The organism is Streptomyces sp. NBC_00009, from assembly GCF_045040855.1.
Classification (GTDB): Bacteria; Actinomycetota; Actinomycetes; order Streptomycetales; family Streptomycetaceae; genus Streptomyces; species Streptomyces aureus.
Genome location: NZ_CP108312.1, coordinates 4,226,822 through 4,685,212, shown reverse-complemented (window position 1 = coordinate 4,685,212; position 458,391 = coordinate 4,226,822). Strand labels below are relative to the sequence as shown.

Genomic DNA, 458,391 nt, shown 5'->3' with positions numbered 1-458,391 from the left:
TTCGTATGTCCGCAATACGCTCGTTGAACTCAATCTCGCGCTGGTGAAGTTCGCGGCCGGCCGGTTCCGCTCCCGCAGCGAGCCGATGGAGGACATCATCCAGGTCGGCACGATCGGCCTGATCAAGGCGATCGACCGCTTCGAGCTGAGCCGTGGCGTCGAGTTCCCCACGTTCGCGATGCCGACCATCGTCGGCGAGATCAAGCGCTTCTTCCGTGACACGTCCTGGTCGGTCCGCGTTCCGCGGCGGCTCCAGGAGCTTCGTCTCGACCTTGCCAAGGCGGGCGACGAACTCGCCCAGCAGTTCGACCGCGCACCGACGGTGGGCGAGCTCGCCGAGCGCCTGGGCATCACGAACGACGAGGTCGTCGAGGGCATGGCGGCGTCCAACGCCTACACGGCCAGCTCCCTGGACGCGCAGCCCGAGGAGGACGACTCCGAGGGCGCGCTCACGGACCGCATCGGGTACGAGGACCACGGGCTCGAGGGCATCGAGTACGTCGAGTCCCTGAAGCCCCTGATCGCCGAGCTCCCGTCCCGGGACCGGAAGATCCTCTCCCTGCGCTTCGTCGCCAACATGACGCAGTCGGAGATCGGTGAGGAGCTGGGCATCTCCCAGATGCACGTGTCCCGGCTGCTGTCGCGCACGCTGGTACGCCTGCGCAAGGGCCTCACGCTCGAGGAATAGAGGAACAGCCGTCACGCTGGAGCCATGACCTCCATCGCCTCCGCGCATACAGCGCGGAGGCGACGTGTGTTGCGGCTCAGGCGGCGCGTACTCCGCGCCGCCAGACCGCCGACACCAGCGGCACGCCCGGCCGGTAGGCCAGGTGCACATGGCTCGGCGCGTCGAGCAGGGCCAGGTCCGCGTACGCGCCCGGCGCCACGCGGCCGATGTCGTCGCGGCGCAGCGCCCGCGCGCCGCCCGCCGTCGCGGACCAGATCGCCTCGTCCGGGGTCATCCCCATGTCCCGTACGGCCAGGGCGATGCAGAACGGCACCGAGGACGTGAAGGACGAGCCCGGGTTGCAGTCCGTGGACAGCGCCACGGTCGCTCCCGCGTCCAGGAGGCGGCGGGCGTCGGGCCACTCGGCGCGCGTGGAGAACTCGGCGCCGGGCAGCAGCGTGGCGACCGTCCCGCTGTTGGCGAGGGCGTCGACGTCCGCGTCCGTGAGGTGTGTGCAGTGGTCGGCGCTCGCCGCGTCGAGCTCGACGGCGAGCTGGACCCCGGGCCCGTGGCCGAGCTGGTTCGCGTGGACGCGGGGGTGCAGGCCGCGGGCCATGCCGGCGTTAAGGATCGCGCGGGCCTGGTCGCCGTCGAAGGCGCCCTTCTCGCAGAAGACGTCGACCCAGCGGGCGTGCGGGGCGCAGGCGTCCAGCATCTCGCCGGTGACGAGCGCGACGTAGGCGGCCGGGTCGTCCGCGTAGTCCGGCGACACGATGTGCGCGCCGAGGTAGGTGACCTCGTCGGTGTGCCGCGCCGCGATGCGCAGCGCCCTCTCCTCGTCCTTGGTGGTCAGCCCGTAGCCCGACTTCGTCTCGAACGTCGTCGTGCCCTGGCGCAGCGCCTCTGCGAGGTAGTGGGTGAGGTTCGCCTCCAGCTCCGCGTCCGTGGCGGCGCGGGTGGCCGCTACCGTCGTACGGATGCCTCCGGCGGAGTAACTGCGGCCCGACATGCGGGCGTTGAACTCCTGGGTGCGGTCGCCCGCGAACACCAGGTGGGAGTGCGAGTCGACGAAACCGGGGATGACGGCGCGGCCCTCGGCGTCGTGGGTGGCGTCGGCGGCGGGGGCCTTCGCCTGCGGCCCCACCCAGGCGATCCGGTCGCCGTCGATGACTACGGCGGCGTTCTCGATGAGGCCGAGGGGGGTGTCGCCGTGGGCCGGGTCGTTGGTGACCAGGGAGCCGATGTTGGTGATGACGGTGGTGGTCATGGTTCCTCTCCGTGGGTGGGGGATTTCTTTTCCCCAAACCCGCCCCTTCCCGAATCCGGGGCTCCGCCCCAGACCCCGCTCCTCAAGCGCCGGAGGGGCTGGATTTGGCTGGGGCGGCGCCCTTGAACTCAGCCCCGCAGCGCCCCGATCGCCGCGGCCAGCGCCCCGGGGACGTCTCCGACCAGCTCGTGCCGGCCGTCACGGACGATGTGCCGGCCGCCCACGACCGTGTGCCGCACGTCCGCGGCCGACGCCGCGAACACCGCCGTCTCCGCCCCGAGGCGCGGCACCGGGCCCGCCGTCCGTACGGAGTCCAGCGCGACCGTCGTGAGGTCGGCGAGCGCCCCGCGTTCGATCCGTCCGGCGTCGTTCCAGCCGAGCGCCGCGTGACCGTCGGCCGTGGCGGCGCGCAGCAGCGCCGCCGCCGTCCAGTGGCCCCGCGTCCGCGTGCGCAGCCGCTCGTTCAGCTCCATCGCCCGCGCCTCTTCGAAGAGGTCGATGACGGCGTGGCTGTCCGAGCCCAGGGAGAGCGGTGAGCCCTCCTTCTGGAGGGCGACGGCGGGGCCGATGCCGTCCGCCAGGTCGCGTTCCGTGGTGGGGCACATGCACGTGCCCGTCCCGGAACCGCCCAGCAGGGCGATGTCCTCGTCGGTGAGGTGCGTGTTGTGGACACCCGTGGTGTTCGGGCCGAGCACGCCGTGGTCCGCGAGGAGCCGGGTCGGCGTGCAGTCGTGCGCGGCCAGGCACGCCTCGTTCTCCGCGGTCTGCTCGGAGAGGTGGACGTGCAGAGGCGCGCCGCGCGTCCTCGCCCACTCGGCGACCGTGTCGAGCTGGTCCGCGGGGACGGCCCGCACGGAGTGGATCGCCGCGCCGATGCGCGCGTGGTCGCGGTCCTTGAGGAGCATGGCCCGCTCGGCCCACGCCTCGGTCGTGCCGTCGGAGAACCGCCGCTGGTGGCGGTCGGGCTCCTTGCCGAAGCCCGAGGAGACGTAGGCCGTGTCGAGGAGCGTGATGCGGATGCCGGCCTCGGCCGCCGCCGCGATCAGGGCCTCGCCCATCGCGTTGGGGTCGTCGTACGGGACGCCGTCCGGCGCGTGGTGCAGATAATGGAACTCGCCGACGGTGGTGATCCCGGCGAGCGCCATCTCCGCGTACACCGCCCTGGCCAGCGCGTGATACGTGTCCGGGGTCAGCCGGTCCGCGACCGAGTACATGACCTCGCGCCACGTCCAGAACGTGCCCGAGCCCACCTGGACGGTGGAGCGCAGGGCACGGTGGAAGGCGTGGCTGTGGGCGTTGGCCAGGCCGGGGACGGTCAGGCCGCGCAGAACGGTCGCGCCGGGGGGCGGGGTGCCGACGCCGGTGCGCACGTCCGCGATGCGGCCGTCCGTCGACACCTCGACGACCACGCCCGGCTCGACCTCCGGGTCGAGCCAGGCATGCTCCAGCCAGTAGGTCACCTGCACGCCAGGCCCTCCAGTACGTCGGCGAGTGCGCCCACCCCGGCCAGGCAGTCGTCCTCCGCGGCGTGTTCGGCCGGGGAGTGCGAGACGCCCGTGGGGTTGCGCACGAACAGCATGGCGGTCGGCACGGAGTCCGCGAGGATTCCGGCGTCGTGTCCCGCGCCCGTGCCGAGGACGGGGACGGTGAGGCTGTCGTCGGTGCCGAGGATGCGGCCGAGCTCGTCGCGCAGCGCGTGGTCGAACTCGACGACCGGCGTGAACGACTCGCGCACGGTCTCCAGGTCGATGCCGTGCGCGTCGGCGTACTCGCGGGCCGCCTTCTCGACGGCCGTGACGACCGTGTCGAGGGTCTGCTGGTCGGCGGCGCGGGAGTCGAGCCAGCCGCGGACCAGGGACGGGATGGCGTTGACGCCGTTCGGCTCGACGGAGATCTTGCCGAACGTGGCGACGGCGCCCGCGAGTTCCGCCTCGCGGCGGGCCGCGAGGACGGTCTGCGCGTACGACAGCATCGGGTCGCGGCGGTCCACGAGACGCGTGGTGCCCGCGTGGTTGGCCTCGCCGCGGAAGTCGAAGCGCCAGCGGCCGTGCGGCCAGATCGCGCTCGCGATGCCCACGGCGTCGCCGGACAGGTCCAGGGCGCGGCCCTGCTCCACGTGCAGCTCGACGAACGCGCCGATGCGGGCGAGCCGCTCCTGGTCCGGGCCGATCGCCTCGGGGTCGTAGCCCGCGCGCTCCATGGCCTGCGGGAGGCTGACGCCGTCCATGTCGCGCAGCTCGGCGGCCTGGGCCGGGGTGAGCTTGCCCGCGGCGAGGCGGGAGCCGACGCAGGCCAGGCCGAACCGGGCCCCCTCCTCGTCACCGAAGTTGGTGAGGGCGAGGGGGCGGGTGAACTCCACTCCCCTGCGGCGGAGTTCGTCGAGGGCGGCGAAGGACGACACGACCCCGAGGGGCCCGTCGAACGCGCCGCCGTCCGGTACGGAGTCCAGGTGGGAGCCCGTGACGACGGCGTCCCCCGCGGCGGGGTCGCCGAGCCAGGCCCACTGATTGCCGTTGCGGTCGAGTTCGTAGGTCAGGCCACGGGACTCGGCCTGGTCCTTGAACCAGGCCCGGCAGTCGGTGTCGGCGGCGGTCCAGGCGTAGCGGCGGTAGCCGCCGCTCTCGTTGTTGCGGCCGATGGGCGCGAGGTCGCGCCACATCTCGCCGAAGGAAGGACTCGTCACGCGTCGTCACCCTCGCGCATCGGCACCCGCACCCCGCGCTCGGCCGCGACCTCGGCCGCGTGCTCGTAGCCCGCGTCGACGTGGCGGATGACGCCCATCGCCGGGTCGTTGGTGAGGACGCGCTCGATCTTCTGCGCGGCCAGCTCGGTGCCGTCGGCGACGCAGACCTGGCCGGCGTGGATGGAGCGGCCCATGCCGACGCCGCCGCCGTGGTGGATGGAGACCCAGGTGGCGCCGGAGGACGTGTTGACCAGGGCGTTGAGCAGCGGCCAGTCGGCGATGGCGTCGGAGCCGTCCTTCATGGCCTCGGTCTCGCGGTACGGGGAGGCGACCGAGCCGGAGTCGAGGTGGTCACGGCCGATGGCGACCGGGGCGGAGAGCTCGCCGGAGGCGACCATCTCGTTGAACTTCAGACCGGCGAGGTGGCGCTCGCCGTAGCCGAGCCAGCAGATGCGCGCGGGCAGGCCTTCGAAGGCGATCCGCTCGGCGGCCATGTCGATCCAGCGGTGCAGGTGCTTGTTCTCCGGGAACAGCTCCTTGATCGCCTTGTCGGTCTTGGCGATGTCCTCCGGGTCGCCGGACAGGGCGGCCCAGCGGAACGGGCCGAGGCCCTCCTCGAACAGCGGGCGGATGTGCGCCGGGACGAAGCCGGGGAAGTCGAAGGCACGCTCGCAGCCCGCCTTGCGGGCCTCGTCGCGGATGGAGTTGCCGTAGTCGAAGACCTCGGCGCCGCGGTCGAGGAAGCCGATCATGGCCTCGACATGGAGGCGCATCGAGTGGCGCGCCTTGTCGGTGAAGCCGGCCGGGTCGGCCTCGCGCTCCTTGTCCCAGTCCTCGACCGAGATGCCGACGGGCAGGTAGGCCAGCGGGTCGTGGGCGGAGGTCTGGTCGGTGACGATGTCGATCGGGGCCTCGCGACGCAGCAGCTCCGGGAAGATCTCGGCGGCGTTGCCCACCACGCCGATGGACAGGCCGCGGCGCTCGTCACGGGCCTGGACGGCGAGCTCCAGGGCGTGGTCCAGGTTGTCGGCCTTCACGTCCAGGTAGCGGGTGCCGATGCGGCGGTCGATGCGGGTCTCGTCGACGTCGACGCAGATGGCGACGCCCTCGTTCATGGTGACCGCGAGGGGCTGGGCGCCGCCCATGCCGCCGACGCCGGCGGTGAGGGTGATGGTCCCGGCGAGGGTGCCGTTGAACTTCTTGCGGGCGACGGCGCCGAAGGTCTCGTAGGTGCCCTGGACGATGCCCTGGGAGCCGATGTAGATCCACGAACCGGCCGTCATCTGCCCGTACATGGTCAGGCCCTCGGCCTCCAGCTTGCGGAACTCCTCCCAGTTGGCCCAGTCGCCCACCAGGTTGGAGTTGGCGAGCAGCACGCGCGGCGCCCACTCGCTGGTGCGCATGACACCGACCGGCTTACCGGACTGGACGAGGAGGGTCTCGTCGTCCTTCAGCGTCTTGAGCGTGCGCACGATCGCGTCGAACGCCTCCCAGGACCGGGCCGCCTTGCCGGTGCCCCCGTAGACGACCAGCTTGTCGGGATGCTCGGCAACCTCCGCGTCGAGGTTGTTCATGAGCATCCGCAGGGCGCCCTCCTGCTGCCATCCCAGGGTGCTCAGTTCCGTACCGCGCGGGGCTCGTACGGGGCGGGGTCCTGACATGGCTGCCTCCTAGAAACTGTTGCCGTGATTATTCACATCCTGGCGTTCTGAATAGAGCTAGTCAATACATCTCCGCGGCCGGTTGCCGCGCTGCCGCGCCGGACATGGGTGATTGCCTGGTCACAGACCCTCGGCAGCGTCGGGGACTCGCCGAGCGGGGACCATGAGGCAGGGCAGCCTGGCCCGCACGCCCGCTCAGGGACGGCGCCGCGTCGCGCCCGTGCCGGCGACGAGGAGGCCGCCCGCGGCGGGCAGCGCGAAGGCGGAGCCGAGGGCGGCGAGGAAGGCGAGGAGCAGCCACCAGCGGTGGCCGCGGCGCCAGTTGCGCACCGTCACCGCGCGGTCCTGGAGCACGTCGTGCTTGCCCGCGCGGGGCGCCGAGCGCGCCAGGCCCGCGCAGCGCTTTCGCCGGACGCCCGCGACCGTGCGAGGGAATCTGAGGGCTCCCTGAAAGCGTAAGGGGGCTCAGTCCTCCCAGTCCGAGGTGTCGCGCTCCTTGCGCGACCCGAAGCGCGGCATCCACCGCACCGCGTGCAGCGCGTTCACCCCGACGATGCCCGTCCAGGCGATCAGCAGGCCCGGCAGATCGGCGTTGACGACGGCGATCGCGGACAGCGGGATGGCGAGGACCAGGGAGACGATGCCGAAGCCGAAGCGCTCGCCCCAGCTGTCGCTGTCGCCGCGCGGGGAGCGCGCGCCCCGGGCGACGACCATCTGCTGCTCCGCCAGCTGCCGCCGCACGCGGCGGTCCACGGCACCGTCGAGGCGCTGCTCGACCTTGTCCAGGAACGAGTCGACGAGCGCGGACTCGTACTCTTCGCCGAGTTCCCTGCGTGCGTGCAGGGTGGCGTCGAGTTCCTTCTTGAGTTCGGCGTCACGGGCTTCCATACCGGCCTACGGTACGGAGCCGGCGCCGCCGTGACAGTGGGGCTAACCCCCCTCTTGTCCCTGGGCCGGGCCCTACTCGGCCGCCACCGGCTCACGCAGCGTCCGCTCGGGGATGTGCGCTGTGTTGCGCCGGGCCACGGCCCAGTACAGGACGGCCGGCACCACGAGCCCCACGATCCAGGAGATGTCGGCGCCGCCGAGCGGCTCGACGAGCGGGCCCGTGTAGAAGTGCGTGGCGAGGAAGGGGAGCTGCGCGAGGAGCCCGATCGCGTACACGGTGAGCGCGTCCCAGCGCCAGGCCCCGTAGCGCCCGTGCGGGTCGGAGAGCGCCGGGATGTCGTACCGCTCCTTGGAGATCAGGTAGTAGTCGACCAGGTTGATCGCCGACCAGGGCGTGAAGAACGTCAGCAGGAACAGCAGGAAGTCCTTGAAGGACGACAGGAAGCTGTCCTTGCCGACCAGCGCGACCGCCGTGCCCGCGATCATGATCAGCGCGATGTACGCGGCCCTGGCGCGCTGCGAGAGGACCTTCTGACCGCGGAATCCGCTGACGCTCGTCACCATCGACATGAAGCCGCCGTACGTGTTGAGCACGTTGATGGTCAGCTTGCCGAGCGCGATCACGAAGTACAGGAACGAGGCGATGATCCCGGCGCCGCCGAGGCCGACCACGTAACTGACCTGGTTGTCGAGGAACTTCGCGCCCGCCGTCGCCGCGACGAGGACGCCGAACGTCATCGACCACTGCGAGCCGATCGCCGACCCCGACAGCGTCCACCAGAACGTGGACTTCGCCGACGTCGTGCGGGGCAGATAGCGCGAGTAGTCCGCGACGTACGGGCCGAAGGCGAGCTGCCAGGACGCGGAGAGCGAGATGGCGAGCAGGAACATCGGGGCGTCGAAGTGCGCGTCGTGCAGCAGCGCGGACAGGTCGACCCGGTCCAGGAGCCGGATGCCGAGGTAGACGAAGGCGATGGCGCACACGATGCTGGCGACCCGGCCGAGCGCGTGGATGACGCGGTAGCCGACGGTCGCCATCGCGCCGGTGACCAGGGCGAACACGACGATGCCCGTGGTGTCGCCGGTGTGCGTGAGCTCACCGACGGCCTGCCCGGCGAGCACGCTGCCGCTGGCGAAGAACCCGACGTACATCAGGATCACCAGGAGCAGCGGGACGACCGCGCCGCGCACACCGAACTGGGCGCGGGACTGGATCATCTGCGGCAGGCCGAGCCGGGGGCCCTGCGCCGAGTGCAGCGCCATGACGGCGCCGCCCAGCAGGTTGCCGACGACGAGACCGACGAGCGACCAGACCACGTCGCCGCCGAAGACGACGGCGAGCGCGCCCGTCACGACGGCGGTGATCTGGAGGTTCGCGCCGAGCCAGAGCGTGAACTGCGAGAACGCCGTGCCGTGGCGTTCCGCGTCGGGGACTACGTCGATGGAGCGCCGCTCCACGAGTGCTTCGGCCATGATCCGACTCTCCTTCAGCCCTTGCTCGTCTTGCTGATCCCGTGCTGGCGCGCGTACGCGTTCGCCACGTCCTCGGGGTCCTTCTTGTCCTTGTCCACCTGCCGGTTGAGCTCGGTGAGCTGCTCCGTCGTCAGTACGTTGCCCAGGCGCGCGAGCGCCTTGCGGACCGTCGAGTCGGCCTTGCGGTCGGCGACGAGCGGGACGACGTGCTGGCCGGGGACGAGGTTCTTGGGGTCGGTGAGGACGACCCAGTCGTTGTCGACGATGTCCGTGTCGGTGGTGAAGAGGTTCGCCACGTCCACGTCGCCCTTCTTCAGTGCGCCCTTGACCAGCGGCCCCGACGAGTCGAGGGACTTGAACTCCTTGAACTCGACGCCGTACACGTCCTTCAGGCCGACCGCGCCGACCTGGCGCTTCTTCACCTCGGGCGCGGCGCCGATGACGAGCTTGCCGTTGTGCTTCGCCAGGTCGGCGAGCGAGGTCAGCTTGTACTTCCTGGCCGTCTCGCGGGTGACGACGAACGCGTCGGAGTCCTCCGCCAGGCCGTAGGGAAGGATCTGCAGGCCCTTGGGCAGGGCGACGGCGAGGGCGTTCTGCATCTCGCCCTCCTCGGTGGCCGTCGACTTCGCATCGAGGTAGTGCAGGAGGGCGCCCTGGTACTCGGGGAGCAGGTCGATGTCGCCGCCCTCGAGGGCGGGGATGAGGATCTCGCGGGTGCCGAGGTTGGGGCGGACCTTCGTCTTCACGCCGGCCGCTTCGAGGGCGGCCGCGTACAGGTAGCCGAGCACCTGGTTCTCGGTGAAGTTGGCGGTGCCGATGGTGACGCCGTTCTTGCTGGAGCCGCCGCCCCCGCCGCCCGAGCCCTGGCCGTCGAGAGAGGTGATGCCGCCGCTGCACGCGGCGAGCGCGGGGACGGAGGCTGCGGCGAACAGGCCGCCGATGACAGTCCTGCGGTTCATCTTGCGTGCTCCTAGGCCGACTTGGCGGGGCGGTGGCGGAAGAGGGCGCGCTGCAGTGCGGAGAGCGCGAGGTCGAGTACGACGGCGACGACCGCCACGAGGACGGCACCGCCGAGCACCTGCACGAGGTCGCGCTGGGCGAGCCCGTCGAAGACGTAGCGGCCGAGGCCGCCGAAGGAGACGTACGCGGCGATGGTCGCCGTGGCGACGACCTGGATCAGGGCGAGCCGCAGGCCGGTCATGATCAGGGGCATCGCGAGCGGCAGCTCGACCTGGAACAGGACCTGGTGGCCGCGCATGCCCTGGCCGCGCGCCGCGTCCTTGACCTCCGGGTCGACGGCGCTCATGCCCGCGTACGTGTTGGTGACGATCGACGGGACCGCGAGGGCCACGAGCGCGATGTAGACGGGCCACATGGACAGGCCGCTCGCCAGGAAGACGAGGACGACCAGGCCGACGGTCGGCAGCGCGCGGCCGAAGCTGGACAGGTTGATCGCGAGGAACGCGCCGCGCCCGGTGTGGCCGATGAGCAGGCCGAGCGGCAGTGCGATGACGGCCGCGATGAGCGTGGCGAGCAGCGAGTACTGGAGGTGCTCGGCGAGGCGGTGCCCGATGCCGTCGGGGCCCGCCCACTGGTCGCCGTCGACCAGCCACGCGCCGAGGTTCTTGAAGAGTTCGTACATCTCAGGCACTCCTCCGGCGGCGGGTCCAGGGGGTCAGCACGTACTGCACGGCGACGAGGACGGCGTCCGCGGCGAGCGCGAGGAGCAGCGTCAGCACGACGCCGGCGATGACCGGGGTCGGGAAGTTGCGCTGGAACCCGTCGGTGAACAGCTGGCCGAGCCCGCCGTCGCCGATGTACGTCGCCACGGAGACCAGGGAGATCGCCATGACGGTCGCGATGCGCACCCCGGCCATGATCACCGGCAGGGCGAGCGGCAGTTCGACGGTGAGCAGGGTGCGCAGCGGGCGCGTCCCCATGGCCTTCGCGGCCTCCTTGGTCTTCGCCGGCACCGAGTCGAGGCCCTCGACGGTGTTCCGCAGGAGCACCACGAGCGTGTAGATCGTCAGGCCGATGACCGTGGTGGTGCGGGTGAGCCCGGAGACCGGGAGCAGCAGGACGAACACCGCGATCGACGGGATCGTGAACAGGACGTTCGAGAACCCGAGCAGGAAGCCGCGCAGCGGCTTGACGCGATGGGCGACGACGGCGAGCGGCAGCGAGATGACCAGGCCCAGCACGACGGCGGAGAGCGCTGCCTGGAGGTGCGAGAGCGTGAGCGTGGTGAGGTCGGAGGTGTGCTCCGATATCCAGGACCAGTCGATGGTCATGAGGCCACGTCCGTGTCCTTGCGGACGGCGGTGTCGCCGGCGTCGTCGGTGGCCTCGGGCGCGTCCACGCGGGTGCCGGCGGCTATGTGGGCGAGGCCCGCGCGGTCGTGGATCTCGTCGCGGGACGTGACGCCCGTCAGGACGCCGTCCGCGTCGACCCGGGCCACGAGGCCGCCGGGCGCCGCGAGCGACTCGTTCAGCGCCGACAGGAGCGAGTCCGCGTCCCGCAACGGGCGCACCGGCACCTCGGCGGAGGTGCCCTCGTCGCGCCACAGCAGCGGCTTGCGGGCCGCGTCGAGGACCAGTTCCCAGCCGGTGCCCTCGGGGGCCGGCCCCTGGCCGACGTCCGCGAGCGTGGTCAGGGACAGCAGCTTCAGGCCGCGCTCGGCGCCGAGGAAGTCGGCGACGAAGTCGTCCGCGGGGCGGGCGAGCAGCTCGGCGGGCGGCGCGCACTGGACGAGGTGACCGCCCGTGCGGAAGACGGCTATCCGGTCGCCGAGCCGCACGGCCTCGTCGATGTCGTGCGTGACGAAGACAATGGTCTTGTTCAACTCCTGCTGGAGACGCAGGAGTTCGTCCTGGAGCTGCGTACGCACGACGGGGTCGACCGCGCCGAACGGCTCGTCCATGAGCAGCACCGGCGGGTCGGCGGCGAGCGCGCGGGCCACGCCGACGCGCTGCTGCTGGCCGCCGGAGAGCTGGTGCGGGTAGCGCTTGCCGGCCTCGGCGGTGAGGCCGACCGTCTCCAGGAGCTCGGCCGCCCGCGCCCGCGCCTTGCGCCGGCCCCAGCCGAGCAGGAGCGGCACCGTCGCGATGTTGTCGAGGACGGTGCGGTGCGGGAAGAGGCCCGACTGCTGGATGACGTACCCGATGGAGCGGCGCAGCTCGGCCGCGTCCTGCTCGAGGACGTCGCGGCCGCCGACGCGGATCGTGCCGGAGGTCGGGTCGACCATCCGGTTGATCATGCGAAGACTCGTCGTCTTGCCGCAACCGGAAGACCCGACGAAGACGGTCACGCCCCCTTCCGGCATGTCGAGCGTCAGGTCGTGCACTGCCGTCGTGCCGTTCGGGAAGCGTTTGTGGACCGTATCGAACTGGATCATGAGGAGTCCCCTTGCCCGGGCTGCATATCGTCATGCAGAGTTCTCTGTATCTGAATAAATTGTCAATGCCCTCGCACACATCGCCGTGTAAATCGCTGGTTAATGCGGTCGAGGAGCGAGACAAGAAGTCCGGTTGAGGAGGGTTTGGCGCACTATGTCGTCTCACATCGCGGACACCGCGGGTAAGCCCCGAATGACGGCCCCCCAGCGTCCCACGCCCGTCGTCGTGCTCGACGGACACGGTCTGCCCGTGCCCGACGTCGTCCGCCTGGCCGATTCCGCCGCCAGGCCCGTCCCCGGCACCGACGCCATGAAACGCGTCGAGGAGTCCTGGAACGCCGCCCGCGAGATCGCCGCCTGGGGCCGCGTCTACGGCCGCTCCACCGGCGTCGGCGCGAACCGGAACGAGGACGTGCCCACCGAGGCCGCCGCCGACCACGGCCTGCGCCTGCTGCGCAGCCACGCCGGCGCCATCGGCGAAGAGCTCCCCGCACGCCAGGTCCGCGCCATGCTCGCCGTCCGCGCCAACCAGCTCCTCGCCGGCGGCGCAGGACTACGCCCCACCGTCGTCACGGCCCTGTGCGAAGCCCTGGAGACCGGCGCCTACCCGGCCGTCAACGAATTCGGCTCCGTCGGCACCGGCGACATCGCCGCCCTCGCCCAGATGGGCCTCGCCCTCGCCGGCGAACACCCCTGGCGCGGCGACGGCGCCCCCGAGGCCCAGCCCCTCGACAACAACGACGCCCTCGCCCTCATCAGCAGCAACGCCCTCACCCTCGGCCAGTCCGCCCTCGCCCTCCACGAACTGCGCGACCTGATCTCCGCCACCCAACTCGTCGCCGCACTCTCCCTGCTGGCCGTCGACGGCTCCTACGAGGCGTACGCCCTGCCCGTCCACGAGGCCCGCCACCACCGCGGCTCGTACGCCGTCGCCGCCCGCATGCGCGCCATCCTCGGCGCCCCCGAACGCCCCACCCCGCCCCTCGGCCGCATCCAGGACCCGTACGGCTTCCGCTGCGTCCCCCAGATCCACGGCCCGGCCCAGGACGCCGCCGACGCCCTGGAAGACGTACTCACCGTCGAGATCAACGCCGCCGCCGAGAACCCCCTCATCTCCCCCCAGGACATGGCCGCCTACCACCACGGCGGCTTCTACATGGCCCAACTCGCCCTGGCACTCGACCACTTCAGGCTCGCCATCGCCCAGGTCGCCCGGCTCTCCACCTCACGCCTGTCCACCCTCAACGAACCCTCGTACACCCGCCTGCGCCCCTTCCTCGCCGACGGCGAACCCGCCTCGTCGGGCGTGATGATCCTCGAATACGCGGCCGGAGCGGCCCTCGGCGACCTGCGCGCCTTCGCCGCCCCCGCATCGCTCGGCCACGCGGTCCTCTCCCGCGGCGTCGAGGAACAGGCCAGCTTCGCGTCCCTCGCCGCCCGCCAGACCCTGCGCGTCTGCGACGCCTACCGCCTCGTCGTGGGCTGCGAACTCGTCGCCGCCGTACGGGCATTGCGCCAGCGCGACATGCGCCCCGACCCCGAACTCCCCGTCGGCCGCGCCTTCGCCCTCGCGGATTCGGCCCTCGACCCCGACGCCACCGACCGCCCCCTGACGGAAGATGTCACCCGGGCCGCGGCGGGACTCCTGGACAGCTTCACCCGCATCGCCGACGGAACAGACGGACCGGCCACAGCCACCGCAACAGCCGGATCAGACCGCCCTGGGGGGACGGAATGAACGACAGCCCAGCCGCACGACTGCAACAGCTCTTCGAGGTACACCGCCTGACACCCACTCAGCGCCGCATCGCGCACTGCATGGTGCGCCGCGCCGCCGACGTCCCGTTCCTCTCCTCCGTGGAACTCGCCGAACTCGCCGGAGTCAGCCAGCCCTCCGTCACCCGCTTCGCCGTGGCACTCGGCTTCGACGGCTACCCCGCCCTGCGCAAACACCTGCGCGAGGTCGCCCCCGCCGAACCCACCACGCCCGCCTCGGCCAACGAGTACCAGCAGGCCGTCGAGGCCGAGATCGAGAACCTCCGCCACCTCGCGCAGCTCCTCGCCGACCCCGCCCCCATCGAACGCGCGGGCCGCCTCCTCGCCGCCTCCCGCCCGCTCCTCGTCCTCGGCCTGCGCGCCGCCGCCTCCCAGGCCTACGGCTTCTCGTACTTCGCGGCGAAGGTCCACCCCGACGTACGGCTCCTCGACGAGGGCGGCACGATGCTCGCCGACCGCGTCGACGCCGCCGTCCGCGCCGGAGCCACGGCGCTCCTCTGCTTCGCGCTGCCCCGCCACCCCAAGGAAGTCGTCGACGCGCTCGCCTACGCCAAGTCGGCCGGCCTCACCGTGGTCACCGTCGCCGACTCGGCCTTCGCCCCCGTCGCCAAGCACTCGGACCTGCTCCTGCCCGCCGCGGTCGGCGAGGGCCTCGCCTTCGACACGGCGTGCTCACCGATGCTGCTCGGCCGCGTACTCCTGGAAGCGATGTGCGACAACCTGCCCGAGGCGCAGGCCCGCCTGGAGGAATTCGACGTACGCGCCGCGGAGCGGGGCCTGTTCGTCGAATAGAGGAATGCTCAGAAGAGTGATGCGCGGGGACCGCCGCACCCCCGTGAACGGGGGGCGGGACGACGGCGGTCCCCGCGAAGGACACGGAACCGGGTCAGGACCGGGTCACCGCGTCCGCAGGCGTCCATGGAGGTCCGGGAGCCGCTCCGGAGGTCCTTGACGCCGCTACGGTGCCGGCCTGAGCGGGGAGCCGCTCCCACCCCTGCCGACACCCATCAATGTGCCGGACCCGTGTTAAGCGGGTGCTGCGCGCACGTGTCGCGCTCGTACCGATTGCACGAACCCGCTCCGTCCTACTTCCCGCCGTTCTTCGCGAGGAAGGACAACAGGTCCTGACGGCTCACCACACCCTTGGGCTTGCCCTCCACCAGGACGATCGCCGCGTCCGCGGAGCCGAGCACGGACATCAGGTCCTCCACCGGCTCACCCGAGCCGACCTGCGGCAGCGGGGCCGACATGTGCTTCTCCAGCATGTCGCCGAGCGAGGCGCGCTGCGTGAACAGGGCGTCGAGCAGCTCCCGTTCGACGACGGAGCCGATGACCTCGGCAGCCATCACGTCCGGGTGTCCGGCTCCCGGCTTCACGATGGGCATCTGCGAGACGCCGTACTCGCGCAGCACCTCGATGGCCTCGCCGACGGTCTCCTCCGGGTGCATGTGGACGAGCGACGGCAGCGCGCCGCCCTCCTTGTGCTGAAGCACGTCGCCCACGCGCGCGCTCGTGCCCGTGTCGGCGAGGAAGCCGTAGTCGGCCATCCACTCATCGTTGAAGATCTTGCTGAGGTAGCCGCGGCCGCTGTCCGGGAGAAGGACCACCACCACGTCGTCCGGGCCGAGGCGTTCGGCCACGCGGAGGGCCGCCACCACTGCCATGCCGCAGGAGCCGCCCACGAGGAGGCCCTCCTCCTTGGCGAGGCGGCGGGTCATCTGGAAGGAGTCCTTGTCGGAGACCGCGACGATCTCGTCCGCGACCGTGCGGTCGTACGCCGTCGGCCAGAAGTCCTCGCCCACGCCCTCCACGAGGTACGGGCGCCCGGAGCCGCCGGAGTACACCGAGCCCTCCGGGTCGGCACCGATGACCTGTACGCGGCCCTCGCTCACGTCCTTCAGATAGCGGCCGGTCCCGGAGATCGTGCCGCCCGTGCCGACGCCCGCCACGAAGTGCGTGATCTCGCCCTCCGTCTGCTCCCACAGCTCGGGGCCGGTGGAGTGATAGTGCGAGAGGGGGTTGTTGGGGTTGGAGTACTGGTCCGGCTTCCAGGCGCCGGGCGTCTCACGCACCAGCCGGTCGGAGACGTTGTAGTACGAGTCCGGGTGCTCCGGATCCACGGCCGTCGGGCAGACGACGACCTCCGCGCCGTACGCCCGCAGCACGTTGATCTTGTCCGTGGAGACCTTGTCGGGGCACACGAAGATGCACTTGTACCCCTTCTGCTGCGCCACGATGGCCAGGCCGACGCCCGTGTTGCCGCTGGTCGGCTCCACGATCGTGCCGCCGGGCTCGAGGGCGCCGCTCTCCTCCGCCGCCTCGATCATGCGCAGGGCGATGCGGTCCTTCACCGAACCGCCGGGGTTGAAGTACTCGACCTTGGCCAGGACGGTTGCCTGAATGCCTTCGGTCACGCTGTTGAGCCTGACGAGCGGGGTGTTGCCGACGAGGCTGATCATCGAGTCGTGGAATTGCACCGTTGTCTCCGGGCTGCGATGGGTCGCGAGGGATCTGCGAGGAATCTGCAAAGTGATGTGCGGTCAGCGTAAGCCGAGTGCCGCCCCTTCATCGCCTGTTGCGATTGGCCGACCGTGCTTACGGGGCAATGACTGGATGTACGGCTGAAAAGGACTACGCAGAGGCAGGTGGCTGCGACGCATGTCGAGGGCGAGGGTGGCACGGCGCATCGCCGCGGGCGCGGCGTACGGCGGCGGCGGTATCGGTCTGATCGGCGCCGCCGCGGTCGGTCTGGTGATCGCGGAGGTCCAGCTGGCGAAGCGGCAGGTGGGCAACCACAACAGGGGAGGCGTGCAGGTCCCGTCCGCGAACGGTCTTTACGGGAGGGTGTTCGCCGAGCGTACGGCCACCGAGGTGGCGGAGACGGAGCCGCTGCGGTTCGCCATGCTGGGTGACTCGACGGCGGCGGGGCAGGGCGTGCACCGGGCCCGGCAGACGCCGGGCGCGCTGCTCGCCTCGGGTCTCGCGGCGGTGGCCGAGCGCCCGGTGGAGCTGCGCAACGTCGCGCTGCCGGGCGCCAGGTCCGACGATCTGGACCGCCAGGTCGCGGTGATCCTCTCGGATCCGGACTGGGTGCCGGACGTGTGCGTCGTGATGATCGGCGCGAACGACGTGACGCACCGGATGCCGGCGACCCGGTCGGTGCGTCATCTGTCGGCGGCGGTGCGCAGGCTGCGTACGGCGGGGGCGGAGGTGGTGGTGGGGACGTGCCCGGATCTGGGCACGATCGAGCCGGTGAACCAGCCGCTGCGGTATCTGGCCCGGCGGGCCTCGCGGCAGCTGGCGGCGGCGCAGACGATCGGGACGGTGGAGCAGGGCGGGCGCACGGTGTCGCTGGGCGATCTGCTCGGCCCGGAGTTCCTGGCCAATCCGCGGGAGCTGTTCGGTCCCGACAACTACCACCCGTCGGCCGAGGGGTACGCGACGGCGGCGATGGCGGTGCTGCCGACGCTGTGCGCGTCGCTGGGCCTGTGGCCGGAGGAGGAGCGTCCGGACGTGTCCCGGCGCGAGGGCTTCCTGCCGGTGGCCAGGGCGGCGGCCCAGGCAGCGGAGGAGGGCGGCACGGAGGTGACGCCGGCGATGCCGACGGGTCCGAGGGGGCCCTGGGCTCTGCTGAAGCGCCGCAGGCGCAGGCGGGTGACGACGCAGGACCCGACGCCGGTGACGTGAGGGCGGCATTGCAGGCGACACACTGCTGAGCAAGCGCTTAGAAAAATGCGGCGGGAGTCACACGCGCACACCGGTGACCTGGACAGTACGTACAGGTAACTTCCCTCACGGTCCTGCCTTTAGCTCGTAGGCAAAAGCTCGTACGCGTAGACCTCTTGGAGCCGTGATGCCCGAAGCCGTGATCGTCTCGACCGCCCGCTCCCCCATCGGCCGCGCCTTCAAGGGGTCCCTGAAGGACCTGCGCCCGGACGATCTGACCGCCACGATCATCCAGGCCGCGCTGGCCAAGGTCCCCGAGCTCGACCCGCGGGACATCGACGACCTGATGCTCGGCTGCGGTCTGCCCGGCGGCGAACAGGGCAACAACCTGGGCCGCATCGTGGCCGTGCAGATGGGCATGGACCACCTGCCGGGATGTACGGTCACCCGCTACTGCTCGTCGTCGCTGCAGACCAGCCGCATGGCGCTGCACGCCATCAAGGCCGGCGAGGGTGACGTCTTCATCTCGGCCGGTGTCGAGATGGTGTCGCGCTTCGTGAAGGGCAACTCGGACTCGCTGCCGGACACGCACAACCCGTTCTTCGCCGAGGCGGAGGCCCGTACGGCCGCCGTCGCCGAGTCCGAGGGCGCGAGCTGGCACGACCCGCGCGAGGACGGCCTGGTCCCGGACGCGTACATCGCGATGGGCCAGACCGCCGAGAACCTGGCGCGGACGAAGGGTGTCACGCGCGCGGACATGGACGCGTTCGGTGTGCGTTCGCAGAACCTGGCCGAGCAGGCCATCAAGAACGGCTTCTGGGAGCGGGAGATCACCCCGGTCACCACCCCCGACGGCACGGTCGTCTCGCAGGACGACGGCCCGCGCGCCGGCGTCACCGTGGAGGGCGTCTCGGGCCTGAAGCCGGTCTTCCGCCCCGACGGCCTGGTCACGGCCGCGAACTGCTGCCCGCTCAACGACGGCGCCGCGGCCCTCGTGATCATGTCCGACACGAAGGCCCGCGAGCTCGGTCTGACGCCGCTCGCCCGCATCGTCTCCACCGGCGTCTCGGGCCTGTCCCCCGAGATCATGGGCCTCGGCCCGGTCGAGGCGTCGAAGCAGGCGCTGAAGCGCGCCGGGCTCGGCATCGGCGACATCGACCTGGTCGAGATCAACGAGGCGTTCGCCGCGCAGGTCATCCCCTCCGCGCGTGACCTCGGCATCGACGAGGACAAGCTGAACATCAACGGTGGCGCGATCGCCGTGGGTCACCCCTTCGGCATGACGGGCGCCCGCATCACCGGCACCCTGATCAACAGCCTCCAGTTCCACGACAAGCAGTTCGGCCTGGAGACCATGTGCGTCGGCGGCGGCCAGGGCATGGCGATGGTCATCGAGCGGCTGAGCTGAGCCGTAGCGGAGGGTAGGGGTCGCCTGAGGAACGAAGGCGGCACCTGCCCGCAGCGGTGGCGAAGCTCAGCGCGACCGGAGAAGCGAGCGGCTCAGCTGACCTCTCCGGCCCCAGAGGCCGGGTTGCGCCTCTGCTGAATCGTGATCCAATCTCCCCCAGGATGTGACGTATCTCCTGGGGGAGACGGTTTTTGCAGGTCAGCAGGGCTCCCAGGGCATAACACCCCTAAACACCCGACCAAAAGAGCTGTCCATTTCGTGACGTAATGCACTGACAGCGGGATGGTCCAGGCTTCAAGCTGATGTAGGAAGTCGGGGGTCGACTTGAAACCGGGAGTACGTCAGTGAGCGCCATGCCTCTTGCTTTGCTCATCGCCACGGCCGCCGCCACGGCCGTGGGCGCCGCTGCCCTGCACACCGTCCACGGACTGCGCAGGCAGATCACCGAACTGCGGGACGAGCTCGCCCATGACCGCGCCGTCGGCGCCGGTCGTGGCGTGCCCGCCGCGCGCACCACGCCCGACACGGAGGAGATACGCGCGGCCGTCGCCGACGCACTCGCGGAGGAGCGGGAGCGCGAGCTCGCCGAGGCGCGTGCCTTCTGGGCCGCGCAGGAGGCGCGGGACGCCTCCGACGCGCCGTCCATGCTCGGCGGCGCGCTGGGCCTCGGTGACGATCTGTTCATGCCGCGCCAGGCCGATTTCGCGGGCCTGGAGCCGGGTCTCGCGGCGGGCCTGGAGCCCGTGGTGGAGCCGGCCGACGCGGGCGCCGACGAGTTTTCCGGGGAGTCCGCGGAGCTCGCGGCCGCCCGTCGCCGTCACCCCTCGCACCCCGACTTCGTGCCGGTGCAGTCGCCCGTCTCGGGCGGGAGCAGCGACCACGAGCGGACGGTGGCGTGTCTGGAGGAGCTGGCCGACGCCCGCACCGCCCTGGCCGATGTGCGCCCGGGCCCGCTGGGCACGCTCGACGTGTACGTCTTCGTGGACGGCACGACGCTCTGCATGACCCCCGGCCACCGCGAGACCGCGGAGCAGCTGGCCGAGGCGCTGCGCGAGGGCGAGTCCCCCGTGCTGCTGGGCGGCTCGGGTGTCTCGGGCGCGTACGCGCTCACGTTCGCCTGCGGCCGCGAGAACGTCTACATCCTGGCCGACCGGGTCATAGCCTCCGTCTGAGCGCCTCCGCTCGGCTTCCGTCCCCACCCATCGAAGAACGCGCCGGGTCGGCTCACACCCCGGCGCGTTTTTGTGCCTCCTCGACGAGCGCGAGCGCCTCACCCAGCTGGGCGGGGTTCTGAAGGACGACGGACAGGTCGCGTGCGGCGACGGTGATCTGGTCGGACCCGGCGAACATCCCGGCGTCCGGCATCTCCCGTACGGGTCCCTCGGGGTCCTCCAGGCGCTGCGCCCATGCGGACAGTTCCCTGGCGAGGGCGAGCGCCTCGGCGGCGGCCCCCCGCTGGAGCCTGCTCTGCGGCGCGGCGCGCAGCCGGTCGGCGAATCGGTCCACTGCGTCCGTCAACGGCGTCGTATCGAGCATGCCGCGACCCTATGCGCCTTCCCTCGACTGTTGCCAACAACCGAACGCTCAGGCACGGTGGCCTGAAGGACCGGCTACATCGCAACGCGTCCGGAGGCGCCGATGTCCCAAGTGTTCTCGCAGGAGACCCACCAGAATCTGCTGGCTCGCATCCCCCACTGCACCGGTCGTGAGATCTCCGACTGGCTGCGCACCGTCGAGGAAGGCCCCTGCTTCCTCCGCTTCGAAGACAAGGTCAGCTGGCTGCGCGGGGAACACGACCTCGCGTACGGCCACGCCAAGGCGATCATCCACGAGTACGACCTGCGGCGGGCCGCCCGCCGCCTGGGCTGAGCGTTCCACCCCCGACCCATCCGTCCCCACAACAGCCGCAACCGTGAAAAAGGGCCCGCACACCGATGGTGCGCGGGCCCTTTCAGGTCTGACTGCCGGGTGGTCAGTCGTTGCCCTGCAGGATCGCGATGAGGCGCAGGAACTCGAGGTAGATCCACACGAGCGTCATCGTCAGGCCGAACGCGGCGAGCCAGGCCTCCTCGCGCGGGGCGCCGTACGCGATGCCGTCCTCGACCTGCTTGAAGTCGAGGGCCAGGAAGCACGCGCCGAGCAGCACGCCGATGATGCCGAAGACGATGCCGAGGCCGCCGCTGCGGAGGCCGAGGCCGTCACCGCCGCCGAAGACGGCGAACAGCAGGTTCACCGCCATGAGCAGGATGAAGCCCATGGCCGCGGCCATCACGAAGCCGTAGAAGCGGCGGTTGACACGGATCCAGCCGGCCTTGTACGCGACGAGGACCGCCACGAAGACCGCCATCGTGCCGAGCACGGCCTGCATGGCCGCACCGCTCGCGATGTAGTTGTCGACGATGCTCGACAGGACGCCGAGGAAGACGCCCTCGAGCGCCGCGTACGCCAGGATGAGCGGCGGCGAGGCCTTGCGCTTGAACGCCTGGACGAAGCCCAGCACCATCGCGATGAGGCCTGCGCCGATCGCGATGCCGTACGACTTGTTGATGTTCGCGGTGTCGACCGGCAGCAGCGCCCAGGCGAGCGCGGCCGTCAGGACGAGGACGCCGAGGGTGGTGGCGGTGCGCATGACGACGTCGTCCATCGTCATGCGGCCGGTGGTGGCCGGGGCCTGCGGCGGAGCGCCGTACTGCAGGTCCTGCTGGGCGTAGGGGTTCTGCGCGTACGGGTTGTTGCCGGCGTAGGGGTTGCCCTGTGTGCCGACTGCGGGTCCCCCGGCCTGCGGCTGCGCGTTGAAGCCCGCATAGCCGTTGTCGCGGCTGAACCCCCGTCGCGAGAAGACCGGGTTACTGCTCCTCATCTCACTCCTCCATAGCCACCCTGCGCGGCCTTGGCTCAAGGGTAATAGGCAGGCAAAGACCCCAGCCTAGTGCTCAGGGAGGATCTTTCCCATCCTGTTACCCGCAACGTCCGGGGCATGCCCGGTGTTCCGCCGAACGAGGGGCACCAGGGAGATGGCGACGGCGCCGAGGACCGCGGCCGCGGCGAAGGTGGTGAAGCCGAGGCTCGCATTGCCTCCGGCGACGACCGCGCCGCCCAGCCAGGGGCCGACGACGGCTCCGGTGCGGCCCACGCCGGTGATCCAGCCGAGGCCGGTGGCGCGCTGGCCGGGCGTGTACACGGACGGGGCTGCCGCGTAGACCATGACCTGGGCGGAGAAGAGCCAGACGCCGGTGACGAAGACCAGGGCGTACGCGACGCCCAGCGGCAGGTGCGCGCGGAGCAGGAAGGCGCCGCAGGCGGTCAGGACGAACCAGAGCGCGGACACCTTGACCGCGCCGAACCGGTCGGCGGCACGGCCCGCGACGAGCATGCCGACGATGCCGCCCGCGTTGATCACCATGAGGAAGGTGACGGACGAGGTGAGCGAGTAGCCGGAGGCGCGCATCAGCTCGGGCAGCCAGGTGGAGACGCCGTAGACGAGGAGCAGGCCGGCGAAGGAAGCGACCCACAGGAGCGGGGTCGCGGCGCGGGTGCCGGGTGCGAAGAGCGAGGCGACGGCGGCGAAGCGGCCCTTGGCGCCGGCGGCGGGGGCCTCGGCGCGGGTCGGCTCGGGCAGCCCGTAGCGGGCGGCGACGGCGCTCGCCTCGGCGGTACGCCCCTTAGCGAACAGGACGGCCGGGGATTCGGGCAGCCACTTCAGGACGAGGGGGACGGCGATGACGGCCGGGATGACGCCCGTCCAGAAGACGACGCGCCAGCCGTGGTCGGGGCCGAGCGCGAGGCCGAGGCCCGTCGCGGCCATGCCGCCCGCGTGGTACGAGGTCATCATCAGGCCGGTGGCGAGGGCGGCCCTGCGGGGCGGGGCGAACTCGGCGACGATCGCGAGGCCGATCGGCATCAGGCCGCCGAGGCCGAGCCCGGCGAGGAAGCGGCCCCCGCCGAAGGCGGCGGCGCTCGGGGCGAGCGCGCACACGGCGGAGCCGGCGGAGAAGAGGGCGACGGAGCCGGTGACCATGGGCTTGCGGCCGAGCCAGTCGGTGAGTGTGCCGCAGCCGAGTGCGCCGATCAGCATGCCGAACGTGGTCCAGGAGCCGATCGTGCCGGCGGTGGACGCGGTGAAGCCGAAGCCCTTGTCGTCGAGGAGGTGCGGCATGACGGCGCCGTAGATGTTGACGTCCATGCCGTCGAAGAAGACGACGAGCCAGCACAGGGCGATGACGGGGGCGACGGCCCTGAAGGTGCGGGGCGGGGAGGGTATGGCGGTGCCGTGGGAGGTGTCGGGGGACATGAGCACTCACTTCGTCGTGGGTACGCGGGGACGGGTGTGCGGCGGTTGGTGGACGGTGCGGTGGTGCGGGCTCAGTCGAGGGGGAAGCCCGTGTAGCCCTCGGCGAGGTCGGTCCCGGCCGCGGGCGAGGCCGTGATCCTGTCGAGGTGGGCGCGCTGGATGCGGTCGTCGAAGGGCGTCGCGTCGGGGGCGCGGTGCAGCATCGTCGTCATCGCGTACGAGAACCGCTCGGCCTGCCAGACGCGGCGCAGGCAGGTCTGTGAGTAGGCGTCGAGGCGCTCGGTGGAGCCGGTCTTGTGGCGGTGGGTCAGGGCGCGGGCGAAGGTGACGACGTCGCCGACGGCGAGGTTGAGGCCCTTGGCGCCGGTCGGCGGGACGATGTGGGCGGCGTCCCCGGCGAGGAAGAGCCGTCCGTGGCGCATCGGCTCGTGGACGTAACTCCTCATCGGGGTGACGGACTTGGAGGTGATGGCTCCGCGCTCCAGCTTCCAGCCGTCGGCGGTCTCCAGGCGGCGGTCGAGTTCGTCCCAGATCTCCTCGTCGCTCCAGTCGTCGGCGTTCGTGCCGTCGGGGACCTGGAGGTACGCGCGCGTGACGGACGGGGAGCGCATCGAGAGGAGCGCGAAGCCGCGGTCGTGGCGGGAGTAGACCAACTCGTCGTGGGACGGGACGACATCGGCGAGGATGCCGAGCCAGCCGAAGGGGTACGTGCGCTCGAAGACCTGGGAGACGTCGGCGGGTACGGCCTTGCGGCCCACGCCCCACGAGCCGTCGCAGGCGACGACGTAGTCGCAGTCGAGGACGTCCTCGCGGCCCTCGTGGCGGAAGCGGACGCTCGGGCTCTCGGTCTCGGCGCCCTCGACGGCCAGCGCCTCCGCCTCGAAGAGCAGCGGGCCTCCCTCGGCGAGCTGGAGGGCGATGAGGTCCTTGCACACCTCGGTCTGGGCGTAGACCATCACGGACCTGCCGCCGGTCAGGGCGGGGAAGTCGACGCGGTGGCGGCGCCTGTCGAAGCGCAGCTCGATGCCGTCGTGCGGGAGGCCCTCGCGGTCCATGCGCTCCGCCGCGCCCGCCTCGCGCAGTACGTCGACGGTGCCCTGCTCCAGGATTCCGGCGCGCTGGCGCTGCTCGACGTAGGCCCGGTCCCGGCTCTCCAGGACGACGGAGTCGATTCCGGCGTTGTGCAGGAGCCGGGCGAGGAGCAGTCCGGCGGGGCCCGCTCCGATGATGCCGACGGTGGTGCGCATGGGTACCTTCTTTTTCGCTCAGCCTTGTTCGCGTGGTGAACTTTCGTTCATAATGTGCTCAGCGGAGTCTCCGCCCGGCTCGAACCGCTGTCAACGGTCCCGGGCGGAGAAAACGGTCCCGGGACTTTGGAGGGCACGAAAAAACGCCGCGGCGATCGGATGCGATCGGCACGCGGCGACAGGAAGCGGCTCAGAAGCGACTCGGTCGGGAGCGGGGAGGAAAAGCGGGAGGTGCCCGGAACCGGACTTGAACCGGTACGCCCGCGAAGGGGCAGCGAGGTTTAAGCTCGCCGTGTCTGCATTCCACCATCCGGGCAGGTCGTGGGCTCCGCAACGAGGTTCTGAGCCTATCGGGACAGATCCCCCGAACAGCGGAACGCCCGCTCGATGTTGTCTTATTTTATTGACGTCTGAGGGTGCATCAGACCACGGTAGCCGCCATCAGCACATGCCGCAGGCCCTTCCACGCCCGTCGGCGCCCTCGCCCCCGTCATCGTGGATTGACGGGATTTCACCTCCCGCGGTGATCTTCGCTCTCAGGGTCACGGGTCATCCCCAGGTATGACCCGGGCGGCCCCGGTCCCCCCGAAGTCGCCCCCAGGAACCGGAACAGCGGCTGACTTCACGGCCCGAGACGGCCACGACGATGGAGAGGTCCCTCCAACGGGACCCCGTCCTCACCCGTCGTCCGACAGGAGCCCCCTTCCGTGACCACCACCCCCATCGCCGGCAAGGCCACCGCAGTGGCCGCGCGCGCCACGGATCTGTCCAAGGTCTACGGACAGGGCGAGACCCAGGTGGTCGCGCTCGACCGGGTCTCCGTCGACTTCCGGCAGGCCGAGTTCACCGCGATCATGGGCCCGTCCGGGTCCGGCAAGTCGACCCTGATGCACTGCGTCGCCGGCCTCGACAACTTCTCGTCGGGCTCCGTGCGCATCGGCGACACCGAGCTCGGGTCCCTCAAGGACAAGCAGCTCACCAAGCTCCGCCGGGACAAGATCGGCTTCATCTTCCAGGCGTTCAACCTGCTGCCCACCCTGACGGCCCTGGAGAACATCACGCTCCCCATGGACATCGCGGGCCGCAAGCCGGACAAGCAGTGGCTGGAGAACGTGATCGCGATGGTGGGCCTGTCCGACCGGCTCGGCCACCGGCCCTCGGAGCTCTCCGGCGGCCAGCAGCAGCGCGTGGCCGTCGCCCGCGCCCTCGCCTCCCGGCCCGAGATCATCTTCGGTGACGAGCCGACCGGAAACCTGGACTCGCGCGCCGGCGCCGAGGTCCTCGGCTTCCTGCGCAACTCCGTGCGCGAGCTGGGCCAGACCGTCGTCATGGTCACCCACGACCCGGTCGCCGCCGCCTACGCGGACCGCGTGATCTTCCTCGCCGACGGCCGCGTCGTCGACGAGGTGTACGACCCGACGGCCGACTCGGTCCTGGACAGGATGCCGCGTTCTTCTGGGGGGTCCCCCCAGACCCCCGGCTTCGACGCGAAGGGCCGCACCAGCTGACGCCCGCCCGCACAGCCGCCGCCCCGCCGCCTCGACGCCACGTCGCCGTACCCCTGGACTGAGAAACCCCATGTTCCGTACCGCCTTGCGCAATGTGTTCGCGCACAAGGCCAGGCTCCTGATGACCGTGCTCGCCGTCATGCTCGGCGTCGCCTTCGTCTCCGGCACCCTGGTCTTCACCAACACCATCTCCGACGCCTTCCAGAAGAGCTCCGCCAAGGGCTTCGACCAGGTCGACGTCGCCGTCACGCCCAAGACCGCCCTGGCGAAGGGCGACCGCGTCACCAAGGTCCCCAAGCTCACGCAGGCCACCCTCGACCAGGCCGCGAAGGCGCCCGGCGCCGCGTCGGCCATCGGCGTCGTCAGCGGCTTCGCGGCCGTCGCCGACAAGGACGGCAAGCTCGTCGGCAACGGCTTCTCCACCCAGGGCGCCAACTACTGGGGCTCCCCCAAGAACACAGACCCGCGCTACCCGCTCAAGAGCGGCAGGGCGCCCAGCGGCAAGGGCGAGGTCGCGCTCGACTCGCAGACCGCGAAGCGCGCGGGCTACAAGGTCGGCGACACCGTACGGATGTCCATCGACGGGCCCGTCCTGACGCCCACCGTCACCGGCATCTTCACCACCGAGGACGGCAACGTCGCGGCCGGCGGCAGCCTCGCCCTGTTCGACACTGCGACCGCGCAGCAGCTCCTGCACAAGCAGGGCTCGTACGACGAGATCGACGTCAAGGCCGCGGCCGGGACCAGTCAGGCCGCTCTGCAGGGCGCGCTCGACAAGGCCCTGCCGAAGGGGCAGGCCGAGACCACGACCGGCAAGCAGCTCGCCGATGACCAGGCCGAGCAGATCTCGTCCAGCATGAGCTCGATGAAGTCGAGCCTGCTGGTGTTCGCCGGTATCGCGCTCTTCGTCGGCGTCTTCATCATCGCCAACACGTTCACGATGCTCGTCGCCCAGCGCACCAAGGAACTCGCGCTCATGCGGGCCGTCGGCGCCTCGCGCAGGCAGGTCACGCGCTCCGTCCTTGCGGAGGCGTTCGTGGTCGGCGCGGTCGCGGCCGTCACCGGTCTGGCGGCGGGCATCGGCATCGGCGCCGGGATGCGCTCCCTGATGGGCGCGACCGACGCACAGATCCCGGACGGGCCGCTCGTGGTCTCGCCCGGCACGGTCGTCACGTCGCTCGTCGTCGGCGTCGTCATCACGATGCTGGCCGCGTGGCTGCCCGGCCGCCGCGCCGCGAAGATCCCGCCGGTCGCGGCGATGAGCAGCGTGCACGCCACGGCGACCACCCGCTCCCTCGTCGTACGGAACACGATCGGCGCGCTGTTCGCGGCGGCCGGCATCGCCTCCTCCCTGTACGCGACGACGATGAGCGACGGCACCTCGGCGCAGGCCCCCCTGGGCCTCGGCGCGGGCCTCCTCGTGATCGGTGTCTTCGTCCTCACCCCGCTGCTGTCCCGCCCGCTGATCGCGGCCGCGGGGCCGGTCCTGCGCGTCTTCGGGATCTCCGGCAAGCTGGCCCGCCAGAACGCCGTCCGCAACCCGCGCCGCACCGCCGCGACCGCCTCCGCCCTGATGATCGGCCTCACGCTGATCACCGGCATGACGGTCATCGCGGGCAGCGCCCAGCAGGCCATCGACAAGATGGCGTCGTCCGCCCTCAAGGCCGACTACGTCGTCTCCATGGCGAACATGAACTCCCTGTCCCCCGAGGTCGCCGGCAAGCTCGCCGAGGTCGACGGCGTCACCGCCACCAGCGGCCTGAGCAACTCGCCCTCGCGCATCGACGGGCAGACCGAGTTCCTGACCGGCGTCAACGGCGCGACCATCGGCTCGCTGACCGACCTCAAGGTCGACAGCGGCACCTTCCGGATCGGCGGCCGTGACGTCGTCGTGGACGACAAGACCGCGAAGGACCACGGCTGGCGCACCGGCTCGACGTTCACCACGAACTTCGAGGACGGCAAGAAGCAGCAGCTGACCGTCGCCGGGGTCTACGAGGGCAACGACATGATGCGCGGCATCATGCTGGACTCCGCCGTCCTGACCCTGCACGTCACGGACCCGTCCGACATGCAGGTCATGGTGAAGACCGACGGCGGCACGTCCGCCGCCGCCAAGGACCGCATCGAGAAGGCGCTCGGCGACAACCCGGCGATCCTCGTCCAGGACAAGCAGGACATCTCCAACGCGATCTCGAAGATGTTCACGCTGATGCTGAACATGCTCTACGGCCTGCTCGCCATGGCGGTCATCGTCGCCGTCCTCGGCGTCATCAACACCCTGGCCATGTCGGTCTTCGAGCGCTCGCAGGAGATCGGCATGCTGCGCGCGATCGGCCTCGACCGCAAGGGCATCAAGCGCATGGTGCGCCTGGAGTCCCTGGTGATCTCGCTGTTCGGCGGTGTGCTCGGCGTCGGCCTCGGCGTGTTCTTCGGCTGGGCGGCGGGCAAGCTGATGGCGACGTCCCTGGCGACGTACGAGCTGGTCCTGCCCTGGGGCCGGATCGGGATCTTCCTCGCGCTGGCCGCCGTCGTGGGCATCCTGGCGGCCCTGTGGCCGGCCCGCCGCGCGGCCCGGCTGAACATGCTGGCGGCCATCAAGTCGGAGTAGCGAAACGGCGGATGGGGCGCACCGGCCGACTGCCGGTGCGCCCCATCCGTGTGTCCGGGCCGTCAGTTCCAGGTACGCGCCCGCAGGGGCATACCCGGGTCGCCCGACAGGGGCGTCTTCACGGCGAGGATCTGGTTCACCCCGATCTTGTTGCGCTCGAAGCTCAGCGCGCACGCGGCCATGTACAGGCGCCAGATGCGGGCCCGGCCGGGGCTCGTGAACTTCACGGCCGCGGGCCAGCCGGCCTCCAGGTTGGCCACCCAGCGGCGCAGCGTGAGCGCGTAGTGCTCCCGGATCGCCTCCAGGTCCCTGACCTCGAACCCGGCCCGCTCCAGGAGCCCGGTGGTCGTGCCGACCGGCGCGAGCTCCCCGTCCGGGAAGACATACGCGTCGATGAACTCGTCGACCTCGTACGTCGACTCGTCCTTCTGGGGGCGTCGGCCGATCTGGTGGTTGAGGAGCCTGCCGCCCGGCTTGAGGAGGGCGTAGAGCGCCTCGGCGTACGCCAGGTACCGCTCGGAGCCGACGTGTTCGGCCATGCCGATGGACGAGATCGCGTCGAAGGGCCCGTCGCGCACGTCGCGGTAGTCCTGGACCCGGATCTCCACCCGGTCGGTGAGCCCCTCCTCGGCGACCCGCTTACGGGCGTACGCGGCCTGCTCCTGCGAGAGCGTCACGCCGACGACGCCGACGCCGTACTCGCGGGCGGCGTGAATGGCCATGGAGCCCCAGCCGCAGCCGACGTCGAGCAGGCGCTGACCGGGCGCCAGGCCGAGCTTGCGGGAGACGAGTTCGAGCTTGTCGCGCTGGGCGTCCTCGAGGGTGCCGTCCGGCGAGTCCCAGTACGCGCACGAGTAGACCATCGAGGGACCGAGGACCAGCTCGTAGAAGTCGTTGCCGACGTCGTAGTGGTGGCTGATGGCCCGTCGGTCGCTGCCCTTGGTGTGCAGATGCAGGCGGCCGCGCCTGCGCATCTCCTCACCGGGCGGGGCGGGCGGCAGGAAGGGCCCGGCGAGCTTGACCAGCTCGGCGACGGCGGCCCTGCCCCTGGGCTCCTTCAGGGCCTCGACGAGGCTCCTGCCGTCCTCCTCGGGGCGCTCCCAGATGAGCCCGGCCATCTGGCCGAGGGCGTCGTACAGATCGCCCTCCACGTCCAGGTCACCGGCCACCCAGGCGCGGGCCAGGCCGAGTTCTCCCGGCTTCCACAACAGGCGGCGCAGGGCGCGGCGGTTGCGTACGACGAGAGTGGGTCCGGCGGGCGGCCCGGCCTCCGAACCGTCCCAGGCGCGAAGCCTGACGGGAAGCGGTACTCCGAGTAGCTGTTCGGCGAGGTTCTTCAGCCGCTGTGCGGCGTCCTGCATGGCGCACACCTCCGTAATGGGAGACGATCCCGGAATCGTCCAACACCACGTAAACACCAACGGAGCGCTCTCGCAGTCCCGTTACTGCGTTACGGATCGGCAAAATACATGTAGCGGCCATGTATACCGGCAGGCCGGAGCGCCGGCCGGGGCGGATCCGGGAACGCCGAAGGGGCGCTCGCACCACGGATGGCGAGCGCCCCTTCAGGGGTGTTACTGGACCGGGGTCAGGAGGCCTTGGCCTTCTCCTCGACCTTCTTCTCCTCCGCCTTGGCGGCCGGAGCCGGCGCCGGCTTGGCGGCCTCGTAGAACTCCTCGCGGGGAGACTCGAGGGCGCCGAGCGCGGTGATGTCGCGCTTCTGGAACATGTTGATCGTCCACTCGGCGATCACACGGATCTTGCGGTTGTACGTCGGCATGGCCATGCCGTGGTAGCCACGGTGCATGTACCAGGCGAGACGGCCCTTGAGCTTGATCTTCATCTTGCCCATGACGATCATCGCCACGCCCTTGTGCAGGCCGAGACCCGCGACCGCGCCCTTGTTGGCGTGGCTGTACTCCTTCTGCGGGAAGCCCCGCATACCGGAGATCACGTTGTCGCCGAGGACCTTGGCCTGACGCATGGCGTGCTGCGCGTTCGGCGGGCACCAGGCGTTCGGGTTGCCCGCCTTGCGGCCGACCAGGTCCGGAACCTGGGCGTTGTCGCCCGCGGCCCAGATGTAGTCGCTGCCCTGCACCTGGAGGGTGGCCTGGGTGTCCACGTGGCCGCGGGGGCCGAGCGGGAGACCGAAGCGCGCGAGGGCCGGGTTCGGCTTGACGCCGGCGGTCCACACGACGGTGTTGGAGTCGACCTCGAGACCGTTGCTGAGCACGACGTGACCGTCGACGCAGGACGGCATCGTGGTGCCGAGGTAGATCTCGATACCGCGGGACTCCAGGTGCTTCTTGCCGTACTGGCCGAGCTCGGGCCCGACCTCCGGCAGCACCTTGTCGGCGGCGTCGACGAGCACGAAGCGCATGTCCTCGCGCTTCACGTTCTTGTAGAACTTGGCCGCGTCCCGCGCCAGGTCCTCGACCTCACCGATCGTCTCGGCGCCCGCGAAGCCACCGCCGACGAACACGAAGGTGAGCGCCTTGCGGCGGATCTCCTCGTCGTTCGTGGACTCGGCCTTGTCGAGCTGCTCGAGCACGTGGTTACGCAGGCCGATGGCCTCCTCGACACCCTTCATACCGATGCCGACCTCGGCGAGGCCCGGCGTCGGGAAGGTGCGGGAGACCGCGCCGAGCGCGATCACCAGGTAGTCGAAGGGAACCTCGTACGCCTCGCCGACGAGCGGGGCGACCGTGGCGACCTTGCGGTCCTGGTCGATGGTGGTGACCCGGCCGGTGAGAATCTCGGCTCCGGGCACAGCGCGTCGCAGCGGGACGACGACGTTGCGCGGCGAGATGCTGCCGGCGGCGGTTTCGGGGAGGAAGGGCTGGTAAGTCATGTACGAGCGCGGGTCCACGACCGTGACGGTCGCTTCCGCATAACGCATCTTCTTGAGAATGCGTCGTGCTGCGTACAGGCCTACGTACCCACCGCCTACTACGAGGATCCTGGGACGCTCCGTGGTGCTCATGCCATCGAGTATCCACCCGTCCGGAGGGGGTCGCTCGTGCGCCCCTTCACAAGCTCGGGTGGGGCCTCTGCTACACTCCGCCGCCCACGTGATCGAGGTCATGGCCCTGGCGGGGAACCACGGTATAACGCCGGTCGTTGCGCACCCCTCTTGAGCTGCCGCTCCGGGCATTCGGCGGGGGTGGACCACTCATCCGGTTCATCCGCCCGTAACAAGCCTGGAACGCCCCGCGTGGCAGCCGCCAGAGCCCGAAGACCCCCTTCCGCGGGCCATCTGGCCCGGAACCTCGCCCCATGAGGCCGAATTCCTTGTGAAGAACTTCACGAACTTTCCCGACGGGGTGTCGCCGGGGCGTGTCGCCCCTCTCCTTTACCGCGCTCAGACGACGTCCTGAGCGCTCAGGGGAGTCGGCCGCGGGCGGTACCGGCAGGTCAGAAGGGGGGCGGGGAAGGGGGCGGGAAAAGGCCTGGATCGGGCCGGGAACGGGGCGGGAACGGGCCGGGAACGGGCTAGGCGATCGACCAGGCGATGCCGTCGAGGATGTCGTGCTCGCTCACCACGACCTCCTTGGCGCCGATCCACTCCATGATCAGGCGCAGCACCAGCGCGCCGGAGGCGATGACGTCGACGCGGCCCGGGTGGATGACCGGGTTCAGGGAGCGCTGGTCGTGCGTGGACGTCACCAGCCAGTCCGTGAGCTCGTCGACGCGCTCGTAGGAGATACGGGAGTGGTGGATGGCCACCGAGTCGTACGCGGTCAGGCCGAGCGCGAGCGCGGCGACCGTCGTCACGGAACCGGCGAGACCCACGAGCGTGCGGGCCGCGGTCAGCGGGACGGTCTGCGTCACGAGGTCGAGCGCCGCGACGATGTCCTCGCGGATGGCCTCGATCTGCGCGGGCGTCGGCGGGTCGGTGACCTGACCGTCCTCCCCCACGAGGTGGCGCTCCGTCATACGGACGCAGCCGATGTCGACGGAACGCGCGGCCATGACCGTGTCCTCGCCGACGACGAACTCCGTCGAGCCGCCGCCGATGTCCACGACCAGGTAGGGCTTGTCGAGGTCGGCCCGGCCCGTCAGCTCCTTCGTCGCGCCGGTGAAGGAGAACTCGGCCTCCTGGTCACCGGTGATGACCTCGGGCTCGACGCCCAGGATGTCCATGACCCCGCGCACGAAGTCGTCCCGGTTCTCGGCGTCGCGGGATGCGGACGTGGCCACGAACCGGATCTTCTCGGCGCCGTGCGCCTTGATGACCTCGGCGTACTCGCGGCAGGCCGCGAAGGTGCGCTCCAGCGCCTCGGGCGCGAGGCGTCCCGTGCGGTCCACGCCCTGCCCGAGCCGCACGATCGTCATGCGGCGGTCCAGTTCGACGAGTTCACCCGTGGCGGGGTCGGCGTCGGCGACGAGCAGCCGGATCGAGTTCGTGCCGCAGTCGACGGCGGCGACCCTGGTCACTCGCTCTCCTCGGGCGCGGCCGACACGCAGGGGCCCTTCGCCCACCACTCGGGCAGCATCGCGATGGCCTCGTCGCCGAGCGGGTTCACGCCCGGGCCCGCGGCCAGGGAGTGGCCGACCAGGACGTGCAGGCACTTCACCCGGTCCGGCATGCCGCCCGCGCTCGGGAAACCCTCGAGGACCTCGATGGCGTCACGGCGCGCGATGTAGTCCTCGTGCGCCTTGCGGTACGCGTCCGCGAGCTCGGGATCCGTCTGAAGGCGCTCCGTCATCTCCTTCATGACGCCGTTCGCCTCCAGCGTGCCGATCGCGGACGCGGCGCGCGGGCACGTGAGGTAGTACGTCGTCGGGAAGGGCGTGCCGTCCTCGAGGCGGGGGGCCGTCTCGACCACGTCCGGGTTGCCGCACGGGCAGCGGTGCGCGATGGCCCGCAGGCCGCGCGGCGGGCGGCCGAGCTGCTCCTTGAACGCCTGGATGTCGGCGTCCGTGGGCGTGGTCGGCTCGGTCTGGGGCGGGGGCGTGTCCATGCCTGGGGGCTTTCCTTCAGTGAACTTCGGTGGGGGTACTACGGATTCGGAGCTTCGGGCTTCGGGCTTCAGTGAGGGCGGGTCAGTTGTCGGGGCGGTCGGCCTTGTCGACGCCGTCCCAGACGTTCGAGTACCAGGGCCGGCCCTTCGCGCTCCCCTCGGAGCGGGTGCGCTTGGCCGCGTCGGGGTCGCGCGCGACGTAGCCGGTCTCGCCCGGCATCACCAGGTGGAGCCGGTCGCGGATCCGCTGCTCGGCGTACGAGTCGTCCTGCCAGCGTGCCTTCTCGTCGCGCAGCCTGTCGACCCTGCTCTGGGCCTCCTGCTGCCGGCGCTGGAGGTCGGCGATCTCCCCGCGCTGGGAGACGTACTGCCTTATGGGGTAGGCGAGCGCGACGACCAGGGTGCACAGGACGAGGGCCAGGAGTGCCGCGCGGCCGGTGAGGCGGGAGCGGCGGGCCTGGCGTCTGGTCTGGGAGCGGTAGACGCGCTCGGCGGTCTGCTCGCCGAGCAGACGCAGCCGGGTCGCGGTGGAGAACCGGTCACGGTCCCTGTCCCGGACTCTCCCGGCCATGTTCGCGCCTCCCCTTTACGTGCGTACGTCCCCGCACACGGTACGGGACCGGGTGCGGGGACGTACGTACGACGCTTCCTAAGGCAGTGCCTTAAGGGTGCGCTCAGCCCTTGAAGCGCGGGAAGGCGCTGCGGCCGGCGTAGACCGCGGCGTCGTCGAGGATCTCCTCGATGCGCAGGAGCTGGTTGTACTTGGCGACGCGGTCCGAGCGGGCCGGGGCGCCGGTCTTGATCTGGCCGCAGTTCACCGCGACGGCGAGGTCGGCGATGGTGACGTCCTCGGTCTCGCCGGAGCGGTGGGACATCATGCACTTGAAGCCGTTGCGCTGGGCCATCTCGACGGCGTCCAGGGTCTCGGTCAGCGAACCGATCTGGTTGACCTTGACGAGCAGGGCGTTGGCGGAGCCCTCCTCGATGCCGCGGGCGAGTCGCTCGGGGTTGGTGACGAAGAGGTCGTCGCCGACGATCTGGACCTTGTCGCCCAGCTTCTCGGTGATGACGTTCCAGCCGGCCCAGTCGTCCTCGTACAGCGGGTCCTCGATGGAGACCAGCGGGTACGCGGAGACGAGCTCCTCGTAGTACTCGGTCATCTCGGCGGCCGAGCGGGACTTGCCCTCGAACTCGTACTTGCCGTCCTTGTAGAACTCGGACGCGGCGACGTCGAGCGCGAGCGCGATCTGCTCACCGGGGACGTAACCGGCCTGCTTGATGGCCTCGAGGATGAGGTCGAGGGCCTCTCGGTTCGAGCCGAGGTTCGGGGCGAAGCCGCCCTCGTCGCCCAGGCCGGTGGACAGGCCCTTGGTCTTCAGCACCTTCTTGAGGGTGTGGTAGACCTCGGCGCCCCAGCGAAGGGCCTCGGAGAAGGACTCCGCGCCGATCGGCGCGATCATGAACTCCTGGATGTCGACGTTGGAGTCGGCGTGCGACCCACCGTTGAGGATGTTCATCATCGGGACGGGCAGCAGGTGCGCGTTCGGACCGCCGAGGTAGCGGAACAGCGGCAGGTCGCTGGCCTCGGAGGCGGCGTGCGCGACGGCGAGGGAGACGCCGAGGATGGCGTTGGCGCCGAGCGAGCCCTTGTTGTCGGTGGCGTCCAGGTCGAACATCGCCTGGTCGATCAGGCGCTGCTCGGTGGCGTCGTAGCCGACGAGCTCCGGGCCGATCTGCTCGATGACGGCGAGGACGGCCTTCTCGACACCCTTGCCCTGGTACCGGTTCGGGTCACCGTCGCGGAGTTCGATGGCCTCGAACGCGCCGGTGGACGCACCGGACGGGACAGCGGCACGACCGGTGCTGCCGTCGTCGAGGCCGACCTCGACCTCGACCGTGGGGTTGCCTCGGGAGTCCAGGATTTCCCGGGCTACGACGACGTCGATGGACGGCACGAGCATCTCCTTCTGGGATGTGACGCAACTACGCCGGGCCGCATGGTCCGGCAACACCTGAGCCTATCCGGCTCCAGGCACCGGCCAGCCGACCGACCGGCCCGTGGACAAAACCGAGAGCGAATTGTTTCCGAACGGAACAAAAAATCCCGGCCGACAACGGACGAAAGCCCAGGACCCCTCACACACCAAAGCCCCGCCCCGGGCGCGACGGGGGAATGCGCACCCGGGGCGGGGAGTCCTTGGGGGAAACCTGGAGTGGTACCGGCCGTCCGCCGAAAGCCGGTACCCGAGCGGCCTGGGGGCTGCTGCTCTCCTCTATTACTTACTTGAGGTGGAGCTGCTGGCCCGGGTAGATCAGGTCGGCGTCCTCGACGATGTCCTTGTTCAGCTTGAAGAGCTTCGCCCAGCCGCCCTTGGTGTCGTGCGCCTCGGCGATGCTGCTGAGGGTGTCGCCGGCCTTCACCTTGTACTCGCCGTCACCCTTCTTGACCTTCTTGCCGGTCGGGGTCTTGACGGTCTTCTTCGACTCCTGCTTCGGGGCGGCAGGCGCCGTGCGCTCCTGGCTGCGGGTGGCCGGCTGCTCGGCCTTGCGCTCCGGCTGCGGGGCGGCGGCCGGGGCGGAGCCGGTCGAGGCGGCGGACAGGCCCACGCCACAGCTCGGCCAGGCACCCTTGCCCTGGCTGGCCAGGACCTTCTCGGCGACGGCTATCTGCTGCGCCTTGGAGGCCTTGTCAGCGGTGGAGGCGTACGCGGTGCCGCCGTACGCGGCCCAGGTGGACGAGGAGAACTGGAGGCCGCCGTAGTAGCCGTTGCCCGTGTTGATCGACCAGTTGCCGCCGGCCTCGCACTGCGCGACCGCGTCCCACTCGGAGGCGGTGGCGGCGGAGGCGCCGGTGGCACCCATCAGCGGGACGGCGACAGCGGCACCGGCGACACCGGCGAGCGTGGCGACACGGACTGCCTTGGACGGGCGGCGGTGCTTGCCCTTGCTGGAAAACAGCATCGAGAGATCCCCTCACCGACGCCTACGAGGTGAGCTGTCGGGTTCGGGCCGGATGAGTGCCCGGTCGCACGTCCTGCGTGCGACTTAACCCCAAGCCGGTCGTTCGGCCGTCTCTCAACGGCCGGGGCCGGCACTTACCTTGGGTCCCCCGCTCCTGCCTACGGCGCTTACGCGACGACTGTTCCCGTACGGACATTGGCAGGATTCGGCGTGACATCCGACGGGGCCCGCGGTGGCGAGCGGTGATGACCGTAAGCAGTGGATCGCCCGAATTTCAAAGACGATCAGGGCCTTTGAGACCCATCTCTCACTCTCGCAAAAGCGGACATCACGCCCGAACTGCCGCTACTTTTCGCCCGATTCGAGCCCAAGATCCAGACTCTGACCAGGAAGGATGAGGTCGGGATCGGCGCCGACCGTCTTCTTGTTCTCGGCGTACAGGGCGGCCCATCCGCCGTCCACGTCATGGGTGTCGGCGATGTCCCAGAGGTTGTCGCCGGCACGCACGGTATAGGCGCCTTCGTCCGTATTCGCGCCCTTGCGCCCGCTTTCGCCACCGCGCGAGGCGTGGCGGCCCGAGCCGTCGTCGGCACGCGAGGAGCCCGCCGCATCGTCCTCGGCGGCGTCGCCGCGGTGCCGGCCGGAGGCGGGCGCCGTGGCGGAGTCCGAGCCGCCGGAGGCCTCCGGCGAGGGCGTGCCGGAGGTCGGAGTCGAGCCGGAAGTCGAGCCGTCCTGGCCGGACTTGTCACTCTTGGAGTCATTCGCGGTGTCACCTGAGGTATCACCCGAGATGTCGCGATCCTCCCCTCGGGAGTCGTCCTTAGCGCCCGAGGAGGCGGAGTCCGCCGGCTCGTCGCTCGCGTCGTCCTTCGCGGTGTCGCCGTTCGCCGCGTCGTCACTGCCGGAGTCGCCGGCGGACGCGGACGGGGTCGGCAGGGCCGCCCCGGGATCGACGTCGGCCGCCGCGTCGTCCGTCGTGAGGCCCGAGGTGACCGAGCAGACCGGCCACGCCCGCGGACCCTGGTCGGCGAGGACCTTCTCGGCGACGGCTATCTGCTGCGAGCGGCTGGCCTGGTCGGCGCGCGGCGCGAAGTCGAGGCCGCCGTAGTCCTCCCAGGTCTCCTGCGAGAACTGGAGCCCGCCGTAATAGCCGTTGCCCGGATCGGCGCTCCAGGAGCCGCCGCTCTCGCACTCGGCGAGCTTGTCCCACGTGGCCGTCGACGCGGCGCTCGCGCTGGTCGCGCCGAGCAGGGGGATCGCGATGGCGGAGCCGGCCACTCCCGCGGCGACGAGGAGCGCGGGAGCCTGGCGGGGGCGACGGTGACGACCGTTCCCGGTGAGCATGGAGGCGCCTTTCGGTGGCTCGGGGAATGCTGCGGCGGGTGGTGCCGCGATGACTGGTGAACGTAGCGGGAGTCGAACGCTTGTCACAAGTCGATGCAGCCGAGATCACGTGAAAGTCACAGTCTTGACGGACCGTCAGCTACGGGGCTTTGTCCGGGCCCTCCTGATGCGGTGTGAACTCGACCGGAAGCGTGCGCAATCCCCGCATGATGAGCCCGCCACGCCAGCGCAAATCGGCAGGATCCCCCGCGAGTCGCAGGTCCGGAAGGCGCGTCAGAAGCGTGGCGAGGGCGGTCTGTCCTTCCAGGCGCGCGAGCGGGGCGCCGAGGCAGTAGTGGATGCCGTGCCCGTATCCGAGGTGCTGATTGTCACGCCGGGAGAGGTCGAGGGTGTCGGGCTCGTCGAAGCGCGCCGGGTCACGGTCGGCGGCGGCGAGCACCACGAGGACGGGGTCGCCGGCGGCGATGTCCTGCCCGCCGACGGTCAGCGGCTCGGTCGCGAAGCGCCACGTGGCGAGCTCCACCGGGCCGTCGTAGCGCAGGAGTTCCTCGATGCCGGTCTCCAGGAGGCCGGGTTCGGCGGCGCCGGGGGCCAGCGACCGCTGGAGCCGCTCGCGCTGCTCGGGGTGGGTGAGCAGGGCATATGTTCCGTTGCCGATGAGGTTGATGGTGGTCTCGAAACCGGCGAACAGGAGGATGAAGGCCATCGCCGCAGCCTCGTTCTCGGTGAGGTGCTCACCGTGGTCGGAGGCGCGGATGAGGCCGGAGATCAGGTCGTCGCCGGGCTCGTCCCGCTTGCGGTGGATGAGCTCGACGAGGTAGTTCCGGATCTTCTTCACGGCGCGGGCGACCCCGCCGCGCGGGCCCTTGCCGTGGCGGATCATCATGCCCGCCCAGTCCCGCAGGTCGTCCTGGTCCTCGCGCGGGACGCCCAGCAGGTCGCAGATCGCGTAGATGGGGAGCGGGAAGGCGAAGTCGTGGATGAGGTCCGCCTCGCCCTTGGCGGCGAACTCGTCGATGAGCCGGTCGGTCAACTCCTGCACGCGGGCGGCGAATTCGGCCACCCGGCGCGGGGTGAACGCCTTCGAGACGAGGCGGCGCAGGCGCGTGTGGTCCGGCGGGTCGATGTTGAGCAGATGCGTCATCAGCTCGGCCTTGCGCTCGCCCGGGATGCCGGTCTTGCCCTTGGCGTGGGCGGGCTCGTCGTGGTGTGCCGGGTTCTTGGACAGGCGCTGGTCGGCCAGCGCCTGCTTCGCGTCCGCGTACCGCGTGACCAGCCAGGCCTCGACACCGCTGGGGAGCGTCGTGCGGTGAACGGGCGAGTGCTCGCGCAGCCAGGCGTAGGCCGGGTACGGATCGGTGGCGAACTCCCAGGTGAAGAGTTCGGGAGCGGTGCGCTGCGCGGGCTTGTCGGTCACGCGTCGACGGTATCCGGCGCGGGGCGCCCCTCCGGCCGGACCCCACCGCCGACCGGTTCGGACGAAAGACCCTAGGCCAGCCCCTCCGCCGCCCGGATCGCGTCCCGGTACGCTCGCGCCGCCGCCCGCAGCGCCGCTTCCGGGTCGACGCCGTCGGCCTCGGCGCGCAGGGCGAGCGCGAGCAGTTCGTAGCCGACGCCCTCGCCGGACGGGAGGGATACGTCGAGCCCGGCCGTCCGCACCCGGGACCCCAGCTTGGCCGCGAGCGCGAGGCCGGGCTGTCCCACCGGCACCCCGTCCGTGACGGACTCGCGCTGCTTCTCCACGGCCTTCGTGCGCAGCCAGTGCTCCTTCACGTCCTCCGGGGTGAGCGCGGTGTCGTCGCCGAAGACGTGCGGGTGGCGGTGGATGAGCTTCTCGACGATGCCGCCGGCGACGTCGTCCACGGAGAACGCCTCGTCCCCTTCCTCGCCGGAGGCCTCCTCGGCGATCCGGGCGTGGAAGACGACCTGGAGGAGCACGTCACCGAGCTCCTCGCGCAGCTCGTCCCGGTCGCCGTCCTCGATCGCCTCGACGAGTTCGTACGCCTCCTCGATCGCGTACTTCGCCAGGCCCTTGTGGGTCTGCTGCGAGGACCACGGGCACTCGCGGCGGATGCGGTCCATGACCTGGACCAGGTCGAGGAGGCGGGCGCCCGGCAGGTCGTAGGAGGCCGGGAGCAGTTCCAGGTCGGGCATCGCGACGCGGCCCGAGCCGGCGAGCGCGGCCAGGCCGTCGGTCAGGCGGCGGTCGCCCTCGGCGGTGGCGACGACCACGACGGTGCGGCCCCCGGCACAGGCGTCGACGAGCTCGCGGGCCGTCGGCGCCGCCTCCCGCACCTCGATGCCGGCCTCCCGCAGATACGGCAGCTGCGGGTGCGCGGCGTCGGCGCACAGCACCTCGTCGGCGGCGTGCAGGAGCTGCCAGGCCGACCAGGACAGCAGGCCGGGCGCGACGCGGTGGCTGGTGGTGAGCAGGACGATGCGGCCGGTCGGGGCGGCGGCGGGTGCGTTCTCGGCGTTCACGCCTCGAACGTAACCCAGGCCGCCTGTCGCCCCCTACGCCGTCTGCTCGTCCCCCGTCTTCGGGGACGTGACCTCGCGCACCCACGGCGTCTTCGCGTCGGCGCGGCCGTGGCTCTTGGCGATGTCCCAGGTGCCGTAGCGCGGGTTCAGGTCGACGTTCAGCTCCTTGGAGGCCTGGTCGAGCGCCTTCCAGAAGGGGGCCTGGTCGGTCTCGGACTGGGACTGCATGTTCGCGCCGACCTTCTGGGCAAGGCCCATGACCTCAAGATCGGTGCGGGCGCTGTCCGCGATGCGCTCGGGCGCGATGTTGTACTGCTGGAGCAGGGCGAGCTGCATCTGCCGGACGCCGCCGGCCTGCTGCGCCATCGCGGCTTTCCGTTCCTGGATCTGCCTGCGGCTCACCGTGACGCCCGCGTCGGCGGCCGCGCGGTGCAGGACCCGGTCGAAGACCATGGAGTGCAGCGTGTTCCGGGTGAGGCTGCCGGACTTGGCGATGGCCTGCTCGTACTGCTGGTCGTCCTTGGTGGCGGCCTGCTGGGCATCGCGCACCTCGTTCACCCGGTTCTCCAGCTGGGAGACGGTGATGCGGTCGCTGCCCACGACGGCCGCGGCGCCGGGGTGCGCGTCGTCGCCGCAGGCGGTGAGGAGGGGGACCGCGGCTACGGCGGCGGTGGAGAGGACGAGCGCGGTGCGGCGGCTACGGCTGCGGTGCAAGGTGGGGCCTCCCTGCGAAGAGTTTGTGCGTCGGTGCACAAAGTCCGGCGGTGATCGATGTTAGGCAGTGGCCGTGCTCTCGGCCACCTATTCGACCCAACGATTCGCCGGGAGTTGAGGCACTCCCCCGCACTTCCCCGCGCCCGGCCCGCCCCGGCTCAGCCCCGGACCTGCCCCAGCCACTGCAAGGTGCGGCGGATTTCGGCCGGGAACGGGTGTCCAGGCCCGTGGAGGCGCTCCGCGTCGTGCAGCAGACGTACGAGGGTGTCGTGCGCGGCGGCCCGGTCGCCGAGTGCGAGGAGCAAGTGGCCGATGCGGCGCCGGACTTCGAGGGGCAGCGTGATGTCCGTCGTCGCGTACTGGTTCTCGTAGTACGGGAGCAGCGCCCGGTATTCGGCGAGCGCGGCGGCCGGTTCGCCGAGCTGTTCCAGGCACTGCGCGGCCTCGTAGCGGAACTGGAGGGACTGCGGGTCGGCCTGGCCGGCTTCGGCGGAGCGCTCGTCGGCGAGGCGGCGCAGCTCGGGCAGGGCGCGGCGGTACTGGCCGTCGTCCATGAGCGTCGCGGCGTACTGCTTGCGCAGGGTCCGGACGACCGGTGAGTGCTCGCCGTGCTGGGCCGCGGCGGCGGGCAGGATCGCGCCGAGGATGTCGACGGCCTGCGTGATGCGGCCCTCGCCGAGGAGGCGCTTGACCTCGTCGACGGCGCCCGCGACGTCGGGCTTGCCGTGGTCGGTGTGGGGTGTGGGCGCGGCGGGCTGGGGGGCGGGGGTGCGGGCGCGGTCGGGCCAGGGGGCGTGGGGGCGCAGGAAGGGGCGGGTCGGGTCGAGGGGGCCGCCGCTCGGTATGCCGCGCGCGGGCAGCAGCGGGAGCAGTGCCTCGTACGTCTCCTGCGCGGAGGCGGGCCGGTGCTGCGGGTCCTTGGCGAGCAGGCGCAGGACGAGCGCTTCGAGGGCTTCGGGGACCTCGGGGCGCAGGCGGCGGACCGGCAGGGGCGGCTCGTAGAGGTGGCGGTGCAGGACGCCGAGGGCGGTGGAGCCCGCGAACGGGACGTCTCCGCTGAGGAGTTCGTGCAGCAGCACCCCGAGCGCGTACAGGTCCGTGTAGGGGCCCACCGCGCCGCCCATGGCCTGTTCGGGCGCCATGTAGGCGGGGCTGCCGATGGGGGAGCCGGTGTGGGTGAGGCGGGTGGTGTCGGTGTCGAGCACGGAGGCGACGCCGAGGTCGAGGACGGTGACGGTGCCGTCCTGCTTGACCATCACGTTCCGCGGCTTGAGGTCGCGGTGCACGATCGGCACGGCGTGCACCGCGCACAGGACGGCGCACAGCTGGGCCGCGACGGAGACCGCCCACTGCCACGGGTAGGGGTCGTGCTCGGCGAGGTGGTCGGAGAGGTCGGCCCCGTCCACGTACTGCATGACGAGGTAGAGGTCCTCGCCCTGGGTGCCCGCGTCGTGGACGGTGACCAGGCCGGGGTGGTCGACCTGGGCCGTGACGCGGCACTCGCGCACGAAGCGGCGGCGCAGCTCGTCGGCCTCCTGGCCGGCGACGCGGTCGGGGCGCAGCAGCTTCACGGCGACGCGCCGGTCGAGCCGCTGGTCGTACGCCGTCCAGACCTGGCCCATGCCGCCCTGGCCGATGAGGGTGGACAGCTCGTAGCGCCCGGCGACGAGTTGTCCGCCGGACGCGTTCAGGGGGTGGGTCACCGTCCGCCTTCCTGCTTTCGCAGGTAGTCGCTGAGTTCGTCGAGCTCCGCGCGGACCTGGTCGATGCGGTGGGGCGGCGGCGCCTGGGGCTGCGGGGCGGGGGCGGGCACGGGCGTGGGGGCCTGGCCCGCGGTCTGGGTGAGCTGGTCGTGCACGGGCGGCGTCGACGGCGGCGTGGGCGGCGGCGTGGGCGGCGCGTAGTGCTGGGCTTGCGGATACCCGTACGCGGGTTGCTGAAGCGGCTGAGGCTGCTGCTGCGGCCGGTACCCGCTCGCGTAGCCGCCGTAGAACCCGAGGCGCTCCTTGCGGCAGTGGCGGATGTCGGCCACGAGGTAGTACGAGACGACTCCGGCGAGCGTGATCAGGAGGATCGTCATGCCCGCGTCGCCCCGCCACGTCGTGAACTCGTCGACGCCCGGGTCCGTGGCGAGCAGCGAGACCGTGCCTGCCTGGAGCGCGGCGACGGCCGCGAAGATGATCCAGTCCGTCCTGCTGCGCGTCGTCAGCGCGAGGCGCAGCAGCGCCGTCCACGCGAGGAAGCCGATGCTCAGCAGGGCGAGCGCCACGAACAGGACGCGCAACCCGATCTGCACGCCATGCGACGGGCGCTGTGGCGGTGGCATGTAGCCCTGGCCGTGCATGGTTTCTCCTGCTGCTCCTGCTGACGGGTCCTTTGTGTGTCGAGCGTATAGGCCGACTCCGACAACCCGCGCCGGGTTGTACGGAACCGTTGTCGTACGGATGTCGAACGCGTCACTCGGGGCCGAGTGTGCCGTCCGTCAGTCCGTCGTGCAGGCCCCGCACGAGCTGTTCGCCGAGGCGCGCGGCCTGGCGCAGGGCGTCCTCGAACCCGGCCAGGGCGCGGAAGCGTTCGCCGTAGCGGCGCTGGTCGGCGAGTGGCAGGCGCGGGAGTTGGAGGCGGCGCACGTCCAGGCGCGTCGCGGTGGACGCAAAGCTGCTGGCCTGACGGTTGTTGGCGGTGCCGCGCAGGAACCCGGCGAGGAACCAGGGGTCGAGCGCGGCCCGGTCGGGGCGCAGCAGCGTCAGGCCGCGGCCGAGCGCGGCGCCGGCGGTGGCCTCGTCGACGACACGGACGACTGCCCCGCCGCCCGCCAGCGGCACGACGACGTCGCCCGCCTCGACGAGTACGGGCTCCTCGTCGCCGCCCTGGGGCGATCCGGAGGGTGCGGTGCCGGCGAGGACGTCGTGGTCGGTGAGGACGGGCACGCGCGCGGAACCACCGGTGGCGGGACCCGAAGTCGCCGTGGTGGTCCGCAGCAACAGGGCGCCCGCGCGGGCGAGTTCACCCACCGTCGTCTGCGGCCAGCGGGCCGGGCTCTGTGCGGCGGGCGGGGTGTCGGGGGCGCGGTCGGCGGTGAGGCGCAGGGTGTCGCCGAGGCGGGTGCGGACCGCGGCGAGCTCCTCGGCGCCGCCGCCCGCGGCCGGGGGCGGCAGCCGGCGCGCGGGCGCGAGGTCGACCTCGTCGTCGAGCAGTTCGATCACGGGCACGGAGCGGGCGATGCCGGGCAGTTCCTCGATCGTGCCGTCTCGGTCGAAGGGCCGCCAGGCGTCGAGGACGGCCTGCTGGACCTGCTCCCACGGCAGCTTGTCGCGTCCGTCGCCGGAGCCGGCCGGGCCGCCCCCGGTCGTCTCGACGAGGAGGAGTTCCGGCGCGGGCGGTGTGCCCGCGCCGGGCCTGCGCAGGACCCACAGGTGCAGTGGGATGTTGTTGGGCGGGACGGAGCCCGCGGGCAGGGCGATCACGGCACGCAGGGCGCCGCGGCGCAGGAGGTCGGCGCGGATGCGGCGGCCCGAGCGGCGGGAGGCGGCGGCGGGCGGCATCAGCAGGACGGCGGTGCCGCCGTCGCGCAGGCGGGCCAACGCGTGCTGGATCCAGGCGAGTTCGGACTCGGTGCGGGCCGGGAAGCCGTACTCCCATCGGGCGTCGTAGGCGAGTTCGTCGTGGCCCCAGTTGCGTTCGTTGAACGGCGGGTGGGCGAGCACGGCGTCGGCGCGGACGTCGGGGAACGCGTCGGCACGCAGGGTGTCGCCGGCCGCGGTGCGCACGGTGGCGCCGTCGGCGGCCGGGGTGCCGAGCGCGAGACGGAGCGCGGTGAGGGCGGCGAGGTCGGGGGCGCTGTCCTGGCCGTAGAGGCGCTGGTCCGGCTCGGGTGAGAGGTCGCGCACGGCGCGCAGCAGGGCGCCGGTGCCGCAGGCCGGGTCGAGGACGGTGCGGGCGGGTCCGGCGAGGGCGGCCATGAGCTGGGCGGGGCCCGCGGGCGTGAGCGTGTACTGGCGCGGGTTGGCGTCGAGATGACGGCCGAGCAGGAACTCGTACGTCTGGCGGGCGCCCAGTTCCGCGGCGAGTTCGGCGGCGCCGCGCAGCAGCGGGACGGAGGGCAGGAGCCCGGTGTCGGGCAGGCGCACCGCGCGCTCGCCGCGGGGGCCGAAGCGCGGGGTCAGGACGTCGTCGAGGGCGGCGGGGAGGCGCTGGGCGAGGTGCTCGTCGGAGACCGCGGCGAGTTCGAGCCAGTCGGTGGGCCGGTCGTGCACGAGGAGCAGGGCGCAGCCGGTGTGCAGGAGCGCGACGCCGGGGCCCGCGGGGTGCCCGGCGAGCTGCTGCCAGACGCGTTCACGCAGCGGGACCTCGGCGAGCTTGCCCTGCTCGCGCAGCCAGTTCTCGACATCGGTGAGGGCGAAGGAGGGGCTGGTCTCGGTCCCGCCGACGGGCTTGGGGAAGTCGGGGTGGCGGCGGCGCCAGTTGCTGACGGCTGCGCGGCCGACCCCCGCGAGCCGGGCGATCCCGGCCGCGGTCACTTCTGTGGCGTTGTCCTGCACCCGGCGTGCTCCCCTCGGCTCCCCCACATGACTGTGGCGCCGAGCATACCCGCGAACACGTAAGCGCCCCATTCACGAGCGTGTACACACCCGACTTCGTGAACCGTGTTGACTCGGTTCACAAGCTCTGCTCTTATTGACCCATCGAAACGAGCGGTCGCCGGAATCGGAGGGCCGCCTTCTGTGGGGGGATCAGCCATGGGCATGAAGACCAAGGTCGCGCTGGGTGCGGTCGTCGGGATCGTCGTGATCGGTGTCGTATCGGCGAACTCGGGTGACGACGGCAGCGGCAACGGGGGGAACGGCGGCGGCACTTCGGCCGCCGCAGACAAGAACGCGGGCGGCTCCGGCGACAAGGCCGGCAAGGCCGACGACGCCGCCAAGTCCGACTCCGGCGACAAGGGCGCGTCGAAGGCCTCGCAGGCCGAGCAGTTCAAGGCCTTCGTGGCGAAGAACGGCACGCCCAAGGAGAAGGCAGCCGTCGCCCACGTCCTCAAGGTCCAGGGCGCCGACCGGCAGAACGACATCCTCGACAGCGCCGACGTCTACACCGACTTCACCGGCGGCCTGACGGGCGAGGGCTCCGGCCCCTCCAAGCTGATCGCCTCCGCGTTCGCGGACTGGAAGGACAGCAAGAACGGCCTCGTCACGGTGTACGACGCCGACGGCGAGATCATCACCAACGGCAACTTCTGACGGCCGTACACCACCGCTCCGCCTCCACCACCTCAACCACTCACCCGGGGAACTCCCATGCGCCGCAGCACACTTGCCGCCCTCTGCCTCGCCGCCGTCACGGCCACCCTCTCGCTCACCGCCTGCGGGCCCGGCGGCCCCGGTGACGCCGCGGGCCCGGGCGACAAGCCCAAGGCCCCCTTCGCCGACCTGTCGGGACCGCAGATCGCCAACAAGGCGATGAAGGCCACCCGCGGCGCCTCGTCCCTCACCATCAAGGGCGACGCGGCCGACGGGGACGGCGGGCAGATCGCCCTCGACGTCGCCCTCGACAAGAAGGGCGAGTGCACCGGCTCGATGGGCATGCAGGGGCAGGGCAAGGTCGACCTGATCAAGACGGGCCCGACCATCTACCTCAAGTCCGACGAGGCGTTCCTGCGCGCCCAGAGCGAGGGCGAGTCCAAGGCAGACACCGACGCCGTCGTGAAGATGCTCGCGGGCCGCTGGATGAAGTCGAAGGCGGACAGCCCCGACGCCAAGGACATGGCGGAGTTCTGCGACCTCGACTCGATGCTCGCCGAGTTCAAGAGCAACGACACCCTCGCCCGCAAGGGCAGGGCGACGACGGTCGACGGCACGCCCGCGTTCACGGTCACCGAGACCGACGGCAAGGACGAGTACACGCTCTACGTCGCGACCGAGGGCAAGCCGTACGTGCTCAAGCTCGTCACCAAGTCCGCCAAGGAGCCGGGCTCGCTCACGTTCTCGGACTACGACAAGCCGGTCAAGGCAGCGCCGCCGGCCGACAAGGACATCGTCGACCTCGACAAGCTGGACGACTGAACCGGCCTGCGCACGCGGTCACTTGGCGTGGAAGCGCTCCGGCGCCGACGTCGGGTTGCCGCCCGTGGGCAGCGCCTGGTCCGGGCAGGTCGACAGCACCCGCTTCATGGCGTCCCGCTCACCGGCCGTCACCCACAGCCCGTACTTCTTCTTCACGGCGACCTGCCCGGCGACGTACGTGCACCGGTAGCCTTTGCGGGGCGGCAGCCAGGTCGCCGTATCGCCCTCGCCCTTGCTGCGGTTGGGGCCCGCGTCGACCGCGAGGAGGTTGAGCGGGTCGTTGGCCAGGGCGATGCGCTTGCTCGGGTCCCACCTCTGGGCGCCCTTCTGCCAGGCGTCGGAGAGGGCCACCAGATGGTCGATGTCGACCTGGCTGCGGCCGCGCGCGAACGCGATCTCCTTGCCGGTGTACGGGTCGGACGCGAGCGTCCCCGACACGACCGTGCAGCGCCCGTCGCGGAACTTCACCCCCGTCAGGTCCCGCTTGAGTATGTCGTCCCGGGTGTCGCAGCCGTTCGAATCGGTGTCGGCCCAGGCACTGCCGAAGCGGCCCCGGTCGTAACCGGTCTTGGGCGCCCGCCCCTTGACGGCCAGCGAGTTCACGGCGTCGAGGGCACTGCCCGCCTTGTACTCGGGCCCCGACCCCGACCCACCCTGCTCCTCCACGGTGCAGCCGGTGGCGGCGGCCACGGTCACCAGTACGGCGGCGACGGCCCGCCCAGCGCCTCGCATCACGACGCTCCCCCCTGCTAGTCCGATTTCGGTGTCACCGTATCGGGTGAACGCGCTCGTCACCCGGGCGCACCGGGGCGCGCGGAAGCAGTCCCCTTCCCGTCGCCCCTCCCGGTCACGCCTTCCCGATCAGCCACGGCTGGTGAACGTCTGAGCGGAGGCGGCGCCCACCCCGGCGAACGACACGAGCGCCTCGACCGGGTCGAGCCCCGGGCCCGTCCCACGAGACTCTACGAACCGAGGATCGACGTCAGGAACTCGCCGACCCAGCCCAGGAGTTCGCGTCCGACGAGCGGCTTGCCGCCCACCTTCGCGGTCTTCGGGCGCGGGACGAGGACCTGGTGCGCCGCGGCCTTGATGACCGTGCCCGGGTAGAGGCGCTTGAGGCGCAGCTCCTGCGACTCCCTCAGCTCCACGGGGGCGAAGCGGATGTTGTTGCCCTGGAGGACGATCTCGGCGACGCCGCACGCCCGTGCGAACATGCGCAGGCCGGCGACGAGCAGCAGGTTCTCGACCGGCTCGGGCAGCTTGCCGTAGCGGTCGGTGAGCTCCTCGCGGACCGCCTTGACGTCCGCTTCCGTGTTCACGGAGGCGATGGCGCGGTAGGCCTGCAGCCTGAGCCGCTCACCCGGCGCGTACTCGTGCGGGACGTGCGCGTCGACCGGGAGCTCGATCTTGACGTCCAGGGGCGGCTCCTCCTCGACGCCGCCCTCGACGGCGGCCCGGTAGTCGGCCACCGCCTCGCCGACCATGCGGATGTAGAGGTCGAAGCCGACGCCCGCGATGTGGCCCGACTGCTCACCGCCGAGCAGGTTGCCCGCGCCGCGGATCTCCAGGTCCTTCATCGCCACGTACATACCGGCGCCCATCTCCGTGTGCTGGGCGATGGTGGCGAGACGCTCGTGCGCGGTCTCGGTGAGCGGCTTCTCCGGCGGGTACAGGAAGTACGCGTAACCGCGGTCGCGGCCTCGGCCGACGCGGCCGCGCAGCTGGTGGAGCTGGCTGAGACCGAAGTTGTCACCGCGCTCGACGATCAACGTGTTCGCATTGGAGATGTCGATGCCCGACTCGACGATCGTCGTCGAGACGAGGACGTCGAACTTCTTCTCCCAGAAGTCCACGACCACCTGTTCCAGGGCCTGTTCGGACATCTGGCCGTGGGCCGTCGCGATGCGCGCCTCGGGGATGATGTCGCGCAGGCGGGCCGCCGCGCGGTCGATGGACTCGACGCGGTTGTGGATGTAGAAGACCTGGCCCTCGCGCAGCAGTTCACGGCGGACGGCGGCGCCGATCTGCTTCTCCTCGTACGGGCCCACGAAGGTGAGCACCGGGTGGCGCTCCTCCGGCGGCGTGGTGATCGTCGACATCTCGCGGATGCCGGTGACGGCCATTTCGAGCGTACGGGGGATGGGGGTCGCGGACATCGTCAGGACGTCGACGTTCGCGCGGAGCTTCTTCAGCTGCTCCTTGTGCTCGACGCCGAAGCGCTGCTCCTCGTCGACGATGACCAGTCCGAGGTCCTTGAACTTCGTCTCGGAGGAGAACAGGCGGTGCGTGCCGATGACGATGTCGACCGCCCCGTCGCGCAGGCCCTCCAGGGTGGCCTTCGACTCGGTCTCCGTCTGGAAGCGCGACAGCGCCCGTACGTTCACGGGGAACTGGGAGTAGCGCTCGGAGAACGTGCCGAAGTGCTGCTGGACGAGGAGGGTCGTGGGCACGAGGACCGCGACCTGCTTGCCGTCCTGGACGGCCTTGAAGGCTGCGCGAACAGCGATTTCGGTTTTGCCGTAGCCGACGTCGCCGCAGATCAGGCGGTCCATCGGGACCGTCTTCTCCATGTCCTCCTTGACCTCGGCGATGGTCGTGAGCTGGTCGGGCGTCTCCACGTACGGGAAGGCGTCCTCCAGCTCGCGCTGCCAGGGCGTGTCCGGGCCGAAGGAGTGGCCGGGCGCCGCCATGCGCGCCGAGTACAGCTTGATCAGGTCCGCGGCGATCTCCTTGACCGCCTTCTTCGCGCGGGCCTTCGTCTTCGTCCAGTCCGCGCCGCCGAGCCGGTGCAGCGTCGGGGCCTCGCCGCCGACGTACTTGGTGATCTGCTCCAGCTGGTCGGTGGGGATGTAGAGGCGGTCGCCGGGCTGGCCGCGCTTGGCGGGCGCGTACTCGACGACGAGGTACTCGCGGGTCGCGGCCTGGACCGTGCGCTGCACCATCTCGATGTAGCGGCCCACGCCGTGCTGCTCGTGGACGATGTAGTCGCCGGACTCGAGGGTGAGCGGGTCGATCGTCTTGCGGCGGCGGGCCGGCATGCGCTGGCCGTCCTTGCCGGCCGCCTTCTGGCCGGTCAGGTCCGTCTCGGTGAGGACCGCCAGCTTCAGGGCCGGGTCCACGAAGCCGTAGTCGATGGAGCCGCAGGAGACCTGCACGACCGCCGGGGTGAGCTCGGTGAGGTCCTGGTCGAGGCGGGCCGGGACTCCTTCGCCGCCGAGCACCTCGACGGTGCGGGCGGCGGGGCCGTGCGCCTCGGTGACGTAGACGGTGCGCCAGCCGTCGGACAGCCAGCCCTTGGTGTCGGCGAGCGCCCGCGCGGTGTCGCCCCGGTACGACTCGGGGGCGTGCATGCCGAGCTTGAGGGTGTCCCCCGCCGCGTCAGCGGCAAATGTCGCTGTCAGCTCTTCGTCTGCCGCGAACGGGGAGACGGACCACCACATCATGTCCAGCTCGCGGGCCCGGTCGCGGACGTCGGCGATGGACCGCAGGGACGCCGCGTCCACGTCGATGGGGGCCTCGCCGCCGCCGGCCGTGGCCGCCCACGACGCCTGGAGGAACTCCTGCGACGTGGCCACCAGGTCGGCCGCGCGCGTGCGCACCCGCTCCGGGTCGCACACCACGGCCATGGAGCCCTCGGGCAGCACGTCGAGCAGCAGCTCCATGTCGTCGACGAGGACCGGGGCGAGGGACTCCATGCCCTCGACGGCGATGCCCTCGGCGATCTTGCCGAGGAGTTCGCCCAGCTCGGGGTGTTCCTCGGCGAGGGCGGCGGCGCGCTCGCGCACCTGGTCGGTGAGCAGCAGCTCACGGCAGGGCGGCGCCCACAGGCCGTGCTCGGCGACCTCCAGGGAGCGCTGGTCGGCGACCTTGAAGTAGCGGATCTCCTCGACGTCGTCGCCCCAGAACTCGACGCGCAGGGGGTGTTCCTCGGTCGGCGGGAAGACGTCGAGGATGCCGCCGCGCACGGCGAACTCGCCGCGTTTCTCGACGAGTTCGACCCGGGAGTAGGCGGCCGCGGCCAGCGACTCGACGATCTCGTTCAGATCGGCGCTCTGTCCGGTACTCAGCGCCACGGGCTCCAGGTCGCCGAGCCCCTTGACCTGCGGCTGGAGCACGGACCTGACGGGGGCGACGACGACGGAGACCGGGCCGGTCTCGGGGTCGTCGGTGCGGGGGTGCGCGAGGCGGCGCAGGACGGCGAGGCGGCGGCCCACGGTGTCGGAGCGCGGGGAGAGCCGCTCGTGCGGGAGCGTCTCCCACGAGGGGTACTCGGCGATGCCGTCCGGCGGCAGCAGCGAGCGCAGCGCCGCGGCCAGATCCTCGGCCTCCCGCCCGGTGGCGGTCACGGCGAGCACGGTCCGCCCGGTCCGCCGCGCGAGAGCAGCCACCGCGAAGGGCCGCGCGGCGGGCGGGCCGACGAGATCGACGTGGGGGCGGTGCCCGTCGGTGGCGGCCTTCACCGCTTCGGCGAGCGCCGGGTCTCGGCTTACGGCGTCCAGCAGACCGTGCAGGCTCATGAAGGGCTTCCATCCCGGGGAGTGGGCAACGCGAACCGCCCGACACGTCGAACGGGCCGGGTCCTCCAGACTACGTCGCCGGGTCCGCCGCCACCCGATCGAGCGACTGTCATCAAGGAGACGGAAGAGTACAGTTTCGTACATGAGTGAGACGCTGCCCATCACCGAAGCCCGGGCCCGGTTCGGCTCGCTGATCCGCCGCACCGCCCACGCACGCGAGCGCATCACGATCACGGATCACGGCCAGCCCGCGACGGTGTTCATAAACCCCAACGAGCTGGCCGAGCTCGAGGAACGGGTGCTGGAGCTGGAGGAGAAGCTGGCCGTGGCCCAGTACCGCGCCGAAAAGGCCGCGGGCACGTTCGTCGGCGTACCGCACGAGGAAGTCGGCAAGCTGCTCGGCCTGGAGCGTGAGTGAGCTACCAAGTCATCTGGCACGAGCGGGCAACCAGCACCGCGGTCCGCTTCCTCAAGGACGACCCCGAAGGCCTGCGGCAGGTCTACGCGGCCGCCGACATGCTCGCCGACGACCCACGCCCGATCGGCACGACCGCCTACGGGGCCCCGGAGCTGCGGCGTATGCACATCGGCCGCTACCGCCTCCTGTACGAGATCGACGACGGCACCGTCACCATCGTCGTCCTGAACATCGGACGCATCCCGTAAGCATGAGTGCGGGCCCGGGATGTCCCGGGCCCGCATCCATTCCCACCCCCCGCGCGACAGCTACTCCGTAGCGATCGCGTTCAGTACGTTCATCCGGCCCGCCCGGAACGCCGGGATCAGGGCGGCGAACAGGCCCACGAAGGCCGAGCCGATGAAGACGCCGAGGATCGTCGGCCAGGGGATCTCCAGGACGTTCAGGCCCTCCAGGGCGAGGAGCTTCTGGGCGGTCGCGCCCCAGCCCATGCCCAGGCCGAGGCCGAGGAGGGCGCCGAAGAGGGCGATGACCACCGACTCCAGGCGGATCATGCGGCGCAGCTGCCGGCGGGAGAGGCCGATGGCGCGCATCAGGCCGATCTCACGCGTCCGCTCGACGACCGACAGGGCCAGGGTGTTCACGACGCCCAGGACCGCCACGATGATCGCGAGGGCCAGGAGGCCGTAGATCATGTTGAGGAGCTGGCCGATCTGGTCCTTCAGGGTCTGCTTGTAGTCGGTCTGGTCGTTGACGTGGACCGTCGGGTCGGACGCGACCGACGACTTCAGCGCCTTGTAGGCCTGGTCGGCCTTGCCGGCGTCCGCCTTGGCGAACATCATCCCGTTGAGCGGCAGCCGGTCGGCGGGCAGGTACTGCTTCGCGGTCGTGAGGTTGATGTACATCGCGCCCTTGTCGAACGTGGTGTCGTCCGACGTGATCGCCGCGATCTTCAGGTCGGCGCTGCGGCCGCGCTCGAAGGCGACGTTCATGGTGTCGCCGACCTTGAGGTGGTTCTTCTCGGCGAACTCCGAGCCGACCGACATCGCGTTCTTCCCGTACGCCGCCGACAGCTCACCGGCGGTCGTCTCGCGCCGCAGGTCCTGGGCGTACGTGGGCGTCGCGGCGACGAGCGACTCGTCCTCCTTCGTACCGCCCGGCGTGGTCAGCTTCGCCTTGACGAACTTGACCTCCGTGACGTGGGAGACATACCCCGACTCACCCGCCTTCTTCAGGGCCTCGGCGGCCTGCGGCTTCAGCCCGTTCTGTCCCTCGATGATGAAGTCGGCGCCGACGGACTTGTCGAGCTCGCTGGTGGCCGAGGCGACCATCGAGGAGCCGACGACGGACAGGCAGGCGACGAGCGCGAGGCCGATCATCAGGGCCGCGCCGGTGGCGCCGGTGCGGCGCGGGTTGCGCAGCGCGTTGCGCTCGGCCATGCGGCCGACGGAGCCGAACATCCGCAGGAGTACGGCGCTGATGACGCGCACCACACCGCCCGCGAGCAGCGGTCCGATGACGACGAACCCGATGAGCGTGGCGACGATGCCGACGCCGAGCCACAGGGAGCCCTCGCTCGCCTTGGCGGCCTGCGTGGCCGTGTAGAGCGCGAAGCCGCCGCCGCCCGTGAGGACGAGACCGATCAGGGCGCGGACGACTCCCGCCTTGACGTCGGCGGGGGTGCCGGCGTCCCTGAGGGCCGCCATCGGCGAGACCTTGCCCGCGCGGCGGGCCGGAACGTAGGCGGCGAAGACGGTGACGACGATGCCGAGGAGCAGCCCGACCACGGGGGTCGTCCACTGGACGGTCAGGTCGTCGGTGGACAGGTCCATGCCCGCCGCGGACATCATCTTCATCAGGCCGACCGCGAGACCGACGCCCGCGCCGACGCCGATGACCGATCCGAAGACGCCGAGCAGCAGCGCCTCCACGAGGACCGAGCGGTTGACCTGCTTGCGGCTCGACCCGATGGCGCGCATCAGGCCGATCTCGCGGGTCCGCTGGGCGACCAGCATGGAGAACGTGTTGATGATCAGGAAGATGCCGACGAGGAAGGCGATCCCGGCGAAGCCGAGCATGGCGTACTTGATGACGTCCATGAACTCGCCGACGTCCTTGCGGTTGGCGTCCGCGGCCTCCTTCTGCGTCTGGAATTTGTACGGGCCCTCGAGGGACGCCGCGACGTTCTTCTTGAGGACGCTGTCGCTGACGCCGGTGGCGGCGGCGACGTTGATCTGGGTGAACCGGCCGCTCTGGCCGATGAGTTCGCGCTGGGCGGTGGCCGTGTCGAAGTAGACGACGGCGGCACCGGGGTTGGTCACCTTGAAGGAGGCGATGCCGACGATCTTCGCCCTGAAGTCGCCGGTGGCGGCGATGGTGCGCAGCTCGTCGCCCATCTTCAGGTGGTGCTTCTCGGCCGTGTCGGAGTCGACCATGACCTCGGTGGGCCCGCGCGGGGCGTGGCCCGAGGTGATGTCCATGGAACGCAGGTCGTTGTGCGTCCAGTTGCCCGCGATCGTGGGGGCGCCGTTCTCGGAGCCCATGTTCTTGTTGTCCGCGTTCACGACGGTCACGTTCATCGAACTGACCGCGCCCTCGGCCGACTTGACGCCGTCGGCCCGCTCGACCTGCGTGAGGGCGGAGGCCGGCATCGACTCGGGGCGCCCGGTGTCGCTGCCCTCGCTCTTGGCGGCCTTCGGGCTGACGGTCACATCGGACGACGTCGCCGCGAACAGCTTGTCGAACGTCGTGTCCATCGTGTCGGTGAAGACGAGCGTGCCGCACACGAACGCCACCGACAGCAGGACCGCCACTGCCGAGAGCGCCATGCGTCCCTTGTGCGCGAAGAAGTTGCGCAGGGACGTCTTCATCACGGTGTTCGCACTCATGACGTGCGCCCCCGCGCGTCGAAGTCCTTCATGCGGTCGAGGACGGCGTCCGCGGTGGGGCGGAGCATCTCGTCGACGATGCGGCCGTCCGCGAGGTACAGCACCCGGTCCGCGTACGAGGCGGCGACCGGGTCGTGGGTGACCATCACGATGGTCTGGCCGAGCTCGTCGACGGACTGCCGCAGGAAGCCGAGCACTTCGGCGCCGGCGCGGGAGTCCAGGTTTCCGGTCGGCTCGTCACCGAAGATGATCTCCGGCCGGGCGGCGAGCGCGCGGGCCACGGCGACGCGCTGCTGCTGGCCGCCGGAGAGCTCGGTGGGCCGGTGCTTCAGGCGCTCGGCCAGGCCCACGGTCTGCACGACGCGGTCCAGCCATTGCTTGTCCGCCTTGCGGCCCGCGATGTCCATCGGAAGCGTGATGTTCTCGAGCGCGTTCAGCGTCGGCAGCAGGTTGAACGCCTGGAAGATGAAGCCGATCCGGTCCCTGCGCAGCTGCGTGAGCTTCTTGTCCTTGAGACCGGTGATCTCGGTCTCGTCCAGGTAGATCTGCCCGGACGTGACGTTGTCGAGCCCGGCGAGGCAGTGCATGAGCGTGGACTTGCCGGACCCCGAGGGGCCCATGATCGCGGTGAACCGGCCGCGGGCGATGTCCACATCGACGTGGTCGAGCGCGACGACCCGGGTCTCGCCCGAGCCGTAGGCCTTGACGACCTGCCGCGCCCGTGCGGCGACGGCCGTCTGCCCTCCAGTGCCCCCGGTCCTGGGAATGGTCACAGCCGTTGTCACGGTAAGTCTCCTATGTCGGTCATGCGGAATGTCAGGTGTGTGCGACGCGCTTCAGTCTGGTGGCGAGGGGTGCCCCGGCACCCTGGTGCAGGTCACCGTCTTCCCCGGGGGAAAACCCCACCCCTTGAAGGTAGGAAGAACCCCCCACCCCTCTCGTCCTCCGGGGGTACGAACCGTCCCCTGTCCGTAGTACGGAGGTCCCCCTAGGGGGAGTCCACCCAACGGTGGAGCTCCTCTAGGGGTTCGCTCCACCTTCCTGCGCAGTCACGCTCCACCCTCCCGCCGCGATTAGGCAGGGGTCGCGCGTAGCGCGTCGTTGAGGGGCGGGGGTCGGGCGACGGGCGGGCCAAGTGAGAAGGTGTCGGGGGCGAGATAGATGCAGGGGGAAGGAATCCGGTGGGCGGCGCGACGACGCAGACGGACACGGGCAGGGACCGGCGCCGGGGCGCGGTCGTCGCCGCGCTGATGCTCTCCATGGCACTGGCGGCACTCGACTCCACCATCGTCTCCACGGCGGTCCCGCAGATCGTCGGCGACCTCGGCGGCTTCTCCGTCTTCTCCTGGCTCTTCTCGGGCTACCTGCTCGCCGTCACCGTCACGCTGCCGGTCTACGGGAAACTGTCCGACACCTTCGGCCGCAAGCCCGTCCTCATCGGCGGCAGCATCCTCTTCCTCGTCGGATCTGTCCTGTGCGCGGGCTCCTGGAACATGGGCGCGCTCATCGCCTTCCGCGTCGTCCAGGGCCTGGGCGGCGGCGCCATCCAGGGCACCATCCAGACCCTCGCCGCCGACCTCTACCCGCTCAAGGAACGCCCCCGCATCCAGGCCAGGCTGTCGACGGTGTGGGCGACCTCGGCCGTCGCGGGCCCGGCGCTCGGCGGACTGCTCGCCTCGTACGCGGGCTGGCGCTGGATCTTCCTGATCAACGTGCCCGTCGGCGCGATCGCCCTCTGGCTCGTCGTGCGCCATCTCCACGAACCCGTACGGGAGAAGGGGCCGCGCGCCCGCATCGACTGGGCCGGCGCGCTCGCGGTGTTCGCGTGCGGCGGGGTGCTCCTGACCGCGCTCGTGCAGGGCGGCGTCGCCTGGGACTGGATCTCGGCTCCGTCGATCGCCATGTTCGGTACGGGAGTCGCGCTGATCGGCGCCGTCGTCGCCATCGAGCGGCGGGCCGCCGAGCCGATCATCCCCGGCTGGGTCTGGCGCCGCCGCACCATCGCCGCCGTCAATCTCGCGCTCGGCGCGCTGGGCCTCCTGATGGTCGCGCCGACCGTGTTCGTGCCCACGTACGCGCAGGCCGTCCTCGGGCTCGCGCCCATGGCCGCCGGGTTCGTGCTCTCCGTGATGACGCTGAGCTGGCCCGTCTCCGCGGCCCTGAGCCAGCACGTGTACCGCAGGATCGGCTTCCGCAACACGGCCGTCGTCGGCATCGCGGCGGCGCTCCTCATCCTGCTCGCGTTCCCGCTGCTGCCCTATCCCGGGGCGGCCTGGCAGCCCGCGCTGGTCATGCTGCTGCTCGGCGCGGCGCTCGGACTCTTCCAACTGCCCCTGATCGTCGGGGTCCAGTCGACCGTCGGGTGGGCCGAGCGCGGCACGACGACCGCGTCCGTCCTGTTCTGCCGGCAGATAGGCCAGACGGTCGGCGCCGCGCTGTTCGGCGCCGTCGCCAACACCGTGCTCGCCGGGCGCCTGGGCGGCGCGGGGTCCCTCGACTCGGTGGCCAAGGCCCTGGAGGACCCCGCCTCCGTGGCCGACCCGGACCGGTTGCGGCGGGCCGTGGCGGCGGCCGTCGACTCGGTCTACGTGGGTGCCGCGTGCGCGGCCGCGCTCGCGCTGATCGCCCTGCTGTGCCTCGCCCCGCGGCGTTTCCCGGTGCTCGACCAGGACGGTGAGCGGGGCGCCGAGCGGGGCGGCGAGCGGTCGGATGAGGTGACATCAGGGGCCGATGGCAACTCAGTTGGCTCACAAGATGCGCATCAGCATCACTCACCCCCCTCACAACGAACCGACTGAACAGTTCGCGAGAACCGTCGCGCAAACCCCCTACCTACGAGTAACGTTCCGGCTCCCCCCTCGCTCCCTGCGTCCGCAATCCCCGGCGGACCCAAGCCGCGCAAGGAGAACCGGGATGTCCGACACACCGCACCGCTCCTATTCCGACCACCAGAACGAGCCATGGCAGGGCCCCTTCCCCACGGGCCGGAGCCAGTACGGAAACCAGAACCGGCACGGGTACCAGCAGCCACAGCAGCCGTACCCGCAACAACCGCCGCACCCGCAACAGCAGCCCGACCCCGCCCTCACCTATCCCTGGGCACCCCCTCCCCCACCACCCGCGCCCACGCACCGGCTCCCGCGCCACCCCGCACTCGGCCACCACAGCGACCTGCGACTGCTGCGCAGCGCCTACCGCTGGCAGCGGCGCGTCGCCACGCTCACCGCACTCGGCTACTTCACCCTCTTCCTCGTCCTGTCGGCGTTCGCGCCCTCCCTCATGACGGGCACGCTTCCCGGCGGCTTCTCCACCGGCCTCTTCCTCGCCCTGTGCCAGCTCCCGGTGACCGCGCTCGCGCTCTGGCTCTACGAGTACACCGCCCGCCGCCGCGTCGACCCGCTCGCCCACCGGCTGCGCAGACAAGCCGAGTTGGACCAGCGTCCGGCTCCCGGAACGGCCGGGGGGAACTTCCGGTGACGGACTTCAGCAGCTCCGCACAGGGCATGTCCCTGGTCGCCTTCACCGCGGTCGCCACCATCACGCTGCTCCTGTGCGTGATGACCGGCCCCGACCGCGACAACCTCGACGAGTTCTACACCGGCTTCGGCTCCCTCACCCCGATGCGCAACGGCCTCGCCATCGCGGGCGACTACATCTCCGCGGGGACCGTCCTCGGCACCGGCGGCGTCATCGCGCTCACCGGCTACGACGGGATCGTCCTCGCCCTGAGCACGTCCCTGTCCCTGATGCTCTTGATGTTCCTGCTGGCCGAACCCCTGCGCAACGCGGGCCGGTTCACCATGGGCGACGTGATCGCCCGCCGCCTGCCGGGACGCTCCGTACGCATCGCCGCATGCGCCACCACCCTCGCGGCGCTGCTCCCGCTGATGCTCGTCCAACTGGCGGGCGCGGGCGACCTGCTGGCGTTCGTCCTCGGCTTCAGCAGCGAGGGCTTCAAGACGGGCTGCGTCATCGCGCTCGGCGCCCTCATGATCAGCTACGCGGCGATCGGCGGCATGAAGGGCACCGCCCTCATCCAGATCATGAAGACCGTGATGCTGCTCGGATCGGGCCTGACCGTCGCCCTCCTGATCCTGTACCGCTTCGACTGGAACCCGGGCGCCCTCGCCTCACAGGCCGCGCAGGCCAGCGGCGTGGGAGACGCCTTCCTGCACTCGGGCCTCCAGTTCGCCGGCACCGCCAACCCCCGCCTGGACATGATCAGTTCGGAACTGACCGTCGTCCTGGGCGGCGCGTGCCTGCCCCACGTCACCATGCGCATGTACACGGCGCGCAGCGCGCGTGAGGTGCGCCGCTCGATGTCCTGGGCAGTGTCGGCGGTCGGTCTGTTCGTGCTGATCATCTCGGTCGTCGGGTTCGGCGCAACGGCCTTCCTGGGCCGGGCCGCCGTCGCCGCGGCCGACCCGCAGGGCGACACGGCGTATCTGCTCGGGGCGCGGGCCGCGTTCGGCGCGGACGCCTCCACGGCGGAGACGCTGGTGTTCACCACGGTCACCACGGCGCTCTTCCTCACGCTGCTCGCCTCGGTCGCCGGAATGATCCTGGCCTGTGCCAACTCCCTTGCGCACGACGTCTTCGCGCACCGCAAGGCGCCGCTCACCAGCCGCAGGGAGATGACACTCGCCCGCATCTCGGCGCTGTCCGTCGGCGGGCCCGCGATCCTCCTGGCCACGCTCGTCCAGCACTACAACCTCCAGCCGCTGGTCACGCTGTCGTTCTGCCTGGGCGCCTCGGCGCTCGCGCCCGCGCTCGTCTACAGCCTGTTCTGGCGCCGCTACACGAGTACGGGCCTGCTGTGGACGCTGCTCGGCGGCACGGCGTCCTGCCTCGTCCTGATGACGGGCACCAACCTGGTGTCGGGCTCGCCCACCTCGGCGTTCCCCGGCCAGGACTTCAACTGGTTCCCCTTCACCACGACGGGCATCGCCTCGATCCCGCTCGGCTTCCTCTTCGGCTGGCTCGGCACGATGGCCTCCGGCCGCCGAACGGCCGACGGCCAACGCCGCCAGTACGAGGCGGTGGAGGCGTGGATCCTGGCGGGCGCGACGCGACAGGTCCCGAAGGGAGAGGACGGGTAGCCCCGACACGGTCCACGCGCCCGGCCACGGCGTCTTACCGGCGGGGTTGCGGCCCCATCACGGCGTCCCGCCGGCGGGGTTACGGTCCCTCGACGGCTTCCCGCCGACGAGGCTGCGGCCCCTCCACGGCTCCCCGCCGGCGGGTTGCGGCCCCATCACGGCCTCCCGCCGGCGAGGCTGCGGCGCCATCACGGCGTCCCATCGGCGGATTGCGGCCCCATCACGGCGTCCCATCGGCGGATTGCGGCCCCATCACGGCGTCCCATCGGCGGATTGCGGCCCCATCACGGCGTCCCATCGGCGAGACTGCGGCCCCTCCACGGCTCCCCGCCGGCGAGGGCGCGGCCTCTTACGGCGTGCCATCAGCGTGGGCGCGGCCCATGGCCAACAGGGCGCGCCTACGGCGTCCCGTCGGCCGGGTTGCGGCCCGTGAGCATGGCCAGGGTGGTGCGGACGTGTTCCATGTGGGCGCGTACCTCGTCCCACTTCTCGCCGTGCGCGCGCAGCACCCGCTCCGTCTCGCGGCCCACGCCCTCCTCGTGCAGGGTCGCCTCCGCGAGGAGCTCCGCGGCGCGGGCCCCGGCGTTCTCCTCGCCGTGCCGGGCCGACTCCTCCGCCTCGGCGAACGCCCGCCGCGCCTCGGACAGCCGCCCCTCGGCCAGCGCCAGGCGCTCCGCCTCGCGCGCGTCCGCCCCGGCCTCCTGCCCGGCAATCTCCCGCTCGGCCTCGTCCCGCCGCTCGGCGTGGTCCTTCTCCTGCCCGGCGAGCGTCGCCGCGGTCCGCTCCCGCACGTCGTCCAGCGCGGCGAGCGCTTCCTCGCGCCGCTCCTTCGCCTCGTCACGCGCGGCGGCGCGGACCCCGTCGGCCGTGGCCCGGCCGGCGCCCAGCCGCTCGTCGGCCCACTGCTCGGCCTCGGCCAGTACGGCGTCGGCCGCGGCGCGGGCCGCCTCACGCGTCTCCCGCGCTCGGGCCTCCGCGTCCTGCGTGATCCGCCGGACGTCATCGGCGGCAGCCGCCCGTACCCCGTCCGCCTCCTCCTCGGCGAGGGCGAGGATCTCGCGGGCGCGGTCACCGAGGGACTCGTACGTCTGCGGGGCGAGCTGCGTCACGGCCAGCCGCAGCCGCTGCGCCTCGGCCTCCAGCTCCTCGACCTGAGCGGTCAGCCGGACGACGCGCTCGCGGGCGTCGTCGCGGCCCTGGGACAGCTCGGCGGCCAGCGCGTCCACCTGCCCGGGACGGTAGCCGCGGCCCCGTCCCGTGACGAAGCCATGGGGCGACACCGACGCACCGCTGCTCATCCTTGATTCCCCTCTTCGCCTCTTCGGCTCTCCTACCCGGCACCTGATCGAGCCGAAGCGCTCAAAACAAGACACTCCACCCAACCCACTCGACAAGGATGCGCCAAATGCTGCCGAAAGTCGGAATCGGGAGCCCGGAGGGCGAGGGAGCTCACACCCGGCCCGCCGAGACGCACACGCACGAAGCGCATAAACACGACGCACACAAAGGGGAGAGGCGCGCGACCGATTCGGTCACGCGCCTCTCCTGCACTTCCACCTGTACTTCCACCGGTACTTCAACCGGTACTTCAACCGGTACTTCAACCGGTACTTCTGCCGGTACTTCTGCCGACGGTTACAGCAGGCCGTCCCACATCTGCTCGAGCAGCACCGACCACCAGCCCTCCGGCGACGCGAGCGCCGCCGGGTCGACGGCGGCCAGCTGCGCCTGGAAGTCGACGGTCCAGCGGCCCGCCTGCTCCTGGTTGAGCCCGAACCGCAGCGGCCACATCCGGCCGAGCACCGCGAGGCTGCGCGCGAACTCGGGCAGGCCCGTGTTCACGAACTGCGGCGGCACCGGCGCACCGCCGGGACCCGCCTCCACCGGCACGGCCACGATGTTCGCCGTGCCGTACTGGACGCAGATCGCCCGCCCGAAGTCACTGCCCATCACGAGGTACGAACCCGCGTCCGACGCGGGCTGCACCCCCCGCTCCTGCGCCAGCTCGGCAAGCGTCGGCACCGGGCGGCCCGGCTGGGCCTGCGCCCAGAAGAACGGCCCGAAGTCGGCGGGCAGCCCCGCCACGACGAGGGTGTGCGCCACGATGTCCGGCACGCCCTGACGGGACACGGCCCGCTGGTCGAACCGGAACACCCCGGGACCGAACGCCGCGGCCAGCTCCTGCCCGATCGCCTCCGGCGGAACCGGCGGCATCGGCTGCGCGGGCGGCAGCGGCGCACGCACCGGCGCGAGCCGCGCCGGACCGTCCGCCACCTGGTGCAACTCGCCCTGGTGCGCGATCAGCTGCTGCATGCCCTGCTGGCGCGACGCGTGGTCCCTGCCGTACGGGGCGATGGACGTGATCCTGGCCTGCGGCCACTGCTCACGGATCATGCGGGCGCAGTACGCGCCCGGCAGCTCGCAGGACTCCAGCTCCGTGTGCAGCTCCAGAACCTGGTCCGGCGGGATGTTCATGCCGCGCAGCTCATGGAAGATCTGCCACTCCGGGTGCGGCGTACCGGGCGCCGAGCGGCGGATGAGCTGCTGCTCGGACCCGTCGGGCGCGCGGTAGCGCAGCACGGCCTGATAGCCGGGCCCCACGGTCGGCTGCCCCGTGGGCTGCGGATATCCGTACGCGGCCGGGGGCGGGCCACCCGGAACCTGCTGCCCGGGCACGGGCGGCGGCATCGGCATACCGCCCGGCGCCTGCGGCGGCGCGGGAGGAGGCATGCCGGGACCGACCTGACCGGGACCGGCCAGCATCGTCGCGGCGTGATGGACACCGCCACCGGGAGCCCCTGGCGCACCGGGCACGCCGGGCACGCCGGGTGCCGCCGGCGGGGGCGGCGCGCCGGGACCGGCCGGTCCCGGCTGGGCCAGCATGGTCGCGGCATGGTGCACACCACCGGGCGGCGTACCTCCGGGCGGGCCGGGAGGCTGCGGCGCACCGGGGGCGCCGGGCGGACCAGGCGGCTGCGGCGCGCCGGGAGTTCCGGGGGCGCCGGGCGGCTTGGGAGCACCCGCACCGGGCGCGCCGGGCGGACCGGGCGGCTTGGGTGCGCCGGGGCCACCCATGCTCGGGTCGGCCAGCATCGTCGCGGCGTGGTGCACACCGCCGGGCGGCGTACCACCCGGGGCGGGCGGCGCCTCGGGCCCGTCGGGGCCGAGCTGAGAGACGAGCTGCGTCGGAACGTAACCGCCCGCCGGAGTACCCGGAGCGCCGGGCCCCGAGGGACGCGCACCGGGAGTGCCCGGGGCACCGGGCGGCGGCGGAGTCGTCGCGCCACCACCGCGCGCACCGCGGGGCGGACCCTGCGCCTTGCTGGTCGCGGCGTCGGCGATGTCACCGGCCCCGGGCGCGAGCGGCCGCCCGGGCGCGCCCTGCCCGCCCGGCGGCGGAGTCTGCTGCGCGCCGGGGCCCTGCGGGTAGCCGTACGCGTCGGGAGCACCCGGCGGCGGAGTCTGCTGCTGACCCGGGCCCTGCGGATAGCCGTACGTGGGCGGCGGAGTCTGCGGCACACCGCCCTGCGAACTCCCGGGCGCCTGCGGCACGTTGGGCGGGGGCGGAGTGCCAGGCCCCTGCGGGTAGCCGTAGTTCGGCGGGGCGCCGGGCGGCGGAGTCTGCTGCGCGCCGGGGCCCTGCGGATAGCCGTACGCGTCGGGAGCACCCGGCGGCGGGGTGCCCGGAGCGGCGGGAGCGGGCCCGCCGACCGCCGGGGCCACCGCCGTGCGCGGAAGCTGGCTGCCGCCCGACATCAGCGCCGTCTTGGCTTCCGGCGCGGCGGTGGGCGCAGGCACGTCACCCCCGTCGACCAGCGGCGGCGCGAACACCGTCGCCGGAGGCGCGACCGAGCGGTCCTCCTCCTCGTCCGCGTTCGTGTCCGTACCGGCCCACGGGGTCGCCCCGGAAGGCGCCGCGGGCGAGGCGGGCCACGGCGTCGCACCGCTGCCCGCGTCGGCACTCGCAGGCGTGGGGGCGGCCGGCTCAGGCGCGGACGCACCCGCACCCGCACCCGCACCCGCACCCGCACCCGACGTACCCGTACCGAAAGCAGCACCCGTACGGGACCCAGAACCCGCACCGGAACCAGCCCCGGAAGACACGCCGGCCGACGACGCGTCCCCCCGCCGGTCCGGAATGCCCAGCTTGTCCGCCGCCTCCTGGAGCCACTCCGGAGGGCTCAACAGGAACGACGTCTGATTCAGGTCCACCCGCTCCGGCGGCGCGTCCGCCGGCTCCGGCGAAGCCTCCGGCAGCCCGTACTCCTCCTCGTACCGCCGGATCACCTCACCCACCGGCAGCCCCGGCCACAGCGAGGCGTCCCCGCTGTCACGCGCGATGACGAGCCGCTGGCGCCCGCCGTCGGACACCGGACCGCCCTCGCGGTCCTCGGCCCACACCACGAACCCCAGCTCGAACTCCCGCACCCGCACCTCACGGTGCTGATAGCCGGGCACATCGCCGTTGATCCACTCTTCGGCGCGCTCCTGCGCCTGCGCGAACGTCACCATCGGACACTCACCCCTCGTCCGGGACAGTCGAAGCAGCCGTTACAGCCACGCCCGAGGCGTCGACCGCACTCGCGAAACCGCCGTCCACCATCAGGTTCGCCACCGTCTCCAGCTCCGGCGGATTGCCCGCGAGCCGGGCCAGGAACGCGTCGAAGTCGTCACCGCACGGCAGCAGCAGACGCTCCACCCGCTCGGCGACCGACCAGCCGGCCGTGTCCCCGCTGTCCCGCGCGTCGTCGTACGCGCAGAACCACACCGAACCCGCCCGGTCACCCTTGACCTTCACGGCGAGAATGCCGCCCTGCGCGAACCCGACACCCAGATAGTCCTTGGTCAGATGGTCACGCAGGCACTTGTTCACGTACACCAGATCGTTGACCGCGGCCTCGTCCCGCACCGTGAAGAACGGCTGGTCCACCAGAAGCCCCAGCTCGGCGTCCAGCGCCGCCCCCACCGGAGCGCACCCGCCCGCCGCCTTCAGGAACGCCCGGTACGCACCCGGCAACCGGTACCCCAAGTCCTCCTCGGCACCGAGGACCTGCTGCTCCGTCACCGCCACCGACGACTTCGGCAGCCCGAAGTGCGCCGGCCGCGTCTCCTGCAACGGACGCGTCCCCCGCTTGCCGTGATCCACCGCCGCCGTCGCGAGACCACCGTGATGCCGCAGCAGCGCCTTCACCTCGACCGGGACCAACTCCATGCGACGACTGCCCGGCACGTGATGCCAGGTCCAGCCGTGCGGCGTCGCCACCGGCACGATCGTGTCCCACAAGTCATGCCCGGCGGCGGCCAGAGCCGCGTTCGCCGACACATAGTCCGTCAGCCGCAGCTCATCGACCCCGAACCCCTCCGGGGGCTCGGCGATCTCCGCCGCGGCACGCGCGTAGGCCGAAAAATCCGGATAGCCGTTCCCGTCGATCCGTACGCCCCTGGGATGGCGCGCTGCACGGACCGGGTCCGGGAAGTGCACGACCTGCCCGGCGTAGGCCGCGTTCGGCGGCGCGGCTTGCTGCCCGAGCCGACCTGTCGTCATGGCGGTTGCCCCCTGCGGCACTGTTATGGATCGCGGATAGCGACAGCCTATGCGGTTGTACGACACCGGTCACCGGCCCTCCGGTTCCATGACCAGCAGTCACCCCACCGTGACGATGAGCCCACGCTCCCGCGTGTCGCCACGCCCCAGCTTCCGCACCACCGGCCGCATTTGGCAGTCTGTGCACGCAACCCGGGGGATTGCAGGAGGGGAAGCACCACATGCAGAGCAGCACCGCACCGTCATCCGACACGGCCGTCGCGACCGCCTCGGAGCCCGACACCGGGCACCCGGCCACCGCCGACGGCGCCTCCGGCGACCCACGCGTCGGCTGGAGCAGCGCCGAGGACGCACCCGCCCCAGCCCTGCGCCAGCGCCGCGACGGCATCCTGCCCACCGTCGCCGCCGCCCTCTCCGTGCGCGGCACCACACTGACCAGCACCGCAGCCCGCGGCGAACATGCCCCCGCCCTGCACCCCCTCGTCCAGGACTTCCTCGACACCCTCACCAGCGCCCAGCGCGACCGCTTCACCGGACGCTGCGCCGAAACGATCCTCATCTCCCGCCACCTCACGGCAGCCGACGAGGAACGCTCCAAACGCGCCCGCCGCAAACCCATGACCAACGGCGAAGCCCGCAAAGCCCTCAAACACGCCAAACTCACCACCCGCCGCATCCGCGAGGACGGCGACCCCCTGCACGGCGGCTTCGCCCGCCCCTGCCGCGCCTGCGCCGCACTCACCGCCCACTTCGGCGTCCACGTCGTGGACCCGGCCACGGACACCACCGGCTGACCGGCACACCAGAACACCCACGCACGACCGCAGGCAGCAGCAGAACAGGACGAGGCCACCCCACATGACCGCCGACCGCACCCGCTTCACCGCCCCCGTCGACGCCGCACTGCGTGCCGCCGGCTGGCAGCCCGGACGCTGGGACATCAAACAGGCCGAATTCTGGGCCGACGCCCTGCGCACCCACGTATCCCCCGCCGGCCACCGCCACACCGTCTTCCCCGCCGCCGTCGAGGCCTGGGCCGAATTCGGCGGCCTCCACCTCACCCCACAGGGCCCCGGCCGCCAGATAGCACCCGCCCAGCCCCACCTCGACCCGCTCCACGGCCTCCACATGGCCCGCACCCTCGGCGACCTCGGCCGCGCCCTCGACACCGAGGTCTGCCCCCTCGGCGCCGAATCCGGCTCCGAAGCCCTCCTCGCCATCGACACCGAAGGCCGCGTCTACGCCCTCGACCACAGCGGCGACTGGTACCTCGGCCCCGGCATCGACCACGCCCTGGAAACCCTCGTCAACGGCACCAGCCCGACCCGCCTGACCGCTTAGCCCCGAGCCCCACCGGCGATCAGCCGCCTACGAAACAGGAGGGGACGTGGCGGGATGTGCGCGCGGAGCCACCAGCACCACGCGCAGGCGGCATGGTCTCGCCGGCGAAGCCCCGTAGAACAGCGAGCACGTACATCCCGCCGCGGCCCCGCACCACAAGCGGGCGCAGCCCCACCGGGCAGCAAGGGCACACGCACAGCAAGCCGACGCACCCCCACCGGGCAGCCACGGGCACACGCACAGCAAGCGCCACACAGCCGGCGGAAGAAGCCCCACGCGGCCGGCAGCAGCCTCCGACCGCGAGCCCTACCCCGCCGGCAACACCGCAGACACCCGGAACCCACCCGCATCAGTCGGCCCGCACACAAACACGCCACCCAGGCCCGTCACCCGCTCCTTCATACCGACCAGCCCGTTTCCCCCACTCGGCAGCCGCACATCCGACGCCGAATCCGCGTCCGGCGGCGGCTCGTTCTCCACCTGCATCGCGATCTCCGACACCCGATGAGCCAGCCGCACATACGTCTTCGCGCCCGCCGCATGCTTGTGCACGTTCGTCAGCGCCTCCTGCACCACCCGGTACGCGGTCTGCTCCACCGCCGCGACATACGACCGCATATCGCCCTCGACGAGCAGCTCCACCACCATGCCCGCAGCCCGCGACTGACCCACCAGCTCATCGAGATCACCCAGACACGGCCCGTCCTCGTCATCAACGGCACGCGACGCCGCAGCCGCAGCCGCCACCCCCACCGCCGCCAACGGCACCCCCGCACCCGGCTCACGCCCGCCACCACCGGACCGCATCACACCGAGCATCTCCCGCAACTCGGTCAACGCCTGCCGGCCCATGTCCCCGACCAGCGCCGCGTTCTTCACGGCCTTCTCCGGATCCTTACGAGCCACCGCCTGCAACGCCGCCGCATGCACCACCATCAGACTCACCCGGTGCGCCACCACGTCATGCATCTCCCGAGCGATCCGCGTCCGCTCCTCACCCCGCGCCCACTCGGCCCGCTCCTCCGCGCGCTCCGCGAGCAACTGAAGCTCCCGCTCCAGCGAATCCGCCCGCTCCCGCAGACTCTCCATGAGACGCCGCCGCGCACCGACATAAAGCCCCAGCAGCAACGGCGGAGCGGTCACACCCAACGACGTCGTGATGGCGACGAACGGAACGAACCAGTCCCCCACCCGCACGAGATTCCCGTGCCCCATGTCCTGCTGCGCCCGCACCACCGACACGATCAGTGTCCCGACGAACGACATCCCCGCCAGGGCCCCGATGATCCGCCGCGGCATCTCGGACGCGGCCAGCGTGTACAGACCCACCACGCTCAGCAGCACACCCATCCGGGCCGGAGTCACCGCGACCCCGATCAGCACCACCGCGATCGGCCACCGCCGCCGCAGCACCAGCATGGCCCCGGCAAGCACCCCGAAAACAACACCCACGGCCGCCGGCACTCCGGCGTCCCGCGCGAACCCGACCCCCTCCACCCCGCACTCCGCCGCCGACGCGACGGCCAGCCCTACATCGAGCACGGCACTACGCCGCCGCTCCCACCACCACGGCCCCCCGGCCGTCCGGTGCATTTCCCCCGTCGTGGTCATGCCGTCCAGCCTACGGGCGGGGAGTGCCCCTTTTCCGGTGAGTTTCCGCGACAGCCCTCTGCCATGGGCGTCATTCGAACAGAAGCGAAACCAGCCGGTATCCCTCGAACTGTTGGTCCATATGCAAATACGACCCACCCACCCCCATCCCGAACGAGCCTGTGCCTATGACACAGACCACAGGCAAATACACGGACTTCGAGGGACTGCGGGAGCGGGCGGTAGCGCTGCGACGGGAGGGGTTGAGCCTCCGGCAGATCGCCGACGAACTGGGGGTGCGCAGCAAGGCGACCTTGAGCCGCCTCGTCAGGGGCGAGCCTCCGACCGAGCGGAACAAGCGCCCCAACGCAAAGGACGACCTACGGGCCCAGGCGCGGGAGCTGCGTCGACTAGGGCGGACGTACAACGAGATCCAGGCCGAGCTGGGCTGCTCGAAGAGCTCGGTCTCGCTCTGGGTACGGGACATGCCCAAACCTGAGGCCAAATGCACACCCCAGGAGCAGCGCGCCCGCATGAATGCGGGCCTCGCCCAGCTGCGCGCCGCTCAAGACAGCGAACGCCGAGAGACGAAGCGTGAGGCCGCCGAAGCAGTCGGCCCTCTCTCCGATCGTGAGCTCTTCCTGACGGGCGTCGCCCTCTACTGGGCCGAAGGCACCAAGAGCAAGCCCCATCGCCGCTCCGAGGTCCTTCAGTTCATCAACAGCGATCCCAACGTGATCCGCGTCTTCGTGCGCTGGCTCGAGCTGCTCGGCGTCACCGCCGATCGCCTGACATTGCGAGTCAGCATTCACGAGTCGGCGGACATTGCGGCAGCCGAGGCGCACTGGGCAGCGGTCGTCGGCGTCGACGCTTCCGCATTCAGCAAGCCGACGATCAAGAAACACAACCCGCGAACCGTCCGGAAGAACACCGGCGAGAACTACCAGGGCTGCCTCGTGATCTATGTCCGCCAAAGCGCCGAGTTGTACCGTCGCATGGAAGGCACTTGGTACGGCATAGTGTTGGGAGCCCGGCCGACAGCCTGACGAAATGTCCGACTTAGGCCGTTTCCATCCCCCGTGGTGTAATTGGCAGCACTGTGGCTTTTGGTGCCATCTGTCCGGGTTCAAGTCCTGGCGGGGGAGCTCACAGCGTGGCGCGGCCCGACGGGCCGCCAAGGCCCGCCCCCATTTCGCGCCCACAACGCCCCGGTATCCTGCGGATGTCCACCCCACACAGCATCCGAAGCCGAAGGGCCACCCGTGAGCGCCAATTGCCCGGCCGCCGTCGTCGTTCTTGCAGCGGGTGAGGGCACCCGCATGAAGTCGGCCACACCCAAAGTCCTGCACGAGATCAGTGGGCGCTCGCTCGTCGGGCATGTGCTCGCTGCCGCGCGGGAGTTGAGCCCAGAGAACCTCGTCGTCGTCGTGGGTCACGAGCGGGACCGGGTGCGTGAGCACCTCGCCGGGATCGATCCGGACGCCCGTACCGCCGTGCAGGAGCAGCAGAACGGCACGGGGCACGCCGTGCGCATGGGGCTCGAGGAGCTCGGTGGCGCTGTCGACGGCACGGTGATCGTCGTGTGTGGCGATACGCCGCTGCTGACGGGCGAGACGCTGAAGCACCTGTCGGCGACGCACACCGGTGACGGGAACGCCGTGACGGTGCTGACGGCCGAGGTTCCGGACGCGACCGGTTACGGCCGGATCGTGCGGGACGGGGCGTCGGGTGAGGTGACGGCGATCGTCGAGCACAAGGACGCGAGTGAGTCGCAGCACGCGATCCGTGAGATCAACTCGGGTGTGTTCGCGTTCGACGGTCAGCTGCTGTGGGATGCGCTGGGCAAGGTGCGTACGGACAACAGTCAGGGCGAGGAGTACCTCACGGACGTGCTCGGCATCCTGCGGGAGGCGGGCCATCGCGTCGGCGCCTCGGTCGCCGCCGACCACCGTGAGATCGCGGGTATCAACAACCGTGTGCAGTTGGCGGAGGCGCGTCGGACGCTGAACGACCGGCTGCTGGAGCGGGCGATGCTCGCGGGCGTGACGATCGTGGATCCGGCGTCGACGTGGGTCGATGTGACGGTGGGGTTCGAGCGGGACGCGATCGTGCATCCGGGTACGCAGCTGCTGGGTGAGTCGTGGCTGGGTGAGGGTGCCGAGGTGGGGCCGAACACGCGGCTGAGGGACACGAAGGTCGGTGCGGGGGCGCGGGTCGACAACGCGGTGGCGGACGGTGCCGAGGTGGGCGAGGGGGCGTCGGTGGGTCCGTTCGCGTATCTGCGGCCGGGTACGCGGCTGGGTGTGAAGTCCAAGATCGGTACGTATGTCGAGACGAAGAACTCGACGATCGGCGAGGGTACGAAGGTCCCGCACCTCTCCTACGTCGGTGACGCGACGATCGGTGACTACACGAACATCGGTGCCGCGAGCGTCTTTGTGAACTACGACGGCGAGGCCAAGCACCACACGACTGTCGGGTCGCATTGCAAGACGGGTTCGGACAACATGTTTGTGGCGCCTGTCACGGTCGGGGACGGTGCGTACACCGCTGCGGGGTCGGTGATCACGAAGGATGTGCCGGCGGGTTCGCTGGCCGTGGCCCGTGGCCAGCAGCGGAATATCGAGGGTTGGGTGGCCCGTAAGCGTCCGGGGAGTGCGGCTGCGAAGGCGGCTGAGGAGGCATCCCGGGAGGCCGGCAGCGAAGGCTGACCGGAAACAGGTGCGTCCGACACGGCGTACCGTGATAGGTGCACATGATTCGGCTGCCTCGCTGCTAATGGGACGAGCGGGCGCAGCGGCGGAAGAACGCGTCTGAGGAGACAAGTGCTGTGAGCGGGATCAAGACGACCGGCGAGAAGAAACTGATGCTCTTCTCCGGCCGCGCCCACCCCGAGCTTGCCGAGGAGGTCGCGCACGCTCTCGGTGTCGGGATCGTTCCGACCAAGGCATTCGACTTCGCCAATGGCGAGATCTACGTCCGCTATCAGGAGTCCGCTCGCGGCGCCGACTGCTTCCTGATTCAGAGCCACACGGCTCCGATCAACAAGTGGATCATGGAGCAGCTCATCATGATCGACGCGCTGAAGCGCGCGTCGGCCCGCTCCATCACGGTGATCGTGCCGTTCTACGGTTACGCCCGTCAGGACAAGAAGCACCGTGGACGTGAACCGATTTCGGCGCGTCTGGTGGCGGACCTGATGGAGACGGCGGGTGCGGACCGCATTCTGACGGTGGATCTGCACACGGACCAGATCCAGGGCTTCTTCGACGGCCCGGTGGACCATCTGTTCGCGCTGCCGATCCTGGCGGACTACGTGGGGGCGAAGGTCGACCGCGCCAAGCTCACGGTGGTGTCTCCGGACGCCGGCCGTGTGCGTGTGGCGGACCGCTGGTGTGACCGTCTGGGCGCGCCGCTGGCGATCGTGCACAAGCGTCGTGACAAGGACGTGGCGAACCAGGTCACCGTGCACGAGGTCGTCGGTGACGTGAAGGGCCGTGTCTGTGTCCTCGTCGACGACATGATCGACACGGGTGGCACGATCTGCGCCGCCGCGGACGCGCTGTTCGCGCATGGTGCGGAGGACGTCATCGTGACGGCGACGCACGGTGTGCTTTCGGGTCCGGCGGCGGACCGGCTGAAGAACTCGAAGGTGAGCGAGTTCGTGTTCACGGACACGCTGCCGACGCCGGGTGAGCTGGAGCTGGACAAGATCACGGTGCTGTCGATCGCGCCGACGATCGCGCGTGCGGTGCGTGAGGTCTTCGAGGACGGTTCGGTGACGAGCCTGTTCGAGGAGCAGGCGTAGTCGCTCTGAGGGCTCTGGGGCTCTTCTAGATCGATTTTGGGGCGGCCTTCCCGCCGGGTAGACTCACGGAGTTGCTCGGCGAGGGAGGCCGCACTGTTATGTGCGGCGGTCCGTTATCGACGCGCTCTTCGTAGCAGGCCCGTTCGTGGCCGGGTGACTACCTTCCCCTTTTCTACGAGGAGTGCACATGGCTGAGATCAAGCTTGCCGCCGAGATCCGTACCGAGTTCGGCAAGGGTGCTGCCCGCGCCGTCCGCCGTGAGAACAAGGTTCCCGGTGTCATCTACGGTCACGGCGCCGAGCCGGTTCACGTGACGCTGCCGGGCCACGAGCTGCTGCTCGCCCTGCGTACCGCGAACGTCCTGCTGTCCCTGGACATCGACGGCAAGACCGAGCTGGCGATCCCGAAGGCCGTCCAGCGTGACGCCATCAAGGGTTACCTGGTCCACGTCGACCTCCTGACCGTCAAGCGCGGCGAGAAGGTCACGGTCGAGGTTGCGGTCGAGACCGAGGGCGACCTGGCCCCGGGCAGCTTCCTCGTCGAGAACGTGCTGAACACGCTGTCCGTCGAGACCGAGGCGACGCACATCCCGACCTCCGTCACCGTGTCGATCGCGGGCCTGGAGGGCGGCGACGCCATCCACGCGAAGGACGTCCCGCTGCCGGCCGGTACGACCCTGGTCACGGACCCCGACGCCGTCGTCATCCAGATCCTGGCCGCGCAGGCCGAGGAGCCGGCTGCCGAGACCGAGGCCGAGGGCGCCGAGGCCTGAGCCGTACGCTCTGCTTGACGGGGTGGCGGGCCACTGCGGCCCGCCACCCCGTTTTTTCATGTTCGTGTCCGTCTGTTGTACGTGAGGAGACGCGGTCCCGATGACGACCGATGCCACTGCCCCCTGGCTCATCGTGGGTCTCGGGAACCCCGGGCCCGAGTATGCGATGAACCGGCACAACGTGGGCTTCATGGTGGCCGATCTGCTCGCGGAGCGGATCGGCGGCAAGTTCAAGCGGGCCGGCAAGGCTCAGGCGCAGGTGCTCGAGGGGCGGATCGGTGCGCCGGGTCCGCAGAACCGCCGGGTGATCCTGGCGAAGCCGATGTCGTTCATGAACGTGTCGGGTGGTCCGGTGACGGGTCTGCGGGACTTCTACAAGGTGCCGGTCGGCAACGTCGTGGCGATCCATGACGAGCTGGACATCGACTACGGGACGATGCGGCTGAAGCTGGGCGGTGGTGACAACGGGCACAACGGTCTGAAGTCGATCACGAAGTCGATGGGTGCGGACTATCACCGGGTGCGGTTCGGGATCGGGCGTCCGCCGGGGCGTATGCAGGTCGCGGACTTCGTTCTGAAGGACTTCTCGTCGACGGAGCGCAAGGAGCTGGACTACCTGGTGGACCGGGCGGCGGACTCGGTGGAGTGTCTGGTCACGGAGGGCCTGGAGCGGGCGCAGAGCGCGTACAACTCCTGACCTGTCGAGTGAGTTCACCGGGCATCTCGACAGGTCACGGGCATCTCGCCCGGGTCCTGCCGGCTCTTCTTGACTCTTCGCGGGGCCATGGCCAAGGATCGCCGCCATGCTCTCGTACACCCGTCGGGCCGCGATGACGGTCGTGGCCCTGCTGATCCTGATCGCGGGCGTCCGGGCGTCCTGGGCGTCGGCGCAGCACGTGATGCTCACCAAGGGCCGTGAGCGCGGCACGATGACGGTGACGCGGTGCACCGACGACACGTGCACCGGCCCTTACGCGCCCCTGTCGCCGGGTTCGCAGCCCCGCGACCGTGTCGTCATCGACCGGTCGATCGCGGAGAAGAAGGGCGCGCGTATCCCGGTGGTGGTGAAGCCCGGCACGGCCGAGGTGGTGCGCACGGGGGCTGCGGGGTTCTTCCACGCGTGGGTTCCGCTGGGCGGTGCGCTGCTGCTGGCCGCCGTGGTGATCGCGGGAGGGCTGCGTCGCAAGAGGCTGGCGTGGATCTCGGCGTGCGTCGGCGGGGTGCTCCTGACGGCGGCGTTCGTGACGCTCTCGTTCTGACGGCGGCTCATACCGCCCGCGAGCGTCCGGGTTTCTCCGATCGTTATGCGTGACTTTTGCGGCATGGCGCTACAGACAGCACACACGGGGGCGAACTGTGGCTTGACGGGGTGTCGCGGCCACAGGAATCTGAGCGCCTACCTCTCAGGCCCCCCACAGGCTTTCCTGTCACTCGCATCTCATCCGAAGATGGACGGCCCATGCGCACCCTCACTTCCGCAGGCGCGATCGCAGTGGCGGCTTCCGCCGCGCTGCTGCTCGCCCCTTCCGCATACGCCACCGGCGCCCACGGCGACAACGGCACCGTGAAGATCCACGATGCCACGACCGGGGACGAACTCCGCAGGAACGAGCCCCACGTCTGCACCTTCTACCTCGACGCCTTCGGTTTCGACGACGGCCAGGCGGTCGACTGGCACATCGAGGCCTGGGCGCCGACCGCCGATGTGAAGGGCGAGACGGTCAAGTCCGGTTCGCTGACGCTCGGTTCGGACGGACACGGCCGCACCGACGATCTGTCGCTGCCCGACGGGCACTACAAGCTGTTCTGGAACTTCGACGGCGAGCACGGCTCGGCCAAGCACAAGGTGTTCTGGACGGACTGCTCCTCGGACAACGGCAACGAGAACCCGGGCGGCAAGCCGTCCGCGTCCCCGACCGAGGGCACGACGGCGCAGCCCAGCGCGTCCGCGTCGGGCTCCGCGTCGCCGGGTGCGGTCGAGCCCGCGTCGACGGCCCCGTCGGCGCAGGCGTCCTCGAAACCGTCCTCTCAGACGGGCGGCGATCTGGCGGAGACCGGCAGCAGCGCGCCCGTCGGCCTGCTGGCCACGGTCGCCGCACTGCTGGTGGCGGCCGGTGGCGCGCTGCTCGTGTGGCGTCGCAGGGCGGCCGGCCGGCAGGGCTGACCGGTCCGCGTCACGTATGAATGACTGAGGGGCGGCTCCGGCGGGAGGCGCCCCTCAGCCATGCGTCGTCGTACGGAACCGGATCAGCCCATGTCGATCAGCCCGTGTTCCGCAGCCCCGCCGCCACTCCGTTCACGGTGAGCAGGAGCGCCCGCCCGAGCAGCGGGTCCGGCTCGTTGCCGGCGGCCGCGTCGTCACGCTGGCGCTTGAGCAGGGCCACCTGGAGGTACGAGATCGGGTCCAGGTAGGCGTCACGGATCGAGAAGGTCTGCTGGAGCACCGGCTGCGTGTCCAGGAGTTCCTGGCCGCCGGTGATGCGGAGCACCTCTCGTACGGTCAGCGCGTGCTCGGCCTCGATGTCGGCGAAGACGTGCTTGAGCTCGTCGGGGACGAGCGTGTCGACGTAGTGGCGGGCGATCCGCAGGTCGGTCTTGGCGAGGGTCATCTCGACGTTCGACAGGAAGTTGCGGAAGAAGTGCCAGTGCTCGCTCATCTCGTCGAGCACGGTGCCGAGGCCGGCCTCGCGCAGTGCCTTGAGGCCGGAGCCGACGCCGAACCAGCCGGGCACGATCTGCCGCGACTGGGTCCAGCCGAACACCCACGGGATGGCGCGCAGGCCGTCGAGCGAGACGCCTGAGCCGGGGCGGCGGGAGGGCCGCGAGCCCAGGTGCAGGTCGGCGAGCTGGTCGACCGGCGTGGAGGCGAGGAAGTACGTCGGCAGGTCCGGGTCCTCGACCAGCTTGCGGTACGCGGCGTGCGCGGCGTCGGAGACGACGTCCATGGCCGCGTCCCAGCGGGCGAGGGCCTCGTCGGACTGGCGGGGCGCGGTGTGCAGCGCGGATGCCTGGAGGGTGGCGGCCACGGTCAGTTCGAGGTTCTCGCGGGCCAGGGACGGCACGAGGTACTTGTCGGAGATGACCTCGCCCTGCTCGGTCACCTTGATCTCGCCCTCGAGGGTTCCCCAGGGCTGGGCGAGGATCGCGTCGTGCGAGGGGCCGCCGCCGCGGCCGACGGTGCCGCCGCGGCCGTGGAAGAGGCGCAGGCGCACGCCGTAGCGGTGGGCGACGTCGCGCAGCCGGCGCTGGGCGCGGTGGATCTCCCACTGGGAGGTGGTGATGCCGCCGAACTTGGAGGAGTCCGAGTAGCCGAGCATGACTTCCTGGACGTCGCCGCGGAGCGCGACCAGCCTGCGATACGACGGGTCGGCGAGCATCTCGTCGAGGATGACGTCGGCGGCGCGCAGCTCGTCGGTGGTCTCCAGGAGGGGCACGATGCCGATCTTGGCCCAGCCGCCGTGCAGGTCGACGAGTCCGGCCTCGCGGGCGAGGACGGCGGCGGCGAACACGTCGTCGGCGCCCTGGCACATCGAGATGATGTACGACTCGATGACCTCGGGTCCGAAGACGTCGAGGGCGCGCTTGACGGTGTGGAAGACGCCGAGGGTCTTCTCGCCGGCGGCGTCGAGGGGTGCGGGCGAGGGGGCGAGGGGCCTGCGGGACCTGAGTTCCTTGGCGAGGAGCTTCTGGCGGTACTCGCGGGGCATGTCGGCGTAGCGCCAGGACTCCTCGCCGAGCCGGTCGAAGAGCTGGCCGAGGGCGTGGTGGTGGGCGTCGGCGTGCTCGCGTACGTCCATGGTGGCGAGCTGGAGGCCGAACGCGGCGAGCGTGCGGATGGTGCGGTTCATCCGGCCGTCGGCGAACAGGGCGCCGCGGTGCTCGCGCAGGGACGTCTGGATGAGCGTGAGGTCCTGGAGGAGCTCGCCGGTGCCGAGGTAGTCGCGGCCGTCCACGTGCGCGGTGCCCCTGGCGAGGCGCTCCTTGGTGTTCTCCAGCTTCTGCCGGATGCAGGTGGCCTTGAGCCGGTAGGGCTCCTCGGAGTTGAGCCGCTTGTAGCGGGGGCTGATCTCCGGGAGGCGCTCCAGGTCGTTCTGGAGGGAGGTGAGGAGTTCCTCGGTGGCGCCGGTGTAGCGGATCGAGTTCGACAGGAAGCCGCGCAGCTCGTCGATGAGCTCCAGGGCGTCGTTGATGCCGTGCTCGTGCTGGAGGATCAGGACGTCCCAGGTGACGGCGGGGGTGACGTTCGGGTTGCCGTCGCGGTCGCCGCCGATCCAGGTGCCGAAGGTGAGGGGGCGGGTGGCGGCGGGCAGGGTGACGCCGACGCGCTCCAGCTCGGCGGTGAGGTCCTCGAGGACGTCACCGACGGCGCCGGCGTGCAGCTCGTCGAGGTAGTAGATCGCGTTGCGCGCCTCGTCGGTGGGCTCGGGCCGCACGACGCGCAGTTCGTCGGTCTGCCATACCAGGTCGATGTTCTCGGCGAGGCGGGTGTCGTAGCGGCGGCGGTCGGCCTCGATGACGGGGGTCTCGAGGAGCTCGGCGACGCGGCGCAGCTTGTTGAGGACGGAGCGCCGGGCGGCCTCGGTCGGGTGCGCGGTGAAGACCGGCCGCACGTTGAGGTGCTGGACCGTTTCGCGCAGGTGGGCGGCGTCGGCGTCCTTGAGGCGGTCGGCGGTGCGGGCGAGGAGGCCGCCCTCGGCGGCGCGGCGGGCGCGCAGCTCGCGGCCGCGGTGCACCTGCTCGGTCACGTTCGCCAGATGGAAGTAGGTCGAGAAGGCGCGGACCAGCTTGGCCGCGGTCTCCAGTTCCGTCTCGCCGAGCAGGCGGGCGGCGGCCTCGCCGTCCTCCCGGGTGAGGCGGCGGACCTTCTCGACCAGTTCGAGGAGCTCGGGGCCCTCCTGGCGTACGAGCGTCTCGCCGAGGAGGTCGCCGAGTCGGCGGATATCGGCGCGCAGCTCGGCGCTGGAAGTGGCCTCACGGCTCTGGTCGTCGGCACTGCTCACAGGTGCGGCTCCTTGCAGTGTTGAAGCACGTCTGGGAGGGAAATCCCGGGATCCGGGTATGAGTCCCGGGTGGAGATACAGAGCGGACCGCGCTGTCCGACCGTTTCCAAGGATAGGTGTCCGCCCGGGAGGGCCGTTTCCGGGCCTCTTGCCGCTGGCCTGCGCGCTGCCATACTTACGACGCCGTAGGTTACGGACGCGTAGTAAAAGTTCTCCGTACCACTCCCCAGCACCACATCCCCGTTCTCGACCCTCGACCCCACAGGGGACGCCCCATGACACCAAGCCCCGATCTGATCGATGACGCCCCGGAGGCGTCGTCGAGTGACTCGACCGGCGCTCCGCTGCCCTCCGCCACGCTCGGCGGTGAGCAGAAGCGTTCGCTGGAGCAGCTCGCGCTGCTGCTCTTCATCACCGTCCCGTTCCTGGCGCTGGTCGCGGCGGTGCCGCTGGCCTGGGGCTGGGGTGTGAGCTGGCTCGACCTAGGCCTCATGGTGTTCTTCTACTACCTGGGCTGCCACGGCATCACGATCGGCTTCCACCGGTATTTCACGCACGGTTCCTTCAAGGCGAAGCGGCCGCTGCGGATCGCGCTGGCCGTCGCCGGCTCGATGGCGGTCGAGGGTCCTCTCGTGCGCTGGGTGGCGGATCACCGCAAGCACCACAAGTTCTCCGACGCGGAGGGTGACCCGCACTCGCCGTGGCGTTTCGGCGAGACGCTGCCCGCGCTGATGAAGGGCTTGTGGTGGGCGCATATCGGCTGGATGTTCGATGAGGAGCAGACGCCGCAGGAGAAGTACGCACCCGATCTGGTGAACGATCCCGCCATAAGGGCGATCTCGCGTCAGTTCATTTTCTGGACGATGCTCTCGCTGGCTCTGCCGGCGCTGATCGGCGGCCTGGCGACGATGTCGTGGTGGGGCGCGTTCACCGGGTTCTTCTGGGGCTCGCTGGTGCGGGTGGCGCTGCTGCACCACGTCACGTGGTCGATCAACTCGATCTGTCACGCGGTGGGCAAGCGCCCGTTCAAGTCGCGTGACAAGTCCGGCAACGTGTGGTGGCTGGCGGTCCTGTCGTGCGGCGAGTCGTGGCACAACCTGCACCACGCGGACCCGACGTCGGCTCGGCACGGTGTCATGCGCGGCCAGGTCGACTCGTCCGCGCGGCTGATCCGCTGGTTCGAGCAGCTGGGCTGGGCGCATGACGTGCGCTGGCCGTCGAAGGAGCGGATCGACTCCCGCCGCAAGCCGCAGGCCGCTGACGCGGCATGATGGAACACGTGGCGACCGATCCGAACACTGCGAGCCCAGCCGGCAACGACAAGCCCCGGCGCGCGCGCCGCACCCGGATGACCGGTGCGGAACGCCGCCAGCAGCTGCTCGAGATCGGTCGCACCCTCTTCGCCGCGAAGGGCTTCGAGGGCACGTCGGTGGAGGAGATCGCGGCGAAGGCCGGGGTCTCCAAGCCGGTGGTGTACGAGCACTTCGGCGGCAAGGAGGGCCTGTACGCGGTCGTCGTGGACCGTGAGATGCGCCAGCTCCTCGACATGGTGACCGGCTCGCTGACGGCCGGGCATCCGCGCGAACTGTGCGAGCAGGCCGCCTTCGCGCTCCTCGACTACATCGAGGAGTACACGGACGGCTTCCGCATCCTGGTCCGCGACTCCCCCATCCCGCAGTCCACGGGCTCGTTCGCCTCGCTGATCTCCGACATCGCGACGCAGGTCGAGGACATCCTGGGCCGCGAGTTCAAGAACCGCGGTTTCGACCCGAAGCTGGCGCCGCTGTACGCGCAGGCGCTGGTCGGCATGGTCGCCCTGACGGGCCAGTGGTGGCTGGACGCCCGTAAGCCGGAGAAGGCCGAGGTCGCGGCGCACCTGGTGAATCTGGCGTGGCACGGCCTGGACGGCATGGAGGCGAACCCGCATCTGATCGGGCGGCGCAAGAACTAGGGCGACCCCGGCCATGATCCGCCGGACACGCCCTAGAACGGGCCGGGGGTGACCGGTTCGAGGAATTCGAGCCGGTTTCCCACCGGGTCGTCGGCGTAGAACCGGCGGTGGCCCGGCAGGTCCCCGTCCCAGGTGATCCGCACACCGTGCGCCGCGAGCCGCTCCGCGTACGCCTCGATCCCCGTGACCCGCAGCCCCAGGTGGGCCTTGCGGGCCGGCCGACTGTGACATTTTCCGCCTCCGGCGGGGGCCCGCTCGATCCCCAGGTGCAGCCGTACCTGTCCCGCTTGGAACCAGCAGCCCCCGCGCGCCGCGAGCGCCGGGGGCTTCGGCGTCTCCGTCATGCCGAGCGCGTCCCGGTAGAACCGGCGCAGCGCCTCCTCGGACCCGGCGGGGGCGGCGAGCTGTACGTGGTCCAGGGCGGTCAGCATCAGGCGGCCGCCGGCGTGCGGGCCACCGCGAACAGGCGGCGGAATGGAAACACCGTGCCGTGGCCGGTGGCCGGGTAGGCGGTGCGGAGCAGGTCGCGGTAGGCGGTCAGGAACTCGTCCGTGGCTTCGGGGTCGTCGGCGAGGGCGGTGAGGACGGGGCGCAGGCCCGTGCCCTTGACCCAGTCGAGGACGGGGTCCTCGCCCTGGAGGAGATGCAGATACGTCGTCTCCCAGACGTCCGCGTCACAGCCGAGCGCGGTGAGCTTGTTCAGGTACTGCTCTGGGGTCTGGACGGCGTCCGCGTGGCGGAGCGTGTCGCCGAGCCGGTCCCGCCAGCGTGCGGACCCGGCGAGTTCGCGCATCAGGACGTGGCTGGGGGCGTCGAAGTTGCCGGGGACCTGGAAGGCGAACGTGCCGCCGGGGGTGAGGCCGGCGAGCCAGTCGGGGAAGCGGCCGGTGTGGCCAGGGACCCACTGGAGGAGGGCGTTGGAGACGATCAGGTCGAAGGGCTCGCCGGGGGTCCAGGTGGCCGCGTCGGCGGGGGCGAAGTCGAGCAGGTCGGTAGCGTGGGCGGCGGCCTTCTGCAGCATCTGCGGGGAGTTGTCGTAGCCGGTGATCCTGGCCTTCGGCCAGCGCTCGGCGAGGAGGGCGGTGACGTTGCCTGCGCCGCAGCCGAGGTCGGCGATCCTCGCCGGGTCGCCCTGGACGCGGGCGAGGAGATCGGCGAAAGGGCGTGTGCGGTGGTCCGCGTGCCGGAGATACTGCTGGGGGTCCCAGGTGGGTGCGCTCATGGCGGCCAGGATCCTCCCGAATTTATCTCGATGTCAAGATAGTTGAATTCAAGAGACTTCATGTCGAGGGACCCACTAGACTGATCGTCATGGAGGACGAGGTCGACCGGCTGGTCGCAGCGTGGCGTCGAGAGCGCCCTGACCTCGACGTGGAGCCCCTCGAGGTGCTCAGTCGGGTCAGCAGGCTGGCGCGTCATCTTGACCGGGCCCGGCGCCTGGCGTTCGCCGAGCACCAGTTGGAGCCGTGGGAGTTCGACGTACTGACGTCCCTGCGGCGGGCAGGCGCCCCCTATCAGCTCTCCCCCGGACAGCTCCTCACCCAGACCCTCGTCACCTCCGGCACGATGACGAACCGTATCGACCGGCTCGCCAAGAAGGGTCTCGTCGAGCGCCTCCCCGACCCGAGTGACCGGCGGGGCGTCCTCGTCCGGCTGACCACCGAGGGGCAGGACCGCGCCGACCAGGCACTCGCCGGCCTCCTCGCACAGGAGCGGGCGATCCTCGCGGAGCTGTCCCGAAGCCAGCGCGGTGAACTGGCGGGCCTGCTGCGGCAGTTGACCGCGCCGTTCGACAACATCCCCGGCTAGGGCCCCAGTCGTACGGGTTCCCGTTCCTACGACGCCGCTTCCAGGTCCGCGGGCCCGACTCCGGCCCTGCGCGCCAGAGCCACCGCCGCGAGCGTGGAGTGCACCCCGAGCTTGCCCAGCACGTTCTGCATGTGCGTACGGACTGTGTGCGGGGACAGGAAGAGGCGCTCGGCGACCGCCTTGCGGCCGAGGCCCGCGACCATACAGCGCAGCACCTCGCGCTCACGCGGCGTCAGGGACTCCACCAGGCGCTCCGAATCGGTGCGGTGCTTGCGGGCTGCGGTCAGCTCCCGCAGGACGCTCGTGAGCAGGGCGGGCGGCAGATGCGTCTCGTCGCGCAGAACGCCCCGGATGACCGTGAGCAGCCGTGAGAGCGAGCAGTCCTTGGCGACCCAGCCGGAGGCGCCCGCCTGGAGCGCGAGGGCCGCGCGGCGCGGGTCGTCCTTCTCGGCGAGGACCACCGTCCGGACGGTGGGCTGGCCCGAACGGACGCCCGCCACCAGGGAGATCCCGTCGACCAGGCCGTCCTGGCCGGGCGCCGCGTCGGGCACGACCGTCGCCGGGCGCGGGCCGTGCAGGGCCGCGCCCAGGTCGGCGTCCACGAGGAGGACGTCGAAACGGCGCCCTTCCGCCGCCGCGCGGTCCATGCAGCGCAGTGCAGCGGGGCCGCTGCCGGCCGCGGACACGTCCACGTCGGGCTCGGCGGCGAGAGCCGCGGCGAGCGACTCGGCGAAGATGCGGTGGTCGTCGACGACCAGGACTCGGATGCGAACCACGTGTATAACCCCCTCCCCCAAGCTCCTCGCGGAGCAGGGGATTCCCCGGCGCCGGGAGGCTGTCCGGCACGGGTACGGCGCCCGAAGAGGCAGGTCATCGCGGTCGCACGGCCGCCGCCGTGCTGGTACCGCTACCCCCACCCCGGGCGCGTACCCGGCTGTCTCGCCCCCTGATCAGCACCGGCCCCCACCGGCACTGCCCCTCAGAGTAGGGCCGCGGGCCAGGAGCGGAAGGCAATTTGCAGAACTGATTGGCCTGCGCGTTTATGGTGAGGCGTATGTTTCGTATTGAGACAGAAGTCGACAAACAGCGGCGCGATCTTCTTCACTTCCGGCTGCGTGAGGCGAATACCACGGCGTCGGCGGAGCTCAGGTCGCTGCGCGGAACGCCCGAGGACCGCGAAGTTCCGCTCCAGGTCTGGGCGTTGGACGAGAGCGGCGAGATCGCCGGCGGCCTGGACGGACACACCTGGGCGACCTGGCTCCATGTGAACCTGCTCTGGGTCGACGACCGCCACCGCGCGAAGGGCCTGGGCTCCCGCCTCCTCGCAGAGGCGGAACGCATCGCCCACGAGGACCGCGCCTGCCGCGGCGCCCGCGTGGAGACCTGGGACTTCCAGGCCCCAGGTTTCTACCGCCAGCACGGCTACGAACTCGTCTGCGTCATCCCCGACTACCCACCAGGAATCAAAGAGTTCACACTCACCAAGCGGCTCGGCTGAGCACACCCGCCCCACGCGAGGAGACCTGGGCCCGTGCGCGGAGCGCACCAAGAGACACAGCCAGGCCCCAGGTTTCTACCGCCAACACGGCTACGAACTCGTCTGCGTCATCCCCGACTACCCACCAGGAATCAAAGAGTTCACACTCACCAAGCGGCTCGGCTGAGCACACCCGCCCCACGCGAGGAGACCTGGGCCCGTGCGCGGAGCGCACCAAGAGACACAGCCAGGCCCCAGGTTTCTACCGCCAACACGGCTACGAACTCGCCTGCGTCATCCCCGACCACCCACCGGGAATCAAGGAGTTCACGCTGACGAAGCGGCTGGGGTGAGTTTGTGGGCTCCTGCTGACGGGACCGCCGGGAAGACTCGTGGCGCCGTGCAGCCCGCCGCGGCGAACGCCTCTGTGATCGACTTCGTCACCGCGTCCGCGTCCGGCTCCTCCACCAGGACGATCGCCGAGCCGCCGAAGCCGCCGCCTGTCATCCGGGCGCCGAGCGCGCCCGCCGCGTTCGCGGTGTCGACGACCAGGTCCAGCTCGGCGCAGGAGATGCGCAGGTCGTCGCGGAGCGAGACGTGGCCCTCGGTGAGGACCGGGCCGATCGCCCGTACGTCGCCGGCGTCGAGGAGCTCGATGACCCGCTCGACGCGGTGGTCGTCGCAGACGATGTGGCGGACGTAGCGCACGATCCGCTCGTCGGTGAGGTCCGCCAACTTGGCGAGGGCCTGCGGCAGTTCGGCGTAGGACACGTCACGCAGGTGGGAGACGCCGAGCGCGCGGGCGCCCTCTTCGCACCCCGCGCGGCGCTCCGCGTACGCGCCGTCGCCGAGCTCGTGCTTGACGCGGGTGTCGACGACGAGGAGCTGGAGGCCGTGGGCGGCCAGGTCGAAGGGGACCTGGCGGACGGACAGGTCGCGGCAGTCCAGGTGCAGGGCGTGACCCTCGGTGGCGCACGCCGACGCCATCTGGTCCATGATCCCGCAGGGCACGCGCACGAAGTCGTTCTCCGCGCGCTGCGCGATCCGCGCCAACTCGGGCCCGGTGAGCCCCAGTTCGAACAGGTCGTTGAGCGCGAGCGCCGTGACGACCTCGAGCGCGGCCGACGAGGACAGGCCCGCGCCGGTCGGCACGGTCGACGCGAGGTGGATGTCGGCGCCGGTGACGGTGTGCCCGGCCTCGCGCAGCGCCCATACGACGCCCGCCAGGTACGCGGCCCAGCCGCCCTGCCCGAACTCGGAGAGCGGGGTCAGTTCGTCGGCCCGCAGTTCGGCGATCGGCGCGTCGATGTCCGCGGAGTGCAGCCGCAGGACGCCGTCGGTGCGGCGCGCGACGGCGGCCACCGCGGTGTGCGGCAGCGCGAGCGGCATCACGAAGCCCTCGTTGAAGTCGGTGTACTCGCCGATGAGGTTCACGCGTCCGGGCGCGGCCCAGACCCCCTCGGGCTCGTATCCGTACAGATCGCTGAACTGCGAGGCGACGGACATGACTTACCCCTCCTGGCGTGCCTGGGCGAAGGCCCAGGCGTCGGCGACGATTCCCGCGAGGTCCGCGCGGGACGGGTTCCAGCCGAGGCGCTCGCGCGCGGTGGCGGCGGAGGCGACGAGGACGGCGGGGTCGCCGCCTCGGCGCGGGGCGGTGACCTCGGGGATCGGGTGGCCGGTCACCTGGCGGACGGTCTCGATGACCTCGCGCACGGAGAAGCCGTTGCCGTTGCCGAGGTTGCAGATGAGGTGTTCGGCGGGGCGGGCGGCGTCCAGGGCGAGCAGGTGGGCCTCGGCGAGGTCGGCGACGTGGATGTAGTCGCGCACGCACGTGCCGTCGGGCGTCGGATAGTCGTCGCCGTAGACGGAGATCGCGTCGCGCCGGCCCTGGGCGACCTGGAGGACGAGCGGGATGAGGTGCGACTCGGGGTCGTGGCGCTCGCCGCAGCTGCCGTAGGCGCCCGCCACGTTGAAGTAGCGCAGCGACACGGCGGCCAGGCCGTGCGCGGCCGCCTCCCCGGTGATCATGTGGTCGACGGCGAGCTTGGAGGCGCCGTACGGAGAGGTGGGGGCGGTGGGGTCGGCCTCGGTGATGGGGGTGCTGACGGGCTCCCCGTACGTCGCCGCGGTGGAGGAGAAGACGAGCTTGCGGACGTCCGCCGAGCGCATCGCGGCGAGCAGCGCCATGGTGCCGCCGACGTTGTTGTCCCAGTACTTCTCGGGCTTCACGACGGACTCGCCGACCTGGGAGAACGCGGCGAAGTGCAGGACGGCGTCGAAGGACGGGTCGAGCCACTTGGCGGCGTCGCGGATGTCGCCCTCGATGAACGTCACCCCTGCGGGTACGCCCTCTCGGAAGCCGGTCGAGAGATTGTCGAGGACGGTGACGTCGTGCCCCGCCTCGACCAGGTGCTGCGCGACCACGCTGCCCACATATCCCGCACCGCCGGTGACCAGGTACTTCCCGCTCATGTACTCGCTACCTCTCGCAGTCTCTCGGCCGCGGTCTCCGGCGGCACGTCGTTGATGAACACGCTCATGCCGGATTCGGAACCCGCGAGAAACTTCAGCTTGCCGGAAGTGCGGCGGATAGTGAAAAGCTCGAGGTGAAGCGCGAAGTCGTCCCGCTGGACGCCGGGGAAGTCGTCCAGGGTGCCGAACGGCGCCTGGTGCCAGGCGGCGATGTACGGCGTCGGGGACTCCCCCGTTCCGAAGAGCCGGTCGAAGCGCCTCAAGAGTTCCAGATAAATCTGAGGGAACTCTGTGCGCGCGCCGTCGTCGAGGGCGAGCAGGTCGGGCACGCGGCGCTTGGGGTAGAGGTGCACCTCGTAGGGCCAGTGGGCCGCGTACGGGACGAAGGCGACCCAGTGGTCGCCCTCGAGGACGACCCGCTCGCCGGTGCGCTCCTCGGCGAGTACGTCGTCGAAGAGGTTGCGGCCGCCGGTCTGCTCCTTGTGCTCGGCGAGCGAGCGCAGCATGAGGGCGGTGCGCGGGGTGGTGAACGGGTAGCCGTAGATCTGGCCGTGCGGGTGGCCGAGGGTGACGCCGATCTCGGCGCCGCGGTTCTCGAAGCAGAACACCTGCTCCACGGAGTCCAGGTGGGACAGCTCGGCGGTGCGGTCGGTCCAGGCCTCCAGGACGAGCCCGGCCTGTTCCTCGGTGAGGTCGGCGAAGGACGACGTGTGGTCGGAGGTGAAGCAGACGACCTCGCAGCGGCCGGCGTCCCCGGCGAGCGAGGGGAAGCGGTTCTCGAAGACCGCCACGTCGTACGAGGAGTCGGGGATCTCGCTGAGCCGGTCGCCCTCGGACGGGCACAGGGGGCACTCGTCGGCCGGCGGGTGGTAGGTGCGGCCCTGGCGGTGCGAGGCGATGGCGACGCTGTCCCCGAGGAGGGGGTCGCGGCGGATCTGCGAGGAGGAGGCGACGGGGTCCAGCGGACGCCGGTCCACCGCGTCCCGCACGACGTCGTCACGCGAGTCGTAGTAGATGAGCTCGCGACCGTCGGCGAGCCGGGTCGACGTCTTCTTCACGTCCGATGCTCCTCATTCGCATCAACTCAACATAATCAAACACAACAAAGCATGGTTCAACGGGATGGTCAAGGCCGCGAACGCATCCGTCGGTGCGTGGCGTGTCACTCGCATCACAATCAAACAAAGAACCTCAGCAGAAGTGTTCATTTATTGAACATAGACGCGTAGGTTCCGGTCTGATCAGTTCGCGCAACGAAGCGAGTTCTCCATGCTGTCCCCCACACAAACCCTGGCCGCGGGGCTCCGGCTGCCCACCAACGGCCTCGACTACGCGATCCTGGCGATCTACTTCGCCGTGGTCCTCGGCATCGGATTCGCCGCCCGGCGCTCCGTGAAGACCAGCCTCGACTTCTTCCTCTCGGGCCGCTCCCTGCCCGCCTGGGTGACCGGTCTGGCGTTCGTCGCGGCCAACCTGGGCGCCACCGAGATCCTCGGCATGGCGGCGACCGGCGCGCAGTACGGCGTCTCGGTCGTCCACTGGTACTGGATCGGCGCCATCCCGGCGATGGTCTTCCTGGGCCTCGTGATGATGCCCTTCTACTACCGCTCCAAGGTGCGCTCGGTTCCCGAGTACCTGCTCCAGCGGTTCGACAAGAGCGCGCACCTGCTGAGTTCCATACTCTTCGCCTTCGCGGCGATCCTGATCGCGGGCGTGAACCTGTACGCCCTGTCGATCGTCGTGGAGGCGCTGCTCGGCTGGCCGCAGTGGCTCGCGATCGTCGTCGCCGGTCTGTTCGTGCTCGCGTACATCACCATCGGCGGACTCTCCTCGGCGATCTACAACGAGGTCCTCCAGTTCTTCGTGATCCTCGCCGCGCTCATCCCCCTCTGCATCATCGGCCTCAAGCGGGTCGGCGGCTGGGGCGGCATGACCGACTCCCTGAAGAGCGCGCACGGCGACAACTTCCTCTCCGCCTGGGGCGGTACGGGCATCGGTGAGGCCAACCCGCTCGGCGCGAACTGGCTGACGATCATCCTCGGCCTGGGCTTCGTGCTCTCCTTCGGCTACTGGACGACGAACTTCGCCGAGGTGCAGCGCGCCCTGTCCGCGAAGAACCTCTCCGCCGCCCAGCGCACCCCGCTCATCGCCGCGTTCCCGAAGATCTTCATCGTCTTCCTGGTGATGATCCCGGGCATGGTCGCCGCCGTCCTCGTCCCGAAGATCGGCACGGCCGGCTCGGGCCTGACGTACAACGACGCGATCCCCTACCTGATGCAGGAGCTGCTGCCCAACGGCGTGCTCGGCATCGCGGTGACCGGTCTGCTCGCCGCGTTCATGGCGGGCATGGCGGCGAACGTGTCGTCCTTCAACACCGTGTTCACGTACGACATCTGGGCCAAGTACGTGAAGACCGGCAAGCCCGACGCGTACTACCTGAAGTTCGGCCGCCTCATCACGGCCGTCGGTGTCCTCGCGTCGATCGGCACGGCGTTCATCGCCTCGTCGTTCTCGAACATCATGGGCTACCTCCAGACGCTGTTCTCGTTCTTCAACGTCCCGATGTTCGTCGTCTTCATCATCGGCATGTTCTGGAAGCGCGCCTCGGTGAAGTCCGGCGTGTGGGGCCTGCTCGCGGGCACCACCGCCGCGATGGTCAACTACTTCTGGATCTACAAGCAGGGCGTCATCGACATCCCGACCGACCAGGGCGCCAACTTCGTGTCCGCGATCGTCGGCTTCGTCGCCGGTGCGGTCGTCATGGTCGTCGTCACCCTGTTCACCGCGCCCAAGCCGGAGGCCGAGCTCGCGGGCCTCGTGTACGGGACGACGGCGCCCGGCCTGGAGGAGCCGCCCGCCGAGGGCGACGACGCCTGGTACCGCAAGCCCGCGCTGCTCGGCTGGGGCGCGATCGTCCTCGCCGCACTGTGCTACGTCCCCTTCTCCCTCTGATCGGAGGCGCGATCAACCATGTCTGAACTCCACAACGAAGTCACCGAGTTGGAGCGCAAGTCCGCGACCGCGGCGCGGCTCTTCGACATCCGGCGCATCATCGGCGGACTGTTCGCGGTCTACGGGGTCATCGTCACGATCGCCGGCATCACGGCGTCCGACGCGGACCTGAAGAAGGCCGAGAACATCAACATCAACCTGTGGACGGGCCTCGGCATGCTCGCCCTCGGGCTGTTCTTCCTGGTGTGGCTGAAGCTGCGGCCGACGGCCCCGCCGACACCGGACGCCGCCGAGTAACCAGCACGCCAGGGGCCGGAGTTCACCGCACAGGTGACTCCGGCCCCTGCGGCATGTCGGGGTGGTCGGGCTGGTCGGGGTGGCTCGTCACCTGCACCGGCCCCGCCCGGTCGAGGAGCCCCGTGCGCGCCGCCAGCGCCGCCGCCTCCAGCCGCGAGCCGACCCCCAGCTTCATCAGGACCCGCTGCACATGTGTACGGGCCGTGCTCGGGGCGATGCCCATGCCGGCCGCGATCAGCCGGGTGTCCTCGCCGTCCGCGACCCGCACCAGCACCTCGACCTCGCGCGGCGTCAGCATCTGCAGGAGCCGCTGCCCCTCGTCGTCGGGCTGCGCGGCCGGGTTGAGCAGCTCGCTGAAGGCCCCCTGCAGCAGCTGCGGCGCCACGGCCGCCTCTCCCGCCCGCGCCTTCATCAGCGCGCGCTCGACCCCCTCGATCCGCTCGTCGTGCCGTACGTAGCCGGAGGCGCCGGCCGCGAACGCCGCCGCGATCCCGCGCGGTGACGGCACGGGCCCGAGGACGACCACCGCCACCTGCGGGCGCTCCCGCTTGATGCGCACGATCGGGTCGAAGATGCCCGGCTCCGCGGGCGTCGCCGTACCGATGAGGCAGACCTCGGGCGCCCTCGCGATCACCAGCTCGGCCGCTCCCGCGGCGGGCGCGGCCGCCGCGAGCACCCGGTGCCCGCGCAGCTTGAGAGCCGAGGCGAGCGCCTCGGCGAGCAGTCGATGGTCGTCGACGACCATGAGCCGCACACCCATAGAGCCATCCCCCCACATCCCCCGGGATCCCGTGGGACCCCGAGAACCCCCATGGTCCGGAAAGCCCCCCGACTCTCCGACCTCCGCCATCTCCCGGAAGCTACACGCTCGTTCGGCGTTGCGCTTCCCCTACTGGTGAGAAGTGACCCGGAATGCCGGAATCTCCCGGCGGGCGGCGCATATGCCGACGGCCCCGCACCCTGTCCGGGTGCGGGGCCGTCGCGCGGCCGCGGTGAGCGGCCCGGGAGTTACTTCGCCGCGAAGACCACGGCCTCGTACTCCTTCTCGTCCGCCGAGTACGGCTTGGAGATCAGTTCCTTGCCCATGGCCAGCCTGCCGTTGGTGTAGAGCAGTTCGGACTGGGTGGGGGTCATGCTGCTGATGACGCTGGTCACGGTCTCCGTCGCCGGAGTGACCAGGAGCGTCTTCTGCTTCAGCGTCTTCGGGTCGATCGTGACGATCTCGGCGCCCTTGTCGTAGGGGCCGTCCTTGTACGCCAGGACGTTCCCGCCGTCCATGCGGACCGGGAAGAGCGTGTACTCGCCGCCGTCGACGCGGTCACCGGTGAGCCGGCCGTTCGCCAGGGAGAACGACACGATCTCGTTGGTCATGCCGGACGTGCCACCGCCGTCGTGCTCGCGGGTCGGCATGTAGACGCGGTCGTTGCCGACCGTGATGCCACGGCAGCCGTGCATCTCGCCGACCTCGCAGTCGAAGTCGTACCGGTCCTTCTCCAGCGAGACCTTGGCGCGCAGCTTGCCGGTGTCGTCGAGGGAGAACAGGTCCGACATCTCGACCTCCTCGCCGGTGGCGATCACGAAGGTGACCGGCTGGGTGGAGACGACGGAGATGACGTTCACGTCGGCCGGGATCTTGTAGGTCCACTTCGGCTTGCCCGTCGCCGGGTCGAGGAGCTGCACCTGGTGCTTCTCGTCGCCGTAGTCACCGCACTTGCGCACGGCGACCAGCTGCTCGCCGCCGCGGTAGCCGACGTCCTCGCAGGAGCCGGTCTGGGGCTGCCAAAGGATCTTGCCCGACTTGATGTCGAAGGCCGCACCGCCGTCGTAGCCGCCGCCGACCGCCAGCGTGGAGCCGGTGATCGACAGTTCCTTGAACGGGATGTCACGCCCGCCGCTGCCGACGCTCTTCGTCCACAGCTTCTTGCCCGTGTCGACGTTGAAGACCGTGATCTTGGTGCACGGCTGGTAGTCGTACTCCTTGGGCTTGCGCGGGGACGCCTCGCTGATGACCGCGCTCAGGCCGTCCTGGGTGACCTCGGGGGCGCCGCCGCACGTCTGGCCGGGCAGCGGGAGCGTCCAGGACTTCTTGCCGGTGTCCGCGGCGTAGCCGTTGATCTCGCCCAGACCCGCCTTGGCGTACGTCGTGTCCGTGAGCCAGGAGCCCTTGGTGCTGAACACCTCGTCCTTGGGCACCTCGTGCTGGGGCAGCTGGAAGAGGACCTGGGAGCTGGTGTTCGCCGGGACCTTCTCCTTGCTCGCGCCGCCGGTCGTGGTGCCGCCGGAACCGCCCTTGTTCTCGTCGCCGCCCTTGTCGGTGCCGCCGGTGGGGCCCGCGGTGCTGGCGTCCGTCTTGTCGTCACCGGATGACGTGGAGTACCAGACGCCGCCGCCGATGATCAGGGCGACCGCGACGACAGCGCCGATGATGATCATCATCTGGGAGCTGATCTTCTTGCCGGCGCCGCCGCCCGCCGCCTGCATGGGCGTGGTGACCGGCGGCGGGTAGGCGCCGTACTGCGGCGGCTGCTGGCCCGGGTAGCCGTAGCCCTGCGGGGGCGTCGGCGGCTGGCCCTGGGGGGCCTGCGGGTAGCCGTAGTTGGGGGCAGGGGGCTGCGGGTGGCCGTAACCCCCGGGCTGGCCCTGCGGCGGCGTGGGCGGCTGGGAGGGCGGCTGCGCCGGGGGCGGCGTCTGGGGCGCCTGCGGGTAGCCGTAACCGGGCTGCTGCGCGGGCGGGGGCGGCGGCGTGGGCGCGCCGAACCCTCCGGGCGGGGGGTCCTGCGGGGCGCCGAAGCCTCCGGGCGGGGGGTCCTGCGGCTTGCCGAAGCCCACCGGCGGCGGGCCCTGGGGCGGGCCCTGCGGCGGCTCGTTGGGCGGCTGGGGCGGCTGCGTCATGACGTCTGTACCTCGGGTGACGGGGAGAAGGAGCGGGCGGCGGTGCGGTGGGCGGTCACTGGGGCTGCGGCAGTCACTTGCCGTACGCCAGCATCAGTTTCTCCTCGCCCTTGGCGGTGCCGGACAGGCGTGTCGTGGAGATGTAGAAGCGCCCGTCGACGTAGTCGATCGCCTTGGAGTAGAAGCCGTTCTCGATCTGCGCGGTTCCCGCCGGGTTCTGCAGCAGGGTCTTCGGCGTGTGCGAGCCCGCCGTCGCGATCGACACGACCCTGCCTCCGGCGTCGTACGAGGCGTTGACGTAGGCGATCACCGCGCCGCTCGAGGTCTTCAGCGGCAGCATGTTCTGCGCCACCGGCGACTTCGCGCGCCAGCGCTCCTTGCCGGTCTCCAGGCTGATCGCGACGACCTCGTTGGCGGTGCCGCTGGTGGCCTTGGTCGGCAGGTAGAGCGTGTTGGTGTCGGCCGCGACGCCCGTGCAGCCCTGGAGGTCACGGTCGAGGATGGCCCAGCCGCACTCGGGGGCGAAGTCCTCGTCGACCGAGACCTCGGAACGCACCGCGCTGCTGCCGTTCTTCAGCGTGGTGATGTTCCACTGCTTCTTGTCCTCGTTGGTGAGGTAGAGGACGACCGGCGAGACGGAGTAGGCGCGGGCGACCTTCCAGCCCTTGGGGAACGGCTTGGTCCACTTCGCCTTGCCCGTCGCCGGGTCCAGCTCCTGGATCTCGTCGTGCTCCTTGTCCGTGGAGGCACCGCAGGAGGACACGGCAAGGAGGCGCTCGCCGCCGGCGAACGCGCCGGGGAAGCAGGCCGCGCCGTACTTCTTCTTCTCGAAGAGCTGCTTGCCGTCGCTGACGCTCAGACCGAGGCCGGACATCTGGCGGCCGACCATCAACGTGCTGCCCGCGTAGGTGAGTTCGACGCCGCTGCCGGTGCCGTCGAAGAGGTCCCCCTCGGGGATCTTCTTCTCCCAGTCCTTCTTGCCCGTCTTCAGGTCGATCTGCTGGACCTGGTTGCACTTGGCGCGGTCGGTGACACCGCTCATGTACGCGATGGCGACCTTGTCGTCGTCCGACTTCTGCACGCTGGCGCCGCAGATCTTCTGCGGGAGCTTGATGGTCGGCCAACTCGGCTTGCCGTCCGAGATGTTGTACGCGACGAGCTCGTTATAGACCGCCTTCGCGGCGAGCGTGTCGGTGACCCACATGCCGGGCGCGTCCGCGCCGTCACCGGGGGCCTTGGGGGCCGTCTTGTACCAGAGGACCTTCGACTCACCGGCCTGGCGGCCCGCGTTGAGGTCCTCCTTGCCGTCACGTCCATCACCGGAGCCGTCACCCGGGTCGACCGGCGCGGAGCCGGTGGGCTTGGGGTCCTGGCTCTTGTCGGCGACGGGGTCCTTCTTCTTGTCGTCACCGCCGCCCACGACCGCCCACACCACACCGCCGGCGATCACGACGACGGCCACTGCGGCGGCCACGATGATCCCGGTGCGGCCCTTGAAGGGGTTCTTGCCGCCGCCCGGGGCCGCGGGGCCACCGGGGAACGGGGGCTGCTGCTGCGGCGGGTAGCCGTACTGGGGCTGCTGCCCGTAGGGGCCGGGCTGCTGCGCGCCGTACGGGCCGGGCTGCTGCGGAGGCTGGCCGTAGGGGCCTGGCTGCTGCTGCGGCTGACCGTAGGGACCCGGCTGCTGGGGCTGACCGTAGGGGCCGCCCTGCGGGGGCTGGCCGTAGGGGCCCGGCTGCTGCGGATAGCCGTATCCGGGCTGCGGGGCCGGCGGCGTCTGCGGCGGCTGGGCCGGCGGCTGCGGCGGCTGGCCCGGAGGCTGCTGCGGGTCCTGTGGTGCTCCGAAGCCGCCTTGCGGCGGCTGGTTGGGCGGCTGAGTCATCAGCGCTCCCCCCTCTTCACTGATGTGTCTGCTCGCCTGGTCGATTTCAGGACGTTCTCTGGACGTTCTCTGGTCGTTCTCAGGCAAACCCAGAGCGCCCTTTCTATCACCCTGTGCAGTACCACATCGGGCCGGTCGCTCCCCTGTTCCCAAGGGAGCACCGGCCCGTGATGGGTCTGTTACGGGAGCTTCACGCATCCTCCGCGAGCTCGAGCCAGCGCATCTCCAACTCCTCGCGCTCCCCGATCAGTTCGCGCAGCTCGCTGTCCAGCTTGGCCACCTTCGCGAAGTCCGTTGCGTTATCGGCGATCTGTGCGTGCAGCTTGGTCTCCTTCTCGGAGATCTTGTCCATCTGCCGCTCGATCTTCTGGAGTTCCTTCTTCGCGGCACGGGCGTCCGCGGCGGACACCGTCTTCTCCGGCGTGCCCGCGGCGGGGGCCGGGGCGGCGGCCGTCATCGAGGCGGCGACGGCCTCCTCCATGCGGCGGCGGCGCTCCAGGTACTCGTCGATGCCGCGCGGCAGCATCCGCAGCGTGGCGTCGCCGAGCAGCGCGAACACGCGGTCCGTGGTGCGCTCGATGAAGAACCGGTCGTGGGAGATCACGACCATGGAGCCGGGCCAGCCGTCGAGGAGGTCCTCCAGCTGCGTGAGGGTCTCGATGTCGAGGTCGTTCGTCGGCTCGTCGAGGAAGAGGACGTTCGGCTCGTCCATCAGCAGGCGCAGGATCTGGAGGCGGCGGCGCTCACCGCCGGACAGGTCGCCGACCGGCGTCCACTGCTTCTCCTTGTTGAAGCCGAACGTCTCGCAGAGCTGGCCCGCGGTCATCTCGCGGCCCTTGCCGAGGTCGACGCGGTCACGGACCTGCTGCACGGCCTGGAGGACACGCAGTTCGGGGTTGAGCTCGGCGACCTCCTGGGAGAGGTAGGCGAGCTTCACGGTCTTGCCGACGGCGACGCGGCCCGTCGCGGGCTGCTCCTCGCCGTCGGTGCGGGCGGCCTGCGCCATGGCGCGCAGCAGGGAGGTCTTGCCCGCGCCGTTCACACCGACGAGTCCGATGCGGTCGCCGGGGCCGAGCTGCCAGGTCAGGTGTTTGAGGAGCACCTTGGGCCCGGCCTGCACGGTGACGTCCTCGAGGTCGAAGACCGTCTTGCCGAGCCGGGAGCTGGCGAACTTCATCAGCTCACTCTTGTCGCGCGGCTCCGGCACGTCGGCGATGAGCTCGTTGGCGGCCTCGATGCGGTAGCGGGGCTTGGAGGTGCGGGCCGGGGCGCCGCGGCGCAGCCAGGCCAGCTCCTTGCGCATCAGGTTCTGCCGCTTGGTCTCCTCGGTCGCCGCGATGCGCTCGCGCTCGGCGCGCGCGAAGACGTAGTCGCTGTAGCCGCCCTCGTACTCGAAGACGTCGCCCTTCTGCACGTCCCACATGCGGGTGCAGACCTGGTCGAGGAACCAGCGGTCGTGGGTCACGCAGACGAGGGCGGAGCGGCGGGCCTGGAGGTGGCTCGCGAGCCAGGAGATGCCCTCGACGTCGAGGTGGTTGGTGGGCTCGTCGAGGACGATCAGGTCGGGCTCGCCGATGAGGAGCTTCGCGAGCGCGATGCGGCGGCGCTCGCCGCCGGACAGCGGCGCGATGACCGTGTCGAGGCCCTGCGGGAAGCCGGGCAGGTCGAGTCCGCCGAAGAGGCCGGTGAGGACGTCGCGGATCTTGGCGTTGCCCGCCCACTCGTGGTCGGCGAGGTCGCCGATGACCTCGTGCCGGACGGTCGCCTCGGGGTCGAGGGAGTCGTGCTGCGTGAGGACGCCGAGGCGCAGGCCGCCGCTGTGGGTGACGCGGCCGGTGTCGGCGTCCTCCAGCTTGGCGAGCATCCGGATGAGGGTGGTCTTGCCGTCGCCGTTACGCCCGACGACACCGATCCTGTCCCCCTCGGACACGCCGAGCGATACGCCGTCGAGCAGGGCACGGGTGCCGTACACCTTGCTGACTGCCTCGACATTGACCAGGTTGACTGCCATTTCGCTCCTGACAAGGGGGTGGATCAGTCTTCCAGCGTAGTCGCCCGGCTCAGGGCCTCCGCCGCACAGGCCGTCGCCCGCCCCGGCCCGCGGCGGCCCGCCCGAGCGCCACGACCTCGCGCGGCCGCGCGACCCGGACCTGGCCGGGTCCTGCCGGGGGCGGCAGCAGGTGACCGCGGGTGGCGAGTGCCGCGTGGACTCCGAGCAGGGCGAGGGTGCCCAGGGGGACGGCGGCGCGGCGCATCCTGCGGCGGCGGCTCCCGCGCGGGCGGGAACCGGGGGTGTCGGTGGTCATGTACGCCACAGTGCCGCGCGGGGCGATGGGGCGGCAGCGCGGACGTACTCAGTTACCCGTGAGTACGTCCGACTGCGTCAGCGCTGGACGACCGTCGCGCCCGGCGCCGGAGACGTCGTGACCCGTACGGAGCGGCAGGTGCCGGACGCCGTGAGGGCGGCGGCGACCGCCCGCGCCGACGTCTCGTCCGCGCAGAGGAACGCCGTCGTCGGGCCCGAGCCGGAGACCAGGCCCGCGAGGGCGCCCGCCGCCGTGCCCGCGTCGAGGGTGTCCTTCAGCGCGGGGAACAGGGAGAGCGCGGCAGGCTGGAGGTCGTTCGTGAGCGTCGCGGCCAGCGCGGTCGCGTCGCCGGAGCGCAGCGCGTCGAGCAGGGCGGGCGAGGCCTCCGGCTCGGGGATCGCACGCCCCGCCGTGTTCTCGGCGATTCGGTCGAACTCGCCGTACACGGCGGGCGTCGAGAGCCCTCCGTCGGCGGCCGCGAACACCCACCAGAACTCGCCGCCCACGTCCAGGAGTTGAAGCTTCTCGCCGCGTCCGGTGCCGAGCGCCGCCCCGCCGACCAGACTGAACGGCACATCGCTGCCCAACTCGGCGCAGATGTCGAGGAGTTCGTCCCGGGTGGCGCCGGTGCCCCACAGTGCGTCGCAGGCCACGAGCGCGCCGGCGGCGTCCGCGGAGCCGCCCGCCATGCCGCCGGCGACGGGGATGTCCTTGTCGATGTGGAGGTGGACGCGGGGCTCGATCCCGTACCGCTCGCCCAGCGCGATCGCGGCGCGGGCCGCGAGGTTGGTGCGGTCCAGCGGGACCTGGTCCGCGCCGGGGCCCTCGCAGGTGAGGGTCAGCTCGTCGGCGGCGGTCGCCGTGACGTCGTCGTGGAGGCCGACGGCGAGGAAGACGTTGGCGAGGTCGTGGAAGCCGTCTGGGCGGGCGGCGCCCACCGCGAGCTGGACGTTGACCTTCGCGGGGACCCGTACCGTCACGCTCACTGCTTGTTCTCCGCGATCCTTGCGAACTCCTCGACCGTGATGGCCTCGCCGCGCGCCTGCGGGGAGACACCGGCCGCGACCAGGGCGGCCTCGGCGGCGGCGGCCGATCCGGCCCAGCCGGACAGGGCGGCGCGCAGGGTCTTGCGGCGCTGGGCGAAGGCCGCGTCGACCACGGCGAAGACCTCGCGCTTGGAGGCGGTCGTCGCCACCGGTTCGGTGCGCCGGACCAGGGCCACGAGACCGCTGTCGACGTTCGGCGCGGGCCAGAAGACGTTCCGGCCGATGGAGCCGGCGCGCTTCACGTCCGCGTACCAGTTGGCCTTGACCGACGGGACGCCGTAGACCTTCGAGCCGGGGGCGGCCGCGAGGCGGTCGGCGACCTCGGCCTGCACCATGACGAGCGTGCGCTCGATGGTGGGGAACGTGTCGAGCATGTGGAGCAGGACCGGCACGGCGACGTTGTAGGGCAGGTTCGCGACGAGCGCCGTGGGCGCGGGGCCCGGCAGTTCGCGTACCTGCATCGCGTCGGAGTGGACGAGCGCGAAGGCGTCCTTCTTCTGCGGGAGGCGGGCCTCGATCGTCGCGGGCAGCGCGGCGGCGAGCACGTCGTCGATCTCGACGGCGGTGACATGGGCCGCCGCCTCCAGGAGCGCCAGGGTCAGCGAGCCGAGGCCGGGGCCGACCTCGACGACGTTGTCCTCGGGGGTGACCTGCGCGGTGCGGACGATGCGGCGGACCGTGTTGGCGTCGATGACGAAGTTCTGGCCGCGCTGTTTCGTGGGCCGCACGCCCAGGGCTGCCGCCAGTTCGCGGATGTCGGCGGGGCCAAGCAGGGGGCCCTGGGGGTCAGTGGTGCTCACGGTCTCAGGGTACGGGGCGCCGCGGCCGGGTCCCGACCGGACCGCGGGGCCCCGCACCGCAGGCGGCTACCCGTGCAGGCGGCCGCCGCAGTGCGGCCACGGGCTCGCGCCGCGCTGCACGTACAGCTTCTTCGCCCGGTACGTCTGCTCGGAGGCGGACGCGTCCTGGGGCCGGCCGCCGCCGCCCAGGCTGTGCCAGGTCTGTACGTCGAACTGGTAGAGGCCGCCGTAGGTGCCGGTGGCGTCGGTCGCGGCGGGGCGCCCGCCGGACTCGCACCGGGCGAGCTCGCTCCAGTGCAGGCTGTCGGCGCCGGCGACGGAGGGCGGCAGGGGCTTGGTGCCGACCTTCACGAGCCGGCTGCGGGGCTCGCGCACGACCTCGGCGCTCATGCGGCGCGGCTTCTGCCTGACGCCGTTGACGGTCCGCAGGGCGTAGGTGACGCGCCGGGTGCCCTGGCGGCCCGCCCGTTCGACGACCTCGGTGCCGCGGAACAGGGTCGGGTCCTGGGTGCGCTCCACCGCGTACGCGATGGGTTCCTCGCGCACTTCCCTGGTGCCCTTGATGCGCATGACGGTGATCGTCTGTCCGTCGCGCGGGAAGCTGTCCTGCGGCACGGACGTGGTGTCCTGGCCGTGCAGCGAGACGCCCGCCTCGTCGACGGCGTCCCCGACGGTGGCGGCGTTGGTGCGGATGGTGCGCTCGCGGCCGTCGGCCATGACCGTGACGCTGCGTTCGGTCCGGACGTCGAACGCGAGGCCGTCGCGGGCGATGCGGTGGGAGCGGGACGTGGAGACGTAGGCGCCCTCGGCGCGGACACCGAGCTGGCGCAGGGCGCCGTCGACGGTGCCCGCGGTGGTCCACACCTTGCGGCGCTCCCCGTCGAGGGTGAGGTGGACGAGCCTGCCGTAGTGCACGGCGACCTCGTCGCCGCTGGACAGGGCGGTCCCGGGGGCGGGGGCGACGACATCGTGCGGGCCGACGTCGACCCCCTCGTCGGCGAGCAACTCGCTGACGTCGTCCGCGAAGGTGTGCAGGGTGCGCGGCCTGCCGTCGACGCTGAGCTGGATCGCCTTGTCGGCGGCGACGAAGGCGGTGGTGCCGCCGGCCAGGAAGGCGACGACGAGGGCCTGCGGCAGCAGGCGTCTGAGGGTCTCGGGCCGCTCGGGCCGTTTCCTGCGCCGGGCCGCCCTGCGGGCCTCGGCGCGCCCCGCGGTCTGCGGGGCGGGGTCTGCGGCCGGGGCGGACGGGCGCGGCAGCAGCGCTTCGGGCACGGGCCAGGCGGGCTGGGTCTCCATCGACTCGTAGCCGGGGCGGTAGGTGTCCGCGTGCGGGTGCGGGCCGGGCGGTGGTTCGTATGTCTCGAGCGCGTCGAGCGTTTCCTGCGGCTCATACGTCCCGTACGGCGAATTGCTCACGACGACGCTCCTGGGTCCGGATCGGCGAGGAGAACCTAGCGGAGCGATCGTCACTCTCCAAAGCAGAGCGGCTACGCTGTGTCGCGACTCGTTCCCGGCCTTTCCCTCCCGGCGCCGTCCCGGGGGCGCTGCCGGTCAGTAATCGAAGGCGCGGGCCGTGTTGGCGGAGACGGCCGCCGCCAGGGTGTCCTCATCGAGGCCCTTCACCGCGGCCATCGCGCGCAGCGTGACCGGAATGAGATAAGGGGCGTTAGGCCGTCCGCGGTAGGGCGCGGGGGTCAGGAAGGGCGCGTCGGTCTCGACCAGGACGAGCTCGCGCGGGGCGGCCACGAGCGCGTCGCGCAGGGGCTGCGCGTTCTTGAAGGTGACGTTCCCGGCGAACGACATGAAGTAGCCGTTCTCGGCGCAGATCCGGGCCATTTCGGCATCTCCGGAGTAGCAGTGGAAGACGGTGCGCTCGGGGGCGCCCTCCTCCTTGAGGATGCGCAGCACGTCGTCATGGGCGTCGCGGTCGTGAATCACGAGCGCCTTGCCGTGCCGCTTGGCGATCTCGATGTGGGCACGGAAGGAGCGCTCCTGCGCGGCGATGCCTTCAGGTCCCGTACGGAAGTGGTCGAGTCCGGTCTCGCCGACGCCCTTGACGTGCGGGAGGGCCGCGAGCCGGTCGATCTCCGCGAGCGCCTCGTCGAGGGCCGCGTCACCGCCGGCCGGGCGTTCGCCCTGGCGCGACCAGCCGTCGGGGTCGCCGAGGACGATACGGGGCGCTTCGTTCGGGTGCAGGGCGACGGTGGCGTGCACGCCCGGGTGCGCGGCCGCGGTGTCGGCGGCCCAGCGGGAACCGTTCACGTCGCAGCCGACCTGGACGACGGTCGTCACACCCACCGACGCGGCCTTGGCGAGGCCCTCCTCCACCGTGCCCGACTGCATGTCGAGGTGGGTGTGCGAGTCGGCGACCGGCACCGCGAGGGGCGCGGGCAGCGGCGGCGGGGTGACGTCCTTCGAACGGTCAGAGCTCATGCCCCGATCCTACGAAGCCGGGGTCGGCGGGGTCGTCGGGGTTCGGTCGCGGCTCGGTCGGTGCTCAGCCGGTGATCAGTCGGTCTTGCGGTTCTGGAAGGGGTGCAGCAGGTCGGAGAAGTGCCAGTGGTGGTGTTCCTTCGCGGGGTGCTCCTCGCCCTCGCGCCGCTCCGCCGGCATGATTCCCTGGCGTTCCATCACGCCGCGGATCGACGAGACCCGCCCCGCCCTCATGATCCGTACGACATGGCCGCCGCAGTTGAGGCACGTGGGCCGGGTCAGCGGCGACGGGACACGCTCGCCGCCCGCCACGTACATCACGAATTCCGCGCCGTCGCCGTCGATGTGGTGCTCGATCTCGAAACTCTGCTCCCAGCCGTGACCGCACCGCATGCAGGCGAAGGCGTACGACTCGTGGGCGATGGCTGTGGCCGCGCTCCGGTTCGGTATCTGGGGTGCGGCAGCACCGGCCGGGGTCGGTACGGCGCCTGCGATCTCACTCATGCCTGCTCCTCTTGCCCTCTGGACAAGGCACTTCGGGGCGGGGCATTACATCCGCCCTGAAGCGTGGGACGGGTGCGTCCCTTCAACCAGTGGACGCTTCTCCCGGCGCGATCGCATCAGGCCTGTCGACTATTGGATCCGATTTGGCCTTTCCTTATCGGAAGGGGCCCGATGCGCGGCCTGCGCTTTGCCTTTCACGATAGTCCTTTGCCCTCCGATGGGGCGCCCCGAGCGGCATTCTTTGCCGCGACCACGGCATCGAAGACCTCGCGCTTGGGCAGCCCGGCCTCGGCGGCCACGGCAGCGATGGCTTCCTTGCGCCGCTCCCCCGCCTCCTCGCGCACCTGCACCCTGCGTACCAGCTCGGAGGCGTCGAGTGACTCCGCGCCCTTTTCCGGGGCGCCCTCCACGACGACGGTGATTTCGCCGCGCACGCCTTCCGCGGCCCATTTCGCGAGTTCCCCGAGCGGGCCCCGCTTCACTTCCTCGTACGTCTTGGTGAGCTCGCGGCACACGGCCGCCCTGCGATCGGCGCCGAATGCCTCCGCCATCGCGGCGAGGGTGTCGTCGAGGCGGTGCGGGGCCTCGAAATAGACGAGGGTGCGGCGTTCCTCCGCCACTTCCCGCAGCCGGCCCATGCGCTCGCCGGCCTTGCGGGGCAGGAAGCCCTCGAAGCAGAACCGGTCGACGGGCAGCCCGGACAGCGCGAGCGCGGTCAGCACGGCGGACGGCCCCGGCACGGCGGTGACCTTGATGTCCCGCTCGACGGCGGCCGCGACGAGCCGGTACCCGGGGTCGGACACGGACGGCATCCCCGCGTCGGTCACGAGCAGCACCCGGGCCCCGCCCGCGAGCGCCTCGACCAGTTCGGGCGTACGGGCGGACTCGTTCCCCTCGAAGTACGACACGACGCGCCCGCCCGGGGTCACCCCGAGCGCCTGTGTCAGGCGCCGCAGCCTGCGGGTGTCCTCGGCGGCGATGACGTCGGCGTCGGCCAGCTCCTTGCTGAGCCGGGGCGGCGCGTCCGACACGTCTCCGATGGGCGTGCCCGCGAGCACGAGCGTTCCGGGGGAATCTGGGCTTGATGTCACGGATCCATCCTCGCAGGGGCGGGGCGGGACGTGTCGGCCAGGCGCCGCAAGCCCGGCCCGGCCGACACATCCCGCCCCGGGGCCGGCCGACTCGGTGGGGCCGCACACGGGACTCGCACAGTGACGTTCCCTACGATGGCGCGGTGACCAGTACAGCGTCCTCGCCGCACTCTCCCTCGACCAGCGCCCCGCCGGGCCGGACCCCCGGCGAGGGGCGGCAGCCGTCGACGTGGGAGCGCCGGCTGCGGCGGTTCGGTCACGTGGCGCAGCCCAGAGACGACGTGGGCTCGCGGCTCGTGCCGCCCTACGCGCCGCCGTCGTCGCGGCTGTGGGCGACGCTCGGTCTCTCCGACGGCCTCGCGCGGGGCGTGACCCGCTGGTCGGGCTGGCTCGGTCCGCTGCTCGTGACGCTGATCGCGGGCCTGATGCGGTTCTGGCATCTCGGCAGCCCCAAGGCCGTGATATTCGACGAGACGTACTACGCGAAGGACGCGTGGGCGCTGATCCACCGCGGCTTCGAGGTCAACTGGGACAAGAACGCCAACGACCTGATCCTGAAGACCGACGGCCATGTGCCGATCCCGCACGACGCCGCGTACGTCGTGCATCCGCCGGTCGGCAAGTACGTCATCGGGATCGGCGAGTGGCTGTTCGGTTTCGATCCGTTCGGCTGGCGGTTCATGACGGCGGTGCTCGGCACGCTGTGCGTGTTCCTTGTGTGCCGCATCGGGCGGCGGCTGTTCCGCTCGACGTTCCTCGGCTGCCTGGCCGGTCTGCTGCTCGCCGTGGACGGCCTCGCGTTCGTGATGAGCCGCACGGCGCTGCTCGACTCGGTCCTCGTGTTCTTCGTCGTCGCCGCGTTCGGCTGCCTGGTCGTGGACCGCGACAAGGCGCGCGGGAAGCTGGCCGCCGCGCTCCCGAGGGGCGAGGACGGCGTGCCGCGCCCCGACGCGCACATCGCCGAGACGCTGCGCCTGGGCTGGCGCCCGTGGCGGCTGCTCGCCGGCCTGTGCCTGGGCCTCGCCGCGGGCACCAAGTGGAACGGCTTCATCTATCTGGCCGCATTCGGCGTGCTCACGGTCCTGTGGGACGTCGGCGCGCGCCGCGTCGCCGGAGCCGGCCGGCCGTACGTCACCGTGCTCAAGCGGGACCTCGGCTGGGCGTTCCTGTCGACGGTGCCGGTCGCGGTCGCCACGTACGTCCTGTCCTGGCTCGGCTGGATCCTTTCTCCGGCCGACGGGACCGGCGGCTACTTCCGCAACTGGGCGGCGACCGACGGCCGGGGCGGTTCCTGGACCTGGCTGTTCCCCGACTGGGTGCGCAGCCTGTGGCACTACGAGCACGAGGTCTACAAGTTCAACGTGGGGCTCAGCTCCCCGCACATCTACCAGTCGAACCCGTGGAGCTGGCTCGTCGACGGCAGGCCGGTCTCGTACTTCTACGAGTCCCCGCTGCCCGGCAAGGACGGCTGCCCGGCCGGCGCGGGCGACAAGTGCGCCCGCGAGGTCCTGGCGCTCGGCACCCCGCTGCTGTGGTGGGCGGCGGCGTTCGCCGTGCTGTATCTGCTGTGGCGCTGGTTCTTCCGCCGCGACTGGCGGGCGGGCGCCATCGCGTGCGCCGTCGCCGCGGGCTATCTGCCCTGGTTCAACTACCAGGAACGCACGATCTTCTTCTTCTACGCGGTCGTTTTTGTGCCCTTCCTGTGTCTCGGTGTCGCGATGCTGGTCGGCGCGATCCTCGGGCCACCGGGGTCCGGGGAACGGCGCAGAGTCGTGGGCGCGGCGGGCGCGGGCGTGCTCGTCCTGCTGATCGTGTGGAACTTTGTCTACTTCTGGCCGATCTACACCGGGCAGGCGATCCCCTTCAGCTCCTGGCAGTCCCGGATGTGGCTGGACACCTGGGTCTGACCGGCTGGCCCCCGGGGCCGACCGCGGACGTCCCAACCCCTCGGAGGCGGTCTCCGTTCGGACAAGTTCGGACAACATCTGCGAACTCTCGTCACACCGGGCCCGGCCGCCGCCTAAAGTTCCCCACCGGAACCTGGGGAGGGGACGCAGCATGCGCAAGGGGGCCAAGGCGGCTGTGATCGGCGGGGTGTTCGCCATCATGGTCGGGGGCGCGGGATACGGCGCGTACAACGTGGTGACGGCCGTGAGCGGTTCGGGCGGATCGAGTACGGCGGGGGCACCCTCGCCGCGCAGGACCGGGCCGCCGACGGCGGACGAGATCAAGGACGTGTCGCAGAAGTTCCTCGCGGCGTGGGCGAAGTCCGACCCGGACTCCGCGTCGACGTACACGAACAACGCCGAGTCGGCGCTCTCGGCGCTGACCGGCTGGCACGACGACGCGCACATCACGCAGACCACGCTGACGGCGGGGGCTCCTTCGGGGGCCGAGGTGCCCTTCAAGGTGAAGGCCACGGTGTCGTACGAGGGGAAGAAGAAGACCCTCGCCTACGACTCCTCGCTCACCGTCGTGCGGGGCCTCAACACCGGCCGGGCGCTGGTCGACTGGCAGGCGGCCGTCGTGCATCCGGACATGCGCAGGGGCGACACCCTCGTCACGGGCGAGGCCTCGGCGCCGCCCATCGAGGCCGTGGACCGCTCGGGCAACGTCCTGACGAAGGAGAAGTACCCCTCGCTCGGGCCGATCCTGGACCAGCTGCGCGAGAAGTACGGCGACACGGCCGGCGGCCGCGCGGGCGTGGAGACGTACATCCGGCGCGAGAGCGAGGACGCCGGCACCAAGACGCTGCTCACGCTGGTGAAGGGCAAGGCCGGTGAGCTGCACACGACGCTCAGCGCCACCGCGCAGGCGGCGGCCGAGCGGGCCGTGAAGAGCTTCGACGAGTCGTCCGTGGTGGCCGTGCAGCCGAGCACGGGCCAGGTCCTCGCGGTCGCCAACCACCGCCAGGACGGCTTCAACGCCGCCTTCCAGGGCCAGCAGGCCCCCGGCTCCACGATGAAGATCATCACCACGGCGATGCTCATCGACAACGGTGTCGCCTCGGTCAGCAGCCCCGCGCCCTGCCCGGACACCGCGACCTGGCAGAGCCAGACCTTCCACAACCTGCCGGGCATGAAGGCCAACGAGGGCGCCAGCCTCGCGGACAGCTTCGCCCGGTCCTGCAACACCGCGTTCGTGAAGCTCATCGACGAAAAGCCGCTGACGGACGAGTCGTTGACGCGCGAGGCGCAGGACCGCTTCGGTCTCGGCCAGGACAACTGGAAGACCGGCATCGCGTCGGCGGACGGCAAGATTCCTCCGTCGGGCGGCCCCGACCGCGCGGCCAACGCCATCGGGCAGGGCCAGGTCCAGATGAACCCGCTGAACATGGCGTCCGTCACGGCGACCGCGAAGACGGGCGTCTTCCAGCAGCCCGTGATCGTGCCGCGCTCCGTCGACGACCGGCAGCTCGCCACCGCCCGCGGCCTCACCCCGGGCACCGCCGCCCAGCTGCGGTCGATGATGCTCCGCACGGCGACGTCCGGCACCGCCGCCCAGGTCATGAGGGGTCTCGGCCCCGACATCGGCGCCAAGACCGGCTCGGCCGAAGTCACAGGCCAGACCAAGTCGAACAGCTGGTTCACCGGCTACCGCGGGGACGTCGCGGCGGCCGCGGTCACCGAGGAGGGCGGCCACGGCGGCGACGCCGCGGGCCCGATCGTGGCGGCGGTGCTACGGGCGGGTAGCTGAGGCGCCGTAGGGAGCACATCCCGGGACGCCTTAGTGTGGGCCGTCCGCTAGGAACTGGGTGGACTGGGCAACGACGGAGGACCGGTGGGCAGCAGAGGCAGGCAACCCGAGCGCAAGAAGGCCAACACGGCCGTGATCGGCGGCGTGGTCGCCGTCGTGGTGCTCGGCGCCGGGGTCAGCGCCTACGCCCTCTTCAGTGGCGACTCGGACTCATCGGCCGCCGCCGACGAAAAACCCCACGTCAAGACGGGCCCCGTCACTCCGGCCGAGGTCCGCACCGCGGCCGACCGGTTCCTGACCGCGTGGGCCGCGGGCGACACCGCGAAGGCGGCGGCCGCCACGGACGACGCCACCGCGGCGACGGCCGCCCTCACCTCGTACCGCAAGGACGCCCATCTGTCCGGGGTGAAGCTGACTCCCGGGAAGCGTGCCGGGGCCAAGATGCCGTTCGCGGTGTCGGCGACGGTCTCGTACGGGGGAAAGTCGAAGCCGTTCGCCTACGGCTCCGAACTGACCGTCGTGCGGCGGGTGAAGGACGGCAAGCCGCTCGTCGGGTGGCAGGCGTCCGTCGTGCACCCGGACCTCAAGGACGGTGACCGGCTCGTCACGGGCGCGGCCGGCGACCCGCCGATCAAGGCGACGGACCGCTCCGGCAACGAGCTGACCGCGGCCAAGTACCCCTCGCTCGGCACCGTCATCGACGGGCTGCGCGAGAAGTACGGCAAGAAGGCCGGCGGCACGGCCGGCATCGAACTGCGCGTAGTCCACAAGGACAGCGGCAAGGAGAGCGAGCACACGCCCGACAAGACGCTCGTCGCCCTCTCCAAGGGCACGCCCGGCACCCTGCGTACGACGATCAGCCCGACGTCGCAGGCCGTCGCCGAACGCGAGGTCGCCAAGCGGGAGAAGGCCGCGGTCGTCGCCATCAAGCCGTCGACCGGGGAGATCCTCGCGGTCGCCAACTCCCGCCCCGAAGGCTTCAACACGGCCTTCCAGGGCTCCCTCGCGCCCGGTTCCACGATGAAGATCGTGACGTCGTCGATGCTCCTGGAGAAGAACCTCGCGGGCGTCGACAAGAAGCACCCGTGCCCCAAGTACGTGACGTACGGCGGCTGGAAGTTCCAGAACGACGACAAGTTCGAGATCAAGGACGGCACCTTCCGCGCCAGCTTCGCGCGCTCCTGCAACACCGCCTTCATCAGCCAGGCCAAGAAGCTGGACGACGGCGATCTGACGAAGCAGGCCCAGGAGGTCTTCGGGCTCGGCCGCGACAACTGGTCGATCGGCGTGCCCAGTTTCGACGGCGCGGTCCCGGTGCAGTCGCAGGCGCAGATGGCGGCCTCGCTGATCGGGCAGGGCGGGGTGCGGATGAACCCGCTCAACATGGCGTCGGTCGTCGCCACCGCCGAGACGGGCGAGTTCAAGCAGCCCTACCTCGTCTCGCCCGACGTCGACCACCGCACGCTCGCCACGGCCTCCCGCAAGCTGTCCCCGTCGACCGTGAGCGCCCTGCGCGACCTGCTGCACTACACGGCGGTCGCCGGTACGGCGGTCGAGCCGATGTCGGGGCTCGGCACCGACATGGGCGCGAAGACCGGCTCGGCGGAGGTCGACGGGCAGAAGAAGCCGAACGGCTGGTTCACGGCCTGGCGCGGCGACCTGGCCTCGGCGGCGGTCGTCCAGCAGGGCGGCCACGGCGGTGACTCGGCAGGTCCCGTGGTGCGGCAGATGCTGCTCGCGGGGGACTGACGACGGGGACTGACGACGGGGTCGATACCTGGTCGCGTGGCGGGTACACCGAGCGCTACGGTGCGGCCATGAGCACCCCGAAATCCGCTGCATCCGCCGCATCCGCTGCATCCGCCGCCACCGCCGCGCACCCCCGTTTCGCCGAAGCCCTCGCCGAGCTGGGCCTGGACGACGTACTCCCGCTCGTCCGCCGCTTCCCGGAGGCGACCAGGACCGCGCAGGAGGCGGCGGCCGCGATCGACTGCGAACTCAGCCAGATCTGCAAGTCGCTGATCTTCGCCGCGGACGGGGTGCCGGTGCTTGTCCTGATGGACGGTGCGTCGCGGGTGGACGTGGAGCTGGTCCGGCGCGAGCTGGGCGCCGAGAAGGTCACCCGCGCCAAGGCGGACGTCGTGCGCGCGACGACCGGGTACGCGATCGGCGGCATCCCGCCCTTCGGCCACGTCACCAGGACACGGGTACTCGCCGACCGTTCGCTCCTCGACCACGACACCGTGTGGGCCGCCGCCGGCACCCCATACGCCGTGTTCCCCATGGACCCCAAGTCGCTGATCGCACACGCCGGAGCGGCCCTCGTGGACGTGCGCGAGACCGCTCAGTGACCCCGCTCGTCGCGGCGGCCGTGCTCCTCGCGGCCGTCACGCACGCCAGCTGGAACGCGATCGCCGGTGTGGTCACTCACACGGGTGGTGGTGATCGAAGGTGTGGGCGGGCGGGGAACGCGGTGGCTAGGTTCGCGGCATGGCACGGTTGCGGATGTACCCGACGAGCGAGCAGGCGAGCATCATGCTCGGCCACTGCGCGCACGCCCGCTACATCTGGAACCTGGCGGTCGAGCAGCACACGCACTGGCAGCCGGGCCGCAGGTCGGCGCCCGGCTTTGCCGAGCAGTGCCGCCAGCTCACCGCCGCCCGCGCGGACAGTGAGTGGCTGCGCGAGGGTAACGCGGATGTGCAGCAGCAGGCCTTGAGGGATTTCGCCAAGGCGGTGACCGCGAGAATCCGTTCCGGGTTCGGGGAGCCGACCTGGCGCAAGAAGTTCGTGCACGAGGGCTTTCGGGTCATCGGCACCGACCGGGTGCCGGAGTTCGAGGCGGACGGCTCCCCGAGGCTGAACGCCAAGGGCAAGCAGGTGATGGGCCGTTCGGTGGTGGTGCAGAAACTCAACCGCCGGTGGGCGCAGGTGAAGGTGCCCGGTTGCGGTTGGGTCCGCTTCCGCCTCAGCGCCCAGGGCAAGGGCTCCGTACTGCCGCAGGCGAAGACGTTCCGGGTGACCTTCCGCAACAACCAGTGGCACATCGCCTTCGCGATCATTCCCCAGTCGGTCGACGGACCCGGCACCGGCAAGACCATCGGCATCGACCGGGGCGTGACCATCACCGCCGCCCTCTCGGACGGGCGGAAGCTGAACTGCCCGCAGCTGACCGTCAAGGAACGCGCCCAGATCCGCAAACATGAGCGGCGGGCCTCCCGCGCCCCCAAGGGCAGCGAGGCCAAAACCGTCGAGTATGCCAAGGTCGCCCAGCTCAAGGCGCGGGAGGCGAACCGGCGCAAGGACTGGTGCGAGAAGACTTCGACGATGCTCGCCAGATCCTGTGACCTGGTGCGGTTCGAGAAGCTGAACATCCAGAACATGACCCGCTCGGCGAAGGGGACGGCCGAGCAGCCCGGCAAGAACGTGCGGCAGAAGGCCGGACTGAACCGGGCGATCCTCGCCCAGGGCTGGGGCCTGCTGCGCCGACGCACGGAGGACAAGGCGCCCGGCCGGGTCGAGGACGTCCCCGCCCCCTACACATCTTTGCGGTGCAGTGCCTGCGGTTGGATCGAGAAGAACTCGCGCAAGAGCCAAGCCGAGTTCTGCTGCGCATCCTGCGGGTTCACCTGCAACGCCGATGAGAACGCTGCCAACAACGTCGCGGCAGGACAGGGCGGGATCCCCCGCCCCCGGCGCAGAAGCACCGGTGCCGGAGGGGCGACAACGGCCACCAGCCGTTCGAGCGCCCGTGAACCTCAACCCACCCAGGTTGGAATCCCCCTCCTTTAGGACGGGGAGGATGTCAAGTCGCCTACTACGCCCTGCTCATGTGTTCGTTCCAGCTCGGCGACTTCGGCCAGGCCTACCCGATCGCGCGCGGCACGGCGCCGCTCGTGGTGACCGTGCTCGCGGCGGTGTTCGCGGGCAGGCCCCCGACGGCTGGCAGGTGGCGGGCGTCGCGGTGTCGTGCGCGCCTCCGGGAACTCGCTCGGCTACATCGCATGGCTGATGATGCTCGGCTGCCTCGGCGTCCCGGTGTACGCGGCCTGGACGTGGCGCGGCGAACTGACCGCCCGCCTGCGGCCGTTCGCGGCGGTCGGGCTGCTCGGCGCGGCGCTGTCCGCGTACGGGCTCGTCCTGTGGGCGCAGACCCGCGCGGACCTCGCCCCGATCTCGGCGCTGCGCGAGTCGTCAGTCAACCCTTATTGATGCAGTAATAACGAACGGCCGCCGGTTCGCGTCGGGTGGCGGGCCACCCTTTGAACGCTTACCGTGATTTTACTGATGCTCTCGGTAATTAATGGAGGTCGCGGTGAGCAGTCAGAAGGAGACCCCGAGGCCGGTCCTTCCGCGGTTCGAGGAGGCCGAACCTCTCGGGCTGGAGGACGCGGTCTTCGTCCAAGAGCTGGCCGCGGTCCTGGAAAAGCACGGCAACCTTGAACGCTTCGGCTTGTGCCTACTCCACGACCACTTCCCTCTGGCTGAGGGTGAGATTCTGGCCGAGACGACCGATGCAGAGACACGCACCCTCCACACCCGAGTGGAGAAGGTGAATCAGACCAAGCACAGCAAGCCAACCCAGTGGCGTTTCCTCCCCGGCGTCCAACACTCGCGCCGCGCCGAGTTCGACAATGACCCTTATGAGGTCATCCTGGTGTGCGACCCCTCCAGCGGATGCCCGCCGCAGAAATGACGTCCCTCGCGTGGCGGTGGCTCCTGCTTTCCATCGCGATGCTGGAGTGCTGGGCGGTGGCACCGATTCAGGCGCACGCCGTCGATGCAAACAAGTGCCCGGAGATCGGGAAACCGGATAAGATAAGTGTCGATTCCGAGGTTTCCTTCAGTCAAAAGCGTCCCGATTTCGTCGAGGTGCTGCAGGTAACAACTATCAAGGTGCCGAAACAAAGGGGCGAGGGCGCAGACGACCTGACACTCAGTCCACATACGTCGGATTATCGTCACGCCTTGCACTGTCTGCTCCTCAGGAGAAAAGAATCGCAGAAAATTCGCGGGTGGCATCCGGAGTGGCGATCAGTCAGCCACGAGCCGTCCACGCAAAAAGACGCGGTCGTGGTGAAGTATGAATCATGGAATCTCATCCCCGCCGCCGTGGGCACATTCGAAGTGGGTCCCTGGACGGTCCAGGTCAGACCTGCGAACTGGACAGCCACTCTCCATCCACCGGACGCTCTGATCAAAGCCTCATGGCGCCGGATCGAGGTCCACCCAGGCGGCCTGCAAATCAGCGATACATCCGAAGTGTCGAGCATCGAAAAAGATGTCAGGGTGTGGAGTGGATACAAGCCGGCGTCCGAAAAGCAGGTTTACGTCACAATTACTCCGCCACGGGATCTTGCCCCGCAGAGAAGCTCCTGGATCAGCTCTCTGGGCGTTACCTCCTGGTGGGTCTGCGCCTCGATCGTGATCGCCGCGTCAGCATGGCCTCTCCGTAGGAAGATGGATGTGGCCAAAACAGCTTTGCAGTGGGCGGGGGTGAGTGCAGCCCTCGGCCTGACATTGCTGCTGCTGCTCCGCCCCTCTCCCAGCGTGAATCCTTGGCGCGCGTTCATCGGGATCTCGTCCGGCTTCACTCTCGTGCTCCTTGCGCGGCCATGGCTTCCGATGAAGCAGGGCCCCGACGGCCATCTCGGAGGCTGGAAAAACCCCAAGGTGGTCGTAGTTGCCACTCCCCCGGGGGTAGCGGCATTGATCGGTCTGCTGGTGATCCTAGCTCCCGATCTCTTCGGTCTCCCGCCCGAACTGGTGCCGAAAGCTCCGCCGCCGACTTCGGGAATTGTCGGACTGTTCCTGTTGGACTTTTCCATGCTGTGGCTGTGGCTGACCGCGATCGTTGCTTGGGTGTGGCGTTTTGCGCGGGAAGGGAAGTTCGGCGAACCCTCGGGTGAAGGCGAACATGAGCATCCCGAGTCCTCGGGCAGAAGCCAGGCCGAGCATCGCCTCCGCCGTATCGCTGCGGTCGCGGCCGCGCTAGCCGTGGTTGCAGCCGCGGTGGTGGCCTGCCGTGTGTTCTCCTTCCATATGAGGTGGACACGTGCCAACTGGATGGGGGACGCCAGCTCTCTTTTCGGCATCGATTACAGCAGTGCCCTGAGCCGGCAACTCGCGGAACTCGCATCGACGGGTCCTACGTGGGTTTACGCCCAGACGTGGGTACTGGCCGGAATTGCACTTGTGGCGGTCCTACACAGTAAATCCCGGTCCGGACCGGAGACATCCTTGGGGCCGGAGAAGGTGGATCTGCTGCTGGTGACCGCTGTCTTCGCCATCGTCGTGGCGCTGAGGACGGCCTCGTTCGCGGGAAGCGTCGCGGCTGTGTACGGCCTCTGGCTGCCTCTGAATATGATCGCACTCTACGCAGTGGTGAAAGTGGGGCGTCGATGGTCGGTACTGAGCCGGGTGGATAGGAAAACAGAGACACACTGTGTCGTAGCAGAACTGAGCGACCCAGTGAAGCGCGAGAAGCTATTGGACGATGCCCGCAGTTTCCGCAATCTACTCAACCGGCTTCGCCTCGTTGATCACGGGAACGCAGAGGAAAGCACAAGAGTCGATCTGGAGGATCGACTCCACTCGCTGCACCGCTGGCGGCCCACCGGATGCGGCTACGACTGCCTACCGGACCCGGTATCCGTGGTCGATGTTGCCCTCAGCTGGGGACCACACGCGCGGTGGTGGGGGAATGCCCTCGATGCAGCGCGCTGGGCTTCCATCTTCGGTATTCTCCCCAGTCTGGTCACCGCCTGGTACGAGTACGCATATGGTGCCAAGCACTGGGACTACACACTCAACCTGCCCACAGGCATTCCTGATGTGGTTGGGGCGTTCCTGGCGCGGGAGATCTCTTTCGCCGGTGCGGGACTTGTCCTTGGCGCGCTGTGGCGTGTACTGCCCGGAGAGCGCGGCCCCATCCGGGCATTCAGCCTGTTCATCGCCTGGCTCGTGCCCGTCATCGTCGTTGCCGCAGTCAACCGCAGCATCGACCTCAAGGAGCTGGGCCTGGCGATCGTGAACGTCATCCTCATGCTCACGGTGCTGACCCTGACGAGCATGTGGGTGGACACCGACACGTTCAGTCGTGAACGGCACTACTGGACAAAACGCTTCGGCCTGATGAAATCGATCTATCAGGTGCACGGCATGTCCGGGCAGCTCGCCTTCCTGATCACGCAGCTGGCGGCTGCGGCGGGTATCTGGCAAGCGATCTCCAGCATGTGACCGCCGGCCAGCCCGACCTAGCTCTCCTCGGTCTAGCGGTTGCCCTGTGCTGCTACAGACGACTTATCAGTCAAGCCACACTCATACAGTAATGACCTTGCTGGTCAGGGGGTTGGCTGAGGCCATTCCGTACACCCGGCCTCGTCCTGCGCCATGAGTCCTCAGTACCTCGAGCCGTGTCCGGCGGATATCGGGATTGGCCACCCGTAAGCGTGCGCCGGTTGTCTGATCAGGCGCGTCGGGTGCGCGGACTGCGTGTGGCTTGTCAGGACCAGGTTCCGCCCGCGTCATTCGATGTCGGGGCGTCTGACAACACATCCGGAAACCGACGATGAGTGCGGAACTCAGGATGTGCTCAACCCAGTGTGAGCCATCGGATGCCCAGGCGGCTGACGTCCAACGCTTCCTCCCTGGTGATCGGATCGCGACCCGTCGCCTTGCGCAGGAAGCAAAGCTGACCCCAGCTCAGCTTCTCCAGCGCCGCGGCCTCATTCCGGCCGCCGAGCAGAAGATCCTGCACCAAATCTGCGGCCTGGGAAGTGAGCCACGGTTCGCGCGCCAGGGCGTCTGCCAGGTCCAAGCCGTGCACGGCGACCTCAGCCACCCGCGTCAGTAGGAACTCCGACAAGAGCATCGGATCGCCGTGCCGGGTACGAACTACCCGCCCTTCCGGCTCGGACTGGCACAGTCGATCCACCCGCTGCCAGGTGGCGTTGAAGTCCTCGGCAAGCGCAGCACCGCTGAGCCGCTCGGCCGCGTGATTCTGGGCCAGGGCGATCCGAGCTGCGTTGGTATCCGGAGCGAAACGGTCATCGGGCCGGTAGTACTCCACTGCCGAGACCTCGGCACGGGCCGGCGCCGACGCGGCCAGCATGCCCGGCAGCCAGGCAATCACCACCCGGACATGCGCCAGCAACTCGCTCACTGTCCACGGCGCACACCGCGTCGGCCGACGCCACTCAACCGCTGAGACCCCAGTCATCGCCCGTGCGAGCTGCCCAGCCTCGAGACGAAACGCTTCAACTACCCGCCCCTGGTCCATGTCGATCAAGCTACCCGGCCAGAACCGGTGCAGCAGCAGATCTCCAAAGCGCTCCGAGGGTCATGTCGATCATCGTGGGCGCGGCGATCGGGACGGTGTTCTTCAAGGAACGGTTCGGTACGCCGCGGATGGTGGCGGCGGGGCTGATGGTGGCGGGGATCGGGCTGATGCTGCACACCGCCGGCTGAGCGGGGGCGCTACCGGAGCTGCGCGCGGAATCCCAGGTTCGCCGAGGTCAGGCCGCCGTCGACCGGGAGTGTGACCCCGGTGATCCACGCCGCGTCCGACGAGGCGAGGAACGTCACGGCCGCCGCGATGTCCTCCGGCTCACCGACCCGCCCCAGCGGGTACAGGCCGCTGACGGCGTCCAGGACGGCGCCCCGGCCCGACCAGGCGGGGGTGCGCACCGTGCCCGGCGCGACGAGGTTGACGCGGACGCCGCGCGGGCCCGCGTGCCCGGCGAGCGTACGTGTGAGGGAGCCGAGCCCCGCCTTCGCGGCGCTGTACGCGTGATTGCCGTAGTCCTGAAGGCCGTTGACGGATCCGATGCTCACGATCGCGCCGCGGCCCGACGCCACCAGGTGCGGCAGCGCGGCACGGCAGCAGCGGTACGCGCCGGTGAGCGTGATGTCGAGGTCGCGGGCCCACACTTCGTCGGGCTCGTCCTCGAAGAGGGCGGCGTCCGGGGCGCACGCGTAGGCGTTGTTGACGAGCACGTCGAGGCGGCCGAAGTCCTCCACGGCGGCCGCGACCGCCGCCTCCACCGACTCGCGTGACGAGACGTCGCAGGTGAACACCGTTGCCGCGCCGCCCTGTTCGCGAATCCCGGCAGCTGTCTTCTCGGCTTCCTGCGGATCCACATCGGTGACAGCGACCCGCGCCCCCTCGGCTGCGAACCTGCGCGCGGTCGCGGCGCCGATGCCGCGTGCCGCGCCCGTGACCATGACCCCGTACCCCTCGAAGCGCCTCATGCGCCGACGCTACCCGGCGCATGCTCGGGCGACACGGGGCTAGCGGGCGAGAGAAGAGCGCACGGCCCGCACCAGCGCCTGGGCGCGCGGGTCGGCGGTGACGCCCTTCTGCATGCCGTTCGTGACGTACCCGAAGGCGATCCCGGACTCTGGGTCCGCGAAGCCGAGCGCGCCGCCCCGCCCGGGGTGGCCGAAGGAGCCGGGGCCGAGGAGAGGGGAGGCGACGCCGTGGAGCATGTAGCCGAGTCCGAAGCGGGTCGGGACGACGAGGACCCGGTCGGCGCCCGAGGACGCCTCGGTGCGAGCGGCCTCCATGGTGTCGGGCGTGAACAGGCGGGCGCTGCCGTCGACTTCGCCGATCAGGGACGCGTAGAAGCGGGAGAGTCCCTCCGCCGTGGCGACGCCGTTCGAGGCGGGCAGCTCTGCCGCGCGGTAGGCCGGGTCGTTCTCGTCGGGCGCGGGGTGGATGGCGCCGAAGGCGCGGCGGGTCAGGGAGTCGGGGTCGGTGTACGCGTCGGCGACGTTCCTCTTGGGGCGGGTGCGCAGGCCGCCGGGCGCGGCCGGCGGTTCGACGGGGCCGACGAGACCGGCCCGGTGCGCCTCGGCATCGGGCAGCCCGACCCAGAGGTCGGCGCCGACGGGGGCGGCTATGTGCTCGGCGATCCAGGCGCCGACGGTGCGGCCGGTGACGCGGCGCACCAGCTCGCCGGTGAGCCAGCTGTAGGTCTGTGCGTGGTAGCCGTGGTCGGTGCCGGGTTCCCAGGCGGGGGCCTGTGCGGCGACGGCGGCGGCGCCGGTGTCGGGGTCGGCGGCCTCGGCCGGGGTCAGCGGGCGGTCGAGCGCGGGGACGCCGGCGCGGTGCGCGAGGACGTCGCGGACGCTGACATGCTCCTTGCCGTGCTCCTTGAACTCGGGCCAGTAGGCGCTGACCGGCGCGTCCAGGTCGAGCTCTCCCCGCTGGTGCAGGAGGAGCAGCGCGGCGGCGGCCACGCCCTTCGTGGCGGAGCGCATGATCTGGGCGGTGCCGCGCTCCCAGGGGGCGCCGCCGCTCACGTCGCGGGTGCCGGCCCACAGGTCGACGACCTTGTGCCCGTCGCGGTGGACGACCACGCCCGCGCCGCGCTCGCCGAGCGCCTCGAAGTTGTGGGCGAAAGCTTCCCTGACCGCTTCGAACCCGGTGGCCACTGTGCCGTTCATGTCACTCACGTTGGGTGCAACAGCCATGGATCGCTGAGGATTCCTCGGCCGCTCAGACCTTCACGGACTTCGGGTCGAAGCCGAAGGGGAGCTCCAGGCGGTGTGCGCGCATGAGGTCCTCGTCGGCGAGGAGGTCGCCGGTCGTCCCGTCGGCCGCGATCACGCCCTCGCTGAGGATCACCGAGCGCGGGCAGAGTTCGAGCGCGTACGGCAGGTCGTGCGTGACCATCAGGACGGTGACGTCCAACGACCGCAGGATGTCGGCGAGTTCGCGGCGCGAGGCCGGGTCGAGGTTCGACGACGGCTCGTCCAGGACGAGGATCTCGGGCTCCATGACGAGGACGGTGGCGACCGCGACGCGGCGGCGCTGCCCGAAGGAGAGGTGGTGCGGCGGCCGGTCGGCGAAGTCGGCCATGCCGACCCGGTCCAGGGCCTTGTGCACGCGGGCCTCGAGTTCGGGCCCCTTCACCCCGGCCGCGGCGGGCCCGAAGGCCACGTCCTCGCGGACGGTCGGCATGAAGAGCTGGTCGTCGGGGTCCTGGAAGACGATGCCGACCTTGCGCCGGATCTCGGCCATGTGCCGCTTCCCGACGGGCAGACCGGCGACGGTCACGGTGCCGGCGCCGCCGGTGAGGATGCCGTTGAGATGCAGCACGAGGGTGGTCTTGCCCGCGCCGTTGGGCCCGAGCAGGGCAACGCGCTCACCACGGCCGATGGTCAGGTCGACGCCGAAGAGGGCCTGGTGCCCGTCGGGGTAGGCGTAGGCGAGGCCACCGACCTCGAGCGAGGCGGGGGAGAGCAGGGCGGGGGAAACAGTCACAGCATCCATCCCAGCAGACAGACGACAAGAGCGGCACAGGGGAGGGTGAGGGCGTACGACCACTGCGCGCGGGACGCGCTCACGTCGTCGATGACGGGCATCGATCCGGCGTACCCGCGGCTGACCATGGCCAGATGCACGCGCTCACCGCGCTCGTAGGAGCGGATGAAGAGGGCGCCCGCGGACTTGGCGAGGACGCCCCAGTGCTTCACGCCGCTCGCCTCGAAGCCGCGCGACTCCCGGGCGATCTTCATACGGCGCATCTCGTCGGTGATCACATCGCCGTAGCGGATCATGAACGACGCGATCTGGACGAGGAGCGGCGGCAGCTTGAGCCGCTGCAGGCCGAGGAGCAGCTCGCGCAGTTCGGTCGTGGAGGCGAGCAGGACGGACGCGGCGACGCCGAGGGTGCCCTTGGCGAGGACGTTCCAGGCGCCCCACAGACCGTTGACGCTGAGGGACATCCCGAGGACGTCGACGCGCTCGCCCTGCGCCACGAACGGCATGAGGACGGCGAAGGCGACGAAGGGGATCTCGATGAGGAGCCGCTTGAGGAGGAACCCGGCGGGGACCCTGGCCGCGTACGCGACGGCCGCGAGCAGGACCGCGTACAGGGCGAACGCCCACATCGCCTCGCGGGGCGTGGAGACGACCACGATCACGAAGCAGAAGACGGCGGCGAGCTTGGTGTGCGGCGGCAGGCCGTGCACGGGCGAGTGCCCGTGCCGGTAGAGCTTGTGCGCGTGGCCCGCACCCATGTCAGACGGTCTCCGTGATCTGGCTCGGGGAGGTGTCCGCCGTGCGGCGCCTGCGCAGCACCCAGAAGATGCCGCTGCCGGCGACGACGGTGACGCCGACGCCGATCACCCCGGCGAGGCCGCCGGAGAGCCGGGCGTCGCCGACGTCCTTGACGCCGTATCCGGCGAGCGGGGAGCCGTCGGAGGCGTGCTTCTCGGTCTTCTTGTCGATGCCCTTGTCGTGCGCGACCTTCTCCAGGCCGTCCGGGTTGGCGGAGGCGTAGAAGGAGACGAAGCCGGCGAGGACGAGGGAGGTGACGAGGCCGGTGATCCAGACCTTGCGGTGGGAGCCGCGGGCGGCGACCGGCGCGGGCGCGGCGTCCGGGGCATCGACGAGTTCGCCGGCCACGCGGAGCTTGAGCGGCCGGTGCAGGCCGCGGGCGCCGTACACGAGGTCGGGGCGGACGGCGACGACGGCGCCGACGGTCAGCGCGGTGATGACGGCCTCGCCGATGCCGATGAGGACGTGCACGCCGACCATGGCGGTGGCGACCTTGCCGATCGAGACGTCGGTGGTGCCGCCGATCGCGTAGATCAGGGTGAAGACGACGGCCGCGGCCGGTACGGACAGGAGCGCCGCGACGAAGGAGGCGACGGTGATGGAGCGGCGCCCCCGGGGCAGCACCTTCACCAGGCCGCGGAAGACGAGGTAGGCGACGACGGTCGTGGTGATCGCCATGTCGGTGACGTTCACGCCGAGCGCGGTCAGGCCGCCGTCGGCGAAGAGCACGCCCTGCATCAGGAGCACCACGGACACACACAGGACGCCGGTATAGGGGCCGACGAGTATCGCGGCCAGCGCGCCGCCGAGGAGGTGGCCGCTGGTGCCTGCCGCGACGGGGAAGTTCAGCATCTGCACGGCGAAGATGAACGCGGCGACGAGGCCCGCGAGGGGGGCCGTGCGCTCGTCGAGTTCGCGCCGTGCGCCCCGGAGGCTGACGGCCACGGCGCCCGCGGCGACGACACCCGCGGCCGCCGAGACGGGGGCGTTGATGAATCCGTCGGGGACATGCATGAGTGAGGGCTCCGCTTCGGGGCACGCGACAGGTTCGCGACAGGCTTGGTGACCGTCCGATGATAGTGCCTTGTTGCGAACCACTTGCAAGAGCGCCGTGGACACAATTAATCCCGAAGCAACCCCTGAGCGCATAGCCGCCCATATGACTTATATGGGACATTAGATGACAGCACGCACAAATAAGACGACAAGGAGTCCCCGATGTCTGACGTCGAGCAGTACGCACCCGCCCACATCGTCACGGACTCCCCCGACGAGACGCCGGCCGTCCCCGCAGTCCTGAGCTACGACGGACGCGTCCACGTCACCGTCCCCGAAGAGGGTGACTGGTACTTCACCCGCGAGCTCCTGGAACAGGGGCTGCGCGCCCCGACCACCGTGGGCGACGTCCACATCTGGCCGTGCGGCCGCGTCCAGGCCGTCATGGAGTTCCACTCGCCGAAAGGGGTGGCGGTCGTGCAGTTCGAGAAGAAGGCGCTGGTGCGCTTCCTTCGCCGGACGTACACGGCCGCCACCCCGGTGGCTCACTGAGAGCCGGTCGAACTGCCGGTCAGGGACGGGCCCCGGTCACACGCGGGCCAGTTCCCTGTCCTCCTCCGCGGAGTCGTCGCCGGAGACCGTCTTCAGGCCCTCGCCCTCGACGTCCACGTTCGGCAGGATCCGGTCGAGCCACTTCGGCAGCCACCACGCCCGCTTGCCGAGCAGCGCGAGCACGGCCGGCACGATCGTCATGCGCACCAGGAACGCGTCGAAGAAGACCGCGATCGCGAGTCCGAAGCCGATCATCTTGACCATCTGCTCGCTGGAGCCGATGAAGCCCGCGAACACGGCGATCATGATGACGGCCGCGGCCGTGACCACCCGGGCCCCGTGCCGGAAGCCGGTGACGATGGCCTGCGCGGGCCGCTCCCCATGGACGTACGCCTCCCGCATGCGGGTCACGAGGAAGACCTCGTAGTCCATCGCGAGGCCGAAGACCACACCCACCATGAAGATCGGCATCATCGACATGATCGGCCCGGTCTGCTCCACGCCGAACAGTGAGCCGAGCCAGCCCCACTGGTAGACCGCGACGACGGCGCCGAGCGCGGCGACCACCGAGAGCAGGAAGCCGAGCGCCGCCTTCAGCGGCACCAGGACCGACCGGAAGACCACCATCAGGAGCAGGAACGCCAGGCCGACGACGAGCGCCAGGTACGGCACGAGCGCGTCGTTCAGCTTCTGCGACACGTCGATGTTCATGGCGGTGGTGCCGGTGACGAGGACCTCGGCACGGGTGTCCGCCTTGATGTCCGCACCCTTGTCGCGGATCGTGTGGACGACGTCCTCGGTCTGCGTGGAGCTGGGCTTGGACGACGGCACGACGGTGATCGTCGCCGTGTCACCGGCCTGGTTGAACGCGGGCGGGGTGACCGTCTTGACGCCGTCGGTCGCCGCGATGTCCTTGGAGACGCGGGCGACCGCGTCCTTCGGGTCCTGCGAGTGCTTCACGTCGACGACCGCCACCAGCGGACCGTTGAAGCCGGGCCCGAAGCCCTCGGACAGCAGGTCGTACGCCTTGCGCTGCGTGGTGTCCGTGGGCTGGACCCCGTCGTCGGGCAGGCCCAGCTCCAGCGAGGACACCGGCACGGCCATCACGCCGAGCCCGACCACCGCGGTGAGCAGCACGGCCACCGGCCGACGCAGCACGAAGCGCGCCCAGCGCGTGCCCATGTTCGTCTTCGGCTCGGGCTTGTCCTCGGCGGCCAGGGCCTTACGGGCCTTGCGGCCGTGCACCCGCTTGCCGGCGTAACCGAGCAGCGCCGGGATGAGGGTGAGCGCGATGAGGACGGCGATCGCGACGGTGCCCGCGGCCGCGATGCCCATCTTGGTCAGCATCGGGATGTTGACGACCGCGAGCCCGACGAGTGCGATGACGACGGTCAGGCCGGCGAAGACCACGGCGGAGCCCGCGGTGCCGACGGCCCGTCCGGCCGCCTCCTCGCGGTCGCGGCCCTCGGCCAGCTCGGCGCGGAAGCGGGAGACGATGAACAGCGCGTAGTCGATGCCGACCGCGAGGCCGATCATCATGGCCAGCGTCGAGGTGGTGGTGCCCAGGTCGAGCGCGTTGGCCAGCGCGGTGATCGACGAGACGCCGATGCCTACGCCGATGAGCGCGGTCAGCAGCGGAAGCCCGGCCGCGACGAGCGAGCCGAAGGTGATCACGAGGACGACGGCGGCGATCGCCACACCGATGATCTCGGTGGCCCCGGTCTCCGGCATGGCCTGGAGCGCGTCACCGCCGACCTCGACGGTCAGCCCGGAGTCGCGCGCCTCGTCGATGGTCTTCTGGAGCGCGTCCCGGTCGGCGTCCGTCAGCTCCATCGAGGAGACCTTGTAGGAGACCGAGGAGTACGCGATCGTGCCGTCCTTGCTGACGGTCTTCGCGACGAACGGGTCGGCCGCGGCGGCGACCTCCTTCGAACCGGACCCGAGGTCCGCGACGGTCTTGGTGACCTCGGCCTTGTTGGCCGCGGACGTGATCTTCTCGCCGTCGGGCGCCTGGAAGACGACGCGCGCGGTGGCGCCGTCGGCACTGGAGCCCGGGAAGCGCTGGTCGAGCAGGTCGAAGGCCTTCTGGGCCTCCGTGCCCGGGATGGAGAAGGAACTGGAGGCCGCCGTGGGCGCGGAGGCGGCGCCCACCCCCGCGAGGGTGAGCAGCGCCACCCAGATCAGGGCGACGAAGTGCCGTCTGCGGAAGGCGAGCTTGCCGAGTTTGTAGAGGAACGTGGCCACGAGGGCGTACTCCCGGTCAGTCGTATGGGGGCAGGGGTGATCAGCCCGACGACGTGAGCGGTCGCGTCAGGTGCTCGGGTGGGACGGGTCTTGGGTGGAGAGGGATCAGGCGCCGAGAGCGGGGAGGACCACGGCGTCGATGTACGAGGTGACGAAGGCCTGGGTGGGCGGCTGTTCGTCGATGAGGGTCCGGGCCGTGAAGGCGCCGACGATCATGTGGAGGACGTAGTCGAGTGCCGGGTTGTCCGCACGGATCTCGCCCCGGTCGACGGCGCGCCCCAGCACATGCCGGAGCTCCTCCATCTCGGGCTCGATCAGCAGCTCGCGGAAGGCACGCAGGAGATCCGGGTTCTCGTGCACCGCCATGGCCAGGCCCCGCATCAGCGCGGATCCCTGGGCCATCTCGCAGTCGTCCTCACGGAGGACCAGTTCATGGAAGTCGCCCCGCAGCGACCCGGTGTCGATCTCGCTCAGGCGCGACGGCTTCTGGTGCCGCAGCGCTTTCACGACCAGCTCGGCCTTGCTGCCCCACTGGCGGTAGAGCGTGGCCTTGCTCGACCGGGTGCGGGCGGCCACGGCGTCCATGGTCAGGGCGTCGTAACCGACCTCGCGGAGCAGTTCGAGCACGGCGCCGTACAGCTCGGCCTCGCGCTCGGGCGTGATCCGGCTGCGGCGCGTCGTCGCGGCTTCAGCCATTGGGCACTCCTGTTCCAGTCCGGACGGTGTGTACGAAACCGTTTCGTACAGAAGTACTGTACGACCCGCCCTTAACGAAACGAAACTGTTTCGTACGTGTCCTGCGCCACACGCCACGGGCGAGAACGGGGCGACCCACGAGTTGCCGGGGCCCGTGGAGCGGAAAAGCATGTGTAGGTGAGCGACAACGCGTACCTGCGGTTTCCGCATCTGCACGAGGACCGGCTCTGCTTCGAGACCGAGGACGACCTCTGGGTCGCCCCGCTCGACCGGCCGGGCCGGGCCTGGCGGGTCACGGTCGACCGGACCAAGGTGAGCAGCCCACGGTTCTCGCCCGACGGCCGCCACATCGCGTACACGACCTGGCGCAGCCTGGACCCGGAGATCCATCTCGCGCCGGTGGACGGCGGCCCCACCCGGCGGCTCACCTATTGGGGCAGTACGGACACCCAGGTCCGCGGCTGGACACCGCCCGACAAGGACGGGCGGACCGACATCCTCGCGGTGGCCTCGCACGGCCAGCCCTTCTCGTACTTCACCTGGGCCTACGACGTCCCCATCGACGGCTCCCCCGGCGGCAGGCTGCCCTGGGGCCCGGTCTCCGACATCGCGGTCGCCGAGTTCGACGGCGAGCGCAGGACCCTGCTCCTGACCGGCACAGCCCCGCACGAGCCGGCCGCCTGGAAGCGGTACCGGGGCGGCGCCCAGGGCCGCCTGTGGCTGCACGGCGAGCAGCTCGTCGCCGACCTGGACGGGCATCTGGAGGCACCGATGTTCGTGGCGGGACGCATCGCGTTCCTCTCCGACCACCAGGGCATCGGCAATGTGTACTCCTGCCTGCCCGACGGCTCCGACCTGCGCCGCCACTCCGACCACGACGCGTTCTATGCCCGCAACGCCTCCAGCGACGGAACCCGGATCGTCTACCAGTGCGCCGGCGACCTCTGGATCATCGACGACCTCTCCGCCGGCTCCGTGCCGCGCAAGCTGGACGTGCGCCTGGGCGGCCCGCGCGTCGGGCGCCGCCCCTACCAGGTGCCGGCCGCCCACCACGTCGACGGGCTCTCCGTCGACGAGACGGGCCGGGCCAGCGCCGTCGTCGTACGCGGCAGCCTGTACTGGCTCACCCACCGCGACGGCCCCGCCCGGACCATCGCCGACACCCCGGGCGTGCGGGTCAGGCAGCCCGAGATGCTCGGCTCCGGCGGGCAGGTCGCGTACGTCACCGACGCGGAGGGCGGAGACGCGATCGAGATCTCGTACCTGCCGCGCGCGAGCGGTGAGCGCGAGCCGCGCCGCCTCGCGTCCGGGGAGCTCGGGCGGGTCCTCGAAATGGTCAGCGACCCGGACGGCGAGCGCCTCGCCATCGCGTCGAACGACGGCCGCCTCCTCCTCATCGACACAATCGAGGAGGAAATCGAGGAGGAAGGGGAGGAGGAAGAAGGAGCAGAAGGGGAAGCGGAACGGACCGGCGGCGAGGTCACCGAGCTGATCCGGTCGATCAACGGACCCGTGCGCGACCTGGCGTTCTCGCCGGACGGCGCCTGGCTCACCTGGTCCCACCCGGGTATCGGGCGCTCCCTGCGGCAGATCAAGATGGCCCGGATCAAGGACCGGACGATCGTCGACGTCACCAACGGCCGCTTCGAGGACGAGAATCCGGTCTTCACGCGCGACGGCCGCTATCTCGCCTTCCTCTCCTGGCGCGGCTTCGACCCGGTCTACGACGTGCACACCGGCGACCTGTCCTTCCCGCTCGGCTGCCGCCCGTATCTCGTGCCGCTGTCGTCTGCGACACCCTCCCCGTTCGCCCTGTCACCCCACGGGCGCACGGCCGCCGGCGGGCTCGACCCGACCGAGGACTCGGGGGCCGACGGGGCGCCGAGCGTGGAGATCGAGGGCCTGGCGGACCGTGTCGTGCCGTTCCCCGTCTCCGCCTCCAAGTACTCGGCGCTGTACCCGGTGTCGGGCGGCGGCCTCGTGTGGCTGCGCTGGCCGATCTCCGGCGCGCTCGGCGAGACGTTCGTCAACCCGGCCGACACCTCGGGCCGCCCCACCCTGGAGCACTTCAACCTCACCAAGGGCAAGAAGACCGAACTCGTCACCCACCTCGACTGGTTCGCGGTCAGCGGCGACGGCACCCGCCTCGTCGTCGTCGACGAGGGCGAGCTGCGCGCCGTCCCCTCCACCGAGACCGGCGACAGCGACACCACGGTCTGGATCGACCTGCGCCGCATCCTGCACGAGGTCGACCCGGCCGCCGAGTGGCGCCAGGCGTACGAGGAGGCGGGCCGGATCATCCGCGCCTACTTCTGGGATCCGAAGATGAGCGGCATCGACTGGGACGCGGTCCTCGCCCAGTACCGGCCGCTCGTCGAACGGGTCGCGTCCCCCGACGAGTTCGCCGACCTGCTGCGCGAGGTGCTCGGCGAACTCTGCACCTCGCACGCCTACGTCTCCGCCGCCCGCCGCAACGAGGGCCCGCCCCACTACCAGCGCGCCCAGGGCCTCCTCGGCGCCAACTTCGTGCACCGCGACGAGGGCTGGCAGCTCGTCCGCGTCCTGCCCGGCGACTCGTCCGACTCCAAGGCCCGCTCCCCGCTCGCCGGCAGCGGCATCCGCGAGGGCGCCGTCCTCACGCATGTCGACGGGCGCCCGGTCGACCCGGTGGCCGGCCCCTTCCCGCTGCTCGCGGGCTCGGGCGGCACGACGGTCGAGCTGACGTTCCGGCCCGCGGAGGGCGAGGGCCACCCCCGCCGCGTCGCGATCGTCCCCCTCGTCGACGAACGTCCGCTGCGCTACCAGGACTGGGTCGCCAAGCGCCGCGCGGTCGTACGGGAACTGAGCGGCGGCAAGTGCGGCTACCTGCACATCCCCGACATGGGCGGCTCCGGCTGGGCGCAGTTCAACCGCGACGTGCGCATGGAGGTCTCCCGGCCCGCCCTGATCGTCGACGTACGCGGCAACGCGGGCGGCCACATCAGCGAGCTGGTCATCGAGAAGCTCACCCGCAAGATCCTCGGCTGGGACCTGACGCGCAACGCCCAGCCCGTCTCGTACGCGTCGAACGCCCCGCGCGGCCCGGTCGTCGCCCTGGCCGACGAGGCGACCTCGTCCGACGGCGACATGATCACCGCGGCGTTCAAGCTCCTCGGGCTCGGCCCGGTCGTGGGCCAGCGCACCTGGGGCGGCGTCGTCGGCATGACGGGCCGCCACAAACTGGGCGACGGCACGGTCATCACAGTCCCGATGAACGCGGCCTGGTTCCCCGAGTACGGCTGGTCCGTCGAGAACAAGGGCGTCGAACCGGACATCGAGGCCCTGCGCACCCCCCTGGACTGGGCGGAGGGCCGCCACGCCCAACTCGACGACGCGGTCTATCTGGCCCTGGACCTCCTGGTGGCCTCCCCGGCCAAAACTCCCCCGGACTACACGAACACCCCGAACCACGCCCGCCCCAAGCTCCCGCCACGCTGACCCGCACCGACGCTGCCCCGGACACACGCTGACCCGCACCGACGGCGCCCCTCGCACGCGCTGACCCGCACCGACGGCGCCCCTCGCACGCGCTGACCCGCACAAGAACGAGGGCCACCCGGCGTCCCGGGTGGCCCTCGTACGACTGGCTCAGCTAGGCGAAGCGTCAGGCGTCGTAGTCCTGGTCGAACCTGTCCTGCGCTTCCTGCCGCCGCCGCTGGGAGTCCTCGGACTGCGAGCCACGCTCACGCATGCTGTCCTGAGTCTGCGAAGAGCGCTCACTCGCCTCGTCCCGGCGGTCCCGGCCTTGACCGGACCGCTTCTTGGCCTGGGTGGCGAGCTGCTCAGCCTTGTCCTGGAACTGGTCCTTCATGCCCATGCGATTTCACTCCCGTTTTTGGGTGAGGGGGTCGGGCCTCGACCAGAGTTACACGCCAGGACAGAGCACGCATTTCGATCAGTAACGGACCGTGCTCGACCCTCAAAACCGCAGGTCAGAGCGGCCGAGGGACCCTCAGTCACCCCTTACCGATTCGTCGGCGGCGCCGCCCGCCCCGACCAGTCCCGTCGACACACTGCCCAGGCGCGGCTCGAACCGCCGCATCTCGCGCTGCCCGACCGCCCCGATGACCCCGGGCAGATAACCGCGGATGCCCTGCATGCCCCGCAGCCACCACTGCGCGTACACATGGCTGGAGCGCCGCTCGATGCCCGCGACGATCCGGTCCACGGCCGGGCCCAGGGGATACGTCTTGTTCGACGGCCACGGCAGCCGCTGCCGCAGCTCGCGCATCACGTCGTCCTGGTCGGCGCCGCGCACCATGTCGGTGTCGGTCCACGACAGGTACCCGACGCCGACGCGTACGCCCTTGTAGCCGACCTCGGCGCGCAGGCTGTGCGCGTACGCCTCGACGCCCGACTTCGACGCGCAGTACGCGGTCATCATGGGCGCCGGCGTGATCGCGGCGAGCGACGCGATCTGGAGCAGATACCCGCGGCTCTCCATCAGCACCGGCAGGAACGCCCGCGCCGTGACCGCGGATCCGATCAGGTTGACCTCGATGACGCGGCGCCAGGCGACCGGGTCGGAGTCGAGGAACGGGCCGCCGTTGGCGACACCCGCGTTCGCGACGACGATGTCGACCTTGCCGAAGCGCTGCTTGACCTCCGCGGCGACCTGCGCCATCGCCACATGGTCGGTGACGTCGGCGTGCCAGAAATCGCTGTCGGTGTCGAGGCGTTCCGACACCGCCTTCAGCTCGTCCGGCTCCAGACCGACCAGCGCGATCCTGGCGCCGCGCGCCGCCAGCTTGCGCGCGAGCAGCTCCCCCACGCCGCGCGCGGCACCCGTGACGACCGCTACCTGTCCTTCGAGACTGACCCTGCTCATGCGGATGCCGCTCCCTTCAACTCGTCGTTCGTCTCGTCGTTCGTCTCGTCGTTCGTGACGTCGTTCTTGACGTACCCGGCCAGTTCGCGGATGCGCTCGGTGACCAGGTCGGGCGCTTCGACGGGCGTCATGTGCCCGAGCCCGGCGAGTTCGGTGAGCCCCACGCACTCCGGCAGCGTCGCAGCCAGGCGCCGCGCGTGCACGATTGGCGTGAGCCGGTCGGCCGTACCCGCGATGACCGCCGTGGGCACCCGCAACTCGGCCACACCTTCGTCGAGTTCGAGCTCGGCGAGGACGTGCGACCAATGGTGGCGCACCTTGGTCGGGCAGGCGTGCACGATCCGCGCGCAGGCCTCGACCTTGTCCGGCGACGACCCCGCGCCCATGGTCGCGTAGCGCAGGACCTTCTTGCCGAGCGGCGTGACCGGCCCGAGCGGGGCCCGCGTGCCGAGCACGGCCGTCGTGATCCGGGTCCGCAGCCGCCCGGGCCGCAGCGGCAGCACGGTCGACTCGGCCACCAGGTGCGAACTGCCCGTGCTGCACAGCAGTACCGCGGCCGCGTGCTCACGGAACTTCGGCCGCCGCGACGCGGCCATCATCGTCATGCCGCCCATGGAGTGCCCGGCGAGCACGGCCTTCTCACCCGGCGCGAGCGTCGCGCCGAGCACGGCCTCCAGGTCGTCGGCGAGCATCTGAGTCGAGTACGGGGCCTGCGCCGCGGGGCTGCGACCGTGACCGCGCTGGTCGTACGCGACGACCCGGTGGTCAGCGGCAAGGGATCGTATCTGCGCGGCCCAGAACGCGGTCGAGCACGTCCACCCGTGGGCGAGCACCACGGCCGGCGCGCCCTCGGGCCCGTGCACCTCGACGTGCAGGCGCGCCCCGTCCGCGGAGACGGCGGTCAGTTCCTTCGACGCGGCGGGCGGCGCGTACGGCCCGCTCGTCACGTGCATCAGTCGGCTCATGCCGCTCCCGCCTCCACCTTGTCGCCCCGGCCCTTCTTCGTACGTGCCTTCGTCACCTCGGCCGGCTTGGCCGCCGGCGCCCTGACCACCTCGTACTCGCCGAGGTCGACCCGGCGCGTGGCGGACCGGAACTCGGTCGTCGTGCCCGGCCACAGCGTGGTGTTCACGCCGCTCTCGTCGAGGTACCAGCTGCTGCAGCCGCCGGAGCTCCACACGGTGCGCTCCATCCGGTCCTGCACGCGGCGGTTCCACGCGTTCACCGCGGAGGCGCGCGGGGCGAGGGCGACGCGGCCGCCGAGCACGTCCAACTGGCGTACGTAGTCGGCCAGATAGTTCAGCTGGGACTCGATCATCAGGATCATCGAGGAGTTGCCGAGGCCGGTGTTGGGCCCGATGACGGTCATGAAATTCGGGAACCCGGCCGCCGTCGCGCCGCGCAGCGCCTTCATGCCGTCCTTCCAGGACTCCATGAGCGTGTGCCCCTCGGCGCCCACGACCCGGTCGGCGATCGGCATGTCCGTGACGTGGAAGCCGGTGCTGAAGACGATCGCGTCGACCTCGACCTCGCTCCCGTCGGCGCCGACGAGCGTGGAGCCGCGGATCTCGCTGAGCCCGGAGGCCACGACGTCGACATTCGGCTGCGCGAGCGCCGGGTAGTAGGCGTTGGACAGCAGGATGCGCTTGCAGCCGATGCGGTAGTTCGGGGTGAGCTTGGCGCGCAGGGCCGGGTCCTTGATCGACCGGTGGATGTTGCGCTTGGCGAGCTGCTCGACCAGGCCCAGCTCGTTGGGCCGCTTCGTGAACGCCTGCACCTGGAGCTCGCGGATGCCCCACAGCAGGCCGCGCCTGGCCTGCGTGGTGAACGGCAGCTGGCGGTGCAGCCAGCGCTCGGCGCCGGTGATGGCGCGGTCGGCGCGCGGCATGACCCACGGCGGGGTGCGCTGGAAGAGGGTCAGCTGCGCCACGTCCCGCTGGATGGCCGGCACGATCTGGATGGCGGAGGCGCCGGTGCCGATCACGGCGACGCGCTTGCCGCGCAGGTCGTAGTCGTGATCCCAGCGCGCGGAGTGGAAGACCTTGCCGGGGAAGGCGTCGAGACCCTTGATGTCCGGCATCTTCGGGTCGGACAGCGGGCCGGTCGCGGAGATGACGACGTCGGCGGTGAGCGTCCCCTGCGACGTCTCGACCTCCCACCACAGCTTCTCGGTGTCCCAGCGCGCCTGCTTCACCTCGTGGTCGAAGCGGATGTGCGGGCGCAGCCGGAAGGTGTCGGCGACACCCTCCAGGTAGTCCCAGATGTGCTCCTGGCCGGAGAAGGTGCGCGGCCAGTCGGGGTTGGGCGCGAAGGAGAAGGAGTACAGGTGGGAGGGCACGTCGCACGCGCACCCCGGGTAGCTGTTGTCGCGCCAGGTGCCGCCCACGGCGCCCGCCCGCTCCAGGACCACGAAGTCGGTGATGCCTTCGCGCCGCAGCCGGACCGCGGCCCCGAGGCCGCCGAACCCGGACCCGATCACCGCCACCCGTACGTGCTCATGCTCGTGCTCAGTCATCCCGGCGCCTCCCTAACCGCACGACCCTGCCAGTGAACACTGGCGCAATGGGGAGAGTAGAGCAGGTACGTACTGATGGGTAGGGGTCGGACTCAGGAAAGTTACTGGCGGTACAACATAGGCTTCTCACGTGGCGAAGGCAGAGGCGAAAGCAACGGCGAACGCGCCGGCGAACGACCCCGGCACCCGGGAGTTCCGCATGGAGGAGCTCGCGCGGGAGGCCGGCATCACCGTGCGCACCCTGCGCTTCTACCGCGAACGCAAGCTGATCCCGCCCCCGCGCCGCGAGGGCCGCATCGCCTGGTACGACGAGAGCCACCTGGCCCGCCTGCGCACCATCGCCGCCCTCCTGGAACGCGGCCACACACTCAACGGCATCGCCGAACTCTCCGAGGCCTTCGAACGCGGCCGCGACGTCGGCGAACTCCTCGGCCTCGGCGAACCGTCCGAGGAGACCCCCGTCCGCCTCACCCCCGAGGAACTGGCCGACTACTTCGCGGGCCAGGTCACCCCGGACAACCTCGAAGCCGCGATGGACCTCGGCTACGTCGGCGTCGACGGCGAGGAGATCGTCCACGTCAGCCGGCGCCTGCTCGACGTGTCGGCCGCCCTGGTCCGCGAGGGCGTCCCGCTCGCCGACGTCCTCTCGGCCGCCAAGCGCGTCCGCGCCCACGCGGAGGACCTGGCCGAACTCTTCACCGACCTGATCCTCTCGCACGCCACGGAACACGACCTCCAGCGCCTGCGCCCGCTCGCCAAGAACGTGGTCGAGGCGGAACTGTCCCTGGCCCTGGACCGCGCCCTGGCCAAGAAACCCGGAGAGTGAGCAGCCCCTCCGCCTACCTCGGCAACCACCAACGCGCTTTGTAGATCCCGCCGTTGACGAGGGTGTACGAGCCCGGCGGCCGGTGCACGCCCACCTTCGTCGTCCACCACGTCTCGCCCAGGCCGCTCTCCGGCACCGTACTGAGCGCCTGCCCGGTCCGCGGATCGTCCCCGATCGCCTTCACCCCGGGCCGCACGATCTCGGCCGCACCGGCGAAGTCCTGCACGAAGACCCCGCCCGCAATGTCGTACTGGAACACGGAAGCACTCGTGGTCACCCACAGCCGCCCCGGGCGCCCCGCCACCGGGAACAGGTCGTGCCCGCCGGGCGACTTCCCCGGCTTGGCGACCGGCAGCCCCACCGACGACAGCCGCGTCAGCGCGGGCCGCACCCGGCTGCCATCCACCCGGTACGCGACCAACTCGTCATCGCCCAGCGCCCACAGCACCTCACGCCGGGCGTCCCAGTGCAGCCCGTGCGCACCCTTCAGCGTCACCTCGGCGAACCGCTGCGAGTGCGGGCCGAGCGACGCGGCGTAGAGCCTGACGAGCGCCCCCGTACTGCACGCGACGGCCACGTTCCCGTCCGGCAGGATCTCGATGCTGTGCGGGTTGAAGAGATCGTCGCCGGGCCCGAGCGTCGCACCCCAGTACCGCCGCCCCGACGGATACGAGACGACGGCCGCGAACCCGAAGGACGCCGTGGTCAGCAGATACGTCCGCCCGCGATGCACCCGGACCTTCGCCTCGGCGGGGTACACCCAGCTCTCGTCCGGCACGAGATCCCGGTACCGCGGGTCCCCGACGGGCGAGAACTGCCACCGCACACAGGACGGATCGACGGCCGGATCCCAGACGGTCCGCCCCGGATCGAGCACAAGGATCCGCTTGCTCGCCTGCTCGGTGACCATGACCGCGGGCGCCCCCGAAGCCACCGCGCGAGCCACCCCCGGCGCCACCACAGCCGCAACCCCGGCCCCGGCAGCCCCGAGCAGCACGCGACGCCTGGAAGGAAGCACGGACATGAAGTCCCCCCGCACGATCGACAGTTGACCACTCGGACCACTTGCCATGCACACGCCGAAATCTGCCACGCCACTCGGAGACGGGGACAGCCTTCTACCGGACTTTGTGACGCGGGCCCACCCGCGCCTCAACCACCTACTCGTAGACGACGGTCACCGGCGCGTGGTCCGACCACCGTTCGTCATGCGTGGCGGCCCGCTCGACGAACCCCTTGACCGCACGCCCGGCGAGACCCGGCGTCGAAAGGTGGTAGTCGATCCTCCACCCTGAATCGTTGTCGAAAGCCCGCCCCCGGTACGACCACCACGAGTACGGACCCTCCTCGTCGGGGTGCAGGGAGCGCACCACGTCGACGTAGCCGCCGTCACCCTCGTCGAGGACCTGGCCGAGCCACTCGCGTTCCTCGGGGAGGAAGCCGGAGTTCTTCTTGTTGGACTTCCAGTTCTTGAGGTCGGCCTCCTGGTGGGCGATGTTCCAGTCGCCGCACACAAGCACCTCGCGGCCCTCGGCGGCGGCGCGCTCGCGCAGCCCCTTCAGATAGGCCAGGAACTCGCCCATGAACCGGATCTTCTCGTCCTGCCGCTCGGTCCCGACCTCACCGGAGGGCAGGTAGAGGCTGGCCACGACGACGCCCGGCAGGTCCACCTCCACGTACCGCCCGCTGCCGTCGAACTCCTCGGACCCGAAGCCGATCTGCACCCGCTCCGGCTCACGGCGTGTGTAGAGCGACACACCGGCCCGGCCCTTCGCGGCGGCCGGGGCGTGCACGACGTGCCATCCCTCGGGTTCGCGCACCTCGTCGGGCATCTGCTGCGGCTCGGCCCGCACCTCCTGGAGACACAGGACGTCCGCGGAGGTCCCGGCCAGCCACTCCACGAAGCCCTTCTTGGCGGCGGCCCGCAGCCCGTTCACGTTCACGCTCGTCACAGTCAGCATCCGGGCACGATACCGGCACACTTAAACGAACAGCCTCATTCGCCAGCATAGAGATACGATATTCAGCATGACTATTCAGCCCATGGCGCCCACCCTCCAGCGCGTCTCCTTCGGACACCCCGACGCGATCAAGCTGAACGACCGCGTCCAGCTCGAATACGCCGAGCGCTACGGCGACGACGGCGACGTCACCCCGCTCGACCCGACGATGTTCGACGCCCCGCGCGGCCTCTACCTGATCGCGTACGACGACGCGGGCTCCCCGCTCGCCACGGGCGGCTGGCGCAGCCAGGACCTGAACGACGAGGGTTACGCGGACGGCGACGCCGAGCTGAAGAGGATGTACGTCACGCCGGAGGCCCGCGGCCTCGGACTGGCCCGCCGCATACTCGCGGCCCTGGAGGACGACGCCCGCACCGCCGGCCGCGCCCGCATGGTCCTGGAGACGGGCACCAAGCAGCCGGAGGCCATCGCCCTCTACACGTCGAGCGGCTACGAGCCCTGCGGCAAGTTCGGCCACTACCGCTTCTCGAACCTGAGCCGCTGCTTCGCCAAGGCTCTGTGACACGCGCAACATCGCGGAAAGGGCGCCACGGGGAGGGAGCAAGCAGACAAGGCAAGAGCCCCACCGGACGAATCCGGTGGGGCTCTTAATTGCGGTGGACCTGTGGGGATTTGAACCCCAGACCCCCTCGATGCGAACGAGGTGCGCTACCAGACTGCGCCACAGGCCCTTGCAACGAGTGAAACTCTAGCATCCCGATCGGGGTGCCCGGAAATCCGTTCCTGGCTGGTCAGCCAGGGTGGCCCCGGACGGGTCTCACTCGTTGGCCGCGCGGGGGCGGCCGCCGTCGTCGTACTGGTCGAAGAGCGGGGTGCGGCCGCGCTCGCGCGAGCGGCGCGCGGAGGCGGCCCGGCGGGCGTCACTGCGCTCGTCCCCGATCTCGTCCGCGCCGTCGCACTCCTCGGACGCCGCCGCCGGCTCCTCGTCGGTGTGCCCGTCCGGCTCCTGCTGCGCCGCGCCCGCCGTGCTGGAGCGGGCCGAGCTCCACGCGTCGGGGGCGCCGAGGTCGACGCTGCCCGTGGCGCGCGGGGCGACCGGGGCGGTCACATACGTCGGCAGAGGCACCGGGACCGGGTCCCAGCTGTCGCCGTGGCCGGGCCCGCGCTGCCGCTCGCGCTGCTGGTCGACCCACTCGGCGTGGTCGGTCTGCTCGACGAGCGCGCGGCGGTCGGCCGCGAGCGCCTCGAGACCGGGGTCGGTCTCAACCTCTGGCGCAGGCCCCTCTTCGGCCTCCTCCGCGGCGGCCCGGCCCGCGGCGGGCTGGCGCCTGCGGGGCTGCCGCTCGCGCAGCCGCTGCGCCGCGACCTCGGCCTGGCGCCGGTCCATCGTGTACGCGAAGCGCCGCCGCTCCTGGGCCCGCAGATAGAAGATGTACGAGCTGAGCAGCACAGCGGGCACCGCGGGTGCCCACAGGAGCGCGAGCCCGCCGACGGCGGCGACGACCGCGCCGGCCGTGAAGGCGAGGAAGAGCATGACGGTCGTACGGCGCCTGCGCGCGAGCACCTTGGAGCGGCGGGCACGGGCGGCGGCGTCCGCCGAGGCGGCCTGTCGCTCGGCCGCGGACCGGTCCGACGGCTGACGGTCCGACGGCTGACGGTCGGACGGCTGGCGGTCGGGTCCCGGGCGTCCGGTTGCCGACCTGCCGTTCGTGTGCGGGTCGTTGGCGGGCCGGTCGTGGTTCGGCCGGTCGTGCGCCTGCTGGTCGTGGGGGGTCCGGGCGGAGACCTGGCGGTCGGGTGTCTGCCGGGCGGGCGAGGTCCTGGGCTGGGGCCGGGACTCGGGGCGGGGTTCGGATCCGGGGTGCCGCTCGTGGCGGGCGTCCCGGTTCTCGTTCCTGCGCTCCCCGCGGACCGGAGGCGCGGCGAAGGCCCGGACGTCCACCGAGTCGGTGACGTCGTCCGGGTCGCTGCGCTGCTCGTCCCCTTCGGGCGAGCGCGTCTGCAGGTCCTTGGCGTATCGGCGCTCCATGCCCGCCCGTCCGGACAGCAGCCGGATGGCGGTGCTGAAGCGTTCCGTCGGACGGGCCTCGTTCAGCTCGTCCTGCCTACGGAGCCACATCGGCACCAAGTAGGCGGCCCAGGCCCCGACGATGACTGCGTAGATGAGGCCGCTGCTGCTCACGCCTCACACGGTAGAGGGGTTTGCGTGAGGGCATCCGCCAATTGAGCCGGTGTGTCGCACGATCTGGCTGATATTTCGAGCTTTTTTTCCGACTGAGGCATCAACGCGCCACCCGTCGAGCGAATTTAATGCCTGCGGCGGACGATCCCCGATCAATTTCGAACACTTATTTTATTTTGGCGATGTGCCGGGCCGCCCCGCGGTGTTCGGACCACCCGGACCAGCGGCGTTGCCGCCACGCTTGTGACGCCAGCGGCTCAGGAGGCCTTCCGGGACCTCCTCCGCGGTGAGCGCGTAGACGAGATGGTCGCGCCACCCGCCGTCGATGTGGAGATAGCGGGGCCGCAGCCCTTCCTCGCGGAATCCGAGTTTTTCGACGACCCGGCGGCTCGGCCCGTTCTCCGGGCGAATGCAGACCTCGATGCGGTGCAGGCCCACCGTGCGGAAGCAGTGGTCGACCGCGAGCGCCACCGCCGTCGGCATCACGCCGCGCCCGGCCACCGACTCGTCGACCCAGTAGCCGACATGGCCCGAACACATCGAGCCCCAGGTGATCCCCGCCACCGTCAACTGCCCGACCAGGCGCCCCTGGTACTCGATGACGAAGGGCAGCATGCGCCCCGCGCTCGCCTCGGCGCGCAGATGGCGGACCATCTGACGGTAGGTCGGACGGTGGGCGACGGGGCCGCTGGGCGTGGGCGGCGGGATGGTCGCTTCCCAGGGGCGCAGCCAGTCGCGGTTGCGGCGGTTGACCTCGCGCCAGGCACGTTGGTCGCGCAGCTTTATCGGGCGCAGGCAGACGTCACCGTCCGTCAGCTCGACCGGCCAGGATGGGCTGTTCAGCTCGCACCCCCGTCAGGTCTGGGGTGGTCGCCGCCGCGCAGCTGGTCGACGGCGTGGGTCAGCAGGGTGCCGAGTACGGCGAGGCCGTCCTTGACGCCGCCGGACGACCCGGGCAGGTTCACGATCAGGGTGCGTCCCGCGACGCCGGCTAGGCCCCGGGAGAGCGCGGCCGTGGGCACCTTCTCGCGTCCGAACGCGCGGATGGCCTCGGGGATGCCGGGCACCTCGTGATCGAGCACGCTGCGCGTGGCCTCGGGGGTCCGGTCGGTGGGCGAGATGCCGGTGCCGCCGGTGGTGAGGATGACGTCGTACCCGGCGTCGACACCGGCCCGCAGCGCCGCGGCCACCGGTTCCCCGTCGGGCACGACCTGCGGCCCGTCGACCTGGAAGCCCATGGCTTCGAGGCCCTTCGCGATCCGGGGGCCGCCCGTGTCGGCGTAGACCCCGGCGGCGGCGCGGTTGGAGGCGGTGACGACCAGGGCGCGGTAGGGGCTCATTCCCCGCCCTCCGGGCGGGTCCAGTGGCCCGACTTGCCGCCCGTCTTCTCCTCGACGCGTACGTCCGTGATGACGGCGCCCTTGTCGACGGCCTTCACCATGTCGATCACCGTGAGCGCGGCCACCGAGACGGCCGTCAGGGCCTCCATCTCGACGCCCGTGCGGTCGGTGGTCTTCACCGTGGCGAGGATCTCGACCGCGTCGTCGGCGACGGACAGGTCCAGTTTCACTCCGGACACCGACAGCGGGTGGCAGAGCGGGATGAGGTCGGGGGTGCGCTTGGCACCCATGATTCCGGCGATGCGCGCCGTGGCGAGGGCGTCGCCCTTGGGCACTCCCTCGCCGCGCAGCAGCTCCACCACGCGGGGCGATACGAGGACGCGGCCGCTGGCACGGGCGGTGCGCGCGGTCACGTCCTTGGCGGACACGTCGACCATGCGGGCCGCGCCCGCCTCGTCGATGTGCGTCAGTCGGTCCTGCGAACTGCTCATGGTGCTCTGGCGCTCCCGGTCCGTGGGCCGCGCGGTGCGGCGCGCGGTGTGCGCGACACGGTATCGCGCGGACGGCGCGCCTAGGGCCTCTCGTTTGGATCACGCCGGGCTCGCGGGCCCTGGCACCGCACCTCGCGGCGTTGTCGTCAGTCCCCGACTCCCCCAAGCTCTCGGCTGCGCTCGAGCAGGGGGATCCCCATGACCCCGCTCCCTGATCCGGCCTGATCCAAACGAAAGACCCTAGCCGAGGAGGACCACGTCCACTTCCGCGCCGGGCTCGGCCGACGTGGTCTTCTCGGGCAGGACGATCAGCGCGTCCGCGTGGGCGAGCGCGGCGACGAGGTGGGATCCGGAGCCCCCCACAGGGGTGACGGTCCCGGCCTCGGCGTCGTACGTCCCGCGCAGGAACTGGCGTCGTCCCGCGGGCGAGCTGAGCGCCTTGGCCGACTTCAGGACCGCGCGGACCGACGGCCGGTGGACGTCCGCGGCGGGCAGGCCCATGAGGGTGCGCACCGCGGGGCGTACGAACAGCTCGAAGGAGACGTACGAGGAGACGGGGTTGCCCGGCAGAGCGAGCAGCGGGGTGTGCTCGGGGCCGATGGTGCCGAAGCCCTGTGGCTTGCCCGGCTGCATGGCGAGCTTGCGGAACTCGACGCCGCTGCCGGCTCCGATGCCGGTCTCGTCCTCGGAGTCGCCGACGGAGGTCAGCGCCTCCTTCACGACGTCGTACGCGCCGACGCTGACGCCGCCTGTGGTGACGATGAGGTCGGCGCGGATCAGCTGGTCCTCGATGGTGGAGCGCAGTGTCTCCGCGTCGTCGGCGACCGCGCCGACGCGGTAGGCGATCGCTCCGGCGTCGCGGGCGGCGGCGGTGAGGGCGAAGCTGTTGGAGTCGTAGATCTGGCCCTCGGCCAACTCCTCGCCCGGCTGGACGAGTTCGCTGCCGGTGGACATGACGACCACGCGCGGGCGCGGGCGCACGCGTACGGTGCCGCGGCCGATCGCGGCGAGGAGGGCGATCTGGGGCGGGCCGAGGACCGTACCGGCTTCCAGGGCGCGGTCGCCCGCCTTCACGTCGCTGCCCTTGGCGCGCACGTGCGCGCGTGCCTCGGCGGGGCGGTGCACACGGACCTCGCCGGAGGCGCCCTCGGGGGCGGCGCTGTGGGCGCGCATCCCCGAGACCGGGCCCTCACCCAGGCCGCCGTCGGTCCACTCGACGGGGACGACGGCCTCGGCGCCGGGCGGGAGCGGGGCGCCGGTCATGATGCGGGCGGCCTGGCCGGGCCCGACGCGGAGCAGCCCGGCCTGGCCCGCGGCGACGTCCCCCACGACCGTGAGCACCGCGGGGAAGTCCTCGCTCGCGCCCGCCACGTCGGCGGCCCTGACCGCGTACCCGTCCATCGAGCTGTTGTCGAAGGGGGGCAGCGAGAGGGGCACCGAGATGTCCTCGACGAGGACGCAGCCCTGTGCGTCGAGGAGCTGGAGCTCGATGGGCTCCAGCGGGCGGACCGTGGCGAGGATGTCCTCCAGGTGCTCCGCCACCGACCAGATGTGCTGCTGACCGGCGACGTGCGTGGTCGTGCTGCTCAAGGTGCTACATCTCCTCGGTGACGTAACTGCGAAGCCAGGCGCGGAAGTCCGGGCCCAGGTCCTCACGTTCGCACGCGAGTCTGACAATGGCACGCAGATAGTCGCCACGGTCTCCGGTGTCATACCGGCGGCCCTTGAAGACGACACCGTGGACGGGGCCGCCGGCCTTCTCGTCGTCGGCGAGCTGCTGGAGGGCGTCGGTGAGCTGGATCTCGCCGCCGCGGCCCGGCTCGGTCCGGCGGAGTATCTCGAAGATCGCGGGGTCGAGGACGTAGCGGCCGATGATCGCGTAGTTCGACGGGGCGTCCGCGGGGTCGGGCTTCTCGACGAGGCCGGTGATCTTGACGACGTCGCCGTCCTCGGTCGCCTCGACGGCGGCGCAGCCGTAGAGGTGGATCTGCGAGGGCTCGACCTCCATGAGGGCGATGACGCTGCCGCCGCGCTGCTCCTGGACGTCGACCATGCGGGCGAGCAGGGGGTCTCGCGGGTCGATCAGGTCGTCGCCGAGGAGGACCGCGAAGGGCTCCTGGCCGACGTGGGGAGCCGCGCACAGGACGGCGTGACCGAGGCCCTTGGGGTCGCCCTGGCGGACGTAGTGCATGGTCGCGAGGTCGCTGGACTCCTGGACCTTGGCGAGGCGGCCGGCGTCGCCCTTCTTCTGGAGAGCCGACTCGAGCTCGTAGTTGCGGTCGAAGTGATCCTCCAGGGGCCGCTTGTTGCGGCCTGTGATCATGAGTACGTCATCGAGGCCGGCGGACACGGCTTCCTCGACGACGTACTGGATCGCCGGCTTGTCGACGACCGGCAGCATCTCCTTGGGCGTTGCCTTGGTGGCCGGCAGGAACCGGGTGCCGAGGCCTGCGGCGGGGATGACAGCCTTGCTGATCCTGGGGTGCGACTCAGTCATGCGGTGAACCATATCCGTAGCGTCTGGGCGGAAGATTTGCTTCCAGTTAAGTTGATGCCTATATGAGGGGTTTGTGAGCTGGCTATGTGTTTGTCAAAGGCTGACAAGAACGCGTTGCGGGCAGAACTCCTCCAGGTGAGATCGGGGTTGCCCGCCGATGACGTCGAGACGGCGGCCGGGGCACTCGCCCGTCAGGCGCTTGAACTTCCCGAGCTGGCCGGGGCGCGGACCGTCGCCGCGTACGTCTCCGTCGGCCGGGAACCGGGCACCCGCGCGCTGCTCGACGCGCTCCACGCGCGCGGGGTACGCGTCCTGCTTCCCGTACTCCTCGAGGACAACGACTTGGACTGGGGCGCCTACGACGGACAGGGGTCCCTCGCGCGCGTGCAACATGTGGGAAAGATGGCCCTGTTGGAGCCCTCCGGGGAGCCGCTCGGTACCGAGGCCGTCGTGGAGGCCGACGCGGTGCTGCTGCCGGGCCTCGCGGTCGACGGGCGCGGCATGCGGCTCGGCCGTGGCGGCGGCTCGTACGACCGGGTCCTCGCGCGCCTTGAGCGCGCGGACGCGGATCCGGCGCTCGTGGTGCTCCTGTACGACGGCGAGGTCGTCGAGCGCGTCCCCGAGGAGCCGCACGACCGACCCGTGCACGCCGTGGTGACGCCTTCGGGAGTGCGCCGCTTCCGGTGAACCGTCTGCCCCGGTGACTTGAAAGGGCCCTCCACGCGTGCGTGGAGGGCCCTTTCATGCGGTGTCGCCCGTCGTCAGGGCCGCAGCACCAGGGTGTCCTTCGTGTTCGCGCCGACCGCCTTCTCCGAGGAGACCCACGGGAGGAGTTCGCCCTTGGACCACTTCTCGGTCTGGTCGGTGTAGTGCGCGCTGAACGCGTGCCCCGAGGCTCCGGTGAGGTTGATCCACTTGGACTTGTCGAGGTCCGCGAGGTTGACCACCATGCGCATCGACGGGACCCAGATGACGCCGTAGCCGCCGGCCGCGTTCCAGCCGGTCGCGTCCACGGCAGCCTCGCCGCCGCCGAGCTTCCACGGGCCGCGGTTGAGCACGTACTGGAGCCAGCCGGGCCCGTCCGTGCCGAGGGTCTGGTTCTTCAGGCTCAGCTGGTGCAGCCGGCCCCAGCTCCAGGTGTCGATGTCCTTGCCGAGCTTGGCCGTGACGTCCCAGCGCGCGTCCTCCATGGCCCGCGCGAACAGCTGGTCGCGGGTCTTGGTCTCGGCGTCGGTGCGGGTGGCCGGGGCCTTCCACCAGTCGTTGTTCTCATCGTTGATGATCTTGCGGACGACCTCGAACCAGCGGTCGCCGCCGTCCGGCTGCGCCGAGTCCGCGTCGCGCTCGCCGCACTCGCGCACCCGGCGGTCCTCGTCCGCCGGGCCGGTGTCACCGGCGGGCTCGACGCTCAGGCACTGGCCCTTGACCCGCAGCTCCTTGGGGAGCTTGTTGCCGAAGGACAGCTTGAGGATGTTGCGCCAGACCGAGTTGAAGTACGCGGCAGCCGCCGAGTCCGGGTTCTGGGTGTAGTCCCAGTTCTCCAGGAGCTTCTGCGCCTCACGGACGTACTTGTCCGAGACGTCGATCTTGAGCAGCTTGGGCACGAGCAGCTTGGCGATCTCGCTGCTGTTGTCCATCTGCATGGTGCGCATGTCGTCGGTGGAGATCTTGCCGCCGCCGGCGATCTTCGACTCGATCAGATCGGTGATGCGCTGGCTGCGCGTGCCGTAACCCCAGTCGGAGGTGAGGTGGTACGGGTACTTGTCCTTGTCGATGACGGCCTGGTTGGCGGTCACGATGTAGCCGCGCTTGGGGTTGTACTCGTACGGCAGCGCGGACTGCGGGATGGAGCCCTTCCAGCGGTACGCGGAGTCCCAGCCGGGCGCGGGCAGCGAGCCGTCGCCCTTGCCGCGGACCGGGATCCTGCCGGGCGCCTGGTAGCCGATGTTGCCCTTGGTGTCGGCGTAGATCAGGTTCTGCGAGGGCACCTCGAAGTCGGCGGCGGCCTTGCGGAACTGCGTCCAGTCCTTCGCCTTGTTCAGCTCGAACACGGCGTCCATGGACTTGCCGGGGGTCAGCGCGGTCCAGCGCAGCGAGACCCCGTAGCCGTCGCCCCGGTCGGGGGCGGCCGCGTCGACCTTTGCCTTCTTGCCGACCTTGACCAGCTCGTCGTCCCTGTCGGAGATCAGCGGACCGTTGTTGGTCTCGCGGACGGTGATGGCCTTGTCGTCGCCGCCGGCGACCTTGATGGTCTCCTTGCGGGTCTTGAACGGGACCGTCTTGCCGTCGTACTGGTACCCGCCGCCGCTGTTCAGCTTCTCCAGGTACAGGTCGGTGACGTCGGCGCCGAGATTCGTCATGCCCCAGGAGATGTCCTGGTTGTGGCCGATTATCACGCCGGGCATCCCGGAGAACGTGTAGCCCGTGACGTCGTACTGGCACGAGGCCGACAGGCTCCGGCAGTGCAGGCCCATCTGGTACCAGACCGACGGGAGCTGCGGCGACAGGTGCGGGTCGTTGGCGAGCAGCGGCTTCCCGGTGATGGTGTGCGCTCCGGAGACCACCCACGAGTTGGAGCCGATGCCGTTGCCGTTCGGGCCGACGGCCGCGGGGACCTGGTCCAGGGCGTCGGAGAGCCCGGTCAGCTGACTCTGCAGGCCGTTGGGGGCCTCGGTGTTGCCGGCGAGACCGGTGCCGGCGGCGCCTTCCGTGCTGGTGCCGGTGCCGGTACCCGTTCCGGTGCTCGTGCCCGTACCCGTACCGGTTTGATTTCCGGACCCGCCGGAGCCCTCCCCGTAGGAGTCGGTCGCGCTGTCGTAGGAGCCCGACTGGACGATCGGCTTGTTCCGGTCGTACGGGTAGTCCGGGTACAGGTCCGCGATCTGCTGCGGGCCGAGGCGGCTCGTCATCAGGGAGCGGTCGATCTCTTCCTGCATGTTGCCGCGCAGGTCCCACGCCATCGCCTTGAGCCAGGCCACGGAGTCGGCCGGCGTCCACTTCTGCGGCGCGTAGTCGTTCCTGAACCCGAGCGCCGCGTACTCGACGGAGATGTCCCCGCCGTCCTTGCCGGCGAGGTAGGCGTTGACTCCCTTGGCGTACGCCTGGAGGTACTTCTTCGTCTCGGGCGAGAGCTTGGAGTCGTACTCCTTCTGCGCCACCCGGTGCCAGCCGAGCGTCCGCAGGAACTCATCGGTCTTGACCTCGCTCTTGCCGAACATCTCGGAGAGCCGGCCGGAGGTCATATGGCGGCGGACGTCCATCTCCCAGAAGCGGTCCTGCGCCTGCACATAGCCCTGGGCCATGAACAGGTCCTCGTCGGACGAGGCGTAGACCTGAGGAATCCCGTAGGAGTCCCGCTTCACGTCCACTGGACCGGAGAGCCCGTCGAGCTTGATCGAGCCCTTCGTCTGCGGGAGGGAGGCACGCACGGTACTGACGCTCCAGTACGTGCCGTAGCCGATGCCCGCGACAATGGCCAGGACCAGCACGATCACGATCAGTCGGGCTCTGCGCCCCTTCTTCTTGCCGGACGAATGGCCGGAAGAGGCGTTGGTGTTCGAGGGCATCGCTGTCCTTGCTGTCCTTCGCGAGCGGCAGAGCGGGCTGCAGGCGGGCTGTGGGGTCACGGAGCGCTGGAGCAACCATAGGCGCAGGGCACGGCGGCCTCGGACGCGGTGTCAAGAACCCGGGGCCCCAAACCGCCCGAGGTCACCCTGGACGGCGTCAAGAAAGCGTTAACGATTAGGTAAGGTAACGAAGTACCTGGTCGTTCCGCGGCGGCCCGTACACCCGTACGGGCCCTCCTGTACGACCTTCGGAGGAAGGAAACAGCCCCTGACTGTCCACCACCTCAACCAGCTCCTGCTCGTCTGTTCGCTGGTCCTGCTGATCGCCGTGGCCGCCGTGCGCATCTCCTCGCGCAGCGGTCTGCCGAGCCTGCTCCTCTACCTCGGTATCGGGGTGGCCATGGGTCAGGACGGCATCGGCAACGTGTCGTTCAGCAACGCCGAGCTGACGCAGGTCATCGGCTACGCGGCCCTCGTCGTGATCCTGGCCGAGGGCGGCCTCGGCACGAAGTGGAAAGAGATCGAACCGGCGCTGCCGGCCGCCGTCATGCTGTCGCTGGTCGGCGTCGCCGTCAGCGTGGGTGTGACGGCCGCCGGGGCGCACTACGTCGTGGGCCTGGAGTGGCGGCAGGCGCTCATCATCGGCGCGGTGGTGTCCTCGACGGACGCCGCGGCCGTCTTCTCCGTGCTGCGCAAGGTGCCGCTGCCGTCCCGCGTGACGGGCGTCCTGGAGGCCGAGTCCGGCTTCAACGACGCCCCTGTGGTGATCCTGGTGGTGGCCTTCTCCACGGCGGGACCCGTCGAGCACTGGTACGCCCTCATCGGCGAGATCGCCCTCGAACTCGCGATCGGCGCCGCGATCGGGATCGCGGTGGGCTGGCTCGGCTCCTTCGGCCTGCGGCACGTCGCACTGCCCGCCTCCGGCCTCTACCCGATCGCCGTCATGGCCATCGCCGTCACCGCGTACGCCGCCGGAGCCATGGCCCACGGCAGCGGGTTCCTCGCCGTCTACCTCGCCTCGATGGTCCTCGGCAACGCGAAACTGCCGCACTGGCCCGCCACGCGCGGCTTCGCCGAAGGGCTCGGCTGGATCGCGCAGATCGGCATGTTCGTCCTGCTCGGCCTGCTCGTCACCCCGCACGACCTCGTGGACGACGCATGGCCCGCGATCGTCATCGGCCTCGTCCTGACGATGGTGGCGCGCCCCCTCAGCGTCGTCCTGAGCCTTCTGCCGTTCCGGATGCCCTGGCAGGAGAAGGCCCTCATGTCCTGGGCCGGACTGCGCGGCGCGGTGCCCATCATCCTGGCGACCATCCCGATGGTGAACGGCGTCGAGGACAGCACCCGGATCTTCAACATCGTCTTCGTCCTCGTCGTCGTCTACACGCTCATCCAGGGACCGACGCTGCCCTGGCTCGCCCGGATGCTGCGGCTCGGCAGCGACTCCGCGTCCGCCGCCGACCTCGGCATCGAATCGGCGCCCCTGGAGCGGCTGCGCGGACATCTGCTGTCCGTGTCGATCCCCGAGGGGTCCCGGATGCACGGCGTCGAGGTCAGCGAGCTGCGGATGCCCCCGGGTGCCGCCGTCACGCTCGTCGTGCGCGAGAAGCAGTCCTTCGTGCCGCTGCCGACGACCGTCCTGCGGCACGGCGACGAACTGCTCGTGGTGGCGACGGACCAGGTGCGGGACGAGGCCGAGGCCCGGCTGCGAGCCGTGGCACAGGGCGGCAAGCTCGCCGGATGGCTCTCGGGGCACGGGGCCCCGGGGCGCGGACGGCGGGCTCACTAGGCGGAGAGCGGGGGCGCCGGGCGGGAACTTGGGCGCCGGGGCGGGAGCGGGGACTCCGGGGCGGGAACTTGGGCTCCGGGGCGGAAGCTGGGGCTCCTTGCGGGAGCCGGCGGGTGGATGGCGGGTCGATTGCCGGTGGATGAAGTTCCGCTACGCGGAAGAAACCGGCCCGTCCGGCCGTTAACATGGTCGGTACACACCTGAAGTTCCACCGACTCTGCCTGATGTAGAGCCGGCGCGACCGCAAAGCGGCCGCGGTTCCCTTGCATACCCTGCATGGCCCAGGCCCTCCTGGCGCGGACCCCGGTATCACTCGGTTCCCGGCGCATGAGGACGGCTCTCGGCGCACCCCACCGGGTCAGCGCTACCAGGCGGCAGAAAGGCAAGGGCCGTGCCAGAGAATTACACGGCCACGGTCACCGACAAGCGCCCCGGATACGGACAGCTGCTGCGCACCCGCGGCGCCTGGACGTTCCTGCTCCCCGGCTTCGCCGCCCGGCAGCCGTTCGCGATGCTCACCATCTCGACGGTCCTGCTCGTGCAGCACACCACCGGCTCGTACGGCACCGCCGGCGCCGTCTCCGCCACCACCGGCGTCTCCATGGCGGTGTTCGCCCCCTTCACGGGCAAGCTCGCCGACCGCTTCGGGCAGCGCGCCGTCCTCGTGCCCGGCGTCCTGCTGCACACGGCGTCCGTGCTCCTGCTGACGCTGCTCGCGCTCAGCGACGCCCCCCTGTGGGCCCTGTTCGTCGCGGCGGTCCCGACCGGCGCCTCCACCCCGCAGATCGGACCCATGGTGCGGGCCCGCTGGGGCGTCAAGCTCCAGGGCTCGCCCCTGATGACCACGGCCGCCGCCTTCGAGTCGGTCACGGACGAGTTCACGTTCGTCCTCGGCCCGCTGTTCGCGACCGCCCTGTGCACCGGCGTGCACCCCGCCGCCGGTCTCGTCACGGAGGCGTCCCTGACGCTCGTGGGCGGCCTCCTGTTCGCCGCGCAGCGCGGCACACAGCCCCGGCCCTCGCGGTCCGCCGGCGACGTCCACGCACGCGTGGAGCACGTTTCCGCGCTGCACGTCCCCGGAGTACGCGTCCTGATCGTGGCGTTCCTCGGCATCGGCTCCGTCTTCGGCGGCATGCAGGTCGCCCTGGCCGCCTTCACCGAGTCGATCGGCGAGCCCGGCCTGAACGGTGTCCTGTACGGGACGTTCGCCGCGGGCAACATGCTCTCCGGCATCGTCTGCGGAGCCGTCGCCTGGAAGCTCGCGCCCCAGCGCCGCCTCCTGCTCGCCTACACCGCTCTCGCCGTGACCGCCTCCGGTCTCTGGGCCGCCCAGTCCGTGCTCCTGCTCGCCGGGATCGGCCTGCTGGTGGGCACGTGCATCGCTCCGGCCCTGATCACCGGCTACACGCTCGTCGAGAAGCTGGTCCCCCCGACCGCCCGCACCGAGGCCTTCACATGGCTCACGGGCGCGGTCGCGCTCGGCCAGGCAGCGGCCGTCACGGTCGCCGGCCAGCTGGAGGACCGCCTCTGGGACGGCGCCGGATTCCTCGTCCCGATGGGCGGCACGGTGCTCGCCGTGCTGGTCGTGGCGACCCTGCGATCCCGCCTCGTCCCGCCGTCGACAGGCCTGACCGTGGCGCGTGGCGTCGGTCACCGAGTGCCCGTGTCAGTGGACTGATCTCGCGGAATACGTCACTATGGATTGTCGTTAGCACTCATCGAGTGAGAGTGCCAGGAGGAAGCAAGTGCCGACGTACCAGTACCAGTGCACCGAATGTGGCGAGGGCCTCGAGGCGGTGCAGAAGTTCACCGATGACGCCCTGACCGTGTGCCCCAGCTGCGACGGACGCCTCAAGAAGGTGTTCTCGGCGGTCGGCATCGTCTTCAAGGGATCGGGCTTCTACCGCAACGACAGCCGCGGCTCCTCGTCGAGCAGCTCGCCGGCGTCGTCGTCCGCGAAGTCGGCCTCGGACACGAAGTCTTCGTCCTCGGACTCCAAGTCGTCCGGGTCGTCGTCCGCCACGTCGACGTCCTCGGCCTCCGCTTCGTCTTCTTCCTCGAGCTCGTCCTCGAGCTCTTCCGCCGCGTAAGGCCGCTCGGCCGCTTCGGCCAAGTTCTTACGGAACCCTGTCGTCCTCCGACGGCAGGGTTTTCGGCGTTCCCGGGCGGATACTGTGCCGGGCATGGCGAACACGGTGAACAAGGCGCATTCACAGGTCACGGCCGAGATCGGCGTCATCGGCGGCTCCGGCTTCTACTCGTTCCTGGACGACGTGACCGAGGTCCAGGTCGACACCCCGTACGGAGCGCCGAGCGACTCGCTCTTCCTCGGCGAGATCGCGGGCCGCAAGGTCGCCTTTCTGCCCCGCCACGGCCGCGGCCACCATGTGCCGCCGCACCGCATCAACTACCGCGCCAACCTCTGGGCCCTGCGCTCCGTGGGCGTCCGGCAGGTCCTCGGCCCGTGCGCCGTGGGCGGCCTTCGGCCCGAGTTCGGGCCGGGGACGCTCCTGGTGCCGGACCAGTTCGTGGACCGGACGAAGGCCCGTGCGCAGACGTACTTCGACGGGGAGCCGCTGGCGGACGGGACCGTGCCGAACGTGGTGCACGTGTCGCCTGCCGACCCGTACTGCCCGGCCGGGCGCCGGGTCGCCGTGAAGGCGGCACGCGGCCGCGACTGGGAGCCGGTGGACGGCGGGACGCTCGTGGTCGTCGAGGGGCCGCGGTTCTCGACCCGCGCCGAGTCCCGCTGGCATGCCGCCCAGGGCTGGTCGGTGGTCGGCATGACCGGTCACCCCGAGGCGATGCTCGCGCGTGAACTCGAGCTCTGCTACACGTCGTTGACCCTGGTCACCGACCTCGACGCGGGCGCCGATTCGGGCGAGGGCGTGTCGCACGACGAGGTTCTCCAGGTCTTCGCCGCCAATGTGGACCGGCTGCGGACGGTGCTCTTCGACGCGGTGGCGGGGCTGCCGGCGGAGGGCGAGCGGGACTGCCTGTGCGTGAGGGCGCTCGGGGGGATGGATCCGGGGATCGTGCTGCCGTAGCCGCGTGCTGGAAGGCGCTGGCCTGTGCTGAAAGGTGCTGCCCGGTTCTGAACTTCGCCTTCGGGTGAGGGAGTTGTCCACAACCGGCGAGTTGTGCACGGGGCTCAGCGGGAATCGGCGCGGGCCTGGATCGTGGAGCGCGAGGCGAGCTTTCGAGCTTGCGCGTTCCGAGGCTTTTCGATGTTGTCCGATGCCTCTCGATCCAGGTGGTGGTCGCCCATGTCCCCGTTCAGCACTCCCCCGACGTGCGAGGTCCCTCATTTCGCGCCGCTGCGGGTGCGCGGCGGGCGGTGGCGGCCACGGCGTGCGGGCCGGCACCGGCGGCGGGCGGCCGCTGCGGGGCTCGCCCTGACGGCGGCGGTGCTGGTGGCCGCGGGGCCGTCGGGGGCGGGGTCCACCGGTTCCGGGTCCACCGGTTCCGGGTCCTTTGGCGCGGGCTCCTCAGGCTCCGAGTCCTCGGGCTCCGGACGGGAGCGGGTGCGGCGGTCGGTCGTGACGGTGTCCGCGCCGGTGCGGATCGCGGACGCGGCGGCGGTGCGGCTGCTGCGGCCCGGTGACCGGGTCGACGTCGTGGCGGCGGGCGCGGGAGCCGGCGCCGGTGATGGGCCGGGATCCGGGGGCCAGGGCGGCAGGGTCGTCGCGGCGGGGGCGCGGGTCAGTTCCGTTCCGGATTCGGCGGAGTCAGCCGGCGAAGTTGCCGCGGAGGGCGGCGCTCTGGTCGTCCTGTCCGTGCCTCGAGAGACGGCGGCGCGGCTCGCCGGAGCCGGTGCCACCTCGCGGCTGGCGGTGACCCTGTGGTGATCATTTTCGGGTGCCCGGACGGGCCGGTCCGCACGGTTTCGAAGTCAAGTCCCTCGTTCGAGTTAGCGAATTGGACAGGCCCGCCAGGCGCTGTCGTAGGTTGCGGAGCTGTTTGCTCCACATCCTGCACAAGTGAAGAGAGGCCTTCTGGTGAGCGAGAAGAAGAAGCCGAGTCTGTGGGAGGGCTTCAAGGCCTTCTTGATGCGCGGCAATGTGATCGACCTTGCGGTCGCCGTCGTCATCGGAGCCGCGTTCACCAACATCGTGAACTCCGTCGTGAAGGGCGTCATCAACCCGCTGGTCGGCGCGTTCGGCACGAAGGACCTGAACGGCTACAAGTCGTGCCTGAAGGGCACCTGCCCGGGCGACGGCGGCATCGAGATCCTGTGGGGCTCGGTGCTCAGCGCCACTCTCACGTTCCTGATCACGGCCGCGGTCGTGTACTTCCTGATGGTGCTGCCGATGGCCAAGTATCTCGCCAAGAAGGCGGCCCGGGATGCCGCGAAGGAAGGCGCCGCGGAGGTCGTGGAGCTGTCCGAGCTGGAGGTCCTGAAGGAGATCCGCGACGCCCTGGTGGCGCAGCGCGGCTCTGGGCACAGCGAGCAGTAGCCGCGGCTCAGAGGTGGTGGGGTGGCTTCTCGTCGAGGAAGCGTGCCAGGTCGGCGGCGCTGTCGCCGTCGGCGGTGGGCCGCTCGCCCCACCCTCGGTCCGTGTCGTCCGAGGACTGCGTGCTCAGCGGATCGTCGAAGACCAGCGCGCTCTTCGGATCGCGCGGTTCGGGGTCGGGGGCGGTGCTCATGCTCCCAGCGTACGTCCGTCCGGGGGCGGGGCGCCGGGAGCGGGGTGCAGGTGTGCGGGTACAGGGGTGGGGGGTGCGGGGGTGCGGGTACAGGGGTGCGGGGGTGCGGGGGTGCGGGGGTGCGGGGGTGCGGGGGTGCGGGGGTGCGGGGGTGCGGGGGTGCGGGCCGCTCGGGTCGTGGGGTCAGCTGGGGGATTCGGCGCCCTTGCGGGCGTAGAACCACCGGCAGACGCCGATGCACGTGACGTAGAAGCCCACGAAGCACCACAGGGAGCTGGTCACGGCGGTTTTCGCGAACATCGCCGGGCGGGCATCGTGGCCGCGCTCACCGTCGTCGTGGGCGTGACGTTCACGCCCTCAGGGCGTGCGCGGAGGCCGCCCCGGGCGCCAACTCACGTGATACGCATGCCGTATGACGACGCCCACGCGCAATGCCCTGACCGATGTCGCCGGCCTGCGGGTCGGTCATGCCACCCGCGCCGGCGAGGGCGGCTGGCTGACCGGGACGACGGTGGTGCTCGCGCCCGAGGGCGGGATGACCGCCGCTGTGGACGTGCGCGGCGGCGGCCCGGGCACGAAGGAGACGGACGCGCTCGACCCGCGCAATGTGGTCCGGCGCATCGACGCCGTGACCCTGACGGGCGGCAGCGCCTACGGCCTGGACGCCGCGTCGGGTGTCATGGCGTGGCTGGAGGAGCAGGGTCGGGGCGTACGGGTGGGGGCCGGGCCGCGCGAGGTGGTGCCGGTCGTCCCCGCCGCGTGCGTCTTCGATCTGGGGCGCGGCGGGGAGTTCCGGGCCAGGCCCGACGCGGCGACGGGCCGCGCGGCGGTGGAGGCGGCGGCCGCTTCCGCGCCGGGCTCGCCTGTCGCGGAGGGCTCGGTGGGCGCGGGCACGGGCGCGGTGATCGGCGGGTTGAAGGGCGGCGTGGGCACGGCGAGCACGGTGCTCGACTCGGGGGTGACGGTCGCGGCGCTGGTCGTAGCCAACGCGGTGGGCTCCGCGATCGATCCGGCGACGGGCGCGCTCTACGGGCGGTTCTTCGCCCCGGACTCCGCCGACGAGCGGAACGGCGGACCCCACCGGCACCCGCGCTCGCACCCGTATCCGTACCCCTCGCCTGAGGCGCACGCGGCGGCGCAGGAGCGGATCGCGCGGGCCAAGGAGGAGGCCGCCGGACAGGCGCCGCCGATGAACACCACGCTCGCCGTCGTCGCCACGGACGCGGTGCTCACCCGCTCCCAGGCGCACAAGCTCGCGGGCACCTCGCACGACGGCATCGCGCGCGCCGTCCGTCCGGTGCACCTCCTCAACGACGGGGACACCGTGTTCGCCGTCGCGACCGGCACGCGCCCGCTCGACGAGGCCAACCCCCTCGCGCTGAACGACATCCTCGCGGCGGGCGCGGACATGGTGACGCGGGCGATCGTGCGGGCGGTGCTCGCGGCGGAGTCGGTGCGGGGGCCGGGCGGGACATTCCTCTCGTACGGGGATCTGTACGGGAGTTGAGGCACGGGGCGCCCACCACTCGGGGGGCGCGCCACGCGCCCGGCCCGCCCGGTTCCTGGCGTGGCCCGTGTCTCCGTTCACATGTTCCCGAAGGAACCTTTCCGGTCAGTTCGCCCTCTCTACACACACTGGAGTAACTGACCAATCATGGAGCATCTCGTGACACACCCGGACACGGCCGCGCACCAGCAGCAACCCCGGCGGCCCGAGCAGGGCCGCAGGCGTACCGCGCGGCGGGTCCTGGTGGCGACGGCCGCGGTCACCGTCGGCGCGCTCGCCCTCACCGCCTGCGGCGGCAGCGCCAACGCGGAGAACGCCGACGGCAAGAACGGCGACACCAAGGGCAAGGGCTCGTCCGCCGCACAGATCACGATCTCGGCCAAGGACGGTTCGACGGGAGCGTCCATCAACGCGACGGGCGTGAAGGTCAAGTCCGGCAAGCTCACCGACGTGAAGATGACGGAGCCCGACAGCGGGAAGACCGTGCCGGGCTCCCTCACCGCCAACGGCTCGGCGTGGAAGCCCAAGGAGCAGCTCGAGCGCGGGACGAAGTACCGCATCTCGGCCACTGCCAAGGATTCCGACGGCCGTACCGCCGCCGCCAACTCGATCTTCACGACGGTCACCACGTCGGGCAGCTTCATCGGCACGTACACGCCGGACGGCGGCACCACCGTCGGCGTCGGCATGCCGGTCTCGTTCACGTTCGACAAGGCGATCACGAACAAGAAGGCCGTGCAGTCGCACATCACGGTCTCCTCCAGCAGCGGCCAGCAGATCGTGGGCCACTGGTTCGGCGCGCAGCGGCTCGACTTCCGTCCCGAGGAGTACTGGAAGGCCGGCTCCAAGGTCACGATGAAGATCGACCTGGACGGCGTGCAGGGCGCGAACGGCGTGACGGGCGTCCAGAACAAGACGGTCGGCTTCACCGTGGGCCGCGCCCAGGTCTCCACGGTCGACGTCAACACCCAGACGATGACGGTCGTGCGGGACGGCAAGACGATCAAGACGATCCCGATCTCGGCCGGCAGCGCGCAGCACACCACGTACAACGGGCAGATGGTGATCTCCGAGAAGTTCGTGCAGACCCGGATGAACGGGTCGACGGTCGGCTTCGGCGGCGAGTACGACATCCCCGACGTCCCCCACGCGATGCGTCTGTCCTCGTCCGGCACGTTCATCCACGGCAACTACTGGTACCCGAAGGGCAATCCGCCCTTCGGCCGCTCCGGCACCAGTCACGGCTGCATCGGCCTCGCGGACGTCCAGGGCGCGGGCGGCGCGACGATCGCCAAGTGGTTCTACGACAACTCGCTCGTCGGCGACGTGGTGACCGTCAAGCACTCCCCCGACACCACCATCGCGCCTGACAACGGCCTCAACGGCTGGAACATGTCGTGGAGCCAGTGGACGGCGGGCAGCGCCGCCTGACGCGCCCATAAGGAAGGGCCGCGCGGGAACTTCCCCGCGCGGCCCATTCGTTTCTGATTTCGAGGACATGATGTCCGACCTAGGGGCTACGGTATGCACCCACAAGGTGACATGTAGCAACGCCGGGAGATGCCTTGAGCGTTCCGTACGACACCGCAGCGTACGAGCCACCCGAGTCGCACGAGTCGCATCAGCCGGACGGCACGCACCAGCCGGATGAGCACCTCGGGCGCCTGCTGGGCCGGGCCCTGAACTCCTTCGAGCTGCCCGACGAGGCCCTCGCCCGCCTCGACTGCGCGCTCGCGTACGACAGTTCGCTGTACTCCGCACACCACAGCGCGGGCCTGCACCGCGAGACGTACCGGCACACGTGGCTGCTCGCGGACGGCAGCGCGCTCACCCTGTGGGAGCTCGTCCACAACACGATGCCCGAGCGGGGGACCCAGCACGAGGTGTACACGTCGGAGGAGGACCTCCACCTGGCGACGGACCGCCTCCCGCTGCCCCGCGAGGCCGCCCCCGACTTCGAGCTCCCGCTCCCGCTCCAGCTCCCGTCGATCCCCGAGCCGCGCCGCAGTTACGCGGCCGACAACTCGGCGGACCACGCCCGCCGCCTGCTGCGCCGCGCGGAGAACGAGGACCGCCCGGGACCCGACACGGCCCGGCTCCTGCACACCGCGTACGCGCACCAGATCACGCAGGCGTTCGGTCGCCCGCGCCTCGGCTTCACGCTGTACGAGCACGCGTTCCTGCTGCACGACGGCAGCGAGATCAGTCTCTGGGAGATCGAGCACACGGCGACGCCGGACGGCCGTCACATGTGCGAGGTGTACGCCACGCAGGACGAGGCCCGCGCGGCGATGCAGTGCCGCGCCACCGACCGCTCCCGCCCCAGCTGCGGCTAGTTGTACAAGCGTCGGCCGCCAACCGCGGCCGGCGACTAACGGCGGCCGAACTGTCGTACCAGGCCCGCGAACGCGTCGTGCTCGTCCGGCGTCAGCGGCACGGACTCCTGGGCGGGCGGACCGCCCTGGACCGGCAGCGAGGCGAGGGGCTGCTCGGCGCCCCAGCCCACATGGCGCACCAGCCGGACGAGACCGACCACCCACACCACGGTGGCGGCCCCGAGGAACGCCACGCCTATCTGCTGGAAGTACGACAGGTGCTCAGGCATGGGCCCAGTCAACACCACGGTCCGGGACTTTGATCCCGGATCGTGACGTATCTCGCATGAGCGGACAGTTCCGAACTGTCAGGCGGCGACCGGTATCTTCGGCTCCTCTTCCTTCTCGGCGATCGCGATGAGGTAGAGGAACGGGTCGCCGATCAGCGGGACAACAACGCCAACGCTCATTCAAATAATGCTCCCGAAGGGGTGTCGGGGCAGCGCGTAAATGTGGGGTCAACAAAATATGGGTCGCCTGCGCGTGTTCGGCGTGTTATTCGCTTCATCCCCGGCGCCCCGAATCAAGTCGAAGTCCTTGACTGCCTTTCACGTGCGACGGACCCGAAGCGCCTCGCGCGTCTCTTGCCGGCGTGGGACGATAGAACAACTCAGTTCACTCGCAGCTTTCGGGGTGATGAGGATGAAGAAGGCAGCATTGCGTTGTGCCAGCATTGTCGCTGCAGCCTCCTGCTGTTTAGCGCTCGGTGAATGGAGCGCATCAGCGAGTGAATCAGGTGCCCTGTCACAGAAATCGCAGGTTGCACCAACGAAGTCGACGCTTCGGTGCTATGCGACGCGCAGCAGTCCGAACGCGATCACATGCTATCGATTTTCAGCGAAGGCCGAGTTCAGGCACGGCGACATCGTCTATGTCCCCATTCTCATTCAGGTGCCTGCGCCGGCACAGCCGCCGTCCGTAATTATCGTCAACAGTCTGAACGACGTTCGGCCCGAGTAACACGTGCCGCCCCGGTGCGTACCTATCCGTGCAGGCAGAAGGGCCCGACCTCCTCGCGGAGAACCGGGCCCTTCGGGGGTGGGTGCCTACCGTGCCTGCGGCACCTGCGGCCCCTACTGACCCATCACGTACTTGACCGTCGGGCCCGTGGTCCAGCCGCCGTCCACGGCGAGCTCGGCGCCGGTGACGTACGAGGAGTCGTCCGAGAGCAGGAACACGGCCGCCTTGGCGATCTCGTCCGCCTCGCCGACGCGGCCCATCGGGGTGTTCGGGTAGCCGCCGTCGCCCTGCTGGATGCCGAGCTGGGCCGTCATCGGGGTGTAGATCATGCCGGGGTGCACGGAGTTCACGCGGATCTTCGCCGTGCCCTGCTCGACCGCGGCGAGCTTGGTCAGGCCGCGCACGCCCCACTTGGAGGCGCCGTAGGAGCTGGTGAGGGCGAGACCCATGAGGCCGGCGGCGGAGGAGATGTTGACGATGGAGCCGCCGCCGTTGTCCTTCATCGCGTTGATGGCCGTCTTCATGCCGATGAAGACGCCGGTGAGGTTGATGTCGAGGACCTTGCGGAAGTGCTCGACGGTCTCCGTCTCCAGGGGCTGGCCCGTGGAGATGCCCGCGTTGTTGACCAGGCCGTCGATCCCGCCGAACTCGGCGGTGGCGAACGCGGCGACGGCCGTCCAGTCCTCCTCCGACGTCACGTCGTGCCGCATGAAGCGGGCGCGCTCGCCGAGCCCGGCGGCGAGGGCCTTGCCCTCGTCCTCCAGGACGTCGGTGACGACGACGTTGGCACCGGCCTCGACGGCGCGGCGCGCTGTCTCGGCGCCGATACCGCGGGCTCCGCCGGTGATGAGGACGGTCTTGCCGGTGAGGTCGTTCATGGGGGTGCTCCAGAAGAAGTCGAGGGTGGAACAGGGGAGTTCAGGGGGTGCGGGCGTGGGCGGGGGCTAGGCCGGGGCCCACGGGAAGTCGCCGAGCGACGCGAGGCACCGCGCGGCGAGCGACGCGGGCCCGAGCTCGCCGCCGGCCGGGGCGTCGCTCGCGGCCCAGGTCTCCACGCCTACGCGAATGGCCGTGCAGGCGACCCCGGCGGCCATGCGCAGGGCGAGCGACGGGGCTGCCCCCGTGTCACCCCCGCCCCCCACCCGCTCCTCAAGGACCGCCAGCAGCGTCGCCTCCGACGCGTGGCAGGCGGTGCCCCACACCGCTTGCAGCGCCGGGCTCTCCGCCGCCATGCGCAGCAGGGACCTGACCCACTCCAGGGATTCCACGTTCGCCGCGTCGTCCGCGGTGAGCGACCGGGCGACCGCGTGCCGCAGCGCCTCGGGCACGGAGAGCGCGGCCGGGGCGTCGCGCACGGCCTCCGCCCACTGCTGGGCTCCCGCGGCGAAGAGCGGGGCGACCGCTTCTTCCTTGGTCGCGAAGTAGCGGTAGAAGGTGCGCGGGGCGACCCCCGCCGTGCGGGCGATGTCCTCGGCGCGGGTGGCGCGCAGGCCGTCCTCCACGAACAGCGCCGCCGCCGTGCGGGCGATGTCGAGTCGGGTGGCGGCCTTGCGTCGTTCCGTCAGCGTCTCAGTCGTAGAGCTACCGGGCATGAAGTCATGATATGCCTGTGTGGCAGAATCTGCCACCGATCTGGCGTGCAACCAAGGGGTGGGCGAGACAGTGCGGCGGCGACGTTTCCTTCTTCAGACGGCCGGGCTCGCCGGCGCCGCGGCCTACGGGCTCAGCGGCTGCGGTTCCGGCTCGTCGAAGTCCTCCCTCAACCTGATGGTGGCGAGCTACGACCAGAGCGTCGGTTCCTCGATCGGCGACCAGTGGGACCAGGTCGTCAAGGCGTACAAGAAGGTGAAGCCGGACGTCACGGTCCATGTCGAGCGGATCCCGTTCGCCAAGCTGGACCGGACCCTCGCCCAGCGGGTGAAGGACGGCAAGGCGCCCGACATCGCGCAGTCCAACGTCTTCGCGACGTTCGCCGACCAGCGCAGGCTCTACCCGGTGTCGGAGCTCTTCGACATCCCCACGCAGGCCGACTTCACGCAGTCGTTCGCCCAGGCGGGCACGGCGCACTACGTCCAGTACGGCATCCCGTTCATGGCGAGCACCCCGCGCCTCTTCTACAACACGACGCTCTTCGAACGGGCGGGCGTCTCCGCGCCCGGCTCGTGGGACGAACTGCACTCCGCGGCAAAGGCGTTGAAGGTGATCGGCGTGAAGACGCCGTACGGGCTCCAGCTCGGCCCCGAGGCCGCCGAGGACGAGGCGCTCGCCTGGCTGCTCGCCGGCGGCGGCACCTACGCGGGCGTCACCGGCTACGACTTCGCGACGAACAGCAACATCGCGACGCTGACCTGGCTGCGCGACCGCCTCGTCGGCGAGGGCCTGGCCGGCGCCGCGCCCCAGCTCCTCGACCGGACGGCCGCGTACGAGCAGTTCCTGCGCGGGCAGATCGGCATGATGATCGCCCATCCGGTCCTGATGAGCGCGGCCGACCAGGCGAAGGTCCCGTACGCGCACGCCGCGTTCCCGCAGCGGGACGGGGGCGCGGCGGCGCCGCTCGGGCTGAGTGACTGGCTGCTCGCGTTCAAGCGGAACGGCCGCAAGGCCGAGTGCGGCGAGTTCCTGACGTACCTCTACAGCCGTAAGTCGGCCCGGACCTACGGGGGCGGCCAGGCGGCGCTGCCCGTGACGGCGTCCGCGTCGGACTCCCTGCGCTCCGACCCGGCGCAGCGCCCACTGTGGAAGTTCATCGACCAGATGCCGCGGGCGGAGTTCCAGCCGGTGAACCAGGCGTCCTGGCCCGACGTGCGGGCCGCGATCCGCGAGGACATCGGCTCGGCGGTCGTCCGGGGCGGCAACCCGCGCGCGGTGCTCCAGGCCCTGGACACGAAGGCGAGCCGCGCGGAGATCCGCACGGCGAGCTGAACGACGAGCTGAACGACGAGTGGGCGGGCCCCCGCGCCATTGCGCGAGGGCCCGCCCACTCGAAGTCCCGCGGGAACCAGGGCCTTTCGTTTGGATCAGGCCGGATCAGGGAGCGGGGTCTGGTGCGTGCAGCTGCAAGGCGGAGGATTGAGGCGACGCGGAGCGTCGGTGATTGACGACAACGCCGCAGATGTGCGTGCCAGACCCCGCGAGCCCGGCATGATCCAAACGAGAGGCCCTAGACCAGTTCCGGCGCCTTCTCGACCGGTCCGGTCTCCGGGTCCGCGTCCTGCGCGCCCCCTTCGACGTGCTGCGCGGGCCGCCCCGGCAGCGCGAACATCAGCAGGAAGATCACGGCGAGCACGCCGACGACGTACCACAGCGAGTTGCTGAACGCGTCGGTGAACGCCTGCCCGACCTCGGTCGGCGCGAGGTGGTCGCCGATCGTCCCGAAGAACACCACGGAGACGAGGCCGAGCCCGAGCGCCGTACCCATCTGCTGCGTGGTGTTGATCAGCCCGGACGCCGAACCGGCGTGCTCGCGCGGCACGTCGGAGAGCACCGCGTCGGTCAGCGGGGCCACGATGAGGCCCATGCCGGCACCCATCACGACGAGCGGCAGCGCCATCTGCCAGGACGTGATCCCGGCGCCGTAACGCCCGGCCTCCCAGATGTAGATCAGCAGTCCGGCGATCATCGCCAGCGCGCCGGTCTGGAGCACCTTGCGCCCGAACCTCGGCACGAGCTTCTGCACGGAGATCCCGGCCGCCACCGACACGGCGATGGAGAACGGCACCCCGGTCAGGCCCGCGTGCAGCGCCGTCCACCCGAGGCCGACCTGCATGTACATCGTCCACACCAGGAAGAACACGCCGAGCGCGACACCGAAGACGACCTGCACGGCGATACCGGCCGCGAAGCTCTTCACCTTGAACAGCGACAGCTCGACCAGCGGCGAACCGTCGCGCCGCGTCTTGTACTTCTCGTACGTGACGAGCGCGCCGAAGACGAGGACGCTGGAGCCCATCACGACGTGACCCCACACGGGCCAGCCCAGCTCACGGCCGCGCGTCAGCGGATAGATCAGCATGAGCAGGCCGAGCGTGACCAGCACGACGCCGACGAGGTCGAGCTTGAGGGCGCGGGGCGCCTTGGACTCGCTGATGAACCTGCGGCCGAGGAGCAGTCCGGCGATGCCGACCGGCAGGTTGATCAAGAAGATCGGGCGCCATTCGAGACCGAACAGGTTCCACTCGGTGAGCAGCGCGCCGAGCAGCGGGCCCGAGACCGCGCCCAGGCCGACGATCATGCCGAAGAGGCCGAAGACCTTGCCGCGCTCCTCCGCAGGGAACGTGGCGTGCACGATCGACAGGACCTGCGGCACCATCATCGCGGCCATGCCGCCCTGGAGGATGCGCGAGGCGACCAGCATCTCGGGGTTCGCGGCGAAGCCGCAGAGCGCCGAGGCGAGCGTGAAGCCGGCGATCCCTATCAGGAAGAGCCGCTTGCGGCCGTAGATGTCGCCGAGCCGCCCGCCGGTGATCAGGCCCGCGGCGAACGCCAGCGCGTATCCGGCGGTGATCCACTGGATCTGGCTCACGGTGGCGCCCGCGTCGCGCTGGATGGACGGGATCGCGATGTTGACGATCGTGACGTCGACCAGGTCCATGAAGGCGGCGGTCATCACGATGGCCAGGGCGAACCAGCGTCGCCTGTCGGGGGTGGTCACGGGTGAAGTCATACGGGGAGACTAGGAGGCATGTAGGTCAGGCTGTGTCCTACATGGCGCGCACCCTGGAATCTCCCGATAACGAATGCGCCGCGAAAGCCACAAGCGAGGGCGCCGCGAGCGGGACGGACACGATAACGGGACGCGAACGAGAGGGGACGCACCATGACCACCGACACCCCGGCCCGGCTGCTTCAACTGCTCTCCCTGCTCCAGACCCCGCGCGAGTGGCCCGGCGGTGAGCTCGCCGCGCGCCTGAGCGTCTCGCGGCGCACGGTGCGCCGGGACGTGGACCGGCTGCGTGATCTCGGCTATCCCGTGCAGGCGTCGATGGGGGCGGAGGGCGGCTACCGGCTGGTCGCGGGCAAGGCGCTGCCCCCGCTGGTCCTGGACGACGAGGAGGCGGTGGCGATCGCGGTCGGCCTGCGGGCCGGGGCGGGGCACGCCGTCGAGGGCGTGGAGGAGGCGTCCGTACGGGCCCTCGCCAAGCTGGAGCAGGTGCTGCCCTCGCGTCTGCGGCACCGGGTCTCCACGCTCCAGGCCGCCACGATGCCGCTGACCGGCGGGGACGGCGCGTCCATCGCGACGGAGACGCTCACGGTCCTCGCGTCGGCGACGGCGGGGCAGGAGCGGCTGCGGTTCCGCTACCGCTCGGGCGACGGCACGGAGTCACGCCGTCTGACGGAGCCGTACCGGATGGTGTCGACGGGGCGGCGCTGGTATCTGGTGGCGTACGACATCGACCGGGACGACTGGCGCACCTTCCGCGTGGACCGGGTCGAGGAGCCGTTCGCCACGGGTGCGCGGTTCGCTCCGCGGGAGCTGCCGACGGGGGACGCGGCGGAGTATCTGCGGCGGTCCATGTCGGGGCGCGGCCGGCCCTCGTACGACATCGACGTGACGTTCGAAGCGCCGGCGGACTTCGTGGTGGCGCGGCTGCCCTCGGCGCTGGGCGCGCCCGAGGCGCAGCCCGACGGGACCTGCCGGCTGCGCGCGACGGCGACCGACTCGGTGGAGTGGCTGGCGCTGCGGCTCGCACTGGTGGACTGCGAGTTCACGGTGCACGGGCCGGGTGAACTGGTTGACTACGTACGGGAATTGGGTGCGCGCCTCAACAGAGCCACGCACCCCGGCTCAACCAGCCCGTCCGGCGCTTGAGGACAAGGGACGCGGGGGCCTGGGGGCAGCGCCCCCAGAACGTCAGCGCCCCCGAAGGGTCACGCGGCGGCATCGAACCCGGTGTCCCGAGCCAGCTTCTTCAGCTCGAGAAGAGCGTGCTTCTCGATCTGCCGGATCCGCTCGCGGGTCAGCCCGTGCTCCTTGCCGACCTCGGTGAGCGTGCGCTCACGGCCGTCGTCGATCCCGTACCGCATCTTGATGATGGACGCCGTGCGCTGGTCGAGGCGACCGATGAGGTCGTCCAGCTCCTCGCTGCGCAGCAGCGTGAGGACGGACTGCTCGGGCGACACGGCGGACGTGTCCTCCAGGAGGTCGCCGAACTGGGTCTCGCCCTCGTCGTCCACCGGCATGTTCAGCGAGACCGGGTCGCGGGCCCAGTCCAGGACGTCGACGACGCGCGCGGGCTTGGATTCGAGCTCGGCGGCGATCTCCTCGGGCTCGGGTTCCCGCCCGTTCTTCCGGTTGAACTCGCGCTGCACGCGCCGGATGCGGCCCAGCTCCTCCACCAGGTGGACGGGGAGCCGGATCGTGCGCGACTGGTCGGCTATCGAGCGCGTGATGGCCTGCCGGATCCACCACGTCGCGTACGTGGAGAACTTGAAGCCCTTGCGGTAGTCGAACTTCTCGACCGCGCGCACCAGGCCCGCGTTCCCCTCCTGGATGAGGTCGAGCAGCGGGAGACCGCTCCTCGGGTAGCGGCGCGCGACGGCCACGACCAGGCGCAGATTGGACTTGATGAAGACGTCCTTGGCCCGCTCACCCGCGGCGACGAGCGCTTCGAGCTCCTCGCGGGACGCCTTGCCCGCGGCTTCGCTCTCCGCCTCGCCGTCGAGGATCTGCTGGGCGTACACGCCCGCCTCGATGGTCTGGGAAAGTTCGACTTCCTTGGCGGCGTCCAGCAGCGGTGTACGCGCGATCTCGTCGAGGTACATGCCGACCAGGTCGCGGTCGGCGATCTCGCCGCCTACGGCGCGAACACTGCGTCCACCGTCGGTCTCGCCGGAGGCGGCGGACTTACGACGGGCGACGGCACGGGTTGCCATGCGTGCTCCCTTGCGATGGTGGGCGGGGGCCTGCGGTGGACAGGTCCTGTGGTCCTGTGGTGCCCGGCACACCCTTCCGGGTGCCCTGCATCCGATGGAAACAACGACTGGAATCCGGACAGAATTCCCAAGCCGACCATCGATTTTCGTGATCATGCAGTACCCTGTGCCGCCACCGGCCGGATACAGAGAGGTCCACAGCGTGACGGAGTCCACAGAAGTGCTGGTCAGGCCCGGCAGCGAAGCGGATCTCGACGCTCTCACCGACCTCTACAACCACTATGTGCGTGAGACGCCGATCACCTTTGACACGGCCGTCTTCACCCCGCAGGAGCGCCGTCCTTGGCTGCTCTCCCACCTTGAAGACGGCCGGCACCGGCTGCTGGTTGCCCAGGAGCGCGATTCCGGCCGCATCCTCGGCTACGCGACCTCGGGCCCCTTCCGCGCGAAGGCGGCGTACGACACCTCGGTGGAGGTCAGCGTCTACTGCGCGCCCGACGCGGGCGGCCGCGGCATCGGCACCCTGCTCTACAGCGCGCTCTTCGAGGCGCTCGCGGGCGAGGACGTCCACCGCGCGTACGCGGGCATCACCCAGCCGAACGAGGCCTCGGCCCGCCTGCACACCCGCTTCGGCTTCACCTACGTCGGCACGTACCGCGAGGTCGGCCGCAAGTTCGACCGCTACTGGGACGTGGCCTGGTACGAGAAGCCGCTGAACGGGGGCTGAGGCAGCGCGGGTGAGTGCGACTGTCGACCTATGCGGCGTGGGCGCCCCTTCGGAGGCGCCCCTGAAGGGGCGCAGGGAACTGCGCGACCAGCCCCCACAGCCCCGCACCCGACCACTCGCTAACCGAACTGCACCGACCGCTTCGCCAGCCCCATCCAGAACCCGTCGATCACGCTCCGCTGCGCGTCCAGCTCGCCGGCCTGGTCCGCCGCCCCCATCGTCACGAACAGCGGTGCGAAGTGTTCGGTCCGAGGGTGCGCCAGCGCACCCGCCGGGGACTTGTGGGTGAAGTCGAGCAGGCCGTCCACGTCGCCGCTCTCCAGGGCGCGGTGCCCCCAGTCGTCGAACTCCGCCGACCAGGCCGGGATCCCGCCCTGGCGCAGTGCGGCCAGGTTGTGCGTGAAGAAGCCCGAGCCGACGATCAGGACCCCCTCGTCACGCAGCGGCGCGAGCTTGCGCCCGATGTCCATCAGCTTCTGCGGGTCGAGCGTCGGCATGGAGATCTGCAGGACCGGGATGTCGGCTCCGGGGTACATCTCGACGAGCGGGACGTACGCGCCGTGGTCGAGGCCGCGGTCCGGGATGTCCTGGACCGGGGTGCCGGGCCCACGCAGCAGCTTCCGTACGGAATCGGCCAGTTCGGGTGCGCCGGGGGCCTCGTACCGCACCTGGTAGTAGTGCTCGGGGAAGCCCCAGAAGTCGTACACGAGCGGCACGGTCTCGGTGGCGCCGAGGGCGAGCGGGGCCTCCTCCCAGTGCGCGGAGACCATCAGGATCGCCCTGGGGCGCGGCAGTTCGGCCGACCACGCGGCGAGCTGGCCGGTCCACAGGTCGTCGTCGGCGAGCGGCGGCGCGCCGTGGCTGAGATAGAGGGCGGGCATACGCATGGCGACACTCCTGGATGACGTGACCCTGGATTACTTGAAGTCTCAAGCTGTACTGGCAGAGTAGTGCCCAATTGTTTAATCTTCAAGAAGGAGGTACGTACAGTGGAGCCCATGACGACGGCACCCACCCAAGCCCCTCGCTGGCTCACGGACGAGGAACAGCGCACCTGGCAGGCGTACCTCCATGCGACCACGCTGCTGGAGGACCACCTCGACCGCCAACTCCAGCGGGACGCGGGCATGCCGCACATCTACTACGGACTGCTCGTCCAGCTCTCCGAGGCGCCGCGCCGGCGTCTGCGCATGACCGAGCTGGCCATGAACGCGAAGATCACCCGCTCCCGCCTCTCGCACGCGATCGCGCGCCTGGAGAAGAACGGCTGGGTGCGCCGCGAGGACTGTCCCTCCGACAAGCGCGGCCAGCTGGCGTGCCTCACGGACGAGGGGTACGAGGTCCTGACGCGGACGGCGCCGGGTCATGTCACCGCCGTCCGGCAGGCGCTCTTCGACCGGCTCTCCCCGGAACAGCAGAAGTCCCTCGGCGAGATCATGAGGATCGTCGCCGAGGGACTTCAGCCGAAGGAGGCGGGGGCGGATCTCCCCTGGCTCCGGTAGTGCCCTGAGTCTTCTACGGGGTCAGTGCGCGATCACCGGGATCTGCACCTCGTCCTGAGCGTCCTCCGTGGAGCCGGAGGCCTTCGGGGCGGCGCTGCCCGGGACACCCGTGTTGATGAGGGTGAGGGCGATCGCGGAGGCCACGGCGAGGATGCCGACGGCCCACCAGATGGCGTGGGTGTAGCCGTTCACCATGGCCTGCGCCTGAAGGAGCTTGGGGTTGGTGGCGCCGGCCGCGTGCGCGGCGACGTAGGCGGTGGTCGCCGACGCGGCGATCGTGTTCAGCAGGGCCGTGCCGATCGCGCCGCCGACCTGCTGCGAGGTGTTGACCATCGCGGAGGCGACACCGGCGTCACGCGGCTCGACACCGTGCGTGGCCAGGGACATGGCGGGCATGAACGCCGTACCCATGCCGAGGCCGAGCAGCAGCTGCGCCGGCAGGATCAGGAACGGGTACGAGGAGTCGATCTCCAGCTGCGTCAGGATCAGCATGCCGAGCGCGGCGATCAGGAAGCCGGGGCCCATGAGCAGCCGCGGGCGGACCCGGGTCATCAGCCGGGCACCGATCTGCGTGGAGCCCGTGATCATGCCGACGATCATCGGCAGGAACGCGAAGCCGGTGGTCACCGGCGAGTAGCCGCGTACGACCTGGAGGTAGTACGTCAGGAAGAGGAACAGGCCGAACATCGAGATGACGGCGAGACCGAGCGACATGTAGACGCCGCCGCGGTTGCGGTCGAGCAGGACGCGCAGCGGCAGGAGCGGCGAGCGGACCTTGGACTCGGTGAGGACGAACGCGAGCAGCAGCACGGCGGAGCCCACGAACATGCCGACCGTCACGGCGTCGGACCAGCCGTTGGACTCGGCGCGCGTGAAGCCGTAGACCAGGGAGACCAGGCCGAGGGTCGACAGGATGACGCCCGGGATGTCGAGCGACGAGCGGTTACGGGAACCGGCCGGCTCACGGATGACGAAGTAGGCACCCGCGGCCGCGATGATCGCGAACGGGATGTTCACGAAGAACGTCCAGCGCCAGTCCAGGTACTCGGTGAGGAAGCCGCCGAGGATCAGGCCGACGGCGCCGCCGCCACCGGCGATCGCACCGTAGATGCCGAACGCCTTGGCGCGCTCCTTGGCGTCGGTGAACATCACCGCGAGCAGGGAGAGCGCGGCGGGCGCGAGCAGCGCGCCGAACATGCCCTGGAGGGCGCGGGCCCCGAGCATCATCGCCTCGCCCTGGGCCGCGCCGCCGAGCGCGGACGCGAAGGCGAAGCCGAGCAGGCCGGTGACGAAGGTCCGCTTACGGCCCCACAGGTCGGCGATGCGGCCGCCGAACAGGAGCAGTCCGCCGAAGGCGAGCGCGTAGGCCGTGATGACCCACTGCTTGTTTCCGTCGGAGATGCCGAGGTCCTGCTGGGCCCACGGCAGCGCGATGTTCACGATGGTCGCGTCGAGCACGACCATCAGCTGGGCGAGCGCGATGAAGACGAGCGCCTTCCAGCGCATGGGGTCTGCCTTGGGCAGATCTATTTTTGGCAAGGGCGTAGCCACGACGGCACTCCAAGTCTCGAATAAGCGTGAAATATCGGCTGTTGCGGAAGCTGCTCGGGTGTTACGGAAGCTGCTGAGGATGCTTGTGGGCTCCGCCGACGAGCCGGCGACGGCGGGGCGCAGGGTGGATCAGGCCTGCCGGAGGTCCTCCAGAGTCGCGGGCGTACCCGGGAGTTCCGAGCGGGCCGGTGCCATCAGGCCGTCGAGGAACAGCTGCAGATGACGGTGGACGAACTGGTCGATGTCCAGGCAGGCGATGCCGGGCAGCGGCCTGGTGAGCTGGGAGAGGGCGACCATCAGATCCCCGACGGCGATGTCGGTGCGCAGCTGACCGGCCGCGCGGGCCCGCTCCATGAGGCCCTCCGTGCCGGCCTCGAGCCGGTCGCGGGCGGCCAGCAGATCGGGATGGTCCTTGTCGAAGCCGGCCGAGAGCATCGGGCACAGGGCGCCGATCCGCTCGTCGGCGGCCGCGTGCACAAACGTGCGCAGGGCACCGAAGGAGGCGTCCGGGTCGGCGTCCGCGACGGCGAGCGCCCGTTCGGCGTGTTCGGTGACGCTGTCCATGACGGAGAGGATGACGTGCCGGAGCAGTTCGGCGCGGTCCGCGAAGTGCCGGTAGACCGTGGCGTTGCCGACGCCCGCGCGGCGGGCGATCTCGTCCATCGGCACCTCGGCCCCGAACTCGACGACCATCTCGCGAGCGGCGGCGACGATCCGCTCCCGGTTGCGCAGGGCGTCGGCACGCGGCTTGGGCACGCGCTTCCCCGTCGCGGGTGCGGTGGTGGTGGCTGCGGCGCTCACGATTCTGGCTCCTTCCGGCGGACGTTGCGGTCATTCTCCGTTGCCTGCTCGTTCCGGGGAGTCAGTCCCCGTTTCGTGCGGACGTAGGGCTAAACGGGGAAGGCGTCCCCGGTTATTTCCCGCCATTCGTGTGACCTGAGTCACACGCCTGCGAAAAACCCACGATCGGCGCACCCAGCGAGCGGCCCGGCACACCCCGTCACAGGGTGATCGAAAGACGCAGCCCGCTCCCGGAGCTGCCGGGGACCGAGGGCGAGGCGATCTCATTGCGGCACCGCATACGCAGGGCCCGGCGCAGCGCGGGGCTCGCGGGGCTCACCGCCGTAGCCCTCGCCGTCACCACCTCTGCGAGTACGGGCCGCTTCATGGAACAGTCCCCGTCACCGTCCGGCTCGGGCTCCACGTCCCTGTCCCGGCCGGCCGCGCTGACCCCCTGCATGATCCGGGGCGCACTGGGCGTACAGATGTCGGAGGGCGTGCCCACACAGTCGGGTTACGCCCGCTCCACGGGCACCGTCCACGCCCTGAACCTCATGGTCGACTTCCCCGACGCCCGCGGCCAGGGCACCGCGCTCGACCGCCTCGGCGAGTTCTTCCCGCAGACCCGGGACTGGTTCCGCACCGCGTCGTACGGGAAGCTCGACTACCGTCCGGAGACGCCGATCAGGCACTGGCTGCGCATGCCGAAGACGTTCGCCGCGTATGGCATAGAACGGGGCGCACCCTTCGACCCCGGCTACCGCGACCTCATCCACGACATCGTGGCCAAGGCCGACCCGGACGTGAACTTCCGCGACTACGACCTCATCAACATCCTGGTCACCCCGAACGCCGGCCCCTCGGCCCTGGACACGGTGCTGTCCGTGACGTTCGCCGGCAACCACGATGCGCCGGACGCCGACGGCATCCCGATCGCCAACGCGTCGTTCGTATACAGCCGCCAGGACGACGGCTCGGGCTCGTACGCCGAGACCGGCTACCGCGTACTTCCCCACGAGAACGGCCACACCTTCGGCCTGCCCGACCTCTACACCCAGGACGGCGGCGGCGCCGTCGGCCACTGGGACATCATGAGCGAGGACTGGGGGGCCGACAACGACCTCCTCGGCTGGCACAAGTGGAAGCTCGGCTGGCTCGGGGACGACCAGATCAGCTGCGCGTCGGCGCACGGCACGAGCGAGCACGTCCTCTCCCCGCTCGGCCGCCCCGGCGGCCCGAAGCTCACCTTCGTACCGCTCACCGCCAAGACCGGGTACGCGATCGAGGTCCGCACGCGCGCGGGCAACGACGAGACGGTGTGCCGGCCCGGCGTCCTCATCTACCGGGTCGACGCCGGAGTCGACACCGGCCACGGCCCGATCACCGTCGAGGACGCCACCAAGGACAGCGGCGGCTGCACCCGCAGCCCGAACGTCCACGCGGAACTCTCCGACGCCGCCTTCATCCCCGGCGAGACCTTCAAGGACCCCAGGACAGGGGTGAAGATCAAGGTCGCGGGGGCGGACCTGAAGGGGGACTACCGGGTGCTGGTCACGCGGAAGTGACCTGGCCCAGGGCCTTTCGTCCGGATCAGGCCGGTCCAGGCAGCCGACCAGGCCCCGCGAGCCCGGCATGATCCGGACGAGAGGCCCTAGGCGGAGGCAGCCGGGGGACCCGGCGCCGGGCGGACGGCCTCCCCCACCGGCCCGCGCAGCTCCCGCTTCAGGAGCTTGCCCGTGGCGTTGCGCGGGAGCGGGTCGTCCCGCAGGAGCACGTGCGCCGGGACCTTGAACGCCGCGAGCGACTTGGCGACGTGCGCCCTGACCGCGTCGGCGTCCAGCTCCGACCCGGACCGCACCTGCACGACCGCGGCGACCTCCTCGCCGAGCACGGGGTGCGGCACACCGAGCACCGCCGCGTCGAGGACGTCCGGATGGTCGTGCAGGACGGCCTCCACCTCCACGCAGTACACGTTCTCGCCACCCCGGATCACCATGTCCTTGATCCGGTCGACCACGCTGACCCGCCCGTCCCGCAGCGTCGCCAGATCCCCGGTCCTGAACCAGCCGCCCGGCGCGAACGCCGCGGCCGTCGCCGCCTCGTCGCGCCAGTAGCCACGTATCACCGACTGCCCCCGCAGCCACAGCTCCCCGACCTCTCCCTCGGCGACGTCCTCGCCGCCGGGCCCGGCGACCCGCACCTCCACGGCGGGCGCGGGCCTGCCCACGCTCTCCGGGTGGGCCCGGTACTCCGCACCGAAGTTGGCGGTGACCCCGCCGAGCGTCTCGGTGAGCCCGTATCCGTTACGGGGCTCCACGCGCTCCCCGAACCGGGCGGTGAGCCGGGCCACCAGGTCGGGCGGCGCGGCGGCGCCCCCGGTGTTGAACATGGCGAGCGTCGGCATCTCGTCGCCCGCGGCCTCGGCTGCTTCGAGCAGTTGCAGCGCGGTCGCGGGCACGCCCCCGTAATTCGTGATCCCGTGCTCCCGGATCGCCTCGAGCGCCTTGCCCGCGTCCCATTTCCTCAGCAGGACGAGCGTGCCGCCCGCCGCCATCGCCGCGTAGAACCCGGTGAACGCGGCGACATGGAAGAAGGGGAAGGTGAGCAGGGCGACGGGCGTGGGCCCCTGCCCGGGAATCTGCCCACGCCGCAGAGCCGAAAGCGCCGCGAAATAACGGGGGTTGGCGATGGCGCCGACATGCGCACGGTGCGTGGCGACGGCGCCCTTGGGCCGCCCGGTGGTCCCGGAGGTGTAGATGATGGTGGCGTCGTCGTCGGGCCGTACGTCGACGCCGGGCGGCCCGAGCGCGGGATCGACGGCGGGCAGGTCCTCGTACCGCTCGACGCGGTCGCCGGGGAGCTCGCCGTCGTGATGGAAGACAAGAGTCCAAGGCCGCCGCCCCTCCCCTTCACTCCTCTCCCTCCCCTCCAGCCACGGCTGCACGCGCTCCAGCCGCTCGCCGTCGACGAGGAGCACGCCCGGCTCGCAGTCGTCGAGGGCGTACGTGAACTCGCCGGCGGTCCACCAGGCGTTCAGCGGAACGGCGACCAGGCCCGCCAACTGGGCGGCCCAGAAGGCGATCTGCCACTCGGGGTGGTTGCGCATGGCGACCACGGCACGGTCGCCGGGCCGCAGCCCGTACACGTCCACGAACCGGCGGGCGAGCGCGGACGCCTCGGCGAAGAACTCCCCGTAGGTGAGCCGCCCGCTCCCGGCGATCAGGAAGGGCGTGTCCCCGTAGGCCCAGGTCGTCTCGACGAACTCACGCAGGGTCCGCGGCCCGTCGGCGTACTCGAGCCCACCGCTCTCGCTGCGCACGACGGCGAAGGGTGCACCGGGTGAGGTGAGCAGGTCGACAGCGGGGTCGGCGGGTTGCGGCTCCATGGACAAGGCCCCTTCCAACTGGCCGGACACGATCTACAGGCGTTACGGACGCGACGCTACGTCGGCGGTGACGCGGGCCACAGGGGGGTCCCGAGATTTCCGCGAGACCTCCTGCATCGGCCACCTCGACGCGCCCCGGAACCGGCCGCGGCCCGGACCGCGAAACACAAGCGAGCCCCGACGATCGCATCCGCTACCCTGTCAGTGGTCGCACGCCTTCGTAGCTCAGGGGATAGAGCACCGCTCTCCTAAAGCGGGTGTCGCAGGTTCGAATCCTGCCGGGGGCACCGACGCAAAGGCCCCGGACCGATCATGGTCCGGGGCCTTTGACATCTACGTCTGACATCAACGGGGGCGGTCACTGACGGCCGGGGCGCCTCTTCCTGAGGAGCCGGTCCATGTGGCTCATGGCCTCGCGCTGGGTGTCCTGCACGACATGCGTATAGACGTCCATGGTGATGCTGATCTGAGAGTGCCCGAGGATCTCCATCACGACGCGGGGCGCGACTCCGGCAGCAGTGAGAAGAGTGGCTGTGCCGCGTGCTCGAACTCGACGAGACCCCCGAGGCTCTCGACGAGACCCCCGAGGCTGGCGTCCGACGCGAAGTCTGGGAAGAAACGGGCATCCATGTCGAGGTGGACGAGCTCACCGGGGTCTACAAGAACACGACCCGGGGCATCGTGGCGCTGGTCTTCCGCTGCAAGCCCTCCGGGGGCACCGAGCGCACATCCAGCGAATCGACAGCGGTCGACTGGCTCACGCCCGAAGAGGTCTCCGAGCGGATGGCCGAGGTCTACGCGATCCGGCTCCTGGATGCCGTTGATGGGGCGGGCCCGCATGTGCGGAGCCATGACGGCAAGCGCCTGACGCCCGCGCGACAGAACTTTCCCTACTTCATCAAGCCCCGCGCACGGCGCGGGCGCGCGCCGCCTCTGCGGCGCGGCCTGCCTCCTGTCTCCGCCCCGGCTGGCCGCGCCCGGCTGCGTGCTGCGGGCGGAGGAGGGAAACCCTCTGTGGCTGGGGCGATCGGCTCCGCGGGTTGTCCGGGGCCGCGATGCACTCCTGGCGGCGGACCCGGACCTGGACCCGCTTGTCGATGTCGGTCGGCGTGGTCTCCGGGAGCGCGCCCGTGATCAGCGACGTTGCGCCATCACAGCTGGGCATTCTGGAAGGTCGCCGATGATCAAGGCGCGGCGCGCGCGGCCCGACGGCTCGGACCGCGCTCCTGTCTCCGCCCCGCTCTGGCCCGGCCGCCGGCCGCGCGCCAGCAGCAAGCCAGATGGTTGCTGAACAGGTGGCGTCGTCGTTGGGGCGGTCGGCTCCACGGCTTTACGCAGCCCTCTTGGGGCGAGCCTTGGAGATCGGGGGCCCGCTTCGGGCTCCTGTGGGTAGGTCCACAGACTGCCCGAGTCGCGACAAACTTACGGGCCCCCGATGGATCGTTCCGCGAAATGACGGCCGATCGCCTGGATGACGGGGATCACGGTCCAGGCGCGGTAAGTCGCGTCAGGAGAACGTTCCCGGGATGGGCTCTGTAATGCCGTTGGTGATGTCGGTGATGGACACGTCCGTGTAGCTCACGTCGGTCGGCCCCACCAGTCGCTGGCCAGGGGGGCAGGAGAAGCGGCCAGGGCCGGGCGGATCGATCGTGAGCGAAGCGGTGATGGATCCGTTCCTGCCGGAGTTGAACGTACCCGTGGCCGAGACGTTCTCGAGGACGGTTGTCTTGTTCCCGGCCGAGGGGTTGTGGCCGCCCCTGTTGAAGCATTGGTAGGTGGCCGTTGCCTGCGCGTCGGCCTGGTAGTCGATCCTCAGGTTGTTGCCGAGCCCGGCCTCCTTGAAGCTGACGGTGAGCTGGCCTTGGGCGTTCGGTCCCGTTGCCGAGACGTTGATGAAGTGCGGGCTGGCGGCGAAGGCCGGGGCCACGGCGATCGCCAGGGCCGCCGCGGTCGTCGCGAGGGTGGTACGAATGCGCACGCGAATCTTCCTTCCGTGCAGGGAACATGTTGCCGGAGACCTGCTCTGGCCGGCGCTATCAAGGCGTACGCCTTGATGGCCACGTCACTCTCTATCGGCCATATCGGACATGCAAGATAATCAACGACAAACACGAAATCTACAGTCGATCAGCCCATAGTCGACGTCGATCTCTTCGCATAAGTAGGACGCCACTCGCGGTGGAATGTCCGGTAGTCCACGGCAGTTGAGCAGCGAGACCGCGACGTGACGCAGAAGCCGGTGCCCGCGAGCGTGTCGGGGCAGGGACCAGCAACAGGGCAACGCCGTACAGCTGCGAGTACAGCAATCACCACGACCGCAGCTGAATGTCACCAGCTACCAGCGACCGGCCCATCAGCCGAGCAGACCTCAACAACCGCCCGCCCGTAGTTCGCGTCGAGGGGCTGTGGCACGTTCCGCGGGCCGTGCCACTCTCGTGCCAGAACGGACGGGGTCTCACGGGGAACCGCGGTACGGCACGGCACTCAGCGCCAGACGCGCCCGAGACAGCAAAGCCACTGGTCACCCGAGCATCTGCCCAACCTCGCTCCTGAAGCGGGTGTCGCAGGTTCGAATCCTGCCGGGGGCACCAGCGGAAAGGCCACCCACCGATCTTGGTAGGTGGCCTTTGACATCTGCTTCTGACATCAACGGCGGCGGTCACTCACGGCTGGGGACGCCTGTTGAGCAGCCGGTCCATGTGGCTGATCGCTTCGCGCTGCGTGTCCTGGACGACGTGTGTGTACACGTCCGTGGTGATGCTGATCTGGCTGTGCCGAGGATCTCCATCACGACGCCGGGCGCCTCACCAGCCGCGGTGAACAGGGTGGCCGTACCGTGCCGGGCGTCGTGCAGCCGGATGACGCGGAGCACTCTCGGCGGGACCAGGCCGAGTCCCTCACCCGTACGCGGTGCCCGGCGTGCCCGGACCCCAGGGCGACTCTAGCGTTCGGAAAAGGGGATCACCTCAAGGCCGCTGCCGCTGATGGCGTGTGCGGCCCGACCCATTTCCGGAGGCATGCATGAGCACAGGACGCCCGACACCTCGCGGCGGCGCGAGACGAAGAATTCGCCTGGTCGCCCTGGCGTCCGGGCTCGCCGCCGTCGCGGCGACGGCCCTGGCTGGGACCGCGGCCCAGGCAGACCCCGGCGACCCCACCCCGAGCACCACCTACAGCACCAAGCAGCTCGCCGCCGTCGAGAAGGCCGTCGCGGGCGCCGATGTGGCCGGCACCGCCTGGACCGTGGACACCGCGTCCAACCGGGTGGTGCTCGCAGCCGACACCACCGTGTCCACGGACACGCTCAACGCCATCAGGAAGCGGGCCGGCGCCGACTCCGGCGCGCTGCGCTTGGAGCGCCTGCCCGGCAAGCTCATGAAGTACCTCTCCGGCGGAGACGCCGTCTACAGCAGCGACGCCGTCGGCGGCTTTCGGTGCTCACTCGGTTTCAACACCCGCGACAGCGACGGCCACTACTACTTCCTCACCGCCGGCCACTGCACCAACGGCGCCGTCGACTGGTACGCGGACCCCTCCCACGCCACGCACATCGGCACGACCGCCGGCACCAGCTACCCCGGCGACGACTTCGGTGCCGTGCGCTACGACAGCGACGACCCCGTTCCGCCCGGCACGGTCGACGGGCAGGACATCACCGGCGCCGGCACCGCACGCGTCGGCCAGGCGGCCTGCCGCCGCGGCTCCACCAGCGGCACGCGCTGCGGCCGCATCAACGGCGTCAACTGGACCGTCAACTACGGCGAAGGCCCCGTGACCGGCCTGATCCGCGCCAACATCTGCGCCGCCCCCGGCGACAGCGGCGGGCCGCTGTACGCCGGCACCCAGGCGCTGGGCCTGACCTCCGGCGGCGCGAACAGCAACATCGGCTGCGGCAGCAGGGCCGGCACGACCTTCTATCAGCCGGTCACCGAGGCGCTCAACGCGTCCGGCCTCAGCGTGTACTGAGTGATGCGGCGGGGCCTGGTACGCGGATGGGTCCACGCACCAGGCTCCGCCGCAGTCATGTGGTTCGGACGACTACCAGGGCCGCCGCTATCCAGGCTGGCACCGCCACATGGCCCCGGCCATAATGCTGCTGCGCTACATGTTCGACGAGCGGCGCCTCCACAAGGGTGAGGCCCGCGTCTTCGCGCACAACGAGGCCTCGCTCGCCCTCCAGTACCGGCTCGGGTTCGTCGAGGAGGGGCGGCTGCGCGATCACGTGTTCCACGGCGGCCGCCACCACGATCTCGTCCTGCTGGGCATGCTCGACCGGGAATTCGCCCAGCGTCACCGGTGACGGGGCGCCCGGCCCCGCTTCACGCGGTCAGGACGTCCAACCGTCGCGGCACACGCTGCAATGCCGACGAAACTCTGATGATGCGCGGCCCCGTGCGTCCTACGCCGCCTCCCCCGTCGCCGCCGCCGGCTCGATGTTCTGGTTGGCGTGGAACAGGTTGTTCGGGTCGTACTTGCGTTTGACCTCCGCCAGGCGGTCGTAGTTGTGGCGGTACGTCGCCTGGACGCGGTCCTGGTGTTCGTCCTCGCCGATGAAGTTCACGTAGGCGCCGCCCATCGAGTACGGGTGCAGGTCGTGCCAGTACGCCCTCGCCCACTGCTTGACCGCCTCCGCGTTCGCCGGGTCCGGGTCGATGCCCGCGATGACGCCCGACCAGACCGCTTCCCGGTAGCCCCAGGCCGTCGCGTCCTCGGAGACGCGGGACGCGGCCGCGTTCACCGGGTAGAGGTGCATCGTCGACAGCGGCGTGGGGAGGTTCTCGGCGAATTTGACGTGTACGTCGATCGCCTCGTCCGTGATGCGGTCGAAGAAGTCACCGCGCCAGTACCACTGCAGGCCCTTGGGGAGCAGCTCGTCGAACATGGACTGCAGCGCCGGGTACGGCATCGGTGCCGTGAACTGGAAGGCGGGCGGGCCCGCTTCCGCCGCCGCCGCGATCGCCTCGTCCGTGCGGGCCAGGTCTCCCGTCCAGCACCACACCACCCCGCACATCTTCCGGCCGTGAATCTCCTCGGGGAAGGGCGGTCCCGGCGGCACGGTCAGCGCGGCGAAGAAGCCGTTCAGGTCGTCCGGTGCCTGTGGCAGGAACTCGCGGTACCACTCCAGGACTTCACGCGTCTTCTCGACCGGCCAGAGCGTCAGCGCGACGCCCACCGTGTGCACCGGGTGCAGCTGGAACTTGAACGCGGTGACGATGCCAAAGTTTCCGCCGCCGCCCCTCAACGCCCAGAACAGATCGGAGTGTTCGGTCTCGCTGGCCGTCACGAAGCTGCCGTCCGCGAGAACCATGTCCACGCTCAGGAGGCTGTCGATCGTCAGGCCGTACTTGCGCGTCAGGTAGCCGTGACCGCCGCCGAGGGTCAGGCCCGCGATGCCGGTCGTCGACATGATTCCGGCGGGTATCGCCAGGCCGAACGCGTGCGCCGCGTGGTCCAGGTCACCGAGTTGGCTGCCACCGCCCACCCACGCCGTCTTCTGCGCGGGGTCCACGCGCACCCAGCGCATCGGTGACAGGTCGATCGTGATCGCGTCGTCGACGAGGCACAGGCCGCCGCCGCTGTGGCCGCCGCCCCGGACGGCGAGCTCCAGTCCGTGGTCGCGGATGAAGTCGACCGCCGTCATGACGTCCGCCGCGTCCGAGCAGCGCACCATCGCGGCCGGCTGCCGGTCGATCATCGCGTTGTAGATCTTGCGGGCGTCGTCGTACTCCGCGTCGCCCCGCGCAATGACCGGGCCACGCAGCTCGGTTCGCATCAGACCGACGATGTCTGTGCCGGCAGGAACCGTGGCTGTGGTGTCGGTGTCATCCATGGCGCTCTCCTCGACGGGACGCATCGCTGGGCGGACCGCTGTCCCCCCGTCCCGTCTTCCCGCCTCTCGGCGGCCGTCGGTGAGCGGTTCGTGCGCCGGCGTGCGGGCACCCCCGTCAGCCACCGACACACCTCATCGAGCGCCGGCTGACACTTCAAGGATCCGCCCGCCCGGCAGGCCCCGCAATCGCGGAGCACCATGAAGACATGGACGGAGCGGACCAAGTCAGGAACGGACCCGACGGTCTCGGTGGCGTCAGTCGTCCCGGGCGGCTCGCCGCCCCCGGCGAAGGCATCACCCCAGACGAACTCGCGCTCGCCGCGCGTAATCACGGCCTCCCCCTCGAAGCTCTCCGCTACGACGTCACCCCGCCCGGCCTGCACTACGTCCTCGTCCACTACGACATCCCGGACGCGAGCGCCGACGACTGGCAGCTCACGATCGACGGCCTGGTCAGGACGCCGCTGACCCTCGACCTTGCGGCCCTGCGGTCCCTGCCCGCCGTCACCCGCCGCGTCACCATGGAGTGCGCGGGCAACGGGCGCGCCCTGCTCACGCCCCGGCCGGTCAGCCAGCCCTGGCTGGTCGAGGCGGTCGGCACCGCGGACTGGACCGGCGTGCCGCTGCGCGTACTCCTCGACGAGGCCGGGGTGGACGACGGCGCCGTCGAGGCCGTCTTCACCGGCGCCGACCACGGGGTCGAGCGCGGCGTCGAGCAGGACTACCGGCGCAGCCTGCCCGTCGCGGTGGCCTCGGGTGACGTCCTCGTCGCGTACGCGATGAACGGCGCGCCCCTGCCCCCGCAGCACGGCTACCCGCTGCGGCTCGTCGTCCCCGGCTGGTACGGCATGGCGCATGTGAAGTGGCTGCGCGGGATCACGCTCGTCGACGCCCCCTTCGACGGGTTCCAGCAGGCCGTCGCCTACCGCTTCCGCTGGGGCGCCGACGATCCCGGCGAGCCCGTCACCCGGATCCTGCCGCGCGCCCTGATGATCCCGCCCGGGTTCCCCGACTTCATGTCGCGGGCCCGCGTGGTCCGCCCCGGGCCCGTACTCCTCGAAGGCCGGGCCTGGTCCGGGCACGGCCCCGTGACCAGGGTCGACGTGACCACGGATGACGGCGCCACGTGGAGCGACGCCACGCTGGACCCGGCGGACAGCGACCCGTCGGACGGAGACCCGTCGGACAGCGACCCGTCGGACGGGCACGCGGCGGCCTGGCGCCACTGGCACGCCCCGTGGACCGCCTCGCCCGGCACCCACGTCCTCGGCGCCCGCGCCACCGACGCCACCGGCCGCACCCAGCCGCTCACCCAGCCATGGAACCGCGGCGGCTTCGCCAACAACCTCGTCCAGCGCATCCCCGTCCACTGCCTCTGACGGCCGGTCCGGTCACGCCAGTACCGTCACCGCCGGGGCCGTGACGGACGGAGCCGTCACCGCCGGAGCCGTCACGGACGAGGCCGTCACGGACGAGGCCGGATCCAAGGAACCTGGCGCTTCATCAGGAACCACTCCGCCGCTGTCTCCGGACGGTCCCCCGTGTCGTGGTGGACCAGCGGGTCGTGGTGCACGCGGTCGGGCGGTAAGCGGTGCAGCATGGCCAGTTGAGTCTCCACCGTCTCGACCATGACCGGGGGTCCGCTGACGTACACGTGCGGCCACTCGGCGGGTGCGTGGCGCAGGCTCTGCGCGGTGGCGTACCGGGTCAGCTCCCGTAGGAGCGTCGCGTCCGCGTCGTGCGGAGGACTGTCGCGCGCGGGCAGCGCGCCGACGACGCGCAGCCACGGGTGCGCGTCGCCGAGGAGTTCCAGGACGCCGAGGTCGTACACGTCGTCTTCCGTGCGGGCGCCGATGAGCAGCGTGGCGGTCGCGGAGCCGCGACGGACGGCGAACTCCTCGATCAGCGCCTTGATCTGCGCCCAGCCCGTCCCCCCGGCGACGAAGAGCAGCTCCCCCTCCGGGGCCTTGGGGAGTGTCGTCGTACCGAGGGGCGGGCCGAGACGGACGGAACCGCCGGGGGCGACCGCGTCGACGAGGGCGCTGCTCAGGAGGCCGCCGTCGACGCGGCGTATGTGGAAGTCGAGGGTGCCGTCGGCGCGCGGGGCGTTCGCGATCGAGTACGGGCGCCAGACCTGCGGCGCCTCGGGGGCCGTCAGCGTCGCGTACTGGCCCGGAACGAAGGGATACGGCCGGTCCGGGCGCACGGTGAGGACGGCGATGTCCTCGGCGCGGCGCTCGTGGCGGAGCACCTCCGCGTCCCACCATGCCGGTTCCGACTCCGGCACGGACTCCGCTCCGGCGATCATGATTTTGGAGATGAGTTCGTACGCCGCGCGCCAGGCGGCCTCCGTCTTGGGCGTCCAGGCGCTGCCCGAGAAGAACTTCAGGGCCGCTATCAGGCTGCGCCCGACGGCCGGGTAGTGCTCGGTGCGGGCCCCGAACTTCCGGTGGTCGAAGCCGAGGGTGTGCAGGTGGCCGACGAGGGCGTCGGTGTCCTCCAGGTTCAGGATCGCCGTGGTCAGGGCGGCGAAGAGGCGGTCGCGCTGTTCCTCCATCCGCTCGGGGAACATGGCCCGCACACCGGGGTTGTGCTTGAACAGATGGGCGTAGAAGTACATGGTCAGCGCCTCAGCGCGGCGTTCCGCGACGGCGAGGCTGGAGCGGATCAGGGCAGGGTTGAGGGCGGCGTACGGTCTCGCGCCGGTTCTCGTCGTCACTGGCCGGGGCCTCCATTCCACGATCAGGTCGGAGGCATACACACGGGCGCCATCCGGACGCCGCGCCCCTATCCTGAGGCAGCATGCAGGGGGACGCGGGAGCAACCGGAGAATTCAGGGGCGGCCGATGACGGCGTCCTCGGGTCCGCTGTTCGTCATGCCGCCTCCGGACGGGCCTCGGGACGCATGGGTCACGCTGCCCGACGAGGGGCCCGATCCGACGGCGCTGCCCGAGGTCAGGCCGCGCGACGACCGGGGCCGGGCCGAGGGTCCCGGCGAAGCCGCCCTGGAACAGGGCGAGTTACTGGCCGGGCAGTACCAGGTCGTACGGCGTCTGGGGCGCGGCGGCATGGGCGACGTATATCTCGCGCTCGACAAGAAGGTCGACGACCGCGAGGTCGCCGTGAAGACCCTGCGGCCGGAACAACTCGCCCCGCGCCTCGGCTCCTTGGAGGACGAACGGCAGGCGTTCGCCGACCTCCACCACGAGGGGATCATCCCCGTCTTCAACTACGGCCGCCACGCCCGCGTCGGCCCCTTCCTCGTCCTGCCGTACGTGGACGGGCTCAATCTCGACGAGATCCGCGCGCTGGCCCGGCACGACCCGGACCGGTTCGGCGGCGCCCGCTTCCACGAGTTCGTGCTCGCGTACGGGCTGCGCGTCCTGTCCGCGCTCGATCATCTGCACGCGCGGCCCGGCCCCCGCAAGGTGTACGGCGACCTGAAGCCGCAGAACGTGATGCACGACGGCGCCACCACCAAGGTCATCGACGTGGGGTCCATCCGCGAGGAGGGCGCGCCCGGTCTGACCACCGAGGGCTTCCGCGCGCCGAACGTACCGCTCGCCCCGCCCGCCCTGGCCGGCGCGTCCGCCCCGCGCGACGACCTGTTCAGCCTGGGCGAGACGCTGCGCACGCTGAGCGGACTCGGCTTCGGACCCCACTCGCTGGCCGAACTCGGCGCCCTGGACCGGATGCACGACGGCGACCCGGTGACGGCGCAGGCCGCCGCGCTGACCACGACCCCGGCCCCGGAAGGCCTCGGCCTCGTCTCGCTGGCCCGCGCCCTGCGTCGCGCCACCCGCCCCGAACCGGCCGAGCGGTACGCGGACGCGGACGAGATGGCGGACCAACTGCGCGGTGTCTTCCGGGAGTTGAGGTCACTGCGGACCGGGCAGGAGACGTTCGAGCCGTCGCCGCTCTTCATGCAGTCGCCGTACGCCCTGGACGGAGCGCTCGGGGTCGCGCCGGTCCTGCCCCGGTGGGCGACTCCCGCCGGGGGCGTCCCGCCCGCCCCGCTGCACGAGCCGCCGTCCGCCGCCGATGTCGCGGCCCGCCTGCCCGTACCCCGCCCCGACCCGCACGACGCCCACCACGACGGCCTCAGCCGCCTCGCCGACGCCGACCCCGCCGCGCTCCTCCAGCACACCGGCGACTGGCGGGACTCCCCCGAGGTGCGGCTCCTGCGGTGCAGGCTCCGGCTGCGCGTAGCCGTACGGGCCGAACGGGCAGAAGGCGAACGGCCGGACCTGGAGTCCGCCGCCGAGGAGCTGCGCGGCGCGGTCGACGGCATCGGGCACGAACTGTCCCGGCACGACTGGCGCATCGACTGGCACCGCGGCCTCCTCGACCTCGCCGCCGGCGACGTGGCGTCCGCGCGCGACTACTTCGACCAGGTCTACGGCGCCATCCCCGGCGAGTACGCGCCCAAGCTCGCCCTCGGCCACTGCGCCGAGCGGCTCGGCCACTGGCACGAGGCGCTGACCTTCTACGAGGCCGTACGGCTGCGCAACCCCTCGCTCGGCAGCGCGGCGTTCGGCGCGGCACGGGCCCGCCTCGCGCTCGGGGGCGCCACCCCCGACACGTACGCCATCGAGGCGCTCGACGCGGTGCCGCAGCACTCACGCCACCGCACCGGCGCGCGCACCGCGACGGTACGCGTCGCCGTCGAGTACGCGACGACGGCCGACGGGCTGCGCACCGCGCTCACCCGGCTCGCCCGCCTCTTCAACGAGCACGGGCTCACCGACGAACAGGCCCGCGTACGGATGAAGGCCGAGGTGTGGGAGGCCGCGCAGCGCCTCGTGGCGGACGGCAAGGTGGGGGCGGAGGCACTCGGGCGGCTCTCGGAGGCGGCGGCCCGGCGCGACCAGGACGCGCGGGACGCGGGCGGACGGCTCGAATTCCCGGACGGGGACATCAAGTTGAGGCGTCAGCTCTCGCAGTTCTACCGGGCGCTCGCCCGGCAGGCCGCCCGCTCCGACAGCCCGCACGCCGCAGCCGTCGCCGAACGCCTCCTGGACCGCGCCTACTTGGTCAGGCCCCTCGAACTGTGGCACCGCCGGGACCGGTCCCGGCCGCCCTTCCTGCGGCCCTGGCCCACCGGACGGCGACCGGCGGCGGACCGGTGACCCCCATGTGGGGGCCGGCCCGGCGAGCAGGGGCGTCGGCGAAGCGTTTCGCGGGCGCCGCGCTCAAGGGCGCGCGCCTGCTGTGGCGGTACGCGTGGGCCCCGCCGGTGCGGGCCACGGACCGGCCGGGCCCGCCCCGCAACCGCGCCTACCTCCACGACCGGCTCGTCGCCCTCCCCCTCCTCGCCGCCGTCGCCTTCGCCGGACTCGGCTTCACCGCCACGTCCCTGCGCGACGACTCCGCCGAGATCCGCACCCACATCGCGCCCGCGCTGCGCGACCTGGCCGACGCGCGGATCTCGCTGCGGATCGCCCAGCGGGAGGCCGAGGTGAGCCTCGACGCCGGGGACGCCGTCGAGCTGAGCGGACTCACCCCCCGTTACGGCTCCCGGATCACCGGCGCCGCCCAGGACCTCAGCCAGGTCGCGCGCAGCGGCGCCCTGGCCGCGGCCGAGCGCCAGGAACTCGACGTCGTCTCCGGCCTCGTCGACGGCTACGAGCGCTGGATCGCCTGGGCCCAGACGAACGTCTCCGACGAGTCCCTGCGCAAGGCCGGACTCTCCTACGCCCAGAGCATGCTCTGCTCACCCGATCCCGGCGATCCCTACGAACCCGCCACCGACCGCTACGCCACCTACCCCCGCTGCGCACCCGTCACCGGCAGCGAGGCGACGACCGTCGTCGACCGCATCTCGGACCTCGAACGCGCCCTGCGCGACCGCTTGGAGGCGCGCGCCGCGCTCGGCCCCGCCGCCGTAACCGCCGCCGCCGTGTCGGCCGCCGCGTTCGTGCTGCTGATCGCCGGCCTGTGGCGCACCCTGCGCTTCCTGCGGGCCCGCTTCCGCATCTCGGCCAGCGTGCCGCTCCTCGCCGTCGCGCTGCCCCTGCTCGCCGTGCCCGCGATCGCGCTCGACGGGCTGTACGCGTACGCCGCCCAGGAGGACACCGTGCCGATCGCCCGCAGCCTGTACGCGGTGACCTCGCCGGCCACCGAGGTCGCCGTCGAGGAGCGCCGCATCGACCCGCCCGGTGACACCGCCGTCGTCACACTCGCCGATTCGATGGACGACGTCCTGGACGACGGCCGGCTCGCCGCCGTCGACGGGGTGGCCCCCTGGGTGGCGCCCGCCGGCCTGCTCGTCGCCGCCGTCACCGGCGTCACCCTCCACGCCTACCGGCGCGAGTATCTGCTCGTGGGGCGCCCGGGAACCGCCGTATGAGGCGCCGGACCAGGGTGCTCCGGCTCGCGCTCGCCGCCTGCCTGCTCGCCCTCGCCGCGCTCACCGGCGGCTGCGCGGGCGGCGACGCGCACCGGACCGTCGTCGTGCTCGGGCCGTGGACCGGACCCGAGGGCGCCGCGTTCGAGGACGCCCTCGCCCGACTGTCGCACCGCAGCGGTCACCACTACGTCTACAAGGGCACCCGCTCCCTGCGCGAGACCCTCGTCGCGCAGTTGGAGGCCGGTGCCCCGCCCGACGTCGCGATCCTCAACAGCATCGGCGAGCTGACCGAGTACGCGGCCGACGGCAAACTCGAACCGCTGTCCCCACAGGCCGCCGAACGCGGCTATCCGCCCTGGTCCCCCACCCTCACGCTCGACGGCAGGCACCGCACCTACTGGGTGCCGCTGCGGGTCAACCTCAAGAGCGTGGTGTGGAGCAAGCGCGCCACCGGGACCACGGCGCCCGACTGGTGCGTGGGCATGGCCGCGCAGGCCACCTCCGGATGGCCCGGCACCGACTGGATCGAGGACATCCTCCTCCACCAGGCGGGCCCCGACACGTACACGCGGTGGGCCACCGGCCGCCTCGACTGGAAGCACGACCCGGCCGTGCGCCGCGCGTTCACGACCTGGTCCAAGATCCTCGGCCCACGGTCACCGAAGTCCGTCGAACGCTCCCTGACCATGTCGTTCGAGGGCACACCCGACCCCAAGCACCCGAAGGACCCCAAGCGCGGGCTCCTCGGCGGCTCCCTCCCGGGCTGCACCCACGAACACCAGGGCTCCTTCATCCGCTCCCTCTACCCCGGCGCGATGGGCGACAACACCCTGCGCGTGGAGCCGGCCGCCCGGTTCCTGCACGGGCAGGCCGCGTACAAGGACACGTACGAGGTGTCGGGCGACATGGCCGCCGTGCTCACCGACAACCCGGCGGCACAGGACCTCGTGACGCTCCTGACCAGCGAGGACGGCCGCAGGACCTGGTCACGGTCCACGGACGCGCACTTGCGGCCCTTCTTCCCCGACACGACCGACCCCCAGCCGGACGACCCGACCGGCCGGGCCGTCGCCTCGTATCTGACCCGCGACGCGGACACCCTGTGCTTCGACGCGTCGGACGTCATGCCGCCCGTGCTGCGCGACGCGTTCTACCGGGCCGTCCTGACGTACTTCCAGGACCCGCGGACGGGGACGCTCGACACGCTCCTCGGGCAGCTGGAGACCGTCCGCAGCCAGATCGCCGGAACGCCGTCGGGCCGGTCGGGACAGGTGCACGCGCCGGACGACATCTGCGCGTCGCCGGGCGGCTAGAGGAGTCGGACTCCGGCGGCCCTGCGTAGATTTGCGGCAAACATCAGGGGCGCGTCAACCAACTCTCGGGCCACGGCTAGCGTCTTTCCGAACACAATTGCCCGTCCGACCGGAACGGAACGCCGCAGTGGCCTCTGCCGAACTGTCTCCACCCCCTGCCGCACGCGCGCGCCGGTCCCCGGACATCCCCGAGCCCTGGCACGGCCGGCACCGGACCGCCCTGCTCGTCACCGCCTGCATACTGCCGCTGCACGTCCTGTGGCTGGCGTTCCTCGCGACCGGCGGCGGCGACCTCGCGGCACAGGTGGCCTGGGCGGAGTTCGCCAAGATGTACCCGGGCTCCGCGTACAACCTGTTCTGGTACGGCGGCCTCCACATCGCCAACTACAGCCTCATCTCGCCCTACCTGATGGCACTGTTCGGCGTCGTCCCCGTCACGCTCCTGTCCGGCGTCTCGTCCACCTGGCTCGCCGCGTCGATCGTCGAGCGCACCGGCATCCGAAGACCACTGTGGCCGGCCCTCGTGGTCGGTTTCTCGCTGTGGTGCCAGGTCGTTTCGGGACGCTCTACGTTCATGCTGGGCGTGGCCTTCGGACTCGGCGCCGTCCTCGCGCACATGAACGGCCGGCGCATCGTCATCGCCACGGTGTGCGCCGCGCTGTCCACGATGGCGAGCCCCGTCGCCGGGCTCTTCCTCGTCGTGGCCGGCGCCGCGTGGCTCCTGAACCGGCAGTGGGGCAAGGCCCTGTCGCTGCTCCTGCCGCCGGTCCTCATCGTGGGCGTGACGACCTGGCTGTTCCCGTTCAAGGGTGAACAGCCCATGCCGTTCGGGCGGATCTTCCCGCCCCTCATCCTGTGCGCGGTCGTCCTGCTGTGCGCGCCGCGCGCCTGGCGCGTGGCCCGCCTAGGCACCGCCGTGTACGCGCTCGGCGTGGTGCTCACCTATCTGATCGCCACCCCGATCGGCACGAACGTGGAGCGGCTCACGGAGATCGTGGCGCCCGCGCTGCTCCTCGCCGCCGTGATGAACCGGGACCGCGGGCCCCGCTACGACGGCAGACTCGGCGGGTTCTTCCCGCCCCACCGGCAGCGCGTGATGTGCATCGTCGCCATCGTCCTCTCCCTGGGCTGGCTGTCCGGCAAGACCATCGCCGACGTCGTCGCCAACACCGAGGTCCCCGAGTGGGCGATCAAGACCGACGGCGTCGTCTCCACGCTCAAGAAACTCGGCGCCGAACGCACCCGCGTCGAGGTCGTCCCCGCCCGCGACCACCGCGAGGCGGCCGTCCTCGCGCCCTACATCAACATGGCGCGCGGCTGGAACCGGCAGGCCGACGTCGAGCGCGGACGGCTCTTCTACGAGGGACACGGCGGCACCGACGTACCCGAGGGCGCCTTCTCCTCCGCCTCGTACCACGCCTGGCTCTCCCAGTGGGCCGTCGGCTTCGTCGTCGTCTACAACGGCGAGCCGGACGGCCCCGCGGAGCTGGAGCACAAGCTGGTGTCCAGCGAGCCGGACTACCTCGAATCGGTGTGGCGGGACGCCAACTGGCGGATCTACCGCGTGAAGAACGCAGTGCCGCTCGTGGACTCGCCCGGCTCGGTGGTCCGCTCCGACGGCGCCAACCTCGTCGTACGGATGCCGAAGGCCGGCTCGGTCATCGTGCGGATCGCGTACTCGCCGTGGCTGTGGGCGGACAACGGCTGCCTGCGCGAGGAGGGCGAGTTCACGCGACTGACGGTGAAGGAGCCGGGCGACGTCCGGATCAGCTCGCAGTACGGGGGCCCGTCCGGCAAGCCGGCACCCAAGTGCGTGCCGCCGAAGACGAAGTGAGCGGTCTTCTGACGGAAGCGCCCCCACGGCTGTGCCGTGGGGGCGCTTCTGCGTGGGGCCGGCCGGGAGGTCAGCCGACGCGGGTGAGCTTCTCGCCGAAGCCGGGGTCGGTCAGGTCCTTCTGGAGGGCGACCGGGACGGTGACCGCGCCGCCCGAACCGTCGCCGACCTTCAGCTCGCCGACCTGCGTACCGGCCTTCGCGCTGTGCGGGATGGCGGCGCCCTTGGCACCGTCCGCCAGCTCCAGCTTCACCGTCAGGCCCGCCCAGCCGACCGCCGAGACGTTCTTCGTCACCACGACCGGGGTCTGCCCGCCGAGCCCGTCGTCCACGTAGCCGACGACGTCGCCCTTCTTCAGGATCGTCGACGCCTTCACGGCATCCTGCGCCGCGAGCATCGCGCTCTTGCTGACCGCGTTCACGGTGTCGATGATCGGCGCCCTGTGCTGCCCGAGGATCGCGCCGACGACCGTCACGGTCTCGCCGCCGGCGTCCTTCGTCGCGGCGAAGAGCAGGTTGCCGCCGGCCTTGGTCGTCGAACCGGTCTTCACACCGACCGCGTTGTTGTACGGGACGAGGCGGTTGTAGTTCTGCCACGTCTTGCCCGACGGGTCCTTCCACGTCGGCAGCTTGGTGATGTCCATCAGTGCCTGGATCTTCACCAGCTCGTTGCCGAGCTTGACCTGGTCCTGAGCGGTGGAGACGGTCGTCTCCTTCAGCCCGGACGGGTCCGTGTACGTCGTGCCGGTCATGCCGAGGTCCTTGGCGGCGGCGTTCATCTTCTTGACGAACGCCTCCTCGGAACCGGCGTCCCAACGGGCGAGCAGGCGCGCGATGTTGTTCGCGGACGGAATCATGATGGCCGAAAGGGCGTCCTTCTGGCTGAGCTTGTCGCCCTCCTTGACGGTGTTCAGCGTCGACTCGCCTTCGGAGTCGTAGCCGCCCTCCTTCTCCGCCTTCGCGTCCACGTCGATGGACGGACCGTCCTTGCCCGGCTGCAGCGGGTGGTCCTTGAGCACGACGTACGCCGTCATGGCCTTGGCCACGGACCCGATCGGTACGGGCTTCTGCTCGCCGAACCGGTCCATCGAGCCGATGCCGCTGACGTCCATCGAGCCCTGGCCCTCGGCGGGCCACGGCAGCGAGACCTTGTCCCCGTCGAACGCGAACGTCGACTTGGCGGTCAGCGCCAGCGTGGGCGCCGGCAGCGGGCGTACGGCCTGTACGACCGCAAACACGACGGCGAGCAGCAGGACGATCGGCGTCCAGATCTTGACCCTGCGCACGGCCGTGCGGACCGGGGTCTCCGCGGGCGGCGGCGTGTTCGTGAGCTCGGCCAGGAGGTCGAGCGGGGGCAGCGGCGGGAGCGGCTGCTGGGTGGTGCGCTCGGGCCCGACGTAGGGCTTCGCGGGCGGCGGGGCGGCGGGCTGCGCCTTGGACTGTGCCTCGGGCTGCGCCTTGGGCCTGGCCGGGGTGCCCGAGTCGAGCCCCTTGAGGGGCACGAACTTGCTGGTGCGCTCGGCATCGGACTCGGCCTTGCCCGCACCGGCGGGCTTGGACCCGAGCGACTTGAGCATCTGGGTCGGCTGATCGACGGGCGGCTTGACGGCCTTGAAGACGGCGGTGGCCTGGTCGACGGGGGGCTTGGTTTCGCCGCGTGCGGGCTTGGCGTCGGCGGGCGCCTTGACCTCGTCGGACGGCTTCGCGTCAGCCTTCGCGTCGTCGGTCGGCTTCGCGTCAGCCTTCGCGTCGTCGGTCGGCTTCGCGACGGCGTCGGACGCCTCCGCTTCCGGTGCCTCAGGGGCATCGGCCGGCTCGGCGTCGTCGCTGGTTGCCTCGGGGGCGTCAGCCGATTCGGCGTCCGCGTCGTCACCGGACTCCTCGGGGGCGTCCGTGGCCTCGGCGCCGGCCGAGGCCTCAGCGGCGTCGGCCACGGCGTCATCGCCGTCGCCGTCGTCCTCCGCCGCGTCCGACGCGGTGTCAGCCGCCTCCGGCTCGTCCGCCTCGGACGCCTCCGCGGCACCCTCCGCCGCGTCAGCGGCACCGTCACCGGCCGCCTCGGGCCCGTCGGCGGAGCCGTCCCGCGGACCGGACACCCAGGCCGCTACAGCGGCACGCAGGCGCGCGTCGCCCGGCTCGTCGCCGGAACCCGGCTCCGTACCGTCCCCGGAACCCGCCTCGGGCTCCGGGTCCGCCCCGGAATCCGATACCGATGCCGATTCCGGCGCCGAAGCGGAAGCCGAGCCCGAGTCCTCGGCGCCGGAGGCATCCGCGTCCGCCGGGGAATTCTCCGCCGAACCCGAACCCGAACCCGAACCCGAACCCGAACCCGGACCGGAAGCCGAACCCGATTCCGTCGCCGCCGCCGGAACGTCCCGGACGGAGAACACCGCCGTCGCCTGATCGACCCGCTCCGGCGACTGCCTCGCCATCGCGAGCCTCGGGTCCCGTTCCTCCGGGATCGGTCCTCCCGACGACTCCTGCTGCTTCGCCCTGTCGGGGGTCCCCGCCACCGATGCCTCCTCGCTACGCGCCACGCGCTACGCCGCTGCTGTCCGAACCATGTACCAGTGTCCTGTGTGGGGGCTTCACCCTGGTGGTAGACGAGAACGACATACCTACTGGTTCCCGCACAAAGCACCCACGCACCCTCGACAGACCAATGTGAGAGGGGTCACCCTGTCATTCATCCACGCGGGGAGGCATGGATGGGCAGGAGCCGCAGAACAATTCCGGAGGAGCTTCTGCTGCTCGCTCTGGACCCGGCCACGGGTACCACAGCGCAGCCGCAGTCGCTCGACCTAGGTCTGGCCGGAGCACAGCTAGTAGAGCTGGCGCTGGCCGGACGGATAGCCCCAGACGGGGATCGTATCGCCGTGGTGGCACCACGGCCGACCGGAGATCCGACTTTGGACTGCGCACTGGAGTTGCTGCGAAGGCGCGGCGCCCCGGTACGCGCGGTGCACTGGATCGGCGGGCCCCGACTGGGGCTGCGCCAGACATATCTCTCGCATCTGGAGAGGTGCGGCATGGTCCATGCCGTGGCCGGCCAGATGTGCGGAGTGCTGCCGACGACTCGCTACCAGGCGACGGACACGGCGATCAGCCGGGAGATCAAGAACCGGCTGGACAGTGCGATCCGTACCGGCGTACCGCCGGACCCACGGACCGCGGCGCTCGCCGCACTGGCCCACGCGGTCGGACTCGGCAAGCACCTGTATCCGGGGAACGAGGGACGATCGTCCCGCTCCCGGCTGCGGGACCTGATCAGGCACGACCCCATGGGCGGCCTCGTGGCGCACGCCGTGATGGACGTCCAGAACGGTGTGGCCGCTCAGCCACGCCGCAGCCCGGCCCCGCCGGGCAGGGGAGCACCGGAGCCCGGCAGGGTTCCGATGCAGCCGCACCACGGGGCGATGGCCCGCGCCGTGGCGCACTGAGCACCGCACCATCTGAACAGCCCGCACCGCAACAGCGCCGCACCGCAGTCCCCAAAGACCGGTCCGGGAGCCGCTGAGCCGCGCGGGGTGCCGGATCCGGACGTCGGGACGACGACACGGACCGGCACCCCGCGCGGCCGCATGTCCGGCCACGCCGGCTGCACGTCCGCCCGCACATCCGCTCGAACGTCCGGCCGCATGCCCAACTGTCGTGTCCGCTGCGCATATCCGCCGTTTCCCAGCGGTATGAAGCCCAGGGTGGCAATCTGCTGAGCAGCAGATTCGCAAGATACGCAAAGAATCACAGAGGCACGCAGCCGGAGGTGCACGTCCCGTGGCGTCCAATGTCAATCCCACCGTCAGGCGACGCCGGTTGGGCCAGGAGCTGCGCCGGCTCCGCGAGCTCAAAGGCATGACCGCCGAAGAGGTGGCCGAGCGGCTCCTGGTCTCACAGTCGAAGATCAGCAGGCTCGAGAACGGACGGCGCAGCATCAGCCAGCGCGACGTCCGCGACCTGTGCGGGGTCTACGAGGTCGAGGACCACCGCATCGTCGACTCGCTCATGCAAATGGCCAAGGACTCCCGCCAGCAGGGCTGGTGGCACTCCTTCGGCGACATCCCGTACAGCGTCTACATCGGTCTGGAGACGGACGCGGCAAGCCTGCGCGTCTACGATCCGCAGGTCGTGCCCGGTCTGCTGCAGACCCGGGCGTACGCGGAGACGCTGATCACGGGCGCGCTCCCGGAGACCACGCCGACCGACATCGACAAGCGGGTCCAGGTCCGGGTCCGCCGCCAGGAGCGCATCGCGGCCCCGGACAACCCGCTGCGGCTGTGGACCGTGCTCGACGAGTCGGCGCTGCGCCGCGTCGTCGGCAGCCGGGCCGTCATGCGCGAGCAGCTGGAGCACCTGGTCGAGCAGTCGCAGCTGCCCCATGTGACCGTGCAGGTCATTCCGTTCGACATGGGCGCGCACCCGGGTCTGAACGGCCAGTACGCGATTCTGGAGTTCCCGGACGCCGCGGATTCGAGCGTCGTCTACATCGAGGGCGTCACCAGTGATCTCTATCTGGAAAAGGCCAACGATGTACAGAAGTACAGCGTGATGTACGAGCATCTGCGGGCACAGGCGCTGAATGTGGAACAATCCCGACAGTTCATCGCGAAGATCGCCCGGGATTACGCACTCGAGGAAGCCGCCTAGGACGCCGCAGAGGCGGTCCAGAGGGACAGAATCCGCCCCGCGCGAGAAAAGTGCCGCACGGTACACCTTCGCCGCGGCGGGGCGGAAGACCCCACCGGAATATGCCATCCGGTCGAGTGAATGGCCTCTTCGCGCACCGATGTTGGCGAGTAGCGTCGATCACGCCATCAGGTACCACGTTGGCGCAAACCGCTTCACAGAAGCGGTGGCAGCAATTCGACCACTGGCTAAACCGGAGCAAAAAATGGCAATTCAGCAGGGCAGCACGAATTCCTGGACCAAGTCCTCCTATTCGACGGGGAACGGCGCGTGCGTCGAGGTCAAGTCCCCCCTCCTGGCCTCGATCGCGGTGCGGGACTCGAAGGCCCCCGAAGGGCCCTCGATCGGCTTCGCCCCCGATTCATGGAACTCCTTCGTGGCCGAGGTCGGCCGGGGCGCCTTCGCCGCCGACTGAGGCATCGGAGAGCTCCCCATCGCAGCACCAACTCAGCATCACAGCACCATTTCGGCACCAACAGAGCACCACTGCGGTACTGAAAGAGCCCTCTCGACTGGCCCGCCGTCCTGGCCGAGGGGGCTCGGCTCTTTCACCGGATCACCCGCGCAGCCGGTCCACGTACGTGTCGGTGCCGGGGATCGTCGGGATGAACGGCGCCACCAGCTCGACGCGGCCGAGGCCCGACTCGTGAACGGCCGCGTCCAGACCCGTGAAGTGGTCCTCCCAGCACTGGGCCGGGTCCGCCTCCAGGAACCACAGCAGGGTGAGGCGGGTGTCGACGCCCTCGACCTGCTTCACGTACGACATCCGGTCGCCCGGCAGCGGCGTCGGACGGAAGACCGTGACCATCGCCGCCGGTGAGCCGGCGAGCCGCTTCGGCAGGTGCCGCGAGCGCAGCCACTCCAGCAACTCGTCGCGCTGCCCGGGTCCTTCGGCGTCGATGACCTCCACGACCAGACCCCGGTAGGGGTGGTCGAGGGCGTGGTAGTCGCGCGGTCCGGCCGCCCCGTCCCGGTACACGGTCGCCGCGTGGTCCTGGAACGCGGTGAAGACGTGCGTGCGGTCCTGATAGACGCGCCCGTCCCGGTTGAGCCGCTTGTTGATGCCGACGGTCCACTTCATGTGGTCGTCGTAGCGGCCGTCGGTGATCCAGTACGTGGAGATGTAGCAGCCCGCGGTGACCGGCTGCGCGACCGCCGACTTCTCCGGGTAGCGCAGCAGCTGGAGTTCGCGCGTGGCCACCCAGCGGCGCCCCGAGTTCATCCAGGGCATCGCCATCGCGCCGGCGTAGTAGTGGTCGTCCTCGTACCAGCGGTTGTACGCGTACTCATGGCCGGGGTGTGGCTCGACCATGGTGATCAGGGCGTGCCCGGGGCGCACCCCGTACGGGCCGACCGATGCCAGCTCCGCGTACACCTCGCTCCTCGTGTCCTCGCTCACGACGCTCCCCTTCCTTCCTCCACCGGACGGGCCTACTCTGACGCCCCGTCAGAAGAACTGCCATAGCCGGGAGGCGACCGGATGCTCCTGAACGGAAAGACAGTGGTCGTGTCGGGGGTCGGCGCGGGGCTCGGCCACCAGGTCGCCGCGGCCGTGGTGCGCGACGGCGGCAACGCCGTGCTCGGCGCGCGCACGGAGGCGAACCTCGCCAAGGCGGCCGCCGAGATCGACCCGGACGGCGCGCACACCGCGTACGCGGCGACGGACATCACCGACGAGGGCCAGTGCGAGGCGCTCGCGGGGCTCGCGCGCGAGCGGTTCGGCTCGGTCGACGCCGTAGTCCATGTCGCGGCCTGGGACAGCTACTTCGGCGGCCTGGCGGACGCGGACTTCGCGACCTGGCAGCAGGTCATCGACGTGAACCTGCTCGGCACCCTGCGCATGACCCGGGCCTGCCTGCCCGCCCTCAAAGAGCGGGGCGGCTCCGTCGTCATCATCGGCACGCAGTCGGCCGTGGCCGCGCCCTCCCAGGTGTGGCAGGCGGCGTACGCGGCCTCGAAGGGCGCGCTGACCTCGGCGATGTACTCCATGGCGCGCGAGCTCGGCCCGCACCGCATCCGGGTCAACACCGTGCTGCCCGGCTGGATGTGGGGGCCGCCGGTCGAGGCGTACGTCCAGTTCACCGCGCACACCGAGGGCGTGTCGCAGGACGAGGTCCTGGGGCGGCTCACCGAGCGGATGGCGCTGCCCGAACTGGCCACGGACGGGGACGTGGCGGACGCCGCCGTGTTCCTCGCCTCCGACCGGGCGCGGGCCATCACCGGCCAGTCGCTTCTGGTCAACGCGGGTGAGCTGATGCGGTAGTTCCGGACCACCAGCCAGGATCCGACCGCACGGCACCCACCGCCGTGCGGTCCTTTTTGCCCCCATCTCAATTCATGGACATGAACACAGGTCAATAAGTCGAACGATTTTACTGTCCCTTGACCCTCCGGTGCGTTGTCCTGGCCCTTCGGCTCCCCACACCATGAACGGCGTTCATAAGTAGGACCAGACCCCTGGAGGGGGCTCAATGAACAGTCTCGACTGGGCCGTGCTCATCGGCTATTTCGGCGTGATGATCGCGATCGGCGTCTGGTCCCACAAACGCGTGGACAACGTCTCCGACTTCTTCACCGCCGGCGGCAAGATGCCCTGGTGGCTGTCCGGCATCTCGCACCACATGTCCGGCTACAGCGCCGTCATGTTCACCGGATACGCGGGCATCGCGTACACCTACGGCGTGACGTCCTTCGTCACCTGGTCGTTCCCCATCGCACTCGGCATCGCCATCGGCTCGAAGCTGTTCGCGCCGCGCATCAACCGGCTGCGGTCACGGCTGCACGTGGCGTCCCCGCTCGAATATCTCAAGAACCGCTACAACCTCAAGACGCAGCAGGCGCTGGCCTGGTCGGGCATGCTCCTGAAGATCGTCGACGTCGGCGCCAAGTGGGCCGCCATCGCGACCCTGCTGTCCGTCTTCACCGGCGTCTCCCTCAACCAGGGCATCCTGATCACCGGCGTCATCACCGCCTTCTACTGCACGATCGGCGGCCTGTGGGCGGACGCGCTCACCGAACTCGGCCAGTTCATCATCCAACTCCTCGCCGGCATCGCCATGTTCGTGGCGGTCGTCGGCAAACTCGGCCCGCACGGCGGCTTCTTCGGCGTCTGGGACGAGCCCGCGCTCCAGGGTCACGGCAAGCCGCTCGTCGGCCCGTACGGAACGGTCTTCCTGCTCGCGTTCCTCTTTATCAAGCTCTTCGAGTACAACGGCGGCATGCTCAACCAGGCCCAGCGCTACATGGCCACGGGCAGCGCCCGCGAGGCCGCGCGCTCGGCCCGCCTCTCCGCGGTGCTGTGGCTCGTGTGGCCGGTCGTCCTCTTCTTCCCGATGTGGATGTCCCCGCTCCTCGTCCACGCGAACAAGCCGGACGGCTCGGACTCGTACGCCCTGATGACCGAACAGCTGCTGCCGCACGGCCTGTTGGGGCTCGTCATCGTCGGTTTCTTCTCGCACACGATGGCCATGTGCTCCTCCGACGCCAACGCCATCGCTGCCGTCTTCACCCGTGACGTGGCGCCCGCCTTCTCGCAGACGGCCCGCGGCTGGAACGAGCGCAAGGGGCTCCTCGTCGCGCGCGTCACCACGGTCGTGTTCCTCGGCCTGTCCATGGCGGTCGCCACGCAGGTCAACTCGCCCGCGTTCAAGGACATCATCACCGTCGTCATCAAGTGGGTCGCCGGCCTGATGGGCCCGATCGCGATCCCCATGATGCTGGGTCTGCTGCGCACCTTCCGCAAGTCCGGTCCCACGGCGGCGCTCACCAGCTGGGCCGCGGGTCTGCTCGCCTTCTGGCTGGTCAACTACCCGATCAACTGGAACGTCGAGGGCGGTGTGCCGCTCGAGTACCAAGTGTCGATCCCGCTGGCCGTCTCGCTCGTGCTCTACATCCTCATCGGCTACCTCAAGCCGGAGGACACCCCGGAGCGGGACGCGCTCATCGAGCGCATCAACACGGACGACGACGGGTCCACCGGGGCGGCGGCGGTTCCCGCGCCGGCGGAGCCGCAGGACGGGACGGTCGGCACGCAGCCGCCGGGCCGACTGTCGTAGGGCTCGTTCCTCACCGGGCGCCGGGCGGGCTGATCACAGCCGGTCCGGCGCTTCGGCGTTCACGCCCGCGGATAGCGGGCCAGCCACCCCGGCGAGGACGCCGCGGGGCTGTGCAGGGCGGGCCCCTGCGTCATCTCCATCGCGAAGTCGTCGGCGAGCTCCAGGACCGTGGGGCGGCCCTCGAGCTCGGTCACCCAGCCCGGCGGCAGCGCGGTCTCCCCGTGCAGCGCGCCGAGCAGGCCCCCGCACAGCGCGCCGGTCGCTTCGGACGGGCCGCCGTGGTTCACCGCGAGACACAGTCCGTGCCGTATGTCCTCGCCCACGAGGGCGCAGTACACCGCCACGGCGAGCACGCCCTCCGCGAGCCCGTCACCCACGAGTTCGTCGACACGGGCGGCCGACGGCATGCCCTGGCGGACCGCGCCGAGCGCGTGCTTGAGCGCGTCCGTGACGGGCTGGTGCCCCGGGCGCGCGGCCAGCAGGACGAGGGCGCGCTGCACGGCGCCGTCGAGGCTCTCGCCGCGCGCGAGTCCGTGCACCACGACCGCGTACGCACCCGCGGAGAGGTACGCCGCGGGGGCGCCGTGCGTCTGGACCGCGCACTCGGCGGCCAGCTGGAAGACGAGCTGCGGCTCCCAGCCGACGAGCAGCCCGAACGGGGCCGAGCGGGCAGCCGCCGCGGACCCGGCGGCGGCCACGTTCTTCGGCTTCTCCAGGGTCCCCATGACGTCGTTGCCGAGTCCGAGGAGGCAGTCGCGGGACGGGCCGCGGCGCGAGTACAGCCACTCCTCGCGGGCCAGCCAGCCGTCCTCCTTGCGCCGCTCGTCCGGGCCCCAGTCACGCTGGGTCGCCGCCCAGCGGAGGTAGGCGCGGTGCACGTCGGTCGGGGGATGCCAGGCGCCCGTGTCGCGCCGCACCTGCGCCCTTATCAGGCCGTCCACCGTGAAGAGCGCCTGCTGGGTCGCGGCGGTGACGGCGCCGCGGCGCCCGTACGCGGGAGCGAGGTCGGTCAGTCCCTGCGGACCGTGCGCGGCCCTGACCTCTTCGAGGGAGAGCTCGGCGAGCGGCGCCCCGAGGGCGTCGCCGAGCGCGGCCCCGATGAGGGTGCCGCGGACCCGGCTGCGGAAATCCTGCTGCTCGGCGCGGCCCCATACGGCCGATGAGGGTCCCCCCTGCTTGGGGGTCAGTGGGGCTGCCACGGGGAGCTCTCCCCTCCGGGTCTCGTTACGCGTGCGACGACTGCGCAGCACTGTAATCGACGGGGCGTACGCGGTTGAGAGCCGAAGCGGCACAGGCGAAGTCGCCCTTGAGACCAATTCACCCGCTTTTCTTCCGCAAACCGGACGATGTCCCGGGGCGCGGCCCGGGGACCTGCGGCGCGGCGCCGCTCGACGGCCGTCCGTCGTGCGCCGTTCACCGTGCGTTGGCTCACGTATCGCCGGACACCCGGAACATCCGCAGCATGACGCAGATGACTCGTGTCAGGGCCTCCTCGTACGCCCTGGCCGCCGCGCTCCTCGTGGGGCTCTCCGCACCCGTCGCCGCCGCGCACCCCGCCTCTCACGGGCACACGTCGCACCACCGCATCCCGTTCACGGCGGCGACCGTGACGGCGGCCGAGGACGGCTCCTCCTACACGGTCGAGTGGAAGGCGCCCGGTGTCCGGCACGTGGCGGTCCGCGCGGGCGGCCGCACCGTCGCCTCCGGCGGCTCGTCCGGCAAGGTCACCGTGCGCGGCCTGCCCGCCGCCGACCGTCAGTGGTTCGACCTGGTCCCCGACCGGGGCCAGGGCCTGCACCTCGCCGACCGCGAGATACGCCTCGACGGCGCGGTCAACTTCCGTGACGCGGGCGGCTACCGCACCACCGACGGGCACTGGGTGCGGATGGGCGAGATCTACCGCACCGCGTCCCTGGACAAGCTCACGGACAGGGACCTGGCGAAGCTGAAGCGCCTCGGCATCTCCGTGGACTACGACCTGCGTACGCAGCAGGAGCGCACCTCCGCGCCCGACCGCGTCCCCACCGGCTCCCGCTACGTCGTCGCGGACGTGCTCGGCGACCTCGGAGGCCTGTCCGGCCTGCCCGCGTCGCCGGAGGCATCCGCCCAGCTGATGGTGGACGCGGAGAAGACCATGGTCTCCGCCCCGGCCGCGCAGCAGGCCTACACCACGGTCTTCCACGGCATCGCGGACGCCGACGGCGCGAACGCGCTGTTCCACTGCACGGCCGGCAAGGACCGCACGGGCTGGGCGAACGCCACGCTCCTGACCGCGCTCGGCGTGCCGCGCGACACGGTGATGGACGACTACCTGGCCAGCAACACGTACCGCGCGAAGGAGAACGCGGCGATGCTCGCCGCGATGCCGCCCGCGCAGGCCGCCGTGTACAAGCCGATGCTGGACGTGCGCCCCGAGTACCTGAACTCGGGCTTCCAGGAAGTGACGAGCCGCTACGGCACGTTCGACCGCTACCTGGACAAGGCCCTCGGCCTCAGCCACCGCGACGTACGCGACCTGCGCGAGGACCTGCTGGTCGGCTGACGGGCGTCCGGGCACGGACGGTGCAGCCGGGTGGAGGCCCCGGGAATCCGGGGCCTCCACCTATGCCGCTGCCGCATACCGTTATGCCGCATACCGTTCCTGAACGGCGTCCCTTGCTGCCACGACCCGTGCCAGACGGGGGGCGAGGCGGGTGCGGTCCGCGCCTTTACTGTTGAGGAGCTCCGTCAGGGCGAGTGCGATCTCGGTGAGGTCGTCCCAGGCCGCGCCGGAGGCCAACAGCTCGGCGAGACGGCTGTCCAGGGCAGGCCAGCCGGCGAGAGCCGCGGAACTGAGCAGCAGAAGGCTCTGATCCTTCACGCGGGTGGAGAGTTCCGGGACCGCCGCAAGGTGCTCTGCGTCCCGCCACAACGCTTCCGCCGCGTGCACGTCACCGACGCCGGCGGTGAGGGCGAGTTCTATGCTCCCGGCCACGACATCCTGTGTGCGCAGCCGCGTCGCCACGCGCCGTGCCGCGGCCAAGTTCCCCAGCAGGCGCAGCGCGTAGACCTCAACCTGAAGTGCGGGGCCGTCCGTCCCGTCGCCGACCGCTCCCCGCTGCCCCAGCTCCGCCAGAGTCTGCTCCGCATGCCCCTGGTACAGATGGATCACGGCGCGAGCGAGATGGTTCTGCCCCCGGTCTCCGCACAGCTCCGAGTGCCGGGCGAGATCCGCCCAGGCCTGGTCCAGGCGGCCCACGGCAAGCGACACGTTGATGCGAATCTCGAGATGCGAGGCGGACGACGGGGCGAGCTCGACTGCCCGATCGGCGTCCGAGAGGGCCTGGGGGAAGTCATGCAGATACCGGTTCACCTCGGCTCGCTGCGCCCACGCCCAGGCGTAGTCCGGGTCCAGCTCCAGGGATCTGCTCAGCGCGGCCAGCGCCTCGTCGTCACGGTCGAGCGGGTAGAGGGTCATGCCTCGGCACGCGTGGGCTTGCGCGTACTCCGCGTCCAGTCCGATCGCCCGGTCGAATTCGGCGAGAGCCTCCACGTACCGCCGGGTCATGCGCAGGACCTCGCCGCGCTCGACGGCCACCCAGGCCAGATCCGGCACCAGTTCCTTCGCGCGGTCCAGGTCTGCCATCGCGCGGTCCGGTGCGTCCAGGCGATGCAACGTCCTCGCCCGGTGGACCAGTGCCCATACGTAGTCGGCGTCGAGTTCGAGGGCCCGGTCGAGAGCCGTAAGCGCCTCCGCGGTGCGGTCGAGGCTCCTGAGGGTCACTCCCCGGCGGGCATGCGTGACCTCGTCCGTACCGTCCAGGCCGAGAGCCACGTCGAAGTCGGCCAGGGCCTCCTCGTACCGGCCCTCCTGGCGAAGGGTCTCCGCCCTTTCCCTTCGGTACCAGGCGTTGTCCGGCTGGCTCTCCACCGCGCGGTCGAGATCCGCCAGGGCCTGCGCCGTCTCGTCGCGCGCGTTCCTCACCCCGGCCCGCTGCACCAGCGCCCACCCGTAGTCCGGGCTGAGTTCGATCGCCCGGTCCAGGTCGCGCAGGGCCAGTTCGTCGTGGTCCAGCGCGTAATGGGTCACGCCCCGGCTCGCATAGGCGGCGGCGTACGCGTCGTCGATGCTCAGGGCCCGGTCGAACTCCGCGAGCGCTTCCGGGTAGCGGCCGGCGAGGCGCAGGGATTCGCCGCGCTCGACAGCCACCCAGGTGTCGTTCGGGCCCGCGCTCAGCGCACGGTCCAGGTCCTCCCAGTGCCGCGTGTCGTCGCCCCGGTCGCGCCACACCCTGGCCCGGTAGACCAGCGCCCGCGAGTCGGTCAGTTCCATGGCGATGGCCCGGTTGAGCGCGTCGAGGGCCTCGTCGCCGCGCTCCAGCTCGTACAGGGAAATCCCCTTGATCACCAAGGCCTCGTACCCGTCCGAGCCGAGTTCCAGGGCGCGGTCGGCGTCCGCCAGCGCCTCGTGGAGGTGGTTCAGGAGCCAGTGCGCCTCCGCCCGCCCGATCAAGAAGTCGGCGTCACCCGGGTCGAGTTCCACGGCCCGGCCCAAATCGACGAGGCCGTCCTCGCTGCGGCCCTGCAGGAGTCGGGTGTAGCCGCGACCGTAGTACGCCCTCGCCTGCTCGGCGTCCAGCTCGATGGCGCTGTCGTACTCGGCCACCGCGCGCTCGAGCTGCCTCTCGTGGCGCAGGTCCCGGCCCCGTACCGTCCGGATGAGCGCCCTTGTCCGGGGGTCCTGCGCCGCCCGGTCGAGGAGCAGCCCCAGGGCCGCGACGGTCCCTCCCGCTTCCAGGGCGCTGAGCAGGTCACGCCCCCACTCGGCCACGGTGTCCGCGCCCGCGTCGTCCCCCGCCTCGGCGATCATCTGCGCCCAGGCCCGTCCGACGGACTCCCCCTCGTCGATCGCGTCGACGGCCTCCCGCAGGACGCCGGGCAGCGCGGCGCGGGGGCCCGCGCACAGCAGGTGGTACGACTGGGCGAGGCGCAGCTCGCGCCAGCTCCTCGCCGACCACGCGTCGGACCCGGACAGTCCCGCCTCCGCCTCCGCCCGCCATGCGCCGAACGTCTGCGCGAGCCGCGTCTGCCGGTCCGCCCAGTCCCGCGGCGACTGATGGCGCTGCAGCCGCAGCATCTGCGAGCGCACCACCCCGTGGTACTGGACCCGGTCGCCCCGGTCGCTGACGAACGCGAGCCCGCGCAGCCATCCGTACAGCGTCGCGGCGTCGTCGTCCGGGCACCCCACGGCGGCCCGGAAGACGTCCGCGTCGAGGCGGCGTGGAAGAGCGCAGGCGAGGGCGACGGCGCGCCGCACTTCGTCCTGTTCCCACTTCAGGAACCGCTCGACGGCCGTGGGGCTCGGGTCGCCGACGTCGTCAGGGTCGGCGGGCCGGCTCTCGGCAAGGGTGGAGACCAGGACGGGGAGGCCGCCTGTCAGCCGCAGCACCTCTTCGACGACAGGCTCGGCGACCACTCCCCTGTCCGCGAGCAGGCCGCGCGACTCGGCCTCCGTGAAGGGTTCGAGCGGGATGTTCCCCACGTAATCGGCGTAGCCGCCCCATCGCGACGCATCGAAGTCACGCTGGCCGGCGGTGACCACCACGACGTTCGCGGGAAGAGTCCCGTACCGCTCCGTCGTCATCACGTCCCGCAGCCACCCGTCCAGGAACGGCCCGGTCCGCTCGTACGTGTCGAAGAACAGCACGACCCACGGCACGGAAGCGGCGATGTGTGCCAGCTCGGTGAGCAGGACCGGGGTCAGGGACTTCTCCGGCGCCAGGACCAGTTGCGCGTCCTCCTGGCTGCCCAGCCGGGCGTTGAGGCCCGCCTTCAGCCGGTCGGCTCCACGTGCGAGCGGGGCGGGGTCCACGGCCCCGGCGAATGCTCCGACGCCCGGCACGAGTCCGAGACCCACCAGGCCCGCCCGTGCCACTGCCATGCTGCCTGCCGAGGGCGAGGCGGGCTCGGACTGCTCCGGAACCAGGGCCGCAACGGACGCCGACTCGGCCTCGTGACGGCGCTCCCGGTGTGCGGCAAGCCGCCGGTCGAGGTCCTTGAGGCGGTGACCCTGCGCGGCGAACTGTGAGCCGAGCGCCGCCAGAGCCTCCGGAACGCTGCCCACCGCCTCGTCGACGTACGCCGTCAGCGCGCCGCGCTCGCGTGCCACCTGCTCGAGTTCCCGCACCAGGAAGGTCTTGCCGACCCCGGCGTTGCCATGGATATGGAACAGGAACCGATGCCGCTCGTCGTCCACCGGTATCTCGAAGTTGCCCCGGAACGCCGTGAGTTCGTCACGTCGGCCCACGAACCCCGCGCGCCTGCGTCGACGTATCAACTCCTGCATCGACGGCCCTGAAGCGCCCACGGCGCACACCCCTCCCCGTCACCACCAGCTCCCTGCCCTTCAGTGTGCCGCACGTCCCGAACGAGGGCCTGCGCATGCGCTGTTACAGGCTTGGGACGTACGTACTCCGGGGCGCGTACAACGTTTTTCTTCGGTGGCCTGTCTTTCTTCTCGTCACCACGAACACCCCCACAGGACACCAAGAAGGAGAGGAACAGTGCGCCGCACTCTCGTCACAGCCCTCGCCGTCACCGCGCTCGCCGTGCCGCTCGGCCTCGTATCCGCCGCCGGTACCGCCGCCGCTGCCACACCCGTTCCGCCCCGCGTCCCCGCCACCGACTTCAACCACGACGGGTACCAGGACCTCGTGCTCGGGGCGCCGGGCGCGACCGTGTCCGGGAAGGAGAACGCCGGGGCCGTCTCCGTGGTCTACGGCGGGAAGAACGGGCCGGACATCACGCACGCCAAGGTCTTGACCCGCTCCACCACCGGGATACCCGGAGCCGCCGAGGAGGGCGGCTACTTCGGGGAGCGCGTCACCAGCGGGGACCTCGACGGGGACTCGTACACCGACCTCGTCGTCGCCGGGCTCGGCGGCGCGCCGAGCGTCGTGCTGTGGGGTTCGGCCGCCGGGCTGAGCGGCCAGGGCAGTGTCGCGCTGCCCACGTCGACCGGGATGTTCGCCGTCGGCGACTTCAACGGCGACGGGCACCGCGACCTCGTCACCGACGACTACCCGCGCAGCGACGACCCGGACGACGACGCCGCCGGGATGACCATCTCCTACGGCCCCTTCGACCGCGCGAGCGCCAAGCCGGCGAGCCAGGACACCATCGCCACCAGCCAGACCTTCGGGCCCGCCGACATCGTCGTCGGCGACATGACCGGGGACGGCGCCGACGACATCGTGACGAGCCACGGCTTCGAGGAGATGGCGTACGCCAGCAAGTTCTGGAAGGGCGGGAAGGACGGGGTCTCGCACACCGCGAAGTCGCTGACCTCGTCGTTCCGCGGTGCCGTCGGTGACGTCGACGGGGACGGGTACGGCGACCTCGTAGTCCACGACATCGGCGACAACTACGAGGACATCCCGTACGAGAAGGGCACCGTCCTCGTCATGTACGGGACCGCGGACGGGCCGTCCACGACCCGCACGAAGACCATCACGCAGGACACGGCCGGCGTGCCCGGGGTCGGCGAGAGCGGCGACATGTTCGGCACCGACATCTCCGCCGGTGACGTGAACAGCGACGGCTACGCGGACATCGCCGTCGGCGTGCCCGGCGAGGCCATCGGCAACATCAAGGACGCCGGCAGCGTCGTCCTGCTCAAGGGCGGCCGCGGCGGCCTGTCCGGCACGGGCTCGCAGGCCTTCAACCAGTCCACGACCGCGGTGCCCGGCGCCTCGGAGACGGGCGACGGCTTCGGCCAGAAGGTCCTCCTGTCCGACCTGAACGGCGACGGCAAGGCCGACCTGACCGCCACCGCTCCCCTGGAGGACGGCACGTACACCGACTCCGGCGCTGCCTGGGTGCTGCGCGGGGCCACCGGCGGGCTCACCACGAGCGGCATCACGTCGTTCGGCGCAGCCGCCGTCCATGTCCCCGAGAAGAACGCCCAGTTGGGGCAGGACCTCATCGGGCACTGAGAGACGGGGGTGGGTGAGCCCATGGGTTCACCCACCCCCCTCGCGCGTGATCCCGCTCAGTCCCCCAGCACCGGCAGCAGTTCCGGCAGGTGGCCGTCCGAGGCCGTCGCCGCGTGCTGCCGCTCCAGCGGGACCTCCCCGTACAGCGTCGTGCGCGGCTTCGCCGGGCGGCCCGCTTCCTCCGCGATCGTGATGAGGTCCTTGATGGAGCGGTACGAGCCATAACTGGAGCCCGCCATACGGGAGATGGTCTCCTCCATCAGCGTGCCGCCCAGGTCGTTCGCCCCCGAGCGCAGCATCTCCGCGGCGCCCTCCGTACCCAGCTTCACCCAGCTCGTCTGGATGTTCGGGATGTGGGGGTGCAGGAGGACGCGCGCCATGGCGGTGACGGCCCTGTTGTCGCGGGTCGTCGGGCCCGGACGCGCGATGCCCGCGAGGTAGACCGGGGCGTTGGTGTGGATGAACGGGAGCGTCACGAACTCCGTGAAACCGCCCGTCTCTTGCTGGATACCGGCCAGCGTGCGGAAGTGGCCGAGCCAGTGGCGGGGCTGGTCCACATGCCCGTACATCATCGTCGACGACGAGCGGATGCCCAGCTCGTGAGCCGTCTTGATGACCTCGATCCACGTCGCCGTGGGCAGCTTGCCCTTGGTGAGGACCCAGCGGACCTCGTCGTCGAGGATCTCGGCCGCCGTGCCGGGGATCGAGTCGAGGCCGGCCTCCTTCGCCGCGGTGAGCCAGTCCCGGATCGACATGCCCGTGCGCGTCGCGCCGTTCACCACCTCCATCGGGGAGAACGCGTGCACGTGCATGCCGGGGACGCGCTCCTTCACCGCCTTCGCGATGTCGAAGTAGGCCGTGCCCGGCAGGTCGGGGTGGATGCCGCCCTGCATGCACACCTCGACCGCACCCACGTCCCACGCCTGCTCCGCCCGGTCCGCGACCTGGGAGAGGGAGAGCGTGTACGCGTCCGCGTCCGTGCGGCGCTGCGCGAAGGCGCAGAAACGGCAGCCGGTGTAGCAGACGTTCGTGAAGTTGATGTTCCTCGTGACGATGTACGTGACGTCGTCGCCGTTCACCGTCTTGCGGATGTCGTCCGCGACGCGGCAGAGGGCGTCGAGCGCCGGGCCGTCCGCGTGCAGCAGGGCCAGCGCCTCGTCGTCGGTGAGCTTCGTCGGGTCGTCGGCCGCCGTCGCGAGCGCGGCGCGCACGTCCCCGTCGATGCGCTGCGGGACCATGCCGGGCGCGGCCTGCTCGCGCAGCGCCTCCCAGTCGCCGTACACGTCGTCGAAGTCGTCGCGCCGGTCGGACGTGCGGCCCGTCGTGTCGATGGTGCGGTGCAGGTCCGTGCGGCCGGTGGCGGTGAACCCCTCGTCGGGCTCCTGCCAGGGCAGGCCCGCGGGGCGCGCGTCCTCGTCGGCGAGGCCGGTGTCGGCGGAGGCGAGGGCCCGTACGTGCGGCAGGAGACGCGGGTCGAGCCACGGCTCGCCGCGCTCGATGAACTCCGGGTAGATCGTCAGGCGTTCACGGAGCTCGAAGCCGGCCTCGCCCGTCTTCGCTGCGAGTTCGTCGATGTGCGGCCAGGGGCGCTCGGGGTTCACATGGTCCGGGGTCAGCGGCGACACCCCGCCCCAGTCGTCGATGCCGGCGCCGATCAGGAGCGCGTACTCCTCGTCGACCAGGTTCGGCGGGGCCTGGATGCGGGCGGAGGGGCCGAGGATGTGGCGGGCGACCGCGATGCACGCGGCGAGCTCCTCCAGCTCGGCGTCCGGCATGCCGCGCATCGCCGTGTCCGGCTTGGCCCGGAAGTTCTGGACGATGACTTCCTGGATGCCGTGGTAGCTGCGCTGGATGCGGCGCAGCTGGAAGAGGGAGTCGGCGCGCTCCTCGTAGGACTCGCCGATACCGATGAGGACGCCGGTGGTGAACGGGACGTTCGACCGGCCCGCGTCCTCCAGGACCCGCAGCCGGACGGCGGGTTCCTTGTCGGGCGAGCCGTGGTGGGGGCCGCCGGGCTCGGACCACAGGCGCGTCGCGGTCGTCTCCAGCATCATGCCCATGGACGGCGCGACCGGCTTGAGGCGCTGCAGGTCGGTCCACGTCATGACGCCGGGGTTGAGGTGCGGGAGCAGGCCCGTCTCCTCCAGGACCCGGATCGCCATGGCGCGCACATAGGCGAGCGTGTCGTCGTACCCGTGCGCGTCCAGCCACTCGCGGGCCTCGGGCCAGCGGTCCTCGGGCCGGTCGCCGAGCGTGAACAGCGCCTCCTTGCAGCCCATCTCGGCGCCGCGGCGGGCGATGTCGAGGACCTCGTCCGGCGACAGGAACATCCCGTGGCCGTCCCTGCGCAGCTTGCCGGGAACGGTCACGAACGTGCAGTAGTGGCACTTGTCCCGGCACAGCCGGGTCAGCGGGATGAAGACCTTCTTCGAGTACGTGATGACGCCCGGGCGGCCCGCGGCCTCCAGGCCCGCGTCGCGCACGCGCGCGGCGGACGCCGTCAGGTCCCGCAGGTCGTCGCCGCGGGCCTGGAGCAGGACCGCCGCCTCGGCCGTGTCGAGGGCAACGCCGTCGCGGGACCGCTTCAACGCGCGGCGCATCGCGTTGGCGGTGGGTCGTACAGGCTCCGGATCAGTCATGCTCCCGAGGATACGAGCGCCCACCGACAGCGTCTGCGCCGCGCTGACGTGCGCGGGATCACGCGACGTACACGTTTCACCTGCGCCCTGCACCGCCCCTCACAGGTACTGCTCGTACTCGTCGAGGATCTTGAGGACCGATGTCTCGTCCGCCGGCGGCAGTTGGAGGACGACCTCGTCGATGCCGAGTTCCGCGTAGTGCGCGAGCTTGCCCGGGCTCGGCAGGACCGCGTACGGGACGACGTGCAGGTCCGCCGGGTCGCGGCCCGCCTCCTCCCAGCCGGCCCGCAGCACGGGCATCGACTCGGTCAGGCCGCGCCCGCCGATGGGCAGCCAGCCGTCGGCGTACTCGGTGATGTGCGCGAACAGCTTCGGGCCCGCCGCCCCCCCGATCAGCGTGCGGGGCGCGCCGCCCACCGGCTTCGGGTAGGCGTGGCTGGCCCGCACCGACACCCCGAACTCACCGTCGTACGCGGTCGGTTCCTGCGACCACAGGGCCCGCATGAGGCCCATGCGCTCCCGGCCGAGCTCGCGCCGCGTGCGCCATTCGACGCCGTGGTCGGCGGCCTCCTCGACGTTCCAGCCGAAGCCGAGGCCGAGCGTGAAACGGCCGCCGGAGAGGTGGTCGAGGGTCGCGATCTGCTTCGCCAGGCCGATGGGGTCGTGCTGGGCGATCAGCGTGACGCCGGTGCCGAGCCCGAGCCGCTCGGTGACGGCGGCGGCCTGCCCCAGCGCGACGAACGGGTCGAGGGTGCGGCCGTACTCGGCGGGCAGTTCACCACCTGCCGGATACTGCGTCGCCCGCTCCACCGGGATGTGTGTGTGCTCGGGCAGATACAGCCCGGCGAACCCGCGTTGCTCCATCTCACGCGCGAGCCGCACAGGCGTGATGGTCTCGTCGGTCAGGAAAATCGTGGTCGAGATCCGCATGGGGGCATTACTACCGGCCCGCCCCTCAGGAGTCCATGGACTCCCCGGGCGGACAGACGTAAGACTCCGATCCCCTTCCCTTACAGGGGAGTTCACGGCTCAATACCAGAGTTGCATGCATCACCCACGTCACAGACGGAACGTCACAGGACCCTGGGAGCCGCAGCATGTGCGAGGACGACCACACCACGACCGGCATGGCCAGACGCGCGCTGTTCGTGACGGGAGCGGCCACCGCGCTTACGTTGAGCAGTGTGAGCTTCGCGAGCGCGGCCGACGGCCGCACACCGGTGGACGGCACGAAGACTACGAAGACGACGAAGACCGTGAAGGGGACGCTGCCGCCCGGCGCGCCCGACTTCGTGTACGTGCCGGTCGAGGTGCCGCGCGGGGTCCGCGAGATCCACGTCGCGTACACCTACACGAAGGCGACCGTCCCGGCCGGCACGCAGAACAACGCCCTGGACATCGGGGTGTTCGACGAGCGCGGCACCGAGCTCGGCGGGAAGGGCTTCCGCGGCTGGTCGGGCGGCGCGCGCACCGAGTTCTTCGTACGGGCGGACGACGCGACGCCGGGCTACATCCCGGGGCCGGTCCGCGCGGGCACCTGGCACATCGCGCTCGGCCCGTACACGGTCGCCCCCGAAGGCCTCCCGTACGAGCTCACCATCACGCTCACGTACGGCGAGCAGGGCGAGACCCCGAAGCCCGTCTACCCGCCCTCACGCGCCAAGGGCCGGGGCCGCGCCTGGTACCGCGGCGACTGCCATCTGCACTCGTGGTACTCGGACGGCAGGCGCACGCCCGCCGAGATCGCGGCGCTCGCGCGCGCAGCCGGCCTGGACTTCATCAACTCGTCCGACCACAACACGCACTCGTCGCACGCCCACTGGGCCGACCAGGCGGGCGACGACCTGCTCATCATGCTCGGCGAGGAGATCACGACCCGTAACGGGCACGTGGTGGCGCTCGGCACGGACCCGGGCACGTTCGTCGACTGGCGCTACCGGGCCCGCGACAACCGCTTCGGCAAGTACGCGGGCGAGATCCGCCGCGCGGGCGGCCTCGTCGTACCGGCCCACCCGCACGCCACCTGCATCGGCTGCAACTGGAAGTTCGGCTTCGGTGAGGCGGACGCCGTCGAGGTGTGGAACGGCCCGTACACCCCGGACGACGAGGTCTCCCTGGCCGACTGGGACAACACGCTCGTGGCGTCCGTACGGGGTTCGCGTCAGTGGATCCCCGCGATGGGCAACAGCGACGCCCACCGCGACCCGGACCGCATCGGCGGCCCGCAGACGGTGGTCCTCGCCGACGACCTGACCCGGGAGGCCGTCCAGGCGGGCATCAAGGCGGGCCGCTCGTACGTCGCCGAGTCGAAGTCCGTGGAGCTGACGTTCACGGCGTCCGGCTCGCGCGGCGAGCACGCCGGCATCGGCGAGCGCCTCCACGTGGACCCCGACGCGCCGGTCACCGTCCGCCTGGAGGTCAAGGGCGCCCCGGGCTGCACGCTCCACCTGGTCACGGACCAGGGCACCCTGTTCACCGCACCGGCGCTCCCCGAGTCCGGGTCGGGCACGGCCGAGTGGCGCACGACGGCCTCGTACGCGGCCTATGTGCGGGCCGAGGTCCGGCACGCGCCGACGGTCCCGGGCCTGCCGGGGGCGCTTGCGGCGTTCACGAACCCGGTGTTCCTGGGGGCGTAGGAGGGGCGGGCGGCCTGGACAGTACGACTGGCTAGGCTGCCCCTCCTGAATGTTTGCCACAGCGCCGGGGTGCGGCAGTGCCGGGCGCGACAGGACAGGGGGCGGAAGACGCATGACAGATCGCCAGACGGTCCAGTTGCTCGACCACATGCGCAGGGGCATGCCGTTCGAGTTCACGACCACGATGTCGATGATGAAGCGGCTCGCGACGCTGGTGTCCACCGCCGAGCTCTTCGGCTACCAGTACGCCGGGGCCCGGCAGGAGGTCTTCTCCATCAAGCTGTTCTTCACCCCCGACCCCGGCCCGCAGGCGCAGGCACGCGCCGCGCAGTACTGGCCGTACGCGCCACAGGTGCCCGGGATACCGCCGCAGACGCTGGAACTCAACAAGAAGCGCGTCCTGTTCGACCTGACCAGCAAGGCCGCGCTGCTGAAGCGGCTGCCGGTCATCGGGGTGGTCCTCCTCCTGGCGTTCCTGCGCTCGCTCCTCTCCCTGGGCGGCTCTCCGGGCCTCGCCGTCGGCTATGCGTGCGGCATCGCCGTCCTGGCCGGCGTGGGCATCTGGATCAACTTCCTGCGCCACAAGAAGGCCGGCGCGTACCTCCAGGCGGCGGGCTTCGTACGCCACGAGCCCTCCCCCGGCCAGGTCTTCCACCTCCCGCCGGGCTCCCAGCCGCAGTACGGCCAGCCGCAGCAGCAGTACGGCGTGCAGGCGCCCGGATACGGCGGCCAGGCCCAGCCCCCGTACGGCGCGGCGCAGCACCAGCAGTACGGGCAGCAGCAACCGCCGCAGCAGTACGGACAGCAGCAGCCCCCGCAGAACTATGGCCAGCAGCAGCCCCCGCAGTACGGACAGCAGCCGCCCTACGGCGGCCGGCAGCCGCAGTAGGAGGAGGGGCAGGGGGCGGTCACCCCTGCCACACGATCGACTGCAGCTCGCTGTAGGCGTGCAGCGCGTACGAGCCCACGTCCCGGCCCACCCCGCTCTGCTTGAAGCCGCCGAACGGCGCCTCCATGTTCCGGCCGACCGTGTTCACGCCGACCCCGCCGGCCCGCAGCCGCCGCGCAACCCGGAACGCCCGCGCCACGTCCCCCGACCACACGTAGTCGATGAGGCCGTACTCACTGTCGTTGGCGAGGGCCACCCCCTCCTCCTCGTCGTCGAAGGGCACGACCACCACGACCGGGCCGAAGATCTCCTCCCGCACGACCCGCATGTCGTTCGTGCAGTCCGCGAGGAGCGTCGGGGCGACGTAGAAGCCCTTGCCGAGAGCCGGCCGCTCGCCGCCCGCGACGACCCGCGCCCCCTCCTTGCGGCCCAGCTCGACGTACGACTCGACGCGGTCGCGGTGCGCCGCCGAGATCACCGGCCCGACGACCGTCCCCGGTGCCCTCGGATCGCCCACCTTCATATAGCCGACGTACTCGGCCAGCTTCGAGACGAGCGCGTCGTACACCCCGCGCTGCGCGATCACCCGCGTCGGCGCCGTGCAGATCTGCCCGCTGTAGAAGGCGTACGTGGTGCCGATCCCCGAGACCGCGGAGGCGAGGCCCGCCTCGTCCAGGTCGTCGAAGACGAGCGCCGCGCCCTTTCCGCCCAGCTCCATCAGCTGCCGCTTCATGCCGCGCCCGCACACCTCGCCGATGCGCCGGCCGACCGCGGTGGAGCCGGTGAAGCTGACCATGTCGACGTCCGGCGAGTCGACGGCCGCCTCGCCCACGTCCACAGCCGTCCCGCTGACCACGTTCACCACACCGGGCGGCGCCCCCGCCTCCTCCAGAGCGGCCGCCATCCGGTACACCGACAGGGGGTCCTGCGGGGCCGGCTTCACGACGACCGTGTTCCCCATGGCGAGCGCCGGGGCGACCTTGCCGGCCGGGTTCGCCCACGGGTTGTTGTACGACGTGATGCAGGTGACGACGCCGACGGGCTGCCGTACGGCGAGCGCCCCGAGCACGCCCGCCTTCCCCATGGGTCCGGCCTCGTTGATCTGCGGCGGCAGCCCCTGCTCGACCGGTTCGAGCGCGCCCTTCGCATAGCGGCGGAACCGTGCCACCCCCACCGCGACCTGCATGCCGCGCGCGGTCCCGCTCGTCGCGCCGCTCTCCGCCTGCGCGAGGTCCGCGTTCGCCGCGAAGTCGCGCTGCATCACGTCGGCGGCCCGGTCCAGGATCGCGGCGCGCTCCTCCGGCTTCGTACGGGACCACGAGGCGAAGGCCTCGCGGGCCGCCGACGCCGCGTCATGGACCTGCGCGCGGGACGCCTCGGGGGCGAGCCCGACGACCTCCTCCGACGCGGGGTCGACGACCTCGTAGTGCCCGCCGTCCGGCTCGGTCCACTCGCCGCCGATGAACAGCCGCTGGGAATCGTCCGCTTGACGCGTCACTTGGTGGACACCGTCCTCGTGTCGCGGCCCGACCGCAGCACGGTGCCGGGCACCGCCCCCGTCACGACGTCCTCGCGGATGACCTCGACGCCGTTGACCCACACGGCGTTGATGCCGATGGCCTTCGAGTCGAGGCGCGGGCTGTCGCCGGGCAGGTCGTGGACGAGGGTGGCCTTGCCCGCGTCGATCCGCTCCGGGTCGAACAGGACGAGGTCCGCGTGCCAGCCCTCCTCGATCCGGCCGCGCGCGCGAAGCCCGAAGAGCCGTGCCGGATCGTCGGTGAGCATCTTCACCGCCTCCTCGATCCCGGCCAGCTTCCGCCCGCGCAGACAGTCCCCGAGGAAGCGCGTCGTGTACGGCGCCCCGCACATCCGGTCCAGGTGCGCGCCCGCGTCGGACCCGCCGAGGAGCACGTCCTCGTGGCTCCAGGTCTCGGCGCGCAGCGCCCACGAGTCCGGGTCGTTGTCGCTGGGCATGGGCCAAAGGACCGTCCGCAGGCGGTCGTTGGCGCAGATCTCGACGATGCACTCGAAGGGTTCCTGGCCGCGCTCGGCCGCGATGTCGTTCACCACGCGCCCGGTCAGGCCCTCGTTCGCCTCCGAGTACGTGTCGCCGATGACGTACCGCCCGAAGTGGGCGAGCCGCCGGAAGACGCCGGCCTCCTTGCTGTCCGCGCGCCGCAGCATCTGTGCCCGCACGTCCGGGTCGCGGAGCTTCGCGATCCGCTCGTCGACGGGGAGGGAGAGGATCTCGCCCCAGCCGGGGATGAGGTTCAGGGCGCAGAACGTGCCGAGCGACATGTTCATGGGGGTCAGGATCGGCATGGTCAGCGCGACGATCCGGCCGCCGGCCTTGCGGGCCCGCTCGCTGGGGATCAGCTGGCGCGGCACCCGCTCGGGGACGGCCGCGTCGATGGTCAGGACGTTCCAGTTCAGGGGCCGCCCGGCGGCCGCGCTCATCTCGACGAACAGGTCGATCTCGTCGTCGCTGAACTGGTCGAGGCACCCGGCCACGATCGCCTCGATCTGGGTTCCCTCGTGCTCGGCGACGGCGCGGCTCAGCGCGAGCAGCTCCTCGGGCCGCGCGTGCCGCGAGGCGACCGGCTGCCCGTCGCCGTCCGAGTGCGTCGAGGACTGGGTGGTCGAGAAGCCCCAGGCACCCGCGTCCATCGCCTCGTGGAACAGGGCGAGCATCTGCTCCAGCTGCTCGGGCGTCGGCTGCCCGCCGACCGCGTCCGCGCCCATCACGTACCGGCGCAGCGCGCAGTGCCCCACCATGAAGCCGGCGTTGACGGCGATCCGCCCGTCGAGGGCGTCGAGATACTCACCGAACGAGTTCCACGTCCAGGGCGCGCCCTCCTCAAGCGCGACCAGAGACATGCCCTCGACCTTGGACATCATCCGGCGCGTGTAGTCGGCGTCCTCGGGCCGCTCCGGATGCAGCGGCGCGAGCGTGAAGCCGCAGTTGCCGCCCGCGACGGTCGTCACGCCGTGGTTCAGGGACGGCGTCGCGTACGGGTCCCAGAACAGCTGGGCGTCGTAGTGGGTGTGCGGGTCGACGAAGCCGGGGGCGAGGATCCGCCCGCGCGCGTCCTCGCTGCCCGCGGCGGGCTCCGCGACGGTGCCGGGCTCGGCGATGACGGCGATGCGCCCGTCCCGGATGCCGACGTCGGCGACGTAGGCGGGGGCACCCGTCCCGTCGACTACGGTCGCGCCTTTGATCAGATGGTCGAGCACGAGGTCGTCCCCCTCATTGCTGGTGGGTGTCTGATTCAGCCCGTCCGGCGTTTGAGGACGAGCCCGAAGGGCGACAAGGGGGGTCCGGGGCGCAGCCCCGCGACGTCGGCCAGACGCCCCGAACCCAACTCCTACGCCGACTGACGGAACCTGGTAGTCCGGTGGACCGGATCCGTGTCGATCTTCGGGATGACGTGCTCGCCGATGAGCTTGATCGACTGGAGCGTGTCCTCCTTGGAGATGCCGATCGGCATGCCGAACGACAGCTGGTCGGCGCCCGCCTGTTCCCAGCGCTTGCACTGCGTGAGCACCTCGTCCGGGTCGCCGCAGATCAGCAGCTCCTCGGCGATGAGGAGTTCGATGATCTCCTCGTTGAACTCGGGCAGCGTCTCGGGCCACACGGGGAAGCCCTCGGGGCGCGGGAACGTGTCGTGGTAGCGGAAGACGAGCGACTGGAGGTAGTGCAGTCCGCCGGTGGCGGCGATCCGTACGGCCTCCGCGTGGGTCGGCGCGCAGATCGCGGTCGAGGTCACCATGACGTTGTCGTTGACGAACGCCCCGACGGGCTCCGCCTTGCCGATGTTCGACTTGTACTGCTCGAGCACCCACTCCATGTCGGAGACCTTCTGGACGCTGAAGCCCAGGACGCCGAGGCCCTTCCTGGCGGCCATCGCGTACGAGGGCGGGGAGCCGGCCGCGTACCACATGGCGGGGTGCGCCTTCCCGTACGGCTTGGGGAAGATCTTGCGCGGCGGCAGCTGCCAGTGCTTGCCCTTGAACCCGACGTACTCCTCCTGGAGCCACATCTTCGGGAACTCGGCGATGGTCTCTTCCCAGATCTCCTTCGTGTAGTTCATGTCGGTGACGCCGGGGATGAAGCCGAGGATCTCGTGGCTGCCCGCGCCGCGCCCGCTGCCGAACTCGTGCCGCCCCTCGCTGAGATGGTCGAGCATCGCGACCTTCTCGGCGACCTTCACCGGGTGGTTGACCTGGGCGAGCGGGTTGAAGATGCCGGAGCCGAGGTGGATGCGTTCGGTGGCGTGGGCGAGGTAGCCGAGGAAGACGTCGTTGGCGGAGAGGTGCGAGTACTCCTCCAGGAAGTGGTGCTCGGACGCCCAGGCGTACTTGAAGCCCGACTTGTCCGCCTGGATGACGTACTCGGTCTCCTCCATCAGCGCCTTGTGCTCGGCGAGCGGGTCGGTCTCGGCCCGCTTGCCCACATATCCCTGTACAAAGAGCCCGAATTCCAAGGAGGTTCACCGTCCCCTGTCTGTGACCGGCGGCTGCGTCAGAAGCTCCTGCGCTCTTTCTGACGTACCGTCAGATTCGATGTGCCGACTGTTTCACCGTGCCCGTACAGCGTCAATACCTGATGCAGCGTCAGCGTCAGATCGTGCAGGATCACAGCACGCTGACGCCCGCCAGCCACCCGCCGTCGATGACGAACGGCTGGCCCGTGATGTACGCAGAGTCCTCCTGCGAGGTCAGGAACAGCGCGAGCCGCGCCACCTCCTCGGGCTGCCCGACCCGCCCCAGCGGCACGAGCTTGCGGTACAGCTCATCGAGGGCCTGCGAGGCCTCCTCGGTGTCCGCGCCCGGGTCCAGCTGCGAGGGATTGCTCATGGCGGTGTCGATGGCGCCGGGGCAGACGGCGTTCACGCGGATCTTCTTCGCGGCCAGCTCGAGGGCCGCCACCTTCGTCAGCCCCACGATCGCGTGTTTGGTGGCGGTGTACGCGCCGACGTACGCCATGCCCGTCACCCCCGTGTAGGAGGCCGTGTTCACGATCGTGCCCCCGCCGGCCGCCTCGATCTCGGGCGCGACGGTCTTGATCCCGAGGAAGGCACCCACCTGGTTGACCTGGATGATCTGCTGGAACTCGTCCAGGGGCGTGCTGACCAGCTCGTTGAACCGCAGGATCCCGGCGTTGTTCACGAGCCCGTCGATCTTCCCGTACGCCTTCTTCGCGGCGGCGACGGCGGCCACCCAGTCGTCCTCGCGGCTCACGTCCAGATGGACGTAGAGCCCGCCTATCTCCTTGGCGAGCGCCTCGCCCTGGTCGTCGAGGACATCCCCGAGCACCACCTTGGCGCCCTCCGCGGCGAACAGCCGCGCCTCCTGCTCGCCCTGCCCGCGCGCCGCGCCCGTGATGACGACGACGCGCCCGTCCAGCTTGCCCATGCCGGTACTCCTAGTCTTTGATGTGCCTAGTCGTTCAGGTGCGGAGCGGTTAATCGTTGAGGTGCGGAGCGACGTCGGTGGCGAACGCCGCCATCTGGTCGGTGAGTTCACCGAGGCTCCGGGAGCGGAACCGGACCTGGATCTGGTCCACGCCCATCGCGCCGTACGCGCGCAGCGACTCGGCGAGGGCCTGCGGGGCGCCGGACAGGGTGCGCCGCCCGACGTGCCACGCGGGTACGCCCACGTAGAGAGGCTCGGCGATCGCGCCCACGGTGACGGGAGCCTCGATACCCGCCTCCTCCCGCAGCCGCTTCACCTTCGCTATCTGTCCCGGCAGTTGCTCGCGGCTGTCCCCCTGCGGCAGCCACCCGTCCCCCTTCACGGCGGCGCGGCGCACCGCCGGGGCCGAGGAGCCGCCCACCCACACGGGCACCCGGCTCTGCGCGGGACGCGGCCGCTGCCCGAGCCCCTCGAAGGCGTACCGCTCCCCCTTGAAGGACGGATACTCCTCCGGCCCGAGCGCCGCCTTCAGCGCGTCCAGGGCCTCGTCGAGCACGGCCCCGCGCCGCGCGAAGTCGACCCCGAGCGCCTCGAACTCCTCCTGTACGTGCCCTGCCCCGACCCCGAGGATCAGCCGGCCCCCACAGAGATGGTCGAGGGTGGCGTACTGCTTGGCGGCGGCCAGCGGATGGCGCAGGCCGACGATCGCGACGTGGCTCATGAGGCGCACGTTCTCCGTGATGCCCGCGAGGTAGGCGAGCGTGGCCACCGGGTCGTACCAGGTGGTGCTCATCGCGTCGGCGAGGCGGCGCGGGATGGCGACGTGGTCGCAGCAGGCGATGTAGTCGAAGCCGGAGCGGTCGGCGGTGCGGGCGATCTCGGCGAGGTCGGCGGCGCCGGCCCCGGCCTCCCAGCTCTCGGCGTACATCGTGGACTGGGACTGGATGGGGAGCTGGATGCCGTAGGCGAGGTGCGACGTCCCGGACTTCATGGGGTCACTCACCACCCTGCCCCGCCCAGAGTCCGTCGTCGGTCAGCCCCAGCAGGTCGATGGCGTTGCCGCGCACGATGCGCTCGACGACGTCGGCGTCCAGGTGCCCCATCTGCGCCTCGCCGACCTCCTTGGACTTCGGCCAGGTGGAGTCGGAGTGCGGGTAGTCGGTCTCGTAGAGCACGTTCGCGACGCCGATCGCGTCGAGGTTCCTGAGCCCGAACGCGTCGTCGAAGAAGCAGCCGTAGACGTGGTCGGCGAAGTACTCGGAGGGCCGCTTGCGGACCTTGTCGGCGACGCCGCCCCAGCCGCGGTTCTCCTCCCAGACGACGTCAGCGCGCTCCAGGATGTACGGGATCCAGCCGATCTGGCCCTCGGCATACATGATCTTCAGGTTCGGGAAGCGCTCGAACTTGCCGCTCATCAGCCAGTCGACCATCGAGAAGCAGCAGTTGGCGAAGGTGATGGTCGAGCCGACGGCGGGCGGCGCGTCGGGCGAGGTCGACGGCATCTTGCTGGACGACCCGATGTGCATCGCGATGACGGTGCCGGTCTCGTCGCAGGCCCGCAGGAAGGGGTCCCACTCGTCCGTATGGACGGAGGGGAGGCCCAGGTGGGGCGGTATCTCGGAGAAGGCGACGGCACGCACGCCCCGGGCGGCGTTGCGTCGCACCTCTGCCGCGGCGAGCTCGGCATCCCACAGCGGGACGAGGGTGAGCGGTATGAGCCGCCCCTGGGCCTGCGGCCCGCACCACTCCTCCACCATCCAGTCGTTGTACGCGCGCACGCCGAGCAGCCCGAGTTCACGGTTCTTGGCCTCGGTGAACGTCTGCCCGCAAAAGCGCGGGAAGGTGGGGAAGCAGAGCGCGGACTGGACGTGGTTGACGTCCATGTCGGCGAGCCGGGCCGGCACGTCGTACGAGCCCGGACGCATCTGCCCGTACGTGATGACCTCGAGCTTGATCTCGTCACGGTCGTAGCCGACGGCGGTGTCGAGGCGGGTGAGGGGACGGTGCAGGTCCTCGTAGACCCACCAGTCGCCTATCGGCCCCTCGTCCCCGGGTGCGCCCATGACGGGCGCGAACTTGCCGCCCAGGAACGTCATTTCCTTCAGGGGGGCGCGCACGATACGCGGGCCTTCGTCCCGGTATTTGGCCGGGAGGCGGTCCTGCCAGACGCCGGGCGGTTCCACAGTGTGGTCATCCACCGAAATGATCCGGGGGAAGCCCTGCGGGCTCTCCTTGGTCTCCTTGGTCTCCATGTCGACCACGGTAGCGCCGATCTGACGACCCGTCAGCTCTCCGGACAGCGGGGACATGAGGTGAGGTGTCTGTGATGGCTGTCTCGCGTGGCTGACGCATCCGCCATGAACAAGGCAAACTGGCCTCGTCGTCTTTGGATCCGACGCGTGCGGCAGGGGGCAGCGATGGACGGTGTACCGCGAGTACCGGAGCAGCGGTACGCCGGGACCTCCAAAAGCACCGGGAGCGCTGAGCTGCCCGAGGCCACGGAGGTCCCGGCGGGCCTGCGCTTCAGTGTGCTCGGCCCGGTGCGCTCCTGGCGCGGCGACGAGCTCCTGACCACGGGCTCCCCACAGCAGCGCGCCCTGCTCGCGGCTCTCCTGCTGCGCGAGGGACGCACCGCGACCGCCGCCGAGCTGATCGACGCCCTGTGGGGCGACGAACCCCCGTCGCAAGCCCTCGCCGCCGTCCGTACGTACGCCTCCCGGCTGCGCAAGATCCTCGACCCCGGCGTCCTCGTCAGCGAGTCCGGCGGCTACGCGATCCGCTCAGTGAGCGGCGACGCGCTCGACCTGGCCGCGGCGGAGGCACTGCGTTCCGACGCCGAGAAGGCCCGGAGCGCCGGGGACCTGTGCAAGGCACGCGAGCTGGTCAACCGGGCGCTGGCCCTGTGGGACGGCGAACCTCTCGCCAACATCCCCGGCCCGTACGCCGAGACCCAGCGTGCCCGCCTGGAGGAATGGCGCCTCGGCCTGCTCGAATCCCGCCTCGACATGGACCTGGAGCAGGGCTGCCACGCGGAGGCGGTCTCCGAACTCACCGCCCTCACCGCCGCGCACCCCCTGCGCGAACGCCTGCGCGAGCTCCTCATGCTGGCCCTCTACCGCTCCGGCCGCCAGGCCGAGGCCCTCGCCGTCTACGCCGACACGCGCCGCCTCCTCGCCGACGAACTCGGCGTCGACCCGCGCCAGGGCCTCGCCGAACTCCAGCAGCGCATCCTCCAGGCGGACCCGGCCCTCGCGGAACCGTCCGCCCCGACGACGGAACCTTCGGCGTCCCCCCTCCGGCCCGCCCAACTCCCGGCAACGGTCCCGGACTTCACGGGCCGCGCCTCATTCGTGACCGAGCTGCGCGACATCCTGTCCTCGGCCTCCTCCCCCGACGGGGAGGGCCAGGTCATGGCGGTGTCGGCGGTGGCCGGGATCGGCGGCGTAGGAAAGACGACGCTCGCCGTCCACGTGGCCCACGCCGCCCGCCCGTCCTTCCCCGACGGCCAGCTCTACGTCGACCTCCAGGGCGCGGGCCCGCGCGCGGCGGAACCGGAGACGGTTCTCGGCTCGTTCCTGCGGGCACTCGGCACGGCCGACTCCGCGATCCCGGACTCCCTGGAAGAACGCTCGGCGCTCTACCGTTCCACGCTCGACGGCCGCCGCGTCCTGATCCTCCTGGACAACGCCCGCGACGCCGCCCAGGTCCGCCCCCTGCTCCCCGGCACGGAGGGCTGCGCCGCGCTCATCACGGGCCGCGTCCGCATGGTCGACCTGGTGGGCGCGCATCTCGTGGACCTCGACGTGATGTCGCCGGAGGAAGCGCTCCAGCTCTTCACGAAGATCGTGGGCGCGGAACGGGTGGCCTCCGAGCGGGAGGCGGCCCTCGACGTGGTCGCCGCGTGCGGCTTCCTCCCCCTCGCCATCCGCATCGCGGCGTCGCGCCTCGCGGCGCGGCGCACGTGGACGGTCTCGGTCCTGGCGGCGAAGCTCGCCGACGAACGCCGCCGCCTGGACGAACTCCAGGCGGGCGACCTGGCGGTCAAGGCGACGTTCGAACTGGGCTACGGCCAGCTGGAGCCCGCGCAGGCTCGGGCCTTCCGGTTGCTGGGGCTCGCGGACGGCCCGGACATCTCCCTGGCGGCGGCAGCAGCGGTCCTGGACCTCCCGGTCGAGCCGACGGAGGACCTCCTGGAGTCGCTGGTCGACACGTCCCTACTGGAGTCGGCGGCCCCTGGCCGCTACCGCTACCACGACTTGGTCCGCCTCTACGCGCGTGCGTGCGCGGAACGGGACGAGTTGCCTCCGGAGGAGCGGGGGGCGGCTATGTCTCGGCTGCTGGACTTTTATCTGGCTACGGCGGCGGGGGTCTTCGCCATTGAACGCCCCGGGGACCGGCTGATCCATCACTTCGAGCCGACGCACTACGCAGGCCTCAGGTTCGGCGACCGCCAAAAAGCCCTGGACTGGCTCTACGCAGAGGCCAACTGCCTTCTCGCCTGCGCACACCAGGCGTGCACAGACGGCCGGTTGCGCCGTGGGGTGGACCTGCTGTGGGCCGCAAAAGACCTGGGTGAGTCAGGGGCCAACTCGAAGCAGTACGAATCTGTCGCCCTTGCGGCGCGGGACGCCGCGCGCGGCACGGGAGACTCCCGGGCAGAGGGGCGAGCACGGACCACCCTCACCAACGTCCATCTAGTGGCGGGCCGTTACGACGAGGCGGACGAGGAAGCCCGCCAGGCGGCATTGCTCGCCAGCGAGGTCAACGATCCGGCTCCTCTGCACTGGGCAAGCAATGACCGAGGCATCATCGCCCTCAACCAGGGCCGATACGCCGATGCCGAGGAGCATCTTCAGCATGCCATCGACGGCTCCCGCAAGGACGGGAACAGCCCGGGCGAGGCCAGCGCCTTGTGCAACCTCTCGCGCGTGCATCTGGCGATGGGCCGCACCTCGCGCGCGATCTCCCTCGCTCAACAGGGAATCGAGGTCTACGACCGCATGGGCCTGACCCTGCGTCTGGCGAACGCCCGGTATGCGCTCGGGCTCGCCCTCACTCAGGCTGGACGCACGTCCGAGGCCTTGGGCGAACTGACCGAAGCCCTCCAAATGTTCCAGATGAACCGGCAGCGCCTCTGGGAGGGCACCACGCACTTCCGCATCGCGCAGGCACATCTGACAGGGTCGCATCTTGCACTGGCCGCCCAGCACGCCGAACAGGCCCTCGCCATAGGCTGCATTGGCGGCGATCGTCTCCGCGCCAGCGTACTGACCACCCTCGGACAGTCGCTGGCAGCTCTCGGACAGGTGGACCGAGCACGCGTCTGCTGGCGAGAGGCCCTGCCCATGCACGAGCACGCGGGCTCTCCGGAAGCGGATCACGTCCGAGCGCTCCTGACCCCCGCCTCCGCCGCCTGAGTGGGGCCGCTGGGGCGTTCATCGATTGTTTATGCCAGGCTGACATGCTCGGCACATCGATCCGTCGCGTCGGGGGGCAGACGGTCGCCGGGATCTCACCACCTGCGTGAGAGTCCATATGGCCCTTGTCCAGCAACCCTCGGGGGAGTTGCTGGGCAAGGGCCATCCAAGATCTGACTGACATTCAGGGGAGTGCACAAGGATGACCAAGGCAGCGAAGAAGCCGGAAGACATCACCACGATGGACAACCACTCGCCGGCCCCGCCGATCGACGACACCATCACCACGATGGACAACCACTCGCCCGCGCCGCCGGCCGACGACACCATCACCACGATGGACAACCACTCGCCGGCGCCGTCCAAGGACGCCTAAGACTTTCTTCCCGACGGGGATCGGCCGCGGCGGCGCGGAGGGGGAGCCGTCGCGGCCGAGTCATGTCCGGGCGAGGCGACTCGCTCAGGCCGGATCCTCGTCACCGCTGCGTGGTCGTTGGCGCCGCAGCAGCCACATTCCCTAATGCGGCACCCTCTCGATGGGGCCTAGCTCACCGAGCTCGGCCCCATCGTCGTACCCGCGCCCTAAGCGCACCGCGCCCCGAAGCGCGCCAGGTAGTGCCACACCTTCTTGACCGACTGCGGGTCACGGCGGCCGCCGCGGGCCGCGTCTCCGATGATTCGGGGATCGAGCGTGCCGCCGACCGCGATCCACGCGGCCAGGTCGACGTACTCCTGGCCTCGGTAGTCCGGGTAACGGCGGAGTTCCTCGACCGCTATACGGAAGCCGCCGTGCCACTCCACCGGGCAGCCGAGGCGCAGCGCCGCGGCCTCGACCGGGGAGTCGCGGTAGCACGGGTCCAAGACTACCGCCTCCACATGGCAGTTCAGCCGGACAGGCCCATGCACCTGCGCCTCGATGTAGTTGTCGAGGTCGTCCTGACTGTCCGTGTCGGCCAGAGCAAGGTCGATGAGCCCCATGCGATCTGCGACACCGAAATCCGAGGGCTCAAGGAAGCTGTCCGGGTAGCAGAACGTCGTCCGCGCCACCGTCCGCGCAGTCAGCCGGAAGTGAGCCGACCCGAACCGCGGCGCCCCGCCCACCGCCTTACGGCGGAAGTTCAACGCCCCGTACACCGGCCGCTCCTGAGCAGGCGCCCCGTCATAAGAACCGTCGAAGATCCGGCTCTCCCAGCGCCACCGGTCCCCGCCGGGATGCGCGGTCAGGCCGCCGTTGCCCGTACCCGTGACGAACTGCGAGCGGTAGACGCCGTCGTCCGCCAGAGCGTCCAGGATCGGCTTGCCGTGGAGCAGGCGGTCCGGGTGGAAGTTGAGCGTCACCCGCAGCGACGGGTCCACCGGCGGGCCCGACGCCACTGACGCCACATGACGAAGGGCCCGTTCCTGCGGCGTCCGGGTGGCGTCGGTACTCATCCGGGCAGTGTTCCCCAAGCCGCTCAACCGGCGCACATGGATTCCGTCGCGCCGTAGTAGCGGTAGTAGGGCCGGGTCAGCGGCTCGTCGGAGACGTCGACCCGGTAGTCCGCCGCCGCCTCACGGGCGTACGGGCTACGGGGCCGCGCACGCGGGGGCGGCGGCGCGACCGGCCCCGGCTCCGTCACCGTGAAGGCCCGGCGCCGGGTGCCCCCGCCCGGCAGCAGCCACGCAAGCACCCGCCCGAGCAGCGCCGACAGCACTACTCCTCCCCCGCCTCGACCTCACACCACACCGTCTTCGACGCCGCGCCCGTTTCCACGCCCCATCGCCGCGCCACCGCGTCGAGCAGCACGAGGCCCCGCCCGGACTCGTCCTCCCCCGTCGCGTGCAGCAGTACGGGGAGCACGCGTGGGTCGGGGTCCGTGACCTCGACCCGGATCCCTACGCCCTCCACCCGCACCACCCGCACACGTACCGGCGTCCCCTCCCCCACATGTCGGATCACATTCCCCAGCAACTCACTCACGCAGAGCTGCACTTCGGAGCACGCCGTGCCCAAGTGCCCCCGCACCACTCTGCGCAGCTCGGGCACGGCCTTCGGAACGGCGAGCAGCTCGACGGCCAGTTCGGGCGGGCTCACTACCTCCGCTCCGGCAGCGGTGGGGGTCTGGTGGTGCATGCGTACGCCTTCCCGTCGAGTGCACTCCGTGACGAATCAGTCACACAGTGGCGGTGGGCGGCGTAGCGTGAAAGGGGTTTGGGTTACGCAGAGCAACTGGCAAACGGTGGTGGTGAGTTGTGTCCTCCCGCAAGGATCCCGACGCGTCGGCGAACGTCCCCTCTTTTTACGGCGCCGAGTTGCGGTTCAAGAGAGAATTGGCGGAGCTCACCCTCGAACAACTGGCGGAGGGAAGCTTCCGTGGGGTTCCGTTCCTCAGTCAGATCGAGCGCGGCGAGCGCCGTATGCCCCTGGACCTGGCCAGGCACGTGGACGAGAAGCTGGGCACCGACGGCTTTTTCCAACGACGTTGTGAAGATGCACGCAAGGCGCGGCAGTCGGGGCACGCAGAGTACTTCGCGGACGTCGCCGAGATGGAACAGCACGCGGAGACCATCGAGGACTGGGCGCCGATGATCGTGCCTGGGTTGCTTCAGACGGCTGCGTACGCGCGCGCAATCGTGCGGGCGGCCATGCCCCGGGCCCGGGATGAAGAGGTTGAGGACAAGGTGGCGGCCCGCATGGCGCGGGCAGGGCTGTTCAACTCCGAGAACCCTCCTTCATTCTGGGCAATCCTCGACGAATCACTGATCCGACGCCGGGTCCTCCCGAACGAGGGGATGGCCGGACTACTGGATCACGTCACGGAGGTGGTCCGAACAAGCCGCTCCATTTTGCAGATCGTTCCGGAAACCGCCGCAGCCCATCCCTTCATGATGGGCATGACACGGATCATGACCTTCTCGGATGCCCCGCCCGTGGTGTATGCGGAGAGCCTGCACAGTGGCCAACTCATCGACTATCCGGCCCTCGTGAAGCAGTACCGGGAGTCGTACGATCTGCTCAGGGCCGCCGCGCTGCCGCCAGAGGCGTCCCTGGCCCTGATCCAGGCAGCGGCAGAGGACTATCGAAATGGCAAGCACTGAGATCGACTTGAGCGCCGCCCACTGGCGTAAGAGCAGCTACAGCAACGGCACCGGGGGAGAATGCGTCGAGATCGCCGAGGCCTTCCCCGGCGCCGCCCGCTGGACGAAGAGCACCTACAGCAACGGCGACGGCGGGCTCTGCGTCGAGGTAGCCCAAGGCCACCCCGCCCTCGTACCCGTCCGAGACTCGAAGACCGCCCGCTCCGGCGGCCCCGTCCTCCTCTTCCGCACCCCCGCCTGGGCAGCCTTCGTAGCAACCCTGAAGCGCCCCTGAGCCGACCACACCGCAGCCAGGCAGCCAGGCAGCCAGACTTTGGCGGATTCGGGCAACCGCCGCCCGCTCACAACCCCGGAAACACGGGTCCCGCCCGCACCCACCCCCGCCCAAATCCGCCAATCCCCCGTTGTCCACAGGGCTCAGCGCGGATCCGCCCGACCCGGCAGAGTTGGAGCGTGAGCCCGGATCTGCACGCCCTCGCCGCCGGCCACGGCGTCCTGCTCACCGCGCGCGCCCTCGACGCCGGATGGCCTCCGCGGTGCCTGACCCGCGCGTTGCGTGCGGAGGGGTGGACCCGGATCCGGGCCGGTGCCTGGGCCGCACCCGGGCGCCGCGTGGACCTCCGTACGCGCCTCCTCGCCGCCCAGCTCCTCACCCCGCGCCTCGTCGTCAGTCATCGTTCCGCCGCCGCGCTCTGGCGGATCGAGCAGCTCACGTCACCCGGCGCCGGCCCGCTGGAGTTCACCGACCCCGAGTCCTCCAACGGAACGGGCAGCGGATTACGTGTCTACCGGACCGCCACCCTCACCCGCCGCGAAACTGTCTCCCACTGGGGTCTTCGGCTGACAGACATCCCCCGTACCCTCGCCGACCTCCTACGGACCAGGCCCAGGGACGACGCCCTCGTCGCCCTCGATTCCGCGCTCTCCCACCGCACCGTCGACGGCCTACGCCGCGCGCCCCTGACCCGCCTCGCCGCCGTCGCCACCGCCCTCGATGCACCTGTCCAAGGCGCTGCCAAAGCACGCAACCGGCTCATGCTCGCCGACCCCCGTTCCGGCTCCCCCGTAGAAACCCTCGCCCGCCTCCACATGCACGACGCCGGACTGCACCCGGAAAGCCAGGCCGAAGTCACCACCCCCACCGGCAGCCACCGCTACCCGGACTTCCTCTTCCGGGCCGAGGGACTCGCCGTCGAGATCGAGGGCTACGCCTACCACGGCAGCCGGGCCGACCACCGCCGTGACGTCGCCCGCTTCAACGAACTCCTCGCATGCCCGGAGATCCGCGTACTCCTCCGCCACACCGCGGAGGACGTCCTCCATCGCCCCTCGCACGTCATCGACCAGATCCGCGCCGCCCTCCTCCGGCTACGATCCCGCGAGCGACCTGGGACCTCTGCACCACCCCGCCCAGAAGCCGCTGAATACCCTGCGTCGCCACTCGGGCCGGACGTACGGCGGAGACGGCTCAGCGCTCAGGGAGGATCAGGATGACCACACAGCACACCGAGCCTGTGGGACCCCTTGTCCCGCGGCCCGAGCGGACGCCCGCCGCCCTTCGCGTGGCCCTCGCGCAGGTGGCCGCGCCCAGGCTGCCCGACATGGAGCGGCAGAAGGACGAAGCGATCGCGCGGGCAGTGAGCACGGGCAGCCTCGGACCCATCGTCCAGTTTCTGGAGGCCTGGGCTGTCGCGGTGGAGATCGCACGGCATCCGACGTCGGCGGCCCGGCTGCGCGCCGCCGAGTACACGGCGCAGACCTCCGACCGGGGCACCCCTACCTGGCGCACACCATGGACGAGATCCGCACACTGCACGCAGCCGCCCGGGCTTCGCTCGACAATAAGAGACTGGCGCTGGGAGTACGACCCTGACGAGACCCACGTCATCGGGGGCGCCACGCCCCCGCCCCCCGACTGCGTCACCGGCCCCGCAACTCCCCCTTGACCACCTTCCCGCTCGCATTCCGCGGCAGGTCGGACACGAACTCCACCACCCGCGGCACCTTGTAGTTCGCCATCTCCCGGCGTGCCCACGCGATCAGGTCGTCGGACGTCGTCACCGATGACGGGCGGCGCACCACGTACGCCTTGCCGACCTCGCCGAGGCGCGGGTCCGGGACTCCAATCACCGCGACGTCGGCCACGTGCGGGTGGAGGCCGAGGAGCTGCTCTATCTCGGCCGGGTAGGCGTTGAAGCCGCCGACGATGAACATGTCCTTGATGCGGTCCGTGATACGCAAGTTGCCGGACTCGTCGAGGACGCCCACGTCCCCCGTGCGCAGCCAGCCGCCGTCCTCCGTGAACGCCTCGCGCGTCGAGTCCTCGTCCTCGAAGTAGCCGCTCATGACGTTGAAGCCCCTGACCAGGACCTCGCCGGGTTCGCCGGGGCCGGGCGAGTCCACCCGTACCTCCGTGCCGGGTATCGCCCGGCCGGACGTCGACGCGATCACCGATGCCTCGTCGCCGCGGCGGCACATCGTCACGATGCCGCTCGCCTCTGAGAGGCCGTATGCCGTGAGGACGGTGTCGATGTGGAGTTCGGAGCGGAGGCGTTCGACGAGTTGGAGGGGGACCACTGCCGCTCCCGTCACCACCAGTCGTAGGGCCGACAGGTCGTGGGAGGTGCGGTTCGGGTGGTCCAGGAGTGACTGGTGGAGTGTGGGCGGGCCGGGGAGGACGGAGATGCGTTCGGCGGCGATGTTGGCCAGGACCGTGTCCACGTTGAAGACGGGTTGCGGGATCATCGTCGCGCCGCGCATCAGGCAGGCGATGATGCCGGCCTTGTAGCCGAAGGTGTGGAAGAAGGGGTTGACGATGAGGTAGCGGTCACCTTCGCGCAGGCCGGCCAGGTCGGACCAGATCGCGTAGCCGCGGAGGGTCTGGGCGTGGGTGATCACCGCGCCCTTGGGGCGGCCCGTGGTGCCCGAGGTGAAAATGATGTCGGAGGGGGAGGTCGGGGCGATTTCCGCCGCGCGGGCCCGGACCGTCTCGCCCGAGACCCCCTCGCCGCCGGCCAGGAAGTCCTTCCAGGTCCGCCAGACGCGCGGGTCCTCGTGGTCGGGCGATGTGTCCGGGGCCGTGTCGGCGAGGACAACCACCTGTTCCAGGCAGGGGAGTTCGGCGTTCGCCCGGCGCAGAGACGCCACGTACGACGTGCCGAGGAATGTGCCCGTCACGAACAGGAGCTTCGCGCGGGAGCGGGCCAGGACGTAGGCCGCCTCCGTACCCTTGAAGCGGGTGTTGAGGGGGACGAGGACCGCGCCCGCGCTCACCGCGCCCAGGGCGGAGACGATCCAGTCGAGGGTGTTGGGCGCCCAGACCGCGACCCGGTCACCCGGTTCGACGCCGCTCGCGATGCAGGCCGCGGCGGCTCGTTCGACGCGGTCGCCGAGTTCCGCGTACGAGAGGCGCGTACGGCCCTCGACGACGGCCTCACGCTCCCCGTACCGTTCGGCTGCCGCATGCACCAGTTGGGGAACGGTGCCCCACTCCAGGTCCCCGCGCATCGCACGACCTCCACACCCGTAGCCGACCCGTAGCTGACTATCCGTCAGATTAACGGTAGCCTGACGCGCTGTCAGCAGACGGGACGATCGTGGTGGCATCACGACGCGCGGAGGTGGCTTGCGATGGCGGGGCTCAAGGACGCGACGGCCATAGTGGGGATCGGGCAGACGACCTTCGGCAAACAACTCCCGGAGAGCGAAAAGACTTTGGCCTGCCGGGCCATCCTCGGCGCCCTCGACGACGCCGGGATCGCGCCGTCCGAGGTCGACGCCTTCGCCTCGTACACGATGGAGGAGACCGACGAGGTCGAGGTCGCCAAGGCCGTCGGCGCGGGGGACGTGACCTTCTTCAGCAAGGTCGGATTCGGGGGCGGCGGATCGTGCGCGACGGTCGCGCACCTGGCCGCCGCCGTCGCCACGGGGCAGGCGAGCGTCGGGGTCGCCTGGCGCTCGCGCAAGCGGGGGTCGGGGCCGCGCCCGTGGAAGAACACGGCGGTCCAGCTGCCGACGCCCGCGCAGTGGACCCGCCCGTACGGGCTGCTGCGCCCCGCCGACGAGATAGCAATGCTCGCGCGGCGCTACATGCACGAGTACGGGGCGACCAGGGACCACCTCTTCAACGTCGCGCTCGCCTGCCGCAACCGCGCCAACCAGAACCCGGCCGCGATGATGTACGAGCGGCCGCTGACGCGCGACATGTATATGACGGCCCGCATGATCAGCGAGCCGCTGTGTCTCTTCGACAACTGCCTTGAGACGGATGGCGCGTTGGCGTGCGTCATCGTCTCCGCCGAGCGGGCACGCGACTGCCGCCAGAAGCCGGTGTACGTGCACTCGGTCGCGCAGGGGCTGCCGTCCCAGCACCACGGGATGGTCAACTACTGGAACGACGATCCGCTGACGGGGCCGGCGTGGACAGCGGCCCGACACCTGTGGAAACAGGCTGACTTCGGGCCGGAGGACGTGGACGTCGCGCAGATCTACGACGCGTTCACGCCGCTGATCCCGCTGTCCCTGGAGGGGTACGGGTTCTGCGGGCGCGGCGAGGGCGGGGCGTTCACCGAGGGCGGGGCGCTGGAGATCGGCGGACGGCTGCCGCTGAACACCGGTGGGGGCGGGCTCAGCGAGGCGTACGTCCACGGTTTCAACCTGATCAACGAGGGTGTGAAGCAACTGCGCGGCATCAGCACGGCGCAGGTACCGGGGGCGGGGACGTGCCTGGTGACGGCGGGCGAGGGGGTACCTACGTCGGCCTTGCTGCTGCGGGGGGCGTGAGGGGCGGAGGCGGGGGCGGGGGTCTTGCCGTCGCCCTGACGGAGATGGACTCACGGAGTCCGGCTCACGGCGTTGCACTGACCCATGACAAAGAGGGAAGTTGGATTGACCAATGACAGAATCTGAAATCTGTTATCTGTCACCTGTCATCGATGACGACGGTGCACCCTTCTGGCACTACGCCGCCCAGTCCCAACTCCGCATGCAGGCCTGCGCCTCCCCCGCCTGCGGTGAGCTGCGCTTCCCGCCTCGTCCCTGCTGCCCGCACTGCGGGTCGTTCGAGAGTGAGTGGCGGCTCATGAGCGGGCGGGGGCGGATCTGGTCCTACGTCGTCCCGCATCCGCCGCTGCTGCCCGCGTACGCCGCCGTCGCCCCGTACAACGCGATCATCGTCGAGCTGGCGGACGCGCCCCGGATCCGGCTCGTCGGGAATCTGGTCGCCTCCGCCGACGCGGCCCTGAACTCCGTCGACCCCGGACGGCTGCGCATCGGCGCGAAGGTGCAGGTCGTCTTCACCGACGTCGACGGTGTGACGATGCCACGCTGGGTTCTGGAGCGGCCGTGAGCGTGCGCGTCGAGACCGACAAGGAGAGCGCGGTCGCGGTCGTCACCCTCGACCGGCCCGAGCGTCACAACGCGATCGATCTGGCGACCGCCGATGAACTCGCCGCTGTGTGGCGGGGGTTCAGGTTTGACGACTCGGTGCGCGCCGTCGTCATCACCGGCGCCGGTGAGCGGGCCTTCTGTACGGGCATCGACCGCGACGCCGAGGTGCCGCAGCCGCAGTCCCCGTACAGCATCGACGATCCGCTCGTCGCGGTCGGGCCCAAGGCCAACGATCTGTGGAAGCCAGTCGTCGCCGCCGTCAATGGGATGGCGTGCGGCGGGGCGTTCTATCTCATCGGCGAGAGCGAGTTCGTCGTCGCCGACGAGAGCGCCACGTTCTTCGACCCGCATACGACCTACGGCATGGTCAGCGCCTACGAGACCATCCACCTCGCCCAGCGCATGCCGTTCGGCGAGGTGGCGCGGATGGCGCTGATGGGGACCGCCGAACGGATCTCGGCCCGGCGCGCGTACGAGACCGGGCTCGTGTCCGAACTGACCGCGCCCGGCGGCGCGTTGGCGGCATCGGTGCGCTGCGCCGAGACGATCGCGTCGTATCCGACCGAGGCCGTGCAGGGCACGGTGCGGGCGGTGTGGGCGGCCAAGGAAGCGGCGCGCACGCAGGCCCTCGCGCACGCGCCGCAGCTGATCGCCCTGGGAAATCTGCCCCCGGAGCGGCAGGCGGAGCTGTTCGGAGCGAGGCGCTCCGGCGGGTTCCGCCTGCGGTGATCCAACGAGATCAGACCGTGGTCGCCAAAGGGTTGGCGCACCTGTACACGTTCGCCGCCTGGCGCGGCATCGTCATCCTCAGCGTGACGGTCTCGGTCTCGCCCTCGTCGAGGCTCACGGTCTTGCTGACGTTCTCGACGAGCCTGCCGCCGCCGTCCAGCAGGTCGACACCGACGGAGAAGTCGTTCGTGCCCAGCTCCTGGGACGTGACGCGTACGGTCACGGTCGAGTCGGCCTTGCCGGCGGCGCGGCGCTTACTGGCCTTGCGGCCGGGGCCTGCGCAGTCGACGATCACCACGTCGGCGTCGCCCGTGGCGGAGCCGGTGGCGGTGTCCGTCGCGGTGTCGCCGCCGCCGGACGACCCGTACGAGTCGTCGTCGTAGGAGTCGTCATCGTCGTAGTCGCTGTGGTGTGAACCGTTGTAGCCGCCGCCGTGGTTCTGCTTCGAGCTGGAGCAGCCGCCTCCGCCACTACTGCTGCTGCTCCCCCTGCTCTTGCTCTTGCCGGACCCTCCGTGGCCGCGGCCCGTCGAGAATCCGGTCAGTGCGAGTACGACCACGGCCGCCAGTGCCGTGAGCTTCAGCCCTCGTCGCAGCATCCTTCTGTTCCCCCGAAAATATGGTGATCCGTGCGTTCCTTATGGCGACCCGACACCGTAGCAGCGCCGCGTGGCGAGGGGTGTGGTCCCGGCGTAGCGTCGGGACCGAGAGCCGAACCGGGCCGCACTCAGGAGGCTGCGCATGGTCCGCAACGTCCTTGGGTCGATCCTCGCTCTCCTCGGAGCGACGGCCGCCGTTTCCAGCCCCTTCCGTGCGTGGTACGACGGCCGTCACGGGCGCTATTACCGCCTCGGTGACCTGTTCACGGTTGCCGGAGTGACGGACGCGCGCGCGGAGTTGTTCGGTTCCCTCCTCCTGCCGTTCGTGGTGGCCGCCGCCGCGACGCTGATCGGGCTCGTACTGCGGTCGCGGCTCCTCGTCGCGTTCGCGGGCGTGGTGGTACTCGCGTTCACCCTGTTGTGGATGGTGCGGGTAGGACAGGCCGAGGGGCGGATGGTGGTGGCCGGTGACGGTTCCGGGCTCGGTGTGGGGGTGGCCGGCGCGGTCGTCGGCGGCGTACTGCTGCTGCTCGGTGCGGCCGTGATGAGCGGGCGGCACAAGCGGCAGCCGCGGCTCCCCGAGTACGCGGACCAGGGGGACGCCGGTGACAGCGGCCCGCAGCCCACGCACTTCACCGACCCGGTCCCGCCGCCGGCGCCCGCGCTCGACGGTCCCCAGCACACGCTGGAGGGCCCGATGCAGCCGTACGCCGAGCAGCCCCCGTATCCGGATCCCCCTTACGAGGAGCCCCCCTACGAGGAGGGGCAGCAGGGGCACCCGGGTGGGCAGCCCGGCGACAAGCCCTAGCGCGCCGAGGCCGTCCCCGTGCCCTTTTCCGCGTCCAGTGCGTACACGCAGCGGTCCTTGCTGCACGCGTACACCACGCCGTCCTTGACCACGGGTGCGCCGGTGATCTCGCCTCCGGTGGCGAGCTTCCAGCGGAGGCGGCCGTCGTCGGCCTTGAGGGTGTACAGGAGGTGGTCGGTGGCGCCGAAGTGGATGCGGTTGTCGGCGACCACGGGTGAGCCGACGACCTCGCCGCCCGCCTGGAAGCGCCACTTGGGCGTGCCGGTGACGGCGTCGAGGGTGTAGAGGCCCTGGCCGCTGCCCACGTGGACGTGGCCGTGCGAGACGAGGACCGGTTCGATGGAGGAGGGGCGGGATTCCGTCGCGATGCGCCAGCGGTCGCGGCCGTCGGTGGCGTCGAGGGCGTAGACGGTGCCGAGGTGGTCGGCGAGGTAGACGCCGCCGCCGGTGACGGCGGGTCCGGGGGCGAAGGCGGGCGGGCAGAGGAACACGGCGGGCGCCTCGAAGTGCCAGCGGACGTGGCCGCTCACGACGTCGACGGCCAGGACGCGGGTGCCGGCGGCCACGTAGACGTAGCCGTCGGAGGCCTGGGTCAGGCGGACGGGGACGCCGCCGCAGGAGGCCGCGTCGCCGATCGGGTACGACCAGCGCTCCTCGCCGGTACGTGCCTCCAGCGCGCGCAGCCGGGCATCCTGCCAGACGTAGACGGTGCCGTCGTGGATGACGGGTCCGGCCTCGGGGGACTCGAAGTCGGTCTGGGCGCCGGTGATCTCCCACAGCTTGTCGCCGTTGACGGCTTCCCAGGCCTGGACGCCGCCGCCGCGGGTGCCGGTGACGACGGTGCCGCGGTCGGCCTTGAGGGAGTACACCCAGGCGTCGGTCTGGAGCCGCCACAGGTCGTGTCCCTCGCGGGCGTCGAGGGCGTAGAGGGTGGGGCCGTCGGAGGCGTGGATCCGGCCGTCGGCGACGGCCATGGACCAGGCGACGTCGCGGGTCTTGAAGCGGCGGCGGCCGGTGGACACGTCGAGTGCGTGTACCTCGAAAGAGGTCACGTAGACGAGGTCGCCGGCCACGGACGGGGTGCCCCACACGTCGTTCGACATGCGGAAGCGCCAGGGGCGCCAGGCGGCGCCCGCCTCGGGGGCCGGGGCGGGGACCACGGGATCGGGGGTGCCGTTGACGCCGGTCTTGGGGCGGGACCAGGACGCGGCGAGGCCGGCGTCGGCGGGCGGTGCCTTCACGGCGGCGGCGCGGGCGTCGGCGACGCGCGGGCCGGGGCCGATCGGGACCTGCGCCCCGGCCAGGCGTACGGGCCCGGCGTCGGGTGCGAGGCCCGCGGTGGCGGCGACGGGTGGGGGTACGGGTGCGGGGCGCCAGCCGTCGGTGCCGGGGGCGTGGGACGGGGGCGGGCCGGGGGGCTGCGCGGGCATGGCGGGCATGGGGCCGGGGCCGCCGCCGTGCACGCCACGGCCGCCGCTGCCGCCGCGGCCGGGACCGCTGCTCTTGACCGGGGGCCGTCCGCCCCTGCGTTCCTCGATGAGCGCGACGGAGCGCTCGGGGAGCCAGGCGGACGCGGTGCCGCTGTCGTCGCTGCCGGAGCCGAAGAGGTGCGGGGCGAGCTGGGCCTGGAGGTCCGCGGGCGAGGGCCGCAGCGGGGCCTCCATCTTCATGCAGGACTCGATGAGGGGCCGCAGTTCGGCGGGCAGTCCTTCGATGTCGGGGCCTTCGCGCAGCAGCATGAAGACGGTCTCGACGGGGTTGGCGCCGTGGAAGGGGGCGTGTCCGGTGGCGGCGAAGACGAGGGTGGAGCCGAGGGAGAAGACGTCGGAGGCCCCGGTGACGCTCCGGGAGTCCTTGGCCTGCTCCGGCGACATGTAGGCGGGCGTGCCGACGGCGACGTTCGTCATGGTCAGGCGGGTGTTGGAGACGCCGGACGCGATGCCGAAGTCGATGACGCGGGGGCCGTCCTCGACGACGAGCACGTTCGACGGCTTGAGGTCGCGGTGGACGAGGCCCGCGCCGTGGATGGACTGGAGGGCCTCGGCGATTCCGGCGGCGAGCCAGCGCACCGCCTGGGCCGGCAGCGGCCCGCACTCGTTCACTATTTCTTCGAGGGAGGGCGCGGGGACGTAGGCGGTGGCGAGCCACGGCACGGCGGCGCGCGGGTCGGCGTCGACGACGGCCGCGGTGTAGAAGCCGGATACGGCACGGGCCGCCTCGACCTCGCGGGTGAAGCGGACGCGGAAGAGCTGGTCCTCGGCGAGTTCGGTCCGCACTGTCTTGATCGCCACGCGCCGGCCGGACGCCGAGCGCGCGAGATAGACCAGTCCCATGCCGCCCGCACCGAGCCGTCCGAGCACCTCGAACGGGCCGATCCGCCTCGGATCGTGCTGCGTCAGCTGATCCACCACTTGCCTGCCTCCCCGTACGGGACCGGGTCGCTGTGCACAGTCCCCGGTCAGCGTCTCACCACCGAAGCGCTACGGCGGCACGCACCCCGATTCTTCCTGTACGGGGCTCCGGTTGCGAACCCGGGGGCAAATCGGGGTGTCACGGGAGAGGTACCGCATTACGGGTGCATTCCGCGGGAGCGGGAGGGCCGGGAGGGAAGCAGGAGAAGGCCGGGAGGGAAGCGGGAGGGGCCTGTTCAGCCCTGGTGGACGGCGAAGGCAGCGCCCTGGTTGTCGGCGAGGACGGCCACGCGTCCGTAGGGGGTGTCGAACGGTTCTTCCTTCACGCGGCCGCCGAGGCGGGTGGCGGCGTCGGCCGTGGCCTCGCAGTCGGTGACGGCGAAGTGGACGAGGAAGCGGGCCGGTGCGTTGCCGGTGGCGGCGGATATGCCGAGGTCAGCGGCGCCCTGCCGCAGGACCGACGCGTAGAAGGGGGCGACGGCCGTCCTGTCGCGCGCCTGGAGCTCGGTGCGGCGGAACGTCCCGGGTTCCCCTTGTGCCTCGAAGCCGGTGTGGGTGCCGGCCTGCCAGAGGCCGAAGACGGTTCCTTCGGGGTCGGCCGCGAGCGCCAGGGTGCCGAAGGGGCCGATGGAGAGGGGTTCGACGAGGAGGTGTCCGCCGCAGTCCCTTACGGCGGAGGCGACGGTCTCGGCGTCGCGGGCCTTGAAGTAGACGGTCCAGCCGGTGGGCGTGCGGCCGTCGCGGTCCGGGGCGAGGGCTGCGACGTTCCTTCCGTGGCTGTAGGCCTGCGTGTAGTAGCCGTACTCGGCGCCCGCGCCCTCGTCGAAGGTCCAGCCGAAGAGGTCGCCGTAGAAGCGCTTGCCCGACTCCACGTCGGGGAGCGCGGCGTCGGCCCAGCAGGGGGCGCCCTCGGCGAACTCCATCGGCGTGCGTCCTTCCTGTTCACCTGCCGTACGCGGGTGTGCCGTACGTCACTGTGGGGAGGGGTGCCCCCTGGGTGGCAGGGTGTCGCCTCCGCGGGCCCGCGGCACGGCCAATTCGAACACTTGGCCAATTTTATCCACCGGGTTTTCCACAGGCTGTTGATAACTTATGCGGTCCCACCGGCCCCCACATGCGCAAAAGCCCCGGGCGGCCCCTCATCAACCCATGTGCCGGAGCCCTCAACCCCATTTGCAGTCGGCCGAATCGCGCTCCGATCACCCCTCGGTAAGCTGACGGCATGACAGGACAAGTACGTACCGTCGACGGCCGCGTGGCCGGACGGCGTGGTCAGGCGACGCGTCAGAAGCTGCTGGAGTGCCTCGGCGAGATGCTCAGCTCCTCGCCCTACCGGGACGTCAAAGTCATTGATGTGGCCCGGAAGGCAGGCACTTCACCGGCGACCTTCTACCAGTATTTCCCGGACGTCGAGGGCGCCGTTCTGGAGATCGCCGAGCAAATGGCCGCGGAGGGCGCCGGGTTGACCCAGCTCCTCGAGGGCCGCTCATGGGTCGGCAAAGCCGGCTGGCAGACCTCGCAGGAACTCGTCGACGGATTCCTCGAGTTCTGGCGGAAGAACGATGCGATCCTGCGCGTCGTCGACCTCGGCGCGGCCGAGGGCGACAAGCGCTTCTACAAGATCCGCATGAAGATCCTGAACTCCGTGAACAACTCCCTTACGGATACGGTCAAGGAGCTCCAGGCCAAGGGCAAGGTCGACAAGGACGTGAGCCCCGCCGCGATGGCCGGTTCGCTCGTCGCGATGCTCGCGGCAGTGGCCTCACATCAGAAGGGCTTCCAGACCTGGGGCGTCAAGCAGGCCGAACTCAAGCCCAATCTGGCCCTGTTGGTGCACCTGGGCGTCACCGGCAAGAAGCCGACGAGGTAGCCCCGGGGCAGTCCTTCGGGGTTTTCCAGTTCCTGTCGAGCAGCGGCGGTTCGCGTGTCACGTGAGCCGCCGCTGTTGCAGTTCCATCCCCTGGTCCGCCCTATCGGCGTTCCAGCCGGAAGAGCCTGATCTCCCGTTCCACCCTCGCCTGGTACGTCGCGTACGGCGGCCAGAACTTCAGCACCGCCGCCCAGGCCTCCTCCCGCTCGGCGGAGTCGAGCAGCCGCGCGGTGACCGGGATGTCCTCGCTCTTCCAGTTGATGTCGGCGTCCGGATGGGCCAGCAGGTTCGCCGTCCAGGCGGGATGTCCCGGGCGGCCGAAGTTGGACCCGATCAGCAGCCAGGTGCCGGCCTCCTGCTCGGGCATGCACGCGAGTGGCGTACGCCGGGGGAGTCCGCTTTTCGCGCCCTGCGCCGTCAGGATGACCCCCGGCAGCATCTGGGCGCTGAGCAGCACCTTTCCCCGGGTGAGCCGGTGCACGGTGCGGTCCATCGCGGGGATGAAGTGGGGGGCGACGCGGGCGAAGGCGCGGGTCGACGAGACCTTCTGCATCAGTCTTGCTCCGGGTGGTGCCATCAGGCACTCGCCTCCTGGCGGGTGAAGAGCTCGGCGGATTCCGCGGCGCGTGCGCGCAGCAGGTGGACGGGGCCGAAGAGCAGTTCGTCGCCGGTCGCGCGCTTGAGGTAGAGATGGGCGTCGTGCTCCCAGGTGAAGCCGATGCCCCCGTGCAGCTGGACGGCCTCGGACGCGGCGGTGCGCAGCGCTTCCAGGGCCTGGGCGAGGGCGAGGCCGCCCGTCCGCTCGCCGTTCCCGGAGCCCGCCGACCAGGCCGCGTAGTACGCCGCGGAGCGCGCCGCCTGCACCTGGACGTAGACGTCCGCGAGGCGGTGCTTGACCGCCTGGAAGGAGCCGATGGGCCGCCCGAACTGCTCGCGCCCGCGCACATGCTCGACGGTCCGTTCCAGGGCGCGCTCGGCGGCGCCGACGGCTTCAGCGGCGAGTACGGTCGCGGCCGCGTCACCCATGGCCGCCAGGGCTCCGGCCACCTCGTCGCCCTCGCCCGAGCCGAGCAACTCAGCTGCTACGTCCCGTAGTTCGACCCGGGCGCGAGGGCGTGTCTCGTCGAGGGACGTCCGGCGGGTCCTGACGACCCCCTCCGCGTCGCCGTGCACGAGGAAGAGCAGGGTCCGCGAGCGGGCGAAGCCTCCGGTGTGCGCGGCGACGATCAGGAGGCCGGCGCTGTGTCCGTCGAGGACCTGGTCGGCCTGCCCGTACAGGCGCCAGCCACCGTCATGGCGGTCGTCCTGCCTGGCCTGGACGCCGCCCGCGCGGCCGCCGCCCGACCAGTCGCCGCGGTTGTCGCCGGTCAGGCCGAGCGCGGTGGCGAGGCCCTCGCCGGGCACGGCGAGCGTCGCGGTCAGGGCGCCCGACGCGATGCGGGGCAGCAGTTCGGCGCGCTGCGCCTCGGTGCCGAGGGCGAGGACGAGCGGGGCGGCGAGCGCCGCGGTGGCGAGGAGCGGGGAGGGGGCCAGGGCGCGGCCCGACTCCTCGCAGGCCAGGGCGAGTTCGGTGGTTCCGCAGCCGACTCCGCCGTAGCGCTCGGGGAGCGCCAGGCCGGGCAGGCCCAGTTCGCCGCCGAGGGCCGACCACAGGGCCGGGTCGTAGCCGGCGGGGGTGCCGACGGCGGCCTTGACGTCTTCGGGGCCGCAGCGTTTGTTCATGAGTTCGTGCAGGGTGCGGCGGATCTCGTCCTGTTCCGCGGTGAAGGCGGCGTCCATACGGGCTCCTCCCCGGGGCCCGGCGACCCCGGAACCCCTGTTCTGACGGGGCGTCATGTTAGGGCGGCGGGGTCGGGAAGCACAGAGATGTGCACGGAGAGAGCATCTGGCGGATCCGGGAATCTGATGTACCGTCAGATTCATGACTGCCGCACTTCACGGTTCCCGCCGGGTCGCCATCGCCGGCATCGCCCTCTCCGACTGCGGCCGCGTGGACGAGGCCACTCCGTACGCCCTGCACGCCCAGGCCGCCCGCCGCGCCGTGGCCGACGCCGGACTCACGCCCGATGTCGTCGACGGGTTCGCCAGTGCGGGCCTCGGCATCCTCGCCCCGGTCGAGGTCGCCGAGTATCTCGGCCTGAAACCCCGCTGGGTGGACTCGACTTCGGTCGGCGGCTCCACCTGGGAGGTCATGGCGGCGCACGCCGCGGACGCCATCGCCCAGGGCCATGCGCGCGCCGTCCTGCTCGTGTACGGGTCGACGGCCCGCGCCGACATCAAGGCCGGGCGGCGCACGTCGAACCTGAGCTTCGGCGCCCGCGGCCCCCTCCAGTTCGAGGTGCCGTACGGGCACTCGCTGATCGCCAAGTACGCGATGGCGGCGCGGCGCCACATGCACGAGTACGGCACGACCCTGGAGCAGCTCGCCGAGGTCGCCGTGCAGGCGCGGGCGAACGCGGCGCTGAACCCGGAGGCCATGTTCCGCGACCCGGTCACCGTGGACGACGTGCTCGACGGGCCGGTGATCGCGGACCCGTTCACGAAACTGCACTGCTGCATACGCTCGGACGGCGGCGCCGCCGTGCTGCTCGTGGCCGAGGACCTGCTGCCCGACTGCGCCAAGTCCCCGGTGTGGGTGCTCGGTTCGGGCGAGTACGCGTCGCACACGACGATGTCCGAGTGGGACGACTTCACCGTGTCCCCGGCGGCCGTCAGCGGGAAGCTCGCCTTCGAGCGGGCGGGCGTCACGCCCGATGAGATCGACCTCGCGGAGATCTACGATGCCTTCACCTACATGACGCTGGTGACGCTGGAGGATCTGGGGTTCTGCGCGAAGGGCGAGGGCGGATCGTTCGTGGAGAAGGGGCGGCTGCTGAGGGACGGCGGGCTCCCGACGAACACGGACGGCGGCGGCCTTTCGGCCCAACACCCGGGAATGCGCGGGCTGTTCCTGCTGGTGGAGGCGGTGCGGCAGCTGCGGGGCGAGGCCGGGGAGCGCCAGGTGCGCAAGGCGGGCGGAAGGCTTCCGCGGCTCGCGGTGGCGTCCGGTACGGGCGGATGGTTCTGCTCGTCGGGAACGGTGGTGCTCGGTACGTCCTGAGGCCGCGTCCATGAGGCCGCGCCCCTGAGGCCGCGTCCACAAGAATCCGGGAATCGGCACAACAAATTTGCAATTTCAATAAACCGATCGCGGACCGCTCATGTGCCGCGTCATAAACAACCCGGACCCTGTTATTTCGGATGCACAGTTTCCGTAGGACCTGATCCTGAGTAGGGTGCTCCCCGTCGTCCGTACGGAAAAGCAGAACAGTGGCAGGGGAGCATGACCGCCGGCTCGTTCGAAGGACAGTACGTCTGGCATCCCGCCGCCGACGACCGAGAGCTGGCCAGGGCCTGCACGGATTTACGGGCGGGCCGCTACTTCGGCGCCCACTCGGTCCTCAAGGAGACGCACGGCGACTTCGGACTGCGCGCCCACCGCTCCCTCGTCCTGGCCTCCGTCGCCGCCGAATCCGACCTCGCGGAACGCTGGCTCGAGGAGGAGCCCGGCCCCGACGCCGCCCTGCTGTGGGCGCGCGTCGCCGTGTTCCGGACCCTGCGCGCGGCCCAGTCGCACGACCGGCGCATCGGGGCGCTGGGCCGGATAGCGCTCGCCGCCTGCGACCGGGCCGCGGACCTCGCGCCCAAGGACCCCACCCCGTGGGCCGCCCGGCTCTCCATGGCCCGCCTCCAGCGGCCCCGCGACCGCGCGCCGCAGGGCCTGCTCACCGAACCTCGCGGCCCGTGGGCCCAGTTCGAGCACGTCACGCGCCTCGACCCCTGGCACCGCGAGGCCCACCACCAGTTCCTGGCGTTCTTCTTCACCCGGCACGGCGGCAGCGCGAACGCGGCCTGGGACGTGGCCGCGTATCTGAGCCAGCGCGCCCCGGCCTCGTCCCCGCTGCGCCTGCTGCCCCTGGTCACCCTCGTCGAGGGCCACAACCCGGCGCACCTCCTCGCCGAGCACACCTGGGACCAGCCGCAGTGGAAGACGACTGCGCTCGGCGCGTACCGGAACTGGCTGCCGCAGGTGGCCGGTTACCGCTTCACGCCGGTTCTCGACCTGGCGTATCTGGCGCACGCGCTGCACATGGCGCAGTGCGCCTTCGAGGCGCGGGCGGTGTTCACGGCCATGGGCCCGTACGCGTCCCGGATGCCGTGGAGCGTCTTCGGCGACCCCGAGGAGCAGCTCAGCCGGGCGCGGCGCGCGTGCGGCCTGCCGGTCCCCCACAGCCCCTGACCCCCGCCCGCCCCACAGGTTTCGGAAATTCCCCCACACCGGAAGGCCGAGGTTGTGTCCGACCCCCTGACCAGCGCACCCACTCCCCCCACGTCCCCCACCAGATCCGGGCGGCCCGCCGCCGCGCTCGACGACGACGCGACGCTGCACGCGATGGGCTACCCGCGGAAGCTGACCCGGCGCTTCAAGGCGTTCGACAATTTCGCGATTTCCTTCACGATCATCAACATCATCTCCGGCATCTTCTCGTCCTTCGGGTTCGGAATGAACGCCGGCGGGCCGCGCATTCTCGTGTTCGGCTGGATAGCCGTCGCGGCCATGGTGCTTTTCGTCGGAGCGTCGATGGCCGAAATTGCATCGGCGTATCCGACGAGCGGAGCGCTCTATTTCTCGGCGGGAAAGCTGGCGAAACGGCACAAGGGCGCCTGGTCCTGGTACACGGGCTGGCTGAATTTCGTGGGGCAGGTCGGCGGCACCGCGGCGACGGGCTACGCGGCGGCGACGTTCATCCAGGCGTTCCTCGTCATGCAGTGGCCGTCGTACCACGCGACGGCGCAGCAGACGGTCCTCATCACGGCGGTGATCCTGCTGCTCCAGGCGCTCGCCAACACGTACACGGTGCAGCTGGTGGCGCTGGTCAACCGGATCTCCGTGTGGTGGCTCCTCGTCGGCATGGTGGTCATCGTGGTCGCGCTGATCGCCGTACCGGACCACCACCGGTCGGCGTCGGTCGTCACGCAGTTCACCAACAACACCGGCTTCTCCAACGGGATTTACGCAGCCCTGCTCGGCCTCCTCGTGACCAGCTGGACGTTCACCGGCTTCGACGGCAGTTTCCACATGTCGGAGGAGACGGTCCAGGCGACGGTCAACGCGCCGAAGGGCATCATGCGGTCGATCGGCTACTCCGCCGTCACCGGCCTGATCCTGATGCTGGCCCTCGTCTTCGCGATCGGCGACTACGCGGCACAGGCGAGCGCGTCGGCGCCGCCCGTGCAGATCCTCATCGACGCGCTCGGCATGACGACGGCGAAGCTCCTGCTGCTGATCGTCATCGGCTCGATGCTGTTCTGCGGCCTGGCCAACATGACGAGCAACACCCGCCAGATCTTCGCCTTCTCGCGTGACGGCGCCATGCCGGGCTCGCGCTGGTGGCACTCGGTCTCCTCGCGTACGCGCACGCCCGTGAAGGCGGTGTGGCTCGCGGCGGCCTGCTCGCTGGTCCTCGTGGTGCCGGGCTGGTGGTCGCACACGGCGTTCACCGCGATCGTGAGCGTGAACGTCGTGGGTCTCTACCTCGCGTACGCCGTCCCGATCTACCTGCGCCTGCGCCACGACGACTTCCAGCAGGGGCCGTGGAGCCTGGGCCGCTGGGGCAAGCCGGTGGCCGCGGTCGCGGTGGTCTGGATCGTGGCGAGCAGCGTCCTGTTCATGCTGCCGCAGGCGTCCCCGATCAACGCGACGTCGTTCAACTACGCGCCGATCGCGCTGGTCGCCGTCCTCGTGATCGCGACGGTGTGGTGGTTCGCGACGGCCCGCCGCCGCTTCCAGGGCCCGGTCAGCTACGGCAGTCCGGACGAGGTCGCGGCAATGGACTTGATCTGACGGGCCTCGCCTGACGGCTTTGCTCATCTGGCGTACGGGTCGCCCCGCCTTCCGGTCGGACCGGTCGGCGGGGCGATCGCGTTCACCGCCAGAATCGGTGCATGCCGGAACTGCGAGAGATCCTGAAGTCCCTGCGCGTCTGGGACACCGAACTGCCCGAGTTCGACCCGTCCGCGGCCCCCTCCGCCCCGCTGCCGCTCTTCGTCGAGTGGTTCGCCGAGGCCGTCGCCGCGGGCCAGACCGAGCCGCACACCATGTCGCTCGCGACGGTGGACGGCGACGGCCTGCCCGACGTCCGTACCGTGATGCTGCACGGCGCCGACGAGGACGGCTTCCACTTCGCGTCCCACGCGGGCAGCGCCAAGGGCCGCCAGCTCGCGGCGCACCCCCGGGCCGCGCTCGGCTTCTACTGGCCGGCGCAGGGCCGCCAGATCCGCGTACGCGGTGATGTCACCACACAGTCCCCCGAGGTGAGCCAGGCCGACCTCCACGTCCGCTCGACGGGAGCACTGGCGGCGGCCCTGGTCGGCCACCAGAGTGAGGTCCTCGGCTCGCAGGAGGAATTGGAACAGGCATCCCTCGCGGCCTGGGAGCGCGCGCAGGCCGACCCGACCGCCCCCGCCCCGACCTGGACGGCCTACGCGCTGGCGCCGCGCGAGGTGGAGTTCTTCCAGGGCGACGCCCGCCGCCGCCACATCCGCCTCAGGTACCGCGCCACGCAGACGGGCTGGGTACGGGAGCTGCTCTGGCCGTGACGCGTGCGGCTCACGCCACCTGCGACTCGGGTCTTTCGTTTGGATCAGGCCGGATCAGGGAGCGGGGTCTGGTGCGTGCAGCTGCAAGGCGGAGGATTGAGGCGACGCGATGGGGGTCCCCCTGCTCGAGCGAAGCCGAGAGCTCGGGGGAGTCGGTGATTGACGACAACGCCGCAGATGCGCGTACCAGACCCCGCGAGCCCGGCGTGATCCAAACGAGAGGCCCTAGGGGTCCGAGGCGAGGCGGGCGTGCAGGTGCATGTCCCGGAAGGCGTCCCGCCGCCCCGCCTCGAACATCGCACCCCGCAGCGTGCCCTCGTACCGGTATCCGCCGCGCTCGGCGACCCGGCAGGACACTTCGTGCCCGAGTGCGTGGTCCAGTTCGATCCGGTAGAGGCCGAGTTCACCGAAGGCCAGCCGCGACGCGAGGCTCAGCGCGCGGGTCGCGACCCGGCGCCCGCGCGCCTCGGGCAACACCCAGTAGCCGACGCGGGCGCTGCGGAACGCGGGCGTGATCGCGTTGATGCCGACGTGCCCGAGCACTTCCCCGGTGCTCTCGTCGGTGACGCAGCACGCCACGGATTCGCCGCTCGCCAGCGCCTCCTGGCGTGAGCGCAGGTATGCATGCGCGGCGGCGAGGTCGTCGACCGGGATGAGCGGGGTGTTCCAGCGCCGGAACTCGGGGTCGCCGAGCCCGCGCAGCACGGCGGCGGCGTCCCCCTCGTCCCCGGCCCGCCAGCCGCGCAGAAGCAGTCCGTGGCCACGTATCTCAGGGGTGTCGATCATGAGGTGTCAGCCGTTCTCGGGTGCGGTGAAGGTGTGGACGGCGAAGTCCCGCACGGGGCGGTAGCCGATGCGCAGGTACAGGCCGTTGCTCGTCGCATTGGCGAGGTCGGTGAAGAGGAGCACCTCGCTCGCGCCCGCGGCCCGGGCGGCGCGGCTGACCTCGGCGGTGACCGCTCCCGCGTAGCCGCGGCCGCGCAGCTCCTTCGGGGTGTAGACGGGTGCGACCCGGACCGTTCCGGCGGCCTCGCGGGTCACGCCGGCCATGGAGACGGGCACGCCGTCCGTGGTCTCCCAGAGGGTGACGCCGCCGTACGAGATCCGCTCGTCGGCCCATTCCTCCGAGCCCGAGGCACCGCCCGGGGTGCCGGCGTCCGCGGCGAACGCGTTGCGCCACCGGACCAGCAGTTCCCGGTCCGCCTCGGTGGCGACGCGGGGCCGCCCGGCGGGTGCGGGCAGCGGCGGGGTGAGGTCCCCGAGCCGGTAGAGGCGCTGCTCGATGGCGCGGTGGGCCCGCGCTCCCGTGCGGGACTGCCAGGCGTCGGCGAAGGCGGCCGAGGCGGCGTCGACCCCGAACACGCCGGTCACCGCCCGCCCTTGGAGCGCGACGGCGAGCGCGTCCGCCTGCTCCCTGTCCAGGGGGCTGATGCTCAGCCGGAAGGGCGGCGTCCACAGGAACGTCCCGCTCACGCCGCCGTCCGGCCCGTACAGCACCCCGAAGAGCTGCCCCCGCGCGGCGTACACCGCCGGCCTCCGTTCCCGCAGGCTCGCGGTGACGCTCAGGGCGACCGTGTGCAGGGCGGGCTCGGCGCGCAGGTAGTCGCCCGCGCGGGCGAGGAAGTCGTCGACGTCAGCGGTGAGGTGCCAGCCGGGCACGGGTGCGGGGCTCTCTGTCATGACGGCATGGTGCCGCCCGTCCCCTCACGTCCGCGAGCGAAATACGGGGACGGAGAAGTCCTCCACCTGCCGGAAGGTGACCTCCAGCGGCATTCCCACGCGCAGCTCGCCGCCGTCGGCGTCCACGATCTCCGTCATCATCCGCGGGCCCTCCGCGAGGTCGACGACGGCCGCGATGTACGGGGTGCGGGTGCCGAAGGGGGGCAGGTCGTTCCGGTGGACGACGGACCATGTGTAGAGGACGGCCGTCCCGGACGCCCGCTCCCACGTCACGTCCTCGCTCCAGCAGTGCGGGCAGAACTCGCGCGGATAGTGATGGGCCCGCGCGCACGCGCGGCAGCGGCGGAGCAGCAGCGTCCCGTCGGCGGCCGCGTCCCAGTAGGGGCGGGTGAAGGCGTCGGGCTCGGGGAGGTCGAACCGTACGGTCGCGGGAAGAGTCACAGGAACAGTCCGATCGCCGCGTCGAGGGACCAGGCCTGCCAGGACATGGCGAAGAGCGCCACGAGCGAGATGAGGGCCATCATCGCGTTCTGTCCCTGCTCGGCCCAGTCGTGGATCATCAGGACCAGGTACAGGAGGTTCAGGAGCAGCCCGCCGACGAGGGCCACCGGTGTCAGCAGGCCGGCCACGAGCCCGAGCCCCAGGGCCAGTTCGGCGTAGACGACGATGTACGCCATCACTTTCGGCCGGGGGGTGACGACCGCGCCGAAGCCGCTGCGCACGGCGTTCCACCGGTGCTTCGCGGCGACGTCGGCGGCCCAGGCGATGCCGGTGCCCCGCTCGAACCAGCCCTTCTTGTCCTTGTGCCGCCAGCTCTCCAGCCACCACAGTCCGAGGCCTATGCGCAGCACGGCCAGCCATTCGACGCCGTCGAGCCAGATCGAGTCCACGACCGGGGCCCTCCTCTCCGTTTCTGACGGAACGTCAGTTCAGCGCACACGGGGGCGCTACCGCAAGGGGCGTACGCCGTGATGAATTCGCAACCGATTCCGGTCTTGACCGAGACCCATCAAATCGAACCGTGATTACGCTCGCACTCATGGTCACCACCCCCGCGCCCGCCGCACGCAACCAGGACCGCCCCGTGTACGTCATCGGGGGCGGCCCGGGCGGCCTCGCCGCGGCCGCGGCGCTGCGCGAGCGGGGCGTACGGGCCGTGATCCTGGAGAAGTCGGAGCACGTCGGGGCGTCCTGGCGCCGCCACTACGACCGCCTCCACCTGCACACCACCCGCAAGCTCTCCGGGCTCCCCGGCCTCGCGATCCCGCGCCGCTTCGGCCGCTGGGTGTCCCGCGACGACGTCGTGCGCTACCTGGAGAAGTACGCCGAGTTCCACCAGCTGGAGATCGTCACCGGCGTGGCGGTCTCCCGCGTGGAGCGCACGGAGGACGGCTGGCTCGTGCGCGCCTCGGGCGGGCGCGAACTGGCCGCGAGCGCCGTCGTGGTCGCCACGGGCTACAACCACACCCCGCGCCTGCCCGACTGGCCGGGCCGCTCCTCGTACACGGGCGAGCTCCTCCACGCGGGCGACTACCGCAACGCCAAGCCCTACGCGGGCCGCGACGTGCTCGTCGTCGGCGTCGGCAACACGGGCGCCGAGATCGCCGTGGACCTGGCCGAGGGCGGCGCGTCCCGCGTCAGGCTCGCGGTCCGTACGGCGCCCCATATCGTGCGCCGGTCCACCGCGGGCTGGCCCGCGCAGCGGACCGGCATCCTGTGCCGCAGGCTGCCCGTGGCGATCGTGGACCGCCTGGCCCGCCCCATGGCGAAGCTCAGCGTGCCCGACCTGACGGAACAGGGCCTGCCCAGACCCACGACCGGCCTCTACTCGCGGGTGCGCGAAGGCGCGATCCCCGTGCAGGACGTCGGCCTGATCGACGCCGTGCGCACGGGCAAGGTCGAACCCGTCGCGGCCGTCGAGTCGTTCGAGGACGGCAAGGTGGTCCTCGCCGACGGCACGCACATCGCCCCCGACGCGGTGATCGCGGCGACGGGTTACCGCCGCGCGCTGGAGGACCTGGTGGGTCACCTCGGCGTCCTGGACGACCGGGGTCGCCCGACCACGCACGGCCGGCGGACGGACCCCGCCGCGCCCGGCCTGTACTTCACGGGGTACACGAACCCGATCAGCGGCATGTTCCGCGAACTGGCCCTGGACGCACGGAAGATCGCGAAGGCGATCGCGGGCTGACCCCCGCCGCCGCCGTCCCGCCACCTGCCCGCACGCACGCACGGCGTCATCCGCCCGCGTCCCGTCCACCACACCCGCCCACAGTGGCCACATCCCGCCGTTCCAACCCGCCCGCCCGCGGGAACACCAGTAACAGCCTTTGCGTGCAGCCCTGTTCCTGACACAGCGTCAGTTCAGTAATCTGACACAACGTCAGTTAGTGAGCACCAGTCGAGGAGCGGGCGGACCCGATGCTTGGATCGACATACGGCACCCTGACCACCGACCCCCGCCGGGCCCGCACGATCGCCTGCGGAGAGCAGCCGGCACCCGCCGTGCACGGCAGGGCGGACGACCTGGACGTGAGCGGCAGGCCACTGCACCGCGAGGTGCCCGACCTGGACCGTTTCTTCCGGCCCGAATCCATAGCGGTCATCGGCGCGTCCGACGCCGAGGGCCGCCCGAACACGGGCATCACGCGCCAGCTGATCGCGTGGGCGGAGCGCGTGGGCGCCCGCCTCCACCCCGTGCACCCCACCCGCGAGACCGTCTTCGGCATCCCGTGCTCGCCGGGCGTCTCCGCGCTGCCCGAACCCGTCGACCTCGCCGTTCTCCTCATCTCGGACCCGCTGCCGGTCATCGAGGAACTGGCCCAGGCCAAGGTGAAGTTCGCGGTGGCGTTCGCATCGGGCTTCGCGGAGACCGGCGAGGAAGGGGCGGCCGCGCAGTCGTCCCTGTCCGCGGCGGTCAGCCGCTCGGGCATGCGGCTGCTGGGCCCGAACACGAACCTGAACGCGTTCTCCGAGTTCCGCGACGACCTCGAAGGACCGGCGATCGCCCTCATCACGCAGTCGGGCCACCAGGGCCGCCCCCTCTACACGATGCAGGAGCTGGGCGTACGGCTCTCGCACTGGGCGCCCACGGGCAACGAGGCGGACCTGGAGACGGCGGACTTCATCTCGTACTTCGCCGAGCAGGCGGAGGTCGGGGCGATCGCGTGTTACGTGGAGGGCCTGAAGGACGGCCGCGGGTTCCTCCTCGCGGCGGACCGCGCGGCGCGCAACGGCGTACCCGTCGTGGCCGTCAAGGTCGGCCGGACCGAGACGGGCGCCCGCATGGCGGCCTCGCACACGGGCAAGCTGACCGGCGCGGACACGGTGGTGGACGCGGCGATGCGGCAGTTCGGCGTGATCAGGGTCGACGGACTCGACGAACTCCAGGACACCTCGGCCCTGTTGGCGCGGGCCCGGCCCCCGCGGGCGGACGGCGTGGCGGTCTACTCGATATCGGGCGGCACCGGCGCCCACTTCGCCGACCTGGCCACCCGCGCGGGCCTGACCCTGCCGACGTTGTCCGAGGCGAAGCAGCAGGAACTGCACCAGTGGATCCCGGAGTACCTCAACGTCGCGAACCCGATCGACAACGGCGGCCACCCGGTGGGCGACTGGCGCGGCCCCAAGATCATCGAGTCGATCCTCCAGGACCCGTCCATAGGCGTCCTGATCTGCCCGATCACCGGCCCGTTCCCGCCGATGAGCGACAAGCTGGCCCGGGACCTGGCGGAGGCGGCGGAGCGCACGGACAAGCTGATCTGTGTCGTCTGGGGCTCGCCCCTCGGCACCGAGGACGCCTACCGCGAGACGCTTCTCGGCTCCTCGCGCCTCGCGACGTTCCGCACGTTCGGGAACTGCATCACGGCTGTCCGCGCCTATCTGGACCACCACCGGTTCACCGCCGCCTACCGCTCCCCGTTCACCGATGCGCCCCGCACGCCCTCCCCCTCCTTCCGCAAGGCGCAGGCCCTGATGCGTCCGGGCCGCCAGCTCAGCGAGCACGCCGCGAAGCAGCTCCTGCGCGCGTACGGCATCCGCGTACCGCGCGAGCAGCTCGTGACCAGCGCCGCGGCGGCGGTACGGGCGGCCGGGCAGGTCGGCTACCCCGTCGTCATGAAGGCGTCCGGCGCGCGCCTTGCCCACAAGTCGGACCTGGGCCTGGTCAAGGTCGGCCTGACTTCGGCCAGTCAGGTCAGGGACGCCTACCGGGAACTCACCGACATCGCCCGCTACGAGGGCCTCGACCTGGACGGGGTCCTGGTCTGCCAGATGGTCGAGCGGGGCGTCGAGATGGTCGTCGGGGTCACCCAGGACGACCTGTTCGGCCCGACGGTGACGGTGGGCCTGGGCGGCGTACTCGTGGAGGTGCTGCGGGACACGGCGGTGAGGGTGCCTCCGTTCGCGGAGGACCAGGCGCGGGCGATGCTCGACGAACTACGGGGCAGGCCCCTCCTGGACGGGATGCGAGGGGCGCCGCCCGTGGACCTGGACGCGCTGGTGGAGGTCGTCCTGCGGGTCCAGCGCATGGCCCTCGAACTGGGCGACGAACTCGCCGAGCTGGACATCAACCCGCTGATGGTGCTGCCCCGGGGCCAGGGCGCGGTGGCGCTCGACGCGCTCGCCGTCTGCCACTGAACGCCGTCCGGCGCTGACAAGGGAAAGAGAACATGACCGAGTCCAAGACGATCCAGTCCGAGACGACCGACCACGTCACCTGGATCACGCTCAACCGCCCCGAGGCGATGAACGCGCTCACCTGGGACCAGCGCAACGAGATCATCGACATCCTGGAGCACGCCTCCGCCGACCCGGACGTGCGCGCCGTGGTCCTCACGGCGACCGGCAAGGGCTTCTGCGCCGGCGCCGACCTGCGCGGCACGCCCGACACCGGGCCCCGCGTGCCCGGTGACGTGGCCCGCACGATCCGGCGGGGCGCGCAGCGGCTGACCGCCGCCGTCCTGGACTGCGAGAAGCCGGTGATCGCGGCGGTGAACGGGACGGCGGCCGGCATCGGCGCGCACCTGGCGCTCGCCTGCGACCTGGTGATCGCCGCGGAGTCCGCCCGGTTCATCGAGGTCTTCGTGCGCCGCGGCCTGGTCCCCGACGGCGGCGGCGCCTATCTGCTCCCGCGGCTCGTCGGCCCGCAGCGGGCGAAGGAGCTGATGTTCTTCGGCGACGCGCTGTCCGCGCGCGACGCGGAGCGCCTGGGCCTCGTCAACCGTACGGTCCCGGACGAGGACCTGCGCAAGACGGCCGAGGAGTGGGCGACGCGCCTCGCGAACGGCCCGACCCGCGCCATCGCCATGACCAAGCAGCTCGTCAACGCCTCGCTGGAGTCGGACCGGGCGACCGCCTTCGCGGCGGAGGCGGCGGCGCAGGAGATCAACATGACGACGCGGGACGCGCAGGAGGGCGTGGCCAGCTTCCGGGAGCGGCGCGACGCGACGTACGAGGGGCGCTGAGAGCCGACAACCCCTGGCTGTCCGCCCCCTTCCCATCTGACGCTCCGTCAGCTTCAATCGTAGGTGTGATGGGACATGCGGGAATGGCAGCCACGGTGGTCCGGTACCTCCGGGAGGTCGGTGCGCCCACGTCGGCCGAGCCGGTGGACGCACTGCCGCGTCCGGAGCTACGGGCCGTGGGCGAGGACGAGCGGGCGCCACTGGACCCCGGCGAGTTCCGCCGCGTCCTCGGGCACTTCGCCACCGGCGTCACCGTCGTCACGGCGCCGCCCCCGCACCCCGGCGCTCCCCCCGCGGGCTTCGCCTGCCAGTCCTTCTCCTCGCTCTCCCTGGACCCGCCGCTGGTGGCCTTCATGGTGGCCCGTACGTCCACGACCTGGCCGCGCATCGCGAGCGCCGGCGTCTTCTGCGTGAACGTCCTGGGCGCGGACCAGGGCGCGTTGTGCCGGTCCTTCGCCGTGAGCGGAGCGGACAAGTTCGCGGGCGTCGAGCACGACGCGGCGCCCGTGACGGGCTCGCCGCGGATCGCGGGCGCGCCCGCCTGGGTCGACTGCACGATCCACGCCGTCCACACGGGCGGGGACCACCTCATCGTGGTGGGCCGGGTGGAGGCGCTCGGGACGGGGGACGGCGGGGCGTCCCCTCTGCTGTTCCACAAGGGCGCGTTCGGCCGCTTCGAGCCCTGATCAGGCGAGTCCGGCCACCATGCCCGCACCGGCATCGGCGTGACGGCGCCGGATGACAAGCGCCATCAGGGCCGCCGCGGCGCACAGCGCGCCGGACGCGTACCAGACGACGTCGTACGAGCCGAACATGTCGCGGGCGACGCCGCCGAGGAAGGCGACGAGCGCGGCGCCCACCTGGTGCGAGGCGAGCACCCAGCCGAACACGATCGCGCTGTCCTCTCCGTAGTGCTCACGGCACAGGGCCAGAGTGGGCGGCACGGTGGCGACCCAGTCGAGCCCGTAGAAGACGATGAAGAAGATCATCGGCGGGTGGACGGACGGCGCGAGGAGCATCGGCAGGAACAGCAGGGAGATCCCGCGCAGCGCGTAGTACACCGCGAGCAGCCGCCGCGCGTCGAAGCGGTCGGTGAACCAGCCCGACGCCACCGTTCCGACGACGTCGAAGACCCCCACCACGGCCAGCAGCGAGGCCGCCGCGGTGATCGGCATCCCGCGGTCGTGCGCGGCCGGCACGAAGTGCGTCTGGACGAGCCCGTTCGTGGAGGCGCCGCAGATCGCGAAGGTCCCGGCGAGCAGCCAGAAGGGCCCCGTACGGACGGCCTTGAAGAGCACGCCCACGGTGCGGCGGGCGGCCCCGGTGACGGGCGGCGGCTTCTCGACGAACTCCTCGGAGCCGTACGGGGTGGTGCCCACGTCGGCCGGGTGGTCGCGCAGCAGCAGCCACACGAACGGCACGACGGCGAGCGCCGCGAGCGCCACCGTCACGGCCGCGGGCCGCCACTTGTGCGCCTCGACGATCCACGAGAGCAGCGGCAGGAAGATGAGCTGCCCCGAAGCGGACGCGGCGGTGAGGATGCCGGTCACGAGCCCGCGCCGGGCCGTGAACCACCTGTTGGTGACGGTCGCGGCGAACGCGAGGGCCATCGAGCCGGAGCCGAGCCCGACGAGCAGGCCCCAGCACAGCAGGAGCTGCCACGCCGAGTCCATCCACACGGTCAGGCCTGAACCGGCCGCGATGACGACCAGAGCGACGGCGACCACGCGCCGGATGCCGAACCGGTCCATGAGGGCGGCGGCGAAGGGCGCGGTCAGCCCGTACAGCGCGAGGTTGATGGACACGGCGAGGCCGATGGTGCCGCGGGACCAGCCGAACTCCTCGTTCAGCGGGTCGATCAGCAGCCCCGGCAGGGACCGGAAGGCGGCGGCTCCGATGATCGTCACGAAGGTGACGGCGGCCACGAACCAGGCGCGGTGGATACGGGGACGGGGGCGCGGCGGACGGGAGGCGCCCGCGCCGGGCGAGCCCTTGGCCGCGGCGTCGATGTCGGTTGTGTGCGTCACAGCAGACAGCATCGGATCACCTGCCCACCCCGGACGAGTGGCCCGAAAGACAGCCTTCGCTAGGATCGGGCCATACACTCGGAGCCATGCCCGAGACTCCCGCAGCCCGCACCCGGCGCCCCCACCGCGTGGTCGTCCTGGCTCTCGACGGTGTGCTCCCCTTCGAACTCGGCATCACCCAGCGCATCTTCACCCGCGCCAAGGACACCGAGGGCCGGCCGCTGTACGAGGTCGTGACGTGCTCGGTCAGGGAACCCGGCCCCGTGGAGACGGACGCCGACTTCGCCGTCCTGATCAGGAACGGCCCGGAGGCGCTCGCGACCGCGGACACGGTGGTCGTTCCCGCGTCGTACGAGCACGGCCCCGTCCTCGACGAGGGCGTACTCACCGACGAGCTGGCGGCGGCCTTCGCACTGGTCAGGCCCGGCACGCGGATGGTGTCGATCTGCACCGGCAGCTACGTTCTCGCCGCGGCGGGCTATCTGGACGGGCGCCCGGCGACCACGCACTGGGCGTCGGCGGAGCACTTCCAGCGGCTCTTCCCCAAGGTCAGGGTCGACGCCGACGTCCTCTACATCGACGACGGCAACGTCCTGACGTCGGCCGGGGTCGCCGCGGGCATCGACCTCTGCCTGCACCTGGTCCGCCGCGACCACGGCGCAGCGGTGGCCAACGAGGTGGCCCGCCGCACCGTCGTCCCGCCCCACCGCGACGGCGGGCAGGCCCAGTACATCCACCGCCCCGTCCCCGAACCCCAGCTCGCGACCACGACCAAGGCCCGCGCCTGGGCCCTGGCCCGCCTCCACGAACCGCTCCAGCTGCGGGACCTGGCCGCCCAGGAGGCGATGTCGGTCCGCACCTTCACGCGCCGTTTCCGCGAGGAGGCCGGCGTCAGCCCGGGCCAGTGGCTCACCCAGCAGCGGGTGGAACTGGCCAGGCACCTGCTGGAGTCGAGCGACCTGTCGATGGACCAGGTGGCGCGCGAGTCGGGCTTCGGCACGGCGCAGTCGATGAGGCAGCACCTCCAGACGGCACTGGGCGTGACCCCCACGGCCTACCGCCGCACGTTCCACGCGACGAACCCGCAGGGCACGGGCCGGACAGCGTAGGCGCGGTCAGCCGACGCAGGCGCGGCTCAGAACACCAGCACCCCCCGCGCCACCCTCCCCTGCTGCGCGTCCTCCGCCGCCTTCGCGAAGTCCTCGACCGGGTACGTCTCCGTGACCAGCTCGTCGAGCAGCAGCCGGCCCTGGCGGTACAGGTCGGCGTAGAGCCTGATGTCGCGCTGGGGCCGCGAGGAGCCGTAGCGGCAGCCCAGGATGGACTTGTCGAGGAAGAGCGAGGCGACGACGAAGGACGCCTCCGCGGCGGGGCCCGGCATGCCGAGGAGTACGGCCTGGCCGTGCCGGTCGAGGAGGTCGACGGCCTGCCGGACCAGCTCGACGCGGCCGACGCACTCGAAGACGTGGTCGGCGCCGGTCGGCAGGACGTCCCTGACCCCGTCGGCCGAGGTCAGGAAGTCCGTGGCGCCGAACTGCCGTGCCACCGCCTCCTTGCCGGGGTTCGCGTCGACGGCGACGATCCTCGACGCGCCCGCGATCCGGGCCCCTTGGAGCACGTTGAGGCCGATCCCGCCGGTCCCGATGACGACGACGGTGTCGCCCTGGTCCACGCGCGCCCGGTTGAGGACGGCCCCGACACCGGTCAGCACCCCGCACCCCATGAGCGCGGCCGACGTCAGCGGGATGTCGGCGGGGATCGGCACGGCCTGCACGGCCTTCACGACGGTCCGTTCGGCGAACGAGGAGTTCGCGGCGAACTGGTAGAGCGGCGTGCCGCCCCGCGAGAACGGCTGCGTGGGCCTCCCGATCGCCTTGCGGCACATGGTCGGCCGCCCCCGGTCGCAGTCCGCGCAGGCGCCGCAGTTGGCGAGCGTGGACAGCGCCACATGGTCCCCGGGCGCCACATGCGTGACGCCCGAGCCGACGGCCTCCACGACCCCCGCGCCCTCGTGCCCGAGCACGACCGGTGCCGGGAACGGGATGGTCCCGTCGATCACCGACAGATCGCTGTGGCACAGCCCGGCGGCCGCGACGTCGACGAGCACCTCCCCCGGCCCCGGATCGCGTATCTCGAGATCGTCGACCACGTCGGCCCGGACCCCGTCGAACACGACACCCCTCATGACGACTCCCTCGTCTCCCTGGGCAGCCCGAGCACGCGCTCGGCGATGATGTTGCGCTGGATCTCGTCCGAGCCGCCGTAGATCGTGTCGGCCCGGCTGAAGAGGAACAGCCGCTGTGCGGCGTCGAGTTCGTACGTACGGTCAGGCGTCCAGTCCCCGGGGCCGGCGGCGGCGAGCGCGCCCCGCGCCTGGAGGGCGAGTTCGCCGAGGCGCTGGTGCCAGCGGCCCCACAGGAGCTTGGCGACGCTCGGGGCGCCCGGGTCCTGCGCGCCGCCGAGCGTGCGCAGCGCGTTGAACCGCATGACGCGCAGCTCGGCCCACTGCCGTACGAGGCGGTCCCTGAACAGCGGGTCCTCGGCCACGCCCGTACGCACCGCGGTCCGTACGACCTCGGCGAGTTCGGCGGCGAAGCCGATCTGCTGGGCGAGCGTCGAGACGCCGCGCTCCAGGGCGAGCAGCCCCATGGCGACCCGCCAGCCGTTCCCCTCGCCGCCGACGACGTGCTCCACGCGCGCGTGCGCCCCGTCGAAGAACACCTCGTTGAACTCGCTCGTGCCGGTCAGCTGCCGGATGGGCCGCACCTCGATCCGGCCCGGCTGGTCCATCGGCACGAGGAGGAACGACAGGCCGTGATGGCGCCGCGAGCCCTCCTCGGTGCGCGCGAGCACGAAGCACCAGTCGGCCTCGTGCGCGAGCGATGTCCACACCTTCTGCCCGGTCACGCGGTACGTGTCCCCGTCGCGCACGGCGGCCGTGCGCAGGTTCGCGAGGTCGGAGCCGGCGCCGGGCTCGCTGTACCCCTGGCACCACAGCTCCTCGCCGGAGGCGACGGGCGGCAGGAAGCGCTGTTGCTGCGCCTCGTCGCCGTAGGCGATCAGGGTCGGGGCGAGGAGGTTCTCGCCGATGTGCCCGTGGCGTGCGGGCGCCCGGGCCCGCGCGTACTCCTCGGCCCAGACGACCTGCTGCGTCAGCGAGGCGACCCGGTTGCCGTACCCGCCCTGCTGCCAGCCGAGCCCGATCCACCCGGACGCGCCCAACTCCCGTTCCCAGGACCGCCGTACGCCGGCGTCCTCGTGCTCGCTCCCGGGCCCGCCGCGCCCCCGGGCGACGGCGTACTCGCCGGTGAGGTGCTCCGCGAGCCACGCGCGGGCCTCCCGCCGGAACGCCTCGTCCTCATCCCCGAACCCGAACTCCACAACGCGCCTCCGCCCCCGGCCTCGATGTCACTGATTGGGCCGCGCTTTCGCCGCGGCCGCCTCGGCCATCGCCTCCAGTTGCGCGAGCATCGGCATCGGATCGACGCCGACGGTGCCCGGCAGGAAGTCCGCGATCTTGTCCGGGGTCCAGCCGCCCTCCGCGTAGCCCGAGCGCAGCTCCCTCGGCTGGGCCCACACCGCGATCTTCGGCCCGGCGATCGTGTACACCTGCCCGGTGATCTTCTCGGCGCGGGCGCGCTCGCTGAGCAGATAGACGACGAGCGCGGCGACGTCCTCCGGCTCCCCGATCTCCTTGAGCTCCATGGGCACGTTCGCCGACATACGGGTACGGGCGACGGGTGCGACCGCGTTCGCCGTCACGCCGTACTTGTGCAGCCCGAGCGCGGCGCTGCGCACGAGCGAGATGATCCCGCCCTTGGCCGCGCTGTAGTTGGCCTGCGCCACGGATCCCTGGTGGTTGCCGCTGGTGAAGCCGATGAGCGTGCCCGACCCCTGCTTGCGCATGACGGCGGACGCGGCCCGGAACACGGTGAACGTGCCCTTCAGGTGCGTGGCGACCACCGGGTCCCACTCCTGCTCGGACATGTTGAACAGCATCCGCTCGCGCAGGATCCCGGCGACGCAGACGACGCCGTCGATCCGCCCGTACTGGGCGAGCGCCACGTCGACGATCCGCTGTCCGCCCGCCATGGTCGAGATGTCGTCGGCGACGGCGACGGCCTCGCCGCCGGCCGCCTCGATCTCCTTGACGACGGACTCGGCGATCTCGCTCGCCGGCTCGCCGCCCTCGATGGACACCCCGTAGTCGTTGACCACGACCCGTGCGCCCTCGGCGGCGCAGGCGAGCGCGACGGCCCTGCCGATGCCGCGCCCGGCCCCGGTGACGGCCACCACCTTGCCTGCCAAGAAGTTCCCCACGTCCGGCCCCTTCCCGCGGTTTCTGACGGACCGTTAGATTCTATGACCCGTCAGATACCCGAAGACAAGCCCCCGGGGAGCACTCATGTCGTTGCCTGCCGAGTTCCACGAGATGGCCAAGCGCGTCAACAACTGGGGCCGTTGGGGCGCCGACGACGAGATCGGCACGCTCAACCTGGTCACCGACGAGGTCGTGCGCGAGGCCGCGGCGACCGTCCGCACCGGCCGCCGGATACCGCTCGCGCTGCCCCTCAAGGAGGACGGGGTGCAGACCGGGATGATCCCCGGCCGGGTCAACCCGCTCCACACCATGGTCCAGATCAACCACGAACTGTTCGGCCCCGGCACCGTCGCCACCAGCGACGACGCGGTGACCATGGGGCTCCAGACGGCCACCCACTGGGACGCCCTCACACACGTCTCGCACTCGGGCCGGATCTACAACGGCCGCCCCGCCGACACGATCACGGCGCACGGAGGCGCGCAGTTCAGCGGCATCGACAAGGCCTCGCACATCGTCTCGCGCGGCGTCCTGCTCGACGTCGCCGCGGCGAAGGGCGTGGACCGGCTGCCCGGCGACCACGCCGTGACACCCGAAGACCTGGACGAGGCCGCGGAGTTCGGCCAGGTCACCGTCCACCCCGGCGACATCGTCCTCGTCCGCACCGGCCAGATCCAGACGTATCTGGCGGGCGACAAGCACGCGTACGGCTATCCGTCGCCCGGCCTGTCCGTGCGCACCCCCGAGTGGTTCCACGCGCGCGACGTGGCCGCGGTCGCGAACGACACCCTCACCTTCGAGATCTTCCCGCCGGAGATCGAGAACCTCTGGCTGCCCGTGCACGCCCTCGACCTGGTCGAAATGGGCATGCTCCAGGGCCAGAACTGGAATCTGGAAAAGTTGTCCACAGCCTGTGCACAAGAGTCGCGCTACGCGTTCCTGCTGTCGGCGATGCCCGAGCCCTTCGTCGGCGGCACCGGCACACCCGTGGCCCCGGTCGCGATCCTGTAGACCCCAAAGGGCTTGTTTCGTTAGGGAGTTCAGAACCGGACGGCGATGCGGCCTGCACCGCCGTCCGGCCCCCGGCGCCCGGGCCCTGCTCCCCCGGCCCCTGGGGAAGCCGGCCGCCGCGGCACGACCCGTACTCGCCAAGGGCTCCCGTCACCGGAACCCTCGGCGTCCCCTCGCCACGAATCGCTGACCACAAGCGTGATCAAACGGACACCTGGCGTCAACACCCGTAAGGAGATTTGCCAGTTATGTGACATTTATGACGGCGCACGCCCGGCTCGAACCGACGCACTCAGGCGCACTCAGGCGCACGGAACTCGCACTGCCACCCCCGGAGGCGCCGGGGGGCACCGAGAGGCACCGAGAGCCTGAACTACACCGCCTCGTACGCCATCCCCTGATACGTCCCCGCCCCTGCGCCCTGTGCGCCGCAGCGGTCGATCTCGCACCAGATGGCCTTGCCCGTGCCCTCGGGCCGCCAGCCCCAGCGGTCCGCCAGGCCGTCGACGAGTTCCAGGCCGCGGCCGTTGGTCTCTTCCCCGTCGGCGTGCCGCGGCGCGGGGGGCCGGTCGCTGGCGTCGGCCACCTCCACGCGGACCGTGCCGGCACTGGCCTCCGCCGGGACGCCCGGCAGCAGCATGCGCAGAACGGCCGGACAGCCGGTGTGCACCACGGCGTTGGTGACGAGCTCGGAGACGATCAGGATGAGCGTCTCCGCCAGCGGCTCATCGACCCCTATACCCGACCCTGCGAGGCGCGAGCGCGCCCACCTGCGGGCTCGCCCCACTTCTGCGGGATCCGCCCCGACCTCCAGCTGAACTTGAAGCACCTGCACCGCTCACACCATCCGAACCGGCGGACACATCGCCTCGGGACTGTGACAAGTCAAGGAGGTCACGGACCGTGATCCCCTTGGAAGACAGCATGGTTGACGTACAGTCACCCCAACAAGCGCTTCGGGCATATTCCAGCGCGAAGGAGTACGCGTGCGCCATACTGTGCGACGCGTCCTGCGGGGAGTCGAACGGGCGGGTGTGCGGCCCTCCCGTGCGCTGCGAACGGCGCGCATCGCCGGATCCGGAGCCGCCTCAGGGGCAACACCGGGATGGCTCGGACTCGGAACCACTCGCATCCCACACAAGGTACCCGAGCGGGACCCCGACTCCGTGCCGTGACGAGTCCCGTGCAGGACACAACCCGATATCGACGTTCCGTGACCGTCCGTACACGGGTTCGCCCCGCGCCGCACAGATCCCCACCAGATCCCCGGACGTCACAGCGCCGCCGCCAGCTCCTCCTCCGTCTCGCGCGCCGTACGGCCCGTTCCCGCGCGCACCCAGGCCCGCTTGAGATGCAGATGCACGTCCGCCTCCCAGGTGAAGCCCATGCCGCCGTGCACCTGGACGCAGTCGCGCGCGTTGCGCACGGCCGCCTCGTCGGCGAGCAGTTCGGCGGCGGCGATCTCGACCGGGTCGGCCGTGACAGCCGCCGCGTACACGGCCGCACGGGCCAGCTCGGCCCGTACGAACATCTGGGCGCACAGGTGTTTCACGGCCTGGAACGCGCCGATGGGCTGCCCGAACTGCTCGCGTTCACCCGCGTATTGGACCGCAAGGTCGCAGGTGCGCGTGGCGGAGCCGAGCTGTTCTGCGGCGGTGAGGAGTACGGCCTCGGGGCTGCGGGGCGCGTGCGGGCCCGGCAGCTTGTGCAGGGGCGTGAGCGGGTCGACGGAGGCCAGGGGTACGGCGCCGGTCGCGTCGCCCTGGACGACGTCCGACGCGTCGCGCCACGGCAGGAGTTCCCCGGCGGGCGCCGTCACGACGCTCTCGCCGGTCGCGGCGCCCGGCACGGTGCCCGCGGCGAGGTGCGTGGCGACAAGCGGGCCCGGCAGCAGGACCCGGCCCGCCTCCTCGAAGACGAGGACGGCCTCGGGCAGCCCCAGGCCGACGCCGCCGTCCGCCTCCGGCAGGCACAGGGCGAAGAACCCCGCGTCACCCAGAGCCCGCCACAGCGCCCGGTCCAGGTGTCCGGGCGTGTCCACGGCGGTGCGCAGGGCGTCGCGGTCGAAGCGGCCGGCGAGCAGGTCGCGTACGCCGTCGCGCAGGGCGCGCTGGTCGTCGGTGAGCTGGAAGCGCATGCTCACCGCCCTCCCTTCTGAAGATCCTGCCGAAGGCCCTTCGGCCGGTCCTTCGGCAGGCCGAGGATGCGTTCGGCGACGATGTTGTGCTGGATCTGGGAGGTGCCGGCGGCGATCGTGTACGAGAGGGACGACAGTCGGTCGAGCGTCCACTCGTGGTCCGTGTCGAGGGCGCCCGCGACGCCGAGCACTTCGGCGGCGGCGTCGAACAGTTCCTGACGGGCGTGCGAGTACCGCAGCTTGAAGACCGAGCCGCCGGTGCCGGGGACGCCGCCCCCTTGCTCCGCCTCGCTGACGTTCCACTGGGTGAGCCGCCACAGGGCGCGGAACTCGGCGTTGAGGCGGCCGAGCCGGCGGCGCAGTACGGCGTCGTCCCAGCGGCCGTTCTTGCGGGCCTGCGCGGCCAGTTCGCCGAGAACGCGGCGACAGGCGACGACCTCGCCCACGAACGCGGTGCCCCGCTCGAAGGACAGCGTCACCATCGTCACGCGCCAGCCGTCGTTCTCCTCGCCGACCCGGTTGGCGACCGGGACGCGTACGTCGTCGAGGAACATCTCGGCGAACTCGGCGGACCCGGCGAGCGTGCGCAGCGGCCGTACGGTGATCCCGGGCGCGTCCATCGGCATGGCGAGCCAGGAGATGCCCCGGTGTTTCGGCGCGGCCGGGTCGGTCCGCACGAGGAGTTCGCACCAGTCGGCGACCTCCGCGTGCGAGGTCCATATCTTGGACCCGCTCACCACATAGTGGTCGCCGTCCCGCGTCGCGCGCGTGCGCAGCGCCGCGAGATCGGAACCGGCGTCCGGCTCGCTGAACCCCTGGCACCACACCTCGTCACCGCGCAGGACCGGCGGCAGCCAGCGCGCCCGCTGCTCCGGTGTCCCCTCGGCCGCGATCGTCGGCCCTGCGTGCAGCAGCCCGACGAAGTTGGCCCCCACGTAGGGCGCGCCCGCTTTCTCGGTCTCCTCCAGGAATATGAGGTGCTGCGTGGGCGTGGCACCGCGGCCGCCCGCGTCGGCGGGCCAGTGCAGGCCCGCGTACCCGGCGTCGTACAGCCTGCGCTGCCAGCCGAGGTCGTAGGCGCGCCTGCCCGGCCAGTCGTTGGGGGACGGCTTCGGGGGGAGCCCCGGAAGCACGGACGCGAGCCACTCCCGCAGCCGCGCCCGGAACTCCTCTTCCTCGTCCGTGTAAGTGAGATCCATGGCGCGGCCCGCTACCTGTCGAGGTCCAGGTCGAGCATGCGGATCGCGTTGCCCCGCATGAGTTTGTAGACCGTCTCGGAGTCGAGGCCCTTCACATGGTCGAGGGCGACCTCCCTGGTGTGCGGGAAGGTCGAGTCGACGTGCGGGTAGTCCGTCTCGAAGGTCGCGTTGTCCCGGCCGACGACGTCGAGGGACGCCACCCCGTGCTTGTCCCGGAAGAAGCAGCAGAACATCTGGCGGTAGTAGTACGTCGACGGCGGCTCGGGGATGAGGTCGCGCACCCCGCCCCAGGCCCGGTGCTCCTCCCAGACGTCGTCCGCGCGCTCCAGGGCGTACGGGATCCAGCCCATCTGGCCTTCGGAGTAGGCGAGTTTGAGCGTCGGGAACTTCACCAGGACCCCGGAGAAGAGGAAGTCCATCATCGACGCCATCGCGTTGTTGAAGCTGAGCGAGGCCTGCACGGCGGGCGGGGCGTCGGGGGACGCGGCGGGCATCTGCGAGCTGGAGCCGATGTGCATGTTGACGACCGTCCCGGTCTCCTGGCACACGGCGAAGAACGGGTCCCAGTAGCCGGAGTGGATCGACGGGAGCCCCAGGTAGGTGGGGATCTCGGAGAACGTCACGGCCTTGACGCCGCGCGCGGCGTTGCGCCGGATCTCGGCGACGGCGAGGTCGATGTCCCACAGGGGGATGATGCAGAGCGGGATGAGGCGGCCCCCGCTGTCGCCGCACCACTCCTCGACCATCCAGTCGTTGTAGGCCCGCACGCAGGCGAGCGCCACCTCCTTGTCCTTGGCCTCGGCGAACGTCTGGCCGCAGAAGCGCGGGAAGGTGGGGAAGCAGAGGCTGGCCTCGACATGGTTGAGGTCCATGTCCTCCAGGCGGGCCTTCGGGTCCCAGCAGCCGCGCCGCATCTCCGCGCGCGTGATGCCTTCGAGCGTCATGTCGTCGCGGTCGAAGCCGACGGCGGCGATGTTGCGCTTGTACGGGAACTTCAGGTCCTCGTAGATCCACCAGTCCGTCGGGGGCCCGTCCGGGTCCATGGTGATCTGGTACTTGCCCGCCACGTAGGCGAGCTCGCCGATCCCGGCGGTGAGCGGCTGCGGCCCCCGGTCCCGGTACTTCGCCGGAAGCCAGGTCGAGAAGAGGTGCGCGGGCTCGATCACATGGTCGTCGACGCTGATGATCCGGGGCAGTTCCATCGGGTCCATCGTGTCCCCTCACCTGACAGTTTCTGATGGCGTTTCTGACGGTGCTTCTACTGCTGTTTCTGATGGGTCGTCAGATGGCAGGCTAGCCCCGCACCCCTGGACCGACAAGGCGCAGCGCTCTACGCTCTCCGCACGATCTGACTATCCGTCAGGTACGGCCTGCCTTTTCGAGGGGGAGCAGTGAACGACACCGCACACGCCCTGGGCGCCGCCGGGACGCTCTGGGAGCTGATCGAGCGCCGCGCCGCCCTCACCCCCAGCGCCCCCGTACTGATCCAGTCCGCCCCCGACGCGAAGGACGACCGGCGCCTGACCTTCGGCGAGCTGCGCGACCGCGGCGAACGGGTCGCCGCCGGCCTGTACGACATGGGCGTACGCCCCGGCACGGTCGTCGCCTGGCAGCTCCCGACCCGCATCGAGACCGCGCTGCTCTCCTTCGCCCTCGCCCGCATCGGCGCCGTCCAGTCCCCCGTCATCCCCTTCTACCGGGACCGCGAGGTCGGCTTCGCGCTGCGCGAGTCGAAGGCCGAGTTCTTCGCGACCCCGGGCGTGTGGCGCGGCTTCGACCACACGGAGATGGCCCGGCGCCTCGGCGCACGCGGGATCTTCGAGGCCTACGACACGCTGCCCGACGGCGACCCGTCCGTACTGCCGCCCCCGCCCTTTGACGGCACGTCCGTGCGCTGGATCTACTGGACCTCCGGCACGACCTCCGACCCCAAGGGCGTCCTCCACACCGACCGCTCACTGATCGCCGGCGGCTCCTGCCTCGCGCACGCCCTGCACCTGTCGGCGTCCGACGTCGGCTCGATGGCGTTCCCCTTCGCGCACATAGCAGGCCCCGACTACACGGTCATGCTGCTCCTGTACGGGTTCCCCGCGGTGATGTTCGAGCAGTTCGCGCTGCCGGACGCGCTCGACGGCTACCGGCGCCACGGGGTCACCGTCGCGGGCGGCTCCACGGCCTTCTACTCCATGTTCCTGACCGAACAGCGCAAGTCCCCGGCGGACCGGCTCATCCCGACGCTGCGGCTCCTCGCGGGCGGCGGCGCGCCCAAGCCGCCCGAGATCTACCACGCGGTCGTACGGGAGATGGGCTGTCAGCTCACCCACGGATACGGCATGACCGAGGTCCCCATGATCACGATGGGCGCCCCCGACGACACCGCGGAGAACCTCGCGACGACGGAGGGGAAGCCCCCCGAGGGCATGGAGATCCGGGTGACGGACGCGGACGGCAAGCAGGTCCCGTACGGCGTGGACGGCGAGGTCAGGCTGCGCGGGGAGGCCGTCTGTCAGGGCTATCTGGACCCCGTGCAGTCGGCGGCCGCCTTCGACCGCGACGGGTTCCTCGTCACCGGCGACCTCGGGCACGTGAGGGACACGGGGCATCTGGTGCTCACCGGGCGGGCCAAGGACATCATCATCCGCAAGGGCGAGAACATCTCCGCGAAGGAGATCGAGGACCTGCTGCACGCGCACCCCGCGGTGGGTGACGCGGCGGTCGTCGGGCTCCCGGACCCCGAGCGCGGCGAGCGGGTGTGCGCGGTCGTCGTCCAGCGGGACGGCACCGAGCCGCTGACCCTGGAGGCGATGGCGTCCCATCTGCGGTCGGAAGGGCTGTCCACGCACAAGCTGCCGGAGCAGCTGGAGCTGGTGGACGCCCTTCCGCGCAACGACACCCTGCGCAAGGTGCTCAAGTACAAGCTGCGCGAGCGCTATTCGGGCACAAGCCCGGTGAGCGCTACTCCGAAACGGTGAAGTAGTGGGCGAAGGCGGTGACGATCTCCTCCTCGGAGATCCGCCCGTCGCCGTCCGCGTCCAGCGCGGCGGCGACCGGGCCCGCCAGGGACGGGGCGACTCCGAGGACACGCAGGACGCGCTCCGCGGACGCCGGGGTGAGGCCCGAGCCGCTCTGGTCCGCGACGGCGATGGCGGCCCGCAGGAAGGGGCGGGCGATCTCCGCGAACCGCTCCGGGTTGTCCCGCAGCCGCTTCACCGCGCCCGTCACGAACTCCTCGCGGGTGACGCGCTGGTCGCCGTCCACGTCCGCTATGCCGGCCATGCCCTGCCAGAAGGCCTCGGCACCCGCGTAGAGCGCCTGGCCCTTGTCGCAGCGCGCCGTCGTGGTGAACTCGGCGAGCAGGCCCTTGGCCGCGGTCACGAAGTCCTCGCGGTCGATGTAGCCGTTGCCGTCCTGGTCGAAGCCGGCGAAGCGGGCAGCGATCCTGCGCTCGTACTCCGCGTGATCGGTGCTCTCGGCGTGGTCCATGTCCCCTCGGCCGCCTCTCGCATCGGTGGTGGTACGGGTCCTGCCCGTCCCCTCGCCAGGGAGCGTACGTCGTGGAGCGGCGCCGGGGGCCCTCACAGCGACGCTTGTGCCAAGACCGGAGAAATTCCGCAACAACTTCCGTGCCCGGCCGCCCGGACGCACGGGTGTGCGTCAGGCCGAGAGAGGTGACGCCTCGTCGTTCACGGCGGTCAGCACGTCCGGGTACACCTCGAAGAGGCGGCGCACGCCGAGCGCCGACAGGACACGGTTGACGTGCGAGCCGTCCTCGGCCCCCTTGGCGGGCAGGATCAGCCGGAGCTCGCCGCGGCAGGAACGCATCAGACGGCGGGCCGCGATCAGCACGCCGACCCCGCTCGAATCGCAGAAGAGGACCTGCGAGAGATCGAGGACGAGGCTGTGCCGGCCGTCCGCGACCGCGTCGTGCACCTGCTGGCGCAGGGCGGGAGAGGTGGCGATATCCATCTCGCCCGACACCCGCACGACGGCCCAGCCACCCTGCTGTCCCTCGGTCACCCTGAGCGTCACGCGCCACGCCTCTCGTTGATCCGGAACCTCTGCTTACGGTTGTCTTCTCTCGCGGCTGCCCGACCGCGAGGTGCTGAAACACCACCGCAGACGTATCACATATGACCCGGTTAAGACCCAAGTGATCGGATTTTTGGTCGCTTCCGGCACCAAAGGTCCGCGCACCGTGACCGTCTCCTTACCATCCGCATCCGGCCAGGTCGACCTTTGCCGCAAAGGCACGTGCGTTGTCGGCGGGTCCGACTACATTCGAGGGAAGGCACACGGTGAGGGGGCCGCATGGCCAAGGAGACTCCGACCCGGTGGGACCGGAGGATGCAGCAGCGGCTCGCGCACGGGGAGGCCGCCGCGCTCGGCGAGCTGTACGACCGCTTCGCGTCCCTCGTGCACGGGCTCGCACACCGCGTGCTCGGTGACGAGGACGCGGCGGACCGCATCACGCGCGACGTCTTCACCCACGTCTGGGAGAACCCCGACGCGTACGACCCCAAGCAGGGGCCGCTGCGCTCCTGGATCGCCACGCTGACCCACCGGCGCGCGGTCCACCGCCTGCGCCAGACCGAGTCCGCCGCGCTCGTCCGCAGCGGCAAGGGCACCACGGAGGACCTGGAGCGCAGGGTGCGGCACGCCTCCGCCGCCGCCCGCGCCGACTACATCGTCACGTCGATGCCCGCCCCGCTGCGCGCCGCGCTCGAGCTGGCCTACTTCCAGCGCAGGGACTACCGCCAGACCGCGGTCGACCTCGGCGTCACCGAGGACGAGGCGCGCCGCCGCCTGCGCCTCGGCCTCCAGCTCCTGTCCACGGCGCACGACAGCGGCGCGTCCGGCACCCCGCCGGGACCTCCGGGATACGGGAGGGCGCTGTGAGCGGGCCGAACCCCTTCAGCAACGCCGACAATCCGGAGAACCACGAAAACCGCGACGGCTCCGGGGAGTCCGGGGGCCCCGACGGCGCCGGCCGCTCCGACGCCGCCGCGAGCGCCCGGATACCGACGCCGCGCTCGTCCGTGGAGGACACCGGGCGCCCGCTGCCGGACCACGTCCCCGGGCCGCTCGTCCTGGAGCACCGTGTCCTCAAGTCCCTCCTCGGCGCATGGGCGCTGGCCGCGTGCTCGGCCGAGGAGAGCGTCGCCGTGGAGGAGCACCTCGGCGGCTGCGGCCCGTGCGCCGAGGAGGCGCTGCGGCTGCGGGACGCCGTGGGCCTGCTGCACTCCGAGGAGAGGAGCCTCGACCTCGACCCGATGCTGCGCTCCCGCGTCCTCGAGGGCTGCCTGACCCGGCGTCCGCCCCGCATCCCGGTCCCCGAGTGGGCCACTCCGTACGACGCGGAGACCGCCCGCCTCGACGCACTGCTCCAGGACATCGGCGACTCCGAGTGGCACGCGCCCGTACGGCTTCGCTGGTACGAGGGCGACGACCGCGTCAGCCGCAAGACGACCGTCGCCGGGGTGCTCACGCACCTGATGAGCGTGGACGGCCTGGTCGCCGTCGCGCTCGGCCTCGACGACCCGCTGTTCGGCGTCGCGCCCGAGGAGCGCCGCACCCCGGAGAGCCGCACGGAGACGTTCTGGAAGGCCTCGCACTTCCCGCCGACCCGCGCCGTCCGCGGCCCCTGGCGCGAGCAGTCGCACGCCGTGGTCCGGACAGTGTCGTTCGCGGCCGACCCTAGCGGCTCCGCGGGCCGCACCCGCACCTCCGGTCAGCTGGCGGTCCCGTACGGGGACTTCACGCTGCCGCTGCGCGACTCGATGCTGGACCGCGCCTTCGAGTGCTGGGTGCACGCCGAGGACATCGCCGAGGCGGTGGACTACCCGTACGAGCCGCCGTCGCCCCGCCATCTGAACCGCATGATCGACCTGGCGGCCCGGCTCCTGCCCGACTCCCTCGCGGGGCGCCGCCGCGCGGGCCTCGCCGCACCGGCCCGCGGACTCGTCGCCGCGGGAGCGCCGGGCCGCACCCTGCGCCTTGAGGTCGAGGGGGCGGGCGGCGGCGAGTGGCTCATCGCCCTGGACTCCCCCGGCGCGGTCGGCTCGACGGAGCACGAGGTGGCCCATGTCGCCCTGGACGGCGTGGAGTTCTGCCGCCTGGCGGCCGGTCACGTCACGCCGGAGGAGGCGGCCGCAGGACAGGACGGCGACCGCGAGGCGATCCACGACGTCCTCTACGCGACGGCGGCGCTCAGCAGGATGTGACGCGCTCCAGGGGGATACGCGGGATACGCCCTGCGGCACGCGTCATCCCTTGCTGACCGCCGCGAGGATCTCCGGCAGGCGGGCCGCCGTGCGCGGGGCGGCCAGACGCAGGCCCGCCAGGGTGATCCCCGCTCCGTACGCGGCGCCGATCGGCAGCAGCAGCCAGGTCGCGGACTCGGCGCCCGACACGTGCAACCAGATCGCGACGGCGATGACCGGGGCGCACAGCAGGGCCGCCGCGACCATCCCGCCGAAGATCGATATCCAGGCGAGGCCCGCCTGCCCCGGGGCGACGTTCTTGTAGCCCTCCTGGGGGATCGAGTACGGGAAGCGGGCCGACGACCAGGCGCCGGTCGCGAGCATCGCGCCGAGCAGCGCGAAGGAGAGGCCGAGCACTTCGGGCAGGGCCCGCCAGTCGCCGAGCATCGCGGTCGTGACGACGGTGACCAGCGTCGCGTACGGCAGGGTGATCGTCAGGAGGGCGAGGGCGCGGCCGCGCAGTTCGACGTAGGCGTCGTGCGGCGAGGAGATGGTCATGGCGACCATCCAGAACGCCGAGGTGTCCTGCCCGAACTGGTTGTACATCTGGATGCCGAGCATTCCGGCGGCGAAGCACGCGAAGTAGATGGAGCCGGTGCCCTGGAGCGCGTTGAAGACCGGCACGATCAGGCCGATGGCGAGGGACGTCACCCAGGCCGCCTTCGTCTTCGGGTCGCGCCACACATAGCGCAGGGCGCGCTCCATGACCGTCCCCGTGCGGCCGTCGGGCAGGAGGCGGGGGCCACGGGACGTGCGCCTGCGGCGGGTGGGTTCGGCGGCCTGGAGCGTGGAGCCGTCGGGGGACGTCATGAGGCGCGTCAGGGCGCGCTGCCAGGCGTAGATGAGTCCGGCGAGGGCGGCCGCGCACAGGACGAGGCGGGCCGCCGCGACGCCGTACGAGCCGTGGCTGACGGAGTCGACGGCGCCGATCGCGGACGCCGGCGGGATCCAGGCCAGTACGTCGCCCGCCGGATCGAGCGCTCCGAGTCCGCCGGACGAACCGAGCTTCTGCGCACCGAAGTTGACGACCTGTGCGCCGACGGCGATGACGAGCCCGCTGAGGACGGCGAGGTCGCGTCCCTTGCGGCTGGTGAGCAGCCGGATGTTGGCGGCGGCCACGGCGCGGGCGAGGGCGACGCAGGTGAGCAGGGTGAGGGCGACGGCCAGGACCGCGACGGCGTACGCGGCGGCCCCGTGCGCCAGGGCGATCACCGCGCCGACCGTGAGACAGAGCGTGAACAGGGGGCCGATCCCGACGAGGGACGCGATGAGCAGGCCCCTCACGAGCGGGCGCGGGCGCAGCGGGAGCATCACGAGGCGGGTCGGGTCGAGGGTCTCGTCGCCGGAGGGGAAGAAGAGCGGCATCACCGCCCAGCCGAGGGCGAGTACGGCGGTGAGGATGACGCAGAGCGTCGCCGCGTGCGTGCTGCCGCGCAGGGCGATCAGGCCGATGAGCTGGAGCGCGGCGACGAGGAGTACGACGACGAGCGTGGCGATGTAGGCGGCGCGGCGGCCCGTGGACCCGCGCAGTCCGTTGCGCAGGAGCGCCAGCTTGAGACGGACCAGCGTGACGGTCGTGGTGGTCACCGGCCGCCTCCCAGCCAGTCCAGGTCGGAGGTGGTGTCGCGGCTGTTCGCGCCGACGAGTTCGAGGAACGCCTGCTGGAGGGAGGGCGCGTCGCCGCGCACTTCGGCGAGGGGCCCCTGCGCGCGGATGCGGCCGGCGGCCATGACGGCGACCCAGTCGCAGAGCGACTCGACGAGCTCCATGACGTGGGAGGAGAAGACGACGGTCGCCCCGGAGCCGGTGTAGCGCTCCAGGACGCCGCGGATGGTCTGCGCGGAGACCGGGTCGACGCCCTCGAACGGCTCGTCCAGGAAGAGGACTTCGGGGTTGTGGAGGAGCGCGGCGGCGAGCCCGATCTTCTTGCGCATGCCGGTCGAGTAGTCGACGACGAGCTTGTGCTGGGCCCCGGAGAGGTCGAGTACGTCGAGGAGCTGGGCGGCGCGCTTGTCGACCTCGGCGCCAGGCAGGCCGCGCAACCTGCCCGTGTACGCGAGGAGTTCGTGCCCCGAGAGCCGCTCGAACAGGCGCAGGCCCTCGGGGAGCACTCCGATGCGGGCCTTCACCTCGACCGGGTCGCGCCACACGTCGTGGCCGACGACCTCGACGGCGCCCCGGTCGGGCCGGAGCAGTCCGGTGACCATGGAAAGGGTGGTCGTCTTGCCCGCGCCGTTCGGCCCGACGAGGCCGATGAACTTACCCGCGGGAAGGACAAGATCGATCCCCGCGACGGCGACGCTCTGACCGAACGCCTTCCAGAGATCCTTCACGCGTACGGCCGGCGCACCGGCCTCGGTCCCCACCTCGGTCACTGTGCCCGCCGTCCTTCGTCGCCGTCACCCTCCCCCAACTCTCGACTCCGCTCGAGCAGGGGCCCCATCCGCACGATACGTGGCCGCGGGACGCGCCGTCGGGTTCTACCGGCGGCCTTCCCGCCCGCACGCGTACGCCAGTGGGGAGATGAGCTCCTCGGCGTCCGGCAGCCAGCGGTTCGCGGCGGTGGGGCGGCAGGCCCACTGGACCGCGCCCCGGCCGCCGACGCGGGTGGGCGGCGCGGCGACGTAGGAGCCCTCGCCGAGCGCGTCCAGGTCGAGGGAGGCGGGCGGCCAGCCCAGCTTGCGGACCAGGTCGGGGACCTTCGTGGCGGCGCCCGGCAGGACGAAGAACTGCATCCGGCGGTCGGGGGTGCAGGTGACCGGGCCGAGGGTGAGTTCCATGCGCTCCATGCGGGCCAGGGCCAGGAACCCGGCGGTCTCGGGCACGTCGATCGCGTCGAACGTGCGCCCCGTCGGCAGCAGGATCGAGGCGGCGGGCTGCTTGGACCACAGCCGGCGGGCGGCGGTCGCGCTCCCGGTGGCCTGGTTCGCCCAGTCCTCGCGCGCGTGGTGGGCACCGGGGGCCGCGCACCTGGCGTCGCCGCAGGAGCAGTGCTGCCTGCCCTCGTCGACCTCCAGCCAGGTGCCGGGGAACACGTCCCAGTGGCGTTCCTCCGCGTAGCGCACGGCGGCGTCGAGGAGGGCCTCTCCGCGCTGCTTGGGGATCTGGGGAGGCGAGGTGACGGACGAGGTGACTGCCGAGGTGACTCCGATGGTCTCTTCCACGACGTTCTCAACTCCCGCCGCCACCCGGGGTTACGGGCGCACGCGCGCGGGGGCCTGCAGCACCGATCCTGCACGTGGGGCGCATGGATGCATGGGCGGGGGCGCGCGGGAGGAATGGCCCCGGCCGGGGGGTAGCCAGCCCGGAGGACCAGACGAGGGTGCTGTCCACCGACCGGCTACCAGTTGGGGCTCTTGCTTGTTTTTGCCCTTCTTTGTGGCGCATCTTCCGTTTGATCTCAGGGCATTGATCACCTCAAGGCGGGCCCGACCGGACATTTGACGGCAGGCCCGAGTCCGCCCGATGGTCCACGGTGCACACAGGGGGTACGCCATGGCCGCAAGGCCTCTCGTAGCGCGACAGCCCAACGAACGGCTGCAGGCGCTCATCCAGGAAGCCGGCTGCTCGAACGCCGGACTGGCCCGCCGGGTCAACATGTGCGGATCGGAGCACGGCCTCGACCTGCGCTACGACAAGACGTCGGTGGCGCGCTGGCTGCGCGGCCAGCAGCCGCGCGGCCGGGCGCCCGGCATCATCGCCGAGGCCATCGGCCGCAAGCTCGGCCGCACGGTCACGATCGACGAGATCGGCATGGCCAACGGCAAGAACCTCGCCTCGGGCGTCGGCCTCCAGTTCTCGCCGACCGTCCTCGGCGCCATTGAGCAGGTGTGCGAGCTATGGCGCAGCGACGTGGGGCGCAGGGACTTCCTGTCCGGGTCGTCGGTGGCCTCGTCCGCGCTGGTCGAGCCGAGCCGGGACTGGCTGATCTCCGTACCCGACTCACAGGTCGCGCGGTCGGCGGGGCCGCGGGTCGGGACGTCGGACGTGGCCGCCGTGCGGGCGATGACCCAGGCGCTGACGGATCTTGACCACCAGTACGGCAGCGGGCATGTGCGGCCGGTGGTCGTCCACTATCTGAACAGTGTGGTGTCGGGGCTGCTCGCGGGCTCGTACCGGGAGGCCGTGGGGCGTGAACTGTTCGCGGCGGTCGCCCGGTTGACGGAGCTGGCCGGGTACATGGCCGTCGACACGGGACAGCCGGGCCTCGCCCAGCGGTACTACATCCAGTCGCTGCGCCTCGCCCAGGCCGCCGGGGACCGCGGATACGGCGGATACGTACTGGCCGCGTCCATGAGTCACTTGGCGGCGCAGCTCGGCAACCCGCGTGAGATCGCCCAGTTGGCGCGCGCGGCACAGGAGGGGGCGCGCGGGCGGGTGACCCCGCGTGCGGAGGCGATGTTCTACGCGGCCGAGGCGCGGGGCCACGCCCTGCTCGGGGACGCGCGGGCCACGCAGGCGGTGGCGGGCAGCGCGCTGGCCGCGCTGGAGCGGGCCGAGCCGGGCTCGGACGACGACCCGGCCTGGATCGCGCACTTCGACGCCGCGTACCTCGCGGACGAACTGGCGCACTGCTACCGGGACTTGGGGCAGGCGGAGGCCGCGCGGCGGCAGGCCGAGGCGTCCCTGGCCGGGCATCCTCAGTCACGGGCACGGCGCAGGGCGATCGGCCTGGTGCTGCTCGCCACGGCGCAGGTGCAGCAGCGCGAGGTCGAGCAGGCCTGTCAGACGGGGACGCGCGCGGTGGAACTCCTCGGCACGCTGCGCTCGAACCGGGGCGCCGAATACCTGGACGACTTCAGGCAGCGCCTGGAGCCGTACCGGGACGAACCCGTGGTGCGGGAGTTCGGTGCGCGCCTCGATCTTCAGGCAGCGTGAAGTTTTGTGAGCGGCGCGCAGGAGACGTACGCGTGAAACTTGTGTGACGGACGCCTCAACCCGCTTGGAGAGGGCGCTAATCAGCGTTCCGCAGGCCTGTTCTGTTACTTGAGGGTGTGGGGAGGCTGTGGGGTTCTGAGCTGCGTGGCACGTGTGTGCGGGGACCCGGTAGCGTGAGCCGACGATTCCGAAGGTCCCCCAGTCGTAGGAGTCCCGGTGACGCAGCAGAGCGGACAGGGCGAGGATCCGCACCTTCCCTCGGTGCGGCAGGCGCACGAAGGCGTCGTGCTGCCCGCCGACGGCAGCGAGCCCTTGCTGCCGGGTACCTTCGGCGACCAGTCGCACGTCGCCCCCTCGGGCGGCAGCCCCTGGGGCCAGCCCTGGGGCCCCGAGTCCGCGCAGGCGGCCTCCGGCGGCCCGATGCCCACGTACGAGTGGGGTGCGCCGTCCGCGACGCCCTCGCTGCCGGGTGAGAGCGCGCCGCATGCCGCGGCCCCGCTGCCCCCGGCCGCGCCGCAGCAGCACTACTCCGCGCCGCTGCCGCCCGCCGGTGCCCCGGCCGCCCCGCTGCCGACGGACCCCGCCCCGTACGGCTCCGCCCCGCTGCCGACGGACCCCGCCCCGTACGGCTCCGCGCCGCTGCCGCCGGCCTCCGCCTCGGACGCGACGCAGTACATAGCCCCGACCGCGCCCTCCGACGCGGACGCCACGCAGTACATCGCGCCGGTCGCGCCCGGGGCCCTGCCGCCCGAGGTGCCCGCCGACGCCACCCAGTACCTGGGCCGCGCGAACGCCCCCGGCCAGATGCCGCCGCCCCAGCAGCAGCCGTACGGCTCCGCGCCCATGCCGCCCGCGGGCACCGACAGCGATGCCACGCAGTACATCGCGCCCGTGCCCTCGCCGCCGCCGAGCGCGCCCTACGGCATCCGCCCCGGCGCCCCCGGCGACCGCCAGCCCCCGGCCGAGTTCGACAGCCTCTTCCGCACCGAGCCGGAGCCGGACGCGCCCGCCTCGACGCAGCAGATGCCCCGCTTCGACCCGCGCGCCGGCGGACCCGCGGGCCCCGGCGGACCGGGCGGACCCGGGAGACCCGGCCCGGCCGGACAGCCGCAGGCCCCGTACGAGCCCACCGGGCGGGCCGCCGCCCGCAAGGGCCAGAGCCGCACCGGCTCGAAGGTGCCGCTCATCGCCGCCGTCGGCGTCGGCATCCTCGTCGTCGGCATCGGCGCGGGCGCCCTCATCAGCAGCGGGGGCGACGAGAACAAGGGCGACGACGCCAAGCCCGCCGCCGCGACCGGTGCGCCGGACAGCTCGTCCCCGACGCCCGCCGACCCCGCCAAGGCGCAGGCCGTCGCCCTCGACAAGCTCCTCGCCGACTCGAACAACAGCCGCGACACGGTGATCAGGGCCGTCGCCAGCATCGGTGCCTGCAAGGACCTCGGCAAGGCCGCCGCCGACCTGCGCGGCGCCGCCACCCAGCGCACCGGCCTGGTCACCCGGCTCGCCGCGCTCGAAGTGGACAAGCTGCCCAACCACGCGGCGCTCACGCAGGCCCTCACCAAGGCGTGGCAGGCCTCCGCCTCCGCGGACAGCCACTACGCGGCGTGGGCCGACCAGGCCGCCGGCAAGAACGGCTGCAAGAAGGGCCACGCCAAGCCCACCCCGCAGCGCCGCGCGGGCGACCAGGCCAGCGGCACGGCCTCCACCCAGAAGACCCAGGCGTCGAAGCTGTGGAACAGCATCGCGACGCAGTGGAACCTCCCGCAGCGCAAGCCGTTCCAGCTCTAGGGCGTGTTCGGCGGATCAGCGCCGCGACCCCGGCCCTGATCCGCCGGACACGCCCTAGCTGATGTGCCGGCTCCAGCCGGTACGGAGGCGGCCTGAGCGGGATCAGCCCGTGGGGGTCGCCTCCAGCGTCCTCGACACGTCGACGAGTCCGCGGCGCGCGGCCACGAGCCGCCCGTCGCGTACCACCTGGAAGGTGACGTCGGCGTTCACGAGCCGCGGGAAGCCTCGGGCCGCGATCATGTCCTCGAAGCGCCAGCTCAGCGTCGGCGTCAGCCCGCCCGTGCGCACCTTCAGGCCCCCGTCGAGGGCGTTGCGCACCGAGTGCGCCGTCACGTCACCGCCGCCGAGCGACTCGACGACCTGCTTCAGGACGGTGTACGCGATCCACGTCGTCTGCACGCCCGCGTCCGCCGGGTCGATCCGGTTGTCGCCGAACGCCTGCTCACTGATGACCTTGCGCATCGTCGCCCACCGCCGGTCGGTCGCCACCGGGTACCAGCCGGTGACGTACGCCCCTTCGTAGACGCCCGACTTGCCGCCCGAGCGGTCGATGACCGTCTGGTCGACGCTGCCGAGGACGGTCGAGATCCGCACCTTCGGATAGGAGTCGCGGGTGCGGCGGAACGAGTCGAAGAACGTGTCCGTGCGGTCACCGAGGACCGCCGTGACGCAGCCCTTCCCGGTCGGGTCCGCGCCGGCCCGCAGGAGCGCCTGGCGGGCCTGCTCCGTGTAGTCGGTGGCGTCCTCGGCGGCGCGCACGTCGGACGCGCGGTTGCGGCCCGCGGACAGGCCCGTGTCGAGGAGCAGCGGCAGCTGGTCGCCGGCGACGGTGTCGGGGCGCACGAGCGAGGTGCGGTCGCAGCCCGCGGCGGCCAGCTGCCGGCCGTTCCCGGCCATCAGGGCGGGCTGGCCGCCGTTGACCGGATACGACAGAGGGCTGGCGAACTCCTCGTCGGTGACGCCGTAGCCGCCGATGTAGGGGATGCCGGCGGACTCCAGGGGCCCGAGGAAGGAGCGGGCGTGCTGGCTGTAGGAGCCGACGACCGCGACGGCGTTCTGCTCGACGGCGTCCCTGGCGCAGCGGGCGGCGCCCACGGTGTCGTTGTTGTCGTTGCAGGTGATGACCCTGAGGTCACGGCCGCCGATGCCGCCGTGGGCGTTGACCCAGCGCGCGTAGGCGCGTGCCATGGCGGGCATGCCGGGCATGTTGGTCGCCTGGGTCTTCTCGGGCGCCCATGTCATCACCGTGATGGGGTCCTTGGAGCCCCCGGTGACATCGGAGACGAGTCCGCATCCGGCGGCGAGCGACGCACAAGCCGCCCACACCGCCGCCGAAAGCACGGTGGAACGAAGGGTGCGGGAGGTGCGCGGGGTGGTGGTGCGTCGCCGGCCAGTCATGAACCTGCACGATTCCCCCGCATCCCTAACCCGCGAGTGACCTGCGGTCAACGTGCGGTGACGCGGAGGTGAATTACGGGGGCCGGGACGGGCCGAAGGGGACGGCACGTACGATCGATGACCGTGCAAAGCTCGGAGAAGTCTTCCCGTCGCGGCCGTCGCTCCTCCACCATGGGCGGCATGCCACTCAACGACATGCCCTGGTGGCGCTGGCGCAGCAATGTGCGCTCCGCGCTGCACATGCTCTCCGACCCCGCGTTCCAGCGGAACGTCTGGCTCGCGGGTGTGGACGGGTTCGGGGACGTCACCGACGCCGTGTACCGCCTCGTAGAGGACACCTGGCTCGACAACTGGTCCGCCGAGAAGTACGTCGGCACGATCTTCCGGGACTCCCAGGAGGCGCAGCTCGTCGACACCGCCGTGCTGCGCGTGCTGCGGATCATGCACCAGGTGGGCCCCGACGCCCCCGTCTCCGCCTATCTCGACCACCACGCGTGGCCGGAAGCGGTGCACTCCGCGCGGGACGCGCACGTCGCGCTCGCCACGAGCGACGGCGACGACCCCGACGCGGCGCCCCGCACCCTCGAAGTCCTGCGGATCATGACGCGCGCGGCCTGAGCGCCGCGCGGCTGCCGTCCGAACAGCGGGACGGCGGCCCGGCGGGGGTTTCGTGTATGGGACCCTTGCCTGCATGAATGAGCAGTCCCTTGCGTCCGGCGTCGCCGGCGGCGAGCAGTACGTCCTGACTCTCTCCTGCCCGGACAAGCGGGGCATCGTGCACGCCGTGTCGAGCTATCTCTTCATGACCGGCTGCAACATCGAGGACAGCCAGCAGTTCGGCGACCACGACACGGGCCTGTTCTTCATGCGGGTCCACTTCTCGGCGGACGCGCCCGTCACGGCGGAGAAGCTGCGGGCCAGCTTCGCCGCGATCGGCGACACCTTCCAGATGGACTGGCAGATCCACCGCTCCGCGGAGCGGATGCGCGTCGTCCTGATGGTGTCGAAGTTCGGCCACTGCCTGAACGACCTGCTGTTCCGCACCCGGATCGGCGCCCTGCCCGTCGACATCGCGGCGGTCATCTCGAACCACACGGACTTCGCGGAGCTCGTGAAGTCGTACGACATCCCCTTCCACCACATCCCGGTGACGAAGGACAACAAGCCCGAGGCCGAGGCGCAGATCCTCGACCTGGTGCGCGCCGAGGGCGTCGAACTGGTCGTCCTGGCCCGCTACATGCAGGTCCTCTCGGACGACCTGTGCAAGGAGCTCAGCGGGCGGATCATCAACATCCACCACTCGTTCCTGCCGAGCTTCAAGGGCGCCAAGCCGTACCACCAGGCACACGCGCGGGGCGTGAAGCTGATCGGCGCGACCGCGCACTATGTGACGGCCGACCTCGACGAGGGCCCGATCATCGAGCAGGAGGTCGAGCGCGTCGGCCACGGCGTGACGCCGGACCAGCTCGTGGCGATCGGCCGCGACGTGGAGTGCCAGGCACTGGCCCGCGCCGTGAAGTGGCACGCCGAGCGCCGGATCCTGCTGAACGGGCGCCGGACGGTCATCTTCACCTGATCTCAGGCAGCCGGGCCCGTCCGCACACGCAGACGACCCGCGAGCCAGGTCTCCTCCCGTACGAGACGGGCGGAAGCCGGCCGGACGTACCGGCGGCTCGCGGGTCGGGCGACTGCTTGGGATTGGGGCCGGCTGCACGCAGCTCTCACGTGCTGGTCCGGCGCCGAAATCGAGATGCGACGCCGGGCTGCTAGCCCGCAGTCACCTCACGCGTCCGGTATTCATACATCTGCCGAACCACCTCCCTTCGTGTGTACCCCCACTCTAAGAAGGGTCCGGGGAGCCTTCAAGCGAATTAACGGGCCCACCGCTCGGCCCGAGCGCGAGGTCGTAGGCTGTGATCAAGGACGGAACGTTCCTCCCGGATCTCCGGGACGCAACGATTTCCCCGAACTCCGTGTGTGCTGCGTCACGTTCGAGTTGAATGATCTGAAGTGCGGAACACGCGGACACAGCCTGCAGGGGGTGCCAGGTGAGTGCTTCCCGGCGTAGTGGGGCCACCGACGAGCTCGGGCCCGACGAGCCCGAGCGGGACGAGCCCGAGCGGGACGGGGCCGATCTTCTTGCCGCGTTGCTCGACGGGATGGACGCCGCGCTCTGCGCGTTCGACGCCGACGGGATCGTGACCCATTGGAACCGGGAGGCCGAGCGGATCCTCGGCTGGTCCGCGGCCGAGGCCGTGGGACGGCGCGGGTTCTCCGGATGGGCGGTGCGCACCGCCGACGCCGACGAGGTCGAGGCCCGGCTGATGGCCGCGATGCGGGCGCCGGGCCGGCAGGTCCACGAGTTCGCGCTGCTCACCAAGGACGGCGGGCGGATCCTCGTACGTACGCAGTCCGCCGCGGTGCGCGGGCCCGACGGCAAGCCAGCCGGGCTGTACTGCGCGTTCAGCGAGGTGCACACGCAGATCGACCTGGAGCGGTCGATCGCCCTGAGCGAGGCCCTCTTCGAGGACGCGTCCTGGGGAGTCGTCCTCGTCGACGCCGACCTGCGGCCCGCCGTCGTGAACGCGCATGCCGCGCGGGCGCTCGGCTCCGGCCGCACCGCACTGCTCGGACGCCCCCTCGGCGACCTGATCTCGCAGGGCGTCGAGGAGCTGGAGAGCGCGCTCGCCCATGTGCTCGCGGAGGGCGCCCCGCCGGCCCCCGCCGAGCTGTGGGTGACGGTGCGGCTCCCGGAGGGCGACGCGCGCAGGTGCTGGCGCAGCGGCTTCGTGCGGCTCGCCTCACCGCTGGCCGAGGAACCCGTACCGCTGGGCGTCGGATGGCTGTTCCAGGACGTCACCGAGGCCAAGCGGACGGAGCAGGAGGCGGCGCAGCTGCGGTTCCGGGCCAACCAGCTGCACCGGGCCACGCGGGCCGCCGCCGAGTGCGAGGACCCGGCGGAGGCGGCGACCATCCATCTGGACTTCGCGCTGGCCGGGTTCGCCGACCACGCGCTGATCGACCTGGTCGTCGGCGACGAGCAGGCAGGCCAGTCGGAGCGCGACGCCGACGGGGACCGCACGGGTCCGGTGCGCCTCGCGCGGGCGGCCGCGACGCCTTCGGGGGCGCCGGGGCCGAGCCTGCTGGTGTCGCGCACGACGCTGCCCGTGCGCTATCCGGAGGGCCACCCGGCGCTGCAGTCCGTGGAGCGCGCGGGTTCGGTCCGGGCGAGCGCGAACGGGCGTGACGCGGCGCGGGCGCGCGAGTGGGCCGAGACCAGACAGTGGCCCGAGGGCACGGTGCACGCCCTGTGCGCGGTGCTGCGCAGCCGGGCGCGCACGCTGGGCGTGGTGACGTTCCTGCGCGGGCCCAGCCGTACGCAGTTCGAGCGGGCCGACGCCACGTACGCGGAGAGCGTCGCGGCCCGGATCGCCGGGACGCTCGACCTGGCGCGGGTGCTCGACCGGTAGCCGCGCCCCTGGCGTCAGTGGCGGTAGAAGATCCGGTCGCCGTACTCGGTGAAGATCCGGCCGTTCCACTCGTGGCCGCCGTCCACGTTCCCGGAGCGCAGGAGCGGCGGCTGGATGCCGCGGTCGGCGAGCTCGGCCGCGGCCGTCGCCATGGTGGCCTGCATCAGGGCGCTGGCCACCATCGTGGAGGCCGGCCCGAAGGGGGCGTCGACGGTGTCGTACGTGAGCTCCGCGTCGCCGACCTCGATCTTGGAGTCGAGGACGATGTCGCAGTGGTCCTTGAGGAACGTCCCCGACGCATGGCGGGACTTCGTCTCCTCGGCGTACGCCACGGACGTCACGCCGATCACGCGCAGGCCGAGCGCGCGGGCGTTCATCGCCATCTCCACGGGCAGGGAGTTGCGGCCGGACAGCGAGATGATCACGAGGGCGTCGCCCGCGCGGACCGGGCTGGTGTCCAGGACGGCGCCCGCGAGCCCGTCGACGCGTTCCAGGGCGGAGCCCAGCGTGGCGGGCATGACGTCGACACCGACGACCCCGGGCACGGACAGCAGGTTCATCAGGGCGAGTCCGCCCGCGCGGTAGACGACGTCCTGCGCGGCGAGCGAGGAGTGCCCCGCGCCGAACGCGAAGAGCCGGCCGCCGTCGGCGACCGTGTCGGCGATGAGCGTGCCGGCGGCCGCGATGTTGCGGTCCTCCTCGTCGCGCACCCGCTTCAGCAGGCCGATCGCGGCGTCGAGGTACTGACCGGCCAGCTTGCTGTCGCTCATCGGCGGAGCCCCTTCGTCGTCCCTTACTGCCCGCATGCCGCGCATCACGTTGCGGTCCGGACCAGTGCCCTGTCAATACGTTCCTGCCGTACGGAGCCCGGTTCCCCCGGCGCGGCACGGTTGTCAGCGCTATGCGTCAGAATTGGGTTCAGGGCCAGCGCACGAGCTAGCGGTGAGCTAGCAGAGCTAATCGAGGGGCACGTATGTCCGGACTGATCGACACCACGGAGATGTACCTCCGCACCATCCTCGAGCTCGAAGAGGAAGGTGTGGTCCCCATGCGCGCCCGGATCGCCGAGCGGCTGGACCAGAGCGGCCCGACGGTGAGCCAGACCGTGGCCCGTATGGAGCGCGACGGCCTGGTGGCCGTGGCCACGGACCGCCACCTGGAGCTGACGGACGAGGGCCGCCGGCTGGCCACGCGCGTGATGCGCAAGCACCGCCTCGCCGAGTGTCTGCTCGTCGACGTGATCGGCCTGGAGTGGGAGCAGGTGCACGCGGAGGCCTGCCGCTGGGAGCACGTGATGAGCGAGGCGGTCGAGCGCCGCGTGCTCGAGCTGCTGCGGCACCCGACCGAGTCGCCGTACGGGAACCCGATCCCGGGGCTCGAGGAGCTGGGCGAGAAGGACGGCGCGGACCCGTTCCTCGACGAGGGCATGGTGTCCCTCGCCGATCTCGACCCGGGCACGGACGGCAAGACGGTCGTGGTGCGCCGGATCGGTGAGCCGATCCAGACGGACGCGCAGCTGATGTACACGCTGCGGCGTGCGGGCATCCAGCCGGGCTCCGTGGTCAGCGTGACGGCGTCGCCGGGCGGGGTCCTGGTGGGCAGCAGCGGTGAGGCGGCGGAGCTGGCGGCGGACATCGCCTCGCACGTGTTCGTCGCCAAGCGCTGAGCCGGACGCCGGGCGCCCCGGCCGGGCCCGGGGCAACTTACCGACGCGTCAACTTCTGTTCCCACAGGCACAGTTGGGACGTCAACGCATTCCCTGAGAACTCTCGCAGAAACCAAGATTCACTGCGCGGAATCGCAGCGCGCGGACGTTTTGCGTGCAAGGCTGTCGCGAGAGGCATATGACCTGAGGACTCTTGACCGTCTCGGTTTCGGGTCCGCACCGGTCCGGCCGCGCGGGCGGGGAGGGGGCAGGACGAATGTGCCGACGTACCCAGACAGGGCGTAGACGTACCCAGACAGGGTGCAGTCAGACAGGGCGTGGACAGACAGAGGGCCCCGGCGCCTTGCGGCGCCGGGGCCTGTCCTCCCCTGTGCTGACCCGGAGCCCCGAGCTCCCAGGGTCATCCCCTTCGGACCGATTTCCCCGAGCGGTCCGCCTCCCGCTGAAGATCTCCCCTCGGCGGCGGCGGTCAATCCTTGAACGAGGTCACTCGAACGAGGGGTGTTGCCGAGAACGACCCCGTTTTCGAAAAAGAGTTCGATAACGTGCGCGGGTACGCGACTGCAGGCGCGACCACAAGGGGGTGCCAGGGCCTATGGTGCGGCGCATCGACGTGACCGGGGCGGGCGGCGTGAGTCTCGCCGCGTGGGAGTTCGCCGACCCTCCCAAGACGGGCGAGGTCGACCAGTCCCCCGGAGTGCTGTTACTGCACGGCCTGATGGGCCGGGCCTCGCACTGGGCGGGCACCGCCCGCTGGCTCTCCGAGCGCCACCGTGCCGTGGCGCTCGACCAGCGCGGCCACGGCCAGAGCCAGAAACCCCCCGAGGGCCCCTACGACCGCGAGGCGTACATCCAGGACGCCGAGGCCGCCCTCGTCCAGCTCGGCCTCGCGCCCGCCGTCGTCATCGGCCACTCCATGGGCGCGCTCACCGCCTGGCAGCTCGCCGCCCGCCGCCCCGACCTCGTACGCGCCGTGATCATCTGCGACATGCGGGCCTCCGCGCTCGGGGCGGCGTCCCAGCGGGAGTGGGAGGACTGGTTCGACGCCTGGCCCTCGCCCTTCGCCACGCTCGCCGACGTACGGAAGTGGTTCGGCGAGGACGACCCGTGGGTGGAGCGTCCCCAGCCCTCGCGCGGTGAGTTCTACGCCGAGGTCATGGCGGAGAGCCCCGACGGCTGGCGGCCCGTGTTCGACCACCGGCAGATGCTGGTCTCCCGGGCCACCTGGGTCTACGACGCGCACTGGGAGGAGCTGGCCCAGGTCCGCTGCCCCGCCCTCGTCGTCCGCGGCCTCGACGGCGAGCTGGGCCGCGCCGAGGCGCAGGAGATGGTCCGCGTCCTGCCCAGGGGCGAGTACGCGGAGATCGCGGACGCCGGGCATCTCGTCCACTACGACCGGCCGGAGGCGCTGCGCTCCGCCATCGAGCCTTTCCTGGACGGCGTACTCACCTCGTAGCGGCGCAGCCTTGTAGCGGCGGACCCGGGGGATCAGGGGCCGAGGCGTTCTACGCGCCAGGCGCCGGACGGCTCGCGTACGTAGCGCAGCCTGTCGTGGAGGCGGTTCTCGCGGCCCTGCCAGAACTCGACCGTGCGCGGGGTGACGCGGAAGCCGCCCCAGTGGTCGGGCACCGGGATCTTCTCGCCCTCCGGGTAGCGCTCGGCGAGTTCGGCGTACGCGGTGTCGAGTTCGGCGCGCGAGGTGAGGACCTGCGACTGGGCGCTGGCCCACGCGCCGAGCTGGGAGCCGCGCGGGCGGGAGCGGAAGTACGCGGCCGTCTCCTCGCGGCTCGTGTGGGCGACGGTGCCGGAGACGATGACCTGGCGGGCCATCGGGTGCCAGGGGAAGAGCAGCGCGATCTCGTGGTTCGCCGCCAGGTCGCGGGCCTTGCGGGAGCCGTAGTTCGTGTAGAAGACGAAGCCCCGGTCGTCGTAGGCCTTGAGGAGCACGGTGCGCGAGCTCGGCCGGCCGGCCGCGTCCGCCGTGGAGACCACCATCGCGTTCGGCTCGTACAGGACGCCGCGCGCCCGCGTGGCCTCGTTGAACCAGAGCTCGAACAGTTCCATCGGGCGCGCGGGGACGTCCTCCTCCAGGAGTCCCTCACCCGGCAGGCGGTACTGCGCGCGCATGACGGCGGGGTTCTGGGGTGCGTGGTGGTCGTGGTCGCTCACGCGGTCATCCTGCCGTACGCGTGGGGCAGTCGGCCGCGTGGAGTTCATCACTGAGTGGCACTGAGTGCCGCGCACTCTCCCCAAGGGTGGCACCAGCGGATATCGTCGTCGGTCCCGCCGCCCCTTCGGTTGGGTGACCGCCTGCCGAACGGGGCATCACCGGGGTGACCGATCCGGCCCGTGAGCCCCCGGAGCCGCGCCACCACCGCGGTTCCGGACAGGCCGGACGGGCCGGAACGAGCCAGTACAGCCCGGAGCATTCCGGCGAATACCGCCGCAGAACCATTACGCCCATGCGGACCGCACACGACCACCGCGGTCCTCCGTCGTACACACGCAGAGCCGTACACACGCAGAGCCGTACACACGCAGAGTCGTACTACACGCAGAGTCGTACACATTCAGAGGAGCCGCCTGATGTCCGACCCCGGCCTTGACCCCGGCAGTGCCCCCGGCTTCGTGCCCGGCCTCGAGGGAGTCGTCGCGTTCGAGACGGAGATCGCCGAACCGGACAAGGAGGGCGGCGCCCTGCGGTACCGGGGCGTCGACATCGAGGATCTGGTCGGCCAGGTCTCGTTCGGCAATGTCTGGGGCCTGCTCGTCGACGGGGCCTTCAACCCGGGCCTGCCGCCCGCCGAGCCGTTCCCCATCCCCGTCCACTCCGGCGACATCCGCGTCGACGTACAGTCCGCGCTCGCCATGCTCGCGCCCGTGTGGGGCCTGAAACCGCTGCTCGACATCGACGAGGCGCAGGCCCGCGAGGACCTCGCCCGCGCCGCCGTCATGGCCCTCTCGTACGTCGCCCAGTCGGCCCGCGGGCAGGGCAGGCCGATGGTGCCGCAGCGCGAGATCGACAAGGCGGACACCGTCGTCGAGCGGTTCATGAAGCGCTGGCGCGGCGAGCCCGACCCGAAGCATGTCGCCGCCGTCGACGCGTACTGGACGAGCGCCGCCGAGCACGGCATGAACGCCTCCACGTTCACCGCGCGCGTCATCGCCTCCACGGGCGCCGATGTCGCGGCCGCTCTTTCGGGCGCCGTCGGCGCCATGTCGGGCCCCCTGCACGGCGGCGCGCCCTCCCGCGTCCTCGGCATGATCGAGGAGATCGAGCGCACCGGCAACGCGGAGGCGTACGTACGGCGGGCGCTCGACAAGGGCGAGCGCCTCATGGGCTTCGGGCACCGCGTGTACCGCGCCGAGGACCCCCGCGCGCGCGTGCTGCGGCGCACGGCCCGCGAGCTGGGCGCCCCGCGCTTCGAGATCGCCGAGGCACTGGAGAAGGCGGCCCTCGCGGAGCTGCACGCCCGCAGGCCCGACCGGGTCCTGGCGACGAACGTGGAGTTCTGGGCGGCGATCATGCTGGACTTCGCGGAGGTCCCGGCGCACATGTTCACGTCGATGTTCACGTGCGCCCGCACGGCCGGCTGGTCGGCGCACATCCTGGAACAGAAGCGCACGGGCCGCCTCGTACGCCCCTCGGCCCGCTACATCGGGCCGGGCACCCGCGACCCGCGCGACATCGAGGGGTACGGGGAGATGTCGGGCTGAGCAGCGCCCTCGGCAGAGCGAGCGGCGCCGCACGGATTTCCGTGCGGCGCCGTTGCCATGCGTCACCTGCCCCGGGTCACCCCAGCGCCCCGTCCAGAATCGCCGCCCACTGCGCGACGACCCGCTCGCGGCGCGGCCCGTCGTCGGTGAGGAGGTTCGCGAGGCCGAGGCCGCGCGCCATGTCGAGGAGCCCCTGCACGGTCTCGCGGACGCCGGGGCGCGACTCGTCGGCGGCCAGGAGCTCCACGGCGATGCGGTGGGTCTCACGGCCGACGCGGGCCTCCAGTTCGGTGACGCGGCCGCCCAGCTGCGGCTCGTTCGACGCCGCCACCCACAGGTGCAGGGCGGCCCGGAACAGCGGGCCCGTGTAGAGGTCCACGAGGGCGGCGACGACCTCGGTGCGGCCGCGGGGGCGCAGGGCGCGCAGCGCGGTCGAGCGCTCCTCGGCGACGTACTCGACGGCGGCCGTGAACAGGTCCTCGCGGGTCGGGAAGTGGTGCTGCGCGGCGCCGCGCGAGACCCCGGCCCGTTCGGCGACGACGGAGACCGTGGAGCCCGACCAGCCGTGTTCGGCGAGGCACGACACGGCCGCTTCGAGGAGCCGCCGGCGGGTGGCGCGGCTGCGGTCCTGTTTGGGGGCGCGCTCCACCGCCGTACCGGATGAGGTCACAGCACCCATGCGGGATCCCGTCGTTCGAGGAAGGCCGTCATCCCTTCGCTTGCCTGTGCGGAGGAGAACAGCCGGGCCGAGAGCGCGCTCAGGTCGACCGCGTCCCGGTCGAAGGCCTCCAGCACCTTAGCCGTGAGCAGCCGTTTCGTCTCGGTCAGGCCCTGCGGGGACGACCTGCGCAGCCCGTCGAGGACGGGGGCGAGGGCGGCGTCGACGTCGTCGCCCGCCGTCGTCAGGAGCCCGATGCGGACCGCTTCCGCCGCGTCGAAGCGCTCGCCCGTCAGGTAGTAGCGGGCGACGGCGCGCGGGTCGGTGCGCGGGAGCAGGGGCAGCGAGATGACGGCGGGCGCGACCCCTATGCGGACCTCGGTGAACGCGAACGAGGCGGCGTGCGAGGCGGCCGAGATGTCGCAGGCCCCGAGCAGGCCGAGCCCGCCCGCGCGCACATGCCCGGCGATCCGCGCGACGACGGGCCGGTCGAGCGCGACGATCTGCCGCAGGAGCGCGACCAGGGCCTCGGGCGGGGGCGGGGACTTCAGGTCGGCGCCCGCGCTGAACGTGTTGCCGGTGTGGGTGAGGACGACGGCCCGTACGGCGGCGTCCTTGCCGCACGCCGTGAGCGCCTCCGCCAGCTCGGCGACGAGTGCGGCCGAGAGAGCGTTGCGGTTGGCCGGGGAGTCGAGGGTGAGGGTGGTGATCCCGCGCTCGTGCGAGGAGTGGACCAGGGTCTTTTCAGTGCTCACGATGTCTCCCGGAGCTGTCGGCGGAGGATCTTTCCCGAGGATCTTTTTACGACGTCGTCAGTACGACTTGGGCAGTCCCAGGGTCTGGTGGGACACGTAGTTCAGGATCATTTCCCGGCTCACGGGCGCGATGCGGGCCACGCGGGACGCCGTGATGAGCGAGGCGAGGCCGAACTCGCGGGTGAGCCCGTTGCCGCCCAGCGTGTGCACCGCCTGGTCGACGGCCCGCACACAGGCCTCCGCTGCCGCGTACTTGGCCATGTTCGCGGCCTCGCCCGCCCCGATGTCGTCGCCCGCGTCGTACAGATGGGCCGCCTTCTGCATCATCAGGCGGGCCGTCTCCAGCTCGATGTGGGCCTGCGCGAGCGGGTGCGCGATGGCCTGGTGGGCGCCGATGGGCGACTTCCAGACGCTGCGTTCCTTCGCGTACCCGACGGCCCTGGCCAGCGCGAAGCGGCCCATGCCGATCGCGAACGCGGCCGTCATGATGCGCTCGGGGTTGAGGCCCGCGAACAGCTGGAGCAGGCCGGCGTCCTCGTCGCCGACGAGCGCGTCGGCCGGGAGCCGTACGTCGTCGAGGACGAGCTCGAACTGCTTCTCCGGCGCCTGGAGTTCCATGTCGATCTGCCGCCGCCCGAAGCCCTCGGCGTCGCGCGGGACGATGAACAGGCACGGCTTGAGGCTGCCGGTGCGCGCGTCCTCGGTACGGCCCACGATGAGGGTGGCGTCGGCTATGTCGACGCCGGACACGAAGACCTTGCGCCCGGACAGGATCCAGTCGCCGCTGTCCCCGTCGCGGCGGGCGGTGGTGGTGATGCGGTGCGAGTTGGAGCCCGCGTCGGGCTCGGTGATCCCGAACGCCATCGTGCGGCTGCCGTCGGCGAGACCCGGCAGCCAGGCCGCCTTCTGCTCCGGCGTACCGAAGCGGGAGATGACGGTGCCGCAGATCGCGGGCGACACGACCATCATCAGCAAGGGCGCCCCGGAGGCACCCAACTCCTCAAGGACCAGCGACAGTTCGTACATGCCGCCGCCCCCGCCGCCGTACTCTTCGGGCAGGTTCACGCCCAGGTACCCGAGCTTCGCGGCCTCCGCCCACAGCTCCTCGGGGTGGCCCTCCTCGCGGACGACGCGGGTCATGTAGTCGCGTCCGAAGCGGCTGCCGAGAGCGGCGACGGCGGAGCGCAGGGCCTGGTGCTCCTCGGATTCGAGGACGGGAGCGTTCATGACTGATCCTCCTGTACGACGGCGAGCAGGGCGCCGACCTCGACCTGGCGGCCGGGCGCGGCGTGCAGGGCGGTGAGCGTGCCGGAGGCGGGAGCGGTGATGCGGTGCTCCATCTTCATCGCCTCCAGCCAGATGAGGGGCGCTCCCGCGGCGACCGTGACGCCTTCGGCGAGGCCTTCGGCGAGCCGGACGACGGTGCCGGGCATGGGCGCGAGCAGGGATCCCGGCTCCTGGCGTGCGACGGGCTCGGGGAGGCGGGGCAGGGCGGTGAGTGCGGCACCGTTCACGTACACGCGCTCCCCGTGGGCCGCGACGTCGAACTTCCGCACCACGCCGTCCACTTCGAGCACGACGAGCGCCGGCGTCGCGCGGACGACACGTACACCGTCCGCGGCCAGACCGTCGCGGGTGTGCCGGTAGCGGACCTCGTGCTCGATCCCGTCGGGTTCGGTGCGGTAGTGCTTGACCTGCGGCTGCGACGCCACATTGCGCCAGCCGCCGAACCGGGACCGGCCGTGCGCGTCCGCGAGGGCCGCTGCGAGCGGCGCGTACGGGTCCGGGCTCGGCGCCGTGAGCGCGGCCAGATGCCGGTCGTAGAACCCGGTGTCCGCGCCGCCCGCGATGAACTCGTCGTGCCGCAGCGACCGTACGAGCAGCTCCCTGTTGGTGACCGGGCCGTGCACGACGGCCCGCTCCAGGGCGCCCGCCAGCTTGCGCAGGGCCTCGGCGCGGGTCGGCGCGTGTGCGACGACCTTGGCGAGCATCGCGTCGTAGTGCACCCCGATCGGGTCGCCGTCGGTGAACCCGGTGTCCAGGCGTACGGCCTCCGGGACGGACAGCCGGTGCAGCGTGCCGGTCTGCGGGGCCCAGCCGGCGGCCGGGTCCTCCGCGTACAGACGGGCCTCGACCGAGTGGCCTCGCGCGGTGGGCGGCTCCTCGTCCAGGGGCTCGCCCTCGGCGACACGCAGTTGCAGCGCCACGAGGTCGACGCCGAACACGGCTTCGGTGACGGGGTGTTCGACCTGGAGGCGGGTGTTCATCTCCAGGAAGTGCGCCTTGCCGCCGGCGACGAGGAACTCGACGGTCCCGGCGCCCCGGTAGTCGGTGGCGCGAGCGGCCCGCACGGCCATCTCCCCCAGAGACGTTTCGAGTTCAGGTGTGAGACCGGGTGCGGGCGCCTCCTCGATGACCTTCTGATGGCGCCGCTGGAGCGAGCAGTCACGGGTGCCGAGCGCCCACACGGTGCCGTGCGCGTCGGCCATGACCTGCACCTCGACATGCCGGCCGCCCTCGATGTACGGCTCGACGAACACCTCACCGTCTCCGAAGGCACTCAGCGCCTCCGCGCCGGCGGCGGCCAACTGCTCGTCCAGGTCGGCCAGTTCACGTACGACGCGCATGCCGCGCCCGCCACCACCGGCCGCCGCCTTCACGAGCACGGGCAGGTCTCCCGCCGTGAGGTCACCGGTCTTCAGGGGCTCGACGCCCATGAGCTCCTTGGCGCGCGTCTTGGACGCCATGGCCTCGATCGCCTCGGGCGGCGGGCCGATCCAGATCAGGCCCGCGTCGGCGACGGCCCGCGCGAAGTCGGCGTTCTCGGACAGGAACCCGTACCCGGGGTGCACGGCGTCCGCGCCCGCGGTCAGGGCCGCCTTCACGATCAGGTCGCCGCGCAGATACGTCTCGGCGGGCGACGCCCCGGGCAGCCGTACGGCGGCATCGGCCACGCGCGCGTGGAGGGCGTCCTCGTCGGCGTCCGAGTACACGGCGACGGTCCGGATGCCCAGCTCGGCGCAGGTACGGAAGACGCGGCAGGCGATCTCGCCGCGGTTGGCGACGAGTACAGAGGTGATCATTCGCGTGGTCATGGGCCTCACATCCGGAACACGCCGAATCCACCGCGCGCGCCCTCCACGGGCGCCGTGTGGATCGCGGACAGGCACAGGCCGAGCACGGTCCGGGTGTCGCGCGGGTCGATGACCCCGTCGTCGTACAGCCGCCCGGAAAGGAACATCGGCAGGGACTCGGACTCGATCTGCTGCTCCACCATGGCCCGCAGCGCGGCGTCCGCCTCGTCGTCATACGGCTGCCCCTTGGCAGCGGCGGACTGGCGGGCCACGATCGACAGGACACCGGCGAGCTGCTGCGGCCCCATCACGGCCGACTTGGCGCTCGGCCAGGCGAACAGGAAGCGGGGGTCGAAAGCCCGCCCGCACATCCCGTAGTGCCCGGCGCCGTAGGAGGCGCCCATGAGGACGGACAGGTGCGGCACACAGCTGTTGCTGACGGCGTTGATCATCATCGAGCCGTGCTTGATGATGCCGCCCTGCTCGTACTCCTTGCCGACCATGTAGCCCGTGGTGTTGTGCAGGAACAGGAGGGGGATGTCGCGCTGGTTGGCGAGCTGGATGAACTGGGCGGCCTTCTGCGACTCCTCGCTGAACAGGACCCCCTGCGCGTTGGCGAGGATGCCGACCGGATAGCCGTGCAGCGACGCCCAGCCGGTCGTGAGGCTCGACCCGTACAGCGGCTTGAACTCGTCGAAGTCGGAGCCGTCCACGATCCGCGCGATGACCTCGCGCGGATCGAAGGGGACCTTGAGGTCACCGGGCACGATGCCGAGGAGCTCGTCGCTGTCGTACTTGGGCGGCTCCGCAAGCTGTGGATCCCCGTACGCCTTGCGGTGGTTGAGGCGGGCGACGACGCGGCGGGCCTGCCGGATCGCGTCCCGCTCGTCGAGCGCGAAGTAGTCGGCGAGCCCGGACGTACGGGCGTGCATCTCGGCACCGCCGAGCGACTCGTCGTCGCTCTCCTCGCCGGTCGCCATCTTCACCAGGGGCGGCCCGCCGAGGAAGACCTTCGCCCGCTCCTTGACCATGATCACGTGGTCGGACATGCCGGGGATGTACGCGCCGCCGGCGGTGGAGTTGCCGAAGACGACGGCGACGGTGGGGATCCCGGCGGCGGAGAGGCGCGTGATGTCGCGGAAGATGCCGCCGCCCGGGATGAAGATCTCCTTCTGGGACGGCAGGTCGGCGCCGCCGGACTCGACGAGGCTGATGCAGGGCAGCCGGTTGGCGAACGCGATCTCGTTGGCGCGCAGGGCCTTCTTCAGGGACCACGGGTTACTGGCTCCGCCGCGCACCGTCGGATCGTTCGCGGTGACCAGGCACTCGACGCCCTCGACGACCCCGATGCCGGTGACGAGGGAGGCGCCGACGGTGTAGTCACTGCCCCAGGCCGCGAGGGGGGAGAGTTCGAGGAAGGGAGTATCGGGGTCGAGGAGCAGCTCGATACGTTCGCGGGCGAGCAACTTGCCGCGCTTGCGGTGCCGTTGGACGTACTTCTCACCACCGCCCGCGAGCGCCTTGGCGTGCTCGGCGTCGAGCGCGTCGAGCTTGCCGAGCATGGCCTCGCGGTGAGCGGCGAAGTCGGCACCGCCGACGTCCAGGGCCGAGGCGAGAACGGTCACAGGAGCACCTCCGGTATGTCCAGATGACGGGAGCGCAGCCACTCGCCGAGCCCCTTGGCCTGAGGATCGAAACGGTGCTGGGAGGCGACGCCCTGACCGAGGAGGCCGGTGATGGTGAAGTTGAGGGCGCGGAGGTTGGGCAGCACGTGCCGGACAACTGTCAGATGACGACTTTCAGATATCAGACTCTGAAATCTGTCAGCTGTCAGTTCATGGACGAGCCACCGCCATGCCTCATCCCCGGCTCCGGCTCCGGCTCCGGCTCCGGCTCCGGCTCCGGCTCCGGCTCCGGCTCCGGCCCAGTCACCGTCCAAGCCCTCGCTCCCGCTCACCCACACCCCCACATTCGCGTCCCCGCCCTTGTCGCCGCTGCGGGCGCCCGCGACGAGGCCGAGGGGGGCGCGCCGGGTGGGGCCGGGTGGCAGAGGTGCGGGCAGGGGTGGTTCTTCCACGTCCGTCAGCGCGCGTGTAGGGCCGTCGTACGTGATCAACTTCCGCTCACCGTCCGGCAGTACGGCCACGTGTTCGACGTCAGCCCGGTCCGCGTACGCCGCCTCGAACACCCCATACGGCGCGCCCTTGCCCGGCGGGGCCGTCACGTGGAAGCCGGGGTAGCTGCCGAGGGCCAGCTCGATCGCGGCGCTGCTGAGGGTGCGGCCCACCGCGTCCGCGTCGCCGTCCCGGACGACGAGCCGCAGCAGCGCGCTCGCGGTCTCCTCGGTGTCCGCGTCCGCCCGATCCGTGCGCGCCAGCTCCCACGTCACCTGCGCGGGGCGGGACTTGGCACGGTCGAACGCCTCGTCCATCTGCTCCCGTACGAGCGCCGCCTTGGCCTCGATGTCGAGACCGGTCAGCACGAACACGACCTCGTTGCGGAAGCCGCCGAGCCGGTTGAGGCCGACCTTGAGGGTGGGGGGCGGGGCCTCGCCGCGTACTCCGTCGACGCGGACGCGGTCCGGGGCCTCCTGCGTGAGCCGTACGGTGTCCAGCCTCGCCGTCACGTCGGGTCCGGCGTACCGGGCGCCGCCGGTCTCGTAGAGGAGCTGTTCCGTCACCGTCCCCACGGTCACGAGCCCGCCCGTGCCGGGGTGCTTGGTGATGACGCAGGAGCCGTCCGCGTGGAGTTCGGCGAGGGGGAAGCCGGGGCGCCGCAGGTCGCGGGCCCGCCCGGCGAAGCGGGAGTAGTTGCCGCCCGTCGCCTGGGTCCCGCACTCCAGGATGTGCCCGGCGACGACGGCCCCCGCGAGCCGGTCGTACGCGTCCTGCTCCCACCCGAAGCGCCAGGCCGCGGGCCCGGTGACCAGGGCGGCGTCGGTGACGCGGCCGGTGACCACGATGTCGGCGCCGGCGGCGAGACAGGCGGTGATCCCGGCGCCGCCGAGGTAGGCGTTGGCGGTGAGGGCGCCCGGGAAGCGCCCACCCGGGGAGAGGTCGTCGCCCTCGACGTGCGCCACGCACGCGTGGAGGCCGAGCCGGTCCGCCAACTCCCGTACGGCGTCGGCGAGTCCGGCCGGGTTGAGCCCGCCCGCGTTCGCGACGATCCGCACGCCCCGGTCGAGCGCCGGGCCGAGGGTCTCCTCCAGCTGGCGCAGGAACGTGCGGGCGTAGCCGCGTGCGGGGTCCTTCAGGCGGTCGCGGCCCAGGATGAGCATGGTCAGTTCGGCGAGGTAGTCGCCGGTCAGGACGTCGAGGGGGCCGTCTTCGAGCATCTCGCGCAGGGCGTCGAAGCGGTCGCCGTAGAAGCCGGAGGCGTTGCCTATGCGCAGTACGTCCTCGGTCACCGCCCGGCCCCCTTCGCCTCACGCCCCGGTCCCGGCGGTCCCGCGAAGGCCTGGGCGATGTCCAGCCACCGGTCGGCGTCGGCGCCTTCGGCCCGTACGTCGACGTCGTCGCGGTGCGCCCGCTGCGTCACCAGCAGGCAGAAGTCGAGCCCGGATCCCGTCACGCGCTGCGCCGCGTCCTCGGGCCCGTACGTCCACAGGTCGCCGGAGGGGGCGGTCAGTTCGACGCGGAACTCCTCGGCGGGCGGGGTCTGCCCGCGTACGGCGAAGGCGAAGTCGCGGGCCCGGATCCCGATGCGGGCCACATGCCGCAGCCGGTCGCTGGGCCCCCGTTCGACGCCCAGCGCGTCGGCCACGTCCTGTCCGTGGGCCCAGGTCTCCATGAGGCGTCCCGTCGCCATGGAGGCGGCCGACATGGGTGGCCCGTACCAGGGGAAACGCGTTCCCGCGGGGGCGGCGACCAGGGCCCGGAGCAGTTCCTCGCGGCCCGCGCGCCAGCGGGCGAGCAGTTCGGCGGGCGGCAGCGCGGCGCCCTCCTCCGCCCCCGCGTCGACGAAGGCGTCGGGCGCGGCGACGGCGTCCCGCACGAGGGCGGCGAACGCGTCTGCGTCCGTGACGGCGAGCAGGGCGGAGTGGTCGGTCCAGGCCAGATGCGCGATCTGGTGGGCCACGCTCCAGCCGGGGGCCGGCGTGGCGAGGGCCCATCGGTCCTCGCTCAACTCACTGACGATCCGGTCGAGTTCGGCGCTCTCACTGCGCAGATCCTCGAGCACGGCCAACGGGTCGGACACGATGCGCTCCCCTCAGGGCACGACGGCGTGCCCCGGAGCATGGCAGTGCCCGGAGAAACAATCAAGCGTGCTTGTATGAAAATTGGCCAGGGGGTGGCGATGCAAAACGGGTGCGGCGGACGTCGGGGGCTCTGCTCAGCCCTCCACCGACGTCCGCCGCACCCGCACGTCAACCAGCCTGACGCTCGGCCTACTTCGGCCTGCTCCGACCTACTTGGTCTCCGGCGCGGGCACTCTCTTGGCCTCCGGCGCGGGCACCTTCTTCGCCTCCGGCGCGGGCACCTTCTTGGCCTGCGGCTCGGGCATCTTCGCCCGCCCCCGGCCCACCTGTGTGCGCACCGCGCCGATGCTGGCCGCGATGACCAGGGCGATCGCCAGGGCGCCGAGGGCGGACATGGCCTGGTCGAGGATGAGGAATCCGGCGAGCGCGGCGATGGCCGGTTCGAGACTCATCATGACCGCGAAGGTGGACGCGGGCATGCGGCGCAGCGCGAGGAGTTCGAGGGTGTACGGGAGGACCGAGGACATGACGGCGACGGCCGCGCCGAGGGCCAGCGTCGTCGGCACGACGAGCTTCGAGCCGGACTCCGCGATGCCGAGCGGCAGGCAGAGCACGGCCGCGACCGCCATCGCGAGGGCGAGCCCGTCCGCCTGCGGGAACCTGCGCCCCGTACGGGCGCTGAAGATGATGTACGCCGCCCACATGCCGCCCGCCGAGACGGCGAAGGCTGCGCCGACCAGGTCGAGTCCGCCGAAGCCGCCCCCGCCGAGGAGGAAGACGCCGCAGAGCGCGAGGCCGGCCCAGACGGCGTTGACCAGGCGGCGGGAGGCGAAGACCGACAGGGCGAGCGGGCCGAGCACCTCCAGGGTGACGGCCGGGCCCAGGGGGATCCGCTCCACCGCCTGGTAGAAGAGCATGTTCATGCCGCCCATGGCGACGCCGAAGGCGACGACGGTGCCCCAGTCGGCGCGCGAGTGGCCGCGCAGCTTCGGCCGGCACACGATGAGCAGCACGATCGCGGCGAACAAGAGCCGCAGGGTGACCACGCCGACCGCACCGGCGCGTGGCATCAGAGTGACCGCGACGGCCGCGCCGAACTGCACCGACACACAGCCGCCGAGCACGAGTCCGACCGGGCCGAGCGCGCCCCAGCGGGAGCCGTTCAATGCGGCGCCCTCGGGTGCGGCGGGAGCGCCCGCCACCTCCGGCTGCGCCACCGCGGCCTCCGGCTGCACCAGTGCGGCGGCCGCCGCGTCGGCGCCGGTCGCCGCCCGGTCGGTCCGTGAGACGTTCACGTCTGAGCCTTCCCTTTCACCGCCACCCCGCCACAGTTCAATAGGGTGGACTTCACCGTCCAAGGTAGTACACCACGTCATGATCGTGGACCCCTTTTACGGCTGACGTTCCAGCGCCTGCACGTGCAGCGCGACGCAAGCCCTCCTGCCACGCTAAGACCGCCGCGCACGGTCCGTGAAATGCCGACTGTGCTCCCGTTATGCTCCGCAGGCATGAGCGGTCCGTATGCCCTCCACTCGCTGGAGCTGCGCCATCTGCGCTGCTTCCTCGCCATCGCCGAGGAGGGCAACGTCACACGCGCCGCCGCCCGACTCCGCCTCACCCAGCCCGCCGTCTCGCGCACCCTCGCGACCCTCGAGGACGCGCTCGGCGTACGGCTCGTCGACCGCTCCACCCACCACCTCGCCCTGACCGCCGAAGGGCGCGCGTTCCAGGAGAGCGCGGCGGCCGCCGTCGCCGCGTTCGAGGACGCCCTGGACTCCGTCCGCGCCGTGCGGCGCCCGCTGCGGCTCGGGCACGCCTGGTCGGCGGTGGGCCCGTACACCACGCCCCTGCTGCGGCGCTGGCGCGAGCGGTACCCCGACGTGCCGCTCGAACTCCTGCGCATCGACGACCGCACGGCCGGACTGACCCGCGGCGCCGTCGACGTCGCGCTGCTGCGCGGGCCCGTGGACGCGCCGGGCCTGGTCACCGAGCTCCTGCACACGGAGAGCCGGGTCGCGGCCGTACCGTCCGACAGCCCCCTCGCCGCGCGCGGCACGCTCACCCTCGCCGACCTCTCCGGCCACACCATCGCCGTGAACACCGTCTCCGGCACCACCGCCCTCGACCTCTGGCCGCCCGCCGCCCGGCCCACCGCGACGATCACCGTGGCGAACACGGACGACTGGCTCGCGGCCATCGCGGCCGACCGCGCGGTGGGCGTCACGACGACGGCCACTCCCGGCATGCACCCGCACCCGGGCGTCGTCTACGTCCCGCTGACCGACGCCCCCGACCTGCCCGTCGTCCTCGCCTGGCGCGACGGACCACGCCACCCTGCCGTACGGGACCTGGTCGAACTCGCCCATGAAGTCGTGCCGTCCGACGGAACGCGCCCTACGGAGTGACGCAGGAGGTCGTGCCGTCCGACGGAACGCGCCCTACGGAGTGATCCCCAGCGCCTCCGCGAGGACCTCCGCCAGGTGCCGCCCCGGCCGGCCCCCTTCCCGCTCCAGCTGCTCCAGCTGCGTGCGGCACGAGAAGCCGTCCGCGAGGACCACCGCCCCGTCGTCGGCGGCGCGGACGGCCGGCAGAAGCTGCTCCTCCGCGCAGGCCACCGACACGTCGTAATGCCCCTCCTCGAAGCCGAAGTTGCCCGCGAGGCCGCAGCAGCCGCCGCTCAACTCGCCCTCCAGGCCCGCCCGTTCGCGCAGGCGGCGCTCGGCGGCGTCGCCGAGGACCGCGTGCTGGTGGCAGTGGGTCTGGCCGACGGCGGGGCGGTCGACACGGGGCGGGTCCCAGTGCGGGGCGAACCGCTCCAGGGCCTCGGCGAACGTGAGGACCGAGTCGGCGAGGAGCCGGGCGCGCGGCTCGTCCGGCAGCAGCTCCGGCAGGTCGGTGCGCAGCGCGGCGGCACAGCTCGGCTCCAGGACGACGACGGGCAGGCCCGAGCCGATGACCGGCCGCATCAGGTCGAGGGTGCGGTGCAGGACGGCGCGGGCGCGGTCGAGCTGGCCCGTGGAGACGTAGGTGAGGCCGCAGCAGACGCGGCCGCGGCGCGACGGGAGGAGCCCGGCGACCGCCGCGAGACCGTCCGGCCTGTAGTCGAAGACACGCGTCGGGGGCAGCAGGACGGAGAGCCCCGCCTCTTCGAGGACCCGCACGGCGGCCCGTCCGACCTGCGGCGCGAGGTGCTCCGTGAACGTGTCCGGCCACAGGACCACCTCGGGCCCGTCGCCGCCGAACCGTGCCGCACCGCCCCGCCGGGCCACTTGCACCCTTCGCCGCAGATCCCGCCGCCACCACGCGCTGAACGTCTCGGGGGCCACCCGCGGAATCCTCCGCTCCGAGGCGATCCCGCCGAGCCGCTTGCCGAGAGCGGCCAACGGCCCCACCCGCGCGAGGGTGTTGACGACGCCCGCCGCGCGCGCGTGCTGCACGAGCCGCAGCCAGCGCGGCAGCCACCCCATGGAGTAGTGCGCCGCGGGCCGCCTGCGGCCTTCGTAGTGGTGGTGCAGGAACTCCGCCTTGTACGTGGCCATGTCGACGCCGACCGGACAGTCCGTACGGCACCCCTTGCACGACAGGCACAGGTCGAGCGCGTCCCGTACCTCCGTGGACTGCCAGCCGTCTGTGACCACCTCGCCGGCGAGCATCTCGTGCAGCAGGCGCGCGCGCCCGCGCGTGGAGTGCGCCTCCTCGCCGGTCACCCGGAACGACGGGCACATGACGCCACCTGAAGGGGCCGATTCCGTACGGCACTTGGCGACGCCCACGCAGCGGCGTACGGCGGCGGAGAAGTCGCCGCCGTCGTGCGGGTAGGCGAACTCGACGTCGACGGGGCCGCGCGGCAGTACGGCGAAGCGCAGGTTCTCGTCGAGGCGGGCGGGGCGCACGAGGACCCCGGGATTGAGGAGGCCGTCCGGGTCCCACACGTCCTTGATCCGCCCGAAGAGGTCCACCAGCTCGGGCCCGTACATCTTCGGCAGGAGTTCGGCGCGGGCCTGTCCGTCGCCGTGCTCCCCGGACAGCGATCCGCCGTGCGCGACGACGAGTTCGGCGAGATCCTCTGAGAAGTGCCGGAAGCGCCGCACGCCGGTCTCGCTGAGCAGGTCGAAGTCGATGCGTACGTGGATGCAGCCGTCACCGAAGTGTCCGTACGGGGTGCCGCGCAGGCCGTGCTGCGACAGGAGCCCCCGGAAGTCCCGCAGATACGGGCCGAGGCGGGCGGGCGGCACGGCACAGTCCTCCCAGCCGGGCCACGCCTCGGTGCCGTCGGGCATGCGGGTCGCGGTACCGGAGGCGTCCTCGCGGATGCGCCACAGGGCGCGCTGGCCCGCGGGGTCGTCGACGATGAGGGAGTCCGTGGTGCCGTCGGCCGCGGCCCGCACGATCGCCTCGGCGTGCGCGCGTGCCTGGGCCACAGTGTCGCCGCCGGTCTCGACGAACAGCCAGGCACCGCCCTTCGGCAGGCCGGCCTGTTCCCGTACGAGGTCGGCGGCCATGCCCTCCACGGTGAGCGGCCTGTGCGGCAGGAGCCCCGCGGCGGCCTCGGCGGCGGCGCTCTCGTCGGCGTAGGCGAGCACCGCGAGGGCACGCGCGCGTGGCGCCTCGACGAGCCGGACGGTCGCCTCGGTGACGATGCCGAGGGTGCCTTCGGTGCCGCAGAGGAAACGGGCGAGGTCGACACCGTTCTCGGGAAGCAGGGCGTCGGCGGCGTACCCGGAGATGCGGCGGGGCAGGTCGGGGAATCCGGTGCGCAGGAGCGCCAACTCGCCCTCGATCAGCGGGCGGAGGGCGTCGGGGGCGCCTTGCCAGCCACGGGCCAGGGTGTGCTGACGAATATCACCGTTGGATTGACAGATAACAGATGACAGAGAACAGATATTGTCAGCTGTCGTTCCATAGGCCACCGAATGCGACCCGCACGAGTTGTTCCCGATCATCCCGCCGAGCGTGCACCGACTGTGCGTGGACGGGTCGGGCCCGAACCGCAAACCGTGCGGCGCGCCCGCTTCCTGAAGCCGGTCGAGCACAACTCCCGGCTGCACCATGGCAGTTCGCGTGTCCGGATCAACGTCCATAATCCGGTTCATGTGCCGCGTGAAGTCCATGACGACGCCCGTCCCGGTCGCCTGCCCGGCGATCGACGTACCGCCCCCGCGCGCCACGACCGGCACCCCGTGCTCCCGGCAGACCGCGAGCACGGCCGCCACGTCCTCGGCGTCGCGCGGCGCCACGACGCCGACGGGAACTCTCCGGTAGTTCGACGCGTCCATGGTCATCAGGGCCCGCGCGGCCGCGGAGAAGTCGACCTCCCCGCGCACGACGCCGCGCAACGCCCTCGCGATACCTTCCGGGTCCTGGTTTCCCACGGTGGCAGCCATGTCCCCCAGCATGCATCTCCCTCGGGAACGACAACAGTTCGCCACGACAGGAGCAATTCCCATGCCCCGCATAGCCCTCGACCCGTTCGTCACCGACCTTGACGCCGAGAGCGCCGCATTGCGCGCCGCGGGACCCCTCGCCGAGGCCGAGCTGCCGGGCGGCGTACCCGTATGGGCCGTCACGCACCACGCGGAGGCACGTCAACTCCTCACGGACCGGCGCCTGGTGAAGGACATCGAGGTGTGGGACGCGTGGCGGCGCGGCGAGATCCCGGCCGACTGGCCGCTCATCGGGCTCGCCAACCCCGGCCGTTCCATGCTGACGGTCGACGGCGAGGACCACCGCAGACTGCGCACGCTCGTCGCGCAGGCCCTCACGCCCCGCCGGGTGGAGCTGATGCGCGACCGGATCGCGCGGCGCACCGGGGAACTCCTGGACGCCCTGCCCAAGGACGGCACCACCGTCGACCTCAAGGCCGCGTTCGCCTACCCCCTCCCCATGTACGTGATCGCCGACCTGATGGGCATCGACGACTCGGCGCTGCCCCGCCTGAAGGCCCTGTTCGAGAAGTTCTTCTCGACGCAGACCCCGCCGGCGGAGGTCGTCGCGACACTGACGGAGCTGGCCGGGATCATGGCGGCCACGGTCGCGGCCCGGCGCGCCGAGCCCGGCGACGACCTGACGAGCGCGCTGATCCTGGCGGCGGGCGACGACGGCGACCGGCTCACCGACGAGGAGATCGTCTCCACACTCCAGCTCATGGTCGCGGCGGGCCACGAGACGACGATCTCGCTGATCGTCAACGCCGTGGTGAACCTGTCCGCCCACCCCGAGCAGCTCGCCCAGGTCCTCTCCGGTGAGGTGCCGTGGGAGGCCGTGGTCGAGGAGACGCTGCGCTACTCCACACCGACGTCGCACGTCCTGATCCGCTTCGCCGCCGAGGACATACCGGTCGGCGACAAGGTGATCGCGAAGGGCGACGCGCTGATCGTGTCGTACGGGGCGATCGGCCGGGACGAGGCCGCCCACGGCCCCAGCGCGGGTGACTTCGACATCTCACGCGACTCCCCGAACCGCCACATCTCGTTCGGCCACGGCCCGCACGTGTGCCCGGGCGCGGCGCTCTCCCGCCTGGAGGCGGCGGTGGCGCTGCCCGCGCTGTACGCCCGCTTCCCCGAGCTCACCCTCGCCGTCCCGCCCACGGCCCTGCGCCACAAGCCGGTGGTGACCCAGAACGACCTGTTCGAACTGCCGGTACGGCTGTTCGGCTGACTCGACGCGCCGGAGCGCCGTCCCAGCCCCTTGTGGGTCCCCCCGGACGGAGTCTTGGGGAGTTTGAGGAGCGGGGTCCGGGGCGGAGCCCCGCAACGTCCGCCCCGGGTGGGGCAACGGTCTCAGCCGACGGACACCGGTAAGACGGCGTGCCCTGAGCCGCTAGGCTCGCCCCGTGGCTGAGATCCAGATTCCCGCTGACATCAAGCCCGCCGACGGACGTTTCGGCGCGGGCCCCTCCAAGGTGCGTACGGAGGCGCTGGACGCCCTGGCCGCCACCGGCACGTCCCTGCTCGGCACCTCCCATCGCCAGGCCCCGGTCAAGAACCTGGTCGGCCGGGTGCGCGAAGGGGTCAAGGACCTCTTCCAGCTCCCCGAGGGCTACGAGGTGATCCTGGGCAACGGCGGCTCCACCGCCTTCTGGGACGTGGCGACCCACGGCCTGATCGAGAACAAGTCGCAGCACCTGAACTTCGGCGAGTTCTCGTCCAAGTTCGCGAAGGCCTCGAAGCTGGCCCCGTGGCTGGCCGAGCCGACCGTGATCAGCTCCGAGCCCGGCACGCACCCCGAGCCGCAGGCCGAGGCGGGCGTCGACGCGTACGGCCTCACGCACAACGAGACCTCCACCGGTGTCGCCGCCCCGATCAAGCGCGTGGCGGGTGCCGACGAGGGCGCCCTCGTCCTGGTGGACGCGACCTCCGGCGCCGGCGGCCTGCCCGTCGACATCGCCGAGACGGACGTCTACTACTTCGCCCCGCAGAAGTCGTTCGCCTCGGACGGCGGCCTGTGGCTGGCGGCGTTCTCGCCGGCCGCCCTGGAGCGCGCCGAGCGCATCCACGCGTCGGGCCGCCACGTCCCGGAGTTCTTCTCGCTGCCGACGGCGATCGACAACTCCCGCAAGAACCAGACGTACAACACCCCGGCGCTCGCGACGCTGTTCCTGCTCGGTGAGCAGCTGGAGTGGATGAACAGCCAGGGCGGTCTGGCCTGGACGACGGCCCGCACCAAGGACTCCTCGACGCGCCTGTACGGCTGGGCCGAGGACTCGAAGTACGCGACGCCGTTCGTCACGGACGCGGCGAAGCGTTCGCAGGTCATCGGCACGATCGACTTCTCGGACGAGATCGACGCGGCCGCGGTCGCCAAGGTGCTGCGTGCCAACGGCATCGTCGACACGGAGCCGTACCGCAAGCTGGGCCGCAACCAGCTGCGCATCGCGATGTTCCCGGCGATCGACCCGGCGGACGTCGAGGCGCTGACGAAGTGCATCGACTACGTGATCGAAAAGCTCTAGTCGCACCGGTTCTACGAGGATGGGGCGCCCGGCACTTCCGCCGGGCGCCCCATCGGCGTAGAGGGTGACAGAACGCCCGCGGAGTGCCTCCACGGAGGTATGACGGCTGAACCGACGAGCCCAGTGCTCGCACCCCTGGTCAAGCAGTACGCGGTCCTGCTCACGTCGCACAAGAAGGACGGCACGGGCGTCGGCACCCCCGTGAACCTCGTCGTCGAGGGTGACCACGCGTACTTCCGCACCTACAAGGCGTGGAAGGTCAGGCGCATGCGCAACAACCCCGAGGTGGAGATCGCCCCCTCGACCGTGCGCGGCGCCCCCACGGGCTCCGAGTTCAAGGCCCGGGTCCGGCTCCTCGACGAGGACGGCGAGGAGGCGAAGCACGCGGCGAAGCTCCTCCGCCACAAGCACCCGGTGATGCACGGCGTCGCGGTCCCGCTGGCGCACAAGGTGCAGCGGGACAGGACGCTGCACTACGAGGTACGGGTCCTCGAGGAGTGACCGTCGGCGCGTAGCGATCGGCGAGTGACAGCCCGGCCGCCCCGGGTGCGCTACTTCTTCGGCCGCCTCAGCAGCCGCCCGATCCCGAAGACGGCGATGACCACGACGACGAGCCCGACCGCGCTCGCGCTGAGGCCCGTGTCGATGGGTCCGTCGCCCGAATCACCGCTTCCCGAGGGCGACTTCGAGTCACCGCCGGATCCGTCGCCGACCTGCACGGGCTCCACCGAACTGCCCCGGCCCTCGCTCCCGTAGAGCAGCTTCTTCCCGTCGGCGGTGTACGTGACGGACTCGCCCTGCGGCTGCATCGGCACGTTCAACTGCCCCTCACGCTCGGGCTTGCCGTCTTTCCAGGCGTACGAGATCCCGCCGAAGTAGCCGCGCAGGGCGAGGTGCTTGCCGTCGGGCGAGAACGCGCCGTCCGTCACCCACAGGTCGATGCCAGAGATGCGACGGAAGACGTTCGTGCCCGAGGCGGACAGGTTCTGGGGGCCTTCGTAGAGGCCGCCGCCGTCCTCGTTCTTCTCGGCGATGTAGACGCGTCCGGTCTTCGGATGGACCATCAGCGCCTCGGCGTTGCGGGGCCCGTCGGCGTACTGCACGGTGAACTGCGTCGCCCGCACGGTCTGGTCGCGCAGTTCCTTCGGCTCCGGCAGCTTGTAGATCCACACGTGGGACCACTTGCCGCCGAGGTTGTCACCGATGTCGCCGACGTAGAGGTTGTCGTCGGGGCCGACGGAGATGGCCTCGACGTCGCGCGGGGCGCCGACGCCGGTCAGGGTGAGGGTGGCGACGGTTTCGCCGGTCCTGCCGTCGATCGCGTACAGGTACGCGCCGTCGCTGCTGTCGTTGTGGGTCCAGTAGATGCCCGGGTGGATCCGGGACGCGGCGAGGCCGCTGGACTCGGTGATGCGGGGGTCCTCGATGGTGAACCCGTCGCTGCCGGGGTCGTCCGCCACGGCGGGAGCGGTGGCACCGAACGCGAGAACGACGGCGGCTCCGGCCGCACCCAGAAACGAACGCATGCCCCCAGCTTGCCAGGGCGTGCTCAGCGTCACACACTCCGCCCGCCCGCGATCCGCGATGATGAGCGGATGCTCAGGTTCACTTTCGTCGGCGACTCGATGACGATAGGCAGCGCGGGCGAACTCACCTGGCGTTACCGGATGTGGCAGCATCTGCGGGCCGCGTACGGCGACGGCGCGTTCGAGATCGCCGGGCCGCGCGAGACGCTCTACGACAAGACGGCGAACGCCGCGGTGTCGCACGACTACGCGGACGCGGACCCCGCTTTCCCACGCGCCCACCTCGCGGGCTGGGGCGAGGGCTGGCTGCACATGGCGCCCGTCATCGAGGAGGCGGTCGCGCTCGCCCGCACCGACGTCCTGCTCATCTCGCTCGGCCTGATCGATCTCGGCTTCTACACGAACGCGGAGCAGACCGCGCAGAACATGCGCCGCTTCGTCGCCGGGGCCCGCGCCGCGAACCCGCGGGTGCGGATGGTCCTGCTGCCGGTCATCCCGAACGTGCGCGCCGAGACGGACGCGCCGTTCGCCGCGGAGGTCGCCCACTTCAACACGCTCCTCGCGAAGGCGGTCGCCGACCTCGACTCGGGCCGCTCCCCCCTGCTCCTCGCGTCGGTGCCGGAGTCGTACGACATCCACGTGGACACGTACGACGGCACGCACCCGAACGCGAGCGGTGAGCGCAAGCTCGCGGACACGTTCGCGCGTGCGATGCGGCAGGCGTGGGGTCCGCTGAACGCCCGGCCCGGGGGCCTTGCCTAGAGTCCACTCCACGCCGTTGGCTGGGGACTCATGAAGTACACGCAGCTCGGACGCACAGGACTCAAGGTCAGCCGGCTCGTTCTCGGCACGATGAACTTCGGTCCGCAGACCGACGAGGCCGACAGCCACGCGATCATGGACACGGCGCTGGCCTCGGGGATCAACTACTTCGACACCGCCAACGTCTACGGCTGGGGCGAGAACAAGGGCCGTACCGAGGAGATCATCGGCAGCTGGTTCGCCCAGGGCGGCGACCGGCGGGACAAGACGGTCCTGGCCACGAAGGTCTACGGGAACATGGCCGGCGAGGGCACCAATTCCCCCTGGCCCAACCACGACAAGCTCTCCGCGGTCAACATCCGCCGCGCCGTCGAGGCCAGCCTCAAGCGGCTGGGGACGGACTACATCGACATCTACCAGTTCCACCACGTCGACCGCGAGACCCCCTTCGAGGAGATCTGGCAGGCCGTCGACGTCCTGATCCAGCAGGGCAAGATCCTGTACGCCGGATCGTCCAACTTCCCCGGCTACAAGATCGCCCAGGCCAACGAGAAGGCGGCCGCGCGCGGCACCCTCGGTCTCGTCAGCGAGCAGTGCCTCTACAACCTCGCGGAGCGCCGCGCCGAGATGGAGGTCATCCCGGCCGCGCAGGAGTACGGCCTCGGGGTCATCCCCTGGTCGCCGCTGCACGGCGGTCTGCTGGGCGGGGTCATCAAGAAGGAGGTCGAGGGCGGGCGTCGCGCGAGCGGCCGGGCCGCGGACGCGCTCGCGAACCCGGAGACGCGCGCCCAGCTCCAGGCCTACGAGGACCTTCTCGACAAGCACGGCCTCGCACCTGGCGAGGCGGCGCTGGCCTGGCTGCTGACCCGTCCCGGCGTCACCGGGCCCATCGTCGGCCCGCGCACCTCGGAACAGCTCGACTCGGCGCTGCGCGCGGTCGAGCTGGAACTGAGCGAGGAGGTCCTCACGGGCCTGGACGAGATCTTCCCGGGCCCGGGGCCGTCACCGGAGGCTTTTGCCTGGTAGAGCGGGGGCCTCGCGGTGTGAACGGCCGGGGGTCCGGGGGTCGCCCCCCGGGACGGCACAGCCCGGGCCCGGGGCCTTCACCGGAGGCTTTTGCCTGGTAGGGCGGGGGCCTCGCGCTGTGAACGGCCGGGGGTCCGGGGGTCGTCCCCCGGGACGGCACAGCCCGGGCCCGGGGCCTTCACCAGAGGCGTTCGCCTGGTAGAGCCGGGGCCTCGCGCGGCCTGGTAGCAGTGCGGCTGCGCGGACGGCGCGGCGCGGCCGCGGTCACTTTCCGACCGCGGCCGCCACTGCGACGACGGCGAACATCAGTACCAGCACAACGGCCATGATCCGGTTACGGCTCTTCGGGTCCACGCTTCGAGACTAACCCGTGGCCGAAAGAGGCCAGCCGCCGACCTTCTCGTAGCGGGGCTGCTCGCCGCGCACCCCGGACGTCGGCAGCCGGCTGCGGACGAGTGCCAGCTCGCCGACTGTCCACTGTTCGCCGGTGAAGGTGTCGAGGGCGGCCGCGTACGGCGTGAGGTGGACGGCGCCGGAGCCGCGGGCCAGCGTGAGGTGCGGCCGGTAGTGGGTGTGCTCCTTGCGGTGCTCCTCCGCCGGCAGGCCCGCCTTGCGCGCCGCGGCCCCGGCCCGCTCGGCGAGGCGCCGCAACGCCGCCACATCACCGGCCGCGCCCACCCACAGGGCCCGGTCCCCGAAGTGCCCGCCGCCGCGCAGGGCGAGCGGGAAGGGCGCGGTGCGGGCCGCCGCCCGTTCCAGGCGCCGCGACAGCTCGGGCACGGTCTCGTCGGGCACCTCGCCGTAGAAGGCCAGCGTGAAGTGCCAGCCCGGGGGGCCGGTCCACCGCAGGCCCTCGGCCCCCTCGGAACCCGTCAACTGGTCGACGGCGCGCCCCAGTTCGTCCAACGCCTCGTCCGGCGGAAGCACTGCTGCGAAAAGTCTCACGGGGTTAGTGTCCCCGTATGGAGATCAGAAAGGGCAGCGCAGCGGATATCCCCGCGATAGTCGGCCTGTTCGACGGGGCCATGGAGTGGCTGGTGTCACAGGGGCGCACGGGGCAGTGGGGCGAGAGGCCTTGGTCGCAGCGTCCACGGGCCGTGGCGATGGTCGAGGAGTACGTGGCCAAGGGCGTGCCGTGGATCGCGGAGACCGACGGCATCCCGGTCGGCACGCTCACGCTCTCCGAGGGACCCGGCTCGTACGTGGAGCCGGCCGGTGAACCCGAGCGCTACGTCCATCTGCTCGCGGCCCGGCACGGCAGCGGGGCGGGCGCCGCGCTGCTCGCCCACGCCGTACAGGAGACCCGCAGGGCGGGCATCCCGCTCCTGCGCGTCGACTGCTATGCGGGCGACGACGGCAAGCTCGTCGCGTTCTACGAGGCGAACGGCTTCGTCCGCACCGAGGCGTTCATCGGGCCCGACGGCGTCTGGCCGGGCCAGGTCCTGGCCCGGCGCGTCTGACGGTCAGGCCCCTCGGCTCACGCCGCCGTGGCCAGCTGCTCGCGCGGTACGAACTGCACGTGCTGCTGTCCGCGGCGCAGGTCGAGCTTGAGCCGCAGGTTCGCGGCGCGGGCCAGCATCAGTCCGACGCCGACCGCGGCCGTGGCGCACACGAGGCCGCCGAGGGCGAAGCTGATCCGGACCCCGTACTGGTCGGCGATCCAGCCGAACAGGGGCCCGCCGAGCGGCGTACCGCCCGTGAACACCATCATGAACAGGGACATGACGCGGCCCCGCATCTCGGGGTCGGTGGCCATCTGGACGGACGAGTTCGCGGTCACGTTGACCGTGAGGCCGAGGATGCCGAGCAGCACGATCAGCGGCGCGAAGACCCAGACATCGGGCGCGAACGCGGCCACGACCTCCAGGACACCGAAGCCGACCGCGGCTCCCGCGAGGACGCGCAGCCGGGTCGAGCGGCGCCGCGCGGCGAGCAGCGCACCGGCCAGCGAACCGAGGGCCATGAGCGTGTTGAACACGCCGTACATGCCGACCCCGCCGTGGAAGACGTCGTCAGCGTAGGCGCTCAGCCAGATCGGGAAGTTGAACCCGAACGTGCCGACGAAGCCGACGAGGACGATCGGCCAGATCAGCTCGGGGTGCTTGGAGACGTAGTCGAGGCCCTCGCGGAGCTGGCCCTTGCCGCGCGGGGCGCGCGGGGTGTGGTGCAGCTCGCGGGTGCGCATCAGGCAGAGGCTGGTGAGCGGGGCGAGGAAGGAGAGTCCGTTGGCGAGGAACGCCCAGCCCGGACCGACGGCAGCGGTGAGTCCACTCGCGACCGCGGGACCGATCAGGCGTGCCGACTGGAAGTTCGCCGAGTTCAGGCTGACCGCGTTGCGGACCTGGTCGGGGCCGACCATCTCGGAGACGAAGGACTGGCGGGTCGGGTTGTCGACGACGGTGACGAGGCCGGTGAAGAAGGCCGCGAGGTAGACGTGCCAGACCTGGACGTTCCCGGTGAGGGTGAGCGCGGCGAGGAAGAGCCCGGACAGACTCATGGCGCCCTGGGTGACGAACAGGAGGTTCCGCTTGGCGAAGCGGTCGGCTATGACGCCGCCGTAGAGGCCGAACAGGAGCATCGGCAGGAACTGCATGGCGGTGGTGATACCGACGGCCGCCGAGGAGCCGGTGATGCTGAGCACCAGCCAGTCCTGGGTGATGCGGGCCATCCAGGTGCCGGTGTTGGAAACGACGGCCCCGGTCGCGAAGAGCCGGTAGTTACGGATCTTCAGCGAGCTGAACATCGAGCTCTTGCGGGGGCGGTCGGTCGTGTCGAGGGCGGTTGGTGCGGGGGCGGAGTCTGCTCCGGGTCCCGTACTCAATGCGGGTTCGCCTCCTTGGCGGCCGTGAACGGCAGGTCGACGACGCCCCGAAGGGCATGGCAGAGGGGCTTACAGGTGGGCGAGCTTCTCCAGGACGGGGGCGGCGGCGCGGATCTTGGCCCACTCGTCCTCGTCCAGGTTCTCCACGAGCGAGGCCAGCCACGCGTTGCGCTTGCGGCGGCTCTCTTCGAGCATGGCCTCGGCCTGCTCGGTGGAGGTGACGACCTTCTGTCGCCGGTCCTCGGGATGCGGCTCCAGCCGGACGAGCCCCTTGGCCTCGAGCAGCGCGACGATGCGGGTCATCGACGGCGGCTGCACGTGCTCCTTGCGGGCGAGTTCGCCCGGGGTCGCGCTGCCGCAGCGGGCGAGGGTGCCGAGCACCGACATTTCTGTGGGGCTCAGCGACTCGTCGACCCGCTGGTGCTTGAGTCGGCGCGACAGGCGCATCACCGCTGAGCGCAAGGCGTTCACTGCGGCTGCGTCATCGCCATGGGAGAGGTCCGGCATGTCCTTAGCTTAACTCATTACTCTTTCTAAAGACCACTCGGATTCCCGTGACTCCGCCCACTGAATCCTCCGCGACCCCCTCCATCACCCATATGAGTGACGTGGACACGAAAAGTGACACACGGGCGGACAGGGGCCCGCGACCCTGTTGCGCATGGGATCGACAGTGCTCAGCCTGCGGATAGACGGTGAGCTGCTCGAGCGGCTCAAGACCCACGCCGCCAAAAGAGGAATGAGCGTCCAGGACTATGTGGTCCGGACGCTCATTCGAGACGACTTCGACGAACGTTTCGCGACGTCCGTCGAGAAGACAGAGGCTTTCTACGGGGCCGCGTGAGACCTGCGGGCCGTCAGGAGCCGGGTGCGCGGTCTCCCGCGCCCCTTCAGGGCGCTCAGGTCAGACCCAGCGCCGGCATCAGGTAGTAGAAGGCGAAGACCCCCGCGACGATGTACATCGCGACCGGCACCGAACGGGCGCGGCCCGCCGCGACCCTCAGCAGGGTGAAGCTGATGAAGCCCATCCCGATGCCGTTGGTGATCGAGTACGTGAACGGCATCATCAGCATCGTCACGAAGGCCGGGATGGCGATCGTGTAGTCGCTCCAGTCGATGGCCCCGATCGACCCCGACAGGATCAGGAAGCCCACCGCGAGCAGCGCGGGCGTGGCCGCCTGGGACGGGACCATCGTGGCGATCGGCGTGAGGAACAGCGCGACGGCGAAGAGACCGCCGGTGATCACGTTGGCGAAACCGGTGCGGGCGCCCTCGCCGACACCGGCGGTGGACTCCACGAAGCAGGTGGTGGCCGACGAGGACGAGGCGCCGCCCGCAGCGACGGCGATGCCGTCGATGAAGAGGACCTTGTTCATGCCGGGCATCTGGCCGTCCTTGTCGGTCAGCTTGGCCTCGTCGCTGACGCCCATGATCGTGCCCATCGCGTCGAAGAAGCACGACAGCAGCACGGTGAAGACGAACAGGATGCCGGTCAGCATGCCGACCTTGTGGAAGCCGCCGAACGGGCTGACCTGGCCCACCAGCCCGAAGTCCGGCATCTCGACCGGGTTGCCGGGCCACTTGGGCGTCGTCAGACCCCAGCTCGGGATGTCGGCGACGGCGTTGATGAGCATCGCGACGAGCGTCATGACGACGATGGAGATCAGGATGGCGCCCGGCACCTTGCGCACGATCAGCGCGAGGGTGAGCAGCACGCCGAGCACGAAGACGAGGACGGGCCAGCCGTTGAGGTGACCGTCGCTGCCGAGCTGGAGCGGCACCGTGGTGTGCGCGGCGTCCGGGATGCGCGAGACGAAGCCCGAGTCGACCAGGCCGATCAGCATGATGAACAGGCCGATACCGATCGCGATGCCCTTGCGCAGGCCGAGCGGCACGGCGTTCATGACGCGCTCGCGCAGACCGGTCGCCACCAGGAGCATCACGACGAAGCCCGCGAGGACGACCATGCCCATCGCGTCGGGCCACGACATGCGGGGCGCGAGCTGGAGGGCGACGACGGTGTTCACGCCGAGGCCGGCGGCGAGCGCGATCGGGACGTTGCCGATGACCCCCATGAGCAGGGTCGTGAAGGCGGCGGTGAGCGCGGTCGCGGTGACCAGCTGGCCGTTGTCGAGCTGGTGCCCGTACATGTCCTTCGCGCTGCCGAGAATGATCGGGTTCAGCACGATGATGTAGGCCATCGCAAAGAAGGTGGCGAAGCCGCCACGGATCTCCCGGCTGACCGACGAGCCCCGCTCGGAGATCTTGAAGAAGCGGTCGAGGCCGTTCTGGGGGGCCGACGGCGGCTCGATGAGATCGACCGGGGCGGGGGCCGAGCTGGACATGGATGACCTCTGGATCGGTGTGCTGGTGGGGGGCGCTGTTTGGCGTTTTCTACGAACAGAAGTGGCCAGTCTCAGGCCGTTTCAGTATGAACATATGAGCAAGAATTCGCTATCTCCGCGCGTAGACCCTTGACCCATAAGGGTTCCGGGGCGACTGAAGATGTCGTTTCGTGCTCCTCGTAAGCTGTGCCCATGGAGAAGTGGACCCCCAAGCACGAGGCACCCGAGCCCCTTGAAGGGCCCGTGGTCGCCACCATCACGGGCGGCACGATCCTGTGGTTCGTCCTCTTCCTGGTGCAGCTGCCGTTCTACGGCTGGTTCGACGACCACGGCCACACCTGGTGGGTGTGGACCTGCCTGGCCGGCGCCGGACTCGGACTCATCGGCATCTGGTACGTACGGGGGCGCGACGCGGCGCTCAAGCGCGCGGCCGCCGAAGCGGGCCCGGCACCCGAGTAGCGGCCGGCGCGGCACCGGGGCAGCGGCTGACCCGGCACCCGAGCAGCGGCCGGCGCGCCGCCCGCGTACCACCACGGGACCGGCCCCCGCCCCTCCACGTCCTCCCCGGGTCGGATCTTTGGCGCACCCGAGGGGTGAAGCCGCAAATCCGCCCGTACTGTCGTTTGCATGACGCACATCGACGCGGGCGCCGAGCTGGACCCGGTCCACCCGGTGCCGATGCCCCAGCGGGCGAGGGGGCTCACCACCGGCGAGGTGGCCGAGCGCGTCGCGCGCGGCGAGGTCAACGACATACCGGTCCGCAGCTCCCGCTCCACCACCGAGATCATCCGTGCGAACGTCTTCACGCGGTTCAACGCGATCATCGGCGTCCTCTGGCTGGTCATGCTGTTCGTCGCGCCGTTCCAGGACAGCCTCTTCGGCTACGTCATCCTCGCGAACACCGGCATCGGCATCATCCAGGAGCTGCGCGCCAAGAAGACACTCGACTCACTCGCCGTCATCGGCGAGGCGAAACCGACGGTCCGGCGCGACGGGCGCGCCACCGAGATCTCCACCTCCGCCATCGTCCTCGGCGACCTGATCGAGATCGGGCCGGGCGACAAGATCGTCGTGGACGGCGTGTGCGCGGAGGCCGACGGGCTCGAGATCGACGAGTCCCTGCTCACCGGCGAGGCCGACCCCGTCGTCAAGCACCACGGCGACCAGGTCATGTCCGGCAGCTTCGTCGTCGCCGGGGGCGGCGCGTTCACCGCCACGAAGGTCGGCCGCGAGGCCTACGCCGCGCAGCTCGCCGAGGAGGCCAGCCGCTTCACCCTCGTCCATTCCGAGCTGCGCACCGGAATCTCCACCATCCTCAAGTACGTCACCTGGATGATGATCCCGACTGCGATCGGCCTCGTCATCAGCCAGCTCGTGGTCAAGGAGAACGACTTCAAGGACTCCGTCGCGCGGACCGTCGGCGGCATCGTGCCGATGGTCCCCGAGGGGCTCGTCCTGCTCACCTCCGTCGCCTTCGCGATCGGCGTGATCCGCCTCGGCCGCAAGCAGTGCCTCGTCCAGGAACTCCCCGCCATCGAGGGCCTCGCCCGCGTCGACACCGTCTGCCTCGACAAGACGGGCACCCTCACCGAGGGCGGCATGGACGTCACCGAGCTGCGCCTGATCGGCGGGCCCGACGAGGGCTACGTACGCAAGGTCCTGGGCGCGCTCGGCGAGTCCGACCCGCGGCCCAACGCCTCGCTCCAGGCGATCATCGACGCCTACCCCGACAGCGAGGAGTGGCGTTGCACCGAGTCGCTGCCCTTCTCCTCCGCCCGCAAGTACAGCGGCGCCTCGTTCAGCGAGGGCGACGGCACGGGCAGCGCGTGGCTGCTCGGCGCGCCCGACGTGCTCCTGCCGGCCGGGCACCCGGTCCTCGCGGCTACTGAAGAGCTCAACCACCAGGGGCTGCGCGTCCTGCTGCTCGCCCGCGCCCGTGGCGACCTCGACGACCCGGCGGTCAAGGAGGGCGCCGAGGCCATGGCCCTGGTCGCCATGGAGCAGCGGCTGCGGCCGGACGCGGCGGACACCCTGCGGTACTTCGCCGACCAGGGCGTCCACGCGAAGGTCATCTCCGGGGACAACGCGGTGTCGGTGGGCGCCGTCGCCGGGAAGCTGGGCCTCGCGGGCGCGCACGACACGGTCGACGCCCGCACGCTCCCCGCCGACCAGGCCGGGATGGCCAAGGCCCTCGACGAGAACACCGTGTTCGGCCGCGTCACCCCGCAGCAGAAGCGCGACATGGTCGGCGCGCTCCAGTCCCACGGGCACACGGTCGCGATGACGGGCGACGGCGTGAACGACGTGCTCGCCCTCAAGGACGCCGACATCGGCGTCTCCATGGGCTCGGGCTCGGAGGCGACCCGCGCCGTCGCGCAGATCGTGCTCCTCAACAACAGCTTCTCCACGCTGCCGTCGGTCGTCGCCGAGGGCCGCCGCGTCATCGGGAACATCACGCGCGTCGCGTCCCTGTTCCTGGTCAAGACCGTCTACTCGGTGCTGCTCGCCGTCCTCGTGGTCTGCTTCCAGGTCGAGTACCCGTTCCTGCCGCGGCACCTGACGCTGCTGTCGACGCTGACGATCGGCATCCCCGCGTTCTTCCTGGCGCTCGCGCCCAACAAGGAGCGGGCCAAACCGCAGTTCGTGAAGCGCGTGATGCGGTACGCGATCCCGGGCGGCGTCGTCGCCGGGACCGCCACCTTCGTGACGTACGTGATCGCCCGGCACTACTACACGGGCTCCGGCGCGCTCGACGCCGAGACGAGTTCGGCGACGCTGACGCTGTTCCTCGTCTCGATGTGGGTCCTCGCCATCATCGCGCGGCCCTACACGTGGTGGCGGGTGTGCCTGGTGGCCGCGATGGGCGCGGCGTTCCTGCTCGTCCTCGTGGTGCCGTGGCTCCAGGACTTCTTCGCGCTGAAGCTGGTGGGCGCGTCGATGCCGTGGACGGCGGTCGGCATCGCGGCGGTGGCGGCGGTCGCCCTGGAATTCGTGTGGAGATGGGTCGACCGCCGCTTTCCCGTGTGAGGGAGCTACGTGGCTACTGCCTCGTGACTACTGCACGTCGACGAAGTCGCTCGTGGAGGTCACGGCCGGGGTGGTGGAGGTGCCGGCGAAGCTGTAGCGCCAGTAGCCGTCCGAGGCCGCCGTCACGGTGGTCTTCAGGCCACCGGTCGAGGAGGACGTCACCGTCTTGACGGTGGAGTAGGTGGTGGAGCCCTTCTTCTTGAACTGGAGCTTCACGGGCTGGTTGGTGTAGCCCGCGTACTTGAAGGTGTCCCAGTTGGCGCGGGTGAGAGCGCCGGTGACCGTGATGGTCTTGCCCTTGGTCACCGGCTCGGGGGAGGCGTTGGTGGTGAGCTTGGAGTAGCGCTTGACGCTGCGCGTGGCGTAGTAGTCGTTTTCGTAGATGCTGCCGTCGCCCGCGAGCGCCGCAGCGGTCACGTGCCAGCTGCCGGCGAGGGCGTTGTAGAGGTCCGACTGCGGGTCGACCGTGATGGTGAGCTTGCAGGTGGAGGTGGTGTCGCTGGAGGCGGTGCAGGTGGCGGCGTCCTCGTTCGGCGGCAGGTAGCCGTCGACGTGGTCGAGGTCGGAGCCGTGCCACAGGTCTATGTAGGCGTCCTGGATGCCGGAGGCGTGGCTGGCGGTCAGGGAGACCGTGAACGTCTTCAGGTTCGTGGTGCCGAGCACCACGTCCTGGCCGCTGTTGACCGTGACGTTGGAGACGACGGGCTCGTCCGCCGCGGCGAAGGTGGACTTGCGGGCGGTCGAGTCGTGGGCCGCGAAGCGCTCGGCGGCGGTCGGCTTGTGCAGATCCGGAGCGGCTGCGGTGCCGGCCTGCGCCGCGGGCACGGCGAACGCGGTGAGAGCCAGGGCGCCGGAGACGGTCGCGGCAGCCACAGTGGCACGAATACGCATGTGTTCCCCAAGTTGGAGAAGGGGTCCCGCGGTGCGGATGCCTTCACGCGGGACCCGATTGATCTAGGAGTCTGTTGACTCGGAAGATCAGACATGCGCCAGGAGTGACTGGTTGTACGGGAGATGGAGATTTTGTGACCGGTTTACGCAACCCCAGCCTCCCCGTTACGTATGCCCCCTCAGTCGAACCAGCGGTCCCGTGCCAACTCCCCCGTACGCGAAGGGTCCTCCAGCAGTGCCGCGACCTCGAAGCGGCGCGGCCACTGGCCCGCCGCCCACGCCAGGCCCGCCGCCACGCCTTCCAGCGTCGAGGCGTGGACCGTGCCGTCGGGCGTGCGCCGCCAGTCGACCTCCACCCCGGCGACAAACAGCTCCTCGTGCTCGACGTACGTCTGCGGGGTCGCGGGCCCGAGCAGGGTCCGTACGGAGTCCGACACCGGATGCTCGGCGCCCTCCTGTGTGACCTCGGCGTCCGCGGTCGCGCTCAGCCGTCGCACCTGGAACAGATCCGCCAGGTCCGCGGCCCGCCCCGGACTCACCGGCAGCAGGGCCAGCCCCGCGGTCAGGGGCAGCAGATCGGGCGCGTCGGCGACCACGGCATCGGCCGCGTCCACGACCCTGACCTCGCCGTCCACCACGGCCCGCAACTCGTCGGGGAGCGTCACCTGCTCCGGGTCGAGGTCGGCCAGGGCGCCGTACAGGGCGTGGAGTTGGGCCGCGCCGACCTCGCGGTCCGGGTCGGCGAGCCGGTCGAGGAGCTCGGCCGCGCCGCCGGGCTCGTCGAGGAGCGCGGCGACGGAGGTGCGTACGCCGAGCGCGCGCAGCACCTGCTCGTCCTCGAACCCGGTCGCGTCCGCCGAGTCGTAGAGCCCGGCGAGCAGCGGGTCTCCGCCCGCCGCGCGCAGACCGGCCGGCCGGCGGCCGTCGAGGACGGGGTGGTCGCGCAGCCACCACGCCGTGTACGGGCGGACGATCTCGTGCGTGCCGTCGGGCAGCAGGATCCGTACGGGCTGGGTGAGGGCGTCGCGCAGCGGCGGGCGGGAGAGCAGGGCGAGGGCCTGGGGCCAGCGGTCGTCGTCGACGAGGTCCAGGTCGCGTACGGCGACGAGTTCGGTGGCGACGGGCGGCACGGGGGTGTCGGGCAGCCGGTCGAGCACGTCCTCGCACCACACGTCGACCGCGTCGAGCAGGCCCGCGTCGTCCGGCTCCGCGAAGTCGCTGTCGCGCGGGTCGAGTTCGTCCGGGTCGAGGACCACGTCGGTGGCGCGGACCAGGGCGAACCCGGCGAGGACGCCGCACGCGGCGAGAGGCTGCTCTCCCCAGCGCTCGGCGAGGTCGCCGTCCACCATGGCGAGTTCGCCCTCGCGGACGACCTGCGCGAACGGGCTGCCGGGCAGCATGAGTTCACCGGCGGGCGCCAGCTCGCCCTCGTCGTCGGGCAGCGCGAGCGCGCCCAGCCACGGCTCGTCCCCGGGCTCCAGGTTCGCGTCCCGTACGAGGGTGAGGACCAGCTCGGCCAGCTCGTCCACGCCGACCGGGCCGTCGTCGTCGAGGGACCAGGCGTCGTCGTCGAGCGAACCGGCGACGGCCGCCCGCACCTGAGGGGTCGTCAGGACGGCGCGGGGCGTCGCGGGCAGCGCGCCCAGCTTTTCGAGCAGCGGGTGCGCGGCGTCCACGTGGGCGACCTTGAGGCCGAGCCGGGCGAGCGTCTCACCCGGTGTCGCGTCCGGCATGGGCAGCAGCACCTGCCGCGGCCCGATCGTCGTACGCCCTCCGGCCAGCGGCACCGGGAGCCCGGTGAGCCGGTCCGGGTCGACGCCCGCGAGGCTGTCGTACAGGCGCCGCCACCAGCCCGGCTCCTTCTCCAGACCGGCGAGCCGGTCGACGGCCTCCGTCAGCGGGAACCGGGCGACCTCCAGGGTCCGCAGCTCGACGCGGCGTTCGAGCCCGGCGGGCAGCAGGCTCGGCAGGACCTCGGCGAGGACCTGCACGGTCTCGGCGCCGGCGCCCTCGACGACCTCGGCCTCGCGCGGCCGCAGCGTCTCGGGCAGTCCGTCGGCGTCGTCCTTCGTGCGCGGCAGCGCGGGCGGCAGGAACGCGGTGCGCGGCAGCCGGGCCAGGATCGCCCCGCGCAGGCTGCCGTCCAGCTCGCCCCGGCCGAGCGGGCCCGGCACCAGGCCGAGGACGGCAGTGCTCACCGGGCGCCATCCGGCGAGGAGTTCGGCGTAGGCGTCGGCGGCGCGCTCCACCAGGAAGTCGGTGAGCGGCCCGGGGGCGGCGTGCCGCCGGGTCGTGTCGAGGGGGAACGAGGCGATGAGCAGCGCGGGCACGCCGAGCGGCTCGTCGCTGGGGGTCGGCGCGTGGAGCACGGGCGCGCTGCGGGGCGGTTCCGGGGCGCCGTCCGCGTCCACCGGCACGGCCCAGGTCACGGACCAGTGCGGGCGGAGGCGCTCTTCGAGGGGCCGGTCGACGAGGAGTGCGGCTTCGAGCGGGCCGTTGCGGACGAGGACACGCCAGCGGGTCGTGACGCTCTCGCGCCCGCCGGACGCGGCGTCCTCGCGCTCGTCGTCCACCGCCACGTACGGCCCGTCGGTCCTGCGGCGCAGGATGCGCGTCCCCGACTCGGTCTCCACGACGACCTCGTCGAGACCGGGCAGGGCGAGGAGGAGCGTGTCGTCGATGGCGTCGATGAGCCGCGCCGCGAGCGCCTGTGCCGCGGCGTCGCGCAGCGGCAGGATCACGACGGTCTCGTACGGGTCCGGGGCCGAGCCCTCCGCGGCGAACGGGAGCCTGAGCAGCGGCACATGGCCGTCCCGGCGGCGCAGTTCGTCGCCGAGGCCGGGGCTGTGCCGCGCGGTGTCGGCGGCGAGGCCGCGCGCGTCGGTGAGCGACCAGCGCACCCCGCCCGTGCGGCCGACGACCGCGGGCTCGTCGGTCACGGCGAGGACGGCGGCGAACCCGACGCCGAACCGGCCCACCGCGCCGTCGCCCTGCTCGCGCTTGGCGGAGGCCCGCAGCGTGGACAGCGACTCGACACCGGCGGCGTCCAGCGGCGCGCCGGTATTCGCGGCGACGAGCACTCCGTCGCGCAGGGTCAGGGAGAAGCGACCACCTGAGGTGCCACCTGCGCGGGCGGCTGCGTCGGCGGCGTTCTGGGCGAGCTCGACGACGAGACGGTCGCGGTAGCCGCCGAGGGCGAGGTCCTCCTCGGCGTTGGCGTCCTCACGGAAGCGGGCCGGGCTGCCGGCCCAGGCGTCGAGCAGCCCACGCCGCAGACGGGCCGTCCCGAACGGGTCCATCCCCTCGGCTGCCGGGCGCACGATCTTGCTCACGCTCACGGTGTGGTCTCCCTCTGCCGTTCACCCAGGCCAACCCTGGCGACGCAGACGCTACCGCGCGGGGGTGAGGAGAGCTGCGAGGGCTACGAGTGCCCCAGGTCCTCCGTGCCGTCCGGGGCGCTCGGGACCGAGCCCGAGTCCGCCGCCGGGCGGAGCGGGAACGGGTCCACTCGCGTCTCGTCGATCACCGGCGGGGCCGGGCGCGGGGGCTTCGGCATGACGGCCGCCTCGGAGTGGCCGCCGCAGCCGTACGAGAGGGAGACGACCCGGCCGTCCGCCGGGGAGAACTCGTTGCCGCAGACGCCGAAGGCCTGGCCGAGCGAGCCGCCGATCGGGGCGAGGAATCCGCAGGACACGCAGGTGGCGGGCGCCGCCTGGGCCATCTGCGTCTTCGCCCCGTACGCCTCGTCCCAGCGGTCGGCCGCGATGTGGAGGCCGTACCGGGACAGGACCCGGGCGCGCCGCATGCCGAGCTCCTCGGCGACCGACGCGATGGAGCCGCGCTCGGGCGCTACGGGCAGTTCCGCGGGCGGTCCCACCGTCAGCTCGGCGTCCTCCGCCTCGACGAGTTCGGCCATCTCCTCGGACACCACGGAGTTCGGCGGCGGGGCGTCCTCACCCGAATAGCCGGGCTCGAGCCGAAGATCCTCGGCGTCGGTCGGGAGCAGGTCCCCGGGGCCCATGTCGCCGGGCCGCAGCCGCTCGCTCCACGGCACCCACTCGGGGGCGAGGAGCGCGTCGGGGCCGGGGAGCAGAACCGTCTCGTCGAGGGTGACGACCTTGGCGCGGGAGGCCCGCGCGACCGTCACGGCCCACCGCCAGCCGCGGTAGCCGAACTCCATGCACTCGAAGAGATGCGTGACGACCCGGTCGCCCTCGACGACCACGTCGACGTGCTCGCCCACGACTCCTGGCGCGGCGGCCTCCTCGGCCGCGGTCCGCGCGAGGCCTACCGCCTCGGCGCACAGACGGTCGGGGGTGCGGCTTCGCGTTGTCGCTGCGCTCACAGGTATCGCTTCTCTCCTACGCCGTCTCACGAGTGCGCCACCCTTGCGCGGGGGTACGGACGGAGCGGACCAGGGGGCCGCGTCGACGTCCGCGCCCGAACGTCCTCGTGCGCACCTACATCACCCATTCTGCGGGATGACCGAGAGGCGCGCGGCCGAGCACAGCTGCCGCAGGCGCGTTACGCACGCTACCTTCTCCCGGCCCGTGCGCCCACACCGACGTACAAGTAGCTGTGTCCTGCACCACGCGGCGGGGCGGTTCCGGGGGGCCGTACCGGCGACCCGCTCCGCCGATATCGGCACTAGTCACCACCTTCCGGGGGCACTATGGCTGAGTGACTTCCGCAAGGTCGTCCTCGCGCGCAGCAGGCGGATCGGGCCCGGTACACAGGGCGGTCCGCGGGCTCGGGCGCGCCCTGCACCTGCCGTTCACCGGCACGGCACGCGGGATCCGCAAAGCGACCCACGCGCACGGCGCGGGCGAGTCGGGTCTCGGAAAACTGATCGAACTGCACGCGGTGAACGGCGCCGGCGACGTCATGATCACCATCGCGCTCGCGTCCACGGTGTTCTTCTCGGTGCCGACGGACGAGGCGCGCGGGCGCGTCGCCCTGTACCTCGGCATCACGATGGCGCCCTTCACCATCCTCGCGCCCGTCGTCGGGCCGCTCCTGGACCGGCTGCCGCACGGGCGGCGCGCCGCGATGGCCGCTTCGATGCTGGCGCGGGCGCTGCTCGCGATCGTCCTGTCCGGGGCGGTGATCAGCGGCGGCGTGGAGCTGTACCCGGCGGCACTGGGCGTCCTGGTGGCGTCCAAGGCATACGGCGTGGTCCGCAGCGCCGTCGTGCCGCGCCTGCTGCCACCCCGCTTCTCCCTGGTCAAGGCCAATTCGCGGGTGACGCTTGGCGGGCTCCTCGCCACCGGTGTGGCCGCGCCGGTCGGCGCCGGGCTCCAGATCCTCGGGCCACGCTGGCCCCTCTACGGCGCGTTCGTGATCTTCATTTCGGGGATGGTCCTGTCCTTCCAGCTGCCGCACAAGGTGGACTCCGCGAAGGGCGAGGCGAAAGCGCTCCTCGCGGCCGACGAGCAGCATCTGCACGGCCCGCACAAGGAGACGACGAAGCAGAAGCGCCCCGGTCTGCGCACGGTCGGCCCGGCCGTGACACACGCGCTGTTCGTCAACGCCTCGCAGCGCTGCCTCTCCGGCTTCCTGATCTTCTTCCTGGCATTCCTGCTGCGCGAGCACCCCATGCCGGGGCAGAGCGCCGCCGTGTCGCTCAGCATCGTCGGCATCTCGGCGGGCGTGGGCAACGCGCTGGGCACGGCCGTCGGGGCATGGCTCAAATCACGAGCGCCGGAGATCATCATCGTGACGGTGGTGGCAGCGGTCCTGGGCGTGGCGATCACGGCCGCGCTGTTCTTCAGCGCTGCCCTCACGGCGTGCCTGGCGGCCGTCGCCGGGTTCGCGCAGGCCCTCTCCAAGCTGTCCCTGGACGCCCTGATCCAGCGCGACGTCCCGGAAGAGGTCCGCAACTCCGCGTTCGCCCGCTCCGAGACCCTCCTCCAGATGGCATGGGTCCTCGGCGGCGCCATCGGCATCGCACTGCCCCTGAACGGAGCACTGGGCCTCGGCGTCGCCGCGGCGATCGTCGGAACGGGCTGGCTGACGACCGTACGGGGCCTGCTGGCCGCCGCGCGCCACGGCGGCCAGGCACGCAGCCGCGTGGCGTGAGGGACGGCCGGGAGAGCGGGAGATCCACCCCGGATGGCGTGAGCATGCGGCACGCCGTACCCGCATGGCGAGTGTGTGCGGGCCGCCAGATAGCCTGCCCGCATGACCTCCCTGCGTTTCACCGTGCGCAACCGCCGCACCGTGGCAGCCGCCGGCGCCGTCGCTGCCGGGCTGCTCGTCCTCTCGGCCTGCGACAAGCCGACGCCGCTGGCGACCATCACGGTCGGCCGCTCCACGGTGACGTCGGAAGCCGCCTGCTACAACGACGGCAAGGCGCTGGACGCCTCCGCGCTGAAGGACTGCCTCAAGGACAAGGACATCAAGTCCATCAAGGTCGACCCCGACGCGACGGTCCGGTTCGGCGTCGACCCGAAGATCGCGGACAAGGGCTGGACCCTGCTGATGAACGGTCAGCCGCTGACCGACGCCAGCAAGAAGACCTACCGCACCGTCCCGGGCAGCGTGTTCTTCAACCAGCAGTACGGCGCCACGGGCAGCTCCACGACGGTCTCCATCGTCGAGGGCAGCGGCTCGAACGCGACCGGCCTGTGGTCGTTCAAGCTCAAGAAGGACGCCTGACGGAGCGCGGGCGGGTCCTGATCGCCACCGCCGTCCCCGCGGAGCGGGACGCGGTGGCCAGGGGCCTGTCCGGGGCGGGCGCCGCGCACGTGGCCGTCGATGTCGTCGCGGTGGGCGTCGGGCCCGCCGCCGCGGCGGCCGGTACCGCCACCGCCCTCACCACCGCCGCCCTGTCGGGGCGGCCGTACCGGCTGGTCGTCTCCGCCGGGATCGGCGGCGGATTCCAGCCGGACGCGCCCATCGGCTCCGTCGTCGTCGCCGACGCGCTGACCGCCGCCGACCTGGGCGCCGAGACCCCCGACGGCTTCCTGCCCGTCACCGAACTCGGCTTCGGCACGGTCACGCACCTCCCGCCGCCCTCCCTCGTACGGGACGTCGCCGCGGCCACCGGCGCGCTCACCGGCACCGTCCTGACCGTCTCCACCGTGACCGGCACCTCGGCCCGCGCCGCCGAGTTGCTGGGCCGTCACCCCGGCGCCGCCGCCGAGGCGATGGAGGGCTTCGGGGTAGCCGAGGCGGCCGCCGCGCACGGCGTGCCCGTCCTGGAGATCCGCGCGGTCTCCAACGCCGTCGGCCCCCGCGACCGCGCGGCCTGGCGCATCGGCGACGCACTCGCGGCGCTCACCGAAGCATTCGGGAAGTCCGCGCCCGTACTGGAGAGTTGGAACCTCACATGACGCACCCCGAAGATCTCAGGATCGCCTTCTCGCCCTGCCCGAACGACACGTTCGTCTTCGACGCGTGGGCCCACGGCCGCGTCCCCGGGGCGCCCGCCCTCGACGTGACCTTCGCCGACATCGACATCACGAACGGCGTCGCCGAGCGCCGCTCCCCCGAATTCGACGTGCTGAAGGTGTCGTACGCCGTCCTGCCGTACGTCCTCGACGACTACGCGCTGCTGCCCTGCGGCGGCGCGCTGGGCCGGGGCTGCGGCCCCCTCGTGCTCACCCGCGAGCCGGGCGTCGACCTCACCGGGAAGACGGTCGCCGTCCCCAGCGAGAAGTCGACGGCGTACCTGCTGTTCCGCCTCTGGACCGCGGACGTCGTGCCCGGGGGCGTCGGCGAGGTCGTCGTGATGCCGTTCGACGAGATCATGCCCGCCGTGCGGGACGGCAAGGTCGACGCCGGACTCGTCATCCACGAGGCCCGCTTCACGTACCAGAACTACGGCCTGCACTCCCTCGCCGACATGGGCGAGCACTGGGAGAACACGACCGGGCTGCCCATCCCGCTCGGCGCGATCATCGCCAAGCGGAGCCTGGGCGAGGACCGCCTGCGCCAACTCGCCGAGGCGGTCCGCACGTCGGTACGCATGGCCTGGGACGACCCGGAGGCCTCCCGCCCCTACGTCCAGGAGCACGCCCAGGAGATGGACCCGTCGGTGGCGGACCAGCACATCGGCCTGTATGTCAACGAGTTCACGGCCGACCTGGGCGAGAACGGATACGCGGCAATCCGCGGTCTGCTGACGCGCGCGGCGGCCGAGGGGATCGTGCCCGCCCTCGGCCCGGGCGCCCTGTCATTCCCCTGAACGCAACGGCCGGACGGAGTCCGGCACAGCCACCCGAAGCCTGCGAAGCAACGCGAGGGCGGCAGAAAAGAGGAGCCGCGGCAATCCGCGGCCTCCTCACGCGCGCGGCGGCCGAGGGGATCGTGCCCGCCCTCGGCCGGGGTGCGCTCGCGTTCCCGTAGAGGCGGTCAGACGTCCAGTTGGTCGGCCACCGCTCGCAGCAGGCCCGCGATCTTCGCGCCGGAGGCCTTGTCCGGGTAGCGGCCCTTTTCCAGCATCGGCGTGATGTTCTCGAGGAGCGTCGTCAAGTCCTGGACGATCGAGGCCAGTTCGTCCGGCTTGCGGCGCTGTGCCGCGGCCACGGACGGGGTCGGATCGAGGATGGTCACGGAGAGCGCCTGGTCGCCGCGCTGTCCCGCGACGACGCCGAACTCGACACGCTGGCCCGGCTTGAGAGCGTCCACGCCGGCCGGGAGTACGGAGGAATGCACGAAGACGTCGCCGCCGTCGTCGCGGGAGAGAAAGCCGAAGCCCTTCTCGCTGTTGAACCACTTGACCTTGCCGGTAGGCACGTGAAGTCCTCGTCCTCGTACTCGTCATGCCGTTTCGTGCGATGAAGAACGGCGCTGGAAACGGCTCTGGATAGCACTGCAGCGGGCCACCCGACCCGCCGCCACCAGGCTAATGGCCCAGGAGCCCGTGACAAGACGGCCCGAGGAACCCGGATTGTTCCTTCGCGCTGGGAACTACCCTGGTCGGGTGCGTGACAAAACCCAAGCGAATTCCGCCGGACCCGGCGACGGCCTCGTCAAGGCCGGCGGCATCGTCTTCATCGTCGGAGCCGTGGCCACCCTGGCCACGATGGCCCCCCTGTTCCTCGGAACCGACCCGTTCCCGCCCATCGCCTACGCGGTGTGCATGCTGATGGGCGTCGGCTTCCTGATCTCCGCGGCCGGAGTGCTGCGCGGGATCGCCGTGCAGCGCCGTCAGGCCCGCTCGGCGACGTAGCGCTCCAGCCAGGCGGGGAACTCCGTCAGATCCGCGAGCACGACGTCCGCGCCGGCCTCGCGCAGCTCCGTCGCGTCGCACGGCCCCGTCGTGACCGCCACGGACAGCGCGTCGGCGGTGCGGGCGCCGCGCACGTCGCCGGTGTGGTCACCGACGTACACGGACGCGCCGTGCTCGCGCAGCGCCGTCGCCTTGCCCTCGGCCCACAGGTTGCCGATGACCTCGTCGGCGGCGATGTCCAGGTGTTCGAGGTGGAGCTTCGCGTTGGGCTCGTACTTCGCCGTGACGACGATCGCCCTGCCGCCCGCCGCGTGCACCGCGGCGACGGCCTCGTGCACGCCCGGCATCGCGTACGTCCCGGTGATGGCGTGCGCCGGGTAGAGCTCCCGGTACAGGTCGGCCATCTCCGGGATCCGCTCCTCGGGGAACCAGTACGCGAGCTCCTGCTCCAGCGGCGGGCCGAGCCGGGTCACGATGAGATCGGCGTCGAGCTGCGCGCCCGTACGGTCGGCGAGTTCCAGCCAGGTGTCTCTGATCCCCGGCCGTGAGTCGATCAGCGTCATGTCGAGGTCGAAGCCGACCGTCGGTCCCGTGGCTGATCCGTTCGCGCTCTCGTATGCACCCATGAGGGCCATTGTGCCTGGGCGTACGATTGCCGCTTAGCTAAGCCTTACCAACCTCGGATTGGTCCATGGGTCAGATCTCAGCCGCCCCCGCCGCGCGGCGACGCATCGTCTGGACGGCGGCCGCGCTCGTGGCCCTCGTTCTCGCGGTCCTGTTCAGCCTCGCCGTGGGCGCCCGCGCGATCGCCCCGTCCGCGGTCCTCGACGCGCTCGTGCACGGCGGCCACAGCGACGACGCCGAGGTCATCAGGGGTCTGCGGCTGCCGCGCACGCTCGTCGGCCTGATGGTCGGCGCCGCGCTCGCCCTCGCCGGGACCGTCCTCCAGGGCATCACCCGCAACCCCATCGCCGACCCCGGAATCCTCGGCATCAGCCAGGGCGCGTCGGTCGGTGTCGTCCTCGCGATCGCCTTCGCCGGCATCCACACGCTCACCGGCTACGTCTGGTTCGCGTTCGCGGGCGCAGCGCTCGCCTCCGTCGCCGTCTACGCCATCGCCTCCAGCGGGCGCGGCGGCGCGACGCCGGTGAAACTCGCGCTCGGCGGTGCCGCGATCAACGCACTTCTGGTCTCCGTCACCACGGCCGTCCTCACCACGAAGGCGTCCGCCATGGACGAGTTCAGGTTCTGGCAGGTGGGCTCGCTGTCCGGCCGGGACACCCACATCGTGGGCCAGATCTGGCCGTTCCTCGTCGTCGGCGTACTTCTCGTGCTGTCCGTCGCCCGCGGCCTCGACGCGCTCGCGCTCGGCGAGGACGTCGCCAAGGGACTCGGCCAGCGGGTCGCGACCGTACGGATCGTCGGCGGCCTCGGCGCGACCGTCCTCACCGGCATCGGGGTGGCCGCCGCGGGACCGATCGCCTTCATCGGCCTGGCCGTTCCGCACATAGCCCGGGCCGTCGTGGGCAGCGACCACCGCTGGGTCCTGCCGATGGCGGCCCTCATCGGCCCCGTCATGCTTCTCGTCTCCGACACCGTGGGCCGCGTCGTCTTCCCGCCGAGCGAGGTGCCCGCGGGTGTGATGACCGCGCTGATCGGCGTCCCGTTCCTCGTCACCCTGGTCCGGCGCAAGGCGGTCCCCGCATGAGTACGACCACCGCGCCCCGGGTCCGCCCGGCCGGGTACTCCGTCGTCCGCGCGGGCCGCGCCGCGTTCCTCCTGCACCGCAGGGCCGCGGTGGTCGCCGGGTCCCTGCTGGTGCTCCTGGCGGCCGCCTGCCTCGCCTACCTGTGCGTGGGCGAGTCGTTCATCGCGCCCGCCGAGGTGCTCAGGGTCATCACCGGCCGGCCGTCCCCGGACGAACTCGTCGTCGGCACGCTGCGCGCTCCCCGCATGGTCGTCGGGCTCCTCGTCGGCGCCGCGTTCGGCGTCGCGGGCGCGCTCATCCAGACCGTCGCCCGCAACCCGCTGGCGTCCCCCGACATCATCGGCATCAGCCAGGGCGCGAGCGCGCTCACCGTCGGCGCCATGACGTTCGGCGTCACGTCGTACGCGGTCCTGCCCTACCTCTCCGTACTCGGCGGCCTCCTCGCCGCGCTCCTCGTGTACGCCTTCGCCTGGCGCGGCGGACTGCACGCGACGCGCTTCGTCCTCATCGGCATCGGCTTCGCCATCGCGCTGCGGTCGGTGACGACGCTGTTCATGACGAAGGGCGACTACCTCGTAGCCCAGCAGGCCCAGATCTGGATGACGGGCTCCCTCAACGGCCGCGGCTGGGCGGAGGCCGCCCCGCTCGGGTGGACCCTGCTCGTCCTCGTCCCGTTCGTGGCGTGGGCCGCCCGCGCCCAACGCACCGTCTCCATGGACGACGACACGGCGACCGCGCTCGGCGTCCGCCTCGGCCGCGTACGCCTCGGCCTCGTACTCCTGGGCGTCGTCCTCGCGTCCGTCGCGACCGGCGCCGCCGGACCCGTCGACTTCGTCGCGCTCCTGGCCCCGCAGATCGCCCGCCGTGTGACCCGCACCGCCCAGATCCCGCTCCTGTGCTCGGCGCTCCTGGGCGCGTTCATCGTCGTCGTGGCCGACCTGCTGGCCCGGCGCCTGTTCTCCCCCACCGAACTCCCGGTGGGTGTCCTCACGGCCGCCGTCGGGGCGCCGTACCTGATCTGGCTCATCGTCCGCAGCCGTACGGGAGGAAACCGGTGACCCGGCTCAGCACCAGCGCGCTCACCCTCGCCTACGAGGACCGCACCGTCGTCCACGACCTCGACCTGGCCGTCCCCGACGGCCGCGTCACCGTCATCGTCGGACCCAACGCCTGCGGCAAGTCGACCACGCTGCGCGCTCTCGGCCGGCTCCTCAAGCCGAGGAGCGGCTCCGTGCTCCTCGACGGCGAAGCCCTCACCAAGCTGCCCACCAAGAAGATCGCCCAGCAGATCGGGCTGCTGCCGCAGACGCCCGTGGCGCCCGAGGCGATCACCGTCGCCGACCTCGTGGCCCGCGGCCGCCAGCCCCACCAGCACTGGTGGCAGCAGTGGTCCGACGCCGACGAGCGCGCCGTCACCGAGGCCATGGAACGCACCGACGTCGCGGCCCTCGCCGACCGCTCCGTCGACGAGCTCTCCGGCGGCCAGCGCCAGCGCGTCTGGATCGCCATGGCGCTCGCCCAGGAGACCGAACTGCTGCTCCTGGACGAGCCGACGACGTATCTCGACATCGCCCACCAGGTCGAAGTCCTCGACCTCGTACGCCAGTTGAACCACGACAAGGACCGCACCGTCGTCCTCGTCCTGCACGACCTCAACCAGGCGGCGCGCTACGCCGACCATCTCGTCGCCATGAAGTCCGGCCGCATCGTCGCCGAGGGCCCGCCCGCCGAGGTCGTCACGGCGGATCTCGTACGGGAGGTGTTCGGCCTGGACTGCGTGGTCGTCCCCGACCCGGTGACCGGATCCCCGCTGATCGTCCCCGGCGCGCCCTGGCAGGCCGACGCCCGGGCCGGCGCCCCGTCCGACTCCCTTTCCCGAGAGGCAGCCTCATGACCCGCAGCGCCCGCCCCGCCCTGACCGCCGGAGCACTCGCCCTGACCGGCGCCCTGGCCCTGACCGCCTGCGGCTCGTCCGACGGGGACTCCGGCTCCGACGCCGCCGCCTCGACATCCCCGAAGACGCACACCGTCAGTACGGCGATGGGTGACGTGAAGGTGCCCGAACACCCCACCCGCGTCGTCGTCCTGGACACCGGCGAGCTCGACTCCGCGCTCACCCTCGGCGTGAAACCCGTCGGCGCGACCCACGCGGCGACGGAGGAGGGCTTCCCGTCCTACCTGCCTGGAGACGAGGTGAAGGGCATCAAGGAGGTCGGCGAGATCGCCAACCCCGATATGGAGGCCGTCGCCGCCCTCAAGCCCGACCTCATCCTCACCAGCAAGGTCCGCGACGGCGCACGCTACAAGCAGCTCAGCGCCATCGCCCCGACCGTGATGACGGAGTCCACCGGCACCGCCTGGAAGGAGAACTTCCAGGTCCACGCCGACGCGCTCGGCCGCAAGGCCGAGGCGAAGAAGGTCGTCGCCGACTACGACGCGCACGTCGCGAAGGTGACCACCGCGATCGGCGGCAAGGAGAAGGCCGCCGCGACGGACATCAACTTCGTCCGCTTCGTCGAAGGCGCGGACATCCGCATTTACGGCAAGCAGAACTACATCGGCTCGATCCTCGGCGACCTCGGCGTGGGCCGCCCCGCCATCACCGACAAGGCCAAGGACGGGTTCTCGTACGACGTGAGCCCCGAGAAGATCGACCTCGCCGACGCGGACGTCATCTTCACCTCGACCTACGGCGACCCGGGCAAGGCCAAGACGACCGGGACGATGAAGAGCGGCCTGTGGAAGAACCTCAAGGCGTCCAGGGACGGCAAGGTCTTCAAGGTCGACGACAACCTGTGGATCGCGGGCATCGGCTACACCGCCGCGCACCGGATCCTCGACGAGTTCCAGAAGGACCTGACCGCGTAACAGGCTTCTCCCTTACGGCCGTTGCCGCTGCGATCTCCACACCACGAAGAGCGCGGAGGCGACGGCCGCACCCCGCACCACCCACGGCCACGTCGTGCCGATCGCGTCGCTCATCCGCCCGTCCGCGATCGGCTCGCCCCACCGCCCGGTGTTACGGCCCCACAGCCACACGAGCCCGGCCGTCACCGCAAGCCCCGGCAGCCACAGCACGGCCACCTTCGACTCGCCCTCGCTCAGCCGCCGCGACGCGTACGCGATGATCCAGCCGAGGCCCAGCGCGAACCAGTTGCCCATGACCGCGCCGGCGACCAGGAGTGCGGCGGCGAGCAGCAGCAGCGGGTTCGACCAGCCGGGCAGGGACGGGAGGCGGCGCCCTCCGGACGCCTTCTCCGTGCCCTTCTCCGCTCCCGTCTCCGGCTCGTCGTCCGGGAGTTCTTCCTCCGCATCGGCCTCGGCCCGGCGTGCCCTGGGCAGTCGCGGGTCGTCCTTGCCCGGCGGCCTGAGTATCTCCGGGATCTCCACGCCGCCCACGAACCCCGGCACGCTGTCCGCGACTCCGAACGGGCTGCTGTCCACCCGCCACCAGTCCGGCTCCGAACCCGGCTCCCCCAGCTCGTCCGTCCCCGCCAGATGCGGCGGCGACGGCGCGTCCCTCGGCGTCTCGTCCTCCTGCGGCTCCGCGCGCGGGCCCGGCACGATCCTCCGCAGGCCCTTCGGGCGCGGCTCCTTGGGCCGCTGCTCCTTCGACCGCTGCACGGGCACCGCCGCCCGCGGCGCCTCCGGCTGCGCCGAACTGCGGCCCGTGCCCGCGCCCGTGACCACCTCGTCCGGCGAGCCGAGGCGTTCCAAAATCCGGCGCACCGCCGCCGGACTGTCCACCGTCGTCTTCGCGCGCCGCGCCTCGATCTCGTTGCGCAGCTCCGACACCAGGCGCATCCGGGTGCCGGAGGGCAACTGACGCTGCTGGGCCAGGTCGCCGACCCGGCTCAGATAGTCGAAGACGAGCTGATCGCTCTCGATCCCCACGAAGTCCCCTCCGGGGTGGTGGTGTTGACGGTTCGTTCACCCGTTTTACGACGTTACCGTGCCCGGCCCGGCACCGGGGGCCTCTTCCGGGCCCAGCGGGGCCGCCGCCCGCCGGGCCGGTCAGGCGCTACCGTGGCCCGGATGAGCACTCACGAGCCGGACCGCGCCGCCGAGGACGGAAGCGGGGCGGGGAGTACGGCCCCCCGGTCCCTCGCCGAGGCGTTGCGCGCCCGCGACGACGCCTCCCTCGGCGCACTCCTGCGCGCCCGCCCCGATCTGCTCAGCCCCGTCCCGAGCGACCTCACCCAGCTGGCCACCCGCGCGGGCACCCGCGCCTCCGTGATCCGCGCGCTCGAACACCTGGACCGCTTCACGCTCCAGACCGCGGAAGCCCTGGCCGTCGCCCCGGAACCCACCACGTACGGCACGCTCCTGGCCCTGCTCGCCGGCGACGAAGGGGACGACGCGGGCATGGACGCCCGTACGGTCTCCGCTGCCCTGCCGCACGCCGTCGCCGCCCTGCGCGAACAGGCCCTGCTCTGGGGGCCCGACGACCGGCTCCGCCTCGTGCGCACCGCCCGTGAGCTGCTCGCCCCCGCGCCCCAGCGGCCCTCCCCCACGGGTCTCGGCCCGACGGTCGCCGAGGCCACCGCGGGCATGTCCCCCGGCCGCATCCAGGAGATCGTGACGGCCGCGGGCCTCCCCTCCACGCACGACCCGGTCTCCGCCGTCGCCTCGCTGACCGCGCTCTTCACCGACCGGCCCCGCATGTCGGCTCTCCTCGACGAAGCGCCCGCGGACGCCGTCGAGGTCCTCTCCCGGCTCGTCTGGGGCCCGCCCTACGGCCAGGTCACCGCCGAACCCGCCGCCCATCTGCGCTGGCTCCTCGACCGCGGCCTCCTGCTGCCCACGGCCCCCGGAACCGTCGTCCTGCCCCGCGAGGCCGCCCTCCATCTGCGCGGCGGACGCGCCCACCGCGCCCTGGAACCCGTACCTCCCGCCGTGGACCCGGCCGCCACCCACCGGGCCGCCGTCGTGAACGCGACCGCCGCCGGGCAGGCCTACACCGCGCTCGCCACCGTCGAGGAACTCCTCAAGGACTGGGACGAGGGCGGGCCCGCCGTCCTCCGGGCCGGCGGGCTCAGCGTGCGGGACCTCAAGCGCACCGCCGCCGCCCTCGACACCACCGAGCCCCTCGCCGCGTTCTGGGTCGAACTCGCCTACGCCGCCGGGCTCATCGCCTCCGACGGCGAGGCCGACGAGCAGTACGCCGCGACGCCCGCCTACGACAACTGGCTGGAGCAGCCCGCCGCCGAGCGCTGGGTCCGGCTCGTCGCCGCCTGGCTCCCCGCCACCCGCACGTCCGGCCTGGTCGGCGGGCGCGACGGCGCCGTCGCCGCAGCCGCCGCCGGGCGCACCCTCTCCGCGCTCGGGCCGCACCTCGACCGCTCCGCCGCTCCCGAGGTCCGCCGCCGCGTGCTCGCGCTCCTGTCCGAGCTCCCCGAGGGCGCCTCCCCGGACCCCGGGACCCTGCTCGCCCGGCTCCGCTGGGAGCGGCCCCTGCGCAGCGCCGCCGCCTCCTCCGACGACGCCGGTGACACCGACGACCTGCGCGCCCGCATCGCCCGGTGGACCCTCACGGAGGCGGAGCTGCTCGGCGTCACCGGGCGGGGTGCCCTGTCCGAGCACGGGCGGACGCTTCTTGACGGCGTGGGCGGTGCTGCCACTTCGGCGGAGGCGGCCGCTGTCGCTCTGCTCGCGCCGCTGCTGCCCGAGCCTCTGGACCATGTCCTTCTCCAGGCCGACCTGACCGCCGTCGCCCCCGGCCCCCTGGAACGGCCGCTCGCCGAGGCGCTCTCCGTCCTCGCCGACGTCGAGTCCAAGGGCGGGGCGACCGTCTACCGGTTCACGCCCGGGTCCGTACGGCGCGCCCTCGACTCCGGGCGCACCGCCTCCGACCTGCACGACTTCCTGAACACGCACTCCCGTACGCCCGTGCCGCAGCCCCTCGCGTACCTCATCGACGACGTGGCCCGTAAGCACGGGCATCTGCGCATCGGCGCCGCCTCCGCGTATGTGCGCTGCGACGACGACGTACTCCTGGGCGAGATCCTCGCCGACAAGCGCTCGGCCGGCCTGCGCCTGCGGCGGCTCGCGCCGACCGTCCTCGCCGCGCAGGCCGATCCCGCGGCGCTCCTGGAGGGCCTGCGTCAGATGGGGTTCGCGCCCGCGGCGGAGAGTCCCGAGGGCGATGTGCTGATCACCCGCGCCCACGCCCGCCGCACTCCGCCGCGCAGCGCCCCCGAGCCCGTCCCGGAGGGGCCGCCGGTTCCGGACGGCACGCTCCTGACCGCCGCCGTGCGCGCGATCCGCGCGGGTGACCTCGCCTCCACGACCCCGCGCAAGCACGCGCCGGGCGAGCAGAGCGGGGCGCTTCCCCGCACCAGCGCGGCGGACACGCTGGCCACGATGCAGGCGGCCGTCCTGACCGGTGAGGCCGTGTGGATCGGCTATGTGAACGCGGAGGGCTCCGCCAGCCAGCGCGTCATCGCCCCGATCCGGGTGGAGGGCGGGTTCGTCACCGCGTACGACCACACCGCGGACGAGGTCCGGACGTATCCGCTGCACCGCGTGACCGGGGTGGCCGAGCTGGAGGCCGAGGCCTGACGCCGGGGTCCGTGCCCCCACGTCCCGTCGGCGACCGACCGTACGCGGTTCGTACGCGTCATGCGGCACACTGGACGTTTGGCCCCGCGCCTCGCGGAGCGCGGTGGAAGGGATACACGTGAACGGACCGCTCATCGTCCAGAGTGACAAGACGCTGCTCCTGGAGGTCGACCACGACCAGGCCGACGCCTGCCGTCGCGCCATCGCGCCCTTCGCCGAGCTGGAGCGCGCCCCGGAGCACATCCACACCTACCGGCTGACGCCGCTGGGGCTGTGGAACGCGCGGGCCGCCGGCCACGACGCCGAGCAGGTCGTGGACGCCCTCGTCGAGTACAGCCGCTACCCCGTCCCGCACGCGCTCCTGGTCGACATCGCCGAGACCATGGACCGGTACGGGCGTCTCACGCTGTCCAAGCACCCGGCGCACGGCCTCGTCCTGACCACCACGGACCGGCCGGTCCTCGAGGAGATCCTCCGCTCCAAGCGCGTGGCCCCGCTGGTCGGCACCCGCATCGACGCCGACACCGTCGCCGTGCACCCCTCGGAGCGCGGCCAGATCAAGCAGACCCTCCTCAAGCTGGGCTGGCCCGCCGAGGACCTCGCCGGTTACGTGGACGGCGAGGCGCACCAGATCGATCTCGCGGAGGACGGCTGGGCGCTGCGCCCGTACCAGAAGCAGGCTGTCGAGGGCTTCTGGCACGGCGGGTCCGGCGTGGTCGTGCTGCCCTGTGGCGCCGGCAAGACGCTCGTGGGCGCCGGTGCGATGGCCGAGGCCAAGGCGACGACGCTCATCCTCGTCACCAACACGGTCTCGGCCCGGCAGTGGAAGCACGAGCTGGTCAAGCGGACGAGCCTGACCGAGGACGAGATCGGCGAGTACAGCGGGACGAAGAAGGAGATCCGGCCCGTCACCATCGCCACGTATCAGGTCCTGACCACGAAGCGGAAGGGCATCTATCCGCATCTGGAGCTCTTCGACTCCCGCGACTGGGGGCTCGTGATCTATGACGAGGTGCATCTGCTGCCCGCGCCCGTCTTCAAGTTCACCGCCGACCTCCAGGCCCGGCGGCGCCTCGGCCTCACCGCGACGCTGGTGCGTGAGGACGGGCGCGAGTCGGACGTCTTCTCGCTGATCGGGCCCAAGCGCTTCGACGCTCCGTGGAAGGAGATCGAGGCCCAGGGCTACATCGCCCCCGCCGACTGTGTCGAGGTGCGCGTCAATCTCACCGACAGCGAGCGGCTCGCCTACGCGACCGCGGAGGCCGAGGAGAAGTACCGCTTCTGCGCCACGACGGCGACCAAGCGGAAGGTGACGGAGGCCCTCGTGCGTAAGCACCAGGGTGAGCAGACCCTCGTCATCGGGCAGTACATCGACCAGCTCGACGAGCTCGGCGAGCATCTGGACGCCCCCGTCATCAAGGGCGAGACCAGCAACGCCCAGCGCGAGAAGCTCTTCGACGCGTTCCGCAACGGCGAGATCTCCGTCCTCGTCGTGTCCAAGGTCGCCAACTTCTCCATCGACCTGCCCGAGGCCACGGTCGCGATCCAGGTGTCCGGCACCTTCGGGTCCCGGCAGGAGGAGGCCCAGCGCCTCGGCCGGGTCCTGCGCCCGAAGGCCGACGGGCACGAGGCCCGCTTCTACTCCGTCGTCGCCCGCGACACCATCGACCAGGACTTCGCGGCCCACCGCCAGCGCTTCCTCGCCGAGCAGGGCTACGCGTACCGCATCATCGACTCCGACGAACTCCTCGCGGGCGGGCAGGGCAGCTGAACGGTCAAGGGTGAGGGCCCGTCCACCGTGTGTGGACGGGCCCTCATTGCTTGCTCCTACGCCTGCGGCCTGAAGTTCCTCAGCCGCAGGCTGTTGCCCACGACGAACACCGATGAGAACGCCATGGCCGCGCCCGCGATCATCGGGTTCAGCAGTCCCGCCGCGGCCAGCGGCAGCGCGCCGACGTTGTAGGCGAACGCCCAAAACAGGTTGGTGCGGATGGTCCCCAGCGTCCGCCGGGACAGGCGGATCGCGTCGGCCGCCGCCCTCAGGTCGCCGCGGACCAGCGTCAGGTCGCCGGCCTCTATCGCCGCGTCCGTGCCCGTACCCATCGCGAGCCCCAGGTCGGCCTGCGCCAGGGCGGCCGCGTCGTTGACGCCGTCGCCGACCATGGCCACGGAACGCCCTTCGCCCTGAAGCCTCTTGACCACGTCGACCTTGTCCTGCGGCATGACCTCCGCGATCACCTCGTCGATGCCCACCTCTGCGGCCACCGACCGCGCCACGGCTTCGTTGTCGCCGGTGAGGAGGATGGGCGTCAGGCCCAGGCCCCGCAGTCGCCGTACCGCCTCCGCGCTGGTCTCCTTCACCGCGTCCGCGACTTCGAGGACGGCCCTGGCCTCCCCGTCCCAGGCCACCGCGACGGCCGTACGCCCCGCCGCCTCGGCCTGCGCCCTGGCCCGCTCCAGCTCCACCGGCAGCCGGATCTCCCACTCGGCAAGCAGCTTTACCCGGCCGACGAGTACGGCGTGGCCGTCCACGATGCCCTGCACGCCGAGCCCGGGAAGGTTGGCGAAGTCCTCGACGGCGCCGAGCTCGCCCACCTTCTCGCGGGCCCCGTCGGTGATCGCCTGCGCGATCGGGTGCTCCGAGGAGTGCTCCAACGCCCCCGCGACACGCAGGACTTCACCCGTGTCCGTGCCGTCCGCCACGTGCGTGGCGAGCAGCGTCATCCGGCCGGTCGTGACCGTTCCGGTCTTGTCCAGGACGATCGTGTCGACCGCGCGCGTGGTCTCCAGGACCTCCGGGCCCTTGATGAGGATGCCGAGCTGCGCGCCGCGCCCCGTGCCGACCATCAGCGCCGTCGGTGTGGCGAGGCCCAGGGCGCAGGGGCAGGCGATGATGAGGACGGCGACGGCCGCGGTGAAGGCGGCGGTGATCCCGGCGCCGTTGCCGAGCCAGAACCCGAGCGTGGCCAGCGCGAGCCCGATGACGACCGGCACGAACACGGCGGAGATCCTGTCGGCGAGGCGCTGCGCCGCCGCCTTGCCGTTCTGCGCGTCCTCCACGAGGCGTGCCATACGGGCGAGTTGGGTGTCGGCGCCGACGCGGGTGGCCTCGACGACGAGGCGTCCGCCGACGTTCAGCGTCGCGCCGGTGACGGCGTCCTCGACGGCGACCTCCACGGGCACGGACTCGCCGGTCAGCATCGAGGCGTCCACGGCGGACGCGCCCTCGACCACGGCCCCGTCGGTGGCGATCTTCTCGCCGGGCCGCACGAGGAACCGGTCGCCGACCTTCAACTCGCTTACGGGGACGGTCTCTTCACGTCCGCCCTCGCGCACCAGCGTGACGTTCTTGGCGCCGAGTTCGAGCAGCGCCTTGAGTGCCGCACCGGCCTTCCGCTTGGACCTGGCCTCGAAGTAGCGCCCGGCGAGGATGAAGGCGGTGACTCCGGCGGCGGCCTCCAGGTAGATGTTCCCGCCGCCGTCGCTGCGGGCGATGGTCAGCTCGAAGGCGTGCGTCATGCCGGGCATGCCGGCGGTTCCGAAGAAGAGCGCCCACACCGACCAGAGGAACGCGGCCGACGTGCCGACGGAGATGAGGGTGTCCATGGTCGCGGCGCCGTGGCGCGCGTTGGTGAAGGCGGCCTTGTGGAAGGGCCAGGCCGCGTACGTCACGACGGGCGCCGTCAGCGTGAGGGACAGCCACTGCCAGTACTCGAACTGGAGGGCGGGGACCATCGCCATCGCCACGACGGGTACGGCGAGCACGACGGCGGTGACCAGTCGCTGCCGGAGCGGCGCGAGCGGGTCGGCCGACGCGTCCGACTCCGCTTCCTCCGCCTTTTCCCCGACGGTCCGGGGCGGCTCCTGGGCCGTGTACCCGGTGGCCTCGACCGTGGCGATCAGGTCGGCCACCGCCACCCCGTCGGCGAAGGTGACCTTCGCCTTCTCCGTCGCGTAGTTGACGGTCGCCTCCACGCCGTCCATCCGGTTCAGCTTCTTCTCGATCCGGGCGGCGCACGAGGCACACGTCATGCCGCCGATGGCGAGTTCCACCTCTGCCGCCTGGGCGGCGGAGGGCGCGGTGACGGCTGGATGCGCCGACATGAGGCCTCCTCGGTTGCGGTCTGCTCCGGTACCCGGGGCGGGTATCGCTTACGAGATCCAATCTATACCTATGGGGGGTATCTGACGCAAGCGTTCCCACCGCTTGACTTCATACCCCCCAGGGGTATGGTCTACCTATCAGCCGCCGGACACCGACACCGTCCGCACGTCCGCACGTCCGCACGTCCGCACACCAGGAGCCGTCATGAAGACCGGACTGAAGATCACCGCCTTCGCAGCCGCCGTCGCCGCGACCTTCGGCACCGCGTACGGGGTGGGCAGGGGCGTGGACCCCGTCACCGCGGGCGAACAGAAGACGGCAGGGCACGCGGCGGGAGGACATGCGAAGGAAGCGCAGGAAGCGCAGGAAACGGAGAAAGCGCAGGACGGGCACGCCGGCCACGGCACATCGGCCGCCGGGGCCGCCGCCGTCCCGGGCGGGCTGCAGATCTCCGAGCGCGGCTACACGCTCGACCTGCGGACCCGGCACATCGCGGCCGCCGGCGAGCGCACCGAGCTGAGTTTCGCGATCACGAAGGACGACACGGGCCGCAAGGTCACCGCGTACAGGACGGAGCATGGCAAGCAGCTGCACCTGATCGTGGCCTCGCGGGACCTCACGGTCTACCGCCATCTGCATCCGGCCCGCGCGGCCGACGGCACCTGGAAGACGCCGGTCGAGCTGCCGAAGGCGGGCGGTTACCGCGTCTTCGCCGACTTCACCCCGCAGGCGGAGAAGGCGGGCCTCACCCTCGGGGCGGACCTGGCGGTCGCCGGAAAGTACGCGCCCCGGGACCTTCCGGCGGCCTCCCGGACCGCCGACGCCGGCGACGGCTACGAGGTGCGGCTGGGCGGCGGCCTCGGCGCGGGCTCGGCGAGCGAGCTGACCCTGAGCGTCGCGAGGAACGGGAAGCCGGTCACCGACCTCCAGCCCTATCTCGGCTCGTACGGGCACCTGGTCGCCCTGCGCTCCGGCGACCTCGCGTACCTCCACGTGCACCCGAACAAGGGCGGGCCGGGGCCGGAGGTGTCGTTCACGGCGACGGCGCCCAGCAATGGGACGTACCGCCTCTTCCTGGACTTCAAGCACAACGGCACCGTGCGGACGGCGGAATTCACGGTGCACGCCGGGCAGAGCGCGGGTGATCATCCAAAGGAGCACGGCCACTGATCACCTGTCGGCACGGGCCGTCTGCGCGTAGGCTGACCTATTGGACTAGACCTCTAGGGCCTGTTGTGACGACAGGGCCGGGGGCCCGGCCGCCACCCGCACCCGCCTTCGTAACCGACAAAGGGGTCCCATGAGCAAGCGTGCAGTCCTGGAGGTGATCGCGCTCGGCGCCGAGGACGCCGTCGCGGCCCAGGCAGGAGGGGCCGACCGGCTTGAGCTGGTCACCGACATGGCGGCGGACGGGCTCACCCCGTCGCGCGAGACGTTCGGCCGGATCCGCGCGGCCGTCGGCATCTCGCTGCGGGTCATGATCCGGCTCGCGGACGGTTTCGCGGCGGGCGACCTGGACGCGCTGGCCGAGACCGCGCGCGGGCTGCGCGCGGAGGGGGCCGACGAGTTCGTGCTCGGCTTCCTCGACCCGGCGGGCGGCCCCGACCTCGCGGCGGTCGAACGGATCACGGCGGAGCTGGACGGCTGCCGCTGGACCTTCCACCGCGCGATCGACCGGGCCGCGGACCGCGACGCCCTGCGCAAGCAGCTCGCGCACGCGCCGGGCCTCGACACGTATCTGACGGCCGGTTCGCCGGACGGCGTGGACGCCGGGCTCGACGTCCTGGCGGCGGAGGCGGCCCGCTCGGGCGAACCGGGTTACGAACAGCGGATCCTGGTCGGCGGCGGCCTCCGCCTCGACCACCTGCCGCGCCTGAAGGCGGCAGGCATCGACGCCTTCCACATCGGCGGCGCGGCCCGCCCCCAGGGCTGGACGGCCCCGGTGTCGACGGACGCGGTCCGCACGTGGCGGGAAGCGGTCGACGCGGGGATCGGGATCTAGGGCCTGTCTTCAAATTCCCGCCGTCCGCCCGGAGGGCGGGCCCCGCGGCGTCTGGCACGCACATCTGCAAGGCGGAGGAGGGCGTCGACGCGGAGCGTCGGCAACCGACGACAACGCCGCAGATGTGCGTGCCAGACGCCGCGGGGCAGGCGGGAATTTGAAGACAGGCCCTAGGCCCCCTGCAGCGCTCCCCCGAGCTGCTCCGGCAGCTCCGCGGCGTGGACCACGACCAACCCGGAGACGGCTCGGGTCAGCGCCACGTACAGGCGACGCAGTCCGGTCCGCTCGTCGGGTTCGCCGTCGACCACGGCGGCGGGCTCGTCGAGGACCACGTAGTCGTATTCGAGGCCCTTCGCGAGCGAGGCCGGCACGAGGGTGAGGCGGGTCTGCGCGGTGGTCTCCTCGCCGGGGCCCAGGTAGGTGAGCCCGGCGTCGGCGAGGGCCGCGGCCAGGGCCGGGATGCGGGCGTCGGCGGCGATGAGGCCCACGGACCCCTCCCGCTCCAGCGCCTCTGCGCACGCGGCGACCACGTCGTCGGCCCCGTTCGCCGCCTCCCGGACCTCGAAGGCGCCGGGGTTCTCACGGACGGACGAGACGGGCGCGAGGCCGGGCGCGATGTGGGGCAGCAGCCGGGACGCGTACGCGATGACATCGCGCGGCACGCGGAATCCGACGGTCAGCTCCTCGACCACGGCCTCCTCCTTGCCCAGATGCCGCAGCGCCTCGGCCCAGCTGCGTGTGGCCCAGGGCGTCGTGCCCTGCGCGAGGTCACCGAGGACGGTGGCGGACCCGGTGGTGCAGCGCCGCCCGACGGCCCGGTACTGCATGGGCGAGAGGTCCTGCGCCTCGTCGAGCACCACATGCCCGAGGGAGTGCGTACGGGCGACGAGGTCGGTGACCTCGTCGATCAGCACGGCGTCGGCGGAGGACCACTTGGCGGCCCGCACGCTGCGCGCCGGCCGCTCCCACAGCACGCACTTCTGCTCGTCCTCGCTGAGCACACCCTCCGCGTGCTCGGCGAGGAACTCGGTGTCGGACAGCAGCCGCAGCACGAGCTTCGCGGGATCGACGGCGGGCCACAGGACCTTCACGGCGGCCTTGACGGCCGCGTTCCTGGCCACGGAGTCCTGCACACGGTCGTCGGGGGCTTCGCCCGACCGCTCCATCTGTACGAGAACGGCGTGGGCGATGCGCTGCGGAAGGGCGTCGCGGGCGGCGCCGTACCGCATGTCCCGGGCCATCAGCTCCCGCACGATCTCCTCGAGTTCATACGCGGGCACGCGCCAGCGCCGGGACCCGCGCACGACCACCACGGGCTCCACGGGCAGCGTGATGTGCGAGCGCACGGCCCGCCGCAGCACCTCGGCCATCCGCGCGTCACCCTTGACCACGGCGGCGTCCGCACTGTCGGCGCCCCGCACCTCCACATGGGCGACGAGGTCGTCGACAGTGGCCTGCTTGACCTCCAACTCACCCAGAGCGGGGAGGACTTGCTCGATGTAGTGGAGGAAGGACCGGTTCGGTCCGATGACGAGGGTCCCGGTCCGGGCCAGCCGCTCGCGATGGGCGTAGAGCAGGTAGGCGACACGGTGGAGGCCGACGGCGGTCTTCCCGGTCCCGGGCCCTCCCTGGACGCACACGGACCCCGAGAGCCCGCTGCGCACGATCTCGTCCTGCTCGGGCTGGATGGTGGCGACGATGTCGCGCATCGGTCCGACGCGGGGCCGCTCGATCTCGGCCTGGAGCAGCGCGCTCACGACCTCGGCCTCGGCGGGGTCGGACAGCCGCTCGTCCTCGTACGCGGTGAGATCCCCGCCCGTGTAACCGAACCGCCGCCGCAGCCCGACGTCCATCGGGTCCTTCTTCGAGGCGCGGTAGAAGGGCTGCGAGACGGGGGCGCGCCAGTCGATGACCATCGGATCGCCCACCGCGTCATGAACATGCCGCCGCCCGATGTAGAACCGCTCCCCCTCGGCCCCTTCGGCCTGGTCGGCGCCGGGGGCGTGCAGGTAGTCGAGCCGCCCGAAGAACAAGGGGGTGTGCGACAGATCGGCCAGGGCCTTGATCCGGTCGTCGATCTGGCGCTGCAGAACGGCGGCGTTCACCCAGTTCGCGGTGACGTCGGCGATGTCGAGGGATTCCACGTCCTCGCGCATGGCGCGCAGGGCGGCACGGGACGACGTCAGGTGGGCGCGCTCGCGGGAGAGCGGGTCGTCGAGGGACACGGGCTATGCCTCCGGGCTCCGGGGGGTTCGGTTACACACGGCGACCGGCCGGTTTCCGTCCGGGCGGTGGCGCTCCACGGAGGGAGGCGGGCAAGGCGGACCACCTTACTCCGGCCCCGACACACGACCAACACATTTATTTCCCGTTTTCCCGGGGAGCCGTGAGGGCCCTAGGGGACGGAGTCACCCCCAGGACGCACCCCCGCCGCCGCAACCTACAACTCCGGACCGATGTGCACGGAATGCCCGTATTCCACCATGGAGGCATGACGACCATGACCTTCACTCACGGTGCCACCGCCGCCACGGAAACCCACCACCCCCACCGCCTCGGAAACGTCCTGCGAGCGGCCAAGGTCATCGTGACCTCGGCGCTCGGCGTGATCCTTCTGGGTGAGTACGACGAGGAGGCCGGCGTACAGAAACGATCAGGCCCATACGGGCCACCCCCGGACTAGGGAGTGCCGACGGGGCCTGCCGACGAGTTCACCGGCAGGGTCTAGGGTCGCCGCATGCGGGACGACCTGAGGAAAGCCTGGGCGGACACACTCGCCACGGCGCAGCCCACGACAGCCACCCCCACCACCCCGGAGGCCTACGCGGACAACCTCCTGGCCCGCTGGTCGGAGCCACAGCGCCGCTACCACACGACGACGCACCTCAAGGCGGTCCTGGACCGCATCGACGAACTGGAGGACCACGCCGACGACCCGGCCCTGGTCCGCCTCGCGGCCTGGTTCCACGACGCGGTGTATCTCCCCGAGCGCTCGACGAACGAGGAGCGCTCGGCGCGCCTCGCGGAACGGGCCCTGGCGGAAGCGGGCCTGACGGAGCAGCAGATCGACGAGGTGAGCCGCCTGGTCATGCTCACGGTGACGCACGACCCGGACGAGGACGACCACAACGGCGAGGTCCTGTGCGACGCGGACCTCGCGATCCTGGCGGCGGCCCCGGACGCGTACGCGGCCTACGCGGCGGCGGTCCGGGAGGAGTACGGCTTCGTACCGGACGAACCGTTCCGCGAGGGCCGCGCCGCGGTTCTGCGCCAACTCCTCGCCCTGCCCCGCCTGTTCCGCACCCCGTACGGCGCGGCGCACTGGGAGGAGCGGGCCCGCGAGAACCTCACGGCCGAGCTGGCCCTGCTGACTCCGCAAACCGGTTGATCGGCGCGCGCGGCTCAAACCGGTTGATCGGCGCGCGCGGCTGCCGCATCCTCGGCCCATGACTCTCCTCACCATCGCGGCCGCGCGCGTACGCCTGCACGAGCTGTCCCTCGAGTCGGCCAGGGACCTCCACGCAGACAGCGGATCGGGCGGCTTCGCCTGGCTGGACGGCGACGCACCGGACGGCACCCGGACCGGCTCGGGGATCACGGTGAAGGCGCACGCGGCGGGCACGTACCGCGAGGGCTGGGGAACGTACGCGATCGTGCGGGCCGAGGACGGACGGGCGGTGGGCGGGATCGGCTTCCACAGCGCGCCGGACGGGGAGGGCCGCGTGGAGATCGGTTACGACGTGACGGAGGGGGCGCGCGGCCGGGGCTACGCGACGGAGGCGGTGACCGCGATAGCCGCGTGGGCGCTTTCGCAGCCGGGCGTCACGGCGGTGACGGCGAACACGGACCTGGACAACGGGCTGTCCCAACGGGTACTGGAGCGCGCCGGTTTCGTACGGATTGCGACGACGACGGACCTCTGCGCCTACGAACTGTCGGGAATTTGAGCAACGCTGCGTCGCGTTGTGTCACGTCATGCATGACTCTGCTCGAAAAGCTCCCGAAAACACCGCCGGAGACACCGCCGAAGACACCCCCGCGGGCGCCCCCACCCGCATGCCGCCGGCCGTCTACATCCTGGGCCTCGCGGTGTTCGCGCTGGGCACGTCCGAGTTCATGCTGTCCGGCATCCTGCCCGCGATCGCCGACGACATGGACGTCACGATCCCGCAGGCGGGCCTGCTGATATCGGCGTTCGCGATCGGCATGGTGGTGGGCGCGCCGCTGCTCGCCGTGGCGACGCTGCGCCTGCCGCGCCGCACCACACTCATCGCGCTGATCTCGGTGTTCGGCCTGGGCCAGGTCGCGGGCGCGCTGGCGCCGACGTACGCGGTCCTGTTCGCGTCGCGGATCGTGAGCGCGCTGGCCTGCGCCGGGTTCTGGGCCGTGGGTGCGGCGGTGGCCATCGCGATGGTGCCGGTGACACAGCGGGCGCGGGCCCTGGCGGTGATGATCGGCGGGCTGTCGATCGCGAACGTGCTGGGCGTCCCGGCGGGCGCGTTCCTCGGTGACGGTCTGGGCTGGCGGGCGGCGTTCTGGGCGGTGGGCGTGGCCTCGGCGATCGCGCTGGTGGGGGTGGTGACGCTGATCCCGCGGATCCCGCTCCCGGCGCAGAGGCCGCGGCCGCGGCGCGAGTTGGCGATCTACCGGGACAGCCAGGTCTGGCTGTCGATCACGGTGACGGCGCTGGCCGCGGGCGGCGTGTTCTGCGCGTTCAGCTATCTGTCGCCGCTGCTCACGGATGTGGCGGGCCTGGACGAGGGCTGGGTCCCGACGGTCCTCGCGCTCTTCGGTGTCGGCGCGCTGGTCGGCACGACCGTCGGGGGGCGGGTCGCCGACGCGCATCTGTTCGGGGTGCTGCTGAGCGGCATCGCGGCGTCCACGGTGTTCCTGGTGGCACTGGCGCTGCTCGGCGGGTTCGCGGTGGCGGCGGTGGTGCTGTCGTTCCTGCTGGGCTTCTCGGCGTTCTACACGGCGCCGGCGCTGAACGCCCGCATGTTCAACGTGGCGGGCGCGGCCCCCACGCTCGCCGGGGCGACGACGACGGCGGCGTTCAACCTGGGCAACACGGGCGGGCCGTGGCTCGGCGGCACGGTGATCGACGCGGGGCTCGGCTACCCGGCGACGGCGTGGGCAGGCGCGGCGATGACGGTGACGGCGATCGGCGCGACGGCGGCGTCACTGCGCCTGCACCGCGGATCGGCCACGAAGCTCGTGGCGTCGTCCGGCTCCAAGGACCTCAACTCCCCACCGCAGGACGCCCCTTCGGCCTCCGCAGCCCCGCCTCGGTGAGCCTGCGCACCAGCTCCTTCGAGCCGACCTTCACGGCCCCGGCCCGCACCGCGTCCGCGTAGCGGTGCGACGGCAGGTCGTAGTGGTCGCGCTCGAAGGCGCGGGGCGGGACGCCGAGCCGCTCGGCGAAGAGATGGAGCTCGTCGAAGGAGACGTCGCTGACCACGTGGGACCACATGCGCCCGTGGCCGGGCCAGGTCGGCGGATCGATGTAGACGGTCATCACACGACGGTACCGAGGGACCCCACGGGCGCCACGACCACGCCCGCCTCGCTGCACACCCAGTGCGGGTCGGGGCCCAACTCCGGTTCCACATCGAGGGCGTGGGGTTCGCCGGAGCCGCACACGGGGCACAGCGGCCAGCGGCCGTAGCGTTCGAGGAGCCCGTCCTGGACGTCCTGGGCGACGAGCCCGGCGACGAATTCGACCCCTTCCGGCCACTCCTCGACCCACCAGCGGCGCTGCACTATGGACTCCTCGACGAGGGAGACGACGTCGGCGTGGGCGACCTCACCGGAGCCGAGGTCGGCGAGTACGAGTGCACGGGCCGCGTGCAGTGCCTGTTCGAGGGGGCTGATGTCCATGAAGCCCATTGTCCTCCCCTTGGCGCACGCGCCCCGCAGAACGGCCGAAGTGCCCTGGGGGACGTGCCCTACGGCACAGCCGAAGGACTCTTGACGTCTCACCCCCCTGAAAATATCTTTCAAATGTGACCAGCAACGTGAAGGAAATTTTCGCAGGCGACGCGCCGCCCGCCCCGGCCGCCCTCGCGGCCAAGGTGCGGACCCTCGCGCCGTCGATGACCCGCTCCATGCAGCGGGTCGCCGAAGCCGTCGCCGGGGACCCGGCCGGCTGCGCGGCCCTCACGGTCACCGGCCTGGCCGAGCTCACCGGCACCAGTGAGGCGACGGTGGTCCGTACCGCCCGCCTCCTCGGCTACCCCGGATACCGGGACCTGCGCCTCGCCCTCGCCGGGCTCGCCGCCCAGCAGCAGTCGGGCCGCGCCCCCGCCGTCACCGCGGACATAGCGGTCGACGACCCCATCGCCGACGTCGTCGCGAAGCTCGCGTACGACGAGCAGCAGACCCTCGCCGACACCGCGGCCGGCCTCGACACCGTGCAGCTCGGCGCGGCCGTGAACGCGCTGGCGGGCGCCCGCCGCATCGACATCTACGGCATCGGCGCGTCCAGCCTCGTCGGCCAGGACCTCGCCCAGAAGCTCCTGCGCATCGGGCTGATCGCCCACGCCCACGGCGACCCGCACCTGGCGATCACCAACGCCGTGCAGCTGCGCGCCAAGGATGTCGCCATCGCCATCACGCACTCCGGATCGACCGGCGACGTGATCGAACCGCTGCGCGTCGCCTTCGAGCACGGGGCCGCCACGATCGCGATCACCGGCCGCCCCGACGGCCCGGTCTCGCAGTACGCCGACCACATATTGACCACGTCCACGGCGCGCGAGAGCGAGTTGCGGCCGGCCGCGATGTCGTCCCGCACGAGCCAGCTGCTCGTCGTGGACTGCCTGTTCGTGGGCGTCGCGCAGCGTACGTACGAGACGGCGGCCCCCGCCCTGTCGGCGTCGTACGAGGCGCTCGCGCACCGTCACAGGCCGCGCGGCTCCCGCTAGGCGACGCGCACCCGCCCTTCCCCCGCCCCCCACTGCCGCACCGGAAAGAGCCGCACACGTCATGACCTCCACGACCGACGCCGCCGACAACTACAGCGAACTGCGCGCCCAGCTCGCCACGCTCACCACGGAGGCGTTCCGCCCGGAGCTCTCCGAGATCGACCAGCTGTCGACGCTGGAGATCGCGCAGATCATGAACGGCGAGGACGCGAGCGTCCCCACCGCCGTCGCCGAGCAGCTCCCGCAGATCGCCGCCGCGATCGACGGCACGGCCGAGCGGATGGCCCGCGGCGGCCGCCTCGTCTACGCGGGCGCGGGCACGGCGGGCCGGCTCGGCGTCCTGGACGCGTCCGAGTGCCCGCCCACGTTCAACACCGACCCGAGCGAGGTCGTCGGTCTGATCGCGGGCGGCCCGAGCGCCATGGTCAAGGCGGTCGAGGGCGCCGAGGACTCCAAGGAGCTTGCGGCCCAGGATCTGGACGCACTGGGTCTGACGGCGGACGACGTCGTGGTCGGCATCTCGGCCTCGGGCCGCACCCCGTACGCGATCGGCGCCGTCGAGCACGCGCGCGGCCGGGGCGCCCTCACGATCGGCCTGTCCTGCAACGCGGACAGCGCGCTCGCGGCGGCCGCGGACCACGGCATCGAGGTCGTCGTCGGCCCCGAGCTCCTCACCGGTTCCACCCGGCTGAAGGCGGGCACGGCCCAGAAGCTCGTCCTCAACATGCTGTCGACGATCACCATGATCCGGCTCGGCAAGACGTACGGGAACCTGATGGTGGACGTACGCGCCTCGAACGAGAAGCTGCGCGCCCGCTCCCGCCGGATCGTCGCCCTGGCCACCGGCGCGGACGACGCCGACATCGAGGCCGCGCTCGCCGCGACGGACGGGGAGGTGAAGAACGCCATCCTCGTGATCCTCGGCTCGGTCGACGGCCCGACGGCCGCCCGCCTCCTGACCGACAGCAAGGGTCATCTGCGCGCCGCGCTCCAGGCCTCGGCCACCACGACCCCGTAACCCCCGAAGTACGTCCCACCCCCCACGCACCACGCACAGCAAGGCACCACGACCCATGGCTGACTCAAAGAACCGCGCCACGGCCGCCGCGATCCTTCCTCTCGTCGGCGGCGCATCGAACATCACGTCCGTAGCCCACTGCATGACCCGGCTCCGTCTCGGCCTGGCCGACCGCGCACTCGTCGACGAGGACGCGCTGAAGGCGTTGCCCGACGTCATGGGCGTGGTCGACGACGAGACGTACCAGATCGTCCTCGGACCGGGAAAGGTCGCCCGGGTCACCCCGGAGTTCGAGGAGCTGGTGCAGGACGGCAAGACGGCCGCACCGGAGCCGCACGCGGTCACCGCGGACGAACTCGCCGCCCAGGGCGCCGAGTTGAGGGCGGCTCGCAAGGCGAAGAACGCGACGCCGTTCAAGCTGTTCCTGCGCAGGATCGCGAACATCTTCGTGCCGCTGATCCCGGCGCTGATCGGCTGCGGCATCATCGCCGGCATCAACGGCCTGCTGATCAACCTGCACTGGCTGCCGGGCGTCACCCCCGCCCTGGCCACCATCGCCTCCGGCTTCATGGCGCTGATCGCGGTGTTCGTCGGCTACAACACGGCGAAGGAGTTCGGCGGTACGCCGATCCTGGGCGGCGCGGTCGCGGCGATCATCGTGTACGCGGGCGTCGCGAACATCGAGGCGTTCGGCCAGAAGCTGTCGCCCGGCCAGGGCGGCGTGCTGGGCGCGCTGGGCGCCGCGGTCCTCGCGACGTACATCGAGAAGTGGTGCAGGAAGTGGGTGCCGGAGGCGGTGGACGTGCTGGTCACGCCCACCCTCACGGTCCTGGTCTCCGGCCTGGTCACGATCTTCGGCCTGATGTTCGTGGCGGGTGAGATCTCCACGGGCATCGGCACCGCGGCGAACTGGCTCCTCGACAACACGGGCGCCTTCGCGGGCCTGGTCCTCGGCGGCCTGTTCCTCCCCCTGGTCATGCTGGGCCTGCACCAGGCCCTCATCCCCATCCACACCACGCTCATCGAGCAGCAGGGCTACACCGTCCTGCTCCCCGTCCTGGCGATGGCGGGCGCGGGCCAGGTCGGCTGTGCGATCGCGGTGTTCAAGCGCCTCAAGCACAACAAGTCGATCCGTACGACGATCAAGTCCGCGCTCCCCGCAGGCTTCCTGGGCGTCGGCGAACCCCTGATCTACGGCGTCTCGCTCCCGCTCGGCCGCCCCTTCATCACGGCGTGCGTGGGCGGCGCGGCGGGCGGCGCGTTCGTCGGCTTCTTCTCGATGATCGGCGACAAGGTCGGCTCCACGGCGATCGGTCCCTCGGGCTGGGCGCTGTTCCCGCTCCTCGACGGCAACAAGGGCCTCGGCACGACGGTCGCGATCTACGGCGCGGGCCTGCTGGTCGGCTACATCGTGGGCTTCGTGGCGACGTACTTCTTCGGCTTCAGCAAGCAGATGCTGGTGGAGCTCAACGCGGATGTGGAAGCGGGCGAGTCCCATCCTCCGGCGCCCGAGTCGCCGCACAAGGAACTGGCGGGCGTCTGACGCGCTCCGCCATCGCCCACCGGGCACCGCCGCATAAGGGGCCGCCTGCTCGTGTGTACACATGGATGCGTACACACGAGTAGGCTGGCACCATGAGCGAGAACGTCACCATCCGTGAAGCCCGCGCCCATCTGGCGGAGGTCGTCGACAAGGCCGAGGCCGGCGAGGTGACCGTACTGACACGCAAAGGAAAGCGCGTGGCGGCGCTGGTGCCCATAGAGGTCCTGGACGCACTCGACGAAGCGGCTGACGAACTCGCGGCCCGCGAGGCCGAGCGGCACCGAGGCGACCCGACGGTCGGCATGGCCGAGCTGCTCGCCGACCTCTTCGAGGGCGACGGCGGCCGAGGCGACGCAGCGTGAAGTACGCCTTCCGTTTCACCACGCACGCCCAGCGCCAGCTCCGCTCCATCGACCGCCAGCAGGCCCTGCGCATCCTCACCGCCCTCACCCCGCTCGGCGACGACCCCCACCGGGACGACGCGGACACCAAGAAGCTCACGAGGCATGACGGCCTGTACCGGCTGCGTGTCGGCGGCTTCCGGGTCGTCTACGAGATCCACGACAACGTCCTGACCGTCCTGGTCGTCCATCTCGGCAACCGCCGCGACGTCTATCGCAACCTGTAGAGCCTGGCCTCACCCGATAGAGCGAAGCCGCGCCATGAGAGCAAAGGACGGAGACGCGAAATGAGCCACACACGCTGGAAACTGGACCGCGAGAGGAAGCTCACCGAGGGCTACGTCGAGTCCCGCGAAGTCGAAGCCGAACGCGCCGAGATCCGGCTCGCCATGGCCTTCGCCAAGGCCGTCTACGACCGTCGCCGGGAACTGGGCCTCACCCAGACACAACTCGCCGATCTCGCCGGCCTCACCCAGGCGAAGATCTCCCGCGTCGAAGGCGCCGACGCAGTCCCCACGCTGCCCCTGCTGCGCCGCCTGACCACCGCCTTGAACGCGTCCCTGAACGTCACCATCGACGTCCACCACGAATCGGTCACCTTCACGGCGCACCCGGCCGCCTGACAACGCCCACCTCACGGCAGTCGCCCCTCCCGGTTCACCACCCGCACCCGCGCCCGCAGCTCCTCCGCGACGGGCGCCGGCTCCACCGCCTCCGGCGGACAGTCCCACTCGCGCCCGCCGCCGGGCGGCCGCAACTGCACGTAACCGCCCTCGCGCCCCATGACCTGCCCGACGCGTCCGTCCCGTACGTCGATCACGTACGCGCCGATGTTCATCGCGCTGCGCGCCCTTCGTGCAGTACGGCCACGAGCCGCATCGCCGTATCGAGGTTCACGCATCCCAGGTCCACCAGCGGATAGCCGACCTCCCCCGCCGCCGACACGGGGTCGACCCGCAGGGACGGCAGCAGCACGTCCAACACCCCGAGTTCGGCCCGCAGTTGCCCGATGGTCTCCTCGACCACCCGCAGCCGCTCCGCGTCCCGCACCACCATCGCCACTCCTTCACGCCAAGTTCTGCTTTCACCACACAGCGTGACGGGATCGGCTCTACGCTTTCCAGGGGTAGCGGCCCAACAATCCCTTTGTTGCTCTGGGAGTCGATGCACGTGACCGGACCGAAGGACCTCGATCCCGCCTCCCGCCGCGTCATGGTCGGCGAGGAACTCCGCCACGCGAGAGAGCGGGCGGGCCTGACCCAACAGGCCCTGGGTGAACTGCTGTTCGTGAGCGGGTCGTACGTCGGCCAGATGGAGGCGGGCACGCGCAGGATCCTGCCGGACATGGCGCAACGGCTGGACGAGGCGCTGGGGACGGCGGGGTTCTTCGTCCGGCACTGCGTGAAGGCGAACGAGTCGAAGCACCCCGAGCACTTCGCGGAGGCGGCCGAGGCGGAGGCCATCGCGATCGAGATCAGGCAGTACGAGTCGCTGCTGATCCCTGGCCTGCTCCAGACCCCGTCCTACGCCCGCGCGGTCTTCCTCGCCTACCAGCCCACGGCCCCGGAGGAGGCGATCGACAAGCTGGTGGCGGCCCGAATGGAACGGACCCGCCTCCTCGACGATCCAACAGAGCCCTTGTTGTGGGCAGTTCTGGATGAGGCCGCCCTGCGCCGGGAAGTCGGCGGACCTGCGGTGATGGCCGAGGCCCTGCGCCACATCGCCGCTCTGATCGGCAGGCGCCGGGTGATCGTTCAGGTGGTGCCGTTCTCGGCGGGGGCGCACGCATCGATGACCGGCTTCCTCCAACTACTGCACTTCGCTGATGCACCTCCGCTCGCTTTCATCGAAGCGCCCAGCACAGGCCAGCTCACAGACGATCCGGCCACGGTCGCCCGCCATCAGCTGTCCTACGATCTGCTCAGGGCCGACGCACTCACCCCGAAACAATCCCTGGCCCTGATCGCAGCAGTGGCGGAGGATTACGCACATGAAGATCACGCCCCCGGAGCTTGACCTCGCCTCGGCCACCTGGCGCAAATCCACGTACAGCGGCGGCGAAGGCGGCAGTTGCCTGGAGGTCACCCACGACCACCCCGGCCTGGTCCCCGTCCGGGACTCCAAGAACCCCGACGGCCCGAAGCTCGTGCTCCGGGCGGACGCCTGGTCCGCGTTCATCACGGATCTCAAGGGAGAGCGCTAGGGCGCGTCCGCCCGCCCGCCCCGGCAGTGGCGCAAGATCACAAGCAGATTGCGTGGCTGGCGAAGGCGGGTGGTTGCGGGAGCCTCCATCAGTTTTCCGTTCGGCTGCGGACTGGTGGGGGCCGGCTTTCCCCAATGACGGTCAGTGAGTGGGTACGAGTTCAGCAACCCGGTATCTTTCGCGACAACGCAGAGACCAACCGCAAAGAAGAAGCGGCAGCAACAGGCAGGTGGGGGAGGCGGCGGTCGCGGCAGGGCGCGGGCGAGCGGGTTCTTGGGGTGGCAGAGGAGTTGCCCCGGAAGCGAGGCTGATTGGCCCGGATCCGCCAATCTCCCTGTCGAGGGCGGGGTCAGCCAGGGCCGGGCCCCGGTCCACCAGCCATCTGCGGCGGATCTCGGCGGGGTTGGGCAGATTCGGGCCACAAGCTCACTCGGAGCTCAAGTCGCCAGCCCCGAGCGCTCTTTCCAAGGAACGGGAGGCGGGCCTCAACCGCCCTCCCACCCAGGTCCACGCCCGCGCGGCAGCGCTGCGCTCCCCCGGGCACGGGGATGAACCGGCCTCAACTGCCGTATCAGAATGGCCCCATGAGCCACGACCGCGAACACCCGGACGACCGCGTCTTCGTCCGGAGCAACTGGGGCACGAACCGCTACGTCTACAACGCGCGCAACCCCGTCGGACGCGTCCTCATCGTCGGCTCGCTGCTGTTCGCGGCGGGTGCGCTCTACGTGCTGTACCACCCGGACCTCTTCCGGGGCGGCTGGGAGAGTGACGACCTGCGGACCGCGGTGACGGGCGCGACGACGCAGCTGTCGGAGGACCGGGCCGGCCCGGGCACCGACACCGGGCTTTACGAGGACATCCTGACGCAGGACATCGCGCGGCACGGGCAGGGCCCGGAAGACGCCCTCACCGTCACCCTCGCCTCCGACCCGCCCGAATCCACGATCTGGTACGGCGGCACCGAGGACGCCGACTTCTCGGTCACGGCCCGCGGCACCGATACCGCCTTCTGCCTGCACGTCCATGCGGTGCAGCGGCCGAAGGCGATGGGCTACGACGCCGTGGACTTCACCGTCGACGACGGGAGCTGCCCTGGAAGGACCACCGGGGCGCCTTGACGGCGTCCGGCGCTCCACATGCGCCCGCGCGAGCCGTCCCGCATTCTGAAGTTATGGCTGAGAGCACGTTCTCGAAGATTTCCTGGACCGAGTTCCGTCCCGACCAGGGGCGGCTGACCGCCGGCGCCGTGCTGACCGGCGCCGGGATGCTGGTCTCCGCGGCGGGTGTCGGCCTGCTGGTCTATGAGCTGGTCCGCGCGGGCCGCACCTGGACCGGCAGCTGGGAGGTGCCGCCCGGCGAGCTCGCCGCCCGGACCCTCCACCAGGCGCAGAGCGCGGCGCAGGCCGGGCGCGACGCATGGCGCACGTACGAGGAGCAGGCGGTCTGACAACACGCCGTCGGCCCCCGGGACCAAGTGGTCCCGGGGGCCGACAGAGATGTACTTACCGATCCGTCAGGATCAGAAGTCCATGTCACCGCCCGGCATGCCGCCCGGAGCGCCGCCCGCGGCGGCCTTCTCCGGCTTGTCGGCGATGACGGCCTCGGTGGTCAGGAACAGCGCGGCGATGGACGCGGCGTTCTGCAGCGCGGAACGCGTGACCTTCGCCGGGTCGAGGATGCCCTCGGCGATCATGTCGACGTACTCACCGGTCGCGGCGTTCAGGCCGTGGCCGATGGGAAGGTTGCGGACCTTCTCCACGACGACGCCACCCTCGAGACCACCGTTGACGGCGATCTGCTTGAGCGGGGCCTCCAGCGCGAGCTTCACGGCGTTGGCGCCGGTCGCCTCGTCACCGTCGAGCTCGAGCTTCTCGAAGACCGCGGAGGCCTGGAGCAGGGCCACGCCACCACCGGCGACGATGCCCTCCTCGACGGCCGCCTTCGCGTTGCGAACGGCGTCCTCGATGCGGTGCTTGCGCTCCTTGAGCTCGACCTCGGTCGCGGCACCGGCCTTGATGACCGCAACACCGCCGGCGAGCTTCGCCAGGCGCTCCTGCAGCTTCTCGCGGTCGTAGTCGCTGTCCGAGTTCTCGATCTCGGCACGGATCTGGTTGACGCGGCCCTGGACCTGGTCGCTCTCGCCGGCGCCGTCGACGATCGTCGTCTCGTCCTTGGTGATGACGACCTTGCGGGCGCGGCCGAGCAGGTCGAGACCGGCGTTCTCCAGCTTGAGGCCGACCTCCTCGGAGATGACGGTGCCACCGGTGAGGATGGCGATGTCGCCGAGCATGGCCTTGCGGCGGTCACCGAAGCCCGGGGCCTTGACGGCGACGGACTTGAAGGTGCCACGGATCTTGTTGACGACCAGGGTCGACAGGGCCTCGCCCTCGACGTCCTCGGCGATGATCAGCAGCGGCTTGCCGGACTGCATGACCTTCTCGAGCAGCGGAAGGAGGTCCTTCACGTTGCCGATCTTCGAGTTGACGATGAGGATGTACGGGTCGTCGAGTGCCGACTCCATACGCTCCATGTCGGTGGCGAAGTACGCCGAGATGTAGCCCTTGTCGAAGCGCATGCCCTCGGTGAGCTCAAGCTCGAGACCGAAGGTCTGCGACTCCTCGACCGTGATGACGCCTTCCTTGCCGACCTTGTCCATCGCCTCGGCGATGAGCTCGCCGATCTGGGTGTCGGCGGCGGAGATGGAGGCCGTGGAAGCGATCTGCTCCTTGGTCTCGACATCCTTGGCCTGCTCGAGCAGGGCGGCGGAGACGGCCTCGACGGCCTTCTCGATGCCGCGCTTGAGGGCCATCGGGTTGGCGCCGGCCGCGACGTTGCGCAGGCCTTCCTTGACGAGCGCCTGGGCGAGGACGGTCGCGGTCGTCGTGCCGTCACCGGCGACGTCGTCCGTCTTCTTCGCGACCTCCTTGACCAGCTCGGCGCCGATCTTCTCGTACGGGTCCTCGAGCTCGATCTCCTTGGCGATGGACACACCATCGTTGGTGATCGTGGGGGCGCCCCACTTCTTCTCGAGGACGACGTTGCGACCCTTGGGGCCCAGGGTCACCTTGACGGCGTCGGCGAGCTGGTTCATGCCGCGCTCGAGGCCGCGCCGTGCCTCCTCGTCGAACGCGATGATCTTGGCCATGTGAAGTGGTCCTCCCGGACGGGGTGGAAACGCAAACGGACCGTGCTGGTGCCCGCGACGGACGGCCTGCGTGCCGTGTGGTTCCTTGCCCCACCCGGCCTGCGAGCCTCACCGACCCGATCCAAGTTCTGTCACTCTCACCTTCAGAGTGCTAACGCAATGATTAGCACTCGGCCTAGGAGAGTGCAAGCGCCTCCGGCAGACACGCGGTCCCCGCGGACGGCCTGCGCGGGCCGCGCGTGCACGCACGAGAGGCCCGCACCCCTCGCGGGGTACGGGCCTCTCGGCGTGAGTGTGTCGGTGGCCGATCGCGCCGAGATCAGACGGCGAGCTTGACCATGTCCGCCTGCGGACCCTTCTGGCCCTGCGAGATCTCGAATTCGACTCGCTGACCCTCTTCAAGGGTGCGGTATCCGTCCATCTGGATGGCGCTGTAGTGGACGAATACATCCGCACCACCGTCGACCGCGATGAAGCCGTACCCCTTCTCCGCGTTGAACCACTTGACGGTGCCCTGAGCCATGACTAACTCCCCTATTACTGGCCCTTGCACAGGCCCGCACTTCGCGGACCCGGGTCAGACCTCACGCCCCATTGGTTGGAGGTGTGCGCCGGAACGCGTCGACCGCGGCTGAATGTATCTGCCCAACTGCCCTCTGCAACAGGTCAATCGGACGAGAATTCTGGGCGCGGCAGAGCGGTAATAAGCGGCGGAGTCATTGGATTCCGGGGCAACTCGGGCCCGACAAATGCCACGAACACCCGATAAGGGCGGGGCACTTTGGCTGCTTCTTGTCGGGCGGCGGCCGACTTCATATATGCGCTCGGCACAGGCGCGAAGCTCGCTTCCCAACTCTACCGCGCTCAACCATGCAGAATTGCCCCCTCCGTTTCTCTCGCGGAGGGGGCAATTCAGGTAACGCTGAGTACAGTCGCGGTGGTTCAGCCGCCGGCGACGGCCGGGATGATCGAGACGCCCGCGCCTTCCGGCGTCGCCGTCTGAAGGCCCTGCTCGAAGCGCACGTCGTCGTCGTTGACGTACACGTTCACGAAGCGGCGCAGCTTGCCCTGGTCGTCCAGGACGCGGGCCGCGATGCCCGTGTGGTTCTTCTCCAGGTCGGCGATGACCTCGGAGAGGGTCGTGCCCTCGGCGGCGACCTCGGCCTTGCCGCCGGTGTAGGTGCGCAGGATGGTGGGGATGCGGACGTTGACGCTCATGGGGGCTGCAGCCTTTCCGTGCGGGTGTCGCGGGAGTGCGCGGGTCTTCAGTGGGCGAGGCCCGCGTCGCGGAACGCGTCCAGGCTCGGGCGGATGGTGGCGGTCGCCTGGGACGTCTCGGCGACCGCGTCGAGGGTCTTGAGGCCGTCGCCGGTGTTGAGGACGACGGTGGTGAGCGTCGGGTCGATCAGGCCGGCCTCGATCAGCTTCTTCGTCACGCCGACCGTCACACCGCCCGCGGTCTCCGCGAAGATGCCCTCGGTCTGTGCCAGGAGCTTGATCGCCTCGACGACCTGCTCGTCGTTGACGTCCTCCACGGCGCCGCCGGTGCGGCGGGCGATGTCGAGGACGTACGGGCCGTCGGCCGGGTTGCCGATGGCCAGGGACTTGGCGATCGTGTTCGGCTTCTGCGGCCGCACGACGTCGTGGCCGCCCTTGTAGGCGACGGACACCGGCGAGCAGCCCTCGGCCTGGGCGCCGAAGAGCTTGTACGGCTTGTCCTCGACGAGGCCGAGCTTGATCAGCTCCTGGAGGCCCTTGTCGATCTTCGTGAACTGGGAGCCGGACGCGATCGGGATGACCAGCTGGTCCGGGAGCCGCCAGCCGAGCTGCTCGCAGATCTCGAACGCCAGGGTCTTGGAGCCCTCGCCGTAGTACGGGCGCAGGTTGACGTTGACGAAGCCCCAGCCCTCGCCGAGCGGGTCGCCGATGAGCTCGGAGCAGAAGCGGTTGACGTCGTCGTAGTTGCCCTCGATGCCGACGAGTTCGCCGCCGTAGACCGCGGCCATGACGACCTTGCCCTGCTCCAGGTCGTGCGGGATGAACACGCAGGAGCGGAAGCCGGCGCGGGCCGCGGCGGCGCCGACGGCGCCGGCGAGGTTGCCGGTGGAGGAGCAGGACAGGGTGGTGAAGCCGAAGGCGCGGGCGGCCTCGATGGCCTGGGCGACGACGCGGTCCTTGAAGGAGTGCGTGGGGTTGCCGGAGTCGTCCTTGACGAACAACTTGCCCTGCTCGACGCCGAGTTCACGGGCGAGGTTGTCGGCCTTGACGAGCTTGGTCCAGCCGGGGTTCAGGTTCGGCTTCTCGGCGACGTCGGCCGGGACGGGCAGGAGAGGGGCGTAGCGCCAGATGTTGGCGGGTCCGGCCTCGATCTCCTTGCGCAGCGATTCGGGGTCGCCGGCCGGCAGGTCGTAGGAGACCTCGAGCGGCCCGAAACACTCGGCACAGGCGAAGATCGGTCCGAGCGGGAAGCTAGTGCCGCACTCGCGGCAGGAAAGCGCCGAGGCGGGTCCGAGATCAACGGAAGTGGTGGTGGCGACAGTCTGCGCAGCCATGATGGCGAGGCCCTTTCTCCTCATCTTCCTCGCGGCGCATCTCGCCACGAGACGGAATTGGCACCTTCCCCACCTGGACCTCGACAAGGTCGGCGGGAGGGTTGCCGGGACTTCAACGGGCCGTATCCCTCTGTCCCTCTGGATGAGCGCTATTCGGTTGTTGAGCTGGCACTTGATCACTCAAGCGCGGCCGGCGACCCCGACATGCGATGGTCACCGGCGTTGTTCAAGACTGTAACCGAAGGCCTGGACGCTTGAGATAGTCGTCCGAACCGCGAGATGGATCACAGTTCGTGATCGGACAGTTCAGACAGTGAGGAGCCGCGCACCGTGCTGGAAGAAGTAGAGCGCTGGCTGAGCAGGCGTTCCTGGTCGGTGTCGGACCGCCCGCTCCCTCGGCTGATCGCCGCGAAGCGCGCCTCGGGCACCTCGGTGAGCGTGGTACTGCCCGCGCTGAACGAGGAGGAGACGGTCGGCGAGATCGTCGCGGAGATCCGCCGCGCCCTGATGACGGAGCGGGTGCCGCTGGTCGACGAGCTGGTGGTGATCGACTCGGGCTCGACGGACCGTACGGCCGAGGTCGCGCGGGCCGCCGGGGCGCGCGTCGTGCACCGGGACGCGATCCTGCCGAGGATCCCGGCCGTGCCCGGCAAGGGCGAGGTGCTGTGGCGCTCGCTGCTCGTGACGGGCGGCGACATCGTCTGTTTCGTCGACGCGGACCTGAAGGAGTTCTCCGCGGACTTCGTCTCGGGGATCGTGGGCCCGCTGCTCACGGATCCCGGCGTGGACTTCGTGAAGGCGATGTACGACCGCCCGCTCGGGTCCGCCGCGGGCCAGGGGGGCCGGGTCACGGAGCTGGTGGCGCGCCCGGTCCTCAATCTGCACTGGCCGCTGCTTGCGGGGTTCGTGCAGCCGCTCGGCGGCGAGTACGCGGCCCGCAGATCGCTCCTGGAGCGCCTGCCGTTCCCCGTCGGTTACGGAGTTGAGCTCGGTCTTCTCGTCGACGCGCTGCACACGGTGGGCCTGGACGCGCTCGGGCAGGTCGACGTGGGGGTGCGCAAGCACCGGCACCAGGACGGGCAGGCGCTCGGGCGGATGGCCGCGGCGATCTACCGCACCGCGCAGCTGCGGCTCGCGCGCGGGCACCTCGTACGCCCGGTGCTCACCCAGTTCGAGCGCGGGGAACAGGGATTCGAGCCGCGCACGCACGACGTGGACACCGAGGAACGCCCCCCGATGACCGAAATCGCCGAGTACGCGGAGCGCCGCGTGGCGTAGCCGGGGGCAATCGTATGTTTTGCCTACATTGCCCTTTATGTGGCTCAGACAAGTTACGGGTGAGCGACGGCTGCGCGCAGCCGCGACCCGCACCGCCGGGGCGTTCGTCGTCACGGCCACCGCACTGACGGCGCTCGGCATCGCGGCCCCCGCCTCGGCGGACGTGGTCCCGCCGTTCACGAAGCGCTACGACACATCGCTGTACGGCGACTTCGTGACGGCCGGGGTGCCGCGCACCTGCCCGAAGGCCCGGCGCGGCGGGGGCGACCCGTGCACGTCGGTCGTCACGGCCAAGTGGCAGCAGGCCCGCCCGACCCCGCCGCACGGCACGGAGCCGGCCAAGACCGGCGACTCGCACACGCTCCTGTACGGCGGTCTCGCGGCGGCCCTGGGCGGGCTCGGCGTCCTCGCGGTGGCGGCGGCGCGCAGCCGGTGTGGCTGACCCACGCGGGTAACCGTCGCGGCAGGCGAACGGCGGATCGTATACGGCCGGGCTCCCACGGAGTCCGGCCGTACGTTTGAGCGTTTGCGGGCCGGGCTACGTTTGCCCGTATGGCTTCCACGCAGGGTGCACAGATCCTCGTCGCGTCCAACCGCGGTCCGGTCTCGTACGAGCTCGGGGCCGACGGGACGCTCGACGCGCGGCGCGGCGGGGGCGGGCTCGTCTCCGGGCTCTCCGCGATCGGCCCCGACGCCGACGCGCTCTGGGTGTGCGCAGCGCTCGGCGAGGGCGACCGGGAGGCCGTGCGGCGGGGCGTCGGGGAGCCCGGCGTGCGGATGCTCGACATCGACCCGGGCGTGTACGCCGACGCGTACAACGGCATCGCGAACTCGGTCCTCTGGTTCGTCCACCACATGCTCTACCAGACGCCCCTGGAGCCGGTCTTCGGGCCGCAGTTCCGTGCGCAGTGGGCGTCGTACGAGGCCTACAACCGGGCGTTCGCCGAGGCGCTGGCCGCGGAGGCCGGGCCGGGCGCCACGGTCGTCGTGCAGGACTACCACCTGGCGCTCGTACCGGGGATGCTGCGGGAGCTGCGCGGCGACCTGCGCATCGGACACTTCTCGCACACCCCGTGGGCGCCGGTCGACTACTTCCGGATGCTGCCGGACGACATCGCCGGGCAGCTGCTGCGCGGGATGCTGGGCGCGGACCGGCTCGGGTTCCTGACGCGGCGCTGGGCGGACACGTTCACGGCGTGCTGCGAGGCCGTGGTGGGCGGCACGTTCGGTACGGAGATCGGGGTGCACGGCCTGGGCGCGGACGCGGACTTCCTGCGGGAGCGCTCGCGCCGCCCCGACGTCGAGGAGCGGCTCGCCGCGCTGCGGGAGCAGATCGGCGGCCCGGACCGCAAGGTGATCGTCCGCGTGGACCGCACGGAGCTGTCGAAGAACATCGTGCGCGGCCTGCGCGCGTACGGGCTCCTCCTCGATGAGCACCCCGAGTGGCGCGAGCGGGTGGTGCACGTCGCCTTCGCGTACCCGTCACGGCAGGACCTCGCGGTCTACCGGGAATACACCGACGAGGTGTCCCGGGTCGCCGAGGAGATCAACTCCCGCTTCGGTACGGAGAGTTGGACCCCGGTCGTGCTCCATGTGAAGGACGACTTCGCCCGCTCCCTGGCCGCGTACCGGCTGGCCGACGTGGCGCTGGTCAACCCGATCAGGGACGGCATGAACCTCGTCGCCAAGGAGGTCCCGGTCGTCTCCGACGAGGGCTGCGCGCTGGTCCTGTCGCGGGAGGCGGGGGCGTACGAGGAGCTGGGCGACGACGCGCTCGTGGTGAACCCGTACGACGTGTCGGCGACGGCCGAAGCCCTGCACGCCGCGCTGCTCATGGGCGACGGGGAGCGTGCCGAGCGCACGAAGCGGCTCGCCGCCGCGGCGACCGCGCTGCCGCCCGCCCAGTGGTTCCTCGACCAGCTCAACGCGCTGCGGGGCTAGACCCGGGGGGTAGGTCCGGGAGGGGATAGGTCCGGGAGGGGTCAGGTCCGGGAGCTCATCGCCCGGGCCAGGCCGGACAGCAGCCCCACCACTCCCTCCGGCCCGTCCACCACCACGTCCGCCCGTTCCGCCAGCTCCGTGACCTCCGAGCTGCCGCTGCACACCAGCAGGCCCGGCACCCCGTCCTTGCGGAGCTCGTCGACGGCGGCGAACGCGGGCAGGTCACCGAGGTCGTCGCCCCCGTAGAGGACCGACGTCGCGCCCACCTCCCGTACGTACGCACTGAGCGCGGCGCCCTTGTCCATGCCGGGCGGCCGCAGTTCCAGGACGAGGCGGCCGGGCTCGACGATCAGGCCGTGCCGGGCCGCGAGGTCGGACAGAGGCGCGCGCAGCGCCTCGAACGCCGCCTGCGGGTCGGCCGCGCGGCGCGTGTGGACGGCGACGGCACGGCCCTTCTCCTCGATCCAGGTGCCGCGCCAGGCGCCCACGGACTCCAGGACTCCGGGCAGTTCGGCGCGGACGGCCGCGACGCCGGGGTGCGGGGCGGGGGCGTGGACCGTGCCGGTGACGGCGTCCCAGCGCTCGGCGCCGTAGTGGCCCAGGACCACGAGGTGTTCGAGGCCGGGGATGCCCGCGAAGCCGCCGTGGCGCACGGCAACGCCTGCGGGGCGGCCGGTGATCACGGCGACGGACGCGACCTGCGGTGCCAGCGCGGCGAGCGCGTGGACGGCGCCCGGGTGGGCGCGGGCCTGTTCGGGGTCGGGCACGATCGGCGCGAGCGTGCCGTCGAAGTCGAGCGCGATCACGGCCCGCGCGGGGTCCGAGAGGAGTGCGTCGAGGCCGTCACGCCCGGCGGAGGTCACAGGCGACGGCAGGTCGTGCTGCTGAGGGCTGCCCATGCGCCGAGCCTATCCGCGGGAGGCGGACCGTACTCCTGGCGTGCGGGTCAGCGTTCCTCGCGGCGCGCGTCCCGTACCCGGCGCAGCCGGTTGACGGTGACCGGGTCGTGGGCGAGGGCCCTCCGGTCGTCGAGGAGCGCGTTGAGCAGCTGGTAGTAGCGCACCGGGGCGAGCCCCAGCTCCTCGCGCACGGCGCGCTCCTTGGCCCCGGCCGACGCCCACCCGCGCCGCTCCAGGGCGAGGACGCCCTGCTCACGGGGGGACAGGGCGACGTCGGACGTCTCCTCGGCGGACTCGGGCTCGGGCTCGGGCTCGGACTCTGGCTCTGCGTACGGCGGTTCGCTCACGGCAGCGACGCTACTCCGCGTTCTCCGCCGCGTCGGCCGAGCGCTGAAGGCGGCCGAGGGTGGCGCCCGGGTTGCCGTTGGGGCCGACGGCCGAGCCGATCTCGCGCTTGATGCCGGCGCTGACCTGGGCCCAGGACGTCTTGCCGACGGGGTAGAGCTGCGAGTTCGGCAGTTCGCCGAGGAACTTCGAGAGCTTCTGGTCGCGCTTGTCGTCGGCCATCGTGTCCGACGCGGAGTTGGTGACCGGCAGGAGGTCGTACTCGCGCGAGAAGTCGAGGACGTTCTTCTCGCTGTAGACGAAGTCGAGGAACTTGCCGACCTGGTCCTTGTGGCCGTTCTGCCGGAACGCCATCATCCAGTCGGCGACGCCCATGGTCGACCGGGCCCTGCCGTTGATGCCGGGCATCGGCACCGTGCCGAACTTCACGCCCTTCTTGGCGGCCATCTGCATCAGCGTCGGGTGCCCGTTGAGCATGCCGACGTCACCGCGCGTGAAGGCCGCGAAGGCCTGTGCGCGGTCGAGCTTGGCGGGCGGGGTCGGACCGGTGAGGCCCTGGCCGACCAGGTCGTCCTTCAGCCACTCGAAGGTCTTGACGTTCTGCGGGGAGTCGAGGCTGTAGGTGCCGACGTCGTCGGTGTACCCGGAGCCGCCGCTCAGCATCCACATCATCGTCTCGGCCTGCGCCTCCTCGCGGCCCAGCGGGAGCGCGTAGGGGATCTTCACGCCGCGCGCCTTGAGGGCCTTGGCGTCGGCCTGGAGCTGGGCCCAGGTCTGCGGCGGGGTCAGGCCGGCCTTGGCGAAGAGGGTCTTGTTGTAGAACAGCAGCCGCGTGGAGGACGCGAAGGGCATGCCGTACTGGACGCGGGAGACCTCACCGGCGTCGGCGAGCTGCGGCAGGAAGTCGGACTGCACGGGGATGGAGAGCAGGTCGTTCGCGCTGTAGAGCTTGCCGCTCGCGGCGTAGTCGGAGTACGCGCCGATCTGCGCCATGTCGGGCGCGTGGCCGTCCGCGACCATCTTCTTGACCTTGGCGTCGACGTCGCTCCAGGAGTAGACGCTGACGTCGACCTTGATGCCGGGGTTCTTCTTCTCGAAGGCGGCGGACAGCTTGTCCCAGTACTTCTGGGAGCTGTTCGCCGGGGAGTCGCCGTAGTCGGCGGCCACCAGCTTCAGGGTCACGTCGTCGGAGCCCGGGCCCCCGCAGGCGGCCAGCGTCGCCGCCATGCCGAGCGCGGCCATCGCCGCCGTCAGACCTGTCATGCGCCGCTGCACAGCCGGTTCCCACCCTCTTGATGTCGCTCGTCCGGATTTCGGACCCGGAATACTCAGGTCCGGAGACAAGGTCTACACCACACGGGTTTCGCACCCGCAACGGGCCTTCGCCGCGGACCCGGAAAACGCATCATCCGTACACATCGACGCAAGATCCGTGCAAGTGGACTAGACCTCTCACCGGTTGAGGCGCGAGACTGTCTCCGTGAGACATGTCATCGCCCTCGATGTGGGCGGCACCGGAATGAAGGCCGCGCTGGTCGGGGCCGACGGCACCCTGCTCCACCAGACGCGGCGCGCCACCGGCCGCGAGCGCGGGCCCGACGCGGTCGTCGAGACGATACTCGGCTTCGCCGCCGACCTGCGCGCGTACGGCGAGGAGCACCTCGGGGAGCCGGCCGCCGCGGCCGGCGTCGCGGTGCCCGGCATCGTCGACGACGAGCACGGCATCGCCCTGTACGCGTCGAACCTCGGCTGGCGCGACGTGCCGATGCGCAGACTGCTGAGCGAGCGGCTCGACGGCATCCCCGTCGCCCTCGGCCACGACGTGCGCACCGGCGGCCTCGGCGAGGGGCGGCTCGGCGCGGGCAAGGGCGCGGACCGCTTCCTGTTCGTACCGCTCGGCACGGGCATCGCCGGCGCCATCGGCATCGGCGGCCGCATCGAACCCGGCGCGCACGGCTCGGCGGGGGAGATCGGCCACATCGTCGTACGCCCCGGCGGTACGGACTGCAGCTGCGGCCAGCGCGGCTGCCTGGAGCGCTACGCGTCCGCCTCGGCGGTCTCGCTCGCCTGGGCCGAGGCCACCGGCGACCCGGAGGCGGACGCCGCGGACTGCGCCAAGGCCGTCGAGTCCGGTGACCCCAGGGCGCGGCAGGTCTGGCTGGAGGCCGTGGAGGCGCTCGCCGACGGGCTCGTCACGGCGCTCACTCTGCTGGACCCGCGCACCCTGATCATCGGTGGCGGTCTGGCCGAGGCGGGGGAAACCTTGTTCACACCACTGCGGGCCGCCGTCGAGGAACGCGTGACGTTCCAGAAGCTGCCCACGATCGTCCCGGCGGCCCTCGGGGACACCGCCGGCTGCCTGGGCGCGGGCCTGCTCGCCTGGGACCTGCTCGCCCGGTCCACCGATTCCACGGAGGTAGTCGCCTGATGGCCGCTCTGAATGTTCTCTCCGGCGCCCGCGTCGTCCTGCCGGCCGGCGTCGTCGAGAACGGACGCGTGATCGTGGACGGCGCGAGGATCGCCGGCAGTGCGCCGGCCGGCGCCCCCTCCACCGATCTCACCGGCCACTGGGTCGTGCCCGGCTTCGTCGACATGCACAACCACGGCGGCGGCGGGGCCTCCTTCACCTCGGGATCGATCGACGACATCCTCAAGGGCGTCCGCACGCACCGCCTGCACGGCACCACGACGGTCGTCGCGTCCTTCGTCACCGGCGAGACGGACTTCCTCACCCAGCGCGCGGGCCTGCTGTCCGAGCTGGCCGAGCAGGGCGAGATCGCGGGCATCCACTTCGAGGGCCCGTTCATCTCCCCGTGCCGCAAGGGCGCCCATGACGAAACGCTCCTGCGCGACCCCGACCCGGCCGAGGTCCGCAAGCTGCTCGACGCGGCGCGCGGCCAGGCCAAGATGCTCACCCTCGCCCCCGAACTCCCCGGCGGCATCGACTCCGTACGCCTCCTCGCCGAGCACGGCGTGATCGCCGCGATCGGCCACACCGACGCCACGTACGCGCAGACCGTCGAGGCGATCGACGCGGGTGCCACCGTCGCCACGCACCTCTACAACGCCATGCCGGCCATCGGCCACCGCGCCCCGGGGCCCATCGCGGCGCTCCTGGAGGACGAGCGGATCACCGTCGAACTCATCAACGACGGCACGCATCTGCACCCGGCCGCCCTGGAGCTGGCGTTCCACCACGTGGGCAGCGGGCGCGTCGCGTTCATCACCGACGCCATGGACGCGGCGGGCTTCGGCGACGGCCGCTACATGCTCGGCACCCTGGAGGTCGAGGTGAAGGACAGCGTCGCGCGGCTCGTCGAGGGCAACTCGATCGCCGGCTCGACGCTCACCCTGGACCGCGCGTTCAAGCGCGCCGCCACCATCGACAAGCTGCCCGTCGAGGACGTCGTCCGCGCGATCTCCGCGAACCCGGCCCGCCTCCTCGGCGTGGACGACAGGGTGGGCTCGCTGGAGCCCGGCAAGGACGCCGACCTCGTGGTCCTCGACGAGGACTTCGAGCTCAAGGGCGTCATGCGCAAGGGCCGGTGGATCGTGGAGCCGCCCCGGCTCGCGTGAGGTCTGGGCCTACCGCCCGGTCTTTGGCATGATCAGGCCGCGTTACTGAAGGTAGTTCCGAACTGAGGGGTGGGCTGGGGTCTCGTGATCCTCACGGTCACACTGAACGCCGCGCTCGACATCACCTACGACGTGCCGGCGCTGCACCCGCACGCGTCGCACCGCGTCACCAAGGTCACCGAACGCCCCGGCGGCAAGGGCCTCAACGTCGCGCGCGTGCTCGCCGCGCTCGGCCACGACGTGACCGTCACCGGCTTCGCCGGCGGCGGCACGGGCCGCGCCCTCAGGGAACAGCTCGCGGACTCCCCCGGCATCCGGGACGCGCTCGTCCCGGTCTCGGGCGCCACCCGCCGCACCATCGCCGTCGTCGACGGCGCGTCAGGCGACACGACCCAGCTCAACGAGCCGGGCCCGCTCGTCGCCCCCGCCGAGTGGTCCGCGTTCACCGAGGCCTACGAGAAGCTCCTCGGGTCCGCGTCCGCGGTGGCCCTGTGCGGCAGCCTCCCGCCGGGCGTCCCCGTCGGCGCGTACGCCCAGCTGGTCCGCGCGGCCCGCGCCGCGTCCGTGCCCGTACTGCTCGACTCGTCCGGGGAACCGCTGCGCCGGGGGCTCGCGGCCCGCCCCGACATCATCAAGCCGAACTCCGACGAGCTCGCCGAGCTCACCGGCTCCCACGAGCCGCTGCGCGCCACCCGCGACGCCCGCCGCCGCGGCGCGCACTCCGTGGTCGCCTCACTGGGCCCTGAGGGCCTCCTCGCGGTCACCCCGGACGGCAGCTGGCGCGCCCCCGCCCCGGACCGCGTGAAGGGCAACCCGACGGGCGCCGGCGACTCGGCGGTCGCCGGCCTGCTCTCGGGCTACGTGGAAGACCTTCCGTGGCCGGACCGCCTGGCCCGCGCGGTCGCCCTGTCCGCGGCGACGGTCCTGGCCCCGGTGGCCGGGGAGTTCGACCGCGCGGCGTACGAGGAACTGCTCGGCCGGGTCGCGGTGACCCAACAGACGACGACAGCGGCCTAGGGCTCCCGCCCCGGCCGCTGCCGCCCTGCCTTGGTCGCTCAGCCGTTACTGCCCTTGACCAGCCACATCTGGTCGAAGTTGGCGTCGCACTGGTTGCCCTGCTCGCACGAGATCGCGATCGCGTTCGTGCCCTTGCTGAGCTGGACGACGGACCAGGTGTTGGTCCACCCCTTCTCCCAGTCGCCTTCCTTGGCGTCGGAGAAGTTCTCCATGTTGAGCGGGCGGGTCTGCACCTTGCCGTTGACCGTGATGGTCGCGTTGGCGTCCTTGCCGGGCACGCCGTAGTTGACGCGCAGGCTGTACGCGCCGTCCTTCGGGATGCCGTTGACCGTCCAGGTGAGCTTGGCGCCCACCTGGTTGAAGCCGGCCACATAGGTGCCGCCGTCGGCCTTGGCGCCCTGGACGTCCGACGCGGTGGCCGTGCCGCCCTCGAGCTTCAGCGCCTTCGCGTCCGTCTTCGGGAGGTCGACCGGCTCGTCGGCCTTCTTGGAGGCCGTCTCGCTCGGCTGGACCGACTGCGAGCCGCCGGACGGCTGCCCGCCCGCGTCGCCGCCCTTCGCGTCGTCGTTCGAGTCGCCGCCGAGGACCGCGACGCCGATGCCGATGACCACGGCCGCCACGACGGCGAGCGCGCCGATCAGCAGGCCCTTGGTGTTGGGCCCGCGTCCCCGGCCGCCACCGCCGCCGTGCTGCGTGGGCGTCACCGTGGTCGGTGCGCCGCCGGGCAGCGTCTCGGGGGCCGAGTAGTGCGCGTTCGGCTGGCCGTAGGTCTGGGGCTGCTGCTGGGGCGCCTGCCCGTACGCGGCAGTCGGCTGCGGCTGCTGCCCGTACTGCCGCTCACCGACCGGCCTGACCTGGTGGTAGGACCGGGGACCCGGATAGCCGTAGCCGCCGCCCCCGCTGGGCGGTGTCGCCCCGGCCGCCTGTCCGTCGGCGTACAGATAGCCGAACGGATCGTCGTCCCCGGGCGTGCTCGCGCCGTTGTCAGCGGGCGCCATCCCTGATCACTCCCTACGTATCGCTTACCCGGCGAGCGTACCCGCTGGGAGTGGTCCGAAGGGGTGGCGTTGACCTCACCGATACCCGCGGAAGGGGATCAGCCGGCCCGTCGGTGCTGCTTGGCACGCGACCGTTTCTCGATGTACATCCGCTGGTCAGCGGATTTCAACACCTCGTCTGCCGTCATCCCGCAGTGCGCCCAGCCGATGCCGAAACTGGCGCCCACACGGACCGCCCTTCCGTCGACCCGGATGGGCGGAATGATCGCGTTCCGCAGACGGACGGCGAGGTCCTCTGCGTCGGCCCGGCCGAGCCCGTCGGCGAGCACGACGAACTCGTCGCCGCCGAGCCTCGCGACGGTGTCCCCGTCACGGACACCGCTGGTCAGACGCCGTGCGACCTCGATCAGAACGGCGTCTCCGGTGTGGTGCCCGAACCGGTCGTTGATCGACTTGAAGCCGTCCAGGTCGCAGAAGAGGACCGCCAGGCCCTTCGTGCCGTCGTCGGTCTCCCCCTCGGGCGCGACGATGTGGACGTGGTGATCGAAGCCATAGTCGTCGTAGATCCCGCCGGAGGGCCCGGACCCGCCGTTCTGCTGTCCGGCCGCGGCGGCAGCGGCGGCCCCCGCGAAGTCGAATCCGTGCCCGTTCGTGTCGTACGAGCTGCCGGTGCGGTCCCCGTACGCCGCGTCCAGGGAGTCCACGGCGCTCGGCTCGGGCAGCTGGGCGCGGCGGCACAGGCGGGCCGAGAGGCGGGAGCGCAGCTCCGCCGAGTTCGGCAGGCCGGTGAGGGAGTCGTGGGACGCGCGGTGCGCGAGGTGCAGCTCGCGGCGCTTGCGCTCCTCGATGTCCTCGACGTGGGTGAGCAGGAAGCGCGGCCCGTCGGCGGCGTCGGCCACCACCGAGTTCCGCAGGGACACCCAGACGTAGGTGCCGTCGCGCCGTCCGAGGCGCAGCTCGGCGCGGCCGCCCTCGGCGGAGGTGCGCAGCAGCGTGCCGATGTCCTCGGGATGGACGAGGTCGGAGAACGAGTAGCGGCGCATGGCGGACGCCGGGCGGCTGAGCAGCCGGCACAGGGCGTCGTTCGTGCGCAGGAGCCGCCCGTGCTGGTCGCCGCCCATCTCGGCGATGGCCATGCCGCTGGGGGCGTACTCGAAGGCCTGGCGGAAGGACTCCTCGCTGGCGCGCAGGGCCTGCTGCTCGCGTTCGAGCCGGACCAGGGCGCGCTGCATGTTGGCGCGCAGCCGTGCGTTGCTGATGGCGATGGCGGCCTGGAAGGCGTACATCTGCAGGGCCTCGCGGCCCCAGGCGCCGGGGCGCCTGCCGTTGCGCGGGCGGTCGGCGGAGATCACGCCGAGGAGTTCGCCGCCGGAGCTGCCGGTGGCGTACATCGGGGCGAAGAGGCGGTCCGAGGGGTGCCACTCGTCCTCGAAGCGGGGCGGCGGCCCGTCGGTGAACCACTGCGGTACGTCGTCCTCGTCGAGGACCCAGCCCTCGGTGTGCGGGATGAACCGCAGGTCGCCCCAGGCCTCGCCCATGGACAGGCGGCGGTCCCAGGAAGCGCGGGAGCCGACCCGGCCAGTGATGAGGGCTTCGGCGGAGGAGTCGCCGGAGAAGGCGGCGACGACGAGGTCACCGTCGGGGCGTACGAGATTGACGCAGGCCAGCTCGTATCCGAGGCCGTTCACGACTCCGTCGGAGACCGTCTGCAGGGTGTCGGCCAGGCTGCGGGCGGTGTTCATGTCCGCCATCACCTGGTGAAGCTGCCGCAGGGTCGCAAGACGGACGTACGGCTCCGACTCGGTCTCCATGCTCAGCTCTCCCCGAGACCTCGACAGCACTCCAGAATTCTGATCGCCGATTCCGCACGTGCGTGTGCACGCTCTTCTTGCAGTGTCTCCGCCACTGAATCACAGCGAGCTGTCCACCCGGTACACAGGGTCAACAAAATATGGCTCCTGTGACTCAAGTCACAGGAGGAGATGAAGGGTTGAGGGGTGCTCCGGCGCACGCCCCCTGCACTTCCTGAACGGAGAACACCCCCGAACACCGCCATATCCGGACGACACCCACCACAGGTCCTAGGACCGTCCTCGGCCCAAGGCCCGATGTGGCGGGCACGGCACCGAAGCTAGCGTCGAGACGTGCTGAAGACTCCCCCGCCACTGAAGAATCCCCCGCTCTCCCCCACCACCCGCACGACCCCCACAACCCCCACCGCCGCTTTCGTCCCCGCGCCCGCCTCGGCCGGGCATGCTGAGGGGGTGAGCAACGACGAGTTCCGCGCCGCCATGACCCGACTGGCCGCGGGCGTGGTCCTGGTGACCGCGCGCGAGATGCCGCTCGACCCGGACGACCCGTCGGCTCCCCTGGGCGAGGACGTCGGCATGACGGCGACGGCCTTCCTGTCGGTCTCCCTCGACCCGCCGCTCGTCCTCGTCAGCCTGCGCAACGGCTCCCGCATGGACGACCTGCTCGACGAGCAGCCCCTGTGGGCGGTGTCCGTGCTCTCCGAGAGCCAGCGCCACATCGCGGGCCGCTTCGCGATGAAGGGCCGCATCAGCGACCGTCTGCTCTTCGAGGACATCCCTTACGTACGCGGCGAGGTGTCAGGCGCACCCCTGGTGGGCGGCGCGCTCGCGACGCTGGAGTGCCGCACGGAGCAGCGGGTGACGGCCGGGGACCACACGCTGGTGATCGGCCGGGTGCTCACGGCGTCGCTGCCCAGCGGCGAGAGCGGACCGCTGGCCTACTTCAAGGGGAAGTACCGGCAGTTGGGTTGATGCCCGACGCCCGGACCCCGTGAGACCGCTCAGTCCCAGCCCCGCCCCGACCGGCCCCGCTTCGTGTCCGACCGTGCCTTCTTGTTGCGCAGGCGGCGCTCGTTGATCCCCCGGGGGATGCGGGTCGCGCGGCGCGGCTTGGGCGGCGGGGCGGTGGCCTCGGCGAGGAGGGACGTGAGGCGTACGGCGGCGGTCTCGCGGTTGCGCCACTGGGAGCGGTGCTCCGAGGACCGTACGGAGATGACGCCGTCGACGAGGCGGGAGGCGAGCCGCTCCAGGGCCCGCGCCTTCCACACCTCGGGCAGCGCCTCCGTCCTGGCGAGGTCGAAGCGGAGCTCGACCTGGGAGTCGCTGGTGTTCACGTGCTGGCCGCCCGGCCCGGACGACCGGGAGAATCGCCAGAGAAGCTCGGCCTCCGGAAGGACCACCGAGCCGCGGATGAAGTAAGGACCGGACATGGGTTCCATGGTCGCGCCTGGATACGCGCCGCGTCACCCCCTTTTCCCGGCGCCGCACCCATCCCGGGGAAAGCAGGTAAAGAAAGTAAAGGCACCTGGAACCCTGGATCCCCCCTTGGCGTTCATAGAGGTACGAGTAGCTTCGTCCACGAAGCTGCACGCATCACTTCACGAGGGAAGGACTCCCAACAATGGCTGTAAGCCTGTCCAAGGGTGGCAACGTCTCGCTCACCAAGGAGGCTCCGGGCCTGACCGCCGTCACCGTGGGCCTCGGCTGGGACGTCCGCACCACCACCGGCACCGACTTCGACCTCGACGCCTCCGCGATCGCGGTGAACCCGCAGGGCAAGGTCTACTCGGACGGCCACTTCGTCTTCTTCAACAACAAGGCGACGCCGGACCAGACCATCGTCCACACCGGTGACAACGTCACGGGCCAGGGCGAGGGTGACGACGAGCAGATCAACGTCAATCTGGCGGGCCTCCCGGCCGACATCGACAAGATCGTCTTCCCGGTCTCGATCTACGACGCGGAGAACCGCTCGCAGAACTTCGGCCAGGTGCGCAACGCGTTCATCCGCATCGTCAACCAGGCCGGCGGCACCGAGATCGCCCGCTACGACCTCTCCGAGGACGCCGCCACCGAGACCGCCATGGTCTTCGGCGAGCTGTACCGCAACGGCGCGGAGTGGAAGTTCCGCGCGGTGGGCCAGGGTTACGCCTCGGGCCTCGTCGGCATCGCGCAGGACTTCGGTGTGAACGTCTGACCTGAGCGGACTCACCGCCACAGCACGGCAGTTGAAGGGCCCCGGCCGGGGACATCCGGCCGGGGCCCTTCTGCGTGCGCTCAGCGAGCACCCTCCCGACCGGCACTTCCCTGCCAAGCGGCAAATAACGGACAGTCACCACCCGCATTCGGACACGAACTGGCAAATCTTTGACGGCGCCCTGTCAAACGCAGCGTGCCTGGTGCCACTCTCTCCCCGCGCCCCAAACCCCCCGACGGGCCACCGCCCACGGGTCGTTGGACACAGAAGGAGTTCGAGTGAGCCACCCCTCCCCCGCTCCCCGCACCGCCGGCCGCAAGACGGCCGTCCGTGCCGCCGCACTCGCCGCGTCGGCCGCCATGGTCGTCCTCGGTGTGCAGAGCGGGACCTCCGCGACCGCCGCCGACCGGACGGCAGGTGCCACCGCCGTTCCGCTCAGCGCCTCCCAGCGGGCCACGGCCCTCAAGGACGCGCAGGCCGACGCCCCGTCGGCCGCCCGTCAACTCGGGCTCGGCAGCGCGGAGAAGCTCGTCGTCCGCGATGTCGTCAAGGACGCCAACGGCACGACGCACACGCGCTACGAGCGCACCTACGACGGACTGCCCGTGCTCGGCGGCGACCTCGTCACGCACACCGCGAAGAACGGCGACCTGAAGGGCGTCTCCAAGGCGCACAAGGGCGCGATATCCGTGGCGTCGACGGACGCCTCCCTCGCCCCCACCGCCGCGAAGAAGTCGGCCCTCGCGGCCTCGGACGCCAAGAAGGCCACCGCCAAGAACGTCCGCAAGGTCGTCTGGGCCGCCTCCGGCAAGCCGGTCCTCGCCTACGAGACGGTCGTGACCGGCACTCAGGCCGACGGGACGCCGAGCGAGCTGCACGTCGTCACCGACGCAGCCACCGGCAAGAAGCTGTACTCGTACGAGGGCATCGAGAACGGCACCGGCACCAGCGAGTACAGCGGCACCGTCACGGTCGGGAGCACCGCGTCGGCCGGCGGCGGGTTCGACCTCACCGACGGCGGGCGCGGCGGCCACAAGACGTACGACCTGAACGGCGGGACGTCCGGCACGGGCACGCTCTTCCACGACGCCGACGACCAGTGGGGCGACGGGACGGTCGCGAACCGGCAGACCGCCGCGGTCGACGCCGCGTACGGCGCCGCGGAGACGTGGGACTTCTACAAGAGCGCGTTCAACCGGAACGGCATCGCGGGCGACGGCAAGGCCGCGTACTCGCGCGTCCACTACGGCAACGCGTACGTCAACGCCTTCTGGGACGACAGCTGCTTCTGCATGACGTACGGCGACGGGACGAACAACCAGCACCCGCTCACCTCCCTCGACGTGGCCGGCCACGAGATGAGCCACGGCCTCACGGCGTCCACGGCGAAGCTCAACTACAGCCGCGAGTCGGGCGGCCTCAACGAGGCGACCTCCGACATCTTCGGCACGTCGGTCGAGTTCTTCGCCAACAACAGCAGCGACGTCGGCGACTACCTCATCGGCGAGAAGATCGACATCCGCGGCAACGGCACCCCGCTGCGCTACATGGACCAGCCCAGCAAGGACGGCTCCTCCGCCGACTACTGGTCGAAGCGGGTCGGCAGCCTCGACGTGCACTACTCGTCGGGCGTCGCCAACCACTTCTTCTACCTTCTGAGCGAGGGCAGCGGCGCGAAGACCATCAACGGGGTCAACTACAACTCCCCGACCTCCAACGGCGCTTCGCTCGCGGGCATCGGCCGGGCCAAGGCCGACCAGATCTGGTTCAAGGCGCTCTCCACGTACATGACGTCGACGACGAACTACGCGGCCGCGCGTACCGCCACCCTCCAGGCGGCGGCCGACCTGTACGGGGCGAACAGCGCCGAGCAGCAGGCCGTCGCGGCGACCTGGTCCGCGGTGAACGTGAACTAGCCCTGATGTGAGGCAGGTTCAGCCGGGCCATCCGGGACTACGGGTGGTCCGGCTTTCCCTTTCCGTACAGCCAGTCGTCCCAGACGGGCCCCAGATCCTTGCCCGGGTTCTGCTTCTCCACGTACGCGGTGAAGTCGGCGGTGTCCGCGTTGCCGTAACGGTGCGCGGCGGGCCAGCTCTTGAGCAGCTCGAAGAACTTGGCGTCCCCGACCGTCTCGCGGATCTTGTGCAGCACCATCGCGCCGCGCTCGTAGACGGGCGGGGCCGAGATGTTCGCGGCCCCGGACGGCTTGGCGGGCGGGAAGGCCCAGATCGCGTTCCCGCCGCCCTTCGCGTAGTAGCGGTCGAACGTGTCCTGCGCGCTGTCGCCGCCGTGCTGCTCCTGCCAGAGCCATTCGGCGTAGGTCGCGAAGCCCTCGTTGAGCCACATGTCCCGCCAGGACTTCGGCGTGACGGAGTCCCCGTACCACTCGTGGGCCATCTCGTGGACGAGCGTGGACAGAGGAGGGGTGCCCGGGAAGACGGGCCGGTTCTGGGTCTCCAGCGCGTACCCGGCGTCGTTCTCCCGGTCGACGACGGCGCCGGTGGAGGAGAAGGGGTAGGGGCCGAAGGTCTTCGACTCCCAGGCCATGACGTCCGGGAGCCTGGCCAGGACCTTGGCGCTCGCGGCCGCCTCGACCGGGTCCACGGCGGTGTACACGGGCAGCCCGTCGGGCGTCTTGTAGGCCTTGGCCTCGAACTTCCCGATCGCCAGCATCGCCAGGTAACTGGCCATGGGCTGCGGGACGTGCCAGTCGAACGCCGTCCGCCCGCCGGCCGTCCGCTCCTTCGTCAACTCCCCGTTGGATATGGCCTTCAGGCCCTTGGGGACGGTGACATGGATGTCGTACGTCGCCTTGTCGGAGGGGTGATTGTTCCCGGGGAACCAGGCCATGGACCCGGTGGGCTCACCGAGCGCGAGGGCCCCGTCCTCCGTGGGGAGCCAGCCCTCCTCGGAGCCGTCCGGGTCGGTGATGGTCACGGGCTTCCCGGAGTACCGCACGACCGTGCGGAACTCGGAGCCCTTCCGCAGCGCCTCGGCCGGACGGATCGTCAGCTCGTGCCCGGCCCGCTCGAACGTGGCCTTCTCCCCGTCGACGGTGACGCGTTCGACGGTCAGGCCCTTGAGGTCGAGGTTGAACGCGCTGAGGTCCTGGGTGGCCTTCGCGGTGATGTCGGCGGTGCCCGTCAGCCGGTGCCGGTCGGCGTCGAGGGTGAGGGTGTAGTGCGTGGCGTCGTAGCCGCCGTTGCCCAGCTTCGGAAAGTACGGGTCCCGCACGCCCGCGGCGCCCGGCGTGGCGTGCACACCGGCGGAACAGGCGCTGACGGCCAGGACGAGGGCGAGGACGGCGGGGGCGGATCGTGGACTGTGGGGCACTGAATGATCGTAGGGTCGAACGCCGTGAAGGCGCCTGCCGGCCGGCGGGCGCCTCCACGTCGGTGGGGGTATGGCGACCAGGGTTTTTCGTTTGGATCAGGCCGGATCAGGGAGCGGGGTCTGATCCAAACGAGAGGCCCTAGCGGTTCAGCGCGGCGACACCGGCCTGCGCGAACTTCTCGTCCAGGTCGCCCGAGGGCGCACCCGCGACGCCGATGCCCGCGACCGGGGCGCCGTTCGCCGCGACGGGCGCGCCGCCCGCGAGGAACAGGGTGCCCGGGATGTCCTTCAGGTTCGGGGCCTGCTCGAGGCGCTTGGCGAGCTCGGACGTCGGCGCGTTCCAGGACACCGCGGTGTACGCCTTCTTCACGGCGGACTCGTACGACTGCGGGCCGGCGCCGTCGCCGCGGAGGGTGACGATCGTGTTGCCGTTGCGGTCGACGACGGCGACGGAGACGCGCTGGTTCTCCTTCTTCGCGGCGTCGAGGGCGGCCTGCGCGGCCTTCGTGGCGGCGGCCGTGGTCAGGTGCGTGGACTGGGTGAGGTTCTTGGCCGGGGCATCCGCGGTCACGGCGGCGGGGGCGGCGGCCGGGGCGGACGCGCTGGCCGAGACCGCGCCGAAGGTACCGGCGACGACGCCGGCGAGGACGGCGCCACCGGTCAGGACACGGGCGCGCTTCGAGATCTTCTTCATGACGGGTGCTCCTTGGAGGCGGTCGGGTCGGTCAGAGGCGGTCGGTGAGTCGCTCTGGTATCGATCCTCAGGCCGGAAACCGGGCCGCACCGTCGACGTACCGGCTGCGACCGGAGCGCGGCTCGGCTGACGTCCGGGTCAGCCGATCGGTTGACCCGCGTACCGCCCGAGCAGGCCACAATGGGGGTGTTTGACCAGTTCAGCAGCGCGATGGCGGAAGCGGAGAGGGGCACGGGCGTGGCACACGAGACGCGGGATCCGGACGCCCGCTGGCTGGCCGCGGTGATGCACACCGCGTTCTTCCTGCTGCTCGGCGGAGCCCTCGCACGGTTCCTGCTGCGCCACCCCGGCGAGGCCCGCACCCCGTGGATCATCGCGCTGTCCGTGGTCCTGGCCGCCCTGTACGTGCTCGGCCCCGCGCTCGGCCCGGGCCGCGGCACCCGCCCCACCCCGCGCCGCCTCACCTGGCTGGCCCTGGTCGTCGCCGTGTGGATGGTCCTCGTCGTCCTCGCGCCGAGCTTCGCCTGGTGCGCGGTCCCGCTCGTCTACACGGGCCTGCGCACCCTGCCCGCCCGCGCCGCGCTCGTCCTGATCGGCGTACTCACGGTGTTCGTCGTCGGGGCACAGCTGCGCCTCGCGGGGGACTTCGACCCGAACCTACTGCTCGCGCCGCCGGCCGTCGCGGCCCTGGCGACCGCCGTCTTCGTCCACATGGAGCGCCAAGCGGAACGCCAGCGCGCCCTGATCGACGACCTGGTCCGCACCCGCAGGGAACTCGCCGCGACGGAGCGCCGCGAGGGGACGCTCGCCGAGCGCCAGCGCCTGTCGATGGAGATCCACGACACGCTCGCCCAGTCCCTTTCCAGCCAGCAGATGCTGCTCCAGGCGGCGGACCGGCTGTGGGACGCCGACCCCGAGCGGGCCCGCGCCCATGTGCGGACCGCGGAGTCGGTGACCGAGCGGGGCCTCGTGGAGGCGCGCCGGTTCGTGCACGACCTGGCGCCGGCGGATCTCGCGGGCGGCGGCCTGGACGAGGCGCTGCGCACGCTGGCGGCGCGGGAGTCGGAGGCGGGGCTCGCGGTCCGCTTCCACGCGGAGGGCGCCGCGGCCCCGCTGCCCGACCGGGTCGAGTCCGCGCTGTTGAGGATCGCGCAGGGCGCCCTGGCGAACGTACGGGAGCACGCGGACGCGACAGCCGCCGCGATCACGCTGACGCACCTCGGCGACCAGGTCGTCCTCGACATCGCGGACAACGGCCGCGGCTTCACACCCGAGCCCCCGCGGGAGTCAGGCGTGCGCGGGCACGGCCTTCCGGCGATCCGGGCGCGCACACGGCAGCTGGGTGGCACGCTGACGATCGAGTCGGCGCCGGGCGAGGGCACGGTGCTGTCGGTGGCGATTCCGCTGGAGGCCTCATGAGTGACCCCGTACGACTGCTGGTGTGCGACGACCATGTGGTGGTGCGCGCGGGACTGCTCGCCCTGCTCGGCAGCGCACCCGGCATCGAGGTCGTGGGCGAGGCCGGCACGGGCGACGAGGCGGTGGCGCTCGCCGCGAAGCTGACGCCGGACGTCGTCCTCATGGACCTCCAGCTGGGCGAGGGCATCGACGGCGTGGAAGCGACGCGGCGCATCACGACCGCGCCGCCCGAGGCGGGCCCGCACCCGCACGTCCTGGTCCTGACCACGTACGACACGGACGCCGACATCACCCGGGCCATCGAGGCGGGCGCCACGGGATACCTCCTCAAGGCGGAGCGTCCCGAGGAGCTGTTCGCCGCGATCCAGGCCGCCGCCGAGGGCCGTACGACGCTGTCCCCGCCGGTCGCGAGCCGCGTCATGGCCCGCATGCGCAGCCCGCGCCCGTCCCTCACGGACCGCGAGCGGGACATCCTCGGCCAGCTCGCCCAGGGCCTGGGCAACCGGGACATCGCCCGCGCCCTGTTCATCAGCGAGGCCACGGTGAAGACCCACCTGGGCCGGATCTACGACAAGCTCGGCGTGGACACCCGGGCGGGCGCGGTGGCGGTGGCGAAGGAACAGCGGCTGCTGGGCTGAGCGGGGCGACTGCTGCGACGGCGACCGTGGTGACCGCGACAGCCGTGCGGGCACCCCTCCCGCCCATGGACGGCACCACCTCCCGCCCGTGACACCATCAGCTACGTGCTCGACATCGGCTACGCCCTCTCCCGCCGCTTCCCGGACCCGATCCAGCTGGACTACCGCCGCGCGGACGTCCGCACGCTGCGCCACGACCTCTTCTGCGGCGACGTCTACCTCGCCGACACCAAGGCCGACCGGGAGCTGTCCACAGCCTGGGGATGGGTGCCGGTGCTGGACTTCGCGTGGGCGCTGTGCGACATCGTCGAGCAGCTGGACCGTGACCCGCGCGGCAGCCGCGCGTCGAGGCCGCAGTACGCCGAGCTCGACTTCACCGAGTCGACGGACCGGATGCTCTTCGAGCGCCGCTTCGGGTGGGTCGACATCGAGGCCGACTGGATGGAGGCCGACGAGCCGCCCCTGACGTTCTCCCACACCGCGCTGCGCCGCGAGGCCCGCGACTTCCTGCACGACCTGATCGCCGACCTCACCGACATGCACGAGGACCTGGCGGAGAACCCGGCGATCTGGGACCTGCAGGCCCGCTTCCCCCGCATCCCGGACGAGCGCTAGCCCCAAAAGACGCACACAAGCCCCCCGGCTACTCCACCCGCACCCCGATCTGCGCCGCGAACGCCGGTGCCAGGTCGAAGAGCTGGGCCGGGCTGATCACGGCCCCGGCCAGCCGGTCCACGCCGCGCGCGATCCCCAGCTCGGCCACCCCCCGCAGATCCACGTCCGCCATCACGGCGCCCGTGAAGTCCGCACCCCGCACCACGCAGCCCTGGAACTCCACCCGGTCCAGACGCGCGCCCCCGAAGTCCGGCTCCACCAGCACGCATCCGTCGAAGACGACGTCCTTCAGGCGCGCCTTGCGCAGATTCAGGTACTCGATCTTCCCGCCGCGCACCACGACCCGCTCCAGCACGCTCCCGTGCAGCTGAACTCCGCCGAGCCGGGCGTCCACCACCTCGACGTCCCGCAGGGTCGCCTCCGCGAGGTCCGTGCCCACACCCCGTATCCCCGTCAGCGTGGAATCGAGGATCCGGGCGCGGGTCAGCCGCGTCTCGTCGAGCCCGCACCCTTCGAGCGCGCAGTCCATGAAGCGGGCGCCCCCGCCGTCCTGCCCGGTGAAGTCGGCCGCCGTGAACTCCACCCCGTCGTAGTCCCCGTCCGGCTCGAGCTCGCCGCCGGTCCAGGGCGCCAGCGGGGGCAGCCGCACCTCGGGCCGCCGCGCCTTCTTCACCGCCGCCGGCTTCGCCGACGACGCCTTCGCCGGCCTCACCACTCGTTTCTCCGCCATGCCCCCATGCTGCCCGCCGCCACTGACAATCGGTGACCGCCGCCCTTCCCCCTCGCCCATGTCACATTCCGCCGCGCACAGCCGTCGTAAGTCGTAAAGACACAGCCACAGCCACAGCCACAGCCACAGGCACATGCACGGCACATGCACGGCACAGCCAACCCGAAGGGGAACAGCGGCATGGCAACGACCACCCCCGACCTCACCGTCATCGGCGGCGGATTCGCCGGCCTCACCGCGGCCGTCACCGCCGCCGAGGCCGGAGCGCGCGTCACACTCCACGAGTCGCACCACACCCTCGGCGGCCGCGCCCGCACCGCCGAAGGCCCGTACCGCACGCACGACGGACCGCACGCCCTCTACAGCGGCGGCCCGCACTGGACCTGGCTGAAGCAGCGCGACCTGCTCGGCCCCCTCGCCCCGATCCCGCCCGTCGAGGGCTCCCGGCTGCGCTTCCACCACCGTGGAGCCCTGCGCCGTACCCCTCCGCTGGCCCTTCTGCGCCTCCTTCGCCACCGGTCCGAACACGCGCCCGTGGACATGGACTTCATGACGTGGGCGACGCGCCACGTCGGCGAGGAGGGAGCCCGCGCGGCCGCCCACTACACGTCCGTGGCGCTCTTCCACCACGACCCGGGCTCCCTCTCCGCGGCCTTCGTCCAGGAGCGCCTGCGCCGCTCCGCGAAGGTGCCGCCGGAGGCGCACTATCCGCGCGGCGGCTGGGCGTCCGTGATCGACCGGATGGCGGCCCGCGCCTGGAATCTGGGCGTGCGCGTGGAGACGCTGTCCCGCGTCGACTCCGTGCCCACGGGCGGCGGGCCGGTGATCGTGGCGACGTCCCTCGACTCGGCGCGCCGCCTCCTCGGGGACTCGTCGCTGACGTGGGACAGCGGCCGTACGACTCTGATCGACCTGGCCGTGCGCACCCGCCGCGGCGACGCCTTCATCGTGTCCGGGCTCGACTTCCCGGCCTGGCTGGAGCGGTTCACGGCCCAGGACCGGAGTCTGGCGCCGCACGGGCAGCAGCTCGTCCAGGGCCACATCCCCGTAGCGCCGCACGAGTCGAAGGCCGACGGCACGGCACGCGCCGAACGCCTGCTCGACCTGGGATTTCCCGGCTGGCGCGACCGCGTGACCTGGCGCAGGGACGCGCTCGCGAACGGGCGTACGGGGGCGGTCGATCTGCCCGGCACGACCTGGCGGGACCGGCCCGCGATCGACCGCGGGGACGGCGTGTATCTGGTGGGTGACCAGGTCGCGGCGCCCGGCGTGCTCTCCGAGGTGTCGTTCAACAGCGCCATCGAGGCGACCACCCTCGCGCTCACCGCGTCCCGGCCGGGGCTCCGCGCGGCCTGACGCCCGCACTTGACCTCAAGTCCGCTCGAGGTTGAAAGGTGGTGGGCACACCTGGCCGTCAAGAGGCCGCACGCCCAAGGGAGCCCGCCATGCACGCCGTACGACTGCACGCCTTCGGCCCCGCCGAGAACCTCACCTACGAGAAGACCGGCGACCCCCTGCCCGGCCCCGGCCAGGTCCGGATCGCCGTGGCCGCGGCCGGCGTGCACCTCCTGGACACCGCCCTGCGCGAGGGCATGAAGGGCCCCGCGCCCGAGCCGCCCGCGCTGCCCACCGTCCCCGGCCGCGAGGTCGCCGGCACCGTCGAATCGCTCGGAGAGGGCACCGACGCGTCCTGGCTCGGCAAGCGCGTCGTCGGCCACCTCGGATTCGCGCCCGGAGGCTACGCCGAGCTCGCCGTCATCGACGCCGCCCGCCTGCACGAACTCCCGCCGGGCCTGGACTTCGCCGAGGCCGTCGCCCTGATCGGCACGGGCCGTACGGCGATGGGGATCCTGCAGTTCGCCCCGCTCGGCCCCGCCTCGGTGGCCGTGATCCCGGCCGCGGCGGGAGGCATCGGAACCCTGCTCGTCCAGTACGCGAAGCACGCGGGCGCCACCGTCGTCGGCCTCGCGGGCGGCCCCGAGAAAGTGGCCCGCGTCCGCGCGAACGGCGCCGACCTGGCCGTCGACTACACCGCCCCCGACTGGCCCGAACAGGTCCGCTGGTTCCTCAGCGGCCGCCCGGCGACCGTCGTCTTCGACGGGGTGGGCGGCGACGCGGGCCTGGCCGCCGTCGACCTGCTCGGCCCCGGCGGCGTCCACGTCGTCTTCGGCTGGTCCGGCAAGGGCCTGCACGACGGCGAGCCCGTCACCTTCTCCGCGGACGAACTCACCCGGCGCGGCATCACCCAGGAACAGGTGCTCGGCCCGCCGATGATGCAGCGCGCGGGCGGCGACAACCCGGTCCGCACGCTGGAGCTGGCCGCACTGAGGGAGGCCGAGGCGGGCCGCCTGCGTCCCGCGGTGACCCGCTTCCCACTCGCCGAGGCTGCCGCGGCGCACCGCGCCCTGGAGAACCGCGGCACGATCGGCAAGGTGGTCCTGATCCCGTGACCCCGGGCCCGGTTCCCCGGGTGCGCTACGACCCGAGCCGGGCCAGCGCCTCATCCGTCAGCCGGTACACCGTCCACTCGTCCTGCGGCGCCGCGCCGAGCGCCTTGTAGAAGTTGATCGACGGCTCGTTCCAGTCGAGGACCGACCACTCCAGGCGCTCGTAACCGCGCTCGACGCAGATCCGCGCCAGCTCGGTCAGCAGCGCCTTGCCGTGGCCGCCGCCGCGCGCCTCGGGCCGTACGTACAGGTCCTCCAGATAGATCCCGTGCACCCCGCGCCAGGTGGAGAAGTTCAGGAACCACAGGCAGAAGCCGACGGGCTCGCCCGTCGTGTCGTCCTCGGCGATGTGGGCGAACGCGGCGGGCCGCTCCCCGAACAGCGCCTCGCGCAGCTGCTCCTCGGTGGCCCGCGCCTCGTGCAGCGCCTTCTCGTAGTCGGCGAGTTCACGGACCATGGCGTGGATGACGGGGACATCGGCGGGCGTGGCGGTACGAATCATGACGGCAGGCTAACCAGTCACCACGGGGCGGCCCGCACGGGTCGGCCGACCACACACCGCGGACCGGACACGCACGCCCAGGCCACCCACACACCGCAGCCGGCCCGCACGCCCAGACCCCCCACCGCAGCGCGCCCCGCACACCCAGGCCACCCACTCACCACGGACCGGCCCGCACGCCCAGACCACCCACACACCGCAGCGCGCCCCGCACGGGCTCGCTCACCGCCCCCCGAGCAGTCTGCGCGCCGTCTCCAGATGGTCCGGCACCAGCGGCCGGCCGTCCTCGATCTCCCACAGGGAGTCCTGAAGCACCCGCCCGAGTGTCCAGGCGCGCGCCCGCTCCCGGTCGAGCCCGAGCACCCCGCTCATCGCGTCGAACCGCCACACCACCTCGTCCGCGTCGAAGCGGTTGTCGATGGCGGGCTTCAGGTCGAAGCCCGGGTCGCCCGCGAGCGGCTTCGGGTCGATGGAGAGCCACGGCTCCCGCTCAGCGGCCAGCACGTTCTCGAAGTGCAGATCCCAGTGCAGCAGCCGGTCCCCCGCCTCGCCCGCGACCTCGCGCACGGCCGCCGCACAGTCCGCGAGCAGCGCGCGATCGGCCGGGCCGGGCACGGCCGCGAGCGCCGAAGGCACCTGGGCGAGCATGTCGGCCGCGATGTCGGACAGCCGCCGCACCCCTTCCGGGGCGGGCACGGACGTGAGCCGGGCGAGCAGTTCGGCGATGACGAGGACAGCCTTACGGGAGTCCTCCACGGAGTCCAGCATCCGCCCGGAGTCGAGCCGTTCGAGGAGCATCGTGCCCGTGGCGCCGTCGTGGTCGAGGAGCCGGACGGCGCCGTCGCCGTCCCAGACGCGCAGCGCGACCGGCTCGCCCTCGGTCTCCTCGTCGAGGATCTGGAACTTGACCGCGGCGGGCGTCCCGTCGCCCCGCACCACGGGCAGGACCAGAGCGGCCATGCCGTGCATCGCGGGCCCGTCCACGCGCAGATCCCAGCGTTCGACGAACTCCTCCACGCGCGCCGGGAGCCCGGCGATGAAAGCGCGACCGGGCTCACCCGCGTAGGTGTACTGGGACTCGACCAGGCCATCCGGAATGTCGATCACCCGAACGACCCTATGTGCGTGCCTGAATGCAGTCCATGCGCCGTTTTTTCCCCCTCGCCGTGTGGTCGTACGTACGGCACGCCCCCGGCACCTATCTCTGGCTGGCCGCCCTGTTCTTCACGACGGTCGCCATGCACCACATGGACCCGCACTTCGAGCACGAGTTCCTGCGCCAGCGCTCCACGAACCTGCACGAGCTGTCGACCGACCCGGTCCGCGTCTTCGTCACCTCCTTGTTCTGGATCGACGACAGCAGCTGGTGGCCGTACGCCGTCCTCTACACGGTGTTCCACGCGCAGGCCGAGCGCTGGCTCGACACCTGGCGCTGGCTGGCCGTCGTGGGGGCCGCGCACGTCCTCGCGACCCTGATCAGCGAGGGCGCCCTGCTGTGGGCGATCCGCCACGGCCACGCGCCCGCCTCGTCGGTCGACACCCTTGACGTGGGGGTGAGTTACGCACTCGCGGGCGTCGTCGGCGTCCTCACGTACCGGCTCGTCCCGCCCTGGCGCTACGTCTATCTGGCCGTCGTCCTGATCGTCTACGGCGGCCCGCTCCTCACCGGCCGCACCTTCACCGACCTGGGACACTTCGTCTCGGTCCTGATCGGCCTGGCCTGCCACCCCCTCGTACGCGACCGGGGCGAACCCTGGAACCCGCTGACGCTCCTGCGGCGGCGGGACCGGACGGCGCGGCGAAACGATCACCCGCAAATCCAGGAAGGCGGCCGTCCCCCCTGCCCGAACCCCCCTGCGGAGCGCTAACGTCCGAGGCCATGAGCAGCACGAACGGCACCCACGGCGCCCAGGCCACCGTCAACGGCGGCATATCGTTCTGGTACGCGGACGACGGCATCCCCACCGCCCGCGAACCCCTGTCGGGGGACGCGTCCGCCGACGTCGTCATCGTCGGCGGCGGCTACACGGGCCTGTGGACCGCCTACTACCTGAAGAAGGCCGCGCCCTTCCTCCGCATCACCGTCCTGGAGCAGAAGTTCTGCGGCTACGGCGCGTCCGGGCGCAACGGCGGCTGGCTCTACAACGGCATCGCCGGCCGCGACCGCTACGCGAAACTGCACGGCCACGACGCGGCCGTCCGTCTCCAGGAAGCCATGAACGACACCGTCTCCGAGGTGATCCGCGCGGCCGCCGAAGAGGAGATCGACGCCGACATCCACCAGGGCGGCGTACTCGAAATCGCCTACACACCGGCCCAGTTGGCCCGCCTCAAGGCCTTCCACGCGGCGGAACTCGCGTACGGCGAGAAGGACCGCACCCTGCACGGCGCCCGCGAGACCGCCGAGCGCGTCCGCGTCTTCGGGGCCGTCGGCTCGACCTGGACCCCGCACGGCGCCCGCCTGCACCCCGTCAAGCTCCTCAAGGGCCTGGCCGCCGCCGTCGAGGCGCTCGGCGTCACGATCCACGAGTCGACGCCCGTCACGGAGATCAAGCCGAAGCACGCCGTCACCCCGTACGGCACGGTCCGCGCGCCCTACATCCTGCGCTGCACCGAGGGCTTCACCGCGTCCCTCAAGGGCCAGCGCCGCACCTGGCTCCCCATGAACTCCTCGATGATCGCGACGGAGCCTCTCTCCCCCTCCCAATGGGAGTCCATCGGCTGGGAGGGCCGCGAGACCCTCGGCGACATGGCGCACGCCTACATGTACGCCCAGCGGACCGCCGACGGCCGCATCGCGCTCGGCGGCCGGGGCGTCCCGTACCGCTACGGCTCGAGGACCGACAACGACGGCCGCACCCAGCCCGCCACCATCGAGTCCCTCACCGCGCTCCTGACCCGCTTCTTCCCCCAGCTGGCGGGCGTCGCCGTGACCCACGCCTGGTCCGGCGTCCTCGGCGTCCCCCGCGACTGGTGCGCCACGGTCACCCTCGACCGCGCGACGGGCCTCGGCTGGGCGGGCGGCTACGTCGGCTCGGGCGTCGCCACCACCAACCTCGCCGCCCGCACCCTGCGCGACCTGGTCCAGCAGGACTCCGGCCAGTCCGGCCCCACCGACCTCACGACCCTCCCCTGGGTCAACCACAAGGTCCGCAAGTGGGAACCGGAACCCTTCCGCTGGCTGGGCGTCCACGGCATGTACGCCACCTACAACGCCGCCGACCACCGCGAACTCACCACGCACACGACGGACTCCTCCCGCCTGGCCCGAGCCGCGGACCGGGTAGCGGGCCGCGGCTGACGAGCCCCCCACTCACGACGAAGGCCCAGGTCACACCCGTGACCTGGGCCTTCGTCCCGTGGGAGCCCCCTGTCGGATTCGAACCGACGACCTACGCATTACAAGTTGTCGGATCTTGTTCCGGGGGTGTCCGCTGGCGTCCGCCGGGTGACTTGCAGGCCTGGTCAGAGAGCCTGCCCGACTTCGACGGATGTCAGTGGACGGCCGCGGACTGAGTGGCGATTGAGACCACTGCTGAGACCGCGCCACGGGCGCCGCCGGGGTCAAGGCCCCGGGAAGGCCATCAGTTTGGCAAGCTGCGGACATTTGCGGGAGGCTCGGGCGTCGGCCTGCCCAAACGATCGAGTTCGGGCCGAGTCGGTGGCGCATTACCCCGCTGTTCCCCGCTCGATCTGGTGCACTTGTGGTGCGGTGGATACGTCCCGCGGTTGCTGGTTCGGCTTGTAGCGCTCGGGGTGGTCCTGGTGGGGAGCGCAAGGTTGAGTAGGTCGTCGCAGGGCCAGAGGTCACGTCGAACTGGCAGGTCGTCCCAGAGCCGCCCTTCGTCGCCTCCGCCGGACTGAGACTGTGATGGTGCAGCACTCGCCCTGCGTCCATGGTCTCTTGATCAACTAGAGGAGATCGCGGGCCACCGTCCTGGTGAAGTGGTCCGTCCCTGACGGCCGCTGACGTCCCCAAGTAGCTTGCATGGCAGACACACCAACGTATGAGCCTTGCTAATCCTGTCTCCGCTGCGTCAACTTCTACGAATCGTGGGCCATCACGCGGCGGCGCTGGCATACTCACACAGGGATTTCATCCGCGGGGGGTTGAGCTATGGCCGTACTTGAGACTGCAGCGGTAGCCGCCGGGCGCATTGTCGTCGATCGCGCCGGCCGCCAATGGCTATCGGATCGCAAGAATGCAGCAGATCGCCCTAAGCCTCTATCAGATCTTATTGGCTTGAACTTTAGAGACTCTTTTTCACGTCGCCGACTCGAGCGCCAACTAGACGATATATCCGACTCCGTAGCAGAGCGCATCAAAGCGATGTCGACGGTTGAGTACCGGCCTCTCAGTGAAAACGATAAAGTGGCTGCCATAGGCGAAGCCGCACGCGTTCTTTCAGAAGCCGATCTGTCGGATGATGCAATTTTTCGTGCCGATGCTGAAGGGTCTAAACTGGCCCGTTCTTTGATTGGTGGCAATAAATCTCGACTCACAACCATGGGCCTCTCTGAAGCAGGTGAGAGGTTCTATGAGCTGGTTCTGCAGGAATGTTGTGAGTGCCTGATGCAGGTCCTCCAGTATCTCCCACAGTACCCCGCAAGGGCAGCCAGCGAGGCGCTAAACCGCCTGTCTGCAATATCAGCGAATGTTTCACTGGCTCTAAATAGAATTCCTGTCAGGCGACTGGAATCGCCGGAAGGAGAGGAGTTTGATGCGGACTTCAAGCGTAAATACCTGCGTTCGTTGGCAGAATCTCTGAGTGAGGTTGAGATATTTGGCGTCCCGGTAAATAATTACACACCGCGAGCAACCCTAAGCATTGCCTACATAAGCCTCACCGTCACAGGCGAGTGGGAATCAGATACCGAGCAGGATGAACTGAAACAGGGCCCCGAAGGATCCACTGATTACTTCAATAACGGGAAGTCCCTACGTATAGAAAGCGTTTTGGCGGGCAATCATCGCAATCTCATTAGAGGGGAAGCTGGATCCGGCAAAAGTACGCTGCTCCACTGGATAGCCACATCGGCAGCTCGCTCTGCATTCAAGAGAGAGTTGTCATCGTGGAATGGAGCAGTTCCGTTTCTAATTAAGCTCCGCAGCTACGCAGAGGAGGATCTGCCAGCACCAGAAGATTTCGTTCGCGCGGCTACTCCGAGTATCGCCGGGATAATGCCTACGGGTTGGGTTCATCGCCAACTGTCGTCGCCGCGCGCCATCCTTCTTGTGGACGGGGTAGACGAACTTCTAGCGCGTAGGCGACCAAAAGTCCGATCTTGGCTTCGTGGCCTCATTGCAGCGTATCCAGAACTGCGCATAGTGGTCACTTCACGTCCCTCTGCGGCAGGTTCTTCTTGGCTTAACTCCGAGGATTTTCGTTCATCTCAACTTGAGCGTATGGCGTCGGCGGACATCCGCGAGTTCATCTCTCACTGGCATGCAGCTATCTTGGATTCGGGCGTATATCCGTGCAAGCCGAACGAAATTCCCAACTATGAAAGAGCCCTATCGCAGAGGATCGCGGGCCAATCACATCTCCAAGCGCTAGCAACGACACCTCTTCTGACAGCGATGCTGTGTGCTTTGAATCTTGACCGGCGCACTCAGCTGCCGAGAGATCGCATGGGTCTTTATGCGGCAGCGTTAGAATTGTTGCTTGAGAGGAGAGATGCTGAGAGGCAGATCCCGAGCTATTTTGAAGTGTCTTTGGAGCGAAGGCAGAAGATCCTCATTCTTCAGGACTTGGCCTGGCGTCTCTCTATGACAAGCCGCTCCGAGATGCCTAAGAGCGCGGCCCTTCAGCGAGTCAGGGAAAAAATTCAGACGATGCCTCACCTAGATAATTCGCCTGAGGCTGTGTTGGATCATTTGATCCATAGGAGCGGCGTGATCCGAGAGCCGTCTCTAGGGAGAATTGATTTCGTCCACAGGACTTTCCAAGAGTATCTGACTGCAAAGCAAGCCGCCGAGGACGGGGACATTGAGCCTCTCATCGCCAAGGCGCACCTCGATCAGTGGCGTGATACGGTAATTATGTCCGCTGGCCATGCCAATAGCCCGTTGAGGCATGAGCTTATTGAAGGCCTCTTGTCGCGGATAGAAGGCGAGCCGAGAAACCGCAGATCCTTGCGGCTCCTTGTGTCGGCCTGCTTTGAAACCATGCCGGACATTCCACGTGATCTGTCCGCCAAGATCGACGACTGCTTCAGAAGTCTAGTTCCGCCGAGAAATGACAGCGAGGCAACCTCGCTTCCGCGGGCTGGCGACGCGGTTCTACGGTTCTTTCCTGCCGAAGTGCGTGACCTAACAGAGAACGCCGCAGTTAACACAGTTAAGTCGGCATATCTAATCAATGGGCCTGAGGCATTGGAGCGCCTTAGTTCGTACGCTCCGGACGCTAGGCCGCTCGTGCAGCAACAGCTTCTACAGGGTTGGGATTATTACGACTATGAAGAGTACGCGGAGAAGGTAATCTCGCGTGTGCCATTGATTGATGGGGTTGCGACTCTTTGGAACCCTGCACACTTGACGTTCGTTGAACGATTGCCGCAAGTGCAGACTTTGGAATTTGATGGGGCACTGCAAAATTCCTCAGTGTTGGAGTCTGTTCGCACCTTGACGCGGCGGTTTCATGGCGAGATCCTGAATTCAGACCACAGTGAACTGGGAAATCATACCCGACTCGAAGATCTTATCCTGGTGAGCGATGAGGTCGACGGCATAGATTGGGTTGAAACTCTGCCAGCCCTGAGAGAGTTGAGGGTTTGGGCTAAAGGCATTAACGACCTTAGCCCTCTGCGCGCTTCGGATCTTCGCCTCCTTGGGTTGAGCTTTCTCTCGGATGTTGCAGATTTCTCTCCTATCTGGGAGATGGAGGGCTTGACTTGGCTAATTCTCCGAAAGTGTGTGCAGCTGACGGATATTAGGCCGATGCTTCGCCTTGAACGCTTGAGGACCCTTGTCCTGGAAAGTCCCGGCGACATTGAAGGCTTGTCCGATGTTATGCGGTCGTGTGAAATTGAGTGGATTGGACTTCAAGGCCATGGAGGCGGAGTTGCATTGTCGGATTTCAATAGTAGCTCGCTTCAGGTGCTTGACTTGGGTGGATCTGAGGTCGTCCAGTCCAGCGGACGTGTAGAAATACCGAAGCTGAGGGAGCTCTACTTGGATAGATGGGAGGGGCGCAAGCTTCCTCGAATAGGGGAACTCAAGCGACTTGAGAAGGTCTCTATAGATAATGCTGTCAATCTTGAGGACATCTCTGAACTGCTGTCGCTACCTGCACTAGAGCAGGTGTCGCTTCTCGGCTGCCCTGGAGAGTTGGACTCGACGCCTCTGACTTCAAAAGGGGTGGAGGTCTTCGAATCTAGGAGGCCCCGAGGTAGTACCCCGCCACTTCGTCCCGTTCCGCAATCCAGCGCACACGACTAGGTCGGTGGAGCGGGTTTGGTCGGTGGCCTGCCCGGTCTGGGGTCGAGCATGATCAAGGGGCCTAACGCTGGACGGACACTCGGGCAGGCTTTGGGCCTGCCCGTAGCTAGCACGAGTGGCCCCCTGGTCTTGCTCGACACGGGCACCGGCCGGGCTGGAGCAGGACGAAGGCCGGAGCGCAGGCCTGGCCGGGGGCCGGGCCTGCGCGGTGAGCGGAGCGAGCCGCCTTGATGACGTAGGGGAAGTTGTACCGGGCCAGTGCACGACGGAAAGCGTCACTCCGCCCCGAGCTCCCTCATCAGGTACCCCCGACCCAGATGTGTGGCCCGCAAGATCTGGAGGGGGCGCCCTCATGAGACGCGACCACGAATCAGCCAGCTGGTGAACCCTTCCGCCCGCAAACGCTCGAACGCCTCGATGACCGGCTGCGGAGTCTCCTGGCTGATCATGAACCCCTGCTCGGGATAGACCATGAGTCGCTGTTGCGCCCCAACCAGCATGTCGATGACGAGTCGCGCATCCTGGATCGTGTCGACGTACTCCGCGAACGTCATGGGCGCAGACGCGCTGACCCAGGTCACATCCGGCCAGATCTTGCACGCCGTGGCGTAGGACCGGCGCTCTTCGTACGGCTTGCCGACCAGGAGGGCTGACACGACGGGCACCCCACGCTCCTCGAGCAAGGCCTGGGAAAAGCGCGATGTTCTCGGCCGTGTTGCGGGCCTGCGGCTCGACGAGGATCGCGTCCGCCGGCACTCCGCGTTCCAACGCCCGCTCGCGGTAGTGCCAGGCCTCGCCCTTCGGCATCGCCTCACGCGTCGTTCGGCTGGTCGCGCCAGTGAACACGATCAGCGGCATAAGGCCACGGTGGTACAGGTCGACCGTGGCGTCAGCTACGCCGAGATCGTGGCTGCCGAGCCCAATCGCTACCGAGCACGGCCGGAGTTCGTGGCCCATCTGCTGGAAGTCCCACAGTTCCTGCGCATCGGACCATGCCTGTACGGAGATCACGCCTTATCGCCTTCCTCCTGCGCCGAGTCGGGCACCTTGAAGTCGTAGGACCACGCGAAACGCGTAGCCGCACGAACTGCCAATGGCGAACTCCACAACCATGTCGTCCGCCGTGCAGGTCGTGCGATGCAGCTCGACTACCCACTCCCCAGGCGGAAGTTGCAGGAGCTTGACTTCGTCGCGCTCGGGGTCCGAACGAAGATCTCCTCCCGCATGTGGTCGATCTCGTAGCCCGCGTCGTAGAGCACCCGGCACCCGCCACCACGGCCGGCGGGACCCGGCGTCGGGTCGACGATGCGAGTGCCCTCGGCATGCTCAGGGCGGTAATAGCTGGTGAGGGTGTGCATGGGGCGCTCCCCCTCCTTCACCAGTCGGGCGCGCGCATAGACGTCGCGCCCCCGGCATCCCAAGGGCCGCAGCAACGATCCGCGGCGCCCCAAGGCGACTGACCGTCTGCGTCTGCTCGTTCCTTTGGTACGCGCGACCGGAAGCGACGCGGTCCGCGATGAACGCGACCTCATGACGTCACGCCACTTCGCCTTGTCAGCGCGCGGCGCCGCGCTGCTCGACGAGTTGGCGGCCTTCCACCGGCGCTTCAATGTCCCGGGCATCGGGCAGCACCGGATCCACAAACTGCAGCCGGAACACCTGGAGCGGACGTACCGCGCGATGCTCGACGCCGGCCACGCCGCCTCGCACGTGGTGAAGGCGCACCGCATCCCGTCGCGCGCCCTGAAGATTGCCCACCGTCGCCGTATCACCAGCAAGACCGTCGCCACGCTCGTGGACCCTCCAGGCGTCGACGAGACGGAGGCCAACCCGTTCACGAAGGAGGAGGCCAGGGCATTACTTGAAGCTGCGGCCAAGCGGCCCACCTTCATGCGGTGGATCGTCGGCGTCGTCGTGGGTTTCCGGCGGGGCGAGTCGCTCGGTTTGCGGTGGCCATACGTCGACCTGGGGGAACAGCCTCGATACGACGCAGGGTTCCCAAGCACAGGCTGTGCCGACGGGATGAGCCGGCGTGAAGGACTTCGTGATTCCTTTCGTAATCGCTCTGCTCGGGTTGGCTGCGACTGGGCTGGGAGCCGTTGTTGGAGCACGAGCAGCCAGATTCGGCGCCGAGAAGAGCGCCGAGGCTGTCCGACGGCAAGTGCAGGACCAGGGAGCCATTGAGCACGGTCACTGGCTGAGGCAGCAGCGCTTCAGCACCTACGAGAGCTTCCCCGAAGCCTGGGACGAGTGCTTACGCATCACCCAAACATCCGCAAAAGCTGATTAACCGGATCCAACGGGCCTAGAGGATCTTCGGTTGGCCGCAGACCGTATGGCGGAGCGCGCACGACGCATCGCAATCTTGGGCACCCCAGAAGTCACGCATGCGGCTGAGTCGCTGGCGGAGAACATGCAGGAAGACGTAAAAGTCGCCGTCCGGTTCATCGAGGTGACCCAAGCCGCGATAACGGAGATCGACGGACGCCCGATACCCACCGAGGCGGTGTCCGAGGCGACAGACCGCCGACCGCCGCGCGGCCCGTGCCCGGCGCCGCTACCGCGTCCGCTGAACCGAGAAACCCCAGCTCAGACGATGTCTGAGCTGGGGTTTCCAATGGAGCCCCCTGTCGGATTCGAACCGACGACCTTCGCTTTACAAGAGCGGCGCTCTGGCCGAGCTGAGCTAAGGGGGCATCGCGCGCGACAGCAACGCCGCACGTGGAAGCTGCTCCACCTTACACAGAGCCTGTTTCCTCCAGCTACGAAGTTACGTACCACGCGAAAGATCGCGATCGTCGCGTAACCACTCGTGCGCCCGTTCGTTGATCGGACAGAAGCGCTGTTATGACGATCAGACCACGGGACCAGGGGCATCCACATGAAGAGACGCACCAAGGATCCCGGCACTCAGCAGCGCGTCTACCGCTTCCGCTTCTACCCGACGACGGCGCAGGCCGAGCAGCTGGAGAAGACGTTCGGCGCCTGCCGGTGGGTCTACAACGAGGGGCTGGCGCTGCGTTCGGGCGCCTGGGAGCGGCATCGGGTGAACGTGGGGTTCGCGGAGACGTGCCGGGCGTTGACGGGCTGGCGACGAGCTGCGGGTACCGCATGGCTTGAGGAGGTGTCGTCGACGGTGCTTCAGCAGTCGCTGCGGAATCTGGACCAGGCGTATACGCGGTTCTTCAAGGGGATGTCGAAGTACCCGAAGCGGAAGAAGAAGCGCACTTCGAAGGATGCGGCGACGTACGTGCGGACGGGATTTCGGTGGGTGGAGGATCCTGAGCGGCCAGGTACGGCGCGGGTGACGCTGGCCAAGCAGGCGCAACCGTTGGATGTGCGGTGGTCCCGCACTCTTCCTGCGGGTCTGCTTCCGGTGCGGTTGTCCGTGACGCGGGACCGGGCGGGGCGGTATTTCCTGGCAGCGCTGGCAGAGGAGCGGATCACGGTGCTGCCCGCCGCCTTCATGCCCGGGACCGGCGAGCCGACAACCGTGGGGCTCGATCTGGGTCTCGCGTCGTTGGCCACGCTCGACGACGGTACGAAACTGGACCATCCGCGGCTGCTGAAGCGGTACGCCGAGCGCCTGGCTCGGCTGCAGCGTGAGCTGCACCGGAAGGTAATGGGCTCGCAGAACCGGGATAAGGCGCGGCGCCGGATCGCTCGCCTCTACGCGCTCATCGGTGACGTACGCAGGGACATGCTGGATCAGTTCACAACCCGCCTCGTGCGCGAGAACCAAGTGCTCGTAGTGGAGGACCTGTCCATCGCGTCCCTGTTGCGTCCGGCGCGCGGCAAAGGCAGAAGACGAAAGGCGTCGCTGAACCGTGCGATCCGGGACGCGGCCTGGGGAGAGCTGTTGCGGCAGCTGCGTTACAAGTGCGAGTGGTACGGGCGGACGCTGGTGATCGTGGACCGGTTCTTCCCCTCCACCCGTCGCTGCTCGGCCTGCCACGCCAAGGGTCCGAAGCTGGATGTCTCAGTACGGGAGTGGACCTGTGACAGGTGTGGCGCGGCCCATGACCGCGATGTGAACGCGGCGGTGAATCTGCGGGACGAGGGGTTGCGGCTGTACCGGCTGGCGACGTCCGCACTCCCGCCCGGCGGCAGGGCGCCGTCGGTGATCAGGGCGTCGGCGTTGCCGGGCCCGGAAGGGCCTCTACCAGTCATGTAGTGGGCGCCACCCGGACCGACGGGCCGTCGGCCGGAACGCCTGTGGAGTTCGTGTGAGTCCGTACGCGATGGCGGGGCATCCCGTTCGTTCGTCGGCGACGGGCAGTGAAGCAGGAAGCCTGAGGGCTAGGTCAAAAATCACGCGCTCTACCTGCTCGAAAAGTTCTCGAAGGTCACTTCGCTCCGGCTACTGACAGACCCGACACCGGACAGGTACCGTCCAGAAACAGTTCACCCGTGTGGACTACACCACTGCGGCAGCGCCCGCAGTGGATCACCACCTTTACAACGGATCGTCCGGCACGTTCCTGCCGGTGAAGGGGGCTTCACAGCCATGGCAACTGTTTCGTTCGACAAGGCGACCCGGATCTACCCGGGCTCCACCAAGCCGGCCGTCGACGGCCTTGAGATCGAGATCGAGGACGGCGAGTTCCTCGTCCTCGTCGGCCCGTCCGGCTGCGGCAAGTCGACCTCCCTGCGCATGCTCGCGGGTCTCGAGGACGTGAACGGCGGAGCGATCCGCATCGGCGACCGCGACGTGACCCACCTGCCGCCCAAGGACCGGGACATCGCCATGGTGTTCCAGAACTACGCGCTCTACCCGCACATGTCGGTCGCCGACAACATGGGCTTCGCCCTCAAGATCGCTGGCGTGAACAAGGCCGAGATCCGCCAGAAGGTCGAAGAAGCCGCGAAGATCCTCGACCTGTCCGAGTACCTGGACCGCAAGCCGAAGGCCCTCTCCGGCGGTCAGCGCCAGCGTGTGGCCATGGGTCGCGCCATCGTGCGTGAGCCCCAGGTCTTCCTCATGGACGAGCCGCTGTCGAACCTCGACGCCAAGCTCCGTGTGTCCACGCGTACGCAGATCGCCTCGCTGCAGCGCCGCCTCGGCATCACCACCGTCTACGTCACCCACGACCAGGTCGAGGCCATGACGATGGGTGACCGTGTGGCGGTCCTCAAGGACGGTCTGCTGCAGCAGGTCGACACCCCGCGCAACATGTACGACCGCCCGGCCAACCTCTTCGTCGCCGGCTTCATCGGCTCCCCCGCCATGAACCTGGTCGAGGTCCCGATCACCGACGGCGGCGTGAAGTTCGGCAACTCGGTCGTCCCGGTGAACCGCGAGGCGCTGAAGGCCGCCTCCGACGCCGGCGACCGCACCGTCACGGTCGGCGTCCGCCCGGAGCACTTCGACATCGTCGAGGCGGGCGGCGGCGAGGCCGCGAAGTCCCTCTCCAAGGAGGCCGAGGACGCCCCCGCCGGCCTCGCCGTCTCGGTGAACGTCGTCGAGGAACTCGGCGCCGACGGCTACGTCTACGGCACCGCGCAGGTCGGTGGCGAGGCCAAGGACCTCGTCGTCCGGGTCAACGGCCGCCAGGTCCCCGAGAAGGGCACCCAGCTCCACGTCGTGCCGCGTCCGGGCGAGACCCACGTCTTCTCCTCGTCGACCGGTGAGCGCCTCACCGACTGACACCCCGCCTGTTCCGCCGTGGAGCCCCGCACTTCGGTGCGGGGCTCCTCCGCGTTCCGGCCGCTCCCCCACCCGCCGCGCACGCCGCGTTGTCGACAAATACCCCGGCACATCCGCCATTTCGACCCCTGTGCGTCAACACGCGTGAATCAAAACCGGATTACCCATCCCTCGACCGAGTGACTAAATGTCGCCAAATCATCACCGACCGCTACGCTCACTCGCGTGACGCACTCCGCCAACTACACCCAGAAGCCGCGCCGGGGCCGGGGCCCCGCCCGCCGCGTCGGCCGCACCCTCGCTCTCGTCCTGCCGGTGATGCTGGTGCTCTCCGGCACACTCGCGGTCACCCGAGTGAACTGGTCCGGCAGTTCAGCGGACTCGATCCTCACCGCTTCCTCGCAGAACGTCTCGGCGCGCGCCAAGTCGCGTGCCCCCCAGGACGTCCTGCGCGACAAGCTGCTACTCGAGCTCCAGGACAAGGACCCCGGTATCGCCCTCACCCACCTCCAGCAGGAGATGCACGAGCGGCCGTCCCTCGCCAAGCACTGCGTCTCCATCGCCCGCGCCCTGGGCCGCGCCGCCGTGCAGGCCTACGGCCCCTCCCGCGCCCAGTCCTTCGCCCGCCCCGTCTGCGACACCGCGTTCGCCACGGGCGTCGCCACGGCAGCGCGCGGCTGACGCCCTCACGGCCGGCCGGGAAGGGGCCGACGTACAGTGCGGGCATGACGAGCGCCCAGGCCCAGGACCCGCACACGCACAGCCAGCACCACCCCACACAGGCCGTCGTCCTGGCCGGCGGCCAGGGCTCGCGCCTGCGGCCCTACACCGACGACCGGCCCAAGCCGATGGTCGAGATCCCCGGCACCGGGACCCCGATCATCGGCCATCAGCTTGCCTGGCTCGCCGAAGAGGGCGTGACGGACGCGGTCGTCTCCTGCGGGCATCTCGCCGAGGTGCTCCAGGAGTGGCTCGACGGTGCCGAACTCCCCCTGCGCGTCACCACGGTGGTCGAGAAGGAACCCCTCGGCCGTGGCGGCGGCCTCAAGTACGCCGCCGCGCACCTGCCGCACCCCGACCGGCCCTGGTACGCGACGAACGGCGACATCTGGACCCGGTTCTCGCTGCGCGAGATGGCGGACTTCCACGCCGAGCGCGACGCCACCGCCACCCTCGCCCTGGCCCGCCCCCGCATCCCGTGGGGCGCTGTGGAGACCGACGCGTTCGGCCACATCACGGACTTCGTCGAGGCCCCGCCGTCCCCGTATCTGATCAACGCGGGCGTCTACGTCTTCTCCCCCGCCTTCACGGGCCTGCTCCCGGACCGCGGTGACCATGAGCGCACCACGTTCCCGCGCCTGGCCCGCGCCAAGCGTCTGGCCGGGTTCCCGATCCCGCAGGGCGCGTACTGGAGGGCCATCGACACGGCGAAGGACCTCACCGAGGCCGCCAAGGAGCTTGCCGCGCCGGGGCGTTGAGCCCGTCGCTCCCGATACGGGAAGGGGCCCGCACACACAGCGTGTGCGGGCCCCTTCAGGTTTCTACGGGGTGTGGTCAGCCGCCGAGTACTCCGCCGAGGAGGCCCCCCGGCTTGTCCCCGCCGCCGGAACCGCCGGTGCCGCCACCGGTGCCGCCGCTCGTGCCCGTACCGCCGCTGGAGGCGGGCCCGCTGCTGGATGCCGGAGGCTGCTGCTGGGCCGGCGGGGCCGACTGCGGGGGCGCCTGGCCGGTGCCCTGCGTCTGGCTGGGCTGGCCCGCGCCGCTGGCGGTGCCCGTCGCCGGGGCGGATCCCGGTGAGCTCGCGGCGCCGGACGGCTTCGCCGAAGTGGCGCCCTGCGTGGGCGTGTTGGCCGCCGACGGGCTCTGCGAGCGGTGCTGCTTGCGACCGGGCTCCGACGGGAGCGGGGAGCCGGGCAGTTCGTTGCGCGGGGCCTGGCCGGGACCGGGGGCGGTGACGCGGCCCGCGTCGCGCACGGCGCCGCCGAGCAGCGAGCCGATGAGCAGGGTCAGGCCGACGACGACGGTCGTCACGACGGTGCCGCGGCGCAGCACGTACCGCCGCAGCTCCCACAGTTCGGCGCGCGGGCCGAGCCGGCGCCAGGCGCCGCCCGCGAGGCGTCCGTCGATGGAGTAGACGGGCGCGCCCGCGATGATCAGCGGGGACCAGGCGGCCAGGTAGATGATGTCGGGCGCGTCGTAGGCGGGCACCGTCTTCCAGCTGACGGTGACGATGAGGGCGGCCGAGAGCAGTACGCCGAAGACGGCCGCGACGCGCTGCCAGAGGCCGAGCACGGTGAGCACGCCGACGACGACCTGGAGGAAGGCGATGCACAGCCCGGCGCCGACGGGGTGCTGGAGGGCGAAGTCGCGCAGGGGTTCGGCGAGGGCCCACGGGTGCAGCGAGTTGAGCCACTTGACCATGGAGCCGCGGTCGCCGCCGTCGAAGTAGACGGGGTCGCAGAGCTTGCCCATGCCGGCGTACATGGAGATGAAGCCGAGGAAGACGCGCAGCGGGAGAAGGACGACGCCGAGGTTCATCCGGCGGCCGGGGTAGTACGCGTGCCGCACCGGGTCGGCGCCGTGCCGCCGGGAGGCGTTCCGCTCGTCCCCGTCGCCGTACTCGCCGTCGCCGAACTCGCCGTCGTCGTACGGGGGTTCCTGGTACGACGGCTCTTCGAAGGCGCTGCCGGACTGGCGCATCTGCGGGAGGAGGCGGGTGCCCTGCGCGGTGACCGTGGGCAGTTCGCCGGTGGCGTCGTCCCTGAGGTCGCTGTCGAGGTCGATGCGCGGGATGACCTGGGTGGCCCCGCCTTCCCCGCCCCCGAAGTCGTGCCGGGGAAGCGTGCTCTCGCCTGCTCTGCGGGCCGCCTGGAGGAGACCGGTCGCCCCGGGGTCGCCGGGCGCGGACCGGCCGCTCCAGACGACCGGGGCGCGGCGGCGCGCGGCGGCCGCGCCGACGACGGGGATGCGGGCGGTCTGGTCCAGCGAGCCCAGGTGCCGGGCGATGCGGGGGGACTGCGTCTGCTGCGTCCTGGGCAGCTGCACGCGGAAACTCGCGTGATTGACGACGACCTGCGCGGGATCGCACGGCACCTTCACCATGCTCAGCGCGGGACCGTCGTCGAATCCGGAATCGAATCCGGGGCCGAATCCGGGCGAGCGGTCCCCCGTAGGTGTGCGGGGTGTTCTGGTGTCCACACTCATCTAACCGAGTGATGTGTGTTTAGGACACTGCCTTGAGCGCGTGCAAATGTCCGGACCGCGTCAAGATCGCGGCCCGGACACCCGGCTCAGGACCGGCGGCGCGCGGCCTCGTACAGGACGACGCCCGCCGCGACACCGGCGTTGAGGGATTCGGTGCCGCCCGGCATCGGGATCCGCACGCGGTAGTCACAGGTCTCGCCGACGAGGCGGGACAGGCCCTTGCCCTCGCTGCCGACGACGATGACGACGGGCCCGCCGAGGGCTTCGAGGTCACCGACGGTGTGCTCGCCGTCGGCCGCGAGACCGACGATGGCGATGCCCGCCTTCTTGTAGCCCTCGAGAGCGCGCGTCAGGTTCGTGGCGCGGGCGACGGGCGTACGGGCTGCGGCGCCCGCGGACGTCTTCCAGGCACCGGCGGTCATGCCGGCCGCGCGCCGCTCGGGCACGACCACGCCGTGGCCGCCGAAGGCGGAGACGGAGCGGACGACGGCGCCGAGGTTGCGCGGGTCGGTGACACCGTCGAGCGCGACGATGAGCGGGTCCTCGCCCTGGTCGTACGCGGCGGCGGCGAGGTCCTCCGCGTGCGCGTACTCGTACGGCGGGACCTGGAGGACGAGGCCCTGGTGGTTCAGGCCGTTCGTCATGCGGTCGAGCTCGGGGCGGGGGGCTTCCATGAGGTGGATGCCGCCGCGCTCACCGGCGAGCTGGAGCGCCTCGCGCACCCGCTCGTCGTTGTCGATGAACTGCTGGACGTAGAGCATCGACGCGGGCACGCCCTCGCGCAGCGCCTCGACGACGGAGTTACGCCCGACGACCATCTCGGACGTGCCCTTGCCGCCGCGGCTCTTCAGCGTCGCGGGGCGGCGGGCGGCCTGCTTGGCCTTGGCGTTCGCGATGCGGTTCTTCTTGTGCTTCTTGCGCATCTCGGCGGGCGGCGTCGGACCCTTGCCTTCGAGTCCCCGGCGTCGCTGGCCGCCACTGCCGACCTGCGCGCCCTTCTTGCCGGACATGCGGCGGTTGTTCGCGGCCATGATCTACCTGTCTGTGTGATGCGTATGTGCGTACGTATATGAAGTGTGCCGCCCGGAGGCCCGAGCGGCACATTCGCGCAGGTCGTCAGCGCGGGCCGAGCGTCCAGCGCGGCCCGGTCGGGCTGTCCTCGATGACGAGCCCGGACTGGCCGAGCTGGTCGCGGATGGCGTCGGCGGTGGCCCAGTCCTTGCGGGCGCGAGCGGACTCGCGCTGCTCCAGGACGAGCCGTACGAGGGTGTCGACGGCGCCGTGCAGGTCGTCGCCGCGGTCGGTCTCGTCGGCCCAGTGCGGGTCGAGCGGGTCCAGGCCGAGGACGCCGAGCATCGCGCGTACCTCGGCGAGGCGGGCGACGGCGGCTTCCTTGTCGTCGGCGGCGAGGGCGCTGTTGCCCTGGCGGACGGTGGTGTGGATGATCGCGAGCGCCTGCGGCACGCCGAGGTCGTCGTCCATGGCCTCGGCGAAGGCGGGCGGCACCTCGTCGGCGGGGGCGACGACGCCCCCGGCCTTCTCGACGACGCGCTGCACGAAGCCCTCGATCCGCGCGAACGCGGACTCGGCCTCACGCAGGGCCTCCTCGCTGTACTCGATGGTCGAGCGGTAGTGCGGGGTGCCGAGGTAGTAGCGCAGCACGATCGGGCGCCAGTCCTTGACCATCTCGGACACGAGGACCGAGTTGCCCAGGGACTTCGACATCTTCTCGCCGCTCATGGTGACCCACGAGTTGTGCACCCAGTACTTGGCGAACTCGTCGCCGAAGGCCTTGGCCTGGGCGATCTCGTTCTCGTGGTGCGGGAAGATCAGGTCGATGCCGCCGCCGTGGATGTCGAAGGCGGTGCCCAGGTACTTGTGGGCCATCGCCGAGCACTCCAGGTGCCAGCCGGGCCGGCCGCGGCCCCACGGGGTCTCCCAGCTGGGCTCCCCGGGCTTGACGGCCTTCCACATGGCGAAGTCGCGCGGGTCGCGCTTGCCGGTCTCGCCGTCGCCGGAGGGCTGGCGCAGTTCGTCGAGGTCCTGGTTCGACAGCTCCAGATAGCCGGGGAAGGAACGCACGTCGAAGTAGACGTTCCCGTCCGCCTCGTAGGCGTGGCCGCGCTCGATGAGGCCGCGCATCATCTCGACCATCTCGGTGACATGACCGGTGGCGCGCGGCTCGTAGGTGGGCGGCAGGCAGCCGAGGGCGGTGTAGCCGTCGTTGAACGCGCGCTCGTTCTCGTACCCGATCGACCACCAGGGCCTGCCCTGTTCGGCGGCCTTCTTGATGATCTTGTCGTCGATGTCGGTGACGTTCCGCACGAACGTCACTTCGTAGCCGCGGTACGTGAACCAGCGGCGCATGATGTCGAAGTTGAGGCCGGACCTGATGTGCCCGATGTGCGGAGCGGCCTGCACGGTCGCGCCACAGAGGTAGATCGAGACACAGCCCGGTGTCAGCGGGACGAAGTCACGGATCTTCCGGGCGCTGGTGTCGTGCAGGCGAATAGTCACTCCCCCAGGGTAGTGGCCCCGAGGCAGTGCCCCGCGACCCCTTGGGGGACACGGGGCGCAACCGTGACGTTGTGACGTGTGTCAGGCCTCTGTTCGCATGTCGGCCCGCCGGTCAGATCACGCCGACGACCTTGCGGGGTGTGATCCGTACGACGACGCGCTCGGCATCGTCGGCGGAGCCCGGGTTGAACTCCGCGTACTTCTTGCCCGTGTACTTGAGCGACAGCTCGTCGATGAGCTCCTGGCCGCCCTCGGTGGTGAGGTCGGCGGTGCCGCGGATCTCGGCGTACGCGTAGGGGTTGTCGGTGGGCTGCACGACGACGGTGACCCGGGGGTCGCGGCGCAGGTTCTTCTCCTTGCGCCGGTCGACGGTCGTGGAGAACAGCACGTCGTCCCCGTCCCGCTTCACCCAGACAGGCGACACCTGCGGGCTCCCGTCGGGCTGGATGGTGGCGACGGTGATGAAGACGGGGGTGTCGAGCAACGCCTTGAGCTCGTCGGACAGCTGGGCGGACATGGAGCCTCACTCCTTGAGGGGGTGCCTGTACGAGTACCCGATACTGCGCCAACATCCGCCCCCGGAGCGGTATTTCAGCCCGTCCTGACGACCAGTGCCGTGGCGATCGCCGCGAGGCCGTCGCCGCGGCCGGGGAAACCCAGGCCGTCGGTGGTGGCGCCGGAGACGGAGACGGGGGCGCCGGCGGCGTCCGACAACACCTTCTGCGCCTCCTCGCGCCGCTTCCCGATCTTCGGCCGGGGACCGATGACCTGTACGGCGACGTTGCCGATGGTGAAGCCCGCCTCGCGCACGATGCGGGCGGCCTCGGTCAGCAGGGTGAGCCCGGACGCGCCGGACCACTCGGGGCGGCCGGTGCCGAAGTGGGCACCGAGGTCACCGAGCCCGGCTGCGGAGAACAGTGCGTTGCACGCGGCGTGCGCGACGACGTCGGCGTCGGAGTGCCCGGCGAGACCGGGGCCCTCGCCCTCCCACTTCAGGCCGGCGCACCACAGCTCGCGGCCCTCTTCGAAGGCGTGGATGTCGGTGCCGATGCCGACGAGGGGCATGACCGGCAGCTCAGAACCCATCGTTGGCCCTCCTGCGGGCGAGTACGGCTTCGGCGAGCACGAGGTCGAGGGGGCGGGTCACCTTGAAGGCCTCCTCGTGCCCGGGCACGACGACGACCGGTTCGCCGAGCTGCTCGACCATGCTGGCGTCGTCCGTCACGTTGTCGGTGACGGTCTCGTGGGCGCGCACGAGCGTCGCGCGGTCGAAGCCCTGCGGGGTCTGCACGGCACGCAGCCGGGCCCGCTCGGGCGTCGCGACGACGAGCTCGGGGCCGCCGTCGGTGCGGGCCTCGACCTGCTTGACGGTGTCGGCGAGGGGCAGCGCGGGGACGACGGCGGGGGCCCCTTCGCGTACGGCTTCGATGACGCCGTCGACCGTGTCGACGGGCACCAGGGGGCGGGCCGCGTCGTGGACGAGGACGACGTCGATGCCGGGCGGCAGGGCGTCGAGTCCGAGCTTCACGGACTCCTGGCGGGTCTCGCCGCCGGGGACGACGACGAAGTCGGTCCGCTCGGGCAGCGCGTGGTCGGCGAGGAGGGTCTTCACCTCGGCGGCGGACGCCTCGTCGGGCGGGGCGACCACGACGACGAGGGAGACGGACCGCGAGGCGGCCATCGCCCGGACGGCGTGGATGAGCATCGGGGTGCCGTTGAGCGCGCGGAGTGCTTTGGGGGCGCCCGGGCCGAGGCGTACGCCCCGGCCGGCGGCCGGAATCACGGCCGCGGTGCGCGAGGGCCGCGTTTCGTCAGACATCGCTTCCGTTCAGGTTTGTGTGCTCGACCGAGGTGGGTATGGCCAACACCAGTGCCGGGCGCGACGCCTCGACCGGACCCCTTCCGTGACATCCGGTCGAGCCAGCTGCCCGGGCCCGGCACACCAAGTGAGTCAAGCGGGTAAGGCGCCACGAGTAGGCACAGAGTGCGGGTACGAACATGCCGCAGCGCCCGGCGACACCATCAGGGTCAGCGGGCACCGCGGCATTATTCATGCGCCTGGGCTCTCGCCCGGGACTTCTTGTCGCAGCCGCGTGCCGGTCAGGGCACGCGTCAGGACGCGAGAACCTCGTCCAGCAGGGCCTCGGCCTTGTCCTCGTTCGTGTTCTCAGCGAGCGCGAGCTCGCTCACCAGGATCTGTCGTGCCTTGGCGAGCATGCGCTTCTCACCTGCGGACAGTCCCCGCTCACGCTCCCGACGCCACAGGTCACGGACGACTTCCGCGACCTTGATGACATCGCCGGAGGCGAGCTTCTCGAGATTTGCCTTGTAGCGGCGCGACCAGTTCGTGGGCTCTTCGGCGTACGGCGCGCGAAGCACCTCGAAGACCCGGTCGAGACCGTCCTGACCGACCACATCACGTACGCCGACGAACTCCGCATTGTCCGCTGGCACACGCACCGTCAGGTCACCCTGCGCGACCTTCAGCACCAAGTAGGTCTTGTCCACGCCTTTGATCTGGCGAGTTTCGATAGCCTCGATCAGCGCGGCCCCGTGATGGGGATAGACCACGGTGTCGCCAACCTTGAACGTCATGTGACAGGTACCCCTTCCGTGGCTATCCAGGGTAACACGGAAACGGCGTCTTCTGAATGGCGTTTTCGCAGGTCAGGGCATATCTCGGGGCTTGACAACCACAACCGGAACGTGCTGCGGAGGGCCTGCGGAAGGGGGTATTCGCAGGTCGGAGCGGCTCTTCGGCGGAGGCGAAACGCGCACGTTACACCTACCCGGAAGAGTCCGCAGGGGGTTGAACGTCCCGGTTTGCGTGGTTCGAAGTGCTGCACTTCCGCTACTCCGTTCGGTGACTCGGAGACGCGTGCGACCCGAATCCGGAATTGATCACCGTGGCGGGTGATCAATTTTCCGTACCGCCATGCATTCCTTACCGGAAATCCGCAGGATCGGCCCCGCGGCCCTTATGTGAATGGTGAACGGGAGGCCAATGCGGCCTGTCACGTTTGGTGAGGTGAGAGGGGCCGAGGGGGGTCGGCGGGGGTGTGATCGCGGGCGGGGCGGGCCGTGCGCGCCGCGGCCGGAGCGGGAGATCGGCCGGTGCCGAGATCCACCCGAAACCCCCTAGGGGCGGGTCGGGTGCAGCGGCGCGCGAACGGCTCGGTAACCTAAGCCCGCTGACAGACCCTTAGGGCGGCTTTACACCCGTCCAGGGCGTCCAGACCCTTACCGCCCACGTTCAAGGAGTTGCCGCCGCCGTGAGCAGCAGCCTTCGACGCGGCACCCTCGCCGCCGCCGCCCTCGCGTTCTCGATCGCCTCGCTCGCCGCGTGCGGCGCCGGAAACAATGCCCAGACGCTGGAGGTCAAGCCGGACAACGCGGAGACCTCCGTCGGGGACATCCGGATCCAGAACGCCACCGTGATCACGCAGCCCGACCTGGAGTCCACGGGTCCGGCCGTCGTGACCGCGACGCTCTTCAACAATGGCTCCAAGGCCCAGACCCTCGACTCGATCGCGCTCGACGGCGTCGGCAAGAAGGCCGAGCTGTCGGCCGCCGACGGCAAGAAGACCGTGACGATCCCGGCCGGCGGCTCCCTCGTGCTCGGCGGGCAGGGCAACGCGTCCGCGCAGCTGCCCAACAGCCGCACCGCCGACCTCGACGGTGACGTGCGGGCGCTGACCTTCACGTTCAGCACCACGGGCGCCGTCAAGATCCAGTCGTTCGTCGTGCCGGCCGAGAGCTACTTCAAGAAGTGGGGGCCGAGCGAGATCCCGGCCGTGCCGAGCACGGAGCCGTCGGAGTCCGCGTCCGGCTCCGCGACGCCCTCCGGGTCGGCCACCCCGTCCGGCTCCGCCTCGCCGTCCGAGTCGACCTCGGGCAGCCCCGCCGCCGGGCACTGATCACGTACGTATGCAAGGGCGAAGGGCGGGACCCCCGGTGGGGATCCCGCCCTTCGGCGTTCCGTGGCTGGGTCACCGCCGTGACCCGGCGGTCTACGGCTCGAACTTGTAGCCCAGGCCGCGCACCGTCACCAGGTAGCGCGGGGCACCCGGGTCCGGCTCGATCTTGGCGCGCAGGCGCTTGACGTGGACGTCCAGGGTCTTGGTGTCGCCCACGTAGTCCGCGCCCCAGACGCGGTCGATCAGCTGCATGCGGGTCAGGACGCGGCCCGCGTTGCGCAGGAGCATCTCGAGGAGGTCGAACTCCTTGAGGGGCAGGTCGACCTTGGAGCCGGAGACCGTGACGACGTGGCGGTCCACGTCCATGCGGACCGGGCCGGCCTCCAGGGCCTGCGGGGTGACCTCCTCGGGCTCGCCCCTGCGGCGCAGGACCGCGCGGATGCGGGCGACCAGCTCGCGGGACGAGAAGGGCTTGGTGACGTAGTCGTCGGCTCCTATCTCGAGGCCCACGACCTTGTCGATCTCGCTGTCCTTGGCGGTCACCATGATGACGGGGACGTTGGACCGGCCGCGCAGCTGGCGGCAGACCTCGGTGCCGGGCAGGCCCGGCAGCATCAGGTCGAGCAGGACGAGGTCGGCGCCGTTGCGCTCGAACTCGTCGAGTCCGTCGGGGCCCGTGGCCGCGATGGCGACCTCGAAACCTTCCTTGCGAAGCATGTACGACAGGGCGTCGGAGAACGATTCCTCGTCCTCGACGACGAGCACTCGGGTCACGGAAGGACCTCCGGGGCGGCAGGAATGGGATCGTATGCGGTTGTCTCGTCGGGCCCGTCGGCGTCGTTGCCGTCGTGGTGTCCGTATGCGTCGCCGCCTACGTGTCCTGGGCCGCGGTCGCGGGTCGCGCCTGCCTCCGGCAGCCGCAGGGTGAACGTGGAGCCCTGGCCTTCGGAGCTCCATACGGTGACTTCCCCGCCGTGCGAGGCAGCCACATGCTTGACGATGGCGAGGCCGAGGCCGGTGCCGCCGGTGGCCCGGGACCGGGCCGGGTCGACTCGGTAGAAGCGCTCGAAGATGCGTTCCTTGTCCTTGTCGGAGATTCCGAGACCCTGGTCGGTGACCGCCATTTCTATGAGGTCTCCGCCGGGTGCGCTGACCCGGCGCACGGCTATGCCCACGCGGGTTCGGGCCGGGCTGTAGTTGACGGCGTTCTCGACGAGGTTGCCGAGAGCCGCGGCGAGCTGGCCGCGGTTGCCCCAGATCCGGAGGTCCGCGGTGCCTCCCGCGGCCATGGTGATCTGCTTCGTGCCGGCCTGGTGGCGGCAGCGGTCGATCGCCTCGGCGACGAGTTCGTCGACGCGGACCGGCTCGGCGTCCTCCAGCGGGTCGTCGTTCTGCACCCGGGACAGGTCGATGAGCTCCTGGACCAGGTTCGTCAGGCGGGTCGCCTCGATCTGCATCCTGCCTGCGAAGCGCTCCACCGCCTCCGGGTCGTCGGACGCGTCCATGACCGCCTCGGAGAGGAGGCTGAGCGCGCCGACCGGGGTCTTCAGCTCGTGGCTGACGTTCGCCACGAAGTCGCGGCGGACCGCCTCGATGCGGCGGGCCTCCGTCAGGTCCTCCACGAGGAGCAGGACCAGGCGGGAGCCGAGGGGGGCCACCCGTGCGGAGACCGCGAGGGCGTCTCCGCGGCCGGTGCCGCGGCGGGGCAGGTCGAGCTCGACCTGTCGTATCTCTCCGTCACGGCGGGTGTCCCTGGCCATGAGGAGCATCGGCTCCACGGCCAGCTTGCCGCCTCTGACCAGGCCGAGGGCGTACGCCGCCGAGCTGGCCTTGACCACGCTGTCCGCCTCGTCCAGGACGACGGCGGAGGAACGCAGTACGGAGAGGACGGTGTCGACGCCGGGTGGAAGGACCGGGTCCGTGTGCAGGGAAGTACGGGTGGGGCGTTTCTGGTCGCGTTCGCTCCAGCGAAACGCCAGCATGGCGATCACGCCGGTGCACACCCCGGCGATCGCTGCCGCTGCGGCGACCGCCGCGTTCACGTCCATGCCCCCAGGTTATGCGCCTCGTAAGCGCTGCCCACAGCCGTCCGAGTGGTACCTCGAACACTCGTCGCCCAGAGTTCACCTTGGGTATGGGGGTGATTCATTTGAGGTGACGGAAACGGACGCGTACAGGGCCGAACGTGGGAGCGTGGGGCACAGCAGCCCCGTGCAGTCTGAGTGTGCAGTGAGTGAGAGGGACAGTTGTATGCGTGACGCGTACCACGAGGAACTTGACTCGATCGGCGAGGGCCTGGTCGAGATGGCCCGCCTTGTCGGGTCGGCGATCGGGCGCGCCACCACGGCCATGCTCGACGCCGATCTGAAGCTGGCCGAGAGTGTCATCGCGGCGGACCAGAAGGTCGACGATCTGCAGCATGACCTGGAGGCGCGGGCGATCGCCCTGCTCGCGCGGCAGCAGCCCGTCGCCACGGATCTGCGGATCGTCGTGACCTCGCTGCGGATGAGCGCGGACCTGGAGCGCAGCGGGGACCTGGCGCAGCACGTCGCCAAGCTCGCCCGGCTGCGGTTCCCGGACCAGGCCGTTCCGCACGACCTGCACGCGACCGTCCTGGAGATGGGGCAGCTCGCGCAGCGGCTCATGGCGAAGTCCGCCGAGGTCATCATCACCAAGGACGTCGACCTCGCGCTCCAGCTGGAGCAGGACGACGACGAGATGGACCAGCTGCACCGGACCCTGTTCCAGCACCTGATGGACGACCGGTGGAAGCACGGCATCGAGACCGCCGTGGACGTGACGCTGCTGGGCCGTTACTACGAGCGCTTCGCCGATCACGCGGTCTCCGTGGCCAAGCGTGTGGTGTATCTCGTGACCGGTGAGCACGCCGACGAGATCCAGGCGCCTCAGCCGCAGCCTGTCGACGGCAGCTGAGCCGGGCCCCTCTCGGGGTGGCCTGTCGGACGGGGGCCCCGCACCTGTGTGGTGCGGGGCCCCCGTCATGTTCCGTCATGTCAGCCCGAGCAGCCGCCGCACTGGCACGGTGCGCCCGACTGGCAGCCGCAGCCGCAGCCCGAGCCGCAGCCGCAGGCGCCTAGCAGGACCAGCCGGTGCGGCTGCGCGACTTCCGTGGGCTGCTCTGCGACGGCTTCGGGGGTGGGGGACTCGGCCATGGTGTTCCCTCCTCGGGGCGAACTGCCTGTCCCCCAGTTCATGCCCAGCCCGGCGGGCGCGTCAACGGCGCACACGCGCGCGGGTGTTCGCCTTTGCGGCCACTGTGTGACCGATGGTGCCGATGAGCAGCAGGGCGACCACCGTGCCCAGCGTGAATGCCTCGAACGCCGTCCGCGACACCCCCCACGTGTCGTGGAAGTCGTATGTGATGCCGAGCAGCGCCTCCAGCGTGCCCGGGAACAGGGCCGCCCAGGAGCCGATCAGGATCCACGCGTAGACCAGCGCCGCGCAGATCATGAACCCCTTTGTCCCGAACGGGACTTGGTACGGGCGCGGTACGTCCCTGTGGCGCAGGCGCAGGACCGCCAGGGCCGGGATCACCGTCAGGTACGAGAGCAGCAGCGTCGTCACCGCGACGGTCAGGACGACCGAGAACACCGCCGCCGCGTCGCCGTCCGCGAGCCGCATCGCGGCCACCATGAACACCGTCGCGATCGCCCCCGACAGCAGGTTCGTGCGCACCGGTGTGCCCAGCGTGGGGTGGAACGCGCCCAGCTTGCGGCTGAAGAAGCCGCCGTCCGCCGCCGCCATCGCCTGCATCCGGTCGCTGACGATCATCCAGGCGCTGCCCTGGGTGAGGAGCGCGAAGACGAAGAGGAGCGCGGTCGCCTTCAGGAGTGCGCCGCTTGCGCCTCCGTAGATCGTGAAGATGGTCTGGGCGCCCTCCATGAAGCCGCCGATGCCGGTCACCTTGCCGGGCGGGACCACGGAGAGGATCGCCAGGACGGGGAGCAGGTAGCAGGCCGCCGCGATCGCCGCGGAGCGTCCGAGGGCTGTGGGGACGTCGCGTTGCGGGTTGTGCATCTCCTCGCCCGCCGCGTTCGGGGCCTCGAAGCCCACGTACGCGAAGAGGAGTATCGGGACGAGGGCCAGGAAGCCGGCTGTCGTGGGGGTGAAGGTGGCGGTGGTGTTGTCCGCCGTTCCTGTCAGGCCCTGGAAGCCGTGCTCCAGTCCGTACGCCACTGCCGTCGCCGTGAACACGGTGAGCGCGAGGACCTTGGCCGCCGCGCCCGCCGTGGTGATCCATTTGCCTTTGCGCAGCGAGACCACTGCCGTGAGGATCGCCGTCCAGATGAACACGGTCTTGAACGTGTAGTCGGCGAACGTGCCCTGGCCCAGGTGGAACACGAAGCCGTCCCACGTCTCCGCGGCGATGAACACCAGGGAGCCGCCCAGCCAGATCGGGTTCGTCACCCAGTAGAAGAGCGTCGTGATCGCCGCCGTCAGGCGGCCGAAGGCCAGTTTCACCCAGACGTAGGGGCCGCCCTCCTGGGGGAAGGCCGCGCCCGTCTCCGCGAAGAGCAGCGCGTACGGGATCAGGAACGCGACGGCTATGACCGCCGTCCACGTCACCGCCTCTCCGCCGCCCGTCGCGATCTGGCCCACCGTGTCGAAGGAGATCACCGCGGCCACCGCCATCGCCGTGATGTCGAAGCGGCGGAGGCTTCTGTGGAGGTTGGGGGTGGAGGGGGGCGCCGGGTTGGGCGCGTGTGGGTGTGCGTTCTTGTCTGTGGTCGGTGTGTTGGGCACGTCGGTCTGTCCTCGGGGGCTGCGGAGGGGTGGGACGGTGCGGGTGCCTGTGCGGGGGCGTGGGCGGGGGTGTGTGGGTGCGGCTCCGTGCGGCGTGCGCCGTGCGCTCCGTGATTAGTGGTGCGGTGCCGCGGCGGGATGTACGTGCTCGCTGTTCTATGGGTTCTGGCGCGAGCACATGAAGCCCGAGCGCTCCCCCACGTGGCTCCGCGCGCACATCCGGCCACGTCCCCTCCCGTCGGGGCGCGGCTGCCGGCCGGTGGGCTACTTCGTGATCTCGCCCGTCGGTGTCGTGCGCTCCAGGACCGAGCGCATCGCCGTCGCCGCCTCCTTCGCCTCCTGCTCCGTCATGATCAGCGGCGGGGACAGGACCAGGCTGTGGGCCGAGTCGCGGACGATCACGCCCGTCTCCTTGCGGATCACGTCGTGCGGCATGCGGGCCGGGTTCAGGGGGAGGGGGGTGCGGGTTTCGCGGTCCGCCACCAGTTCGACCGCGAGCATCATTCCTACGGAGCGGATCTCGCCGACGATCGGCAAGTCGCCCAGTTCGGTCACCAGTTGGTCGTGGAGGTGCTCGCCCATCGTGATCGCTCGGGGCAGGAGGTTTTCCCGTTCGATGATGTCCAGGTTGGCCAGCGCTACTGCTGCTGCCACGGGGTGGCCGTTGTACGTGTAGCCCATCGGGAAGCCGTGGTCCTGGAGCAGCGCCTCGGTCACCTCGTCGGAGACCAGGAGTGCGCCGAGCGGTGTGTAGCCCGACGTGATGCCCTTGGCCGTCGTGATGATGTCCGGCTTCACGTCGAAGTGCTGGGCCGCGAACCATTCGCCCACGCGGCCGTACGCCGTCACCACCTCGTCGAAGATGAGCAGGATGCCGTGGCGGTCGAGGACCTCGCGTACGCGCGGCCAGTAGTCCGCCGGCGGGACCAGCATGCCGCCCACGCCCATGATGGGCTCGCCGATCATCGCCGCGATGTTGGAGGCGCCGATCTCCGCGATGCGGCCCTCCAGTTCGGCGATCAGGAAGTCGGTGGGGTCCTGGTTGTTGTAGAGCTCTGTGCGGTACGGCCACGGGGGCGTCAGGTGGCTGACGTGCGGCATCATCGGGGCGAAGCCCTCGTGGTAGACCGGGAAGCCCGTCGCCGAGCCGCCGCCGTAGCCGATGCCGTGGTACGCCTTGTCGCGGGCCAGGATCCAGGTGCGCGAGCCCTCGCCCCGGCGGTGGTGGTAGTAGCGGGCCATCTTGATGGCCGCCTCGTTGCCCTCGGAGCCGCCCGACGTGAAGTAGACGTGGTTCAGGTTGTCGGGGGCCAGGGTGGCGAGGCGGGCGGCCAGTTCGATCGCCTTGTCGTTCGAGAACTCCCAGAAGCTCGTGAAGTATTCGAGCTGCTGCATCTGTGCGTGCGCGACGTCCGCGATCTCCTTGCGGCCGTGGCCGACCTGGGCGAGCCAGAGCCCGCCGGTCGCGTCGAGGTAGCTGCGGCCTTCCGCGTCGGTGAGGCGGCAGCCCTTGCCCTCCGTCATCACCACGCGTTCCTCGGCGGTGCCGGGGAGGTAGGGGTGGATGATGTGCGCCCGGTCCGTGACGGCGAGCTGCTGTGCGGGGGTGAGGGTCATGGTGGTCGTCCCTTCAGGATGCTGCGGGTGCTGTCATCGCGAGTGCGGTCAGGGCCAGGGTTTTCGCCGTGGCTACCAAGTCGCTGACCTCGATGTATTCGTCGATGGTGTGGAGGGTCGGGGAGCCGTCCGGGCGCGTGGCCGTCGGGCCGAGGCAGACCGCCGGGGTGTCCGCCAGGCGGGTGAGCGTGGCCGCGTCCGTCCAGGACGGTTCGCCGAGGATGCGCGGGCTGCGGCCGAGGCTCGTCGCCGTGGCCAGGAGCGAGGCGACCAGCGGGTGCGCGCCGTCGACCTCCGCCGGCGGGAGTTCGGTGTCCCAGGCGAAGGCCGGGGGGTACGCGGTCAGCCAGGGGTCGGCCGCGACCGCCTTCGCCACGGCCGTCTCGATCTCCGCGCGGACCCCGCTCGCCCAGCCGCCGGCGTCTGCTTGGACCGGTAGGTAGGTCACGTCCAGGGACACCTCGCAGGACGCCGGGTACGTCACCCACCACTCGCCGCCCTTGATCGTCGTCGGGACGATGGAGGGGGGTGGGAGGAGGGGGTGGTTGTGGGCCGGGTCCGCCGACCAGGTGGCCCGGAGGTTCTGCAGTGCTGTCAGGACCGGGAGCGTCTTCTCGATCGCGTTCACCGCGCCGCCCTTGCGCCAGTCCCCCGGCGGATACTCGGCGTGGCCCGGGCGGCCGGCCACCGTGACCGTGCCGCCGAGGATGCCGCGCTGGGCCGTGACCACGTCCAGGTCGGTGGGCTCCGGCACGATCGCGGCGTCCGCCCGTACGCCGTAGCCCACGGACGCGAGCGTGCCCGCGCCGTTCCACTCCTCGTCCGTCGCCGTGTTGATCAGGAGGTCGCCGGGGAGGCGGATACCCAGCGCGGCGAGGGTCTCGGCGGCTATCACCGCTGCCGCTATGCCGCCCTTCATGTCGCAGGTGCCGCGGCCGTAGAGGCGGCCGTCGCGGAGGGTGGCCTGAAAGGGGTTCGATGACCATTCGTTTTTGGGCTCTGCGGACACGACGTCTATGTGGCCGTTGAAGAGCAGGCTTCTGCCGTTTCCCGTGCCCGGGAAGCGCGCGATCAGCTGGGGGCGGCCGTCGAAGCCGAGGCCCGGTGGCGTCTGGGGTGATGGCGGCAGGTCGGCCGGCTTCGGGGTGAAGACGTCCGCCGTCGCGCCCGCCGCGCGCAGGCGGGCCGCCAGGTACTCCTGGAGGTCGGCCTCGTCGCGGGCGGGTTCCGACGCGTCGCCGCGGACCGTCGTGTCGAACGCCACCAGGTCCGAGGTGAGGGCGACCAGGTCGTCCGTGCGGCTCTCGATGGCCGCGAGGAGCGCTTCGGTTTCCGTGCGTACGTGGGTCATGCGTACGTGATCCAAGTCGTCTTCAGGCCCGTGTACTTGTCGAGGGAGTGGAGCGAGAGGTCCCGGCCGTGGCCGGACTGCTTGAAGCCGCCGAAGGGGGTGAGCGGGCTCAGGGCGTCGACCGTGTTCACCGAGACCGTGCCGGCGTGCAGCGCGTCCGCGACCCGGTGGGCGCGCGCCAGGTCCCGCGTCCACACCGAGGCCGCCAGGCCGTACGGGGAGTCGTTCGCGGTCGCGGTCGCCTCCTCCTCCGTGGTGAAGGGGTGGACCGTGAGGACCGGGCCGAAGAGTTCCTCGCGGGCCAGGGGCGCGTCGGGCCGCAGGCCGGTGACGATCGTGGGCGTCACGTACGCGCCGTCGCGGGTACCGCCCAGGATCACCTTGCCGTCCGACGCCTCGATCGCGCTCAGGACGCGGGTGGCCTGGGCCTCGTCCACCAGCGGGCCGAGGTTCGTGGCGGGGTCCAGCGGGTCGCCCGGCACGAAGCGCGCCGCGTGCTCCGCCACCCGGGCCGTGAAGTCGTCGGCGACCGAACTCTCCACCAGAAGGCGGGTGTTGGCCGAGCAGACCTGGCCCGCGTTGTACGAGAATCCCCAGGCCGTGCGCTCCGCCGCCGCCTCCAGGTCCGCGTCCGCGAAGACCACGTTCGGGCTCTTGCCGCCCGCCTCGGGCCAGACCTGCTTCATGTTCGACTCGGCCGCGTAGGACAGGAACAGCTTCGCCACCGCCGTCGAGCCGGTGAAGACGAGGGTGTCGACGTCCGGGTGCAGGCCCAGGGCGCGGCCCGCCGTGTCGCCGAGGCCGGGGACCACGTTCAGGACGCCGTCGGGCAGGCCCGCCTCGGCCGCGAGTTCGGCCAGGCGCAGTGCGGAGAGCGGGGACTGTTCCGCGGGCTTGAGCACGACGCTGTTGCCCGCCGCCAGGGCCGGCGCCAGCTTCCAGCCGGCCAGGTCGAGGGGGAAGTTCCAGGGGACGACGGCGCCGACGACGCCGAGCGGGGTGCGGCGGACCGTGGCCAGGTTGCCGGGGGGCGTGGGCGCGATCTCGTCGTAGAGCTTGTCGGCGGCCTCGGCGTACCAGGCGAAGACTCCGGCCGCGCCGGGCACGTCCGTGCCGTACGACTCGGCGATCGGCTTGCCCATGTCGAGGGTGTCGAGGAGGGCCAGCTCCTCGGCGTTGGCGGTGATCAGGTCGGCGAGGCGGAGGAGGGTGCGCTTGCGGGTCGCCGGGTCCGTGCGGGACCAGCGGCCGTCCTCGAAGGACGTGCGCGCGGCCAGGACCGCCGCGTCGATCTCCGGTGCCCCGCCGAGGGTGACGTGTGCGGTTGCCCTGCCCGTGGCGGGGTTGGTGGTGGGGAAGGTGGCCTGCGACTGTGCCTCGGCCCATGCGCCGTTGATGAACGCCCTTGTGCGCGGGGTCAGTTCGGCCGCTCGGCGCTGCCAGTCTGCGTAGGTGTTCATGCGGCTGCTCCTTCAGGTGCGGGTATGGCCTTGAGGCGTACGGCGACGAGGTAGGCGGGGACGGTGACCACGAGGCCGGCGATCCAGCCGAGGTCCGTGTCGCCCAGCGCGTGCGCCAGCGGGCCGGTGTAGAGGGACTGCGCCATGAACGGGATCTCGGCGAGGATGCCGATCGCGTAGACCGTGAGCGCGGTGGCGTTCCAGCGGCCGTAGATGCCGCCGTCGCGGGCGAAGAACGACTCCACGTCGTACGCGCCGTGCTTGACCAGGTAGAAGTCGACGAGGTTGATCGCCGTCCAGGGGATCAGGACGTACTGGAGTACGTAGATCAGGTTGAGGTAGCTCGTCATGAACGAGTCGGCCAACGCCAGGGCCAGGACCACCGAGAGGGCCGTGAGTGCTGTCGCGAGGGCTGTGCGGCCTGGTGCTTTCGGGAGCCAGCGGTGGGCGAATGTCTGGATCGCCGTCACTGCGCACAGCACCGCCCCGTAAAGGTTCATGGAGTTCGTCAGCATCGTGACGAGGGCGAAGCTCCACAGGGTGAGCTGGCCGAGCGTCGTGCCGAGGAGGCTGTCGAGGGCGCCGATCGGGTCGCTGCCGCCGCTCGCGATGCCGATCGCCGAGCCGACCGCCATCGGGATCAGGCTGCCGAGGACGCATCCGGCGTAGGTGCACCACAGCGTCGAGCGGACGCCGGCGCGGTCGGCCGGCATGTAGCGCGAGTAGTCCGACACGTAGGGCGCGTACGCGATCTGCCAGAGGGCGCCCACGGAGACCATGCCCAGGAAGCCGGCGAGGCTGAAGCTGCCCTTGGAGAGGAAGCCGTCGGGCAGGCCGCCGAAGAACAGGTAGACGGCGCCCACCAGTTGGACCGCGCCGAACGCCCAGGTGGTGACCGAGCCGATGCGGTGCATGAGCCGGTAGCCGATGACGGCCACGACCAGGCTGACCAGCGCGCACAGCAGGACGCCAGTGCGCTCGTCGACCGGGGTGACCTCGGCGAGCGACTGGGCGCCGACCACCAGGTTCGACGCGAAGAAGCCCTGGTACATCACGATGACTACGAGGACGACCGCCAGTGCTCCTACGCTGCCGAACTGGCCGCGGCTCTGGATCATCTGCGGTACGCCCAGCTGCGGGCCCTGCGCCGAGTGCAGCGCCATCAGGAAGCCGCCACCGAGGTGGCCCACGAGGAGGGCCGCGAGGCTCCAGACGAACGAGAGGCCGAAGGCCGTGGGGGCGAGGGCGCCCGTGACCACCGTCAGCGGGCCCAGGTTCGCACTGAACCAGATCGTGAAGAGGTCCCGGGTGCGGCCGTGGCGCTCGTCGCGCGGGACGACGTCGATGGTCCGCCGCTCGATTCTCTCGCCGGGTGCGGTACGTGCACCGTCCATCGGACCTCCTTCGGGCGACCGCCGACCTGTCCGTCGACTTCTTTGAGGTCGGATTCAAACAATGGGGTGCCGGGTCGTCAATGCCCTGGACGCAAGGAACTTGATTTATTTGAACCGAGTAACAGAGAATTAACCCATGGGGAACAAGCCTGGGAGACCGAAGAACCAGACGGCGCGCCGCGAGGCCCTCGTCGACGCGGCGGGACGCGCCATCGCCGAGCGGGGCCTGGAGGGGCTGCGCATCAAGGACATCGCCGCCGAGGCGGGGATGTCTGCGGGGTCGGTTCTGTACTACTACCCGGAGATGGGCGAGCTGGTCCTCGAAGTGCACCGGGGCGCCGTGGAGCGCTATCTGACCGCGCGGCAGGGGGCCGTGGACGGGGCGACCGGGGCCGCGGCACGACTGCGGGCCCTCGTGGGGAGCGGGCTGCCGGGCGGCTCGGGCGACGCCGTGCACGGACTGCTCTTCGAGCTGCACCGGCGCGCCGACCGCAGCTCCGGGCACGCGACCTTGATGGCGTCGCTCTTCGCGCGCGAGGTCGCCCTGTACGCGACCGTGCTCGAAGTCGGCGCGGCCGTCGGGGAGTTCACGCTCACCGAGCCCGTCGCCGACCTCGCGCGCAACCTCGTCGCGCTGGAGGACGGCTACGGGCTGCACATCGTCAGCCGCAACGCCGAGCTGACGCCGGACGTCGCCCGGCGCCTGCTCCTCGGCTACGCGCGGACGGTCACCGGCTGCCCGGAGCTGTGAGCCGGGCCCGCTCCCGGTCGTCGCCCGCGAGGGCCACCGCGGTGAGCGCCATGCCCAGCGCGCCGTCGAGGACCGCCCGGTCCGCGTCCGGGGTGACGCACGCCGCCGCGAACTCTTTCTGGTGGTTGACCGCGGGCAGCGAGTTGATGCCCAGGTAGGGGTGGATGGCGGGTAGGGCACGGGACACGTTGCCCATGTCTGTGGAGGCGCGGTTCATCCGGGCCGCCGGGGATCCGGAGCTGTCGAAGGTGCGGCCGAGGGATTCGGCCGCCTGCCGGTAGGCGGCCAGCATCGCGGCGTCGTTGCGGAACTCCGAGTACGGGCGGGACTCCGGCTCTATCTCGAGGTCGCAGGCCGAGGCGAGCGCGCCGGCCTCGAAGCATTTCTCGACGCGCGGCTGGAGCGCGGACAGTTCCTCAAGGCTGCCCGCGCGCACGTACCAGCGACCCTCGGTCAGCTCCGGGATCGCGTTCGGGGCCTCCCCGCCGCGCGTCACCATGCCGTGCACGCGCGTGGTGGACGGGAGCTGCTGGCGCAGGAGTCCGATGGCGACCTGGGCGACCGTGAAGGCGTCCGCCGCGTTGCGGCCCTGCTCCGGGTAGGCCGCCGCGTGCGCCGCCTTGCCGTGGTAGCGGACCTTGAGGTGCGCGACCGCGTACGGGTCGGCCTCGGCGACGTCCGCGGGACCGGGGTGCACCATCATCGCCGCGTGCACCCCGTCGAAGGCACCGCGCTCCAGCATGAGGATCTTGCCGCCGCCGCCCTCCTCGGCCGGGGTGCCGAAGACGGTGACCTTGAGGCCCAGCTCGTCGGCCACCGGCGCCAGTCCGGCCGCGGCGCCCACCGCGGCCGCCGCGATGACGTTGTGCCCGCAGGCGTGGCCGAGGCCGGGCAGCGCGTCGTACTCGGCGCAGATCGCGAGGTGGAGCGGGCCACTGCCGACGGTGGCGGTGAAGGCGGTGGGCAGGCCCGCGGTGCCGGTCACGACGTCGTAGCCGAGGCCGCTTAGGGCGTACGCGGTCCAGCGCGCAGCCTTCTCCTCCTCCCACGCCACCTCGGGGTTCGCGTGGATGCGATGGCTCAGGGCGAGGAGTTCGGGCGCCGCCTTCGCGACCGCCTCGCGCACGGGCCTCACTCGTCCCCCGGCACGCCGTAGTTCGGCGCCGCGTCCGGGGCGAGGGCCCGTTGCACGTACGCCTCCTGCTGTGGCTCCCACAGTTTCCACAGGTCCGCGAGCTCCGCAATCGGGTCGCCCTCGGTCCAGTCCACGCGCAGGTCCGTCACCGGCCACTGCTGTGCGTCGACGACGAGGAGCCCGGCCGAGTGGACGGGGCCCGCCTCGCCGCCCGCCGCCGCGCCCGCGGCCAGCGCGTCGACGAGGCGGCGGGCGAGCGGAGCCCGAGGGTCCGCGCCCGTGAACGCGTCGAGTACCGCCTGGGGGACCCCGGGGCCCGACAGCAGGTTCCCCGCGGCCACAGCGTCGGGGCCGACCGCCTCCGCGTACGTGCCGAGGGTCCGCGCGCCCGAGAAGACCGCGCCGGGTCCCGAGGTGCCGACGGCCGTCAACTGCCGCCATTCGGCGTGGGGTTGGGCGGCCACCTCGCGTACGGCCGTCTTCGCGGGCACCCCGGATTCCAGGAGGTCGAGCAGGCGGGTGCCCAGGCGCGGGTCGGTGACGTTCTGCGAGCAGACCGCGCCCACTCCGGGCCGTACGTGCGCGCAGCGCGCGGCGACGGCCGGCGAGGACGAGGTGACGGCCACCCCGAACCGGCCCGTGCGCGGACACCGCGCGGCGATCGAGAACGTCATCGGCGCTCCTTCGGGATGACGGCCGTCGCGTCGATCTCGACGAGCCACTCCGGGCGGGCCAGCGCCGACACGACCAGGCCCGTGGAGACGTAGTGGACACCCTTCAGCCAGCGGCCCATGACGCGGTAGACGGGCTCACGGAAGCGGATGTCCGTCAGATAGACGGTGATCTTGACGATGTCGTCGAGGCGGCTGCCGGACTCCTCCAGGAGCATCGCGATGTTCGCCATGGCCTTCTCGGCCTGGGCGGCGACGTCCCCGACGCCGACGTTCTCGCGGGTGTCGAGATCCTGGCCGATCTGGCCGCGCAGATACACCGTGCCGTCGGCGACGACCGCCTGCGCGAGGTCGTTGGACAGGTCCTGCTCGGGGTAGGTGTCCGCCGTGTTGAAGGGGCGGATGCGCCGGTGCGTCGTCACTTGGCCTTCCTCCCGAGCGTGCCGAGGACGTTGTCGCTGAGGCCGGCCGCGTCCTTCACCAGGTCGAGCGGGCCCTCCCAGTCGAAGTTGCGGTACACCGCGCCGAGGTGCGCGAACGGCGGGGACTGCGCGAAGAGCTGGAAGGTCAGCCGGTGGCCCGCGTAGTCCGAGTTGAGCAGGTCACGGGCGTACGCGAGGAGCTTGCGGCGGTCCTCGGCGACCCAGTGCTCGTTGATCGAGTAGAACTTGTCGAGCCACGGCTTGGTGTCCGGGTGGTCGAAGGACGCCTTGTCGGGCGTGATGCAGATCTGCCCGCCGCACAGCTCGCGCGCGATGTGCATCATCTCGTGCAGCTGCGAGCAGGCCAGGACGCGGCCGGTGTACAGCAGCGACTGGTTCGGCATGAGGAGCCCGCCGGGGCTGGGCTCGGCCATGGCGATGGACGCGGTCAGGTGCGCGTTGATGCCCTCGCGGTAGCAGGCCAGCGTCGCGAGCTTCTCCTGGACTGCCTGCTGCTTCTCCAGGCCCGTCTGCTTCACGTTCCACAGCGCGGCGCCGATCATCAGGTCCGCGAGCCGCAGGTTGCGCTGCGTGAACGCGAACGCGCTGTAGCGGTGGAGCGTGGCGCGGATGAAGGTCGCGGCCTTGGTGTCCCGGTAGAAGAGGACGTTCTCCCAGGGGATCTCGACGTCGTCGAAGACGACCAGGGTGTCGACCTCGTCGAAGCGGCTGGAGACCGGGTAGTCGGCGGGCGGCTTGGTGCCGGCGAAGCCCGTACGGCAGATGTACTTCAGGCCCGGCGAGCCCATGTCGGCGATGAAACCGAGGGCGTAGTCGGAGAGTTCGGAGTCGCCCCAGTTCGCGATCGTCGGCTTCGTGAACGCCTGGTTCGAGTACGCGGCGGCCGTCTCGTACTTGGCGCCGCGCACGACGATGCCGCTGTCCGTCTCCCGCACGACGTGCAGGAGCATGTCCGGGTCCTGGTCCTGGGGGCGCTTGGAGCGGTCGCCCTTCGGGTCGGTGTTCGCCGAGACGTGGAACGGGTCGGCGAACAGCGCGTGGTCGATGTGCCGCTTGACGTTCTCCGCGTACGTCGGGTTGATCGCGTTGAGGACGTCCTGGCCGTCGATGAGCGACCAGACCTCGCCGATCGTCTCGTCCCCGACGCGGGTGACGACACCGCCGACGTCGCTGAGCACGGCGTCCGTCGCCGCCCGCTTCGCGTCCCAGTCCTCGCGGGTGCGCGGCGGCTTCTGCTGGATCGCGTTGACCTCGCCGGTCGACTCGTCCTTGTACGTCATCGAGTCCCGGGTCGCCGGGTCGTGCGCCATGTCGTAGATCCGGGCGCGTATGTCGACCAGCGGCTTGAACGCGGGGTGCGTGGTCACGTCGGTGACCTTCTCGCCGTTCATCCATACGTCGCGGCCGTCGCGGATCGACTCGCGGTACTGGTCTCCGGTGCGGATCATGCGCCGTGCTCCTTAAGGGAGTTGAGGGGGCTCGGGGTGGCGTACGTACGGGCGTGGTGGACGAGGGGGTGGGCGCCGGACGCCGTGGAGGCGACGACGGCGCCGAACAGGACCTGGTGCGTGCCCTGCGTGACAGAGTCGGCGAGGCGGCAGTCGAAGGCGGCGGCCGCGCCGCGCAGGACGGGCGCGCCGGTGGCGAGGACGTCCCACTCGGCGCAGTCGAAGTCGTACGGGCCGCTTCCGTGGGCGGGGCGGCCCGCGAACACGTCCGAGACGTGGGCCTGGCCGGCGGCGAGGACGCTCACGGCGATGACGCCGTTGCGCACGGCGGCCGCGGCGAGGGGGCTCCGCTCGTTCACACAGACCAGCAGCGAGGGCGGGTCGGCGGAGACGGAGCACATGGCGGAGACGGTCTGGGCGAAGCGACCGGCCGGTCCTTCTGTGGAGACAACGGTCACGCCCGTCGCGGCGTTCCCCATCGCGGCCACGAAGTCCTGGCGGGATGTGAGGAGTTGGTCCGGAGCAATGGTCATGAGCGGCCTCCCTCGGAGCGAGTGGGCTGTGGTGCGACCACTATGCGAGGGGGAGCCTGCATCCGTACAACAGATCTTTTCGTGTTACTGGATCTGTTTTGGAGATACCTTCGGGATGTGCCGCCCTGAGCTGGGCTCTCAGGACCTGAGCGCTTCCCGGCACGCCGTCGCGAACGCCTGCGCGCGGCCCGTCAGCCGGACCCCGCGCAGCTTCGCCAGGACGACGGGGAGCGCGGGCAGCGGGTCGGCGAGCGGCAGGGCGACGACGCTCGAACCGTCGTACGTGCGGTCGTGCGCGGGCCGCTGGTTGAGCAGCGACCAGCCGTATCCGGCGGCGACCAGGGCGCGCACGGTCTCGTAGCTCCTCGTGCGGTGACTGATGCGCGGCTCGACGCCGGCCTTGGCGGCGACGGAGCGGAAGTAGTCGCGGCTGGCGGGCAGGTCGAGCAGGATCATCGGCTCGTCCGCGAGGTCCGCGAGGCGGGCCCGGCCGCCGCCCGCGAGCCGGTGGCCCTCGGGGACCAGGGCGTAGGGCGGGGCCATCGCGAGGACCTCGCACTCGATGTCGGCGTCGAGATCCATGTCGTAGAGCAGTGCCAGTTCGCAGGCGCCCGTGCGCAGGCTCTCCTGCACGGCCGGGATGTCGCCCTCGACGACCTCGACGCGCACGGCGGGCTGGCGCTCGCCGAACTCCCGCAGCAGGCGCGGCAGATAGAACGGGGCGAGCGTCTGGAAACAGCCCACCGCCAGCTCGCCCACGAGGTCGGCGCCCAGGCTCCTGGCCGATTCGGCGAGCTCGTCGGCGTGGGTGAGGAAGCCGCGCAGCTCGTGCAGGAACCGCTCCCCCGCGGCCGTCAGCTCCAGGCCCTTCGCGTGCCGGCGGATCAGGAGCTGCACGCCGAGCTCGCGCTCCAGGTGGTGCACGGCGGTGGAGACCGCGGACTGCGAGACGTTGATGCGGTGCGCCGCGGCGGTCATGCTGCCGAGCTCCGCGGCGGCGAGGAAGTACCTCAGCTGCACGAGGGTGAAGTTCGCGTCCTTGGCCATGGCGGGATTGTGCCCCGGGCGCCTGCGAGCTGTCTGCATCTCGAAAACAGATGTAACTCCCGTGAAATCGATGTTTGACCGGGGATTGCGAGGGTGGCGAGACTCCCCAACCAACCCGCACGCCCGAACACCCCCGCCCGCCCCCTCGTTTTCCGGACAGGGAGTCCGTATGCCCGCCACACCCGAGGCGGCCCCGGCCGTCGAGCAGCACACCATCGACCACGTCCCCGAGAACGAGCGCCACGGCCGCGTCCGTGACCTGTTCACCATGTGGTTCGGCACGAACATCGCGCCGCTGCCGCTGGTCACCGGCGCCATGGGCGTCCAGGTCTTCCACCAGTCGTTCTGGTCGAGCGTCGCAGCGATCCTGGTGGGCCAGCTCGTCGGCGCCGTCTTCATGGCGCTGCACTCGGCGCAGGGCCCGCAGCTCGGCGTCCCGCAGATGATCCAGAGCCGGGCGCAGTTCGGCAGCGTGGGCGCGCTGCTCATCGTGGTCGTGGCGGCCGCGATGTACATAGGCTTCTTCGCCTCGAACATCATCCTGGCGGGCAAGTCGCTGCACGGCCTCGCGCCCGCCGTGCCGGTCGACGCGGGCATCGTGCTGGGGGCGCTCGGCTCGGCACTGATCTGCTGGGTCGGCTACCGCCTCATCCACACCCTAAACAAGATCGCGACGTGGGTGCTCGGGGCGGGCATCCTGGCCGGCCTCGCCGTGGTGGTCGCGCGCGGCCTGCCCGACGGCTTCTTCTCCGCGGGCTCCTTCACGTTCGCGGGCTGGCTCGCGACGGTGTCCCTGAGCGCCCTGTGGCAACTGGCCTTCGCCCCGTACGTCTCCGACTACTCGCGCTACCTGCCGCGCACCGTCCGTACGGCGTCGACCTTCTGGGCCACGTACTGGGGTTCGTGTCTCGGCTCGACTCTGCCGTTCCTCGCGGGCACGGTGATCGGCCTCGCGTCGCCCGGCACGGACGACACGGTGGCGGGCTTCGACAGCGCGGCGGGCGGTTTCGGCCCGGTCGTGCTGCTCCTCTTCCTCTTCTCGGTCATCAACCACAACGCGCTCAACCTCTACGGCGCGGTGCTGTCCCTGATCACCGTCTGCCAGACGTTCCGCCCCGCGTGGACCCCGCGCCAGAGGGCCCGCGGCGTCGTCTCCGCGGTGGTCCTCGTGGGCGCGCTGCTCATCGCGACGGCGCTGTCCAGCGACTTCGTCTCCAGCTTCGTGAACCTCGTCCTGGTCCTGCTCGTCGTCCTCGTCCCCTGGACGGCGATCAACCTCATCGACTTCTACCTCGTCCACCGCGGCCGCTACGCCCTCGGCGACCTGTTCACGCCCGACGGCGGGCGCTACGGCCGCTTCAACCCGGTCGCCCTGACCTCGTACGCGATCGGCATCGCGGTCCAACTCCCCTTCGTCGCCACGTCGCTGTACACGGGCCCACTGGTCGCCCCGCTCGGCGGCGCGGACCTGTCATGGCTCGTGGGCCTGGTGGTAACAGCGCCCGTGTACTACGTGTGGGCGCGCCGGGTGGCGATGCGAGGCGGGACCGCGGCGACGGAGGCCGAGACGGCGGCGGCGGCCGCTTCTGCGACCGCGTGACGGCGTTCGCCTGAGCCCCGGCCTCGCCCGGGCTCCTGGCAGTCGGCCAGACCGGCACCTCGCCACGGCGCCGCTCCCGCCCGCCGGGTCCACCGTGGCGAGGCCCATTCGCTTTCCCGCGTCCCACCCGCAACCCACAACCCGCAACCGCCGACGTCCCAGCCAGTGTCTGAGCGGGTGAGGCCACGCACCCGGCCAACACGACACGGGGGAAGGCAGGTTCATCGATGGCATGGGACGAGTGGGAGCAGCTCAAGGGTGAGGCCACCCAGCGACGGCACGCCGGTATGCAGCTCAACCAGGCACCTCCCGGCGGTGGTGGCGGAGGCGATCTCATCGTGCGGCAGGACGATCTCGGGGCCGTCGGGCACGAGGCGTTCACGCTGCACACCCGGCTGGGCAAGCAGGTCGACATCGCGGGTGCCGGCGCGGACGAACACGGCTCCGGTTCCACCATGCAGGCCGCTGCTGAGCTGAAGAGCCATCACTTCGGTGCCGGTGGCGAGCTCGAGACCACCGTGGAGCTGTGGACGAGCCAGGTGAAGTCCGTGCTCCAGGCCTGTGCCCACATCTCCAACCACCTCGACTACTCGAAGAAGCTGCACAGTCACGACGACGCGAAGATCGCCGCGGAAGTGCGCAACCGGGACGGCTCCGCCATCTCCGTCTCCAGCCTCAACGGCTACTTCAAGTAGAAGACTCCTGCCATGTACCGAACGGGGGCGTGCGGCGCGTGAACTACACAGATCTGATCGAGGTCGACCTCGGCAAGCTAGGCACCGCGGTGACCGACTGGAAGCAGGCGGTGGACCACCTGCAGACCCTCTCCGGTGACGCCCGCGACGGGCTGAAGGCCAAGTCCGACAAGGCGCACTGGGCGGGCCTCAACGCCGACGTGACCCGGGAGTTCGTGGACAGGACCACGAAGGAGATCTCGGACCTGCACGCGGAGGCCAAGAGCATCTGGAGTGTCGTCGAGGACGCCCACGGCGAACTGGAATCACTGCAGAGCCGTGCCAAGCGCCTGACCGAGGCGGCGCGCAAGGAAGAGTTCATCGTCATCGACGAGAAGAACGGCACGGTCAAGGTGATGGAGGCCGTGTGCAAGGTCGACGAGAAGCCGGGCGGCCAGAAGAAGATCGACATCATGCAGTGGTACGCCGACACCATCACCGGCCTCGTCGCGCACGCCTCCGAGGTCGACGCCGCCCTGGTCCGCGCCCTGCAGAAGAGCCGCGGCACCGACGCCTTCAACGCAGGCCACGCCACGTACACCTCGCTCGACGAGGACATGATGCCGCGCGCGGAGAAGCTCGCCGAACTGGGCGATGACGCCGATCCGAAGCAGCGCGCGGAGCTCCGGCGGCTCTGGGAGTCCCTGAGCCCCGAGGCGCGGGCGCAATTGTGGACCCACCACAAGGACGACCTGCTGTCCGCCGGTCTGCTGACCCCCACGGTCAAGCGCGGGGCGTCCGACGACGGAGCAGGTCCGTACGACGTCGAGGACCCCGGCATGCACGACTACTGGATCCAGCTCCAGGCCGAAGGCATGGCGAACGCGGGGGACTTCATCGGGAACACCGACGCCGCTCGGAACATGGATCACTATCTTCGGGGGCTCGGCACCCCCATCGACCTGGATGTCGACCGGATGCTCACGGACGACGAGTCCCTGCGCCTGGCCTCGCAGGGCACCATCGCGGGGCAACAGGAACAGTGGAAGCAGCAGGCGCTGGCTGCCTTCGAGAAATCCGGCGGGAAACCCGTCACCATCCCGGTGGAGACCCCGCCCCAGGGCTACACCCACAGCGACCGCAACTGGTATCTGGCGGTGGGCAGCGCGACGACGAACACGACCGGAGCCGTGACCGTCACCCCGGGCGCGGATGGAAAACCCAAGGTTTCGCTCGACTACCAGGTCAACGTCTGGGACCGGTACAACTGGGACCCGGGAAAGTCCACCGAGATCGGCCCGACCGAAGTGACCGACGCGGACATGGCGCGCCTCCACACGACGGGTCTGGCCAGGGAGTTCGACATGCGAGGCAGCGGTTCGGTGCAGCACTACGACCTGGGGTCGGGCCCCGCGAAACTTCCTGACCCGGCCGATCCCGGACGGGACGGAACCCGCACTGACATCGGACGCAATGGGGATGCACGGTGAAGGTGCGGCCCTCCTCGATGCCCCCCGTGCGAGGCATGTCCGCCGGTGCGTTGGGCCTCGCGGTCTTCGCCCTGATCACGGCATGCTCGGGGGGCGGCACCGGCGCCGGGCGTGATGCCGGTGCGGATACTCGTCGGCAAGTCCCCACCTGGAAGTCGGGCGTGACCCCCGCCGAGGTCGGTGAGCTGATGCACGTACCGCTTCCTGACGAGGCCACCGACCGGCGGGCCGCCTACCAGAACGGGTTCCAGGACGACGGGCTTCTTCTGGCCTTCACGGTGCCGACCGCGCGCGTGGGCGCGTTCTTGACACGGCTCGCCCCCGAGCAGCCGCTCACCCACCGCGCCAAGGCCCTGACTCGGTCGGTGAAACCCATGACGCCGTTCGCGCGCCTCGGGCTGAAGGAGCCGGAGACGCTTGCGGACGTGCGCGGGGGACCGGTGTGCGCGCCCTGTGCGGGCGAGTTGAACTCCCTTGAAGTGGCCGTGCATCCGATCGATGCGCAGCGCAGCCGGGTCTACCTGCGCGGGGTCGACTGACCCGGCCGGCGGACACCGACCGGTGGACACCGACCGGTGGACACCGGGTGGTGGACACCGGGTGGTGGTGGCGATGGACGGGGGGCTGCTGGGGAGGCGGTGCCCGCGTTGCCCCCCCCAGTGACCAGTGACTGCAGGGGCTGTGGTGACTGGAGAGGCGGGGCGTGGGGCCCCGCCCTACGATGGTCTGGGTTCTTCCTGTGGGTTCTTCCTCACATGGTTGGAGTCAGCTCATGACGCATTCGACCCGGGGATTGCGCAGGGGGGCTGTGACCGCCGTAGCGGTGGGAACGCTCGCGGTGCCGATAGCGGGTGGGTCCGCGTTCGCCACGCCGGCCTCCGTTTCCGGCGGCTCCAGCTCCGCCTCCGTCATCCGCGCCACCGACCCGCCCTCACCGTCCGATTCCGGGTCGGCAACCCCGGGCCAGGTTCAGAAGCTCACTCCCGCCGTGGAGAAGGAGCTCGACACCACCGTGCAGAAGGTCATGGCCGAGGCGAACGTTCCGGGCGTGACCGTCGGTGTGTGGACGCCGGACAAGGGCGAGTACGTGAAGTCCTTCGGCGTCGCCGACAAGAGCACCGGCCAGAAGATGTCGCCCGACCTGCACATGCGTATCGGCAGCGAGACCAAGACCTTCACCGTCACGTCGATACTGCAACTGGTCGACGAGAAGAAGGTCGGCCTCGACGACCCGATCGGGAAGTACATCGACGGCGTCCCCAACGGGGACAAGATCACGATCCGTCAGCTCGCCGAGATGCGCAGCGGACTCTTCAACTACTCGGCGGACGAAGACTTCTACAAGGCGCTGACGTCGAATCCGGAGCGGCCGTTCACCCCGCAGCAGCTGCTCGACTACTCGTTCAAGCACCCCGTGCTGTTCGAGCCGGGCAAGCAGTTCTACTACTGCAACACCAACCTCATCCTGCTCGGCCTCGTCGTCGAGAAGGAGAGCGGCCGGCCGCTCCACGACTACATCCAGGACAACATCCTCACCCCGGCCGGCATGAAGCAGACGCTGTTCCCGACCGGCAACGAGTTCCCGGAGCCGCGCTCGCAGGGCTACACGAACCAGACCGCGAGCGGGAAGATCGAGGACACGGTCGACTGGAACCCGTCCTGGGGCTGGGCGGCAGGCGCGATGATCTCCACGCTGAACGACCTGCGCATCTGGGCACCCACGGTCGCCACGGGCACGTTCCCCAACGGTGACGCGATGATCAGCCCCGCCGCGCAGAAGCAGCGCCTCATCACCCCGAAGACCACGATCCCGGGCGCGGGCTACGGCCTCGGCATCTTCAACGTCCAGGGCTGGATAGGCCACAACGGCTCCCTGCCGGGCTACGAGTCCCTGACGATCTACCTGCCGTCGGCCAAGGCGACGCTCGTGGTGGTCCTGAACACGGACATCAACCACGACAACTCGGAGCCGAGCACCCTCTTCGGCCAGGCGATCACCAAGATCATCTCCCCGGACAACGTCTTCAACCTGCCGGCCCAGCCCGCGGCGAGGTGACGAACCCGCAATCCCCGGCCCAGCTCATGAACATGCCTCCCATCCGCGCCGTCTGCGCAGGTGTCACATGATCGGCCGGACGGTCCCCACCTAGTCCTCGTCCCGCAGCCGCCGCCAGATGCGGGTGCGGTGCAGCACGTAGAAGGCCACGAACAGGACGGCCACCTGAAGCCCCACGGCGAGCAGCCAGAAGACGACCTTGCTCTCCAGTTCGTCGGTCAGGTAGGTGAAGTTCATACCGAAGAATCCGCTCAGGAACGTCAGCGGCAGGAAGATCGTCGACACGATGGCCAGCCGGTTGATCACGCCGTTCTGCTCGCCCGCGGCGAGGGAGGAGTAGCTGGCGAAAGCACGACGGGCGGCATCCTGGAGGGACTCGATATCCGTAAGGACCAGCCTCGCCGCGTGCTGGAACTCCTGGGCGAGTCTTTGCCGCTCCTCCGGGAAGTTGGGGTTCAGCATCCGGCGGGTGAAGACCTCGTCCACCACCTGAAGGTAGGGGAGCAGCGAGTGGTGCAGGAGGGCGGAGCGCCGTCGCAGCTTCGACAGGCGGTAGACCTGCTCGGGGCGCCGTTGCTGGAACATGTCGTCCTCGAGTTCCTCCGTCAGCAGCAGGTCCTGCACGGCGGCCCGTCGGAAGGTCGCCAGCGCCTCCTGGAGCAGCAGGAAGAGCACGGCCACGACGTCGGGGGGCCCCTCGTGCCGGAGCTGCGCGGAGATGTTCGACGCCAGGCCCGCCTGGCCACGGTGAACGGTGACCAGGAACTGCTCGGTCACGAGCGCGTGGATGTAAGCGACCTGGTCGTCGTGGACCACGGGCACGACGAAGCCGGCCTTCTCCCCCAGGAAATCGGCCCGCGCGGGCTCGTCCTTCCTGCCGAACCAGTCCAGGTCGTCAGCCTCCAGGCCGAGCTGACGGGCCACACCCTCGCCATCCGCCGGCGCTTCTTCCGGCAGTTCGACGTCGACGATCAGAAACCGGGCCGCGGCGAGCCGCTCACGTGCCTCAGACACATCCGTACGGGTCACGGTCACGTCCGGCATCGACACCATCGTTACGATCATGGCCCTCACCGTTGGTTACGACTCCGACGGTCCCAGCGTGCGTGCGGTCCGGTAGCTCCGCACTCGGACACCGTCATGTGCGGCACCGTGCGGACCGGACGGGTGACGAGCTCACTCGCAGGAGGGGACGAGGGGGCCTGCCCTGCTCGGTGCGGACAGAAGCTCTCGGAGTGAGTCCCAGGAAGGTTCCAGCTCGACCTCTCGAGAGGCCGGACCGCTGCATCGGCAGCGACCGACGGCCATCCGAGGATCGCCTGTCCAGGGTGAGGACGGCCTTGGGGATGACGGCCATGCAGCTCCGGCCCTACGTCCGCGTGGAGGGCTGAGTTGCGGTGTCCGCCCGGGCTGGGCACGGGGAACGCGCTGAGCTGCTGGTGCAGCTCGGGGTGGTGGCCGTGACGGGGCTGCCGAATCTGCGGCTGCCCCGGGTGGTCAGCTGAGACGCGGGTCGTCGGCCGAGAGCTGATCGGGACCGGCCGCGCCTGGTACGGCAGCAGAGCCCCGATACGGCAGCAGGGCCCGGACCGCGCGTCGCGGTCCGGGCCCTGCCCCGTGCGGTGCCGCCCTGCGGCGGCGGTGCGTCAGCTCTGTGCGGTGTCGTCGCCCGCCTGCCCGGCGCCCTCAGCTGCGCCTGCCTTCTCGCGCATCTTGCGCACCAGCTCCGCCTTCTGGTCGGCGGCACCCTGGCGGTCGAGGTTGCGGTGCGGACCGTTGTTCTGCCGTTCGGCGCGGGACAGCCTCTTGCGCTGGCCGCCGCCCATGCCCACGGGGTTGTTGATGTTCTTGCTCACGGTCACGGGTTCTCCCGGTAATGATGTGAAGTGATCTACGGATTCATCTGTGGGGGACGGGCGGCGACGTCGAAGGACGTCAGCAGGGACCCATCACGCTCTCACTCGTAAATCGGCGTCTGGAAGAACATGACAAAGACGTTACCTGGTTCCGTCGGCCCCGCACACCAACCTTTTCGCCGCCCCGGCGTCGGCCGGGCCTTCGGCGAGCCCCCGGGGTCAGCCGTTTCCTTCCGGGGAATCTCAGCACCGCCGGCACCCGCCGGTGGTCGCCGCCCGCCCGGGGCAGGTGAAGATGCGCGTTACTGGGCCGCCGCGGGCCGGAGGCGGAGCTACTGCGCCGTGGGAAGACGCGGCTCCAGAGGTCGCTTCCCGCCAGCGCTACTGATCATGCTCGACATCTGCGTGCGCTTCTGGCGCGGCGAGGCCTGACGGCCCACAGACGGCCCGGAGCGCGGAAAAGCCACCCACCACACAGAGAACCCGCAGGTGGGGAGCTTGCAGCTCGCTGCCTACTACTTCTTGCCCAGGGTCTGGCGGGCCCGTCTTTTGGGCCTGGTCAGCGCATGTCATACCCCAACTGACCTGCGATCGGGCGGTCGTTGGTGGTCGTCGTCTGTCGTTGTTGGTCGTCCTCGGAGGTCCCAGAGAGGTCCCGGGATTGGCGCCCTGAGCCGCTAGTGGCTTGTCGCGTCGCCTGTCGTCTGGCTTGTCGCTTGTCGGCTCGCAGGTCAGACGCGGTTTCCGTTCCCACGGCAGGCACGGAAGCGTCCTTGTCCTGCGGGCGACAGACGCTGCCCCCTCCGGAACAACGAAGAGACCACCCATCCGGCCGGGGTGGTCTCTTCGTTCTAGGGCCTGTCCGACGGGTCGCGTCACCGACCCCGCACCCGACAGCACTGTCACCCGAATGGCGCAACATGACGTGCCATCCACATGGCGATTAAGCTGAATAGTGCCCCAACCGAGATAATCCGTGAAAGGGGAACCAAATGCGCATTCGACGAATTCTCCCCGCCATCATCGCCACGGCAGCCCTCGCCGGACTCGGCCTCACAGGCGCCGCCAGCGCCACCGCACCCGCACAGGGTGCCCCAACCGACGTCACCCCTTCTCAGTGCAAGCAGGGCGGCGGAACACCCGATCTGACGGACAACCTCTGTAAGGGCGGTACGCACAACGGGGAGATGGTCGACTAAACCCCACAAGGCGCCCCGCAGCCACGCGCCGCGGGGTCCCGCGCGAGCGTAGCCGGGAGAGTCGCAGGGACTGTGCCGACCCGTCGGGCACGCTAGGTCCGAGTCGGCCCGGAAGCACGCGGCGGGCGGGAGCTCCCGAACGCCGTCGCGCGCGAGCGCAGCGAGCTGCATCAAGGCTCTTGCTGAATACCTCGGGCACTCGGACGCGGGCCTGACCCTGAAGGTGTACGCGCACCTCATGCCCAGCAGCCGGGACCGCGCCCGGAAGGCTCTCGGGCGAGCGCTGCGACCGCAGGACCGAGGGGCTGAGGGCCCAGCGAGGGCCCAGCGAGGGCCCAGGACACGAAAACGCCCCCGAGCCGCGCCGTATGCGCAGCTCAGGGGCATGATCGTGAAAGCTACTTCTTCTTGCCCTGGTTCTTGACCGCCTCGATCGCCGCCGCGGCCGCGTCCGGGTCCAGGTACGTGCCGCCCGGGTTCAGGGGCTTGAAGTCCGCGTCGAGCTCGTAGGACAGCGGGATGCCCGTCGGGATGTTCAGGCCCGCGATGTCGGCGTCGGAGATGCCGTCGAGGTGCTTGACCAGGGCGCGCAGGCTGTTGCCGTGGGCCGCGACCAGGACCGTCTTGCCGTCCAGGAGGTCCGGGACGATGTCGTCGAACCAGTACGGGAGCATGCGGACGACGACGTCCTTGAGGCACTCCGTCTGCGGGCGCAGCTCCGGCGGGAGGCTCGCGTAGCGCGCGTCGTCGAACTGGGAGTACTCCGCGTCGCGGGCCAGCGGCGGCGGCGGGGTGTCGTACGAGCGGCGCCAGAGCATGAACTGCTCCTCGCCGAACTCGGCCAGCGTCTGCGCCTTGTCCTTGCCCTGGAGCGCACCGTAGTGCCGCTCGTTCAGGCGCCAGGAGCGGTGGACGGGGATCCAGTGGCGGTCCGCGGCCTCCAGCGACAGCTGGGCCGTGCGGATCGCGCGCTTCTGGAGCGAGGTGTGGACGACGTCGGGGAGCAGGCCTGCGTCCTTGAGCAGCTCACCGCCGCGGACTGCCTCCTTCTCGCCCTTCTCGTTGAGGTTGACGTCCACCCAACCGGTGAACAGGTTCTTCGCGTTCCATTCGCTCTCGCCGTGGCGGAGGAGGATCAGCTTGTACGGTGCGTCGGCCATGGCTCCGAGCCTAATCCAAGCCTCCGGCGGCCTGCGCGCCCGGCCACGGGCCGGACGGTACGGGCCCGGACGGTACGGAGGCGGGTCCCGCCGACGATTGACGGCCAGCGTCAATTGAGTGGCTGCGGCCGCCCTCCCCCACGTAAGTTACGGACTTGGCCGGCGCCGCTTACAGGCCCATCAGGCCGCACCCACGCCGCACGCGCCCCAGGGGGGATCCGTCCCGATGTCCGTCACCGCACTCAGACGGGCCGCACACGAGAGTGTGTCCGGTCTGCCGCGCCAGTTCTGGTGGCTGTGGACCAGCACCCTGATCAACCGCCTGGGCGGCTTCGTCCTCACGTTCATGGCGCTGTACCTGACCACCGAGCGCCACTTCTCCGCGTCGTACGCGGGTCTGGTCGCCGCGCTCATCGGGCTCGGCGGCATGATCGCGTCGCTGCTCGGCGGGGTGCTCGCGGACCGGATCGGGCGGCGCCCCACCCTCCTCGCCGCGCAGCTCGCGACCGCCGCGACCGTCGCCGTCCTCGCCTTCGTGCGCGACCCCGCCGGGATCGCGGTGACCGGCTTCCTGCTCGGCGTCGCCTCGAACGCGTCGCGTCCCGCCGTGCAGGCGATGATGGCCGACCTCGTCGCGCCGAAGGACCGCGTGCGGGCCTTCTCCCTCAACTACTGGGCCATCAACCTCGGCTTCGCCGTCTCCTCCGTCTACGCCGGTTTCCTCGTCGCCGCCAGCTACACCGCCGGCTTCCTCCTGGAGGCCGCGATGACGCTGGCCTGCGCGGTCCTGGTGTTCATGAAGGTGCCCGAGTCGCGGCCCGAGCGCGCCGAGCCGAAGCCCGACGCGGCGCCCGTCGCCGACGTGACCATGCTGACCGTCCTGCGCGACGGCCGGTACATGCTGATGGTGGGGCTGTCGTTCCTCATCTCCGTCGTCTTCACGCAGTCCTCGTCCGGGCTGCCCATCGTCATGGGGCAGGCGGGGCTGAGCAGTTCGGACGTCGGGCTCGTCGCCGCCGTCAACGGCATCGTCATCGTGGCGCTGCAGATCCCGCTGACCCGTTTCATCGAGAAGCGCGACGCGGGCCGGCTCCTGACGGTCTCCTCCCTCCTCATCGGCTACGGCTTCGCGCTCACCGCGTTCGCCGGGTCGATGGCCGCCTACGCCCTGATCGTCGTCGTGTGGACGCTCGGCGAGATGGTCAACGCGCCCACGCAGTCCGGCCTGGTGGCGCGGCTCGCCCCGACCCACGGGCGCGGCCGCTACCAGGGCATGTACTCCATGTCGTGGTCCGTGGCGGCCCTGGTCGCGCCGCTCGCGTCGGGCGTGACGATCGACCGGTTCGGCGCGGGGTGGCTGTGGGCGGGCTGCGCGGCGATCGGGACGGTCGCGGCGGCCGGGTACTGGATCCTGATGCGGGGGCTGCCCACGGAGGAGCAGCCTGTCACTCCCGTCCCCAGCCCCGAAAAGACTGGGGCCGAGCCCGAGCTCACCGCCTGACGCTCACCGACTGACCGACGACCGCTGCGCGTCGTACAGGTTCCGCGGCCGGACCGTGTCCGACACCCCGTCGCCGTACAGCTCGAGCCGCGCATGCAGGTCCCCGGTGAAGTCCGGGACGTCGGTCTGGTCGAACTCGCGGACCGTGTTGACGGCGACGGTCGCGCTGTACGGCGCGAGTCCGTCGAGGCGCATCAGACCGGCGCGCTGGTTCGTGACGCGGATGTTCCAGTGCGTGAAGCGCGCCCCGAAGAGCGGTCCCGCCGACGCGTCGCCGCCGTGGCGGCCGTTGTTGTTCACGGTGATGTCGGTGCGCACGTTCGCGAAGGGCATGCCGCGGTGCGAGTCGAACGTGCCCATCTCCATCTCGCCGCGCGACCACACGTTGTACGACGACAGGCCCTCGACGTTGATGCCGTGCAGCTGCGTGCCCGCGGGGGCGGGGACGGTGCGCTGCTCGATCGTGAACGACTCGACGAGGTTGTCGTGGGAGCCCTCACGGCAGAAGTACGGGTGGTGCGAGCCGCGGCCCGCGACGCGCGTGCGGCGCAGCGTGCACGCGGACGCGGCGACCAGGCCGAAGCCGTTGTCGACGTGGCGCACGGTGACGTCGTCGGCCCAGCAGTCGTACGCGCACTGGAACGCGACGCCGTTGTAGCCCTTGTCGAGAAGGTGCTGCGACTGCGGGGTCTCGACGGCTTCGAGGGTCAGCGCCTCGACGCCCGAGCCGGTCAGGGCGCCGACGTGCGTGGTCAGCCGGGGGTCCCACTCGGGGCGTACGTCGAGGGGGAGCGGGCGTTCGAAGGTGACGCGGCGGCCGTGCACGGAGGCGATCCGGACCGGCCATTCGTAGGGCACGTACGAGGTCAGCTTGGTCTTGTCGTCCCAGAAGTACGCCTCGGGGCCCGGGCCGCCGCCCGCCATGTGTTCGAGGAGGGTGTGGCCGGGGTCGTCGGCGAGGCGCAGGAGGACCAGGTCGCCGCGGGAGAGGCGGGACGCGTCCGCGACCGTCACCGACCAGGAGCCGCGGGTGGCGGGCCCGACCGCCGTCAGCGTGTCCCACTCGTCGCGCTTGTTGCCCGTCCAGCCCTCGAAGGGCCAGGCCTTCGCCCCGATCGCGTCGGTGAGGGTGCGGAAGCGGTCCTCGGGGCAGAGCCAGATCAGGCCGCCCGCCCAGGACCAGCTGGACTTGTCGCCGCCGTAGCGGGAGCCGTAGACGCCGACGAGTTCGGTGAGGCTGCGGGTCGCGTACAGCTTGGTGCGGGTGCTGCCCGCGCCGCGCAGGACGACGCCGGAGTGGCCGATGCGGATGAGGTCGTCGATGCGGTACGTGCCCGGGGGCAGGTGGACCGTGCCCCCGCCGGCCCGTCCGGCGTCGGCGAGGGCACGGTTGATCGCGGGGGCGGCGTCGGCCGAGCCGTCGGGGCGCGCGCCGTAGTCGCGTACGACGTCGGCGACGACGCGGGGGCGGGCGAAGCCTTGACGGCCCGCGCGGTATCCGGCCCGTCCGACGTACGGGATCTGCGGGTGCGTGTAGGGGGTGCGGGTGAACTCGCGCCAGATGGGCGGGACTTCACCGGACGGTGGCGTGGCGGCCCGCGCGCCGGTTCCCGTCACCGCCACGGCCGCCACCGCTGTCGCGCTGCTCAACAACCCGCGCCTGCTGAGGTTCTCCACCGCCGCCACCCTCCACACGATTCAGGTCGAAGACATTCCAGGAAGTTCAAAGATATGAACGTCGTTCATGTCTGCGTCGGCCGCGAGCATGCCATGGCGACCCCTGCGGCGGAAGGGGTCACGCAACAGTCAACCGGCAGGAGAGGGGCGCTACTTGGCGGGGCGCTGAGTCAGATTCGTGAACGCGTCGAGGTTGCGCGTGGACTCCCCGCGTGACACCCGCCAGGCGTACTCGCGACGGATCGCGCTCGCGAAACCGAGTTCCAGGAGCGTGTTGAAGGAGCCGTCCGCGGCCTCCAGGACCGAGCCGAGGAGGCGGTCGACCTCGTCCGGGGTGACGGCCGCGAGGGGCAGCTTGCCGGTGAGGTAGATGTCGCCGAGCTGGTCGACCGCGTAACTCACGCCGTACAGACGGAGGTTGCGCTCCAGGAGCCAGCGGTGGACGCCCTGCTCGTTCTCGTCCGGGTGCCGGATCACGAACGCGTTCAGCGAGAGCGAGTGCTTGCCGACGAGCAGCGAGAGCGTCGTCGACAGCTTGCGCGTCCCGGGCAGCTTCACGACGTACGACGAGCCGGGTTCGGGGCTCTCCCACTCGAGCTCGGCCTCGGTGAGGACCTGCTCGATGACCGCCGCCGCGCCGGCCATGGTGCTGTCAGCCATGCAGCGAGGGTACGTGACGGGGGTGGCGGTGCTCGTAGGTGGCCGCCGTGTACACGTCGGCCGTCGCGGAGGCTGCCATGTCCCAGCCGAAGCCCTGCGCGTGCGCCGCGGCGGCGGCGCCCATGCTGTCCACAAGCTGTGGATGGTCGGCGAACTCGCCCAGCCTGCGCGCGTACGCCGCCGGGTCGTGGCCCGGGACCAGGAAGCCGGTCGTCTCGTCGCGCACGGCGACGGGCAGACCGCCGACCGCGGCCGCGATCACCGGCGTACCGGCCGCCTGCGCCTCTATGGCGACGAGCCCGAAGGACTCGCTGTACGACGGCATGACGAGGACGGAGGCCGCGCGGAACCAGTCCGCGAGCTGGTCCTGCCCGACCGGCGGGCGGAAGCGGACGACGTCCGCGATGCCGAGCTTGGCGGCGAGCTTCTGCAGCCCCTCCGGCTTGGCCAGACCGCTGCCGCTGGGGCCGCCCACCACCGGCACGACCATCCGCGAGCGCAGCTCGGGCCGCTCGTCGAGGAGGACGGCGACGGCCCTGAGCAGGATGTCCGGCGCCTTGAGGGGCTGGATACGGCCCGCGAAGAGCGGGATCAGGGCGTCCTGCGGGAGCCCGAGGCGCTGGCGGGCCGCGGCACGCCCGTCGGCCGGGCGGAAGCGGTCCAGGTTCACGCCGGGGTGAACGACGGCGACCTTGCCGGGGTCCGCCTCGTAGTGGCGTACGAGCTCGCCGGCCTCCTCCGCGGTGTTCGCGATGAGCCGGTCGGCGGCGCGGACGATCTGGGTCTCGCCGATGACGCGCGCGGCGGGCTCGGGGGTGTCGCCCTCGGCGAGAGCGGCGTTCTTGACCTTGGCCATGGTGTGCATGGCGTGTACGAGGGGGACGCCCCAGCGCTCGGCAGCCAGCCAGCCGACGTGACCGGAGAGCCAGTAGTGCGAGTGGACGAGGTCGTAGTAGCCCGGCCGGTGGCCCGCCCACGCCTGCATCACGCCGTGCGTGAAGGCGCACAGCTGGGCCGGCAGCTCCTCCTTGGCGAGACCCTCGTACGGGCCCGCGTCCACGTGCCGGACGAGGACGCCGGGCGCCAGCTCGACGGAGGGGGGCAGTGCGCCGGTCGTGGCGCGCGTGAAGATCTCGACCTCGATGTTGATCGCGGCGAGGCGCTTGGCGAGCTCGACGATGTAGACGTTCATGCCGCCCGCGTCGCCCGTGCCGGGCTGGTGGAGCGGTGACGTGTGCACGCTCAGCATGGCCACGCGACGCGGTCTGCGGTGCGCGCCGGGGAACCTGAGCCGCGGGGACGAGGCCCCGGAACGGCGGAGCCTGGACACGTACTGGCTCACGTGGCGGTCCTCCTTGCTGCGGGCACGACTCGTCGGGGGGGGGCGCGGAACCGCGGGCGCGGAGCCCGGGCACAACCCTCCTTCAGCCCCTCCAACACCGGAGGTCTCCGCTCCATTTCCGTTTTGCCGAATCATTACTGTCAGGGACTCAACCCTGGGGCGCCCGGGGCGGGCGCATACCCTCGTACCCATGAGCCCGCGCCCCCCGTCCCGCCCCGTGGGAACGGTCACACGCGGGACCACCAACCCCAATCGCCTGCGCCGCATGGACCGCTGGATCGCGGCCACGCACGGCGCCGCCCTGCGCCGCGCCGACCACCCCGTCGCCGTCGATCTCGGCTACGGAGCCGCGCCCTGGACCGCGGTCGAGCTGCTGCACCGACTGCGCACCGTGGCGCCACGCACGCGCGTGGTGGGCATCGAGATCGAGCCCGCGCGGGTCGCCGCCGCCCTCCCCTACGAACAGGACGGCCTCACCTTCCGCCACGGCGGCTTCGAGGTGCCCCTCCCCCACGACCCGCTCCTGATCAGGGCCGCGAACGTGCTGCGCCAGTACGACGAGGACCAGGTCGCCGACGTATGGCGGCGGCTGACCGCACGGCTCGCGCCCGGCGGGCTCCTGGTCGAGGGGACCTGCGACGAGATCGGCCGCCGCCACGTGTGGGTGGCGCTCGGACCCGAGGGCCCCCGCACGGTCACCTTCGCGACCCGCCTCGGCTCCCTCGACCGCCCCTCCGACCTCGCCGAGCGCCTCCCCAAGGCGCTGATCCACCGCAACGTGCCGGGCGAGCCGGTCCACGCGTTCCTGCGCGACTTCGACCGCGCCTGGGCGGCGGCCGCCCCCTACGCCTCGTACGGGGCGCGGCAGCGGTGGATCCGGACGGCACGGGCGCTGAGCGCGGACTGGCCGGTGCTCGACCGGCCTGCGCGCTGGCGGCAGGGGGAAGTGACGGTCGCCTGGGGGGCGTTGGCTCCTCGGGACTGACGACGGCGTGTCCGGAGCCCGAGGGAACGATCTCCGGGGGCCGTACGTCAGACGGTGCGGGGCAGGGGCGTGCGGGACCGATGGGGCGGGCCGGGAGCGGATGGGGAGTTGTTGCCCGGCTCTGTCACATTCGGCGCCGGCATGGCACCATCCCCAGGGCATCCGTAAGTTACTGACGGTAAATCAGTTTTGGTGGGTCTTCACGGCTTGGGGGCGGAGCGCGATGAGCAGGCGGAGCACGACAGTCATGGCGGCCGTGGCGCTGGTCAGCGCGTTGACCGTACTGACGGCGCCAGGCGCCGCGTACGCGAGTCCCGCGCGGCCCGCGCCGCCGTCGACGTCCGACAGAAGCACGGACCTTGAGCAGGTCCGCGCCCAGCTCGACGGGCTCTACCACGACGCGGCCGTCGCCACGGAGGCGTACAACGCGGCCGAGGAGAAGGCCGAGAAGCAGTCGGGGCAGATCGTCCAGCTGGCCAAGGACATCGTCGCCGGCCAGAAGAAGCTGGACCGGCTGAAGGCCCGCGCGGGCGCCGCGGCCCGCCAGCAGTACCGCGACGGCGGGATGCCGCCGGAGGCGCAGCTGATGCTCTCGGACGACCCCTCGCGGTTCCTGGACGGCGCGGACCGGATGCGGCAGGGGCAGCACGCCACCAAGGGGCTCATGGGCGAGATGGCCCGGACGCAGGAGGACCTGCAGACGTACGCCCAGGACGCCACGCGGAACTGGAAGAAGCTCGAGGCCGGCCGCAAGGAGAAGGCCCGGGCACAGAAGAAGATCAAGAGCAAGATCGCGGCCGCCGAGAAGCTCGAGTCACAGCTCGAGAAGGAGGAGCGGGAGCGGCTGAAGAAGCTGGAGCAGCAGGCCGAGTACAAGCGGCAGACGGCCTGGCTCAGCTCGGGGGTCCTGAAGGACATCAAGGGCAGCGCGTCGGCGCGGGGCAAGAAGGCGGTCGCGTTCGCCACCGGCCAGCTCGGCAAGCCGTACGTGTGGGGCGCCGAGGGTCCCGGCTCCTACGACTGCTCGGGCCTGACCTCACAGGCGTGGTCGGCGGCCGGACGGCCGATCCCGCGGACCTCGCAGGAGCAGTGGAAGCAGCTCAAGCACATCGACATCAAGGACATGCGCCCCGGCGACCTGATCATCTACCACGACGACGCCAGCCACGTCGGGATGTACATAGGGGACGGCGCCATCGTGCACGCGCCGCGCCCCGGGCGGAACGTCACGATCGCGGGCGCGGGCTCGATGCAGATCCTGGGGGTCGTCCGCCCGGACGCGTGACGGGCCTCGCCAGGGGGCGACCGGGCCCATATTCAGCCCGTCCGGCGATTGAGGACGAGCCCGAAGGGCGATGCGCCCCGCGCCGGACGGGCCAGATGCCGTCCGGTGACCTGCGCCACGTGACCCACGGCACTGAAACGGCTCCGGTTGCAGTCCTCCCACGTGACCTTCGTCATCCTCGAAACCCCCGCCGGAGGCGCTGGCGTGCCCAATTCCGTTAGCTGATGCGGCATATGACAGTGGCGGTTTGCTTCTCACCATTCCGTTGCGATGCCGCCTACCGCTAAGGTCCACCGTCGGTGGTGCGATGCCCTTCGCTCCACCACGCCCTCGGGGGGAGGGAAGGAACCGAGCGATGCCCGTACCCATACCGCGGCAGAGAGCTATCCCGGCCGTGGAAGGTGGTCAGGCTCCGACAGTGCCGACACCGCCCGCCACGCTGCCCCGGCAGCCCACGGCCTCCGGCGCCCAGAGCGGCGGAGGTGGCCCTCTGACGCTCCTCGTCATCGAGGACGACCCCACCGCCTCCCTCGGCGTGCCCGAACTGACCGACTCGGCGGGCAAGCCGATCCGCGTCCGTACCGCCCGCAACCTCACCGAGGCCGAGCGGCTCCTCACCGACGACGTCCACTGCATCCTGCTCGACCTCGCCCTGCCCGCGCCCGGCGCGGCCACGGACGCCGGCGAGCTGGAGACACTCCGGCACGTCCTGCGCCTCGCGCCGCGGCACGCCGTCCTCGCCCTCACCGCGTCCGGCGACGCGGAGCGCGGCGCCGAGGCCGTGCGCGTCGGCGCACAGGACTATCTGTTCCGCGACGAGCTGGACGGCCGCCTGCTGGGCCGTGCCGTCCGCTACGCCGTCGAGCGCAAGCGCGCCGACGTCGCCCAGCGCAAGCTCGCCGAGTCCCGGCTGCGCGCCCAGGAGAACGCCCGCCTGGAGCGCGGCCTCCTCCCGACGCCGCTCCTGGACGGCTCCCCGCTGCGCTTCGCGGCCCGCTACCGCCCCGGCCGCTCCCGCGCGCTGCTCGGCGGCGACTTCTACGACGCCGTCCGCACGCCCGACGGCACGGTGCACGCCATGATCGGCGACGTCTGCGGGCACGGCCCCGACGAGGCGGCGCTCGGTGTCGAACTGCGCATCGCCTGGCGGGCGTTGACGTTCGCCGGCCTGTGCGGCGACGAACTGCTCTCCACGCTCCAGCAGGTCCTCGAACACGAGCGGGCGGACGACGAGATCTTCGCGACGCTGTGCACGGTCGACATCTCCCCCGACGGCCGCAGCGCGGGCCTGTGCCTGGCGGGTCACCCGTCGCCGCTGATAGCGCGCCCGGGCCGGCGCGCCGAGCTGCTCCCGTACCAGGACAACGGCCCTGCGCTCGGCCTGCTGCCGCGCGCCCGCTGGCCGCGCCGTCAGGTCGAGCTCGGCCCGACGTGGAGCCTGATGCTCTACACGGACGGCCTGATCGAGGGACGGGTCGGCGACGGCAAGCAGCGCCTGGGCCAGGACGGCATGGTGGACATGGTGCGCCGCAGGCTCACGGAGGGGCTGCGCGGTGAGGAACTCATCGACGCGACGGTGAACGAGGCCCGCGACCTCAACGGCGGCGACCTCACGGACGACGTGGCAGTCGTCCTTCTGGACCGGGGGAACTAGCCCCTGGTCCGGGGGGCGACCGCGCCCCCGGGATCCGGAGGGCTCAGCGCCCGCCGTTGTACGGCCCGTACGGACCGTCACTGCTGGAGCCGCCGCCACGGCGGCCCCGGCCGCCGCCCGACACCTGCTGGAGCGCGGGCCGCACGTCCACGAAGAAGACGATCGTCGCGACGAGCCCCGCGAGCTGGAGGAACAGCATCGGGACGAGCAGATTCACCGCGACCGCGATGCCGAGGATGATCAGCCAGAACATCTTGTTCTGCTTGTCCGCCGCGCGGAACGCGTCCTCGCGCGAGAACGCGGCCATCACCAGAGCAACCACCGCGAGCACGAGCATGGCGGTGTAGAGCAGCCACATCAAGCCGCCGAAAGCCGACATCAGCACAACGCCCACCACCCGAGTCAGATCAGTCCTACGCGGTCACCGTACCCGGTGAACGGGCCGGACACTCGGTAAGTGCCCGGCCCGCCCCTCGGTACGCTCCGTACCGCTTTGTTCACCCGGCCGTGCCGCTACTTGGCGGAGGGCGCGGTCTTCTTCACGGTCGTCGTCTTCTTGGCCGGGGCCTTCTTGACGGCCACTGGCTTCTTGGCGGACGCCTCGGCCGGCCCAGGCTTCGCGGCGGCCCGGTCGTCGGCCACGGCGACGGGCTCCGTGTCGGGCTCGACGGCCTCGGCGACCTCGAGGATCTCGTCGGCCGCCTCACCGCGCCAGGCCCGCACGGTCTCCTCGCCGTGCTCGGCGACCTTCTCGTACGTCTCGCGGGCCTTGACGGCGTACTCGGCGGCGACGCCGACACCGCGCAGCGCGAGGTCCTGAGCGGACTCGCCGATCTTCTTCAGGTCGGTGTCGAGCGTGCCGAGCACCTCGGTGACCTTGGCCTGGATGGCCGCCTGGGCCTCCTTGGCGCGGCCGGCCGCCTTCTCCTGGACGTCCTTCGGGTCGGTGTTGCGCACGGCCTCGAACCGGGCCGGGGCCTCGGCGCGCAGCTGCTCCACGATGCCGGGCACCTTCTTCGCCTGCTGATAGGCGAGCTCGGCCGTGCCGGCGGCGAAGTAGAGGGGGGTCGGGTTGCTGAGGGTCTTGCGCAGGTCGTCGGTGATGGCCATGGCGTGGTCCTCCCGGATCACATCGGCTTCAGCTTGAGGGTTCGGCACCGCTGCTCCCGGCCGTGCGGGGGCCGTCGGCGGGGTGTTCCTGACTGTCGTGCTGTACCTCGGTCCCGTTCTCTTTTCTGAAGGACTCGTAGATCTGCAACAGCACTTGTTTCTGGCGCTCGTTGAGCGTGGGGTCGGCGAGGATGACGGCGCGCGTCTCCACCTCTTCCCGATCCCGCTCCGCATCGAGGATCCCGGCCCGCACGTACAGCGTCTCCGCGGAGATCCGCAGGGCCTTGGCCACCTGCTGGAGGACCTCCGCGCTCGGCTTGCGAAGACCGCGCTCGATCTGGCTCAGATACGGATTGGACACCCCGGCGGCATCGGCGAGCTGCCTGAGCGAGAGCTGCGCACTGCGGCGCTGCTCGCGCAGGTACTCACCGAGATTGCCGACGTTGAGCGATGCCATGCTTCGATAGTGCCTCGCCGGTGCTAACTATTGCAAGCGACTGCTTGCAAAAGTGCGCCACGCCACCCGGAAGGCGGCGTGAGGCCTACGCGCGAGGGCCCGTTTCCGGTTCTCCGTCGAGGACTTGGGCGTCGATGACGCGCCCGCCCCCGGCCGGTCCGTTCCTGACGGGGCGGGTGAGGATCTTGGCCACGCACGCGGGTATGACCGAGCCCGGCTCGTGACTGCGGGCCCGGTACGCGCTCGGGGTCTCGCCGACCAGCTCGGTGAAACGCGAGCTGAACGACCCCAGCGACGTACAGCCGACCTCGAAGCAGACCTCCGTCACGCTCAGATCGCCCCGCCGCAGCAGCGCCTTGGCCCGCTCGACACGGCGGGTCATCAGATAGCTGTACGGGGTTTCGCCGAAGGCCGCCCGGAAGCTGCGGGAGAAGTGCCCGGGCGACATGTGCGCGGCACGCGCCAGGGCCGGGACGTCGAGGGGCTGCGCGTAGTCGCGGTCCATCATGTCCCGGGCCCGGCGCAGCCTTACGAGGTCATCGAGCGTCACGCTGCCAGCGTACGGCCGGGCCCGTGCCCGCGTCCGGCCACTCGCCGCAAGCCCCCGTTCCTCGTACAGCCCTATTCCCCGTACGGATCGCTCGGATCACCGTCGAGGACGGTGATGTCCAGGTGGCGCAGGCGCTCCGGTTCCGCGATCACGTCGATGCCCGTGATCAGGCCGCCGGTGAGCGTGAAGACGAGCACCAGGAACAGGCGGCCGCCGGGTGCCATCACGAGGCCGGCCGAGCCGTCGATCAGCGCGGGACCGGTGAACAGGGCGCGGCCCGTGGCGGCCATCGCGCCGTGGGCCACCGTGGCGGCGCCGCGGACCACGACGGGCTCGGGGGTCGGGACGACCGTACGGTCCGCGTGGAGTACCACGTCCGGGTGGAGCAGGGCGACCAGCGCGTCGAAGTTCCCGCCGCGCGTGGCGGCCAGGAACGCCTCGACGACCTGGCGCCTGCGCGGCAGATCGGCGCCGGGCGCCGGGGCGACGCCCCTGACGCGGCGGCGGGCGCGGCTGGCGAGCTGCCTGGTCGCGGCCGGGGTCCGCTCGATCAGCGGCCCGATCTCGTCGAACGGCACGGCGAACATGTCGTGCAGCACGAAGGCGAGCCGCTCGGCGGGGGTCAGCGTGTCGAGTACGACGAGGAGGGCGACGCCGACCGAATCGGCGAGCAGCGCCTCCTCCTCGGGGTCACGCCCGTCCTCCGGGGCGGCGTCCGGGTCGGGGACGTACGCGTCGAGGGGGTCCTCGCGGCGGTTCTCGCGGGCGCGCAGCATATTGAGGCACACGCGCGACACGACCGTGGTCAGCCAGCCGGTGAGGTTCTCGATGCCGGCCGGCGCGTCCCCGTCTCCCCGCTCCTCCCCGTCCTCGTGATGCGTGTGCGCGTCGGCCGTGCGGCTGAGGCGCAGCCAGGTCTCCTGCACGGCGTCGTCCGCCTCGGTCACCGAGCCGAGCATCCGGTACGCCACCGCGCGCAGCCGGATCCTGTCCTTCTCGAAACGCTCGGACAGCGATGCGTTCTCGTCCATCGGTCACATTCCTCGTTCGGCGCGGGTCAAAGAAGCAGACGTCGAGAACCTACCGACCCGGACGGGGCGCGAAGCCCCGGTCCGCACAACCAACGGGAGTAGCCATGACTGCACCGATCCTGGTCACCGGCGGCACGGGCACGCTGGGCGGCCACGTCGTCCCCCTGCTGCGCAAGGCCGGCCACCCGGTCCGCGTGCTCAGCCGGCACGGCCGCGAGTCCGCCGACGGCGTCGAGTACGTGCGTGCCGACCTGCTCGACGAAGAAGACCCGGGACTGCGGACGGCGCTGACGGGGACCGAGATCGTCCTCCACCTCGCGGGCGGCCCCAAGGGCGACGACGTGGCGACCCGGAACCTGGTGCGGGCGGCGCAGCAGGCCGGGGTGAAGCACCTCGTCTATATCTCGGTGACCGGCGCGGACACGGTCCCGGTGGCCTGGCTCAGGAACAAGCTGGCCGCCGAGCGGGCCGTCGCCGAGTCCGGCATACCGTTCACGACGCTGCGGGCCGCCCAGTTCAACGACCTCGTCCTCGGCGTGGTCGAGAAGATGACGAAGCTGCCGGTGCTCCCGGTCCCGGGCGGGCTCCGCTTCGAACCGGTCGACTCGCGCGACGTGGCCGCCCGCCTGGTGGAGCTGGCACTCGGCGAGCCGGCCGGCCTGGTACCGGACCTGGCCGGCCCCAAGGTGTACGGGATGGCCGAACTGAGCGCCGGCTACCTCCGGGCCACGGGCAGGCGCAGGCCGAAGCTGCCGGTCCGCATCCCCGGGAAGGCGGGCCGCGCGTACCGGGCCGGGGAGAACCTGGCGCGCGAGGGTGCGGCCAGGGGCGAGCGGACGTGGGAGGCGTTCGTCGGCGAGCGGGTCGGCGGGTGACGGGATGCACCGGACGTGCGCCCAAGGGTGCCCCCAGGGGTGCGCCAAGTTGCAGATAATCCGTAACGGATCAAATTGGCTACCCTGGAACTCATGACCTCCATGGCGCCCACCCGCACCGAACCGGACCTCTCCTTCCTGCTCGACCGCACCAGCCATGTGCTGCGTACGCAGATGGCGGCGGCCCTCTCCGAGATCGGCCTCACGGCCCGGATGCACTGCGTACTGGTGCACGCCCTGGAGGAGGAGCGCACCCAGGCGCAGCTCGCGGAGATCGGCGACATGGACAAGACCACGATGGTGGTGACGGTCGACGCCCTGGAGAAGGCGGGCCTCGCCGAGCGGCGCCCGTCCGCGCGGGACCGGCGGGCGCGGATCATCGCGGTCACGGAGAAGGGTGCTCAGGTCGCCGTGGAGAGCCAGGCGATCGCCGACCGCGTCCACGAAGCGGCGCTCGGCTCACTCCCCGAGACAGAGCGCGAGGTTCTGCTGCGCGCGCTGAACCGCCTGGTCGACGGCCACCTGGCCACCCCGCCCGAGAGCCCGCACCCGGCACCCCGCAGGGCACGCCGGCACTAGCCACCCGCCCCCGCTCACCTACCCACCCACGCATGCACCCGTAAAAGATAGTCTGCAACAAAACTATCTGCTACGGTCATTCCTGTTGGCTCACAGCGGCTCCCGCAGTGGCCCTTTGACAGGAGATGACCGTAAATGCCTGCCGTTTCCGCACCACTCCGCACCCTTCCGGCACTCCTCACCCCTCAGCGCTCCAGGTGGCCGGCCCTCGGTGTCCTGGCCACGGGGATGCTGATGACGGTCCTCGACGGCAGCATCGTGACCGTGGCGATGCCGGCCATCCAGAGCGATCTGGGGTTCACCCCGGCGGGCCTCAGCTGGGTCGTCAACGCCTACCTGATCGCGTTCGGCAGCCTGCTGCTGCTCGCCGGGCGGCTCGGCGACCTCGTCGGACGCAAGCGGCTGTTCCTCGTGGGCACGGCGGTCTTCACCGCGGCCTCGCTCCTGGCGGGCGTGGCCACGAGCCCCGCGGTCCTGATCGCCGCGCGGTTCCTCCAGGGCGTCGGCAGCGCACTGGCCTCCGCCGTCAGCCTCGGCATCCTCGTCACGCTGTTCACCGAACCCCGCGAACGCGCCAGGGCCATCGCCGTGTTCAGCTTCACCGGCGCCGCCGGGGCCTCGATAGGGCAGGTCCTGGGCGGCCTGCTCACCGACGGCCTCAGCTGGCACTGGATCTTCTTCATCAACCTGCCCATCGGGCTCGCGGCCCTCGCGGTCGCCGTGCCCGCCCTGCCCCGCGACCGAGGCCTCGGACTCAGGGCGGGTGCCGACACGACCGGCGCGCTGCTCGTCACCGGCGGCCTGATGCTCGGGATCTACTCCGTCGTCAAGGTCGAGGAGTACGGCTGGACTTCGGCCCGCACGCTCGGGACCGGGGCCGTCGCCGCGGTCCTGCTCGCCGGGTTCTTCGTCCGGCAGGCAAGGGCCCGTACGCCGCTCATGCCGCTGCGGATCCTGCGCTCGCGCAGCGTCGCCGGGGCGAACCTGGTCCAGATGCTGATGGTGGCCGCGCTGTTCTCCTTCCAGATCCTGGTCGCGCTCTACCTCCAGCAGGTCCTCGGCTACGGCGCCGCGGAGACCGGCCTCGCCATGCTCCCCGCCGCCGCCGTCATCGGCGCGGTCTCCCTCGGCGTCTCGGCCCGCCTCAACGCCCGCTTCGGCGAACGGAACGTGCTGCTCACCGGGATCGCGCTCCTCATCGGCGTACTCGGACTCCTCGCCCGGGTCCCCGTGCACGCGCACTACGCCACCGACATCCTCCCGGTGATGCTCCTCGCGGCAGGCTTCGGCCTCGCCCTGCCCGCGCTGACCTCGCTCGGCATGTCCGGGGCGAGCGAGGCCGAAGCCGGGCTCGCCTCCGGTCTCTTCAACACCACCCAGCAGATCGGCATGGCCGTCGGCGTCGCCGTGCTCTCCACGCTCGCCGCGTCCCGCACCCGCTCGCTCACCGCACAGGGCGGCACCCGCGCCGAGGCCCTCACCAGCGGCTACCACCTGGCCTTCACGGTCGGTACGGGTCTGCTCGTCGCCGCGTTCGTGATCGCGTACGGGGTGCTGCGCGGCCCCCGTACGACGACAGCCTGACCCGCATCCCCTGTCCCGCGTCCCACACCAGCCACATCACACACCAGCTCGAACTCGATCCCGATGGAGTTGTCATGGCAGCGAAGAGCGGTCCCGCGCCCCGGGTCCTCACCGACGAAGAGCTCCAACTACTGCTGTCCCGCGGCGGGTTCGGGACGCTGGCGAGCGTCCGGCGCACCGGGCACCCGCACCTGTCCACCGTGCTCTACCACTGGAGTCCCGGCGAGCGCGTCCTGCGCGTCTCCACCACGACCGACCGCCTCAAGGCCCGTCAGCTGCGGAGCGATCCGCATGCCGCGCTGCACGTCACCGGCCCCGACATGTGGTCGTTCGCCGTCGCCGAGGGCGAGGCCGAGGTGTCGGACGTGACGGCTGCGCCCGGCGACGCCGTCGGGCGCGAACTCCTCGCCATGACGCCGGGGTTCGACGATCCCGCGCAGGAGGCGGAGTTCCTCGGCCGGCAGGTCGAGGAGAGCCGCGTGGTGATCAGGCTCAAGGTGACCCGGCTCTACGGGACGGCGCTCGACATCCCGAAGTGAGCGGGCGGCTCAGGACGCCGCAGCGAACGGCAGCGGCCGGCTGTGCACGACGTCGAGGCGGGACACGGCGCGGGTCAGGACGACGTACAGCCGGTGCAGGCCGCGGCGCTCGGCCTCGGCCACGGCGGCCGGCTCGACGGCGACGACATGGTCGTACTCGAGGCCCTTGGCGACGGACGCCCCGAGGACGGTCACGCGCGCCCGCGGATCATCCGGACCGCCCACCTCAACCCCCGCATCCGTCAAGGCGGTTCGCAGCAGCCGCACGGTCTCGTCATCGGCCGCGACGACACCCACGGACCCCTCGTGCGCCAGCGCCTCGCGCACGGCGTCGACGGTCTCGGCGATGACGTCCTGTGCCTGACGGATCCTCACCTCGCCGTCGTGACGCAGGGAACGGGCGGGCGGCACGTCCACGTCGAGGAGACCGAGGAGGCGGTTGGTGAGGGCGACGACCGCGCCGGGGACACGGAACCCCGTCGTCAGGGGCGCGATCAGGGCGTCGGGCTTGCCCAGGTGGCCGAGCAGCTCGCCCCAGGTGCGGGCCGCCCACGGGGTGGTGCCCTGCGCGAGGTCGCCGAGGACGGTGAGCGAACCGTACGCGGCGCGGCGCGCGATCGACCGGGCCTGCATCGGGGAGAGGTCCTGGGCCTCGTCGATGACGATGTGCCCGTAGCCGGCGGGGTGTTCGAGGAGCCCGGCGACCTCGTCGAGGAGTACGAGATCGGCCGCCGACCAGGAGGCCGAGCGGAAGGAGCGCGGGGGCTTCGCCCACAGGATCGCCCGCTGCTCGTCGGCGTCGAGGATCCCGTCCGCCGCGGCGGCGAGCGCGTCCGCGTCGCCGAGGAGCCCGGCCACGACCTCCTCCGGCCGCACCCTGGGCCACACCGCGTCCACGTACGCGCTCATCGGCCGGGACCTGCCGACCTTCTGCAGCCAGAGGTTGTTCACCGGCCCCGACCTGCGTTCGGCCTGCTCCTGAAGGTGCCGCACGGCCCGGCTGCGTACGCGCTCCCGCCCGACCGCGTACGGCGGCTCCTCCTCCCGTACGCCCGCCACGATCCGCCCGAGCACACCGGCCGGCACGCGCCAGCGGTACGAACCGTCGAGGATGGCGAGGGAGTCGGTGGCGGCCTCGGGGCGCACGCGGGAGTAGAGGGCGCGGTGCAGGACGTCGGCCATGCGGCCGTCGTGCTTCACGGCGGCCGCGGCCTCGGCGTCCTCGTACGTCCGCGCCCTGGCCACCGCCGTGCTGCTCTCCTCCACGAGGATCTCCTCGATGGTGGACTGCCGCACGCCGCTCTCGCCGAGCGCGGGCAGCACCTCGGAGATGTAGGTGAGGAAGGTGCGGTTGGGCCCGAGGATGAGGAGTCCGCCGCGCTGGACGCGCTGGGGGTGGGTGTAGAGGAGGTACGCGGCCCGGTGCAGGCCGACCGCGGTCTTGCCGGTGCCGGGGGCGCCCTGCACGCATACGGAGGTGGCGAGATCGGCGCGGACGAGGTCGTCCTGGTCGGGCTGGATGGTGGCGGCGATGTCGCGCATGGGGCCGACACGGGGGCGCTCGATCTCGCGGGCGACGATACGGCTGCCCTCACCCGAGGCAGCGGCGGGGGCGGCCACGCCCTCCACCGTGAGCCATTCGTCCTCCAGGCCGGTCAGATCGCCGGAGTCGCCCTTGCTCGCGGGGGCCCATCCGAAGCGGCGCCGGACCGCGACGCCTTGCGGTTCCTGGGGTCCGGCCTGGTAGAAGGCGCGCGAGACGGGAGCGCGCCAGTCGACGACGAGGGGCGGGGCGGCCGGGTGCTCGACCACGCGGCGCCGTCCCACGTGGTAGCTCTGCCCGGCGTGGTCGCCGTCACCGTCCGCGAAGTCGAGGCGCCCGAAGAAGAGCGGGACCTCGGGCAGTTCGTGCAGCTCCTTGGCCTTGCTGCGCAGCTGGTACCCGAGCACTTCGGCGTCGGCCCCGGAAGCGGAGGCGTTCTCGCCGATGACGACCTGTTCGTCGGCGCCCTCGATCATCGCGGCGAGGGCGGCGCGGCAGAGGTCGTGGTGGTGGCGTTCCTGGACGAGGGCACGGAGATCGGCGGAGTCGGTCACCGAACGAGAATAACGTAACCGAGTAACATTTTTTACTAACCCTCGAAATGTCCGAGCGCCCCGAGCCCGCCCTCCAACTGCCGAAACCCCAGCTCAGCAGCGTCCACGGCATCCGGCCACACCTCGTCGGCGCTCTCCCCCTCCGCGATCCGCCGCCAGTTCTCCATGGCGAGAACCCGCTGTACGGCCACGATCTGCCCGGCCGCGAGCCGCGCCCCGGCCCCCTCGCCGAGCGCGCCGGCCAGGATCTTCTCCGACCGCTCCTGATACCCGTAGGCCCGCGCGACCAGCGAAGGGGTGCCGTAGAGCAGCCGGTGAAAGGCGAGCACCGCCGGGTGGTCGTTCAGCCCGGTCACCGGGTCGCGCCGCTCCAGCCCGTCGAGAAAGTGCGCCCGCAGCGCGGCGAGCGGCGTCACGCCCTCGCCCCGCCCGGCGACGACGCGTGCGGGCTCGTCCTCGTGATCGGCGAACCGGTGCAGGACCAGGTCCTCCTTGGTGGGGAAGTACCGGAACAGGGTCGGCTTGGAGATCTCGACGGCGGCCGCGACCTCGGCGACGGACACCTTGTCGAACCCCTTCTCCAGAAACAGCCCGATGGCCGCCTCGGAGATCGCCTGATACATCCGCTTCTTCTTGCGCGCGCGCAGGCCCATGTCGCCGGTGTTCATGCGGATGAAGGGTACGCACTGCGGGAGGACGGTCGGGCCCGACGCCCTCACGGCAGGCGCCACCGCGGGGTCGAACCGAGCTTCCACAGGTCGTTGAAGTGCTTGGTCCACATCGCGACGGACTCCTCAGCGACCGCCGTACCCTCCCGCAGCGACCACACGGAGAGCTCCGTCTGGTACCCCTTCGGGTCGTAGTAGTTCTCTCCTCGCCACCGCATGGTGACCGAGACGTCGTAGAGGCCGTGCATCACGAGCGACTCGTTGAATATGCAGATCTTGTCCCGGGGAACCCCGTGGTAGAGCCGGTATTCGCAGGTGACATTCACACCCCGAACGAGGTCGAACTCCTGGATTTTTTCACGGAGTTGACTGTCGTACTCCTGGCACCGATCGGCCAGCCGCTCCCGGAATACGGGATCATCGACGGGCTCACCGGCAGCCCCCACGCGCGAGGGCACAGCCATCGTCCGACTGAAGTCCGGCACCAGCATCCTGATGTTCACCTCTGTGGCGTGACCGGTGCCGTCAAGCAGCAGATTCAGCCTCTCGTAGATCACTTCCTTCAGCGTCTCCCCGGTGTAGCCGAGAAAGCAGATGTCCACCTTCCGCGCGTCGAATGCGTCGCGTACATATGCGGCCAGGTTGCTGGAGGGCACCCGCATGCGGACGGGAGGCCTCTCCACGGAGGAGGAGAGGTCCTTCACAGCGTCGTACAGGACGTACGCCACGAGGCTGAGTAGCGCGCCGCCCACGAAGGTCCTGCCCTGAAGGGCGTCCCCCACCGGCTTTACGAATTCGGCGAGCATCCCGGTGACGAAGATTCCCAGCAGCATGCCCCGCACGGCCAGGTGCTCGAACCTCGCCAAGAAGTCCTTCAGCCGGGCGACCACACCTCTGCCGCCGGGTCCCCTTGCGCGCGCCATGCGTCCCCCTCACGCATCCTATGGCTGCCCATGGTCGTCACACCCGGGCGATGGAGCAAGGTGCCCGGTGGGGCCATAGGCCACGGAGGCCCTGAGAGGCCGCTTCCGGTCCGGCCTCCGCCTGCGCAGCCATTGGCGCAGGGCGCCGGCGATCTCGTCCGCCGTGGGGATCGAGCCGGGGTCCAGGCCCAGCGGCCGTTCTGCGGCGAAAAGAAGCTGCCGCAGCTTCCGTGCCGTGCGCGACAGTTCGGCGTCATGCTCGCCCGGCGGTACGTCCCTCAGAGCCGTCGCGGACCGGATCACATCGGTGTACACCGACTGCGCTTTCTTGTAGTCGATGAGGAGCGGAAGATCCTTCTCCCAGCCCCGGGAACTGCCCTCCCGGACGTCCTCGACGGTCCTGCACCACGAGCTGACGACGTCAGCCTCCTGCCCCTTCGGGTAGCGCATGAGATACAGGTGCGTTGCCAGGTCATACAAAGGATCACCGAACATTGCCAACTCCCAGTCGATGACCCAGAGTTGCCACGAGTTGTCGATGATGAGGTTCTCCCGGTGGAGATCAGCGTGCAGGAGGCAGAAGGGCCTCTCCACCAGCCCGAGCACATGCTTGCGCAAGCTCGTGAACGTCCCCCTGTCCACTCCGAGCCGGCCGAACAGCTCGCCGAACTCTTCCTGGTTCTTGTCGTATACCTGTTTCTCGGTGAACCGGATCAGCCGATCAAGGAATCCGGCAGAGTCCCCCTCCGGCGCCTGGTCTCCTTTTGTGCAGTTCCTGGCAATGGAGAGCGAGTCAGGGCGCACCTCAACCATTTCACGGAACACAGTAATGAGTTGACCGATCAAATCCGAAGGAATTTCATCACCTGCCCCGCAGATGGCCCCGAGAGTTTCCCCTTCGATGAATCGCTGCAGCCGGGCCTCCTCGACCTCGAAGATCTCAGGGATGCGCGTGACCCGTTCCGTCAGCGCACTGAGCAGCGATTCCTCGGATTCGAAGCACCTCCGATCGAACCAGAGGAGACCACTGCGCGGTTCCCGACACTTCCATCGGCCGGGCGGGAGCAAGGCATTCGTATGAAGAGAGGGGATGACGTATGTTTCATGGTGATAACCCCTGAGTGGCCCTTCGATTACCTGTTCGTCACCACTGAATACGACGGCACGCCGCCAGGCTGCCGTCGCCGATTCGGGTGTCATCGTCCCGTCTTTCACGAGGTGAATCACATGCGTCACTGAAGAGCAGGAGTACGCTACTCCGCCCCGCGCCGGGACAGTGCAAGGCCGGTGTGGCAAAGGGGGCCGGAAAGATGCCGGAAGGCCGCAGCAAGGGTGCAGGAAAGGGGTTGCGGCTGCCTGGACCGCCCACGCACGTCCTCGTAGCACACTGGCCGAATGAGGACGCATCAGGACTCGGACGGAGAGACCGGCAACGGCGAAGAAGGCCTGCGCGGCCTTCTCGCGACAGCGCGAGCGGTGCTCTTCGATTTCGACGGCCCCATTTGCGGCCTCTTCGCCAGAAACCCGACCGCGCCCGCCGCCAAAGAGATCCAGGAGCTGGTCCGGGCCGGGTGGGGCGAACTGCCGCCCTCGGTAGGGACGTCGCAGGACTCGCACGGCATTCTCCGGGCGCTGCGGCAGGACATGTTCCCCGAGGAAGCACCCGTCGGCCGCCGACTGGCCACACTGAAGCAGGCCGAGGACGTTGTGACGCAGCATGAGTGGCGCGCGGTCCAGGATGCCGATCTCGAACCGCACATCAAGGAACTCCTCAGCCACTTGGCCCATTTTGGCACCCGCATGGCCGTCGTGAGCAACAACGCCGAGGCGCCCATCCGGAAGTACCTCTGCGGCAAGGGCCTGCTGCCCTACTTCGACGCAGTGATCGGCCGCGACGAGGGCGAGCTTCGGAAGATGAAGCCGAACCCGTACGGAGTCCTGCGCGCGCTGCGCTCACTGGAGACGGCCCCGGAGCGCTGCCTGCTGGTGGGCGACCAGCTCAGCGACCTCGAGGCCGCGCATGCGGCGTCCGTGCCGTTCCTCGGCTCCACGAGGAGGCCCCAACGGCGGGCCAAGATGCGCGAGTTGGGAGCCGAGGCGGTGGTGGCGAACCTGGCGCCGGTGGCGGCCTGCGCGAAGTCACTCGCTCAGGCCGGCTGACACGCCACCCAGGCACGCAGGGCCCGCTCGATCCGTTCCGGGCCTGGCACCTCGGCCAGTCGCAGCGGGGCACGCGCGACCCCAATGGCCCGGCCGATCGCTGCAGCGGCCCGCTCGTAGGTCGCCTCTCCCTGGTTCCGCAGCAGCCACAGAGCCGGGCGCATGACATCCGGATAGATGGACTGGGCGTGCTCGAAGTCAATGTAGTGCCGGAGGTCCTGACCGAGCCCGCGGACAGCCTCGGGGCGCCTCTCGCCCATCGCCCTGCGCCACTCCCCGATCACCTCGGCCCACTGGCACTCGGGATAGTCCATGCGCACGAGGTGTGTGGCGAGGTCATGGAGCGGGTCTCCGTAAGTCGCCAGCTCCCAGTCGACGCAGATCAGCGGGGATTCCGCGGCACCATGGGAAATGATCACGTTGTCCCGGTGCAGGTCCCCGTGAAGGAGGCTGAAGGGTCGCTCTCCCAGCGTGGGCAAGCATTCCGCGAATCGGGTAAGCGCGTCCTCGCGGATGCCGAGAGCAGTGAACAGGCTCCCGAAGACAGGCCAGTTGGGCTCCTTGATCTGTTCCTCGGCCGCGAGAGCCAGGGCCCTCAGAAAGGCGCCTCCCTCCCCGTCCCGGCGCGGCCAGGATTCCGGCAGTGCGGGTAATGCGCGCCTGGGCACGCGCGTCATGTCCGCCAGCAGCTCGGCAAGGGCCGAGACCAGACGGGAGCCCACCCGCTTGCCGTTCGGGCAGACTGCCGACAGCGGCACGCCCTCCACATAACTGTGGATCGACTCGTCGCCCCGCCTGGCCAGGCACTGGGGCACGTGCGGCAGCACCCCGCCGATCGCGTCGAGAATGCCCGCCTCGCGCTGCCAGGTCCTGATGACCACCGGCAGGGCCGCGGCCTTGCGGGTCCGCAGGGTCACCCGGGTACCCACCGGCAGGCCGAGCCGACGGGACATCGGCCCGGTCAGCGACAGCACGTAGTTGTGGTTGTGATAGCCGCTGAGAGGCGCGCCCTTCAGCCTCGCCAGCCGCTCCCATGTCTTGTCGGACATATGCCCGTAGGAGGGATTGGGGGCGGAGGATGCGCCCACTGGCTGCTCCTGGATTCACTGAGGGGTTCGGAGAGTGAGCACACCCTACTGACCGTTCTGCCGCATCACGCCTCGAGCGGGATTCAGGGACCGCGATGACGCGGAGGCGGTCCTTTATGCCCGCGCGTCCGAAAACGAGCGCGAGTCGCAGTACGGGTGCCATCGGGCTGGTCGCACTGACCCTGCTCGCTACCGGCCTGCGGACGCGCCGCAAGAAATTGGTTGACCCTGGGATCCGTGATCCTCGCTCTGTGGTCCTTCAGGCCTGATCCGTCAGGATCCGCCGTACGGATGCAAGCGAACCGACGACCGATTGCGCGCCGGCCTCGCGCAACAGCTTCGCCTTGGCCTCGTGGCGCGCGTAGCCCAGAAACGGGACCCCTGCCGAAAATGCCGCCACATAGTCCGATGGGGTGTCACCGATCATCAGGGTTGCAGTGGGGTCCGCTCCCAGCGCGTTCATCGCACGCACCAGGCAGTGCGGGTCCGGTTTGAGTCGGTGCAGGTCCTGGGTGCGGCCATAGATGTGAGGGCTGAAACACTCCGTCAGGCCGCGCGTTGTCAGGTAACGCTTGGCCGCGCGCGGAGAGTTGTTCGTGGCGATTGCCAAGTGTGCGCCGACCGCCTTCCACGTCCTGATCAGCGGGTCGGCGTACTCTGTGGGCCAGGCCGAGGAGGCCGCTCGCAGTTCTTCCTTGGTGAGGCGTTCCTCCAGCTCCTCCACGAGGTCGCTCTGGGGATGCCTTCGGTCGACGGCGCGCAGAACCTCTTGCGGGTCGAGCGACTGGCGCTCCAGGTCGCTCAACAGGCCGTGCAGGCCCCGCCCTTCGAGCCACTCCACCAGGTCGGCCGCGATGCGCTCCGCCTTGTGCCGGGCGAACAGTCTGCAGATTGGCCCGTCGAAGTCGAAGATTACATACCGTGCATTCTTGATCAGCTCACGCAGGTTTTCTGTCTCTTCAGCCACCGGAACAGTCTGCTTCGTTGCATCAGAAGTCACTAGGAGAGTGTCAGGTCCGTGGTGATGGTTTCCCAGAGGGCGTCGAACCACTTCTGCGATTCCTCCACGAACGCCGTGTCCCGCTGCCCCGCCCGCTTCTCGAACGAGAACAGCAGTGACTCCGTGCCGAGCGTGTCGTACATGTCGAGCGTGCCGCTCTCGATCTCCTCCTCGCGCCGCGTGACCAGGTAGTACGAGAGGAGCGCCTCGTTCCCGTTGAGCAGGTAGAGCTTGACCGGCGGGGTGAAGGGCAGCGCGCGGAACGTGACCCGTACGTCGATGCCGTGCGAGGACCGCAGCGAGCGCAGATTGTGGCGCAGAACCTGGCCCTGCGCGTTGCGCTGGTCGAGCCAGCGCTTGTGGACGAGTGCGGCGTCGCCCTCCTCCGTGGCCGAGACCGGGAAGGCGAGATTGATGTCCCTGCCCGGCAGCAGGATGCGCACGTCGACCGAGTCGGGGCGTATGCGGCCCTCGTGGATGAAGCGCAGCGGCTCGCCGAGCGCCAGCATCAGGGTCTCCGCGGTGAGGCAGACGGCGTCGATCCGCACCTGCGCAGACGCGAACGCCTCGGACAGGCGCGGGGCCAGGCCGACCATCGTGCGCTGCGGTTCGTCGCGGGCCGGGGTCTGCTCGGCGATCCTCGGCGGGCTGCCCTTGCTCACGTTGCTGAGCAGGCCGTCCTCCTGGAGGGAGCGCAGGGCCTGCCGTACGGCGCCGCGTTCCACGCCGAACTCCTCGGCCAGCTCCGCCTGTGTCGGCAGCCGCTCGCCCGCGCGGAGCTCGCCCGCCTTGATGCGCTCCCGCAGGACGTCGGCGATCTCATGGGGTGAGGACCTTCTGCTGCCGTTCACTGCAACGCTCTCCTGAGTCACAACCAAACGCTACAACTAACCACCACTTGGCGGGAGTTGTTGAAGAGTTGTTTATTCACCTTGACCAAGTGGGGACAACTTCATAGTAGTTGGTTGCCAACTTTGAGCAAGATGGCCGAAGGAGGAACCACCATGCCCGTCCTCACCTTCTTCTCCGCGGTGTTCGTGATCACTTTCGAGCAGCTGGTCCAGTGGCGCTACGGTCCCGTCGGGATCACTGGCCTGCTGCTCCTCACGATCGGCGTCAAGGCGAAGAGCCCCACCTGCAGCTCCATCGGGGCCGTACTCCTGGCCCTGATGCTCGCCGGACCCGCGCTCTGACCGCCGGCGCGCGGGTCCGCGCGCCCTCACGGCGTGAGCGTCAGGTCCGAACTGATCGTGTTCCAGAGGCTGTCGAACCACAGGTGGGACTGCTCGACGAACGTCGTCTCCCGCAGTCCCCGCCCCTGTTCGAACGGGAAGAGCACCGACCGCGCGCCCTGCACCCCGTACGTCTCCAGGTACTCCTGGTCGATGTGCTCGCCCCGCCTGGTCAGTGTGTAGTACGCGAACAGCGCCTCGCTGCCGTTGAGCAGATAGAGCTTGATCGGTGGCGTGAACGGCAGCGCCCTGAACGTGACGTGGACGTCGATCCCGTGCGTGGAGCGCAGGGCGAGGAGGTTGTGGCGCAGGACCTGCCCCTGCGCGTTGCGCTGCGCCAGCCAGTCCCGCTTGAGCCGGGCGTCCGCCGCGCCCACCCGCGTCGGGAACGCGAGGTCGATGTCGCGGCTCGGCAGCAGGATGCGGACGTCGACCTTGGCCGGATTCGAACGGCCGGCGTGGATCTGGCGGAGCGGCTCACCCATCGCGAGCGTCAGCGAGACCGCGGTCAGGCACAGGGCGTCGATCTGGACGTGCCGGGCGCCGAACGCGGCGGTGACCCGCGGGCCGAGCCCCGCCATCGTGGGCTGGGGCGGCGCTCCGGGGCCGGTGAAGGCGGGGCCGGCGTGCTGCGCGACGGTGGCCGGGGTCCCCCTGGACACATCAGCGAGCAGGCGTTCCGAGCGCAGGATGCGCAGGGCCTGGCGCACGGCGGCGCGCTCCACGCCGAACTCGTCGGCGAGGCGGGCCTGGGTCGGCAGGCGCTCGCCCGGCCGCAGCCGGCCCGCCCCGATCCGGGCGCGCAGCTCGTCGGCCACCTGGCGATACGTCGCCGGTGGCTCCCGGTGACCGTTGACCGCGGCATGTTCCGGACCCACAAGGGAACCCTACAACTTCCCGCCATCTTTGGGGAGTTGAGGGAAAGGTGGTTATGAGTCGGCGTCAGGCGGAGATAAGTTCAGTGGAGTTGGTTGCCAACTTGAGCCACATGGTCGGACATCCCCAAGGGTTGGCCCGGTTGGTCATCGCTCCCGAACTGAAGGGGGACCAGACATGCCGTTCATCGCCATCGCCGTTGCAGCCCTCGCCATCGGGTTCGAGCAGCTGATCCAGTGGAAGTACGGGCCGATGGGCATCATCGCGTTCGTCGCGCTCTCCATCGGCCTCAAGGCCAAGAACAACCTCATCAGCGGCATCGGGGCCGTGATCCTCGTGATGCTGCTGGCCCAGAGCGGCTGACCGGGCTCCCTTCCGGAGGGGAGCCGGGAGCCCGGTCACGCCACGGCGTCACAGCGCGCCGGAGCACCACAGCACGCCAGCACGTCAGCACCACAGCACGGTTCAGAAGACGCACGCCGGCACACCTCGGCCAGTGCGCCTCAGAAGATGTCCGGGCACCACGGGCGCCTGGACGTACGCAGCAGGGCGTCGGCAATGGCGGCGGCGCCCGCCCTCTCCTCCCTGACGCGGCCGAGCGCGGCGAGCCGCACCGCGGACTCGTCGCCCAGCCACAGCGTCCCCAACTCGCTCACGTCCAGCGTGAGTTCGGGTTCCTCCGAGGTCGGTGCGCACACCGCACCCCCGGGCTCCGCGTCCAGCCGGTAGCGGCCCCCGGAGAGGCCGGCCGCGTCGCCGACCTCGAGGACCAGCGATCCCGTCCCCGCATACGTACGCGCCTCCAGGGCCCGTACGACATCCAGGATCCGCACCCACAGCCAGTCCGCGTGCGTGACGACGCGGGCCGCGCGCGGGTCGGGCAGCAGGTGCGGCAGCAGGTCGTCCGGGGCCCGGTAACCCGTGCGGACGGTCGCGATCCAGTCGACGGAGCAGACGTAGTGCCACAGCGCGCGCTCGGCGGCCGGGGTGACGGCGATCAGGTCGCGCACGGTCGCCGTGTTGTGCGGCTGCTTGGTGTCGCCCCAGTTGTCGTCGACGGCGTAGACGATCAGGCCCTCGGCCTCGCCGTTCGGCGCGCGGTAGACCGCGTAGAAGGGCTCTTTCCAGGGATCTTCCGGGGTTTCGAGGCGTCCGGTGGTGCGGCGCCACCAGAACCCGTCGCGGTCGATGACTCCCGGCCTGCTCGCGCGCAGCCGCTCGTGCAGTTCCGGGCCCGTCTTGCGGACGTCCTCGCCGTCGACGAGATCGATACGGCCCCCGTCGTCCGGCACCGGCCGGCGCGGGTCGAGCCCGGCGCGCGGCACGTCCACCGCCCACTCGGTGAGCGACGTGGCGGGTCCGAAGCCGAACCGGCCATAGATCGGGTACTCGGCGGCGATGAGCGTCGCGACGACGTCACCGCGGGCCTTCGCGTCGGCGAGGTCGCCCGCCATCATCCGGCTCAGGAGGCCGCGCCGGCGATGCGTGGCGCTGACCGTGACGTTAGAGATCGCGTCGGCGGGGACGGCCGCGCCGCCCGGCACGGTGAGCTCCTGCGGGAACGAGCGGAACGTGGCGACGCAGCGCCCGCCGTCGAACGCGCCCACGATCCGTGAGCCGCGGGCCTGTTCCCTGCGTTTGTCGAGGGTTTCCCGCGAGTCGGGGGTACTCCGCAGGAAGCCGGTGTTCAGCGCGCGGGACCAGTCTGCAAGCTCGTCATCTGTGATCGGCCGTACGTCGATGTCGTCGCGGGTCATCCCGTCACGCTAAGCGGGGTCCGCGGGGTGAGGCCACCCGATTACCGCATGGCCCCGCCCCGGGTGGCGCCACGGCCTAGAAGACCGCGCGGATCTCCCCCACGACGCCACCGCCGCCGTGCAGCGGCGCCTCGCCGATGCGGGCCACGACCTCGCCGTCCACGCCCAGCATCCGCAGCGCGCGGGCCAGGACCGGGCCGAGCGCGCGCGTCGCGCCGTCGTCGATCTTGAAGGCGAGCGCCCGTCCGTCCGGGAGCGCCACTGCCTGGACCGCCTCCGCGCCCATCTTCGACAGCACGCCGGGCACCTCGCGCATCAGCCAGGTGTCGGGGCGGCGCGTACCGGCGACGAACTCGGGGTGCGTGCGCATCGCGTCGGCGACCCGGCGCTCCGCCGAGCCCTCGGGGGCGAGCACGAAGTGCCGGAAGGCGCGGGCGAGGCCTGTGAGGCTGATCGCCATCAGGGGCGCCCCGCAGCCGTCCGTACCGACCGCGGCGACGGGCTCGCCCGCGGCCTCCTCCACGACCTCGTGGATGAGCTTCTGGAGCGGGTGCTCGGGGGCCAGGTAGGAATCCTTGGGCCAGCCGTTCACGTCGCAGGCGGCCAGCATCGCCGCGTGCTTGCCGGAGCAGTTCATCGTGACCCGGTCCCGGGCGGCGCCCGACGCCAGGTAGGTCTCGGTCTCGACCGGGTCGAGCGGCAGGTCGGGCGGGCACTGGAGCTCGGCCGGGGTCAGCTCGTGCTCGGACAGCATCTTCTGGACGAGATCGCGGTGGAAGGTCTCACCGGAGTGGCTCGCGGCCGCGAGCGCGAGCCGCTCGCCCGACAGGTCGAGGCCCGCGCGCAGCACGCCCGCCGCCTGCATCGGCTTGTTCGACGAGCGGGGGAAGACGGGAGCGGTCACGTCCCCCAGGGCGAGCTCCACGGTCCCGTCCGCGGCGAGCACGACCAGGCTGCCTCGGTGATGGCCCTCGACGAAGCCGGAACGGACGACCTCGGCGAGGACCGGGGGTATGGCGGCGGCGGAGGAGGGGGACATCGGTGGCCTTCCGGGGCGGGTCCATGGCGGGCCATGGACAGACCCGCCCCGCAGCGGGCCACCGGGGTCACCGGTGCGGCCGCGTCACGCGAGCAGGTCGTCTACTTGTGCTTCGCCTTCACGGTACCTGCGGGCGATCTCGGCACTGCAATCGTCGGCCGTCGACTGGAGCAGGTGGCGGCGGCGCGAGACCTGCTGCTCGTAGCGCACGAGGCGGCCCATCGCCGTGTGCAGCTCATCGTCCGTTCGGGCGTCCAGGTCCGACAGCTCGACCTCGGCGAGCATCTCGGCGGCGAGGCCCCGGTACTCCTCGCTGCGGGGCGTGCCGAGGGTGACATGGCGGGCGGAGGAGCGGTGCTGCGCGGCCTTGTCGGTGAGGATCTCGGAGAGCCGGTCCACGACCGGCGCCTCGGGGTCCCTGCGGCGGGCCACCTCGGCCCGCAGGATGTCGATACGGCCCTGCAGCAGCCGTCGTACGTAGCTGAGGTCGGCCTCGTCCTGCTGGGCGTCGCGGCGCAGTGTCCGCAGCTCGGGAAGCCGCAGCGCGGACAGGTCGTGCGCGGGCGCCTGTGGCAGCTCGGGGCTGCCGACCCGCTGCGTGGGCGGGCGCGCCGTGCTGAGACGGTTCGTACCGGTGATGCGACTGGCGTGCGTCAACGAAACGGGGGCCCCTGGAGGCTGCCCGATGCTCGATGTGTGGCTCATTGCGTCCCTACCGTCCCCTCGACCGGACCGACGCGGTGCACCGCGTAGAGGCATCGTGCCACTCCGAGTGGCCGCTCTGTGCACGAGTGCCCCTAATCCGCCCCGGATGGGCGGTTCGGGAGCACGGCATGATGGTCCGTATGCGTGCAGTGGTGCAGAGGGTGGACGGCGCGGCCGTCGTCGTGGACGAAGAGGTCGTGGGCGAGATCAAGGGCGAGGGCCTGTGCGTCCTCGTGGGGGTCACCCACGAGGACACCAAGGAGAAGGCTGCCCAACTGGCCCGCAAACTCTGGTCCGTACGGATGCTCGCCGACGAGAAGTCGTGCAGCGACATCGACGCCCCGCTCCTGGTGATCAGCCAGTTCACGCTCTACGGGGACGCCCGTAAGGGCCGCCGCCCCACCTGGAACGCGGCGGCCCCGGGGCCGGTGGCGGAGCCGCTGGTCGACGAGGTCGTGGCGCAGCTGCGGGCCCTTGGGGCGACCGTGGCGACGGGCCGGTTCGGGGCGCAGATGCGGGTGTCCCTGACGAACGACGGCCCGTTCACGGTGCTTCTGGAGATGTAGCCCGGCCTGGAAAAGCCCTAGGGCTCGACGACGGTCTCCTGCGCGGCCGCGGTCGTGTCCACGATGAGGTCCGCGTCCACGGGCACGTTCCGCTTCACCAGGGCGAGCGCGATCGGGCCCAGTTCGTGATGGCGTACGGACGTCGTCACGAAGCCCAGCTTGCGGCCCTCGGGGCCGTCGGACGCGAGACGGACCGGGGCGCCGTGCGGGGGCAGGTGCACATCGCTGCCGTCCAGGTGCAGGAAGACGAGGCGGCGCGGGGGCTTGCCGAGGTTCTGCACGCGGGCGACGGTCTCCTGGCCGCGGTAGCAGCCCTTCTGGAGGTGCACGGCGGTGCCGATCCAGCCGAGCTCGTGCGGGATGGTGCGGTGGTCGGTCTCGAAGCCGAGGCGCGGCCGGTGGTTCTCCACGCGCAGCGCCTCGTGGGCGAGGAGCCCGATCGCGGGCCCGTTCTGCTCCGCGTACGTCTCCAGGTCGGCGCGCGGCAGGAACACGTCGCGGCCGTACGCCGTCTCGCGCACCGCGACACCGTCCGGGACCGGCGCGATCGAACCGGCCGGCAGCTGGACGAGGGCGAACTCCTCGGTGCGGTCGGCGACTTCGACCCGGTAGAAGAACTTCATCGACTCCAGGTAGGCGATCAGCGCCTCCTGCGTGCCGGGCTCGACGTGCGCCCACGTGGTGGAGCCGTCGTCGACGATGTAGAGGGCGTGCTCGATGTGGCCGTGCGCGGAGAGGACGAGCGCCTCGGTGGCCTGGCCGGCCGGGAGGTCGCTGACGTGCTGCGTGAGGAGCAGATGCAACCACGCGAGCCGGTCGTCGCCGGTGACGGTGATGACGCCGCGGTGGGAGAGGTCGACGAGGCCGTTGCCGTCGGCGAGTGTGCGCTGCTCGCGGAACAGGTCGCCGTAGTGCGCGGCGACGCCTTCGTCCACGCCCTCGGCGGGAACGGCGCCGGGCAGGGACAGGAGGGGGCTCTTCATGTTCACAGACACTACGACGAGCACACGGACGCGCTTATTCCTGCTGAGCCGCGGATTCCTTGCCGCCCTTGATCTCCTTGGCGTCCTGGCCGTCCCGCTGGGAGCAGTCGGTGCAGCGGCCGAAGATCGCGAAGTGCTTGAGGTCCGTGTCGAAGCCGAAGGTGTCGCGCAGCTTCGCCGTGAACTCGGCGGCGACCTCGACGTCGGCCTCGATCACGTTCGTGCAGTCCCGGCACACCAGGTGGATGTGGTGGTGCCGGTCGGCGAGGTGGTACGTCGGCGCACCGTGCCCGAGGTGGGCATGGCTGACGAGCCCCAGCTCCTCGAGCAGCTCGAGGGTGCGGTAGACCGTCGAGATGTTGATCCCCGACGCCGTCTTGCGCACTTCGCAGAGGATGTCGTCGGGGGTCGCGTGCTCGAGGGTGTCGACGGCCTCGAGGACCAGCTGACGCTGGGGCGTCAGCCGGTAGCCGCGCTGCCGCAGGTCGCTCTTCCAGTCGGTGCTCACCACACCGCCGAGTGTAGGTCTACGAGAGGACTTCAGGACTACTTGAAGAAAGCGATGCCGTCGTCGGGCAGGTCCGGGAGGTTGCGGGCCATCTCGGCCACGTCATCCGGCGAGACGACCTTCTTCAGCTGGGCCGACATGTAGGGGCGCAGCTCGACCTCGGGGGTCTGCTTCTCGCCGACCCACATCAGGTCGCTCTTCACATAGCCGTAGAGCCGCTTGCCGCCGCTGTGCGGTGCCGCGGTCGCGGTGCGCGCGACGGCGTCCGTGACCAGTTCGATCTGCGGCTTCTTGTCGGCGAGCTCGCCGTACCAGATCTCGACGACGCCGTCGTCGCGGACCATGACGACGTCGACCTTGCGGTCCTTGTCGATACGCCAGAACCCGGACTCGGTCTCCAGTGGCTTCACCTTGTTGCCCTCGGCGTCGAGGATCCAGGTGTGCGAGTGGTACTCGAGGAAGTCCCGCCCGTCGTGGGTGAAGGAGACCTCCTGCCCGAAGTTCGCCTTCTCGGCGCCGGGGAAGTCGGTGACACCCGCGCCCGCCCAGTTACCGAGGAGGAACACCAGGGGGACGAGGTCGGGGTGCAGGTCGGACGGGATCTCGATCATGGTCTGCGAAGCGTCTCTCTGGTGGGGGTCAGCGCTGGCCCTGGTACAGCTTCTTCACGGTCAGCCCGGCGAACGCGAGAACGCCGACGCAGACCAGGACGAGCAGAGCGGAGAAGAAGGCCTCAAGCACGGGGTGCTCCTCGGTGAGCGGTGGTCGGTACAGAGCCGGGCCCCACTTTAGTCGGGTGGGGCCCGGCTCTCTCGATGAGGTCACCCAAGCGGGGTGCGGGCGGTCAGCCGAGGAGCTGGCTCTGCAGGACGACGGTCTGCTGGAAGGTGATCCGGGGCGGCAGGGCGGCCTTCCCGGACTGGATCACCAGGGCGATGACGTCACCGGCTTCGATGTAGGCGTATCGCACGGCCGTCCTCCCGTACGGCTTCGCCTCCGTGAAGACGTTCCGCTTCGTGTACTGGACGTTGACCTTCTCCGCCCAGCCGCCGTACTCCTCGTCGGCGTACGGCGCGTCCGCCGGGGAGGCCACGTTGTCCGTCAGGTCGGCGTGGACGATCCGCGTGAAGGCCGCCGAGGTGAAGCGCAGCGCGTAGATCCGCGTATGCGTCCCGTCGGGCGTGGTCCAGCCGCGGGCCGCGATCTGCCGCAGCCCGTCGTCCTTGAGCTGCTGCCCCAGGTCCCGGCGCGCCTCCTTCTCGTACGCGTCGAGGTACACGGACGTGGGCAGCCACCCGTCCTTCCCGGCCAGTGCCGTGTCCGGCCTGGCGCCCCGGGGCAGGGGCAGGACCAGCTTGCGCAGATCGGCGTAGTGGGTCTCGCTGTCGTTGCCGTCGGCGAAGGGGGCCGGGGAGCCGTCGGGCAGCGGGGGCTTCTCGATCGCCGGATAGGTCCAGCGGCCGTCACTCTCGGTGGCCAGGCCCGGCAGGTCGGTGCGCTTCTGCTCGGTGACGCCGTACGCGGTGGCCGCGCCGATCACGCCGAAGACGACGACGGCGGCGGTCCAGCGCAGGACGGCGCGCAGGACGCGCCGGTCCCTGGGGGCGGGCGGTGCCTCCTCGGCAGGGCCGGGACCCGGCTGCTGCGGGGAGCCGGCGGCAACGAGGTCCTGCTGCTGCGGAACGTCCGCGGCCACGGCGTCCTGCTGCTGCGGCTCCGCAGACAGCTGCGGCTCGTCGCCCGGCTGCGGCGTGCGGGCCTGCTGCAGTGTCTCGGCCTGCTGCGGCTCCTCGGCCGGCTGCAGTGTCTCGCTCATACGAGCTGCCCTCCCTGCGACGTCAGACGGTCGAGCTGCTGGGCGAGCAGGTCGGCGACCTCGGCGGTGTTGAGCGGCTTGGGGCCGTAACCGGTGGCGGTGACCAGGACGTCGTCCTCGTACGCGCTGCAGAGGACCATTTCGAGCTTGCCCTTGCTGTCCTTGGGTGCGAGGAAACAGTCGGCGTTGCGATGGCCCTTGACCTTCGGCCCCTTGGGGAACACGCCGACCGAGCGCAGGAACTCGCTCCGGAACTCCTTGAGCTGACGCCCGGCTCTGCGGTTCTGCATCTGGGCGAGCTGCATTTCGACGACGAGGGACTTGTGGTTGTCGTCCATCCCGAATCCGATGGAGCCGCTCAGCTGATAGCTGCGCATGGCCAGGCCCCTGAGCTTCAGTTTGTCGATGGCCTTGCCCTGTTCCTCGCGCTGGCGGGAGGGCAGGTTGCGCGCGCCCCTCTTGAGGCGGGCGGCGGCTTCGCTGCCGCTGAGGGTCTTGTCGTTGCCGTACTCGTCGATGTCCGGGCCCGGCCGGTAGGCCTTGGGGACCGGGAGCAGCCGGGCACTGAGCCCCTGGGCCTTGGCGCGGCCGGGCTTCGCCTCCTTCTTCTGCTCCTTCGGCTTCGCCCACACCTTGGTGGGCGCCGAGCGGTCGGCGGCGTTGACCTTCATGACGGTGAGGCCGGTGCCGGCCCCGACGGCGAGCACGACGGCGCAGGCCACGGCCACGGCGGGCCAGCGGCGGGCCGCACTCCCCGCGACGGGGGCGGAAACCGGGGCGGCGGGGGCGGGGTCCGGGGTGGGCCCGGCCGCGGGCCCGGGTTCGGGAAGCTGTG

General features: G+C 70.9%; 402 protein-coding genes, 5 tRNA genes, 10 pseudogenes and 2 riboswitches (2 of these 419 only partly in view). Of the genes and pseudogenes, 191 read left to right on the top strand and 226 right to left on the bottom strand.

From position 1 onward, the window contains the following. Window positions 1–688 carry the 3' portion of an RNA polymerase sigma factor SigF gene (locus OHA58_RS21225; RefSeq protein WP_405480643.1) on the top strand. It extends 209 nt beyond the left edge of the window, so only the last 688 of its 897 coding nucleotides appear in the window; its start codon lies beyond the left edge, outside the window; the stop codon is at window positions 686–688. Between the two features lie 76 nt (window positions 689–764). Here the strand turns inward: OHA58_RS21225 and hutI are convergent, their stop codons facing one another. The 11 genes and pseudogenes from hutI to OHA58_RS21170 form a co-directional block, all read right to left on the bottom strand. Next, window positions 765–1,934 (bottom strand): imidazolonepropionase, encoded by a 1,170-nt coding sequence (gene hutI / locus OHA58_RS21220; protein WP_405480642.1) that lies wholly within the window; start codon window positions 1,932–1,934, stop codon window positions 765–767. Between the two features lie 128 nt (window positions 1,935–2,062). Then, window positions 2,063–3,400 carry a formimidoylglutamate deiminase gene (locus tag OHA58_RS21215; protein ID WP_405480640.1) on the bottom strand — a complete coding sequence of 446 codons (1,338 nt, stop codon included), beginning with the start codon at window positions 3,398–3,400 and terminating at the stop codon, window positions 2,063–2,065. After that, the gene (locus OHA58_RS21210) at window positions 3,391–4,593 is read right to left on the bottom strand and encodes an allantoate amidohydrolase (RefSeq protein WP_405485084.1); all 1,203 of its coding nucleotides are present in this window, start codon (window positions 4,591–4,593) and stop codon (window positions 3,391–3,393) included. Before OHA58_RS21210 ends, OHA58_RS21215 begins: the two co-directional genes overlap by 10 nt. Before the next feature lie 20 nt (window positions 4,594–4,613). Beyond that, window positions 4,614–6,278 (bottom strand): urocanate hydratase, encoded by a 1,665-nt coding sequence (gene hutU, locus OHA58_RS21205; RefSeq protein WP_405480639.1) that lies wholly within the window; start codon window positions 6,276–6,278, stop codon window positions 4,614–4,616. 213 nt (window positions 6,279–6,491) lie between these two features. Then, window positions 6,492–6,701, bottom strand: a pseudogene (locus OHA58_RS21200) (hypothetical protein); the annotation flags it as partial. A gap of 42 nt (window positions 6,702–6,743) precedes the next feature. Continuing rightward, window positions 6,744–7,166, bottom strand: a complete 423-nt coding sequence (locus OHA58_RS21195) for a hypothetical protein (protein ID WP_405480638.1) — start codon at window positions 7,164–7,166, stop codon at window positions 6,744–6,746. Window positions 7,167–7,238: 72 nt separating this feature from the next. Beyond that, a complete protein-coding gene (locus OHA58_RS21190; protein ID WP_405480637.1) occupies window positions 7,239–8,639 on the bottom strand; it encodes a purine-cytosine permease family protein in 1,401 nt (466 codons plus the stop codon). Window positions 8,640–8,653: 14 nt separating this feature from the next. Continuing rightward, window positions 8,654–9,598 carry an ABC transporter substrate-binding protein gene (locus OHA58_RS21185; protein ID WP_405480636.1) on the bottom strand — a complete coding sequence of 315 codons (945 nt, stop codon included), beginning with the start codon at window positions 9,596–9,598 and terminating at the stop codon, window positions 8,654–8,656. Between the two features lie 11 nt (window positions 9,599–9,609). Beyond that, a complete protein-coding gene (locus tag OHA58_RS21180; protein WP_116512595.1) occupies window positions 9,610–10,281 on the bottom strand; it encodes an ABC transporter permease in 672 nt (223 codons plus the stop codon). A gap of 1 nt (window position 10,282) precedes the next feature. Then, window positions 10,283–10,930 (bottom strand): ABC transporter permease, encoded by a 648-nt coding sequence (locus OHA58_RS21175; RefSeq protein ID WP_266563407.1) that lies wholly within the window; start codon window positions 10,928–10,930, stop codon window positions 10,283–10,285. Further along, window positions 10,927–12,033 (bottom strand): ABC transporter ATP-binding protein, encoded by a 1,107-nt coding sequence (locus OHA58_RS21170; protein ID WP_405480633.1) that lies wholly within the window; start codon window positions 12,031–12,033, stop codon window positions 10,927–10,929. The genes OHA58_RS21175 and OHA58_RS21170 overlap by 4 nt, the downstream gene beginning before the upstream one ends. Before the next feature lie 154 nt (window positions 12,034–12,187). On the opposite strand from OHA58_RS21170, the gene OHA58_RS21165 reads away from it, so the two are divergent. Both OHA58_RS21165 and OHA58_RS21160 read left to right on the top strand, forming a co-directional pair. After that, entirely contained in the window at window positions 12,188–13,771 is a 1,584-nt protein-coding gene (locus OHA58_RS21165) for an aromatic amino acid ammonia-lyase (protein ID WP_405480631.1), read from the top strand. Continuing rightward, window positions 13,768–14,601, top strand: coding sequence for a MurR/RpiR family transcriptional regulator (locus OHA58_RS21160; RefSeq protein ID WP_405480629.1), 834 nt, complete (start codon window positions 13,768–13,770; stop codon window positions 14,599–14,601). Before OHA58_RS21165 ends, OHA58_RS21160 begins: the two co-directional genes overlap by 4 nt. A gap of 293 nt (window positions 14,602–14,894) precedes the next feature. On the opposite strand, the gene OHA58_RS21155 is transcribed toward OHA58_RS21160, so the two are convergent. Then, complete coding sequence (locus tag OHA58_RS21155; protein ID WP_405480628.1) at window positions 14,895–16,286, bottom strand: cystathionine beta-synthase; 1,392 nt, start codon at window positions 16,284–16,286, stop codon at window positions 14,895–14,897. Between the two features lie 181 nt (window positions 16,287–16,467). Between OHA58_RS21155 and OHA58_RS21150 the strand changes: the two genes are divergently transcribed. The 3 genes from OHA58_RS21150 to OHA58_RS21140 all read left to right on the top strand — a co-directional run bounded on the left by OHA58_RS21150 (window position 16,468) and on the right by OHA58_RS21140 (window position 20,055). After that, complete coding sequence (locus tag OHA58_RS21150; RefSeq protein WP_405480626.1) at window positions 16,468–17,496, top strand: SGNH/GDSL hydrolase family protein; 1,029 nt, start codon at window positions 16,468–16,470, stop codon at window positions 17,494–17,496. Between the two features lie 166 nt (window positions 17,497–17,662). After that, window positions 17,663–18,883, top strand: a complete 1,221-nt coding sequence (locus tag OHA58_RS21145) for an acetyl-CoA C-acetyltransferase (protein WP_405480624.1) — start codon at window positions 17,663–17,665, stop codon at window positions 18,881–18,883. A 353-nt stretch (window positions 18,884–19,236) separates the two neighbouring features. Then, window positions 19,237–20,055 carry a hypothetical protein gene (locus OHA58_RS21140; RefSeq protein WP_405480623.1) on the top strand — a complete coding sequence of 273 codons (819 nt, stop codon included), beginning with the start codon at window positions 19,237–19,239 and terminating at the stop codon, window positions 20,053–20,055. Between the two features lie 52 nt (window positions 20,056–20,107). Here OHA58_RS21140 and OHA58_RS21135 read toward each other — a convergent pair whose 3' ends face one another. Beyond that, complete coding sequence (locus OHA58_RS21135; RefSeq protein ID WP_405480621.1) at window positions 20,108–20,419, bottom strand: hypothetical protein; 312 nt, start codon at window positions 20,417–20,419, stop codon at window positions 20,108–20,110. A 102-nt stretch (window positions 20,420–20,521) separates the two neighbouring features. On the opposite strand from OHA58_RS21135, the gene OHA58_RS21130 reads away from it, so the two are divergent. Beyond that, on the top strand, window positions 20,522–20,752 hold the full coding sequence (locus tag OHA58_RS21130) for a DUF4287 domain-containing protein (RefSeq protein ID WP_199842040.1): 231 nt from the start codon (window positions 20,522–20,524) through the stop codon (window positions 20,750–20,752). 103 nt (window positions 20,753–20,855) lie between these two features. On the opposite strand, the gene OHA58_RS21125 is transcribed toward OHA58_RS21130, so the two are convergent. From OHA58_RS21125 to OHA58_RS21110, 4 genes are all read right to left on the bottom strand, one after another. Further along, complete coding sequence (locus OHA58_RS21125) at window positions 20,856–21,743, bottom strand: Bax inhibitor-1/YccA family protein (protein WP_405480620.1); 888 nt, start codon at window positions 21,741–21,743, stop codon at window positions 20,856–20,858. 66 nt (window positions 21,744–21,809) lie between these two features. Further along, the gene (locus OHA58_RS21120) at window positions 21,810–23,174 is read right to left on the bottom strand and encodes an MFS transporter (RefSeq protein ID WP_405480618.1); all 1,365 of its coding nucleotides are present in this window, start codon (window positions 23,172–23,174) and stop codon (window positions 21,810–21,812) included. Between the two features lie 71 nt (window positions 23,175–23,245). After that, window positions 23,246–24,421 (bottom strand): 4-hydroxybenzoate 3-monooxygenase, encoded by a 1,176-nt coding sequence (locus OHA58_RS21115; RefSeq protein ID WP_405480616.1) that lies wholly within the window; start codon window positions 24,419–24,421, stop codon window positions 23,246–23,248. 232 nt (window positions 24,422–24,653) lie between these two features. Further along, window positions 24,654–24,737: transfer RNA gene (locus OHA58_RS21110), tRNA-Leu, on the bottom strand. A gap of 391 nt (window positions 24,738–25,128) precedes the next feature. Here OHA58_RS21110 and OHA58_RS21105 point away from each other — a divergent pair. Together OHA58_RS21105 and OHA58_RS21100 are read left to right on the top strand one after the other, a co-directional pair. Continuing rightward, window positions 25,129–25,929 carry an ABC transporter ATP-binding protein gene (locus tag OHA58_RS21105; protein WP_405480614.1) on the top strand — a complete coding sequence of 267 codons (801 nt, stop codon included), beginning with the start codon at window positions 25,129–25,131 and terminating at the stop codon, window positions 25,927–25,929. A 70-nt stretch (window positions 25,930–25,999) separates the two neighbouring features. Continuing rightward, the gene (locus OHA58_RS21100; protein WP_405480613.1) at window positions 26,000–28,540 is read left to right on the top strand and encodes an ABC transporter permease; all 2,541 of its coding nucleotides are present in this window, start codon (window positions 26,000–26,002) and stop codon (window positions 28,538–28,540) included. Between the two features lie 62 nt (window positions 28,541–28,602). Here the strand turns inward: OHA58_RS21100 and OHA58_RS21095 are convergent, their stop codons facing one another. The 14 genes from OHA58_RS21095 to OHA58_RS21030 all read right to left on the bottom strand — a co-directional run bounded on the left by OHA58_RS21095 (window position 28,603) and on the right by OHA58_RS21030 (window position 45,545). Further along, window positions 28,603–29,901, bottom strand: a complete 1,299-nt coding sequence (locus tag OHA58_RS21095) for a class I SAM-dependent methyltransferase (RefSeq protein ID WP_405480611.1) — start codon at window positions 29,899–29,901, stop codon at window positions 28,603–28,605. Between the two features lie 227 nt (window positions 29,902–30,128). Then, window positions 30,129–31,523 (bottom strand): NAD(P)/FAD-dependent oxidoreductase, encoded by a 1,395-nt coding sequence (locus OHA58_RS21090; protein WP_405480609.1) that lies wholly within the window; start codon window positions 31,521–31,523, stop codon window positions 30,129–30,131. 509 nt (window positions 31,524–32,032) lie between these two features. Continuing rightward, window positions 32,033–32,977 carry an exopolyphosphatase gene (locus OHA58_RS21085; protein ID WP_405480608.1) on the bottom strand — a complete coding sequence of 315 codons (945 nt, stop codon included), beginning with the start codon at window positions 32,975–32,977 and terminating at the stop codon, window positions 32,033–32,035. Next, complete coding sequence (locus OHA58_RS21080; RefSeq protein WP_116512579.1) at window positions 32,974–33,504, bottom strand: DUF501 domain-containing protein; 531 nt, start codon at window positions 33,502–33,504, stop codon at window positions 32,974–32,976. Before OHA58_RS21080 ends, OHA58_RS21085 begins: the two co-directional genes overlap by 4 nt. Window positions 33,505–33,586: 82 nt before the next feature. Next, on the bottom strand, window positions 33,587–34,075 hold the full coding sequence (locus tag OHA58_RS21075) for a septum formation initiator family protein (protein ID WP_405480606.1): 489 nt from the start codon (window positions 34,073–34,075) through the stop codon (window positions 33,587–33,589). Window positions 34,076–34,178: 103 nt separating this feature from the next. After that, on the bottom strand, window positions 34,179–35,465 hold the full coding sequence (gene eno / locus OHA58_RS21070; protein WP_383086937.1) for a phosphopyruvate hydratase: 1,287 nt from the start codon (window positions 35,463–35,465) through the stop codon (window positions 34,179–34,181). A gap of 319 nt (window positions 35,466–35,784) precedes the next feature. After that, window positions 35,785–36,465 (bottom strand): transglycosylase family protein, encoded by a 681-nt coding sequence (locus tag OHA58_RS21065; RefSeq protein WP_405480605.1) that lies wholly within the window; start codon window positions 36,463–36,465, stop codon window positions 35,785–35,787. A 4-nt stretch (window positions 36,466–36,469) separates the two neighbouring features. Further along, a riboswitch (cyclic di-AMP (ydaO/yuaA leader) is annotated at window positions 36,470–36,686 on the bottom strand. 124 nt (window positions 36,687–36,810) lie between these two features. After that, window positions 36,811–37,809, bottom strand: coding sequence for a transglycosylase family protein (locus OHA58_RS21060; RefSeq protein ID WP_405480603.1), 999 nt, complete (start codon window positions 37,807–37,809; stop codon window positions 36,811–36,813). Window positions 37,810–37,948: 139 nt separating this feature from the next. Beyond that, window positions 37,949–39,226 (bottom strand): cytochrome P450, encoded by a 1,278-nt coding sequence (locus tag OHA58_RS21055; protein WP_405480602.1) that lies wholly within the window; start codon window positions 39,224–39,226, stop codon window positions 37,949–37,951. A 71-nt stretch (window positions 39,227–39,297) separates the two neighbouring features. Then, window positions 39,298–40,290 carry a nucleoside triphosphate pyrophosphohydrolase gene (locus OHA58_RS21050; RefSeq protein WP_405480600.1) on the bottom strand — a complete coding sequence of 331 codons (993 nt, stop codon included), beginning with the start codon at window positions 40,288–40,290 and terminating at the stop codon, window positions 39,298–39,300. A 33-nt stretch (window positions 40,291–40,323) separates the two neighbouring features. Beyond that, window positions 40,324–41,004, bottom strand: coding sequence for a SurA N-terminal domain-containing protein (locus OHA58_RS21045; protein ID WP_405480598.1), 681 nt, complete (start codon window positions 41,002–41,004; stop codon window positions 40,324–40,326). Window positions 41,005–41,162: 158 nt separating this feature from the next. Then, on the bottom strand, window positions 41,163–42,653 hold the full coding sequence (locus OHA58_RS21040) for a protein kinase domain-containing protein (RefSeq protein ID WP_405485082.1): 1,491 nt from the start codon (window positions 42,651–42,653) through the stop codon (window positions 41,163–41,165). 50 nt (window positions 42,654–42,703) lie between these two features. After that, window positions 42,704–43,348 (bottom strand): hypothetical protein, encoded by a 645-nt coding sequence (locus OHA58_RS21035; protein WP_405480597.1) that lies wholly within the window; start codon window positions 43,346–43,348, stop codon window positions 42,704–42,706. A 112-nt stretch (window positions 43,349–43,460) separates the two neighbouring features. Next, window positions 43,461–45,545 carry an N-6 DNA methylase gene (locus OHA58_RS21030; protein ID WP_405480596.1) on the bottom strand — a complete coding sequence of 695 codons (2,085 nt, stop codon included), beginning with the start codon at window positions 45,543–45,545 and terminating at the stop codon, window positions 43,461–43,463. A 198-nt stretch (window positions 45,546–45,743) separates the two neighbouring features. Between OHA58_RS21030 and OHA58_RS21025 the strand changes: the two genes are divergently transcribed. Continuing rightward, window positions 45,744–46,241: a hypothetical protein gene (locus OHA58_RS21025; protein ID WP_405480594.1), complete on the top strand. Its 498-nt coding sequence runs from the start codon at window positions 45,744–45,746 to the stop codon at window positions 46,239–46,241. 57 nt (window positions 46,242–46,298) lie between these two features. Beyond that, entirely contained in the window at window positions 46,299–47,063 is a 765-nt protein-coding gene (locus tag OHA58_RS21020; protein WP_405480593.1) for a hypothetical protein, read from the top strand. An 18-nt stretch (window positions 47,064–47,081) separates the two neighbouring features. Here OHA58_RS21020 and OHA58_RS21015 read toward each other — a convergent pair whose 3' ends face one another. Both OHA58_RS21015 and mfd read right to left on the bottom strand, forming a co-directional pair. After that, window positions 47,082–47,795, bottom strand: a complete 714-nt coding sequence (locus OHA58_RS21015) for an HNH endonuclease family protein (protein ID WP_405480592.1) — start codon at window positions 47,793–47,795, stop codon at window positions 47,082–47,084. 230 nt (window positions 47,796–48,025) lie between these two features. After that, window positions 48,026–51,580: a transcription-repair coupling factor gene (mfd, locus tag OHA58_RS21010; RefSeq protein ID WP_405480591.1), complete on the bottom strand. Its 3,555-nt coding sequence runs from the start codon at window positions 51,578–51,580 to the stop codon at window positions 48,026–48,028. A gap of 142 nt (window positions 51,581–51,722) precedes the next feature. Between mfd and OHA58_RS21005 the strand changes: the two genes are divergently transcribed. Together OHA58_RS21005 and OHA58_RS21000 are read left to right on the top strand one after the other, a co-directional pair. Further along, window positions 51,723–51,998, top strand: a complete 276-nt coding sequence (locus OHA58_RS21005) for a type II toxin-antitoxin system Phd/YefM family antitoxin (protein WP_405480590.1) — start codon at window positions 51,723–51,725, stop codon at window positions 51,996–51,998. Further along, window positions 51,995–52,246, top strand: coding sequence for a type II toxin-antitoxin system RelE/ParE family toxin (locus OHA58_RS21000; protein ID WP_405480589.1), 252 nt, complete (start codon window positions 51,995–51,997; stop codon window positions 52,244–52,246). The genes OHA58_RS21005 and OHA58_RS21000 overlap by 4 nt, the downstream gene beginning before the upstream one ends. A 60-nt stretch (window positions 52,247–52,306) precedes the next feature. Here OHA58_RS21000 and OHA58_RS20995 read toward each other — a convergent pair whose 3' ends face one another. Next, entirely contained in the window at window positions 52,307–54,886 is a 2,580-nt protein-coding gene (locus tag OHA58_RS20995; protein ID WP_405480588.1) for an ABC transporter permease, read from the bottom strand. After that, the gene (locus tag OHA58_RS20990) at window positions 54,883–55,671 is read right to left on the bottom strand and encodes an ABC transporter ATP-binding protein (RefSeq protein WP_405480587.1); all 789 of its coding nucleotides are present in this window, start codon (window positions 55,669–55,671) and stop codon (window positions 54,883–54,885) included. Before OHA58_RS20990 ends, OHA58_RS20995 begins: the two co-directional genes overlap by 4 nt. A 396-nt stretch (window positions 55,672–56,067) precedes the next feature. Between OHA58_RS20990 and OHA58_RS20985 the strand changes: the two genes are divergently transcribed. From OHA58_RS20985 to OHA58_RS20975, 3 genes are all read left to right on the top strand, one after another. Continuing rightward, window positions 56,068–57,684 (top strand): MDR family MFS transporter, encoded by a 1,617-nt coding sequence (locus OHA58_RS20985; protein ID WP_405480585.1) that lies wholly within the window; start codon window positions 56,068–56,070, stop codon window positions 57,682–57,684. 115 nt (window positions 57,685–57,799) lie between these two features. After that, window positions 57,800–58,363, top strand: a complete 564-nt coding sequence (locus OHA58_RS20980; RefSeq protein ID WP_405480584.1) for a DUF485 domain-containing protein — start codon at window positions 57,800–57,802, stop codon at window positions 58,361–58,363. A 26-nt stretch (window positions 58,364–58,389) separates the two neighbouring features. Next, window positions 58,390–59,985, top strand: a complete 1,596-nt coding sequence (locus OHA58_RS20975; protein WP_405485080.1) for a cation acetate symporter — start codon at window positions 58,390–58,392, stop codon at window positions 59,983–59,985. Between the two features lie 398 nt (window positions 59,986–60,383). Here OHA58_RS20975 and OHA58_RS20970 read toward each other — a convergent pair whose 3' ends face one another. The 3 genes from OHA58_RS20970 to OHA58_RS20960 all read right to left on the bottom strand — a co-directional run bounded on the left by OHA58_RS20970 (window position 60,384) and on the right by OHA58_RS20960 (window position 65,530). After that, window positions 60,384–61,283, bottom strand: a complete 900-nt coding sequence (locus tag OHA58_RS20970) for a cellulose-binding protein (RefSeq protein ID WP_405480582.1) — start codon at window positions 61,281–61,283, stop codon at window positions 60,384–60,386. Window positions 61,284–61,620: 337 nt separating this feature from the next. After that, window positions 61,621–64,497 (bottom strand): SUKH-4 family immunity protein, encoded by a 2,877-nt coding sequence (locus OHA58_RS20965; protein ID WP_405480581.1) that lies wholly within the window; start codon window positions 64,495–64,497, stop codon window positions 61,621–61,623. 7 nt (window positions 64,498–64,504) lie between these two features. Beyond that, a complete protein-coding gene (locus OHA58_RS20960) occupies window positions 64,505–65,530 on the bottom strand; it encodes an SMI1/KNR4 family protein (RefSeq protein ID WP_405480580.1) in 1,026 nt (341 codons plus the stop codon). 221 nt (window positions 65,531–65,751) lie between these two features. Between OHA58_RS20960 and OHA58_RS20955 the strand changes: the two genes are divergently transcribed. Further along, complete coding sequence (locus tag OHA58_RS20955) at window positions 65,752–66,324, top strand: YwqJ-related putative deaminase (protein ID WP_389530818.1); 573 nt, start codon at window positions 65,752–65,754, stop codon at window positions 66,322–66,324. Between the two features lie 64 nt (window positions 66,325–66,388). Further along, on the top strand, window positions 66,389–66,871 hold the full coding sequence (locus tag OHA58_RS20950; RefSeq protein ID WP_405480579.1) for an SUKH-3 domain-containing protein: 483 nt from the start codon (window positions 66,389–66,391) through the stop codon (window positions 66,869–66,871). 306 nt (window positions 66,872–67,177) lie between these two features. On the opposite strand, the gene OHA58_RS20945 is transcribed toward OHA58_RS20950, so the two are convergent. Next, entirely contained in the window at window positions 67,178–68,482 is a 1,305-nt protein-coding gene (locus OHA58_RS20945; RefSeq protein ID WP_405480578.1) for a sensor histidine kinase, read from the bottom strand. Window positions 68,483–68,649: 167 nt separating this feature from the next. Between OHA58_RS20945 and OHA58_RS20940 the strand changes: the two genes are divergently transcribed. From OHA58_RS20940 to OHA58_RS20905, 8 genes are all read left to right on the top strand, one after another. Next, window positions 68,650–69,507 carry a hypothetical protein gene (locus tag OHA58_RS20940; RefSeq protein ID WP_405480576.1) on the top strand — a complete coding sequence of 286 codons (858 nt, stop codon included), beginning with the start codon at window positions 68,650–68,652 and terminating at the stop codon, window positions 69,505–69,507. Window positions 69,508–69,534: 27 nt separating this feature from the next. Beyond that, a tRNA-Gln gene (locus OHA58_RS20935) sits at window positions 69,535–69,606 on the top strand. A gap of 117 nt (window positions 69,607–69,723) precedes the next feature. Next, window positions 69,724–71,172: a bifunctional UDP-N-acetylglucosamine diphosphorylase/glucosamine-1-phosphate N-acetyltransferase GlmU gene (glmU, locus tag OHA58_RS20930; protein WP_405480575.1), complete on the top strand. Its 1,449-nt coding sequence runs from the start codon at window positions 69,724–69,726 to the stop codon at window positions 71,170–71,172. Window positions 71,173–71,291: 119 nt separating this feature from the next. After that, window positions 71,292–72,269, top strand: coding sequence for a ribose-phosphate diphosphokinase (locus OHA58_RS20925; RefSeq protein ID WP_405480573.1), 978 nt, complete (start codon window positions 71,292–71,294; stop codon window positions 72,267–72,269). Window positions 72,270–72,456: 187 nt separating this feature from the next. Next, window positions 72,457–73,041, top strand: a complete 585-nt coding sequence (locus OHA58_RS20920; protein ID WP_383086873.1) for a 50S ribosomal protein L25/general stress protein Ctc — start codon at window positions 72,457–72,459, stop codon at window positions 73,039–73,041. Window positions 73,042–73,141: 100 nt separating this feature from the next. Beyond that, complete coding sequence (gene pth / locus OHA58_RS20915) at window positions 73,142–73,738, top strand: aminoacyl-tRNA hydrolase (RefSeq protein WP_376262267.1); 597 nt, start codon at window positions 73,142–73,144, stop codon at window positions 73,736–73,738. A gap of 106 nt (window positions 73,739–73,844) precedes the next feature. Beyond that, window positions 73,845–74,300, top strand: coding sequence for a hypothetical protein (locus OHA58_RS20910; RefSeq protein WP_405480571.1), 456 nt, complete (start codon window positions 73,845–73,847; stop codon window positions 74,298–74,300). Window positions 74,301–74,500: 200 nt separating this feature from the next. Then, window positions 74,501–75,205 carry a hypothetical protein gene (locus tag OHA58_RS20905; protein ID WP_405480569.1) on the top strand — a complete coding sequence of 235 codons (705 nt, stop codon included), beginning with the start codon at window positions 74,501–74,503 and terminating at the stop codon, window positions 75,203–75,205. Window positions 75,206–75,302: 97 nt separating this feature from the next. On the opposite strand, the gene ppc is transcribed toward OHA58_RS20905, so the two are convergent. After that, window positions 75,303–78,041, bottom strand: a complete 2,739-nt coding sequence (ppc, locus tag OHA58_RS20900) for a phosphoenolpyruvate carboxylase (RefSeq protein ID WP_405480567.1) — start codon at window positions 78,039–78,041, stop codon at window positions 75,303–75,305. Between the two features lie 275 nt (window positions 78,042–78,316). Between ppc and OHA58_RS20895 the strand changes: the two genes are divergently transcribed. Beyond that, window positions 78,317–79,312, top strand: a complete 996-nt coding sequence (locus tag OHA58_RS20895) for an acyl-CoA desaturase (protein ID WP_405480566.1) — start codon at window positions 78,317–78,319, stop codon at window positions 79,310–79,312. Then, entirely contained in the window at window positions 79,309–79,992 is a 684-nt protein-coding gene (locus OHA58_RS20890; RefSeq protein WP_116512547.1) for a TetR/AcrR family transcriptional regulator, read from the top strand. Before OHA58_RS20895 ends, OHA58_RS20890 begins: the two co-directional genes overlap by 4 nt. Before the next feature lie 32 nt (window positions 79,993–80,024). Here the strand turns inward: OHA58_RS20890 and OHA58_RS20885 are convergent, their stop codons facing one another. Both OHA58_RS20885 and OHA58_RS20880 read right to left on the bottom strand, forming a co-directional pair. Next, entirely contained in the window at window positions 80,025–80,423 is a 399-nt protein-coding gene (locus OHA58_RS20885) for a VOC family protein (RefSeq protein ID WP_405480565.1), read from the bottom strand. After that, entirely contained in the window at window positions 80,423–81,214 is a 792-nt protein-coding gene (locus tag OHA58_RS20880) for a trans-aconitate 2-methyltransferase (protein ID WP_405480563.1), read from the bottom strand. The genes OHA58_RS20885 and OHA58_RS20880 overlap by 1 nt, the downstream gene beginning before the upstream one ends. An 89-nt stretch (window positions 81,215–81,303) precedes the next feature. Here OHA58_RS20880 and OHA58_RS20875 point away from each other — a divergent pair, with 89 nt between their 5' ends. Next, window positions 81,304–81,801 carry a MarR family winged helix-turn-helix transcriptional regulator gene (locus OHA58_RS20875; protein WP_383086857.1) on the top strand — a complete coding sequence of 166 codons (498 nt, stop codon included), beginning with the start codon at window positions 81,304–81,306 and terminating at the stop codon, window positions 81,799–81,801. 26 nt (window positions 81,802–81,827) lie between these two features. Here the strand turns inward: OHA58_RS20875 and OHA58_RS20870 are convergent, their stop codons facing one another. Continuing rightward, entirely contained in the window at window positions 81,828–82,577 is a 750-nt protein-coding gene (locus tag OHA58_RS20870; protein ID WP_405480561.1) for a LuxR C-terminal-related transcriptional regulator, read from the bottom strand. Between the two features lie 266 nt (window positions 82,578–82,843). On the opposite strand from OHA58_RS20870, the gene OHA58_RS20865 reads away from it, so the two are divergent. Further along, entirely contained in the window at window positions 82,844–83,299 is a 456-nt protein-coding gene (locus OHA58_RS20865) for a GNAT family N-acetyltransferase (protein WP_405480560.1), read from the top strand. A gap of 306 nt (window positions 83,300–83,605) precedes the next feature. Here OHA58_RS20865 and galK read toward each other — a convergent pair whose 3' ends face one another. Genes galK through galT form a run of 3 tightly spaced genes read right to left on the bottom strand, consistent with a single transcriptional unit; the run spans window position 83,606 to window position 86,811 of the window. Beyond that, window positions 83,606–84,784 (bottom strand): galactokinase, encoded by a 1,179-nt coding sequence (gene galK / locus OHA58_RS20860; RefSeq protein ID WP_405480558.1) that lies wholly within the window; start codon window positions 84,782–84,784, stop codon window positions 83,606–83,608. A gap of 3 nt (window positions 84,785–84,787) precedes the next feature. Beyond that, window positions 84,788–85,753 (bottom strand): UDP-glucose 4-epimerase GalE, encoded by a 966-nt coding sequence (gene galE / locus OHA58_RS20855; protein ID WP_405480557.1) that lies wholly within the window; start codon window positions 85,751–85,753, stop codon window positions 84,788–84,790. Further along, the gene (gene galT, locus OHA58_RS20850; protein ID WP_405480555.1) at window positions 85,750–86,811 is read right to left on the bottom strand and encodes a galactose-1-phosphate uridylyltransferase; all 1,062 of its coding nucleotides are present in this window, start codon (window positions 86,809–86,811) and stop codon (window positions 85,750–85,752) included. The genes galE and galT overlap by 4 nt, the downstream gene beginning before the upstream one ends. A 211-nt stretch (window positions 86,812–87,022) precedes the next feature. Here galT and OHA58_RS20845 point away from each other — a divergent pair, with 211 nt between their 5' ends. Together OHA58_RS20845 and OHA58_RS20840 are read left to right on the top strand one after the other, a co-directional pair. Then, a complete protein-coding gene (locus OHA58_RS20845; protein ID WP_382627077.1) occupies window positions 87,023–88,705 on the top strand; it encodes a sodium:solute symporter family protein in 1,683 nt (560 codons plus the stop codon). Window positions 88,706–88,723: 18 nt separating this feature from the next. Next, entirely contained in the window at window positions 88,724–89,002 is a 279-nt protein-coding gene (locus tag OHA58_RS20840; RefSeq protein ID WP_227295200.1) for a hypothetical protein, read from the top strand. 22 nt (window positions 89,003–89,024) lie between these two features. Here OHA58_RS20840 and OHA58_RS20835 read toward each other — a convergent pair whose 3' ends face one another. The 11 genes from OHA58_RS20835 to rsmI all read right to left on the bottom strand — a co-directional run bounded on the left by OHA58_RS20835 (window position 89,025) and on the right by rsmI (window position 101,956). Further along, complete coding sequence (locus OHA58_RS20835) at window positions 89,025–89,762, bottom strand: LuxR C-terminal-related transcriptional regulator (RefSeq protein WP_405480554.1); 738 nt, start codon at window positions 89,760–89,762, stop codon at window positions 89,025–89,027. A 248-nt stretch (window positions 89,763–90,010) separates the two neighbouring features. Beyond that, window positions 90,011–91,894: a PQQ-binding-like beta-propeller repeat protein gene (locus OHA58_RS20830; protein ID WP_405480553.1), complete on the bottom strand. Its 1,884-nt coding sequence runs from the start codon at window positions 91,892–91,894 to the stop codon at window positions 90,011–90,013. Between the two features lie 73 nt (window positions 91,895–91,967). After that, window positions 91,968–93,776, bottom strand: coding sequence for a PQQ-binding-like beta-propeller repeat protein (locus OHA58_RS20825; RefSeq protein WP_405480551.1), 1,809 nt, complete (start codon window positions 93,774–93,776; stop codon window positions 91,968–91,970). Window positions 93,777–93,966: 190 nt separating this feature from the next. Beyond that, window positions 93,967–95,787, bottom strand: a complete 1,821-nt coding sequence (locus OHA58_RS20820) for an ABC-F family ATP-binding cassette domain-containing protein (protein ID WP_405480550.1) — start codon at window positions 95,785–95,787, stop codon at window positions 93,967–93,969. A 49-nt stretch (window positions 95,788–95,836) separates the two neighbouring features. After that, window positions 95,837–96,082 (bottom strand): hypothetical protein, encoded by a 246-nt coding sequence (locus OHA58_RS20815; protein ID WP_405480548.1) that lies wholly within the window; start codon window positions 96,080–96,082, stop codon window positions 95,837–95,839. A 77-nt stretch (window positions 96,083–96,159) separates the two neighbouring features. Continuing rightward, window positions 96,160–97,068: a 4-(cytidine 5'-diphospho)-2-C-methyl-D-erythritol kinase gene (locus tag OHA58_RS20810; RefSeq protein ID WP_405480547.1), complete on the bottom strand. Its 909-nt coding sequence runs from the start codon at window positions 97,066–97,068 to the stop codon at window positions 96,160–96,162. Further along, window positions 97,065–97,928: a 16S rRNA (adenine(1518)-N(6)/adenine(1519)-N(6))-dimethyltransferase RsmA gene (gene rsmA / locus OHA58_RS20805; protein WP_227295208.1), complete on the bottom strand. Its 864-nt coding sequence runs from the start codon at window positions 97,926–97,928 to the stop codon at window positions 97,065–97,067. Before rsmA ends, OHA58_RS20810 begins: the two co-directional genes overlap by 4 nt. A 66-nt stretch (window positions 97,929–97,994) precedes the next feature. Further along, the gene (locus OHA58_RS20800) at window positions 97,995–99,344 is read right to left on the bottom strand and encodes a ubiquitin-like domain-containing protein (protein ID WP_405480546.1); all 1,350 of its coding nucleotides are present in this window, start codon (window positions 99,342–99,344) and stop codon (window positions 97,995–97,997) included. A 135-nt stretch (window positions 99,345–99,479) separates the two neighbouring features. Then, window positions 99,480–100,361, bottom strand: coding sequence for a TatD family hydrolase (locus OHA58_RS20795; RefSeq protein ID WP_405480544.1), 882 nt, complete (start codon window positions 100,359–100,361; stop codon window positions 99,480–99,482). A gap of 75 nt (window positions 100,362–100,436) precedes the next feature. After that, window positions 100,437–100,865, bottom strand: a complete 429-nt coding sequence (locus OHA58_RS20790) for a hypothetical protein (protein ID WP_405480543.1) — start codon at window positions 100,863–100,865, stop codon at window positions 100,437–100,439. Between the two features lie 194 nt (window positions 100,866–101,059). Further along, window positions 101,060–101,956 (bottom strand): 16S rRNA (cytidine(1402)-2'-O)-methyltransferase, encoded by an 897-nt coding sequence (rsmI, locus tag OHA58_RS20785; protein ID WP_227295212.1) that lies wholly within the window; start codon window positions 101,954–101,956, stop codon window positions 101,060–101,062. 143 nt (window positions 101,957–102,099) lie between these two features. On the opposite strand from rsmI, the gene OHA58_RS20780 reads away from it, so the two are divergent. The 8 genes and pseudogenes from OHA58_RS20780 to OHA58_RS20745 all read left to right on the top strand — a co-directional run bounded on the left by OHA58_RS20780 (window position 102,100) and on the right by OHA58_RS20745 (window position 112,891). After that, a complete protein-coding gene (locus OHA58_RS20780; protein WP_405480542.1) occupies window positions 102,100–103,863 on the top strand; it encodes a dolichyl-phosphate-mannose--protein mannosyltransferase in 1,764 nt (587 codons plus the stop codon). A 151-nt stretch (window positions 103,864–104,014) separates the two neighbouring features. Continuing rightward, the gene (locus OHA58_RS20775) at window positions 104,015–105,652 is read left to right on the top strand and encodes a penicillin-binding transpeptidase domain-containing protein (RefSeq protein ID WP_405480540.1); all 1,638 of its coding nucleotides are present in this window, start codon (window positions 104,015–104,017) and stop codon (window positions 105,650–105,652) included. An 84-nt stretch (window positions 105,653–105,736) separates the two neighbouring features. Further along, entirely contained in the window at window positions 105,737–107,401 is a 1,665-nt protein-coding gene (locus tag OHA58_RS20770) for a penicillin-binding transpeptidase domain-containing protein (RefSeq protein ID WP_405480538.1), read from the top strand. A gap of 68 nt (window positions 107,402–107,469) precedes the next feature. Continuing rightward, window positions 107,470–108,003, top strand: a complete 534-nt coding sequence (locus tag OHA58_RS20765; RefSeq protein WP_405480537.1) for a YbaK/EbsC family protein — start codon at window positions 107,470–107,472, stop codon at window positions 108,001–108,003. A gap of 139 nt (window positions 108,004–108,142) precedes the next feature. Further along, entirely contained in the window at window positions 108,143–109,444 is a 1,302-nt protein-coding gene (locus OHA58_RS20760; protein ID WP_405480535.1) for an RNA-guided endonuclease InsQ/TnpB family protein, read from the top strand. Window positions 109,445–109,461: 17 nt separating this feature from the next. Further along, window positions 109,462–109,864, top strand: a pseudogene (locus OHA58_RS20755) (EamA family transporter); the annotation flags it as partial. A gap of 103 nt (window positions 109,865–109,967) precedes the next feature. After that, the gene (locus OHA58_RS20750; protein ID WP_405480534.1) at window positions 109,968–110,348 is read left to right on the top strand and encodes a hypothetical protein; all 381 of its coding nucleotides are present in this window, start codon (window positions 109,968–109,970) and stop codon (window positions 110,346–110,348) included. Next, on the top strand, window positions 110,330–112,891 hold the full coding sequence (locus OHA58_RS20745) for a DUF6185 family protein (protein WP_405480533.1): 2,562 nt from the start codon (window positions 110,330–110,332) through the stop codon (window positions 112,889–112,891). The genes OHA58_RS20750 and OHA58_RS20745 overlap by 19 nt, the downstream gene beginning before the upstream one ends. Window positions 112,892–113,246: 355 nt before the next feature. On the opposite strand, the gene OHA58_RS20740 is transcribed toward OHA58_RS20745, so the two are convergent. Further along, entirely contained in the window at window positions 113,247–113,873 is a 627-nt protein-coding gene (locus OHA58_RS20740) for a maleylpyruvate isomerase N-terminal domain-containing protein (protein ID WP_405480531.1), read from the bottom strand. 116 nt (window positions 113,874–113,989) lie between these two features. Between OHA58_RS20740 and OHA58_RS20735 the strand changes: the two are divergent. Next, window positions 113,990–114,121: pseudogene (locus tag OHA58_RS20735) on the top strand (EamA family transporter); the annotation flags it as partial. 9 nt (window positions 114,122–114,130) lie between these two features. On the opposite strand, the gene OHA58_RS20730 reads toward OHA58_RS20735, so the two are convergent. From OHA58_RS20730 to OHA58_RS20710, 5 genes are read right to left on the bottom strand one after another with little or no spacing between them, the layout of a single operon-like run. Next, window positions 114,131–114,904: an SDR family NAD(P)-dependent oxidoreductase gene (locus OHA58_RS20730; RefSeq protein WP_405480530.1), complete on the bottom strand. Its 774-nt coding sequence runs from the start codon at window positions 114,902–114,904 to the stop codon at window positions 114,131–114,133. A 39-nt stretch (window positions 114,905–114,943) separates the two neighbouring features. Beyond that, entirely contained in the window at window positions 114,944–116,101 is a 1,158-nt protein-coding gene (locus OHA58_RS20725) for a serine hydrolase domain-containing protein (protein WP_405480528.1), read from the bottom strand. A 52-nt stretch (window positions 116,102–116,153) separates the two neighbouring features. Beyond that, a complete protein-coding gene (locus tag OHA58_RS20720; protein ID WP_405480526.1) occupies window positions 116,154–116,930 on the bottom strand; it encodes an energy-coupling factor ABC transporter ATP-binding protein in 777 nt (258 codons plus the stop codon). Beyond that, on the bottom strand, window positions 116,918–117,679 hold the full coding sequence (cbiQ, locus tag OHA58_RS20715) for a cobalt ECF transporter T component CbiQ (protein WP_405480524.1): 762 nt from the start codon (window positions 117,677–117,679) through the stop codon (window positions 116,918–116,920). The genes OHA58_RS20720 and cbiQ overlap by 13 nt, the downstream gene beginning before the upstream one ends. A gap of 1 nt (window position 117,680) precedes the next feature. Then, entirely contained in the window at window positions 117,681–118,733 is a 1,053-nt protein-coding gene (locus OHA58_RS20710) for an energy-coupling factor ABC transporter permease (protein ID WP_405480522.1), read from the bottom strand. 204 nt (window positions 118,734–118,937) lie between these two features. Here OHA58_RS20710 and OHA58_RS20705 point away from each other — a divergent pair, with 204 nt between their 5' ends. Continuing rightward, window positions 118,938–119,267 carry an SsgA family sporulation/cell division regulator gene (locus tag OHA58_RS20705; protein WP_383086795.1) on the top strand — a complete coding sequence of 110 codons (330 nt, stop codon included), beginning with the start codon at window positions 118,938–118,940 and terminating at the stop codon, window positions 119,265–119,267. Between the two features lie 36 nt (window positions 119,268–119,303). On the opposite strand, the gene OHA58_RS20700 is transcribed toward OHA58_RS20705, so the two are convergent. Then, the gene (locus OHA58_RS20700; RefSeq protein ID WP_405480519.1) at window positions 119,304–121,511 is read right to left on the bottom strand and encodes an MMPL family transporter; all 2,208 of its coding nucleotides are present in this window, start codon (window positions 121,509–121,511) and stop codon (window positions 119,304–119,306) included. A gap of 105 nt (window positions 121,512–121,616) precedes the next feature. Then, complete coding sequence (locus OHA58_RS20695; RefSeq protein ID WP_227295224.1) at window positions 121,617–122,207, bottom strand: TetR/AcrR family transcriptional regulator; 591 nt, start codon at window positions 122,205–122,207, stop codon at window positions 121,617–121,619. A 177-nt stretch (window positions 122,208–122,384) separates the two neighbouring features. On the opposite strand from OHA58_RS20695, the gene OHA58_RS20690 reads away from it, so the two are divergent. Continuing rightward, window positions 122,385–125,684 (top strand): S41 family peptidase, encoded by a 3,300-nt coding sequence (locus OHA58_RS20690; RefSeq protein WP_405480517.1) that lies wholly within the window; start codon window positions 122,385–122,387, stop codon window positions 125,682–125,684. Window positions 125,685–125,850: 166 nt separating this feature from the next. On the opposite strand, the gene OHA58_RS20685 is transcribed toward OHA58_RS20690, so the two are convergent. From OHA58_RS20685 to OHA58_RS20670, 4 genes are all read right to left on the bottom strand, one after another. After that, window positions 125,851–126,063: a hypothetical protein gene (locus tag OHA58_RS20685; protein ID WP_405480515.1), complete on the bottom strand. Its 213-nt coding sequence runs from the start codon at window positions 126,061–126,063 to the stop codon at window positions 125,851–125,853. 135 nt (window positions 126,064–126,198) lie between these two features. Beyond that, on the bottom strand, window positions 126,199–127,074 hold the full coding sequence (locus OHA58_RS20680; protein WP_405480513.1) for an SDR family oxidoreductase: 876 nt from the start codon (window positions 127,072–127,074) through the stop codon (window positions 126,199–126,201). Further along, entirely contained in the window at window positions 127,071–128,039 is a 969-nt protein-coding gene (locus tag OHA58_RS20675; RefSeq protein ID WP_405480511.1) for an alpha/beta fold hydrolase, read from the bottom strand. The genes OHA58_RS20680 and OHA58_RS20675 overlap by 4 nt, the downstream gene beginning before the upstream one ends. Next, window positions 128,036–129,589, bottom strand: a complete 1,554-nt coding sequence (locus OHA58_RS20670; protein WP_405480509.1) for a flavin-containing monooxygenase — start codon at window positions 129,587–129,589, stop codon at window positions 128,036–128,038. Before OHA58_RS20670 ends, OHA58_RS20675 begins: the two co-directional genes overlap by 4 nt. A gap of 199 nt (window positions 129,590–129,788) precedes the next feature. Between OHA58_RS20670 and OHA58_RS20665 the strand changes: the two genes are divergently transcribed. After that, window positions 129,789–130,415 (top strand): MerR family transcriptional regulator, encoded by a 627-nt coding sequence (locus OHA58_RS20665; RefSeq protein WP_405485078.1) that lies wholly within the window; start codon window positions 129,789–129,791, stop codon window positions 130,413–130,415. A gap of 13 nt (window positions 130,416–130,428) precedes the next feature. Here OHA58_RS20665 and OHA58_RS20660 read toward each other — a convergent pair whose 3' ends face one another. Next, the gene (locus OHA58_RS20660; RefSeq protein WP_405480507.1) at window positions 130,429–131,361 is read right to left on the bottom strand and encodes a DUF6528 family protein; all 933 of its coding nucleotides are present in this window, start codon (window positions 131,359–131,361) and stop codon (window positions 130,429–130,431) included. Between the two features lie 214 nt (window positions 131,362–131,575). Next, a complete protein-coding gene (locus OHA58_RS20655; protein ID WP_405480506.1) occupies window positions 131,576–132,376 on the bottom strand; it encodes an exodeoxyribonuclease III in 801 nt (266 codons plus the stop codon). Window positions 132,377–132,443: 67 nt separating this feature from the next. On the opposite strand from OHA58_RS20655, the gene OHA58_RS20650 reads away from it, so the two are divergent. Further along, the gene (locus OHA58_RS20650; protein ID WP_405480505.1) at window positions 132,444–132,941 is read left to right on the top strand and encodes a GNAT family N-acetyltransferase; all 498 of its coding nucleotides are present in this window, start codon (window positions 132,444–132,446) and stop codon (window positions 132,939–132,941) included. A gap of 95 nt (window positions 132,942–133,036) precedes the next feature. Here OHA58_RS20650 and OHA58_RS20645 read toward each other — a convergent pair. The 7 genes from OHA58_RS20645 to galU all read right to left on the bottom strand — a co-directional run bounded on the left by OHA58_RS20645 (window position 133,037) and on the right by galU (window position 138,889). Further along, window positions 133,037–133,110, bottom strand: a tRNA-Ala gene (locus tag OHA58_RS20645). 86 nt (window positions 133,111–133,196) lie between these two features. Next, on the bottom strand, window positions 133,197–134,561 hold the full coding sequence (glpR, locus tag OHA58_RS20640; RefSeq protein WP_405480504.1) for a gephyrin-like molybdotransferase receptor GlpR: 1,365 nt from the start codon (window positions 134,559–134,561) through the stop codon (window positions 133,197–133,199). Window positions 134,562–134,732: 171 nt separating this feature from the next. Beyond that, window positions 134,733–135,404, bottom strand: coding sequence for a GNAT family N-acetyltransferase (locus tag OHA58_RS20635; protein WP_405485076.1), 672 nt, complete (start codon window positions 135,402–135,404; stop codon window positions 134,733–134,735). Then, entirely contained in the window at window positions 135,401–135,901 is a 501-nt protein-coding gene (locus OHA58_RS20630; protein ID WP_405480503.1) for a molybdenum cofactor biosynthesis protein B, read from the bottom strand. The genes OHA58_RS20635 and OHA58_RS20630 overlap by 4 nt, the downstream gene beginning before the upstream one ends. Next, on the bottom strand, window positions 135,898–136,392 hold the full coding sequence (gene moaC, locus OHA58_RS20625) for a cyclic pyranopterin monophosphate synthase MoaC (protein ID WP_405480501.1): 495 nt from the start codon (window positions 136,390–136,392) through the stop codon (window positions 135,898–135,900). The genes OHA58_RS20630 and moaC overlap by 4 nt, the downstream gene beginning before the upstream one ends. A 240-nt stretch (window positions 136,393–136,632) precedes the next feature. Beyond that, the gene (gene glp, locus OHA58_RS20620) at window positions 136,633–137,982 is read right to left on the bottom strand and encodes a gephyrin-like molybdotransferase Glp (RefSeq protein ID WP_405480500.1); all 1,350 of its coding nucleotides are present in this window, start codon (window positions 137,980–137,982) and stop codon (window positions 136,633–136,635) included. Between the two features lie 4 nt (window positions 137,983–137,986). Continuing rightward, window positions 137,987–138,889: a UTP--glucose-1-phosphate uridylyltransferase GalU gene (gene galU, locus OHA58_RS20615; protein ID WP_227295234.1), complete on the bottom strand. Its 903-nt coding sequence runs from the start codon at window positions 138,887–138,889 to the stop codon at window positions 137,987–137,989. 84 nt (window positions 138,890–138,973) lie between these two features. Between galU and OHA58_RS20610 the strand changes: the two genes are divergently transcribed. Next, complete coding sequence (locus OHA58_RS20610) at window positions 138,974–139,576, top strand: 5-formyltetrahydrofolate cyclo-ligase (protein WP_405480498.1); 603 nt, start codon at window positions 138,974–138,976, stop codon at window positions 139,574–139,576. A gap of 74 nt (window positions 139,577–139,650) precedes the next feature. Here the strand turns inward: OHA58_RS20610 and OHA58_RS20605 are convergent, their stop codons facing one another. Then, window positions 139,651–142,455, bottom strand: a complete 2,805-nt coding sequence (locus tag OHA58_RS20605) for a penicillin acylase family protein (protein WP_405480497.1) — start codon at window positions 142,453–142,455, stop codon at window positions 139,651–139,653. A gap of 268 nt (window positions 142,456–142,723) precedes the next feature. Between OHA58_RS20605 and OHA58_RS20600 the strand changes: the two genes are divergently transcribed. The 6 genes from OHA58_RS20600 to mscL all read left to right on the top strand — a co-directional run bounded on the left by OHA58_RS20600 (window position 142,724) and on the right by mscL (window position 148,701). Continuing rightward, window positions 142,724–144,244: a potassium/proton antiporter gene (locus tag OHA58_RS20600; protein WP_405485074.1), complete on the top strand. Its 1,521-nt coding sequence runs from the start codon at window positions 142,724–142,726 to the stop codon at window positions 144,242–144,244. Window positions 144,245–144,635: 391 nt separating this feature from the next. Beyond that, window positions 144,636–145,922 carry an MFS transporter gene (locus tag OHA58_RS20595; RefSeq protein WP_405480495.1) on the top strand — a complete coding sequence of 429 codons (1,287 nt, stop codon included), beginning with the start codon at window positions 144,636–144,638 and terminating at the stop codon, window positions 145,920–145,922. 67 nt (window positions 145,923–145,989) lie between these two features. Beyond that, window positions 145,990–146,334 carry an FmdB family zinc ribbon protein gene (locus OHA58_RS20590; RefSeq protein ID WP_405480493.1) on the top strand — a complete coding sequence of 115 codons (345 nt, stop codon included), beginning with the start codon at window positions 145,990–145,992 and terminating at the stop codon, window positions 146,332–146,334. Window positions 146,335–146,427: 93 nt separating this feature from the next. Next, on the top strand, window positions 146,428–147,291 hold the full coding sequence (locus OHA58_RS20585; protein WP_405480492.1) for an S-methyl-5'-thioadenosine phosphorylase: 864 nt from the start codon (window positions 146,428–146,430) through the stop codon (window positions 147,289–147,291). 219 nt (window positions 147,292–147,510) lie between these two features. Further along, window positions 147,511–148,092, top strand: coding sequence for an RcpC/CpaB family pilus assembly protein (locus OHA58_RS20580; RefSeq protein WP_405480490.1), 582 nt, complete (start codon window positions 147,511–147,513; stop codon window positions 148,090–148,092). A gap of 150 nt (window positions 148,093–148,242) precedes the next feature. Further along, window positions 148,243–148,701: a large conductance mechanosensitive channel protein MscL gene (gene mscL / locus OHA58_RS20575; RefSeq protein ID WP_405485072.1), complete on the top strand. Its 459-nt coding sequence runs from the start codon at window positions 148,243–148,245 to the stop codon at window positions 148,699–148,701. A gap of 7 nt (window positions 148,702–148,708) precedes the next feature. On the opposite strand, the gene OHA58_RS20570 is transcribed toward mscL, so the two are convergent. After that, window positions 148,709–148,891 carry a hypothetical protein gene (locus OHA58_RS20570; protein WP_405480488.1) on the bottom strand — a complete coding sequence of 61 codons (183 nt, stop codon included), beginning with the start codon at window positions 148,889–148,891 and terminating at the stop codon, window positions 148,709–148,711. A 412-nt stretch (window positions 148,892–149,303) separates the two neighbouring features. On the opposite strand from OHA58_RS20570, the gene OHA58_RS20565 reads away from it, so the two are divergent. From OHA58_RS20565 to OHA58_RS20555, 3 genes are all read left to right on the top strand, one after another. Continuing rightward, window positions 149,304–150,398 (top strand): P1 family peptidase, encoded by a 1,095-nt coding sequence (locus OHA58_RS20565; RefSeq protein ID WP_405480486.1) that lies wholly within the window; start codon window positions 149,304–149,306, stop codon window positions 150,396–150,398. Between the two features lie 147 nt (window positions 150,399–150,545). Next, the gene (locus tag OHA58_RS20560; RefSeq protein ID WP_405480485.1) at window positions 150,546–151,829 is read left to right on the top strand and encodes an Ig-like domain-containing protein; all 1,284 of its coding nucleotides are present in this window, start codon (window positions 150,546–150,548) and stop codon (window positions 151,827–151,829) included. Between the two features lie 134 nt (window positions 151,830–151,963). Further along, window positions 151,964–152,734 (top strand): DUF6227 family protein, encoded by a 771-nt coding sequence (locus OHA58_RS20555; protein ID WP_405480484.1) that lies wholly within the window; start codon window positions 151,964–151,966, stop codon window positions 152,732–152,734. A gap of 35 nt (window positions 152,735–152,769) precedes the next feature. Here OHA58_RS20555 and OHA58_RS20550 read toward each other — a convergent pair whose 3' ends face one another. The 3 genes from OHA58_RS20550 to OHA58_RS20540 all read right to left on the bottom strand — a co-directional run bounded on the left by OHA58_RS20550 (window position 152,770) and on the right by OHA58_RS20540 (window position 155,325). Beyond that, window positions 152,770–153,003 (bottom strand): hypothetical protein, encoded by a 234-nt coding sequence (locus tag OHA58_RS20550; RefSeq protein WP_405480483.1) that lies wholly within the window; start codon window positions 153,001–153,003, stop codon window positions 152,770–152,772. Between the two features lie 843 nt (window positions 153,004–153,846). Next, entirely contained in the window at window positions 153,847–154,611 is a 765-nt protein-coding gene (locus OHA58_RS20545) for a glucose 1-dehydrogenase (RefSeq protein WP_405480481.1), read from the bottom strand. A gap of 66 nt (window positions 154,612–154,677) precedes the next feature. Then, the gene (locus OHA58_RS20540) at window positions 154,678–155,325 is read right to left on the bottom strand and encodes a TetR family transcriptional regulator (protein ID WP_405480479.1); all 648 of its coding nucleotides are present in this window, start codon (window positions 155,323–155,325) and stop codon (window positions 154,678–154,680) included. 19 nt (window positions 155,326–155,344) lie between these two features. On the opposite strand from OHA58_RS20540, the gene OHA58_RS20535 reads away from it, so the two are divergent. Continuing rightward, complete coding sequence (locus OHA58_RS20535) at window positions 155,345–156,655, top strand: extracellular solute-binding protein (RefSeq protein ID WP_405480477.1); 1,311 nt, start codon at window positions 155,345–155,347, stop codon at window positions 156,653–156,655. A 238-nt stretch (window positions 156,656–156,893) separates the two neighbouring features. On the opposite strand, the gene OHA58_RS20530 is transcribed toward OHA58_RS20535, so the two are convergent. Next, window positions 156,894–158,396, bottom strand: a complete 1,503-nt coding sequence (locus OHA58_RS20530) for an MFS transporter (RefSeq protein WP_405480476.1) — start codon at window positions 158,394–158,396, stop codon at window positions 156,894–156,896. A 153-nt stretch (window positions 158,397–158,549) separates the two neighbouring features. Here OHA58_RS20530 and OHA58_RS20525 point away from each other — a divergent pair, with 153 nt between their 5' ends. Continuing rightward, window positions 158,550–159,542, top strand: coding sequence for a helix-turn-helix transcriptional regulator (locus OHA58_RS20525; protein ID WP_405480475.1), 993 nt, complete (start codon window positions 158,550–158,552; stop codon window positions 159,540–159,542). Window positions 159,543–159,601: 59 nt separating this feature from the next. Here the strand turns inward: OHA58_RS20525 and OHA58_RS20520 are convergent, their stop codons facing one another. Further along, a complete protein-coding gene (locus OHA58_RS20520; protein ID WP_405480474.1) occupies window positions 159,602–160,606 on the bottom strand; it encodes an RNA polymerase sigma factor RpoD/SigA in 1,005 nt (334 codons plus the stop codon). 154 nt (window positions 160,607–160,760) lie between these two features. Between OHA58_RS20520 and OHA58_RS20515 the strand changes: the two genes are divergently transcribed. Further along, the gene (locus OHA58_RS20515; RefSeq protein WP_405480472.1) at window positions 160,761–161,333 is read left to right on the top strand and encodes a GNAT family N-acetyltransferase; all 573 of its coding nucleotides are present in this window, start codon (window positions 160,761–160,763) and stop codon (window positions 161,331–161,333) included. A gap of 119 nt (window positions 161,334–161,452) precedes the next feature. Here the strand turns inward: OHA58_RS20515 and OHA58_RS20510 are convergent, their stop codons facing one another. Further along, the gene (locus OHA58_RS20510; RefSeq protein ID WP_405480470.1) at window positions 161,453–162,220 is read right to left on the bottom strand and encodes a dioxygenase; all 768 of its coding nucleotides are present in this window, start codon (window positions 162,218–162,220) and stop codon (window positions 161,453–161,455) included. A gap of 111 nt (window positions 162,221–162,331) precedes the next feature. Between OHA58_RS20510 and OHA58_RS20505 the strand changes: the two genes are divergently transcribed. Next, window positions 162,332–162,835, top strand: coding sequence for a MarR family winged helix-turn-helix transcriptional regulator (locus OHA58_RS20505; RefSeq protein ID WP_405480468.1), 504 nt, complete (start codon window positions 162,332–162,334; stop codon window positions 162,833–162,835). Window positions 162,836–162,856: 21 nt separating this feature from the next. On the opposite strand, the gene OHA58_RS20500 is transcribed toward OHA58_RS20505, so the two are convergent. Together OHA58_RS20500 and OHA58_RS20495 are read right to left on the bottom strand one after the other, a co-directional pair. After that, window positions 162,857–164,341 (bottom strand): MFS transporter, encoded by a 1,485-nt coding sequence (locus tag OHA58_RS20500; protein WP_405485070.1) that lies wholly within the window; start codon window positions 164,339–164,341, stop codon window positions 162,857–162,859. Between the two features lie 174 nt (window positions 164,342–164,515). Continuing rightward, window positions 164,516–165,187, bottom strand: coding sequence for a TetR/AcrR family transcriptional regulator (locus OHA58_RS20495; protein WP_405480467.1), 672 nt, complete (start codon window positions 165,185–165,187; stop codon window positions 164,516–164,518). 266 nt (window positions 165,188–165,453) lie between these two features. Between OHA58_RS20495 and OHA58_RS20490 the strand changes: the two genes are divergently transcribed. Beyond that, on the top strand, window positions 165,454–166,731 hold the full coding sequence (locus OHA58_RS20490) for a M6 family metalloprotease domain-containing protein (protein ID WP_405485068.1): 1,278 nt from the start codon (window positions 165,454–165,456) through the stop codon (window positions 166,729–166,731). An 86-nt stretch (window positions 166,732–166,817) separates the two neighbouring features. On the opposite strand, the gene OHA58_RS20485 is transcribed toward OHA58_RS20490, so the two are convergent. Further along, window positions 166,818–168,551, bottom strand: a complete 1,734-nt coding sequence (locus OHA58_RS20485; protein WP_405480465.1) for a class I adenylate-forming enzyme family protein — start codon at window positions 168,549–168,551, stop codon at window positions 166,818–166,820. A 214-nt stretch (window positions 168,552–168,765) separates the two neighbouring features. Here OHA58_RS20485 and OHA58_RS20480 point away from each other — a divergent pair. Next, window positions 168,766–168,838, top strand: a tRNA-Arg gene (locus OHA58_RS20480). Between the two features lie 71 nt (window positions 168,839–168,909). On the opposite strand, the pseudogene OHA58_RS20475 reads toward OHA58_RS20480, so the two are convergent. After that, window positions 168,910–169,089: pseudogene (locus OHA58_RS20475) on the bottom strand (site-specific integrase); the annotation flags it as partial. Between the two features lie 32 nt (window positions 169,090–169,121). Between OHA58_RS20475 and OHA58_RS20470 the strand changes: the two are divergent. Then, window positions 169,122–169,427, top strand: a pseudogene (locus tag OHA58_RS20470) (NUDIX hydrolase); the annotation flags it as partial. Between the two features lie 631 nt (window positions 169,428–170,058). Here the strand turns inward: OHA58_RS20470 and OHA58_RS20465 are convergent. Continuing rightward, window positions 170,059–170,529 carry a hypothetical protein gene (locus OHA58_RS20465; protein ID WP_405480464.1) on the bottom strand — a complete coding sequence of 157 codons (471 nt, stop codon included), beginning with the start codon at window positions 170,527–170,529 and terminating at the stop codon, window positions 170,059–170,061. A 685-nt stretch (window positions 170,530–171,214) separates the two neighbouring features. Then, window positions 171,215–171,420 (bottom strand): annotated as a pseudogene (locus OHA58_RS20460) (hypothetical protein); the annotation flags it as partial. A 152-nt stretch (window positions 171,421–171,572) separates the two neighbouring features. Between OHA58_RS20460 and OHA58_RS20455 the strand changes: the two are divergent. Together OHA58_RS20455 and OHA58_RS20450 are read left to right on the top strand one after the other, a co-directional pair. After that, a complete protein-coding gene (locus OHA58_RS20455; RefSeq protein WP_405480463.1) occupies window positions 171,573–172,517 on the top strand; it encodes a S1 family peptidase in 945 nt (314 codons plus the stop codon). 109 nt (window positions 172,518–172,626) lie between these two features. After that, complete coding sequence (locus OHA58_RS20450; RefSeq protein ID WP_405480462.1) at window positions 172,627–172,851, top strand: GNAT family N-acetyltransferase; 225 nt, start codon at window positions 172,627–172,629, stop codon at window positions 172,849–172,851. A 99-nt stretch (window positions 172,852–172,950) separates the two neighbouring features. On the opposite strand, the gene OHA58_RS20445 is transcribed toward OHA58_RS20450, so the two are convergent. Beyond that, window positions 172,951–174,381: an FAD-binding oxidoreductase gene (locus OHA58_RS20445; RefSeq protein ID WP_405480461.1), complete on the bottom strand. Its 1,431-nt coding sequence runs from the start codon at window positions 174,379–174,381 to the stop codon at window positions 172,951–172,953. A gap of 206 nt (window positions 174,382–174,587) precedes the next feature. Between OHA58_RS20445 and OHA58_RS20440 the strand changes: the two genes are divergently transcribed. Further along, window positions 174,588–175,760: a sulfite oxidase gene (locus OHA58_RS20440; protein WP_405480459.1), complete on the top strand. Its 1,173-nt coding sequence runs from the start codon at window positions 174,588–174,590 to the stop codon at window positions 175,758–175,760. Between the two features lie 86 nt (window positions 175,761–175,846). On the opposite strand, the gene OHA58_RS20435 is transcribed toward OHA58_RS20440, so the two are convergent. Beyond that, window positions 175,847–177,100 (bottom strand): globin domain-containing protein, encoded by a 1,254-nt coding sequence (locus OHA58_RS20435; protein WP_405480457.1) that lies wholly within the window; start codon window positions 177,098–177,100, stop codon window positions 175,847–175,849. A gap of 127 nt (window positions 177,101–177,227) precedes the next feature. On the opposite strand from OHA58_RS20435, the gene OHA58_RS20430 reads away from it, so the two are divergent. The 4 genes from OHA58_RS20430 to OHA58_RS20415 all read left to right on the top strand — a co-directional run bounded on the left by OHA58_RS20430 (window position 177,228) and on the right by OHA58_RS20415 (window position 183,877). Next, window positions 177,228–179,510, top strand: coding sequence for a tetratricopeptide repeat protein (locus OHA58_RS20430; protein WP_405480456.1), 2,283 nt, complete (start codon window positions 177,228–177,230; stop codon window positions 179,508–179,510). Between the two features lie 5 nt (window positions 179,511–179,515). Then, window positions 179,516–180,730, top strand: a complete 1,215-nt coding sequence (locus OHA58_RS20425) for a hypothetical protein (protein ID WP_405485066.1) — start codon at window positions 179,516–179,518, stop codon at window positions 180,728–180,730. Then, a complete protein-coding gene (locus OHA58_RS20420; RefSeq protein WP_405480455.1) occupies window positions 180,727–182,043 on the top strand; it encodes an extracellular solute-binding protein in 1,317 nt (438 codons plus the stop codon). Before OHA58_RS20425 ends, OHA58_RS20420 begins: the two co-directional genes overlap by 4 nt. A 127-nt stretch (window positions 182,044–182,170) precedes the next feature. Beyond that, window positions 182,171–183,877, top strand: coding sequence for a hypothetical protein (locus tag OHA58_RS20415; protein WP_405480453.1), 1,707 nt, complete (start codon window positions 182,171–182,173; stop codon window positions 183,875–183,877). Window positions 183,878–183,947: 70 nt separating this feature from the next. On the opposite strand, the gene OHA58_RS20410 is transcribed toward OHA58_RS20415, so the two are convergent. Beyond that, the gene (locus tag OHA58_RS20410; protein ID WP_405480451.1) at window positions 183,948–186,389 is read right to left on the bottom strand and encodes a D-alanyl-D-alanine carboxypeptidase; all 2,442 of its coding nucleotides are present in this window, start codon (window positions 186,387–186,389) and stop codon (window positions 183,948–183,950) included. Between the two features lie 195 nt (window positions 186,390–186,584). On the opposite strand from OHA58_RS20410, the gene OHA58_RS20405 reads away from it, so the two are divergent. The 3 genes from OHA58_RS20405 (at window position 186,585) to OHA58_RS20395 (ending at window position 188,974) form a co-directional block, all read left to right on the top strand. Continuing rightward, complete coding sequence (locus tag OHA58_RS20405; protein WP_390012311.1) at window positions 186,585–187,316, top strand: GPP34 family phosphoprotein; 732 nt, start codon at window positions 186,585–186,587, stop codon at window positions 187,314–187,316. A gap of 334 nt (window positions 187,317–187,650) precedes the next feature. Further along, on the top strand, window positions 187,651–188,520 hold the full coding sequence (locus OHA58_RS20400; protein ID WP_405480450.1) for a helix-turn-helix domain-containing protein: 870 nt from the start codon (window positions 187,651–187,653) through the stop codon (window positions 188,518–188,520). Between the two features lie 244 nt (window positions 188,521–188,764). Then, entirely contained in the window at window positions 188,765–188,974 is a 210-nt protein-coding gene (locus OHA58_RS20395) for a DUF397 domain-containing protein (protein WP_405480449.1), read from the top strand. Window positions 188,975–189,115: 141 nt separating this feature from the next. Here OHA58_RS20395 and OHA58_RS20390 read toward each other — a convergent pair whose 3' ends face one another. Then, on the bottom strand, window positions 189,116–189,958 hold the full coding sequence (locus OHA58_RS20390; protein ID WP_405480447.1) for a hypothetical protein: 843 nt from the start codon (window positions 189,956–189,958) through the stop codon (window positions 189,116–189,118). 81 nt (window positions 189,959–190,039) lie between these two features. On the opposite strand from OHA58_RS20390, the gene OHA58_RS20385 reads away from it, so the two are divergent. Both OHA58_RS20385 and OHA58_RS20380 read left to right on the top strand, forming a co-directional pair. Beyond that, entirely contained in the window at window positions 190,040–190,822 is a 783-nt protein-coding gene (locus OHA58_RS20385) for an SDR family oxidoreductase (protein ID WP_405480446.1), read from the top strand. A gap of 208 nt (window positions 190,823–191,030) precedes the next feature. Continuing rightward, entirely contained in the window at window positions 191,031–192,614 is a 1,584-nt protein-coding gene (locus OHA58_RS20380) for a sodium:solute symporter family protein (RefSeq protein ID WP_405480445.1), read from the top strand. A 59-nt stretch (window positions 192,615–192,673) separates the two neighbouring features. On the opposite strand, the gene OHA58_RS20375 is transcribed toward OHA58_RS20380, so the two are convergent. Beyond that, window positions 192,674–193,813: an ADP-ribosylglycohydrolase family protein gene (locus tag OHA58_RS20375; RefSeq protein WP_405480443.1), complete on the bottom strand. Its 1,140-nt coding sequence runs from the start codon at window positions 193,811–193,813 to the stop codon at window positions 192,674–192,676. 263 nt (window positions 193,814–194,076) lie between these two features. Here OHA58_RS20375 and OHA58_RS20370 point away from each other — a divergent pair, with 263 nt between their 5' ends. Continuing rightward, complete coding sequence (locus OHA58_RS20370; RefSeq protein WP_405480441.1) at window positions 194,077–195,156, top strand: tyrosine-protein phosphatase; 1,080 nt, start codon at window positions 194,077–194,079, stop codon at window positions 195,154–195,156. A gap of 81 nt (window positions 195,157–195,237) precedes the next feature. Here OHA58_RS20370 and OHA58_RS20365 read toward each other — a convergent pair whose 3' ends face one another. Continuing rightward, window positions 195,238–198,960, bottom strand: a complete 3,723-nt coding sequence (locus OHA58_RS20365; RefSeq protein WP_405480440.1) for a tetratricopeptide repeat protein — start codon at window positions 198,958–198,960, stop codon at window positions 195,238–195,240. Between the two features lie 196 nt (window positions 198,961–199,156). Here OHA58_RS20365 and OHA58_RS20360 point away from each other — a divergent pair, with 196 nt between their 5' ends. After that, window positions 199,157–200,587 carry an FG-GAP-like repeat-containing protein gene (locus tag OHA58_RS20360; protein WP_405480439.1) on the top strand — a complete coding sequence of 477 codons (1,431 nt, stop codon included), beginning with the start codon at window positions 199,157–199,159 and terminating at the stop codon, window positions 200,585–200,587. 56 nt (window positions 200,588–200,643) lie between these two features. On the opposite strand, the gene OHA58_RS20355 is transcribed toward OHA58_RS20360, so the two are convergent. Continuing rightward, entirely contained in the window at window positions 200,644–203,226 is a 2,583-nt protein-coding gene (locus tag OHA58_RS20355; protein WP_405480437.1) for a bifunctional FO biosynthesis protein CofGH, read from the bottom strand. A gap of 99 nt (window positions 203,227–203,325) precedes the next feature. After that, complete coding sequence (locus OHA58_RS20350) at window positions 203,326–204,156, bottom strand: LLM class F420-dependent oxidoreductase (RefSeq protein ID WP_405480436.1); 831 nt, start codon at window positions 204,154–204,156, stop codon at window positions 203,326–203,328. Between the two features lie 167 nt (window positions 204,157–204,323). On the opposite strand from OHA58_RS20350, the gene OHA58_RS20345 reads away from it, so the two are divergent. Next, a complete protein-coding gene (locus OHA58_RS20345) occupies window positions 204,324–205,862 on the top strand; it encodes a CehA/McbA family metallohydrolase (RefSeq protein ID WP_405480435.1) in 1,539 nt (512 codons plus the stop codon). A 112-nt stretch (window positions 205,863–205,974) separates the two neighbouring features. Beyond that, complete coding sequence (locus tag OHA58_RS20340) at window positions 205,975–206,751, top strand: hypothetical protein (RefSeq protein ID WP_405480433.1); 777 nt, start codon at window positions 205,975–205,977, stop codon at window positions 206,749–206,751. A 19-nt stretch (window positions 206,752–206,770) separates the two neighbouring features. On the opposite strand, the gene OHA58_RS20335 is transcribed toward OHA58_RS20340, so the two are convergent. The 6 genes from OHA58_RS20335 to OHA58_RS20310 all read right to left on the bottom strand — a co-directional run bounded on the left by OHA58_RS20335 (window position 206,771) and on the right by OHA58_RS20310 (window position 214,418). Beyond that, entirely contained in the window at window positions 206,771–208,249 is a 1,479-nt protein-coding gene (locus OHA58_RS20335; RefSeq protein WP_405480432.1) for an aldehyde dehydrogenase family protein, read from the bottom strand. Beyond that, window positions 208,246–209,985, bottom strand: coding sequence for an amidohydrolase family protein (locus OHA58_RS20330; RefSeq protein ID WP_405480431.1), 1,740 nt, complete (start codon window positions 209,983–209,985; stop codon window positions 208,246–208,248). The genes OHA58_RS20335 and OHA58_RS20330 overlap by 4 nt, the downstream gene beginning before the upstream one ends. 131 nt (window positions 209,986–210,116) lie before the next feature. After that, window positions 210,117–211,235 carry an LLM class flavin-dependent oxidoreductase gene (locus OHA58_RS20325; protein ID WP_405480429.1) on the bottom strand — a complete coding sequence of 373 codons (1,119 nt, stop codon included), beginning with the start codon at window positions 211,233–211,235 and terminating at the stop codon, window positions 210,117–210,119. A 151-nt stretch (window positions 211,236–211,386) separates the two neighbouring features. Continuing rightward, window positions 211,387–212,166 (bottom strand): SDR family NAD(P)-dependent oxidoreductase, encoded by a 780-nt coding sequence (locus tag OHA58_RS20320; RefSeq protein ID WP_389527382.1) that lies wholly within the window; start codon window positions 212,164–212,166, stop codon window positions 211,387–211,389. Window positions 212,167–212,215: 49 nt separating this feature from the next. After that, window positions 212,216–213,157 carry a TIGR03619 family F420-dependent LLM class oxidoreductase gene (locus OHA58_RS20315; protein ID WP_405485064.1) on the bottom strand — a complete coding sequence of 314 codons (942 nt, stop codon included), beginning with the start codon at window positions 213,155–213,157 and terminating at the stop codon, window positions 212,216–212,218. Between the two features lie 4 nt (window positions 213,158–213,161). Then, window positions 213,162–214,418, bottom strand: a complete 1,257-nt coding sequence (locus OHA58_RS20310; protein ID WP_405480427.1) for an amidohydrolase family protein — start codon at window positions 214,416–214,418, stop codon at window positions 213,162–213,164. A gap of 165 nt (window positions 214,419–214,583) precedes the next feature. On the opposite strand from OHA58_RS20310, the gene OHA58_RS20305 reads away from it, so the two are divergent. Beyond that, entirely contained in the window at window positions 214,584–217,583 is a 3,000-nt protein-coding gene (locus OHA58_RS20305) for a BTAD domain-containing putative transcriptional regulator (protein WP_405480425.1), read from the top strand. Window positions 217,584–217,785: 202 nt separating this feature from the next. Then, a complete protein-coding gene (locus OHA58_RS20300) occupies window positions 217,786–217,959 on the top strand; it encodes a sigma-like protein (protein WP_405480423.1) in 174 nt (57 codons plus the stop codon). Between the two features lie 206 nt (window positions 217,960–218,165). On the opposite strand, the gene OHA58_RS20295 is transcribed toward OHA58_RS20300, so the two are convergent. From OHA58_RS20295 to OHA58_RS20285, 3 genes are read right to left on the bottom strand one after another with little or no spacing between them, the layout of a single operon-like run. After that, window positions 218,166–219,014: a DUF3626 domain-containing protein gene (locus tag OHA58_RS20295; protein WP_405480422.1), complete on the bottom strand. Its 849-nt coding sequence runs from the start codon at window positions 219,012–219,014 to the stop codon at window positions 218,166–218,168. A gap of 23 nt (window positions 219,015–219,037) precedes the next feature. Beyond that, a complete protein-coding gene (locus tag OHA58_RS20290) occupies window positions 219,038–219,277 on the bottom strand; it encodes a hypothetical protein (protein ID WP_405480421.1) in 240 nt (79 codons plus the stop codon). Further along, window positions 219,277–219,696 carry an ATP-binding protein gene (locus OHA58_RS20285; RefSeq protein WP_405480419.1) on the bottom strand — a complete coding sequence of 140 codons (420 nt, stop codon included), beginning with the start codon at window positions 219,694–219,696 and terminating at the stop codon, window positions 219,277–219,279. Before OHA58_RS20285 ends, OHA58_RS20290 begins: the two co-directional genes overlap by 1 nt. 119 nt (window positions 219,697–219,815) lie before the next feature. Between OHA58_RS20285 and OHA58_RS20280 the strand changes: the two genes are divergently transcribed. From OHA58_RS20280 to OHA58_RS20265, 4 genes are all read left to right on the top strand, one after another. Continuing rightward, window positions 219,816–220,661 (top strand): helix-turn-helix domain-containing protein, encoded by an 846-nt coding sequence (locus tag OHA58_RS20280; protein ID WP_405480418.1) that lies wholly within the window; start codon window positions 219,816–219,818, stop codon window positions 220,659–220,661. Beyond that, window positions 220,648–220,935 (top strand): DUF397 domain-containing protein, encoded by a 288-nt coding sequence (locus OHA58_RS20275; protein WP_405480417.1) that lies wholly within the window; start codon window positions 220,648–220,650, stop codon window positions 220,933–220,935. Before OHA58_RS20280 ends, OHA58_RS20275 begins: the two co-directional genes overlap by 14 nt. 179 nt (window positions 220,936–221,114) lie before the next feature. Further along, entirely contained in the window at window positions 221,115–222,155 is a 1,041-nt protein-coding gene (locus OHA58_RS20270) for a hypothetical protein (RefSeq protein ID WP_405480415.1), read from the top strand. Further along, a complete protein-coding gene (locus OHA58_RS20265) occupies window positions 222,152–222,607 on the top strand; it encodes a DUF6247 family protein (protein ID WP_405480414.1) in 456 nt (151 codons plus the stop codon). The genes OHA58_RS20270 and OHA58_RS20265 overlap by 4 nt, the downstream gene beginning before the upstream one ends. Here OHA58_RS20265 and OHA58_RS20260 read toward each other — a convergent pair. Then, complete coding sequence (locus OHA58_RS20260; RefSeq protein ID WP_405480413.1) at window positions 222,582–224,168, bottom strand: FadD3 family acyl-CoA ligase; 1,587 nt, start codon at window positions 224,166–224,168, stop codon at window positions 222,582–222,584. The two genes, OHA58_RS20265 and OHA58_RS20260, sit on opposite strands and share 26 nt — an antisense overlap. Window positions 224,169–224,291: 123 nt before the next feature. Here OHA58_RS20260 and OHA58_RS20255 point away from each other — a divergent pair, with 123 nt between their 5' ends. From OHA58_RS20255 to OHA58_RS20245, 3 genes are all read left to right on the top strand, one after another. Beyond that, complete coding sequence (locus tag OHA58_RS20255; RefSeq protein WP_405480412.1) at window positions 224,292–225,443, top strand: lipid-transfer protein; 1,152 nt, start codon at window positions 224,292–224,294, stop codon at window positions 225,441–225,443. A gap of 112 nt (window positions 225,444–225,555) precedes the next feature. Next, complete coding sequence (locus OHA58_RS20250; RefSeq protein ID WP_383525637.1) at window positions 225,556–226,008, top strand: Zn-ribbon domain-containing OB-fold protein; 453 nt, start codon at window positions 225,556–225,558, stop codon at window positions 226,006–226,008. Then, entirely contained in the window at window positions 226,005–226,778 is a 774-nt protein-coding gene (locus tag OHA58_RS20245; protein ID WP_405480411.1) for an enoyl-CoA hydratase/isomerase family protein, read from the top strand. The genes OHA58_RS20250 and OHA58_RS20245 overlap by 4 nt, the downstream gene beginning before the upstream one ends. Before the next feature lie 10 nt (window positions 226,779–226,788). Here the strand turns inward: OHA58_RS20245 and OHA58_RS20240 are convergent, their stop codons facing one another. Continuing rightward, window positions 226,789–227,376 carry a hypothetical protein gene (locus tag OHA58_RS20240; RefSeq protein WP_405480410.1) on the bottom strand — a complete coding sequence of 196 codons (588 nt, stop codon included), beginning with the start codon at window positions 227,374–227,376 and terminating at the stop codon, window positions 226,789–226,791. A gap of 142 nt (window positions 227,377–227,518) precedes the next feature. Here OHA58_RS20240 and OHA58_RS20235 point away from each other — a divergent pair, with 142 nt between their 5' ends. Next, window positions 227,519–228,184 (top strand): hypothetical protein, encoded by a 666-nt coding sequence (locus OHA58_RS20235; protein ID WP_405480409.1) that lies wholly within the window; start codon window positions 227,519–227,521, stop codon window positions 228,182–228,184. On the opposite strand, the gene OHA58_RS20230 is transcribed toward OHA58_RS20235, so the two are convergent. Together OHA58_RS20230 and OHA58_RS20225 are read right to left on the bottom strand one after the other, a co-directional pair. Continuing rightward, window positions 228,181–230,595, bottom strand: a complete 2,415-nt coding sequence (locus OHA58_RS20230) for a PQQ-binding-like beta-propeller repeat protein (RefSeq protein WP_405480408.1) — start codon at window positions 230,593–230,595, stop codon at window positions 228,181–228,183. The two genes, OHA58_RS20235 and OHA58_RS20230, sit on opposite strands and share 4 nt — an antisense overlap. Window positions 230,596–230,831: 236 nt before the next feature. Continuing rightward, window positions 230,832–231,518 carry a VOC family protein gene (locus OHA58_RS20225; RefSeq protein ID WP_405480406.1) on the bottom strand — a complete coding sequence of 229 codons (687 nt, stop codon included), beginning with the start codon at window positions 231,516–231,518 and terminating at the stop codon, window positions 230,832–230,834. A gap of 299 nt (window positions 231,519–231,817) precedes the next feature. Between OHA58_RS20225 and OHA58_RS20220 the strand changes: the two genes are divergently transcribed. Continuing rightward, a complete protein-coding gene (locus OHA58_RS20220; RefSeq protein WP_405480405.1) occupies window positions 231,818–232,465 on the top strand; it encodes a TetR family transcriptional regulator in 648 nt (215 codons plus the stop codon). Between the two features lie 100 nt (window positions 232,466–232,565). Here OHA58_RS20220 and OHA58_RS20215 read toward each other — a convergent pair whose 3' ends face one another. Next, window positions 232,566–233,042, bottom strand: a complete 477-nt coding sequence (locus tag OHA58_RS20215) for a nitroreductase family deazaflavin-dependent oxidoreductase (protein ID WP_405480404.1) — start codon at window positions 233,040–233,042, stop codon at window positions 232,566–232,568. Beyond that, on the bottom strand, window positions 233,042–234,244 hold the full coding sequence (locus OHA58_RS20210) for an acyl-CoA dehydrogenase family protein (protein WP_405480402.1): 1,203 nt from the start codon (window positions 234,242–234,244) through the stop codon (window positions 233,042–233,044). Before OHA58_RS20210 ends, OHA58_RS20215 begins: the two co-directional genes overlap by 1 nt. Window positions 234,245–234,386: 142 nt before the next feature. Here OHA58_RS20210 and OHA58_RS20205 point away from each other — a divergent pair, with 142 nt between their 5' ends. From OHA58_RS20205 to OHA58_RS20190, 4 genes are all read left to right on the top strand, one after another. Continuing rightward, a complete protein-coding gene (locus tag OHA58_RS20205) occupies window positions 234,387–235,565 on the top strand; it encodes a thiolase C-terminal domain-containing protein (RefSeq protein ID WP_405480401.1) in 1,179 nt (392 codons plus the stop codon). Between the two features lie 222 nt (window positions 235,566–235,787). Then, a complete protein-coding gene (locus OHA58_RS20200; protein WP_405480399.1) occupies window positions 235,788–236,744 on the top strand; it encodes a hypothetical protein in 957 nt (318 codons plus the stop codon). A gap of 153 nt (window positions 236,745–236,897) precedes the next feature. Then, window positions 236,898–238,349, top strand: coding sequence for an amino acid permease (locus OHA58_RS20195; RefSeq protein ID WP_405485062.1), 1,452 nt, complete (start codon window positions 236,898–236,900; stop codon window positions 238,347–238,349). Window positions 238,350–238,450: 101 nt separating this feature from the next. Next, window positions 238,451–239,104 (top strand): pyridoxal 5'-phosphate synthase, encoded by a 654-nt coding sequence (locus OHA58_RS20190; protein ID WP_405480397.1) that lies wholly within the window; start codon window positions 238,451–238,453, stop codon window positions 239,102–239,104. Window positions 239,105–239,329: 225 nt separating this feature from the next. On the opposite strand, the gene OHA58_RS20185 is transcribed toward OHA58_RS20190, so the two are convergent. The 4 genes from OHA58_RS20185 to OHA58_RS20170 are packed head-to-tail and all read right to left on the bottom strand — an operon-like array spanning window position 239,330 to window position 241,674. Next, complete coding sequence (locus OHA58_RS20185) at window positions 239,330–239,890, bottom strand: GNAT family N-acetyltransferase (RefSeq protein ID WP_405480395.1); 561 nt, start codon at window positions 239,888–239,890, stop codon at window positions 239,330–239,332. A gap of 6 nt (window positions 239,891–239,896) precedes the next feature. Continuing rightward, window positions 239,897–240,784 carry a GNAT family N-acetyltransferase gene (locus OHA58_RS20180; protein ID WP_405480394.1) on the bottom strand — a complete coding sequence of 296 codons (888 nt, stop codon included), beginning with the start codon at window positions 240,782–240,784 and terminating at the stop codon, window positions 239,897–239,899. A 24-nt stretch (window positions 240,785–240,808) separates the two neighbouring features. Next, window positions 240,809–241,225 carry a Zn-ribbon domain-containing OB-fold protein gene (locus OHA58_RS20175; RefSeq protein WP_405480392.1) on the bottom strand — a complete coding sequence of 139 codons (417 nt, stop codon included), beginning with the start codon at window positions 241,223–241,225 and terminating at the stop codon, window positions 240,809–240,811. Further along, window positions 241,222–241,674, bottom strand: a complete 453-nt coding sequence (locus OHA58_RS20170; RefSeq protein WP_405480390.1) for a DoxX family protein — start codon at window positions 241,672–241,674, stop codon at window positions 241,222–241,224. The genes OHA58_RS20175 and OHA58_RS20170 overlap by 4 nt, the downstream gene beginning before the upstream one ends. Before the next feature lie 149 nt (window positions 241,675–241,823). On the opposite strand from OHA58_RS20170, the gene OHA58_RS20165 reads away from it, so the two are divergent. The 4 genes from OHA58_RS20165 (at window position 241,824) to OHA58_RS20150 (ending at window position 246,935) form a co-directional block, all read left to right on the top strand. Continuing rightward, a complete protein-coding gene (locus OHA58_RS20165) occupies window positions 241,824–242,975 on the top strand; it encodes a flavin-containing monooxygenase (RefSeq protein ID WP_405480388.1) in 1,152 nt (383 codons plus the stop codon). Between the two features lie 230 nt (window positions 242,976–243,205). Next, on the top strand, window positions 243,206–245,422 hold the full coding sequence (locus OHA58_RS20160) for an acetate--CoA ligase family protein (RefSeq protein ID WP_405480386.1): 2,217 nt from the start codon (window positions 243,206–243,208) through the stop codon (window positions 245,420–245,422). A 32-nt stretch (window positions 245,423–245,454) separates the two neighbouring features. Further along, a complete protein-coding gene (locus OHA58_RS20155; RefSeq protein ID WP_405480385.1) occupies window positions 245,455–246,249 on the top strand; it encodes an enoyl-CoA hydratase/isomerase family protein in 795 nt (264 codons plus the stop codon). An 83-nt stretch (window positions 246,250–246,332) separates the two neighbouring features. Beyond that, window positions 246,333–246,935: a flavin reductase family protein gene (locus OHA58_RS20150; protein ID WP_405480383.1), complete on the top strand. Its 603-nt coding sequence runs from the start codon at window positions 246,333–246,335 to the stop codon at window positions 246,933–246,935. Here the strand turns inward: OHA58_RS20150 and OHA58_RS20145 are convergent, their stop codons facing one another. Next, on the bottom strand, window positions 246,936–248,276 hold the full coding sequence (locus tag OHA58_RS20145) for an MFS transporter (protein WP_405480382.1): 1,341 nt from the start codon (window positions 248,274–248,276) through the stop codon (window positions 246,936–246,938). 86 nt (window positions 248,277–248,362) lie between these two features. Here OHA58_RS20145 and OHA58_RS20140 point away from each other — a divergent pair, with 86 nt between their 5' ends. After that, entirely contained in the window at window positions 248,363–249,385 is a 1,023-nt protein-coding gene (locus OHA58_RS20140) for a GlxA family transcriptional regulator (RefSeq protein ID WP_405480381.1), read from the top strand. A gap of 26 nt (window positions 249,386–249,411) precedes the next feature. On the opposite strand, the gene OHA58_RS20135 is transcribed toward OHA58_RS20140, so the two are convergent. From OHA58_RS20135 to OHA58_RS20125, 3 genes are read right to left on the bottom strand one after another with little or no spacing between them, the layout of a single operon-like run. Continuing rightward, complete coding sequence (locus OHA58_RS20135; protein ID WP_405480379.1) at window positions 249,412–250,461, bottom strand: Zn-dependent alcohol dehydrogenase; 1,050 nt, start codon at window positions 250,459–250,461, stop codon at window positions 249,412–249,414. Further along, window positions 250,458–251,657, bottom strand: a complete 1,200-nt coding sequence (locus OHA58_RS20130) for an acyl-CoA dehydrogenase family protein (RefSeq protein WP_405480378.1) — start codon at window positions 251,655–251,657, stop codon at window positions 250,458–250,460. The genes OHA58_RS20135 and OHA58_RS20130 overlap by 4 nt, the downstream gene beginning before the upstream one ends. A 27-nt stretch (window positions 251,658–251,684) precedes the next feature. After that, window positions 251,685–252,596, bottom strand: coding sequence for an SDR family NAD(P)-dependent oxidoreductase (locus tag OHA58_RS20125; RefSeq protein WP_329434760.1), 912 nt, complete (start codon window positions 252,594–252,596; stop codon window positions 251,685–251,687). Window positions 252,597–252,681: 85 nt separating this feature from the next. On the opposite strand from OHA58_RS20125, the gene OHA58_RS20120 reads away from it, so the two are divergent. After that, window positions 252,682–253,608 carry a cyclase family protein gene (locus tag OHA58_RS20120; protein ID WP_405480375.1) on the top strand — a complete coding sequence of 309 codons (927 nt, stop codon included), beginning with the start codon at window positions 252,682–252,684 and terminating at the stop codon, window positions 253,606–253,608. A 373-nt stretch (window positions 253,609–253,981) separates the two neighbouring features. Here OHA58_RS20120 and OHA58_RS20115 read toward each other — a convergent pair whose 3' ends face one another. The 4 genes from OHA58_RS20115 to OHA58_RS20100 all read right to left on the bottom strand — a co-directional run bounded on the left by OHA58_RS20115 (window position 253,982) and on the right by OHA58_RS20100 (window position 258,155). Continuing rightward, on the bottom strand, window positions 253,982–254,443 hold the full coding sequence (locus OHA58_RS20115) for an ATP-binding protein (protein ID WP_405480373.1): 462 nt from the start codon (window positions 254,441–254,443) through the stop codon (window positions 253,982–253,984). A 438-nt stretch (window positions 254,444–254,881) separates the two neighbouring features. Further along, on the bottom strand, window positions 254,882–255,745 hold the full coding sequence (locus OHA58_RS20110) for an acyl-CoA dehydrogenase family protein (RefSeq protein WP_405480371.1): 864 nt from the start codon (window positions 255,743–255,745) through the stop codon (window positions 254,882–254,884). Window positions 255,746–255,747: 2 nt separating this feature from the next. Continuing rightward, complete coding sequence (locus OHA58_RS20105) at window positions 255,748–256,944, bottom strand: acyl-CoA dehydrogenase (RefSeq protein ID WP_405480365.1); 1,197 nt, start codon at window positions 256,942–256,944, stop codon at window positions 255,748–255,750. Window positions 256,945–256,955: 11 nt separating this feature from the next. Further along, the gene (locus OHA58_RS20100) at window positions 256,956–258,155 is read right to left on the bottom strand and encodes an amidohydrolase family protein (RefSeq protein ID WP_405480363.1); all 1,200 of its coding nucleotides are present in this window, start codon (window positions 258,153–258,155) and stop codon (window positions 256,956–256,958) included. 180 nt (window positions 258,156–258,335) lie between these two features. Between OHA58_RS20100 and OHA58_RS20095 the strand changes: the two genes are divergently transcribed. Further along, window positions 258,336–259,916, top strand: a complete 1,581-nt coding sequence (locus tag OHA58_RS20095; RefSeq protein ID WP_405480361.1) for a class I adenylate-forming enzyme family protein — start codon at window positions 258,336–258,338, stop codon at window positions 259,914–259,916. Here the strand turns inward: OHA58_RS20095 and OHA58_RS20090 are convergent. Both OHA58_RS20090 and OHA58_RS20085 read right to left on the bottom strand, forming a co-directional pair. Beyond that, entirely contained in the window at window positions 259,900–260,427 is a 528-nt protein-coding gene (locus tag OHA58_RS20090; protein ID WP_405480359.1) for an EF-hand domain-containing protein, read from the bottom strand. The genes OHA58_RS20095 and OHA58_RS20090 overlap by 17 nt on opposite strands. A 171-nt stretch (window positions 260,428–260,598) precedes the next feature. Then, on the bottom strand, window positions 260,599–260,973 hold the full coding sequence (locus tag OHA58_RS20085; protein ID WP_116512424.1) for an STAS domain-containing protein: 375 nt from the start codon (window positions 260,971–260,973) through the stop codon (window positions 260,599–260,601). 279 nt (window positions 260,974–261,252) lie between these two features. On the opposite strand from OHA58_RS20085, the gene OHA58_RS20080 reads away from it, so the two are divergent. Further along, on the top strand, window positions 261,253–261,840 hold the full coding sequence (locus OHA58_RS20080; RefSeq protein ID WP_405480357.1) for a sigma-70 family RNA polymerase sigma factor: 588 nt from the start codon (window positions 261,253–261,255) through the stop codon (window positions 261,838–261,840). Further along, window positions 261,837–263,165, top strand: a complete 1,329-nt coding sequence (locus OHA58_RS20075) for a zf-HC2 domain-containing protein (RefSeq protein WP_405480355.1) — start codon at window positions 261,837–261,839, stop codon at window positions 263,163–263,165. Before OHA58_RS20080 ends, OHA58_RS20075 begins: the two co-directional genes overlap by 4 nt. A 42-nt stretch (window positions 263,166–263,207) precedes the next feature. Here the strand turns inward: OHA58_RS20075 and OHA58_RS20070 are convergent, their stop codons facing one another. The 3 genes from OHA58_RS20070 to OHA58_RS20060 form a co-directional block, all read right to left on the bottom strand. Then, window positions 263,208–264,791, bottom strand: coding sequence for a transporter (locus tag OHA58_RS20070; RefSeq protein ID WP_405480354.1), 1,584 nt, complete (start codon window positions 264,789–264,791; stop codon window positions 263,208–263,210). Beyond that, entirely contained in the window at window positions 264,788–265,579 is a 792-nt protein-coding gene (locus tag OHA58_RS20065) for an ABC transporter ATP-binding protein (protein ID WP_405480353.1), read from the bottom strand. The genes OHA58_RS20070 and OHA58_RS20065 overlap by 4 nt, the downstream gene beginning before the upstream one ends. A gap of 105 nt (window positions 265,580–265,684) precedes the next feature. Next, the gene (locus OHA58_RS20060) at window positions 265,685–266,368 is read right to left on the bottom strand and encodes a bifunctional DNA primase/polymerase (protein WP_405480352.1); all 684 of its coding nucleotides are present in this window, start codon (window positions 266,366–266,368) and stop codon (window positions 265,685–265,687) included. 331 nt (window positions 266,369–266,699) lie between these two features. On the opposite strand from OHA58_RS20060, the gene OHA58_RS20055 reads away from it, so the two are divergent. Together OHA58_RS20055 and OHA58_RS20050 are read left to right on the top strand one after the other, a co-directional pair. Continuing rightward, window positions 266,700–268,082 (top strand): transcriptional regulator, encoded by a 1,383-nt coding sequence (locus OHA58_RS20055; protein WP_405480351.1) that lies wholly within the window; start codon window positions 266,700–266,702, stop codon window positions 268,080–268,082. Window positions 268,083–268,298: 216 nt separating this feature from the next. Beyond that, window positions 268,299–269,870, top strand: coding sequence for a hypothetical protein (locus tag OHA58_RS20050; protein WP_405480350.1), 1,572 nt, complete (start codon window positions 268,299–268,301; stop codon window positions 269,868–269,870). A 102-nt stretch (window positions 269,871–269,972) separates the two neighbouring features. Here the strand turns inward: OHA58_RS20050 and OHA58_RS20045 are convergent, their stop codons facing one another. Next, on the bottom strand, window positions 269,973–271,268 hold the full coding sequence (locus OHA58_RS20045; RefSeq protein WP_405480349.1) for an ABC transporter substrate-binding protein: 1,296 nt from the start codon (window positions 271,266–271,268) through the stop codon (window positions 269,973–269,975). A 117-nt stretch (window positions 271,269–271,385) separates the two neighbouring features. Between OHA58_RS20045 and OHA58_RS20040 the strand changes: the two genes are divergently transcribed. From OHA58_RS20040 to OHA58_RS20030, 3 genes are all read left to right on the top strand, one after another. Next, window positions 271,386–271,886, top strand: a complete 501-nt coding sequence (locus OHA58_RS20040) for an SCO4402 family protein (protein WP_116512416.1) — start codon at window positions 271,386–271,388, stop codon at window positions 271,884–271,886. A 73-nt stretch (window positions 271,887–271,959) separates the two neighbouring features. Beyond that, complete coding sequence (purU, locus tag OHA58_RS20035; protein WP_405480348.1) at window positions 271,960–272,844, top strand: formyltetrahydrofolate deformylase; 885 nt, start codon at window positions 271,960–271,962, stop codon at window positions 272,842–272,844. A 472-nt stretch (window positions 272,845–273,316) separates the two neighbouring features. Further along, window positions 273,317–274,738: a PAS domain-containing protein gene (locus tag OHA58_RS20030; RefSeq protein WP_405480346.1), complete on the top strand. Its 1,422-nt coding sequence runs from the start codon at window positions 273,317–273,319 to the stop codon at window positions 274,736–274,738. A gap of 14 nt (window positions 274,739–274,752) precedes the next feature. Here the strand turns inward: OHA58_RS20030 and OHA58_RS20025 are convergent, their stop codons facing one another. Then, on the bottom strand, window positions 274,753–275,508 hold the full coding sequence (locus OHA58_RS20025) for an SIS domain-containing protein (RefSeq protein ID WP_405480344.1): 756 nt from the start codon (window positions 275,506–275,508) through the stop codon (window positions 274,753–274,755). A gap of 203 nt (window positions 275,509–275,711) precedes the next feature. On the opposite strand from OHA58_RS20025, the gene OHA58_RS20020 reads away from it, so the two are divergent. Continuing rightward, entirely contained in the window at window positions 275,712–276,404 is a 693-nt protein-coding gene (locus tag OHA58_RS20020; RefSeq protein WP_372564152.1) for a metal-dependent transcriptional regulator, read from the top strand. A gap of 595 nt (window positions 276,405–276,999) precedes the next feature. Further along, complete coding sequence (locus OHA58_RS20015) at window positions 277,000–277,860, top strand: alpha/beta fold hydrolase (RefSeq protein ID WP_405480343.1); 861 nt, start codon at window positions 277,000–277,002, stop codon at window positions 277,858–277,860. Window positions 277,861–277,892: 32 nt separating this feature from the next. Here the strand turns inward: OHA58_RS20015 and pdxH are convergent, their stop codons facing one another. Then, on the bottom strand, window positions 277,893–278,531 hold the full coding sequence (gene pdxH, locus OHA58_RS20010) for a pyridoxamine 5'-phosphate oxidase (RefSeq protein WP_405485060.1): 639 nt from the start codon (window positions 278,529–278,531) through the stop codon (window positions 277,893–277,895). A gap of 459 nt (window positions 278,532–278,990) precedes the next feature. Here pdxH and OHA58_RS20005 point away from each other — a divergent pair, with 459 nt between their 5' ends. Beyond that, the gene (locus OHA58_RS20005) at window positions 278,991–280,121 is read left to right on the top strand and encodes a citrate synthase 2 (protein WP_405480342.1); all 1,131 of its coding nucleotides are present in this window, start codon (window positions 278,991–278,993) and stop codon (window positions 280,119–280,121) included. 76 nt (window positions 280,122–280,197) lie between these two features. On the opposite strand, the gene OHA58_RS20000 is transcribed toward OHA58_RS20005, so the two are convergent. The 8 genes from OHA58_RS20000 to OHA58_RS19965 form a co-directional block, all read right to left on the bottom strand. Further along, on the bottom strand, window positions 280,198–280,800 hold the full coding sequence (locus OHA58_RS20000) for a TetR/AcrR family transcriptional regulator (protein ID WP_405480341.1): 603 nt from the start codon (window positions 280,798–280,800) through the stop codon (window positions 280,198–280,200). Continuing rightward, a complete protein-coding gene (locus tag OHA58_RS19995; RefSeq protein ID WP_405480340.1) occupies window positions 280,788–281,534 on the bottom strand; it encodes an enoyl-CoA hydratase family protein in 747 nt (248 codons plus the stop codon). Before OHA58_RS19995 ends, OHA58_RS20000 begins: the two co-directional genes overlap by 13 nt. 57 nt (window positions 281,535–281,591) lie before the next feature. Continuing rightward, on the bottom strand, window positions 281,592–282,761 hold the full coding sequence (locus OHA58_RS19990; RefSeq protein ID WP_405480339.1) for an acyl-CoA dehydrogenase family protein: 1,170 nt from the start codon (window positions 282,759–282,761) through the stop codon (window positions 281,592–281,594). Beyond that, window positions 282,758–284,617: an acetyl/propionyl/methylcrotonyl-CoA carboxylase subunit alpha gene (locus tag OHA58_RS19985; RefSeq protein ID WP_405485058.1), complete on the bottom strand. Its 1,860-nt coding sequence runs from the start codon at window positions 284,615–284,617 to the stop codon at window positions 282,758–282,760. Before OHA58_RS19985 ends, OHA58_RS19990 begins: the two co-directional genes overlap by 4 nt. A 17-nt stretch (window positions 284,618–284,634) precedes the next feature. Next, a complete protein-coding gene (locus tag OHA58_RS19980; protein ID WP_405480337.1) occupies window positions 284,635–286,233 on the bottom strand; it encodes an acyl-CoA carboxylase subunit beta in 1,599 nt (532 codons plus the stop codon). Then, window positions 286,230–288,014, bottom strand: coding sequence for an acyclic terpene utilization AtuA family protein (locus OHA58_RS19975; protein WP_405480336.1), 1,785 nt, complete (start codon window positions 288,012–288,014; stop codon window positions 286,230–286,232). The genes OHA58_RS19980 and OHA58_RS19975 overlap by 4 nt, the downstream gene beginning before the upstream one ends. Next, window positions 288,011–288,805, bottom strand: coding sequence for a TIGR03084 family metal-binding protein (locus OHA58_RS19970; RefSeq protein WP_405480335.1), 795 nt, complete (start codon window positions 288,803–288,805; stop codon window positions 288,011–288,013). The genes OHA58_RS19975 and OHA58_RS19970 overlap by 4 nt, the downstream gene beginning before the upstream one ends. Before the next feature lie 210 nt (window positions 288,806–289,015). Beyond that, window positions 289,016–290,044 carry an EamA family transporter gene (locus OHA58_RS19965; RefSeq protein ID WP_405485056.1) on the bottom strand — a complete coding sequence of 343 codons (1,029 nt, stop codon included), beginning with the start codon at window positions 290,042–290,044 and terminating at the stop codon, window positions 289,016–289,018. Window positions 290,045–290,281: 237 nt separating this feature from the next. Between OHA58_RS19965 and OHA58_RS19960 the strand changes: the two genes are divergently transcribed. Continuing rightward, complete coding sequence (locus OHA58_RS19960) at window positions 290,282–291,211, top strand: LysR family transcriptional regulator (RefSeq protein WP_405480334.1); 930 nt, start codon at window positions 290,282–290,284, stop codon at window positions 291,209–291,211. A 33-nt stretch (window positions 291,212–291,244) separates the two neighbouring features. Here the strand turns inward: OHA58_RS19960 and OHA58_RS19955 are convergent, their stop codons facing one another. Further along, window positions 291,245–294,190 (bottom strand): FAD-binding and (Fe-S)-binding domain-containing protein, encoded by a 2,946-nt coding sequence (locus tag OHA58_RS19955; protein ID WP_405480333.1) that lies wholly within the window; start codon window positions 294,188–294,190, stop codon window positions 291,245–291,247. 61 nt (window positions 294,191–294,251) lie between these two features. Between OHA58_RS19955 and OHA58_RS19950 the strand changes: the two genes are divergently transcribed. The 3 genes from OHA58_RS19950 to OHA58_RS19940 all read left to right on the top strand — a co-directional run bounded on the left by OHA58_RS19950 (window position 294,252) and on the right by OHA58_RS19940 (window position 297,258). After that, a complete protein-coding gene (locus tag OHA58_RS19950) occupies window positions 294,252–295,463 on the top strand; it encodes a cytochrome P450 (RefSeq protein ID WP_405480331.1) in 1,212 nt (403 codons plus the stop codon). Between the two features lie 175 nt (window positions 295,464–295,638). Further along, window positions 295,639–296,757, top strand: coding sequence for a phosphoserine transaminase (gene serC, locus OHA58_RS19945; protein WP_405480330.1), 1,119 nt, complete (start codon window positions 295,639–295,641; stop codon window positions 296,755–296,757). Window positions 296,758–296,856: 99 nt separating this feature from the next. Continuing rightward, the gene (locus OHA58_RS19940; RefSeq protein ID WP_405480329.1) at window positions 296,857–297,258 is read left to right on the top strand and encodes a PPOX class F420-dependent oxidoreductase; all 402 of its coding nucleotides are present in this window, start codon (window positions 296,857–296,859) and stop codon (window positions 297,256–297,258) included. A 50-nt stretch (window positions 297,259–297,308) separates the two neighbouring features. On the opposite strand, the gene OHA58_RS19935 is transcribed toward OHA58_RS19940, so the two are convergent. Next, window positions 297,309–298,283, bottom strand: a complete 975-nt coding sequence (locus OHA58_RS19935) for a WD40 repeat domain-containing protein (protein ID WP_405480327.1) — start codon at window positions 298,281–298,283, stop codon at window positions 297,309–297,311. Between the two features lie 69 nt (window positions 298,284–298,352). Between OHA58_RS19935 and OHA58_RS19930 the strand changes: the two genes are divergently transcribed. Both OHA58_RS19930 and OHA58_RS19925 read left to right on the top strand, forming a co-directional pair. Further along, a complete protein-coding gene (locus tag OHA58_RS19930) occupies window positions 298,353–299,045 on the top strand; it encodes an SGNH/GDSL hydrolase family protein (protein ID WP_405480326.1) in 693 nt (230 codons plus the stop codon). A 30-nt stretch (window positions 299,046–299,075) separates the two neighbouring features. Further along, entirely contained in the window at window positions 299,076–300,071 is a 996-nt protein-coding gene (locus OHA58_RS19925) for an aldo/keto reductase (RefSeq protein WP_405480325.1), read from the top strand. Between the two features lie 363 nt (window positions 300,072–300,434). Here OHA58_RS19925 and thpR read toward each other — a convergent pair whose 3' ends face one another. After that, window positions 300,435–301,016, bottom strand: a complete 582-nt coding sequence (thpR, locus tag OHA58_RS19920) for an RNA 2',3'-cyclic phosphodiesterase (protein WP_405480324.1) — start codon at window positions 301,014–301,016, stop codon at window positions 300,435–300,437. Window positions 301,017–301,033: 17 nt separating this feature from the next. Between thpR and OHA58_RS19915 the strand changes: the two genes are divergently transcribed. Then, window positions 301,034–301,531: a GNAT family N-acetyltransferase gene (locus OHA58_RS19915; RefSeq protein ID WP_405480322.1), complete on the top strand. Its 498-nt coding sequence runs from the start codon at window positions 301,034–301,036 to the stop codon at window positions 301,529–301,531. Between the two features lie 17 nt (window positions 301,532–301,548). Here OHA58_RS19915 and OHA58_RS19910 read toward each other — a convergent pair whose 3' ends face one another. After that, on the bottom strand, window positions 301,549–302,892 hold the full coding sequence (locus OHA58_RS19910; protein WP_405480320.1) for an MFS transporter: 1,344 nt from the start codon (window positions 302,890–302,892) through the stop codon (window positions 301,549–301,551). A gap of 69 nt (window positions 302,893–302,961) precedes the next feature. Next, window positions 302,962–303,399, bottom strand: a complete 438-nt coding sequence (locus OHA58_RS19905; protein WP_100595753.1) for a MarR family winged helix-turn-helix transcriptional regulator — start codon at window positions 303,397–303,399, stop codon at window positions 302,962–302,964. Between the two features lie 154 nt (window positions 303,400–303,553). Between OHA58_RS19905 and OHA58_RS19900 the strand changes: the two genes are divergently transcribed. Further along, window positions 303,554–303,736, top strand: coding sequence for a ribbon-helix-helix protein, CopG family (locus OHA58_RS19900; RefSeq protein ID WP_376539104.1), 183 nt, complete (start codon window positions 303,554–303,556; stop codon window positions 303,734–303,736). Window positions 303,737–303,791: 55 nt separating this feature from the next. On the opposite strand, the gene OHA58_RS19895 is transcribed toward OHA58_RS19900, so the two are convergent. Then, window positions 303,792–305,237 (bottom strand): NCS2 family permease, encoded by a 1,446-nt coding sequence (locus OHA58_RS19895; RefSeq protein ID WP_405480318.1) that lies wholly within the window; start codon window positions 305,235–305,237, stop codon window positions 303,792–303,794. A gap of 192 nt (window positions 305,238–305,429) precedes the next feature. Here OHA58_RS19895 and OHA58_RS19890 point away from each other — a divergent pair, with 192 nt between their 5' ends. Then, complete coding sequence (locus tag OHA58_RS19890) at window positions 305,430–305,696, top strand: DUF2530 domain-containing protein (RefSeq protein WP_227295457.1); 267 nt, start codon at window positions 305,430–305,432, stop codon at window positions 305,694–305,696. Window positions 305,697–305,864: 168 nt separating this feature from the next. Further along, window positions 305,865–308,264, top strand: coding sequence for an HAD-IC family P-type ATPase (locus tag OHA58_RS19885; RefSeq protein ID WP_405480317.1), 2,400 nt, complete (start codon window positions 305,865–305,867; stop codon window positions 308,262–308,264). A 27-nt stretch (window positions 308,265–308,291) separates the two neighbouring features. Here the strand turns inward: OHA58_RS19885 and OHA58_RS19880 are convergent, their stop codons facing one another. The 3 genes from OHA58_RS19880 to OHA58_RS19870 form a co-directional block, all read right to left on the bottom strand. Continuing rightward, window positions 308,292–309,155: a DUF5707 domain-containing protein gene (locus OHA58_RS19880; protein WP_405480316.1), complete on the bottom strand. Its 864-nt coding sequence runs from the start codon at window positions 309,153–309,155 to the stop codon at window positions 308,292–308,294. 179 nt (window positions 309,156–309,334) lie between these two features. After that, the gene (locus OHA58_RS19875; RefSeq protein WP_405485054.1) at window positions 309,335–312,487 is read right to left on the bottom strand and encodes a sacsin N-terminal ATP-binding-like domain-containing protein; all 3,153 of its coding nucleotides are present in this window, start codon (window positions 312,485–312,487) and stop codon (window positions 309,335–309,337) included. A gap of 89 nt (window positions 312,488–312,576) precedes the next feature. After that, window positions 312,577–313,500, bottom strand: a complete 924-nt coding sequence (locus OHA58_RS19870; RefSeq protein ID WP_405480315.1) for a DUF3027 domain-containing protein — start codon at window positions 313,498–313,500, stop codon at window positions 312,577–312,579. Between the two features lie 335 nt (window positions 313,501–313,835). On the opposite strand from OHA58_RS19870, the gene OHA58_RS19865 reads away from it, so the two are divergent. The 4 genes from OHA58_RS19865 (at window position 313,836) to OHA58_RS19850 (ending at window position 317,343) form a co-directional block, all read left to right on the top strand. Then, on the top strand, window positions 313,836–315,233 hold the full coding sequence (locus OHA58_RS19865) for an MFS transporter (protein ID WP_405480314.1): 1,398 nt from the start codon (window positions 313,836–313,838) through the stop codon (window positions 315,231–315,233). Window positions 315,234–315,335: 102 nt separating this feature from the next. After that, window positions 315,336–315,812, top strand: a complete 477-nt coding sequence (locus tag OHA58_RS19860) for a DUF2771 domain-containing protein (protein WP_405480312.1) — start codon at window positions 315,336–315,338, stop codon at window positions 315,810–315,812. Next, window positions 315,782–316,489: a futalosine hydrolase gene (locus OHA58_RS19855; protein WP_405480310.1), complete on the top strand. Its 708-nt coding sequence runs from the start codon at window positions 315,782–315,784 to the stop codon at window positions 316,487–316,489. The genes OHA58_RS19860 and OHA58_RS19855 overlap by 31 nt, the downstream gene beginning before the upstream one ends. Beyond that, window positions 316,486–317,343, top strand: coding sequence for a 1,4-dihydroxy-6-naphthoate synthase (locus OHA58_RS19850; RefSeq protein WP_405480309.1), 858 nt, complete (start codon window positions 316,486–316,488; stop codon window positions 317,341–317,343). The genes OHA58_RS19855 and OHA58_RS19850 overlap by 4 nt, the downstream gene beginning before the upstream one ends. 167 nt (window positions 317,344–317,510) lie before the next feature. On the opposite strand, the gene OHA58_RS19845 is transcribed toward OHA58_RS19850, so the two are convergent. Further along, window positions 317,511–317,894 (bottom strand): cold-shock protein, encoded by a 384-nt coding sequence (locus tag OHA58_RS19845; protein WP_116512381.1) that lies wholly within the window; start codon window positions 317,892–317,894, stop codon window positions 317,511–317,513. 154 nt (window positions 317,895–318,048) lie between these two features. On the opposite strand from OHA58_RS19845, the gene OHA58_RS19840 reads away from it, so the two are divergent. Next, window positions 318,049–318,330, top strand: coding sequence for a hypothetical protein (locus OHA58_RS19840; RefSeq protein WP_376260483.1), 282 nt, complete (start codon window positions 318,049–318,051; stop codon window positions 318,328–318,330). Here the strand turns inward: OHA58_RS19840 and OHA58_RS19835 are convergent. After that, complete coding sequence (locus OHA58_RS19835) at window positions 318,309–318,965, bottom strand: HAD family hydrolase (RefSeq protein ID WP_405480306.1); 657 nt, start codon at window positions 318,963–318,965, stop codon at window positions 318,309–318,311. The genes OHA58_RS19840 and OHA58_RS19835 overlap by 22 nt on opposite strands. 56 nt (window positions 318,966–319,021) lie before the next feature. On the opposite strand from OHA58_RS19835, the gene OHA58_RS19830 reads away from it, so the two are divergent. The 4 genes from OHA58_RS19830 to OHA58_RS19815 are packed head-to-tail and all read left to right on the top strand — an operon-like array spanning window position 319,022 to window position 322,906. Next, window positions 319,022–320,038 carry a FecCD family ABC transporter permease gene (locus OHA58_RS19830; RefSeq protein ID WP_405480305.1) on the top strand — a complete coding sequence of 339 codons (1,017 nt, stop codon included), beginning with the start codon at window positions 319,022–319,024 and terminating at the stop codon, window positions 320,036–320,038. Continuing rightward, window positions 320,035–321,096, top strand: coding sequence for a FecCD family ABC transporter permease (locus OHA58_RS19825; RefSeq protein WP_405480304.1), 1,062 nt, complete (start codon window positions 320,035–320,037; stop codon window positions 321,094–321,096). Before OHA58_RS19830 ends, OHA58_RS19825 begins: the two co-directional genes overlap by 4 nt. Then, a complete protein-coding gene (locus tag OHA58_RS19820) occupies window positions 321,093–321,932 on the top strand; it encodes an ABC transporter ATP-binding protein (RefSeq protein WP_405480303.1) in 840 nt (279 codons plus the stop codon). The genes OHA58_RS19825 and OHA58_RS19820 overlap by 4 nt, the downstream gene beginning before the upstream one ends. After that, on the top strand, window positions 321,929–322,906 hold the full coding sequence (locus OHA58_RS19815; protein ID WP_405480301.1) for an ABC transporter substrate-binding protein: 978 nt from the start codon (window positions 321,929–321,931) through the stop codon (window positions 322,904–322,906). The genes OHA58_RS19820 and OHA58_RS19815 overlap by 4 nt, the downstream gene beginning before the upstream one ends. Window positions 322,907–322,918: 12 nt before the next feature. On the opposite strand, the gene OHA58_RS19810 is transcribed toward OHA58_RS19815, so the two are convergent. Next, entirely contained in the window at window positions 322,919–323,932 is a 1,014-nt protein-coding gene (locus OHA58_RS19810) for a hypothetical protein (RefSeq protein WP_405480300.1), read from the bottom strand. 141 nt (window positions 323,933–324,073) lie between these two features. Here OHA58_RS19810 and OHA58_RS19805 point away from each other — a divergent pair, with 141 nt between their 5' ends. Then, complete coding sequence (locus tag OHA58_RS19805; protein WP_405480299.1) at window positions 324,074–326,599, top strand: helicase-associated domain-containing protein; 2,526 nt, start codon at window positions 324,074–324,076, stop codon at window positions 326,597–326,599. Between the two features lie 118 nt (window positions 326,600–326,717). Continuing rightward, the gene (locus tag OHA58_RS19800) at window positions 326,718–328,370 is read left to right on the top strand and encodes a DNA repair helicase XPB (protein WP_405480297.1); all 1,653 of its coding nucleotides are present in this window, start codon (window positions 326,718–326,720) and stop codon (window positions 328,368–328,370) included. A 56-nt stretch (window positions 328,371–328,426) separates the two neighbouring features. On the opposite strand, the gene OHA58_RS19795 is transcribed toward OHA58_RS19800, so the two are convergent. Next, window positions 328,427–330,703, bottom strand: a complete 2,277-nt coding sequence (locus OHA58_RS19795; protein ID WP_405480295.1) for a heavy metal translocating P-type ATPase — start codon at window positions 330,701–330,703, stop codon at window positions 328,427–328,429. Between the two features lie 205 nt (window positions 330,704–330,908). On the opposite strand from OHA58_RS19795, the gene OHA58_RS19790 reads away from it, so the two are divergent. Together OHA58_RS19790 and OHA58_RS19785 are read left to right on the top strand one after the other, a co-directional pair. Beyond that, window positions 330,909–331,874 (top strand): hypothetical protein, encoded by a 966-nt coding sequence (locus tag OHA58_RS19790; RefSeq protein WP_405480293.1) that lies wholly within the window; start codon window positions 330,909–330,911, stop codon window positions 331,872–331,874. A 130-nt stretch (window positions 331,875–332,004) separates the two neighbouring features. Continuing rightward, a complete protein-coding gene (locus OHA58_RS19785) occupies window positions 332,005–332,706 on the top strand; it encodes a copper homeostasis protein CutC (RefSeq protein WP_405480291.1) in 702 nt (233 codons plus the stop codon). 170 nt (window positions 332,707–332,876) lie between these two features. On the opposite strand, the gene OHA58_RS19780 is transcribed toward OHA58_RS19785, so the two are convergent. After that, entirely contained in the window at window positions 332,877–334,931 is a 2,055-nt protein-coding gene (locus OHA58_RS19780) for a HelD family protein (RefSeq protein WP_405480290.1), read from the bottom strand. Window positions 334,932–335,197: 266 nt separating this feature from the next. On the opposite strand from OHA58_RS19780, the gene OHA58_RS19775 reads away from it, so the two are divergent. The 4 genes from OHA58_RS19775 (at window position 335,198) to OHA58_RS19760 (ending at window position 337,998) form a co-directional block, all read left to right on the top strand. Then, window positions 335,198–335,389 carry a hypothetical protein gene (locus OHA58_RS19775; RefSeq protein ID WP_405480288.1) on the top strand — a complete coding sequence of 64 codons (192 nt, stop codon included), beginning with the start codon at window positions 335,198–335,200 and terminating at the stop codon, window positions 335,387–335,389. A gap of 54 nt (window positions 335,390–335,443) precedes the next feature. Continuing rightward, window positions 335,444–336,094, top strand: coding sequence for a hypothetical protein (locus tag OHA58_RS19770; protein WP_405480287.1), 651 nt, complete (start codon window positions 335,444–335,446; stop codon window positions 336,092–336,094). A gap of 58 nt (window positions 336,095–336,152) precedes the next feature. Then, complete coding sequence (locus OHA58_RS19765; protein ID WP_405480286.1) at window positions 336,153–336,653, top strand: GNAT family N-acetyltransferase; 501 nt, start codon at window positions 336,153–336,155, stop codon at window positions 336,651–336,653. A 109-nt stretch (window positions 336,654–336,762) separates the two neighbouring features. After that, window positions 336,763–337,998 (top strand): Cmx/CmrA family chloramphenicol efflux MFS transporter, encoded by a 1,236-nt coding sequence (locus OHA58_RS19760; protein ID WP_405485052.1) that lies wholly within the window; start codon window positions 336,763–336,765, stop codon window positions 337,996–337,998. On the opposite strand, the gene OHA58_RS19755 is transcribed toward OHA58_RS19760, so the two are convergent. Both OHA58_RS19755 and OHA58_RS19750 read right to left on the bottom strand, forming a co-directional pair. Further along, on the bottom strand, window positions 337,946–338,221 hold the full coding sequence (locus OHA58_RS19755; protein WP_405480284.1) for a DUF4031 domain-containing protein: 276 nt from the start codon (window positions 338,219–338,221) through the stop codon (window positions 337,946–337,948). The genes OHA58_RS19760 and OHA58_RS19755 overlap by 53 nt on opposite strands. Continuing rightward, on the bottom strand, window positions 338,221–338,583 hold the full coding sequence (locus OHA58_RS19750; protein WP_405480283.1) for a hypothetical protein: 363 nt from the start codon (window positions 338,581–338,583) through the stop codon (window positions 338,221–338,223). Before OHA58_RS19750 ends, OHA58_RS19755 begins: the two co-directional genes overlap by 1 nt. A 125-nt stretch (window positions 338,584–338,708) precedes the next feature. Here OHA58_RS19750 and OHA58_RS19745 point away from each other — a divergent pair, with 125 nt between their 5' ends. From OHA58_RS19745 to OHA58_RS19720, 6 genes are all read left to right on the top strand, one after another. Further along, entirely contained in the window at window positions 338,709–339,629 is a 921-nt protein-coding gene (locus OHA58_RS19745; RefSeq protein ID WP_405480282.1) for a MurR/RpiR family transcriptional regulator, read from the top strand. A 61-nt stretch (window positions 339,630–339,690) separates the two neighbouring features. Further along, complete coding sequence (gene murQ, locus OHA58_RS19740; protein WP_405480281.1) at window positions 339,691–340,647, top strand: N-acetylmuramic acid 6-phosphate etherase; 957 nt, start codon at window positions 339,691–339,693, stop codon at window positions 340,645–340,647. A 55-nt stretch (window positions 340,648–340,702) separates the two neighbouring features. Next, window positions 340,703–342,190, top strand: a complete 1,488-nt coding sequence (locus OHA58_RS19735) for a PTS transporter subunit EIIC (RefSeq protein WP_405480280.1) — start codon at window positions 340,703–340,705, stop codon at window positions 342,188–342,190. Window positions 342,191–342,282: 92 nt separating this feature from the next. Further along, entirely contained in the window at window positions 342,283–342,552 is a 270-nt protein-coding gene (locus OHA58_RS19730) for a type II toxin-antitoxin system Phd/YefM family antitoxin (protein WP_405480278.1), read from the top strand. Beyond that, window positions 342,549–342,818, top strand: coding sequence for a type II toxin-antitoxin system RelE/ParE family toxin (locus tag OHA58_RS19725; RefSeq protein WP_405480276.1), 270 nt, complete (start codon window positions 342,549–342,551; stop codon window positions 342,816–342,818). Before OHA58_RS19730 ends, OHA58_RS19725 begins: the two co-directional genes overlap by 4 nt. A 60-nt stretch (window positions 342,819–342,878) precedes the next feature. Further along, on the top strand, window positions 342,879–343,214 hold the full coding sequence (locus tag OHA58_RS19720; protein WP_405480275.1) for a helix-turn-helix domain-containing protein: 336 nt from the start codon (window positions 342,879–342,881) through the stop codon (window positions 343,212–343,214). Between the two features lie 11 nt (window positions 343,215–343,225). Here OHA58_RS19720 and OHA58_RS19715 read toward each other — a convergent pair whose 3' ends face one another. Together OHA58_RS19715 and OHA58_RS19710 are read right to left on the bottom strand one after the other, a co-directional pair. Continuing rightward, window positions 343,226–343,429, bottom strand: coding sequence for a hypothetical protein (locus OHA58_RS19715; RefSeq protein WP_100595718.1), 204 nt, complete (start codon window positions 343,427–343,429; stop codon window positions 343,226–343,228). Continuing rightward, window positions 343,426–343,647, bottom strand: coding sequence for a hypothetical protein (locus OHA58_RS19710; protein ID WP_405480273.1), 222 nt, complete (start codon window positions 343,645–343,647; stop codon window positions 343,426–343,428). The genes OHA58_RS19715 and OHA58_RS19710 overlap by 4 nt, the downstream gene beginning before the upstream one ends. Window positions 343,648–343,761: 114 nt before the next feature. Here OHA58_RS19710 and OHA58_RS19705 point away from each other — a divergent pair, with 114 nt between their 5' ends. From OHA58_RS19705 to OHA58_RS19690, 4 genes are all read left to right on the top strand, one after another. Continuing rightward, window positions 343,762–344,607, top strand: coding sequence for a helix-turn-helix domain-containing protein (locus OHA58_RS19705; RefSeq protein WP_405480271.1), 846 nt, complete (start codon window positions 343,762–343,764; stop codon window positions 344,605–344,607). Further along, the gene (locus OHA58_RS19700) at window positions 344,582–344,794 is read left to right on the top strand and encodes a DUF397 domain-containing protein (RefSeq protein WP_405480269.1); all 213 of its coding nucleotides are present in this window, start codon (window positions 344,582–344,584) and stop codon (window positions 344,792–344,794) included. The genes OHA58_RS19705 and OHA58_RS19700 overlap by 26 nt, the downstream gene beginning before the upstream one ends. A 584-nt stretch (window positions 344,795–345,378) precedes the next feature. Beyond that, window positions 345,379–345,915, top strand: coding sequence for a hypothetical protein (locus OHA58_RS19695; RefSeq protein WP_405480267.1), 537 nt, complete (start codon window positions 345,379–345,381; stop codon window positions 345,913–345,915). A 53-nt stretch (window positions 345,916–345,968) separates the two neighbouring features. Further along, window positions 345,969–346,244: a hypothetical protein gene (locus OHA58_RS19690; protein ID WP_405480266.1), complete on the top strand. Its 276-nt coding sequence runs from the start codon at window positions 345,969–345,971 to the stop codon at window positions 346,242–346,244. A 72-nt stretch (window positions 346,245–346,316) separates the two neighbouring features. On the opposite strand, the gene groL is transcribed toward OHA58_RS19690, so the two are convergent. From groL to thrC, 4 genes are all read right to left on the bottom strand, one after another. Further along, window positions 346,317–347,942, bottom strand: coding sequence for a chaperonin GroEL (gene groL / locus OHA58_RS19685; protein ID WP_405480264.1), 1,626 nt, complete (start codon window positions 347,940–347,942; stop codon window positions 346,317–346,319). Window positions 347,943–348,261: 319 nt separating this feature from the next. Beyond that, window positions 348,262–348,465, bottom strand: a complete 204-nt coding sequence (locus OHA58_RS19680) for a cold-shock protein (RefSeq protein WP_005315736.1) — start codon at window positions 348,463–348,465, stop codon at window positions 348,262–348,264. 419 nt (window positions 348,466–348,884) lie between these two features. Further along, a complete protein-coding gene (locus OHA58_RS19675) occupies window positions 348,885–349,160 on the bottom strand; it encodes a MoaD/ThiS family protein (protein WP_405480262.1) in 276 nt (91 codons plus the stop codon). Between the two features lie 47 nt (window positions 349,161–349,207). Beyond that, the gene (thrC, locus tag OHA58_RS19670; protein ID WP_405480261.1) at window positions 349,208–350,494 is read right to left on the bottom strand and encodes a threonine synthase; all 1,287 of its coding nucleotides are present in this window, start codon (window positions 350,492–350,494) and stop codon (window positions 349,208–349,210) included. Window positions 350,495–350,511: 17 nt separating this feature from the next. Next, window positions 350,512–350,643, bottom strand: a riboswitch (SAM riboswitch). A 181-nt stretch (window positions 350,644–350,824) separates the two neighbouring features. Between thrC and OHA58_RS19665 the strand changes: the two genes are divergently transcribed. From OHA58_RS19665 to OHA58_RS19655, 3 genes are all read left to right on the top strand, one after another. Next, the gene (locus OHA58_RS19665; protein ID WP_405480259.1) at window positions 350,825–351,772 is read left to right on the top strand and encodes a glucosyl-3-phosphoglycerate synthase; all 948 of its coding nucleotides are present in this window, start codon (window positions 350,825–350,827) and stop codon (window positions 351,770–351,772) included. A 37-nt stretch (window positions 351,773–351,809) separates the two neighbouring features. Then, window positions 351,810–352,214: a hypothetical protein gene (locus OHA58_RS19660; RefSeq protein ID WP_405480257.1), complete on the top strand. Its 405-nt coding sequence runs from the start codon at window positions 351,810–351,812 to the stop codon at window positions 352,212–352,214. A 110-nt stretch (window positions 352,215–352,324) separates the two neighbouring features. Then, entirely contained in the window at window positions 352,325–353,713 is a 1,389-nt protein-coding gene (locus OHA58_RS19655) for a trehalose-6-phosphate synthase (RefSeq protein WP_405480256.1), read from the top strand. 41 nt (window positions 353,714–353,754) lie between these two features. Here OHA58_RS19655 and otsB read toward each other — a convergent pair whose 3' ends face one another. From otsB to OHA58_RS19640, 3 genes are all read right to left on the bottom strand, one after another. Further along, window positions 353,755–354,612 carry a trehalose-phosphatase gene (otsB, locus tag OHA58_RS19650; RefSeq protein WP_405480255.1) on the bottom strand — a complete coding sequence of 286 codons (858 nt, stop codon included), beginning with the start codon at window positions 354,610–354,612 and terminating at the stop codon, window positions 353,755–353,757. A 47-nt stretch (window positions 354,613–354,659) separates the two neighbouring features. Beyond that, a complete protein-coding gene (locus OHA58_RS19645) occupies window positions 354,660–354,878 on the bottom strand; it encodes a DUF3263 domain-containing protein (RefSeq protein WP_405485050.1) in 219 nt (72 codons plus the stop codon). Between the two features lie 91 nt (window positions 354,879–354,969). Further along, window positions 354,970–356,220 carry an extracellular solute-binding protein gene (locus tag OHA58_RS19640; protein ID WP_405480253.1) on the bottom strand — a complete coding sequence of 417 codons (1,251 nt, stop codon included), beginning with the start codon at window positions 356,218–356,220 and terminating at the stop codon, window positions 354,970–354,972. Window positions 356,221–356,437: 217 nt separating this feature from the next. Between OHA58_RS19640 and OHA58_RS19635 the strand changes: the two genes are divergently transcribed. The 3 genes from OHA58_RS19635 to OHA58_RS19625 all read left to right on the top strand — a co-directional run bounded on the left by OHA58_RS19635 (window position 356,438) and on the right by OHA58_RS19625 (window position 359,550). Then, entirely contained in the window at window positions 356,438–357,385 is a 948-nt protein-coding gene (locus OHA58_RS19635) for an ROK family protein (protein WP_116512347.1), read from the top strand. Then, window positions 357,385–358,533 (top strand): N-acetylglucosamine-6-phosphate deacetylase, encoded by a 1,149-nt coding sequence (gene nagA / locus OHA58_RS19630; protein WP_405480251.1) that lies wholly within the window; start codon window positions 357,385–357,387, stop codon window positions 358,531–358,533. The genes OHA58_RS19635 and nagA overlap by 1 nt, the downstream gene beginning before the upstream one ends. Window positions 358,534–358,617: 84 nt before the next feature. Next, window positions 358,618–359,550, top strand: coding sequence for a 1-phosphofructokinase family hexose kinase (locus OHA58_RS19625; RefSeq protein ID WP_405480250.1), 933 nt, complete (start codon window positions 358,618–358,620; stop codon window positions 359,548–359,550). Window positions 359,551–359,588: 38 nt separating this feature from the next. Here the strand turns inward: OHA58_RS19625 and OHA58_RS19620 are convergent, their stop codons facing one another. After that, window positions 359,589–360,548, bottom strand: a complete 960-nt coding sequence (locus OHA58_RS19620) for a carbohydrate-binding protein (RefSeq protein ID WP_405480249.1) — start codon at window positions 360,546–360,548, stop codon at window positions 359,589–359,591. A gap of 98 nt (window positions 360,549–360,646) precedes the next feature. After that, entirely contained in the window at window positions 360,647–362,359 is a 1,713-nt protein-coding gene (cdgB, locus tag OHA58_RS19615) for a diguanylate cyclase CdgB (RefSeq protein WP_405480248.1), read from the bottom strand. Window positions 362,360–362,812: 453 nt separating this feature from the next. On the opposite strand from cdgB, the gene OHA58_RS19610 reads away from it, so the two are divergent. Further along, window positions 362,813–363,331, top strand: a complete 519-nt coding sequence (locus OHA58_RS19610; RefSeq protein WP_405485048.1) for a flavin reductase family protein — start codon at window positions 362,813–362,815, stop codon at window positions 363,329–363,331. A gap of 29 nt (window positions 363,332–363,360) precedes the next feature. Here OHA58_RS19610 and arfB read toward each other — a convergent pair whose 3' ends face one another. Beyond that, a complete protein-coding gene (arfB, locus tag OHA58_RS19605) occupies window positions 363,361–363,798 on the bottom strand; it encodes an alternative ribosome rescue aminoacyl-tRNA hydrolase ArfB (protein ID WP_116512343.1) in 438 nt (145 codons plus the stop codon). A 182-nt stretch (window positions 363,799–363,980) separates the two neighbouring features. Between arfB and OHA58_RS19600 the strand changes: the two genes are divergently transcribed. Continuing rightward, complete coding sequence (locus OHA58_RS19600; RefSeq protein WP_100595698.1) at window positions 363,981–364,556, top strand: TerD family protein; 576 nt, start codon at window positions 363,981–363,983, stop codon at window positions 364,554–364,556. A gap of 359 nt (window positions 364,557–364,915) precedes the next feature. Further along, the gene (locus OHA58_RS19595) at window positions 364,916–366,472 is read left to right on the top strand and encodes a M4 family metallopeptidase (protein WP_405485046.1); all 1,557 of its coding nucleotides are present in this window, start codon (window positions 364,916–364,918) and stop codon (window positions 366,470–366,472) included. 37 nt (window positions 366,473–366,509) lie between these two features. Here OHA58_RS19595 and OHA58_RS19590 read toward each other — a convergent pair whose 3' ends face one another. Next, window positions 366,510–367,889 (bottom strand): M1 family metallopeptidase, encoded by a 1,380-nt coding sequence (locus OHA58_RS19590; RefSeq protein WP_405480246.1) that lies wholly within the window; start codon window positions 367,887–367,889, stop codon window positions 366,510–366,512. Window positions 367,890–368,028: 139 nt separating this feature from the next. After that, the gene (locus tag OHA58_RS19585) at window positions 368,029–368,583 is read right to left on the bottom strand and encodes a heme-binding protein (protein ID WP_405480244.1); all 555 of its coding nucleotides are present in this window, start codon (window positions 368,581–368,583) and stop codon (window positions 368,029–368,031) included. A gap of 210 nt (window positions 368,584–368,793) precedes the next feature. Between OHA58_RS19585 and OHA58_RS19580 the strand changes: the two genes are divergently transcribed. From OHA58_RS19580 to OHA58_RS19570, 3 genes are all read left to right on the top strand, one after another. Beyond that, window positions 368,794–370,002 carry a sensor histidine kinase gene (locus tag OHA58_RS19580; protein ID WP_405485044.1) on the top strand — a complete coding sequence of 403 codons (1,209 nt, stop codon included), beginning with the start codon at window positions 368,794–368,796 and terminating at the stop codon, window positions 370,000–370,002. After that, window positions 369,999–370,640 (top strand): response regulator transcription factor, encoded by a 642-nt coding sequence (locus OHA58_RS19575; protein WP_328542519.1) that lies wholly within the window; start codon window positions 369,999–370,001, stop codon window positions 370,638–370,640. Before OHA58_RS19580 ends, OHA58_RS19575 begins: the two co-directional genes overlap by 4 nt. A gap of 105 nt (window positions 370,641–370,745) precedes the next feature. Further along, entirely contained in the window at window positions 370,746–371,255 is a 510-nt protein-coding gene (locus OHA58_RS19570; protein WP_405480242.1) for a hypothetical protein, read from the top strand. A gap of 28 nt (window positions 371,256–371,283) precedes the next feature. Here the strand turns inward: OHA58_RS19570 and OHA58_RS19565 are convergent, their stop codons facing one another. Continuing rightward, on the bottom strand, window positions 371,284–371,985 hold the full coding sequence (locus OHA58_RS19565; protein ID WP_405480241.1) for a pentapeptide repeat-containing protein: 702 nt from the start codon (window positions 371,983–371,985) through the stop codon (window positions 371,284–371,286). A 180-nt stretch (window positions 371,986–372,165) separates the two neighbouring features. Between OHA58_RS19565 and OHA58_RS19560 the strand changes: the two genes are divergently transcribed. Together OHA58_RS19560 and OHA58_RS19555 are read left to right on the top strand one after the other, a co-directional pair. Further along, entirely contained in the window at window positions 372,166–373,341 is a 1,176-nt protein-coding gene (locus tag OHA58_RS19560) for an FAD-dependent oxidoreductase (protein WP_405480240.1), read from the top strand. Between the two features lie 89 nt (window positions 373,342–373,430). Then, window positions 373,431–374,435 (top strand): zinc-binding dehydrogenase, encoded by a 1,005-nt coding sequence (locus tag OHA58_RS19555; RefSeq protein ID WP_405480239.1) that lies wholly within the window; start codon window positions 373,431–373,433, stop codon window positions 374,433–374,435. Window positions 374,436–374,460: 25 nt separating this feature from the next. Here the strand turns inward: OHA58_RS19555 and OHA58_RS19550 are convergent, their stop codons facing one another. Further along, window positions 374,461–374,934: a GNAT family N-acetyltransferase gene (locus OHA58_RS19550; RefSeq protein ID WP_127832419.1), complete on the bottom strand. Its 474-nt coding sequence runs from the start codon at window positions 374,932–374,934 to the stop codon at window positions 374,461–374,463. Between the two features lie 222 nt (window positions 374,935–375,156). Next, a complete protein-coding gene (locus OHA58_RS19545) occupies window positions 375,157–376,041 on the bottom strand; it encodes an aminoglycoside phosphotransferase family protein (RefSeq protein WP_405480237.1) in 885 nt (294 codons plus the stop codon). 26 nt (window positions 376,042–376,067) lie between these two features. On the opposite strand from OHA58_RS19545, the gene OHA58_RS19540 reads away from it, so the two are divergent. The 3 genes from OHA58_RS19540 to OHA58_RS19530 all read left to right on the top strand — a co-directional run bounded on the left by OHA58_RS19540 (window position 376,068) and on the right by OHA58_RS19530 (window position 382,375). Further along, complete coding sequence (locus tag OHA58_RS19540) at window positions 376,068–376,802, top strand: rhomboid-like protein (RefSeq protein WP_405480236.1); 735 nt, start codon at window positions 376,068–376,070, stop codon at window positions 376,800–376,802. A gap of 11 nt (window positions 376,803–376,813) precedes the next feature. Further along, window positions 376,814–378,235, top strand: coding sequence for an NAD(P)/FAD-dependent oxidoreductase (locus tag OHA58_RS19535; protein WP_405480234.1), 1,422 nt, complete (start codon window positions 376,814–376,816; stop codon window positions 378,233–378,235). An 816-nt stretch (window positions 378,236–379,051) separates the two neighbouring features. Next, window positions 379,052–382,375 carry an NACHT domain-containing protein gene (locus OHA58_RS19530; RefSeq protein ID WP_405480233.1) on the top strand — a complete coding sequence of 1,108 codons (3,324 nt, stop codon included), beginning with the start codon at window positions 379,052–379,054 and terminating at the stop codon, window positions 382,373–382,375. Window positions 382,376–382,725: 350 nt separating this feature from the next. Here the strand turns inward: OHA58_RS19530 and OHA58_RS19525 are convergent. Both OHA58_RS19525 and OHA58_RS19520 read right to left on the bottom strand, forming a co-directional pair. Beyond that, window positions 382,726–383,386: pseudogene (locus OHA58_RS19525) on the bottom strand (YdcF family protein). Continuing rightward, window positions 383,383–383,937 (bottom strand): annotated as a pseudogene (locus OHA58_RS19520) (UTRA domain-containing protein); the annotation flags it as partial. The pseudogenes OHA58_RS19520 and OHA58_RS19525, both read right to left, overlap by 4 nt. Window positions 383,938–383,989: 52 nt before the next feature. On the opposite strand from OHA58_RS19520, the pseudogene OHA58_RS19515 reads away from it, so the two are divergent. After that, window positions 383,990–384,343 (top strand): annotated as a pseudogene (locus OHA58_RS19515) (integrase); the annotation flags it as partial. Between the two features lie 650 nt (window positions 384,344–384,993). Here OHA58_RS19515 and OHA58_RS19510 read toward each other — a convergent pair. Further along, window positions 384,994–385,071, bottom strand: a tRNA-Thr gene (locus tag OHA58_RS19510). A gap of 185 nt (window positions 385,072–385,256) precedes the next feature. On the opposite strand from OHA58_RS19510, the gene OHA58_RS19505 reads away from it, so the two are divergent. From OHA58_RS19505 to OHA58_RS19490, 4 genes are all read left to right on the top strand, one after another. Next, window positions 385,257–386,549, top strand: coding sequence for an RNA-guided endonuclease InsQ/TnpB family protein (locus OHA58_RS19505; RefSeq protein ID WP_405480231.1), 1,293 nt, complete (start codon window positions 385,257–385,259; stop codon window positions 386,547–386,549). 333 nt (window positions 386,550–386,882) lie between these two features. After that, entirely contained in the window at window positions 386,883–388,022 is a 1,140-nt protein-coding gene (locus tag OHA58_RS19500; RefSeq protein ID WP_405480229.1) for an ABC transporter ATP-binding protein, read from the top strand. 225 nt (window positions 388,023–388,247) lie between these two features. After that, window positions 388,248–388,703, top strand: coding sequence for a hypothetical protein (locus OHA58_RS19495; protein ID WP_116512325.1), 456 nt, complete (start codon window positions 388,248–388,250; stop codon window positions 388,701–388,703). A 44-nt stretch (window positions 388,704–388,747) separates the two neighbouring features. Beyond that, on the top strand, window positions 388,748–389,500 hold the full coding sequence (locus OHA58_RS19490) for an NDP-sugar synthase (RefSeq protein ID WP_405480228.1): 753 nt from the start codon (window positions 388,748–388,750) through the stop codon (window positions 389,498–389,500). A gap of 76 nt (window positions 389,501–389,576) precedes the next feature. Here OHA58_RS19490 and OHA58_RS19485 read toward each other — a convergent pair whose 3' ends face one another. The 7 genes from OHA58_RS19485 to OHA58_RS19455 form a co-directional block, all read right to left on the bottom strand. Then, the gene (locus tag OHA58_RS19485) at window positions 389,577–391,220 is read right to left on the bottom strand and encodes a DoxX family membrane protein (protein WP_405485042.1); all 1,644 of its coding nucleotides are present in this window, start codon (window positions 391,218–391,220) and stop codon (window positions 389,577–389,579) included. A 92-nt stretch (window positions 391,221–391,312) separates the two neighbouring features. Continuing rightward, window positions 391,313–392,257 (bottom strand): 23S rRNA (guanosine(2251)-2'-O)-methyltransferase RlmB, encoded by a 945-nt coding sequence (rlmB, locus tag OHA58_RS19480; RefSeq protein WP_405480227.1) that lies wholly within the window; start codon window positions 392,255–392,257, stop codon window positions 391,313–391,315. A gap of 85 nt (window positions 392,258–392,342) precedes the next feature. Next, complete coding sequence (gene cysS / locus OHA58_RS19475) at window positions 392,343–393,743, bottom strand: cysteine--tRNA ligase (protein ID WP_405480226.1); 1,401 nt, start codon at window positions 393,741–393,743, stop codon at window positions 392,343–392,345. A gap of 112 nt (window positions 393,744–393,855) precedes the next feature. Continuing rightward, window positions 393,856–394,260 carry a PPOX class F420-dependent oxidoreductase gene (locus tag OHA58_RS19470; protein WP_405480224.1) on the bottom strand — a complete coding sequence of 135 codons (405 nt, stop codon included), beginning with the start codon at window positions 394,258–394,260 and terminating at the stop codon, window positions 393,856–393,858. A 74-nt stretch (window positions 394,261–394,334) separates the two neighbouring features. After that, the gene (gene ispF, locus OHA58_RS19465; protein ID WP_405480223.1) at window positions 394,335–394,829 is read right to left on the bottom strand and encodes a 2-C-methyl-D-erythritol 2,4-cyclodiphosphate synthase; all 495 of its coding nucleotides are present in this window, start codon (window positions 394,827–394,829) and stop codon (window positions 394,335–394,337) included. Continuing rightward, window positions 394,819–395,562 carry a 2-C-methyl-D-erythritol 4-phosphate cytidylyltransferase gene (gene ispD, locus OHA58_RS19460; RefSeq protein ID WP_100595665.1) on the bottom strand — a complete coding sequence of 248 codons (744 nt, stop codon included), beginning with the start codon at window positions 395,560–395,562 and terminating at the stop codon, window positions 394,819–394,821. Before ispD ends, ispF begins: the two co-directional genes overlap by 11 nt. Before the next feature lie 293 nt (window positions 395,563–395,855). Further along, a complete protein-coding gene (locus OHA58_RS19455) occupies window positions 395,856–396,338 on the bottom strand; it encodes a CarD family transcriptional regulator (RefSeq protein ID WP_003953493.1) in 483 nt (160 codons plus the stop codon). A 677-nt stretch (window positions 396,339–397,015) separates the two neighbouring features. Here OHA58_RS19455 and OHA58_RS19450 point away from each other — a divergent pair. Then, window positions 397,016–397,660, top strand: coding sequence for a DUF461 domain-containing protein (locus tag OHA58_RS19450; RefSeq protein ID WP_405480221.1), 645 nt, complete (start codon window positions 397,016–397,018; stop codon window positions 397,658–397,660). Between the two features lie 93 nt (window positions 397,661–397,753). Here OHA58_RS19450 and OHA58_RS19445 read toward each other — a convergent pair whose 3' ends face one another. Together OHA58_RS19445 and OHA58_RS19440 are read right to left on the bottom strand one after the other, a co-directional pair. Next, window positions 397,754–398,434 carry a response regulator transcription factor gene (locus OHA58_RS19445; RefSeq protein WP_111665435.1) on the bottom strand — a complete coding sequence of 227 codons (681 nt, stop codon included), beginning with the start codon at window positions 398,432–398,434 and terminating at the stop codon, window positions 397,754–397,756. Then, window positions 398,431–399,708: a sensor histidine kinase gene (locus OHA58_RS19440; protein ID WP_405480219.1), complete on the bottom strand. Its 1,278-nt coding sequence runs from the start codon at window positions 399,706–399,708 to the stop codon at window positions 398,431–398,433. Before OHA58_RS19440 ends, OHA58_RS19445 begins: the two co-directional genes overlap by 4 nt. A 202-nt stretch (window positions 399,709–399,910) precedes the next feature. On the opposite strand from OHA58_RS19440, the gene phoU reads away from it, so the two are divergent. Next, window positions 399,911–400,594, top strand: a complete 684-nt coding sequence (gene phoU, locus OHA58_RS19435; protein WP_266562819.1) for a phosphate signaling complex protein PhoU — start codon at window positions 399,911–399,913, stop codon at window positions 400,592–400,594. 300 nt (window positions 400,595–400,894) lie between these two features. Here phoU and OHA58_RS19430 read toward each other — a convergent pair whose 3' ends face one another. The 5 genes from OHA58_RS19430 to OHA58_RS19410 form a co-directional block, all read right to left on the bottom strand. Continuing rightward, window positions 400,895–402,424 (bottom strand): APC family permease, encoded by a 1,530-nt coding sequence (locus tag OHA58_RS19430; RefSeq protein WP_405480218.1) that lies wholly within the window; start codon window positions 402,422–402,424, stop codon window positions 400,895–400,897. A gap of 264 nt (window positions 402,425–402,688) precedes the next feature. After that, a complete protein-coding gene (locus tag OHA58_RS19425) occupies window positions 402,689–404,041 on the bottom strand; it encodes an aspartate aminotransferase family protein (RefSeq protein WP_405480217.1) in 1,353 nt (450 codons plus the stop codon). A 13-nt stretch (window positions 404,042–404,054) separates the two neighbouring features. Continuing rightward, a complete protein-coding gene (locus tag OHA58_RS19420; protein ID WP_405480216.1) occupies window positions 404,055–405,392 on the bottom strand; it encodes an ArgE/DapE family deacylase in 1,338 nt (445 codons plus the stop codon). After that, window positions 405,389–406,852, bottom strand: coding sequence for an aldehyde dehydrogenase (locus OHA58_RS19415; RefSeq protein WP_405480214.1), 1,464 nt, complete (start codon window positions 406,850–406,852; stop codon window positions 405,389–405,391). Before OHA58_RS19415 ends, OHA58_RS19420 begins: the two co-directional genes overlap by 4 nt. After that, window positions 406,849–408,246 (bottom strand): purine-cytosine permease family protein, encoded by a 1,398-nt coding sequence (locus OHA58_RS19410; RefSeq protein WP_405480213.1) that lies wholly within the window; start codon window positions 408,244–408,246, stop codon window positions 406,849–406,851. The genes OHA58_RS19415 and OHA58_RS19410 overlap by 4 nt, the downstream gene beginning before the upstream one ends. Before the next feature lie 136 nt (window positions 408,247–408,382). On the opposite strand from OHA58_RS19410, the gene OHA58_RS19405 reads away from it, so the two are divergent. After that, window positions 408,383–408,997: a TetR/AcrR family transcriptional regulator gene (locus OHA58_RS19405; protein ID WP_405480212.1), complete on the top strand. Its 615-nt coding sequence runs from the start codon at window positions 408,383–408,385 to the stop codon at window positions 408,995–408,997. Here the strand turns inward: OHA58_RS19405 and OHA58_RS19400 are convergent. The 6 genes from OHA58_RS19400 to OHA58_RS19375 all read right to left on the bottom strand — a co-directional run bounded on the left by OHA58_RS19400 (window position 408,975) and on the right by OHA58_RS19375 (window position 414,274). Next, entirely contained in the window at window positions 408,975–410,132 is a 1,158-nt protein-coding gene (locus OHA58_RS19400) for a M20 family metallopeptidase (protein ID WP_405480210.1), read from the bottom strand. The genes OHA58_RS19405 and OHA58_RS19400 overlap by 23 nt on opposite strands. After that, window positions 410,129–410,806, bottom strand: coding sequence for a DUF1028 domain-containing protein (locus OHA58_RS19395; protein ID WP_405480209.1), 678 nt, complete (start codon window positions 410,804–410,806; stop codon window positions 410,129–410,131). Before OHA58_RS19395 ends, OHA58_RS19400 begins: the two co-directional genes overlap by 4 nt. After that, window positions 410,803–411,225: a RidA family protein gene (locus OHA58_RS19390; protein WP_389548577.1), complete on the bottom strand. Its 423-nt coding sequence runs from the start codon at window positions 411,223–411,225 to the stop codon at window positions 410,803–410,805. Before OHA58_RS19390 ends, OHA58_RS19395 begins: the two co-directional genes overlap by 4 nt. Continuing rightward, the gene (locus OHA58_RS19385) at window positions 411,222–412,694 is read right to left on the bottom strand and encodes a 4-hydroxyphenylacetate 3-hydroxylase family protein (protein WP_405480207.1); all 1,473 of its coding nucleotides are present in this window, start codon (window positions 412,692–412,694) and stop codon (window positions 411,222–411,224) included. The genes OHA58_RS19390 and OHA58_RS19385 overlap by 4 nt, the downstream gene beginning before the upstream one ends. Beyond that, entirely contained in the window at window positions 412,691–413,227 is a 537-nt protein-coding gene (locus OHA58_RS19380) for a flavin reductase family protein (RefSeq protein WP_375997196.1), read from the bottom strand. Before OHA58_RS19380 ends, OHA58_RS19385 begins: the two co-directional genes overlap by 4 nt. Before the next feature lie 138 nt (window positions 413,228–413,365). After that, window positions 413,366–414,274, bottom strand: coding sequence for a LysR family transcriptional regulator (locus OHA58_RS19375; protein WP_266562797.1), 909 nt, complete (start codon window positions 414,272–414,274; stop codon window positions 413,366–413,368). 169 nt (window positions 414,275–414,443) lie between these two features. On the opposite strand from OHA58_RS19375, the gene OHA58_RS19370 reads away from it, so the two are divergent. The 5 genes from OHA58_RS19370 (at window position 414,444) to OHA58_RS19350 (ending at window position 420,094) form a co-directional block, all read left to right on the top strand. Continuing rightward, the gene (locus tag OHA58_RS19370) at window positions 414,444–415,874 is read left to right on the top strand and encodes a purine-cytosine permease family protein (protein WP_405480204.1); all 1,431 of its coding nucleotides are present in this window, start codon (window positions 414,444–414,446) and stop codon (window positions 415,872–415,874) included. A 227-nt stretch (window positions 415,875–416,101) separates the two neighbouring features. After that, window positions 416,102–416,569, top strand: a complete 468-nt coding sequence (locus tag OHA58_RS19365; RefSeq protein ID WP_405480203.1) for a hypothetical protein — start codon at window positions 416,102–416,104, stop codon at window positions 416,567–416,569. Between the two features lie 38 nt (window positions 416,570–416,607). Next, on the top strand, window positions 416,608–418,038 hold the full coding sequence (locus OHA58_RS19360) for a hypothetical protein (RefSeq protein WP_405480202.1): 1,431 nt from the start codon (window positions 416,608–416,610) through the stop codon (window positions 418,036–418,038). Window positions 418,039–418,073: 35 nt separating this feature from the next. Further along, window positions 418,074–418,577, top strand: coding sequence for a hypothetical protein (locus tag OHA58_RS19355; RefSeq protein ID WP_405480200.1), 504 nt, complete (start codon window positions 418,074–418,076; stop codon window positions 418,575–418,577). 233 nt (window positions 418,578–418,810) lie between these two features. Further along, complete coding sequence (locus tag OHA58_RS19350; RefSeq protein WP_405480199.1) at window positions 418,811–420,094, top strand: serine hydrolase domain-containing protein; 1,284 nt, start codon at window positions 418,811–418,813, stop codon at window positions 420,092–420,094. 90 nt (window positions 420,095–420,184) lie between these two features. Here the strand turns inward: OHA58_RS19350 and OHA58_RS19345 are convergent, their stop codons facing one another. Together OHA58_RS19345 and OHA58_RS19340 are read right to left on the bottom strand one after the other, a co-directional pair. Continuing rightward, on the bottom strand, window positions 420,185–421,159 hold the full coding sequence (locus tag OHA58_RS19345; protein ID WP_405480197.1) for a CorA family divalent cation transporter: 975 nt from the start codon (window positions 421,157–421,159) through the stop codon (window positions 420,185–420,187). 581 nt (window positions 421,160–421,740) lie between these two features. After that, window positions 421,741–421,956 (bottom strand): DUF6243 family protein, encoded by a 216-nt coding sequence (locus tag OHA58_RS19340; RefSeq protein WP_030988248.1) that lies wholly within the window; start codon window positions 421,954–421,956, stop codon window positions 421,741–421,743. 986 nt (window positions 421,957–422,942) lie between these two features. Between OHA58_RS19340 and OHA58_RS19335 the strand changes: the two genes are divergently transcribed. Further along, window positions 422,943–423,149, top strand: coding sequence for a hypothetical protein (locus OHA58_RS19335; protein WP_405480195.1), 207 nt, complete (start codon window positions 422,943–422,945; stop codon window positions 423,147–423,149). Window positions 423,150–423,306: 157 nt separating this feature from the next. After that, window positions 423,307–423,447, top strand: a pseudogene (locus tag OHA58_RS19330) (site-specific integrase); the annotation flags it as partial. A 100-nt stretch (window positions 423,448–423,547) separates the two neighbouring features. Here the strand turns inward: OHA58_RS19330 and OHA58_RS19325 are convergent. Then, on the bottom strand, window positions 423,548–424,309 hold the full coding sequence (locus OHA58_RS19325; protein ID WP_116512303.1) for a phosphoglyceromutase: 762 nt from the start codon (window positions 424,307–424,309) through the stop codon (window positions 423,548–423,550). 226 nt (window positions 424,310–424,535) lie between these two features. Between OHA58_RS19325 and OHA58_RS19320 the strand changes: the two genes are divergently transcribed. Beyond that, window positions 424,536–425,810, top strand: a complete 1,275-nt coding sequence (locus OHA58_RS19320; RefSeq protein WP_405480193.1) for an MDR family MFS transporter — start codon at window positions 424,536–424,538, stop codon at window positions 425,808–425,810. Between the two features lie 3 nt (window positions 425,811–425,813). On the opposite strand, the gene OHA58_RS19315 is transcribed toward OHA58_RS19320, so the two are convergent. The 3 genes from OHA58_RS19315 to mshA form a co-directional block, all read right to left on the bottom strand. Continuing rightward, entirely contained in the window at window positions 425,814–427,487 is a 1,674-nt protein-coding gene (locus OHA58_RS19315) for a glycoside hydrolase family 55 protein (RefSeq protein ID WP_405480191.1), read from the bottom strand. A 150-nt stretch (window positions 427,488–427,637) separates the two neighbouring features. Then, a complete protein-coding gene (locus OHA58_RS19310; protein ID WP_405485040.1) occupies window positions 427,638–428,132 on the bottom strand; it encodes a YbjN domain-containing protein in 495 nt (164 codons plus the stop codon). 7 nt (window positions 428,133–428,139) lie between these two features. After that, on the bottom strand, window positions 428,140–429,489 hold the full coding sequence (gene mshA / locus OHA58_RS19305) for a D-inositol-3-phosphate glycosyltransferase (RefSeq protein WP_405480190.1): 1,350 nt from the start codon (window positions 429,487–429,489) through the stop codon (window positions 428,140–428,142). A 190-nt stretch (window positions 429,490–429,679) separates the two neighbouring features. Between mshA and OHA58_RS19300 the strand changes: the two genes are divergently transcribed. The 3 genes from OHA58_RS19300 (at window position 429,680) to OHA58_RS19290 (ending at window position 433,413) form a co-directional block, all read left to right on the top strand. Further along, a complete protein-coding gene (locus tag OHA58_RS19300; RefSeq protein ID WP_405480188.1) occupies window positions 429,680–430,474 on the top strand; it encodes a class I SAM-dependent methyltransferase in 795 nt (264 codons plus the stop codon). Window positions 430,475–430,697: 223 nt separating this feature from the next. After that, on the top strand, window positions 430,698–431,759 hold the full coding sequence (locus OHA58_RS19295) for an NlpC/P60 family protein (protein WP_405480187.1): 1,062 nt from the start codon (window positions 430,698–430,700) through the stop codon (window positions 431,757–431,759). Between the two features lie 355 nt (window positions 431,760–432,114). Beyond that, window positions 432,115–433,413, top strand: coding sequence for a PP2C family protein-serine/threonine phosphatase (locus OHA58_RS19290; RefSeq protein ID WP_405480185.1), 1,299 nt, complete (start codon window positions 432,115–432,117; stop codon window positions 433,411–433,413). Window positions 433,414–433,456: 43 nt separating this feature from the next. Here OHA58_RS19290 and OHA58_RS19285 read toward each other — a convergent pair whose 3' ends face one another. From OHA58_RS19285 to OHA58_RS19265, 5 genes are all read right to left on the bottom strand, one after another. Then, on the bottom strand, window positions 433,457–433,798 hold the full coding sequence (locus OHA58_RS19285) for a DUF2516 family protein (protein WP_116512297.1): 342 nt from the start codon (window positions 433,796–433,798) through the stop codon (window positions 433,457–433,459). Between the two features lie 128 nt (window positions 433,799–433,926). Next, window positions 433,927–434,523, bottom strand: a complete 597-nt coding sequence (locus tag OHA58_RS19280; protein ID WP_405480183.1) for a hypothetical protein — start codon at window positions 434,521–434,523, stop codon at window positions 433,927–433,929. A gap of 28 nt (window positions 434,524–434,551) precedes the next feature. Continuing rightward, window positions 434,552–434,980 carry a helix-turn-helix domain-containing protein gene (locus tag OHA58_RS19275; RefSeq protein ID WP_116512296.1) on the bottom strand — a complete coding sequence of 143 codons (429 nt, stop codon included), beginning with the start codon at window positions 434,978–434,980 and terminating at the stop codon, window positions 434,552–434,554. 85 nt (window positions 434,981–435,065) lie between these two features. Beyond that, window positions 435,066–435,530, bottom strand: a complete 465-nt coding sequence (locus tag OHA58_RS19270; RefSeq protein WP_405480181.1) for a helix-turn-helix transcriptional regulator — start codon at window positions 435,528–435,530, stop codon at window positions 435,066–435,068. Window positions 435,531–435,601: 71 nt separating this feature from the next. Continuing rightward, window positions 435,602–436,561, bottom strand: a complete 960-nt coding sequence (locus OHA58_RS19265; protein WP_405480179.1) for a sigma-70 family RNA polymerase sigma factor — start codon at window positions 436,559–436,561, stop codon at window positions 435,602–435,604. A gap of 104 nt (window positions 436,562–436,665) precedes the next feature. Here OHA58_RS19265 and OHA58_RS19260 point away from each other — a divergent pair, with 104 nt between their 5' ends. From OHA58_RS19260 to OHA58_RS19245, 4 genes are all read left to right on the top strand, one after another. Further along, the gene (locus OHA58_RS19260; RefSeq protein WP_405480177.1) at window positions 436,666–437,436 is read left to right on the top strand and encodes an SDR family oxidoreductase; all 771 of its coding nucleotides are present in this window, start codon (window positions 436,666–436,668) and stop codon (window positions 437,434–437,436) included. 93 nt (window positions 437,437–437,529) lie between these two features. After that, complete coding sequence (locus OHA58_RS19255) at window positions 437,530–438,015, top strand: MarR family winged helix-turn-helix transcriptional regulator (RefSeq protein WP_405480176.1); 486 nt, start codon at window positions 437,530–437,532, stop codon at window positions 438,013–438,015. A gap of 135 nt (window positions 438,016–438,150) precedes the next feature. After that, complete coding sequence (locus tag OHA58_RS19250) at window positions 438,151–439,599, top strand: MFS transporter (protein ID WP_405480174.1); 1,449 nt, start codon at window positions 438,151–438,153, stop codon at window positions 439,597–439,599. Between the two features lie 74 nt (window positions 439,600–439,673). Beyond that, window positions 439,674–440,138, top strand: a complete 465-nt coding sequence (locus OHA58_RS19245; RefSeq protein ID WP_405480173.1) for a TIGR03618 family F420-dependent PPOX class oxidoreductase — start codon at window positions 439,674–439,676, stop codon at window positions 440,136–440,138. 9 nt (window positions 440,139–440,147) lie between these two features. Here the strand turns inward: OHA58_RS19245 and OHA58_RS19240 are convergent, their stop codons facing one another. From OHA58_RS19240 to OHA58_RS19225, 4 genes are read right to left on the bottom strand one after another with little or no spacing between them, the layout of a single operon-like run. Further along, on the bottom strand, window positions 440,148–442,235 hold the full coding sequence (locus OHA58_RS19240; RefSeq protein WP_405480171.1) for a HelD family protein: 2,088 nt from the start codon (window positions 442,233–442,235) through the stop codon (window positions 440,148–440,150). Between the two features lie 35 nt (window positions 442,236–442,270). Next, window positions 442,271–442,903, bottom strand: a complete 633-nt coding sequence (locus OHA58_RS19235) for a TetR family transcriptional regulator (RefSeq protein WP_405480170.1) — start codon at window positions 442,901–442,903, stop codon at window positions 442,271–442,273. 47 nt (window positions 442,904–442,950) lie between these two features. Continuing rightward, window positions 442,951–443,826, bottom strand: a complete 876-nt coding sequence (locus tag OHA58_RS19230; RefSeq protein ID WP_405480169.1) for a hypothetical protein — start codon at window positions 443,824–443,826, stop codon at window positions 442,951–442,953. A gap of 18 nt (window positions 443,827–443,844) precedes the next feature. Then, window positions 443,845–445,053 (bottom strand): phosphotransferase, encoded by a 1,209-nt coding sequence (locus OHA58_RS19225; RefSeq protein WP_405480167.1) that lies wholly within the window; start codon window positions 445,051–445,053, stop codon window positions 443,845–443,847. A 168-nt stretch (window positions 445,054–445,221) separates the two neighbouring features. Between OHA58_RS19225 and OHA58_RS19220 the strand changes: the two genes are divergently transcribed. Further along, window positions 445,222–445,986, top strand: coding sequence for an HAD family hydrolase (locus tag OHA58_RS19220; protein ID WP_405480166.1), 765 nt, complete (start codon window positions 445,222–445,224; stop codon window positions 445,984–445,986). Here the strand turns inward: OHA58_RS19220 and OHA58_RS19215 are convergent. The 3 genes from OHA58_RS19215 to OHA58_RS19205 form a co-directional block, all read right to left on the bottom strand. After that, window positions 445,974–447,074: an aminoglycoside phosphotransferase family protein gene (locus OHA58_RS19215; RefSeq protein WP_405480165.1), complete on the bottom strand. Its 1,101-nt coding sequence runs from the start codon at window positions 447,072–447,074 to the stop codon at window positions 445,974–445,976. The genes OHA58_RS19220 and OHA58_RS19215 overlap by 13 nt on opposite strands. A gap of 259 nt (window positions 447,075–447,333) precedes the next feature. Further along, complete coding sequence (locus tag OHA58_RS19210) at window positions 447,334–448,041, bottom strand: HAD family hydrolase (RefSeq protein WP_405480164.1); 708 nt, start codon at window positions 448,039–448,041, stop codon at window positions 447,334–447,336. A 32-nt stretch (window positions 448,042–448,073) separates the two neighbouring features. Beyond that, window positions 448,074–448,952 (bottom strand): GntR family transcriptional regulator, encoded by an 879-nt coding sequence (locus tag OHA58_RS19205; protein WP_405480162.1) that lies wholly within the window; start codon window positions 448,950–448,952, stop codon window positions 448,074–448,076. 126 nt (window positions 448,953–449,078) lie between these two features. On the opposite strand from OHA58_RS19205, the gene OHA58_RS19200 reads away from it, so the two are divergent. Continuing rightward, entirely contained in the window at window positions 449,079–449,267 is a 189-nt protein-coding gene (locus OHA58_RS19200; protein WP_116512283.1) for a hypothetical protein, read from the top strand. A 26-nt stretch (window positions 449,268–449,293) separates the two neighbouring features. On the opposite strand, the gene OHA58_RS19195 is transcribed toward OHA58_RS19200, so the two are convergent. Next, on the bottom strand, window positions 449,294–450,184 hold the full coding sequence (locus OHA58_RS19195; RefSeq protein WP_405480161.1) for a winged helix-turn-helix domain-containing protein: 891 nt from the start codon (window positions 450,182–450,184) through the stop codon (window positions 449,294–449,296). Between the two features lie 175 nt (window positions 450,185–450,359). Here OHA58_RS19195 and OHA58_RS19190 point away from each other — a divergent pair, with 175 nt between their 5' ends. Next, complete coding sequence (locus tag OHA58_RS19190) at window positions 450,360–450,545, top strand: hypothetical protein (RefSeq protein ID WP_100595631.1); 186 nt, start codon at window positions 450,360–450,362, stop codon at window positions 450,543–450,545. Between the two features lie 140 nt (window positions 450,546–450,685). Here the strand turns inward: OHA58_RS19190 and OHA58_RS19185 are convergent, their stop codons facing one another. The 3 genes from OHA58_RS19185 to OHA58_RS19175 form a co-directional block, all read right to left on the bottom strand. Beyond that, complete coding sequence (locus tag OHA58_RS19185) at window positions 450,686–451,939, bottom strand: GNAT family N-acetyltransferase (protein ID WP_405480159.1); 1,254 nt, start codon at window positions 451,937–451,939, stop codon at window positions 450,686–450,688. Between the two features lie 76 nt (window positions 451,940–452,015). Beyond that, entirely contained in the window at window positions 452,016–452,978 is a 963-nt protein-coding gene (locus OHA58_RS19180; RefSeq protein ID WP_405480158.1) for an asparaginase, read from the bottom strand. 84 nt (window positions 452,979–453,062) lie between these two features. Beyond that, complete coding sequence (locus tag OHA58_RS19175; protein ID WP_405480157.1) at window positions 453,063–453,683, bottom strand: ABC transporter substrate-binding protein; 621 nt, start codon at window positions 453,681–453,683, stop codon at window positions 453,063–453,065. A gap of 140 nt (window positions 453,684–453,823) precedes the next feature. On the opposite strand from OHA58_RS19175, the gene dtd reads away from it, so the two are divergent. Then, window positions 453,824–454,249, top strand: a complete 426-nt coding sequence (dtd, locus tag OHA58_RS19170) for a D-aminoacyl-tRNA deacylase (RefSeq protein ID WP_389480734.1) — start codon at window positions 453,824–453,826, stop codon at window positions 454,247–454,249. Window positions 454,250–454,266: 17 nt separating this feature from the next. On the opposite strand, the gene OHA58_RS19165 is transcribed toward dtd, so the two are convergent. The 5 genes from OHA58_RS19165 to OHA58_RS19145 all read right to left on the bottom strand — a co-directional run. Beyond that, window positions 454,267–455,232, bottom strand: coding sequence for a YgfZ/GcvT domain-containing protein (locus tag OHA58_RS19165; RefSeq protein WP_405480156.1), 966 nt, complete (start codon window positions 455,230–455,232; stop codon window positions 454,267–454,269). Between the two features lie 34 nt (window positions 455,233–455,266). Next, a complete protein-coding gene (locus OHA58_RS19160) occupies window positions 455,267–455,743 on the bottom strand; it encodes a Fur family transcriptional regulator (RefSeq protein ID WP_405480154.1) in 477 nt (158 codons plus the stop codon). A 35-nt stretch (window positions 455,744–455,778) separates the two neighbouring features. After that, window positions 455,779–456,351 carry an FABP family protein gene (locus OHA58_RS19155; protein ID WP_405480153.1) on the bottom strand — a complete coding sequence of 191 codons (573 nt, stop codon included), beginning with the start codon at window positions 456,349–456,351 and terminating at the stop codon, window positions 455,779–455,781. 233 nt (window positions 456,352–456,584) lie between these two features. Further along, on the bottom strand, window positions 456,585–457,556 hold the full coding sequence (locus tag OHA58_RS19150) for a hypothetical protein (RefSeq protein WP_405480151.1): 972 nt from the start codon (window positions 457,554–457,556) through the stop codon (window positions 456,585–456,587). Beyond that, window positions 457,553–458,391, bottom strand: the 3' portion of a protein-coding gene (locus OHA58_RS19145; RefSeq protein ID WP_405480150.1) for a hypothetical protein. It continues 16 nt past the right edge of the window; only the last 839 of its 855 coding nucleotides appear in the window; the start codon falls outside the window, past its right edge; its stop codon occupies window positions 457,553–457,555. Before OHA58_RS19145 ends, OHA58_RS19150 begins: the two co-directional genes overlap by 4 nt.

Coding starts and splice junctions, on each gene's coding strand:
- OHA58_RS19425 (WP_405480217.1), bottom strand. CDS start 404,041: ATGACCCTCACCCCCGCACAGCAGCTCGCCGTCACGGACCGGGCGCAC.
- OHA58_RS20560 (WP_405480485.1), top strand. CDS start 150,546: ATGGAGCATCTCGTGACACACCCGGACACGGCCGCGCACCAGCAGCAA.
- OHA58_RS20670 (WP_405480509.1), bottom strand. CDS start 129,589: ATGACTGAGCACGAGCATGAGCACGTACGGGTGGCGGTGATCGGGTCC.
- OHA58_RS20945 (WP_405480578.1), bottom strand. CDS start 68,482: ATGACCACGACGGGGGAAATGCACCGGACGGCCGGGGGGCCGTGGTGG.
- OHA58_RS20300 (WP_405480423.1), top strand. CDS start 217,786: ATGACCAAGGCAGCGAAGAAGCCGGAAGACATCACCACGATGGACAAC.
- OHA58_RS20845 (WP_382627077.1), top strand. CDS start 87,023: ATGCTGTCCCCCACACAAACCCTGGCCGCGGGGCTCCGGCTGCCCACC.
- OHA58_RS19250 (WP_405480174.1), top strand. CDS start 438,151: ATGCCTGCCGTTTCCGCACCACTCCGCACCCTTCCGGCACTCCTCACC.
- OHA58_RS20355 (WP_405480437.1), bottom strand. CDS start 203,226: ATGACTGATCCGGAGCCTGTACGACCCACCGCCAACGCGATGCGCCGC.
- OHA58_RS19990 (WP_405480339.1), bottom strand. CDS start 282,761: ATGAACGCTCCCGTCCTCGAATCCGAGGAGCACCAGGCCCTGCGCTCC.
- OHA58_RS21035 (WP_405480597.1), bottom strand. CDS start 43,348: ATGCACGGCCAGGGCTACATGCCACCGCCACAGCGCCCGTCGCATGGC.
- OHA58_RS19150 (WP_405480151.1), bottom strand. CDS start 457,556: ATGAGCGAGACACTGCAGCCGGCCGAGGAGCCGCAGCAGGCCGAGACA.
- OHA58_RS20380 (WP_405480445.1), top strand. CDS start 191,031: ATGAACAGTCTCGACTGGGCCGTGCTCATCGGCTATTTCGGCGTGATG.
- OHA58_RS20040 (WP_116512416.1), top strand. CDS start 271,386: ATGACCGTGCAAAGCTCGGAGAAGTCTTCCCGTCGCGGCCGTCGCTCC.
- mfd (WP_405480591.1), bottom strand. CDS start 51,580: ATGAGCCTGCACGGTCTGCTGGACGCCGTAAGCCGAGACCCGGCGCTC.
- OHA58_RS20140 (WP_405480381.1), top strand. CDS start 248,363: ATGCCCGAGACTCCCGCAGCCCGCACCCGGCGCCCCCACCGCGTGGTC.
- OHA58_RS19375 (WP_266562797.1), bottom strand. CDS start 414,274: ATGGCCAAGGACGCGAACTTCACCCTCGTGCAGCTGAGGTACTTCCTC.
- OHA58_RS19895 (WP_405480318.1), bottom strand. CDS start 305,237: ATGTCCAGCTCGGCCCCCGCCCCGGTCGATCTCATCGAGCCGCCGTCG.
- OHA58_RS20550 (WP_405480483.1), bottom strand. CDS start 153,003: ATGCCTGAGCACCTGTCGTACTTCCAGCAGATAGGCGTGGCGTTCCTC.
- galE (WP_405480557.1), bottom strand. CDS start 85,753: ATGAGCGGGAAGTACCTGGTCACCGGCGGTGCGGGATATGTGGGCAGC.
- OHA58_RS19420 (WP_405480216.1), bottom strand. CDS start 405,392: ATGACCCACGTACGCACGGAAACCGAAGCGCTCCTCGCGGCCATCGAG.
- OHA58_RS19530 (WP_405480233.1), top strand. CDS start 379,052: ATGGCCGTACTTGAGACTGCAGCGGTAGCCGCCGGGCGCATTGTCGTC.
- OHA58_RS20195 (WP_405485062.1), top strand. CDS start 236,898: ATGGGCTACCCGCGGAAGCTGACCCGGCGCTTCAAGGCGTTCGACAAT.
- OHA58_RS20580 (WP_405480490.1), top strand. CDS start 147,511: ATGTCCCCGTTCAGCACTCCCCCGACGTGCGAGGTCCCTCATTTCGCG.
- OHA58_RS20980 (WP_405480584.1), top strand. CDS start 57,800: ATGTCCGACACACCGCACCGCTCCTATTCCGACCACCAGAACGAGCCA.
- OHA58_RS21150 (WP_405480626.1), top strand. CDS start 16,468: ATGTCGAGGGCGAGGGTGGCACGGCGCATCGCCGCGGGCGCGGCGTAC.
- OHA58_RS19550 (WP_127832419.1), bottom strand. CDS start 374,934: ATGATTCGTACCGCCACGCCCGCCGATGTCCCCGTCATCCACGCCATG.
- OHA58_RS19885 (WP_405480317.1), top strand. CDS start 305,865: ATGACGCACATCGACGCGGGCGCCGAGCTGGACCCGGTCCACCCGGTG.
- OHA58_RS20650 (WP_405480505.1), top strand. CDS start 132,444: ATGACTATTCAGCCCATGGCGCCCACCCTCCAGCGCGTCTCCTTCGGA.
- OHA58_RS20045 (WP_405480349.1), bottom strand. CDS start 271,268: ATGACTGGCCGGCGACGCACCACCACCCCGCGCACCTCCCGCACCCTT.
- OHA58_RS21170 (WP_405480633.1), bottom strand. CDS start 12,033: ATGATCCAGTTCGATACGGTCCACAAACGCTTCCCGAACGGCACGACG.
- OHA58_RS20890 (WP_116512547.1), top strand. CDS start 79,309: ATGATGGAACACGTGGCGACCGATCCGAACACTGCGAGCCCAGCCGGC.
- OHA58_RS20525 (WP_405480475.1), top strand. CDS start 158,550: ATGACCACCGACACCCCGGCCCGGCTGCTTCAACTGCTCTCCCTGCTC.
- OHA58_RS20825 (WP_405480551.1), bottom strand. CDS start 93,776: ATGACTCAGCCGCCCAACCAGCCGCCGCAAGGCGGCTTCGGAGCACCA.
- rlmB (WP_405480227.1), bottom strand. CDS start 392,257: ATGGCCGCGAACAACCGCCGCATGTCCGGCAAGAAGGGCGCGCAGGTC.
- OHA58_RS21020 (WP_405480593.1), top strand. CDS start 46,299: ATGCGCCGCAGCACACTTGCCGCCCTCTGCCTCGCCGCCGTCACGGCC.
- OHA58_RS20795 (WP_405480544.1), bottom strand. CDS start 100,361: ATGAGCTCTGACCGTTCGAAGGACGTCACCCCGCCGCCGCTGCCCGCG.
- OHA58_RS19415 (WP_405480214.1), bottom strand. CDS start 406,852: ATGAACACCTACGCAGACTGGCAGCGCCGAGCGGCCGAACTGACCCCG.
- OHA58_RS20080 (WP_405480357.1), top strand. CDS start 261,253: ATGGCCAAGGAGACTCCGACCCGGTGGGACCGGAGGATGCAGCAGCGG.
- OHA58_RS20370 (WP_405480441.1), top strand. CDS start 194,077: ATGACGCAGATGACTCGTGTCAGGGCCTCCTCGTACGCCCTGGCCGCC.
- OHA58_RS20105 (WP_405480365.1), bottom strand. CDS start 256,944: ATGGATCTCACTTACACGGACGAGGAAGAGGAGTTCCGGGCGCGGCTG.
- OHA58_RS19455 (WP_003953493.1), bottom strand. CDS start 396,338: ATGACGTTCAAGGTTGGCGACACCGTGGTCTATCCCCATCACGGGGCC.
- OHA58_RS21015 (WP_405480592.1), bottom strand. CDS start 47,795: ATGCGAGGCGCTGGGCGGGCCGTCGCCGCCGTACTGGTGACCGTGGCC.
- OHA58_RS19535 (WP_405480234.1), top strand. CDS start 376,814: ATGAGCAGCACGAACGGCACCCACGGCGCCCAGGCCACCGTCAACGGC.
- OHA58_RS20090 (WP_405480359.1), bottom strand. CDS start 260,427: ATGGACCACGCCGAGAGCACCGATCACGCGGAGTACGAGCGCAGGATC.
- OHA58_RS20585 (WP_405480492.1), top strand. CDS start 146,428: ATGGCGAACACGGTGAACAAGGCGCATTCACAGGTCACGGCCGAGATC.
- OHA58_RS19830 (WP_405480305.1), top strand. CDS start 319,022: ATGGGTCAGATCTCAGCCGCCCCCGCCGCGCGGCGACGCATCGTCTGG.
- OHA58_RS19155 (WP_405480153.1), bottom strand. CDS start 456,351: ATGATCGAGATCCCGTCCGACCTGCACCCCGACCTCGTCCCCCTGGTG.
- OHA58_RS20385 (WP_405480446.1), top strand. CDS start 190,040: ATGCTCCTGAACGGAAAGACAGTGGTCGTGTCGGGGGTCGGCGCGGGG.
- OHA58_RS20895 (WP_405480566.1), top strand. CDS start 78,317: ATGACACCAAGCCCCGATCTGATCGATGACGCCCCGGAGGCGTCGTCG.
- OHA58_RS21190 (WP_405480637.1), bottom strand. CDS start 8,639: ATGGCCGAAGCACTCGTGGAGCGGCGCTCCATCGACGTAGTCCCCGAC.
- OHA58_RS20225 (WP_405480406.1), bottom strand. CDS start 231,518: ATGGAGTTCGCCGAGGGCGCCCCCTGCTGGGCCGACGCCGCGCTCCCC.
- OHA58_RS19880 (WP_405480316.1), bottom strand. CDS start 309,155: ATGCGTATTCGTGCCACTGTGGCTGCCGCGACCGTCTCCGGCGCCCTG.
- OHA58_RS20940 (WP_405480576.1), top strand. CDS start 68,650: ATGACACAGACCACAGGCAAATACACGGACTTCGAGGGACTGCGGGAG.
- OHA58_RS20875 (WP_383086857.1), top strand. CDS start 81,304: ATGGAGGACGAGGTCGACCGGCTGGTCGCAGCGTGGCGTCGAGAGCGC.
- OHA58_RS20515 (WP_405480472.1), top strand. CDS start 160,761: ATGCAGTACCCTGTGCCGCCACCGGCCGGATACAGAGAGGTCCACAGC.
- cbiQ (WP_405480524.1), bottom strand. CDS start 117,679: ATGGGTGCGGGCCACGCGCACAAGCTCTACCGGCACGGGCACTCGCCC.
- OHA58_RS20485 (WP_405480465.1), bottom strand. CDS start 168,551: ATGGAGCCGCAACCCGCCGACCCCGCTGTCGACCTGCTCACCTCACCC.
- OHA58_RS20905 (WP_405480569.1), top strand. CDS start 74,501: ATGCGCACCCTCACTTCCGCAGGCGCGATCGCAGTGGCGGCTTCCGCC.
- OHA58_RS20610 (WP_405480498.1), top strand. CDS start 138,974: ATGTGTTTGTCAAAGGCTGACAAGAACGCGTTGCGGGCAGAACTCCTC.
- OHA58_RS20545 (WP_405480481.1), bottom strand. CDS start 154,611: ATGAACGACCTCACCGGCAAGACCGTCCTCATCACCGGCGGAGCCCGC.
- OHA58_RS20675 (WP_405480511.1), bottom strand. CDS start 128,039: ATGAGCCGACTGATGCACGTGACGAGCGGGCCGTACGCGCCGCCCGCC.
- OHA58_RS20510 (WP_405480470.1), bottom strand. CDS start 162,220: ATGCGTATGCCCGCCCTCTATCTCAGCCACGGCGCGCCGCCGCTCGCC.
- OHA58_RS20190 (WP_405480397.1), top strand. CDS start 238,451: ATGCCGGAACTGCGAGAGATCCTGAAGTCCCTGCGCGTCTGGGACACC.
- OHA58_RS20155 (WP_405480385.1), top strand. CDS start 245,455: ATGACCGAGTCCAAGACGATCCAGTCCGAGACGACCGACCACGTCACC.
- OHA58_RS19165 (WP_405480156.1), bottom strand. CDS start 455,232: ATGAAGAGCCCCCTCCTGTCCCTGCCCGGCGCCGTTCCCGCCGAGGGC.
- OHA58_RS20530 (WP_405480476.1), bottom strand. CDS start 158,396: ATGACTTCACCCGTGACCACCCCCGACAGGCGACGCTGGTTCGCCCTG.
- OHA58_RS19930 (WP_405480326.1), top strand. CDS start 298,353: ATGCTCAGGTTCACTTTCGTCGGCGACTCGATGACGATAGGCAGCGCG.
- OHA58_RS20310 (WP_405480427.1), bottom strand. CDS start 214,418: ATGGAGACCAAGGAGACCAAGGAGAGCCCGCAGGGCTTCCCCCGGATC.
- OHA58_RS20705 (WP_383086795.1), top strand. CDS start 118,938: ATGTCTGACGTCGAGCAGTACGCACCCGCCCACATCGTCACGGACTCC.
- OHA58_RS19915 (WP_405480322.1), top strand. CDS start 301,034: ATGGAGATCAGAAAGGGCAGCGCAGCGGATATCCCCGCGATAGTCGGC.
- OHA58_RS21180 (WP_116512595.1), bottom strand. CDS start 10,281: ATGTACGAACTCTTCAAGAACCTCGGCGCGTGGCTGGTCGACGGCGAC.
- OHA58_RS20710 (WP_405480522.1), bottom strand. CDS start 118,733: ATGCATGTCCCCGACGGATTCATCAACGCCCCCGTCTCGGCGGCCGCG.
- hutU (WP_405480639.1), bottom strand. CDS start 6,278: ATGTCAGGACCCCGCCCCGTACGAGCCCCGCGCGGTACGGAACTGAGC.
- OHA58_RS20260 (WP_405480413.1), bottom strand. CDS start 224,168: ATGCGCGGGGACCTGGAGTGGGGCACCGTTCCCCAACTGGTGCATGCG.
- OHA58_RS20720 (WP_405480526.1), bottom strand. CDS start 116,930: ATGGATGCTGTGACTGTTTCCCCCGCCCTGCTCTCCCCCGCCTCGCTC.
- OHA58_RS20005 (WP_405480342.1), top strand. CDS start 278,991: ATGTCCGACCCCGGCCTTGACCCCGGCAGTGCCCCCGGCTTCGTGCCC.
- OHA58_RS19275 (WP_116512296.1), bottom strand. CDS start 434,980: ATGGCATCGCTCAACGTCGGCAATCTCGGTGAGTACCTGCGCGAGCAG.
- OHA58_RS20950 (WP_405480579.1), top strand. CDS start 66,389: ATGACCGCCGACCGCACCCGCTTCACCGCCCCCGTCGACGCCGCACTG.
- OHA58_RS20605 (WP_405480497.1), bottom strand. CDS start 142,455: ATGCCCTCGAACACCAACGCCTCTTCCGGCCATTCGTCCGGCAAGAAG.
- galU (WP_227295234.1), bottom strand. CDS start 138,889: ATGACTGAGTCGCACCCCAGGATCAGCAAGGCTGTCATCCCCGCCGCA.
- purU (WP_405480348.1), top strand. CDS start 271,960: ATGAATGAGCAGTCCCTTGCGTCCGGCGTCGCCGGCGGCGAGCAGTAC.
- OHA58_RS20565 (WP_405480486.1), top strand. CDS start 149,304: ATGACGACGCCCACGCGCAATGCCCTGACCGATGTCGCCGGCCTGCGG.
- OHA58_RS19950 (WP_405480331.1), top strand. CDS start 294,252: ATGCCCCGCATAGCCCTCGACCCGTTCGTCACCGACCTTGACGCCGAG.
- OHA58_RS19555 (WP_405480239.1), top strand. CDS start 373,431: ATGCACGCCGTACGACTGCACGCCTTCGGCCCCGCCGAGAACCTCACC.
- pth (WP_376262267.1), top strand. CDS start 73,142: ATGACGACCGATGCCACTGCCCCCTGGCTCATCGTGGGTCTCGGGAAC.
- OHA58_RS20235 (WP_405480409.1), top strand. CDS start 227,519: ATGGTCCGCAACGTCCTTGGGTCGATCCTCGCTCTCCTCGGAGCGACG.
- groL (WP_405480264.1), bottom strand. CDS start 347,942: ATGGCCAAGATCATCGCGTTCGACGAGGAGGCACGGCGCGGCCTCGAG.
- OHA58_RS19365 (WP_405480203.1), top strand. CDS start 416,102: ATGGCATGGGACGAGTGGGAGCAGCTCAAGGGTGAGGCCACCCAGCGA.
- OHA58_RS19260 (WP_405480177.1), top strand. CDS start 436,666: ATGACTGCACCGATCCTGGTCACCGGCGGCACGGGCACGCTGGGCGGC.
- OHA58_RS20540 (WP_405480479.1), bottom strand. CDS start 155,325: ATGCCCGGTAGCTCTACGACTGAGACGCTGACGGAACGACGCAAGGCC.
- OHA58_RS20445 (WP_405480461.1), bottom strand. CDS start 174,381: ATGGATGACACCGACACCACAGCCACGGTTCCTGCCGGCACAGACATC.
- OHA58_RS21195 (WP_405480638.1), bottom strand. CDS start 7,166: ATGGAAGCCCGTGACGCCGAACTCAAGAAGGAACTCGACGCCACCCTG.
- ispF (WP_405480223.1), bottom strand. CDS start 394,829: ATGGGTTCTGAGCTGCCGGTCATGCCCCTCGTCGGCATCGGCACCGAC.
- OHA58_RS19710 (WP_405480273.1), bottom strand. CDS start 343,647: ATGGTGGTGCGGGACGCGGAGCGGCTGCGGGTGGTCGAGGAGACCATC.
- OHA58_RS20965 (WP_405480581.1), bottom strand. CDS start 64,497: ATGGTGACGTTCGCGCAGGCGCAGGAGCGCGCCGAAGAGTGGATCAAC.
- OHA58_RS19690 (WP_405480266.1), top strand. CDS start 345,969: ATGGCTGAGAGCACGTTCTCGAAGATTTCCTGGACCGAGTTCCGTCCC.
- OHA58_RS19235 (WP_405480170.1), bottom strand. CDS start 442,903: ATGAACACCGGCGACATGGGCCTGCGCGCGCGCAAGAAGAAGCGGATG.
- phoU (WP_266562819.1), top strand. CDS start 399,911: ATGCGTGACGCGTACCACGAGGAACTTGACTCGATCGGCGAGGGCCTG.
- OHA58_RS20210 (WP_405480402.1), bottom strand. CDS start 234,244: ATGGACGCCGCCTTCACCGCGGAACAGGACGAGATCCGCCGCACCCTG.
- OHA58_RS20185 (WP_405480395.1), bottom strand. CDS start 239,890: ATGATCGACACCCCTGAGATACGTGGCCACGGACTGCTTCTGCGCGGC.
- OHA58_RS20395 (WP_405480449.1), top strand. CDS start 188,765: ATGGCAATTCAGCAGGGCAGCACGAATTCCTGGACCAAGTCCTCCTAT.
- OHA58_RS20165 (WP_405480388.1), top strand. CDS start 241,824: ATGGTCACCACCCCCGCGCCCGCCGCACGCAACCAGGACCGCCCCGTG.
- OHA58_RS19925 (WP_405480325.1), top strand. CDS start 299,076: ATGAAGTACACGCAGCTCGGACGCACAGGACTCAAGGTCAGCCGGCTC.
- OHA58_RS20215 (WP_405480404.1), bottom strand. CDS start 233,042: ATGGCACCACCCGGAGCAAGACTGATGCAGAAGGTCTCGTCGACCCGC.
- OHA58_RS20350 (WP_405480436.1), bottom strand. CDS start 204,156: ATGCGGATCTCGACCACGATTTTCCTGACCGACGAGACCATCACGCCT.
- OHA58_RS19905 (WP_100595753.1), bottom strand. CDS start 303,399: ATGCCGGACCTCTCCCATGGCGATGACGCAGCCGCAGTGAACGCCTTG.
- OHA58_RS20150 (WP_405480383.1), top strand. CDS start 246,333: ATGGCAGCCACGGTGGTCCGGTACCTCCGGGAGGTCGGTGCGCCCACG.
- OHA58_RS20835 (WP_405480554.1), bottom strand. CDS start 89,762: ATGGGTGTGCGGCTCATGGTCGTCGACGACCATCGACTGCTCGCCGAG.
- OHA58_RS19695 (WP_405480267.1), top strand. CDS start 345,379: ATGAGCCACGACCGCGAACACCCGGACGACCGCGTCTTCGTCCGGAGC.
- OHA58_RS20000 (WP_405480341.1), bottom strand. CDS start 280,800: ATGGGTGCTGTGACCTCATCCGGTACGGCGGTGGAGCGCGCCCCCAAA.
- OHA58_RS20180 (WP_405480394.1), bottom strand. CDS start 240,784: ATGACAGAGAGCCCCGCACCCGTGCCCGGCTGGCACCTCACCGCTGAC.
- OHA58_RS19310 (WP_405485040.1), bottom strand. CDS start 428,132: ATGGCCGGCGCGGCGGCGGTCATCGAGCAGGTCCTCACCGAGGCCGAG.
- OHA58_RS19280 (WP_405480183.1), bottom strand. CDS start 434,523: ATGGCCATCACCGACGACCTGCGCAAGACCCTCAGCAACCCGACCCCC.
- OHA58_RS19760 (WP_405485052.1), top strand. CDS start 336,763: ATGCCGCCGGCCGTCTACATCCTGGGCCTCGCGGTGTTCGCGCTGGGC.
- OHA58_RS20680 (WP_405480513.1), bottom strand. CDS start 127,074: ATGAGCAGGGTCAGTCTCGAAGGACAGGTAGCGGTCGTCACGGGTGCC.
- OHA58_RS19255 (WP_405480176.1), top strand. CDS start 437,530: ATGACCTCCATGGCGCCCACCCGCACCGAACCGGACCTCTCCTTCCTG.
- OHA58_RS21210 (WP_405485084.1), bottom strand. CDS start 4,593: ATGTGGCGCGACCTCGCGCCCATCGGCCGCAACAACGAGAGCGGCGGC.
- OHA58_RS20020 (WP_372564152.1), top strand. CDS start 275,712: ATGTCCGGACTGATCGACACCACGGAGATGTACCTCCGCACCATCCTC.
- OHA58_RS19985 (WP_405485058.1), bottom strand. CDS start 284,617: ATGATCACCTCTGTACTCGTCGCCAACCGCGGCGAGATCGCCTGCCGC.
- OHA58_RS21080 (WP_116512579.1), bottom strand. CDS start 33,504: ATGGACACGCCCCCGCCCCAGACCGAGCCGACCACGCCCACGGACGCC.
- OHA58_RS20790 (WP_405480543.1), bottom strand. CDS start 100,865: ATGAGTGAGATCGCAGGCGCCGTACCGACCCCGGCCGGTGCTGCCGCA.
- OHA58_RS19640 (WP_405480253.1), bottom strand. CDS start 356,220: ATGACAGGTCTGACGGCGGCGATGGCCGCGCTCGGCATGGCGGCGACG.
- OHA58_RS20340 (WP_405480433.1), top strand. CDS start 205,975: ATGACAGATCGCCAGACGGTCCAGTTGCTCGACCACATGCGCAGGGGC.
- OHA58_RS20265 (WP_405480414.1), top strand. CDS start 222,152: ATGACCACACAGCACACCGAGCCTGTGGGACCCCTTGTCCCGCGGCCC.
- OHA58_RS21115 (WP_405480616.1), bottom strand. CDS start 24,421: ATGCGCACCACCGTCGGCATCATCGGAGCGGGCCCCGCCGGACTGCTC.
- OHA58_RS19790 (WP_405480293.1), top strand. CDS start 330,909: ATGAAGACCGGACTGAAGATCACCGCCTTCGCAGCCGCCGTCGCCGCG.
- OHA58_RS19755 (WP_405480284.1), bottom strand. CDS start 338,221: ATGACCGTCTACATCGATCCGCCGACCTGGCCCGGCCACGGGCGCATG.
- OHA58_RS19600 (WP_100595698.1), top strand. CDS start 363,981: ATGGCTGTAAGCCTGTCCAAGGGTGGCAACGTCTCGCTCACCAAGGAG.
- OHA58_RS21095 (WP_405480611.1), bottom strand. CDS start 29,901: ATGCAGGACGCCGCACAGCGGCTGAAGAACCTCGCCGAACAGCTACTC.
- OHA58_RS20695 (WP_227295224.1), bottom strand. CDS start 122,207: ATGGCTGAAGCCGCGACGACGCGCCGCAGCCGGATCACGCCCGAGCGC.
- OHA58_RS21175 (WP_266563407.1), bottom strand. CDS start 10,930: ATGACCATCGACTGGTCCTGGATATCGGAGCACACCTCCGACCTCACC.
- OHA58_RS21125 (WP_405480620.1), bottom strand. CDS start 21,743: ATGAGGAGCAGTAACCCGGTCTTCTCGCGACGGGGGTTCAGCCGCGAC.
- OHA58_RS19410 (WP_405480213.1), bottom strand. CDS start 408,246: ATGGACGGTGCACGTACCGCACCCGGCGAGAGAATCGAGCGGCGGACC.
- OHA58_RS21065 (WP_405480605.1), bottom strand. CDS start 36,465: ATGCTGTTTTCCAGCAAGGGCAAGCACCGCCGCCCGTCCAAGGCAGTC.
- OHA58_RS21090 (WP_405480609.1), bottom strand. CDS start 31,523: ATGAGCACCACGGAGCGTCCCAGGATCCTCGTAGTAGGCGGTGGGTAC.
- OHA58_RS20285 (WP_405480419.1), bottom strand. CDS start 219,696: ATGCACCACCAGACCCCCACCGCTGCCGGAGCGGAGGTAGTGAGCCCG.
- OHA58_RS20815 (WP_405480548.1), bottom strand. CDS start 96,082: ATGACCACCGACACCCCCGGTTCCCGCCCGCGCGGGAGCCGCCGCCGC.
- OHA58_RS21075 (WP_405480606.1), bottom strand. CDS start 34,075: ATGGCCGGGAGAGTCCGGGACAGGGACCGTGACCGGTTCTCCACCGCG.
- OHA58_RS20655 (WP_405480506.1), bottom strand. CDS start 132,376: ATGCTGACTGTGACGAGCGTGAACGTGAACGGGCTGCGGGCCGCCGCC.
- OHA58_RS20015 (WP_405480343.1), top strand. CDS start 277,000: ATGGTGCGGCGCATCGACGTGACCGGGGCGGGCGGCGTGAGTCTCGCC.
- OHA58_RS20430 (WP_405480456.1), top strand. CDS start 177,228: ATGACGGCGTCCTCGGGTCCGCTGTTCGTCATGCCGCCTCCGGACGGG.
- OHA58_RS20745 (WP_405480533.1), top strand. CDS start 110,330: ATGCCCGCCGCAGAAATGACGTCCCTCGCGTGGCGGTGGCTCCTGCTT.
- OHA58_RS20450 (WP_405480462.1), top strand. CDS start 172,627: ATGGCCCCGGCCATAATGCTGCTGCGCTACATGTTCGACGAGCGGCGC.
- OHA58_RS20205 (WP_405480401.1), top strand. CDS start 234,387: ATGACTGCCGCACTTCACGGTTCCCGCCGGGTCGCCATCGCCGGCATC.
- otsB (WP_405480255.1), bottom strand. CDS start 354,612: ATGGGCAGCCCTCAGCAGCACGACCTGCCGTCGCCTGTGACCTCCGCC.
- OHA58_RS20760 (WP_405480535.1), top strand. CDS start 108,143: ATGGCACGGTTGCGGATGTACCCGACGAGCGAGCAGGCGAGCATCATG.
- OHA58_RS20250 (WP_383525637.1), top strand. CDS start 225,556: ATGACAGAATCTGAAATCTGTTATCTGTCACCTGTCATCGATGACGAC.
- OHA58_RS19540 (WP_405480236.1), top strand. CDS start 376,068: ATGCAGTCCATGCGCCGTTTTTTCCCCCTCGCCGTGTGGTCGTACGTA.
- OHA58_RS19765 (WP_405480286.1), top strand. CDS start 336,153: ATGACTCTCCTCACCATCGCGGCCGCGCGCGTACGCCTGCACGAGCTG.
- OHA58_RS20240 (WP_405480410.1), bottom strand. CDS start 227,376: ATGCTGCGACGAGGGCTGAAGCTCACGGCACTGGCGGCCGTGGTCGTA.
- OHA58_RS20960 (WP_405480580.1), bottom strand. CDS start 65,530: ATGACGACAGGTCGGCTCGGGCAGCAAGCCGCGCCGCCGAACGCGGCC.
- OHA58_RS20920 (WP_383086873.1), top strand. CDS start 72,457: ATGGCTGAGATCAAGCTTGCCGCCGAGATCCGTACCGAGTTCGGCAAG.
- OHA58_RS20765 (WP_405480537.1), top strand. CDS start 107,470: ATGAGCACCCCGAAATCCGCTGCATCCGCCGCATCCGCTGCATCCGCC.
- OHA58_RS19770 (WP_405480287.1), top strand. CDS start 335,444: ATGCGGGACGACCTGAGGAAAGCCTGGGCGGACACACTCGCCACGGCG.
- OHA58_RS21135 (WP_405480621.1), bottom strand. CDS start 20,419: ATGCTCGATACGACGCCGTTGACGGACGCAGTGGACCGATTCGCCGAC.
- OHA58_RS20830 (WP_405480553.1), bottom strand. CDS start 91,894: ATGACGCAGCCGCCCCAGCCGCCCAACGAGCCGCCGCAGGGCCCGCCC.
- OHA58_RS19505 (WP_405480231.1), top strand. CDS start 385,257: ATGAAGAGACGCACCAAGGATCCCGGCACTCAGCAGCGCGTCTACCGC.
- OHA58_RS20570 (WP_405480488.1), bottom strand. CDS start 148,891: ATGAGCACCGCCCCCGACCCCGAACCGCGCGATCCGAAGAGCGCGCTG.
- OHA58_RS19960 (WP_405480334.1), top strand. CDS start 290,282: ATGCCGACTGTGCTCCCGTTATGCTCCGCAGGCATGAGCGGTCCGTAT.
- OHA58_RS20910 (WP_405480571.1), top strand. CDS start 73,845: ATGCTCTCGTACACCCGTCGGGCCGCGATGACGGTCGTGGCCCTGCTG.
- OHA58_RS19620 (WP_405480249.1), bottom strand. CDS start 360,548: ATGGCGCCCGCTGACAACGGCGCGAGCACGCCCGGGGACGACGATCCG.
- pdxH (WP_405485060.1), bottom strand. CDS start 278,531: ATGCGCGCGCAGTACCGCCTGCCGGGTGAGGGACTCCTGGAGGAGGAC.
- OHA58_RS19185 (WP_405480159.1), bottom strand. CDS start 451,939: ATGACCCGCGACGACATCGACGTACGGCCGATCACAGATGACGAGCTT.
- OHA58_RS19955 (WP_405480333.1), bottom strand. CDS start 294,190: ATGGCTGCCACCGTGGGAAACCAGGACCCGGAAGGTATCGCGAGGGCG.
- OHA58_RS19265 (WP_405480179.1), bottom strand. CDS start 436,561: ATGGACGAGAACGCATCGCTGTCCGAGCGTTTCGAGAAGGACAGGATC.
- OHA58_RS20025 (WP_405480344.1), bottom strand. CDS start 275,508: ATGAGCGACAGCAAGCTGGCCGGTCAGTACCTCGACGCCGCGATCGGC.
- OHA58_RS19190 (WP_100595631.1), top strand. CDS start 450,360: ATGCCGTTCATCGCCATCGCCGTTGCAGCCCTCGCCATCGGGTTCGAG.
- OHA58_RS21160 (WP_405480629.1), top strand. CDS start 13,768: ATGAACGACAGCCCAGCCGCACGACTGCAACAGCTCTTCGAGGTACAC.
- OHA58_RS21145 (WP_405480624.1), top strand. CDS start 17,663: ATGCCCGAAGCCGTGATCGTCTCGACCGCCCGCTCCCCCATCGGCCGC.
- OHA58_RS19655 (WP_405480256.1), top strand. CDS start 352,325: ATGGCTTCCACGCAGGGTGCACAGATCCTCGTCGCGTCCAACCGCGGT.
- OHA58_RS20420 (WP_405480455.1), top strand. CDS start 180,727: ATGAGGCGCCGGACCAGGGTGCTCCGGCTCGCGCTCGCCGCCTGCCTG.
- OHA58_RS20630 (WP_405480503.1), bottom strand. CDS start 135,901: ATGAGCCCCTACCGCGCCCTGGTCGTCACCGCCTCCAACCGCGCCGCC.
- OHA58_RS19700 (WP_405480269.1), top strand. CDS start 344,582: ATGAAGATCACGCCCCCGGAGCTTGACCTCGCCTCGGCCACCTGGCGC.
- OHA58_RS19585 (WP_405480244.1), bottom strand. CDS start 368,583: ATGAAGAAGATCTCGAAGCGCGCCCGTGTCCTGACCGGTGGCGCCGTC.
- OHA58_RS20955 (WP_389530818.1), top strand. CDS start 65,752: ATGCAGAGCAGCACCGCACCGTCATCCGACACGGCCGTCGCGACCGCC.
- OHA58_RS20455 (WP_405480463.1), top strand. CDS start 171,573: ATGAGCACAGGACGCCCGACACCTCGCGGCGGCGCGAGACGAAGAATT.
- OHA58_RS19795 (WP_405480295.1), bottom strand. CDS start 330,703: ATGTCGGCGCATCCAGCCGTCACCGCGCCCTCCGCCGCCCAGGCGGCA.
- OHA58_RS19565 (WP_405480241.1), bottom strand. CDS start 371,985: ATGGCGGAGAAACGAGTGGTGAGGCCGGCGAAGGCGTCGTCGGCGAAG.
- OHA58_RS20440 (WP_405480459.1), top strand. CDS start 174,588: ATGGACGGAGCGGACCAAGTCAGGAACGGACCCGACGGTCTCGGTGGC.
- OHA58_RS20345 (WP_405480435.1), top strand. CDS start 204,324: ATGTGCGAGGACGACCACACCACGACCGGCATGGCCAGACGCGCGCTG.
- OHA58_RS19835 (WP_405480306.1), bottom strand. CDS start 318,965: ATGGCCCTCATGGGTGCATACGAGAGCGCGAACGGATCAGCCACGGGA.
- OHA58_RS21165 (WP_405480631.1), top strand. CDS start 12,188: ATGTCGTCTCACATCGCGGACACCGCGGGTAAGCCCCGAATGACGGCC.
- OHA58_RS19750 (WP_405480283.1), bottom strand. CDS start 338,583: ATGGACATCAGCCCCCTCGAACAGGCACTGCACGCGGCCCGTGCACTC.
- OHA58_RS19805 (WP_405480299.1), top strand. CDS start 324,074: ATGAGCACTCACGAGCCGGACCGCGCCGCCGAGGACGGAAGCGGGGCG.
- OHA58_RS20160 (WP_405480386.1), top strand. CDS start 243,206: ATGCTTGGATCGACATACGGCACCCTGACCACCGACCCCCGCCGGGCC.
- OHA58_RS19175 (WP_405480157.1), bottom strand. CDS start 453,683: ATGAGCCACACATCGAGCATCGGGCAGCCTCCAGGGGCCCCCGTTTCG.
- OHA58_RS20520 (WP_405480474.1), bottom strand. CDS start 160,606: ATGGCAACCCGTGCCGTCGCCCGTCGTAAGTCCGCCGCCTCCGGCGAG.
- OHA58_RS21100 (WP_405480613.1), top strand. CDS start 26,000: ATGTTCCGTACCGCCTTGCGCAATGTGTTCGCGCACAAGGCCAGGCTC.
- OHA58_RS21140 (WP_405480623.1), top strand. CDS start 19,237: ATGCCTCTTGCTTTGCTCATCGCCACGGCCGCCGCCACGGCCGTGGGC.
- OHA58_RS20110 (WP_405480371.1), bottom strand. CDS start 255,745: ATGCGCTTCCAGCTCACCGACGACCAGCGCGCCCTGCGCGACGGCGTA.
- OHA58_RS19440 (WP_405480219.1), bottom strand. CDS start 399,708: ATGGACGTGAACGCGGCGGTCGCCGCAGCGGCAGCGATCGCCGGGGTG.
- OHA58_RS19370 (WP_405480204.1), top strand. CDS start 414,444: ATGCCCGCCACACCCGAGGCGGCCCCGGCCGTCGAGCAGCACACCATC.
- OHA58_RS19200 (WP_116512283.1), top strand. CDS start 449,079: ATGCCCGTCCTCACCTTCTTCTCCGCGGTGTTCGTGATCACTTTCGAG.
- nagA (WP_405480251.1), top strand. CDS start 357,385: ATGGCCGCTCTGAATGTTCTCTCCGGCGCCCGCGTCGTCCTGCCGGCC.
- OHA58_RS21005 (WP_405480590.1), top strand. CDS start 51,723: ATGAGTGAGACGCTGCCCATCACCGAAGCCCGGGCCCGGTTCGGCTCG.
- OHA58_RS20775 (WP_405480540.1), top strand. CDS start 104,015: ATGCGCAAGGGGGCCAAGGCGGCTGTGATCGGCGGGGTGTTCGCCATC.
- OHA58_RS19580 (WP_405485044.1), top strand. CDS start 368,794: ATGGCGGAAGCGGAGAGGGGCACGGGCGTGGCACACGAGACGCGGGAT.
- hutI (WP_405480642.1), bottom strand. CDS start 1,934: ATGACCACCACCGTCATCACCAACATCGGCTCCCTGGTCACCAACGAC.
- OHA58_RS19290 (WP_405480185.1), top strand. CDS start 432,115: ATGCCCGTACCCATACCGCGGCAGAGAGCTATCCCGGCCGTGGAAGGT.
- cdgB (WP_405480248.1), bottom strand. CDS start 362,359: ATGGAGACCGAGTCGGAGCCGTACGTCCGTCTTGCGACCCTGCGGCAG.
- OHA58_RS19395 (WP_405480209.1), bottom strand. CDS start 410,806: ATGACGTTCTCGATCGCCGCGCGGTGTCCGCGCACGGGCCGGTTCGGG.
- OHA58_RS20820 (WP_405480550.1), bottom strand. CDS start 95,787: ATGGCAGTCAACCTGGTCAATGTCGAGGCAGTCAGCAAGGTGTACGGC.
- OHA58_RS19350 (WP_405480199.1), top strand. CDS start 418,811: ATGACGCATTCGACCCGGGGATTGCGCAGGGGGGCTGTGACCGCCGTA.
- OHA58_RS20685 (WP_405480515.1), bottom strand. CDS start 126,063: ATGGGCATGAAGGACCAGTTCCAGGACAAGGCTGAGCAGCTCGCCACC.
- OHA58_RS20120 (WP_405480375.1), top strand. CDS start 252,682: ATGTCGTTGCCTGCCGAGTTCCACGAGATGGCCAAGCGCGTCAACAAC.
- OHA58_RS19385 (WP_405480207.1), bottom strand. CDS start 412,694: ATGATCCGCACCGGAGACCAGTACCGCGAGTCGATCCGCGACGGCCGC.
- OHA58_RS19850 (WP_405480309.1), top strand. CDS start 316,486: ATGACGCACCCCGAAGATCTCAGGATCGCCTTCTCGCCCTGCCCGAAC.
- OHA58_RS20055 (WP_405480351.1), top strand. CDS start 266,700: ATGGCCGCAAGGCCTCTCGTAGCGCGACAGCCCAACGAACGGCTGCAG.
- OHA58_RS20840 (WP_227295200.1), top strand. CDS start 88,724: ATGTCTGAACTCCACAACGAAGTCACCGAGTTGGAGCGCAAGTCCGCG.
- OHA58_RS20305 (WP_405480425.1), top strand. CDS start 214,584: ATGGACGGTGTACCGCGAGTACCGGAGCAGCGGTACGCCGGGACCTCC.
- OHA58_RS19900 (WP_376539104.1), top strand. CDS start 303,554: ATGGGATCGACAGTGCTCAGCCTGCGGATAGACGGTGAGCTGCTCGAG.
- OHA58_RS19775 (WP_405480288.1), top strand. CDS start 335,198: ATGACGACCATGACCTTCACTCACGGTGCCACCGCCGCCACGGAAACC.
- arfB (WP_116512343.1), bottom strand. CDS start 363,798: ATGGAACCCATGTCCGGTCCTTACTTCATCCGCGGCTCGGTGGTCCTT.
- OHA58_RS19720 (WP_405480275.1), top strand. CDS start 342,879: ATGAGCCACACACGCTGGAAACTGGACCGCGAGAGGAAGCTCACCGAG.
- OHA58_RS20275 (WP_405480417.1), top strand. CDS start 220,648: ATGGCAAGCACTGAGATCGACTTGAGCGCCGCCCACTGGCGTAAGAGC.
- OHA58_RS19860 (WP_405480312.1), top strand. CDS start 315,336: ATGACCTCCCTGCGTTTCACCGTGCGCAACCGCCGCACCGTGGCAGCC.
- OHA58_RS19380 (WP_375997196.1), bottom strand. CDS start 413,227: ATGACCATTGCTCCGGACCAACTCCTCACATCCCGCCAGGACTTCGTG.
- eno (WP_383086937.1), bottom strand. CDS start 35,465: ATGCTCGTGCCGTCCATCGACGTCGTCGTAGCCCGGGAAATCCTGGAC.
- OHA58_RS21060 (WP_405480603.1), bottom strand. CDS start 37,809: ATGCTCACCGGGAACGGTCGTCACCGTCGCCCCCGCCAGGCTCCCGCG.
- OHA58_RS19675 (WP_405480262.1), bottom strand. CDS start 349,160: ATGAGCGTCAACGTCCGCATCCCCACCATCCTGCGCACCTACACCGGC.
- OHA58_RS19935 (WP_405480327.1), bottom strand. CDS start 298,283: ATGCGTTCGTTTCTGGGTGCGGCCGGAGCCGCCGTCGTTCTCGCGTTC.
- OHA58_RS20725 (WP_405480528.1), bottom strand. CDS start 116,101: ATGAACGGCACAGTGGCCACCGGGTTCGAAGCGGTCAGGGAAGCTTTC.
- OHA58_RS20665 (WP_405485078.1), top strand. CDS start 129,789: ATGGAGGAGCTCGCGCGGGAGGCCGGCATCACCGTGCGCACCCTGCGC.
- OHA58_RS20100 (WP_405480363.1), bottom strand. CDS start 258,155: ATGGACCCGATGGAACTGCCCCGGATCATCAGCGTCGACGACCATGTG.
- galK (WP_405480558.1), bottom strand. CDS start 84,784: ATGTCCGTCGCCTCGCAGTTCAGCGATCTGTACGGATACGAGCCCGAG.
- murQ (WP_405480281.1), top strand. CDS start 339,691: ATGACCTCCACGACCGACGCCGCCGACAACTACAGCGAACTGCGCGCC.
- OHA58_RS20425 (WP_405485066.1), top strand. CDS start 179,516: ATGTGGGGGCCGGCCCGGCGAGCAGGGGCGTCGGCGAAGCGTTTCGCG.
- OHA58_RS20970 (WP_405480582.1), bottom strand. CDS start 61,283: ATGAGCAGCGGTGCGTCGGTGTCGCCCCATGGCTTCGTCACGGGACGG.
- OHA58_RS19785 (WP_405480291.1), top strand. CDS start 332,005: ATGAGCAAGCGTGCAGTCCTGGAGGTGATCGCGCTCGGCGCCGAGGAC.
- OHA58_RS19715 (WP_100595718.1), bottom strand. CDS start 343,429: ATGAACATCGGCGCGTACGTGATCGACGTACGGGACGGACGCGTCGGG.
- OHA58_RS20405 (WP_390012311.1), top strand. CDS start 186,585: ATGGGCAGGAGCCGCAGAACAATTCCGGAGGAGCTTCTGCTGCTCGCT.
- OHA58_RS20320 (WP_389527382.1), bottom strand. CDS start 212,166: ATGGGCAAGCTGGACGGGCGCGTCGTCGTCATCACGGGCGCGGCGCGC.
- thrC (WP_405480261.1), bottom strand. CDS start 350,494: ATGGCTGCGCAGACTGTCGCCACCACCACTTCCGTTGATCTCGGACCC.
- OHA58_RS19595 (WP_405485046.1), top strand. CDS start 364,916: ATGGTCGTCCTCGGTGTGCAGAGCGGGACCTCCGCGACCGCCGCCGAC.
- OHA58_RS19245 (WP_405480173.1), top strand. CDS start 439,674: ATGGCAGCGAAGAGCGGTCCCGCGCCCCGGGTCCTCACCGACGAAGAG.
- OHA58_RS20865 (WP_405480560.1), top strand. CDS start 82,844: ATGGTGAGGCGTATGTTTCGTATTGAGACAGAAGTCGACAAACAGCGG.
- OHA58_RS19180 (WP_405480158.1), bottom strand. CDS start 452,978: ATGTCCCCCTCCTCCGCCGCCGCCATACCCCCGGTCCTCGCCGAGGTC.
- OHA58_RS20220 (WP_405480405.1), top strand. CDS start 231,818: ATGACAGGACAAGTACGTACCGTCGACGGCCGCGTGGCCGGACGGCGT.
- OHA58_RS20315 (WP_405485064.1), bottom strand. CDS start 213,157: ATGAAGTCCGGGACGTCGCACCTCGCCTACGGCATCCAGCTCCCCATC.
- OHA58_RS19680 (WP_005315736.1), bottom strand. CDS start 348,465: ATGGCTCAGGGCACCGTCAAGTGGTTCAACGCGGAGAAGGGGTACGGC.
- OHA58_RS19220 (WP_405480166.1), top strand. CDS start 445,222: ATGAGGACGCATCAGGACTCGGACGGAGAGACCGGCAACGGCGAAGAA.
- OHA58_RS19470 (WP_405480224.1), bottom strand. CDS start 394,260: ATGTCCGCCCAGCTGTCCGACGAGCTCAAGGCGTTGCTCGACACCCCC.
- OHA58_RS20500 (WP_405485070.1), bottom strand. CDS start 164,341: ATGCGCTGGAAGGCGCTCGTCTTCATCGCGCTCGCCCAGCTGATGGTC.
- ispD (WP_100595665.1), bottom strand. CDS start 395,562: ATGTCTGACGAAACGCGGCCCTCGCGCACCGCGGCCGTGATTCCGGCC.
- OHA58_RS20880 (WP_405480563.1), bottom strand. CDS start 81,214: ATGAGCGCACCCACCTGGGACCCCCAGCAGTATCTCCGGCACGCGGAC.
- OHA58_RS19560 (WP_405480240.1), top strand. CDS start 372,166: ATGGCAACGACCACCCCCGACCTCACCGTCATCGGCGGCGGATTCGCC.
- OHA58_RS19490 (WP_405480228.1), top strand. CDS start 388,748: ATGACGAGCGCCCAGGCCCAGGACCCGCACACGCACAGCCAGCACCAC.
- OHA58_RS19230 (WP_405480169.1), bottom strand. CDS start 443,826: ATGGCGCGCGCAAGGGGACCCGGCGGCAGAGGTGTGGTCGCCCGGCTG.
- OHA58_RS19300 (WP_405480188.1), top strand. CDS start 429,680: ATGAGCCCGCGCCCCCCGTCCCGCCCCGTGGGAACGGTCACACGCGGG.
- OHA58_RS21130 (WP_199842040.1), top strand. CDS start 20,522: ATGTCCCAAGTGTTCTCGCAGGAGACCCACCAGAATCTGCTGGCTCGC.
- OHA58_RS19355 (WP_405480200.1), top strand. CDS start 418,074: ATGTCCGCCGGTGCGTTGGGCCTCGCGGTCTTCGCCCTGATCACGGCA.
- OHA58_RS20505 (WP_405480468.1), top strand. CDS start 162,332: ATGACGACGGCACCCACCCAAGCCCCTCGCTGGCTCACGGACGAGGAA.
- OHA58_RS20740 (WP_405480531.1), bottom strand. CDS start 113,873: ATGACTGGGGTCTCAGCGGTTGAGTGGCGTCGGCCGACGCGGTGTGCG.
- OHA58_RS20295 (WP_405480422.1), bottom strand. CDS start 219,014: ATGAGTACCGACGCCACCCGGACGCCGCAGGAACGGGCCCTTCGTCAT.
- OHA58_RS20975 (WP_405485080.1), top strand. CDS start 58,390: ATGTCCCTGGTCGCCTTCACCGCGGTCGCCACCATCACGCTGCTCCTG.
- OHA58_RS19325 (WP_116512303.1), bottom strand. CDS start 424,309: ATGGCCGACGCACCGTACAAGCTGATCCTCCTCCGCCACGGCGAGAGC.
- OHA58_RS19405 (WP_405480212.1), top strand. CDS start 408,383: ATGGGGAACAAGCCTGGGAGACCGAAGAACCAGACGGCGCGCCGCGAG.
- OHA58_RS19335 (WP_405480195.1), top strand. CDS start 422,943: ATGCGCATTCGACGAATTCTCCCCGCCATCATCGCCACGGCAGCCCTC.
- OHA58_RS19345 (WP_405480197.1), bottom strand. CDS start 421,159: ATGATCGTAACGATGGTGTCGATGCCGGACGTGACCGTGACCCGTACG.
- OHA58_RS20885 (WP_405480565.1), bottom strand. CDS start 80,423: ATGCTGACCGCCCTGGACCACGTACAGCTCGCCGCCCCCGCCGGGTCC.
- OHA58_RS20995 (WP_405480588.1), bottom strand. CDS start 54,886: ATGAGTGCGAACACCGTGATGAAGACGTCCCTGCGCAACTTCTTCGCG.
- OHA58_RS20255 (WP_405480412.1), top strand. CDS start 224,292: ATGGCGGGGCTCAAGGACGCGACGGCCATAGTGGGGATCGGGCAGACG.
- OHA58_RS20200 (WP_405480399.1), top strand. CDS start 235,788: ATGACCGCCGGCTCGTTCGAAGGACAGTACGTCTGGCATCCCGCCGCC.
- OHA58_RS19825 (WP_405480304.1), top strand. CDS start 320,035: ATGAGTACGACCACCGCGCCCCGGGTCCGCCCGGCCGGGTACTCCGTC.
- OHA58_RS19320 (WP_405480193.1), top strand. CDS start 424,536: ATGTCCGTCACCGCACTCAGACGGGCCGCACACGAGAGTGTGTCCGGT.
- OHA58_RS19295 (WP_405480187.1), top strand. CDS start 430,698: ATGAGCAGGCGGAGCACGACAGTCATGGCGGCCGTGGCGCTGGTCAGC.
- OHA58_RS20730 (WP_405480530.1), bottom strand. CDS start 114,904: ATGAGGCGCTTCGAGGGGTACGGGGTCATGGTCACGGGCGCGGCACGC.
- OHA58_RS19735 (WP_405480280.1), top strand. CDS start 340,703: ATGGCTGACTCAAAGAACCGCGCCACGGCCGCCGCGATCCTTCCTCTC.
- OHA58_RS19890 (WP_227295457.1), top strand. CDS start 305,430: ATGGAGAAGTGGACCCCCAAGCACGAGGCACCCGAGCCCCTTGAAGGG.
- OHA58_RS19660 (WP_405480257.1), top strand. CDS start 351,810: ATGTGGCTCAGACAAGTTACGGGTGAGCGACGGCTGCGCGCAGCCGCG.
- OHA58_RS21025 (WP_405480594.1), top strand. CDS start 45,744: ATGGGCATGAAGACCAAGGTCGCGCTGGGTGCGGTCGTCGGGATCGTC.
- OHA58_RS19500 (WP_405480229.1), top strand. CDS start 386,883: ATGGCAACTGTTTCGTTCGACAAGGCGACCCGGATCTACCCGGGCTCC.
- OHA58_RS21185 (WP_405480636.1), bottom strand. CDS start 9,598: ATGAACCGCAGGACTGTCATCGGCGGCCTGTTCGCCGCAGCCTCCGTC.
- OHA58_RS19730 (WP_405480278.1), top strand. CDS start 342,283: ATGAGCGAGAACGTCACCATCCGTGAAGCCCGCGCCCATCTGGCGGAG.
- OHA58_RS21120 (WP_405480618.1), bottom strand. CDS start 23,174: ATGTCCCCCGACACCTCCCACGGCACCGCCATACCCTCCCCGCCCCGC.
- OHA58_RS19815 (WP_405480301.1), top strand. CDS start 321,929: ATGACCCGCAGCGCCCGCCCCGCCCTGACCGCCGGAGCACTCGCCCTG.
- dtd (WP_389480734.1), top strand. CDS start 453,824: ATGCGTGCAGTGGTGCAGAGGGTGGACGGCGCGGCCGTCGTCGTGGAC.
- OHA58_RS20135 (WP_405480379.1), bottom strand. CDS start 250,461: ATGAGGGGTGTCGTGTTCGACGGGGTCCGGGCCGACGTGGTCGACGAT.
- OHA58_RS19940 (WP_405480329.1), top strand. CDS start 296,857: ATGACGGCTGAACCGACGAGCCCAGTGCTCGCACCCCTGGTCAAGCAG.
- moaC (WP_405480501.1), bottom strand. CDS start 136,392: ATGAGCAGTTCGCAGGACCGACTGACGCACATCGACGAGGCGGGCGCG.
- OHA58_RS19575 (WP_328542519.1), top strand. CDS start 369,999: ATGAGTGACCCCGTACGACTGCTGGTGTGCGACGACCATGTGGTGGTG.